Origin of the sequence: Formosa undariae (assembly GCF_042427615.1) — a bacterium.
Taxonomy (GTDB): Bacteria; Bacteroidota; Bacteroidia; order Flavobacteriales; family Flavobacteriaceae; genus Formosa; species Formosa undariae.
The window spans coordinates 173015-634387 of record NZ_JBHMEZ010000001.1 but is presented as its reverse complement, the minus strand read 5'-3'; the positions used below and the strand labels follow the sequence as shown (position 1 = coordinate 634387).

General features: G+C 33.7%; 417 protein-coding genes, 3 tRNA genes and 1 riboswitch (1 of these 421 running past the window's edge). Of the genes, 264 read left to right on the top strand and 156 right to left on the bottom strand.

The genetic code is table 11. From position 1 onward, the window contains the following. Positions 1–77: 77 nt before the first annotated feature. On the bottom strand, positions 78–476 hold the full coding sequence (locus ACFFVB_RS02825) for a DoxX family protein (protein ID WP_382380952.1): 399 nt from the start codon (positions 474–476) through the stop codon (positions 78–80). Between the two features lie 6 nt (positions 477–482). Beyond that, positions 483–1634, bottom strand: a complete 1152-nt coding sequence (locus ACFFVB_RS02820) for a DNA polymerase III subunit (protein ID WP_382380950.1) — start codon at positions 1632–1634, stop codon at positions 483–485. A gap of 207 nt (positions 1635–1841) precedes the next feature. Here ACFFVB_RS02820 and ACFFVB_RS02815 point away from each other — a divergent pair, with 207 nt between their 5' ends. The 3 genes from ACFFVB_RS02815 to ACFFVB_RS02805 all read left to right on the top strand — a co-directional run bounded on the left by ACFFVB_RS02815 (position 1842) and on the right by ACFFVB_RS02805 (position 5847). After that, complete coding sequence (locus tag ACFFVB_RS02815) at positions 1842–3029, top strand: phosphoglycerate kinase (RefSeq protein WP_382380948.1); 1188 nt, start codon at positions 1842–1844, stop codon at positions 3027–3029. Between the two features lie 113 nt (positions 3030–3142). After that, entirely contained in the window at positions 3143–4840 is a 1698-nt protein-coding gene (locus tag ACFFVB_RS02810; RefSeq protein ID WP_382380946.1) for a lytic transglycosylase domain-containing protein, read from the top strand. Between the two features lie 23 nt (positions 4841–4863). Further along, positions 4864–5847, top strand: coding sequence for a DUF4837 family protein (locus ACFFVB_RS02805; RefSeq protein WP_382380944.1), 984 nt, complete (start codon positions 4864–4866; stop codon positions 5845–5847). Between the two features lie 69 nt (positions 5848–5916). On the opposite strand, the gene tatA is transcribed toward ACFFVB_RS02805, so the two are convergent. Next, entirely contained in the window at positions 5917–6114 is a 198-nt protein-coding gene (gene tatA, locus ACFFVB_RS02800; RefSeq protein ID WP_382380942.1) for a twin-arginine translocase TatA/TatE family subunit, read from the bottom strand. A gap of 118 nt (positions 6115–6232) precedes the next feature. Here tatA and ACFFVB_RS02795 point away from each other — a divergent pair, with 118 nt between their 5' ends. The 25 genes from ACFFVB_RS02795 (at position 6233) to ACFFVB_RS02675 (ending at position 32679) form a co-directional block, all read left to right on the top strand. Then, entirely contained in the window at positions 6233–7105 is an 873-nt protein-coding gene (locus ACFFVB_RS02795) for a M23 family metallopeptidase (protein ID WP_382380940.1), read from the top strand. Further along, on the top strand, positions 7102–8604 hold the full coding sequence (locus tag ACFFVB_RS02790) for a GH3 auxin-responsive promoter family protein (RefSeq protein WP_382380938.1): 1503 nt from the start codon (positions 7102–7104) through the stop codon (positions 8602–8604). Before ACFFVB_RS02795 ends, ACFFVB_RS02790 begins: the two co-directional genes overlap by 4 nt. A gap of 27 nt (positions 8605–8631) precedes the next feature. Beyond that, entirely contained in the window at positions 8632–10320 is a 1689-nt protein-coding gene (locus ACFFVB_RS02785; protein ID WP_382380936.1) for a DUF6909 family protein, read from the top strand. Positions 10321–10325: 5 nt separating this feature from the next. After that, positions 10326–11408, top strand: coding sequence for a hypothetical protein (locus ACFFVB_RS02780; protein WP_382380934.1), 1083 nt, complete (start codon positions 10326–10328; stop codon positions 11406–11408). Continuing rightward, complete coding sequence (gene rfbB, locus ACFFVB_RS02775) at positions 11398–12417, top strand: dTDP-glucose 4,6-dehydratase (protein WP_382380932.1); 1020 nt, start codon at positions 11398–11400, stop codon at positions 12415–12417. Before ACFFVB_RS02780 ends, rfbB begins: the two co-directional genes overlap by 11 nt. Position 12418: 1 nt before the next feature. After that, positions 12419–13285 (top strand): glucose-1-phosphate thymidylyltransferase RfbA, encoded by an 867-nt coding sequence (gene rfbA / locus ACFFVB_RS02770; protein WP_382380930.1) that lies wholly within the window; start codon positions 12419–12421, stop codon positions 13283–13285. Continuing rightward, positions 13285–13830, top strand: a complete 546-nt coding sequence (rfbC, locus tag ACFFVB_RS02765; RefSeq protein ID WP_382380928.1) for a dTDP-4-dehydrorhamnose 3,5-epimerase — start codon at positions 13285–13287, stop codon at positions 13828–13830. Before rfbA ends, rfbC begins: the two co-directional genes overlap by 1 nt. After that, on the top strand, positions 13830–14678 hold the full coding sequence (gene rfbD / locus ACFFVB_RS02760) for a dTDP-4-dehydrorhamnose reductase (protein ID WP_382380926.1): 849 nt from the start codon (positions 13830–13832) through the stop codon (positions 14676–14678). Before rfbC ends, rfbD begins: the two co-directional genes overlap by 1 nt. After that, positions 14679–15473 carry a 3'(2'),5'-bisphosphate nucleotidase CysQ gene (gene cysQ / locus ACFFVB_RS02755; RefSeq protein WP_382380924.1) on the top strand — a complete coding sequence of 265 codons (795 nt, stop codon included), beginning with the start codon at positions 14679–14681 and terminating at the stop codon, positions 15471–15473. Between the two features lie 70 nt (positions 15474–15543). Continuing rightward, positions 15544–15957 (top strand): DUF2061 domain-containing protein, encoded by a 414-nt coding sequence (locus ACFFVB_RS02750; protein ID WP_382380922.1) that lies wholly within the window; start codon positions 15544–15546, stop codon positions 15955–15957. Between the two features lie 5 nt (positions 15958–15962). Next, positions 15963–16568: an adenylyl-sulfate kinase gene (cysC, locus tag ACFFVB_RS02745; protein ID WP_382380920.1), complete on the top strand. Its 606-nt coding sequence runs from the start codon at positions 15963–15965 to the stop codon at positions 16566–16568. After that, positions 16561–17472, top strand: coding sequence for a sulfate adenylyltransferase subunit CysD (gene cysD / locus ACFFVB_RS02740; RefSeq protein WP_382380918.1), 912 nt, complete (start codon positions 16561–16563; stop codon positions 17470–17472). The genes cysC and cysD overlap by 8 nt, the downstream gene beginning before the upstream one ends. 32 nt (positions 17473–17504) lie before the next feature. Beyond that, on the top strand, positions 17505–18758 hold the full coding sequence (locus tag ACFFVB_RS02735) for a sulfate adenylyltransferase subunit 1 (protein WP_382380916.1): 1254 nt from the start codon (positions 17505–17507) through the stop codon (positions 18756–18758). Positions 18759–18995: 237 nt separating this feature from the next. After that, positions 18996–20546 carry a hydroxymethylglutaryl-CoA lyase-like TIM-barrel protein gene (locus tag ACFFVB_RS02730; protein WP_382380914.1) on the top strand — a complete coding sequence of 517 codons (1551 nt, stop codon included), beginning with the start codon at positions 18996–18998 and terminating at the stop codon, positions 20544–20546. Beyond that, a complete protein-coding gene (locus tag ACFFVB_RS02725) occupies positions 20546–21226 on the top strand; it encodes an acylneuraminate cytidylyltransferase family protein (RefSeq protein WP_382380911.1) in 681 nt (226 codons plus the stop codon). The genes ACFFVB_RS02730 and ACFFVB_RS02725 overlap by 1 nt, the downstream gene beginning before the upstream one ends. Then, complete coding sequence (locus tag ACFFVB_RS02720) at positions 21223–21840, top strand: HAD family hydrolase (RefSeq protein WP_382380909.1); 618 nt, start codon at positions 21223–21225, stop codon at positions 21838–21840. The genes ACFFVB_RS02725 and ACFFVB_RS02720 overlap by 4 nt, the downstream gene beginning before the upstream one ends. Positions 21841–21847: 7 nt before the next feature. Continuing rightward, positions 21848–23260, top strand: a complete 1413-nt coding sequence (locus ACFFVB_RS02715; RefSeq protein WP_382380905.1) for an oligosaccharide flippase family protein — start codon at positions 21848–21850, stop codon at positions 23258–23260. After that, positions 23257–24240, top strand: a complete 984-nt coding sequence (locus ACFFVB_RS02710) for a hypothetical protein (protein WP_382380903.1) — start codon at positions 23257–23259, stop codon at positions 24238–24240. Before ACFFVB_RS02715 ends, ACFFVB_RS02710 begins: the two co-directional genes overlap by 4 nt. Before the next feature lie 11 nt (positions 24241–24251). After that, positions 24252–25538, top strand: a complete 1287-nt coding sequence (locus ACFFVB_RS02705; protein ID WP_382380901.1) for a hypothetical protein — start codon at positions 24252–24254, stop codon at positions 25536–25538. Between the two features lie 89 nt (positions 25539–25627). Further along, positions 25628–26797, top strand: a complete 1170-nt coding sequence (locus ACFFVB_RS02700) for an O-antigen ligase family protein (RefSeq protein ID WP_382380900.1) — start codon at positions 25628–25630, stop codon at positions 26795–26797. Between the two features lie 10 nt (positions 26798–26807). Further along, the gene (locus tag ACFFVB_RS02695) at positions 26808–28052 is read left to right on the top strand and encodes a hypothetical protein (RefSeq protein WP_382380898.1); all 1245 of its coding nucleotides are present in this window, start codon (positions 26808–26810) and stop codon (positions 28050–28052) included. 185 nt (positions 28053–28237) lie between these two features. Continuing rightward, positions 28238–29302: a glycosyltransferase gene (locus ACFFVB_RS02690; RefSeq protein ID WP_382380896.1), complete on the top strand. Its 1065-nt coding sequence runs from the start codon at positions 28238–28240 to the stop codon at positions 29300–29302. After that, positions 29280–30044: a glycosyltransferase gene (locus ACFFVB_RS02685; protein WP_382380894.1), complete on the top strand. Its 765-nt coding sequence runs from the start codon at positions 29280–29282 to the stop codon at positions 30042–30044. Before ACFFVB_RS02690 ends, ACFFVB_RS02685 begins: the two co-directional genes overlap by 23 nt. 485 nt (positions 30045–30529) lie before the next feature. Continuing rightward, on the top strand, positions 30530–31888 hold the full coding sequence (locus ACFFVB_RS02680) for an undecaprenyl-phosphate glucose phosphotransferase (RefSeq protein ID WP_382380892.1): 1359 nt from the start codon (positions 30530–30532) through the stop codon (positions 31886–31888). Between the two features lie 11 nt (positions 31889–31899). After that, positions 31900–32679 carry a glycosyltransferase family 2 protein gene (locus ACFFVB_RS02675; RefSeq protein ID WP_382380890.1) on the top strand — a complete coding sequence of 260 codons (780 nt, stop codon included), beginning with the start codon at positions 31900–31902 and terminating at the stop codon, positions 32677–32679. On the opposite strand, the gene ACFFVB_RS02670 is transcribed toward ACFFVB_RS02675, so the two are convergent. After that, on the bottom strand, positions 32657–33970 hold the full coding sequence (locus tag ACFFVB_RS02670) for a phenylacetate--CoA ligase family protein (RefSeq protein WP_382380889.1): 1314 nt from the start codon (positions 33968–33970) through the stop codon (positions 32657–32659). The two genes, ACFFVB_RS02675 and ACFFVB_RS02670, sit on opposite strands and share 23 nt — an antisense overlap. 82 nt (positions 33971–34052) lie before the next feature. On the opposite strand from ACFFVB_RS02670, the gene purD reads away from it, so the two are divergent. Continuing rightward, complete coding sequence (gene purD, locus ACFFVB_RS02665) at positions 34053–35324, top strand: phosphoribosylamine--glycine ligase (RefSeq protein ID WP_382380887.1); 1272 nt, start codon at positions 34053–34055, stop codon at positions 35322–35324. 9 nt (positions 35325–35333) lie between these two features. Here purD and ACFFVB_RS02660 read toward each other — a convergent pair whose 3' ends face one another. Next, positions 35334–35561: a DUF6341 family protein gene (locus ACFFVB_RS02660; RefSeq protein WP_382380885.1), complete on the bottom strand. Its 228-nt coding sequence runs from the start codon at positions 35559–35561 to the stop codon at positions 35334–35336. Between the two features lie 40 nt (positions 35562–35601). Between ACFFVB_RS02660 and ACFFVB_RS02655 the strand changes: the two genes are divergently transcribed. Further along, entirely contained in the window at positions 35602–36525 is a 924-nt protein-coding gene (locus tag ACFFVB_RS02655; RefSeq protein WP_382380883.1) for a DUF6427 family protein, read from the top strand. Here the strand turns inward: ACFFVB_RS02655 and upp are convergent. Beyond that, on the bottom strand, positions 36514–37173 hold the full coding sequence (upp, locus tag ACFFVB_RS02650) for a uracil phosphoribosyltransferase (protein WP_382380881.1): 660 nt from the start codon (positions 37171–37173) through the stop codon (positions 36514–36516). The two genes, ACFFVB_RS02655 and upp, sit on opposite strands and share 12 nt — an antisense overlap. A 157-nt stretch (positions 37174–37330) precedes the next feature. On the opposite strand from upp, the gene ACFFVB_RS02645 reads away from it, so the two are divergent. After that, on the top strand, positions 37331–37939 hold the full coding sequence (locus ACFFVB_RS02645) for a DUF4254 domain-containing protein (protein WP_382381172.1): 609 nt from the start codon (positions 37331–37333) through the stop codon (positions 37937–37939). Positions 37940–38005: 66 nt separating this feature from the next. Then, the gene (locus ACFFVB_RS02640) at positions 38006–38980 is read left to right on the top strand and encodes a glycosyltransferase family 9 protein (protein ID WP_382381170.1); all 975 of its coding nucleotides are present in this window, start codon (positions 38006–38008) and stop codon (positions 38978–38980) included. Positions 38981–39046: 66 nt separating this feature from the next. Here ACFFVB_RS02640 and ACFFVB_RS02635 read toward each other — a convergent pair whose 3' ends face one another. Continuing rightward, positions 39047–40105, bottom strand: coding sequence for a 2Fe-2S iron-sulfur cluster-binding protein (locus ACFFVB_RS02635; protein WP_382380879.1), 1059 nt, complete (start codon positions 40103–40105; stop codon positions 39047–39049). A gap of 117 nt (positions 40106–40222) precedes the next feature. On the opposite strand from ACFFVB_RS02635, the gene ACFFVB_RS02630 reads away from it, so the two are divergent. The 21 genes from ACFFVB_RS02630 to ACFFVB_RS02530 all read left to right on the top strand — a co-directional run bounded on the left by ACFFVB_RS02630 (position 40223) and on the right by ACFFVB_RS02530 (position 59497). Then, complete coding sequence (locus ACFFVB_RS02630; RefSeq protein ID WP_382380877.1) at positions 40223–40555, top strand: PadR family transcriptional regulator; 333 nt, start codon at positions 40223–40225, stop codon at positions 40553–40555. Between the two features lie 3 nt (positions 40556–40558). After that, positions 40559–41251 carry a hypothetical protein gene (locus tag ACFFVB_RS02625; RefSeq protein WP_382380875.1) on the top strand — a complete coding sequence of 231 codons (693 nt, stop codon included), beginning with the start codon at positions 40559–40561 and terminating at the stop codon, positions 41249–41251. A gap of 57 nt (positions 41252–41308) precedes the next feature. Further along, the gene (locus ACFFVB_RS02620; protein WP_382380873.1) at positions 41309–42787 is read left to right on the top strand and encodes a DUF5687 family protein; all 1479 of its coding nucleotides are present in this window, start codon (positions 41309–41311) and stop codon (positions 42785–42787) included. Positions 42788–42798: 11 nt separating this feature from the next. After that, complete coding sequence (locus ACFFVB_RS02615) at positions 42799–43506, top strand: ABC transporter ATP-binding protein (RefSeq protein ID WP_382380871.1); 708 nt, start codon at positions 42799–42801, stop codon at positions 43504–43506. A gap of 160 nt (positions 43507–43666) precedes the next feature. Next, positions 43667–46183: a type IX secretion system periplasmic lipoprotein PorW/SprE gene (gene porW, locus ACFFVB_RS02610; RefSeq protein WP_446685089.1), complete on the top strand. Its 2517-nt coding sequence runs from the start codon at positions 43667–43669 to the stop codon at positions 46181–46183. Between the two features lie 19 nt (positions 46184–46202). After that, positions 46203–46610, top strand: coding sequence for a bactofilin family protein (locus tag ACFFVB_RS02605; RefSeq protein ID WP_382380867.1), 408 nt, complete (start codon positions 46203–46205; stop codon positions 46608–46610). Further along, positions 46582–46815: an AtpZ/AtpI family protein gene (locus ACFFVB_RS02600; RefSeq protein ID WP_382380865.1), complete on the top strand. Its 234-nt coding sequence runs from the start codon at positions 46582–46584 to the stop codon at positions 46813–46815. The genes ACFFVB_RS02605 and ACFFVB_RS02600 overlap by 29 nt, the downstream gene beginning before the upstream one ends. Next, complete coding sequence (locus ACFFVB_RS02595) at positions 46808–47179, top strand: DUF6168 family protein (protein WP_382380863.1); 372 nt, start codon at positions 46808–46810, stop codon at positions 47177–47179. The genes ACFFVB_RS02600 and ACFFVB_RS02595 overlap by 8 nt, the downstream gene beginning before the upstream one ends. Positions 47180–47314: 135 nt before the next feature. Beyond that, entirely contained in the window at positions 47315–48439 is a 1125-nt protein-coding gene (gene atpB, locus ACFFVB_RS02590; protein WP_382380861.1) for a F0F1 ATP synthase subunit A, read from the top strand. A gap of 39 nt (positions 48440–48478) precedes the next feature. Further along, the gene (gene atpE, locus ACFFVB_RS02585; RefSeq protein ID WP_057782517.1) at positions 48479–48667 is read left to right on the top strand and encodes an ATP synthase F0 subunit C; all 189 of its coding nucleotides are present in this window, start codon (positions 48479–48481) and stop codon (positions 48665–48667) included. Positions 48668–48772: 105 nt separating this feature from the next. Then, positions 48773–49273, top strand: a complete 501-nt coding sequence (locus ACFFVB_RS02580; protein WP_382380859.1) for a F0F1 ATP synthase subunit B — start codon at positions 48773–48775, stop codon at positions 49271–49273. 6 nt (positions 49274–49279) lie between these two features. After that, positions 49280–49816 (top strand): ATP synthase F1 subunit delta, encoded by a 537-nt coding sequence (gene atpH, locus ACFFVB_RS02575; RefSeq protein ID WP_382380857.1) that lies wholly within the window; start codon positions 49280–49282, stop codon positions 49814–49816. 55 nt (positions 49817–49871) lie between these two features. Continuing rightward, positions 49872–51452, top strand: coding sequence for a F0F1 ATP synthase subunit alpha (gene atpA, locus ACFFVB_RS02570; protein ID WP_382380855.1), 1581 nt, complete (start codon positions 49872–49874; stop codon positions 51450–51452). A 77-nt stretch (positions 51453–51529) separates the two neighbouring features. After that, on the top strand, positions 51530–52390 hold the full coding sequence (gene atpG, locus ACFFVB_RS02565; protein WP_382380853.1) for an ATP synthase F1 subunit gamma: 861 nt from the start codon (positions 51530–51532) through the stop codon (positions 52388–52390). Between the two features lie 145 nt (positions 52391–52535). Beyond that, on the top strand, positions 52536–53033 hold the full coding sequence (locus ACFFVB_RS02560; protein ID WP_382380851.1) for a hypothetical protein: 498 nt from the start codon (positions 52536–52538) through the stop codon (positions 53031–53033). Between the two features lie 66 nt (positions 53034–53099). Continuing rightward, entirely contained in the window at positions 53100–54560 is a 1461-nt protein-coding gene (locus ACFFVB_RS02555) for a lipopolysaccharide biosynthesis protein (protein WP_382380849.1), read from the top strand. A gap of 1 nt (position 54561) precedes the next feature. Then, complete coding sequence (gene dut / locus ACFFVB_RS02550; protein ID WP_382380847.1) at positions 54562–54996, top strand: dUTP diphosphatase; 435 nt, start codon at positions 54562–54564, stop codon at positions 54994–54996. 103 nt (positions 54997–55099) lie between these two features. Continuing rightward, positions 55100–56119: a sugar phosphate nucleotidyltransferase gene (locus ACFFVB_RS02545; RefSeq protein ID WP_382380845.1), complete on the top strand. Its 1020-nt coding sequence runs from the start codon at positions 55100–55102 to the stop codon at positions 56117–56119. Between the two features lie 19 nt (positions 56120–56138). Next, positions 56139–57500 (top strand): tetratricopeptide repeat protein, encoded by a 1362-nt coding sequence (locus tag ACFFVB_RS02540; RefSeq protein ID WP_382380843.1) that lies wholly within the window; start codon positions 56139–56141, stop codon positions 57498–57500. Next, a complete protein-coding gene (gene lolB1 / locus ACFFVB_RS02535) occupies positions 57501–58271 on the top strand; it encodes a lipoprotein insertase outer membrane protein LolB1 (RefSeq protein ID WP_382380841.1) in 771 nt (256 codons plus the stop codon). It abuts the gene before it with no gap. Beyond that, on the top strand, positions 58268–59497 hold the full coding sequence (locus ACFFVB_RS02530) for a murein hydrolase activator EnvC family protein (RefSeq protein ID WP_382380839.1): 1230 nt from the start codon (positions 58268–58270) through the stop codon (positions 59495–59497). Before lolB1 ends, ACFFVB_RS02530 begins: the two co-directional genes overlap by 4 nt. Positions 59498–59510: 13 nt before the next feature. On the opposite strand, the gene ACFFVB_RS02525 is transcribed toward ACFFVB_RS02530, so the two are convergent. Together ACFFVB_RS02525 and ACFFVB_RS02520 are read right to left on the bottom strand one after the other, a co-directional pair. Continuing rightward, positions 59511–60029 (bottom strand): acyl-CoA thioesterase, encoded by a 519-nt coding sequence (locus ACFFVB_RS02525; RefSeq protein WP_382380837.1) that lies wholly within the window; start codon positions 60027–60029, stop codon positions 59511–59513. Between the two features lie 126 nt (positions 60030–60155). Next, the gene (locus ACFFVB_RS02520) at positions 60156–61094 is read right to left on the bottom strand and encodes an HU domain-containing protein (RefSeq protein WP_382380835.1); all 939 of its coding nucleotides are present in this window, start codon (positions 61092–61094) and stop codon (positions 60156–60158) included. A gap of 160 nt (positions 61095–61254) precedes the next feature. Between ACFFVB_RS02520 and dprA the strand changes: the two genes are divergently transcribed. Further along, positions 61255–62355, top strand: a complete 1101-nt coding sequence (gene dprA, locus ACFFVB_RS02515; RefSeq protein WP_382380833.1) for a DNA-processing protein DprA — start codon at positions 61255–61257, stop codon at positions 62353–62355. Between the two features lie 3 nt (positions 62356–62358). Here the strand turns inward: dprA and ACFFVB_RS02510 are convergent, their stop codons facing one another. Both ACFFVB_RS02510 and trpS read right to left on the bottom strand, forming a co-directional pair. Further along, positions 62359–63816 carry a hypothetical protein gene (locus tag ACFFVB_RS02510; RefSeq protein WP_382380831.1) on the bottom strand — a complete coding sequence of 486 codons (1458 nt, stop codon included), beginning with the start codon at positions 63814–63816 and terminating at the stop codon, positions 62359–62361. A 55-nt stretch (positions 63817–63871) separates the two neighbouring features. Beyond that, positions 63872–64840, bottom strand: a complete 969-nt coding sequence (trpS, locus tag ACFFVB_RS02505) for a tryptophan--tRNA ligase (RefSeq protein ID WP_382380829.1) — start codon at positions 64838–64840, stop codon at positions 63872–63874. 406 nt (positions 64841–65246) lie between these two features. Between trpS and ACFFVB_RS02500 the strand changes: the two genes are divergently transcribed. The 3 genes from ACFFVB_RS02500 to ACFFVB_RS02490 all read left to right on the top strand — a co-directional run bounded on the left by ACFFVB_RS02500 (position 65247) and on the right by ACFFVB_RS02490 (position 72708). Then, complete coding sequence (locus ACFFVB_RS02500) at positions 65247–68513, top strand: RemA C-terminal-like gliding motility protein (RefSeq protein ID WP_382380827.1); 3267 nt, start codon at positions 65247–65249, stop codon at positions 68511–68513. Between the two features lie 132 nt (positions 68514–68645). Further along, positions 68646–71822, top strand: a complete 3177-nt coding sequence (locus ACFFVB_RS02495) for a RemA C-terminal-like gliding motility protein (RefSeq protein ID WP_382380825.1) — start codon at positions 68646–68648, stop codon at positions 71820–71822. Between the two features lie 124 nt (positions 71823–71946). Next, positions 71947–72708, top strand: coding sequence for a lysophospholipid acyltransferase family protein (locus tag ACFFVB_RS02490; protein ID WP_382380823.1), 762 nt, complete (start codon positions 71947–71949; stop codon positions 72706–72708). A gap of 38 nt (positions 72709–72746) precedes the next feature. Here the strand turns inward: ACFFVB_RS02490 and ACFFVB_RS02485 are convergent, their stop codons facing one another. From ACFFVB_RS02485 to recA, 5 genes are all read right to left on the bottom strand, one after another. After that, on the bottom strand, positions 72747–74192 hold the full coding sequence (locus tag ACFFVB_RS02485) for a putative outer membrane beta-barrel protein (RefSeq protein WP_382380821.1): 1446 nt from the start codon (positions 74190–74192) through the stop codon (positions 72747–72749). Continuing rightward, positions 74193–74735 (bottom strand): RNA polymerase sigma factor, encoded by a 543-nt coding sequence (locus ACFFVB_RS02480; protein WP_382380819.1) that lies wholly within the window; start codon positions 74733–74735, stop codon positions 74193–74195. Positions 74736–74764: 29 nt separating this feature from the next. After that, positions 74765–75214: a hypothetical protein gene (locus tag ACFFVB_RS02475; RefSeq protein ID WP_382380817.1), complete on the bottom strand. Its 450-nt coding sequence runs from the start codon at positions 75212–75214 to the stop codon at positions 74765–74767. 22 nt (positions 75215–75236) lie between these two features. Then, complete coding sequence (locus ACFFVB_RS02470) at positions 75237–75698, bottom strand: hypothetical protein (protein WP_382380815.1); 462 nt, start codon at positions 75696–75698, stop codon at positions 75237–75239. 141 nt (positions 75699–75839) lie between these two features. Further along, entirely contained in the window at positions 75840–76850 is a 1011-nt protein-coding gene (gene recA / locus ACFFVB_RS02465; RefSeq protein ID WP_382380813.1) for a recombinase RecA, read from the bottom strand. 273 nt (positions 76851–77123) lie between these two features. Between recA and trhO the strand changes: the two genes are divergently transcribed. From trhO to ACFFVB_RS02420, 9 genes are all read left to right on the top strand, one after another. Continuing rightward, the gene (trhO, locus tag ACFFVB_RS02460; protein ID WP_382380811.1) at positions 77124–78203 is read left to right on the top strand and encodes an oxygen-dependent tRNA uridine(34) hydroxylase TrhO; all 1080 of its coding nucleotides are present in this window, start codon (positions 77124–77126) and stop codon (positions 78201–78203) included. A gap of 4 nt (positions 78204–78207) precedes the next feature. After that, positions 78208–79452, top strand: coding sequence for a peptidase U32 family protein (locus tag ACFFVB_RS02455; protein ID WP_382380809.1), 1245 nt, complete (start codon positions 78208–78210; stop codon positions 79450–79452). Continuing rightward, entirely contained in the window at positions 79452–79682 is a 231-nt protein-coding gene (locus ACFFVB_RS02450) for a ferredoxin (RefSeq protein WP_382380807.1), read from the top strand. Before ACFFVB_RS02455 ends, ACFFVB_RS02450 begins: the two co-directional genes overlap by 1 nt. Positions 79683–79882: 200 nt before the next feature. Beyond that, a complete protein-coding gene (locus ACFFVB_RS02445) occupies positions 79883–81400 on the top strand; it encodes a PSP1 domain-containing protein (protein WP_382380805.1) in 1518 nt (505 codons plus the stop codon). Then, complete coding sequence (locus ACFFVB_RS02440) at positions 81387–81881, top strand: gliding motility lipoprotein GldH (protein ID WP_512699227.1); 495 nt, start codon at positions 81387–81389, stop codon at positions 81879–81881. Before ACFFVB_RS02445 ends, ACFFVB_RS02440 begins: the two co-directional genes overlap by 14 nt. Positions 81882–81885: 4 nt before the next feature. Continuing rightward, complete coding sequence (locus tag ACFFVB_RS02435; protein ID WP_382380802.1) at positions 81886–84210, top strand: penicillin-binding protein 1A; 2325 nt, start codon at positions 81886–81888, stop codon at positions 84208–84210. 191 nt (positions 84211–84401) lie between these two features. After that, positions 84402–85100, top strand: coding sequence for a CoA transferase subunit A (locus tag ACFFVB_RS02430; RefSeq protein WP_382380800.1), 699 nt, complete (start codon positions 84402–84404; stop codon positions 85098–85100). 42 nt (positions 85101–85142) lie between these two features. Then, positions 85143–85502, top strand: a complete 360-nt coding sequence (locus ACFFVB_RS02425) for a four helix bundle protein (protein ID WP_382380798.1) — start codon at positions 85143–85145, stop codon at positions 85500–85502. A gap of 36 nt (positions 85503–85538) precedes the next feature. Beyond that, positions 85539–86192: a 3-oxoacid CoA-transferase subunit B gene (locus tag ACFFVB_RS02420; RefSeq protein ID WP_382380796.1), complete on the top strand. Its 654-nt coding sequence runs from the start codon at positions 85539–85541 to the stop codon at positions 86190–86192. A gap of 291 nt (positions 86193–86483) precedes the next feature. On the opposite strand, the gene ACFFVB_RS02415 is transcribed toward ACFFVB_RS02420, so the two are convergent. The 16 genes from ACFFVB_RS02415 to hemA are packed head-to-tail and all read right to left on the bottom strand — an operon-like array spanning position 86484 to position 102435. Further along, positions 86484–88160, bottom strand: coding sequence for an ABC transporter ATP-binding protein (locus tag ACFFVB_RS02415; RefSeq protein WP_382380794.1), 1677 nt, complete (start codon positions 88158–88160; stop codon positions 86484–86486). Further along, positions 88161–88871, bottom strand: coding sequence for a 3'-5' exonuclease (locus ACFFVB_RS02410; protein WP_382380792.1), 711 nt, complete (start codon positions 88869–88871; stop codon positions 88161–88163). Beyond that, on the bottom strand, positions 88868–90019 hold the full coding sequence (locus ACFFVB_RS02405) for a serine hydrolase domain-containing protein (RefSeq protein ID WP_382380790.1): 1152 nt from the start codon (positions 90017–90019) through the stop codon (positions 88868–88870). The genes ACFFVB_RS02410 and ACFFVB_RS02405 overlap by 4 nt, the downstream gene beginning before the upstream one ends. Before the next feature lie 33 nt (positions 90020–90052). After that, positions 90053–90526: a methylated-DNA--[protein]-cysteine S-methyltransferase gene (locus tag ACFFVB_RS02400; protein ID WP_382380788.1), complete on the bottom strand. Its 474-nt coding sequence runs from the start codon at positions 90524–90526 to the stop codon at positions 90053–90055. Continuing rightward, positions 90526–91611, bottom strand: a complete 1086-nt coding sequence (locus ACFFVB_RS02395; protein WP_382380786.1) for a CNNM domain-containing protein — start codon at positions 91609–91611, stop codon at positions 90526–90528. The genes ACFFVB_RS02400 and ACFFVB_RS02395 overlap by 1 nt, the downstream gene beginning before the upstream one ends. A 26-nt stretch (positions 91612–91637) precedes the next feature. Next, positions 91638–92627 (bottom strand): porphobilinogen synthase, encoded by a 990-nt coding sequence (gene hemB / locus ACFFVB_RS02390; protein ID WP_382380784.1) that lies wholly within the window; start codon positions 92625–92627, stop codon positions 91638–91640. A gap of 2 nt (positions 92628–92629) precedes the next feature. Beyond that, positions 92630–93640, bottom strand: coding sequence for a DUF4421 family protein (locus ACFFVB_RS02385; protein ID WP_382380782.1), 1011 nt, complete (start codon positions 93638–93640; stop codon positions 92630–92632). A gap of 33 nt (positions 93641–93673) precedes the next feature. After that, entirely contained in the window at positions 93674–94714 is a 1041-nt protein-coding gene (locus ACFFVB_RS02380) for a DUF4421 domain-containing protein (protein WP_382380781.1), read from the bottom strand. After that, positions 94705–95607 (bottom strand): oxygen-dependent coproporphyrinogen oxidase, encoded by a 903-nt coding sequence (gene hemF, locus ACFFVB_RS02375; RefSeq protein ID WP_382380779.1) that lies wholly within the window; start codon positions 95605–95607, stop codon positions 94705–94707. Before hemF ends, ACFFVB_RS02380 begins: the two co-directional genes overlap by 10 nt. Then, complete coding sequence (locus ACFFVB_RS02370) at positions 95597–96130, bottom strand: GNAT family N-acetyltransferase (protein ID WP_382380778.1); 534 nt, start codon at positions 96128–96130, stop codon at positions 95597–95599. Before ACFFVB_RS02370 ends, hemF begins: the two co-directional genes overlap by 11 nt. Then, a complete protein-coding gene (gene hemE / locus ACFFVB_RS02365; RefSeq protein ID WP_382380777.1) occupies positions 96131–97156 on the bottom strand; it encodes a uroporphyrinogen decarboxylase in 1026 nt (341 codons plus the stop codon). Beyond that, entirely contained in the window at positions 97153–97809 is a 657-nt protein-coding gene (locus ACFFVB_RS02360) for a uroporphyrinogen-III synthase (protein ID WP_382380775.1), read from the bottom strand. The genes hemE and ACFFVB_RS02360 overlap by 4 nt, the downstream gene beginning before the upstream one ends. 2 nt (positions 97810–97811) lie before the next feature. Beyond that, entirely contained in the window at positions 97812–98498 is a 687-nt protein-coding gene (locus ACFFVB_RS02355; RefSeq protein ID WP_382380773.1) for a potassium channel family protein, read from the bottom strand. An 11-nt stretch (positions 98499–98509) separates the two neighbouring features. Then, positions 98510–100252 carry a TrkH family potassium uptake protein gene (locus ACFFVB_RS02350; protein WP_382380771.1) on the bottom strand — a complete coding sequence of 581 codons (1743 nt, stop codon included), beginning with the start codon at positions 100250–100252 and terminating at the stop codon, positions 98510–98512. Positions 100253–100268: 16 nt separating this feature from the next. Next, complete coding sequence (hemC, locus tag ACFFVB_RS02345) at positions 100269–101183, bottom strand: hydroxymethylbilane synthase (RefSeq protein ID WP_382380769.1); 915 nt, start codon at positions 101181–101183, stop codon at positions 100269–100271. Continuing rightward, entirely contained in the window at positions 101176–102435 is a 1260-nt protein-coding gene (hemA, locus tag ACFFVB_RS02340; RefSeq protein WP_382380767.1) for a glutamyl-tRNA reductase, read from the bottom strand. Before hemA ends, hemC begins: the two co-directional genes overlap by 8 nt. 208 nt (positions 102436–102643) lie before the next feature. Here hemA and ACFFVB_RS02335 point away from each other — a divergent pair, with 208 nt between their 5' ends. From ACFFVB_RS02335 to ACFFVB_RS02305, 7 genes are all read left to right on the top strand, one after another. Then, entirely contained in the window at positions 102644–103525 is an 882-nt protein-coding gene (locus ACFFVB_RS02335) for a helix-turn-helix transcriptional regulator (RefSeq protein WP_382381168.1), read from the top strand. Positions 103526–103708: 183 nt separating this feature from the next. Then, positions 103709–103870, top strand: a complete 162-nt coding sequence (locus ACFFVB_RS02330) for a hypothetical protein (protein WP_382380765.1) — start codon at positions 103709–103711, stop codon at positions 103868–103870. Between the two features lie 110 nt (positions 103871–103980). Continuing rightward, a complete protein-coding gene (gene hemH / locus ACFFVB_RS02325; protein WP_382380763.1) occupies positions 103981–105012 on the top strand; it encodes a ferrochelatase in 1032 nt (343 codons plus the stop codon). Positions 105013–105014: 2 nt separating this feature from the next. Beyond that, the gene (locus ACFFVB_RS02320; RefSeq protein ID WP_382380761.1) at positions 105015–106373 is read left to right on the top strand and encodes an MATE family efflux transporter; all 1359 of its coding nucleotides are present in this window, start codon (positions 105015–105017) and stop codon (positions 106371–106373) included. 10 nt (positions 106374–106383) lie between these two features. After that, a complete protein-coding gene (locus ACFFVB_RS02315) occupies positions 106384–106932 on the top strand; it encodes a CopD family protein (RefSeq protein ID WP_382380759.1) in 549 nt (182 codons plus the stop codon). Positions 106933–106977: 45 nt separating this feature from the next. Next, positions 106978–108429: a sensor histidine kinase gene (locus ACFFVB_RS02310; protein WP_382380757.1), complete on the top strand. Its 1452-nt coding sequence runs from the start codon at positions 106978–106980 to the stop codon at positions 108427–108429. Between the two features lie 3 nt (positions 108430–108432). Further along, a complete protein-coding gene (locus ACFFVB_RS02305; protein ID WP_382380756.1) occupies positions 108433–109212 on the top strand; it encodes an enoyl-CoA hydratase/isomerase family protein in 780 nt (259 codons plus the stop codon). A 62-nt stretch (positions 109213–109274) separates the two neighbouring features. On the opposite strand, the gene ACFFVB_RS02300 is transcribed toward ACFFVB_RS02305, so the two are convergent. The 10 genes from ACFFVB_RS02300 to purN all read right to left on the bottom strand — a co-directional run bounded on the left by ACFFVB_RS02300 (position 109275) and on the right by purN (position 122327). Next, positions 109275–109880, bottom strand: coding sequence for a T9SS type A sorting domain-containing protein (locus ACFFVB_RS02300; RefSeq protein WP_382380754.1), 606 nt, complete (start codon positions 109878–109880; stop codon positions 109275–109277). Between the two features lie 287 nt (positions 109881–110167). Continuing rightward, entirely contained in the window at positions 110168–111454 is a 1287-nt protein-coding gene (locus tag ACFFVB_RS02295) for an amidohydrolase family protein (RefSeq protein ID WP_382380752.1), read from the bottom strand. Between the two features lie 13 nt (positions 111455–111467). Then, positions 111468–114416 carry an amidohydrolase family protein gene (locus tag ACFFVB_RS02290; protein ID WP_382380750.1) on the bottom strand — a complete coding sequence of 983 codons (2949 nt, stop codon included), beginning with the start codon at positions 114414–114416 and terminating at the stop codon, positions 111468–111470. Positions 114417–114860: 444 nt separating this feature from the next. Next, the gene (locus ACFFVB_RS02285; RefSeq protein WP_382380748.1) at positions 114861–115466 is read right to left on the bottom strand and encodes a hypothetical protein; all 606 of its coding nucleotides are present in this window, start codon (positions 115464–115466) and stop codon (positions 114861–114863) included. Between the two features lie 461 nt (positions 115467–115927). Further along, complete coding sequence (locus ACFFVB_RS02280) at positions 115928–116533, bottom strand: hypothetical protein (protein ID WP_382380746.1); 606 nt, start codon at positions 116531–116533, stop codon at positions 115928–115930. A gap of 409 nt (positions 116534–116942) precedes the next feature. Then, positions 116943–117548: a collagen binding domain-containing protein gene (locus ACFFVB_RS02275; RefSeq protein WP_382380744.1), complete on the bottom strand. Its 606-nt coding sequence runs from the start codon at positions 117546–117548 to the stop codon at positions 116943–116945. Positions 117549–118110: 562 nt separating this feature from the next. Continuing rightward, positions 118111–120006, bottom strand: coding sequence for an amidophosphoribosyltransferase (locus ACFFVB_RS02270; RefSeq protein WP_382380742.1), 1896 nt, complete (start codon positions 120004–120006; stop codon positions 118111–118113). A gap of 56 nt (positions 120007–120062) precedes the next feature. Beyond that, positions 120063–120989: a PfkB family carbohydrate kinase gene (locus tag ACFFVB_RS02265; protein WP_382380740.1), complete on the bottom strand. Its 927-nt coding sequence runs from the start codon at positions 120987–120989 to the stop codon at positions 120063–120065. A 108-nt stretch (positions 120990–121097) separates the two neighbouring features. Then, positions 121098–121733 carry a ribonuclease H1 domain-containing protein gene (locus ACFFVB_RS02260; protein WP_382380738.1) on the bottom strand — a complete coding sequence of 212 codons (636 nt, stop codon included), beginning with the start codon at positions 121731–121733 and terminating at the stop codon, positions 121098–121100. Between the two features lie 30 nt (positions 121734–121763). Next, the gene (purN, locus tag ACFFVB_RS02255; protein ID WP_382380736.1) at positions 121764–122327 is read right to left on the bottom strand and encodes a phosphoribosylglycinamide formyltransferase; all 564 of its coding nucleotides are present in this window, start codon (positions 122325–122327) and stop codon (positions 121764–121766) included. A 236-nt stretch (positions 122328–122563) separates the two neighbouring features. On the opposite strand from purN, the gene ACFFVB_RS02250 reads away from it, so the two are divergent. The 5 genes from ACFFVB_RS02250 to pyk all read left to right on the top strand — a co-directional run bounded on the left by ACFFVB_RS02250 (position 122564) and on the right by pyk (position 126868). After that, positions 122564–122797, top strand: coding sequence for an acyl carrier protein (locus tag ACFFVB_RS02250; RefSeq protein WP_054728206.1), 234 nt, complete (start codon positions 122564–122566; stop codon positions 122795–122797). Between the two features lie 12 nt (positions 122798–122809). Further along, complete coding sequence (fabF, locus tag ACFFVB_RS02245; RefSeq protein WP_382380733.1) at positions 122810–124063, top strand: beta-ketoacyl-ACP synthase II; 1254 nt, start codon at positions 122810–122812, stop codon at positions 124061–124063. A gap of 6 nt (positions 124064–124069) precedes the next feature. Continuing rightward, positions 124070–124810: a ribonuclease III gene (gene rnc / locus ACFFVB_RS02240; RefSeq protein WP_382380731.1), complete on the top strand. Its 741-nt coding sequence runs from the start codon at positions 124070–124072 to the stop codon at positions 124808–124810. A 139-nt stretch (positions 124811–124949) separates the two neighbouring features. Then, positions 124950–125435: an IPExxxVDY family protein gene (locus ACFFVB_RS02235; protein ID WP_382380729.1), complete on the top strand. Its 486-nt coding sequence runs from the start codon at positions 124950–124952 to the stop codon at positions 125433–125435. Continuing rightward, positions 125435–126868 (top strand): pyruvate kinase, encoded by a 1434-nt coding sequence (gene pyk / locus ACFFVB_RS02230; RefSeq protein WP_382380728.1) that lies wholly within the window; start codon positions 125435–125437, stop codon positions 126866–126868. Before ACFFVB_RS02235 ends, pyk begins: the two co-directional genes overlap by 1 nt. 165 nt (positions 126869–127033) lie before the next feature. Here the strand turns inward: pyk and ACFFVB_RS02225 are convergent, their stop codons facing one another. From ACFFVB_RS02225 to dinB, 3 genes are all read right to left on the bottom strand, one after another. After that, on the bottom strand, positions 127034–128407 hold the full coding sequence (locus ACFFVB_RS02225) for a hypothetical protein (RefSeq protein ID WP_382380726.1): 1374 nt from the start codon (positions 128405–128407) through the stop codon (positions 127034–127036). 24 nt (positions 128408–128431) lie between these two features. Further along, positions 128432–130855, bottom strand: a complete 2424-nt coding sequence (locus ACFFVB_RS02220; RefSeq protein ID WP_382380724.1) for a TonB-dependent receptor — start codon at positions 130853–130855, stop codon at positions 128432–128434. A 226-nt stretch (positions 130856–131081) separates the two neighbouring features. Next, positions 131082–132182: a DNA polymerase IV gene (dinB, locus tag ACFFVB_RS02215; RefSeq protein WP_382380721.1), complete on the bottom strand. Its 1101-nt coding sequence runs from the start codon at positions 132180–132182 to the stop codon at positions 131082–131084. A gap of 91 nt (positions 132183–132273) precedes the next feature. On the opposite strand from dinB, the gene ACFFVB_RS02210 reads away from it, so the two are divergent. The 4 genes from ACFFVB_RS02210 to amaB all read left to right on the top strand — a co-directional run bounded on the left by ACFFVB_RS02210 (position 132274) and on the right by amaB (position 135687). Next, positions 132274–132951: an NAD(P)H-binding protein gene (locus ACFFVB_RS02210; protein ID WP_382380719.1), complete on the top strand. Its 678-nt coding sequence runs from the start codon at positions 132274–132276 to the stop codon at positions 132949–132951. Next, positions 132932–133402 (top strand): CYTH domain-containing protein, encoded by a 471-nt coding sequence (locus ACFFVB_RS02205; protein ID WP_382380717.1) that lies wholly within the window; start codon positions 132932–132934, stop codon positions 133400–133402. The genes ACFFVB_RS02210 and ACFFVB_RS02205 overlap by 20 nt, the downstream gene beginning before the upstream one ends. Beyond that, entirely contained in the window at positions 133402–133953 is a 552-nt protein-coding gene (locus ACFFVB_RS02200) for a YciI family protein (protein WP_382380716.1), read from the top strand. Before ACFFVB_RS02205 ends, ACFFVB_RS02200 begins: the two co-directional genes overlap by 1 nt. Before the next feature lie 177 nt (positions 133954–134130). After that, positions 134131–135687, top strand: a complete 1557-nt coding sequence (gene amaB, locus ACFFVB_RS02195; protein ID WP_382380714.1) for an L-piperidine-6-carboxylate dehydrogenase — start codon at positions 134131–134133, stop codon at positions 135685–135687. Positions 135688–135793: 106 nt separating this feature from the next. Here the strand turns inward: amaB and ACFFVB_RS02190 are convergent, their stop codons facing one another. After that, a complete protein-coding gene (locus ACFFVB_RS02190) occupies positions 135794–136927 on the bottom strand; it encodes an ATP-binding protein (RefSeq protein ID WP_382380712.1) in 1134 nt (377 codons plus the stop codon). Position 136928: 1 nt separating this feature from the next. Continuing rightward, on the bottom strand, positions 136929–137681 hold the full coding sequence (locus ACFFVB_RS02185; protein WP_382380710.1) for an SDR family NAD(P)-dependent oxidoreductase: 753 nt from the start codon (positions 137679–137681) through the stop codon (positions 136929–136931). Between the two features lie 241 nt (positions 137682–137922). Between ACFFVB_RS02185 and ACFFVB_RS02180 the strand changes: the two genes are divergently transcribed. The 11 genes from ACFFVB_RS02180 to ACFFVB_RS02130 all read left to right on the top strand — a co-directional run bounded on the left by ACFFVB_RS02180 (position 137923) and on the right by ACFFVB_RS02130 (position 149944). After that, positions 137923–138924, top strand: a complete 1002-nt coding sequence (locus ACFFVB_RS02180; RefSeq protein WP_382380708.1) for an AAA family ATPase — start codon at positions 137923–137925, stop codon at positions 138922–138924. A 107-nt stretch (positions 138925–139031) separates the two neighbouring features. Further along, positions 139032–139895 carry a DUF58 domain-containing protein gene (locus ACFFVB_RS02175; protein WP_382380706.1) on the top strand — a complete coding sequence of 288 codons (864 nt, stop codon included), beginning with the start codon at positions 139032–139034 and terminating at the stop codon, positions 139893–139895. Between the two features lie 16 nt (positions 139896–139911). After that, entirely contained in the window at positions 139912–141597 is a 1686-nt protein-coding gene (locus ACFFVB_RS02170; RefSeq protein WP_382380704.1) for a hypothetical protein, read from the top strand. Then, on the top strand, positions 141597–142601 hold the full coding sequence (locus tag ACFFVB_RS02165) for a vWA domain-containing protein (RefSeq protein WP_382380702.1): 1005 nt from the start codon (positions 141597–141599) through the stop codon (positions 142599–142601). Before ACFFVB_RS02170 ends, ACFFVB_RS02165 begins: the two co-directional genes overlap by 1 nt. 3 nt (positions 142602–142604) lie before the next feature. Continuing rightward, positions 142605–143642: a vWA domain-containing protein gene (locus tag ACFFVB_RS02160; protein WP_382380700.1), complete on the top strand. Its 1038-nt coding sequence runs from the start codon at positions 142605–142607 to the stop codon at positions 143640–143642. After that, positions 143639–144571: a tetratricopeptide repeat protein gene (locus tag ACFFVB_RS02155; protein WP_382380698.1), complete on the top strand. Its 933-nt coding sequence runs from the start codon at positions 143639–143641 to the stop codon at positions 144569–144571. The genes ACFFVB_RS02160 and ACFFVB_RS02155 overlap by 4 nt, the downstream gene beginning before the upstream one ends. Positions 144572–144595: 24 nt before the next feature. Continuing rightward, entirely contained in the window at positions 144596–146368 is a 1773-nt protein-coding gene (locus ACFFVB_RS02150; protein WP_382380696.1) for a BatD family protein, read from the top strand. 1 nt (position 146369) lies between these two features. Beyond that, a complete protein-coding gene (locus tag ACFFVB_RS02145; RefSeq protein WP_382380694.1) occupies positions 146370–147119 on the top strand; it encodes a tetratricopeptide repeat protein in 750 nt (249 codons plus the stop codon). 46 nt (positions 147120–147165) lie between these two features. Next, a complete protein-coding gene (locus ACFFVB_RS02140; protein WP_382380692.1) occupies positions 147166–147465 on the top strand; it encodes a hypothetical protein in 300 nt (99 codons plus the stop codon). A 71-nt stretch (positions 147466–147536) separates the two neighbouring features. Next, positions 147537–149129 (top strand): SulP family inorganic anion transporter, encoded by a 1593-nt coding sequence (locus ACFFVB_RS02135; RefSeq protein ID WP_382380690.1) that lies wholly within the window; start codon positions 147537–147539, stop codon positions 149127–149129. Between the two features lie 188 nt (positions 149130–149317). Further along, positions 149318–149944 carry a carbonic anhydrase gene (locus ACFFVB_RS02130; protein ID WP_382380688.1) on the top strand — a complete coding sequence of 209 codons (627 nt, stop codon included), beginning with the start codon at positions 149318–149320 and terminating at the stop codon, positions 149942–149944. A gap of 84 nt (positions 149945–150028) precedes the next feature. Here the strand turns inward: ACFFVB_RS02130 and ACFFVB_RS02125 are convergent, their stop codons facing one another. The 3 genes from ACFFVB_RS02125 to ACFFVB_RS02115 are packed head-to-tail and all read right to left on the bottom strand — an operon-like array spanning position 150029 to position 154865. Continuing rightward, positions 150029–151279 carry an HmuY family protein gene (locus tag ACFFVB_RS02125; protein WP_382380686.1) on the bottom strand — a complete coding sequence of 417 codons (1251 nt, stop codon included), beginning with the start codon at positions 151277–151279 and terminating at the stop codon, positions 150029–150031. A 35-nt stretch (positions 151280–151314) separates the two neighbouring features. Continuing rightward, complete coding sequence (locus tag ACFFVB_RS02120) at positions 151315–152724, bottom strand: HmuY family protein (RefSeq protein WP_382380684.1); 1410 nt, start codon at positions 152722–152724, stop codon at positions 151315–151317. Between the two features lie 2 nt (positions 152725–152726). Further along, entirely contained in the window at positions 152727–154865 is a 2139-nt protein-coding gene (locus tag ACFFVB_RS02115; protein ID WP_382380682.1) for a TonB-dependent receptor plug domain-containing protein, read from the bottom strand. A 96-nt stretch (positions 154866–154961) separates the two neighbouring features. Between ACFFVB_RS02115 and ACFFVB_RS02110 the strand changes: the two genes are divergently transcribed. The 4 genes from ACFFVB_RS02110 to ACFFVB_RS02095 are packed head-to-tail and all read left to right on the top strand — an operon-like array spanning position 154962 to position 160100. Beyond that, a complete protein-coding gene (locus tag ACFFVB_RS02110) occupies positions 154962–155873 on the top strand; it encodes a DUF6607 family protein (protein WP_382380680.1) in 912 nt (303 codons plus the stop codon). 2 nt (positions 155874–155875) lie between these two features. Beyond that, a complete protein-coding gene (locus ACFFVB_RS02105) occupies positions 155876–157381 on the top strand; it encodes an ankyrin repeat domain-containing protein (RefSeq protein ID WP_382380678.1) in 1506 nt (501 codons plus the stop codon). 5 nt (positions 157382–157386) lie between these two features. Further along, positions 157387–157881, top strand: a complete 495-nt coding sequence (locus ACFFVB_RS02100; protein ID WP_382380676.1) for a DUF2271 domain-containing protein — start codon at positions 157387–157389, stop codon at positions 157879–157881. Positions 157882–157895: 14 nt separating this feature from the next. Next, positions 157896–160100, top strand: a complete 2205-nt coding sequence (locus tag ACFFVB_RS02095) for a PepSY domain-containing protein (RefSeq protein WP_382380674.1) — start codon at positions 157896–157898, stop codon at positions 160098–160100. On the opposite strand, the gene ACFFVB_RS02090 is transcribed toward ACFFVB_RS02095, so the two are convergent. Beyond that, positions 160097–160615, bottom strand: coding sequence for a CvpA family protein (locus tag ACFFVB_RS02090; protein WP_382380672.1), 519 nt, complete (start codon positions 160613–160615; stop codon positions 160097–160099). The two genes, ACFFVB_RS02095 and ACFFVB_RS02090, sit on opposite strands and share 4 nt — an antisense overlap. Before the next feature lie 127 nt (positions 160616–160742). Here ACFFVB_RS02090 and ACFFVB_RS02085 point away from each other — a divergent pair, with 127 nt between their 5' ends. Genes ACFFVB_RS02085 through ACFFVB_RS02075 form a run of 3 tightly spaced genes read left to right on the top strand, consistent with a single transcriptional unit; the run spans position 160743 to position 162556 of the window. Beyond that, entirely contained in the window at positions 160743–161099 is a 357-nt protein-coding gene (locus ACFFVB_RS02085) for a hypothetical protein (RefSeq protein ID WP_382380670.1), read from the top strand. A gap of 37 nt (positions 161100–161136) precedes the next feature. After that, complete coding sequence (locus ACFFVB_RS02080) at positions 161137–162156, top strand: phenylalanine--tRNA ligase subunit alpha (protein WP_382380668.1); 1020 nt, start codon at positions 161137–161139, stop codon at positions 162154–162156. A gap of 4 nt (positions 162157–162160) precedes the next feature. Continuing rightward, positions 162161–162556 (top strand): hypothetical protein, encoded by a 396-nt coding sequence (locus ACFFVB_RS02075; RefSeq protein ID WP_382380666.1) that lies wholly within the window; start codon positions 162161–162163, stop codon positions 162554–162556. A 10-nt stretch (positions 162557–162566) separates the two neighbouring features. Here the strand turns inward: ACFFVB_RS02075 and ACFFVB_RS02070 are convergent, their stop codons facing one another. The 7 genes from ACFFVB_RS02070 to ACFFVB_RS02040 all read right to left on the bottom strand — a co-directional run bounded on the left by ACFFVB_RS02070 (position 162567) and on the right by ACFFVB_RS02040 (position 169199). Further along, positions 162567–163568, bottom strand: coding sequence for an NAD(P)H-dependent glycerol-3-phosphate dehydrogenase (locus tag ACFFVB_RS02070; RefSeq protein WP_382380664.1), 1002 nt, complete (start codon positions 163566–163568; stop codon positions 162567–162569). A 104-nt stretch (positions 163569–163672) separates the two neighbouring features. Further along, a complete protein-coding gene (locus ACFFVB_RS02065; RefSeq protein ID WP_382380662.1) occupies positions 163673–164017 on the bottom strand; it encodes a hypothetical protein in 345 nt (114 codons plus the stop codon). Beyond that, a complete protein-coding gene (locus ACFFVB_RS02060; protein ID WP_382380660.1) occupies positions 164014–165318 on the bottom strand; it encodes a voltage-gated chloride channel family protein in 1305 nt (434 codons plus the stop codon). Before ACFFVB_RS02060 ends, ACFFVB_RS02065 begins: the two co-directional genes overlap by 4 nt. 383 nt (positions 165319–165701) lie before the next feature. Then, entirely contained in the window at positions 165702–166853 is a 1152-nt protein-coding gene (locus ACFFVB_RS02055) for an FAD synthase family protein (RefSeq protein ID WP_382380658.1), read from the bottom strand. Between the two features lie 326 nt (positions 166854–167179). After that, positions 167180–167758 (bottom strand): nicotinate (nicotinamide) nucleotide adenylyltransferase, encoded by a 579-nt coding sequence (nadD, locus tag ACFFVB_RS02050; protein WP_382380656.1) that lies wholly within the window; start codon positions 167756–167758, stop codon positions 167180–167182. Positions 167759–167764: 6 nt separating this feature from the next. Beyond that, entirely contained in the window at positions 167765–168340 is a 576-nt protein-coding gene (gmk, locus tag ACFFVB_RS02045; RefSeq protein WP_382380654.1) for a guanylate kinase, read from the bottom strand. 1 nt (position 168341) lies between these two features. After that, positions 168342–169199 carry a YicC/YloC family endoribonuclease gene (locus ACFFVB_RS02040; RefSeq protein WP_382380652.1) on the bottom strand — a complete coding sequence of 286 codons (858 nt, stop codon included), beginning with the start codon at positions 169197–169199 and terminating at the stop codon, positions 168342–168344. Positions 169200–169315: 116 nt separating this feature from the next. Between ACFFVB_RS02040 and ACFFVB_RS02035 the strand changes: the two genes are divergently transcribed. Beyond that, positions 169316–169795, top strand: a complete 480-nt coding sequence (locus ACFFVB_RS02035) for an acyl-CoA thioesterase (protein WP_382380650.1) — start codon at positions 169316–169318, stop codon at positions 169793–169795. 1 nt (position 169796) lies between these two features. Here the strand turns inward: ACFFVB_RS02035 and ACFFVB_RS02030 are convergent, their stop codons facing one another. Both ACFFVB_RS02030 and ACFFVB_RS02025 read right to left on the bottom strand, forming a co-directional pair. Further along, positions 169797–170681: a DMT family transporter gene (locus tag ACFFVB_RS02030; RefSeq protein WP_382380648.1), complete on the bottom strand. Its 885-nt coding sequence runs from the start codon at positions 170679–170681 to the stop codon at positions 169797–169799. Next, entirely contained in the window at positions 170674–171027 is a 354-nt protein-coding gene (locus ACFFVB_RS02025; protein ID WP_382380646.1) for an arsenate reductase family protein, read from the bottom strand. Before ACFFVB_RS02025 ends, ACFFVB_RS02030 begins: the two co-directional genes overlap by 8 nt. 72 nt (positions 171028–171099) lie before the next feature. Between ACFFVB_RS02025 and ACFFVB_RS02020 the strand changes: the two genes are divergently transcribed. Next, positions 171100–171564, top strand: a complete 465-nt coding sequence (locus tag ACFFVB_RS02020; protein ID WP_382380644.1) for a DinB family protein — start codon at positions 171100–171102, stop codon at positions 171562–171564. Here the strand turns inward: ACFFVB_RS02020 and ACFFVB_RS02015 are convergent. Further along, positions 171544–172266, bottom strand: a complete 723-nt coding sequence (locus ACFFVB_RS02015; protein ID WP_382380642.1) for a DUF3298 and DUF4163 domain-containing protein — start codon at positions 172264–172266, stop codon at positions 171544–171546. The two genes, ACFFVB_RS02020 and ACFFVB_RS02015, sit on opposite strands and share 21 nt — an antisense overlap. Before the next feature lie 118 nt (positions 172267–172384). Continuing rightward, entirely contained in the window at positions 172385–173140 is a 756-nt protein-coding gene (locus ACFFVB_RS02010; RefSeq protein WP_382380640.1) for a THC0290_0291 family protein, read from the bottom strand. Between the two features lie 219 nt (positions 173141–173359). Here ACFFVB_RS02010 and gdhA point away from each other — a divergent pair, with 219 nt between their 5' ends. Continuing rightward, positions 173360–174703, top strand: coding sequence for an NADP-specific glutamate dehydrogenase (gdhA, locus tag ACFFVB_RS02005; protein ID WP_382380638.1), 1344 nt, complete (start codon positions 173360–173362; stop codon positions 174701–174703). 70 nt (positions 174704–174773) lie between these two features. On the opposite strand, the gene ACFFVB_RS02000 is transcribed toward gdhA, so the two are convergent. Then, positions 174774–175799 (bottom strand): threonine aldolase family protein, encoded by a 1026-nt coding sequence (locus ACFFVB_RS02000; RefSeq protein ID WP_382380636.1) that lies wholly within the window; start codon positions 175797–175799, stop codon positions 174774–174776. Between the two features lie 217 nt (positions 175800–176016). Here ACFFVB_RS02000 and ACFFVB_RS01995 point away from each other — a divergent pair, with 217 nt between their 5' ends. The 9 genes from ACFFVB_RS01995 to ACFFVB_RS01955 all read left to right on the top strand — a co-directional run bounded on the left by ACFFVB_RS01995 (position 176017) and on the right by ACFFVB_RS01955 (position 189051). Beyond that, positions 176017–177483 (top strand): circularly permuted type 2 ATP-grasp protein, encoded by a 1467-nt coding sequence (locus ACFFVB_RS01995; protein ID WP_382380634.1) that lies wholly within the window; start codon positions 176017–176019, stop codon positions 177481–177483. A 7-nt stretch (positions 177484–177490) separates the two neighbouring features. After that, positions 177491–178444 (top strand): alpha-E domain-containing protein, encoded by a 954-nt coding sequence (locus ACFFVB_RS01990; RefSeq protein ID WP_382380632.1) that lies wholly within the window; start codon positions 177491–177493, stop codon positions 178442–178444. A 49-nt stretch (positions 178445–178493) separates the two neighbouring features. Further along, positions 178494–179342, top strand: coding sequence for a transglutaminase-like domain-containing protein (locus ACFFVB_RS01985; RefSeq protein WP_382380630.1), 849 nt, complete (start codon positions 178494–178496; stop codon positions 179340–179342). A gap of 61 nt (positions 179343–179403) precedes the next feature. Further along, positions 179404–180514 (top strand): peptide chain release factor 2 gene (prfB, locus tag ACFFVB_RS01980; RefSeq protein WP_382380628.1). Its coding sequence is split into 2 segments (ribosomal slippage): positions 179404–179466 and positions 179468–180514, totalling 1110 coding nucleotides; the frame shifts between segments, so codons are not numbered across the junction. A 12-nt stretch (positions 180515–180526) separates the two neighbouring features. After that, the gene (gene arsC, locus ACFFVB_RS01975; RefSeq protein WP_382380626.1) at positions 180527–180868 is read left to right on the top strand and encodes an arsenate reductase (glutaredoxin); all 342 of its coding nucleotides are present in this window, start codon (positions 180527–180529) and stop codon (positions 180866–180868) included. Positions 180869–180992: 124 nt separating this feature from the next. Further along, positions 180993–183455 carry a TonB-dependent receptor gene (locus tag ACFFVB_RS01970; RefSeq protein WP_382380624.1) on the top strand — a complete coding sequence of 821 codons (2463 nt, stop codon included), beginning with the start codon at positions 180993–180995 and terminating at the stop codon, positions 183453–183455. A gap of 105 nt (positions 183456–183560) precedes the next feature. Then, the gene (gene porZ, locus ACFFVB_RS01965) at positions 183561–185900 is read left to right on the top strand and encodes a type IX secretion system anionic LPS delivery protein PorZ (protein ID WP_382380622.1); all 2340 of its coding nucleotides are present in this window, start codon (positions 183561–183563) and stop codon (positions 185898–185900) included. Next, positions 185900–186619, top strand: a complete 720-nt coding sequence (gene recO, locus ACFFVB_RS01960; protein WP_382380620.1) for a DNA repair protein RecO — start codon at positions 185900–185902, stop codon at positions 186617–186619. The genes porZ and recO overlap by 1 nt, the downstream gene beginning before the upstream one ends. Positions 186620–186639: 20 nt before the next feature. After that, positions 186640–189051, top strand: a complete 2412-nt coding sequence (locus ACFFVB_RS01955; protein ID WP_382380618.1) for a TonB-dependent receptor plug domain-containing protein — start codon at positions 186640–186642, stop codon at positions 189049–189051. A 4-nt stretch (positions 189052–189055) separates the two neighbouring features. On the opposite strand, the gene ACFFVB_RS01950 is transcribed toward ACFFVB_RS01955, so the two are convergent. Then, positions 189056–193060 (bottom strand): RemA C-terminal-like gliding motility protein, encoded by a 4005-nt coding sequence (locus ACFFVB_RS01950; RefSeq protein WP_382380616.1) that lies wholly within the window; start codon positions 193058–193060, stop codon positions 189056–189058. Positions 193061–193159: 99 nt separating this feature from the next. On the opposite strand from ACFFVB_RS01950, the gene ACFFVB_RS01945 reads away from it, so the two are divergent. After that, on the top strand, positions 193160–193633 hold the full coding sequence (locus ACFFVB_RS01945; protein ID WP_382380614.1) for a regulatory protein RecX: 474 nt from the start codon (positions 193160–193162) through the stop codon (positions 193631–193633). 55 nt (positions 193634–193688) lie between these two features. Here ACFFVB_RS01945 and ACFFVB_RS01940 read toward each other — a convergent pair whose 3' ends face one another. The 4 genes from ACFFVB_RS01940 to ACFFVB_RS01925 all read right to left on the bottom strand — a co-directional run bounded on the left by ACFFVB_RS01940 (position 193689) and on the right by ACFFVB_RS01925 (position 198142). Continuing rightward, positions 193689–194177: a DUF6646 family protein gene (locus ACFFVB_RS01940; RefSeq protein WP_382380612.1), complete on the bottom strand. Its 489-nt coding sequence runs from the start codon at positions 194175–194177 to the stop codon at positions 193689–193691. A 42-nt stretch (positions 194178–194219) separates the two neighbouring features. Then, positions 194220–195083 carry a cupin-like domain-containing protein gene (locus tag ACFFVB_RS01935; RefSeq protein ID WP_382380610.1) on the bottom strand — a complete coding sequence of 288 codons (864 nt, stop codon included), beginning with the start codon at positions 195081–195083 and terminating at the stop codon, positions 194220–194222. A gap of 105 nt (positions 195084–195188) precedes the next feature. Next, positions 195189–196283, bottom strand: coding sequence for a biotin synthase BioB (gene bioB / locus ACFFVB_RS01930; protein WP_382380608.1), 1095 nt, complete (start codon positions 196281–196283; stop codon positions 195189–195191). 38 nt (positions 196284–196321) lie between these two features. After that, positions 196322–198142 (bottom strand): TonB-dependent receptor plug domain-containing protein, encoded by a 1821-nt coding sequence (locus tag ACFFVB_RS01925; RefSeq protein WP_382380606.1) that lies wholly within the window; start codon positions 198140–198142, stop codon positions 196322–196324. Positions 198143–198211: 69 nt separating this feature from the next. On the opposite strand from ACFFVB_RS01925, the gene ACFFVB_RS01920 reads away from it, so the two are divergent. Together ACFFVB_RS01920 and ACFFVB_RS01915 are read left to right on the top strand one after the other, a co-directional pair. Further along, positions 198212–199708 (top strand): aminotransferase-like domain-containing protein, encoded by a 1497-nt coding sequence (locus ACFFVB_RS01920; protein ID WP_382380604.1) that lies wholly within the window; start codon positions 198212–198214, stop codon positions 199706–199708. A gap of 279 nt (positions 199709–199987) precedes the next feature. Beyond that, on the top strand, positions 199988–200422 hold the full coding sequence (locus tag ACFFVB_RS01915) for a LexA family protein (RefSeq protein WP_382381166.1): 435 nt from the start codon (positions 199988–199990) through the stop codon (positions 200420–200422). A gap of 201 nt (positions 200423–200623) precedes the next feature. On the opposite strand, the gene ACFFVB_RS01910 is transcribed toward ACFFVB_RS01915, so the two are convergent. The 5 genes from ACFFVB_RS01910 to ACFFVB_RS01890 form a co-directional block, all read right to left on the bottom strand. Continuing rightward, positions 200624–200917: a FoF1 ATP synthase subunit delta/epsilon gene (locus ACFFVB_RS01910; protein ID WP_382380602.1), complete on the bottom strand. Its 294-nt coding sequence runs from the start codon at positions 200915–200917 to the stop codon at positions 200624–200626. A gap of 73 nt (positions 200918–200990) precedes the next feature. Beyond that, positions 200991–202499, bottom strand: coding sequence for a F0F1 ATP synthase subunit beta (gene atpD, locus ACFFVB_RS01905; protein WP_382380600.1), 1509 nt, complete (start codon positions 202497–202499; stop codon positions 200991–200993). Positions 202500–202960: 461 nt separating this feature from the next. Continuing rightward, on the bottom strand, positions 202961–204811 hold the full coding sequence (gene glmS / locus ACFFVB_RS01900) for a glutamine--fructose-6-phosphate transaminase (isomerizing) (protein WP_382380598.1): 1851 nt from the start codon (positions 204809–204811) through the stop codon (positions 202961–202963). 6 nt (positions 204812–204817) lie between these two features. Then, a complete protein-coding gene (gene bamH, locus ACFFVB_RS01895; RefSeq protein ID WP_382380596.1) occupies positions 204818–206446 on the bottom strand; it encodes a BamH family beta-barrel-assembly machinery protein in 1629 nt (542 codons plus the stop codon). A gap of 24 nt (positions 206447–206470) precedes the next feature. Further along, complete coding sequence (locus ACFFVB_RS01890) at positions 206471–207280, bottom strand: glycogen/starch synthase (protein WP_382380594.1); 810 nt, start codon at positions 207278–207280, stop codon at positions 206471–206473. Positions 207281–207389: 109 nt separating this feature from the next. Between ACFFVB_RS01890 and panC the strand changes: the two genes are divergently transcribed. The 11 genes from panC to ACFFVB_RS01835 all read left to right on the top strand — a co-directional run bounded on the left by panC (position 207390) and on the right by ACFFVB_RS01835 (position 220148). Continuing rightward, positions 207390–208238 carry a pantoate--beta-alanine ligase gene (panC, locus tag ACFFVB_RS01885; RefSeq protein WP_382380592.1) on the top strand — a complete coding sequence of 283 codons (849 nt, stop codon included), beginning with the start codon at positions 207390–207392 and terminating at the stop codon, positions 208236–208238. A 13-nt stretch (positions 208239–208251) separates the two neighbouring features. Further along, entirely contained in the window at positions 208252–208602 is a 351-nt protein-coding gene (panD, locus tag ACFFVB_RS01880) for an aspartate 1-decarboxylase (RefSeq protein WP_038532496.1), read from the top strand. A gap of 3 nt (positions 208603–208605) precedes the next feature. After that, entirely contained in the window at positions 208606–209568 is a 963-nt protein-coding gene (locus ACFFVB_RS01875) for a lysylphosphatidylglycerol synthase transmembrane domain-containing protein (RefSeq protein WP_382380590.1), read from the top strand. Positions 209569–209625: 57 nt separating this feature from the next. Continuing rightward, the gene (locus tag ACFFVB_RS01870) at positions 209626–210774 is read left to right on the top strand and encodes an alpha/beta hydrolase (RefSeq protein ID WP_382380588.1); all 1149 of its coding nucleotides are present in this window, start codon (positions 209626–209628) and stop codon (positions 210772–210774) included. After that, positions 210774–212138 carry a DNA repair protein RadA gene (gene radA / locus ACFFVB_RS01865; protein ID WP_382380586.1) on the top strand — a complete coding sequence of 455 codons (1365 nt, stop codon included), beginning with the start codon at positions 210774–210776 and terminating at the stop codon, positions 212136–212138. Before ACFFVB_RS01870 ends, radA begins: the two co-directional genes overlap by 1 nt. Before the next feature lie 109 nt (positions 212139–212247). Further along, on the top strand, positions 212248–214350 hold the full coding sequence (locus ACFFVB_RS01860) for a M13 family metallopeptidase (protein ID WP_382380584.1): 2103 nt from the start codon (positions 212248–212250) through the stop codon (positions 214348–214350). Between the two features lie 101 nt (positions 214351–214451). Then, on the top strand, positions 214452–214916 hold the full coding sequence (locus ACFFVB_RS01855; protein ID WP_382380582.1) for a hypothetical protein: 465 nt from the start codon (positions 214452–214454) through the stop codon (positions 214914–214916). Between the two features lie 107 nt (positions 214917–215023). Continuing rightward, on the top strand, positions 215024–218428 hold the full coding sequence (ileS, locus tag ACFFVB_RS01850; protein ID WP_382380580.1) for an isoleucine--tRNA ligase: 3405 nt from the start codon (positions 215024–215026) through the stop codon (positions 218426–218428). Between the two features lie 4 nt (positions 218429–218432). Then, positions 218433–218813, top strand: coding sequence for a TraR/DksA family transcriptional regulator (locus ACFFVB_RS01845; RefSeq protein ID WP_382380578.1), 381 nt, complete (start codon positions 218433–218435; stop codon positions 218811–218813). 64 nt (positions 218814–218877) lie between these two features. Next, the gene (locus tag ACFFVB_RS01840) at positions 218878–219498 is read left to right on the top strand and encodes a DUF4097 family beta strand repeat-containing protein (protein WP_382380576.1); all 621 of its coding nucleotides are present in this window, start codon (positions 218878–218880) and stop codon (positions 219496–219498) included. A 29-nt stretch (positions 219499–219527) separates the two neighbouring features. Beyond that, positions 219528–220148: a lipoprotein signal peptidase gene (locus ACFFVB_RS01835; RefSeq protein ID WP_382380574.1), complete on the top strand. Its 621-nt coding sequence runs from the start codon at positions 219528–219530 to the stop codon at positions 220146–220148. 51 nt (positions 220149–220199) lie between these two features. On the opposite strand, the gene ACFFVB_RS01830 is transcribed toward ACFFVB_RS01835, so the two are convergent. From ACFFVB_RS01830 to ACFFVB_RS01815, 4 genes are read right to left on the bottom strand one after another with little or no spacing between them, the layout of a single operon-like run. Continuing rightward, the gene (locus ACFFVB_RS01830; protein WP_382380572.1) at positions 220200–220763 is read right to left on the bottom strand and encodes a 5-formyltetrahydrofolate cyclo-ligase; all 564 of its coding nucleotides are present in this window, start codon (positions 220761–220763) and stop codon (positions 220200–220202) included. Then, positions 220760–221740, bottom strand: a complete 981-nt coding sequence (locus ACFFVB_RS01825; protein WP_382380570.1) for a succinylglutamate desuccinylase/aspartoacylase family protein — start codon at positions 221738–221740, stop codon at positions 220760–220762. Before ACFFVB_RS01825 ends, ACFFVB_RS01830 begins: the two co-directional genes overlap by 4 nt. Then, on the bottom strand, positions 221741–222619 hold the full coding sequence (gene rimK / locus ACFFVB_RS01820) for a 30S ribosomal protein S6--L-glutamate ligase (RefSeq protein ID WP_382380568.1): 879 nt from the start codon (positions 222617–222619) through the stop codon (positions 221741–221743). Beyond that, positions 222616–223041 carry an ATP-dependent zinc protease family protein gene (locus tag ACFFVB_RS01815; protein WP_382380567.1) on the bottom strand — a complete coding sequence of 142 codons (426 nt, stop codon included), beginning with the start codon at positions 223039–223041 and terminating at the stop codon, positions 222616–222618. The genes rimK and ACFFVB_RS01815 overlap by 4 nt, the downstream gene beginning before the upstream one ends. Positions 223042–223152: 111 nt before the next feature. Here ACFFVB_RS01815 and uvrC point away from each other — a divergent pair, with 111 nt between their 5' ends. The 8 genes from uvrC (at position 223153) to ACFFVB_RS01775 (ending at position 235956) form a co-directional block, all read left to right on the top strand. Then, the gene (gene uvrC / locus ACFFVB_RS01810) at positions 223153–224946 is read left to right on the top strand and encodes an excinuclease ABC subunit UvrC (protein ID WP_382380565.1); all 1794 of its coding nucleotides are present in this window, start codon (positions 223153–223155) and stop codon (positions 224944–224946) included. A 4-nt stretch (positions 224947–224950) separates the two neighbouring features. Continuing rightward, positions 224951–227185: a patatin-like phospholipase family protein gene (locus tag ACFFVB_RS01805; protein WP_382380563.1), complete on the top strand. Its 2235-nt coding sequence runs from the start codon at positions 224951–224953 to the stop codon at positions 227183–227185. Between the two features lie 271 nt (positions 227186–227456). Further along, positions 227457–228239 carry a DUF3108 domain-containing protein gene (locus tag ACFFVB_RS01800; protein ID WP_382380561.1) on the top strand — a complete coding sequence of 261 codons (783 nt, stop codon included), beginning with the start codon at positions 227457–227459 and terminating at the stop codon, positions 228237–228239. A 341-nt stretch (positions 228240–228580) separates the two neighbouring features. Continuing rightward, positions 228581–229894 carry a M23 family metallopeptidase gene (locus tag ACFFVB_RS01795; protein ID WP_382380559.1) on the top strand — a complete coding sequence of 438 codons (1314 nt, stop codon included), beginning with the start codon at positions 228581–228583 and terminating at the stop codon, positions 229892–229894. A 2-nt stretch (positions 229895–229896) separates the two neighbouring features. Beyond that, a complete protein-coding gene (gene pgi / locus ACFFVB_RS01790) occupies positions 229897–231543 on the top strand; it encodes a glucose-6-phosphate isomerase (RefSeq protein WP_382380557.1) in 1647 nt (548 codons plus the stop codon). Between the two features lie 159 nt (positions 231544–231702). Continuing rightward, a complete protein-coding gene (locus ACFFVB_RS01785) occupies positions 231703–234255 on the top strand; it encodes a TonB-dependent receptor (protein WP_382380555.1) in 2553 nt (850 codons plus the stop codon). Between the two features lie 12 nt (positions 234256–234267). Beyond that, positions 234268–235410 carry a hypothetical protein gene (locus ACFFVB_RS01780; protein WP_382380553.1) on the top strand — a complete coding sequence of 381 codons (1143 nt, stop codon included), beginning with the start codon at positions 234268–234270 and terminating at the stop codon, positions 235408–235410. 102 nt (positions 235411–235512) lie between these two features. After that, the gene (locus ACFFVB_RS01775) at positions 235513–235956 is read left to right on the top strand and encodes a hypothetical protein (protein WP_382380551.1); all 444 of its coding nucleotides are present in this window, start codon (positions 235513–235515) and stop codon (positions 235954–235956) included. Between the two features lie 15 nt (positions 235957–235971). Here the strand turns inward: ACFFVB_RS01775 and ACFFVB_RS01770 are convergent, their stop codons facing one another. Beyond that, a complete protein-coding gene (locus tag ACFFVB_RS01770) occupies positions 235972–237033 on the bottom strand; it encodes an endonuclease/exonuclease/phosphatase family protein (protein WP_382380550.1) in 1062 nt (353 codons plus the stop codon). A gap of 116 nt (positions 237034–237149) precedes the next feature. Here ACFFVB_RS01770 and ACFFVB_RS01765 point away from each other — a divergent pair, with 116 nt between their 5' ends. Further along, complete coding sequence (locus ACFFVB_RS01765; protein ID WP_382380548.1) at positions 237150–239909, top strand: carboxypeptidase-like regulatory domain-containing protein; 2760 nt, start codon at positions 237150–237152, stop codon at positions 239907–239909. A gap of 22 nt (positions 239910–239931) precedes the next feature. Then, positions 239932–241338 carry a DUF5689 domain-containing protein gene (locus ACFFVB_RS01760; RefSeq protein WP_382380546.1) on the top strand — a complete coding sequence of 469 codons (1407 nt, stop codon included), beginning with the start codon at positions 239932–239934 and terminating at the stop codon, positions 241336–241338. Position 241339: 1 nt separating this feature from the next. On the opposite strand, the gene ACFFVB_RS01755 is transcribed toward ACFFVB_RS01760, so the two are convergent. Next, a complete protein-coding gene (locus tag ACFFVB_RS01755; protein WP_382380544.1) occupies positions 241340–242278 on the bottom strand; it encodes an endonuclease/exonuclease/phosphatase family protein in 939 nt (312 codons plus the stop codon). 113 nt (positions 242279–242391) lie between these two features. Between ACFFVB_RS01755 and hflX the strand changes: the two genes are divergently transcribed. Continuing rightward, a complete protein-coding gene (gene hflX, locus ACFFVB_RS01750; RefSeq protein WP_382380542.1) occupies positions 242392–243618 on the top strand; it encodes a GTPase HflX in 1227 nt (408 codons plus the stop codon). 207 nt (positions 243619–243825) lie between these two features. Here the strand turns inward: hflX and ACFFVB_RS01745 are convergent, their stop codons facing one another. Further along, positions 243826–244419 (bottom strand): RNA polymerase sigma factor, encoded by a 594-nt coding sequence (locus ACFFVB_RS01745; protein WP_382380540.1) that lies wholly within the window; start codon positions 244417–244419, stop codon positions 243826–243828. Between the two features lie 157 nt (positions 244420–244576). Here ACFFVB_RS01745 and ACFFVB_RS01740 point away from each other — a divergent pair, with 157 nt between their 5' ends. The 3 genes from ACFFVB_RS01740 (at position 244577) to ACFFVB_RS01730 (ending at position 250644) form a co-directional block, all read left to right on the top strand. Beyond that, the gene (locus tag ACFFVB_RS01740; protein ID WP_382380538.1) at positions 244577–245734 is read left to right on the top strand and encodes a FecR family protein; all 1158 of its coding nucleotides are present in this window, start codon (positions 244577–244579) and stop codon (positions 245732–245734) included. 152 nt (positions 245735–245886) lie between these two features. After that, entirely contained in the window at positions 245887–249180 is a 3294-nt protein-coding gene (locus tag ACFFVB_RS01735) for a SusC/RagA family TonB-linked outer membrane protein (protein ID WP_382380536.1), read from the top strand. A 3-nt stretch (positions 249181–249183) separates the two neighbouring features. Then, entirely contained in the window at positions 249184–250644 is a 1461-nt protein-coding gene (locus ACFFVB_RS01730; protein WP_382380534.1) for a RagB/SusD family nutrient uptake outer membrane protein, read from the top strand. Between the two features lie 256 nt (positions 250645–250900). Here the strand turns inward: ACFFVB_RS01730 and ACFFVB_RS01725 are convergent, their stop codons facing one another. From ACFFVB_RS01725 to ACFFVB_RS01675, 11 genes are all read right to left on the bottom strand, one after another. Further along, complete coding sequence (locus ACFFVB_RS01725) at positions 250901–251818, bottom strand: DUF3078 domain-containing protein (protein ID WP_382380532.1); 918 nt, start codon at positions 251816–251818, stop codon at positions 250901–250903. Positions 251819–251886: 68 nt separating this feature from the next. Then, the gene (locus ACFFVB_RS01720) at positions 251887–252393 is read right to left on the bottom strand and encodes a DUF2480 family protein (RefSeq protein ID WP_382380530.1); all 507 of its coding nucleotides are present in this window, start codon (positions 252391–252393) and stop codon (positions 251887–251889) included. A 3-nt stretch (positions 252394–252396) separates the two neighbouring features. Continuing rightward, entirely contained in the window at positions 252397–252720 is a 324-nt protein-coding gene (locus ACFFVB_RS01715) for a DUF59 domain-containing protein (protein ID WP_382380528.1), read from the bottom strand. Between the two features lies 1 nt (position 252721). Further along, a complete protein-coding gene (locus tag ACFFVB_RS01710) occupies positions 252722–253144 on the bottom strand; it encodes a SufE family protein (RefSeq protein ID WP_382380526.1) in 423 nt (140 codons plus the stop codon). A gap of 38 nt (positions 253145–253182) precedes the next feature. Beyond that, positions 253183–253656 (bottom strand): hypothetical protein, encoded by a 474-nt coding sequence (locus ACFFVB_RS01705; RefSeq protein WP_382380524.1) that lies wholly within the window; start codon positions 253654–253656, stop codon positions 253183–253185. A 49-nt stretch (positions 253657–253705) separates the two neighbouring features. Then, complete coding sequence (locus ACFFVB_RS01700) at positions 253706–254920, bottom strand: aminotransferase class V-fold PLP-dependent enzyme (RefSeq protein WP_382380522.1); 1215 nt, start codon at positions 254918–254920, stop codon at positions 253706–253708. Between the two features lie 97 nt (positions 254921–255017). Continuing rightward, on the bottom strand, positions 255018–256331 hold the full coding sequence (sufD, locus tag ACFFVB_RS01695) for a Fe-S cluster assembly protein SufD (protein WP_382380521.1): 1314 nt from the start codon (positions 256329–256331) through the stop codon (positions 255018–255020). Between the two features lie 443 nt (positions 256332–256774). Further along, positions 256775–257527 (bottom strand): Fe-S cluster assembly ATPase SufC, encoded by a 753-nt coding sequence (gene sufC, locus ACFFVB_RS01690; RefSeq protein WP_382380519.1) that lies wholly within the window; start codon positions 257525–257527, stop codon positions 256775–256777. An 11-nt stretch (positions 257528–257538) separates the two neighbouring features. Next, positions 257539–257940, bottom strand: a complete 402-nt coding sequence (locus tag ACFFVB_RS01685) for a hypothetical protein (RefSeq protein ID WP_382380517.1) — start codon at positions 257938–257940, stop codon at positions 257539–257541. Positions 257941–257961: 21 nt separating this feature from the next. After that, positions 257962–259410 carry a Fe-S cluster assembly protein SufB gene (gene sufB / locus ACFFVB_RS01680; protein WP_382380515.1) on the bottom strand — a complete coding sequence of 483 codons (1449 nt, stop codon included), beginning with the start codon at positions 259408–259410 and terminating at the stop codon, positions 257962–257964. A gap of 113 nt (positions 259411–259523) precedes the next feature. Next, entirely contained in the window at positions 259524–259853 is a 330-nt protein-coding gene (locus tag ACFFVB_RS01675) for a HesB/IscA family protein (RefSeq protein ID WP_382380514.1), read from the bottom strand. Positions 259854–260448: 595 nt separating this feature from the next. Between ACFFVB_RS01675 and thiL the strand changes: the two genes are divergently transcribed. Next, entirely contained in the window at positions 260449–261498 is a 1050-nt protein-coding gene (gene thiL / locus ACFFVB_RS01670) for a thiamine-phosphate kinase (RefSeq protein ID WP_382380512.1), read from the top strand. 128 nt (positions 261499–261626) lie between these two features. Here the strand turns inward: thiL and ACFFVB_RS01665 are convergent, their stop codons facing one another. Further along, positions 261627–262400: an alpha/beta fold hydrolase gene (locus ACFFVB_RS01665; RefSeq protein WP_382380510.1), complete on the bottom strand. Its 774-nt coding sequence runs from the start codon at positions 262398–262400 to the stop codon at positions 261627–261629. 180 nt (positions 262401–262580) lie between these two features. On the opposite strand from ACFFVB_RS01665, the gene ACFFVB_RS01660 reads away from it, so the two are divergent. After that, entirely contained in the window at positions 262581–264257 is a 1677-nt protein-coding gene (locus ACFFVB_RS01660; RefSeq protein ID WP_382380508.1) for an FAD-dependent oxidoreductase, read from the top strand. A 314-nt stretch (positions 264258–264571) separates the two neighbouring features. Here ACFFVB_RS01660 and ACFFVB_RS01655 read toward each other — a convergent pair whose 3' ends face one another. After that, positions 264572–265228, bottom strand: coding sequence for a hypothetical protein (locus ACFFVB_RS01655; RefSeq protein WP_382380506.1), 657 nt, complete (start codon positions 265226–265228; stop codon positions 264572–264574). 102 nt (positions 265229–265330) lie between these two features. Here ACFFVB_RS01655 and ACFFVB_RS01650 point away from each other — a divergent pair, with 102 nt between their 5' ends. Together ACFFVB_RS01650 and ACFFVB_RS01645 are read left to right on the top strand one after the other, a co-directional pair. After that, on the top strand, positions 265331–266659 hold the full coding sequence (locus ACFFVB_RS01650; RefSeq protein WP_382380504.1) for an aspartate kinase: 1329 nt from the start codon (positions 265331–265333) through the stop codon (positions 266657–266659). Positions 266660–266674: 15 nt separating this feature from the next. Further along, complete coding sequence (locus ACFFVB_RS01645; RefSeq protein ID WP_382380502.1) at positions 266675–267121, top strand: GNAT family N-acetyltransferase; 447 nt, start codon at positions 266675–266677, stop codon at positions 267119–267121. A gap of 101 nt (positions 267122–267222) precedes the next feature. Here ACFFVB_RS01645 and ACFFVB_RS01640 read toward each other — a convergent pair whose 3' ends face one another. Beyond that, positions 267223–267789, bottom strand: coding sequence for a hypothetical protein (locus tag ACFFVB_RS01640; RefSeq protein WP_382380500.1), 567 nt, complete (start codon positions 267787–267789; stop codon positions 267223–267225). Between the two features lie 97 nt (positions 267790–267886). Continuing rightward, positions 267887–269179 carry an aminopeptidase P family protein gene (locus ACFFVB_RS01635; RefSeq protein ID WP_382380499.1) on the bottom strand — a complete coding sequence of 431 codons (1293 nt, stop codon included), beginning with the start codon at positions 269177–269179 and terminating at the stop codon, positions 267887–267889. 378 nt (positions 269180–269557) lie between these two features. Between ACFFVB_RS01635 and ACFFVB_RS01630 the strand changes: the two genes are divergently transcribed. The 4 genes from ACFFVB_RS01630 to ACFFVB_RS01615 all read left to right on the top strand — a co-directional run bounded on the left by ACFFVB_RS01630 (position 269558) and on the right by ACFFVB_RS01615 (position 274892). Further along, on the top strand, positions 269558–270229 hold the full coding sequence (locus ACFFVB_RS01630; RefSeq protein WP_382380496.1) for a succinate dehydrogenase cytochrome b subunit: 672 nt from the start codon (positions 269558–269560) through the stop codon (positions 270227–270229). A gap of 12 nt (positions 270230–270241) precedes the next feature. Then, positions 270242–272254, top strand: coding sequence for a fumarate reductase/succinate dehydrogenase flavoprotein subunit (locus tag ACFFVB_RS01625; RefSeq protein ID WP_382380494.1), 2013 nt, complete (start codon positions 270242–270244; stop codon positions 272252–272254). Between the two features lie 10 nt (positions 272255–272264). Further along, a complete protein-coding gene (locus ACFFVB_RS01620; RefSeq protein WP_382380492.1) occupies positions 272265–273020 on the top strand; it encodes a succinate dehydrogenase/fumarate reductase iron-sulfur subunit in 756 nt (251 codons plus the stop codon). A gap of 102 nt (positions 273021–273122) precedes the next feature. Then, positions 273123–274892 (top strand): MutS-related protein, encoded by a 1770-nt coding sequence (locus ACFFVB_RS01615; RefSeq protein ID WP_382380490.1) that lies wholly within the window; start codon positions 273123–273125, stop codon positions 274890–274892. Between the two features lie 513 nt (positions 274893–275405). On the opposite strand, the gene ACFFVB_RS01610 is transcribed toward ACFFVB_RS01615, so the two are convergent. From ACFFVB_RS01610 to ACFFVB_RS01595, 4 genes are all read right to left on the bottom strand, one after another. Continuing rightward, positions 275406–276428 carry a phytase gene (locus ACFFVB_RS01610; RefSeq protein ID WP_382380488.1) on the bottom strand — a complete coding sequence of 341 codons (1023 nt, stop codon included), beginning with the start codon at positions 276426–276428 and terminating at the stop codon, positions 275406–275408. Between the two features lie 63 nt (positions 276429–276491). Then, complete coding sequence (locus ACFFVB_RS01605; RefSeq protein ID WP_382380486.1) at positions 276492–279344, bottom strand: TonB-dependent receptor; 2853 nt, start codon at positions 279342–279344, stop codon at positions 276492–276494. A 161-nt stretch (positions 279345–279505) separates the two neighbouring features. Further along, positions 279506–281128, bottom strand: coding sequence for a tetratricopeptide repeat protein (locus ACFFVB_RS01600; RefSeq protein WP_382380484.1), 1623 nt, complete (start codon positions 281126–281128; stop codon positions 279506–279508). Between the two features lie 190 nt (positions 281129–281318). After that, entirely contained in the window at positions 281319–283406 is a 2088-nt protein-coding gene (locus tag ACFFVB_RS01595; protein ID WP_382380482.1) for a S46 family peptidase, read from the bottom strand. 182 nt (positions 283407–283588) lie between these two features. Between ACFFVB_RS01595 and ACFFVB_RS01590 the strand changes: the two genes are divergently transcribed. Together ACFFVB_RS01590 and ACFFVB_RS01585 are read left to right on the top strand one after the other, a co-directional pair. Next, complete coding sequence (locus ACFFVB_RS01590; protein ID WP_382380480.1) at positions 283589–283918, top strand: hypothetical protein; 330 nt, start codon at positions 283589–283591, stop codon at positions 283916–283918. Then, a complete protein-coding gene (locus ACFFVB_RS01585) occupies positions 283918–284697 on the top strand; it encodes an amidohydrolase (RefSeq protein WP_382380478.1) in 780 nt (259 codons plus the stop codon). Before ACFFVB_RS01590 ends, ACFFVB_RS01585 begins: the two co-directional genes overlap by 1 nt. On the opposite strand, the gene ACFFVB_RS01580 is transcribed toward ACFFVB_RS01585, so the two are convergent. Together ACFFVB_RS01580 and ACFFVB_RS01575 are read right to left on the bottom strand one after the other, a co-directional pair. Continuing rightward, complete coding sequence (locus ACFFVB_RS01580; protein WP_382380476.1) at positions 284684–286291, bottom strand: Ig-like domain-containing domain; 1608 nt, start codon at positions 286289–286291, stop codon at positions 284684–284686. The two genes, ACFFVB_RS01585 and ACFFVB_RS01580, sit on opposite strands and share 14 nt — an antisense overlap. 56 nt (positions 286292–286347) lie before the next feature. Continuing rightward, a complete protein-coding gene (locus ACFFVB_RS01575) occupies positions 286348–287025 on the bottom strand; it encodes a ComF family protein (RefSeq protein WP_382380474.1) in 678 nt (225 codons plus the stop codon). Between the two features lie 87 nt (positions 287026–287112). On the opposite strand from ACFFVB_RS01575, the gene ACFFVB_RS01570 reads away from it, so the two are divergent. Continuing rightward, positions 287113–288654, top strand: a complete 1542-nt coding sequence (locus ACFFVB_RS01570) for a glycine--tRNA ligase (protein WP_382380472.1) — start codon at positions 287113–287115, stop codon at positions 288652–288654. 194 nt (positions 288655–288848) lie between these two features. Here the strand turns inward: ACFFVB_RS01570 and ACFFVB_RS01565 are convergent, their stop codons facing one another. Beyond that, positions 288849–292253: a DUF8818 domain-containing protein gene (locus ACFFVB_RS01565; protein ID WP_382380470.1), complete on the bottom strand. Its 3405-nt coding sequence runs from the start codon at positions 292251–292253 to the stop codon at positions 288849–288851. A gap of 258 nt (positions 292254–292511) precedes the next feature. Here ACFFVB_RS01565 and ACFFVB_RS01560 point away from each other — a divergent pair, with 258 nt between their 5' ends. From ACFFVB_RS01560 to ACFFVB_RS01540, 5 genes are all read left to right on the top strand, one after another. Then, on the top strand, positions 292512–293273 hold the full coding sequence (locus ACFFVB_RS01560) for an exodeoxyribonuclease III (protein WP_382380469.1): 762 nt from the start codon (positions 292512–292514) through the stop codon (positions 293271–293273). A 26-nt stretch (positions 293274–293299) separates the two neighbouring features. Further along, positions 293300–294262 (top strand): OmpA/MotB family protein, encoded by a 963-nt coding sequence (locus ACFFVB_RS01555; protein ID WP_382380467.1) that lies wholly within the window; start codon positions 293300–293302, stop codon positions 294260–294262. A gap of 150 nt (positions 294263–294412) precedes the next feature. After that, on the top strand, positions 294413–296590 hold the full coding sequence (locus ACFFVB_RS01550; protein ID WP_382380465.1) for a tetratricopeptide repeat protein: 2178 nt from the start codon (positions 294413–294415) through the stop codon (positions 296588–296590). Positions 296591–296604: 14 nt separating this feature from the next. Continuing rightward, positions 296605–297642, top strand: coding sequence for an aldo/keto reductase (locus ACFFVB_RS01545; protein ID WP_382380463.1), 1038 nt, complete (start codon positions 296605–296607; stop codon positions 297640–297642). A gap of 36 nt (positions 297643–297678) precedes the next feature. Further along, the gene (locus ACFFVB_RS01540; protein WP_382380461.1) at positions 297679–298263 is read left to right on the top strand and encodes a hypothetical protein; all 585 of its coding nucleotides are present in this window, start codon (positions 297679–297681) and stop codon (positions 298261–298263) included. A 66-nt stretch (positions 298264–298329) separates the two neighbouring features. On the opposite strand, the gene ACFFVB_RS01535 is transcribed toward ACFFVB_RS01540, so the two are convergent. After that, positions 298330–299874: an Rne/Rng family ribonuclease gene (locus tag ACFFVB_RS01535; protein ID WP_382380459.1), complete on the bottom strand. Its 1545-nt coding sequence runs from the start codon at positions 299872–299874 to the stop codon at positions 298330–298332. 380 nt (positions 299875–300254) lie between these two features. Next, the gene (locus ACFFVB_RS01530) at positions 300255–300548 is read right to left on the bottom strand and encodes an HU family DNA-binding protein (RefSeq protein ID WP_038532346.1); all 294 of its coding nucleotides are present in this window, start codon (positions 300546–300548) and stop codon (positions 300255–300257) included. A 135-nt stretch (positions 300549–300683) separates the two neighbouring features. Between ACFFVB_RS01530 and mutY the strand changes: the two genes are divergently transcribed. The 8 genes from mutY to ACFFVB_RS01490 all read left to right on the top strand — a co-directional run bounded on the left by mutY (position 300684) and on the right by ACFFVB_RS01490 (position 307677). Continuing rightward, a complete protein-coding gene (gene mutY, locus ACFFVB_RS01525; RefSeq protein WP_382380456.1) occupies positions 300684–301724 on the top strand; it encodes an A/G-specific adenine glycosylase in 1041 nt (346 codons plus the stop codon). A gap of 90 nt (positions 301725–301814) precedes the next feature. Then, positions 301815–302264, top strand: a complete 450-nt coding sequence (locus ACFFVB_RS01520) for a single-stranded DNA-binding protein (protein ID WP_382380454.1) — start codon at positions 301815–301817, stop codon at positions 302262–302264. A gap of 24 nt (positions 302265–302288) precedes the next feature. Continuing rightward, positions 302289–303593, top strand: a complete 1305-nt coding sequence (locus tag ACFFVB_RS01515) for a gliding motility-associated protein GldE (protein WP_382380452.1) — start codon at positions 302289–302291, stop codon at positions 303591–303593. Position 303594: 1 nt separating this feature from the next. Further along, positions 303595–304182: a gliding motility lipoprotein GldD gene (gldD, locus tag ACFFVB_RS01510; protein ID WP_382380450.1), complete on the top strand. Its 588-nt coding sequence runs from the start codon at positions 303595–303597 to the stop codon at positions 304180–304182. Between the two features lie 358 nt (positions 304183–304540). After that, a complete protein-coding gene (locus ACFFVB_RS01505) occupies positions 304541–304969 on the top strand; it encodes a hypothetical protein (protein ID WP_382380448.1) in 429 nt (142 codons plus the stop codon). A gap of 189 nt (positions 304970–305158) precedes the next feature. Further along, a complete protein-coding gene (locus ACFFVB_RS01500) occupies positions 305159–305632 on the top strand; it encodes a hypothetical protein (protein WP_382380446.1) in 474 nt (157 codons plus the stop codon). 121 nt (positions 305633–305753) lie between these two features. Further along, the gene (locus ACFFVB_RS01495) at positions 305754–306641 is read left to right on the top strand and encodes a dienelactone hydrolase family protein (protein ID WP_382380444.1); all 888 of its coding nucleotides are present in this window, start codon (positions 305754–305756) and stop codon (positions 306639–306641) included. A gap of 247 nt (positions 306642–306888) precedes the next feature. Next, positions 306889–307677 carry a transglutaminase-like domain-containing protein gene (locus tag ACFFVB_RS01490; RefSeq protein ID WP_382380442.1) on the top strand — a complete coding sequence of 263 codons (789 nt, stop codon included), beginning with the start codon at positions 306889–306891 and terminating at the stop codon, positions 307675–307677. A gap of 103 nt (positions 307678–307780) precedes the next feature. Here the strand turns inward: ACFFVB_RS01490 and ACFFVB_RS01485 are convergent, their stop codons facing one another. Both ACFFVB_RS01485 and ACFFVB_RS01480 read right to left on the bottom strand, forming a co-directional pair. Further along, positions 307781–307903 carry a hypothetical protein gene (locus ACFFVB_RS01485; RefSeq protein WP_382380440.1) on the bottom strand — a complete coding sequence of 41 codons (123 nt, stop codon included), beginning with the start codon at positions 307901–307903 and terminating at the stop codon, positions 307781–307783. 47 nt (positions 307904–307950) lie between these two features. Then, entirely contained in the window at positions 307951–308403 is a 453-nt protein-coding gene (locus ACFFVB_RS01480) for a heavy-metal-associated domain-containing protein (RefSeq protein ID WP_382380438.1), read from the bottom strand. Between the two features lie 23 nt (positions 308404–308426). Here ACFFVB_RS01480 and ACFFVB_RS01475 point away from each other — a divergent pair, with 23 nt between their 5' ends. Next, positions 308427–309302, top strand: a complete 876-nt coding sequence (locus tag ACFFVB_RS01475; RefSeq protein WP_382380436.1) for a DMT family transporter — start codon at positions 308427–308429, stop codon at positions 309300–309302. A 48-nt stretch (positions 309303–309350) separates the two neighbouring features. On the opposite strand, the gene ACFFVB_RS01470 is transcribed toward ACFFVB_RS01475, so the two are convergent. After that, the gene (locus tag ACFFVB_RS01470) at positions 309351–311420 is read right to left on the bottom strand and encodes a M16 family metallopeptidase (RefSeq protein ID WP_382380434.1); all 2070 of its coding nucleotides are present in this window, start codon (positions 311418–311420) and stop codon (positions 309351–309353) included. 19 nt (positions 311421–311439) lie between these two features. Further along, positions 311440–312759 carry a M16 family metallopeptidase gene (locus ACFFVB_RS01465; protein ID WP_382380432.1) on the bottom strand — a complete coding sequence of 440 codons (1320 nt, stop codon included), beginning with the start codon at positions 312757–312759 and terminating at the stop codon, positions 311440–311442. A gap of 391 nt (positions 312760–313150) precedes the next feature. On the opposite strand from ACFFVB_RS01465, the gene rplU reads away from it, so the two are divergent. Both rplU and rpmA read left to right on the top strand, forming a co-directional pair. After that, a complete protein-coding gene (gene rplU, locus ACFFVB_RS01460) occupies positions 313151–313768 on the top strand; it encodes a 50S ribosomal protein L21 (RefSeq protein ID WP_382380430.1) in 618 nt (205 codons plus the stop codon). 42 nt (positions 313769–313810) lie between these two features. Further along, entirely contained in the window at positions 313811–314071 is a 261-nt protein-coding gene (rpmA, locus tag ACFFVB_RS01455; RefSeq protein WP_382380428.1) for a 50S ribosomal protein L27, read from the top strand. A gap of 187 nt (positions 314072–314258) precedes the next feature. Here rpmA and ahcY read toward each other — a convergent pair whose 3' ends face one another. Further along, a complete protein-coding gene (gene ahcY / locus ACFFVB_RS01450) occupies positions 314259–315575 on the bottom strand; it encodes an adenosylhomocysteinase (RefSeq protein WP_382380426.1) in 1317 nt (438 codons plus the stop codon). Between the two features lie 62 nt (positions 315576–315637). Between ahcY and ACFFVB_RS01445 the strand changes: the two genes are divergently transcribed. The 8 genes from ACFFVB_RS01445 to ACFFVB_RS01410 all read left to right on the top strand — a co-directional run bounded on the left by ACFFVB_RS01445 (position 315638) and on the right by ACFFVB_RS01410 (position 323011). After that, positions 315638–316264: a 4'-phosphopantetheinyl transferase family protein gene (locus tag ACFFVB_RS01445; RefSeq protein ID WP_382380424.1), complete on the top strand. Its 627-nt coding sequence runs from the start codon at positions 315638–315640 to the stop codon at positions 316262–316264. Further along, positions 316265–316996, top strand: a complete 732-nt coding sequence (locus ACFFVB_RS01440) for a phosphoglycerol geranylgeranyltransferase (RefSeq protein WP_382380422.1) — start codon at positions 316265–316267, stop codon at positions 316994–316996. Positions 316997–317109: 113 nt separating this feature from the next. Continuing rightward, positions 317110–317370, top strand: a complete 261-nt coding sequence (locus tag ACFFVB_RS01435; RefSeq protein ID WP_382380420.1) for a thiamine-binding protein — start codon at positions 317110–317112, stop codon at positions 317368–317370. After that, positions 317354–317986 (top strand): nicotinamide riboside transporter PnuC, encoded by a 633-nt coding sequence (gene pnuC / locus ACFFVB_RS01430; protein WP_382380418.1) that lies wholly within the window; start codon positions 317354–317356, stop codon positions 317984–317986. Before ACFFVB_RS01435 ends, pnuC begins: the two co-directional genes overlap by 17 nt. Further along, positions 317947–318513, top strand: a complete 567-nt coding sequence (locus ACFFVB_RS01425) for an AAA family ATPase (protein ID WP_382380416.1) — start codon at positions 317947–317949, stop codon at positions 318511–318513. The genes pnuC and ACFFVB_RS01425 overlap by 40 nt, the downstream gene beginning before the upstream one ends. Continuing rightward, positions 318510–320063: a DUF4301 family protein gene (locus ACFFVB_RS01420; RefSeq protein WP_382380414.1), complete on the top strand. Its 1554-nt coding sequence runs from the start codon at positions 318510–318512 to the stop codon at positions 320061–320063. Before ACFFVB_RS01425 ends, ACFFVB_RS01420 begins: the two co-directional genes overlap by 4 nt. A 2-nt stretch (positions 320064–320065) precedes the next feature. Next, positions 320066–320473: an alternative ribosome rescue aminoacyl-tRNA hydrolase ArfB gene (gene arfB / locus ACFFVB_RS01415; RefSeq protein ID WP_382380412.1), complete on the top strand. Its 408-nt coding sequence runs from the start codon at positions 320066–320068 to the stop codon at positions 320471–320473. Between the two features lie 345 nt (positions 320474–320818). Further along, the gene (locus tag ACFFVB_RS01410) at positions 320819–323011 is read left to right on the top strand and encodes a TonB-dependent receptor (RefSeq protein ID WP_382380410.1); all 2193 of its coding nucleotides are present in this window, start codon (positions 320819–320821) and stop codon (positions 323009–323011) included. Between the two features lie 40 nt (positions 323012–323051). Here ACFFVB_RS01410 and ACFFVB_RS01405 read toward each other — a convergent pair whose 3' ends face one another. Then, complete coding sequence (locus ACFFVB_RS01405; protein WP_382380408.1) at positions 323052–323495, bottom strand: hypothetical protein; 444 nt, start codon at positions 323493–323495, stop codon at positions 323052–323054. A 150-nt stretch (positions 323496–323645) separates the two neighbouring features. On the opposite strand from ACFFVB_RS01405, the gene greA reads away from it, so the two are divergent. Together greA and ACFFVB_RS01395 are read left to right on the top strand one after the other, a co-directional pair. Next, positions 323646–324119: a transcription elongation factor GreA gene (greA, locus tag ACFFVB_RS01400; protein ID WP_382380406.1), complete on the top strand. Its 474-nt coding sequence runs from the start codon at positions 323646–323648 to the stop codon at positions 324117–324119. 112 nt (positions 324120–324231) lie between these two features. After that, the gene (locus tag ACFFVB_RS01395) at positions 324232–324621 is read left to right on the top strand and encodes an HIT family protein (RefSeq protein WP_382380404.1); all 390 of its coding nucleotides are present in this window, start codon (positions 324232–324234) and stop codon (positions 324619–324621) included. Here ACFFVB_RS01395 and ACFFVB_RS01390 read toward each other — a convergent pair whose 3' ends face one another. Continuing rightward, a complete protein-coding gene (locus ACFFVB_RS01390) occupies positions 324622–325794 on the bottom strand; it encodes a sensor histidine kinase (protein ID WP_382380402.1) in 1173 nt (390 codons plus the stop codon). Positions 325795–326288: 494 nt separating this feature from the next. Between ACFFVB_RS01390 and ACFFVB_RS01385 the strand changes: the two genes are divergently transcribed. After that, positions 326289–326663, top strand: a complete 375-nt coding sequence (locus tag ACFFVB_RS01385) for a DUF3127 domain-containing protein (protein ID WP_382380400.1) — start codon at positions 326289–326291, stop codon at positions 326661–326663. 100 nt (positions 326664–326763) lie between these two features. Then, a complete protein-coding gene (aat, locus tag ACFFVB_RS01380) occupies positions 326764–327387 on the top strand; it encodes a leucyl/phenylalanyl-tRNA--protein transferase (RefSeq protein ID WP_382380398.1) in 624 nt (207 codons plus the stop codon). A 7-nt stretch (positions 327388–327394) separates the two neighbouring features. Here aat and ACFFVB_RS01375 read toward each other — a convergent pair whose 3' ends face one another. Then, positions 327395–327958, bottom strand: a complete 564-nt coding sequence (locus tag ACFFVB_RS01375; RefSeq protein WP_382380396.1) for a DNA-3-methyladenine glycosylase I — start codon at positions 327956–327958, stop codon at positions 327395–327397. 96 nt (positions 327959–328054) lie between these two features. Between ACFFVB_RS01375 and ACFFVB_RS01370 the strand changes: the two genes are divergently transcribed. Then, positions 328055–328675: a thioredoxin family protein gene (locus ACFFVB_RS01370; protein ID WP_382380394.1), complete on the top strand. Its 621-nt coding sequence runs from the start codon at positions 328055–328057 to the stop codon at positions 328673–328675. Here the strand turns inward: ACFFVB_RS01370 and ACFFVB_RS01365 are convergent. The 6 genes from ACFFVB_RS01365 to ACFFVB_RS01340 form a co-directional block, all read right to left on the bottom strand. Next, positions 328672–329457: an energy transducer TonB family protein gene (locus tag ACFFVB_RS01365; protein ID WP_382380392.1), complete on the bottom strand. Its 786-nt coding sequence runs from the start codon at positions 329455–329457 to the stop codon at positions 328672–328674. The two genes, ACFFVB_RS01370 and ACFFVB_RS01365, sit on opposite strands and share 4 nt — an antisense overlap. Before the next feature lie 54 nt (positions 329458–329511). Continuing rightward, entirely contained in the window at positions 329512–330204 is a 693-nt protein-coding gene (gene truB / locus ACFFVB_RS01360) for a tRNA pseudouridine(55) synthase TruB (RefSeq protein ID WP_382380390.1), read from the bottom strand. Between the two features lies 1 nt (position 330205). Beyond that, entirely contained in the window at positions 330206–331000 is a 795-nt protein-coding gene (locus ACFFVB_RS01355) for an undecaprenyl-diphosphate phosphatase (RefSeq protein ID WP_382380388.1), read from the bottom strand. Continuing rightward, the gene (locus ACFFVB_RS01350; protein ID WP_382380386.1) at positions 331000–331254 is read right to left on the bottom strand and encodes a DUF3098 domain-containing protein; all 255 of its coding nucleotides are present in this window, start codon (positions 331252–331254) and stop codon (positions 331000–331002) included. The genes ACFFVB_RS01355 and ACFFVB_RS01350 overlap by 1 nt, the downstream gene beginning before the upstream one ends. A gap of 84 nt (positions 331255–331338) precedes the next feature. After that, positions 331339–331983: a hypothetical protein gene (locus tag ACFFVB_RS01345; RefSeq protein ID WP_382380384.1), complete on the bottom strand. Its 645-nt coding sequence runs from the start codon at positions 331981–331983 to the stop codon at positions 331339–331341. 4 nt (positions 331984–331987) lie between these two features. Continuing rightward, positions 331988–332866, bottom strand: coding sequence for a cell division protein FtsX (locus tag ACFFVB_RS01340; RefSeq protein ID WP_382380382.1), 879 nt, complete (start codon positions 332864–332866; stop codon positions 331988–331990). 125 nt (positions 332867–332991) lie between these two features. Between ACFFVB_RS01340 and ACFFVB_RS01335 the strand changes: the two genes are divergently transcribed. After that, positions 332992–336363, top strand: coding sequence for a leucine--tRNA ligase (locus ACFFVB_RS01335; protein WP_382380380.1), 3372 nt, complete (start codon positions 332992–332994; stop codon positions 336361–336363). A 284-nt stretch (positions 336364–336647) separates the two neighbouring features. Then, on the top strand, positions 336648–337343 hold the full coding sequence (locus ACFFVB_RS01330; protein WP_382380378.1) for a zinc metallopeptidase: 696 nt from the start codon (positions 336648–336650) through the stop codon (positions 337341–337343). A 109-nt stretch (positions 337344–337452) separates the two neighbouring features. Here ACFFVB_RS01330 and ACFFVB_RS01325 read toward each other — a convergent pair whose 3' ends face one another. From ACFFVB_RS01325 to ACFFVB_RS01315, 3 genes are all read right to left on the bottom strand, one after another. Further along, positions 337453–338073, bottom strand: a complete 621-nt coding sequence (locus tag ACFFVB_RS01325; protein ID WP_382380376.1) for a superoxide dismutase family protein — start codon at positions 338071–338073, stop codon at positions 337453–337455. Between the two features lie 99 nt (positions 338074–338172). Next, positions 338173–338643: an Lrp/AsnC ligand binding domain-containing protein gene (locus ACFFVB_RS01320; RefSeq protein ID WP_382380374.1), complete on the bottom strand. Its 471-nt coding sequence runs from the start codon at positions 338641–338643 to the stop codon at positions 338173–338175. Positions 338644–338707: 64 nt separating this feature from the next. Continuing rightward, the gene (locus ACFFVB_RS01315) at positions 338708–340072 is read right to left on the bottom strand and encodes a saccharopine dehydrogenase family protein (RefSeq protein ID WP_382380372.1); all 1365 of its coding nucleotides are present in this window, start codon (positions 340070–340072) and stop codon (positions 338708–338710) included. Between the two features lie 97 nt (positions 340073–340169). Here ACFFVB_RS01315 and ACFFVB_RS01310 point away from each other — a divergent pair, with 97 nt between their 5' ends. Both ACFFVB_RS01310 and pckA read left to right on the top strand, forming a co-directional pair. Then, positions 340170–340565 carry a DUF423 domain-containing protein gene (locus ACFFVB_RS01310; RefSeq protein WP_382380370.1) on the top strand — a complete coding sequence of 132 codons (396 nt, stop codon included), beginning with the start codon at positions 340170–340172 and terminating at the stop codon, positions 340563–340565. A 102-nt stretch (positions 340566–340667) separates the two neighbouring features. Further along, positions 340668–342284 (top strand): phosphoenolpyruvate carboxykinase (ATP), encoded by a 1617-nt coding sequence (gene pckA / locus ACFFVB_RS01305; RefSeq protein ID WP_382380368.1) that lies wholly within the window; start codon positions 340668–340670, stop codon positions 342282–342284. Between the two features lie 86 nt (positions 342285–342370). On the opposite strand, the gene ACFFVB_RS01300 is transcribed toward pckA, so the two are convergent. Continuing rightward, complete coding sequence (locus tag ACFFVB_RS01300; protein ID WP_382380366.1) at positions 342371–343120, bottom strand: uroporphyrinogen-III synthase; 750 nt, start codon at positions 343118–343120, stop codon at positions 342371–342373. Between the two features lie 24 nt (positions 343121–343144). After that, entirely contained in the window at positions 343145–343792 is a 648-nt protein-coding gene (locus ACFFVB_RS01295; protein ID WP_382380364.1) for a DUF4271 domain-containing protein, read from the bottom strand. A gap of 108 nt (positions 343793–343900) precedes the next feature. Here ACFFVB_RS01295 and ACFFVB_RS01290 point away from each other — a divergent pair, with 108 nt between their 5' ends. From ACFFVB_RS01290 to ACFFVB_RS01280, 3 genes are read left to right on the top strand one after another with little or no spacing between them, the layout of a single operon-like run. Continuing rightward, the gene (locus tag ACFFVB_RS01290; RefSeq protein WP_382380362.1) at positions 343901–344617 is read left to right on the top strand and encodes a polyprenol monophosphomannose synthase; all 717 of its coding nucleotides are present in this window, start codon (positions 343901–343903) and stop codon (positions 344615–344617) included. A 13-nt stretch (positions 344618–344630) separates the two neighbouring features. Then, entirely contained in the window at positions 344631–345977 is a 1347-nt protein-coding gene (locus ACFFVB_RS01285; RefSeq protein ID WP_382380360.1) for a dihydroorotase, read from the top strand. Beyond that, positions 345974–346453: a DUF4296 domain-containing protein gene (locus tag ACFFVB_RS01280; protein WP_382380358.1), complete on the top strand. Its 480-nt coding sequence runs from the start codon at positions 345974–345976 to the stop codon at positions 346451–346453. Before ACFFVB_RS01285 ends, ACFFVB_RS01280 begins: the two co-directional genes overlap by 4 nt. On the opposite strand, the gene ACFFVB_RS01275 is transcribed toward ACFFVB_RS01280, so the two are convergent. Then, positions 346450–347457, bottom strand: a complete 1008-nt coding sequence (locus ACFFVB_RS01275) for an NAD-dependent epimerase/dehydratase family protein (RefSeq protein WP_382380356.1) — start codon at positions 347455–347457, stop codon at positions 346450–346452. The genes ACFFVB_RS01280 and ACFFVB_RS01275 overlap by 4 nt on opposite strands. 85 nt (positions 347458–347542) lie before the next feature. On the opposite strand from ACFFVB_RS01275, the gene tyrS reads away from it, so the two are divergent. Continuing rightward, positions 347543–348847, top strand: coding sequence for a tyrosine--tRNA ligase (gene tyrS, locus ACFFVB_RS01270; protein WP_382380354.1), 1305 nt, complete (start codon positions 347543–347545; stop codon positions 348845–348847). Between the two features lie 177 nt (positions 348848–349024). Here tyrS and ACFFVB_RS01265 read toward each other — a convergent pair whose 3' ends face one another. Beyond that, positions 349025–350005 carry a LuxE/PaaK family acyltransferase gene (locus ACFFVB_RS01265; protein ID WP_382380352.1) on the bottom strand — a complete coding sequence of 327 codons (981 nt, stop codon included), beginning with the start codon at positions 350003–350005 and terminating at the stop codon, positions 349025–349027. A gap of 106 nt (positions 350006–350111) precedes the next feature. Beyond that, positions 350112–350405 carry a T9SS type A sorting domain-containing protein gene (locus ACFFVB_RS01260; protein WP_382380351.1) on the bottom strand — a complete coding sequence of 98 codons (294 nt, stop codon included), beginning with the start codon at positions 350403–350405 and terminating at the stop codon, positions 350112–350114. A gap of 241 nt (positions 350406–350646) precedes the next feature. Between ACFFVB_RS01260 and ACFFVB_RS01255 the strand changes: the two genes are divergently transcribed. Together ACFFVB_RS01255 and ACFFVB_RS01250 are read left to right on the top strand one after the other, a co-directional pair. After that, entirely contained in the window at positions 350647–351321 is a 675-nt protein-coding gene (locus ACFFVB_RS01255; protein ID WP_382380349.1) for a response regulator transcription factor, read from the top strand. Beyond that, complete coding sequence (locus ACFFVB_RS01250) at positions 351321–352364, top strand: sensor histidine kinase (protein ID WP_382380347.1); 1044 nt, start codon at positions 351321–351323, stop codon at positions 352362–352364. The genes ACFFVB_RS01255 and ACFFVB_RS01250 overlap by 1 nt, the downstream gene beginning before the upstream one ends. Here ACFFVB_RS01250 and ACFFVB_RS01245 read toward each other — a convergent pair. Beyond that, the gene (locus ACFFVB_RS01245) at positions 352347–353393 is read right to left on the bottom strand and encodes a glycosyltransferase (RefSeq protein ID WP_382380345.1); all 1047 of its coding nucleotides are present in this window, start codon (positions 353391–353393) and stop codon (positions 352347–352349) included. The genes ACFFVB_RS01250 and ACFFVB_RS01245 overlap by 18 nt on opposite strands. 219 nt (positions 353394–353612) lie before the next feature. Here ACFFVB_RS01245 and trmB point away from each other — a divergent pair, with 219 nt between their 5' ends. From trmB to ACFFVB_RS01205, 8 genes are all read left to right on the top strand, one after another. Continuing rightward, positions 353613–354287, top strand: coding sequence for a tRNA (guanosine(46)-N7)-methyltransferase TrmB (gene trmB, locus ACFFVB_RS01240; RefSeq protein WP_382380343.1), 675 nt, complete (start codon positions 353613–353615; stop codon positions 354285–354287). Between the two features lie 3 nt (positions 354288–354290). Beyond that, positions 354291–354929: a LysE family translocator gene (locus ACFFVB_RS01235; protein WP_382380341.1), complete on the top strand. Its 639-nt coding sequence runs from the start codon at positions 354291–354293 to the stop codon at positions 354927–354929. Beyond that, complete coding sequence (locus tag ACFFVB_RS01230) at positions 354926–355276, top strand: MGMT family protein (RefSeq protein WP_382380339.1); 351 nt, start codon at positions 354926–354928, stop codon at positions 355274–355276. Before ACFFVB_RS01235 ends, ACFFVB_RS01230 begins: the two co-directional genes overlap by 4 nt. Positions 355277–355297: 21 nt before the next feature. Then, positions 355298–357847, top strand: a complete 2550-nt coding sequence (locus tag ACFFVB_RS01225; RefSeq protein ID WP_382380337.1) for a M1 family metallopeptidase — start codon at positions 355298–355300, stop codon at positions 357845–357847. Between the two features lie 265 nt (positions 357848–358112). Then, complete coding sequence (locus ACFFVB_RS01220) at positions 358113–359249, top strand: Mrp/NBP35 family ATP-binding protein (protein ID WP_382380335.1); 1137 nt, start codon at positions 358113–358115, stop codon at positions 359247–359249. A gap of 3 nt (positions 359250–359252) precedes the next feature. Continuing rightward, entirely contained in the window at positions 359253–359492 is a 240-nt protein-coding gene (locus ACFFVB_RS01215; RefSeq protein WP_299777821.1) for a NifU family protein, read from the top strand. 35 nt (positions 359493–359527) lie between these two features. Beyond that, entirely contained in the window at positions 359528–360589 is a 1062-nt protein-coding gene (locus ACFFVB_RS01210; RefSeq protein ID WP_382380332.1) for an NAD(P)/FAD-dependent oxidoreductase, read from the top strand. A 61-nt stretch (positions 360590–360650) separates the two neighbouring features. Beyond that, positions 360651–360986, top strand: a complete 336-nt coding sequence (locus ACFFVB_RS01205) for a 2Fe-2S iron-sulfur cluster-binding family protein (protein ID WP_382380330.1) — start codon at positions 360651–360653, stop codon at positions 360984–360986. Positions 360987–361190: 204 nt separating this feature from the next. On the opposite strand, the gene ACFFVB_RS01200 is transcribed toward ACFFVB_RS01205, so the two are convergent. From ACFFVB_RS01200 to ACFFVB_RS01185, 4 genes are all read right to left on the bottom strand, one after another. After that, a complete protein-coding gene (locus ACFFVB_RS01200; protein WP_382380328.1) occupies positions 361191–362369 on the bottom strand; it encodes an acyl-CoA dehydrogenase family protein in 1179 nt (392 codons plus the stop codon). 82 nt (positions 362370–362451) lie between these two features. Then, positions 362452–363165: a tRNA1(Val) (adenine(37)-N6)-methyltransferase gene (locus tag ACFFVB_RS01195; RefSeq protein ID WP_382380326.1), complete on the bottom strand. Its 714-nt coding sequence runs from the start codon at positions 363163–363165 to the stop codon at positions 362452–362454. 67 nt (positions 363166–363232) lie between these two features. After that, positions 363233–363763 (bottom strand): ribosome maturation factor RimM, encoded by a 531-nt coding sequence (gene rimM / locus ACFFVB_RS01190; protein WP_382380324.1) that lies wholly within the window; start codon positions 363761–363763, stop codon positions 363233–363235. 65 nt (positions 363764–363828) lie between these two features. After that, on the bottom strand, positions 363829–364353 hold the full coding sequence (locus ACFFVB_RS01185) for a 30S ribosomal protein S16 (RefSeq protein WP_382380322.1): 525 nt from the start codon (positions 364351–364353) through the stop codon (positions 363829–363831). Positions 364354–364503: 150 nt separating this feature from the next. Here ACFFVB_RS01185 and ACFFVB_RS01180 point away from each other — a divergent pair, with 150 nt between their 5' ends. From ACFFVB_RS01180 to ACFFVB_RS01155, 6 genes are all read left to right on the top strand, one after another. Then, positions 364504–364974, top strand: coding sequence for a DUF6252 domain-containing protein (locus ACFFVB_RS01180; protein WP_382380320.1), 471 nt, complete (start codon positions 364504–364506; stop codon positions 364972–364974). A 137-nt stretch (positions 364975–365111) separates the two neighbouring features. Beyond that, positions 365112–369500, top strand: coding sequence for a DNA polymerase III subunit alpha (gene dnaE, locus ACFFVB_RS01175; RefSeq protein ID WP_382380318.1), 4389 nt, complete (start codon positions 365112–365114; stop codon positions 369498–369500). 134 nt (positions 369501–369634) lie between these two features. Then, positions 369635–369952, top strand: a complete 318-nt coding sequence (gene trxA, locus ACFFVB_RS01170; RefSeq protein ID WP_382380316.1) for a thioredoxin — start codon at positions 369635–369637, stop codon at positions 369950–369952. Between the two features lie 84 nt (positions 369953–370036). Beyond that, a complete protein-coding gene (locus ACFFVB_RS01165; RefSeq protein ID WP_382380314.1) occupies positions 370037–370966 on the top strand; it encodes a DUF58 domain-containing protein in 930 nt (309 codons plus the stop codon). 81 nt (positions 370967–371047) lie between these two features. Continuing rightward, a tRNA-Asp gene (locus ACFFVB_RS01160) sits at positions 371048–371121 on the top strand. Between the two features lie 357 nt (positions 371122–371478). Further along, positions 371479–371552, top strand: a tRNA-Asp gene (locus tag ACFFVB_RS01155). 729 nt (positions 371553–372281) lie between these two features. Here the strand turns inward: ACFFVB_RS01155 and ACFFVB_RS01150 are convergent. The 5 genes from ACFFVB_RS01150 to ACFFVB_RS01130 form a co-directional block, all read right to left on the bottom strand. Continuing rightward, complete coding sequence (locus ACFFVB_RS01150; RefSeq protein WP_382380312.1) at positions 372282–372470, bottom strand: hypothetical protein; 189 nt, start codon at positions 372468–372470, stop codon at positions 372282–372284. A gap of 99 nt (positions 372471–372569) precedes the next feature. Continuing rightward, entirely contained in the window at positions 372570–372953 is a 384-nt protein-coding gene (locus ACFFVB_RS01145; protein ID WP_382380310.1) for a DUF3037 domain-containing protein, read from the bottom strand. Continuing rightward, complete coding sequence (locus ACFFVB_RS01140) at positions 372940–373725, bottom strand: HipA family kinase (RefSeq protein WP_382380308.1); 786 nt, start codon at positions 373723–373725, stop codon at positions 372940–372942. Before ACFFVB_RS01140 ends, ACFFVB_RS01145 begins: the two co-directional genes overlap by 14 nt. An 83-nt stretch (positions 373726–373808) precedes the next feature. Next, positions 373809–376088, bottom strand: coding sequence for a translocation and assembly module lipoprotein TamL (gene tamL / locus ACFFVB_RS01135; protein ID WP_382380306.1), 2280 nt, complete (start codon positions 376086–376088; stop codon positions 373809–373811). 40 nt (positions 376089–376128) lie between these two features. After that, a complete protein-coding gene (locus tag ACFFVB_RS01130) occupies positions 376129–381177 on the bottom strand; it encodes a translocation/assembly module TamB domain-containing protein (protein ID WP_382380304.1) in 5049 nt (1682 codons plus the stop codon). Between the two features lie 215 nt (positions 381178–381392). On the opposite strand from ACFFVB_RS01130, the gene ACFFVB_RS01125 reads away from it, so the two are divergent. Then, positions 381393–381731: a cupin domain-containing protein gene (locus tag ACFFVB_RS01125; RefSeq protein ID WP_382380302.1), complete on the top strand. Its 339-nt coding sequence runs from the start codon at positions 381393–381395 to the stop codon at positions 381729–381731. A gap of 37 nt (positions 381732–381768) precedes the next feature. On the opposite strand, the gene ACFFVB_RS01120 is transcribed toward ACFFVB_RS01125, so the two are convergent. Continuing rightward, a complete protein-coding gene (locus tag ACFFVB_RS01120; protein ID WP_382380300.1) occupies positions 381769–382383 on the bottom strand; it encodes a DUF2490 domain-containing protein in 615 nt (204 codons plus the stop codon). Positions 382384–382731: 348 nt separating this feature from the next. On the opposite strand from ACFFVB_RS01120, the gene ACFFVB_RS01115 reads away from it, so the two are divergent. Together ACFFVB_RS01115 and ACFFVB_RS01110 are read left to right on the top strand one after the other, a co-directional pair. Beyond that, positions 382732–385623 (top strand): PEP/pyruvate-binding domain-containing protein, encoded by a 2892-nt coding sequence (locus ACFFVB_RS01115; protein ID WP_382380298.1) that lies wholly within the window; start codon positions 382732–382734, stop codon positions 385621–385623. Between the two features lie 2 nt (positions 385624–385625). Then, entirely contained in the window at positions 385626–386888 is a 1263-nt protein-coding gene (locus ACFFVB_RS01110; protein ID WP_382380296.1) for a serine hydrolase, read from the top strand. Here the strand turns inward: ACFFVB_RS01110 and ACFFVB_RS01105 are convergent. Together ACFFVB_RS01105 and ACFFVB_RS01100 are read right to left on the bottom strand one after the other, a co-directional pair. Next, positions 386885–389734, bottom strand: a complete 2850-nt coding sequence (locus ACFFVB_RS01105) for an NTP/NDP exchange transporter (protein ID WP_382380294.1) — start codon at positions 389732–389734, stop codon at positions 386885–386887. The two genes, ACFFVB_RS01110 and ACFFVB_RS01105, sit on opposite strands and share 4 nt — an antisense overlap. Next, positions 389712–390749 (bottom strand): serine hydrolase, encoded by a 1038-nt coding sequence (locus ACFFVB_RS01100; RefSeq protein ID WP_382380292.1) that lies wholly within the window; start codon positions 390747–390749, stop codon positions 389712–389714. Before ACFFVB_RS01100 ends, ACFFVB_RS01105 begins: the two co-directional genes overlap by 23 nt. An 826-nt stretch (positions 390750–391575) precedes the next feature. Here ACFFVB_RS01100 and ACFFVB_RS01095 point away from each other — a divergent pair. From ACFFVB_RS01095 to ACFFVB_RS01010, 18 genes are all read left to right on the top strand, one after another. After that, positions 391576–391743 (top strand): hypothetical protein, encoded by a 168-nt coding sequence (locus tag ACFFVB_RS01095; RefSeq protein ID WP_382380280.1) that lies wholly within the window; start codon positions 391576–391578, stop codon positions 391741–391743. A gap of 48 nt (positions 391744–391791) precedes the next feature. Next, the gene (locus tag ACFFVB_RS01090) at positions 391792–391959 is read left to right on the top strand and encodes a hypothetical protein (protein ID WP_382380290.1); all 168 of its coding nucleotides are present in this window, start codon (positions 391792–391794) and stop codon (positions 391957–391959) included. A gap of 48 nt (positions 391960–392007) precedes the next feature. Beyond that, a complete protein-coding gene (locus tag ACFFVB_RS01085; RefSeq protein ID WP_382380270.1) occupies positions 392008–392160 on the top strand; it encodes a hypothetical protein in 153 nt (50 codons plus the stop codon). Between the two features lie 48 nt (positions 392161–392208). After that, the gene (locus tag ACFFVB_RS01080) at positions 392209–392361 is read left to right on the top strand and encodes a hypothetical protein (RefSeq protein WP_382380288.1); all 153 of its coding nucleotides are present in this window, start codon (positions 392209–392211) and stop codon (positions 392359–392361) included. Positions 392362–392409: 48 nt separating this feature from the next. Then, positions 392410–392577 carry a hypothetical protein gene (locus ACFFVB_RS01075; protein WP_382380286.1) on the top strand — a complete coding sequence of 56 codons (168 nt, stop codon included), beginning with the start codon at positions 392410–392412 and terminating at the stop codon, positions 392575–392577. 46 nt (positions 392578–392623) lie between these two features. Continuing rightward, entirely contained in the window at positions 392624–392791 is a 168-nt protein-coding gene (locus tag ACFFVB_RS01070; protein WP_382380284.1) for a hypothetical protein, read from the top strand. A gap of 46 nt (positions 392792–392837) precedes the next feature. After that, a complete protein-coding gene (locus tag ACFFVB_RS01065) occupies positions 392838–393005 on the top strand; it encodes a hypothetical protein (protein WP_382380282.1) in 168 nt (55 codons plus the stop codon). 46 nt (positions 393006–393051) lie between these two features. Continuing rightward, positions 393052–393219 (top strand): hypothetical protein, encoded by a 168-nt coding sequence (locus ACFFVB_RS01060; RefSeq protein ID WP_382380280.1) that lies wholly within the window; start codon positions 393052–393054, stop codon positions 393217–393219. Positions 393220–393265: 46 nt separating this feature from the next. Beyond that, on the top strand, positions 393266–393418 hold the full coding sequence (locus ACFFVB_RS01055) for a hypothetical protein (protein ID WP_382380270.1): 153 nt from the start codon (positions 393266–393268) through the stop codon (positions 393416–393418). Between the two features lie 46 nt (positions 393419–393464). Continuing rightward, the gene (locus tag ACFFVB_RS01050; protein ID WP_382380278.1) at positions 393465–393617 is read left to right on the top strand and encodes a hypothetical protein; all 153 of its coding nucleotides are present in this window, start codon (positions 393465–393467) and stop codon (positions 393615–393617) included. Positions 393618–393665: 48 nt separating this feature from the next. After that, on the top strand, positions 393666–393818 hold the full coding sequence (locus tag ACFFVB_RS01045) for a hypothetical protein (protein WP_382380276.1): 153 nt from the start codon (positions 393666–393668) through the stop codon (positions 393816–393818). A 47-nt stretch (positions 393819–393865) separates the two neighbouring features. Next, positions 393866–394018, top strand: coding sequence for a hypothetical protein (locus ACFFVB_RS01040; RefSeq protein ID WP_382380276.1), 153 nt, complete (start codon positions 393866–393868; stop codon positions 394016–394018). Between the two features lie 48 nt (positions 394019–394066). Continuing rightward, the gene (locus tag ACFFVB_RS01035) at positions 394067–394234 is read left to right on the top strand and encodes a hypothetical protein (RefSeq protein WP_382380274.1); all 168 of its coding nucleotides are present in this window, start codon (positions 394067–394069) and stop codon (positions 394232–394234) included. A gap of 47 nt (positions 394235–394281) precedes the next feature. Beyond that, positions 394282–394434 (top strand): hypothetical protein, encoded by a 153-nt coding sequence (locus ACFFVB_RS01030; RefSeq protein WP_382380272.1) that lies wholly within the window; start codon positions 394282–394284, stop codon positions 394432–394434. 48 nt (positions 394435–394482) lie between these two features. Further along, complete coding sequence (locus ACFFVB_RS01025; RefSeq protein ID WP_382380270.1) at positions 394483–394635, top strand: hypothetical protein; 153 nt, start codon at positions 394483–394485, stop codon at positions 394633–394635. A 41-nt stretch (positions 394636–394676) separates the two neighbouring features. Beyond that, positions 394677–394832: a hypothetical protein gene (locus tag ACFFVB_RS01020; RefSeq protein WP_382380268.1), complete on the top strand. Its 156-nt coding sequence runs from the start codon at positions 394677–394679 to the stop codon at positions 394830–394832. A gap of 127 nt (positions 394833–394959) precedes the next feature. Further along, on the top strand, positions 394960–396951 hold the full coding sequence (locus ACFFVB_RS01015; RefSeq protein ID WP_382380266.1) for a tetratricopeptide repeat protein: 1992 nt from the start codon (positions 394960–394962) through the stop codon (positions 396949–396951). Positions 396952–396969: 18 nt separating this feature from the next. Further along, complete coding sequence (locus ACFFVB_RS01010; protein WP_382380264.1) at positions 396970–397644, top strand: response regulator; 675 nt, start codon at positions 396970–396972, stop codon at positions 397642–397644. 195 nt (positions 397645–397839) lie between these two features. On the opposite strand, the gene ACFFVB_RS01005 is transcribed toward ACFFVB_RS01010, so the two are convergent. Further along, positions 397840–398349, bottom strand: coding sequence for a DUF456 domain-containing protein (locus ACFFVB_RS01005; protein ID WP_382380262.1), 510 nt, complete (start codon positions 398347–398349; stop codon positions 397840–397842). A gap of 121 nt (positions 398350–398470) precedes the next feature. Here ACFFVB_RS01005 and ACFFVB_RS01000 point away from each other — a divergent pair, with 121 nt between their 5' ends. From ACFFVB_RS01000 to ACFFVB_RS00990, 3 genes are all read left to right on the top strand, one after another. Next, positions 398471–398830, top strand: coding sequence for a BlaI/MecI/CopY family transcriptional regulator (locus ACFFVB_RS01000; protein WP_382380260.1), 360 nt, complete (start codon positions 398471–398473; stop codon positions 398828–398830). 2 nt (positions 398831–398832) lie between these two features. Continuing rightward, positions 398833–400098, top strand: coding sequence for a M56 family metallopeptidase (locus tag ACFFVB_RS00995; protein WP_382380258.1), 1266 nt, complete (start codon positions 398833–398835; stop codon positions 400096–400098). A gap of 166 nt (positions 400099–400264) precedes the next feature. Then, positions 400265–400741, top strand: a complete 477-nt coding sequence (locus ACFFVB_RS00990; RefSeq protein WP_382380256.1) for a hypothetical protein — start codon at positions 400265–400267, stop codon at positions 400739–400741. Positions 400742–400745: 4 nt separating this feature from the next. Here ACFFVB_RS00990 and ACFFVB_RS00985 read toward each other — a convergent pair whose 3' ends face one another. Together ACFFVB_RS00985 and ACFFVB_RS00980 are read right to left on the bottom strand one after the other, a co-directional pair. Further along, entirely contained in the window at positions 400746–401876 is a 1131-nt protein-coding gene (locus ACFFVB_RS00985) for a glycosyltransferase family 2 protein (RefSeq protein WP_382380254.1), read from the bottom strand. Between the two features lie 3 nt (positions 401877–401879). Continuing rightward, positions 401880–402842 (bottom strand): hypothetical protein, encoded by a 963-nt coding sequence (locus ACFFVB_RS00980; protein WP_382380252.1) that lies wholly within the window; start codon positions 402840–402842, stop codon positions 401880–401882. Positions 402843–402869: 27 nt separating this feature from the next. On the opposite strand from ACFFVB_RS00980, the gene ACFFVB_RS00975 reads away from it, so the two are divergent. From ACFFVB_RS00975 to ACFFVB_RS00930, 10 genes are all read left to right on the top strand, one after another. Next, the gene (locus tag ACFFVB_RS00975; protein WP_382380250.1) at positions 402870–403514 is read left to right on the top strand and encodes an outer membrane beta-barrel protein; all 645 of its coding nucleotides are present in this window, start codon (positions 402870–402872) and stop codon (positions 403512–403514) included. Then, entirely contained in the window at positions 403514–404107 is a 594-nt protein-coding gene (gene ruvC, locus ACFFVB_RS00970; protein ID WP_382380248.1) for a crossover junction endodeoxyribonuclease RuvC, read from the top strand. The genes ACFFVB_RS00975 and ruvC overlap by 1 nt, the downstream gene beginning before the upstream one ends. After that, entirely contained in the window at positions 404104–405270 is a 1167-nt protein-coding gene (gene hemW / locus ACFFVB_RS00965; protein WP_382380246.1) for a radical SAM family heme chaperone HemW, read from the top strand. Before ruvC ends, hemW begins: the two co-directional genes overlap by 4 nt. A gap of 14 nt (positions 405271–405284) precedes the next feature. Further along, entirely contained in the window at positions 405285–406040 is a 756-nt protein-coding gene (locus ACFFVB_RS00960; RefSeq protein ID WP_382380244.1) for a cyclase family protein, read from the top strand. A gap of 11 nt (positions 406041–406051) precedes the next feature. After that, complete coding sequence (locus tag ACFFVB_RS00955) at positions 406052–406663, top strand: DUF4230 domain-containing protein (protein WP_382380242.1); 612 nt, start codon at positions 406052–406054, stop codon at positions 406661–406663. A gap of 1 nt (position 406664) precedes the next feature. Continuing rightward, the gene (locus ACFFVB_RS00950; RefSeq protein ID WP_382380240.1) at positions 406665–407027 is read left to right on the top strand and encodes a DUF4260 domain-containing protein; all 363 of its coding nucleotides are present in this window, start codon (positions 406665–406667) and stop codon (positions 407025–407027) included. Next, positions 407027–407398 (top strand): MmcQ/YjbR family DNA-binding protein, encoded by a 372-nt coding sequence (locus ACFFVB_RS00945; RefSeq protein ID WP_382380238.1) that lies wholly within the window; start codon positions 407027–407029, stop codon positions 407396–407398. Before ACFFVB_RS00950 ends, ACFFVB_RS00945 begins: the two co-directional genes overlap by 1 nt. Before the next feature lie 317 nt (positions 407399–407715). Beyond that, positions 407716–409011, top strand: coding sequence for an aminopeptidase P N-terminal domain-containing protein (locus tag ACFFVB_RS00940; RefSeq protein WP_382380236.1), 1296 nt, complete (start codon positions 407716–407718; stop codon positions 409009–409011). A gap of 4 nt (positions 409012–409015) precedes the next feature. Further along, positions 409016–410236 carry a M24 family metallopeptidase gene (locus ACFFVB_RS00935; protein WP_382380234.1) on the top strand — a complete coding sequence of 407 codons (1221 nt, stop codon included), beginning with the start codon at positions 409016–409018 and terminating at the stop codon, positions 410234–410236. A 155-nt stretch (positions 410237–410391) separates the two neighbouring features. Then, positions 410392–410970: a PhnA domain-containing protein gene (locus ACFFVB_RS00930; RefSeq protein WP_382380233.1), complete on the top strand. Its 579-nt coding sequence runs from the start codon at positions 410392–410394 to the stop codon at positions 410968–410970. A 93-nt stretch (positions 410971–411063) separates the two neighbouring features. On the opposite strand, the gene lhpI is transcribed toward ACFFVB_RS00930, so the two are convergent. Next, positions 411064–412029, bottom strand: a complete 966-nt coding sequence (gene lhpI, locus ACFFVB_RS00925) for a bifunctional Delta(1)-pyrroline-2-carboxylate/Delta(1)-piperideine-2-carboxylate reductase (protein WP_382380232.1) — start codon at positions 412027–412029, stop codon at positions 411064–411066. Between the two features lie 224 nt (positions 412030–412253). Between lhpI and ACFFVB_RS00920 the strand changes: the two genes are divergently transcribed. Further along, positions 412254–413621, top strand: a complete 1368-nt coding sequence (locus ACFFVB_RS00920) for a M28 family peptidase (protein WP_382380230.1) — start codon at positions 412254–412256, stop codon at positions 413619–413621. 128 nt (positions 413622–413749) lie between these two features. Here ACFFVB_RS00920 and ACFFVB_RS00915 read toward each other — a convergent pair whose 3' ends face one another. From ACFFVB_RS00915 to ACFFVB_RS00905, 3 genes are all read right to left on the bottom strand, one after another. Then, positions 413750–415516, bottom strand: a complete 1767-nt coding sequence (locus ACFFVB_RS00915) for a hypothetical protein (RefSeq protein ID WP_382380228.1) — start codon at positions 415514–415516, stop codon at positions 413750–413752. Positions 415517–415527: 11 nt separating this feature from the next. Beyond that, the gene (locus ACFFVB_RS00910; RefSeq protein WP_382380226.1) at positions 415528–416067 is read right to left on the bottom strand and encodes an RNA polymerase sigma factor; all 540 of its coding nucleotides are present in this window, start codon (positions 416065–416067) and stop codon (positions 415528–415530) included. 328 nt (positions 416068–416395) lie between these two features. Further along, positions 416396–417787 (bottom strand): dipeptidase, encoded by a 1392-nt coding sequence (locus tag ACFFVB_RS00905; protein ID WP_382380224.1) that lies wholly within the window; start codon positions 417785–417787, stop codon positions 416396–416398. A 101-nt stretch (positions 417788–417888) separates the two neighbouring features. Between ACFFVB_RS00905 and ACFFVB_RS00900 the strand changes: the two genes are divergently transcribed. The 10 genes from ACFFVB_RS00900 to ACFFVB_RS00855 all read left to right on the top strand — a co-directional run bounded on the left by ACFFVB_RS00900 (position 417889) and on the right by ACFFVB_RS00855 (position 431088). Further along, positions 417889–417970, top strand: a tRNA-Leu gene (locus ACFFVB_RS00900). A gap of 292 nt (positions 417971–418262) precedes the next feature. Then, entirely contained in the window at positions 418263–418841 is a 579-nt protein-coding gene (locus ACFFVB_RS00895) for a DUF502 domain-containing protein (RefSeq protein WP_382380222.1), read from the top strand. 590 nt (positions 418842–419431) lie between these two features. Next, a riboswitch (cobalamin riboswitch) is annotated at positions 419432–419635 on the top strand. Positions 419636–419759: 124 nt separating this feature from the next. Beyond that, positions 419760–420224, top strand: a complete 465-nt coding sequence (gene nrdG, locus ACFFVB_RS00890) for an anaerobic ribonucleoside-triphosphate reductase activating protein (protein ID WP_382380220.1) — start codon at positions 419760–419762, stop codon at positions 420222–420224. Then, entirely contained in the window at positions 420217–421992 is a 1776-nt protein-coding gene (gene nrdD, locus ACFFVB_RS00885; protein ID WP_382380218.1) for an anaerobic ribonucleoside-triphosphate reductase, read from the top strand. The genes nrdG and nrdD overlap by 8 nt, the downstream gene beginning before the upstream one ends. Positions 421993–422167: 175 nt before the next feature. Beyond that, the gene (locus ACFFVB_RS00880; protein WP_382380217.1) at positions 422168–422719 is read left to right on the top strand and encodes an RNA polymerase sigma factor; all 552 of its coding nucleotides are present in this window, start codon (positions 422168–422170) and stop codon (positions 422717–422719) included. A 98-nt stretch (positions 422720–422817) separates the two neighbouring features. After that, entirely contained in the window at positions 422818–423753 is a 936-nt protein-coding gene (locus ACFFVB_RS00875) for a FecR family protein (RefSeq protein ID WP_382380215.1), read from the top strand. Positions 423754–423995: 242 nt separating this feature from the next. Further along, on the top strand, positions 423996–427133 hold the full coding sequence (locus tag ACFFVB_RS00870) for a SusC/RagA family TonB-linked outer membrane protein (protein WP_382380213.1): 3138 nt from the start codon (positions 423996–423998) through the stop codon (positions 427131–427133). Between the two features lie 10 nt (positions 427134–427143). After that, positions 427144–428688, top strand: a complete 1545-nt coding sequence (locus ACFFVB_RS00865) for a RagB/SusD family nutrient uptake outer membrane protein (RefSeq protein WP_382380211.1) — start codon at positions 427144–427146, stop codon at positions 428686–428688. 1 nt (position 428689) lies between these two features. Then, the gene (locus ACFFVB_RS00860) at positions 428690–429544 is read left to right on the top strand and encodes a glycerophosphodiester phosphodiesterase family protein (RefSeq protein WP_382380209.1); all 855 of its coding nucleotides are present in this window, start codon (positions 428690–428692) and stop codon (positions 429542–429544) included. 125 nt (positions 429545–429669) lie between these two features. Then, positions 429670–431088: a purple acid phosphatase family protein gene (locus ACFFVB_RS00855; protein WP_382380207.1), complete on the top strand. Its 1419-nt coding sequence runs from the start codon at positions 429670–429672 to the stop codon at positions 431086–431088. Between the two features lie 160 nt (positions 431089–431248). Here the strand turns inward: ACFFVB_RS00855 and ACFFVB_RS00850 are convergent, their stop codons facing one another. Continuing rightward, on the bottom strand, positions 431249–432235 hold the full coding sequence (locus ACFFVB_RS00850) for a helix-turn-helix transcriptional regulator (protein WP_382380205.1): 987 nt from the start codon (positions 432233–432235) through the stop codon (positions 431249–431251). Between the two features lie 237 nt (positions 432236–432472). On the opposite strand from ACFFVB_RS00850, the gene ACFFVB_RS00845 reads away from it, so the two are divergent. From ACFFVB_RS00845 to ACFFVB_RS00810, 8 genes are all read left to right on the top strand, one after another. Continuing rightward, the gene (locus tag ACFFVB_RS00845; RefSeq protein WP_382380203.1) at positions 432473–433177 is read left to right on the top strand and encodes a hypothetical protein; all 705 of its coding nucleotides are present in this window, start codon (positions 432473–432475) and stop codon (positions 433175–433177) included. Positions 433178–433251: 74 nt separating this feature from the next. Beyond that, positions 433252–433584 carry a hypothetical protein gene (locus tag ACFFVB_RS00840; protein WP_382380201.1) on the top strand — a complete coding sequence of 111 codons (333 nt, stop codon included), beginning with the start codon at positions 433252–433254 and terminating at the stop codon, positions 433582–433584. Positions 433585–433590: 6 nt separating this feature from the next. Then, complete coding sequence (locus tag ACFFVB_RS00835; protein WP_382380199.1) at positions 433591–433881, top strand: hypothetical protein; 291 nt, start codon at positions 433591–433593, stop codon at positions 433879–433881. A gap of 12 nt (positions 433882–433893) precedes the next feature. Beyond that, complete coding sequence (locus ACFFVB_RS00830; protein WP_382380197.1) at positions 433894–435510, top strand: PepSY-associated TM helix domain-containing protein; 1617 nt, start codon at positions 433894–433896, stop codon at positions 435508–435510. 229 nt (positions 435511–435739) lie between these two features. Then, positions 435740–438115 carry a TonB-dependent receptor gene (locus ACFFVB_RS00825; RefSeq protein ID WP_382380195.1) on the top strand — a complete coding sequence of 792 codons (2376 nt, stop codon included), beginning with the start codon at positions 435740–435742 and terminating at the stop codon, positions 438113–438115. 61 nt (positions 438116–438176) lie between these two features. Next, a complete protein-coding gene (locus ACFFVB_RS00820) occupies positions 438177–439403 on the top strand; it encodes a DUF4374 domain-containing protein (protein ID WP_382380193.1) in 1227 nt (408 codons plus the stop codon). Positions 439404–439630: 227 nt separating this feature from the next. Continuing rightward, a complete protein-coding gene (locus ACFFVB_RS00815) occupies positions 439631–442003 on the top strand; it encodes a TonB-dependent receptor (RefSeq protein WP_382380191.1) in 2373 nt (790 codons plus the stop codon). Positions 442004–442079: 76 nt separating this feature from the next. Then, positions 442080–443327, top strand: a complete 1248-nt coding sequence (locus tag ACFFVB_RS00810; protein ID WP_382380189.1) for a DUF4374 domain-containing protein — start codon at positions 442080–442082, stop codon at positions 443325–443327. Positions 443328–443554: 227 nt separating this feature from the next. Here ACFFVB_RS00810 and ACFFVB_RS00805 read toward each other — a convergent pair whose 3' ends face one another. From ACFFVB_RS00805 to ACFFVB_RS00795, 3 genes are read right to left on the bottom strand one after another with little or no spacing between them, the layout of a single operon-like run. Continuing rightward, a complete protein-coding gene (locus ACFFVB_RS00805) occupies positions 443555–444271 on the bottom strand; it encodes a hypothetical protein (protein WP_382380187.1) in 717 nt (238 codons plus the stop codon). A 42-nt stretch (positions 444272–444313) separates the two neighbouring features. Next, positions 444314–448285, bottom strand: coding sequence for a response regulator (locus tag ACFFVB_RS00800; protein WP_382380185.1), 3972 nt, complete (start codon positions 448283–448285; stop codon positions 444314–444316). A gap of 41 nt (positions 448286–448326) precedes the next feature. Next, positions 448327–448707: a LytR/AlgR family response regulator transcription factor gene (locus ACFFVB_RS00795; RefSeq protein ID WP_382380183.1), complete on the bottom strand. Its 381-nt coding sequence runs from the start codon at positions 448705–448707 to the stop codon at positions 448327–448329. Between the two features lie 836 nt (positions 448708–449543). Between ACFFVB_RS00795 and ACFFVB_RS00790 the strand changes: the two genes are divergently transcribed. The 6 genes from ACFFVB_RS00790 to ACFFVB_RS00765 all read left to right on the top strand — a co-directional run bounded on the left by ACFFVB_RS00790 (position 449544) and on the right by ACFFVB_RS00765 (position 452104). After that, entirely contained in the window at positions 449544–449708 is a 165-nt protein-coding gene (locus tag ACFFVB_RS00790) for a Lacal_2735 family protein (RefSeq protein WP_382380181.1), read from the top strand. A gap of 15 nt (positions 449709–449723) precedes the next feature. Then, on the top strand, positions 449724–450125 hold the full coding sequence (locus ACFFVB_RS00785) for a DUF2452 domain-containing protein (RefSeq protein ID WP_382380179.1): 402 nt from the start codon (positions 449724–449726) through the stop codon (positions 450123–450125). A gap of 7 nt (positions 450126–450132) precedes the next feature. Further along, positions 450133–450423 (top strand): TIGR03643 family protein, encoded by a 291-nt coding sequence (locus tag ACFFVB_RS00780; protein ID WP_382380177.1) that lies wholly within the window; start codon positions 450133–450135, stop codon positions 450421–450423. A 19-nt stretch (positions 450424–450442) separates the two neighbouring features. Beyond that, positions 450443–451066, top strand: a complete 624-nt coding sequence (locus ACFFVB_RS00775; protein ID WP_382380175.1) for a flavin reductase family protein — start codon at positions 450443–450445, stop codon at positions 451064–451066. 65 nt (positions 451067–451131) lie between these two features. After that, a complete protein-coding gene (locus ACFFVB_RS00770; protein WP_382380173.1) occupies positions 451132–451557 on the top strand; it encodes a hypothetical protein in 426 nt (141 codons plus the stop codon). A gap of 55 nt (positions 451558–451612) precedes the next feature. Continuing rightward, positions 451613–452104: a CIA30 family protein gene (locus tag ACFFVB_RS00765; RefSeq protein WP_382380171.1), complete on the top strand. Its 492-nt coding sequence runs from the start codon at positions 451613–451615 to the stop codon at positions 452102–452104. Positions 452105–452115: 11 nt separating this feature from the next. On the opposite strand, the gene ACFFVB_RS00760 is transcribed toward ACFFVB_RS00765, so the two are convergent. The 3 genes from ACFFVB_RS00760 to ACFFVB_RS00750 all read right to left on the bottom strand — a co-directional run bounded on the left by ACFFVB_RS00760 (position 452116) and on the right by ACFFVB_RS00750 (position 454363). Next, complete coding sequence (locus ACFFVB_RS00760; RefSeq protein ID WP_382380169.1) at positions 452116–452919, bottom strand: SH3 domain-containing protein; 804 nt, start codon at positions 452917–452919, stop codon at positions 452116–452118. Between the two features lie 227 nt (positions 452920–453146). Beyond that, complete coding sequence (locus ACFFVB_RS00755) at positions 453147–453677, bottom strand: glutathione peroxidase (protein ID WP_382380167.1); 531 nt, start codon at positions 453675–453677, stop codon at positions 453147–453149. A gap of 2 nt (positions 453678–453679) precedes the next feature. After that, entirely contained in the window at positions 453680–454363 is a 684-nt protein-coding gene (locus tag ACFFVB_RS00750; protein WP_382380164.1) for an SDR family NAD(P)-dependent oxidoreductase, read from the bottom strand. A gap of 613 nt (positions 454364–454976) precedes the next feature. Here ACFFVB_RS00750 and ACFFVB_RS00745 point away from each other — a divergent pair. Then, positions 454977–456008: a family 43 glycosylhydrolase gene (locus ACFFVB_RS00745; RefSeq protein WP_382380162.1), complete on the top strand. Its 1032-nt coding sequence runs from the start codon at positions 454977–454979 to the stop codon at positions 456006–456008. Between the two features lie 271 nt (positions 456009–456279). Here ACFFVB_RS00745 and ACFFVB_RS00740 read toward each other — a convergent pair whose 3' ends face one another. The 3 genes in view from ACFFVB_RS00740 to ACFFVB_RS00730 are tightly spaced (at most 54 nt apart) and all read right to left on the bottom strand, a layout consistent with a single transcriptional unit that may run on beyond the window. Next, positions 456280–457038, bottom strand: a complete 759-nt coding sequence (locus tag ACFFVB_RS00740) for a LytR/AlgR family response regulator transcription factor (protein ID WP_382380160.1) — start codon at positions 457036–457038, stop codon at positions 456280–456282. A 7-nt stretch (positions 457039–457045) separates the two neighbouring features. Continuing rightward, complete coding sequence (locus ACFFVB_RS00735; protein WP_382380158.1) at positions 457046–459607, bottom strand: TlpA family protein disulfide reductase; 2562 nt, start codon at positions 459605–459607, stop codon at positions 457046–457048. A gap of 54 nt (positions 459608–459661) precedes the next feature. Then, positions 459662–461373 carry the 3' portion of a sensor histidine kinase gene (locus ACFFVB_RS00730; protein ID WP_382380156.1) on the bottom strand. Its footprint extends 277 nt past the window's final position, so 1712 of the gene's 1989 nt are visible here — the last part of the coding sequence; its start codon lies beyond the right edge, outside the window — the gene reads right to left on this strand; its stop codon occupies positions 459662–459664.

Genomic DNA, 461373 nt, shown 5'->3' with positions numbered 1-461373 from the left:
AGATTTTAAACAAAAAATATAACTACTTAAACGGCGCTAGAAACGAATATTTTTATGGAAGATAAGAACTGGGTATTTTAGTTTTGGAATAGAAAAACAGCAAAAACAGAAACGATAAAATATATTGTAATATGTCTTGCACCATCAAAGTCTTTGGCGATGCGCTGTCCTAATAAAAATAGTAAAAGTATAACACATGAAATTATAGAACCAACAAGTGAATAACTTGTGTTTTTTTCTGCAATAATTTCAAAAATTCCTAGACTACAAAAGACAGTGGTTAGCACTTCTAAAATTAGAATAATTAATAATGTTATTGGTATTAATGGAGGTACAAAGGTGTTGGCAAAATGAGATTTTAAAAATGCAACGTTACCTTTCCAATCGGTTAATTTATCTATAACACTCATTAAAAACGTTATGATTAAAAAGATAAGAATAAGTAATTCTGCACTGTGATTTAAAATAATTTTCATAGCTGCTTATTCTTGTTTTGCATGTAGTAAACGCGTTAGCTTTATAGATAAATCTGTCAGTACTATTTTAGAATTTCCGTTACGTTCAATATGATAAATGGCATCCTGAAGCGCTTCATAAATATCCATAATATTTCCACTGTGAATAAATGGTGCAAACTTCTCTAATTTAAAGGCTGTTTTTGGTTCCAGATAAACAAGCGCGTTCGCTCCGTAATTTAGCAACATGGCTTGGCGAAAAAAGTCCATACAAAAATGTAAAAATTGTTTTTGTGTTTCTCTACCGGTTTTTGCAATGTTTTCACTCCAATTTATAAGATCGTGAATAGCGGCTTTATTACCTTTTGCTTTAAATGCACTTCTTACCCAAAGGACAAACCAGTCTTCAAATTGGGTATCTTCGGAATCATGATATACTAAATCGCAGGCTTTATTGTAATTTCCGTTAGACTGATTGGCAATTTTTGTTGCTTCAGATTCTTTTATATGATACGCGTCTACAAGTGCTTTTACAATAACGTCTTCCGAGAGCCTTGGAAAATGTAACACTTGACATCGTGACCGAATCGTATTTATAATATTCTGCTCTTCTTCAGAAATTAGAATGAATACCGTTTTTTCTGGAGGCTCTTCAATCAGTTTTAATAATTTGTTTGAAGCGGCAGGATTCATTTTCTCAGCCATCCAAATAATCATCACCTTATAACCACCTTCGTACGCTTTTAAAGACAATGATTTTACAATATCTTGAGCTTCATCTACACCAATTTGACCTTGTTTATTGTCTACACCTAACATTTTATACCAATCGAAAAGATTTCCGTAAGGTTGTTCTTTTAGTAATTGACGCCATTCGGTTAAAAAGTGAGAAGATACAGGGTGTGATTTTATACGATCTGTCGTTGTCACAGGAAATGCAAAATGCAAATCGGGATGGGAAATGTTATTAAATTTTAGATTGCAGCTTTCGTTTCCTGTATTGTTTTCGCCGTCGCTATTTTTACACAAAATATATTGAGCATACGCAATAGCAAGAGGCAGAGTACCGGAGCCTTCTGGACCAACAAATAATTGCGCATGCGGAATACGACCATTATCGACACTTTGTGTTAAATGGTTTTTAATATGATCTTGACCTAAAATATCTTTAAATAACATGACACAAAACTAAATATTTTTTAATTAAAGCTAAGATTTAAATCAGAGATACTTTTAAGTTAAAAATTAAGTTTTATCTGTATTTTAAGTATTGTAATCCTAATTTTTTAAAAATCTTTTAAAATAGAAAACGTTTTCGTAAAAAAACACGTTTTAAAGCTGTTTATTATTGTTTACATTTGTAGAATAACATCAAAAATTTCTAGGATGAAAACACTTAATGATTTCGATTTTAATAATAAAAAAGCATTAATTAGAGTAGATTTTAATGTCCCTTTAGACGAGGACTTTAAAGTAACAGATAATACAAGAATAGTATCTGCAAAACCTACAATTATTAAAATTTTAGAAGATGGTGGAAGCTGTGTTTTAATGTCTCACTTAGGAAGACCAAAAGGTGTTCAAGAACAATTTTCTTTAAAACATATTAGTGAAGAAGTTTCTAATGTTTTAGGAGTAGCAGTGAAAACTGTTTCTGATTGTGTTGGTAAAGAAGCTGAAGCTGCAGTTGCGGCTCTACAGCCTGGAGAAGTGTTATTATTAGAAAATTTACGTTTCTATTCTGAAGAAACTGCTGGAGACGAAAAGTTTGCAGAACAACTTTCTAAATTAGGTGATATTTATGTAAATGACGCGTTTGGAACAGCGCACAGAGCACATGCCTCTACAACTATAGTTGCTAAATTTTTCCCAGAAAATAAATGTTTCGGTTATTTATTAGCTCAAGAAATAGAGAGCATACAAAAAGTAATGGAAACTGGTGAAAAACCAATTTTAGCTGTTTTAGGAGGTGCTAAAGTATCTTCGAAAATTACAATTATCGAAAATATCTTAGATAAAGTAGATCACTTAATTATTGGTGGAGGTATGACATTTACCTTCATTAAAGCACAAGGAGGAAAAGTGGGTGATTCAATTTGTGAAGACGATAAAATGGAATTGGCTTTAGATATATTAAAGCAAGCCAAAGAGAAAAATGTACAAATACATCTTCCTGTAGATGTTCTTGCTGCTAATGCGTTTAGTAACGATGCAGAAACTAAAGTTGTCGATGTAACAGAAATTCCTGATGGATGGCAAGGTTTAGATGCTGGACCAAAATCTATTGAAAACTTTAATAAAGTAGTTTTAGAGAGTAAAACAATTTTATGGAATGGACCTTTAGGTGTTTTCGAATTACCAACTTTTGCAAATGGTACGATCGCTTTAGGAAATTCTATAGCCGAAGCAACTAAAAATGGAGCCTTTTCTTTAGTAGGTGGAGGTGATTCTGTTGCTGCTGTAAAACAATTCGGTTTCGAAAAGAAAGTGAGTTATGTAAGTACAGGTGGTGGTGCGATGTTAGAGAGTTTAGAAGGTAAAACGCTTCCTGGTATTGCAGCAATTTTAGACTAATTTCTAATTTAAATACTGAAAGCTTTACAGTTTTATAACTTATAGTTTCCTTTTTCAGTATAAAAATACGAATTTAGCCGGCTCGACGTTATATCCAACTAATGGTTTTATTGATGAAGCACCGACTAAATTCGTATTTATTTTTTATTGCATGTTTACATATTACTTGTTTTTATGCTCAAGATTCCCTGACATTAAAAGTAAGTCGGGGTTCCCAAACAACAACCACAATACAGCGAGATACGCTATCTCCTAAAGGGCAAATTACTTTAATTGTAAACGATCTAAAACAAGATACTTTAGTTGTTAAGGCTGTAACAGAGCTCGTGACCGAAGATAAGTTGCGATCTGGAGAAGACCATGTAGTCGATACGATTATAGATGGGCAAACCTACTACAAGCAAGCCATTAAGCCTGCTATAGATTCTTTAAGTCTTGAGAATCTTAGAGATCATAAATACTCTGCAAAAGTCGACCAATTATGGTTAGACGAATTATACAGTAATTCACTTTACGATTCTATTTACGAATCGGTTACAGAACTTACCTACGATGCTGTTGATTATCCAGAACTAAATACCGATACCCTTAAAAAAAGGTTATTAGAATTAGACGCAAAAACACCTTTCAATGTGGAGTACAATCCAGGTTTAGAAAGTGTAATTAAATCGTATTTAAAGCGTCGTAGAAATTCACTTCAAAAGCTAATGGCATTAAGTGAGTATTATTTCCCGATGTTCGAGAGAGAATTAGACAACTACGACTTGCCTTTAGAAATAAAGTATTTATCGATTGTAGAATCAGCTTTAAAACCCAGAGCTAAATCTAGAGTTGGTGCAACGGGTTTATGGCAATTTATGTACCCAACAGGAAAGTATTATGGGTTGGATGTTAGTAGTTATGTAGACGAACGTAGCGATCCTTTAAAATCTACCGAAGCAGCCGCTAAATACCTCTCTAAATTATATAGTGTTTTTGGCGATTGGGATTTGGCCTTAGCGGCATATAATTCTGGACCAGGAAACGTGACTAAAGCAATCAGACGTTCTGGTGGTTATGAAAATTACTGGAATATTAGAAACTACTTACCTCGTGAAACGGCTGGATATTTACCTGCTTTTTTAGCGACGATGTATATTTTTGAATATGCTGAAGAACTTGGATTTTCTAGGATAAGACCTGAATTTGCATATATTGAAACCGATACGCTTCACGTGAAACAAATGATAACTTTAGACCAGGTTTCAGAGCTTACAGGAGTTAAAATTGAAGAGCTTCAGTTTTTAAATCCGGCTTATAAATTGGATGTGATTCCGTTTATTAAAGATGAAACTTATACGTTACGTTTGCCAGTGCGAGCTATTGGACCTTTTGTGGCTAATGAAGAAGAGATTTATGCTTATGCTAAAGCAGAATTCGACAAGAGAGAAAAGCCCTTACCTCAGTTTGTCGATTCGGAAACGAAGACAAGATATACTGTACGCTCAGGAGATTATTTAGGTAAAATTGCTAGAAATTACAGTGTTCGTGTTAGTCAGATTAAACAATGGAACGGACTTAGAAGTAATAATTTAAGTATTGGTCAGCGGTTAACAATTTACCCAAGAAATTCAGGAGCAACGCCTAGTACGACATCTACAGCATCTGCAAATAAATCTGTCGAAAACACTTATATTGTTAAAAAAGGAGATTCATTGTGGAGCATAGCTCAAAAATATTCTGGAATTTCTGTAGAAAATATTAAAGAATGGAACGATATTAGCGGTAGTCGTTTAAAACCAGGAATGTCCTTAAAGATATCTAAGGGCTAATAATTCTTAAAAAACTAAACATTATGCGTAAAATTCTATTTTTTGTATCTGCACTTTTAGTTCTTAGTAGCTGTAAAGGAGATAAAAAAGGCAACCAAAAATTATTGTCAGAATCTTCTGGAAATTTGAATAATTTATCTGTTGTTGTCGATAACGATTTATGGCAAGGTAAGGTTGGTGAAGGTATTAGAGAGATTATGGCGGCTCCCGTAGATGGACTACCTCAAGACGAACCATTATTTTCTTTAAGTCAGATTCCTACTCAAGTGTTTAGTGGGTTTGTTACAAAAAACAGAACGGTATTAAGAGTTGAAGTTGGTCCAAATAAAGCATCTTCCGTAAAATTCGGTAAAAATATATATGCTATTCCTCAAAAAGTTGTGGTTGTTTCAGGTAAAACAGAAGAAGAGGTTATAGAGCAATTAAAATCTAATGCTCCTAAAATTATAGAAGCTTTTAAAAGTCAAGAAATAAAAGAAAAACAACGCAGAATTAAATTGTCTTTACTTAAAATCGATACTATTGAAAAGGCTTTAGGTGTTAAAATAGATCTTCCTACAGCATATAGAATTGCGAAAAAAGACAAGAATTTTTTCTGGTTAAGAAAAGATATAACGACAGGTACACAAAACATAATGTTATACGAATTACCATTAAATGCGGTAACTCAAAACGATAGTTTAGTGCAACAGGTTATAAAGATTAGAGATTCTATTGGGAAAGTTCATATCCCTGGTCCTACAGAGGGTACATTTATGATTACAGAAAAAGCATATGCTCCTTATTTATTTCATACAACTATAGACGATAAACCTGTTATTGAAACTAAAGGAATTTGGGATGTGAAAAATGCTTTTATGTCCGGGCCTTTTATAAACTATATTATTGAAGATAAGGCAAACAATAGATTACTTGTTATCGAAGGGTTTACGTTTGCACCTTCAGTAGAAAAACGTGATTATGTTTTCGAATTGGATGCGATTATGAAATCTATAAAATTCGATTAATTGCTTTAAAAAATAAGACACAAAAAAAGCCAACAAGTAATTGTTGGCTTTTTTTGTATACTGAATGTATTATTCTTTTTTACTTTTTTTAAAGCCTTCATCTTGGCTTTCTTCTTCTTTCGAGGCATCTTTAAATTCCTTAATACCGCTTCCTAAGCCGCGCATAAGTTCAGGTATTTTTTTACCTCCAAAAAGTAATAAAACAATTACTACAATTAAGATTATTTGAGGAGCTCCAATCATTAAAAATATTCCTTGAGAAATCATATTCTTTTATGTTTAAAAAACAAAGGTAATAATTATAGTTTAATATTAATGTTAATATAAGAATTTTAGGAAAACATAAAGGTTTCGTGCAATTAAATTCTTTAATTTTGTTTTTAAGATGAATCAAAAGAAAACTAAAAAGAAAAAAATAACACGTAAGTTACTGCATAAGTATCGCCTTGTTATTTTAAACGAAGACACTTTTGAAGAGCGTTTATCGTTTAAACTTAATCGATTAAATGTATTTGTTGTACTCTCGTTATTAACGATCTTTTTAATTACAGCAACAACGCTTTTAATAGCCTATACGCCGTTACGAGAATATATCCCAGGATATTCTTCTTCAGTATTAAAAAAGTCCGCCACCGAATTACATTTTAGAACAGATTCGATACAGCAAGTATTGCATGACAACGAACAATTTTATGCGTCTATTAAGAAAGTTTTAGAAGGCGATGTTTCGACTCCTAATATTAATAAAGATTCTATTATTGCGGCGACTAAATATGAAGCAAGCCAAGTGGATTTAAACCCGACAAGAGCCGATTCTTTATTAAGAGAAAAAGTAGATAAAGAAGATAAATACAATCTTTTCGATTCGGCAACTACGGCTGCAAATTTCGTTTTATTTCCACCCGTAAGCGGAGAAATAAGTGAGCCGTATAGTGTTAAAGATAAGCATTTCGCCGTAGATATTGTTGTGGCAAAAGACACACCTATAAAAGCCACTGCCGATGGTCGTGTTATTTTCGCAGAATGGACGTCGCAAACAGGCTTTGTTCTTATTTTAGAACATAGTTATGGGTTAATTTCAGTTTACAAACACAATGCGTCTTTAACTAAGGGTCAAGGCGATTTAGTTAAGGCGGGAGAAGTTATTGCAACAGCAGGTGATTCAGGTGAATTTACTACAGGTCCTCATTTACATTTTGAATTGTGGAGTGATGGATATCCTATTAATCCAATTAATTTTATCGATTTTAAACCATGATTTCTATAAAAGCATTATTAGCAAAACCATTTTCGAAGTATATCTATAATTCTGTTCAGAAATGGGCTAATAACCCTGTGGAGACTCAGGAAAATGTATTTCAAAATTTAATTTCAGAAGCTGCTTCTACTGAATTTGGAAAAGACCATAATTTTCAAAATATAAAAACTTTTGAAGATTTTGTGAAACACGTTCCTGTTCGTGATTACGAAGATTTAAAACCTTACGTTTTAAAAGTTGTCGCAGGAGAAGAGAATATACTTTGGAAAGGTAAGCCCTTGTATTTTGCTAAAACATCAGGGACCACTTCTGGAGCTAAATACATACCGATTACTAAGGAGAGCATGCCTACACATATCGAGGCTGCTAGAAATGCTATTTTATTGTATATAAACGAAACGGGTAACTCTAGTTTTGTTGATGGGAAAATGATATTTCTTCAAGGGAGTCCGATTTTAGAAAAGAAAAACGGTGTAAATCTTGGACGTTTATCAGGAATTGTTGCTCATTTTGTGCCTAAATATCTTCAGAAAAATAGGTTGCCAAGTTGGGAAACAAATTGTATTGAAGACTGGGAAACGAAAGTAGATGCTATTGTAGAGGAAACTCTTCCGGAGGATATGACTATAATTTCAGGAATTCCATCTTGGGTGCAAATGTATTTTGAGAAACTTCAAGAAAAAACAGGAAAACCCGTTGGCGATATATTTAAGAATTTCAATTTATTCATTTTTGGAGGCGTAAATTTCGAACCTTATCGTGCTAAATTTGAAAAATTAATCGGTCGAAAAGTAGATAGTATCGAATTGTACCCCGCGAGTGAAGGTTTCTTTGCTTATCAAGATAAGCAAGGTGAAAAGGGGATGTTGCTTCAATTAAATTCGGGGATTTTTTATGAGTTTATAAAAGCAGATACGTTTTTTGAAGAGAACCCAAAGCGACTCACAATTAAAGATGTTGAGTTGGATGTAAATTATGTTATGATAATTTCGACTACAGCAGGTTTGTGGGCCTATAATATAGGAGATACTGTAGCTTTTACGTCCTTAAAGCCGTATCGCGTTATAGTTACTGGGAGAATAAAACATTTTATTTCAGCCTTTGGAGAACATGTTATTGGTAAAGAAGTAGAGCATGCGATGAAAGAAGCTACCGAAGATACAGCTATTCGTATTTCTGAATTTACTGTTGCGCCACAAATTAGTCCGGAATCAGGTTTGCCATTCCATGAGTGGTTTGTAGAATTTGAAAACGAACCGGAAGATCTTGCCGAATTAATAAATCGTTTAGACCAATCGCTTCAAAACCAAAACAGTTATTATTACGATTTAATTATTGGAAAAGTGCTTCAGCCTTTAAAAATTACTTTGATTAAAAAAGATGGATTTCAGGATTATATGAAATCTATTGGGAAATTAGGAGGTCAAAATAAAATACCTAGATTATCTAACGACCGAAAAATTGCAGATACGCTATATGCTTTAAAAGTAACTAAATAGTAGTATATTTACATGCAAAATATTTGTATGAGTAATAAAAAACATCATGAAAGAACACGGGCTCAAGAGAGTTCAGGTGCGATAGAGCGCATGTATATTACGATGAGACATCTGTTTAATCGTGGATTTTACAAACCAATGGGCATTTCTGGTGAAACGTTAAGAGAGGCTTTATTGCTTTTAAGACCAGAAATTTATGGCTCTGTTGGCGACGAAAAGGCCGAATTAGATGGATTACTTTATATTATTGATAGACTACCTATAGGTATTGAAGAGTGTCGTTATATTAATCTAACAAGCGACGAAGGTTACGCTAATTCTCATTTTAAAGCGATAATTCCGCCTAAACGTCGTCGTAATTGTTACCGTATTGATGATGATCAGATGAATATTGAAATCACTCGCGGACGATCAGAAATTTACGATATCCTTACACACCTTACTTTTCTATTTATAGAGTCTCATAAAATTAGTAAACGCGTCATTATTGATGATGAGGGTACGACAACAAGAGACTGGATTAAATTAGAAAAAGTAGTTCTTGCAAACGAAGAATTATCTCAACAAGATCGAGAAATAGCAATAACGTATACCGCGAATATTTTAGGCAGAACTTTTAACGAAATCACTGATATTTATAGTCAGTTTTCCGCTCCAAACCGTCCTGAACGCCTGTTACATATTGTGTATTGGTTAGGGAAATTAGCTATAGAAGAGGTTATAAATAACGATAAACGAACCGTTAGTTTTAGTCCGATGTTACGAGAACGCTTAGGCCATCATATTCATGGTGAAATTTGGGCGAACAACATTAAACAGGTCCTTTATAAAAACAAGCTATTAAATCGTCCTATACATGTTATTAGTGCAAATATGCACAGTGTAATGAACACGCTTTTTGCTCCAAATGCTTTAAAAACCTTAGTTTCAAAAAAGGATGTTTTTGAAGTGTATGAGGCTATAAGTCATAAAGATAATAAGTCGCTTCGCAATAAAGTAAATAAAGAAGCGTTGCAACGAGGAATGATTTTTATTGAAGATAGCTCAGGAACAAATATTGATGTTCAGATTTTTGATACCTCTAAAATAGATTTTTCAAAAATTGATATCGATGCAAACCAAGCGAAATTACAAGAAGAAAAGCCAGTGCTTTTAGTTATGGATTACGCATTCGGAGAGCAAGCTTACGAAACTATAGACGAACTTTTAAAACCTTATAAAATAGAAGGTAAGAAAGTACACTTAAATGTGGAATCGCTTTCTATAATGGGAAAAGCTGGAATTTTAGAAGGCGGAAAAGGAGATATTATGATTCCTTCTGCTCATATTTTTGAAGGGACTGCAGATAATTATCCGCTTAATAACGAGTTAAGTAAATCGGATTTAGAAGGACATGGAATTGGAGTTTCGGAAGGCACAATGATTACTGTTTTAGGAACATCGCTTCAAAATAAAGACATTTTAAAATTCTTTTATAATTCGACATGGAATGTTATTGGATTAGAAATGGAAGGTGCGCATTACCAGAAAGCCATTCAATCTGCTTCTAAGGTTAGAGGTAATATTTCTCCAGATGTAAAAGTGAGATATGCATATTACGCAAGTGACAATCCGTTAGAAACAGGAGGTACTTTAGCTTCAGGAGGTTTAGGAACATCAGGAGTAAAACCAACCTATTTGATTACTAGAACCATATTAAAACAAATATTTAACTAATTTAAATGAACACAAACTTACCAGAGAATTCTAATCTGCCACGAAAACAACAAGCTTCAAACGATGAAGTCGATTTAATAGTCTTGTTTAACTATATAGGTAAAGGGTTTTCTAATTTCTTTAAATTTATTGGGTCAATCTTTAAGGCTATTTTTAAAGGGTTTATTTACCTTTTAAAGCCTGTTGTAAAATATGCAAAAATTATACTGATTGTAGTTGTTGTTTTTGCTGTTATTGGCTTTTATTTAGATAAAACCAAACCTATAGTTTATAGTTCTAGTATGTTGGTAAAACCATATTATGACTCTAAATTTCCACTAATAAATAATGTCAAGTATTTTAATACTTTATTAGATGATAGTAACTATAGTGATATTGCAAATATCTTTAAAATAGATGTAGAACAAGCTCAAAAGATTCAGTCAATACAAGTGGTTCAAGGGCCCGAAACTGAGACTGATTTAGTCTTGGAATATGAAGAGTTTTTACAATCTACGGATTCTGCTACGGCAAGTAATTATACTTACGAGAGGTACATAGGAGGTAGGGATATATATTCTTCCAAAATATTTGAAATCAAAGTAGAGGCGCTTCAAAATAATATTTTTAAAGCTTTGGAAAATGGTTTAAACACGTCAATTGAGAATAAATATTCTCAAACATTGATGGATAAACGGGATAAATTATATTTCATTGAAAAAACGAGTATAAATTCATCTTTAGATAAAATAGATTCATTACAAAAAGTTTATATTTCCGTTTTAGAAGCAGAATCAAAATCGCAATCGAGAAAAGGCATGACGATAGGAGATGGGTTGTCTTTCGAAAAAGATAAATCGGTAACCAAAGAATTTGAATTGTTTAATAAAGAAATAGAGTTAAGAAATCAGTTGGTTAGACTTGAAAGAGAACAGCTTGAAGAAGATGTTCTTTTCGATACTGTTTCTGGGTTTCAAACGGTAGGTAATAAAGTGTCGAAAATTCAAAAGAAATCTATGCTCATATTACCAATACTAGCTTTTATAGTTATGTATTTAGTTTTTGCATCATCAAAAATCATTAAATTTATAAAGAATTATGAAGGGTAAAACTTCAATTTTAGTAACCGGAGGAGCAGGGTTTATTGGCTCTAATTTTGTTCCTTATTTTTTGGAAGAGAACAAAGATATTCATCTTGTAAACTTAGATAAATTAACTTATGCTGGAGATTTAACGAACGTATCTGAAGTAGAAGGTAATTCAAATTATACTTTTGTTGAAGGCGATATTTGTGATCGTAATTTAATTGAAGAATTATTCGATAAATACAAATTTTCTGGAGTAATACATTTTGCTGCAGAATCGCATGTAGATAATTCTATTAAAAATCCTGATGCTTTTATGCAGACGAATATTTTTGGAACATTTAATTTAATCGATGTTGCTAAAAAACATTGGATGAATGGACCTTTCGAATTTAAAGAAGGATGTGAGAATAATAAATTCCACCATATTTCTACAGACGAGGTTTACGGTACTTTAGGAGAAACAGGTTTGTTTTTAGAATCTACACCTTATGCGCCTAACAGTCCATATAGTGCTTCTAAAGCTTCTTCTGACTTTGTGGTTAGAAGTTATTTCCATACCTACGGAATGAATGTTTTAACAACAAACTGTTCTAACAACTACGGACCTAAACAACACGACGAAAAGTTAATTCCAACTATTATAAGAAAAGCATTATCAGGAGAGGATATTCCAATTTATGGAGATGGTAAAAATATTCGTGACTGGTTGTATGTTTTAGATCACTGTAAGGGGATTGCTTTAGTTTACGCTGAAGGAAAGTTCGGTGAAACTTACAATATTGGAGGAAGAAACGAACGTGATAACATGTATATTGTAAATACTATTTGCGGTATTTTAGATGGAATATATCCAAAAGATAAGCCTTATGCCGATCAGATTACATTTGTAAAAGACCGTGCAGGACATGATTTCCGCTATGCAATTGATGCTACAAAATTAGAAAATGAATTAGGTTGGAAAGCCGATGAAAATTTTGAAACCGGTATTAAGAAAACAATAGAGTGGTATATCAATAAATACAAAAACTAAGATGAAAGGAATTATTCTAGCAGGAGGATCAGGAACACGATTACACCCTTTAACATTATCTGTAAGTAAGCAATTAATGCCAATTTACGATAAACCTATGATTTATTATCCGTTGTCAACATTAATGTATGCGGGTATTAATGAGGTATTAATCATTTCAACGCCCAAGGATTTACCATTGTTTAAAGATTTACTGGGTGATGGAAAAAAGTTCGGATGTAAATTCGAATATGCAGTACAAGAAGAACCTAATGGTTTAGCTGAAGCTTTTATTATTGGATCAGATTTTATTGGAGATGATAAAGTGGCCTTAATTTTAGGAGATAACATTTTTTATGGAACTGGTTTAGGGAAATTATTACAGGCGAATAACGATCCTGATGGCGGAATAATTTATGCCTACCGTGTGCATGATCCAGAACGTTATGGGGTAGTAGATTTTGATGAAAATGGACAAGCTATTTCTATTGAAGAAAAGCCTGAACATCCAAAATCGAATTATGCGGTTCCTGGTATTTATTTTTACGATAATTCAGTAGTAGAGATTGCTAAAAATATTGCACCAAGTCACAGAGGTGAATTAGAAATTACAGATGTTAACAAGGTGTACTTGGAACAAGGAAATCTTAAAGTGAGTATTCTTGATAGAGGAACAGCTTGGTTAGATACAGGTACGTTCCAATCACTTATGCAAGCGTCTCAATTTGTTGAGGTTTTAGAAGAGCGCCAAGGTTTAAAAATTGGTTCTATTGAAGCAGCAGCATATGAAATGGGTTATATTACTGCAGAACAATTTGAAGCCTTAGCACAACCTTTATTAAAGAGTGGTTATGGTAGGAATTTATTAGGATTACTAAATAAAAAATAATGACTGTTACAGAAACTAAATTAAAAGATTGTTTCATAATCGAACCTCAAGTTTTCGGAGATAAAAGAGGCTATTTTTTAGAGTCTTATAATGCTGAAACGTTTAAGAAATTAACAAATTTAGACGTAACGTTTGTTCAAGATAATGAATCGTTTTCGTCTCGTGGTGTTTTAAGAGGATTACATTATCAACTAGGGGAGCATGCGCAAGCGAAATTAGTACGCGTAGTTAAAGGTGAAGTTCTAGACGTTGCTGTAGATATAAGAAAAGATTCTCCAACATTCGGACAACATGTTGCAGTGAATTTATCCGAAGAGAATAAAAAACAATTATTTGTGCCGCGTGGTTTCGCTCATGGATTTGTTGTTTTAAGTGAAACAGCTATATTTTCTTATAAGTGTGATAATTTTTATAATAAAGCTTCAGAAGGGAGTATTATTTACAACGATAAGTCTTTAAATATTGACTGGCAAATTGACGAAAGTGAAATGTTAATTTCTGAAAAAGATACTATTTCTTCTTCATTTGAAAACGCAAAATTATAATGAAAGTTTTAGTTACCGGGGGAAACGGACAATTAGCAGCCTGTATTAAGGATGTTGCTAAAGACCAAAATAACCTACAGTTTATTTATACAGATTCAGAAGATTTAGATATTACAAATCAGCAACATGTTGCTGATTTTTTTCAAAATAACACTATCGATTGGTGTATTAATTGTGCAGCATATACGGCTGTAGATAAATCGGAATCGGATGTGGATTTAGCGCGAAAAGTCAATAAAGATGGCGCTAAACATTTAGCAATTGCTTGTAAGGATAATAATGTGAAACTAATTCATGTATCTACAGATTTTGTATTCGATGGAAAATCTTCTTCTTTATATTCTGAAACAGATATTGCAGAACCTTTAGGGATTTACGGATTAACAAAGTTGGAAGGAGAACAAGCTATTCAAGAAAACCTGGATGCTTATTTTATTTTACGAACATCTTGGTTATATTCAGAACATGCTAATAACTTCATGAAAACCATGTTGCGTTTGGCAGAAACAAGACCTGAATTAAGTGTGGTTGCAGACCAAATTGGAACGCCTACGTACGCTACTGATTTAGCCGCTGTAATGTTGAAGATTATAAATGATAATTCGACTAATTATGGTTTATATCATTACAGTAATGAAGGGGTAGCAAGTTGGTACGATTTTGCAGATGCTATTTTCGAAATTGCAGATACAAAAACAAAAGTATTCCCAATTAATACAGAAGCGTATCCAACACCTGCGGCACGTCCGCAATTTAGTGTTATGGATAAATCAAAGATAAAAGAAGCTTTGAATATTGAAATTCCGCATTGGAGAGTTAGTTTAAAACAAGCTATTAAAAATTTATAAATGAATGCAAATCTAAAAACTGCTATTCAGGCGTCCTTAAAAGCAGGAGATGTTATTATGCAAGTGTATGATACCGCTTTTAATGTGGAGTTAAAAGATGATAAGTCACCGCTAACAGAAGCTGATAAAAAGGCTAATGATGTTATCAATTCATTTTTAATTTCTACAGAAATTCCAATTATAAGTGAAGAGAATAAACAAACTGATTATGAAGTTCGAAAAACCTGGAATACATGTTGGATTGTGGATCCAGTAGATGGAACTAAAGAATTTATAAAACGCAACGGTGAGTTTACTGTTAATATAGCTCTTGTTACAGAAGGAAAACCTGTTTTAGGTGTTATTTATGTCCCTGCTGTTAAAACATTGTATTACGCCGATGTTGCTAATAAAGAAGGGTTTAAAGTAGTATTAGAAGACCATAACACATCTCTAGAATATATTCTAGAACATGCTAAAGCATTATACCCTAAAAATGCTAATTCTAATCCTGTACAAGTTGTGGGAAGTCGCTCTCACATGAGTCAAGATACCTTAGATTTTGTTGAAACTTTAAAGGGTAATGGCAGAGAGGTAGAAATTGTCTCGAAGGGAAGTTCATTAAAATTTTGTTTGGTAGCAGAAGGTAACGCCGATGTGTATCCAAGATTTGCTCCAACTATGGAGTGGGACACTGCTGCGGGTCAAGCAATTTGTAATGCTGTTGGGGTTGAAGTCATTTCCAAAGAAACTAATAGTTCGTTATTATACAATAAAGCGAACTTATTAAATCCTTATTTCCTAGTAAACCCATAGGATAATTGTTTTTCTTGAAAAAATGTTTACTTTTGTCTTTGTAAACGCATAGTGTTTACTTGTTAAGAAAATGAAAGACACTTCACATAAAAGACATATAGCAAAGGCTATTACTTGGAGATTAGTAGGTACTTTAGATACGATTTTGCTCTCTTGGTTAATATCTGGAGATCCGTTAACTGGATTAAAAATTGGAGTTGCAGAAATTACAACTAAAATGATTTTGTACTATTTACACGAGCGTGTATGGTTTAAAGTCGATATGGCGGAGAGTAATAAAAGGCATATTTTTAAAACCATTACTTGGCGTATAGTTGGAACAATGGATACAATGACTTTAGCTTGGTTAATTTCTGGAGACCCATTGATTGGATTAAAAGTTGGAGGTGCTGAAGTGCTTACAAAGATGATTTTATACTATTTGCATGAAAAAGCTTGGTATAAAATTAATTTTGGACTGGATAAAGATAAACGTCATAATTAAGAATAATGAAAGAGAATATTATAGCTCACGATTATCAGATCTCTCGAAAAGACAGACAAAAATATAATCAGCATAATTCATTTTTGATTTGGTTTACAGGACTTTCAGGTTCTGGAAAATCAACAATAGCAAATGTAGTTGAACAGAAATTATTTCAACAAGGAATTAAAACATATACGTTAGATGGTGATAATATCCGTAAAGGGATCAACAACGATCTAACATTTTCTCCTGAAGATCGTACAGAAAATATACGGCGTATTGCTGAGGTTTCAAATCTTATGATTGATGCTGGTGTTGTAACTTTAGCAGCTTTTGTGTCTCCCTATAAAAAAGATAGATTAAATATCAAGTCTATTGTTAAGGGGGATAATTTTATTGAAATTTACGTAAATACTAGTGTAGAAGAATGTGAGCGTCGAGACACAAAAGGACTTTACAAAAAAGCAAGAGCGGGAGAAATTAAAAACATGACAGGAATTTCGGCACCATACGAAGCTCCTGTAGCTCCAGATATTGAGATAAAAACAGAAAACATGTCTGTTGAAGACGCAGCTAACCAAGTAGTAGAATATATATTACCTAAATTAAAATTATTGAGTAATGAATAGCAAAAAGTATTATTTAAATTATTTAGATGAATTAGAGAGTGAAGCCATCTATATCTTAAGAGAAGTATGGGCTCAATTTGAAAATCCAGTAATTTTATTTTCTGGAGGTAAAGATTCTATTGTTTTAACACATTTAGCTAAAAAGGCCTTTTATCCTTCAAAAATTCCTTTCCCTTTAATGCACGTTGATACAGGGCACAATTTCCCTGAAACAATTCAGTTTAGAGATGATATTATTAAAGAATTAGGTGTGAACTTAATTGTAGGTTCTGTTCAGGAGTCTATTGATGACGGAAGAGTTGCTGAAGAAAAAGGTAAAAATGCAACACGTAATTCGCTTCAAATCACAACACTTTTAGATGCTATTGAATCTAATAAAGTCGATTGTGCAATTGGAGGTGGACGTCGTGACGAAGAAAAAGCGAGAGCTAAAGAACGTTTCTTTTCTCATAGAGATGATTTCGGACAATGGGATCCAAAAAACCAACGACCAGAATTATGGAACATTTTAAACGGTAAATATTTTGAAGGAGAACACTTTAGAGCGTTCCCGATAAGTAACTGGACAGAAATGGACGTTTGGAATTATATAAAACGTGAAAATATCGCTATTCCATCATTGTATTATGCACATGATCGTGAAGTAGTTTGGAGACAAGATACATGGATTCCTAATTCGGAGTTTTTAGTTTTAGAAGATCATGAAGAAGTCGTTACAAAGAAAATACGATTTAGAACATTAGGAGATATTACTATAACAGGTGGTATTGAATCTGATGCTGATACTTTAGCGAAAATCGCAGATGAAGTTGCCGGAATGCGTCAAACAGAGCGTGGTAACAGAAGTGACGATAAGCGTTCGGAATCTGCAATGGAAGACAGAAAACGTCAAGGATACTTTTAAATCAACAAATAATAATTTTAGAATACGTAGATATGTTAGATAATAACCAATTATTAAGATTTACAACAGCAGGGAGTGTAGATGACGGAAAAAGTACCTTAATTGGTCGCTTACTATACGATTCAAAATCTATTTTTGAGGATCAGTTACAAGCTATAGAAAATACAAGTAAGAAAAAAGGTCACGCAGGTGTCGATTTAGCGTTGTTTACAGACGGATTAAAAGACGAACGTGAGCAAGGAATAACAATAGACGTTGCATATAGATATTTTACAACACCAAAGCGTAAATTTATCATTGCGGATACTCCAGGACATATTCAATATACTAGAAATATGGTTACAGGAGCTTCAACAGCAAACGTAGCAACTATATTGATAGACGCCAGACACGGTGTTATTGAGCAAACGAAGCGTCACGCGTTCATTGCTTCTTTATTAAACATACCTCATGTTATTGTGTGTGTTAATAAAATGGATCTTGTAGATTATTCTGAAGAGGTATTCAATACTATTGTATCTCAATTTGAGCAGATTTCATCTAAAATGCTAATTAAGGATGTTCGATTTATCCCTATGAGTGCATTAGATGGAGATAATGTTGTAAACCGTTCAGAGAATATGCCTTGGTATCAAGGTTCTCCTATGTTATACATGTTAGAAACAATGCATATTAGTAGCGATGTTAATAAGGTTGATGCACGTTTTCCTGTACAAACGGTACTTAGACCACAAAGCGATTCGCACAGAGATTACCGTGGTTATGCAGGGCGTGTAGCTAGTGGTGTATTACGTGTTGGAGATGAGATTACGGTAATGCCTTCTGGATTTACTTCTAAAATAAAGGGAATAAATTTAAACGATCAGGAATTATCTGAAGCATTTGCGCCACAATCAGTATCTATTCAATTAGAAGATGATATTGATATTGGAAGAGGAGATATGATAGTGCGTTCTAATAACAAACCTGAGGCATCTCAAGACATCGAAGTGATGTTATGTTGGTTAAATAGTACAGGAGCAAAACCGCGTACAAAATATACTATTAAACATACGTCTAACGATCAGAAAGCAATGATTAAGGAAGTTGTTTATAAAATAGATATTGAATCGTTAAACCGTGTTGAAGGTGACGATGCACTCAATATGAATGACATTGCAAAAGTTAAGATTAGAACAACTAAGCCTTTAATGATAGATTCTTATAGAGAAAATAGAATGACAGGAAGTATTGTTTTAGTAGACGATTCTACAAATGAAACAGTTGCAGCAGGAATGATTGTATAGTATAATAAATATCAATTCTTACATAGAAAATTAACAAAGGATAAGCTATTTTTGCTTATCCTTTGTTTTTTTACAATAAAAGCTATTGTAAAAGGTTATTATAATGATTCAATGAATTTAATAACGCAAAGAATTAAATAATATTTAGGCTAGAATTTCTATTGATGGATCATAATAGTCTCCTATCGTTAGTTTTAAATATTAATAATATAATTTCTAATTTTTTTAAATAAGAAAATGTCAAGTAAATTCAGAATATTAGATTGTACTTTAAGAGATGGTGGATATTACACAAACTGGGATTTTAATAAGGATCTTGTTGAGGATTACTGTAAAGCCATGGAGGTCCTCCCAATTGAGTATGTCGAGATAGGGTATAGAAGTATATCTTTAGATGGTTATTTAGGGGAGTATTTTTACTGCCCGGAATACGTGATGAAACGTTTAAAGTCTTTTATGCCATCCAAAAAATTAGTTATAATTTTAGATGAAAAAAATATACGTCCTGAGCATTTAAATGATTTGTTAGAGCCATGTAAACCTTATATTTCTATGGTTAGAATGGCGATTGATCCTAAAAATTTTGAACGTGCAATTATTTTAGCAAAAGGAGTTAAAGCAATGGGGTTCGATGTTGCTTTTAACGTCATGTATATGTCTAATTGGAAAGAGAATTCTACTTTCTTAGATTTATTAGAAGGTTTAGAAGATACCATCGATTACTTTTATATGGTAGATTCTTTTGGAGGTGTTTTACCCGAGGATGTTAAAGAAATTATTGAATTAGTAAAATCTAAGACAAATGTACCATTAGGATTTCATGGGCATGATAATTTAGAGATGGCATTAATAAATACCTTAACCGCTGTAGAAAATGATTGTGTTTTGGTGGACGGTACCATTACGGGAATGGGAAGAGGAGCTGGTAATTTAAGAACAGAATTACTTTTAACTTATCTAAATTCTAAGAATATATTAAATTTTGATTTCACAAAGTTAAGTGCTGTTGTAAATGACTTCGAATTACTGAAGAATAAATATAAATGGGGCACCAATTTACCGTATATGTTTTCAGGTGCATTTTCATTACCACAAAAACAAGTTATGGAATGGGTAGGTATGAACAGATATCCTATTGGTAATATTGTAAATGCACTAAATAACCAGAAAGAGGCTATACAGGATAATATTAAGTTACCGCTCTTAGAGGGAAAAGAAGATTTTGATACAGCTATAATTTTAGGGGGTGGCCCATCTGCTAAATCACATAGTATTGCTATTCAAAAGCTAGCAGCGAATCATTCTAAGCTTTGTTTAATTCATGCAGGAGCACGTAATGCCTGTACGTATTTAGATGTCTCTAACAAGCAATATTTTGCTTTAGTCGGATTTGAAAGTGAAAAGTTGTTAAAAACTATAGGAGAAGATTTTTCTAAGCTCAAAGAGACTTGTGTTTATCCTCCTTTTCCTAGACACATGGGAACGATTATACCTGATAAAATAAAAACGCTTTCAGTAGAATTAGAAACTATCAATTTTACTAATGCATCATCCGATTCTCCCTTAGTAATCGGAATTCAAATAGCTTTAGATTTAGGCATTAAAAACATCTTTTTAGCAGGCTTCGATGGTTACGATACGGCTATAGATAATACACAATTTGTTTTAGCTCAAGAAAATCAGAATATTATTAATGATGCGCTAAAAATTAAAGACGTCAGTATCCTATCTATTACGCCAACTAAATATAAGAAACTAAAAGTAACATCAATTTATAGTATTATATAATGATTACAGCATTTTTACCATGTAGAGCAGGAAGCGAAAGGGTTCCGGGAAAAAACACAAAGATGTTTTCGGGAATTAAAGGCGGATTACTTGAAGTAAAACTAAACCAACTTTTACAAGCTAGATTAATCGATCGTATTGTTGTATCAACTAACGATCAAGAGGTTATTGATATAGCAAAAAGTATCGATAAAAATATTATTATTGATAGAAGACCAGAACACCTCGCTACATCAGCAACTAGTACAGACGAGCTTATTAACTATGTGCCGAGTATTATTAAAGAAGGTCATGTGTTATGGACGCATGTAACGTCTCCGTTCTTAACGAATAAAGTTTATGATCAAGCTATTTCTACATATCTAAAGGAAATTGAAACTTCCAAATACGATAGTCTAATGTCAGTTAATAAAATTCAGTCTTTTTTATGGAATAAAGAGGGGAGTATTAATTATGATAGAGAAGTTGAAAAATGGCCAAGAACACAAACCATATCAGAATTGTTTGAAATAAATAGTGGAATCTTCTTAAATGCTGTAGAAAACTATAATATCTATGGTGATAGAATAGGTAAGAAACCTTTTATGTTTGAAAGTGAAGGCTATGCTTCGTTCGATATTGACTGGCCACAAGATTTTAAATTAGGAGAAATGATTTATAAAACTTTAAATGAATTATGATTAAAAATATACTTTGGGATTTCGATGGAGTAATCTTAGACTCTATGGAGGTTCGTGATTTTGGATTTAAAGAAATTTTTAAATCGTTTAAAGAATCGGATGTAAAGAGTTTAATTACTTATCATAGACTAAATGGAGGACTATCTCGCTATGTGAAAATTCGATATTTTTATGAAGTGATTCTAAATAAATCAATATCAAATAATGAGGTTGAGGTTTATGCGAATAGTTTTTCAGAAATTATGCGCAAAGAATTAATCAATCCAAAAAATCTGATTTTAGATAGTTTAAATTTTATCAAAAGTCAGTATAAAAACTATAATTTTCATATCGTTTCTGGTTCGGACCAAAATGAGTTAATGTTTTTATGTGATGAATTAGGAATTTCAACTTATTTTCTAACTATTCATGGTTCTCCTACTCCAAAAAACACACTCGTTAAACGTTTATTAGCTGAATATAATTATTCTGAACAAGAGTCGTGTTTAATTGGGGATTCTATAAATGATTATGAGGCAGCAGATGCTAATAGTATTAAATTTTATGGCTATAATAATGACTTGCTAAAGGAAGATCATAATTATATAAATACATTTAAAGAATTTAATTTATAATTTAGGTTTGATAAAAAAAATAGTCAATCATTCTATCATTTATGCTGTATTACCAAAGCTGCCAATATTGATGGGGTTCTTTTTGTTGCCATTTATCACGCCGTATTTAACGAAAGTTGACTATGGAATATATGGAATTGTACTTTCATTAGTTACAGGTATTACGGTAATTAAAACATTGGGATTAGATGTTATTTTAATGAATATTTTTATACACCATTCACATGGTCGAGGTTATAAAGTCATTTGGAATGAAGTTCAGGGGTTTATCTTCTGTTGGTCTATTATATTAGGTGTAATTACCGTATTATTATTGCTTGCAATTCTACCCAATGAAGCCGATGATAACATTTGGACCATAATTTTATTAACCACAATCCCTATATTTTTCTATTCTTCACTTCAGATTATTTCACAAAAGTATTACCAATTGGCAGAGAAGCCTATTCAGATAGGCCTAAGAGCTCTGATCTCAGGTGTAATAAACTTAGGTATCAGTTATTACTTAATAGTTTTCTTAAGGCTTGGTTATTTAGGTTGGATTTGGAGTTTTTTTATTTCAGAAACATTAATGTTTCTTTCTTTTATTTATCCGATCTGGATAAAATTAAAATTAGTCCCAAATTTTCTATTTAGGAGGAAGGTAATGAAGAAATATTTAAAAATATCATTGCCATTAGTTCCGCATACAAGTGCTTTTTTTTTATTAGATTTTTCAGATAGATTAGTAATGTTAAATCTCGGGGTAAGCACATCTAATATAGGTCTATATGATTTTTCATATAAATTTGCGGGGTACGCGAGAGTGTTTTCTGAGAGTATTCATCAGGCTTCTACACCACTTTTAATAAAGGATTTTAAGAAAAATTCGAATACAGATTACCTCAGAAATATAATTTTTTTAGAAAGTTATGTCGTGATTTTTGTTTCTTTTGTACTCGCACTTTGGCTTAAAGAGATTTTTGAAATAATGGTAAAAAATGAGGATCTGAGAAGTTCTTATAAGATAGGTGTAATTCTAACAATGTCTTACGCGTACAAACCTATGTATACAGCTATGGCGACAGTTTTTTACTATTTTGAAAGAACTAAGGAGTTTTGGAAAATTTCTTTTATTGCGGGTTTATTAAATATTGTTTTAAATATTATCTTAATTCCGATTTATGGATTTGAAATAGCAGTAATTACTACCTTTTTTGCTTTTTTATTTATAGGATACTCGGGTTTTTATATCACTAAATTTAAGAAATTATATAACCATGAATTTTATCCTGAAAGATGGGTTTTGTACACTTGTTTTCTATTGTTTTTATGTTATTTTGCTAAAGATGCTCATTATCTAATAAAAATGTTATTAACGATTGTGTTTTTAGTGTTTACATTGAAACGAAGTATGGCATTAATAAAAAGAATGAAATGATAGAAACTATTTTTAAATATATAGGTCAGCTTTTCTCTAGTCGTTTTGAGAAGAAAAATCCTAAGATCTTTACAACTATTAAGAGTAAAGAATACTTGTCATTGTATGCTGAATCAGAAATAAAATCAAAATTTTTCCAGCTTCACTCTATGTTAAAAGGATTTAAAGATGTAAGCAGCTATGTCGATAAAAAGAAAAAATCTGATACTGTTTTTATTTTAGGAAGTGGAGAATCTATTAATGACTTGACAAATGAAGATTGGAAAGAAATAGAAGAGAATAATATTATTGGACTGAATTATTCATTTGTTCATCCCATAATTCCAGATTATCATTTAATGGAAATGATTCCTCTGACAGAGATGCAAGACTTTTTTTGTGAACAAACACAAAAAAGGTATAAAGATGTAGATATGTTTTTTCAATATAAACATGTAATTAAAAGTAAATTTAATTTAAAAAAATATAATCATAAAGAGAGGCTTTATGTACATACACCTCATTTACTTCCAACGATATATCCTGAAGTGTTAGAGGCTTATTTTGAACATTTATTCTCAAAAAATAATTTAAAATTGAATGATCTCGTACATCATAATAGCCATATAGGTTGTGCTGTAATGTTCGCTCAAGCGCTAGGGTATAAAAAAATTGTAATGTTGGGAATTGATTTAAATAATGGAGATTATTTTACAGATTCTAAAATTAAGACCAGTGTTTACGGACATACAGATAGCTATGATAAAATAAATAAATTACGAACATTACATTTTAATAATGTTAAGGAGTTTACTAATAAGGTGCATCCTACAGTTGATAAAGATTTAATGAATAGTAGGGGCGGCGTTACTATGCATGATTACTTTAAAGTTTATTCAAAAGTTTTTATAGATAATACAGACTATAAACTATTTATTGGTAGTAATAAATCAACTTTATCGAAAACTTTACCAGTCTATCCATTTGAGTGTAATCAATAAGAAGATTAATAATGATTGGAATAGCCATGAAAATCAATATAAAATCAATAGATTTTCCTTTTTTAATATTTTTAATTTTGATTGTTCAAGGTAATCTTCCATTAAAAATTATTGGATTAGTCTTCATCTTCATATTACGATTTAAATCAGTTTTAAGAATAAACTCCTTAAATTTATTTTATTTCTTTATCATATTATTCCATCTAGTTTATGGCTTTTTTTATTTAATATTTAATACTATTTCTTATTTACCAAGTTATATACTGGTTTTGTGTTTTTGGTTAATTAGTTTTCTTTGTTTATCCCAAATAGGTTTCTTTTTTAAGAGGAATGATGCTTTAAAGGTCGATAAAACAATAAGTGTTTTCTTTTACTTTAATATTATTGTTGTTATTATCCAATATTTTGAAATTGTTTTTCAGTTTCAAAATATAAACCCTTACGGAGTAACTAATTCTGCAGGAGATTTTATTAAATCTATTTATAGTAATTCTTCTGTAAATATGTTAATAATGTCTTTTTTTTCATTAATGTATTTTATGCGCAAGGAGTGGAAAAAAGCATTTATGGCAATCATTACTTTGTTAATGACAACCTATATGAGTGGTTTAGTTATTTTTTTGGGACTTCTTCTAGTTAGTGTTTATTTCTTTTCAAAAATTAAAATTAAATATAAAGTTCTACTGCTATTATTTGGATTTGGTTTCTTGTTTTTATTTAAACAGATTTCACCAACAAATGTTACGTATGCTTCAAGGTATATTAATAGAATTATTGAAAATGATGATAATACTCCCTATAAAATAAAATCTTTTTGGCAAACTGGAGACTATTGGAGTGGTTCTGTTAAATCTTTCATATTTGGATCAGGTGGTGGTAATTTTTCTTCAAGGGCAGCCTTTATAACTTCGGGAGATTATGTGAATTGGTATCCAGAAAAGTGGAGTTACGCCTCTCCAGAATTTGTGAAATATCATTTAGGGATATGGAATCATGATTTCGGAAACCCTTGGGATAATATTAATAATACAGCGAACCAACCCTTTTCTTTTTATAATAAAATTATAGGGGAATATGGTTTAATTGGTTTATGTCTTTATTTCTTTTTGTACATTAATTTTTTTATAAAAAATAGGAATAGTTTAACTTATTCAAAGTTTATGTTAGTAATACTTCTCGGTTATTTCATATTAGATTACTGGTATGAATATTTTTCAGTGATCATAATTTTTGAGTTACTAACCTTAAAGGATATTTTTGATAAAAAACAAGTTATTTCAGATACAACGATAAAATGAACACATTGATTTTAAAATATCTAAATAATAAGACCCTTTTAAGTGGGGTATATTTATTTTATCTATTTCCAATCGTAATTTATCTTCCAATGATATTTACAAATATTTTAACTATTTTAATGGTTTTATTTGTGGGTATTAATAGCAATAAAGCGAATTGGAAGAGAATTTTACAAGAAAGGAATGTGAGGTTATTCTTTGCTTTTTACCTAATGATTTTTATCGGTTTTTTATATGATATTCCTGTAAAAGGAGTTACTAATGATTTAGAAAAAAAATTATCTTTCCTAATAATTCCATGTGCGATATTTTTAATTAAGCAATATGGGATTTCTGTAAGGAAGATATTTAAAATTTTCTTTTATTTTGGTTTTATTATAGCTTCGTATTGCTTTTTATTAAGCCTTTACGAGTTTATTATTACAAACAATTTATCAGAGTTAATTAATCATAAATTTTCTATGCATGTGAACATGCACGCTACTTATTTAAGTATGTATTTGCTGTTTTCTATTGGTTATTCTATTTTCTATTTTAATTCAATTAAAGGGTATAAACGAAAGCTAATTACTGTAGTAACTACTGTGATTATTTTAGTTTATATTTTATTATTATCGGCTAGAATTGTTTGGATATTGGCTTTTTTAGCCATAATATTTTTATTTATATATTCTATTTATAATTATCCACATTTAAGACGAGTTGCTATATCTCTTTTTGGTGGTTTTATTTTGGTTACAATTATTATATTGCAAGCACCTCCTATTAAGAAAAGATTTTTAGAAACAATTAATTATAATAATAATTATAATATAGAAAAAGTATGGGGTGGTAGAGGTGTTAGAATTTTAATTTGGAATAGCTGTAAAGAGCTTATTATAGATAAACCATATATAGGGTACGGCTCTTCCAAAGAGGTTCAATTTAAGCTTAGTGAAGTTTATAGGAAAAAAGATTATGGACCATTATTATATATGATGGCTAATTATAATAAGGTTTTTAATCCACATAATCAATATTTAGAAGAGTTATTGAAATATGGAGTTCTCTTAGGACTTTACTATCCTTTTTTATTAATATTTTCTTTATTTACTTTTTTCGCTTCTAAGAATTTTTATGGGGTTTATTTAATTTTTATTTTATTGGGAGTTTCAGCAACAGAAACAATATTAGAACTTAATAAAGGGATAGTATTCTTTTCCTTTTTTTTACCTCTAATTTGGGATTTAAAAGTGAGACGAGGTTCACAGAAAAATTAAATTGGAATTTATGCAAGTTAAGTTAGAGAAGAGAAAATATACTCCATTAGAGTATAAGAATTACTATTTGTTTATTCTAACCATCGTATTGTTTTATATAGGAGATGCATTTAGAAAATTCGCTTTCTATTTTAATTGGGAATTCACAAAATATACAACACTTTCAAAAATTATATGTTTAGTTCTTTTTTGTCTCTTTTTTGCATTTAACATTAAAAGTTACTTGAACCAAGAGGAAGTGCGAAAATTATTAAATTATTTAGTGATACTAGTGATTTCATTTTTCTTTGGACAGTTTGCCTTACAAGGGATTGATATCGTAGACAATCTGATTTTGAATTTTGAATTTTTAATAAAATACTTATTCTTCCCAATCATCTTGATTGTTTTCAATCCATTATTGAAAAATATAGATTTAATTAAACACTTATTTAAACTATTTGAAATCATATTTTTATTCAATATTATTTTGATTTTTTATGGGTTTTTTACAAATTTTTCCTTGTTTAGGACTTATTATTATGGAGATAGAATGGGGTTTAATGGTTTATTTAGTAAAAGTGGACAGATTAGTTATTATTTTATAATTCTAATTTTATTCTATTATAGAAGTTTATTAATGAAGTTTGAATTACTTACTGCGTCAAAATTATTCGTAGTAATTATAGCATCTTTATTAGTTGGGACAAAAAAGATTTTTTTGTTTTTTCCAATTATTTTGATTTATCACTTGTTTTTTGAAAAGAAAAAATTAAAATATTTAGTATTAATCGGGAGTTTGTCTATGTTGATATTTATTTTGTTTTATCGGAAAATCGTTGGATATTTCGAGCAAACCATCAATGTTTTTTATTTTTACTACAAAAGAGATGGTTTTTTCTCGAGTTTAACGTCTTCTCGAACAGATAAGTTAATAGATACGGTTGAAAATTATATAAGACCACATTGGAGTTTTTTTAATTATATATGTGGTGGTGGTAATTTTCGGGACTATAGATTCCTTTCAGGAATGGATTTTATAGATTTATATTTTTTTCTAGGAATTGTTGGGATATTCGTTATTACAAAAATTTATTATAATTTTATAAATCTCAATTTTAAGGATTGTTTTAATATATTTTTCGTTTTTATTATCTTTTCCCTCTCCTTTTTTTCTAGTGCCTTACTTTATGAGCCTAGTGTTAATCTACTTTTCCTTTTAATAGTTCCAATTATAGATAGTTTTAATTCAAAAAAAGTAAATCTTAAAGTATAAGATTATTTATGTTAAAGTTTATGAATATGAAATGATGTTTCCTATGAATTTAATTATTCAAATTTATAGGTCCGTAAGATTTAATAGGTTTAAATTTGTTGATTGATTTTTAAACTGCAACACTACTTTGTCGCCGTTTAAATTATGATATAATAAAAGTTTGATTCGATAAATAATATATAAACATGAAGTTATTTTTTATATTTCCAATATCAGGACCAAACAATGGTGTTAAAGTACTATCAAATCATATCAAAAATTTATTATTCACAGATACTAAGATTTCTATTATTGAATTAAATACTGCCCAAGCTAAGGATTTTAACAATTTTGGGAAATTTAATTTTGATAAAATTTTAAGCTTTTTTTCGCTTTTTAAGACATTGTTTTTAATTAAAAAAGGAGATATAGTATATCTTAACTTTACACCTAAAGGTTTTGCTTTTTATAGAGATTTAATAATTTTACTTGTTTGCAGTTTAAGGACTAAAAACATAACAGCACATATTCATGCTAATGGTTTAGAGGATAATGTGAAGTTTTATAATAAATTCCTTTTCTCCAAAATTAAAATTATTGTAATTAATAAATTGCAATTCAAAAACATTAGCCCATTTTGTCCAAATACATTTCTGGTTCCAAATGCACTTCCTGATTATTTTCAGAATGATAATTTAAAAGTCGCTGTTAACAAAGAAATAAACTTCATATTTTTGTCTAATCTATCTAAGGAAAAGGGGATTCATCGTTTAGTTAAAATTGCCGAAATTTTAGATAACGAAAAAATAGATTGCAAACTTAATATTTTGGGAGGTGCTTTAAGTAATGAAGATGAAAGTATTATTCAAAATCTTAATTCCAGATATAAAATTATAAGTTATTTTGGACCAATTAAGGAAGATGTAACCAAATTTGCTAATTTATCTGCGAATGATGTTTTATTGTTTTTAAGTGATGAAGATTATGAAGTGTATCCACTAGTATACATTGAAGCATTAATGAGTGGATTACCCATAATTACAACCAACCAAATCGTGACAAGTAATTTGCATGAAATGGGTGTCGCTTTTATATTAAAAAAGGATGCTTCAAATTTAATAGAACTATTAAATATTAATTTTAATAGTTCAGATAATTTGAGAGATTTAAAAGAAAAAGCACGATTTACGTACTTGGATAATTATTCCTTTAAAAAATTTATTAAAAGTCTTGAAAAGATTTTATTATATGACACAAGAGAATCAAATTAGTATACTAGTAGTAACTCATAACCATGTAGAATATATTGGCCAATTATTAAAATCATTAATTGATTTTAATGTTCAGAATGTTTTTTTTTGTGATGCTAAGTCTACAGATGGAACTGTCGAAAAATTACTTAAAAGTCCCTATAAAGACAATATTTTACTAAAGGAAGTATTAGAAGGTTTTTCTAAAAATAATAATGATTTAATACGACATTTTAATTTAGAAACGAGGTATTACATGTTGTTAAACCCAGATACTTATTTTGATACAAATTTTATACAAGTATTATATAATTTCATCAAAAAGGATAATACTATTGGAATTGTTACCCCTGTATTGAAATATCCAAATGGAGATATTCAAAAAACATGGAAGGCGTTCCCTAATTTTATTAATGTAGTTAGAAAGAGATTAGGGTTATTGAAAGCTAATAACGAAATACAAATGGTCGGCCCGAATATAGATTGGTGTTTAGGTGCATGTATGCTTATTCATAACCAGTTTTTAAAACCAAATAAGACGTTGTTAGATGAAAGATACAGGTTGTATTGCGAAGATATAGATATTTGTTTTGAAGCTCATAGTAGGGGTTTAAAAGTAATTGGTATCAATCAAACTTATATTTATCATCACTTAAACGAGACTAGTGCAAAAAATATTTTTAGTAAATATAATGTTTGGAATGTAAGTAGTATTATAAAATTTATAATAAAATGGAATGTTCAATATTTTAAAAAATTATAATCAAAGTCAAAGGGTAAGTAATTTAGTATTTATACTTCCTTCAATTCTATTATTGCTTTTTTACTTTACAGAGTTTTTAAGTGAAATATTAAAATATAACTATTTTAGTTTTACTAGAATTTTTGATATTATAAAATAGATTGTTTTGGTTTTTTGAGGCATTTTGAAGTGTTCTATACTCAATTTTTATTAAGGACAATGATTTAAAAATTCCAACGTTATTTTTTCTAATCTGTGTTATTCTATCCGGAAGTTTCTTTACTAATTCACCTGTTATACCATACTTTATAGCCTTATATTTTATAGTTTATGTTACTAATTTAAATTTGAATTAAGTTTGTATATGAAGATGTTTCAGAAAACATTAAAAAAAGAATATTTAATATAATAGTAACTGCTATTTAACGAACTTACTTTCTTATTTTTGTGTTCCCTAAATTTATCAAGCATCAAAAAAGATGTTTTTTATATACCTATAAATTCAAGTGAAGACATACAGACAAGGTAGATATTCCAAGTACTTAAGGCCCATTTCCTATGCCATAGATTTGGGGATAATAAATGGATTAGCTTTGCTGCTTTTCTTCGAAAATGTGAACTCTTTTTTATTTGTTTCTTTAGTATCCCTCACATGGATTATCCTCTCATTATATTCTAAATTTTACGACGTTTATCGTTTTACTAGGGAAGTGACTATAATGGCCATGTTGTTTAAACAAACCTTATTATTTACATTAATCGTATTTGCTTATTTTGGGTTTAGACATAACTTAAATATAAATACAGATCTAATTTTAATGTATATTGGACTTGTATTTCTGCTTATAACCATTGCAAAATTTGCGATATACTATTTACTCCAAAAATATCGATCTTCATTCGGAGGTAACTTAAGAAAGACTGTCATTATTGGTAAAAACAGACAGACCAATGCCTTAGAAACTTTTTTTAAGCATAATCCAGAATACGGATATTCATTAAAGCGCATTTTTAATTTAAAGGATAAATCTCAAGGCTCTTTAGACGATTGTTTGCTTTATATAAAAGAGAATACAATCGACGAAATTTATTGTTCTATTACAGAGTTGTCTAATACCCAAATTCTACAAGTCGTTAATTTTGCAGATAATAACCTGAAAATTTTAAAATTTTTACCGGACAATAAAGAAATATATTCTAAAAAACTGAAATACGAATATTACGATTTTATCCCTATTCTATCCCTTCGTGACATTCCTCTAGAAGAAAGTGTTAATCAGTTCTTTAAAAGACTATTCGATATCGTGTTTTCCATATTTATAATCGTTTCTATACTCTCTTGGTTAACTCCCATTTTAGCAATTATTATTAAATTAGAATCTAAAGGCCCTGTGTTTTTTAAACAATCTAGAAACGGATTTAATTATAAGGAATTTCAATGTTTGAAATTCCGCTCCATGATGCCAAATACAGATGCAAATTTATATCAGGCAACAAAAGGAGACCAGCGTATAACCAAAGTTGGTAAGTTTATAAGAAAGACAAGTATCGACGAGTTACCTCAGTTTTATAATGTACTATTTGGAGATATGTCGGTGGTTGGACCAAGACCACATATGGTAAGCCATACGCATATGTATGCCAAGCGAATCGATAAGTTTATGGTGCGTCACTTCGTAAAACCAGGAATTACAGGTTTGGCACAAGTAAGCGGATTTAGAGGAGAGGTTGAAACAGATAAGGATATTATAAATCGCGTAAAATTCGATATTTTTTACATTGAAAACTGGTCTACACTTCTTGATCTTAAAATTGTTTTTCAGACCTTATTAAATGCCGTAAAAGGTGAAGATAAAGCGTATTAATTAGATTGTAAATGAAACCATTAGTGTCTATTATTACGCCTGTATATAATGCTGAAACATTTATTTCAGATACTATTCAAAGTGTATTACATCAAACGTATTCAAATTGGGAACTTATTCTTGTAGATGATGGTTCTACAGACCATTCGCTTGATATTATTGCCACCTTTACAAAAGTGCATAAAAATATTTTTCTTTTTCAAAATGCTCAAAATTCTGGAGCTGCGATAACTAGAAATAAAGGGACGGAAGAAGCCAAAGGGGATTATATTGCGTTTTTAGATGCAGATGATTTGTGGTTGCCGACAAAACTTGAAAATCAAGTTCAGTTTATGAAAGATCAACAACTAGATGTTTCGTTTTCAAGCTACAATTTAATCGATGAAAGCGGGAATTTACTAAACAAAAGAATTCAAGCTCTAGAAAAACTGTCCTATAAAAAACTTCTTAAATGTAATTATATTGGGAATCTAACAGGTATGTATCATGTGAGATCTCTGGGGAAAATTTACACTAAAAACCTTAGGAAACGACAGGATTGGTTATTATGGTTAGAGGCCATAAATAGGTCTGGAACTTCGGCTTTAGGTATACAAGAGCCTTTGGCTAATTATAGATTACAAGCAGATTCTATGTCGGCAAATAAATTCGGACTGATTAAATATAACTATGCCGTGTATAGAACAGGTCTTCAGTTTTCTATGGTAAAGTCCTTGTTTTACATGGTTCTTTTTCTTTACGAGTATGTTTTTGTAAAGTCTAAGAACACTATTGTTCTACCAAAGACTTAAATTGCTTCAGTTTGCCGCTTTTAGAGCGTTTTAAGGCCTCGTGCTTTTCAAAACGAATAGTTAGTCCGTCTTCAAGATAACGCTTCATTTCGGTAATTATATCGTGTTTTTTTGTTTCATGAATTTCTAATGCTCCTGTATAGTCTATTTTAAATGTAGATTTATCTTCTTGGGTAATAATAAATTCTTTTACGAGACCATCGTCTTCAATAATTGCTTTAGTTATATAGTAAAAGGTTAATCCTGCAGTTCGTTTTCCACTTGGCAAGATAGCCATGTCGCTTGTTCTTCCTATCAATTTTTCTAAAACAGGTTTTTGTAGTGTACCCGATTTAGAAAGTATACCTATATCTCCTAAATCGTAGCGAATAAAAGGGTGTGCCTTGTTATAAAGAGACGTAATCACAATTTTACCTTCTTCGCCATTTGGCACAACTTGATTTTTTTCATCTAAAACTTCAACGAAAAGAGTGTCACTATTTATTTGCCAAATGTTATTAGGGTTTTGAAATGCAATTAAATCTAGTTCAGAGGCACCATATTCGTTAATTACGGGGACTTCGAATTGGTGTTCTAAAAGTAATTTGTCATCGGGAAAAAGCATTTCCGAAGTCACCACACAACACTTTAGGGTCGGACAAATATGTTTTAACTTCAGGTTTTTACTATTTAAAAACTTGGCAAATTGTACAATAGCGCTTGTGTAGCCGTTTATATAATCGAAGGGTTTTGTTTTAAAAACGGTTAGATAGTTTTGAAACGCATCATCACTTAAATCAAAAATAGAAAAACGATAACGATTACTCAACTTGTCTTTAAAGCGCTCTTTGTAATATCCTATTTTATCTAACGGAATGCCATAAAAGCGTGCCTGTAGCGAACTATTAAAATCGATACCATACCATCCAAATCGGTTTTGTATCTCAGCCCAAGTTAAGGCATGACACATTTTATCTTTGGCAAAAATAAACGGATTCCCTGAAGATCCAGACGTTTTATTTATGTAAACATTTTTAGTGGTAAATCCTTCAGATAAACGATCCTGTAAAGGTTGCTGTAAATCGCTTTTCGTCATAACTGGAACCGAATTCCAGTCCGATGGATTAATGTTTGTTCCTAAATGTTTATAAAATGAGTTATACTTTAAGTGATATTCAAGAATATCTTGTTTTTTGGAATTTAAATAGTTTTCGTATTCAGTTTCATCTAATTTTTGAATATTAGAAAGTGTATTTTTTGCCTCCTTTAAAGGGAAACCATTTAATTGTAACGTAAGATCGAATAGCTTCAAAAGAGAATGAGGTATATGTTTTTGTAAAATAATTATTTTTTAAGCTTAAAAGCAATTATTTTTGCTTCAAACTATACTCAATATGACAATTTTAATTCTAGGTTCAGGCGGAAGAGAACATACTTTTGCTTGGAAAATTTCTCAAAGTCCATTATGTAATAAACTTTTTGTAGCACCAGGTAACTCCGGAACAGCTACTATAGCAGAGAATGTTGCAATTGGAGTAACCGATTTTGAGGCTATTAAAACGCTAGTTTTAGAAAACAACATCGATATGGTGGTTGTTGGTCCTGAAGATCCTTTAGTGCAAGGAGTGCATGATTTTTTCCTAAATGATGAAAAATTAAAACATGTAGCTGTTATCGGTCCAGAAAAAGCAGCAGCAGAATTAGAAGGTAGTAAAGAGTTTGCTAAAGAGTTTTTATTCAGACATAATATTCCAACAGCGGCATACCAAAGTTTTAATAAATCTAATGTTGAAGAGGGGTATGCCTTTCTTGAAACATTGACAGCTCCTTATGTTTTAAAAGCAGATGGTTTAGCAGCTGGAAAAGGTGTGTTAATTTTAAACGATTTAGACGAAGCGAAAGCAGAACTTAGAGCAATGTTAGTCGATGCTAAATTTGGTGCAGCAAGTACTAAAGTCGTGATTGAAGAATTTTTAGATGGCATTGAATTAAGCTGTTTCGTGTTAACCGACGGAAAGAATTATAAAGTGTTACCTACGGCGAAAGATTACAAACGTATTGGAGAAGGTGATACCGGATTAAATACAGGTGGAATGGGAGCTGTTTCTCCAGTGCCATTCGCTACCGATGAATTTTTAGAAAAAATAGAAACACGTATTGTAAAACCAACAATCGAAGGTTTAATAAAAGATAATCTACCTTACAAAGGTTTTGTGTTTATCGGATTAATAAAAGTAGGAGACGATCCTATGGTTATCGAATATAATGTACGAATGGGAGACCCTGAAACGGAAGTGGTGTTACCTAGACTTAAAAACGATTTTGTAGAGTTGCTACAGGCTGTTGCAAATGGGACCTTAAATGAAATTGATTTAGAAATAGACGAACGTGCAGCGACTACAGTAATGACTGTTTCTGGTGGCTATCCTGAAGCTTACGAAAAAGGTAAAGAGATTACGGGGTTAGACACTATTGAAGGTTCTATCGCGTTTCACGCAGGAGCAGATTTAAAAGATGGTAAAGTGTTAACTACAGGAGGACGCGTTTTAGCGATGACATCTTACGGGAATACGTACCAAGAAGCCATAAAAAAATCTTATCAAAACATAGAAAAACTACATTTCGATAAGATGTATTACCGTAAAGATATAGGGTTCGATTTATAAAAATCGAACTTATAGAAAAGAGTGCGAAGAAATACTTTTATCTTCTTCGTTATTGTCGTTAAAACTTTTTAATTGAAGCATCCAATACACAAAAAATCCCATACCGATTAATATAAAAATCCATGAGAATGCATTGGCTAAAAACCAATTTTCAAGCTCTAAATCCGCTAAAGCGTCTAGAGGTGCGAACAATACATTTACAAATAGGTCTTGTATTGCGTAAAAAAAATCTTTCATAGTGTAGTATATTTACCAAACAAAAATACAAAAAGAGTTAATGATTACAAGTATTTTTAGTAAATCTAAACCAATAAACTTTTTAGTCGTTTTCACAATGACTATAGTTACGTTTTTTATAGCTCATACCAAGTATGCTCTGTCGTCGAATTTATTGGATCATTATGCCGAGAATTTCTTCGTTTTTTGTGCCAGTTTCTCTTCTATTTTAGTACTCGATTTTTTGGTTAGTAAAAACAAATTGACACAGAAAAGTAGTTATGAGATTTTGCTATATGCTTTATTCTTAATGGCTTTGCCGCAAACTATGTTGAATAATAATATAGTGTTTGCAAACTTTTTTATACTGTTATCGCTCCGAAGAATTTTAAGTTTACGATCACAGCTTAATGTGAAAAAGAAATTGTTCGATGCTGCATTTTGGATTGCTATTGCAGCCTTGTTTTATTTTTGGTCAATTTTATTTATTCTACTTATTTATTTCGCATTATTTTTTCACTCAAATTCTAATTTAAAAGAATGGATGATTCCTATTGTTGGCGTTGTGGCCGTTTTCGTTTTAGGAATGTCTTATTCGATAATTGTGTACGACGACTTTTTTTCGGCCTTAAATATTTTACCAGAAGTAAGTTTTGAGTTTGAAACGTATAATACCCTGCAATATGTAATTGGGGTGACTTTGTTAATTTCTTTAGGGATTTGGTCTTCGGTTTTTTATATTAAAACGATAAAATCTAAACAGAAAAACTTTAAGTCAGCGTATAAGGTTGTACTAGTCGCGGCTTTAATTGCATTTGGAATCATGATTCTATCTCCTAAAAAGGAAGGTGGCGAGTTCTTATTTTTATTCGCACCTTTAGCGATAATAATTACCAATTATATAGAAACAATTCAAGACAAATGGTTTAAAGAGGTCTTTCTTGGGCTCTTAATTTTTGTGCCATTTGGCTTATTAATGTTGTAGTTTTTCTCCAAAACATAAATCGCCAGCATCTCCAAGTCCAGGAACAATATAACCTTTATCATTCAGGCTCTCGTCTATAGTGGCTATCCATAAATGTGCGTCTGTATTAAAATGATTTTCAATATAATCTACACCCTGTTGCGCTCCAATTACACTAACTAAATGAATTTCTTTTGGTGTTCCAAAAGGCTTTAAAGCTTCAAAAGTCGCAACCATAGATTGACCCGTGGCAAGCATAGGATCTGCAAGAATTAAGGTTTTGTTTTCTAACGATGGACAAGCTAAATATTCAACAACAATTTCAAAACTTTCGGGAGATGATTTATGTTGTCTGTAGGCTGAAATAAATGCGTTTTCAGCACTGTCAAAATAATTTAATAAGCCATTATGCAGTGGAATTCCTGCACGTAAAATAGAACAGATTACAATGTCATTTTCAGGCAAATCAACTTCAGCAGTATCTAACGGTGTCTCAACAGATTTAGAGTTATAATGAAGGGATTTACTTAATTCGTATGCTAGAATTTCACCAATACGTTCAATATTTCGTCTAAAACGCATATTGTCGGTTTGAATGGTTTTATCCCTTAATTCTGACATAAATACATTTAAAATTGTGTTTTCTGTAGATAAATTGTGAATTAGCATGCTTCTGTTTTATGGTGTCTGGTAAAGTTAATTAATTAGAGGTATATTTACGTTTGTAATGGCTATTTAAATTTTAGGGAAACGTGAACCTACATTGTATATGAAATCAATGTGTTTAACTAAAAAATATGTAGGTTTGTACTTTAAAATAAAAATGATGTTTACAACTAAGGCAAATACTATTTTTCAGGAGGTAATAAATACCTATCACGTTATAAATACAGTAGATCAGGATTTCTCAAATCCGTACAGTAAAGAAGACGATTTATTGGCGCATTTATTATATAGAAAATGTTGGATAGATACCGTGCAGTGGCATTACGAAGATATTATTCGTGACCCACAAATCGACCCGGTAGCCGCTCTAACTTTGAAACGTAAGATTGATGCTTCTAACCAAGATCGTACAGATATGGTGGAGTATATTGATAGCTATTTTTTAGAAGAAAACAAAGCTGTTACGCCAAAGAAAAATGCAACAATTAACACAGAAAGTCCTGCTTGGGGAGTAGATAGATTGTCTATCTTAGCTTTGAAAGTGTATCATATGAATGAAGAAGCTACGCGAGAAGATGCTTCCGATGCGCATAAAAAAGCATGTCAAACAAAATTAGATATTCTTTTAGAACAACGTGTAGATTTATCTACTGCTATAGATACGTTATTGAATGATATCGCCTCTGGTGATAAATACATGAAAGTGTATAAGCAAATGAAAATGTACAACGACGACGAACTTAACCCAGTGTTGCGTTCTCAAAAATAGGAATTCTTTTCCTTATAGATTGTGTCTAAACAAATACAACATATATTAGTTATACGTCTCTCTGCAATGGGAGACGTTGCTATGTCTGTACCCGTGTTACGGGCCTTAACAGCGCAATATCCAAACTTAAAAGTTACCGTTTTAACACGACCATTCTTCGAACCTTTTTTTAGAGATTTAGATGCTGTAAGTATTTTTGCTGCGGACTTAAAAAAGGATCATAAGGGTGTTTTTGGATTGTATACGCTTTCTAAGTCACTCAAGAAACTGAATATTGACGCGGTGGCAGATATTCATAATGTATTGCGTTCTAAGATTCTGAAAGCTTTTTTTATCGGTACACCTTTTGTTCAAATAGATAAAGGCAGAAGTGAAAAAAAGGCATTGATTGAAGGGAATGTTTTTAAACAACTCCCAACTACAATCGAGCGATATGCTGAGGTTTTTAGAGGTTTAGGCTTTCCTATAGACTTATCTAAACCAACGTTTCCAAAGCCATCGATTTTAACCGACAATTTACAAGTCATTCTGGGGGCTCATACCACAAAGTGGATTGGTATTGCTCCGTTTGCTGCACACGACAGTAAAATGTATCCGATCAATCAGATGGAAACTGTTATTGAAACGTTGTGTAAAGATTATAAGGTATTCTTGTTTGGAGGAGGGGCTAAAGAGGTCGACGTTTTAAACGGATTTCAATCCAAATACAATAATGTTATCAACCTTGCTGGGCAATTAAATTTGAATGAAGAATTAGATATTATTTCTAATTTAGATGTGATGTTGTCTATGGATTCTGGAAATGGACATTTGGCGGCCATGTTGGGTAAAAAGGTAATTACCATTTGGGGAGTAACTCATCCGTTTGCGGGGTTTGCACCTTTCAATCAGCCTGAAGATTATACATTAATTGCAGATAGAGCTAAATTCCCTTTAATTCCTACTTCAATTTATGGAAACAAATTTCCTGAAGGATATGAAAAAGCTTCCGGATCAATTGCTCCAGCAACCATTATAGAAAAAATAAAATCCGTTATTTAATTTTTTAAATAACGGATTTATTCTGTTTTATAGCAAAGCGGTCTAATATCTATACTCTAATCTATTTTAAACGTCGTCGTAGTCTACAACAATTGTTGGCGTTGTAGGGTGTGCTTGACACGTTAATATTAAGCCTTCGGCTAATTCGTTTTCAGTTAAAATATTGTTTTGTCTCATGGTTGCCGAACCTTCTGTAACTCGAGCAATACAACTACTGCAAATACCACCTTGACAAGAATATGGAGCATCGATTTCTTTAGCAATAGCAGCTTCAAGAATTGTTTGTTTTTGAGACATTACAAATTCAACCTCTTCATCGTCTACAATAATTTTAATAGCTGTAGATCCATCATTTATTACTTCAGGAATAACCTCTTCGTCCGTAGCAATTGGAGTCGTAAATAATTCGAAATGAATATTATCTGTAGCGACACCAAAATCTTTTAAAACATCTTTTGTCGTGGTAATCATGCCTTCAGGTCCACATAAATAAAAGGTGTCAATCTTTAAATGTTTGTAGGTGTTTTTCAATAAGAAATTCACCGTGCTTTTTTCAATACGTCCAAACATAGCATCTTCCTCTTGCGACTGACTAAATACCATTTGAATAGAAAAACGTTCGGTATATTTACCATGAAGCGCTAATAATTCTTCGAAAAAGATGGTGTCTTTAGGTGTTTTATTTCCGTAGATCAGGACAAAGTGACTGTTTGGTTCTTCTTCTAAAATGGTTTTCGCAATACTCATAATAGGAGTAATACCACTACCTGCAGCAAATGCCGCAACCGTTCTTGTTTTAGAAGCATCTGGCTCAAATATAAAGCGTCCGTTTGGTTCTGCCACTTCAATACTGTCTCCAACTTTTAAGGTTGTATTTGCGTATTTAGAGAATAATCCATCTTCTACTGCTTTAACAGCAACTTGTAATTCTCCGCTTTTAGGAGACGAACATAAAGAATAATCTCTGCGGACTTCATTACCATTAATTTCGGTTCTTAAGGTAATGTATTGTCCAGCTTTAAAACTGAACTTATCTTTTAGAAAAGAAGGAACTTCGAAGCTTATAGTGACTGCAGCTTCCGTCTCTTTATTTATATTTTGTATTGCAAGTTTATGAAATGCCATTGATGTAATTTTTTTACAAATTTAGTGAAGCTAAAAGGTTTATAAATATAATTAAGAAAAAAAATAATACATTGGAATCTTATGCATGTAGGAATTTTGCATATCTTTATGGGTATTATGGCAAATTCAAATTTATATAAAGGTAGTCTTAGTACTGTCATTTTAAAGCTTTTAAAGGAGACGGATAGAATGTATGGTTATGAAATTACTCAAAAAGTAAAGGCATTAACTAATGGAGAATTAAGCATTACTGAAGGTGCTTTGTATCCGGCTTTGCATAAATTAGAAGCCGAAGGTTTTTTGGAGGTAGAACTAGTAAAAGTAGATAATCGATTTCGGAAATATTATCGTTTAACAGAGTCGGGAAGTAAAGAAACAACTCTTAAGTTGTCTGAATTAGAGCGTTATATACAGACGATGCAACAATTAGTAAATCCGAAATTAATCTAATTTATGAAAATTTCAGAATCTCAAATAGAAGAATTATACACATTCACTCGAAAACATTTTGTAGAGCATTACGATGTACAAACGGAACTTGTAGACCATTTAGCGAACGATATAGAGTCTCAGTGGGAAGAAAGGCCAGAATTACCATTTAAAGAAGCTTTAAATATCGCCTTTAAAAAATTTGGAGTTTTTGGATTTCAAGATGTGGTAGAAACTCGTATTAAATCATTAAATACCCATTATTGGATAGCGGTTTGGACTATTTACAAGCAGTTTTTTACGCTTCCAAAAATAATTTCAACTGTAGCATTTTTTTGTGTAACCTATATAACTCTTAAATATACACCTTATTTTAATTATACATTGGCGGCTATTGTTGGTGCTTTTGTACTAGTGTATTTAGTTAAAGTAGTTCTGCTTAATAAAGCGATTAAAAGACAACAAAAAAAGTCCGGGCTAAAGTGGATGTACGAAGATGTTATTGGTCAATTGGGAGGTTTATTAGGTTTAGCAAGTTCTATCGACTTGTTTTTTAGTAGAATACTCGATTTTGAAAGCGGTTTTGGAGGCTATAAATTAATAGTATTAAGTGCTGTAATCGTTGCTGTTGGTATACTAACTTATGTAACCTTGTTTGTTGTGCCTAAAAATATTACACTCTATTTAAAAGAGCAATATAAAAGATATTACGTGTAACATTTATTACCTTGGACACACCAATATAGAAACCATTCCAAACTAACCATCTTACCTATGATTAAACACTTTTTAAACCTAGAATGGAAACAATTTACTAGATCGGCAAGCTTCGGGAAAACACTAGGTCTTAAATTAATAATGGTATTTTTTTCCTTGTATTTTATTGTTATGTTTTTGTTTCTGGGTGTTGCTATGTATCCTTTGCTTAAAAAAATGTTCCCAGAAAGCGATCCCTTTATTGTTTTTAATAACTTTATTTTTTATTGGATTTTAGGAGATTTGGTGATGCGTTTTTTCTTTCAAAAATTGCCAGTAATGAGTGTCAAGCCATTGCTAACCTTGCCTATTAAACGAAAAAAAATAGTAAATTTTGTATTGAGTAAATCGGCTTTATCTTTTTTTAATTTCTTGCCCTTATTTGCTATAATACCTTTTGGGGTAACCCTGATTACAAAAGGGTATGATATCTCTACAATTGTGGTTTGGGTATTAACAATAATACTAATTACATTAATTGATAATTTCCTGAATTTTATAATCGAAAGTCTGTCTTCTAAAACCGAATTATCCTTTCTGCCAATTATTCTTTTCTCGGGAGTACTTTATGCTTTAAATTATTTTGAGGTTTTAAATATTTCAGAACTATTAGCAAACGGTATAATTGCAACTACAAATAATCCGTTATTAATAATCATGCCTGTTTTAGTTTTGATCGGCCTGTATTTTTCCAATTTTAAAATCCTGCGAAATAAACTCTTTTTAGATAGTTCGTTAAAAACAAAAACACAGGAAGTTAATACCTCTAACCTAGAGTGGACAAAGAAGTTTGGAGATATTGCACCTTTTATGCGATTAGATTTAAAATTACTTTGGCGTAATAAGCGACCAAAATCATCAGTTTGGATGTTGGTATTTGGGTTGCTTTATGGTTTAATATTCTATCCTAATCCCGAGTATCAGGACAAACCTTATTTTTTTGCATTTATTGGCATATTTGTTACCGGTATTTTCCTTATAAATTTTGGACAATTTATACCCGCTTGGGATAGCGGCTATTATAAATTGTTAATGAGTCAGAATATTAAGTATAAACAATATCTGAAATCTAAATATACGTTAATGACGCTAAGTGTTATTATCCTATTTGTGTTGAGCATGCCTTATGCATATTTTGGATGGAAGGTTCTACTCGCTCATTTTGCGGCAGCCATCTACAATATAGGGGTCAATACTTATGTTATTTTGTTAGGAGGTTCTTTTAACCGAAAAAAAATAGACCTTAATCAAAGAGCAGCCTTTAATTTTCAAGGGGCTGGTGCTGTACAGTGGCTTATAGGATTGCCGTTAGTTGTTTTACCTATGATTATTTTTGCTGTTTTAAATTTTTTATTCAGCTTCGAAATAGGCATTTTAGCTTTGATTCTTTTAGGAGTAACTGGAATCATTTTTCATCAAAAACTAATGAAATTTATAACCGACAAGTATTTGGATTCAAAATATAAAATGATCGCTGCTTTCGATCAAGACAACTAAACTATTACAGTATGATAACGACAACAAATCTTTCAAAAAAATATAACGGGAATCAAGTTTTAAATATTCCGAATTTAGAAATTCCTAAAGGTCAGAGTTTTGGTTTAGTAGGTAATAATGGTGCTGGTAAAACAACGTATTTTAGTTTGCTGTTAGATTTAATTCAGCCAACAACAGGACATATTACAAGTCATGATATTCAGGTTGATTTAACCGAAGATTGGAAACCATTTACGTCCTCTTTTATAGATGAAAGCTTCTTAATTGGATACCTTACTGCAGAAGAATATTTTTATTTTATTGGTGAATTACGCGGTCAAAATAAAGCAGATGTGGATGCACTTGTCGGACAGTTTGAAGATTTTTTTCACGGCGAAATTCTTGGTCAGAAAAAATATTTAAGAGATTTAAGTAAAGGAAATCAGAAAAAAGCGGGAATTGTAGCAGCTTTAATTGGTGATCCTGAGGTAATTATTTTAGACGAACCTTTCGCTAATTTAGATCCAACCACACAAATTAGACTTAAAAAAATAATAAAAGATTTAGCCGAACAAAAAGGCGTTACTGTGCTTGTTTCTAGTCACGATTTAATGCACGTTACAGATGTTTGCGAGCGTATAGTGGTGTTAGAAAAAGGTGAGGTTATAAAAGATATCGTAACTAGTAGCGAAACCCTTAAGGAGTTAGAGGCTTATTTTGCAAGTGAGGTAGAGGCCTAAAAGTCATTCCAAATGTATAGGTTAATCCAAAAAGATGCTTATTTTTACCGCCTTGCATAATATAAGCGAGAGTTTAAAGTTATTTAGTTGATTAAATATTCCAACGTTGAAAACATCTTTTAAGGTTATTTTTATAGTATGTATTTCTACATTTCTATTAGTGAATTGTTCTCGCAAAAAGGACAAATTTATTAGTAGAAATTATCATGCAATGTCCACAGAATATAATACACTTTATAACGGTAATATCGCCTTAGAAGAAGGGCGAGCACGACTTAATGACGCATATCGAGACGATTATTGGAATATTCTTCCGGTAGAGCGTTTAGATTTTGATGAAGATATTTTACTTCCAGGACAATCTAAAGATGAAACCTTTTCTAGGGCAGAAGAAAAAGCTGTAAAAGCGATTCAGAAGCACTCTATGAATATAAAAGGGAAGGAGAAAAACCCTAAAATGGACGAAGCTTATTTGCTTTTGGGGAAATCTCGATACTTCGATCAGCGCTTTGTGCCTGCCTTAGAAGCTTTAAACTATATACTTTATAAATATCCGTTAAGCGATAAAATTAACGTGGCTCGTGTTTGGCGAGAAAAAACCAATTTACGTTTAGATAACGACGAATTGGCAATTAAAAATTTAAAACGTTTACTAAGATTAGAGCAATTAGACGATCAAGAATTAGCAGATGCAACGTCAACTTTGGCTCAGGCATATCTTAATATAAAAGTAATCGATACAGCCATTACGTATTTAGAAATCGCAGCAGAATCTACGCCAAAGCATGAAGAACGCGGCAGGTATTTGTTTATTAAAGGGCAGCTTTATAATTCCTTAGGCTACAAAGACAGTGCGAATGTTACTTTTGATCGGGTTATTGAAATGCATCGAAAAATCCCGAGAGCTTACTACATCGGTGCGTATGTTGAAAAGGCTAAAAATTTCGATTATGAGAACGGGGATAAATTGCTTTTCGCAGAGACCTTATCAATGTTAGAAGAGGATAGGGAAAACCGTCCGTATTTAGGTCGGATTTATCATCAAGTTGGCGCGTATTATTTAGCTACACATAATGATTCTTTAGGAGTCGCTTACTATAATAAATCTTTAAGAACACAGCGGGAGGATTATGAATTAAACGCTAGAAATTATAAAATACTTGGTGATTTAAACTTTGATAAAGCCGAGTATAAAATAGCTGGAGCTTATTTCGATAGTACACTTACAAACCTTAAAGTAGACTCCAAGCCATACCGAACCGTAAAGCGTGAACGCGATAATTTAGACGATGTTATTTATTACGAAGACATCGCTAAAGTAGACGATAGTATTATTCGTTTAGTAAATTTATCAGAGGCAGATCGTTTGGCTTATTTCGAAACACATACAGCATCTTTAAAAGCGCAAGCCGAATTAGAATTTGAACGACAAGAAGCCGAAGCAAGGGCACAGGAAATATTAAGTTCTAATAACGGATTTAATGTAGATACAAAAGCATCTGCATTTCAAAAGCGTGGTGATACAAGTAAAGAGGTGAGTACATTTTATTTTTACAATACCACTACAGCGGCTTATGGTAAGAATGAGTTTATGAAAATTTGGGGAAGCAGAAAAAATGAAGATAACTGGCGTTGGTCTAATACAAATTTTTCAGCTTCTACTGTTCCAATCGGAATCTCGGGATCAGAAGGATTGGATTTGACAGGCGAGATATATCAGCCACAATTTTACTTAGATCAAATTCCTTCAGATGAAAAAATAATAGACAGTATCGCTAAAGAACGAAACTATGCTTATTTTCAATTGGGCGTTATTTATAAAGAGAAATTTAGTGATTACGAATTGTCTAAAGGTAAATTGAAATCGCTTTTAGAGAGTAATCCAGAAGAACGTTTAATTGTTCCTGCAAAGTATAATTTATATAAAGATTACGTGTTATTAGGGCAAACCGGTGAAGCTAATATTCTTAAGCAAGATATTATTGCGAATTATCCAGACTCTCGTTATGCTGAAATTTTAAGTCATCCCAATCAAGCTTTAGCCGAAGATTTAAACAGTCCGGAGTCTATTTATAAATCTATATATAACAAATTTGAAGCGCAACATTTTGCCGAAGTTATTGCACTTTGTGATGAGAATATAAGACAGTTTGAAGGCGATAATATAGTCGCGAAATTCGATTTGTTAAAAGCCAATGCTATCGGACGATTATATGGTTTTGGTGCATACAGAAAAGCATTAAACGAAATTGCGACATCGTATTCCAATCTTCCTGAAGGGCAACGTGCCGAGGACTTAAGAAAAAATGTCTTGCCTAACATGGAAGACGATAATTTTAGAGATGCTGAAGACGGGAAGCGTTTTAATGTTATTTATCGTTTCGATAATGCATCAGAAGAAGAGATTAATGCTTTTGTCGAGCAATTAAATAAGCAACTTGAAGCGGTAAGATATTATCGTTTAACGTCCTCTACAGATGTGTATTCCCCAACAACAACATTTGTTCTTGTGCATGGAATAAGTAACTATGTGGTTGCCGACGATTTTAAAAGCTTATTTAACAAGAAAGATAAAAACCGAATTACGAGACCTTACTTTGTAATGTCTTCTGCTAATTATCAAACGGTTCAAATTCATAAAAATTTAGAGGCTTATTTAAGTCAAAATAAATCGTAACTCTCCCAAATTAAAGATTATGTTTAACGATAGTAAAAAAAGTAAACTACAAAATTCAGAAGCAAGCGCCAATCAAAACATCATTGCGCAGGGCACTAAAATTGTTGGTGATGTGACTAGTGATGGCGGGTTTAGAATAGATGGTAGTGTAGAAGGGAATTTAATGACCCAAGGAAAGGTGGTTGTCGGAAAAACAGGTAGTATAAAAGGATCCTTAGAGGGAACCGATGCTTATTTTGAAGGGCAATTTTTTGGCAAATTAAAATTGTCTGGAACTTTAACTTTAAAATCTACAGCAGAAATAGAAGGCGAGGTTATAGTTGGAAAACTAGCGATAGATCCAGGCGCTAGTTTCGATGGAACATGTGTTATGAAAAGTGCAGTAAAGACGATTAAGAATGAAAAAGTCAGAGAAAAAACAGCTTAACAAATATGTGCGATTTACAACAATGGCACTACAAATGGGTTTAACTATTTATTTAGGAAGCTTGTTAGGCGGATGGTTGGACGATAAGTTCGAATCGGATAACCAATTGTATTTTAAAATAGTAACATTACTAGCTGTCTTCATAGCTATGTTTACTGTGATTAGGCAGGTCCTAAATATTACCAATAAAGATAAAAATGATTAAAAGAATACTCGTTTTTGCATTATGTATAAGTTTACTTTTTGCAGTTTCATTTTCCGTTCATAACTATTTTATAACCGATAGTTTAAGTTTCGAGTTGTGGCAAGTGTATTTATATCATGCTGTGGCAACTGTTATAGTGTATGCTTCTATGGAAGGTGTTTCTTATGCGTTACCCAGTCAGGCGGGGTATTCTTATTTAGTACTTATGTTTGTTAAATTGGGAGTGTTTGTATTGATTTTTAACACGGCTATTTTTGAAAAGGAACAATTGTCCCAAGCAGATAAATTTGGTTTAGTTCTACCTTTGTTTTTGTTTTTAACTGCTGAAGCTGTAGCGGTAGCAAAACTGTTAAATAGTAAATAGTTAATTTTTTTTTATTAAAAAATATAAATTCAGTCCTTTTATTTAAATATATGTTAAAAAAGGGGTTTGGTTTTTTAAATTATTGTTTACATTTGCACAAAATTTTAGAGTGCGTAATTCATTAGTTAGAAAAATATGATGGTAGCAAAAATATCTATCAAGTTTATTGCAATTTTAGTTTTATTTATGACTTCTGTTTCGGCCTTCGCTCACGAAGGGGAACATGATGCTCAACATCATGAGGAGGGAAATAAGGTAGATACTCCTGAAGAAATTAAAGAATATATTGCGCATCACTTAAAAGATTCTCACGATTTTCATTTGTTCACCGACAATGGTACAGGAGTTAGTTATGGTTTTCCTTTACCTGTAATTGTTTGGTCTAGCGAAGGATTAAAAACGTTTATGTCTTCAGAATTTCATCATGATGATAACGGTCAAGTTATTGTTGAAAAAGATGGTGTTAAATTAACAAAAATTCATAGTAAAATATACGAGTTGGAATCAGGAGCAGATGCTGTTGCTTTCGACGATCATCACCATGCAGAAAATGCACACAAAGTATTAGATCTCTCTATAACTAAAAGTGTTTTTGGAATGCTAATCGCTGGTCTCTTAATGTTGTTAGGATTTGGTGCTTTAGCTAGAGGATATAAAAAAGGTCCTATTCCTACAGGTGTTGGAAGAATGTTAGAGCCGTTAGTGCTTTATGTACGTGATGAGATTGCACGTCCGAATATTGGAGATAAGAAATACATGAAATTCATGCCGTTCTTATTAACCGTATTTTTCTTTATCTGGATCTTAAACTTATTAGGGTTAACGCCACTTGGATTTAACGTTACTGGGCAGATCGCTGTAACAGCATGTTTAGCTATATTTACCATGGTTATTTACTTGACCAATGGAAGTAAAGATTTTTGGGCTCACACATTATGGATGCCAGGTGTACCATATATATTAAGACCTATTTTGGCGGTTATAGAATTAATTGGTTTTGTAATAATTAAACCATTCTCTCTTTTAGTACGTTTATTTGCGAACATGACAGCGGGTCACTTTGTGGTAATGAGCTTAATTGCTTTAGTTATTACCATGAAAGAAGCCTTTGGTCCAGTTGCTTCAACAGGGGTGTCATTATTGTTATCATTGTTTATTACGGTTATTGAAATTTTAGTAGCCTTTTTACAAGCGTTTATTTTCACGATGTTATCATCGTTATTTATAGGTATGGCAGTTGAAGAACATGACCATCATTAATAAGAATTTGTTTAATTAATATTTTAAAAATCAATTAGTATGTACAATTTAATTGGAGCAGGATTAATCGTAATCGGTGCTGGTTTAGGTCTTGGTAAAATTGGTGGTAGTGCAATGGAAGCTATTGCTCGTCAACCAGAAGCAGCTGGAAAAATCCAAACTGCGATGATCATTATTGGAGCATTATTAGAAGGTTTAGCATTCGGTGCTTTAATCTTAGGTAAATAATCCTGATAGTAAAAAAAGCTATAACAGCAATTCTGCAACGGTTGGTTGCAGAAGCTGTTATAAATTAAACAAAAACAGAAGTAAAACTTTTTATTTAGTTACACAATGGATCAAATATTAAACGATTTTTCACCTGGATTGTTCATCATGCAAGCCATTATCCTTTTAATCTTAATTGTATTATTAGGTAAATTCGCATGGAAGCCAATATTAGGGTCTTTACAGACTCGTGAAGATGATATTAGAAATGCAATAGAATCTGCTGAAAAAGCTAAACTTGAAATGCAAAATCTTCATGCAGATAATGAAAGATTATTAAATCAAGCTAGAGCAGAACGCGATACGATGCTTAAAGAAGCACGTGAGATGAAAGATAAATTGATTCTAGATGCTAAAGATGAAGCACAATCTCAAGCTAATACTATGATTGAGGCTGCAAAACATGCTATCGAAAGTGAAAAGAAATCCGCTATGGTTGAGATTAAAAATCACGTTGCAGAATTGTCTTTAGAAATTGCTGAAAAAGTAGTACGTGGTGAATTAGCTAATAGAGACAAGCAATTAGCTTTGGTTGATTCTTTACTAGGTAAATCAACTTTAAACTAAGGAATAATGGCAGGAGCAAGAGCATCAATACGTTACGCAAAAGCAGTTCTAGGAATAGCAAAAACGGATAATTCGGCTGAGGCTGTGAATTCGGATATGACTTTAATTGCTAAGACTATTGCAGATAGTAAAGACTTAAGCGATATGCTTGAAAGTCCTGTAATTAAATCGTCTGTTAAGAAGTCGGCGTTGTTAGAAATTTTTAAATCTACCACACCATTAACAGTTAAATTGTTCGACACTTTAATAGAGAACAGAAGATTACCACTTTTGGAAGAGGTTGCAACGAAGTATAAACAACTTTTCGAGCAATTATCTGGAACCGAAATAGCAATAGTAACTACAGCTGTACCGTTAACAAGTGATTTAGAAGTTAAAATTTTAGCTAAACTAAAGGAGTTAACAGGGAAAACAGTTGAGGTTAAAAATGTAATCGATGAAGACATTATTGGTGGTTTCATTTTACGTGTTGGAGATTTGCAATACGACGATAGCGTAGCAGACAAACTGAATAAAATAAAACAAGAATTTTCATTAAATTAATTTTATAAATTTTTTAATCGAAAATTATTTCGATTAGAGCTTATATCTAGATAAAATGGCAGAAGTAAAACCAGCTGAAGTAACAGCAATCCTAAAACAACAACTGCAAGGTTTTGAAGCAGGAGCAACCTTAAACGAAGTAGGTACAGTATTAACTGTAGGAGATGGTATTGCACGTGTTTACGGATTAGCTAATGCACAATATGGTGAATTAGTAGATTTCGGAGACGGTCTTGAAGGGATTGTATTAAACCTTGAAGAAGATAACGTAGGTGTAGTATTATTAGGACCTTCAAAATTTGTTAAAGAAGGAACAACAGTAAAACGTACAGAACGTATTGCATCTATTCAAGTAGGTGAAGGTATTGTTGGGCGTGTTGTAGATACTTTAGGAAATCCTATCGATGGTAAAGGACCAATCTCTGGTAAAACTTACGAAATGCCTTTAGAACGTAAAGCTCCAGGTGTTATCTTTAGAGAACCAGTAACTGAGCCATTACAAACAGGAATAAAAGCTATTGATGCTATGATTCCAGTGGGTAGAGGGCAACGTGAGTTGGTAATTGGTGACAGACAAACAGGTAAAACTGCTGTTTGTATTGATGCTATTTTAAATCAAAAAGAATTTTACGATGCAGGCGAGCCTGTATATTGTATATATGTTGCTGTTGGGCAAAAAGCTTCAACAGTAGCTTTAATTGCTAAAACTCTTGAAGAAAAAGGAGCTTTAGCTTACACAACAATAGTTGCTGCAAATGCATCAGATCCTGCTGCAATGCAAGTTTATGCGCCTTTTACAGGAGCATCTATTGGAGAGTATTTTAGAGATACTGGTAGACCAGCTTTAATCGTATTCGATGATTTATCGAAACAAGCCGTAGCTTACCGTGAGGTATCTTTATTATTACGTCGTCCACCGGGACGTGAGGCATATCCTGGAGATGTATTTTACTTACACTCTCGTTTATTAGAGCGTTCTGCAAAAGTTATCAATAACGATGCCATTGCTAGAGAAATGAATGACTTACCAGAGTCATTAAAGCCAATCGTAAAAGGTGGTGGTTCTTTAACAGCGTTACCAATTATTGAAACACAGGCGGGAGACGTTTCGGCATATATCCCAACAAATGTAATTTCGATTACAGATGGACAAATCTTCTTAGATGGAGATTTATTTAACTCTGGTGTACGTCCAGCAATTAACGTAGGTATTTCTGTATCTCGTGTTGGTGGTAATGCTCAGATTAAATCTATGAAAAAAGTATCTGGTACTTTAAAATTAGATCAAGCACAATACCGTGAGCTAGAAGCTTTCGCTAAGTTTGGTTCTGATTTAGATGCCGTAACTTTAAACGTAATTAACAAAGGTAAACGTAACGTTGAGATCTTAAAGCAAGCTCAAAACGATCCGTTTAAAGTAGAAGAGCAAGTTGCAATTATTTATGCAGGTTCTAAAAACTTACTGAAAGACGTCCCTGTTGATAAAGTAAAAGAATTTCAAAATGATTACCTAGAGTTTTTAAGAGCTAAGCATTCTGATGCTTTAAGTACTTTAAAAGCTGGTAAATTAACTGATGAAGTTACAGATATATTAGTAGCTGTAGCAAAAGAATTATCAGTTAAATATAAAGCATAATTAGATTTTAGTATTGAGTAGTGAGATTAATATCGATCTCACTACTGAATACTCAATACTTTATTCTAACAATAAACATGGCAAATTTAAAAGAAATACGTAACAGAATAGCTTCGGTATCTTCAACGATGCAGATTACAAGTGCCATGAAAATGGTGTCTGCTGCAAAGTTAAAGAAAGCGCAAGATGCTATTACTGCTATGCGTCCTTATTCAGACAAGCTTACAGAACTTTTACAAACTTTAAGTGCGACTATAGATTCTGAGATATCTAATAAATATTCAGAACAAAGAGAAGTAAATAAAGTACTTATTGTAGCGATAACTTCTAATAGAGGTTTATGTGGTGCGTTTAACTCTAATATTATTAAAGAGGTAAACAACTTAGCTAAAATAAAATATGCTGGTAAAGATGTATCTTATCTTGTAGTTGGAAAAAAAGCAAATGATGCTTTTAAGAAGACCAATAAAATTGTAGGTAATAAAAGTGAAATTTTCGATGATTTAACTTTCGAAAATGTATCTGTAATTGCCGAGTCTTTAATGCAACAGTTTGTTGCTGGTGAGTATGATAGAATTGATATTGTTTACAATCAGTTTAAAAATGCAGCCACTCAAATTGTAACAACAGAGCAATTTTTACCTATTTCTCCTATAGAAGTTGAAAAAGAAGTAAATACTGAATATATTTTCGAGCCATCAAAACTAGAAATTATAGATCAATTAATTCCTAAGTCATTAAAGAATCAATTATTTAAAGGACTTAGAGATTCGTTTGCAAGTGAGCACGGTGCACGTATGACAGCAATGCATAAAGCAACCGACAATGCAACAGAATTAAGAGATCAATTAAAATTAACATATAACAAGGCACGTCAAGCCTCAATTACTAACGAAATCTTAGAAATTGTTGGTGGTGCAGAAGCACTTAATGATTAGTAACCTAATTTAAGTTCTTAAAACACTTTTTAGATACTAGTCTAAAAATTAATGTCAAAATAGAATTAAAGCCTTGCAATTTGCGAGGCTTTTTTTATGTCACAAATTTGGATTTAGTATCTTTAATGAACGTAAAATTGCTAGCATGAAATCATTTAAATTATTTTTGCTTTATAGTGTATTGGTTTGCTCAATAACAAATTGCGCTTCTCAGAAATTTGAAAAGGAAGTTCCATTTAGTATAGATGAAGTTTATGTGCAACACTGGAACTCTGGAGTAAAAATGGGAGGGTCTGGTACTAATATATTCGTCTCATTAAAAGACAACCTTCCTAGCAGTATTAGTTTAGATAGTATCTATTTTGGAACTAACCAATTGAAACTAATTCAAGACTCCCATAATCCATTATTATTTATGGGAAGGCAAATAGATCGCTCTAAAAGAAATGATGCACCTATAAGTGCTGTTGTTATGCCAAAAAACGAGACTAAAGAAATCGTTGTACAACCTAAATTCCAATTGCTAAAAAACGAGTGTGTTATTGGATTTAAACAACTCGGAAAAGTCAATTATTTTAAATTGGAGACTTTATATACAAAACAGACGCCTTTCATTCCTCAAGCTAAGCCAAATCGGCAATAATTAGTTTGTTTCCTTTTTTAGTACTCCTTATTTCTATACTTTTAGCCTCCTAGAATTTAAAATATATTGAGCTCTTTACAACGCCTTTTTAAACAGACATTTATTTACGGTTTAGCTACGGTGCTTCCTCGTATGCTTAATTTCTTTTTGGTGCCGTTATACACCTCGCCAGGGGTGTTAAATTCGGTTGCCGAATACGGAACAGTCTCCATTATTTTCTCATGGTTTGTTATGTTCAATGTTATCCTGGCCTATGGTATGGAAACCGCTTTTTTTAGATTCTTTAATAATGAGAAAAATCAAGATGAAGTTGTCGGAACATCAACCATTTCTCTAGTCATTTCTTCCTTTGTGTTTTTTGGTTTGGCTTTAATTTTCCAAGATCAAATCGCTTACATCACTGATATTAAAGTAGAATACATAAAACTTGTTATTTGGATATTACTTCTAGATGCCCTTGTAATTATACCTTTTGCATGGTTACGTGCCAAAGAAAAATCGATGACATATGCCATTATCAAAATTGTAAATGTTGCTATTAATTTGGGATTAAATCTGTTCTTCCTTTTAGGTTTAAGAGATTGGTCTTACAGTATTGGTGTATTCGATAGTATATGTAAGGATAATTATCAAATCAATTATATTTTTATAGCCAATTTAATAGCTAGTGCAGTTACTTTATTATTATTGTTAGGCTTCTATTTGAAGGTTAAATATAATTTCAATACCGACTTATGGAAACGGATGATGCGTTATGCTTTTCCTGTCCTGATTGCTGGAATTGCCTTTTCAGTTAATGAAACCTTCGACCGTATTTTACTAAGTTATTTACTCCCAGAAAATATTGCAGACACCCAAATTGGGATGTATTCTGCGTGTTACAAACTTGCTTTATTCATGACGCTTTTTGCAACAGCATATCGTTTAGGTATCGAGCCGTTCTTTTTTAGTCATGCTAAAACTGCAAACCCTCAGAAAAACTATGCTAAAATTTTAGAGTTTTTCGTAACTATTGGATCTTTAATTCTATTAGGAGTTATTGTGTTTGCAGATCTTTTAAAAGTAATCGTTATTAGAAGTGAAGACTATTGGGAAGCCATGTCTGTAGTACCAATTATACTTTTGGCGTATTTGTTTTTAGGCATGTATCACAATTTATCGGTATGGTATAAAATTACAGATCGCACGAAATATGGCGCTTATATTTCTATATTTGGGGCATTAGTGACTTTAGTTTTAAACTTTTGGCTTATACCAATTATCAGTTATAGAGGTTCAGCAATCGCAACTTTAGCAGCATATGGAAGTATGGTTTTATTGTCGTATTACTTCGGAAGAAAATATTACCCAATCCCATATAACATCAAAAAAATTAGTGCTTATATAGTAATATCAGTAGCATTCTCAATCCTTTCATTCTATTTCTTTAGAGAAAATTATGTGGTTGGAATTGGGTTGCTTTCAATTTATATGCTGATTATATATAAGTTTGAAAAACAAGACATTCAAATGTTATTAAAAAAATAAGATGACAGTAAAAATTATAAACAAATCGGACAACGCTTTACCTCATTACGAAACTGAAGCCTCAGCAGGAATGGACTTGCGTGCAGTTACAGCTGAAGCAATTATATTAAAACCTTTAGAACGTACTATTGTAAAAACAGGATTATTTATAGAATTACCTATTGGCTTCGAAGCTCAAGTGCGTCCTCGTAGCGGCTTGGCAGCAAAACACGGGATTACTGTGTTGAATGCTCCTGGAACTATCGATGCGGATTATAGAGGAGAAATTGGTGTAATTTTGGTTAATTTGTCTAACGAAAATTTCACAATCGAAAATGGCGAACGTATTGCACAATTGGTGTTTGCAAGACATGAGCAAGCTCAATTTGTAGAAGTAGAAACACTTTCTGAAACTGTAAGAGGTGAAGGTGGATTTGGAAGTACGGGGAAGAAATAGTCCCACCTCAACCCTCCCAGAAGGAGGAAGTTAATATAGAAGTAAAAACATAATTTAACCATAATAAAAATTCCCTCTCCTTTGGAGAGGGTTAGGGAGAGGAATGAAAATTATTGTACCCATGGCAGGTCGCGGATCGCGATTACGCCCTCACACATTAACAGTGCCTAAACCATTAATTCCTGTTGCGGGACAGCCAATCGTTCATCGTTTGGTAAAAGATATCGCAAAAGTAATAGATCAACCAATCGAAGAAGTTGCATTTATTTTAGGAGATCCGGCATTCTTCGGAGACGATGTTGTAGAAAGTTTAACCAAACTTGCAAACGACCTTGGAGCAAAAGCATCTATATATAGACAAGACCAACCTTTAGGTACAGGTCATGCGATTATGAGTGCTAAGGATTCTTTATCTGGTCCTGCAGTTGTAGCATATGCAGACACTTTAATTCGTGCCGATTTTAATTTAGACGAAGATGCAGATGCTGTAATTTGGGTGAAGCAAGTCGATAAACCGGAAGCTTTTGGAGTTGTAAAATTAAACGAACGCCAAGAAATTGTTGAATTAGTCGAAAAACCTGAAAACTTTGTTAGTGATTTAGCAGTTATCGGGATATACTATTTTAAAGATATAGCCGTTCTTAAAGACGAACTTCAGCACGTATTAGATAATAACATTATTAATGGTGGTGAATACCAAATTAACGATGGTATTAAAGGGATGATGGCTAAAGGAAAAGTTTTTAAAACAGGTCAGGTCGATGAGTGGATGGATTGTGGAAACAAAGCAGTTACCGTAGAAACAAATGGTAAAATGTTAGGCTTCCTGCATGCCGATGGAGAAGAACAATTAGTAGATTCTTCTGTAGTTCTTAACAATTCAAAAATTATAGAGCCTTGTTATATCGGTCAAGATGTAGTGCTAACAGATACTACTGTTGGTCCAAATGTATCGATTGGTAAGGGATGTGTATTGATAAATACAACTGTTAAAAACACCATAATTAGTACGCATTCAACTATTAAAAATGCTAATTTAGATGAGGCTATGATTGGTAATTACGTAGAATTTAATGGCGAGTTTAAAACCGTAAGTATCGGAGATTATTCAGTTTTAAACTAATATAAAGTACAATAGGAGTATGAGATTTAAAACCATTATTATATTTGGTTTTTGGGGGCTTTTTTTAGTTTCCCTGGAATCTCATGCTCAAGTTGAAACAGTTTTAAATGCTACAGAGGATTTAGGAGAAGCAGACGATAAGTTTCAGGAGTTGTTCTTCGAGGCTCTTAAGCAAAAAGGAATTGAGAATTACAATAGGTCTGTTGAAGCGCTACAGAAATGTATTGAAATAGACGATTCACAATCTGTGCTTTATTTTGAAATGGGCAAGAACTATAATCAACTTAAAAACTTTGGTGCGGCAGAAGAGGCTTTAAAAAAAGCAGTGAAGCTAGAACCAGATAACGAGTGGTATTTAGACGAGCTTTACGATGTGTATGTGCATCAAAATGATTACGATAGGGCTATTAAAACACTTAAACAGTTAGTCAAGTATCATCCCGATTATAAGGAGGATTTAGCAACTTTATTTGTTAGAACTAAAGATTATAATGAGGCGATTAAGATTTTAGATGAATTGGATCAAGAATTCGGACTTTCGGCAAGTAGAGATTTTTTAAGAAATCAAGTTTATGATGCGACAGGGCAGAAGAAAGAACAAATAGAAAATCTTCAAGAGCGCGTTGAAAACGATCCGGATCAAGAATCGAATTATCTCGCTTTAATTTATCGTTATAGCGAAAGTGGAGATATTGAAAAAGCATTCGAAACCTCTAAAAAATTACTTGAAATTAATCCCGAATCTCAATTAGTACATTTGGCATTATATAAATTTTATTTAGACGATCAGGAACCTGAAAAGGCGATCGAATCTATGAAAATTGCTATGAAAAGCCCAGAAATTAAAGCAGAGGCAAAGGTTTTGGTCCTTTCAGACTTTGTGCGATTTGTTGGGGAAAACCCGCAATACGAGCAAGATTTGGTAGAAGTTTCTGCAATGGTTGGTGATTCTAACGATAGCAAAACACTAGTAGAGTTAGCGCAATACTACATCACAAAAGGAGAAAAGGAAAAAGCAATTACATATTATTCTGAAGCGCTACAGTTAGAAGGCGATAATTATGGGGTTTTAAGAAATATAATTGTGCTTCATATTGGTTTAGAACAGTTTGATTTGGCTTATAAAAAAACAGCAGAAGCTCTAGTTAAATATCCGTCTCAGCCTGAATTGTATCTAATGGCGGGTTTATCATTAAATAAAATAAATCGCTTTAAAGATGCTATTGATCAATTAAATATGGGATTGGATTATATTATTGACGATAATAAATTAGAAAGTGATTTTTACTATCAAATAGCTCAGTCTTATTTGGGTTTAGAGCAACCCAATGAAGCAAAGCATTTTACAGAAAAAGCAAATAAATTAGAAACTCCCAAATAAATGAAGCACCTACTTCGTATTGTAATTGTATTATTTTTAATGTTAACTGTTGGATGTAAATCGGCTAAAACATTAACAGCAACAGATGCTAATTTAAAATTGAATACTAAGCAATTATTAAAAGAAAATGCAAGGCAAGCTGCCAATTTTAAAACGCTTTCTGCTAAAGTAAAGACGGCATATTCTCAAGGCGATAATTCGAAATCTGTTGCTATAAATTTAAGAATGGAAAAGGATAAAACCATTTGGTTAAACGGTCCGTTTTCAGCAGCTAGATTATTAATTACTCCGGAGAAAGTGAGTTTTTACAATAAATTAGATAATACGTTTTTCGAAGGTGATTTTAAATTATTAAGCGACTTTTTAGGAACAGATTTAGATTTTGATAAAGTTCAGAATTTGCTTTTAGGAGAGGCTCTGTTTAATTTAAAGGAAGCGCACTATGTATCTTCTATTTACGACGATTCGTATTTGGTGCAACCAGAAGATCAAAATAAATTATTCGAACTGTTTTATATTATAAACCCGACATATTTTAAAATCATGTCGCAACAGTTGTCTCAACCAAAAGAGGAACGTCTTTTAGAAATCGACTATGTACAATATCAAGATGTTTCTGGACAAATTATTCCAGAATTTATAAAAATAAATGCTGTCGAAGCTAGTAGCGAAACTATTATAGAATTGGAGTTCAAATCTGTATCTTTGGACGAAAATATGAATTTTCCTTTTAAAATTCCATCAGGTTTTGAACCTATAAAATTTAAATGATTAAAACTCGAGCCTCATATAAATTAATTATCATTTTTATCTGCTTATTAAGCAGTATAACTGTGTTTTCTCAAAGTAAAAAGCAACAGGAGCTGGAAGACCGCCGACAAGAATTGCGTAAAGAAATTGAGCAAATAAACAGTATGTTGTTTAAAAACAAGTCGAAAGAGAAATCACAACTATCGGCTATCGAAGATTTAAATCATAAAATCAATGTCCGTAGTAATTTAATTAAAGTTACAAATCAGCAGGCTAATTTATTAACACGTGAAATTGGTGTAAATCAACGTGAAATCACACAACTTCGTGATGATTTAGAAACTCTAAAAGAAGACTATGCCGAGATGATTGTGCATTCCTATAAGAGTAGGAGTGAGCAAAGTCGTGTGATGTTTTTGTTATCGTCTAACAACTTTCAGCAAGCCTACAAACGTTTACAATACATAAAACAATACACCGATTACCAGAAAGAGCAGGGTGAAACTATTAAAATTAAAACCGAAGATTTAAAAGTAGCCAATACCAGGTTGTTAAAACAAAAAGCGGATAAGCAAAATCTGATTAAAGAGAATAGTATTGCTCAAGGACAGTTAGAAATTGAGCGTAGACAACAACGTGAATTGGTCGCTTCGATACAGAAAGATTTAAAAACATATTCTTCTCAAATTAAACAAAAACAACAAGAAGCAGATCGTATCGATCGTGAGATTGAAAATTTAATCCGTGAAGCTATTGCAAAATCAAATAAAAAAGCGGGTAAAAGTTCAACGTCTAAAAGCTTTACCTTAACGCCAGAAGCTAAGAATTTAGCGGCTAGTTTTGTTGCTAATAAGGGTAAATTACCTTGGCCGGTAGATAAAGGCGTGGTTAAATTACGTTATGGAAATCAGCCACACCCCATCGTAAAAACAGCGACGATACACAGTAATGGTGTCCGTATTGCTACAAGTCCAGGGACAGAAGTACGTTCTGTATTTAATGGTGAAGTGTATGCTATTATTGTACAGAAAAAAGGAAACCCTACCGTGTTAGTGCAACACGGTAATTATTTTACAGCCTATAAAAACTTGTCTAAAGTATACGTTAAGAAAGGAGATAAAGTAACAACTAGCCAAGCTATTGGGCAAGTGTTTACTAATAGTGCGACAGGCGACACCACCTTAAGTTTTAGTATATTTAAAGAAAGTACAACGCAAGACCCTTCGTTGTGGTTGTATAGAATGTAACCTTTAAAAGGGTTTATTTATCGTTTAAAAATAATGCTTTTAATTCGGTAGCTTCATTAGGTTTCATTTTACCAGCCAAAACTAAGCTTAGTTCTTTACGTCTTAATGCCCCTTCGTAACGTAACTTTTCAATTTTAGTTTCCGGAATAATTTCAGGAACAGGAATCGGACGCCCAGTTTCGTCTACAGCTACAAACGTGTAAATGGCTTCATTTGCTTTGGTTTTAAGTCCAGATTCGCGATCTTCTGTCCAGACATCTATATAAACCTCCATAGAACTCTTAAAGGCTCTAGAAACTTTAGCTTCAACAGTTACAACACTTCCTAGGGGAATAGCACGATTAAAGGCTACGTGATTCACAGACGCAGTAACTACGAATCGTCTAGAATGGCGACGTGCAGATATACTTGCAGCGCGATCCATACGGGCTAATAACTCTCCTCCAAATAAATTGTTTAAAGGATTGGTTTCGCTTGGTAATACAAGATCTGTTAATGTCGTTTTTGTAGCTCCCGCTGTATTTGGTGTCATAAAATTCTATTTAGGTCAAAGGTACAACGTAGGGGGTGACTTTCAAATTTTAATTCAATTTACCGCATAAAAAAAGCGTTAGAGGATGATTTCCAATAACGCTTAATAATTTATAAATATATAGTTTTATTCTAAGTCTTTTACAAGCATCCATGCATGTGGATTGTTGTTTTTACGAATATTTCGCAATGCATTTAGAGCGTCTTTTCTGTTTTCAAAACTGTTGTAAACGACCTGATGTAATCCGTATTTATTAACACCTATTTTTCTTGCATTAAAACCTTCTGCTTTTAAGTCGGAAATAATCTTATCGCAATTCTCTTCTACGCGAAAAGCACCTGCAATAATATGATAGCTTCCTAAGGGCTTTGTAACGGTTAAGCTAACTGCTGTTAATGGGTTTTCAATAACAAATGTAGCTTCTTGAATTTTGTGTTCTAATTGCGTATTAGCTGTTTCTTGTGCAATTTGATTATGATTTTCTACTTGATTCACATAATATTTGGAACCCATAAATCCGCTAATTCCTAAAGCTAATACAGCAATAGCAGCATAACGTAAATATGGTCTAGCTTTACGACTTTCCGGTGTAATGGTAAGTGGAATAACTTTTTCTAAAGATTCTACTTCACGCTTATATTCTTCTCTTGAAATAGCAGGAGAAACCATTTGGTTTAGCCCAAAAGCATCAGTTAAATAATTGAGATGATTAAAAGGTTCAAAAATGATTTTACCCTCTTCATTTAAAGCAATTTTACCAATGTTATTTAATGAAATGCTTTCTTTTTCAACCAATTGAGATTTAATAAAACCAATGCGGTTTTTAATTTTATCTAAGGCGATTTCAAAAGGGATTTTTTCTACATCTGCAATATAATGTGCTAAAAGACCATCATTTTTCTGAATTTGTTCATTAAATGAAATTACTTTTTTAGGTGGAAAAAACGTATTGGTGTCTGCGTTTATCTTTGCAGAAACGCGTTGCGTTAAAAATGCTCCAAATTCAGGAACGATAACACATTCGTAACGATATAATAAGTCGCTTATGTAGGTCTCTAATTGCATAATTACAAAGTTAATCAAATTTTATTGCGTTCAAAGATGGGATTTAACTTTTTTATTAACAGCAAAGTAAAAAGTTTCTTGTATGTTAAAAATCAATTGATTAATTTACGGTAATTGATTGAAAATATTGATATTAATGAGAATTTAGCTTGAAGTGATTATGACTGATGATGAACTTTTATATGTTTTGGCATTGCAACACGTCTCTAATATAGGAGATGTTGGTGCTAAAAAGTTAATTGCGCATTGTGGATCTGCACAAGCTGTGTTTAAAGAAAAAAAACATGTACTCGCTAAGATTGATGGTATAGGAGCCGTAAGGTTAAATGGGTTAAGTTTAGATACGCATTTAAAAGTCGCAGAAAAGGAATTAGAGTATATAAAGGAAAATAATATCTGTTGTTTGTATTTTGAAAGTAACGAATATCCTGAAAAATTGAAACATTGTATCGATGGTCCTATTTTGATGTTTCAATCGGGAGAGGTGAATTTACAGGCTCAACGGATTATTAGTATTGTAGGAACACGTAAAATTACTACTAGTGGTATTGCTTTTTGCGAGAAATTAATCGAAGAACTTACTCCTTTTAATCCGCTTATTGTTTCTGGATTTGCCTACGGTACGGATATAACCGCGCATAAGGCAGCCATGAAAAACGGATTACAAACAATAGGATGTCTGGCGCATGGTTTAAATCAAATATATCCTAAAGTGCATAAAAAATATGTCGCGGAAGTTGAAAAACATGGCGGATTCTTAACCGATTTTTGGAGCACTTCTGCTTTTGATAGGAATAATTTTTTAAAACGCAATCGAATTATTGCAGGATTAAGCAGTGCAACAATTGTAATTGAATCTGCAGAACGCGGCGGAAGTTTGGTTACGGCAGACATTGCTAATTCTTACAATCGCGATGTCTTTGCTGTGCCGGGACGAACTACAGATAGTTTAAGTAAAGGATGTAACGATTTAATTAAACAGCAAAAGGCACAACTGTTATCTACACCTTTAGATGTGGCTTATATGCTAAATTGGGATGTAGAACAGGAGCAAAAAGTCATTCAGAAACAGTTGTTCGTAGAGTTGGACGATCAAGAAACTTTAATATTTAATTTTTTAAAAACGTCTGATAAGCAATTGCTAGATACTATTGCTATCTCATGTGGATTACCCATTTTTAAAGTCGCTGGTGTGTTGTTAAATATGGAATTAAAGGGCGTTGTACGACCGCTACCAGGCAAACTTTTCGAATTAATTTAATACCTACATGTTTATTTTTAGAATCCAAAGATCTTCAAAATACTCTAATCGCGATAATTCACGTTGTTTTAAGTATACTACTTCTGGGTCTTCATTAGCTTCTAAGTAGATATAATCCCAATTGTTTATGGGGTTCTTGTAAGATTTAGGATTGTTGCCTTTCTCTCTTAAAAATTTTTTCCACTTTTCAGCATTGTCCTCTACCGAAAACACATTAGTGACTAAATAATACCCCGCTTCCAAATTGGGGATAGAAGTAGATTTTAAGTTTTTAATTCTTTCTAGATCGTCTTCTTGTGGCAGTGCATAAGTGTCAATATCCACCGTCATATAATAATCGGCATTTTTATTCTCTAAATAAATAGGACTAATTTCGGTTTCGAAAGCCACAAAAAACAAATAAAACCGATCGGCTTTCGTTTTAAATTCAATCGTTAATTCCGAGCTATTATTAGACAGGATATTATTGTCTTTGTTTGGAATTTCTATTTTTGCCAAATCAAAACCAAGAGTATTCGTGCTGCTGGGAGTACGATTTTTAAAGTATAAATCGTCTATAGTGATGGTGCTATTAAAAAAATTATCTTCAGCTCTTAAATTGTTTGAGAGCGGTATATATTCATCTCTAAGATTGTCGTAAACATTGCAAACATCTGTTTTAAATTTCTGATCGCCTTCCAATGCGCCTATGGACAAAGATGTTTTTATATCGCCTGCTTCATTTGTTTTAAAGTCCGAAAAATTAATGTGGACAGTCTCTTTATCGACCTCTAAAAAGCCGTTATAGGTGGTGAAATATTTAGGTTTATCATCTGGGTTTTCATAGACCACATAAAGTAGCCAACCTCCGGAGCAACCGCCGGAAACATAGCCTTCGGTAGCTTTAATGTTGGCCACGGTGTAATTTCCATTTACAGTTTGGGTCTCTTGTAGCAATTCTGTGACATCAGAATAACACACATAAGGTTTAGAATCGTTGAAAGACGAATTCATATAGCTATCGTAAACGGTTAACCCTTTAATTTCTGTATACTCACCTTGAGGTGTTTTAAATAGAATAGTATTCACATCTAACGAGCGTTTATCGTTCCCTTTGTAAACCATTTGGTTGTTAAAAGCGCGTTTGCTGCCTTTGTCGTATTTATATATGGCACTCCAATATAACGCCGCATAGGCTATTTTTTGAGAATTTTCGGGTAGTGTTAATACAGCTTGACTAGAACTAAATGTCTCCTTGTTGTCGTCGACATCGATATATTCCATTTTTATCTTATCGTTAAAAACGGCTCTATCGTTAAAAGGTTTGGAGGCATGTTCGCTAACGATATTGTTTCCTATTAATGCAGAGTTTCCTTTAAGATATAATTGATTATTAATTGAAAAATGTAAACCTTCTTGTGCGTATCCAAAATGAATACCCACAAAAAGGAATATGAATAGTGTAGGTTTTAATCGAAGCATATCTTATAATTTAGGGTAATTATATGCTTATAAAGGTACAAAAATGTGCGAGCTATTAATACCCTACTTTAGCACGTACGCGACTTAAAGTGTCTTGGGCTACTGATTTTGCTTTTGCAGCTCCAATGGCTAGGGCTTTATCAATTTCTTCAAGGTTATTTATGTAATAATCGAAACGTTCACGTTCGGTAGCGAAACGTTCTACTATTAATTCGAAAAGTGCTTGTTTCGCATGTCCGTAACCATAATTACCATTTTCGTAATTCGCTTTCATAGTTGCAATCTGTTCCTCCGATCCCAATAAATTATAAATAGCAAAACAGTTACATGTGCTCCAGTCTTTGGGATCTTCAAGAGGTGTGCTGTCTGTTTGAATGCTCATTACTTGCTTGCGTAATTTTTTATCTGTTTGAAAAATATTAATTAAGTTGTCCTTGCTCTTGCTCATTTTGGCACCGTCGGTACCAGGAATTAATACGCCATTTTCAAGAATTTTACCTGTTGGAAGTACAAATGTTTCCCCCATTTTAGCATGAAAACGCGATGCAACATCACGCGTCATTTCTATATGTTGTAATTGATCTTTCCCTACAGGAATAATTTCGGCATCATATAAAAGAATATCTGCCGCCATAAGCATAGGATAAGTAAATAAGCCTGCGTTTACATCTTCTAAGCGGTCGGCTTTATCCTTAAAACCATGTGCTAACGTTAAACGCTGATACGGAAAAAAGCAGCTTAAATACCAACTTAATTCTGTGGTTTCCGGGATATCACTTTGTCTGTAAAACACTACTTTTTCAATATCTAAACCAAAAGCAAGCCACGTTGCAGCAACACAATACGTGTTGTGTCTAAGGGTTTTTGCATCTTTAATTTGAGTTAATGAGTGCATGTCTGCAATAAATAAATACGATTCGTTTGTGTCTATTTCAGACATTTTTATTGCCGGAATAATTGCTCCTAATAAATTTCCTAAATGTGGTGTTCCGGTGCTTTGCACACCAGTTAAAATTCTTGCCATGATAATTATACAGATTGAATTACAAAGGTAATTTTTTTAAATAAAAAATCAATCTCGTATAAAACCTTTTACAGAGTTTAATTATAGCTTTAATTTATGGCGTTGGTTAAATAAAAGGTATCTTTATTAATAACGATACTTGTTTAAGTATTTTAAGATTTGTAAAAAATTAAGCATGTGGAGAGTGGCGTTATGTAGCTTGTTTTTTACTTGGTATAGTGGTTAATATCTTTAGCAACTGGGTTAAAATACAGTTATGTAGCCGTTCATAGGAATTAATTTGCAAATAGACTAAATTTTTTGCTTGAACTAATCTATTTGTTAATTTTGTCTTATAATTTACCAATATGCTTTAATTCCCCAAGAATGAACCGTGGTTTTATAGTTTTAATAAAAAATCCTGCTTATGAAAAAAATTACTTCTTTTTTACTTAATAATATAATCTCTAAGCAAATACTGGCCATTGTGCTGTTGTTTGCGGTGACTTCGGGGTTTGCGCAAACGGTTACGGATGTGTTTCCAACTCGAGTAACCTACCAAACTAAAGTTACAATAAAAGGGGCGGGGTTTACTAGTGGTATGGAGAATAATATATCTATAACAAACTCTGACATATCTGTAACGTCTAAAACTTGGGTGAGTGCAACAGAAATGACTTTTGTTATATCGAGAAGCGAACAGACAACAGGCCAAAGCACTTCTAAAGATATAACAGGTGATTTAAAATTGAACTCTACTGATACAGGTTTTAATATTAGTTATATCGCACCAAATTATAAAATATTGCGACATGAAAATATTGAAAACTCAGTCATAAAAATTACTGAAATATTTACGAATTGGGATTATAATGGAAATGGATATTGGAGATCAAGTTGGTATAATTCAAGTTCAAGTACATGGCCAAACAATCGTCATGAGCTTTTAGCATTTACTTTTGACGGAATAACCTATTCAACAGGAGTGGATGATGATTTGTTATCTACAATACCTGGGCTTACATTTACTCCTCAAAACTTTAAAGCCTATTCTACAAATGGAATTGATGGTAATAGCCATAGTGGTAACTTTATGGCTACGGGTGATTTGGTAGATGGCGAAGTAAGCGAAGGGACAACAATAACCTCTGATTTTATTAAAGGACTTACCGTTTACGATGTCATTACAGATGGTGAGAATGGTTTAGACTTAGGAACCGGAATAACAAATTTTAATCAAACTACTAGTGTTAAGTTTTTTAGCGGTAACGGCCAAGTAGGCGCAGTAGATGACAATGTACCTGATTTAATAATTTCGCAAATTGCCCAACCTGGAGGAGACAATTTTTATGATGTGTATTATTATGCAGATGAGGAAGGTAACGTTGTGGGAAGACCTGTTAAATTAGTAATGTTAGATCAAAAAACTAATGGGGCGGGCTTATTGGCGAAATGGAGATTAGATTTATATAGTATGACAGATGGATCTTACACTACCTCTTCTCCCTTAATAAATGCATTGGGTTCCGATGCCGATAGGCCTTTAAGAATGGTCGCATTTAAATTACAAGATTTTAGTATCTCTAGTGACTCTACAGATGTATATAATTATGTAAAGAATGTTAACAATATTAATTTGATGGCAGGAGGCTCGTGTGATATTGCATTTTTGGCTTATAATAAAAGCGCATTCGACATTAAAGCGCCTGTTGCAGATGCTTTATTACCGAGATACGTTTGTAGATTACCAAGCACTACAGATATTACGTTTTCAGTTTCTGCAGGTGTAGATGGTGGAGGGACCGGTAGTTCAAGCGAAACTTTAACTTATGAATGGTCAAAATATAATGAACTCCCGTCGGGTTCAGGACCATCTTTAACTATAGATAATGTTGAAGAAGATGATTTAGCGACGTATAATGTTAGGATATTTAATGATTTTGGATCTATAATTGTGCCGGTTACTTTGGAGCAAGGAGGAACGCCTACCGCTTGGGACGGTACATCATGGAGTGTCCCGTCGGCCTACAGTAATGCAGAAATAACAATAAGCCCTGAAGACAAAAGTTTAATTTTTTATGATGACTACAATAGCGATTCAAATCTTGAAGGTTGTGATTGTACAGTTAAGGCAGGTACAAATGTGGTTATTCCTTCTGGACAAACATTAAAATTATATAATAATTTGACTGTCGAGCCCACAGAAGATGTATATGATGATAGCGGTGATTTTGTAGAATCAGTTCCAGCAGGAACCTTCACTTTAGAAAATAACGCCAGTTTAATTCAAATAAACGATAACGTTAATTATGTTAATACAGGAGATATTAAAGTAGAGCGTTTGGCAGAAAACATAAAACATTACGATTACGTATATTGGTCTTCGCCTGTAGAGGGTTTTAATGTGTCTAATATCCCAACCTCTAGAACTTTTAAATGGGATCCTACTTCTGTTAATGCCAATGGAAGCACAGGAGATTGGATAAGTGTTAGTAGTGAAATCATGGTTCCAGGATCTGGGTATATCGCACGAGTACCTAATGCTACGTCTTTTACAAATACATTTACAGGAATACCTAACACGGGGGAAATAACTATTCCTGTAAAAAAATCTACAGGGACATTGCCTCCGGAAGGAGATGAAGATTTTAATCTAATTGGTAACCCCTATCCTTCTGCTATAAATATTAACAAATTCCTTGAAGAAAATAAAAATTTATTAGATGGTTTTGTGAAAATTTGGACACATAAGGAAGGAATATCAAATACTGCTGATAATAGTTTTTATGAAAATTTTGTATATAATTATGAAGATTCATATTTAACATATAACTCTACAGGATCAAATCCTGATCTAGATGGTTTTCAGGGGAATATTGCGTCGGGGCAATCCTTTTTTGTAAAATTAAAGGAAACAAGTGGAAATGGAGAGGTGAATTTTTTAAATAATATGCGTTATGATAATTCAGAAAACCAATATAATAATAATGAGTTTTTTAGAGGAACTGCTGTAAGTTCAGAAGAAAAACAGCTGTTGTGGTTAAATTTGGTGAATGAAAAAAAGTTATCACAGAGCACATTAGTAGGATATGTAGATGGAGCGACAACGGAAAGAGATAGACTGTATGATGCACAGGCTGATGGAGACGATTTTAAAATATATTCTTTAATTTCCGATGAAAAAATGGTTATTCAGGGACGTCCTTTACCCTTTTCGGACGCAGACGAAGTGCCATTAGGAATTCAGGTAGCGACAAACGGTTCTTATCAAATTGGGATTGATAATCTAAAAGGATCTTTGTTTGAAAATGAAGGTCAGGATATTTATTTGGAAGATACATATTTAAATATGGAACATGATTTGAGACAGTCTCCATATTCATTTACAGCGACTGCAGGTGCAATTAACGACCGTTTTGTTTTAAAATATCTTGCCTCTACCACATTGTCTGTAGGTGAAGAGGTTTCTAATAATACCTATGTCTATATAAATGATGCTACATTATATGTGAAAACAGCTAAAATTATAAAAGCCATTGAAATATATGATTTCAGTGGAAAGCGCATCGAGGCTTATAAGGGTTTAATAAATTCTAGTGAATTTAGTTCACCTTTCCCTTTTTCTAATGGGGGTTACATTGTAAGCATTACCATGGAAGATGGTAGGGTAGTCAATAAAAAATTAATTAACTAATTTGTCTATTAAGTACAGATTTTCATGTACTTATTTGATAATTCAATAATAACTATTTACTTGTTAATAAATCCATAACATTTAAAAGTTTAAAAAAAGAAGTTTTTAAATGTTAATCTTAAACTTAAACTTATGAAAATAAAAATTACACAATTTCAAATTATTAAATTATTTAAAAACATGCTTTTCGCATTGTTTTTTATGGCTTCAATACAAGGTGTTATTGGGCAAAATGTAACAGGTGTATTTCCTACCAGGATAACGACTAACTCTACTGTGACAATAATAGGATCTGGTTTTACATCAACAACAACGATTAGTATACCTGGAATATCAATTGTTAGTGGAAGTAAAATATTGGTAAGTGGAACAGAAATGACTTTCAGTATTTCAGCATCTGGTAATAATGATATTTCAGGAGTGTTACAAGTAGGTGGTTTAGCAACAGGATTTAGTCTAGATTATATTTCACCAATTCATAAAATTCTGGAAAATGGGGAGAGCAGTAATGTAAAGAAAGTAACAGAGATTTTTACTACTTACAATGGGTTTTGGAGATCATCACAATGGAAATCAGATCCTACAAATATAGAACAGATGCCAAACACAAGTCATGATTTATTGGCTTTTACTTACAATGGAGTTACGTATTCAACAGGTGTGGATGATGCTTTACTTTCTGCTAATGGAGTTGTCTTTAATTCACAATTATTTTATGCCTACAGTACAAATGGATTAGATGGCGTGACTTATAATAACAATTATTTAGCAATGGCTGATATGATTGATGGAGAACTTAATGAAGGAACAGAAATTACATCTCCTGAAATTTTGGATGCGAATATATATGAAGTGCTTATTGATGGTGTTAACGGATTAGATTTGGGAACGGGAGTTACTAATTTTAATCAGTTAGCCGATGTGGAATTCTATAGTAGTGGTGGGCAATTGGGAGCACTTGATGATAAAGCGCCTGACTTCTTAATAACCCAAATAGCGCAAGCGGGAAGTACGGATGTTTATTATTATACAGATAATTTTGGAAATGTAGTGGGGAGACCTATAAAATTGACTATAAGGGAAAATGACGACCCTGAAGGAGATGCCTTACTAGCATACTGGAGATTGGATTTATATACGTTCGTTCCTGGAATAAACTATGGTTTAGCAGTGCCTAAGGAAAGAGCTCTTACTTCTAATGAAGTGAGACCAATACGTATGGCGGCATTTACTTTTGAAGATTTCCAAATTAATGAAGCTAATGTGGCTGATATTAACAATATTAATATGGTAGCTGGTGGTACAGCAGACCTTGCTTTTTTAGCTTATAACCGCGGATCTTTTAACATTAAAACACCAGTGTTTAATACATATCCAGTGTCTAAATATGTGTGTGAGGTGCCTTCAACTGATGCGGTTACATTTACTGGTACGGCTGAAGTTTCTGGAGGAAACACAGGGACTCCTGAAGAAGCAATAACCTTTCAATGGTATAAATTTAATGAGATTATTCCAGGTGCAACCTCTAATTCTTACACCATTCCAGGGGATATTGGTATGAGTAGTTTTGGAACATATAAGTTGAAAGCTACAAACTCATTTGGTTCTGTTATTGTTCCAACTAAATTGATCCAAGGGGGAATTCCTGTTTATTGGGATGGAACTAAATGGTCATTTCCTCCGTCCTTTGCTAATACAGGAATTACTGTTAAACCAGAGGATAGAAGGTTTGTGTTTTCATCGGACTATAATGAGGTTGCCGATTTAGTAGGGTGTGATTGCTTGGTTCCTTTTGGTAGTGATGCTACAATTCCTTCAGGGTCGGTGCTAAAGTTAATAGGAAATGTAACGGTAGAAACAGGAGGTAGTTTAACGTTTGAAGATAGCTCTAGTTTAATTCAAATTAACGATGTCTCTAATGAAAATACAAATAGAGGTAATATAATAATGCAACGTAACGCAACTGGTACTAGTGATTTCATTATTTGGTCTACTCCAGTGAAAGATTATAATATCACAAATTTATCATCACCATATACAAGTAATGCTTATTCTTGGGATGTTAAAAAAGGAACATTAGGAGATTGGACTTTTACTAGCGGATTAATGTCTAATGCCGTGGGTTATGCTGTTCATGTTCCATCGAATTATCAAACTAGTGGGTTTACAGCTAATTTTGGAGGAACGCCACTTAACGGAACGATCTCTGTAGATGTTTTAAAAACTAGTGATGCTAGTGCTTTAGCGGAACTTAAAAACTGGAACATTTTAGGTAATCCATATCCATCAGCCATTAGTGCAGATGAATTTTTAGCTAAAAACACCTTATTAAATGGGAATATTCGTTTATATGCAAACAATTTAGAAATTTCAAATGTCGCTTCAGCGCTATCGGGAGCGCCGTATCAGAATTTGGTTTATGACTATAATGAGCAATACATTAGTTATAATGCAACAGGAGCTAACCCTCCACAAACTACAATTGGAAATATTTCTTCAGGACAAGGGTTTTACGTACAGTTAGCGGAAGGTGCTGCAGAAGGAAAGGCAGTGTTTACAAACGACATCAGATATGACGAAGATGGTATGGCTTATGATAACTCACATTTCTTTAAAACAAATGTGACAGCTACTGATAACGATGATAAGCAACTAATATGGTTAAGTTTAATAGATGATAGTAATGCTTCTGCAAGTGCTTTAATAGGTTATGTGCAAGGTGCAACTTTAGGAAAAGATAAAATGTATGATGCGTATTCTGATATGCAGAGTTTAGATCTTTATACTACTGTGGAAGATTCTAAAATGGTTATTCAAGGTCGTCCGTTACCTTTTTCGGATTCAGATTTTATTCCTTTAGGAGCTAATCTTCCTGCAGATGGAAGTTATAAAATTGCAATTGGTGATTTAAAAGGTTCTGAATTTATGGATAATGCACGTGGTATTTATCTTGAAGATACCTACCTTAATTTAGAACATGATTTAAGATCTTCTCCATATGAATTTTCTGGAGAACAAGGGGATATTAAAGATCGTTTTATCTTACGTTTCGAACAGACACTTTCTATAGATGATACGGTTGCATCGTCAACTTATGTTAATATTATTAATGATGTTTTAAATGTAAAATCATTAAAAAATATTAAAGCGGTTAATGTTTTCGATATAAGTGGTAAAAAGGTGATTTCATTTAAGCCTAATGGGCAAAGTAATCAACTTAGTGAATCCTTTAAGTTTTCTAAAGGAATCTATCTTACTTCTGTAGTATTAGAAGGTAATGTAGTCGTGACTAAGAAAGTTATCAACTAATAAAAATATTCACATAATTTTAAAAAGACCTCTGTATACAGAGGTCTTTTTTTATTTTAAGTGATGTTATATTACCTACAATGAGTACTTGTTCTTCACTACAAATGTGTATTTTTGACGAGGTATGACATTTTATAAATATATATTATGGATTTTGTATAGAGTGTGGTTCTACATTCTCGTAGCTATTCCTATACTTTTACTTTTTCCTTTTCTTTTAATTTCAATTTTAAAAGAGTCTTGGTATCCGTACTTTTTTAAGATGGCTAGACTGTGGTCTAAATTTATTTTAATAGGTATGGGCTTTCATTGGAAGATACAGCGAGAAGAAGTTCCGCAACGTGGCAAAAGCTATATGTTTATAGCTAATCACACTTCCATGACCGATATTATGTTAATGTTTGTAACGGTGAAAAATCCTTTTGTGTTTGTTGGTAAGAAGGAACTTGCAAAAATACCGTTATTTGGATTTTTCTATAAACGGACTTGCATATTAGTAGATCGTGATAGTTTAAGAAGCAGACATGGAGTGTTTAAACAAGCCGAGCATAGATTAAAACAAGGGTTAAGTATCTGTATATTTCCTGAAGGAGGTGTTTCCGATGAGGATATTCTTCTTGATGGCTTTAAAGACGGAGCATTTCGTTTAGCTATTAATCATAAAATTCCTGTTGTACCTATTACTTTTGCCGATAATAAAGCGCGTTTTTCATTCGATATTTTTAGCGGTAGTCCTGGTGAAATGCGAGTTTACGTTCACAAATTCTTAGACACGGAAGGTTTAACACTTAAAGACGTTAAAGTCTTAAAAGAGGAATCTCGGGATATTATTTTGAATCAGCTTTGTCAATTTCAAAAAAAGCAGAACTTAACTGTACTACGTTAATCCATATACTAGTCCAATAAATGCGGCTATAAATCAGCTTAAAATTTATAGCTAAAACCGGTGTAAACTCCAATAATATAAGGTTTGAAGTTCCCGGAGGTATTATTAAAAGCATTTAATTGATATTTAAATGTAGGTTCTAAATTAAAGTTGAATCGTTTTGAAAAATTATAATCAAAACCAATCCCAAAGTTCGTACTGAAGCTGATATCGTTAATATTTGTGGCTTCACCTATAAAGGTTTTAGTTGCGTTTATTTCAGAATAAATACTGTTATCGTCTAATATAAATGTACTAAACCCACCTATTATATTAATCCCAAAACGAGTGTCTAATATATTATATTCTATTTCTAAGGGTACTTCAAAATAATTTATATTCTGATTTATAGTACCATTTTGTTCTGAATTTACAAATGAGTTACTTGTAATACCGTCGACCTTATCTGTGCTAATAAAAGTTAGATTTTGTGCTTGGTTGTCTTTGGAAATATGTTCTAGGTTAGATACCTCTTTGCTGTTTACAAATCCTGGATTTTCAAACAAAAGCACGTCGTTGGTATTAAAACTTAATTGTAAATTATTAAGCCCCGATCTTATTTTTATGCGTTTGTTAATGGCGTATCCAATACCAATACCATAGCTTGTATTGACTTCTCCAGATTTACTGTTGTTAGCAAATTGATCATCTAAATGAGATCCCACTCCAGTGTTACCATAAAATACAGGGGCAAGATTTGAGTTAACATTCCATTTTTTAGTTTTCTCATCTGGTTTTGGTAGTGCCTTAGTGGCTGCTATAGCACCTTCGATGCGTAATGTGTCTAATACTGAGCTTTCTTCGGATAAGGATTCTGAAGATATTTCCTTTTCATTTAAAGCGATTTGTGAATCTTTCACGAAGTCTATGACTATATCACCTGTAACTGTATTAGAAGACGTACCTGTTGTTGGTTTTTCTTGAGTATTATCGCTTTGATTAAGGGGTAAATGCGAGATAGATGTTTTATCTTCTTTTGAAGGGTTGTGTGTTGCTAATGCATCTTTATTCCTGTCTAGTGCGGAATTATTTATCGTTTGGTTTCCTATAGAAGGAATATTTTCTTTCTTTTTTAAACGGGGTTGTGTTTCTATTGTTTCTTGTAGCTCTGAATTGGATTTATTTCCAGATTCATCCTTATTATTAGATACAACTGTAGTTTTATTTTCTGAATCTATATTTCTAGAAATAGGTGTGTCAACAATTATATTAAGTGATTTTGTTGTAGTGTGGTTTGCGTTATAAATGAAATTTCCAATAGCCAAAAACAATAATAAAAGTGCTGCAACACCAGAAGCATACCACCATATTGGGATAACGCGTTTCGGTTTGTTCTGTTCTTTTAACTTTGCTTCGATAGCATTCCAAACTTCTGGATTTGGAGTCGCATCAAGGTCTTTTAAACGTTCTTGAAATAAACGGTCTATGTTTTTCTTATCACTCATTTATATAGAATGTGATTCAAGATTTGAGTTGTCTTTTTCGATTTTTTCTTGTAAGATTTTCCGTGCTCTAGCTAGGTTGGATTTTGATGTTCCAATAGATATTTTAAGCATATCGGAAATATCTTTATGTGAAAAACCATCTAAGACATACAGGTTAAAGACCAATCGATACCTATTAGGTAATGTTTGAATGAGTTCTAAAAGATAATCTAACGAGATATCTTCATGGTCGTTAACTTCTGTGGTTTCATCAACAATGTCGTTATTAATAATGTCGAAAATCCCTTTTTCGCGATAGCGTTGTAAAGCTGTATTTATAGTAATACGCTTTAGCCAACCTTCAAAAGAACCTGTGTTGTTATATTGAGATATTTTACTGAATATAGTCAAAAAGGCATCTTGCAGATTGTCTTGAGCTTCTGCAGCGTTACGCGAATACTTTAAACAAACGGAATATAATTTGCTAGAAAAAAGCGTATATAGTTCACTTTGTGCTTTAAGATTATTCCGTTTACATTTATGTATGAGCTGGTCTAAACTCAAAGGTCGTTTTTAGTTCGTTAGTATTGATTTTATTCTAAAACTACGGTTTCGTATTCTAAAAAGATATCTTCACCATCTTCGTCTTCGCCAACCCAGAATCTAAAAACATACGGGCCTTCAGATATCGGTTCGAAATCAAAATAGACTTGAGTGGTTACATCTAATTCTTCACAGTCATCTTCAATAAAAATTCTGTTAATTACAGCTATTGTTCTTACTTGAGTATCTATTAGTTCGCCACTGGCATCCTCTATATCTTCAGTACTTCTTTTGTAATCTAGGGTGTAAAAGCTATAACAATCTGTTGGTCTAATATAGTCTACGGTAATTCTGTATATTTTCCCAACTTCCATGCCTTCCGGTATGTCTGCAACTTCTGTTGGTAATACTCCGTAAGTGAAGTTAGAAGAATAATCGTCGTCTGTATCACAGGATGCCAGCGTTAAAGCGGCAACAAATAATAATAGTAATTTTTTCATGAGTTTATTTTTTAGTATTGGTTTATTCTGAAATTTGAACAGGATATTCTAAGAATATACTTTCTCCATCTTCGTCTGTACCTGCCCAGAATCTAAAAATATACGATCCCGTTTCTAGTGTTTCAAAATTAACAGGAGTTTGAGCAATTTGGTCTAAATCTTCACATTCATTATCCGATTTAACTTCAATTTTATTAATTATAGCAAATGTTATAATTCTCGTTACAGTTGGTTCTTCATCTGGATTGTCTTCATCTATTGTTTCTTCAATACTGCTTTCGATGTTGGTAGTAGCATAAGAGTAACAGCTTGTTGGTTGACTATAGTCTATTGTAATATTATAGGTTTGGTCAATTTCCATGGTTGCAGGTACATCTGCAGAAACTGTTGGTACGGCATCATAATAGTAATCTGTGTTGTCGTCATTAGAATCACAAGATGCTAAAGTTAGTGTTGCTACAAATAGTAGAAGTAATTTTTTCATGAGTATAAATGTTTTAGTTTCTTATTAGATGCAGAAGTATTCAAAAGGTTGCGTATAAAAATGAAAAATCCCGAAAATAAATCGGGATTTAATGTTTTAGTACTATAAAAAGTATAACTAAGTATTGTTTTGAATAAGAATTTATTCTTCTTTCATAGCTTTAATAGCGTCCTTGATTTTAATTTCAAGTTCTTCAAACAATTCTGGATTATCTTTAATCATAACTTTTACAGCATCACGACCTTGTCCTAATTTGGTGTCTTGATAGCTAAACCAAGAACCACTCTTCTTAACAATTTCTAACTCTACTGCTAAATCCAAAATTTCTCCTACTTTAGAAATGCCTTGTCCGTACATAATGTCGAATTCTGCTATTTTAAATGGTGGAGCTACTTTATTTTTAACCACTTTTACTTTGGTTTTGTTACCCAATACATTTCCGTCTGAATCTTTAATCTGAGTAGATCTACGAATGTCTAAACGAACAGATGCATAGAATTTTAATGCATTACCACCTGTTGTTGTTTCAGGATTTCCAAACATAACACCAATCTTTTCACGTAATTGGTTAATGAAAAACATGGTACAATTCGTTTTACTAATAGAACCTGTAAGCTTACGAAGAGCCTGAGACATTAAACGAGCATGTAATCCCATTTTAGAATCTCCCATTTCACCTTCAATTTCACTTTTTGGTGTTAAAGCAGCTACAGAGTCAATAACTACAATATCTATCGCTCCAGAACGTACTAGGTTTTCAGCAATCTCTAATGCTTGCTCTCCATGATCTGGTTGAGAAATAATTAAGTTATCTATATCTACACCTAATTTAGCAGCGTAAAATCTATCGAAAGCATGCTCTGCATCAATAAATGCAGCAATACCTCCAGCTTTTTGTGCTTCGGCAATAGCATGTAATGTTAATGTTGTTTTACCAGAAGATTCTGGTCCGTATATTTCTATAACACGACCTCTTGGGTATCCGCCTACGCCTAAAGCTAAATCTAAACCTAATGATCCACTTGGTATCGCTTCAATGTCTACCACAGCTTTATCACTCATTCTCATTACAGTACCCTTACCGTAAGTCTTGTCTAATTTATCTAAAGTTAGTTGTAGTGCTTTTAATTTTGCTTCTTTTTCCTTGCTCATCTAATTGTGTTTTTTTACTGAAATAAGAGTTGCTAAAATACTATTTCTTTAGTCATCTAACAATTTTATAATGCAACCTTTTTCAGCCTTTAATAAAGTACGTAAAAATAGTGAGAACAAAAAATTTGAATCATGCTAAAAGACTAAAGTTGAGTGAACCATTTTAACTTGACTAAGAATAATAAAGTGCTTTTTAGAGGATAAAATTTAGTGTTTTATCTAAAAACAGTACATTTGCAAAAATATTTTTTAACCTTAAAACATTAGTATAGCATGCAACTGTACAATAAATTAAGCGCTAAAGAACGTGCAGAGTTAATCGAAAAAGCAGGAAAAGATCGATTAACACTCTCTTTCTATCAGTACGCCAAAATTGAAAATCCTCAAACATTTAGAGACCAGTTATTTATTGCTTGGAACGAATTAGACGTTCTAGGAAGAACTTACGTGGCTCACGAAGGTATAAACGGACAACTGTCCTTGCCAGCAGATCGCTTTAATGCGTTTAAAACACATTTAGATACCATTTCATTTTTAAAAGATATCCGATTAAACATTGCTGTAGAGCAAGATAATATGTCATTTTTAAAATTGAAAGTAAAAGTACGTGACAAAATTGTTGCCGATGGTTTAAACGACGAGACCTTCGATGTTACCAATAAAGGGATGCACGTCGATGCCTTACAATTTAATGAATTAATAGACGACGAAAATACCATTCTTGTAGATATGAGAAATCATTATGAGAGTGAAATTGGGCATTTTAAAAATGCGCGTCGTCCAGATGTCGATACCTTTAGAGAATCGTTACCAATTATTGAAAATGATTTAAAAGAATTTAAAGACGATAAAAAACTGGTAATGTATTGTACCGGAGGTATTCGTTGTGAAAAAGCGAGTGCTTATTTTAAGCATAAAGGCTTTAAAAACGTATTTCAGTTAGAGGGTGGTATTATTGAATACACCCGACAAGTAAACGATGGTGAACTTGAAAATAAATTTGTAGGTAAAAATTTCGTGTTCGACGAACGTCGTTCAGAACGTATTACAGACGATGTTATTGCATGTTGTCACCAATGTGGAGAACCTGCAGATACACACGAGAATTGTGCTAATGATGCGTGTCATTTACTATTTATTCAGTGTGAAAAATGTAAGATCGAAATGGATAATTGTTGTTCAACAACATGTAAAGAAATTCATAGTTTGCCTTTCGAAGAACAAAAAGCATTACGTAAAGGGCAAGGGAATAGCAACGATATCTTTAAAAAGGGACGTGCAGATCATTTGCCGTTTAAAAAGGATCTCAGAAATATTACCGAAAACTTCAATACAGATTCTTTAAAAGACTAACGTTATGCAACATATTGAATTAATGGCTCCGGCGGGAAATTTCGAATCTCTTCAGGCCGCGTTAGATAATGGCGCAAACTCAGTGTATTTTGGTGTAGAACAACTAAATATGAGAGCGCGTGCTACGGTGAATTTTACGCTAGACGATCTTCCTGAAATTGCAACACGTTGTGAAGCAAAAAATGTAAGAACGTATTTAACGTTAAATACTATTATTTACGATCATGATTTATCGATTGTAAAAACACTTTTAAAGCAAGCAAAGGCTGCGAATATTACAGCTGTTATTGCCATGGATCAAGCCGTTATTGCAATGGCTAGAGAAATGGGAATTGAAGTTCATATTTCTACTCAAATTAATGTAACTAATATAGAAACGGTTAAGTTTTACGCCTTGTTTGCAGATACTATGGTGCTAAGCCGTGAGTTGAGTTTACGTCAGGTTAAAATTATTACCGATGCTATTGAAAAAGATCAAATTAAAGGACCTTCTGGAAATTTAATAGAAATAGAAATTTTTGGTCACGGTGCACTTTGTATGGCAGTTTCTGGAAAATGTTATATGAGTTTACATTCGGCTAATTCGTCTGCAAATCGCGGCGCTTGTAAACAAAACTGCAGAAAAAAATATACGGTTATTGATCAAGAAACAGGTTTTGAAATGGAACTTGATAACGAATACATCATGTCGCCTAAAGATTTATGTACGATCGATTTCTTAGACGAAATTGTAGATGCAGGAATTAAAGTCTTAAAAATTGAAGGGCGTGGTAGAGCGCCGGAATACGTTGCGAAAGTGATTAAATGTTATCGTGATGCAATAGATAGTATTGAAGCAGGAACTTACGATAAGGAAAAAGTAATTGGTTGGATGCAAGAGCTTGAAAAAGTTTATAATCGCGGATTCTGGAGTGGTTATTATTTAGGTCAGAAGTTAGGCGAGTGGAGTAATGGTTCTGGATCTCATGCCACACAAAAGAAAGTGTATATTGGGAAAGGTACACATTTCTATCCTAAAGCAGAAATCGGAGAATTTAAAATTGAAGCCTTCGATGTTACTGTTGGAGATACCATTCTAGTTACGGGACCTACAACAGGAGCTAAAGAAATGCAAGTGGAAGAACTTATGGTTAACGATATTAAATCTGAAAAAGGAACTAAAGGCGATATGGTAACAATTCCGCTTAAATTTAGAATTCGCCCTTCAGATAAATTATATAAAATCGTTGAAAATAAAGTGGAAGCCTAATGGTTATAATCACACTACAACGTAATAAATGTATTGGCTGTAATTATTGTGTCGAAATGGCTCCGCAACAATTCCAAATGTCCAAGAAAGATGGGAAGACAGTATTGTTGCACGGTCAAGAAAAAAAAGGTTTTTTTACTTTAAAAAGCAACGATTATTCTATTTTAGACAACTGCGAAAATGCAGCGAAAGCATGTCCTGTTAATATTATTAGTGTTAAAAATAATTGATCAATTCGTTTAAATTATTCTATAGACTTGATTTATAATTTCTTTTTTTCAAGTCTTTAGAATAATCATATCTTTACAAATTAAAGTGAGCATCAGGATTACCTTTCTCACAATTGATTGAAGTTTTAAGAATTGAAACTTCATTTTGCTAATTCTCTTCTGTTAATCGCTGATTATCAGAATCTATATATACATAATTTATGGCTTGTGAAAGTTGTTCAACAGGAAAAGACGGCCAACCTAAAGGCTGCAAAAGTAATGGAACGTGCGGAACGGATAGTTGTAATAAACTAACGGTTTTTGATTGGTTAGCGAATATGTCGCTTCCCAATGGTGAAGCTCCTTTTAATTGGGTTGAAGTGCGTTTTAAAAACGGACGAAAAGAATACTACCTAAACTCAGAAAATTTAACTTTAGGTATTGGAGATGTTGTAGCGACTCAAGCTGCGACAGGTCACGATATAGGAATGGTAACGCTTACTGGAGAACTAGTAAGAGTACAAATGAAACGTAAAAAAATCTCTCAAGATGTAGAGGTTTTAAGAATATACAGAAAAGCATCGCAACGTGATATAGATATTTGGTCTGATGCTCGCGATAAGGAAGAACCGATGAAGGTTAAAGCGAGGCAATTTGCTATCGATTTAAAACTTCATATGAAGATTTCGGATATCGAATATCAAGGAGATGCAAGTAAAGCGACGTTCTATTATACTGCAGAAGAACGCGTAGATTTTAGAGAATTAATTAAAGTTTTTGCACGCGAATTTAGAACGCGTATCGAAATGAAACAAGTGGGATTCCGTCAGGAAGCTGCTCGTTTAGGAGGTATTGGATCTTGTGGTCGTGAATTATGTTGTTCGACCTGGTTAACCGATTTTAGATCGGTAAGCACGTCTGCAGCTAGATATCAGCAATTATCTTTAAATCCGCAAAAATTAGCAGGACAATGTGGGAAGTTAAAGTGTTGTTTAAATTACGAGCTAGACACATATTTAGATGCATTAAAAGCATTTCCTAAAACTGAAGTAAAGCTTAAGACTGAAAAAGGAACTGCAGTTTGTCAGAAAACAGACATTTTTAAAGGGCATATGTGGTATGCTTACGAAGGGGAATGGATGAATTGGCATAAGATTACTACAGAGCAAGCTCAGGAAATTATCGCTTTAAACAAGAAAAACGAACCTGTTGGGAGTTTAGAAGAATATGCAGTAGATTTATTAGAGGATACTAAAGTAGAGTTTGAGAACGTTGTAGGTCAAGATAGTTTAACACGTTTCGATCAGCCTAAAAAAGTTAAGCGACGTAGAACAACTAAAAACACAAATACGCCTAACGACGATGCTAAAGAAAGTGATGTGGCTGCAAAACCTGCTGTAAAAAGACCGGTTCGAAAAAAGAAACCTGCAAACCCAAATCAAAACCCTAACGCAAAGGTAAAGCAGAACCCAAATACGAATTCAAATCAAAATACAAAGCCTAATCCTAATGCACCTACTGCAGATGGAGAAGCTAAGCCAAAACCGAGTAGAAATAGTCGAAATAGAAATAAGAGAAAACCTCAAAATAAACAGAATCCGCAGAGCGCTAATCAAAATCCAAACGCGAAGCCGAAGCCGAATCCAAATGCAAGGGCTAAACCAAAGCCTAGACCAAACCCTAATGCTAAGCCTAACCCAAATCAGAAATCAAATCCGAATACCGATGCAGAAAAGTAGTGCGATTTTATTTTGTTTAGGCATATTTCTTGTGTTCACTTCGTGTGATTCGAGCCATATGTTCGATGCTTATAAATCGGTACCTGGAGCTTGGAATAAGGACGATGTGGTTCAGTTTAATTTTACACAGCCGGACACGACAAATGCGTATAATTTATTCGTAAATGTTAGAAATAATAATGATTATAAATACAGCAATTTGTTTTTGATAGTCGATTTAGAATTTCCACATGGCAAAAGTCTAACAGATACTTTAGAGTATAAAATGGCGAAACCCAATGGCGAATTTTTGGGAGAAGGCGCGAGTAGTATTAAGGAAAATAAATTGTGGTATAAAGACCATTTCATTTTTAATGAATCTGGAAATTATAAAGTGAAAATTCAACACGCCATGAGAGAAAGTGGCAAGGTAAATGGTGTAATAAACCTTGAAGGTATTACAGATGTAGGCTTCAGAATAGAAAAACCAACAACACATTAAATAAATGGCAAAAAAGAAACAACCTGAGAAAAGTCAAAGCTTTGGTAAATACATACGCTGGTTTTGGATTCTCTTCCTTACCGGCATTATCGCTGCTATATTACTATTTGTATCTGCTTCAGTATTAGGAGATTTACCAGATCACACTGTTTTAGAAAACCCTAAAACAAATCTTGCAACCGAAATTATTTCTTCAGATGGGAAGACATTAGGGAAATTTTATTTTAACGATAATAGAACGCCAGTCGATTATGAAGCTTTGCCTCAGCACTTGGTGGATGCTTTAATTGCTACTGAAGATGCACGTTTTCATCAGCATTCAGGTATTGATGGTCGCGGAACATTAAGAGCCATTGTAAAAATGGGTAAAGGTGGTGGTGCCAGTACCATTTCACAGCAATTGGCAAAACAATTGTTTCATGGTGAAGGTTCTAAAAACATAGTAGAACGTATTGGGCAAAAGATAAAAGAGTGGATTATTGCTATCCGTTTAGAACGTCAGTATACCAAGGAAGAAATTATAGCTCAGTATTTTAATATTTACGACTTTTTAAATAATGCCGATGGTATTAAAAGTGCGGCGAGTATTTATTTTAATAAACAACCTAACGAGTTAGATTTAAAAGAATCTGCTATGCTTGTTGGAATGTTTAAAAACTCTGCATTATATAATCCAAGAACGAATGTAGAAGGTGTTACAAATCGTAGAAATGTGGTGTTGGCACAAATGCAGAAGTATGGTTATATTACAGAACGTGTAAAAGACTCTTTACAGCAAACGGACTTAGGTTTAAACTATACACCAGAATCGCATCGTGAAGGTATTGCAACTTACTTTAGAGAGTATTTAAAGAAATTCATGAAAGATTGGATTAAAAATAATCCAAAAGCAGACGGTACAAACTATAACTTATATAGTGATGGACTAAAAGTGTATACTACTATCGATTCCCGCATGCAACAGTATGCTGAAGATGCCGTACATGATCACATGAAAAACTTGCAAAGAGAATTTGATCATCAAAATACTCCAGATAGAAATCCTACAGCTCCATTTTTAGGATTGGATAAAGAAGAAGTCGATGGTCTTTTGAAACGTTCTATGAGTCAGTCAGAACGTTGGAGAAAGATGAAATACGATCTTAAAAAAACGAACGAAGAAATTATTGCATCGTTCGATGTTGCTATACCTATGTCAGTATTTTCATGGGAAGGAGAGATAGATACGATTATGAAGCCTATAGATTCTATGCGTTATTATAAGAAATTTTTGCATCCTGGTATGATGTCTATGGATCCGGAAACAGGACATGTAAAAGCATGGGTTGGAGGTATGAATTATCGCCATTTCCAGTACGATCACGTCAAGCAAGGAAAGCGTCAAGTAGGATCTACATTCAAACCATTTGTGTATGCAACAGCGATAGACCAATTGCATTTATCGCCTTGCGACGAATTTCCAGATGTACCTTATTGTATAGAAGAAGGGCGTTGGGGAAATTTAAAAGATTGGTGTCCAGAAAACTCAGGTTTAACGTACGGAGGGACAAGAACACTTAAAGGTGCTTTGGCAAATTCTGTAAATACAATTACTGCACAATTAATGGATAAGGTGGGCCCTGCTCATGTTATCGATATGGCCCATAAGTTAGGGGTAACTACCGAAATCCCAGAGGTGCCTTCAATTGCGTTAGGAACAGTAGATTTAAGTGTGTTTGAAATGGTTGCGGCTTATGCCACCTTTGCTAATCAAGGGGTGTATACAGAACCTGTAATGGTTACGAGTATCGAAGATAAAAATAACACTATTTTGTACCAGTTTACCCCAAAAACTAAGGATGTTTTAAGTGAAGAGGTAGCCTATGTTACTGTAAAACTTTTAGAGGGAGTTACTCAAGGAGGTTCAGGTACGCGTTTAAGAACGCAGGGTGCCGAGAAATGGAATAAAATGTATCAAGAAATCATGACAGGATACCCTTACGAATTAAAAAATCCAATTGCGGGTAAAACAGGAACGACACAAAACCAAAGTGACGGTTGGTTTATGGGTATGGTTCCAAATTTAGTTACAGGTGTTTGGGTTGGAGCAGAAGACAGAGCCGTGCATTTTAAAAGTATTACGTATGGTCAAGGTGCTTCTATGGCATTACCAATTTGGGGGTCTTATATGAAAAGTTGTTATGGAGATGAAGATCTAGATATATCGACTGCAGAGTTCGAAGCTCCGGAAGAATTAACGATTAAGGTAGACTGTTATGATGACGCAAGTTCTTCAGAAAATGATGATAAAACACCTAATGTAGATGTGCCTTCCGATTTAGATTTCTAAATCTTAATAGTATAAATTTTAAAGCCCTTCTAAGTCAGTGTATACTGTTTTAGAAGGGCTTTTCTTGTTTAATACTCTCAATAACTTTATGTTTTTAATAGTTCGTTTAACGGTTGTTTTATTAATTTCGAAATTAATATGACTAAAAGCTTCTGATTTCGTATTTTTAAGTACAATAAAAGCAAATAAACATGATTACAAAAACAGTAGAATCTGTCGAAGATGCTTTAAAAGGTGTTTCCGATAATATGACGATGATGCTTGGGGGGTTCGGTTTATGTGGAATACCCGAAAATGCAATACGTGCGTTGGTTAAAAAGGAGGTTAAGGGATTGACATGTATTTCGAATAATGCAGGTGTGGACGATTTTGGTTTAGGGTTGTTACTTCATAAAAAACAAATCAAAAAAATGATTTCTTCCTATGTAGGTGAAAATGCTGAGTTTGAGCGACAAATGCTGAGTGGCGAATTGGATGTCGAGTTAATTCCGCAGGGTACTTTAGCCGAACGTTGTCGCGCTGCACAAGCAGGTTTTCCTGCTATTTATACACCTGCGGGCTACGGAACAGAAGTGGCCGAAGGTAAAGAAACGCGTGAGTTTGACGGAAAGATGTATGTTTTGGAATATGCGTTTAAAGCCGATTTTGCATTTGTAAAAGCATGGAAAGGTGATGCTGCAGGCAATCTAGTGTTTAAAGGTACTGCTCGGAATTTTAATCCCGTAATGTGTGGCGCAGCAAAAACAACAGTCGCTGAGGTTGAAGAATTGGTTCCGGTAGGCACCTTAGATCCTAATCAGATTCATGTACCAGGAATTTTTGTGCAGCGTATTTTTCAGGGTGAAAATTACGAAAAACGTATTGAACAGAGAACGGTGAGAACGAAATAATTTATTAATTTATTAATTTGAAGATTTGAAAATTAAAATACGATGAGAAATGATTCTGAAAATTTAATAGTGAGATTGTCCTTTGAATTGGCTTTGGATGTCGTTTCTTTTTCAGAACTAATTAGAGCAAATAACAGGTTTGAGATGGCTTCACAAATATTTAGGAGCGGTACTTCAATTGGTGCGAATATTAGGGAGGCCCAAAATGCTGAAAGTAAAAGAGATTTCATTCATAAATTTAAAATATCAGCAAAAGAGGCTGATGAGTTAGAATATTGGCTGAAGCTTTGTGAATCATCAGAATACTATCCAAATCCAGACGATAAATTATTAAAGAATCTAAAATCGGTCATATTAATAATATCAAAGATAATTTCTTCTAGTAAACGAAATACTAATTAGCTAATTTTCAAATTAACACATTAACAAATCAGAAACATGTTAGATAAAATAGGAATAGCAAAACGTATTGCAAAAGAGGTTAAAGATGGATATTACGTTAATTTAGGGATCGGGATTCCTACTTTGGTTGCTAATTATGTTAGCAACGATATACAAGTCGAATTTCAGAGTGAAAACGGCGTCTTAGGGATGGGCCCTTTTCCTTTTGAAGGCGATGAGGATGCCGATATTATTAATGCCGGAAAACAAACCATAACAACATTAGCAGGAGCTAGTTTTTTCGATTCTGCAACCAGTTTTGCAATGATTCGGGGAAAACATGTCGATTTAACTATTTTAGGAGCGATGGAAGTTGCCGAAAATGGGGATATCGCTAATTGGAAAATACCAGGAAAAATGGTAAAAGGTATGGGGGGCGCAATGGATTTAGTGGCTAGTGCCGAGAATATTATCGTGGCCATGATGCATACCAATAGAGCAGGGGAGTCGAAATTATTAAAACGATGCAGTTTGCCACTTACAGGTGTGGGTTGTGTCAAGAAAATTGTAACTAATATGGCTGTTTTAGAAGTTACTGAAAATGGCTTCAAATTATTAGAGCGGGCTCCGGGTATTTCTATAGATGCTATTAAAAAAGCTACTGAAGGCCGATTAGAGATTATAGGCGAAATTCCTGAAATGAGTGTGTGAATTCCTTTAAATAGTGGAAGAAGGATCGGTAAATGTTAAAGTTTTGTGCTTTTCATCGATAAATTTATGTATTTGGACGATATATGGGAAATATTTAACATCTTTGTAGTACCCCAAAAATACTAGAACTTATTAGACCCCAAATCTACCAAGAACTAACGATTATGAATGTAGTCCCCAAATCTACCAGATTAATCTAAATTATGCTAAGGGTAAATTATTCGAAGCGTAAGATAACATTAAGTTATTCGTTAGAAGTTTATGTATTTAGTTAAACGAAACTAATTCAAACTATAATCCTTTTGGAATAGCTTGAATTAGTTTTTTTGTATACGCTTGTTTCGGATTATTATATACCACATCAGCGTCATCTTTTTCTACAATCTTTCCTTTATTCATTACGATTAATTGATCCGACATGTATTTTACTACGGCTAAATCGTGAGATATAAATATATAAGTGAATCCGAATTTATCTTTCAATTCATTTAAAAGATTTAATACTTGAGCTTGTACAGAAATATCTAAAGCCGAAACAGACTCATCACACACAATCAGTTTAGGTTGTAATGCAATAGTTCTTGCTATTCCTATACGCTGACGTTGTCCGCCAGAAAACTCATGAGGATACCTATTAAAATAATCTTCAGAGAGTCCAACACGATTCAAAATATCTAAAACTTTTGCTTTACGTTCGGCTTTGTTTTTATACAATTTATGCACCGTCATCGGTTCTAAAATAGCTTGGCCAACAGTTAACCTCGGGTTTAAAGAGGCGTAAGGATCTTGAAAGATGATTTGAATATCCTTTCTAAGGACTCTCATGGCCTTTGTAGGTAGATTCGTAATATCTGTACCTTTATATAAAATAGTTCCTGCAGTCGCTTTATCTAGTTGTAGAATTGCATTTCCTAAAGTCGATTTTCCACAACCTGATTCGCCTACCAAGCCTAGAGTTTCGCCTTCGTAAATTTTAAAATTTACATTATCTACAGCCTTAAAAGTTTCCGTTTTTCCGAAAAATCCTGAGCTAGAAATATATTCTTTTTCAAGATTTATAACTTCTAATAAAGGAGGTGTGTTGTATAGTTTTTTATGAGCCTGTACTCTATCTTCAGCAGTAATTATCGTTTCAGAAATCGTGTGATCTAAATAATCTTGAATGGTTGGTAAAGTTTTTAATCGGACATCCAGAGATGGTCTAGAATTTATTAATGCTTTGGTATAAATATGTTGCGGAGTATTGAAAATTGTTTCAGAAGAACCTTGCTCTACAATATCCCCTTTATACATCACTAAAACGCGATGCGCAATTTCAGATATCAATGCCAAATCGTGAGTAATAAAAATTATACTCATTTGTGTTTTGGCCTGTAATTCCTTTAATAATACAATAATTTCTTTCTGAACCGTAACATCTAAAGCTGTTGTGGGCTCGTCGGCGATTAAAATATCGGGTTCGCAGGCAATAGCCATGGCGATCATAACCCGTTGTTTTTGTCCGCCAGAAATTTCATGCGGATACGATTTATAAACACGCTCTGGTTCGGGTAATTTTACCTGCTCGAATAAGTCTAAAACAGATTGTTTTACTTCCGATTGCGATAAATGGGTGTGTTGAATTAGTATTTCTTCGACTTGAGTCCCGCAACGCATCGACGGGTTTAAAGAACTCATAGGTTCTTGAAAAATCATCGCAATTTTTCGTCCCCGAATCTGTTGAAATGCTTTTTGATTAATTTGTGTTAAATCTTCATTTTTATAGTGAATGGAACCTGTAGTTTTTGAAATTTCTTTAGGTAGTAATCCTAGGATCGCTAAAGAAGATACCGATTTTCCAGATCCAGATTCTCCTACAATTCCTAATATTTCATTCTGATTTAAATGATAAGAAATAGAATGAATCACTTCGTTTCCGTTGAAGGAAATGGCAAGGTTTTCAATGTTTAATAAAGCGGTTTTAATCATTTAAATATGAGTAATTTCATCGTCGGTTAAAATGGATTCTCCTCGTAATCTGAGGAAAATTTGAGCAACAGCAATGGTGTCTTTTTCACAGTATGTGATTATGCGGTCTACCTCGTTTTCTTCGTAATATACACGATAAACCTCACTGCCGTCTATATCATCTTTAGGAGACGGAATACCTAAAACATTAGTCAGTAATTTTAAGGAGGTATAGCTTTTATAATCACCAAATTTCCATAATTCTAAAGTGTCTAGATGCGGCACTTCCCAAGGCTTTTTACCAAATAAATTTAATTTTTCCGGTAGCGAAATATTATGAATAATCATACGCCGAGCAATGTACGGAAAGTCGAATTCCTTACCATTATGAGCGCATAATAGTTTTTTAGGATGGTTATAATGGGTTTCTAAAAGGGTTTTAAAATCTTGCAAAATGGTGATTTCTTCACCGTAAAAGGATGTTGTTCTAAACTGCCGATTTTCATCGCTTGTTTTGAAATACCCAACAGAGATACAAACGATTAAACCAAACTCGGCCCAAATACCTGCACGATTGTAAAACTCTTCCGCCGAGAGTTCGTTTCTTTGATATTTAGATTTTAAACTCCACAGCTCTTTTTTAGCATCACTTAATTCTGATAAATGCTGCGTTTCTGGAACGGTTTCAATGTCCAGAAATAATATATCTTCAAGATTGAGCTTGTTTATCATTCATCTAGCATATTATATCCTTCCTCAATATACGCAAAAATGTCTTTAGAAAAGATTCCTCCGTCTCCTTTAGGTCCTTTAGTATGCCCTAGTCGTACTATTATAATATTATCTTCCGGCTCTACAATTACGTATTGACCTAAGTGACCACGCATCATAAAAAAGTGTTTATCTCCTATGGTTTTTAACCACCAACCGTAACCATACTCAGGACTTTCTGGAAAACGTGGTGTAATCGATTTTTGAATAAATGCAGAATCTAAAAGTTGTTCGCCGTTCCATTTTCCGTAGTCTTTGTACAGTTTTCCAAAACGTGCAAAATCACGTGCGTTACTGGCAATACAACAATATGCTTTTTCTAAACCATGTTGTTCGCTATCTATTTGCCAGAGAGCATCACTTTCGAATCCCATAGGCTTCCAAAATTCTTCACTTAAATATCCAGACATTTTTTGCCCCGTTGCTTTTTCAAGAATCATACCTAGCAACTGGGTGTTTCCACTTAGATATTTAAACGATTTCCCAGGCGATTCAATGCCTTCCATATCCAAAATAACAGGTGCTAAATTTTCGTCGAAATAGGCACGAGTAGTTACCGAAAAGGGGGAGTAATAAGACTCGTCCCAATCTAAACCAGAAGCCATAGACGACAAATCTCCAACCGTTAGATCTGTTGATATGCCTTTTTTGAATTGTGGATAAAAATCACTTACTTTTTGGTCTAAACTTCTAATTTTGCCTTCCATAACCGCTTTTCCAAGCATGGCAGAAATGATACTTTTAGACATCGAAAACGAATTGGTTTTGGATGATTGTCCGAAACCATCGTAATATTTTTCGAACCAAATACTATCGTTTTTAATAATCAAATAAGCGATGGTACCATTTGTGATATTAGTGCGCTCTAAACTGTCTGTAATATTCGCTTTATTAAAGTCTTTATGTATGTTCCAAGGTTGAGGTGTGCTGTTTTTTATAACACGATTATCTAATTCTTTATAATCTTCTAGAAATGCTGTTTTATGTCCGGTGCCGTATGTAACACGAACAGCCTTTAGGATGTAATCGTAATCGAATATGTATAAAAGAAGTATAAGTAAACCGCATAGAATAACGATAAACTTTAGAATTTTTGATAAGAATTTCATGACGAAAATTTAATTAGAATAAAGATACAGCATTTAAAATAAGGTGTGTTGCGTAACCGGACTTTCGTGATTTAAGAGCCATTGTTTGCGATGCAATCCTCCGGCATATCCTGTTAAGCTTCCGTCGGTGCCGATAACGCGGTGGCAAGGGACAACAATCCAAAGCGGATTTTTACCATTGGCATTGGCGACAGCGCGAATGGCTTTTGCATCGCCCAGTTGTTTAGAAAGCTCTAAATAGGACAGCGTTTTTCCATAAGGGATTTTAGTTAATGCTTGCCACACTTTTTTCTGAAAATCTGTGCCTTTTGGATTTTGTTTAAAGCTGAAGTCTGTGCGGTTACCTTCAAAATAGTCTTGTAGTTGATGTGCACAAGGTTCAAGGGATTCCGGAATGTGTTCTGAAGGTTTTTCTTCAGAATTTAAAACTTTTATAGAAACAATTCCGTCGGTATCTCCTTCAATGAGCGTGAAACCTAAAGGCGAGTTTACAATACAAGATTCCATTAGTTTTCTTCAGGAATATCATTAATAATCCCTAGACGTTTGGCGCGAACCTCCCAGCTTTTTCTAGCTAAGGCCTGTAGGTTTGCAACATGGTCACTTTCGTCCATAATTTCAAGACCTAAAAGGGTTTCAATAACATCTTCCATAGTAACAATTCCGCTTACAGAACCATATTCGTCGACTACTAAAGCCATATGATTTTTGCTTTCTACAAGTTGTTCGAAAAGCGTAGGAATGGCAATATTTCTTTCAATAATAATGATATTTCGTTTTAAATCTTTCAGCGTTTTAGTTCCATTTCCAAGCGCCATTTCTTTAAAAATTTCATCTTTTAAAACTAAGCCAGTAATGTTGTCTGGACTATCTGTGTAAACAGGAATCCTAGAGAAACGAACGTTAGAATTTACTTTAAAAAAGTCTTGAACCGTTGTCGTTTCATTTTCAGTTTTAATGACTGTTCTTGGTGTCATGATGTCTTTTGCAAGAATATCTTTAAATACGAGTAAGTTTTTAAGAATTTTACTTTCAGATTCTTGAAACACACCGTCTTCGGTCGCCATATCTGCCATAGCATGAAAGTCTTCACGGCTTAAAACACTACCGTGACCTTTACCGCCAATAAGTTTTGTTGTTAGTTGAAGCACCCATAGAATACCTGTCCATTTTAGTGGGAAGATTAAAACCATTAGTGCTTTAGATGTGAAATTTGCAAGTTCTTGCCAGTATTTTGCACCAATAGTTTTAGGAATAATTTCTGAAACCACTAAAATTAAAAAAGTCATGATTGCAGAAACTATTCCTACAGTATTGACACCGAAAAGTTCGAATTTGTAAGGTAAACTTTCAGCTTGAATACCAACCATCATCGCACCTAAAGTATGTGCGATGGTGTTTAGTGTTAAGATGGCAATTAAAGGTTTATCGACATCTTTTTTTAGATTTTCTAGAGTTGTGGCGTACTCTTTTCCTTCATTTTTTTTAACGTTTATAAACGTGGGAGTGACACTCAAAAACACAGCTTCGAGGATTGAACATAAAAATGAAAAAAATATTGAAACTGTTGCCCATAATAAAAGTGCGCCCATATAGATTTATTTGATTTTTAGCTAAGTTACGAAATCAATTTTACAACATCTTTAGCAAAATAACTAGCGATAATATCTGCACCAGCTCTTTTAATGGCTGTAACTTGTTCCATCATAACCGCATCATGGTCTAACCAACCACGTTCTGATGCTGCTTTTAACATGGCATATTCTCCAGAAACTTGGTATACAGCTACAGGAACATTCACTTCATTTTTAATTTCGCGTACAATATCTAGATAGCATAATCCTGGTTTAACCATGACGATATCTGCGCCTTCTTCAATATCTATTAAAGTTTCACGAAGGGCTTCTAATCTATTTCCGTAATCCATTTGGTACGTTTTTTTATCTTTTGGTACGTCTACTAAATCAACTGGAGCAGAATCGAGAGCATCGCGAAAAGGACCATAAAACGCCGAAGCATATTTTGCGGTATAAGCCATAATACCAGTGTTTTTAAAGCCTTCTTGCTCTAGTAACTGACGAATTTTTAAAGTTCTTCCGTCGTTCATATCGCTAGGTGCAATAAAATCTGAACCTGCTTTTGCATGACTTAACGCCATTTCTGCTAGAATGTCTGAAGATTCGTCGTTAAGTATAACACCATTTTCAACAATACCATCGTGACCATAAGACGAATACGGGTCTAAAGCCACATCGGTCATAATTAACATGTCGGGACATGCGTTTTTGATTGTTTTAATAGCGCGTTGCATTAATCCGTTTGGGTTTATAGCTTCCGTACCTTTGTTATCTTTTAATGCGTCTTCTACTTTAACAAAAAGTAAAACCGATTTTAAGCCTAAGGCCCATAATTCTTTAACTTCTTTTTCAAGTAAATCTAAGCTAAGCCTGAAATAATTTGGCATAGAAGGGATTTCGTCTTTAATACCTTTGCCTTCAACAACAAAAAGGGGGACTAAAAAATCGTTTGGAGAGATAATGGTTTCACGAACTAAAGAACGAATAGCTTCATTGGTTCTTAAACGTCTATTTCTTTTGATAGGGAACATGATTATATATTTGGAATTATTGGTATTATTTTTTCATTGAAATCTTCGGCCGTTTTTACAAGTTTTTTTGATGCTTTAAAGCGGTAACCTACAAAAAACTGAAAATAAGGAATATCGTCTTTAACATATAACGAACGATTTGTATTATGCTTTAAAATTAAGTAATTAAAATGGGAGCCAATATAAAGATTTGTTAAATCATATGTAACGGTTCCACTAAAGCCTAATTCGGTAATTAGAGTAGTGATATTGTTATTTTCGGATGTAGAATAATTCACACCTAAACCTAAGGTAGAACCTCCGGAAATTAATATGTTTTTATTCGGGACGTAATTGTAAAAGTAAGAAGGTGAAAGTAATAAATCGTAAGAATTATATTTACGTTTTAGATTATTTTCGTCTAGTTTGCCTTCGGTGTTTAAGTGGTAATTTGAATAGTAATAAGTTACCCCCGGAATAAAACTTCCGGCATTTTTAAGTTGTCTTTCATTTTGAGAAGCTAGCGCTCTGTAAGAGAAATTGTCATTAAAAATATAAGATGTTGAACCTCCAATCTTGAACGATTCTGTATTTGGAAGGTAGATGCTTTGGACTGTGTTTTTTGCATAAAAGCCTTTTTCGTTATATACTTTTATGGTTTGCATCCAGCGTCTTTTGTAAAACCCTCTTAAGTTTAAATTGAATAATTTCGAGCTTTCGTTGTTCTTATTGGTACTAATAAATTCTGGTGCATAAGAGTATGAAATAGCAAGTTTTCTAAAGGCTACACTTGCTCCAATTCGAGATTGTTTATTGGCATTGAAGTCTAAACTTTTACCCGAATTTTCATGGTTTACCGTTAGCGAGTTCGATGTGTTAACGTAGTAAATGCGTGTGATTAATCTGTTTTTGTAAAAGTGAACATATTCGTTTTGTGTACTGTTAACGGTGTCTTTAAACTCTTTGTTTTGCGATATACCCAAGTATGAAATTAGAAAAAATAAAAGAAGTATTTTAGAATTTTTTAATGGCATAACTAGTTTGTTAATAGTCCGCTTTACAGAAGATTATTCTTGTGTTTTAGGTGTGATTTTTTCATTAAAATGATTAGCAGTATTTACTACTTTCCTCGGTGCTTTAAAACGATAACCTATAAATGCTTGGAAAAAAGGGATGTTATCTTTAATATAAGATGAGCGGTCTGTATTGTGATTTAAAATAAGGTAATTATAATTGGCACCAAGGTATAAATTATCGATATCGTAAGTTATAGCGCCTCTAAAATCGATTTCGGTTAGTAAAGATGTTAAGCTTTCATTAGTTGTGGAATCTTTAGATTCTGAATAGTTTAAACCGAGTCCAGCTGAAATACCTAATGATAAAAATAAATTTTTTGTAGGTACAAAATTATAGTAATAGGCAGGAGCAAATGCAATATCAAAAGTGGTTAAGTCGCTTTCAAAATTATTAGCAGGATCAGTATCTTCTGCAATAAAATCCATTTTTGAATAATAATATACAATACCAGGAATAAAACTCCCAACACTTTTTAATTGTTTTTCATCTTGAGATGCAATAGCTCTAAACGAGAAATTTTCATTTAAAATAAAAGAGGTAGAACCACCTGCTTTAAACGATTTTGTTTTTGGCAGATAGATACTTGCGTCTTTGTTTTCTATATAGAATCCTTTTTGGTTATAGAAATCTAAGGTTTGCATCCAGCGTTTACCAAAGTACGTTCTTAAGTTTAAATTGAATAATTTAGAATCTTCGTTGTCTTTGTTTTTGGCAAGGAAATTGGGAGCAAAAGCATAAGATATAGCAATAGATCGAAAGGCTACCGATGCACCAATACGGTCTTGTTTGTTAGGAACTAAGTTGACATAAAAATTCGAATTTCGATCCTGAACCATTAACGAATTGGATGTGTTTACATAGTATAATTTAGCCGTAATTCTGTTTTTGTAAATTTGAATATAATCTGAAGTTTCTTCGTAAATAATGGCATGTAAAGAATCATTTTCTGTAGTAGGTATTCTGTCTTGTGACCAAACGGAAAAACAACACTTTAAAGTTATAATATAGAAAAGGACTTTTTTTAAAGCCATGCCTTCGGATGTTGTAAAACCTGTACAAGTTTCTCTTCTGGACTATTCGCTTCTATTTTATGATCGTAAACCCATTGTACATGAGGTGGTAAACTCATTAAAATACTTTCTATTCGGCCGTTTGTTTTAAGTCCGAATAAGGTGCCTTTATCGTGTACTAAATTAAATTCGACATAGCGACCACGACGGATTTCTTGCCAGTTTTTTTGTGCCTCGGTAAAGGCTAAGTTTTTACGTTTTTCAACTATAGGGACGTAACTTTCTAGAAAACTATTCCCAACCTCAGTAGTGAAGTTGTACCAATCTTCCATACTCATGGATTCATTAGCTTTACAATAATCGAAAAATAAACCACCTAATCCTCTAGCTTCATTTCTGTGTGCATTCCAGAAGTATTTATCACACTTTTCTTTGTAGGTTTTATAAAAGTCGGCATCATGTTTGTCGCAAGCCGATTTACAAACCGAATGAAAATGAATCGCATCGTCTTCGAATAAATAATAAGGCGTTAAATCTTGTCCGCCACCAAACCATTGGTCTACAATGTGTCCTTCTTTATCATACATCTCAAAATAACGCCAATTGGCATGTACAGTAGGCACCATTGGGTTTTTAGGATGTAATACAAGACTCAAACCACAGGCAAAGAAATTAGCATCTTTTACCCCAAAATAGTTTTGCATACTTTCAGGAAGTTCGCCATGAACTCCAGAAATATTCACACCACCTTTTTCGAAAACGGCGCCATTTTCGATAACACGTGTGCGACCGCCACCACCTTCTGGACGTACCCAAATATCTTCTTTAAATTTAACCGTTCCATCTACTGTTTCTAAAGCAGATGTAATGGTCTCTTGCAACTCTAAAATGTATGCGTAAAATTTATCTTTCATGTTGTAATTCATATAACTCCATGTCTTGGGTTGGTGCGTTTGGAGGCGCGTATTCGTTCTTCAATGTTTTAGTCCAAATAAAACCTGCATTTATAGCCACTTTTATGCTCGAAATGTTGGTTTTATGCGATATAATATGAAGTGTTTTTAATTGTAAAGTTTTAAAAGCATAATCAGAACACTGGGCAATAGCCGAAGACATAAAACCTTTGTTTTCTTTACTTCCATCGATACAGTAGGCGAATTCACCTGTGCTATTTTTCCAGTCTATATCTTTTAAAATAATAAGTCCGAAGATAATATTCGAGGACGAGTCTTTTAGGGTAAACGTATATTCGTGTTTATGTTCTCTTTTTTGCTCTTGCGCAATGATGTATGCTTTAGATGCTTCAACCTTTAAATTCTTCGCAAGAGTGTAGGGTAAATAAGTTACAAATCGTTTTACATTAGCCATCATAAACTTATGAAGCAGAGATGCATCAGTTTGCTCTATTTTGGAAATGTAAAACGAATTGTTAATCATTTATTGTTTGTATTCTTTAACCGCATCTATAAAGGCTTTGGCGTTATCTAACGGGATGTTAGGTAAGATACCGTGACCTAGGTTTACAATGTATTTGTCTTTACCAAATTCGTTAATCATTTGGTGTACCATTTTCTTAATTTCTGAAGGTGGAGAAAGTAATCTAGAAGGGTCAAAATTCCCCTGAAGCGTAATGTTTCCTCCAGATAAATAACGTGCATTCTGCGGAGAACATGTCCAGTCAATTCCTAATGCAGCTGCGTTACTTTTAGCCATATCACCAAGTGCGAACCAACATCCTTTTCCAAAAGCGATTACAGGAGCATCGTCTTTTAAAGCTTCGATAATTTGGTCGATATACTGCCAAGAGAATTCTTTATAATCGTTTGGAGCTAACATACCTCCCCAAGAATCGAAAATCTGAACAGCATCTACTCCAGCGATGACTTTGGCTTTTAAATAAGCAATAGTTGTATCTGTTATTTTCTGAAGTAATTGATGAGCAGCCATCGGATTTGTAAAACAAAATTCTTTCGCTTTATCGAAATTTTTACTGCCTTGCCCTTGCACAACGTAACATAAAATAGTCCACGGAGAACCTGCGAAACCAATTAATGGGATGTCGTTATTCAGTAATTCTTTTGTGGCTTTAATGGCTTGCATGACGTAATCTAACTCGATATTTACATCGGGAACAATCACGTTATCTACACCTCTTTGATCGCGAACTGGATTTGGTAGGTATGGTCCGAAATTAGGTTTCATTTCTACCTCAATATTCATGGCCTGCGGAATCACTAAAATGTCGCTAAATAAAATGGCTGCATCCATTCCGTATCGACGGATAGGTTGTACTGTGATTTCACTCGCTAATTCTGGTGTGCGACAACGGGTAAAGAAATCGTATTTTTCACGGATAGCAATAAATTCTGGAAGGTAACGTCCGGCTTGACGCATCATCCAAACTGGAGGACGTTCTACAGTTTCTCCTTTTAATGCTCTTAGGTATAAATCGTTTTTAATCATGATTTTTTTGAGTATTTAACTACGGCTTGTAGTAAGTTTTCTATAGTAGGACTCGAAGGTATTACTATGTTTTTAGTATGTTCTTGTATGGCTGAAGCGGTGGTAGTCCCGATGCAGAAAATAACTTGATTAGTAATGCTGTTTTCTGCTAGGTAACTCGAAACGCCACTCGGACTATAAAATAAAATGGCATCAAAGTCACCTTCAATTTTTTGAGGCGTGGGCGTTGTATTATAAACAATGATTTCTTTTAACCCGATATTACTTTTTAATAAAGCATCCGGAAGCGCGTCTTGTCTTAGATTTCCACAGAAAAAAGTAAACATATCGTTTTTATGATATTTTACAATATAATTGGCTAAATCTACGGCATATAACTTCATTTTAGACACATTTTGACCATGTTCTTCTAAAAACGCCATAGTTTTTTCGCCAACGCAAAAGCAGTTTCTTATAACTACTTTATTATCGATAACGGCTTTAGCCGCATTCTGACTTGTAATTATTGCATTTTCAACTATCATCTCAGAATCAAAATCAACGTAATCAATAGTAATCGCGTCATATTCTGTAACTGGAATGTTAGCCTTAGTAAGTATCGCTTTATAATCTTTATGAAGCGTTTTGGTTGATAAGATTGATTTAATTGGCATTGTTAATTTTTGTGGCAAATTTTAGAAATGTCGTCATCTGAACCAAATACAACCAAAATATCATTCTCTTGGATTATAGTGTCTGCACCAGGTATTCCGATAACTTCTTTAATTACAGTTTTATTTCCGATAACATTTACTTTTTCTTTTTTTCTAAGAATAGTTACAATGTTAAGTTTGTGTTTTGTTCTAATCGCTAAATCTGAAATAGATTTTCCGACAAATTCGGTAGGCGTTTTAATTTCTGAAATAGAATATTTTTCGTCAATTTTAAAACTATCAACTATGTTTTTAAGATTAATTTTATTGGTTAATTTAAGAGCGGCTTCTTGTTCCGGGTGCACTATAGAGGTAATACCCATGGCTTGTAACACGGTGTCGTGAATAGGTGACAACGAACGACTAATAACCTTGGCGGTTGTTATTTTTTTTAGAATTGCAGTGGTAATAATTGCGGCACCTTCGTTTTCTCCAATAGCAACAACGGCAATATCTGTTTGTTTTATAGGAAGCGCTTGATAGGCTAATTCGTTGGTAGAATCTAAACAAATACTGTGGGCAATTTTATCTTTTACAATATTTACTTTGTCCATGTTTTTGTCAATTCCAACAACCTCATTACCTGTTTCTGTAAGGCTAAGAGCTAGAGACATTCCGAAATTTCCGAGACCAAAAATGATGATTTTCATTTAATTATATCTTAGTTGATTAAAATATTTTCTTGTGGATATTGATAAAATTTTTGTTCTACTTGTCCTAACATTCCAAAGAGCAAGTTTAATAATCCTATTCGTCCAACAAACATAGTCGCAATAAGCACATATTTGCTAGGATCGCTTAAGGTAGGTGTGAGGTTTATACTTAATCCTGACGTACTATAGGCAGAAAAACACTCGAAAGCGATGGCTAATAAATCTTTTTCTGGTTCAAAAAACAAGAGTAATAGTATGGCTGTTCCTATGGTTATTAAAGAGATAGAAATAATAGAAAATGCACGGTTTACGGTATTACTAGAAATTTCTCTTGTGTTAATTTCTATACGTTTTTTACCTCTTGCTGTTGCAAATATATTTAGGGTTGCAATTGCAAACGTACTGGTTTTTATCCCACCACCAGTAGACCCAGGAGATGCTCCAATCCACATTAAGAATATTACGACTAATAAGGATGGTGTTGCAACATGAGCGTAATCTACAGTGTTAAAACCAGCGGTTCTAGGTGTTACCGAAGAGAACATTGCGGTTGTGATTTTTCCAAAAACAGAATCGTGATCTTGTAAACTATAATTCGCTTCAGCAAAATAGAAAAATATAAATCCAACGGCTAATAATATGCTGGTTGTTACAAGTGTTATTTTAGAGTTTAAAGTAATTACACGTACTGTTGTAGATACTTTATTTTTGGTTCTGAATAGATTTAAAAATCTTCGTTTTAAATACGAGAACGAATTAAATATGAAACTGTAACCTATACCGCCAATAATTATAAGTAGCATAAGTACCCATTGTAACGAATAATCGTAACGCAGTGTAGGCTCATAAAAACTTGCCGATGAGGTCGAGAATCCCGCATTACAAAAAGCAGAAATAGAATGAAAAATAGAGAAAAACACTTTATTATCAATCGTGCTTATAGTGTCAATAGACATATAAATAAATATGGCGCCTAGAAGTTCTATTCCTAAAGTGAATCCTACAATTTGCGCTCCAATTCTAAACACGTCCTGTAAATTTTCTGTAGATGTATAATCTTTCATATACATGCCTTCTCTAAAAGAAGAGTTCTCCTTGAAGAAATAAGCGAAAAACGAGGTGAACGTTAATATTCCTAATCCTCCAATTTGAATTAAAATAATGATTACTGTTTGTCCTAATTGAGTGAAATCTTTACCTGTATCTAGAACTGCCAGACCCGTAACACAAATTGCACTTGTAGAGGTGAATAAGGCGTCTATAAAGGATATTCCGTTAACGGTAACATTAGGAAGCATAAGTAGTAATGCACCGATAAGGACTAAAATAAAAAAACTCCCAACAAATAAAATTGCGGGGTTAAAATAGATTTTATAAATGTATTTTATAAAAAATGTTAAGCGCATTAAAAGATAAAAGAACAGGCCCAACTCAAAGATAATTTTGGGTCTCATAAGCTGCTCTACAGGTGGTAAATGACTGTTTAAGTAATATACTGTAAATGCAGCGACAAGTGTAGTCACTAATATGCCAATGTTAAATCTAACTGTTTTCCTAATGGGATCACTTTTAGAATAACGAAAAAGCTTAATAAAATTAAAGGTAATTATAAGTGATGTAATGGTAGCGTAAATAGGGATTCTAAATGGCTTGTATTCTTCGGTTACACTGAATCCAAAATCGAAAATTAAAAAAAATAAAATGAGAATATCTGTAAAACGATATAGATTTAGCAACGTTTTAATCTTCATTATTTTTTGAGTTTTTTTATGAATTCATTTCCTTTTTAATTGAATCCATCAATTCTTTTCCGCCATTTTCTATAATCTCTAAAGCGCAACGTTTTCCAAATCCTTTATAATTTGAAAGGGTGTCGGTTTTTGTTATGCTCAGTTTTTTACTTCCATCTAAAGCGAGTAAAATACCTGTAAAAGCAATAGTATCATCAGTAATAGTTGCAATGCCGCCAATTGGTGCTGTACAGCCAGCTTCTAATATACGTAAAAATTCACGTTCTACATGTGTGCAAATATCTGTGGGTGTGTCGTTTAATTTAGCAACAGCTTCTGTAATATCTTTATCCTTCTCTAAAGTTACAACAACCATAGCGCCTTGTGCCGGAGCAGGTATCATCCAATCGAGTTCGATATAGTGTTCTGGCAGTACATTTATACGCTCTAAACCTGCCTTAGCAAATACAGCGGCATTCCATGTATTGTCTACTAATTTTTGAAGTCGTGTAATTACATTTCCTCTTAAATCTACTACAGCATGCTTTGGATATTTATTAAGCCATTGTGCCTTTCTTCTTAAGCTTCCAGTGGCAATAGTTCCTTCACTGTTTAGAAAATCTAAACCTTTATGTACTAGAATATCGTTTACATTGGCGCGTTCTAAAACAGCCGTTTGTACAATGCCTTGTGGTAATAAGGTTGGCACGTCTTTCATGGAGTGTACTGCAATATCTACAGTTCCATTTAACATGGCAACATCTAAAGTTTTAGTAAAAATACCAGTTATTCCTAATTCGTATAACGGTTTGTCTAGAATAAGATCGCCCGTAGATTTTACAGCAACAATTTCTGTAGTATATCCTAAATCTTCAAGACGTTTTTGAACAGTGTGTGCTTGCCAAAGAGCCAGTTTACTGTCTCTTGTGCCAATGCGAATAGTTTTATGCATTTGTTGATGTTTCTAGCTGAAACACTTTTTTAATAAGTTCAAGACTTTCGTTAGTCGAAAAATCTTCATCTTTTAAGTGATGTGCAAAATGATTCGTTATTTTCTGAATAATATTATTGCTAATTAATTCGGCTTGTGCTTCGTTAAAATCTGATATTTTTTTACGTTGTACATCTAATTCCGCCAATTTAAAGTCTAATAATTTATTCTTTAAAGCTTTTATTGTAGGTGCAAATTTTCGTGTTTCTAACCAACTGTTAAATTCCTTTTTAACATCTTCAATTATGGTTTCGGCAACAGGAATATGTGTTTTTCTTTTTTCTAAAGTTTCGTCTGTAATCTGAGATAAATGATCTAAATGGATTAATGTAACACCTTCTAATTCTGTAACATTTTCATGAACATTTTTGGGTATCGATAAATCTAAAATTAATAACGGTTTTTTAGTTTGTATTAAGTGCTTGTCTACTGTAGGATTTTGTGCTCCCGTTGCAACGACCAATACATCAGAATTATTTATTTCTTCTTGTAAATTAGAATAATCTTTAACTAAAAGATTAAACTTTCCAGCAATACGTTCTGCTTTATCTTTCGTTCTGTTAATTAATGTGATTTGCTCATTTTTAGTATGCTTTACTAGATTTTCGCAAGTATTTCTACCTATTTTACCTGTTCCGAAAAGTAAAATATTTTTGTTAGAAACTTCGGTTACATTATTTAAAATATATTGAACAGAGGCAAAAGAAACAGATGTAGCTCCCGAAGAAATTTCGGTTTCGTTTTTTATACGCTTACTCGCTTGAGTAACCATAGTAATTAAACGCTCTAAGAACGTATTTAATAAGCCTAACTTTTTAGATAAGCTAGCACTTTTCTTTAACTGACTAATAATTTCGAAATCTCCAAGAATCTGACTGTCTAATCCAGAACCCACACGAAACATATGTGAAATGGCTTCGCTACTTTTATAAACGTATGCGACATCTTGAAACTCTTCTACAGTCCCTTTAGTATTATCGCATAATAATTTAATAAGTTGAAAAGGGTGTTCTGCAAAACCATAGATCTCGGTTCTGTTACAAGTAGAAGTCACAATTAAGCTCTCTATACCATTTGCCTGAGCTTGGTTTAGAAGATTTAATTTTGCTGCGTCATCAAGACTAAAATGTCCTCTAATCTCAGCGTCTGCTTTTTTGTAACTTAATCCAATGGCATAAAAGTAAGTGCCTCTAGATCCGTGATTTTGATTCATTTATTATAATGGTTGGAAATTCAGGACAAATGTATAGCGCGTAATTGTAAAAAAGTAACGCTGAAAGAACTTTTAGTGTCGTTTCGGGTTTTTTGATTCAAAATTAGATTCAAATGCATTAAATGTTATACTTTTGTAGGGGTTACAACGTTATTGTTGTGGTTAGTTTAGAGTGAATCTAAATAAAACAGAATAAATTTTGAAAGAAATGGAAGGAAAAAATATCGCTGTAGGAACTTTAAAAGAAACGGTTATTGACCACGGTTTTTCTGTGTTAACTTATCAGAATGAGGGGCTTGGAGTCGAAGTTATTGAGAAGGCTATCGACAGTAGTATCATTCAATTTCATTTTTGTCTTAAAGGTGCTTCTGCTTTTAAATTTAATAAAGGCAGCTATACACTAAATATAAGTGAAGAAAATTCATTGCTTCTGTATAACCCGCAACAAGATTTACCTATTCATTTAGAGGTGAATCCAAATTCTTGGTTGGTTACTATATTAATTTCTATCAAGGAATTTCATGGATTATTTTCTCAAGAAGCAGATTATATTACCTTTTTAAGTAGCGATAATAAGGATAAAAAATATTATAAAGATGGCAAAATATCGCCGTCTATGGCTATTGTACTCACGCAAATGATGCACTACAATCTAAACGAGTCTATTAAAAATCTATATTTTAAAGGAAAGGCTTACGAGTTATTAAGTTTATATTTTAATAGAAGTGAAGATACTAATTTAGAACAATGCCCGTTTTTGGTAGATGAAACGAATGTGATTAAAATTAGAAAGGCGAAAGATATTATTGTTGCAAGAATGGCAGAGCCGCCAAGTTTGCAAGAATTAGCAGATGAAATAGGTTTGACTCTGAAAAAACTGAAGGAAGGTTTTAAGCAAATTTATGGAGATTCGGTATTTAGCTTTTTATTCGACTATAAAATGGAGGAAGCAAGGAAGCTTCTAGAAACAGGTGGTTTAAACGTTAACGAAGTGGGGTTAAAAGTGGGCTATAGTACCTCAAGTCACTTTATAGCGGCCTTTAAAAAGAAGTACGGAACAACACCTAAAAAATATTTACAATCTATTTAATTTTTGAAAAAGGAATAATTTTCAATTTTACGTTAAGCATTCGTAAACGATTTAGATGAGTGATATTATCTTTTTTTCAATTTTAAACGTTTTCTAATGAGATCTTATTCAGATTATAACTTCGTCTTAATGCTTGCTTAAAATGATTTTTCTATATTTATAATATGTTTAAAATCAATTGTTATGAAATATCTATCTCCAGAAATAGAAGCGTGGTCTAAAGATTCTAATACTAAATCGCTAGTGAGGCCAGGGGTTTCCTGCGGCATTTTTCAAGATTGTAATGCTAATGAAGAGCGCCCTGTTCATAATCAACAACCTAAAACAAAGAATAAGAATAAGTAATATTTTTTTAATTTACTACAGAGGTTATAATCAATTTCATTGAATAGTAAATAAGATAATACTATGATTAGAATATAGTATGATCTTAATTTCTATTGTACTTTTGTATTATGAAGAAAGGAATTTTACTTGTCAATTTAGGGTCTCCCGATAGCCCTAGCCCACAGGACGTAAAAAAATATTTAGGAGAATTTCTCATGGACGAACGTGTCATAGATATTCCTAAACTAGCTAGATTAGCTCTTGTTAAAGGTATTATTTTAAAAACAAGACCTAAAGCATCGGCAGCTGCTTATAAAAAAATATGGTGGGACGAAGGTTCTCCGTTAATTGTCATTTCAGAACGATTACGAGCTAAAGTGCAAAAAGAAGTCACTTATCCCGTAGCCTTGGCGATGCGTTATGGATCGATGACTATTAAAAAGGGAATTCAAGAGTTGGTGGATCAAGGTGTGGATGAAGTTTTCTTAATTCCGTTGTATCCACAATTTGCAATGGCAACGACCGAAACAATTTTAGTCCTAGCCGAAGAATTACGTCAAAATCATTTTCCAAATATTAAAATAGATCATTTACCAGCATTTTATAATAAACCAGATTATATATCGGTGCTTAGTGAATCTGTAAAACGACACTTAAAAGAGAAAACATACGATCACGTATTATTTTCTTACCACGGTATTCCAGAACGTCACATTAAAAAAAGTGATGTAACAAAATCGCATTGTAAAATTGATGGTTCTTGTTGCGTTACACCTTCTAGAGCACACGAATTTTGCTATAAACATCAATGTTTAGAAGTGACGCGATTAGTTGCAGAACAACTCGGATTAAAAGAAGGCGCATTTTCAACCTCATTTCAGTCTAGATTGGGTTTCGATCCATGGTTGCAACCGTATACCGATAGAACAATTGAAAGATTAGGGCTAGAAGGGGTTAAAAACATGGCTATAATTACACCTGCTTTTGTGAGTGATTGTTTAGAAACCTTAGAAGAAATAGCTATGGAAGGTCAGGAGCTTTTTCATGAAGTTGGAGGTAAAGAGTTCACTACTGTGCCGTGTTTAAACGACGACAATGAATGGTCTGCCTTGCTAGGATCATGGATTAACAATTGGGCAGATAATTCAACCAAGGCGTAATAATGAAAGAAAAGGTATCTGTAGATTTAGGAACAAAACCCATTAGTCAGCTTTTAATTAAGCAGTCAGTGCCCGCATCTATAGGGATATTGGTGATGTCCTTAAATGTGCTTGTAGATACTATTTTTGTAGGGAATTGGATAGGATCTATAGCTATTGCAGCTATAAACATAGTGTTGCCTGTTTCCTTTTTTATCGCAGCCTTAGGAATGTCTATTGGTATTGGAGGGTCTTCTATTATTTCCCGTGCTTTAGGAGCCGGTAATACGGAAAAAGCTTTGGCTACATTTGGTAATCAAATTACATTAACATTCCTTTTAATTAGCTCTTTCGTTTTTTTAGGACTGGTTTTTAATGATGAAATTATTATAGCTTTTGGAGGGAAAGGCAATATTTTCGAGCCTGCAAAAACGTACTATAATATCGTAATGTATGGTGTGCCGTTTCTAGGATTCTCGATGATGGGTAACAATGTTATGCGATCAGAAGGGAATCCGAAATTTGCCATGTATTCTATGATGATTCCTTCGGTTGGGAATCTTGTTTTCGATTATGTTCTAATCCATACTTTTGATATGGGTATGGCTGGAGCTGCTTGGGCGACTACGGGTTCAAACTTTATTGGTTTTCTTTTTGTGCTATGGTATTTCTTTTCTGATAATTCTTCATTAAAAATAGATTGGTCTTATTTAATATTAAAATGGGAAACCATTAAAGAAATAGGTTCTCTTGGGTTTGTAACACTTGCACGTCAGGCCGTTGTTAGTGTTACTTATTTATTTATGAATAATATATTATTTCGTTTAGGGGGCGAAGTTTCGGTGACTTCTTATGCGATTGTAGGTCGGATGCTTATGTTTGCTTTATTTCCTGTATTTGGAGTAACGCAAGGATTTCTTCCAATTGCGGGCTATAATTACGGTGCAAAACAGTACGATAGGGTTCGGGAATCTATAAATATAGCCATTAAATATGCGGCGGTTTTAGCAACTGTAGTTTTTATTTTACTCATGGCTTTTCCCGTAACGATTACTAAAATGTTTACCCAAGATGCAGCTGTGTTAAAGGAAACTCCAGCAGCTATGCGTTGGGTGTTTGCTGCTACGCCTATTATTGCTTTGCAATTAATTGGAGCGGCTTATTTTCAGGCGATAGGGAAGGCGAGACCTGCATTACTATTAACACTTACGCGTCAGGGGTTTTTCTTTATACCTTTAATTTTAATTCTGCCGAATTTTTATGGTGAATTGGGCGTGTGGATGTCGTTTCCTATTTCAGATGTATTATCTACTATAGTAACCGGATATTTTTTAAACCGAGAAATAAAAACAGATTTAATTAAAAAGAGTGCAATCGCTTAACCCCATAATTATGGAATACTACAATTATATAAAATCGCTTCATCTTATTTTTGTTATCACCTGGTTTGCAGGGCTTTTTTATATTCCTAGATTATTCGTGTACCAAATAGAATCCTTTCATAAACCTTCTCCTGATAAAGAGATTTTAGGAGAACAATTAAAATTAATGACGAAGCGCTTGTGGTATATTATTACTTGGCCTTCTGCAATTTTAGCAACACTATTCGCTATTTGGTTACTAATTCTTATGCCTGCTTGGTTGGATGAATCTTGGATGCATGTAAAATTAGGATTTGTTGTTTTATTGATTATTTACCATTTAAAAACACATCAATATTTTAAACAATTACAAGTCGATGATGTCCGGAAAACCTCTAGTTATATGAGGCTTTGGAACGAAGGCGCAACTTTTATTCTTTTTGCTGTAGTGTTTTTGGTTATTCTAAAAAGTAGTTTCGATTGGATTTTTGGTATTGTTGGAATTTTTGCATTAGGCGTTCTTATTATGCTTGGATTTAAAGTCTATAAGCGCATACGAGCTAAAAACCCCAATGCTTAGAACAATGGCTTGATTATTGTTACCTTTAGGACACGGTAATAACTCATGAAATTAAAAAAAATATCCTTACGACTTCGTATTTTTATCGCTATGCTTTTTGTAGTGGTATTGGCTTCTGTTTTAATAGTAGGAGTAGCTATTCATCAATATGGAGAAGAGGCTATTGATTACCATCAGCAACGCTTAGAGCGCAAGCAGAAAAACATTAAATCTCACCTTAGTTTTGTAATTAAGCAAACGTCTTATGAAGTTAAAACGGAGAAAATCCCCTATATATTTAAGGAAAAAATTTACGAAATAGCTAATATTCATAATTTACAAATTAATTTATATGATTTAGACGGTTCTATTTTAACATCTTCTAGAGCTGGATTTTCACAAGATTCTTTACAGGAGTGTATTAGTGCAGATGTTCTTAATACATTGTCTAATACTGCAGAACATACTTTTGTAGAGACTAAAAGTGTTAATCATAAAGTCTTTCAGTCGTCGTATACCTATCTTACCGATCAGAAGTTTAAACCTTTAGCGATTATAAATTTACCGTATCTTGAAGATGACGATTTTTTAGCCAGAGAATTAGACGAGTTTTTAGAACGTATTAGCTATGCATATTTGTTTATGCTTGTTTTAGCATCGGCAATCGCATTCTTTTTAGCCAATTATATTACTAAATCTATTAAAACGATAAGTGATAAAATTAATACGACAACCTTAGAGAAGCGTAATGCCCGTATTGAAGTTGAAGATGCTAGTGAGGAAATTTCAACCCTAGTGCAATCGTATAATAGTATGATTGATCAGTTGGAAGAAAGTGCACGTCAGTTGGCGAAAAGTGAGCGGGAAGAAGCTTGGCGAGAAATGGCAAAGCAAGTGGCTCATGAAATTAAAAATCCGCTAACTCCTATGCGATTAACGGTTCAAAATTTTCAACGGAAATTTAGTCCAGACGATCCTAATATTCATCAAAAAGTAGAAGAGTATTCCGAAACTTTAATTCAGCAAATCGATACAATGAGTTCTATTGCTTCTGCCTTTTCGAACTTTGCAAATATGCCCGCACAGCAAAATGAGACACTTAATGTTGTAAATACAGTGCGTTTGTCTTTAGATATTTTTAATAAAGATTATATTGTTTTTCTATCTGAAAGGGAAGAAATTATTACCACTTTCGACAAAACCCAATTAATTAGAGTGGTAACGAATCTTGTTAAAAATGCGATTCAAGCTATTCCAGAAGGACGTGTTCCAAAAATTGTGGTTCATGTGTCTTTACATGAAGGAGACATTAAAATTACGGTTTCAGATAATGGAATCGGTATTGCAGAAGGTAATGAAACTAAAGTCTTCGAACCTAAGTTTACCACTAAATCTAGTGGTACAGGTCTAGGTTTGGCAATGGTTAAAAATATAGTTGAATCTTATAATGGTAACATTACTTTTATGACCCAGCTCAATAAAGGGACTACATTTATTGTTACCTTTCCTAAAACTTAAATTATGATTTTTAATATTTTATCAGAATTTCAGGATGGTATTACGACCATCACCATTAATAGGCCAACAAAACTTAATGCGTTAAATCGCGACACCATAAATGAATTGCATCGCGCTTTTAAGGCGGCCGATAAGGACAAAGATACACGCGTTATTATTGTTACGGGAAGCGGTGAAAAGGCATTCGTAGCAGGTGCAGATATTAGTGAGTTTTCTAATTTCGATGTTAGTAAAGGTGCTAAGCTAGCAGAGAAAGGACATGAATTGTTATTCGATTTTGTTCAGAATTTATCTACTCCAGTTATTGCTGCAGTAAATGGATTTGCATTAGGAGGAGGTTTAGAATTGGCTATGGCTTGTCATTTTAGAGTGGCTAGTGATAATGCTAAAATGGGATTACCAGAAGTCTCTTTAGGTGTTATTCCCGGTTATGGAGGTACCCAACGTTTGCCGCAACTTGTGGGTAAAGGACGGGCTATGGAAATGATTATGACCGCAGGGATGATTACAGCAGAACAAGCTTTAAATTATGGTTTGGTAAATCACGTTGTACCGCAAGACGAATTATTAGGATTCTGTGGTGGTATTGCAAATAGAATTAAGAAGAATTCACCGAAAGCTATTGGAGAAGCAATAAAATCTATAAACGCTGGCTTTAAATCTGGTGTAAACGGATATAAAAAAGAAATAAAAGGATTTGGTAAATGCTTCGGGACCGAAGATTTTACCGAAGGAACTACAGCTTTTTTAGAAAAACGAAAAGCAGAATTTACTGGCGATTAAGCATAAAAAAAGAGTGGACTAACTTAAGTCCACTCTAAAAATTATTTCAAATTTTAATGCTTTTAAAGACTAAAGTATTCGACGTACTCTCTTCCATTTGCTTTAATTACCATTCTGTAATTTCCTGATTCTTTTACAGAAAGTTTAAAGGCACATTGAATATTTGAGGTGTCTTTAATCGTTTGTTTATGAACGACATTATAGTTTTGATTACCGTCGATATCGTAATAAATAGCCACATCAACATCTTCTTTAGCCAGCTCTAGTTTAGATAAGTAAACGTAGTTGTTTACTAGACGTACTACAGGCTTATAGATAATTTTTTCTCTTGAAGCATCGAAAGTTACATTTCCAAATTTTACTTCAAATGGTATAACTTTAATTTGATTTGATTTGTCGTGTTCGAAAAAATACGTTCCATTTGGTAGGGTCGAAAAGTCGAACGTATGATTACTACTTCCGGATTTCTTTAAAGTCTTTGTGTAGAGCGTAAAACCATCGATATCTTTAATAGATAAATTCTGTCCTACTTTTACATCTTCTAATGTTAATGTAACCTCTTTGTTTTCTTTATCATCAAAATTAGATGACATATTGCTCGTAAAACTTGATGCTAAGCTAGTAATCGTTACTAGCAAGCAGATACTAAGTGTCATTGCTCTTTTCATAATTAAATTTTTTTATCGATTAACATATTCAAATGTAAAGAGTTATAGGCTGTCTAAAAACATCAAAATTGGCTGCTTTATGTGCTATTTTATCAACATGCTAGTTATTAAAAGCGTCAGCGGTTAATATAGTATATGTTTGAGGTAATTTTACGTAGATGAGGTGATTATGGATAAATTGGGTTTGCACTAAAATGAATTTAATTGCAGCTTTTTTAAGCATAAAAAAGGGCGGAATATAATTCCACCCTAATCATTAAGAATATTTATAAGTATGTTTCTGGCTTTTATTCAGATTCGTATTTTCCCATATATCTTTTCCATAATTCTGTTTGGTGCGATTCTAATGAAATATCACGACCATCGATAAATGCTTTTATAAGAACATTGGTTCTCATGTCTAAGGCATCACCTTCCGAAATAAATAATGTAGCACTTTTTCCTGTTTCTAAAGTTCCATAAGTATCAGCTATACCTAAAATTTTTGCAGTGTTTCCTGTAATTAAAGATAATGCAACTTCTTTGTCTAAACCTTGTCCTGCAACCTGACCGGCATAGAAAGGTAGATTTCTTGTTTGGAAGTTTTCTGAATCGGCATTTTGTATTCCGACTAATAACCCAGCGTCAGATAATAATTTAGGAAGTTTGTAAGGAAGATCGTAATCTTCATCTTCAGACTTTGGTCTGCTATGTGTGGCCTGAACAAGCACAGGAATCGAATTCTGTTTTAAGAAGTCGGTTATTTTATAAGCTTCATAACCGCCAACCAATACAATGTTCTTTATATTTTCATGCTTCGCTAAAGTAATGGCATCTATTATTTCTTTTTCACCATTAGCATATACGTAAAGGTTTTGAGAGCCATTAAAAAGTCCTTGCATCGCTTTAAAAGGTGCATTTTCTTCTTTAGAAACGGTTTCCCCATATGCTTTTGAGTTCTGTATAAAAGATCTAATTTTTGTTATCTCTTTTTGATAGTTTTCGTTGGGTTTATAAGCACTTGCTGCACGATTATATCTAAAACTATTTGGCCAATGTAAATGAATACCATCATCTACTTTTACTGCTGCGTCTTCCCAATTCCAAGCATCTAACTGAACAATGGATGAGGTTCCTGATATTTCACCACCTTGAGGTGTTATTTGAGCGATTAGCACACCATTTGGTCGCATACTCTCTACTACTTTAGATTCTGCATTATACGCGATTAAACTACGTACGTGTGGGATAAATTCTCCTATTTCATCTTCGTCTTTACTTGCTCTTACAGCGTTAATTTCTGTTAGTCCTAAAGCTTTTGTAGGCGCAATAAAACCTGGGTAGACATGTTTTCCTGTACCATCAATTTTTTTACCCTTTCTAGCGATTTTCATTTTAGCATCACCAACAAAAGTTAAAGTTCCGCCCTCGAACATGATTAGCGAATTTTCTATTATTTTTCCGTTACCTAAATGTGCCGTTGCACCTTCTATGACTATAGCCTCTTTTTGTGCAGGAGCTGGTGTTTGTTGTGCCCAAGAAAAGGATCCACAAAGTAAACCTACAAGCACTATTATCTTATTATATATTTTCATGATCGTTTTATTATTAAAGTGATTCGCAAGTCATTTCTTCTTTACTCTTTCCTAATGGTTTCTGAGTCTTTTTGCCTTTAGATTTATCCTGAAGCATCAAGTCAACTAACTTAGCACGTTCCTTTTTTATACTTTCACGTTGTTGTTTGTCTTTTTCGATATCAAAGTAAATAGCACCTTCTATCATCGTTTTTTCTGCTTTCGAATAAATAGACATAGGATGTTCATTCCAAAGTACAAGATCGGCGTCTTTTCCTATTTTAATACTACCAACTCTGTCGTCTAGATGTAGCAATTTTGCAGGGTTAATTGTAACCATTTTCCAAGCTTCTAGTTCAGACATACCTCCGTATTTTACAGTTTTTCCTGCTTCTTGATTTAATCGTCTAATCATTTCGGGATCATCACTATTAATTGCTACAGTTATACCTTGTTGTTGCATGATTGCTGCGTTATAAGGTATCGCGTCGTTAACTTCGAATTTATACGACCACCAATCGCTAAAAGTGGCTGCTCCAACACCATGTTCTGCCATTTTATCGGCTACTTTGTATCCTTCTAATATATGTGTGAATGTATTTATTTTAAAGTCGAAACTATCGGCAACCTTCATGAGCATATTAATTTCACTTTGCACATAAGAATGACAACTAATAAAACGTTCGCCGTTAAGAATCTCTAATAAGGTTTCCATTTCCTGATCGTAACGATAAGGCGCTCCGCTTTTTTTAATTTCGCCATATTCTTTCGCACGTTGAAAATAATTGATAAATACTTGTTCTACACCCATTCGTGTTTGCGGAAATCTACTCGTGCTGCCCCAGTTACTTTGCTTCACATTTTCACCTAGAGCAAATTTTATAAATTTTGGAGAATTGTCGTATATCATATTATCTGCAGTCTCTCCCCATTTTAATTTTAATATTGCCGAGCGACCTCCAATCGGATTTGCCGAACCATGCAGTAATTGTAAAGATGTAACGCCTCCTCCAAGTGCATAATAGATACTTATATCGTCAGGATCTACAACATCTTCCATAGTTACTTCTGCAGAAGAATTATGGCCAGATTCGTTTATAGATAATGCTGCAATATGACTGTGTTCGTCTATAATACCAGCCGTTAAGTGTTTGCCGGTAGCATCTATAACTTTTGCTTTTCCTGCAGAAAGATCTTTACCTATTTTCGAAATTTTACCATCCTTAATTAAAACATCTGTATGGGGTAAAATTCCCTGGTCCTCACTAGTCCAAACCGTCGCATTTTTAAATAATATAGTTTCTTGTTTTGGAAGTTCTTCATTTCCATATGCTAGATTAGGGTAGGTGATAGGAATAAACGCTGATTGTTCTTCGTTTTCATCTGTGTCTTCTTTGTCTGTAAACGGAGCTGTTTGTTTCGCATTAAAATTAGCTGTTCCATTTACTGTAACTACTTTTCCGTTAAATGATGCTGTATTAGATGAAATTAAACTAGAAAATCTATAGCTGTCCGAGGCCTCGTCTGTAAAAGACATTGTTAACCAGTTGTTTTCAAAATTAAATTTAGACTTCAAAGTTGTCGAGTCTTGTTTTATAGTTGCTTTCGGACTGTCGGCACTACCTTTAATCGATAATTGGAAGACTTTCGTATTAGCTGTAATGCTATAGTCTCCTCTAATATCGGTTGTGTTTGCTTGATTTATAAGGTTCTTTTTACCTTGAACCCAGTTTTCGTATAAAATGGTTTCCTTATCGAAATAATCTCCAGAGGTAATTATAAAATTAGCTTCCATGCCTTTTTGTAAGGCTCCAATTTTGTTAGTCTGACCTAATATTTGAGCAGGTATAGTTGTTAACGCTTCTAAAGCTTTAGTTTTAGAAAGTCCGCGATCTACGGCCTCTATAAGTTTTGCTTTAAATGTTTTTGTTTCTTTTAAATCGTTTAAAGTAAATGAGAATATTATACCATTTTCTTCTAATATTTTAGGGTTAGATGGTGCCTGATTCCAATAACGCATATCGGATAAAGACACTATTGATTCATTAAAAGGATCTGAAACGTCGTAGGCGTCAGGAAAATTTAGTGGCAAAATTAATTTAGCATTAGTCGCTTTTATTGCTGAAACCATTTCATATTCGTCTCCACCTCCAAGAATGGTATATTGAATGCCAAATGCATCTCCAATTTTATCGGCTCTTACAATATTGCTCTTATTACCACCTTCAAATATTTGAACAAGATTTTTGTTGTTGTTTAATGCTTCTAGCGATCGGTCTATGTTATCTATGTTTCCTTTAGCATACCAATTTGCATCTTGATAAAATTGGCGTAATAAAGCTGTTGCACCCATTAACGATGTCGGGTAAGATTGACTCTTTATACTGCTTTTTTTGAATGAAAAATACTGTGCAGAACGGTCGTTTAAAATACGATCTGCATTGGTGCCATTTTCATTAAGAGCAACTAAAACACCAGTTCCGCGTGCAATACCATCTTGCAAATGGGTATTTACAACTCCAAAACCAACGTTAAGCAATTCTGTTGCTTTTTTATTGTCAAATTTAAATGTTTCAACGGCATCTGTTTCTGGCATAATATGGTCATTCCAATAAAAACCATCTCTAGTGGCGTCATACTGTGCAGATCTACCATGGCCTCCTGTTCTGCTTGGGATTGAAACTCCAAAGTCTGAATAGACATCTATAAAGGAAGGATAAATGGTTTTATTTTTGGCATCGATAATAACGGTGTTTTTGGGAAGTGTTAATCCTGCTTTGGCAGACACAATTTTACCGTCTTTAATTAATAAAGTTCCAGATTCTATTACCGTGGTAGGCGTAACATAAATTTTAGCATTTATAAAAGCTGTGTAATTATGATTGTTGGATTTAACACCTTTACTTTCTGGAAAGTAATCTTGTGCATTTACAAGGTTACTAACAGTAATTAAAAGTAATGCAAATAGTAATTTTTGTCTCATTTAGAAATCATTTTAGTTTTTTGTAGTTAGGAGTTTTCGATAGTGTTAATACCGAAAGGGATTACGTAAATAGTAATGAGATTACTAGTAATAGTAACCTTTATACAGTGGCTTAAAGGTATAATTAATCTATTTTAGATGTATTTGATAATTAATTTTTTTTATTCATTTTTAAATGGATTCGGCATAAAAAAGCGCGTTTAAATTAAGATTTATTATTTGATGAATAAATTTCTAATTAAACTTGAAAAAGTATTGTCTACGAGCAGATCTATGATTGTTGTTTAGAATGAAGAAGTGCAGACCTAATTTATATGGAATTACTGTGTTTACTTAAGGTCTTTCCAAACTGAAAATTTTAAGACATAAAAAAGGGTGGAAATTTATTTCCACCCTAATCATTAAACTAAATTTAAATAGTTATTGCTACTAATCTATGAAAACTTAGATTTTAAAGTGCTCGACGTAGCTTTGTCCGTCGGCATTTACAACCATTTTGTAGTTGCCCTTATGCGCTTTAGATACACGATATATACGTTCGATTTTTACAGTGTCTTCAATATTTTCAGAATGTAATAATTGGTATTTGTTTTCAATGTTACTCGTATAATAAATGTCGATTACTACATTTTTTTTGTCTAAATCTAATTTAGATAAGTAAATAAGATTGTTCTTAATGCGCGTAATTGGCTTGAATACCGATTTTTCGTTTGCACGATCAAAATTTACTTGGCCCAGAGAAACCGTAAAAGGAATATGTTTTATGAAATTTTCATTTTCATGTTCGAAATGGTAAGTGCCATTTGGTAATTCAGTAATATCAAATAGGCCACTAAAAGATCCCGATTTTTTAATTATTGTATTGTAAAGTAAAATACCTTCTTTATCTTTTATATTTAGAACCTGACCCGGTTGTACGTCATTTAATGTTAATGTTATTTGCGTTTTTGTGTTGTCGTCTTTGTTGGAAACTGTGATGTTTCCATAAGTCGATGCGAAACTTGAAGTTGTTGATAATAAGCAGATTGCGAGTATGATTATATTTTTCATAATTCTTTTATTGGCGATTAACAAAACAAATATATAAGGATTGTAGGGTTTGGAGCACATCGATATTGGTAACTATATGTGCTATCTTAACTAGTTAGTGTTGATTCGTTTATTGAATGCTATTCTATATAAAAATTAACCTGAAACAATTACAGGTCTAATAACAGGGAAGTAGAAGGAGTAATGAATAAAAAACAGTTCGTAGAATACCAAAATAAGATATACGTTTTATTGAAACTATAATATTATTCGAAAAGTAAAAAACAGGATCTAGAAACGATGATGCTTTTGGGAATAGTGTTTATTGTAATTTTTATGAAGTGTCTAAAGAAAATATGGTTTTAAGAGGAGTCGTTTTTAGCAGACTTTAGGGCATAAAAAAAGAGTGGAATAACCAGTTCCACTCTTACAAACAAACTAACTAAATTTAATAGTATAATAAATTAACTATATATTAAAAACTAGATTTTAAAGTGCTCAACGTAGCTTTGTCCGTCGGCATTTATAATAACTTTATAACTTCCATCTTCCTTACCAGATAAACGGTATGCACGCTCTATTTTTATAGTGTCTGAAATATTTTCAGTATGTAATAAAGTGTATTCCTCTGTATTTGCTTTTGAGTAGTATATGTTAAACTCTACATTTTCCTTATTTAACTCTAATTTAGAGAAGTAAATGTGATTATTTCTTAGGCTTACGAAAGGCTTATAAACCTTTTTTTCGTTTTTCTTATCGAATGTAGCTTCACCAGAATGAACATTAAAAGGGATGTGCGTTGTATAAGTCTCTTTTTCATGTTCGAAATGGTAAGTTCCATTTGGTAATTCAGTAATATCAAATTTATTATTGAATGCTCCAGATTTTACTAAAACAGTATTGAAAAGTAAAACACCTGCTTGATCTTTAATCGATAATTTCTGACCAGCTTTTACATCGTTTAGTGTCAATATAATTTCTACTTTAACTTTGTCATCTTTTTCAGAAAAAGATATCGTATTATAAGTAGAAGCAAAACTTGAAGTAAGTGCTAAAAGGCAGATTGTAAGTGCTAATATATTTTTCATAATTGTTTTTCTTAACGATTAACACTGCAAAGATATGAGGGTTACAGCTTCTAGAAAACAACAATATTGGCAACTTTATATGCTATTTTAACTGTTAAATTAATGTAAAGAACCTCATGGGATAATTGAGTATATGTTTGGGTTAATCTTGTGTATGTTTTTGCTTTTCTGAAAAATAACATGCAAGCCGTTGGTTTAATCTATAACAGAGAATTTTATTAAGAGGATTCTTCTGGGTGTATTATTTACTGTAAACGGTTAAGGATATACTAAGGTAGAATAGAGTGATATAAGGTATTTGCTTTAGGAAACTTTAGGGCATAAAAAAAGAGTGGAATAACCAGTTCCACTCTTACAAACAAACTAACTAAATTTAAAATAGTATAATAAATTAACTATATATTAAAAACTAGATTTTGAAGTGCTCAACGTAGCTTTGTCCGTTGGCATTTATAATAATTTTATAATCTCCTTTTTTATTTTCAGATAAACGGTATGCACGTTCTATTTTCATAGTGTCTGAAATGTTTTCACTGTGTAGTAAAGCGTATTCATCTGTATTTGCGCCTAAATAATAGATGTTAAATTGTACATTCTCTTTATCTAATTCTAATTTAGAGAAATAAATGTGGTTGTCTTTTAAACTTACAAAAGGCTTGTACATTTTTATTTCGTTTTTTGTATCGAATGTCGCTTCACCAGATTTAACAGTAAAAGGAATATGTGTTGTGTAAATTTCTTTTTCGTGTTCGAAATGGTACGTTCCGTTTGGTAATTCAGTAATGTCAAATTTGTTATTGAAATCTCCTGATTTTACTAAAACCGTATTGAACAGTATAACGCCATCTTTATCTTTAATAGATAATTTCTGACCAGCTTTTACATTGTTTAATGATAATGTAATTTCTATTTTAGTTTTGTCGTCTTTTTTAGAAAAAGAGTTATCATTATAAGTAGATGCAAAACTTGAAGTAAGTGCTAAAAAGCAGATTGTAATTGTAAGTATATTTTTCATAATTGTTTTTCTTAATGTTGTACACTGCAAATATATGAGGGTTACAACTACTAGAAAACATCGATATTGGCACCTTTATGTGCTATATTAACTGTTAAATTAATGTAAACAAGGTCTTGGGGTAATTTTGCATATGTTTGGGTTAATCCGGTATATGTATTTATCTTTAGACTAAGAATCTTAAAAATATACGCTGTTAATTAAAGACCTTCCTTTTAGTATCTGCATTAAAAGAGTTCTAGATTAATTACGAGTCTGATTTTAAAAAAATAGTATACTTATTAATAGGAGTACTTATTTTATAAAGGTTCTATTTATAGAAAACAAATTCAGGTTAGGGTAGGTGTGAAGCGTGGATTAAGGTGAACTGAGATTTTAAAATACTGCAAAAAAAAAGGGAGAACGTTAGTTCTCCCTTTTTTGCCCCAAATCTACCATGAACTTAACCTACTTATGTTATGGTTCAGCCAAATTAGAGTATTTCTAAAGTATCAAATAATCTTTTAGATTAACTACTTTAAAATGAGATAAAACGCTTAATTATTAAGGTTTTATCCTGTTTTTAATATGCACGTTGGTTGTTACCTTCGAAAAAGTTAATGAAGGCTCTATTTACGACACGGTTACCACCAGGTGTTGGATAGTTTCCTGTAAAATACCAGTCACCTAAATTCTTAGGACATGCTTTATTTAAATTAGCTACACTTTGAAAAATAGTATGTACTTCAGCATTAATGGTGTCATCCGAAATTAGCACTGCTATTTTAGTCGAAATTTCATCATCTGTGAACTGATCGTATAAATCCTTAACAAAATTCTGAATTTTCGTATCTTTTAAATCGACTTGTGCTTTACATTTATTGTAAACCTCTTCAACTAAATGATATTTATTATTATCCTCAAGTAAGCTTAACATGGCTCTAAAGGCAACTAATCCTTCAAGTTTTGCCATATCAATACCATAACAATCTGGATAGCGAATTTGTGGGGCAGACGATACAACAACTATACGTTTAGGATGTAAACGATCTAGCATCCTGATTATACTTTTCTTTAATGTTGTTCCACGAACAATACTATCGTCTATAATAACAATGTTATCGGTATTTTTAATAACACCATAAGTTACATCGTAAACGTGTTCTACTAAATCGTCACGGCTACTATCTTCTGTAATAAATGTACGAAGTTTAGCATCTTTAATGGCGATTTTTTCAATTCTAGGACGTTCTTTTAAAATATCGGTAACTTGCTCTTCAGATAGATCTTTACCTTCAATTATAGCTTTGGTCTTTCTTTTATTTAAATAATCTTCTACCGATTCTATCATTCCGTAAAATGAAGATTCTGCAGTATTTGGAATATAAGAGAAAACTGAATTTTTAGTATCGTAATTAATCGTTTCAAGAACTTTAGGCATTAATAATTTACCTAATGTTTTACGCTCTTGATAGATTTCGGCATCGCTTCCTCTAGAGAAATAAATACGTTCGAAAGAACATGCTTTACGTTCTGTAGGTTCTAAAATCTTTTCAATTTTAACTTTTCCAGATTTTTTTGTAATGATAGCATGACCCGGATCTAATTCTTTAACTTGATCGAAATCAACATTAAAAACAGTTTGAATTACTGGACGTTCTGAAGCTACAACAACAACTTCGTCGTCTTGGTAATAATACGCTGGTCTAATTCCCGCAGGATCACGTAAAACAAAAGAATCTCCATGACCTAACATTCCGGCCATAGCATAACCTCCATCGAAATTCTTAGCTGCTCTTTTTAAAATTTTACCAACATTTAAGCGTTCCGCAATTATAGGAGAGCATTCCGTTTTAGATAAACCTTCCGCTTTTAATTGCTTGTATTTTTTAGCAACAGCATCGTCTAAGAAATGACCGATTTTCTCCATTATAGTAATGGTATCTGCTTTTTCTTTTGGATGTTGTCCAATACGAATTAAGTTATCGAATAACTCGGTAACATTGGTCATATTAAAGTTACCAGCAAGAATTAAATTCCTGTGCATCCAGTTGTTTTGTCTTAAAAACGGGTGTACACTTTCTACACTGTTTTTCCCAAAAGTTCCGTAACGTACATGTCCTAAAAGCACTTCGCCTATATACGGAATATGTCTTTTTTGAAGAGCCACATCGTCGTTATATTCTGGGTTATCTAGTAATTCTTGATTAATCCTTTCGTTAATTTGAGCGAATATATCTTGAATAGGTTGTTGAGCATTAGATCTTACTCTGCTTATGTAGCGTTCTCCGGGTTGAGTGTCTAATTTAATACTTGCAAAACCAGCACCATCTTGACCACGATTGTGTTGTTTTTCCATCATTAGATACATTTTATTTACGCCATAAAATGCAGTACCATATTTTTCTTTATAGTATTCTAATGGTTTTAAAAGTCTTATGAGTGCTATACCGCATTCATGTTTTAAAGCATCGCTCATTGGTATGTATTATAAAATTAATTAAAAAACGCGCTTTTTTACAAGCGCGCGTTTTTTTATGATAAATCTATATTAAATGTTGTTAACTCCTTAAACTGTTGCAGTCGGAGATTAAGTTCGTCGGTTTTGACTTTTTGTAAGCGTTCTGTTCCAAATTCTTCTACACAAAAAGAGGCTAATGCCGAACCATAAATAATGGCTGTTTTCATGTTTTCGAATGTGTAATCGCCTGAATTAGCTAAGAAACCTGCAAACCCTCCAGCAAAAGTATCTCCGGCTCCAGTTGGATCGAATACGCTTTTTAATGGTAAAGCTGGTGCAGAGAAAATTTCGTCTTTATGAAATAATAAAGCACCATGTTCTCCTTTTTTAATAACCACATATTGTGGTCCTAATTCAAAGATTTTTTGTGCCGCATTAACTAAAGAGTATTCTCCGGTTAATTGTCTTGCTTCTTCATCGTTAATAGTAAGTACGTCTATTCGAGCAATTACTTTATGTAAATCTTCAAGGGCATTGTCCATCCAAAAATCCATAGTATCTAGGATTGCTAATTTTGGCTTAGTCGTCATTTGGTCTAAAACACCAAGTTGTACTAAGGGATGTAAGTTTCCTAACATAACCACTTCTGCACTTTTATAGGCTTCAGGGACAATAGGATTAAAATCGGCTAATACATTTAGTTCTGTCACTAAAGTATCTCGAGTATTCATGTCGTAATGGTAACGGCCACTCCAGAAGAATGTTTTTCCGTCTTTTACGATTTCTAGACCTGAGATGTCGATGTTTCTGTTAGATAATAATTCGAGATAGTCTTGCGGGAAATCGTTTCCTACTACAGAAACGACAGCACTGTCTAAATTAAACTGCGAAGCAGATAACCCGATGTAAGTGGCAGCGCCACCAAGAATTTTGTCAGTTTTTCCGAATGGGGTTTCAATAGCATCAAAAGCTACGGTCCCAACGATTACTAATTGGCTCATAAGGAGGTGTCAAATTTTTTGGCAAATATAGCCTTTATGTATGAATAGCGGTAATATAATCTTCTTAAAATAAAACCAAATTATATTCTAGTAATGAGGTTGTTATAATTATTTTCTACCAAAATCTGCAGGAATTTCTCCCCAGGCTTTAGTTTCCCATTTTACTATTGTTGTTACGTAGTCGTTATTTTTAAGCCAACTTACAGCACGATCTATCAAATCGAACACATCTTTATTTTTGTCGGTACGCTCTAATTTGGTGTTACAATTTTTCTTTTTCACCCAACTCATAGCTGTCCTAGAATCGGTGTAAATTAAAAGATTACTATTATTTTTTTTAAGCAATGCCAAGCCGTGAACAATTGCCAGAAACTCACCGATGTTGTTAGTACCTTGTTTAAAAGGACCTTGTATAAAAAGTTGTCTTTTCGATTTTGTCTCTACGCCACGATATTCCATAATACCGGGATTACCACTAGAAGCTGCATCTACAGCAATGGAGTTGTAATTGGGCCGCCCTATTTTTTTTAGTGCTTCAGAAGTTAATCCACTTGTAAACGATTTATTGCCAATAAAATCTTTAGGACTGCTATTTAAAGCTTGTTTTGCGGCAGCTAAAGTTGGAAAAGATTTGTAAACAGCACTTGGATAATCTTTGGTTTGCGCCTTACAAGCATTCCAAGTTTCATAAACTCCTGGTTTATGGCCTTTCCAAACGGTATAATATTTCTTTTTTTTCGACATGTAATTACCTGAAAAACGAGTTTATGTGTTTTACTTTAAAAGTTGTTCGACAACTAGCGGAAAATGTTTCATTTCTAGCTCGTGAATTTTAGCAGCAACATCTTCGGCTGTATCTGTATTTAAAACAGGGCAAGTGGCTTGAAAAATGATGGCACCTTCATCGTAATTTTCATTTACATAGTGTATCGTAATACCAGTTTCTGTTTCTTTATTCGCGACTACAGCTTCATGAACATGCATCCCATACATGCCTTTTCCTCCAAATTTAGGTAGTAGTGCAGGATGGACGTTAATTACCTTATTCGGGTAGGTATTTAGGATGACTTCTGGGAATTTCCATAAAAAACCGGCCAAAACAATAAGATCTGGCTTTGCGCTTTCTAATAGGTTTAAAACGTCGTTAGTCTTAGTAAAGGCGACTCTGTTAAAGGATAATGCGCTTATGTCTAACTGCTTACATCTGTCTATCACTTTGGCATGGGGATTGTTGGTAAGAACAAGCATTACTGAAGCATCAGATTTTGTTTTAAAATATTTTATTAAGTTTTCAGCATTCGATCCCGATCCAGAAGCGAAAATTACAATACGTTTCATGTGTTATAGTTTTTGTTTTAAAAGTATTAAAATCGTTGTAAACACTGATGGTTAGTCCTTGTAAGGGCACACCTATTTATTTATAATATGAGGCGTAAATTAAAATACTTTTGTGCAAAATTAAATTACTTCAGTTTAAATTTGTTAATTTACATTCACTATTTTCAAACTAAAAGCGTGTTTTAAAATAAAGTTTTTTATTTTTGCACCTTATTTAAAACTTAAAATTAAAGATTATGTCAGACATTGCATCAAGAGTAAAAGCGATTATCGTAGACAAATTAGGTGTTGATGAAAACGAAGTTGTTACTGAAGCTAGCTTCACAAACGACCTAGGAGCAGATTCATTAGACACTGTAGAATTAATTATGGAATTCGAAAAAGAATTCGATATTCAAATTCCAGATGATCAAGCAGAAAACATTGCAACAGTTGGTCAAGCTATTACTTATATAGAAGCTGCAAAATAAGGAGAGATTTTTATGGAACTAAAGCGAGTAGTAGTTACAGGTTTAGGAGCGCTAACTCCGATTGGAAATACCAAGGATGAATATTGGGATGCTCTAATTAGCGGGAAAAGTGGGGCTGGGCCTATAACTTATTTTGATGCTGAAAAGTTCAAAACTAAATTCGCTTGCGAATTAAAAAACTTTAATCCTACCGATTTTCTTGACAGAAAAGAGGCTCGTAAGATGGATAGATTCACACAGTACGCTATGGTAGCTTCAGACGAAGCTATCTTAGATGCTAAGTTAGATCTAAACGTTGTTAACAAATTACGAGTAGGTGTAATTTGGGGCGCTGGAATTGGTGGTTTAGAAACATTTCAAAACGAAGTATTAAACTTTGCGGCAGGCGATGGTTCACCACGATTTAACCCATTTTTTATACCTAAAATGATTGCGGATATAGCACCAGGTAACATTTCCATTAAACATGGATTTATGGGACCTAACTATACAACAGTTTCGGCATGTGCTTCTTCTGCAAATGCAATGATAGACGCTCTAAACTATATACGTTTAGGACAGTGTGATGTTATTGTTACAGGAGGTAGTGAAGCCGCTGTTACTATTGCAGGAATGGGTGGTTTTAATGCGATGCATGCATTATCTACAAGAAACGAAAGTCCAGAAACAGCATCTAGACCTTTTGACGCAACCCGAGATGGTTTTGTATTAGGAGAAGGCGCAGGGGCAATTATTCTTGAAGAATATGAGCATGCAAAAGCAAGAGGCGCTAAAATTTATGCAGAAGTTATGGGTGGCGGAATGTCATCAGATGCATATCATATGACGGCACCACATCCGGAAGGTATAGGCGTTATAGCTGTAATGAGAAATTGTTTAGAAAATGCAGGTTTAAAACCAGAAGATGTAGACCATATTAATACACATGGAACTTCTACACCTCTTGGGGATGTGGCCGAACTAAAAGCAATTTCTGAAGTTTTTGGTAAACATGCTAAAAACATCAACATTAATTCAACAAAGTCAATGACTGGTCACTTGTTAGGTGCGGCTGGTGCTATAGAGTCTATTGCTGCTATTTTGGCAATGGAGCATGGTATCGTTCCTCCAACAATTAATCACGAAGTTGTAGACGAAAGAATTGATCCAGAATTAAACTTAACACTTAACAAAGCTCAAAAACGCGATGTTAAAGTTGTTATGAGTAATACTTTTGGATTTGGCGGTCACAACGCTTGTGTATTATTCAGAAAATTAGAAGACTAAAATCGAATGAAATACATTCGTAACATATTAAATTCCCGTTTTAAAAATAACGGGAATTTTTTTGTTTCTCTTACCAAAATTTTAGGTTTCAGACCTAAAAATGAAAGCTACTATCGGACGGCTTTTACCCATCGCTCTATGAATATTAGAGACAAAAAGGGTAATGCTATTAATTACGAACGATTAGAGTTTTTAGGAGACGCCATGTTGGGTTCTGTAATTGCTTCACATTTATATAAAGAAGCGCCTGCAGGAGACGAAGGGTATCTTACTAAAATGCGCTCTAAAATTGTTAGCCGAGAACATCTAAACGAACTTGGTCGTGATTTACATTTAATAGATTTAATCGAAAGTAAAATTCCGAAGGGTCAATTTGGCGACAATATTCACGGGAATTTATTCGAAGCTTTGGTTGGTGCAATTTATTTGGATGGAGGCTTTAAATACTGCGAGAAATTTATTTACAAACGGATAATTGATCCTTTTGTAGATATTGAAAAACTAGAAGGTAAAGTAATTAGTTATAAAAGCTTACTTATCGAATGGTGCCAGAAAGAAAAGAAAACATTCGAGTATAATGTGTACGACGATACAGGAATTGATCAAGTAAGACATTTTGCCGTAAAACTAGCTATCGATAAAAAAATTGTAGCTAAAGCACGCGCAACTTCCAAAAAGAAAGCCGAAGAAAAAGCTTCTAAGCGTGCATTTTTTGTGTTTCAAAACGAAATTTCTAAAGTTAACTAGCTACAAGACATTTAGCAGGATTTTTTATGAATTATATCGTAAACTAAAACGATTTCGTAAAAATATAACAATAAGTTAAGCCTAAAGTTAATTTATTAACGCTTATAAATGTTATCTTTACATAGATAACGTAACGATTATGGCCATTCATAAACTTAATCTTGAGGACTTTCTAGAAGACGTCGATTATATTTTAATTGCCATACATAGTAGATTAGAAGATTATAGATTAGCTTATTATATAAATAGTAAGTTAAAATTAAATCTAGTAAGAAGAGCTCAAGATATTGATTACAAATATTTTTCTGCTGCTTATCCCATTTTTGAATGGAAGGATGACTTAAATTTAATTACATATAATTTAGTGTCCAATATCTGTAAACGCGAAGAAGATAGCTTACATAGCTCAGGTTCTCTGTTTGCAAACGAAGAAAAAATTATAAAGTCTTATAACTTGGTTCCGGAGTTAAAAAATGTAGATTATTTAATGAAGATTACAAAGGAAGACTTACAAATAAGTGAACAATTAATAGTAAATAAAATCCAACAAATACCTGAAGTTATTACAACTTATATGGTAAATGTGGATCAGTTAAAATCGAAAGACAATTTAATTTTTAATTAATGTTGAAAAGAAAAAAGACCAAAATAGTGGCCACCCTAGGGCCAGCGACGAGTACGAAAGAAGTTTTAAAAGGGATGTTAGACGAAGGTGCTGACGTATTTAGAATTAATTTTTCTCATGCTGATTATGCAGATGTCGCAGAACGTGTTAAAATGATTCGTGAGTTAAATGATGAATTCGGTTACAATGCTGCGATCTTAGGTGATTTACAAGGTCCTAAGCTTCGTGTAGGTGTAATGAAAGGTGAGGTTTTTGTAAACCCTGGAGACGAGATTATCTTCGCTACTGGCGAAAGGTTTGAAGGAACTAAGGAACGTGTTTACATGACTTACAAACAATTCCCTCAAGATGCTAAAGCAGGTGAACGTATTCTTCTTGACGACGGAAAATTAATTTTTGAAGTTGTATCTACAAACGAGATAGACGAAGTTACAGCAAGAGTTATTCAAGGAGGTCCGTTAAAGTCTAAAAAAGGTGTTAACCTTCCTAATACAAATATCTCGCAGCCAGCACTTACCGAAAAAGATATAGAAGATGCTATTTTTGCATGTTCTTTAAAGGTAGATTGGATGGCATTATCTTTTGTGCGTCATGCCGAAGATTTAATGCAATTACAAGAACTTATTAAAGAACATAGTGAGGAAAAAATTCCTATAATTGCTAAAATCGAAAAACCAGAAGCGGTAGAAAATATCGATAAAATTGTTGCGTATTGCGATGGTTTAATGGTAGCTCGTGGTGATTTAGGAGTTGAAATTCCTGCAGAAGAAGTACCATTAATTCAGAAGCAATTAGTACTATGTGCTAAAAAAGCAAGAATACCTGTTATTATTGCAACGCAAATGATGGAGACTATGATTGATAGTTTAACTCCAACACGTGCAGAAGTAAACGATGTTGCCAACTCTGTTATGGATGGTGCAGATGCCGTAATGCTTTCAGGAGAAACTTCTGTTGGACAATATCCAATTCAGGTTATTACACAAATGTCGAATATTATTAAGAGTGTAGAAGATTCACCACTTATAAAGGTGCCACAATCTCCACCTCATATTCGTACCAAACGTTATATTACAAAATCTATTTGTTTCCATGCCGCAAATATGGCAAACGAAATTAACGCACAGGCAATATCTACTTTAACAAATAGTGGGTATACAGCGTTCCAAATTTCAGCTTGGAGACCTTCAGCTCATATTCTAGTATTTACTTCTAATAGACGTATCTTAACGCAACTTAACTTGTTATGGGGTGTGAAAGCATTTTACTATGATAGATTTGTTAGTACAGACGAAACTATTGAAGATGTAAACAGATTAGCTTGCGAAAAAGGTTATTTAGAAGAAGGTAACATGTTAATTAGTTTAGCAGCTATGCCTATTCAAGATAAAGGAATGGTGAATACATTACGTGTAACTGAAATTAAGTTATAATTCACTATAAAATATAGTATTAAAAAAGCCTCATTAACACTGTTAATGAGGCTTTACTTTTGACTAATTCCTAATAAATTATGTAGTGGGTTTATTAGATGTTTACCCATTAAAAGACTGCCTTTTCAGACAGTCTTTTCTATTTATAATAAAGATATATTCGGTTTAGAAAACTCCAATAAAGTGGCTTCCTTCTATGTTTACTAATTCAGCACCTTTAGTAACCTCTCCTGTTTCTGTTTCTACAATGTAAATGTTTCCATTTTCACCTACAGCACCTTGAGTTAAGTAAATTTCTGTTCCATCAACCACAAAACCTTGGTATTGGAATAAGTAAAAATCTGGATCGTAAGGGATCGCATCAATCTTTTGAGCCGTTTTAGCGTTTAAATCTACTAAAGCAAAAAAGCCTTGAGCACCTGCTACTCCTTCTACAGAGTCATCATGACGGTAAGCGACTACCGCTTTACCATTAGAAGCTGGTCTCCAAGCAAGAATATATGCACCGTTTACGTTTAAAGCGTCGTCTAAATTAAAGTCGTATGAATCGTCGTATTGGTTATTAGCATCAATTTTTAAGATGTGAGAACCTTCTGGATCACTTTGGTTTGCTTGGTACACACTTCCATTATATTCGAAAGCATTAATACTACGGTAACCATTAGTATTTCCATGTCCTACTGCAGATGTAATTACTGTTGGATTTAACAAAGAAGGGTAATCTAAGACAATAGTTTTAGAACCTAAAATTGTGTAATCGCTATCACTTTCTGTAGTAGTAGGGTCAACTTTACTTAAACGACCACCAATATATAATTTATCTCCAGCTGCATTTAAAGTAGGCATATCAATTCTAGAGAAATAATAACCGTTTGCTTCTTCTTCTGCACTTAAAGGCACACTATGCTCTTCAAAATTTTTAATTAAAGAGTTCTCTAAATCTAAAGTAACTACACCAATCGTAGCATCTGTACGTACATAAGTATCGTCAGATATATCGTCTGGCGTACCGTTATCATCAATTGTGGGCTCAGCTACGTTAACATATACAGCAGCTCCTGTTTGGTCTCCGTCAAATAATTTAACCCATCTAGGTGCTGTTCCAACATATTGTGAAATGTTTACGTCTGTACCTAATTGTTGGAATGTATTTCCTCCTTGCACGTCGTATTTAGTATAATTACCACCAGTGTCTCCTGCATAGCTTATATTAAATATTGTGCTACCATCTTCAGAAGATTGTAATCTGGCAGTTCTGTTAGAAGGTGCTATAAAACCGTTTTCAAAAGGGTCTATAGACACTGTAGGGTCTTTAGCGTCTTCGCTGTTAATTGAGTAAATGTATGTACCGCCATTACCATCTCCTGGGTTAGTTCCCATTTTGGCACCGGCTACTGTTATCCATCTAGAATCTACTGCTGGTACTTCAGGATCTGTTGGATCCTCGTTTGTTGAATCATCACTACTACAAGCAGTCATTAATCCCATAGATAAAGCTATTCCTGTTAGTAATTTGTAATTTAAAAAGTTACGTTTCATATTGTGAATATTTATAATTTATAATTAAAATTTATTTATTGAATAATTTAGTTTTAAGTAAAAGGCTCTACCTGGTTTTTGTACAGATAAATTATCGTAAACAGGTTTGTCGAATATATTTTTAATGTCGAAGCTCATCACAAATTTATTATTTGGAAATGCGTAGCTAAGTCCAAAATCTTGTGCTAATTGCTGTGGAACATCAAAAAAATCGGCTCCTGTATTATTTGATCCTTCAATGTTTAGGTATGAAAATGTATCTGTAAAGTAAATGTTGTAGAATATATTTAATTGTGATTTTTTCAGAATTAAATCTTTAAATGAGTAACGTAAGCCTCCATTCATAGTGAAGAACGGTGTGTTTGGAACGTCTATTTCTACACCATTATTTTCAACCTTTAATTCGAAACGCGAGACATTAAAGTTCAGTCCAAAATTATTATTGTAGGTGTAGTTCAATTGTGCTTCAATTCCTTTAGACGATCCGCTTCCTTGATTTTCATAAAGTATAGTTTCATCATCAATGTTTAATGACGAAACAATAGGTAAACCAATTCTATCTTTAATATCTCTCAGAAACACATTTGTTGAAATAGAAAAGTTGTGCTTTTCAATATTAAAATCTCCAAATCTAAATCCTAAATTAAAGTTGTTACTTCGTTCTGGTTTTATGCTAGGGTTTGCTATAACATTATCTCCATCGTTTCCAAATACTTCAGTTTCATCTGGTAAACGCACGGCTTTCTCTGCAGAAGTTATTAAGGTAATATTTGGAACAATCACATAAGAAAGTGCAAAACCATATCCCGTATCTGTATTATCACTTTCTGTAACTTCATCTACTAATTGTTGATTTCCATTCGCATCTGTTCCTATTGCAGGATCGATGTATGTTGTTTTTTGTTGATAGTATTTTCCAAATACATTTGCTTTTAATTTGTCGTCAAAAGCATTAAACTCATAGGTTAAAGAGAAAATGTTTTTATTTAAATCTCTAGTGCCTTTAAATGTGTTTTGCAACACAGATTGTAAAGCATCACTATCTTCTCTATCAATACCGCTGTAAAAATGATTTAATAATACTTTGTGATTATCATTAATTTCATACGAAATGCCTGCTCTCACAGAGGCTACGGTTCTGTTTATTTCGGCCAAAGTTGGTCCACCTTCTTGTTGCGATCTCCAAGTGTATTCGAATTCTTCACCTTCAAAGTTTATAGCTCTGTCTCCCGTCCAGCTATAAGCGGCAGCAAGCGTATCGTTTACAATACGGTTTCGTGTACCATACAGTCCGTGTACATTTACATCAAGTCCTTTTGTGAAAAGATCTTTCTTTTGGTACGTTAAATTACCTAACATGGCATCCGATTCCAGAAACCTGTCTTTATAAGGTGTGATCGTCATAAATGCACCATGTTGTACTTCTTTGTAGTCGTCGGAACCTGTTAATCCTACAAAAAATTGATCTGCCCACTTTACATCAGTAAAACCTACTTGAGCCATTCCGCCAATAGATTTATAAGCATCGTTAAATCGTCTCGCTGTAATTGGGGTTTGTGCGCCTCCTAATCCAGTTTCTACAATGCTTCTACCTGAAACTTTATAATCATTATCTGAATAATTATAAAATCCAGAGGCTTTTACTGTAAGACCAGATTCTTCAAAACGATATAGTCCATTTACGCTTGTTTGTAACGTATTGAATGAACCATAGGAAACAGAAGCATTAAAATTATTCTTTGCATTATTATGAAGAACGATATTTATAGCACCTCCTAAAGCATCATCTGCTAAATAACCAGGAACAACACCTTTGTAAACCTCGATACGTTTAATCATAGATGGAGGCAGGCTGTTTAAACTAAAAGAAGATCCGTATACAGAAATAGGAATACCATCGATAAAAATACGAACAGCACTTCCGGACAATCCATTTAAACTATACTGTACATCGGAACCCAAACCACCATTCTGACGAATGTTTACTCCAACACTAGTTTTTAATAATTCGTTTGTTTGTATGTTTCGAAGGCCAGCTTCTTTGGTTTCTATAACGTTAACCGAAAAACCTTGATCTTCAATTTTTTCCTTGGTTGTTTTAGATTTTACTAAGATTTCTGCTAAATCCTGGTATTCTGAAAATTGAATAACAGTATTGTGAATATCTTTAGACGAATTATGTACCACTTCTATAGTAAGTGAATTGGCATTTAAAGAATTCATTTGAATATTATAGGTGCCAAAAGGAACATTCTTAAAACTATAATCACCATCAATGCCTGTAGAGGTTTCTTTACTAAGATTGTTTCCTGTTAAAACAATATGTGCGCCAAGAACAGGTTCGTTAGTATCGAAAATAACATTTCCTTTTAATGTTCCTTGTTGTGCGAAGGCAAAACAACTTAATAATAAAAGTAAAAAAGTAAGGTGGCCCTTTTTTGAGGTCATTAGTCTAAAATTTAAGGCAAAATTAACTTTATTTAGACTTAGTACAAATAAAAATAACAGAATTGAGGATATTTTTAATTCTCTATGTATTTGATATATTTTTTTAAATTAAAATCATTCTAAATTGCTAAATATGTAATTTATAATGACAATGTTTGATAATAGCTAATTTGAAGATGTGGCTTTAACTCTAATTATATGAATTTGAAGATAAATTGTATGGTCACTAAAAGCGAAACTGTAATTGCATGCTTATGCTTTTATCTTCGGGTTTCTTACCTGTTTTGTCGGTGTTTAAATTAGAAATTGAGATACCTAATAAACGGACTGAATTGGTTAATTCTTCTTGAATAAGTAATGATTTTACAGTATCCATAATTAAGTCTGCATCACTAATAAAATAATGCAACGATTTACTTCGCGTTTGTAGCGTGAAATCGCTATACTTAATTTTTAGGGTTACAGTTTTTCCGGCGACTTTATTTGTTTTTAGGCGTTTAGAAACTTCCTCGGAGATGTGAACTAATTTTTCCAACATGAATATTTCGCTCGATAAATTTTCGCTAAACGTGCGTTCGGCGGCAAGCGATTTTCTAATGCGATTAGGTTTAACCTCGCTAGTATGAATTCCGCGTACCACATGATAATAATAGGCACCCGATTTTCCAAAATGTGATTCTAAATAGTCAATAGATTTTAATTTTAAATCTGTTCCTGTATAAATACCTAACTGATACATTTTTTCTGCAGTCACTTTTCCTACGCCATAAAATTTTCTAATATCTAAATCCTCTAGAAACGGTAAAACATCTTCTGGATTAACCGTTTTTTGTCCGTTGGGCTTGTTGTAATCGCTGGCAATTTTGGCAATAAATTTATTAATGGAGATTCCTGCAGAAGCCGTTAATCCCACTTCTTTTAAAATACGACCTCTAATTTCTTCAGCAATAAGGGAAGCGCTTGGATTTCCTTTTTTATTAATGGTAACATCTAGATACGCTTCATCTAGAGAAAGGGGTTCAACTAAATCGGTATAATCGAAAAATATCTTTCTAATTTGCTTAGAGATTTCTTTATAGCGATCAAATCTGGGATTTACAAAAATTAATTCCGGACAATTACGCTTAGCTTGTATACCACTCATGGCGCTTTTAACGCCAAAAGTTCGTGCTTCGTAACTTGCGGCACTCACAACGCCTCGTTTTTCGCTACCACCAACGGCAATTGGCTTTCCTTTAAGTTCAGGAAAATCCATTTGTTCTACAGACGCGTAAAACGCATCCATATCTACATGAATTATTTTTCTTATCGGAAAATTTGACTCCATTATTTAGTACAGTAATACTATTGTTTTTTGTGATGTGTTTTGTATACTATCACACAAATTTAAATAACTTTATAACAGTAAATTCAAACTTATGGGGAAAACAGCTATTGTATTAGGAGCAACGGGATTAACTGGTAGTCATTTAGTAAAATCGCTACTAACTAATAGTGACTATAGTCGTATTGTGCTTTTTAGTAGGTCGACTTGTGGCATTCAGCATGCTAAGATTACAGAATATCTTATCGATCTTTTCGATTTGGAGAGTTATAAAACATTATTTAAAGCAGATGTTGTGTTCTGTTGCATTGGAACTACAAAATCTAAAACCCCAGATAAAACAATATATCATAAGGTAGATTATGGGATTCCTGTGGCTGCAGCCAATTTATGTGTTCAAAATAGTATAAATCGTTTTATATGTATTTCAGCTTTAGGTGCAGATGCTAAAAGTAACGTTTTTTATAACCGAACTAAAGGGGAAATGGAAGCTGTTGTGTTATCTTTAAACATTGAAAACACGTATATGCTTCAGCCATCATTAATTACAGGTGGCAGAGAAGAGTTTAGATTGGGAGAGTATATCGGTAAAATAGTTATGAGAATAACCGCTCCATTTTTTATTGGTAAACTTAAGAATTATAAGCCAATAGAGTCTAAATCGATAGCGTTGGCGATGCTTTGGTTGGCGGAAAACACTTATAAATTACAGTGTATCCCTTCGAAAGAAATAAAAGAGATAGCAATTAAATATGATAGAAATAGAGCGTAAATTTTTAGTGGAGTCTGATGTTTTTAAATCCGAAGCCTTTAAGCAAACCAAGATAATCCAAGGATTTTTAAATACAGATAAAGCGCGTACTGTTCGTGTTCGTTTAAAAGGTGATGACGGATTTTTAACTGTAAAAGGACAGTCTACTGAAGATGGATTAGAACGTTTCGAATGGGAAAAATCTATTGATAAATCCGATGCAGAAGTGCTTTTAAAATTGTGTGAAGATGGTGTGATTGATAAAATTCGTTATGAAATCAGAATGAATCAACATATTTTTGAAGTCGATGAATTTTTTGGTGATAATGCGGGATTGGTAGTTGCCGAAGTCGAATTAAGCCATCCTACAGAAATTATCTCTAAACCACTTTGGCTAGGAAAAGAAGTCACCGGAGAGGTTAAATATTATAACTCACAACTCAGTAAACAACCTTATAAAACTTGGAAATAATGAAATATCTTATTGTAATATTTAGCGTTATCATAATGGTAAGCTGTAAAAATGAGGCAAAGCAAGAGCCTCTAGATACTACTGTTATTCCTGTTGATTCTTTAGATGTAGTTTCTAAATTAGATAGTTTAGATGTGTTAGATGAAGTCGATACTGCACCTAAAAGTTATGCAGAAATTAAAGCAGCGTTGGCAGCCAAAGGTTTCGAAACTTACGATTTTGTTGATGAAGAAACTAAAGACACGATTTTAATGCAACAATATTTTATGGCTTTCTTAAAATCTGGGGCTATAAGAATTCAAAACGAAGAAGAAGCTCAGGATTTGCAGCAAGCACATATGGAATATTTTAGTCGATTGTACAAGTTGGGATATACAGATATTTCTGGTCCGTTTGGAGATCAGGGCAATGTTAGAGGAGTTACAATTTATAATGTGCCAACACTTAAAATGGCAGATAGTTTAGCAAATGCAGATCCGATGGTGAAAGCAGGTCGATTAGAGATCGAAATTCGTCCGTGGTGGGCTGCAAAAGGCTTTATGTTACGATAAATTTTATTTCAATTTATCTCACGTCTTCAAAATGTTAATCTGTTAGCTTATCTGTTTCATAATGATTTAGATAAGGTGAATGTTCTAGGTTTTATTTATAATTATAAACTGAATTAAAGCAATTTAAAATTGGTATATTAGTGATAATAGGTCGGTTAAATTGTAAAATCAGGAAAAATGAAATCACTTTCAGATACATTCGGAATTAAAAAAGTTCTAGAAGAACTAGGAATAAAAGATATAAATGAAGGAACATCTACCGGTAAAAGTCAATTTTCTAGTAGTGCAGCCTTCATTAAAAGTTTTTCTCCCGTTGACGGCGAACTTATAGGTTCGGTAAAAATTTCTACACAAGAAGATTACGAAAAAGTAGTGGAATCTGCTCAGGTCGCATTTAAGACTTGGCGAAATACGCCTGCGCCATTACGTGGTGAAATTGTACGTCAGTTTGGTGATAAATTACGTCAGAAAAAGGAGGCTTTAGGTCTGCTTGTATCTTACGAAATGGGTAAAAGTTATCAGGAAGGTTTGGGTGAGGTTCAGGAAATGATTGATATTTGCGATTTTGCTGTTGGACTCTCAAGACAACTTTACGGTTTAACGATGCATTCTGAACGTCCAGGACACCGAATGTACGAGCAATATCATCCACTAGGCATCGTAGGAATTATTTCTGCATTCAACTTTCCAGTTGCAGTTTGGGCATGGAATGCAACTTTGGCTTGGGTTTGTGGAGATGTTTGTATCTGGAAACCTAGTGAGAAAACACCGTTAACAGGTATCGCTTGTCAGAATATTGCAGCAGAAGTTTTCGAGGCAAACAATCTTCCAGAAGGTATTTCTAATTTAATAAATGGTGATCAGCATGTTGGTAGCTTATTAACCAAAGACACGCGAGTGCCTTTAATTTCGGCAACCGGTTCTACACGAATGGGTAAAATCGTGGCTCAAGATGTGGCAGCACGTCTGGGGAAATCCCTTCTAGAATTAGGTGGAAATAATGCGATTATTGTGACGCCAGATGCGGATATAAAAATGACAATTATTGGAGCCGTTTTTGGAGCTGTCGGGACGTGCGGACAACGCTGTACTTCGACGCGACGATTAATTATTCATGATAGTATGTACGATAAAGTTAAAGATGCTTTGGTTAAAGCGTATAGTCAACTAAAGATCGGGAATCCTTTAGATGAAACGAATCATGTTGGACCACTTATCGATCAAGATGCAGTGAAGATGTATCAAAATGCTCTGGTCGAGGTCGAAAATCAAGGTGGTAAAATTCTTATTGAGGGCGGTGTATTAGTGGGTGAAAATTATAAAAGCGGCTGTTATGTAAAGCCAGCAATTGCAGAAGTGAAACCAGAATACAGTATCGTGCAACACGAAACCTTTGCGCCTATATTATATTTGTTGAAATACTCTGGCGATGTAGAAAATGCTTTACATATACAGAATAATGTCGCTCAAGGATTGTCTTCGGCTATTATGACAAATAATCTAAGAGAAGCAGAGCAATTCTTGTCTGTAAACGGATCGGATTGTGGGATTGCTAATGTAAATATAGGAACCTCGGGAGCAGAAATTGGAGGTGCTTTTGGAGGCGAAAAAGAAACAGGTGGCGGACGAGAATCAGGGTCTGATGCTTGGAAAGTGTATATGCGTAGACAAACAAATACTATAAATTACACAACAAATTTACCGTTAGCTCAGGGTATTAAGTTCGAATTATAGCATGCACTTTTATGATTGCTGATTAGTCAATTTAGTTTAAGCTATATTTTAAGGTTGAGTAAAGACTTTATTTTAATGTTGCTCGGTATTAGAATAAGCGATGTTATTAATTATATTTTACTTTTCTTAATATACGCATGGTTTCTTTATAAGAAAGATAGACTTCTAGATTATAAGATTTAAGATAAGGTTTGGCTTCCTCTAATTTAAGGAGCGCTTCTGGGAAATTATTTAGGTAACTTAATAAATACGTTGCAGGAAGGTTTTTAATATCTTGTTTTTCTGATGAATTAAGCACTAACCCTTTTTTTAATTTATTAAGAATGCTATTATTAGTGTTGTAAATATGATGCAACACTTTTTGGTTATATTGTGGTGGATCGAACAATAATTTTGTGTCTATATGGTAGCTCGCATTATCTTTAAAACGTATTACGGTTTCCTCTAGCGGATAGTAATTATAGGATTTTTGAAGTCCTAAATGAACATATTCAACAATGCTAAAAGAGTCTTCGGTTATAGTAATGGAAACTTCATCTAAAGTGGAAAAGAATAGTCTAACCTGTTCATTTATAAGCTCGATGTCTACTCTGGAGTAATACGTGTTATCTTTTACTGTTTTACGTTGTCCTGCCCAGCACACCACAAAATACTCTTTAAAGACAAGGTATTCTGGATGATAGTCTTTTCTAGAATTCATAAAGTCGAAAACCCCATTTAAGGTGTATTCTATATTGTTTTGAGCATGATTTTCTATGGCTTCAACAATTTTAGAATTCACATCTTTTAGTTCTATATCGAAAGCTTTCGGCATGCTTATACTACCATCTCTAAAAAAGACAGCGCCACCATAATATTTCCAAATATTCTTACGAAGGGAAGTGATTTTATTATTTGAGCGAATAGTTACTAATCCAACAACTTTATGGTTTGGCAAATGCGGAAATGGAATATTCTCGTATTGTACAATTGGAGGATTTGTTAGATAAGCATTTATTAAATTCTGAATTTTACTGTCGTCGAAAAAATCGACACCTATAATTTCGTTGTCATCATCTTCAACTCCAATTACGATAAAAGAGTTATTTTTAGGATTGCTGTTCGATAACGCGCAAACATGTTTTAAGAATTTTGCTTTACCTTCTTTTTCGCTAATATTAATCTTGCGCTTTTTATCGTAAAAACTATTTTCATCATTGTGTGCCAATAAGTTTTTAATAAGAAGTCGCTTATTAATCATATTAATCCTTTTTTACAATGGTTGAATTGGCCTGAGCTGTAGGGAAAACGAGTAAATCTGCGATATTAACGTGGTATGGTCTGCTAATTACAAAGTATATAATTTCTGCAATGTCTTGTGGTTGTAAAGCTTGAAAGCCCTTGTAAACAGAGTTGGCAATTGGGTCCCCTTTAAAGCGGACTTTAGAAAATTCGGTTTCAACTAAACCAGGGTTTACCGCACCTACTTTTATACCGTAAGGATTTAAGTCTATTCGCATACCTTCTGTAATGGCTAGAACAGCATGTTTGCTTGCACAGTACACATTTCCTTTAGGGTAAACTTCTTTCCCCGCAGACGAGCCTATGTTTATAATATGTCCTGATTTACGCGCCGTCATTTTAGGGATAATCATATTGCTTACATAGAGCAGGCCTTTTACGTTTATATCCATCATCGCGTCCCAATCTTCTGTGTCTCCAGTTTCGATAGGATCTAAACCATGAGCATTTCCTGCATTATTTATTAAGATGTCAATTTCAGAAAACTCTTCCGGTAGTGAATTAATGGCTTCGATGGTGGCTTTTTTATCTCTAACATCAAAATTTAAAGTATGGACATCGGTGTCTTTTTCGAGTGCTTTTTTTATAATGTCTAATCGGTCTTGTCTTCTGCCGCATAATACTAGTTTTATATTATGTTTGGCGAATTCATGGGCTGTAGATCGTCCGATACCGCTTGTAGCTCCAGTTATTAATGCTATTTTAGTCTTCATCTTAGGTGTAATAATTCAACTATAAAAATACTTAATAGACTTTAATAAAAAGAAGGATAAGATTATTATTTGTGTAAATAGCAATATTTTAAATCCAGAAGATTAGTTTTTGTCACCTAAAATCTTAATTATTGTATAATGTTTAATTTTTAACCAATTATTAACAGCGAAACACGGAAAATTTTAACAATTTGCGTGTCATTAAATTACTGACTAAAATTTAGTTTTTAAAACATAAAATATGGATAGTACCAGTACGGTTGATATTAAATCTATCAATGAAAAGATAGAGAGAGAAAGTGCTTTTGTAGATTTACTTACTTTAGAAATGAATAAAGTAATCGTTGGGCAAAAACACATGGTAGAGCGTTTGCTTATCGGGTTATTAGGTCAAGGACATATTCTTTTAGAAGGGGTTCCTGGATTAGCAAAAACACTTGCGATTAATACCTTGTCTAAGGCTATCGCTGGTAGTTTTAGTCGTATACAGTTTACTCCAGATTTATTACCTGCCGATGTTGTTGGTACTTTGATTTATAATATTAAAGAAAATGATTTTTCTATTAAGAAGGGGCCAATTTTCGCAAACTTCGTATTAGCAGATGAGATTAACAGAGCACCAGCGAAAGTACAATCTGCATTATTAGAAGCGATGCAAGAAAAGCAAGTGACTATTGGAGATACGACATTTGTCTTAGATAAGCCGTTTTTGGTAATGGCAACTCAAAACCCGGTAGAGCAAGAAGGAACATATCCGTTACCAGAAGCGCAAGTCGATCGTTTTATGTTGAAAACCGTTATCGATTATCCTAAATTAGACGAAGAACAACTTATTGTTCGTGCCAATCTTAGAGGTACTTACGAAAAAGTAAATCCTGTTGTTTCTGTAGAGCAGATTTTAAGAGCACAAGAAGCCGTTCGTGAAGTATATATGGATGAGAAAATCGAGAAATATATTCTTGATATTATTTTTGCAACACGTTACCCTGAAAAATACAGATTAGCAGATTTAAAACCCTTAATTTCTTTTGGAGCGTCACCTCGTGGAAGTATTAACTTAGCAACAGCTGCGAAATGTTATGCGTTTATTAAGCGTCGTGGTTATGTTATTCCCGAAGATGTACGTGCCGTTGTGTATGATGTATTACGTCATAGAATCGGAATCACTTACGAAGCAGAAGCAGAAGATGTTACTTCGGAAGATATTATTACTAAGATTGTAAACGAGATAGAAGTACCATAAACCCCATCCTAAATCCTTCCGCGAGAGAAGGATTTCAAAAGGGTGAATAAAATTAAAATTTTTAAAAGCTCTTTCTCCTATGGAGAGAGGGTTGGGAGAGAGGAAGAATGGATACTAAAGAATTACTTAAAAAAGTACGAAAAATTGAGATTAAGACACGTCGCTTGTCTAATCATATTTTTGGTGGGGAATATCATTCTACCTTCAAAGGTCGAGGTATGACTTTTAGTGAAGTGCGTCAATATCAAATTGGAGACGATGTTAGAAATATAGACTGGAACGTTACAGCACGTTACAACGAGCCTTATATAAAAGTGTTTGAAGAAGAGCGTGAATTAACAATGATGCTTATGGTAGACGTTTCTGGTTCTGAAATGTTTGGTACAGAGCAACTTTTTAAAAATGAAGTGGTTACCGAAATAGCTGCAACATTGGCTTTTTCTGCAACACAAAACAACGATAAAATTGGATTAGTCTTATTTTCCGACACTATCGAGCTTTATATTCCACCTAAGAAAAGTCGTTCTCATGTATTACGTATTATTCGTGAGCTTATCGAGTTTAAACCAAAAAGTAAACAAACAAACGTTGCCGAAGCCTTTAAGTTTTTGTCTAGTGTAACAAAAAAACGAGCTATTGTTTTTGTGCTGTCCGATTTTATTTCAGACGATTACAAGCATACCTTGAAAATTGCAGCTAAACGTCACGATGTTACTGGAATTCGAGTGTATGATAAAAGTGAAGAAAGTATCCCTAATCTAGGGATGGTACACATGCAAGACGAGGAAACAGGTGAGCTTATGTTGGTGAATACCTCGTCTAAATCAGTGCGAGAGAATTACAGTAAATATTATCAAGATAAAGTAAACTATTATAAAGACAGTTTCGCAAAATCTGGAGCTGGATCTATAGATTGTCGTGTAGACGAAAGTTACGTAAAAAAATTACTTGGCTATTTTAAACGCAGATGATAATCTTTAATAACTTATGAAAATTATTAAATTCCCAATATTAAATCATTTTAAGAATAGCCTTTGTTTACTACTCGTATTCAGTGTATTCTCGAGCTATTCTTATGCGCAAAATATAACTTCTGGCATAGATTCTACTTCTGTAAAAGTAGGTGCTCAAATAACGTATAAAATTGAAGTTGAAACCGATTCTACAGACTTAGTTTTGTTTATGGAAGGGCAATCATTTACACCTTTAGAAATGATTCATTCTTATCCAGTAGACACTATTAAAGTAGATAATAAGTTTAATCTTATTAAGAAATATGGTTTAACTCAATTCGATTCCGGACATTATACAATACCGCCTCAGAAGATTGTTGTAGGCGATAAAACATTTCAAACCGATTCTTTAAAAGTTGAAATTAGAGATATTGTTGTCGACTCGACAAAACAAGGTCTTTACGATATTAAGCCCTTTATAGAAGTTGAAAAAATAAATAATAACTGGTGGCGATTACCACTTTACATTTTAGTAGGCTTAATTATTTTGGGAGCGATCTTGTATTGGTTCTTATGGCGAAAAAAACCACTTACAGAAGAAGAGGAAATTGCACTTTTACCAGCTTACGAACGTGCAAAATTAGCACTTCAAAAATTAGACGATAGTCAGTTTTTAGAACAGTCTGAAATTAAAGAATATTATTCTGAGTTGACTTTAGTGCTTCGTAAATATTTAGATGAAAAAGTTTACGATAAAGCATTAGAAAGTACGACAGACCAGTTAATAAGCCGCTTACAATTACTAAAAGAAGGAAATCAAATCGATTTCAGTAAGGAGACTATTAAAAATATTGAAAGCATTTTAAAACGTGCCGATTTAGTGAAATTTGCGAAGTCTGCACCAGACATAGAATTGGCTGCATTTGATAAGCAAACTATTGCCGCAGAAATCGATCATGTAAAAGAAGTGCTTCCAGAACCGGATGAAGAAGAGAAGTTATTAAATCAACAGTATAAAGAAGATCAAGCACGTAAAAAGAAACGCAAGAAAATTATAATTTCTGTTGTCGCGGGAATTGGGTTAATTGCTTTAATTTTTGCTGGATTTGCTGTAAAATACGGTTTTAATTATACTAAAGATACTATTCTTCGTCACGATACTAAAGAGTTGCTAGAAGGACAGTGGGTAAGAAGTTCTTATGGAGTTCCTCCAGTCATTATTTCTACACCAGACGTATTAAAACGATTAGAAAGTCCTGTTCCAGATGAGTTGAAAGATAAACTTCAAGTTACAAAATTTGGTTTCGGAACGCTTTTAGATGTGTTTAGTGTAAACGTAACGACTCAAAAAACAGCACCTGAGAATCCAGCAGGCCAACAAGGTGGCCAACAACCACCACAAAAGCCAGAACCGCTAGATTTAAATGAAGCTTCGGAACGCGCTTTAAAGCAATTGGAGCTTAATAAGGTTACAGATATTACCGTAAAACAAGAAAAGTTTACAACACCAAACGGTGCCGAAGGTTTAAAAACTTTTGGAAACGGACATATACCTGTTGGGAATTCAGATAATTACGTGCCAGGTCACTATGTTATGCTTCATTTTGCATCGGAGAATGTGTTACAAGAAATTATAATTACATGGAAAAACGACGACGTATATGCTCAAGATATGGCAGATCGTATTGTGAATTCCGTAGAACTAAATAAAGCAGAATAATGTTTGAGGGTATAGAGTTTTTAAACAAAGAAGTATTCTGGTTGTTTTTATTACTACCACTAGCTATAGTGTGGTATATTTTTAAACAGAATAAACAAAATGCCGAACTAAAAATGTCGAGCATTAAAGGGTTTAAAGTAACTAATTCATGGTTGCCTAAACTAAGACACCTTCTTTTTGGACTGCGATTATTGGCCTTAGGGTTGTTAATTACAGCTTTGGCAAGACCAAGAACAGTAGATGTTTCGTCGCGCACAAAAACCACAAAAGGTATCGATATAGTTATGGCGATAGATGTTTCGGCGAGTATGTTAGCGAAAGATTTAAAACCAAACAGATTAGAGGCTTTAAAGGAAGTGGCGGCAGATTTTATTAAAGAACGTCCTAACGATAGGATAGGTTTGGTAGAGTATGCTGGGGAAAGTTTTACAAGAACACCAATTACCAGTGATAAAGGCATTGTTATTAGGTCTTTAAACGATATTAAATATAATAATATTATTGAAGGAGGGACCGCAATAGGAATGGGGTTAGCCACATCAGTAAACAGATTAAAGGACAGTAAAGCCAAAAGTAAAGTGATTATTTTACTTACCGATGGGGTTAATAATTCAGGATTTATAGATCCTAAGATTGCTAGTGAAATGGCTGTGGAGTTCGGTATTAAGACGTACACCATAGGATTGGGATCTAACGGGATGGCATTATCTCCAATTGGTATTTTGCCAAACGGAAGTTTTCAATATGGTCGTGTTCAAGTCGAAATAGACGAGGCGCTTTTAGAAGAAATTGCCACTGTTACTGGCGGTAAATATTTTAGAGCTACCGATAATCAGAAACTTGAAGAGATTTACAAAGAGATTAATAAATTAGAAAAAACAGATGTAGAAGAATTCAAGTTTTATAATTACGAAGAAAAATACCGTCCGCTATTGTTGCTGGCAGGTATGTTGTTATTGCTTGAAATTTTATTGCGATCTACCTTATTTAAAAGTTTTATATAATAGATGTTTCAATTAGAAGAAAAAATATGGTTTTGGGCATTGTGCGTCATTCCGGTGATTATTGTCATCTATTTGATGCTTCAATTATGGAAACGCCATACTCAAAAAAAGTTTGCAGATAAAGCGATGTTAAAGCGTTTAAGTCCGAATCGTTCGGTATTTAAATCGGTTTTAAAATTAGTAATAATATGTCTAGCTTTTGCATCTTTAGTAATTGCTCTGGTAAACCCTAAAGTTGGTACCAAGTTAGAAACGGTTAAACGAGAAGGTGTAGATATTGTTTTTGCTGTCGATGTATCTAAGAGTATGTTGGCTGAAGATATTGCGCCTAACAGAATAGAAAAAGCCAAGCAATTGGTAACTCAAATTATTAATAATTTAGCGAGCGACCGTGTAGGTATTATCGCTTACGCTGGAAAAGCATTTCCACAATTGCCTATTACAACAGACTACGCTTCTGCAAAAATGTTCCTTCAGAATATGAATACAGACATGATGTCTTCTCAAGGTACAGCGATTAACGAAGCTATAAATCTGGCTAAAACCTATTACGACGATGACGAGCAAACTAATCGTGTCCTTATTATTATTTCCGATGGTGAAGACCATAGTGAAGTTGCAGCCAAAGTAGCCGAAGAAGCTGCCGAGGAAGGGATTAGAATCTTTACTATTGGTGTTGGAGATGTAAAAGGTGGGCCAATTCCTATAAAGCGAAATGGCGTTGTTATGAACTATAAAAAGGACAGCAACGGCGAGACGGTAATTACGCGTTTAAATGAAGAAACACTTAAGAATATTGCAAGCGAAGCCAATGGGGTTTATATAAACGGAAGACAAACAAGTGTTGTTGTCGACGAGATTCGAGATATTTTAAACGGTATGGATAAAACCGAATTTGAAGCCAAACAAATTGCCGATTTTAAATCTCAATTTCAATGGTTTATTGCACTTGCAATTTTACTACTGTTCTTAGATGTTTTCTTATTAAACCGTAAGACGGGCTGGTTAAAGAAGTTGAACTTATTTAACGAAAACTTATGATAGAAAAAGTTGAAAAAGTGGTAATATTCGGTAATTCAGGAATAGTTGTTATGAAACCTATTGTATTACTTTTTATCGGATTATTTACATTGTCGTCTGTAGCACAAGATGATAATGAAGCCCTAGTTGAAGCGAAAAGATTAGCGAATAATTTTGTTTTCGAAGGGAATGAAAAGGTTCAAGAAGATGATTATATCTCGGCCGAAATGGAATATAGAAAAGCCATTTCTGAAGAAGAATCCAATGTTTCAGGAATATACAATTTAGGAACATCATATTTCAAAAAAGGAAATTTCGAAGAGTCTTTATTTCGTTTGCAAGAAGCTGCAAGTAAGGCCACCGATCGTAGCGAAAAGCATAAAGCATTTCATAATATCGGAAACATATTAATGCAGAATAAACAATGTAAAGAAGCTGTCGAGGCTTATAAAAATGCATTGAGAAACGATCCGTCGGACGAAGAAACACGATACAATTTTGGTTTAGCTAAAGAATGTGCAAAAGAACAGGAAGAGCAAAACGAAAATAACGAAGACGATCAGGAAGATAATAAAGATCAGAATCAGGATGATCAGGATCAGAACGAAGACCAAAATAAAGATCAGGAAGATCAAAAAGATCAAGATAAACAGGACGAGGGCGACGATAAAGATCAGGACAAAAAAGACGAAGGTGATCAAGATAAAGATGAAGGCGACCAAGAAGAAAATGAAGATGGAAAGCCTAAAGATGATAAGCAAGACGAAGGTCAAGGAGATCAGGAGAAAAAAGAGCAGCCTCAGCAGCCAAAGCCTCAGCAAGGGCAAATGTCGCCACAACAAATTAAAAACTTGTTAGAAGCGATGAACAATCAAGAGCAAAAAGTTCAGGAGAAGATGAATGCTGAAAAGCAAAAAGGAGAACGTATTCAAACCGATAAGGATTGGTAATTTGTTTTGAGAATATATTTAAAAATGAAAAGTATTAAACATATAGTAGCAGTTTTTGTTTTACTTGTTTCTAGCGTAACCTTTGCACAGGTTAAGTTTGAAGCTAAAGTAAGTAAAACGAAATTGGGTATAAATGAACGTTTAAGAGTCGATTTTGAAATGAATAAGGATGGCGATAATTTTAATCCGCCAAGCTTTTCAAATTTCAATGTTGTAGGTGGCCCAAATCAATCGGTTAGTAAGTCGTGGGTAAATGGAGTCTCTCAGTTTTCTAAAACGTATTCTTATTTTTTAGCACCTAAAAGTCAGGGAACATTTACATTAAGTCAAGCTACAATAGAAATTGGTGGAGAAGTCTATAAAACGACACCTACAAAAATTACGGTAACTTCTGCAGTTAGTAAACCGAGAGATGGCAATAATGCCGATTATGTGGCATCAGAAAATATTCATTTGGTTGCCGAGGTTTCAAAAGGAAGCCCTTATTTAAATGAAGCCATTACGGTTGTATACAAATTATATGTGTCTCCAAATACGGGTGTTAGTAATTGGCGAGAAATAGATAATCCGAAATACAGCGATTTCTGGAGTCAGAATATAGATATTAAAGGTTTACAAGTTAAGAACGGAACCTATAAGGGTGAAGATTACCGTTATGTCGAGTTACGTAAAACGGTATTGTATCCTCAAAAAACAGGGAAGCTTAAAATAGAACCTTTAAGTTTAGATATTACTGTAGATGTGCCAACGAATAGACGAGATATTTTTGGTGGCCGATTAATGACGCAAGTGCATAAAACAGTATCTGCCGGAGAACGCACAATTAACGTCAAACCACTTCCAGAAACAGGAAGGCCAGACGATTTTACTGGAGCAGTGGGGGAATACGACTTTAAGGTAACGACGTCTAAAACCGAATTAAAAGCATCGGAATCTTTAAATTTAAATGTTGAGGTTTCAGGAAACGGAAACTTGAAATTATTTGAATTACCAAAGGTTAATTTGCCAAGTTCTTTGGAGGTTTATGAGCCAGAACACAGCGAAAGTGTAAGAACAAATTTAAGCGGTATGCAAGGGCGTGTTTCCGATAGCTATACGGTAGTGCCTCAGTTTAAAGGAAAATATCCAATACCAAGTATTACATTTTCTTACTTCGATCTTAAAACAGAATCTTATAAGCGTATTTCATCAGACGAAATAGTGGTAGATGTTACTCAAGGACCAAATAATACGGTTGCCGAAACACATCCTTCAGCTACAAGTGATGGTAAACAACCTGTGGTTTTAAATAAAGATCATTTTGCGTTTATTAAAACAAAAACAGATTTAGAGCCTGCTAAAAAATCGTACTTCTTTAAATCCAAATTATTCTGGGCCTCATTATTAATTCCATTTTTAATGATACCATTAGCTCTGGTTTTTAGAAAACAAAAAGCAGTTAGAGATGCCGATGTTACAGGGAATAGAATTAGAAAAGCAGATAAGTTAGCGAAGAAATATTTAGGAGAAGCCAAAAAAGCATTAGGTCAAAAAGAAGCCTTTTATGTGGCTTTAGAAAAAGCACTTCATAATTATTTAAAAGCTAAACTTAATATTGAAACCGGGGATTTAAGTAAAGATAGAATACAGGCTTTATTAAACGATAAAGGTGTAGACTCTTCAGTTATTTCAGAGTTTACCTCTATCTTAGAAAGCTGTGAGTTGGCGCGTTATACGCCATCTACGAAAGTCACCATGCAACAGGATTATGATAAGGCAGCAAGTACCATTTCATTAATTGATAAACAAATACGTTAAGATGAAATCGATTTTATACCTAATAATGGTTTTGTTAAGCAGTTTAACCTTTGCTCAAGATAATGCACTCTTCGAGCAAGGAAATACGCTTTATAACGAAGGGAAATATGCAGAGGCGATAGATAAATATCAAGCTATTTTAGATAGCGGATTTCAATCTAGCGAATTGTTTTTTAATATAGGAAATGCACACTATAAATTAAATCATGTAGGGCCTAGTGTATTCTATTTTGAAAAAGCATTGCAATTAGCGCCAAACGATAAGGATATTAAGAACAACATTGCTTACGCTAGAAATATGACTATAGATGCCATAGATGTTGTTCCTGAAGTTGGTATTACAAAACTACTTAAAAAGGTTACAAATGTACTGAGTTTCGACGGTTGGGCGATTACGACTGTCGTGTTATTCATTCTTTTTGTAATCTTATTTATAAGTTATTATTTTTCGGAATTCACAAACAGTAAACGTGCTGCTTTTTCCAGTAGTATCGTTGTGTTATGCCTAGGTTTTATTACCTTATTTTTTGCATTTCATGAATTTAGTTTAATGAAAAAAGATAATCCTGCGATCATTTTTGTTCAGGAAAGTCAAGTGAATAATGAGCCTAACTTGAGCAGTCCAGAGGCTTTTAAGCTACATGAAGGCACAAAAGTACAAGTGCTAGATACTGTAAATAACTGGAAAAAAATAAAATTGTCCGACGGAAAAACTGGTTGGATTTCTAGTGCAGATATTAAAGTCTTATAACTATATTAGCCGATATTTAGAATTTTATATTCAAGGAGTACAACATATGCCTAAAACCTTTATCTCTATATTATTTACTATGATTTTTGCGATGCTAATTACGGCACCAACGGTCATATCTATATTGGATAAAGATGTAGACGTATCGATGTTTTATAACATAGCCGAAGAAGAGAATAGTAAGGAAACGGTAAAACTTTATGAATTAGAACTAAAATCGCACCCAGGTTTAAACGATTTAATTGGTTACTCAGACCATGATAATACATTCAGTTTTTACCTTAATATAAATTCGCAATTCGAATTAGATAATTTTTCTCCACCCCCAGAAGTAAACATAATATAATACGTTTTAATAGTCTGATTTTTAGTAGTCGGACTACATATTTATTTTAAATATTAAAGCAAATTTTTATTATGTTTAAAACATTAAAAAATGATTTTCCGGCAAGTATTGTCGTGTTTTTTGTGGCTTTACCTTTATGTTTAGGTATTGCTTTAGCTAGTGGGGCTCCTTTATTTTCGGGAGTAATCGCAGGAATTATTGGAGGAATAGTAGTAGGATCTTTAAGTGGGTCTAAGATTGGAGTAAGTGGACCAGCAGCAGGATTAGCTGCAATTGTTTTAACTGCAATCGGTACGCTAGGAGGTTATCAGAACTTCCTAGTAGCAGTAGTTTTAGCAGGGATTATTCAAATTATTTTTGGAATTCTAAAGGCTGGTGTCATTGCTTATTATTTCCCTTCGTCTGTTATTAAAGGGATGCTTACAGGTATCGGAATTATAATTATCTTAAAGCAAATTCCGAATTTTTTCGGTTATGACGAGCAATCGTCTTGGGATTTCGAATTCTTCGAGACCGATGGGGGAAACACCTTTTCAGAACTTTTTAATATTATTAATAACGTACATCCTGGAGCAGCTTTAATAGGTGCTATAAGTTTAGCAATTCTTTTGTTATGGGATAATGTGTTAGCTAAGAAAAGTAAAATTTTTACAGTTATTCAAGGGCCGTTCGTAGCCGTGGTTTTAGGAATTGTGTATTATAACCTAACCAAAGGGCATGACGTTTTATCGATTGGTGAAAGCCATATGGTAAATGTACCCGTACCAGAAGATGCAACTTCATTTTTCAATCAATTTAGTTTTCCGAATTTCAGTGCAATTACCGATCATGGCGTATGGATTGTGGCCTTTACAATAGCTTTAGTCGCTAGTTTAGAGACGCTGTTATGTGTAGAAGCATCCGACAAGATAGACCCGGATAAAAATGTTACGCCAACGAATCGTGAGTTGTTAGCACAAGGTGTTGGTAACATTGTTTCTGGTTTAATTGGAGGTTTGCCAATCACCCAAGTAATTGTTAGAAGTTCTGCAAATGTGCAGTCTGGTGGTAAAAGTAAACTTTCAGCTATTTTACATGGATTTTTATTACTGATTTCTGTGATACTAATCCCTACATTGTTAAATATGATTCCACTGGCTGTTCTGGCTTCAATACTTCTAATTGTAGGTTATAAATTAGCAAAACCAGCATTATTTAAGCAGATGTATGGCCTAGGATGGAAACAAGCTGTACCGTTTTTTGTGACTGTAATTGGTATTGTTTTTACCGATTTATTAGTAGGTATTGGTATGGGACTTGGTGTAGGAATTGTTGTTATTCTTTTAAAGAGCTATCAAAACTCACACTTCCTAAATATGGAAGATAAAAGTAACGGTAAACCTAAAGTAAAAATGACTTTAGCAGAAGAAGTAACCTTCTTTAATAAAGGTGCTATTTTAAAAGAATTAGATCGTTTACCAGATAATTCGAGTTTAGAATTGAACTTGCTAAAAACACGTTATTTGGATTATGACATTATTGAAATTCTTGAAGATTTTACACATAAAGCGAAAGAAAAAAATATTGACATTACATTAATATCTAAACGTGGCGTGGTAGAAAACCCAGAGAGTTATATCGCATTCTTTAAAGAACGTCCTAAATCTGATATAAGTTTAAGTTAAACAAAGGACAGAAAATAAGTCATAAACATCTGTAAATAATATACTTTTAGAAGTATTTGTAATTACAGTGTTCGTGAATTTAAAAAGTATTAAAACAAACAGTATTAAGGTTGTTAGGTCAGCCGTATAAGAAGGGAATTATTTAAAAATGTCCCTATTAAAATTAATAGAATTAAAAAACATAAGTTATGGTATTAAAAAATGTATTTAAGAATAACGAAAAGTGGATCAAAGATAAATTAGCGAATAACGCAAACTATTTCGAAGATTTACGTCATGGACAAACACCAGAGTTTTTATATATTGGATGTTCAGACAGTCGTGTAGATGCAGAAGGATTAATGGGATTAGAATTAGGACAAGTGTTTGTGCATAGAAATATTGCTAATATGGTACCTAATACCGACTTAAATGTAATGTCTGTTGTAGATTATGCAGTGGATCATTTAAAAGTAAACCATGTTGTGGTTTGTGGCCATTATGGTTGTGGAGGTGTAAAAGCCGCTATGCAATCGGCAGATTTAGGTTTGTTAAACCCATGGTTAAGAAATATTAGAGATGTGTATCGTATTCATGCAGATGAATTAAATGCTATTGAAGACGAAAATGAAAGATATAATAAGTTAATTGAGCTAAATGTTCAAGAACAATGTGTTAACCTTATTAAAACATCTGCTGTTCAGAAAGCAATACGTAATAGAGAAATGCAAGTTCATGGATGGGTATTCGATATTCACACTGGAAAATTAATTGACTTGAAAATTGATTTCGATGCGATCTTACAAAACATCAGACAGATTTATCATTTAGATTAATCCGTTTTTTTATTCAAAAATTAAAAAAGCCACTCATATATCGAGTGGCTTTTTCTGTCAAACAAAAATAAATAAAACAAATGACTAATTAAGAATTAGCTTTTTAGTAGTAGACGTATTCCCAGAAGTGAATTTTAAAATATAAATACCACTTTGTAAATTATCTAATTGTAATTCTTTATTGTAAAAACCGGAGTTGTTTTTTAAAGATGTGGCAAATACTTTAGCACCTGTTAAAGCATATATAGCAACTTCATTATTTGAAGATGTTAGAGCATTTACATCGTAAACTAAATTTATTTTTTTATCGGTTGTTGGATTCGGATATACACCAAAGCTTATAGATTCGTTTACATTATCAATACTTAAACGCTGTGTCACATCTTCATAAGTGAAAGATAAATTTCCTGTAGACATGCCTTCAAAACTTGTAAATACTAATCTGTAGATTGCCCCCGATTCTGTTTTTATATAATACGCTTTATTAGGGTTAACTTCGTAACTATACGTGTTCATACTAAATGTTTTCCAGTCCGATCCGATAGTATTAATATCTTCAGAATACGTTAAGTTAGAAAGATCTGTATTGTCATTTTCTTCATCATTTATAGCAACCGAAATACCAGAATTTGTTAAGATTCCTGTGACTAGATATTTAACCAGATTACCCTCGTTATCTTCTATGTCTGTATAATATCTGTTAAACACAAGATGCCATGCATCCATTGCAGGTTCAGCAATTACTTTGCTTCCGTTTTTCAAAGAAAAGTAGTTAAATCGGTTATTTTCGTTTTCACTATTGGCAATAGTTTCCGTTTTGTCGTCACTCCAAGTGGTGCCATCCCAAGTGGCATATTTAAACGTGTATCCGCCATAAAAATCTTCGTTAATAAATTTGGCATACGTACCATCTGCGTATTTTAATACAAAGATTACCGAACCCAAAACGTGATGGTTCGCCATATTGTAATTTCCCCAACCGTAAGAGGCAGAACCGCTATCTATCGAGCCAGAAGTCCAATCTGTATCTCCGTTATATAATTTTGTCCAATTCGCTTCATTCGCCACGTCTATAGCCGACCAATCGTTTGTGTTGTTTGAAGCTTCAAAAACATCGACTAATGCATTTGTTCGAATACTCATGCTCATCGAGCTCGTTCTTAAGAAGCCAATATCCCAGGCATCTGCTGTAAAACTTGTTTCTGCTTGAGTGTCTAAATTGTAGTAAACGGTACTTTCGTAATTCGGTTGCATAGATAGTGATACGTCGATTTCCTGTGCGAAAGCAGTCGTAAAACAGCATAAAAAGCATAATAATTGTAAAGTTGTTTTCATAATGATTAATTTGATAATGATTTAAAAATTCAGTTTTATTGTAATAATTCATAAGTGAATTCAGGGTAACCACGTTCACCTTCGTTGTTTGTGAACGCTAAAAATTGGAGCTTATACACATTCCCATTAGGATCTTTTATCACGTAAAAGCGATCGTTTAAAAGTTTATGCTCCGGTACAATTTCTCTCCAATTACTTCCAATTGTAATTTGGTTGCTTGAAAATTCTGAGGAATTTACTTGTGATAAGATGAAGTCTTCGTACGTAGATTCGTTATTGTTTATTTGATAACTTAAGACGTTTCCTTTTGTGTTTTGAGTAACAAAATCTGAATAACCATAACTTCCTGCGCCTTCAATAATATTTGAAAAAACAGTAAATGAAATGTCCCATTTATCTTTTTCTGGTTCTACAGAAACTATAGTATTAGTGTTGAAACTGAAGTGTGAAAAATTATAATTCGAGTCTTTAGAGATTTTAATTTCTTGATGAGAAGTATCGTTTAAATCTGCATACTGAAGTAAATACCCATTGTCACGTTTCAGTATTCTAACTTTCTTCCAGCCTCGAGCATCTCCTGCAATGGCAACGCTTCCGGTTATGGCGTCTGCGGAGCCAACGTCGTAGCCTAAGTTTATTAAATAGACATTGTTTTCGGAATCAATGTCCGATATTTCATCAATCGCAGTTTCCAAAATATTTCCGTTAGGTGCATCTATATATGCTTCGTTTGAAGGATCGAACGTACCGACTGCGATTTGTTTTTTCTCGTTAGCCACCGATTCTGAAGTTACTGCATCGATATTGGTTGAGTTTAAACTGCCAGCTGCCATGTAAATGGTTCCGTTAATTGCGACTCTAAAGACATCTCCGTTGTAAAACCCTAAATCCCAAGAATCGCGAATAACGTCTGTCGTTGCCTGGCTACTTAAATCGATAAATACCTGATTCGCTTCGTTAGGTCCGCCAATATTTGGGAAAATTCGTCCGCCTAAAGACGCTTGTGCACTTATTGTATAATTTGAATACCCTTGAATTTGTGCATTGCTATAATCTATAGAGGAAATTTTAAATTGAATCGATGTCGTTTCGTCTAAGAAGGGGTTTAATTTCTCGAATTGAATAACATCAGAAACAGCTCCCGATAGTATTTGTAGCGTAATGCTTTGGTTTGAAGCCTCTGGAATAGTCCTGTAATCGATACCATAAATTGCGTTTTCTGCCTCTATTTGAATCGTAATAGTTCCGGTTTCTTGAGATATTTCGGAATACACTAAAGAAATATCTTGAATCGTTTCAATCTCTTGAAAATTGGCCGATAGGTTTGAAAATGCCACCACAAAAGGATCTTCGCTAAATGTATTGTCTTCACTACAGGATTGTAGAAATCCTAATAAAATTATGGAACAATATATAGGTATATAATTAAGTTTATAATGAGTCATGGCTATATATTAAGGTTGTAAGCAAGTTTTATAAAGTAAGATCGTCCGTATCCTAAAAGAAGGCTAGATGGTGGTCCGTCGTGTGTACCTCCGGAAAAAGCGGTGGTATTCACACTGTTTACGTTTAGTAAATTCCGAACGCCAACTGTGACATCGAACGCATTATTAAAGCATTTTTTTCTAGCCGTTAAGTCTAACCAACTGTATGCGTCTGTAGTTCCTTTTACATATTCTGTATCTCCTGCATCGTTGGTTTTTTCGACAAATTGATCTTGTTTTCCTACATGTTTATAGTACAAAGCAAATGAAGAGTTCCATTCTGGGACATTGTAACTAAGTGTACTGTTTAATTGAAGATTATATAAAAAGTCGTTGTTATGGTCTGTACTTGTATCTAAGGTTTTAGAAATTCCTAATACCGAAAACCCGAGTTGGGCTTTAATTCTTTTGTATTGCAGACTGTTTTCTGAGAAAAACCCGAAAGATGTGTATGCATCTATATTATTGTATTGGTAGGATAAAGGATTTTGCTCTACAATTATTAATTCTATACGATCGGCGATATCTAAATAGGATGCGCTTATTTTATTTTTCATGATTAAGCCATCAGCATTCAATTTGAATTGCTTTTTTAAATGCAAGAATGCAGACACCCCTTTTTCTGGATTAAGTTCTGGGTTACCTTGTAAGTTATGATTAACATCGACAAAGTAGGTGAACAGCTCGTCGTAGTTTGGAGTTCTATTTGCCGAACCTATAATGGCTCTAAACTCATAATTGTTTTTAAATATGTATTTAGAACTTAGAGAGAATACATATTGATTGTCGAATAAATTTGAAAACGAAATTCGTGCTCCAGGTCGCAGTGAAAAGACTTCTGAGAGTTTAAATTCTGAAGATGCAAACAGGTCATAACTGTTTAATTTTTGTTCAACCTTATTATCTTCTGGATTTATGGTAATGGCTAAAGGCGATCCATATCCTTTTTCATTTGTAATTTCATATCCTAACTGAATACCTACTGTTTCACTGTCTAATAGATTACTAAATGTTCCGCGAGAAAAGAACGCCTTTCTTGATAGGTATTCACCCTCTTTATTATTTAATTCTTCATCTTCACGGATACGATACTGGTATTGTTCAATATCTTTAGTTTGCGATTGATAAGATACTGAAACATCGTAATTAACTTGATTAGAAATGAGTCCCGTACTATTTATATGGTGATAATATCGGTTATTGGTATACATTTCATCTAGAGCGACAGGGTCACTGGTTTCAGTAGCAGGGTTAGTGTTTAAATCTACAGAGGTATTGTACTTTTCAATATGTTCGTTGAAGTAATCGAACTTGTAAAAAATATTGAAATGTTCACCCTTATAGTTTAATAAAGCTTTTGCATTTTGTTGCAGTTTTGGTAACCATTCGTGACCGCGTAAACCATCATTATTATCATAGTGTTCTCCGTTTTTATCGCCCCAATACCCACCAAAATCATTTCTTGTATAGCCAATGGTTCCGTAGATTTTATCGGTAAAATTATGATTGATTTGTAGCGACTGAATGTGTCTTCCTTTCTCGAACCATTCATACTCATCTCCAACAGTTTCCTCTTGTAAGTAGGCTTTAACTTGAGTTTTATAAGCTGAGGACTTTTTAGTTATGATGTTAATAATCCCTGAAACGGCATTCGAGCCATACTGAACGCCCATAGAGCCTTCAATAATTTCAATTTGTTGAATATCGTCTAGATTAATGAGTGTCAAATCTGTGTTGTTACCCACACCTTCTTCATTAATAACAGGAACATTGTCTATTAAGACTTTAAAATATTGGGAATCCAATCCAAATAAACTAACACCAGACTTACCTGTAGATGCATTTGGTAGTATGTTAATATTAAGCGTCTGATTTAATAAATCTGCTAGGTTATTAGCTGCCTGTTGTTCGATAGTATTTCTGTTTATCACTTTAACTTCAAACACAGATTGTACGGCAGATTGAGCATTGTATTGCCCCGTAATTACAACTTCGTCTAATGCTTCTATAGAAAGTGAGTCTGCAGTTTGGTGTTGAGCACTTAATACCGTGCTAGATAGAAGGATTAAAAAAAGTAAAATATTATTTTTATTTAGACTCATTCTTTTTTAGATTTGTAGCAAATATATAATCTTATTTTAATTGAGTCTAAATAAGGTTAATTTTTTTAAATAAAAATTAAGACCCAACCAAAAACTATGAAAAAAACTATATTGCTAACATTATGTGTTACTATAAGTATTATGAATACTGTCGTTGCTCAGAAACAAAAAAAGGAAGATCAGAAAGCGATTAAGGATATGTGTGGCTGTTACGAAGTAAACTTTAATTTTACTGAGACCTTCAATTACGTAGACGACTCGACTTATGTCCCTTCGGAAGTAAAACACGATAAAGGTTTGGAATGGGTAGAATTGGTTGAAGATTCTAAAGATAAAATTGCATTACAGCATTTGTTAATTGTGGGTGACCCTGCACATCCGCATATTGTAAAACACTGGAGACAAGATTGGGAGTTCGAAAACACCGACTTATATATGTATAATGGAGATAACGAATGGACGTATGTAAGTTTGCCTAAGAATGAGGTAAAAGGACAATGGTCTCAGAAAGTATTTCAAGTAGATGATAGTCCGCGTTACGAAGGATCTTCATCTTGGGTACATGTCGATGGGAAAAGCTATTGGGAAAATACAACTACAGCGCCATTACCAAGAAGAGAGTATACAAAGCGTAGTGATTACAATATTACACTAAGACGAAATCGCCAAGAGATTACAGAAACAGGTTGGATTCACGATCAAGATAACGATAAAGTACTTCGCGAAGCCGGAAAAGAAGATGTTGTAATAGCTCAAGAAAAAGGATACAATACGTATACTAAAGTAGACGACAGTAAATGTGTGTCTGCACAAGATTATTGGAAAAAAACAAGTGCAAAATGGACCTTAGTTCGTTCGAAGTGGGATGCCGTTTTTGCAAGAGACAAGAATTTATCTTTAGAAGATAAAGTAGATAATAAACAATTATATAAGTATTTGTTTTCTGAGGAAGAGTATCAGAATGAAGCAGATATTAGTACAGTAATAGAATCTTTTGTAAAAAAATAAACATGAAAAAATCAATACTTAAAAATGGAATTTTAGGAGCGTTTTTAGCGCTAGGAACACTTGTTCAAGCACAACAACAATCTAATGTGTTTTTAGACCGTGACTTTTGGGGTGCTAATCCTTCTATTGAAACCATCGATTTAAAAATTAAAGAAGGAAATGATCCTGTTAAGCGTAACGAAAGAAGTTTTGATGCTGTTGCGACTGCCATTTTAGGAGATGCACCTTTGTTAACTATAGAGCATTTACTTTCCATAGAAGGTAATGATGTAAATAAGTTAACGCACGATGGTCGTACATATATCTTTTGGGCTGCTAGTAAAGGGAATGTAGAACTTATGGAATATCTTTTAAAGCAAGGTGCTAGAACAGATATATCTGATGATCACGGTTATAATTTACTTAATTTTGCAGCTACTGGTGGTCAAAAAAACACAAAGGTGTATGACCTTTGTTTAGAAAACGGTTTAAAATTAACAGATGTAAATCATAATGGTGCAAATGCATTATTATTAGTGTCACAAAGAGCTGAAGATTTTAGTACGATTAATTATTTTATTTCAAAAGGCTTAGATTTAAATAGTAAAGATGCTGACGGAAATGGCATCTTTAATTATGTGGCTAAATCTGGAAATACCGATATGTTAGATCAGTTAATTGCTAAAGGTGTAGATTATAAAAATCTAAATAAGGAAGGTGGAAATGCTATGATATTTGCAAGTGCAGGTGGTCGTGGAACATCTAACGACTTAGATGTTTTTAAATATTTAGAAGCGAAGGGCATTAAGGCAAATGTTACAACTAAAAACGGTTTAACACCATTACATGGTTTAGCAGGGAAAACTAAAGATGCAGCAGTTATTAATTACTTTTTAGCTAAAGGAGTGGATGCAAATCAAGCCGACCAAAATGGAAATACACCATTTTTAAATGCAGCAGGAAGAAACGATTTAGCGATTGTAACATTACTTCAAAAAGAAGTGAAAGATATTAATGCAACGAACAAAAAAGGAGAGTCTGCATTAACTTTAGCTGTCGAAAATAATTCAACAGAAGTTGTTTCTTATTTAATAGAAAAAGGTGCAGACCTTAATATTAAAGATGCAGAAGGAAATAACCTAACAGTGTATTTAATAAACTCTTTTTCTCCTAGAAACAAAGAAGATTTTAAATCGAAATTAGAATTATTAACATCAAAAGGCTTAGACGTGTCTAAAGTACAGGCAGATGGAAATACATTATATCACTTAGCTCTAGATCATAAAGGATTTGAATTACTTAAATTAGCAGATCAATATAAAGTTGATATCAATGCTAAAAATAAAGAAGGGATTACGCCTTTATTAAAATCGGCAATGTCATCTAAAGACGATAAAGTTTTAAAGTATTTATTAGAAAATGGAGCAGATAAAAGTATTACAACAGAATTCGAAGAATCTGCTTTCGATTTGGCTAGTGAGAATGAACTTTTAAAAGCAAACAACGTAAATATTAACTTTTTAAAATAATAAGCATGCATAAATTTTCGATATTAAAAACAGTTTTTGCCTTGGCATTTGTGGTGTTTAGTTTTTATTCTTTTAAACCTGTAGAAGCGTCAACCAAATACAAATGTATGTTGCAAATGACGAATTATACAGGAGAAGGTGCCTACGTAGCCATCTCTTTAATTAATCCGGAAGGCGATTACGAAAAGACCTTGTATATGCAGGGAGATGACGATGAATGGTACAACGATTTAACGTCTTGGTTTGATTTTCACGGAAAGAAACGTAATAATATAGATGCGATTACTGGAGCAACTGTTGCTGGCGGACAGCGTAGTATTAATGTTATTGAAATAGAAGATTCTAAAATCGATTCAGGATACAGTATCCGTTTTGAATCGGCAGTAGAAGATCAAGAGTATTATGAAAAAGATGTTGAATTTAAATTAACATCTGCTAGTGTAAAAAGTAAAGTTGAAGGTAAAGGGTTTATACGTTACATCCGTATGATTCCTAACTAAATAATAATTAAAGTATGACAATTTCAATATGGAGATATAGCCACCTTGCGCTGGCTGTATCTTCTTTTGTGTTTATAGTATTGGCTTCGGTAACGGGCATCATTTTAGCATTCGAACCTATTTCTAATCAAGTGCAACCGTATCGGGTTGACGATTTTAATAAGGTGTCCTTGGCTGAAACTGTACAGCATTTAAAAGACAACTATATTGAAATTTTAAACGTCGATGTCGATGTTAATGAATTCGTTTCTGCATCCGTAATCACTGAAGAAGGAGATGCCGAAACATTTTATATCGATCCTCGAACAGGTGATAAGATTGGAGATATTATCGAAAAATCTCCATTGTTTCAATGGACAACAAACTTCCATAGATCACTATTCTTAAAATCTACTGGACGTATTTTTATCGGAATTACGTCGTTTTTACTCTTCTTAATTGCTGTTTCTGGAACGGTTTTAATTGTAAAAAGACAGCGCAGTTTTAAGCGCTTTTTCAGCAAAATTGTAAACGAGAATTTTGCGCAATATTATCATGTTGTATTAGGGCGATTATCTTTAATTCCTATCATTATTCTTACACTTACCGGTGTCTATTTGTCTTTATATCGCTTCGATTTATTGCCGAAAGAAAATCTTACACACAACGTTAATTATGATGAGATTTCTGAAACTCCAAAACGTGATCTAAAATATCAATCTATTTTTAGTGATACCAAATTATCTGAAGTCAGAAGCATAGAATTTCCGTTCTCTGAAGATGTCGAAGATTATTACACGCTTCAATTACAAGATCGCGAAGTTCTAGTGAATCAATATACTGGCGATGTTTTAAGCGAATCTAAATATCCATTTATAGCCATTGCATCGCGATTAAGTATTAATTTACATACTGGTCAAGGCAGTATCTTATGGGCTTTAGTTTTAGCCATTGCTTGTCTTAATATTTTGTTTTTTGTGTACTCTGGTTTCGCTATGACGTTAAAACGTCGCAAGGCCAAGCTGAAGAATAAATTTAAAAAAGACGATGCCAAATTCATCATTTTAATTGGGTCGGAAAATGGAAGCACAGTGCAATACGCCAACATGTTGCATAAGCAATTATTAAAACTAGGGGAATCTAGTTTCATTGCTGAATTAAATGCGTTTTCAACATATAAAACCTGCGAACATTTAGTGGTAATGTCGGCTACTTATGGTCAAGGAGAGGCGCCTGAAAATGCAAATAAATTCCAAAGTATTTTTGAAACGATACAATCGGATCATGCGTATAGTTTTTCAGTCGTTGGGTTTGGTTCTTTAGCATATCCTGATTTCTGTAAATATGCTTTCGATGTCGATACTTTATTACAAACAGACCCTAATTCTGTTCAGCTTTTAAAACCATTTACAATCCATAATAAATCTTTCGAAGCCTACACACAATGGATTAATTTATGGTCTAAGAAAGTGGGGTTACAAATTCAGTTGGCAGGAGACGATCTTATAGAAAATAAGAAAAGAAAACGGACGTTTACGGTGGTCCATAGTACAAATGCAAGCGATAATCCAGAGGACACATTTACTATAGCTTTTAAACCAAAATTAGGATTAACACGTTTTAAGTCTGGAGACTTGCTAGCTGTGCAACCCGAAGAAAATAGTGTAGAGCGTTTATATTCTGTAGGAAAGGTGAATGATTCTATTTTTCTAAGTGTAAAACGTCAGGAATTGGGATTGTGTTCTAATTACTTAAATGAATTGCGTACCAACGATTCCATTAAAGCGCGATTAATAAGAAACAAAGAATTCCGATTGTCTAAACGTACGAAACAGGTGTTAATGATTGCAAACGGAACCGGTATTGCGCCGTTCTTAGGGATGATTAATCAGAATACTACTGGGCAAAATATGCAGTTGTATTGGGGAGGAAGACAAGAGTCGTCTTTCGAAATATACAAATCTATTATTGATGAAGGTTTAAAAACAAACCGACTTCAAAAACTAGAAATTGCGTATTCTAAACAAGATAATAATAAGGTTTATGTACAACACCTTCTAGAACGTGACGGCGAACATGTTGCTCACGTTTTAAAACAAAAAGGGGTGATTCTTATTTGCGGATCTATTGCCATGCAAAAAGATGTTCTAATTGTATTAGAAGCCATTTGCGAACGTTATCTAGAACAGCCGCTAAGCGTATATAAAAATAAGGGGCAGCTTAAATTAGATTGTTATTAATCGTTAGAAAAGATATCCTTCTTTTTCTCGTCAACTTTATCTTTAATTGCTGGATATAGTTTTGTTGAAATCGCCATTACGGGTTCGTAAAGTATAGATTCTTCAATATCTTTTTTATCCATAAATGGGATAGTATCGTTTAAATTTCCAAAGATGTTTAATAGTATACTTGCAATTAAACCAATTTTAAGCATGCCGAAAATGGCGCCTAAAATTTTATTCACAATACCTAGAAAAGCAAAGTCAGCAAGCTTTGTTAGTGCTTTTCCTGCCAAACCTATAGCTAACACAATAACAATAAATGTCACTGCAAATGCGGCAATAGTCACATAGTTTTCATCCCAATCTACTTTGTGTTCAAAAAGAGAAGCTGTATATGCACTAAAGTGAATGGCACCAAAAATTCCGATTATTAGGGCTAGTAAAGATGCTATTTCTACAAATAGGCCGTTCATGAATCCTTTTACCAGTCCAAAAAGGAGAATAACGGTAAGGATAATGTCTAATAAAGTCATAATGAATTGGTTGTTTTCTCAAATATAATATTTAAAATGAATTTGTCATATTTTATGCGATGTTTAGGATATTTGAGGTGCTATTTTTTAACTTTGCGCCACGCATTTTAAGCGTAATAAAAATTATATGTCTAGAGACGAAGAATTAAAAACACGATGGAAAGACGTCGTTACTAAATTATCTAATCAATTTGCAGATGGAGATACTTTAGATCTTGATGCAATTATTTACTTAATTGGCCTACAGGAATTAGGGCAGTTGGATCGTACTTTTAAGAAGGACCAGAAATTAGATTTAATGCACATTGCAATATGTAAATTGCTTATGCCTTATGGTTACTACGAATTTGATTTTGTAGATGAAGATGGTTGGCCGCATTATACCGTTAAAGAACAACTCCCTACATTAAAGGCTGGAGAACAAAGTATTTTAATGAAAGAGGCTATAGTAAACTATTTCGTTGAAACCGAATATATAAAGTAAGAATTATTAAATTTGCATTCATTTTTGAAGGAATATCATGATTGATAAAATAAAAGAACTTATTGCTGAAGCAGAAGCGTTTAAAGCACAGTCTAAAGACGAAGTTGAAGCATTCCGTATTAAATACTTAGGTAAAAAAGGATTGTTAAACGATTATTTTGCCGAATTTAAGAACGTCGCTAACGACCAAAAGAAAGAATTTGGTCAAGTTATTAATCAGCTTAAAAATACGGCTCAAGGGCGTGTAGATGCTTTAAAATCAGAGTTGGAAGGTAATGAGGAAGCTAAAGGTGTTTATGGCGATTTGTCTAGACCAGGTGAACCGATTTCTATTGGTGCGCGTCACCCGATTTCAATTGTAAAAAATCAAATAATTGATATTTTTTCAACCATAGGATTTAACGTTAGTGAAGGTCCAGAAATCGAAGACGATTGGCATAATTTTACAGCTTTAAACTTGCCGGAATATCACCCGGCGAGAGATATGCAGGATACGTTTTTTATTCAAACAGATCCAGATGTCTTGTTAAGAACACATACAAGTTCTGTACAAGTACGTTATATGGAAGATAATGCGCCTCCAATTCGTACAATTTCTCCGGGTCGTGTATATAGAAATGAAGCTATTTCGGCACGTTCTCACTGTTTCTTTCATCAAGTTGAAGGATTATATATAGATAAAGATGTAAGTTTTGCAGATTTAAAACAAACGCTTCAGTATTTCACAACAGAAATGTTCGGAAAATCTAAAATTCGTTTACGTCCGTCTTACTTTCCGTTTACAGAACCAAGCGCAGAAATTGATGTGTATTGGGGATTAGAAACAGAATCGGATTACAAAATTACTAAAGGAACTGGTTGGTTAGAAATTGGTGGTTGCGGTATGGTAGATCCTAATGTTTTAGAAAACTGTAAAATAGATTCTAAAGTGTATTCTGGTTTCGCATTTGGAGTAGGAATCGATAGAATTGCGATGTTATTACATCAAATAAATGATATTCGTTTACTAAGTGAAAACGATGTGCGTTTCTTAGAGCAGTTTAAGTCTACAATATAATTGTATGAAAAAAGATATTGAAATTCCAAAGGTCGAAGATGTTTATGTAGCCGCTGTAAAAGTGTTTAATAAAGACTTGAATTCGGACGAGTGGAATGCGTATATAGTAAATGATAAGGAAGTGGATTTAGAGATGGTTTTAATCGTCTCTAAAGGCCTTTCTAAGGATAAGAAAACAGCAGTAATGAGACATAAAGTCGACAAGCTTCCTGCTAAAAGTTATGCTAAAATCGAATATCTTCAAGATGATGTTTTGGCTTTAGTGAATACATTTGAAGTTTCCTTTTTTGAAGACAATAAAATGTTTGATAAATCATTTATCTTTAAAGAAAACACCATAAATGAAAACGCTTTGCAGCGTGTTCCCGTTATGGATGTTCAAGGTGTGTATGTGAAATAGGATTACAGATTTAATCTAATTTATCTGTAAGTTTTTCAAAGGTCTTTTTAGGATCTTTTCCTTCGTATAAAATTTCGTAAACGGCATTAATTATCGGAAGTTTGGTCTTGCGGTCGTTTTTGTCGTTAAGCAATTGTGCACTTTTAGTCGCATAATAACCTTCTGCAACCATACTCATTTCCATCTGCGCAGATTTTACAGTATAGCCTTTTCCAATCATATTTCCGAACATTCTATTTCTAGAAAACGTTGAATATCCCGTAACTAATAAATCGCCTAAATAAGCCGAATTATTTATGTTACGTTTCATCTTATGCATCTTCTTAATAAAGCGTTTCATTTCGCGAATCGCATTACTCATAAGTACACTTTGAAAGTTATCTCCGTATCCTAAACCATGCGCAATACCTGCAGCAATGGCATAAATGTTTTTAAGCATAACGGCGTATTCGGTTCCGATTACATCGTCGCTAATTTTGGTTTTTATATAATTACTTGAGAAGTTTTTAGCAATGGCTTTCGCCTTTTTCGAGTCGGCACAAGAAATAGTTAAGTACGATAAACGTTCTAGAGCAACCTCTTCTGCATGGCAAGGTCCAGCAATTACAGCAATGTTGTTGTAAGACACATTGTAGACATTATGAAAATGTTCGCCAACTAATAATCCTGATTCTGGAATAATACCTTTAACGGCAGAAACTACGGTTTTGTTAGAGATGTCTATGGTTATTTTTTCTAATTCACTTTGCATAAAAGCAGAAGGAATTGCAAAAATTAAAACGTCGGCATAATTCGCAATTTCATTTATATCGTTACTTAAAATAAGTTGTTCTGTTCTAAACTCTACAGAGCTTAGGTAATTAGGATTATGTTGCTCTTTTAATAAGTGTTCTTTAGTGGAAGCACTACGCATATACCAACCTACTTCATCAAGGTTTTCACATAGCATTTTTACAATTGCAGTAGCCCAACTACCAGCGCCAAAAACAGCATATTTTAATTCATTACTCATAAAGGCATTCTCTTTTGTCTATTCAAAAGTACACAAAAAACTAGATTTTGGTGGTTAATGAAATATTAATAAAGCAGATTTAAAGTTTAATAAGTTAGAATAGCTTAAGATTTTAGTAGCATTTCGTTCTGCACAATATAAATTGAAGTGCCTTCGAAAAACGCTTTCTCTAACTCTAAGAAGGTGTTAATGTTTTCAATCGAATCTGTAATTTCAATAATTTGCGGGTGATTAAAGTGTTGAATATCACTAAGTCCCCAGTTTATAGTTTTGCTATTAATATAGCCTTTCGAGACATTAAAATGTAATACTTGATTTAGGTCCGAGGCTTTTGCTTTTTTTAAAACGATGGTTGCAAAATCGGATTCGTGAAGGGTTTTCCAAAACGGAACATCTTTACGTTTTTTACCGTATTCAAAATAAATTCTTATGGTCGTTAGCGTTTTCATTTCTGATGTCTTTTGGCGTCTATTTCAGATAGCGTAAATCCTTTTTCCTGAAACGTACTATTATTTTTAGGACTTCCAATAATTTGAGAGGTATAAACTCCGGTGTGTCCAGAAAACAAATAAGACACACTGCAGGCAATAGCTATAAAAACACCGGCTTCAATGCCAAATAATTCAATGCCCATAACGGTACAAGCAATAGGTGTATTAGTCGCTCCGGCGAAAACAGCAACAAACCCCATACCGGCTAGTAAGCCCATTGGTAAAGGAATAAACCAAATTAATACATTTCCTAAAGTGGCTCCGATATAGAATAAAGGGGTGACCTCACCACCTTTAAATCCGGCGCCAAGGGTGAAAGATGTAAATAATAATTTTGCTAAAAAATCGTATGAATTCATATTAGAGCTAAACGAGTCTACAATGGTTGGGACGCCTAAACCAATGTATTTTGTTGTACCAATACCGTAAATAATTACAGCTAAAATAACACCTCCAATCGCAGGGCGTAAAGGTGGATATTTTATAAGTTTTTTAAATAAATTAGCCCAAAAGTGAGTCGATTTTGAAAACAGCATAGCGACTAATCCAAAGATAATTCCTGCCAACATGGCCCAAAGTAAGTTAATAGGATTCATCTCGGCAACCGCGTCTATATGATAGTGCGTATGTGCAACATTCCAAATCTCGCAAAAATAATTGGCCAACACCGCAGCTAAAAAACTTGGAACGATAGCGTCTAGACGAATACGTCCTAGGATGAGTACTTCTAAAGCGAAAATTCCACCAGCTAAAGGCGTACCAAATACCGATGCAAACCCAGCACTTATACCTGCAATAATTACAATTTTACGATCGCGATCTGATAGTTTGAATATTTTAGTGAATTGATCTGCTACCGCTCCTCCAATTTGTACAGCAGTACCTTCACGACCTGCAGAACCTCCAAATAAATGCGTAACTATGGTTCCGAATAGGACTAATGGAGCCATTTTAAACGGAATTATTTTTTTAGGCGAATGAAATTCTTCTAGGAGTAAGTTGTTTCCTTTTACAACACTATTTCCAAAAAGATGATAAGTTAATCCGATTATAAATCCGCCGATTGGTAATAAGGCAATAATCCATAAGTTGGATTCTCTGTAATTTGTGGCCCATTCCAAACTCTTCAAGAAAAATGCTGAAATAGATCCCGTAACAACTCCTATACAGGTGCATATAATTAACCATTTAAGTAAATAGTATAGGGAAGGAATTTGTTCGAAAGCGGTTAATTTTTTTTTAAGATGTTCAAATTTCATAAGTACCTAATATAAACGATTCTACTAAGTCAAAAACCTTTAATAGTAGAAGCATCAGTTCTGTGCGAACGGTTTAAGCAAGACCTCATTGCCGAACGTAACAAAATTAGAATAAATTAAATAAAATCGATCAGTTTTAGCGAGTCTTTATACAGCATCCTTACATTAAATCGTTTAAAAGATGTGTCATTAATTAGTCTATAGACTTTTGAAGTGTATTATGTGTTCTTAACATTAGATTGTGATTGCCAAAACAATTTTGGCATAATTATTAGAGGTATCTAATTGCTAAGATTAAAGTTAAGTGTCTCTATCAAGTATGGATTATTGTTATAAATTATACCTGATAGAGATTCTTAATGATTTTAAAGGCTAAATGTGCATTAAAGCACTTCCTTTCTTCTAATATTAATGCGCATAGCATCTTCAATAGGTTCTTTTGAAACTAAAATTAAATAGCCTCCTCCACCAGCGCCAGCGAGTTTCCATGCCATAGCATGATCTTTGTGTTTATCGATTTCTTTGTTAATTCTATCGTTAACCATTGCCGGAAACATTTTTACTTGTGCTTTAAATGAATTTAAAAATCCAGTAGCAAAGGTGTCTAAATCTTTAGCTTTAATAGCGTCCCATACCATTTCAGAAGCTTCAGATAAATCTTTTACATTGTCTTCATTGATATACGTTTCCCCTAAAAGATCTAAACCAGGCTCTCTTGGCCATAGCATAACCATGTATATATGTTCTTCTAGCCAGGCTAATGTAGATTCGTCGTCAATAGATTCGAATTTTGTAGGCCAATATGCTTTATCGTAATAGTGTCTTGTAAGACCCGGCATACAAATACCAATAGCATCTTGTGCGCCAGAAATTAAAGTTGATCCCGGTGTGTTTTCAAATTTAAAAAGTATTTCGGCTAATTTTTCTGGCTTTTCTAAAGGTAAATAATAAGGCCAAATTTGTTTTGCAGCATTTCTAGTAGAAGTTGACATACCGCAACGTTCGTTATATTCTATAATAGGCTCTATAGATAAGGTAATAGCCCATCCTGGATGAAATTTAGAGACGTAAGGTTGATCTACCCAAGTTCCTGCTAAATCTATACGATAAGGTAAAGAACAATTTCCTGCAGATCTTATCGCTGTTGTAGAGCGTTCAGGAAGACCTTCATCAGGAATACGTTTTAGATTTTTTAGTTCGATGTTAAGGGCGTTACATAATTCTTCTTTTTTAGGAGAAAAACCATCTTCATTGACTACAAAAAAATCAGGTTTTAATGTTTCCAAATCTTCTTTGAAATCTAAGATACCAGAACCCGTATTTACAAAAGCTTTTTTTACATACCTAATGGCATTTATCATGTAAAGTCTTTCTTGTTCCGAATTAATGGTTTGTCGCCCTTTCAATTCTGAAATAGTTGCGTCAGAACCTATTCCAACATATAAGTCACCGTACATAGAGGCTTCTTTAAAAAATGCAATATGGCCACTATGTAGCATGTCAAAACACCCAGAAACAAAAACTTTTTTATTCATCTTATATTTAATTTATATTCTAAAATTGGATTTACTTTCTAAACACAATTGTATGCAAGATATTTTATTTGCGGAAAACTAGCAACAACTTTGTTGTAAAAGCGCACTTATGACACTTATTATGACAGCTTTTCGTGTCGTTATTTAAAATATTACAGAAATTATTATGAATGGTCTTCCGATAAAGACCTTCTAATTGTTGTCGGAATTCAATTATTGGGAGTGAATGATATTCTCTAGGAAAAGTGTTACTTGGTTTTATTTTAGATTAGTGACTAAAATAGCGGATAAGAAAAAAGGCGATTCAAATTAGAATCACCCTTTTTTTATTTGTAAAAATTCATGTCGTCTATATACTTCCAAACATGTTCTGGGAGTAATGGTTTACAGCTTTTGCCATCGTGAATAGCTTGCCTTATAAAGGTTGAAGATATTTCCATAATGGGTGCGTCAATCTTGTGAATTTTAGGATGATTAATTAGTTGAGTCTCAGTCTTACCTTCAGAAATCCTTGGGTAGACATAAATGTCATGATTCTCTAAAATAACATCGTTATTTTTCCATTTATGAAATCCTTTTAAATTGTCTTCACCCATAATAAGTGAAAATTCATGATTAGGATGCTTTTCAAAAAGATGAGTTAGCGTGTTTATAGTATAACTAGGCTGAGGTAATTTAAATTCAATGTCACTCGCCTCTAACTTGTCATAATCTTTTGTTGCTTCATACACCATATCGAATCTGTGATGATTATCTAGTAGTGTGTTTTTCTTTTTAAACGGATTATGAGGCGTAACAACTAACCAAATTTGGTCCAAATCACTGTATTCTGCCATATGATTGGCAATGATTAAATGTCCAATGTGAATAGGGTTGAAGGTGCCGAAATACAGACCGATTTTCATAAATTTTTAATCTTTACTGATAAAATCTGAAACGATTTGCTCTGCTTCTGCAAGCGCATGTTCTAGAGTGTCGTTTTCAATAATAACATCGAAAAGTGGAGCTGTAGCTAATTCTGCCGAAGCTTTTGCTACTCGCATATTTATTTTATCTTCAGTTTCTGTTTTGCGCTTTTTTAAGCGGATTTTTAACTCGTCTATACTTGGTGGTTTTACAAAAATGGAGAGTGTTTCTTCTGGAAATTTACGTTTAATACGTAATCCTCCTGAAACATCGATATCAAAAATTACATGTTTACCTTGTGCCCAAATACGCTCTACCTCACTCTTTAAAGTGCCGTAAAAGTTGTCGCGATAGACTTCTTCCCATTCTAGAAAGGCATCGGTTTTAATGTTGTTTTTAAAATCTTCTAACGATAAGAAATAGTAATCTTTAGCGTGCTCTTCAGTACCACGTTTTTCGCGTGAAGTTGCCGAAATTGAAAATTCTAAATTTAATTCTTCAAGACCAAGTAGGTGTCTTACAATTGTTGTTTTTCCGGATCCTGAAGGGGCAGAAAAAACAATAAGTTTCCCTTTAGACATGTTATAATACGTTTAAAAGTTGTTCTTTAATTTTTTCTAATTCGTCTTTCATTTGCACTACTAATTTTTGCATAGGTGCATAATTACTTTTAGAACCAATGGTGTTAATTTCACGTCCAAGTTCCTGACCGATAAACCCTAATTTCTTTCCGTTTGAATCTTCAGAATTTAATGAAGACATAAAATATTCTAAATGATTTTTTAAACGTACTTTTTCTTCAGTGATATCATATTTCTCAATATAGTATACAAGTTCTTGCTCGAATCTGTTCTCGTCTACTTTCTCTTTTAAGTCCTCAATACCTTTGCGTAAACGCTCTTTTACAGCTTCAATACGTTCTGGATCTATAGCGATAACTTCTTCTAGTAATCTTTCAATTGTAGCGATTCTATTTATAAAATCGGCTTCTAGTACTTTACCTTCATCTAAACGATATTCGCTAATATGATTTAATGCCGTATGAATTTCATTTAAAATGATTTCCCATTCATTTTCATCTATATCTTCACGTTCTGTACTTAATGCATCAGGAAAACGGACTGCCATTTTAAGTAATTCGGTAGTGTCTCCATCAACAATTTCTTTTAATTGTTTAAGATATTCTTTAACAACAGGCTTGTTAATTTGTGTAGATGTTGCTTCACCTGTAACTTCAACAAAAATCGAGAAATCAATTTTTCCGCGTTCAAGTTTATCGGCAATAAGTTTACGTAAATTCAATTCCTTCTCTCTGTAAAAAGAAGGCATTCGCGTATTCAAATCTAGGTTTTTACTGTTCAGTGATTTTATTTCTATAGAAATTTTTTTGGTTGGTAATTGTAATACAGATTTACCGTAACCCGTCATTGAATATATCATAAACTATAATTAAAAGTTGTGCAAAGGTAATTAAACTTAAGCGTTTAGAAAATTCTAAAATTAGTATGTATGTGCAGTATTCTTTTTTATTTTTATTGCACTGAAAAATTAAAGAGATGTATACAAAACAATTTGAAATACGATGGAGTGATATTGATGCAAATCGTCATTTAGCCAATTCTGCTTACACCAATTTTATGAGTCATACGCGAATGGCTTTTTTACTAGAAAGCGGATTCTCTGCTAAGGATATGGCACAGCATAATATAGGTCCGGTAGTATTTTACGAACATATGTATTATTATAAAGAAGCGTTTTTAGGACAGCCAATAACTGTAGGTTTAGAGGTTTCAGGAATAAGTGAAGATGGGAAGTTTTTTAAATTCGAGCATAATTTCTATAATAAAAAAGGTGAGAACATCGCACACTGTGAAATGTTAGGTGGCTGGATAGATTTAAAACAACGCAAATTAACAGCGCTGCCAGAGCAATTAATGACGTTAGCCGATGCGTTCCCGAAAACAGAAGATTTTAAAGTGTTAACAAAAGCAGATACACGAGTACTTAATAAAGTCCCTAAAGATTTAAAAAACTAGTTTATTTAGAGGGTTTAGTCACTAAATACACGCCAACAAAAATTAAAATGGCAGCTATTATTTTGACACTATTTATAGTGTCGCTGCCAATAATTAAAGCAAAAATGGCTGCAACTATGGGTTGGAGGTAAACAAAGATGCTAGCTGTAGATGCTTTTACGTGTTTTAGCGCAATTACATTTAATAAGTAAGTTCCGAACGTTGCAAAAACAACTACAAAAACTGCTGAAAATATATTGTAAGGTGAAAACGTATGCCATTGTACGGCGCGAAATTCTTGAATACCAAAAGGTGTTGTCATTATTAAACCTAAAAGGAATAGCCATTTTATAATAGTTAGCGGATGATATTTAGCTGTTAGTTTTTTCGCTATTATTAGGTAGATACTAAAAGCGGTAGCATTAAGAATAATCAGAGAATTCCCTAGTAAGATGTTATCGCCGGAATGTATGGCTTTTCCATAAATACTCAGAATTATAGCTCCAGAAAATCCTAAAACGATTCCAATAATTTTTAAAGAGGTAATCTTTTCCTTTAAATAAATAGAGGAAAGTACAAGTACAACAATTGGTGTAATTGTAGATATTACAGAGGCATGGATAGGGGTGGTGTATTCTAAACCTTTAAAAAAAGAGAGCATGTTTAGGAACATCCCAAAAAATGCTGCGGCTATAAAGGTTAAGTAATCTTGCTTGTCAATTTTTTCCTTAGGAATAAATATTCCCAAAATCCAGAACAGAGTTGTGGCTCCTAACAAACGTAGTAAAATAAATCCAGCTGGCTTGATGAAACCACCGTCTATAACGTCGTTGGCAAAGCCGTAATTTAATCCATAAAATACTTGAACTAAGAAGAGTAAAACTAATGCTAATGTGCGTTTATTCATGTATAGCTTGTTTGGCAGCGGCTACCGATTTTTTACTATTTCCGATAAAAATTTCATTATTGTAAATTAAAACCGGGCGGCTTAAAAAGGTATAATGCTCTAAAATGTAATTTTTGTAATCAGCTTCTTCTAAGGTCTGATTTTTTAAATCCATTTCTTTGTATAGTTTGGCACGTTTACTAAAAAGAGCTTCATAACTACCTGATAATTTGTGCATGTCTTCAAGTTGAGCAACAGTTATTGGAGTTTCTTTTATGTCTTGAAAAACGACATCATTTGGAAGGTCTAATTCCTTAATAATACGCATGCAAGTATTGCACGTTTTTAAGTAGTATATCTTTTTCATGATTGTGTTATTTACTTGCAAAATAAAGGCATTTTAATGAGTTTCACTTATATTTAGTCAAAAATAGATATAATGAATTTTACTTTTGAAGTGTTTGAAAAAACGAGAGGATTTTTTAAATTATTTTTAGAACAACTAAGTCTAGAAGAATTAAATAAAATTCCGACGGGTTACAATAATAATATTATTTGGAATATCGCTCATGTTATTGCTACCGAGCAGGTTCTGATTTATAAATTATCTGGAGTGCCAATGTTAGTCTCCGACGATTTTGTGGATGCTTACAAAAAAGGGTCTAAACCAGAAGCCGATGTAACTCAGGCAGATGTTAATCTTATAAGTGAATTATTAACAGAAACGGCTAAGCAAACTCAGGTAAATTATAGTAATAATGCCTTTGTGAACTTTCCGGAATATACACCAGAAACGACAGGAACAACAATACACAATATAGATGAAGCCTTAACTTTTGTCTTGTTTCATGAAGGTCTTCATTTAGGTATAGTAAAGTCGTTATTAAAATCCGTCAAACTTTAAATAAGAATTTGCCTTGTCGAAAGGAATAACAAATTCCGTGATTCCGGCGGCGTATGGAGCTATTTCGTAGGTGTTATATAGTAAAATTAATCCATCCGCGCTGTATCCAATATTTTGAGGTAAAATGAATTTTTCAGTGTCTAAATACATGTCTTTTTTCTCTGAAATAGCCTCATCGAAATATGGATTTGCTAGTTGATTGAATTGTTCTGCGTTCTCGATGAGCTCATCGTTTTGAATAAGTTCGCCTGTCTGTCCATCAAAATTTAAGAAGCTAATTATTAAAATTCCATGAGCGCCTCCAGTATTTGTGTAAGATGTTAGTGAAATACTAATAATTTCTGGGGATTCAAACATAATCTCACCGTCAATTTGAGCTTCCCATTCTTGTGCGCTTTCTGGAAATTCATTTTTAAAACTGATGTATTCACTATTGAAGTTTTCTATGTTGGCTTCAATGGTATTGGTGGCTTGAATTTCTTGATTAAATTCAAGTTCCGAAGCAACGCGTTTTTTTAATGTTGTATTAATAAGCAACGCAGCTTTACTGTCTCCTACCGCCATTGGAATATTAATCTCAACAATTGTATTGTTGGGAGCCGTGATGGATTCTTCTGTAAAAATAATGGCTTGTTTTTCGGTACATGAAGCCAAAGTAAGAAGGCTAAAAATAATAAGAAAAGGGTGTAGTCTAAGTTGCATATAATAACTTTATAATTCTATAATAAAGGTACATATTGCAGTTAGATAACAGAAGTAAAAGTTAAGATTTATATATTAAAGGTGTGTTAATTAAATCTAGTACAGCTGAAGAGCGATATTAATTAATATAGTATACATAACCTATATTAATCCAGATTAACGAGTCGTTATTTTTGTTATAACTTAACTGATGGTTTAATCCGTCTACCCAGTCACTTGTGTAAAACTGAACTTTAGCTTCTATTAGGAAGTCGGAATAATCACTTACTTTATAACGTATTCCAACCCCAGTGTCAATAGATAGGGCATTGAAGGTACCTGTGTTTACAGAACCTGGTAGCCATTCACTATAAAGATCTCTTGAATTGGTGGTGTTTGCTCCCGGTTGTGCATATATATATTGAAATCCGAATATTGCATAAGGACTAAAATCCATTAGATGGTAATAAAACTTTCTGTTACTTAATGGATAATATTCTAGGAAAGCTCCTGTGTTAATATTCTTAGATTCCCCACGTTGATTTTTTAATTTAATAGTGTTCTCACTATTGCTATCAGAATCAACATATTGACCGTAATGTTTTAATTGTGTTTTGTTGTAAGAGACGTCGAAACGAAGTTTAAAGTGATCTACGATATAGTTTTCTATAAGTCGTTCTCCTCCTCCCCAGTCCATTGGATTTATGTCTAGCATAAGGCCTACGCCATATCCTATGTTTCCAGAGTTTGTAGTACCGTCTCCTCGTAGTCCAAAATCAGAACGTACTTGTACAGGGCCCGCAAGTATGCCTAACTCAAATCCTGTTTGTGAAAAAGCAGAATAGAAACAGCAAAAATATATTACGAATAATAAACGTTTTAGGTTTTTTAGCATTTTATTTAAAAATAGATGCTGTTATGTAGGTATTAATAGCAAAGCAAATATATAAAATGATTAGTATTAATCAAATAATTCTATGTATTTCGTTGTTTAGATTTATTTAACAACAAAATAATTGTGAAATATTAAAATAAGGAAAGTGTTTTTTGTAGATAATGTATATTTGTAGTTCAGAAACTAATGCTTATTTAATAGTATCGTAATTTTTATAAAATGAAAAATCAAATAAATGCTTTTTTAGAGTTCGTGGAACAAACTAATAGTCACGAACCTGAGTTTCTTCAAGCAGTGCACGAAGTTGCGGAGACTGTAATTCCGTTTATTGAGAATAACCCAAAATATAAAGGAAAAAAATTATTGGAACGTATCGTTGAACCAGAACGAACAATAATTTTTAGAGTAGCTTGGATTGATGATAAAGGAGAAATTCAAGTAAATAGAGGGTTTAGAGTAGAATTTAATTCTGCTATAGGTCCTTATAAAGGAGGATTGCGTTTTCATCCTTCAGTGAATTTAAGTATTTTAAAATTTTTAGGATTTGAACAAACCTTCAAAAATGCCTTAACAACTCTGCCTATGGGTGGAGGAAAAGGTGGAAGCGATTTTAATCCTAAGGGTAAAAGTGATAATGAAGTGATGGCTTTTTGTCAGTCTTTCATGTCCGAATTAAGTCGCCATATTGGTCCGAATACAGATATACCTGCCGGAGATATTGGTGTTGGCGGACGAGAAATTGGGTATTTATTTGGTCAGTATAAAAGATTACGTAACGAATTTACCGGAGTGTTAACTGGTAAAGGAATGGAATATGGTGGTTCATTAATACGTCCAGAAGCGACGGGTTATGGTGCTGTTTATTTTGCGAAAAATATGTTAGATACTCGTAACGAATCATTTGAAGGTAAAACTGTTGTTATTTCAGGTTCTGGAAATGTGGCTCAATATGCATGTGAAAAAGCTACAGAATTTGGAGCTAAAGTAGTTACGCTTTCAGATTCTTCAGGATATATTTATGATGCTGATGGGATAGATGCTGAAAAGTTGGCTTTTGTTATGGAGCTTAAGAATGTAAAACGCGGACGTATAAACGAATATGTAGATGCATATCCTAATGCGAAATTTATAGCAGGAGAACGACCTTGGTCTATAAAATGTGATTTAGCAATGCCGTGTGCAACGCAAAATGAATTAGATGCTAACGATGCGAAATTATTAATAGCAAATAATGTTATTGCTATCGCCGAAGGTGCTAATATGCCTACAACACCAGAAGCTATTGAAATTATTCAAGATGCTAAAGTATTGTTTTCTCCAGGGAAAGCATCTAATGCTGGAGGGGTTGCAACTTCAGGTTTAGAAATGAGTCAAAATTCACTGCGTTTAAATTGGCCGAGAGAAAAGGTTGATGAAAAATTACATCAGATTATGAATGATATTCATGCATCTTGTGTCGATTACGGAACTCAGGAAGACGGATATGTAGATTATGTAAAAGGTGCAAATATTGCAGGTTTTGTTAAAGTAGCAGATGCGATGTTGGCACAAGGAGTAGTTTAGGCTATTTCTGTCAATAATATTTAAGAGCCTTCAGATTTTATTTCTAAAGGCTCTTTTTTTTGGTTTTATTTTAAAATTTTAATGCTTTGAAAGTGTCCAAAACTTTAGAGTGCATATCATTAGTGTAATCTAAATGTGTAACCAGGCGTAGTTTACCCTGTCCCATATCGCTTATTAAAATGTTATAGTTCTTAAGTTTAGAGATGAAGGCATTACTGTTTTTAACTTCGTCTAATTCGAAAATCACAATATTGGTTTCCGATTGTTCAACGTGTTTTACAACGCTTAACATTTTTAAATGCTCCCCCAATTCCTTGGCTTTATTGTGGTCTTCAGATAAACGCGTAATATTATGGTCTAAAGCGTAAAGTCCTGCACCTGCTAAAAAACCACCTTGGCGCATACCACCACCTAGCATTTTTCTTATACGTAACGCATTTTTCATAAATTTCTCGTCTCCAGTTAAAACCGATCCTATAGGACATCCAAGCCCTTTGCTTAGGCAAACAGAAATAGTGTCGAATACATCACCGTATTGTTCTGTAGTTTCGTTCTTTGCTACTAAAGCATTCCATAGGCGAGCACCATCTAAATGATACCCTAAGTTATGTGCTGTGCATACCGATTTTATTCTCTCTAATTCCTTAAAATCCCAACATGCACCACCCCCTTTATTCGTCGTGTTTTCAACTTCTACTAATTTTGAAAGTGGGTTATGGTAAAATTCTGGAGGGTTAATAGCATCAATAACATCTTGAGCGTTAAACATGCCTCGATTTCCATCTATTAATTTACAAGAAACACCGCTGTTAAAAGATGCACCTCCGCCTTCGTAATTATATATATGTGCATATTTGTCGCAAATAACCTGGTCGCCGGGATTAGTGTGTAATTTAATGGCTGTTTGGTTTGCCATGGTGCCACTAGGAAAAAACATTGCATGAGGTTTCCCAAACATCTTTGCAATACGTTCTTCTAAAAGATTTATAGTTTCATCTTCTTTATAAACATCGTCTCCAACTTTAGCAGCCATCATAGCTTCTAGCATTTCGGGTGATGGTTTTGTAACGGTATCGCTTCTTAAATCAATAAGCATATGAATCTGTTTTTTATGAATTTTAGGGTAGAAAGTTAGTTGAATATATCTGAATAAATTCTCTAATTTTAGAATATATTTATATGTTAAGTAATTATGAATTTACTATTAACGCTGTGTTTTTAGTGTGAAATATAGATTAAAAATTAAAAATTAATATTTTTTTTATACCAAAAACACAAAAAATAATTGTTAATTTAGGAAAAACGTAAAATGCATGGAACCAACCAATTTAAAGCACCTTTTTTCTTCATACGATAGTAATGATAAATTGTTCGATGAGATTTTTGATAAGAAGCAAAATGTTAGAGAAGTTTATAAGAAATTATTCGATTTATATAATGGTTATCCTATTGAAGATTTTATCAATCTAAACAATAAATCAAAAGCCTCTTCTTTTAATCAGGGGATAACTTTTCAGGTCTATAATGATGCTAAACCTCAAGAAAAAATTTTCCCTTTCGACTTATTTCCAAGAATAATTGATGCTGGAGAGTGGGAAATTATAGAGCGCGGTGCTTTACAACGCTGCAAGGCGCTAAATGCTTTTATTTCTGATATTTATCATGATCAAAGAATAATAAAGGCAGGAATTGTTCCTATGGAGTTAATTAGCTCTTCTGCGAATTATTTAAGGCAAATGGGTGGTTTGGATCCAGCGGGAGGTATTTATAATCATATTTCAGGAACCGATCTTATTAAGCATTCCGATGGGAAATATTATGTTTTAGAAGATAATATTAGGTGTCCTTCTGGGGTGAGTTATGTAATGTATAATCGAAACGCTTTAAAGCGTTCTTTATTTGGTGCTTTTAATCATTACGAAATTCAGCCGGTTGCAGATTACTCAGAAAATTTATTAGAAATTATGGAGTCGGTTAAGCCTAAGGGTGTCGATGTTCCTACCTGCGTAATCTTAACACCAGGGGTTTATAATTCTGCATATTACGAGCATTCTTTTTTAGCAAAAACGATCGGAATAGAATTAGTAGAAGGTCGCGATCTAGTCGTGGAGAATGATTTTGTATATATGAAAACCATTTACGGACTTAAAAAAGTAGATGTTATCTATAGACGAATAGACGACACGTATTTAGATCCGTTAGCGTTTAAAAAAGATTCAGCGATTGGTGTTCCTGGATTATTTGCTGCTTATAAAAAAGGTAATGTTAGTTTGGTAAATGCTCCTGGAACCGGAGTTGCAGACGACAAGGCAATTTATACGTATATGCCTCAGATTATTAAGTTTTATCTCGGAGAAGAGCCTATTTTAAATAATGTTCATACCTACCATTGTAGTAGGCCAAAAGAGTTGAAATTTGTTTTAGAAAATATTCATAATTTGGTAATAAAACCTGTGGATGAAGCTGGAGGTTATGGTATCTCTATTGGGAATCGATTAACCAAACCAGAAATAGAAGCGGTTAAAAAGGTGATTCTTGAAAACCCAAGAAAATATATTGCACAGCCAATATTATCACTATCTGTGCATGCCACATACATAGACGATTGTCAGTCTTTCGAGCAACGACATGTAGATTTGCGTACGTTTACTTTGCTTGGTCAGGACAAAGAATTTGTTCTAAAAGGCGGATTAACACGTGTGGCGCTTAAAAAAGGAAATTTAATAGTGAACTCATCTCAAGGAGGAGGATCAAAAGATACTTGGGTTTTAAAAAAATAAATAATATATGTTAGCAAGAATAGCCAATAACTTATTTTGGATGGGGCGTTATATGGAGCGTGCAGAACACACAGCACGTTTTACAAATGTAAATTACTTTTCGTCTTTAGACGCGCCTAATAAATTATCTAGAGACCGTCAATTTGTGCTTCGATCCATGTATGAAATGGTTGGAGAAGAAGAATATGATGAAGAAACTCTAAAAGAAGAGGATGTGCTTTATAACACGGCCTTAAATCCCGAGAAACATTATTCTATATTACAATGTATAACCTATGCTAGAGAGAATGCAAGTAGCTCCAGAGATTTAATTTCTAGCGACTGTTATGAGGCTATGAATACCTATTATCATTCTGTTATAGCATATTCTAAAGAGCATTTTGTAACTCGAGGTTTGCACGATTTCACAAGTCATGTTATGGATCAATCTACCATCATGAAAGGGAAAATGCGTAGTACCATGTTACATGACGAGGTATATGCACTTATTAAATTAGGTATGAATATTGAAAGAGCGACACAAGTTTCTCGTATTTTACAAATAAAGTACGATGATGCGGTGGAGGCTACAATCAATAAACCTAAACTATTAAAAAAGAGTTTTGAGTGGACTACACTTTTAAAATGTCTTAACGTGTTAGACGTTAATCGTAGAGTGTATAAAAAAGCACCCACACAAAATTCTGCATTAGAATTTTTAATTCTAAATCCAAGATCTCCAAGAACGATATTAAGTTGTTTAGACGAGATACAAACATATATAACCATGCTCGATCCATTAAAAGCGCGTGAAAAAGACACCGCTACATTTTTAATAGGGAAAATGAGATGTGAGTATAAGTATAAAACAATAGAAGAAATACCAGAAGATGTAAAAGGTTTTCTAGCCGACACATTTGATAGCCTAATTCGAATAAGCGAAAAGATTGAAGAAGAGTATTTTTATCAAGAAAAAATATAATCGTATTTAGAAATAGTTTTAATTTGAACACTTCCTAATTATTAACAAGATGTTCAATTATACAATAAAATATACTGCCGAAAATATTTACGAAAACCCTGTTTTCGAAGCTTTTTGGCAGTTTTTAGTTATTCCTCAAAATAATGAAACTCAAGATTTGGTTTCTAGTAAATTTAGTACTTCGTTAGATTGTCCGATAGAAAAATCTATAAATGGATATGATTTCGATACCGTGAGAATTCATTATAAAAAACCTTTTGAAACCATGCGTTTTGAAGCTGTTTTTAAAATGAAAAAAACTGAAATTAAGTCGGTTAAAGTAGATGCGGCTTCTAAGGTCGAAGACGATTATATCGCAATAAGCACATTAGATTTTAAAGTAGATTTTGAGTCTTCGCTAAGTATTACAGCACTTACACGTTTACCAAAAGAACATTTACGCATTTTTAAATTCGATACGTCTAAGCATATTTTAGATAATATCATACAATTGAATAGCTGGGTTTATAACTATCTAAGCTTTAGAAAAGACGTCACAGATCAAGAGATGGCTTTAAAAGACGTTATCGAAAAGAAGGCAGCGGGCAGTCAGGGTTTTGTGCATTTGTTTTTAGCAATTATTAGACAGAACAATGTTCCTGCGCGTTATGTGTCAGGTTATTTGCACCAAGGGAACGATTTTTTCAATGATTCTCAAATCCATGCTTGGGCAGAAGTCTATATTCCAAAATTAGGTTGGATTGGTTTCGACCCAATAAATGATTTATTGGTAAGTCATAATCATGTGAAAATTTCACACGGACAAGATTATAATGATTGTGAGCCTTCAAAACAATTTTTGTTTTCGCTTGGAGATAAAAAAATTAAACATACCGTAGAAGTTACATATGAACAATAATCTACCGTTAGATTTATTTTTTGAAAAAAAGTGTAGTACTTTTGAGTAAAATAAAAAGAATATGATAACCTTAGATCAAATAAAAGATCTTTCACATCGCCTTACGTCGTTAAGGCAATATCTTTGACATAGATGTCAAACTCATAGAAATACAAAACGAAGAAGAGCAAACTTTCGACCCTAATTTTTGGAACGATTCTAAAGCAGCCGAAGTGATTATGAAATCGCTTCGTGTTAAAAAGAAATGGGTAGCAGATTTTAATACGGCAACTGCTTTAGTTGGCGATTTGGAAGTCATGTACGAATTCTACAAAGAAGGAGATACGACGCTAGAAGAGGTTACGACACATTACAACAAGGCGCAAACACTTTTAGAAGACATCGAATTTAAAAATATGTTGTCTGAAGAAGGCGATAGTTTAAGTGCGGTGCTACAGATAACTGCGGGAGCAGGAGGAACAGAGAGTTGCGATTGGGCGAATATGTTAATGCGTATGTACTTAATGTATGCCGAAAAAAGCGGATTTAAAGTTAAAGAGCTAAACTATCAGGCAGGTGATGTTGCTGGAATAAAAACGGTGACTTTAGAGCTTGAAGGCGATTTTGCTTTCGGTTGGTTAAAAGGTGAAAATGGCGTGCATCGTTTGGTGCGTATATCTCCATTCGATAGTAATGCCAAACGTCATACAAGTTTTGCTTCAGTATACGTATATCCGCTTGTAGATGATACGATCGAAATTGATATTAATCCAGCAGATATTGAAATAACAACAGCACGATCTAGTGGTGCCGGTGGACAAAATGTGAATAAAGTTGAAACTAAAGTGCAGCTTTTACACAAGCCCACAGGTATTCAAATACAATGTTCTGAAACACGTTCTCAACACGATAACCGATCTAGAGCCATGCAAATGTTGAAATCTCAATTGTACGAAATTGAATTACAAAAACAATTAGCGCAGCGAGAAGATATTGAAGCAGGAAAGATGAAGATAGAGTGGGGAAGTCAGATTCGTAATTACGTTATGCATCCGTATAAATTAGTTAAGGATGTTAGAACAGCCCACGAAACAGGGAATGTCGATGCTGTAATGGATGGAAATATCGATGCCTTTTTAAAAGCCTATTTAATGATGATGGGGCAAAAAACAGAAGATACTAATAACTTATAATCGCAATTAATTATGATTACAATTTATCACAATAACAGATGTAGTAAATCACGCGAGGCACTAGATATTCTTAACGCTTCAGGAAAACCTTTCACTATTATAAAGTATTTGGAAGATGTTCCTACTAAAGCCGAACTCACACGCATAATCGACTTATTGGATATTATGCCAATCGATTTGGTGCGTAAAAATGAAGCGATTTGGAAAGAGAATTTTAGAGATGAAAATCTTACAGATGAAGCTATTATTGAAGCCATGATTAAGCATCCAAAACTTATAGAGCGGCCGATAGTTTTAAATGGGGATCAAGCTGTAATTGGTAGACCTCCTCAAGACATTACGAAAATATTATAATCTTATGACGTCTATAGTTTAACATATAAAATATAGCCGTTTTTTTTGTTTTAACAACCTTTTAACTAAAGTTGACTAAACCAAATTCGTTCTTTGCGGTCTTATTTAATTAAAAGATACATTTATGAATTTGATAAAACGAGTGGTTTTTAGTCTGCTTTTTTTGGTTATTTGCTTTAATATTCAGGCACAATCAGGTAAAGACGTTAAAATAACAGGTGTTGTTATTGATCAGGAAACCAAACAACCCTTGGAATACGCTACAGTTGCCTTTAGAAACAGTAAAGATAATAGTGTAGTAACAGGCGGGATTACAGATATGGATGGGAAATTTAATATTCCTGTTCCTGTAGGCGTTTATAATGTGTCTTTCGAGTACATTTCATTCAAAAAGCAAACGATTCAAAATAAAAATTTATCAAAAAACACTAATCTGGGAACCGTTATTTTGGCTCTAGATACAGAGTCTTTGGCTGAGGTTGAAATTATTGCCGAAAAAACTACGGTAGATATCAGACTTGATAAAAAGATTTATAATGTTGGTCAGGATTTAACAGTAAGTGGTGGTACGGTAAGCGATGTTTTAGACAATGTACCGTCAGTTTCTGTCGATATAGAAGGGAACGTAGCATTAAGAGGAAACGATAATGTTACTATTCTTATTAATGGTAAACCTTCTGGTTTGGTAGGGCTTAATTCTACAGAAGCACTTAATCAATTACCTGCAGATGCTATCGAACGTGTTGAGGTTATTACGTCTCCATCTGCAAGATATGACGCAGAAGGAACGGGAGGAATCTTAAATATTATTTTAAGACGTAGTAAGTTGCAAGGATTTAATGGTTCTATTACTGCTAACGGTGGGTATCCAAATATGGCCGGAGTTTCAGGAAATATAAACTATAGAACAGGCGATTTTAATTTCTTTAATACTACGGGGTATTCTTATAGAGAATCACCAGGAAAATCGTCTACAGAAACAGATTATTTTAATTATGAGTTTGATGATGATGGCAACATTATAAACGATCTTCCAGACACGTATTTAAACGAGTACAGAGATTTTGATCGCATTAGTAAAGGAATCAATACCAACTTGGGTGTAGAATGGTATATTACAGATAATACGTCTGTAACGGGAGCTGTGTTTTATAAGAATAATGATAACAGTTCGAATACGACAAACAATATCTTTGAAGTCGATAATTTAGGAAATATACTTAATGAAACGTTGCGTTTCGATCCTGAAACCGAAGATGATAAAACGATGCAGTATTCTTTGAATTTCAATAAGCAATTCGATACTCCTGGTCATGTGTTAACATTCGATTTTCAATATGAAGATACCTCAGAAGATGAAAATTCTCTTATTACCGAGAATGGATTAGATACCGAGACTGTAAGAACTTTGGAAGGGCAAGAAGAATTATTGTTGCAAGCAGATTACGTATTACCGTTAGGAGAAGACAGTCAGTTTGAATTTGGTTACCGTGGTAATTTCAATACTTTAGATACAGATTATACTTTAGCTTTTAAAGAAAATAATGAGTTTGTAATAGATACGGACGTAAGTAATAATTTAATTTACAAAGAACATATTAATGCTGTTTACACACAATATGGTAGTAAAATAAAAGATAAGTTTTCGTATTTATTAGGGTTAAGAATGGAGTCTACAAGTGTCACTATAGATCAAGTAACCAGTAATGATTACGAGAAAAAAGATTATTTAGGTTTCTTTCCTACAGTGAATTTAGGGTATGAAATTAGCGAAGACCAAAGTGTTATGTTAGGTTTTAATAGAAGGATTCGAAGACCAAGATCACGTTATATAAACCCTTTCCCTTCTAGAAGTAGTTCTACAAACTTATTTCAAGGGAATCCAGATTTAGATCCTAGTTATTCTTCAGCTTTAGATTTAGGATACTTAAACGAATTAGGAAAAGTAACTTTAAACAGTTCTGTCTATTATCAGCACTCTACAGATGTATTCACATTTATAAGTGAAGCGACAGGAGAAACGGTTGTGATTGGAGGAACGGAAATTCCGGTTATTAAGCGTTCTCCAATTAATTTGGCGACAAACGATCGTTACGGTTTTGAATTTACAACAACCTATAAGCCGACTAAAAAATGGAGTATGAATGGGAACTTTAATTTCTATAACTCGATTACTCGCGGCGATTATAACGGAATTAATTTCGATGCAGATAATTTAAGTTGGTTTGTCAGATTTAACAATAAAGTGACTTTACCTGCAGAAGTAGAATGGCAAACACGTTTAATGTATCGCGGTCCTGAAGAAGATGCACAAAATAAAACCGATGGTATGTTTTACTGTAGTTTAGCATTTAGTAAGGAGATTTTTAATAAAAATGCATCCTTAACTTTAAATGTAAACGATGTATTCAATTCTATGAAAAGATCAACGCTTTCTACAACAGATACGTATATAAGCGATAGTGAATATCAACGCAGACAGCGTTCGTTTAACTTAGCGTTTACATACCGTTTCAATCAGCAAAAGAAACGTCAAGAACGCGGTGAAGGCGGCGGAGATGGCGATGATATGGATTTTGAAGGATAATATTTTTTAAAAGCTTCCCGATTTGGAAAGCTTTTTTTCTTTAGTGTATTATTTTACCATAAAACTCGTTACTTATAAATATATTTGAAATAATAAAAATCATCTATGTTTAAAAGAATTCTTTTCCTTTTCTTGGTGTTATGCCCTTTAATCTCAGTAGCACAAGATTTTTCCGATTCTTGGGAAGGACATTTTTCATACAATAATATTAAAGATGTAACTGCTAGCGAAAGTAAAATCTATGCGGCATCGGAAAATGCTGTGTTTACTTACAATATTTTAACGCAGGAGACAAGTACACTTTCCTCTATTCAAGGGCTTTCAGGAGAGCTTATTTCAACTATTCATTACAGCCTCGATTTCGAAGCATTGGTTATAGGTTACGAGAATGGTTTAATTGAAATTTTTTTAGAGGAGGATTCAAAGGTTTTAAGCGTGGTAGACATTGTCGATAAGCCAACAATTCCACCAACAAGCAAGAAGATTAATCATTTTAATGAAAATGAAGGTTTAATATATATATCTACAAATTATGGAATTTCGGTCTATAATTTAAATCGTTTAGAATTTGGAGATACCTATTTTATTGGCGATTCTGGAGTGCAAAGTGTAGTGACACAAACTACAGTTTCTGAAGGATATATTTTTGCGGCTGGACTTGACTTTATAGGATTAAAACGTGCCGAACTCAGTAATAGTAATTTAATAGATTACAAACAATGGACTAAAATTTCGAGTGGCCAATTTACAGCTGTAGAAGCTGTTTCAAATAATGTATATGCTGTAGATATTGGACGTTTTATTTATAAAGTAACGGGTACAAATATTAACGGTTCAATTCAATTTCCTACGGCTCCTTTAGATGTTAAATCTGCAAATAATGAACTTGTAATTACAACAATAAACCATGTGTATTTATACGATGCTGATTTGAGAATTATTGCAGAGGTTGGTCAAAATGATGCTTTTAGTACTAATTATACTTCCGCAATTACTACGATCGATAGTTTTTACATCGGCTCTAGTAGTTTAGGTGTTTTACAATCTCCAATAGATAATCCTTTTTCTTTTAAAGAAATTCGCCCAGATGGCCCATCAATGAATATTCCGTTTTCAGTTAAAGCAGGCTACAATAATGCTTGGGTAACCTATGGTGATTATACTTTAAGTTATAATCCATTTCCAATACAAACTCGAGGAGTTAGCCATTTAAAAAACGGAGCGTGGAAAAATATTCCTACCGATAGTATCTTAGGAACAACAAATTTGAATGCTATAAGTGTTAATCCTAATAAAATTAGTCAGGTATTTATAAGTTCTTTTCAAAAAGGTCTTTTAGAGGTAGATGCAGATCTTGCTACTAAGTTATTCAATGAGACGAACAGTACTTTAGATCCCATTGCATTACCTAATTCAACAGAGATTAGACTTAGTGCCTCAACATTCGATGGCGATGGCTTATTGTATACTTTAAGTGGTCGTGTACAAAGTCCGTTAAATTCGTATGATCCTAATTCGAACCAATGGAAATCTTATAGTTTTGAAGGTTTGTATACTGATGCTTTTGGTGGGGAATGGGGCTTTTCCGATATCGTGATAGATAACTCCGGGGTCGCTTGGGTGGGAAGTTTTAAAAACGGAATAATAGGTTATGATTTTAAATCAGGAACTTCTAAAATTAAGAGTCTGAATGAAGAAAGCCAAAATATGCCTACAGTGAGTGTTTCTGCCGTTGCTCTGGATAATAGTAACCAACTGTGGATTGGAACAGCTAGAGGGTTAAGGGTACTTTATAATACGTCGTCTTTCTTTACAGATTCTAATGTTCAAGTCAGTGAAATTATCATTCTAGACGACGGTATTGCGAAAGAGTTATTGGCGCAAGAGTACATCTCAAGTATAGAAGTCGACGGGTCTAATAATAAATGGATTGGAACCATTGGTTCTGGTGTTTATTATTTTTCTTCAGATGGACAAGAAGCCATTTATCATTTCACAAAAGACAATTCGCCTATTCCTTCAAATAATATATCCGATATTAGTATAGATAATTCAAACGGAAAAGTGTTTATAGCTACAGAAAGTGGTTTAGTTGCGTTCTATTCAGGAAGCTCAGAAACTAAGGACAATTATAACGATGCTTATGTGTATCCAAACCCGGTGCGTCCAACATTTAATATAGTAGACGAACTGGTTAAAATTAAAGGATTAACAGATCGTGTGAATATAAAAATCACAGATATTGAAGGGAATTTAGTTGCAGAAGCTCAAGCCAATGTGAATTCTAGATTTGGTGGTTCGAATCTGGAAATTGATGGGGGAACTGCTTTCTGGAATGGTAAAAACTTGGCCAATAATGTAGTGCGATCTGGAGTGTATTTAATTATGCTTTCGGACACCGAGACTTTCGAAACTAAAGTGCTTAAATTAATGGTAATTCGATAATGTTTTATTCTTCTCCTGCCATTGTTTTATCTAAACTAAAGTATCGTGAACATGATCTTATTGTACGTTGTTATGCTAAAGATTTTGGTGTCGTTAGTTTCTTATTGCGGGGTGTATTAAAAAGTAAAAAAGGAAATGCTAAAGTCGCTTATTTTCAATTGCTTTCTCAAATACAGATCGAAGCAGATATCAAACAAAATAGATCACTACAGACATTAAAAGATGTGAAAATTAATGTTCTGTATGGCACGCTTCATACACAGGTGGTTAAGAGTGCTATCGTTATGTTTATAGCCGATGTTTTGGCTATGGTTTTAAAAGAGGAAGAAGCAAACGAAGCGTTGTTTGAATATATAGAATCGGCTTTAAATACTTTAGATACTACGACCGAATCAGCGAATTTTCATTTGGTTTTTTTGGTGCATTTAACAACGTTTCTTGGTTGTTTCCCAGATACTACGAATATGCATTATAATTACTTCAATTTAAGTACTGGACAATTCGAAAAACATGCTACAAGTATCTATTCTGTAACAGGAGACGATTTAAAGATTTTTAAGCTCTTATTAGGCATGCTTTTTGATGACCTAAAAACAATTAAAATGGGCTCTAAGCAACGACAATCGGTTTTAGACCTATTGCTCCTATATTACGAGTTGCACCTTGGTCACTTTAAAAAACCAAAATCATTAGCCATTTTTAATCAAGTATTCAATTAATAACCGACCAAAGATTCTGTATGAATTTAAAATTACTTTTCGCATTTTTTTTCTTTATCTCCCTTTCAAGTATTTCCCAAAATATTACTGTTTTAAATAGTCAAAATAACGAATCTATTTCTGGTGTTGTCATTTATAATGCCGATAAATCACAAAGTGAAATATCAGATTTAAATGGTGTTGTATCACTTGATAAGTTTAAAGATAATGAAATACTATTTTTCAAACATTTATCATTTCAGTATTTTTCTATTGAAAAAATGAAATTAAAAACAGTGTTAAGTGTATCCCTAGAACCTTTAACAGAAGGACTTGATGAGGTTGTGATTTCAGCTTCCAAATTTGAGCAAGGTAAACGCGATATTCCTCAGAAAATAGCATCAATTTCGGCAGAATCAATTACGTTCGATAATCCGCAAACTAGCGCAGATTTACTTGAAAACACAGGAAATGTTTATATTCAGAAGAGTCAGTTGGGAGGAGGAAGCCCGATGATTCGTGGTTTATCTACTAATAGATTATTAATTACAGTGGATGGCGTTCGTATGAATAATGCCATTTTTAGAGCAGGAAATGTACAGAATGTAATTTCGATAGACCCCTTTGCTATCGAACATACCGAAGTAATTTTAGGTGCCGGTTCGGTAGTTTATGGTAGTGATGCCATTGGAGGTGTTATGAGTTTTTATACTAAAAAACCAAAACTGTCTTATACCGATAATATGGATTTCTCGGCAAATGCGGTTGCACGATATGCTACTGCTAATAATGAAAAAACGGGGCATTTAGATTTTAACATCGGATTAAAAAAGTGGGCATTTCTAAGTAGTGTGAGTTATACCGATTTCGACGATCTAAGAATGGGGAGTCATGGTCCAGACGATTATTTAAGACCAGAATATGTGGTTACAGAAAATGGGATAGATAATATTGTTGAGAATCCAAACCCTAAGGTTCAAGTCCCAACAGGATACGATCAAATTAACCTTATGCAAAAGGTTCGATTCGAGCCAGGAAACGATTTAAATTTCGATCTAGGATTGTATTACTCTACAACTTCAGATTATTCAAGATACGACAGGTTAATCCGATATAAAGGAGATGAATTGCGTTCGGCAGAATGGAATTATGGGCCACAACGTTGGTTTATGTCTAATTTACAAGTCACTAAATTAAGTAGTCATTCTGTGTTTTTTGATAAATTTCAAGCGAATGTAGCTTATCAGAATTTTCAAGAAAGTAGAATTGATAGAGATTACCAGTCGCCACTTCGAAATTCTACAAATGAAGACGTAGATGCTATTTCTGCAAATATAGATTTCGAGAAGCAACTTAGTTTAAAGACGCAATTGTTTTATGGTGTAGAGTATGTTTTTAATAAAGTTAACTCCTTTGGAGAGCAAGAGAATATAGACGACAATACTACTATAACAGCGCTATCTAGGTATCCAAATAATTCCGATTGGTCTTCGATGTCTGTGTATACAAATTTTAAATATAAACCTAGTTCTCAATTTGTTTTGCAAACGGGATTACGTTATAATCATGTTTTAGCTCATGCAGATTTTAAAGAAAATAATGTGTTTTTAAACTTACCATTTGAAACGTCAGATGTGAATACAGGTGCATTAACAGGGACGGCTGGGGTTAGTTGGATTCCTGCCGAAATAATTCAATGGAAATTAAATTTTTCGACAGCTTTTAGAGCGCCAAATATCGACGATGTTGGTAAAGTTTTCGATTCCGAGCCTGGAGCTGTAGTTGTTCCAAATAATGACATAAGCCCTGAGTACGCCTATACTGGGGATTTAGGAGTGCGTTTAAATTTTGAAGATAAGGTTATTATAGATGCTGCAACATATTATACGTTTTTAGACGATGCGTTGGTACGTAGAGATTCTGAGTTAGATGGCAATTCTTACATCGATTATAACGGAGAGTATAGTCGTGTGCAATCTATGCAGAATGCTGCAGAAGCTCGTATTTATGGTTTCGAAGTGGGAATTCAGATTCACTTTACTAAAGCTTTAAAATTAACATCTCAATATAATGTTATTGGTGGTTATGAATTGGAGGATGACGAGAAGTTACCTTTAAGACATGCGGCTCCAGATTTTGGAAATACACATCTTACATGGCAGAATAAAAAATTAACCATAGATGCATATGCGATGTATAATGATGAAATGTCTTATAACGATTTAGCACCTTCAGAACAGAGTAAAGATTATATGTATGCCGCCGATGAAGATGGAAATCCGTATACGCCGTCTTGGTACACTTTTAACTTACGTACACAATATAAATGCAATCCAGATCTTACCTTAATTGCGAGTTTAGAAAACCTCACAGATCAACGGTATCGACCTTATTCTTCAGGAATTTCTGGTGCAGGTAGAAACTTAATTTTGGCAGTGAAATATGCATTATAAAGGGTCAATATTTTTTAATGAATTTTCTTTTAAATTGAACTGAATTACTACAGCTTACAGAAGCGATATAGGTACCATGATGTAAGGAAATGGCGCTTAAAACATCACGATTTGTGTGAGGTTTTAAATGGTGAATTTTCTGACCTAGTATATTGTAGATTTCGATACTTTGCATTTGAATGTGTTCTGAATCTAAATTGAAAATAATATCATTGGTCGGCAATTGAATGATTTGAAATTGTGAAGCCTTATCAAATGTTTCAATGTTTAATGAATGTGATTTAAAAGTTAGATTAAACCGATTATTAAATGTTCCTGGTTCTGATGTAAACGTATAGGAAGATGTTTTTAAATCATGGTATGTATTTAAAAAAGTATCTTCTAAGAATAGTTCGTTTTGAGTTAAGAATTCACCTTCAAAATCATCCAAAGATATTTTGTAGATTGTCGGCACTTTAATAGATAGATGTAATCCTAAATTAATTTTTTCGTCGGCATTAATACTCTGTAGAGCTTTTCCTTGAATAATGAATTTTTTGTCCGAATTCGGCATTGTTGAATACAGTTTTGCAGGAACATCTTTAGCAATTTGCGTGTCTACATCATAAAAACTACCATCGTATTCATCTTTTGCTCCAGAAATATAACTAACTAAAGTCTGACTGAAAACACCGTTATCTGAAGTTAAATTAATCCATAATTTATTAGATTCTGAGGTTCTAAAAAACTGAGCGTTTTTATCTGTTACCCGCATGTCGTTATTAAAAATAACATGACCAGTAGGCGTTGGATAATTGTCTGAGAATTGAATAAAAAACCCTTGGCAAGACGGAATAAAATTATCTGGTTTTGTCCCCGTGCCTTCTTGAGCAGCAACCGATCCGGAACCATTAATTATAGCGTAATCCGAAGGGCTGAAATTATAGACATCATTACCATTAAATGTATCAGATGGCGGGGTGTCATGAGACCATAAATAAATGGCGCCTTCTAGAGTCCCGTTGGCATTAATGGAGTGTACATTGGCCTGGAAAAAAGCGGTAACATCTATAGCGGAAGGGTAGGGGTTTCCTATTAAATTAAAATTGGTATCTAAGTGTGATTCATCATTTCTTTCTACAGGAGTTAGTATCGTACCGTTGTTGAAATTTCCTGAAAAGGAATAGGTGTATTTTGCTCCAGGCGTAAAATTTAATTCAGAGTGTGTAGCCGCATAGGCAACTCCTGGAATTAAATTATCGGTCCTTTTTATTTCTGTATTGTCCCCAATCGCTTGCCAATCGTTTGCGTTGTCGTCTACATCATCTTGGCCAAGTGCTTGGGCATTATTGTTGTTTTCTTCTTTATAAATGTCGACAAAATTTAAAGAGTTATACCAGTATAACCGTTGTGAATTATTAAAAACGGGGTCGAATGTCTCATTGGAAACAGGAGAACTCCAGTATGTGTATTCGTACCAAGCGTTTAAAACTGCAGTTTCTTTTTCAACAGTAATTATACCAGAATTTATAATTTCGGAATCATTTTCCTGAACAAAAGAGCCTTTGTTTTTAACAATTAATTCTCCTTCAACATGTAATTTGTCAATCACCTTTGCATAAGATTCACTATCTATAATTAATGACTTTCCTAAAGGTATATACAAGCCACATGTGGTCATGTTTCCATGTGTTACCGTGTTATAATCATGATTTAGTACCGTGAAAGAATTTACGGAGGGTCCTATATTATCCTGCCAACCGGTATTTGTCCAAATACTTTCATTAATAGAAACTTTTACCGTAGCAGTCGCTGTATAGCATAAATTAGAATCTTCTAATATTCTGCAATAATATTGGTTGCCGTCGGTTTCAACTGTATTTAAGATTTTTAATGTTGCTGTTTGCGTGTCATCGTGATTAAGGTCGTCAATGACTTCCGTCCAAATATCGGTTTCGGGAGCATTAAAAAACCATTGATATTGTAATTGTTTTTGTCCAATAAAGCCTTCTTCCGCGACTGTCGAGAATTGAACATATAAACTACAACCCATACTATTATTTGTAGGTTGGGTTAGAATTTGTGGAGGAATTCCAGAGGAAAAATTATAAGTGCCTATATCTGTATAATCAACAGTTTGGAAAGCTTCCCAGTCGTCCTGATTCCATGTTGTGCTTGGAGTGTTTAAAATATTATTTTTTCGTCTATACGTATATCCTTTTTGAGAAATTGTAAAGGGTGATCCCGAAACATCACCCCATAAATCTATCCAATTTCCATTGTATAGTAAGCGAATGTTATCGTTGTAGTTAATTCCAACTAGCGTACTTACCTGATCGTAACCATGAGTAGCATTGGAATTTTCGGCATCTCCCGCACCAAAAGCAATTACAAAAACATCTTGGTTATTTAAAGTAGCTTCTTCAAACGGAATGGTACGAATGGTGGTTCCGTTATAATGTATTTCGATACTGTAATCTTCAATATTTACAGCGGTACCTGTACCATTATAAATTTCAATATAGGAATGAGATCCGCTAGGATGGTCGGTAATTTCACTAATAAAGAGATTGGTTGGAGTGTTGCTATTGTTCCCGTCGCAATCGATAGCCCTCATAGCAATAAGGTTGAAATTTGTTGCGTTACTGCATCCCAAATCGTTAGTTATATTAAGGGTTCCGGAAGTCGCGTTTTCTGGTATAGTAACTTCAATTTTAATGTCTGAAATAAGATTGATTTCTGCTAAAATGCCATTGAGGTTTGCCGTAGTTCCCGTTCCGAAATTAGAATCTGTAATGGTGACAATCGTTCCGGGTGGGCCACTGCTTGGTTGCGCTAAAAGTGGTGCAACAGAACATTTTCCTGTGCCTTGAACTTCAAAAGTATAAGGATTTTCGTCTGCATCATTATTTGCAATAGTAATAATAGAAGTGCGAATGCCAGATGTCAAAGGTGAAAATTGAATTTCGAATGGGATTTTAGTTTGATTTGGAATTGTAGAGTTACTTGGGTTTAATACAATTTGAAATTCTGTTGGATTGGAAGATGTGATGTCTGAAATAAGTAAATCTAACTGTCCCTCGTTATGAATATAATACAATTTAGAAACCGTTGTTGCTCCAACAATAGTGGAAGCAAAAACAGTATTGTATCCGGTACTGGATTCTGAACCATTCGGAATTGAGGCTTCGGTATTGCGCTCTACATCAATTTCTGGAGCGGGAGTAAAGGCTTGGCCAGTTAGTAAAATCGTACAGTCATTTTCATTTGAATCCGAATTTATAATGTGTAAAGTCCCATTGCTATTTCCGGAAGCGATAGGATTAAAAGCAATGGTTAGTAGGGTCTCTGCATTAGGTAAAATGGTAAGAGGAAATGTTGGTCCTGTTATAGAAAAATTAGAGGTTGTGGTTATATTAGAAATATTTAAATCGACATCTCCAGTGTTTTTTATGGTAACCGTTTTTTCTGTAGTTGCATTAATAGCAGTGCTTTCAAAATCTTGTGTAAATGCGCAATTTTGAAGGTTTCCAAATTCATCTAATAACTGTATTTCAGGGGCGTTTGCACCACCACAAAATATGGAAATATCGTCTAAATAGTAAGAGCCACCAGCTCTATAGGTCATAATAACTTGGATATAATAATCGCCGGTTAAATTTAAATTGATGGCGAATAATTGATGCGTTTCTGTGGTTTGTCCCACAGTTATGTTTTCTGCTTCTGTCCACGGTCCTGATGTCGCAGTGCTATATTGAATGCTTAGTGTTCTCTGGTCAGAAACAGAAGATCGTGCTAAACTAAATTGTATGCTTTCTGGATTTGTTATTGCTACCGTTGTAACGATAAAGTCGTTTACATCATTAAACCCAACACCATCTCCTTCATTTCCAGGAGTAGATGATAGGTAGGTGTCCGAAGCGGTCCAATTTCCATAGCTTGTATTAAAATTATCTGATAAACATTGGGAAAATCCTAAAGATATCACGGATAAAAATAATACTATTGTAGTAGTATATCTTTGTTTCATCGTGGTAACGTATATTTGAATCCTTAGGGATAGGAATCTAAATATAAAATAAAATACACTGAAAATCAAGTAATTACGTAATATTTTTAAAATTCAAGTATGGATACTCATAAAACGTATACAGTCGAAGAAGCCAAGCGAGCCTTGGAATATTATTGTGCTTACCAAGAGCGTTGCCATAAGGAAGTACAGGAAAAATTAAGAAGTATGCGTATGATACCTGATGCTATAGATGCTGTAATTGTGCATTTATTGACTCATAATTTTTTAAATGAAGAGCGTTTTGCGAAGGCTTATGTTCGCGGTAAGTTTAAGTTTAAAAATTGGGGTAGAAATCGTCTGACAATGGAATTAAAACGCAGGCAAATTAGTAAGTTTAATATACAATCAGGTCTTAAGGAATTAGATGCTTTAGATTATTATGGTGTGTTTGATGCTTTGGCAGAACATAAATGTGAAACGATTAAAGAATCAAATAAATATAAGAAGAAGAAAAAATTGGCAGATTATTTATTGTATCGCGGTTGGGAATCGCCAATGGTTTACGAAAAGGTTAATGCTTTAATTAAATAAAAAAAGGAGCTTCAAAATTTATTGAAACTCCTTAGGTATTTTAAAAATATACAACTTATATATTAAAAGAAGCTCCTATATTAAATACAAATTGATTGTTTAGTTTTTCCTCTAAAGTTAGATTACCAGTGTCATATTTAGCAATTGGGAAATTGATTTCAGAATATACTCCAAAACCTTCAGAAAAGAAATATCGTGCTCCAACATGCGCCCCAAAATTATTCATACTAAAATTTAATCCAGGATATAAGTCGAATTCATCTACTCCGATTACAGATGATAAATTAGCATTAAAACGTGCTTTAATATCGAAACGTTCACCAAAATCGGCATCCAAATCATTACTTACACCTAATAAGTATGTGGTTGCCACACCAAACGAAATATTTTCGCCCATACCTAAATCGTAAGTTCCAGTTATTCCAGTTCCATTGTCCTGAAAACTTGCTCCGATTTGAAACTTCTGATCACCTTTTCCTTTAAAAGCTTGTGCATTTGCAAATGAAACTACGCATAGACATGCGATAATAAGTAGATTTTTCATGAGTTTATTATTTTGAGGCAAATATAAGTTTTAAACGGAAACTTAAGAATTAAATTTTGAAGTTCTTAATATGGCTTGTTTGTTTTTCCAATCTATCCAGCCCTGCCCTTTAATTCTTCGCATTAAATTATCGAAGTTTCTCATAATAAATACGTTGTAAATGGCTTTGCCTAAGTTTTTAGGTTGTCTAGCAACGGCACGAAGACTCATGGAAAATCCGGGAGTAAGGTATCGCATATAATGCCAATAGCCTTCGGGCATATATAATACTTCTCCGTGGTTTAATTCGGTTTTATATCCTTTAGCTTTTTTTAAAGCCGGCCATTTATCTAAATCAGGATTATTAAAATCGATATCTTCCTGCGTAATTAAGGCATATGGAACTTTGTACAAATATTTATTCTGGTCTTGATCGAACAAAATAACTTTCTTTTTTCCTTCAAAATGAAAATGAAAAATATTAGCCAAATCGATGTCATAATGCATAAATGTAAATGAATCTGTCCCGCCAAAGAAAAGCATTGGAAAGCCTTTCATTAAGCGTAATCCAAAATCTGGAAATGTAAAATCCTTTTGAAGTATCGGGACTTCTTTTAAAATATTCCAAAGAAAAATTCTGAATTTAGTTGGTTCTCGCTTTAGCAGGTCGATATATTCACTCATTTTCATTTTAGAATGAGCTTGGTTAAATCCATCTTTAAAATTTACAGGTCTGTCGTCGTAAAGAGGTACCGTTTTATCTCCCGCAACAGATTTTATATAGTCTAAACTCCATTTAGAATATGCAGGCCAATCGTCTATAAAATGCTCAATAACTACAGGTTTCTGTGGTTTAAAAAACTGCGTTATAAAATCCTCTTTTGTAATGGTTTTAACGCGTGGTATGTCTTGAAGATTTAATTTCAATAGGATAAAAGCTTAAAGCTGCAAGTTAATAAAAACGTTAATATATATTTGTTGATTATGTGTAAATCGGCAGTGATTTATATTGATTTTATTGTTGTAAAGTGATTATTTAGAGGCTTTAGAATTTAATTTAGTCTCCTTGTTACCTTTAATTTTATGCTCCGGTCTAGACCATTTTGGTTTTTCGTTTAAGCTTTTTATTTTAGATTCTTTTGCTTCAACTGTGTTGGGTTGCGATTTCTTAGTAAAAGGTTTCTGGGGATTTAATCCGAGTAATTCAAACATTTTTAAGTCTTCGTTTACATCTGGATTTGGTGTCGTTAACAATTTATCTCCAGCAAAAATAGAATTCGCTCCAGCAAAGAAACACATTGCCTGGCCTTCGCGAGACATCTGAGTTCTTCCTGCACTTAATCGAACCTGTGTCTCTGGCATTACTATGCGTGTAGTGGCAACCATCCTAATCATATCCCAGATTTCTACTGGTTTTTCATTTTCTAAAGGTGTTCCTTCCACAGCAACTAAGGCATTTATTGGTGTAGATTCTGGTTGTGGATTTAAAGTAGATAACGCGACTAACATACCTGCTCTGTCTTCAATAGTTTCACCCATTCCTATAATACCGCCAGAACAAACAGTTACATTGGTTTTCCGAACATTGCTTATCGTGTCTAAGCGGTCTTGATACCCACGTGTGGAAATCACTTCTTTGTAATACTCTTCAGACGAATCCAAATTATGGTTGTAAGCATACAAACCGGCTTCGGCAAGACGTTTGGCTTGGTTTTCTGTCACCATTCCCAACGTACAACACACCTCCATGTCGAGTTTATTTATGGTTCTAACCATTTCTAAAACCTGATCGAATTCTTTGCCATCTTTTACATTTCGCCAAGCAGCACCCATACAAACACGGGAACTTCCGGTAGATTTTGCGCGTAAAGCTTGTGCTTTTACCTGTTGCACGGTCATTAAATCGTTACCTTTAATATCGGTGTGATACCGTGCAGCTTGAGGACAATAACCACAATCTTCTGGGCAACCTCCGGTTTTTATAGATAATAGCGTTGATACCTGAACTGTATTTGGATCGTGATACTTTCGGTGAATCGTAGCCGCTCGATACAGAAGTTCCATAAGCGGAGTATTGTAAATTTCTAGTATCTCTGCTTTGGTCCAATTATGTTTTATGGTACTCATAATATCTATTTTAGTATCAGGTTTATTCCAAAAAAGTCCTATTTAAATGTATACTTTAATCCAAACAGTATGTTTCCCTTAGGCATTGGCACTAAGTTCGTTTCTGTATATTCAGTATTAAAAATATTGCTTGCAATAACAGAAAAGTCAAAAGCACTGAAGGTATAGTTTATGCTTGCATCTACCACAGAATAACTTTCTCCAGAAGTTCTTTCAGCATATTTATAAATAACAGATTGTGACAGGTTATTTATAAATTGAGATGTAAAACGTGTAATGAAATGATGATTTAAAGAGTTGATGGAATATTTTGAAAAGTTGGTATTTGTTTGTTGAATTTCATCATCGATATAAGTATAGGACGCATTTAAACCTTGGGTATATTCTCCGATTTCAAAGTTGTAATTCGCATATACGTCAATTCCTTTGGTATTCACTTCTGCTATGTTTGTAGCTTCCCAAAGATCTTCTTCATTATCTTTTACATAATCGATTAAATCTCTAGAATCTCTATTAAAAAAGGCGATAGAAGCACTGAAATTATTTTTATTGAATTTTATTCCTAGTTCCTCTGCAATGGCTTCCTCTGGATTTAAGTTGGTATTTCCAAGCGTGGTGGGATCGCTATAATATAGATCGGTATAAGTAGGGATTCGATAAGTGTAACCAACATTTCCGTATAGTTTAAAATGGTTGCTTAATTCGTAACCGACGTCCATCCCTGGAAATGCATGCCATTTAAAGTCGGAGTAATAGGTAACTGCAACACCAGGAGTAACATCTAATCGTTCGTTCAAAAACTTAAATCTATGTTCCAAAAATAAAGTGGTCATTAAACGATCTCTATCCCCTAAATTATTACTCGCTAAATATACTTGTGCAGCATCTACTCCAAAACCAGTAATTCCTAGGTTAGACGTGTAAGATGCGTTCACTTGTGCGCCAACTTTATTCGTTATATGCAGATTTCTATAGCCCGTTGGATTGTTGCGGTCGTACAAATACATATCCTGATTTCGTCTCCAGTATAATTGAGGCTTTATTATCCAATCGTTACTTTTTATTTTAGTGGAAACACCTACTAAACTCGTTTGCGTTTCCTCGTATTGTTCAGTAGCCGATGGCGTAGAGTAGAAACCGTTTGCTCCATAATTGCGCTCAGAAAAAGCGGTCAATAATGTAATTGGTAACTTGTTTTTATTAAAGGTGCTCTTTACAAAGTAATTCTGATTATCGTAATCTGTATTATGTCTATAACCTTCAGAGGTATTTCTCGACACATGCACAATATGATTAGAGTCTTCTAAATTAACTCCGGCGGTAACAGCCGCGTTTAGTGTGTGAAATGAACCTGCAGAAGTATCTAAAGTTACGATGTCTTCGGTATGTTTTTTAGTAACAATATTTACTGCACCCGTAAAGGCGTTTTGTCCAAAAACTCGGGCTGCTGGACCCGAAATAATTTCTATGCGCTCAATAACTTCTATTGGCAAAGCCATATTCATGGTATGGTGACCTGTCTGTGCATCGTCTACTTTTATACCATCAATAAGTAATAATGTTTGGTCAAAACTTCCTCCGCGAATATATAAGTCGGCTTGCATTCCTGCGCTTCCGCGACGTCTGATATCTACACCAGCTACTTGCTGTAATAAATCGGCAACATTAGTGGCTGCTGAAGCTTTAATCACTTCAGACGTTATAATGTTTATAGATCTGGAATTCTTAGAAAATGGAAGTTCAATTCTGCTAGAAGTGACTATCACCTCTTCTAGTTGTTCCTCTGTTACAGGTTCTTGTGCAAATGCTAAAGCTGAAGTTAAAATGCTTAGCACTGTAATTACTTTGGTTGGTGTCATGTTAAAAATTTAAATACGATACAAAAGTCGTAACTTTACGGACTATTAAAATAGTCCAGTTATAAAACAATGAATAGTCCGGTTGATGCCCTTCTTAAAAAGTTAATTGATTTCGATAAAACGAAGTCAAAATCTATCTATATTCAGGTTTCAGAACAGATCGCAAACTTAATCCAACGGGGTTATTTATTAAGAGGAACTGTATTGCCGGGAACTCGGGTATTAAGCAATTTGTTGGACATTCATAGAAATACTGCTGTTGCTATTTACGATGAGTTGGCTTCTCAGGGTTGGGTAGAAATTATTCCCAATAAAGGAACGTTTGTTTTGGTTCCGGAGCAAAAAACGGCTACAATTAAAGCGTCGGCTTATCCGTATAATCAGGCCTATTCCTATTCGGAAACTACAGGTTTTCCTTTTCAGAACTCTATGCATTTAGCATCTACAACTCAGGCAACGAAAGCAGAATATGTTATTAACGACGGAAAACCGGATTTACGATTGCATCCTACACATCAGTTCTCGAGGTGGTATAGTGCTGCGATGAAGCGCAAACCGTTAATAAAAAAATGGAATCGTACCGGAGATGGTTCGTATTCTGTATTCGAAAATCAGCTGTGTAATTATTTAAATGCGACTCGGGGTTTTCATATAAAGCCAAATAACTTAATAAGTACGCGTAGCACAGAAATGAGTCTGTATATAGTTTCTCAATTATTGATTAAACAAAATGACGTCGTTTTGGTTGGTAATTTAAGTAATTATTCAGCAAATATGATTTTTCAACAAGCCGGAGCATCCATAAGAACGGTGCCTGTTGACGAAGATGGGTTAGATGTGAATTATATTAAAAATCATTTTGTAAAGGGACGAATTAGGTGCGTTTATATATGTGCGCATCGCGATTATCCTACTACAATAACCTTAAGTGCACAGCGACGATTAGAATTAATGAAATTGGCTAAATTATATAAGTTCGCCATTATTGAAGACGACTTTGATTACGATTTTCAGTTCGAAGGTTCGGCTATGTTGCCTTTAGCAAGTTCAGATGCTAACGGACTAGTAATTTATTTAGGTAAGTTGGGACAATCTTTGTTTCCTAGTTTTCAGACTGGTTTTGTTGTTGCTCCTGAGAATTTAATTTCTGAAGCAAAAAATTATCTGCAATTGTTGGACCAACAAGGGGATTTAATTCAGGAACAGATGCTATCCGAATTGATTTCTGAAGGCGAGATTAATCGGCTTGTTAAAAAGAACATTTTAATTTATAAACAGAGACGGGATTGTTTAATACATCATTTATCTATTGCATTTAAAGATGCAATTCATTGGGAAATACCTTCTGGTGGATTAGCGATTTGGTTACAGTTTAAACCTGAAATTTCGTTAGCCAAATTTGCTGAAGTCGCAGAATTGAACAATGTATTTATTCCGAAAACTATTCTATATCAGGATAAATATACCTGCGCTATTCGTTTTGGATTTGGTCACTTAAACGAAGATGAAATAGCAGATGTTGTTCGCGCTTTAAAACTAAGTTATGATACGGTGTTGTTCTTATAGATATATCGTAACATTTTTTAGTCTATAGGTTTTATATAAGTCGTTGATATTAAGTAAAATATTGGAATTGCAAACACTAACTCAAATGAACCATTAAAGGTGTTTAGACAGTGGTTCTAAATCATTTAAAAGTGACGTCTTCTCTAATTCGCAATAGGTCTCATGATTTTTATTTTGGATTAAAGTTTTATTTTAAAAATTAATTGAAACAACTAAATTTTTGCGGAGGTATTAAAAAAGATTTAGTACTTTGTATAAAATAAAATATTTAAGACCATGATGCAAGCTAGACCCTCACTCTCTTTTTTTACACCTGAATTTATTCCTAATGCAGGTGCCGTATTTGTGGATGCAGGGATTTCGGCAGGAATACCTGTTGCTGTAGGAGATATCAATGAAGAATGCTTGTCTTTAGATGTTGAATTAGTGCGTAATAAAGAAACTACATTTTACGCTCGTGTTAGTGGTCAGTCTATGATTGGTGCAGGGCTAGACGATAACGATTTATTGGTGATTGATAGAAGTATTTCCGCAACACATAATAAAATAGCGGTCTGTTTTTTAGATGGAGAGTTTACTGTAAAACGTTTAAAGGTTGAAAATGGTGAAGTGTGGTTGCAACCAGAAAATCCGAATTATAGCTCTATTCAAGTCACCGAAGCTAATGATTTTGTGATTTGGGGTATCGTAACTAATGTGATTAAACGCGTATGATTTTATATGAAAGATTATTTTCCCATATTAGTTACAATCTGTGTTATGGGAGTTTTAGTATATAAAAACCGGAACAATAATGATTCTGATTTTGATGATTACGATTTTGACTGAGGACTAAACAAGTTCCTAGTTTGATATAACTAAAAACGCCTCAAAAATTAAATTTTTGAGGCGTTTTTTATATGAGTGATAAAATTTTTAATCCGCTAAGATTATAATTTTATTGTCTTTAGATTCTAAAGTTCCAGATTTAATAGCCACAGTCAACATTTTAGTGTCTGACATATGAGGAATAACTTCAGGATGCAATTCATCGTAATCTAAATGTGCTTGAGAGTGTACTTTTATTTTTACAATTCCAGCTGTTAGAAGCGATACTATAGCCGCGTGATGATTAAGCATTTCAAACTCTCCATCGGCACCAGGTACAGTAACGGCATCTATTTCCGAACTAAATAAAGTAGCTTCTGGCGATACAATTTCTAAATACATATTATATAGTTGTTTGTTATTTGTTTATGGCTGATCGTTTAATTAACGACCAACAATTTAAACAATTAACTAATTATGCTTCTGCTAACATTTTATCTCCAGTTTCGATAGCTTCTTCAATAGAACCTTTAAGGTTAAATGCTGCTTCTGGTAAGTGATCTAATTCACCAGCCATAATCATATTAAATCCTTTAATTGTTTCTTTGATATCTACTAACACACCTTTAAGACCTGTAAATTGTTCTGCAACGTGGAATGGTTGAGATAAGAAACGTTGTACACGTCTTGCTCTACCTACGGCTAATTTATCTTCTTCAGATAATTCTTCCATACCAAGAATAGCAATAATATCTTGTAATTCTTTATAGCGTTGTAATAACTCTTTTACGTTTTGAGCACATTCGTAATGATCTTTTCCTAAGATATCTGCAGTTAAAATTCTTGATGTAGAATCTAACGGATCTACCGCTGGATAAATACCAAGTTCTGCAATCTTACGAGATAATACGGTTGTAGCATCTAAGTGAGCAAAGGTTGTAGCAGGAGCAGGGTCAGTTAAATCATCTGCAGGTACGTAAACCGCTTGTACAGATGTAATAGATCCTGTTTTAGTTGATGTAATACGTTCTTGCATTGCACCCATTTCTGTTGCTAATGTTGGTTGGTAACCTACAGCAGAAGGCATACGACCTAATAATGCAGATACTTCTGAACCAGCTTGTGTAAAACGGAAAATGTTATCTACGAAGAAAAGAACGTCTTTTCCTTGACCATCTCCAGCACCATCACGGAAATATTCTGCGATAGATAAACCAGATAATGCAACACGAGCACGTGCTCCAGGTGGTTCGTTCATTTGTCCGAATACGAAAGTTGCTTTAGATTCTTTCATCAGGTTTTTATCTACTTTAGATAAATCCCATCCTCCATTTTCCATAGAGTGCATAAAGTCGTCTCCGTATTTAATAATACCTGACTCTAACATCTCTCTTAAAAGGTCATTTCCTTCACGAGTTCTTTCTCCAACTCCAGCAAAAACTGAAAGTCCACCGTGACCCTTTGCAATATTGTTAATCAATTCCTGAATTAATACTGTTTTACCAACACCAGCACCACCGAATAAACCAATTTTACCCCCTTTTGCGTAAGGCTCAATTAAGTCGATTACTTTAATCCCTGTGAATAAAACTTCAGTAGACGTTGATAAATCTTCGAATCTAGGTGCTTGTCTGTGGATTGGTAATCCAGACTTACCTGTTTTTGGCAAGTTTCCTAAACCATCAATAGCATCTCCAATTACATTGAAAAGTCTACCATATACGTCATCTCCAATTGGCATTTGTATTGGTGAACCTGTAGCCACAACTTCTGTCCCTCTACTTAATCCATCTGAAGAGTCCATCGCGATAGTACGAACCATATCTTCACCAATGTGAGATTGTACTTCTAATATAAGAAGTGTACCATCTGCTTTTGTAATTTCTAATGAATCGTAAATTTTTGGAAGAGCTCCTTCAGAGTCGAATACAACATCGATAACTGGACCAACGATTTGTGCAACTTTACCTGTAACTTTTGACATTACTTAATTATTTATAGATTTTTGCTTGATTTTTTTGAGAAAAAACTAGTTTTTCGCGGAGCAAATATAATAGTTTAAATTTAAAAAAAATATGTTTTTTGGTTTTTTATGGTACTAAAAACGCCTTCAGATTGAAGACGTTATATTTTGATGTGTTTAATTAATTTATTGAAGCAAAGCTAGGTAGTTTCTTGTGTAATCTGGCTTCAATTATAATAATTCGGGATTCTTCAATGTTCGGATAGTATTTCATTACCATTAACAACATGTCTCTTTATAGTTTGCTTGTTTTTAGTACTAAAATTAGCCGTTGCAAAGGCTTGCAGGTTAGGATTTACATTAAACTATTATGCTTGTTTTTTTTAATCCGCAAAAATTTAAACCACATATTGGGAAATAGAAAAAGGCATTTAAAACTAATGTTTAAATGCCTTTTTTATATAAATTTAAGAAAATGTATATTATTCTACAGTAACCGATTTTGCTAAGTTACGAGGTTGATCTACGTTTCTTCCTAATTTAACCGCGATATGGTACGATAATAATTGAAGCGGAATCGTAGTTAATAACGGTGATAAAGATTCTGAACAGTCAGGAACCTCAATCACGTGATCTGCAAGGTTTCTTACACTTTCGTCTCCCTCGGTAACAATACCTATAATTTTACCACTTCTAGATTTAATTTCTTGAATGTTACTCACGACCTTTTCGTAATGTCCTTTTTTAGTTGCAATAACAATAACTGGCATTTGCTCGTCTATTAAAGCAATAGGGCCATGTTTCATTTCTGCAGCAGGATAACCTTCGGCGTGAATATAAGAGATCTCTTTTAATTTTAATGCACCTTCTAAAGCTACAGGGAAGTTGTAACCTCTTCCTAAATATAAACAGTTTTTAGCGTCTTTATAAATGTCTGCTACAGTTTTAACGTAAGCATCCGATTCTAAAGCTTTTCTTACTTTATCTGGTATAAGTTCTAACTCGATTAAATGACGACGGAAATCAGAACTAGACATTGTGCCTTTTGCTCTTGCTAATCGTAATGCCATTAAAGTTAATACTGTAATTTGAGTAGTGAATGCTTTTGTAGAGGCGACACCTATTTCTGGTCCGGCATGGGTATAAGCTCCAGCATCACTTTCTCTAGCGATAGATGATCCTACAACATTACAAACTCCAAATACAAATGCACCTTTAGATTTTGCCAATTTAATAGCGGCTAAAGTGTCTGCTGTTTCTCCAGATTGTGAGATCGCAATCACGATATCTTTTTCTGTGATTACAGGATTTCTATATCTAAATTCTGACGCGTATTCTACTTCTACAGGAATACGTGCTAAATCTTCAAAAATATATTCTGCAACTAATCCAGCATGCCATGATGTTCCACACGCGACAATAATAATACGGTCAGCGTTTAGGAATTTTTTCATGTTATCTTCAATTCCAGACATTTTTATAATGCCTTCATTAGCCAATAATCGTCCTCTAAAAGTATCTAGAATTGCACTAGGTTGCTCGTAAATTTCTTTCAACATGAAATGCTCGTATCCTCCTTTTTCAATTTGCTCCAGGTTTAATTGAAGTTCTTGAATGTAAGGATCGACCATAGTGTCGTCTTTTATTTTTCTAATTTTAATCTCTTTTCCTAAGCGAATAATTGCCATCTCTTCATCTTCAAGATAAATCGCATTTTTAGTAAACTCTAAAAATGGAGAGGCATCACTAGCTATAAAAAATTCGTTTTCCCCAACACCTATTGCCAACGGACTTCCCAGTCTAGCAGCAATAATTTCGTTAGGTTTATTTTTATCGAAAACAGCAATGGCGTAAGCACCTACAACTTGGTTTAAAGCAATCTGAACTGCTTTTCCTAGTTTTATGCCTTTTTCTTGTTTTTTTACTTCTTCAATCAGGTTTATTAAGACTTCAGTATCTGTGTCCGATTTAAAAGTGTATCCTCTAGTAATTAATTCTTTTTTAAGAGACTCGTAGTTTTCAATAATTCCGTTATGGATAATTACTAAATCTCCTGAATTTGAATAATGAGGATGAGAGTTTACATCGTTGGGAATACCATGAGTTGCCCATCTTGTATGTCCAATAGCAACGGTACCTTTAGTAAAAATTTCTTTCTCGACACGTGCTTCCAGATCCGAAACTTTACCTTTCGTTTTGCAAACTTTTAAAGTTTCTCCATCGTAAATTGCAATACCGGCACTATCGTAACCACGGTATTCTAAACGTTTAAGTCCGTTGATTACTATTGGGTAAGCTTGTCTATGACCAATATATCCTACAATACCACACATATAATTTTAGTTTTCAGGTTCGGTATAATAAATTTCTAGTTTTGCACGTAAATTATTTGGAACACTAGAGTGACTTCCGTGTAAAATAGTTCCTTTTGGAGTTAAAATAGCTCCTTCTGGAATTGTAGTTACTACGTCTCCTTCACTGTTCAAAATGCGTGCATTTAAAGTATTATTAACATTCGTTGATAAAACTAACCCAATTTTTGTGTTTGTTGAATCTTTCTCTAAAATATTTTTAAGATGCTCTGTTAATCTTATTTTGTATTTATAAGTGCTTCCACTTTCAAGACGTTGTCCTAAATGTATGATTTTAGAATTTAATGGGGACGTAGTATTAGATGTAGGATCGAATGCGTAGTCTATTAAAGTCGTGTTATTAGTTGCATCGTAGGCAAATATTCTGTCGTACGTATGGTAGAGATGTTCGTCTTTTTCTTTATCTTTTCCTGGGTGTATCTTACTAGCGTCTTCATACAGGATTAATTGTGCTTCGTTAATAAGCCATTCGTCTTTATGAGATAAGAAATCCTCCAAATAACTATCTGGTTCACCATCTCCATCTTCGTCAGGACCTTCAAATAAGCTGATAATTGCCATAGATCCTTCACCTCCTTTAATGTATAAATTAGAATCTCCAGTAAGGGCATTACCGTCTGTAAATTCGATATCGCTATCGTAAGTGTTAATTCTATTTGTATTAAAGTTTAGCGTATAAGTTCCTTCTAAGACTTCGTCCTCGGTATCATCGTCAGTATCTGTATCAGTAGGCGAGCTATAGGTATAGTTTATTACGATGTTAGCACTAGACGAATTAAAGTTTATCAGAATTTGATTCCCTTTATCGTCTATAGCTTCAGCTTTTATATAAATACCTCTAAAATAATCAACGAAATTATTTTGATTACTTAATTCTGGGCTATCTTCTTTGTCAAAGATTAATTTTTCCCAATACTCATTAGTGTTTAATAGGTCGACTTGTAATCTTGGAGATAATCGTTCTGAAACTACATCTTCTTCGGTTTCTTCATCGTACTCTTTAATTACGATTTCATCCTTACTTGGATAAAAATTATCGTTATAGTATAACAACTCACCTTTAAAATTATCGAAATTTATGGTTTCGTTTGAGTTCGAATAATAAAGTTGTCCTTCTTCAAAATTAGAACTTGGATCGGTATCTCTTAAATAATATTTGTTTTCGTAAATAGATAACTTTATTGGAGAATCTCCAAATACAGAATCTAATTTATACGTTGTTGCACCCTCTTCGTCAATTTCTGTTGCTGTAGAAAAATAGGGTAACGTTAATGTAACAGATGTTATTTCAGGATTTTCTCCGAAATAAGGAAGGTAATTAAGTGGTACCATTTGCGAAACTACACTTGCTGTGGTTAATCCGTATTCTGGATTATTATAAGCACCAATTAAGTTCGAAGACAAACCATTAGTTTGTACAGGCTTAATTTTTTTTGTGTAAGCAATTATAGGGTATTCGATGCTATCTGTTATAAAATCTTTCCCTCCAATTATATTTGTTCCAAGGGAATTATAATCTTTATCGCATGCTATTAAAACTGTTAGCAATACTAGGAAAATGCTAGGTAGTTTAATGACTTGTAAAATCTTTTTCATATATTTTTTATGAAGTAAAACGGATTATTTTAAAACTTCATTCATGTAGAAGTTAGAATACGCTTCGCCAAATTCTTCTTTGTTTTTGTATCCTAAAACAGGCTTTTTAGAATCTTCTAAATGTGCAGATATTTCTGGAGTAATGTCTTCAGAACCAATTATAATAGCATCGGAATAATCGATGGCTACTTTCATTAAATTATTATACGTAGGGTCACTTAACGTTTTTACAACATCGTCGTTAATGTTATCAAACTTCACTTTTTCAGACATGGTTTTATTTAACGTACCATCGTATCCTTGGTTGTAGATTGAAGTCACAACTTTACTGTCGTTAAATAAAGGTTCGCCTGCAAAATATTCTTTTAAATACAACGGAAGTAAAGACGCAAGCCATCCATGAACATGTATAATGTCTGGAGACCAGTTTAATTTTTTTACTGTTTCTATTACACCTTTTGCAAAGAAAATAGCACGTTCGTCGTTGTCCGAGAACAAGTCACCATTCTCGTCTGTTAAGGTTGCTTTACGTTTAAAATATTCGTCGTTGTCAATAAAATATACTTGAATACGCTCTTTTGGAATCGATGCTACTTTTATAATAAGTGGCATATCTAAGTCGTTAATTACTAGGTTTATACCAGATAATCTTATAACTTCGTGTAGTTGATGTCTCCTTTCGTTAATGTTTCCATATCTAGGCATAAATATCCTGATTTGTCCACCCTGTTGGTTTACCATTCTAGGCGTTTCAAACGACATAGAAGAGATTTCTGTTTCAGGTAAATAAGGAACTACTTCAGATGATACATATAATATCCTCTTATCTTTCATAAATTACTGGGCTTTTGAGAATTCAAAATAAAAAACAAGCAAAATTACAAAATTTTATGCAGATTGCTAGTAAAATAATAACTTTGCCACCGTTAATTTTTTATTAAAGGTGAAGGTAATAACAGAACAATCGGAATTAAAAAAGGAAATAGAACTACTAAGATCTCAGGGTAAGACTTTGGGATTCGTTCCAACAATGGGTGCTTTACACAAAGGGCATTTGTCTTTAGTGCAGCGTGCTTTAAAGGAAAATGATGCTTTAGTAGTGAGTATTTTTGTAAACCCAACTCAGTTTAATAATCCAAACGATTTGGTTACTTATCCAAGGACATTGGAAAACGATGTTGCTCTTTTGGGAACTGCATCCGAAGATATTTTAGTGTATGCGCCTACTGTCGACGATGTTTATGGAGATAATGTAGTATCTGTAAACTATGATTTTGATGGTTTAGAGTTTAAAATGGAAGGTGAATTTAGGCCAGGACATTTTGATGGTGTTGGGACTATTGTAAAGCGTTTGTTCGAAATTGTAACTCCAGATCATGCGTATTTTGGAGAAAAGGATTTCCAGCAATTGGCGATTATTAAAAAAATGGTCAAAAAAAACAAACTGCCTGTAGGTATTGTGCCTTGTGAGATCTTACGAGAGACTAGCGGATTAGCTATGAGTTCTCGAAATGTGAGATTAAAACCGGAATATGCAGAAGCAGCCCCGTTTATTTATAAAACATTAAAATCTGCCAATATTAAGTTTGGCACAGAACGTGCTAAAGAGGTGACAGACTGGGTTAAAAGTCAGTTTGAGAACCATCCGTTACTAGAATTAGAATATTTTGTAATTGCAGATATTGATACTCTAGAAACCATAGAAAATAAAAAAGAAAATATCTTATATCGTGCGTTTATTGCAGTTTATGCCGGCGATATAAGATTAATAGACAATTTAGCACTAAATTAATTAACTTTGCCTCATGCAAATTCACGTAGTAAAATCGAAAATTCACAGAGTTAAGTGTACAGGAGCAGATTTAAATTATATTGGTAGTATAACTATCGATGAAGATTTAATGGATGCTGCCAACATTATTCAAGGTGAAAAAGTTCAGATTGTAAATAATAACAATGGTGAGCGATTAGAAACTTATGCTATTCCTGGGCCACGTAATAGTGGAGAGATTACGTTAAACGGTGCTGCTGCTAGACGTGTAGCTCCGGGAGATGTGTTGATCTTAATTACATATGGTATTATGGATTTGGAAGACGCTAAGACATTTAAACCTGCTTTAGTCTTTCCTGACGAAGCAACTAATAAGTTAATTTAATTATTGAATTTTAAAATATCTAAAATACTGAAAATCACACTCCCAATTTTATTGGGAGTTTTTTTAATAGCCTATTCTTTGTCTAAAGTTTCTATAGACGAGCTTATCGTGTATTTTAAAAACGCTAATTATTGGTGGATTTTACTGGGTGCCATTTTAGGGTTGTTAAGTCATTTATCACGTTCCTACCGTTGGTTATTTATGTTAGAACCTATGGGGTATAAGGTAAAGTTATCCAATAGTGTCATGGCTGTTTTTGCGGCTTATCTCATTAATTATACAATTCCAAGAGCAGGTGAAGTTGCTCGAGTTTCTATACTCACAACCTACGAAGGCGTGCCTTTCGAAAAAGGTTTTGGCTCAGTAGTCGCAGAGCGTATAGCCGATTTAATCGTGATGATGTTTATTATCTTAGTGACGCTTTTTCTACAATTCGATTTTATTTTCAACTTTTTTCTCTCAAAATTTAATCTACCTAAAATTATCATGGCCTTGTTAGGACTAGCTGTTTTAGGCTTAGCTTTTTTATATTACATTAGAAAAAGCCGTTCGGTATTGGCTGTGAAAATCAGAACATTTGTAGCTGGTCTTTTAGAAGGCGTTACAAGTATTTTTAAGATGAAGAAAAAGTGGTTATTTATTACACATACCCTTTTTATTTGGGCCATGTATGTGTTAATGTTTTATGTAACTACGTTTGCTTTAGACGATTTGCAACCAATATCCATGGGCGCTATTCTTATCGGATTTATTTCTGCTAGTTTCAGTATTGCCGCGACAAATGGAGGTATTGGCTCGTATCCAGTAGCTGTTTATGCAGCGTTTTCATTGTTCGGAATTGCTGAAGGACCAAGTGTTGCTTTTGGATGGATCATGTGGTCGTCTCAAACCATATTAATTATAATTTGTGGCGGACTTTCTTTACTGTTACTTCCCGTTTTTAATAGAAAAATCAAACTAAAATAGAATTTTATAAACAAAAAGTATTTTTCTTACCTTGCGTTATACTAATTACGCTTTTAAATGAAAAGAATTCTTTACTTATTTGTCTTCATAATGTCTTGTCAATTTGTTTATTCTCAAGCAATTTACGAAACGATAGAGTCTGAAAAACTAGGTGGTTCAAGGCAAATAAAAATTCAATTACCTAGAAATTACAGTGAGAATGTCGATAAAAAATACCCTCTTGTAGTTGTTTTAGATGGTGATTATCTGTTTGAAATTGTTGCGGGAAATATAGATTACTACTCATATTGGGAAGATGTTCCTGAAGTTATTGTTGTTGGAATTAAACAAAGTGAAACGCGGTACATGGACACTATGTTTTCAGAACAAAACTCATTACCTATAGATTCCGGGGCAAAGTTTTTCGAATTTATCGGGATGGAACTAATTCCATACATCGAAGATACCTATAGAACTGAAGATTTTAAATTGGCTATCGGACATGGAGAAACGGCAAATTTTATAAATTATTATTTATTGAAGGATAAGCCCTTGTTTCAGTCTTATATAGTAATAAGTCCTCAATTGGCCTCTAACATGACCCGTTACATTCCAGATCGTTTAGGTAAAATAGATAGAAAAACATTTTATTATTTAGCGACAACTACAGACGATCTTAAATCGGTATTAGAAGGAACTGAGTTATTAGATAATAGTTTAAAAAATGTCGACAATGCATTTTTGCAATATGATTTCGATAAGTTCGAAGGCTTAACACATTACTCCGTTGTTGCGCAAGCAATTCCTAAAGCTTTGGAACGTATTTTTTATACCTATCAGCCCATTACTGCAAATGAATTTGAAAAAGATATCATGGCTTCAAACGAACCATCGATAGAGTATTTAAAAGAAAAATACAAGGCGATAAAAGAATTGTATGGTGTAGATAAAACCATTTTGGTAAACGATTTTAAAGCCATTGCAACTGCTATAGAAAAGAAATCGGAGTTTAAAGATCTTCATGAGTTGGGGAAAATGGCTCGCGATTCTTACCCAGAAACCATGTTAGGTCAATTTTATTTAGCGCGTTATTACGAAGAAACTAATCAGCCTAAAAAAGCAATGAAAATGTATCAGTCGTCTTATATTTTTGATGAAATTGGAGGACTAACAAAGGATGACATGATAGAACGTGCAAATCAACTTAAAGCAGATTTCGGATATTAATGGCTAAAGTTAAGACCACTTTTTTTTGTCAGAGTTGCGGGGCTCAATATGCAAAATGGCAAGGACAATGTAATTCATGTAAAGCATGGAATACAATAGTCGAAGAAGTTATTCAAGCTCCCGAGAAGAGTGACTGGAAAACACCAACAACTGGCGGTGCTAAAAAACGGACTTCAAAACCCCTTTTAATTAATGAAATCGATGCTTCTCAAGAAGCGCGACTAGATACATTCGATCAGGAATTTAATCGTGTTTTGGGTGGCGGTATTGTACCGGGGTCTTTAACGCTTTTAGGAGGAGAGCCTGGAATTGGTAAAAGTACATTGTTGCTTCAGGTTGCTCTTAAATTACCTTATAAAACACTTTATGTTTCTGGAGAAGAAAGTCAGAAACAAATAAAAATGCGTGCCGAGCGTATTAATCCGAATAATAGCAATTGCTATATTTTAACGGAAACGAAAACGCAAAACATCTTCAAGCAAATTGAAGATCTGCAACCCGATATTGTTATTGTAGATTCTATTCAGACGTTACATAGCGATTATATCGAGTCGTCTCCAGGTAGTATTTCTCAAATAAAAGAATGTACAACAGAACTTATAAAGTACGCTAAGGAATCTTCGACGCCTGTTGTTTTAATTGGACATATTACAAAAGACGGTCATATCGCAGGGCCAAAAATTTTAGAGCATATGGTCGATACGGTACTTCAGTTTGAAGGCGATCGTAATCATGTGTTTAGAATTTTAAGAGCCAATAAAAACAGATTTGGATCGACCAACGAGCTGGGAATCTACGAAATGCAAGGTTCGGGTTTAAGAGAAGTTTCTAATCCGTCAGAAATTCTGATTTCTAAAAAAGATGAAGAGTTAAGTGGGAATGCAGTCGCTGCTACCTTAGAAGGCATGCGACCGTTAATGATCGAAGTTCAGGCTTTGGTAAGTACAGCTGTTTATGGTACGCCACAACGATCTGCAACGGGTTTTAATGCAAAACGCTTAAATATGTTGCTGGCTGTTTTAGAAAAACGTGCCGGTTTTAGGCTGGGAGCAAAAGATGTCTTTCTAAATATCACAGGAGGAATAACAGTAGACGACCCTGCCATTGATTTAGCAGTTGTGGCAGCTATTTTATCTTCAAACGAAGACGAAGCTCTAGCAAAAGATTATTGCTTTGCTGCCGAAGTAGGTTTGTCGGGGGAAATCCGTCCAGTTCAACGTGTGGAACAACGCATATTAGAAGCTGAAAAATTGGGGTTTTCAACAATATTTGTATCCAAGTATAATAAAATCTCATTAAAGCCAAAAGCGATTAAAATTCAATTAATTTCTAAGATTGAAGATTTAGTAGATTTAATTGTGTGATTTCAACAGTTTTTTCAATTTTAGAGTAACATTTTAAAGTGAATTTCGACTTAGAGTTTAGAAGTTCGCTTTATTTTTAATTCAAAAAAATCAATTCAAATTCAAATATATGAAAATCAATATTTTAAAGCTATCTGTGCTTAGTGTTGTTGCTTTTGGAAGTTTAACAGCTTGTAAAGATGATAGTAAAAAAGAAACAGCAGCGGTGGTTGAAGTAGAAGTTGTGCCAGGAATCAATTTAGATTACATGGACAAATCGGTTAAGCCAAACGACGATTTCTTTATGTACGTAAACGGAAACTGGGTTAAAAACAATACCATTCCAGACGATAGAACACGATGGGGTAGTTTCGATGAGTTAAGACAGAAAACAGACGAGGATGTTTTAGGGATTCTAAGATCTGCAATGTCAGAAGATAAAGATCTTGGTAAAATTGAAGTGCTTCCAGGTTCAGATCAAGAAAAGGCAGTTTTTCTATATGAAACAATTATGGATACCGTATCTAGAAATAAAGAAGGTATTTTGCCTTTAAAATCTACTTTAGCTAAAATTGATGAAATTGCTACAATTAAAGATTTAGAAGCATATTTAATAGACATGGAGCCTAAAGGTGGCGGTGGCTTCTTCGGATTTTGGGTTGGTGCAGATGCAAAAGATAGTAATAAAAATGTAGCGAGTTTAGGAACAGGTCGTTTAGGTCTTCCAGATCGTGATTATTATGTAAAGGACGATGCCGATTCTAAAGATAAAAGAGAGAAGTATGTGGCACACATTACAAAAATGCTTCAATTTTTAGGAGATACCGAAGCCGTTGCGAATACACAAGCAAAACAAGTTTTAGCTTTCGAAACAAGTTTAGCAGCACCTAAATTGGATAAAGTAGAATTAAGAGATAGAAGAAAAACATACAATCCTACAGCAGTTTCAGATTTGCAAAAAATGGCGCCTTCTATAGATTGGACTGCATATTTTGATGGTATTGGAGCTAAAGATTTAGACACTATTATTGTGAGAGAACCACAATATGTAAAAGCGTTAAATTCTATTTTACAGAAGAATAATGTTAGCGATTGGAAAGCATATTTACGTTGGTCTGCACTTAATAGATCTGCAAGTTTACTGAGTACCGAATTAGAATATGCCGATTGGGAGTTTTATAGTAAAACTTTAGGTGGAGCGAAAAAACAACGCCCAAGTGAAGAAAGAGCTTTACAGACAATTAACAGAACTGTAGGAGAGGCTTTAGGTAAGTTATATGTAGACAAAAAATTCCCGCCAGAAGCTAAAGCTAAAGCGGAAGAAATGATTAAAAATGTGATCAAAGCATTTGAAAATAGGATTTCTGCATTGCCTTGGATGAGTGAAGATACTAAACTAAAGGCTATAGAAAAACTTCAGGCTACTACAGTTAAGATTGCGTATCCAGACAAATGGAAAGATTATTCTGCTTTAGAGATTACTGGTCCAGAAGCAGGAGGTTCATACCTTCAAAACATGCAAAATGCTAGAGCTTGGAGTTTTCAAGAGAATATTGATGAATTAGGAAAGCCTGTAGATAAAAGTAAATGGGGGATGTCTCCACAAACGGTTAATGCATATTTCAATCCGTCTTTTAACGAGATTGTTTTTCCTGCAGCAATTTTACAGCCTCCATTTTATAATTACCAAGCAGACGATGCTGTAAATTATGGTGGAATTGGAGCTGTAATTGGTCACGAGATTTCTCATAGTTTCGACGATTCAGGATCGCGTTACGATAAAAATGGAAACTTAAATAACTGGTGGACAGATAAAGATTTAGAAGAGTTTACTAAGTTAGGTAAAGCATTAGCAGACCAATATAGTGGTTTAGAAGTGTTGCCAGAAACATTTATTAACGGTGAATTTACTTTAGGTGAAAACATTGGAGATTTAGGAGGTGTAAATGCTGCTTACGATGCATTACAAATGAGTTTTAAAGAAAACGGTAAACCGGAACCAATTGATGGATTTACTGCCGAACAACGTTTCTTTATGTCATGGGCTACTGTTTGGAGAAGTTTATACAGAGATGATGCTTTAAAAAATCAGATTAAAACAGATCCGCATTCTCCAGGAATGAATCGTGCTGTTCAACCCCTTTTAAATGTCGATTCGTTTTATGAAGCATTCAATATTAAAGAAGGAGATAGCATGTTCGTTGAACCAGAAAACAGAGTGAAAATTTGGTAAACGCTTTCGTTTGAGTTAAAAATTTTAAAACCCCCGACATTTTGTTCGGGGGTTTTCTTTTACCTTTCATTTTAATTATAGAATGATTAGAATTAACGATTATGAAAACAAAAGGAATTTTATTAGTGATATTAAGTGTAACGATATTGTCTTGTGGTACCAGTAAAAGTATTAATGAAGATGAACTCGTAAGAACCGTAAATGATTACACTGTAAAAGTTGATGGGAATAAATCCTTAAAACAAACGGCTTCGGATGGTGTGTTAACAGATCTTCAAGGTGCCGAAGATATTGGAACCTATAAGTTTTATACAGATTTCGATGCAGAGACTAAAGATTTAGTACATGTTAGGAATGTAGAAAAAACAGGAAATACTAGAGACGAAAACTATTATTTTAAAGATAATAAGTTGGTAGCTGTAACTGTAAAATCGTCTGTGGCTAAAGAAAAAAGAATCTATCTTCATAAGGGTAAAATAATCTCATCTTCAAATATAGATTCTAAAGAAGAAGATTTGCTTTTAACCAAGGCGATACGCTTTCAAAATGAATATAAAAGCGAGTAAAAACCTAAATTTTAAAACCGATTATTTTCAATTGGTTTTTTTGAGTATTAACACCGCTGTTTTCTTAAAATTCATTAATTTCGCGTTCTTATAAGAAAATAGAACGAATGAGCATGAGATTTCCTGAGTATAAAGGTCTTAACTTACCAAATGTCGCAGAAGAAATTCTTGATTTTTGGGAGTCAAAAAATATATTTGAAAAGAGTATCACAACTAGAGAAGGAAAGGAACCTTATGTTTTTTTCGAAGGTCCTCCATCTGCAAATGGCTTACCTGGTGTTCACCATGTTTTAGCACGTTCTATTAAAGATATTTTTCCACGTTATAAAACCATGAAAGGGTTTCAAGTAAAGCGTAAAGCGGGTTGGGATACACACGGTTTACCCATTGAGCTTGGTGTAGAAAAAGAATTAGGTATTACCAAAGAAGATATTGGTAAAACCATTTCTGTAGAAGATTATAACGCTGCTTGCCGTACTGCTGTAATGCGTTACACAGGTATTTGGAACGACTTAACTCGTAAAATGGGATATTGGGTAAATATGGACGATCCATATATTACTTACGAACCAAAATACATGGAAAGCGTATGGTGGTTGTTAAAGCAGATTTACGATAAAAAGTTAATTTACAAAGGATACACCATTCAGCCGTATTCTCCTAAAGCAGGAACAGGTTTAAGTTCTCACGAATTAAATCAGCCAGGAACCTATCAAGATGTTACCGACACCACGATTGTGGCGCAGTTTAAAGCGAATGCAGATTCATTACCAGACTTTTTACAAGACGAAGGTGATATCTTTTTCTTAGCTTGGACAACTACACCTTGGACATTACCAAGTAACACAGCCTTGACTGTTGGAAATAAAATTGACTACGTTTTAGTAGAAACCTATAACCAATACACATTCGAACCGATGAATGTGGTGCTGGCAAAACCATTATTAGCAAAACAATTTGCTGGGAAGTGTTTTCAAGTCGATGCTAAACCTGCATTGTTAGATTATAAGCATGGTGATAAGAAAATTCCGTTTTACGTTGTAAAAGAATTCAAAGGAAAAGATTTAGTTGGGATAACGTATGAGCAATTAATGCCTTACGCACTGCCTAACGATAATCCTGAAAATGCCTTTAGAATTATTGCAGGTGATTTCGTAACGACAGAAGATGGAACAGGAATTGTACATACTGCACCTACTTTTGGGGCAGACGATGCTTTGGTTGCGAAACAAGCTGTGCCAGAAATTCCACCACTATTGGTAAAAGACGAAAATGGAAATCTAGTACCGTTAGTAAACTTACAAGGTAAATTCAGACCAGAAATGGGCGAATATGCTGGTAAGTACGTGAAGAACGAATATTATAACGATGGTGAAGCTCCAGAACGCTCTGTAGATGTCGAAATCGCTATTCGTTTAAAAGAAGAAAATAAAGCCTTTAAGGTTGAAAAATATAAGCACAGTTATCCAAATTGTTGGAGAACAGACAAGCCTATTTTATATTACCCATTAGATTCTTGGTTTATTAAAGTAACCGACGTTAAAGGACGTATGGTAGAACTTAATGATACCATAAACTGGAAACCAAAATCTACAGGAACAGGTCGTTTCGGAAACTGGTTAGCAAACGCTAACGACTGGAATTTATCGCGTTCACGTTACTGGGGAATTCCATTACCAATTTGGAGAACCGAAGATGGTACAGAAGAGATATGTTTAGGATCTGTTGCTGAATTAAAAGCTGAAATGGCTAAGGCTGTTGAAGCTGGGGTTTTAGAAAAAGATATTTTTGAGACTTTTGAAATCGGAAATAATTCTGAAGAAAACTATGCACAAATCGATTTACATAAAAACATTGTAGATCAAATTACTTTAGTTTCTACATCAGGGCAACCTATGAAACGCGAAAGTGACTTGATAGATGTGTGGTTCGATTCTGGTTCTATGCCTTACGCACAATGGCATTACCCGTTTGAAAATAAAGAAAAAATTGATGGAAACGAATCGTATCCAGCCGATTTTATCGCAGAAGGCGTAGACCAAACTCGTGGATGGTTTTATACCCTTCATGCGATTGCGACTATGGTATTCGATTCTGTAGCCTATAAAAACGTTGTGTCTAATGGATTAGTGTTAGATAAAAACGGACAAAAAATGTCGAAGCGTTTAGGAAATGCTGTCGATCCTTTTGATACACTTGCAGCTTACGGTCCAGATGCCACACGTTGGTATATGATTGCAAATGCAAATCCGTGGGACAATTTAAAATTTGATAGTGAAGGTATAGAAGAGGTAAAACGTAAATTCTTTGGAACACTTTATAATACATATTCATTCTTCAGCTTATATACTAATTTAGATAAATTCAGCTATAGCGAAGCAGATATTCCATTAGCCGAACGTCCAGAATTAGACCGTTGGATTTTATCAGAATTACATTCACTTATTCAACGTGTAGACGAATATTACGCAGAATACGAGCCAACAAAAGCGGCACGTGCTATTTCTGAGTTTACACAAGATTATTTAAGTAACTGGTATGTGCGTTTAAGTCGAAGACGTTTCTGGAAAGGGGACTACGAACAAGATAAGATTTCGGCGTACCAAACGTTGTATACATGTTTGTTAACCATAGCGAAATTAGGAGCTCCGATTGCACCATTTTTCATGGATAAACTTTACCGAGACTTAACACAAGTGACTCAAAAGGAAACATTTGAAAGTGTACATTTGGCTGAGTTTCCTGTATTTGATGAAGCGATTATAGACAAATCGTTAGAACGTAAAATGGGACGCGCACAAGTTATTTCTTCATTAGTATTATCGTTACGTGCTAAAGAAAAAATAAAAGTACGTCAGCCATTACAGAAAATCATGATTCCTGTAGATACTAAGGAGCAGAAAGAAGAGATACTGGCGGTTGCAGATTTAATCAAGCATGAAGTTAATATTAAAGAGATTGAGCTTCTTGAGGATGCATCAGACATATTAGTGAAACAAATTAAACCGGATTTTAAAGTTTTAGGACCGCGATTTGGTAAAGATATGAAGTTGATAGCTAGTGAGATAGCTAAGTTGACTTCGGAAGACATTAAAGAAATAGAACAAAGCGGTACTTTAAGCATTGAAATTAATGGAAAAAGTATTACTTTAGGTCGTGAAGATGTCGAAATTATATCGCAAGATATTGAAGGATGGTTAGTTGCTAACGAAGGAAATTTAACAGTAGCTCTTGATATCACAATTTCTAAAGAATTAAGGAAAGAAGGAATTGCGAGAGAATTAATAAATAGAATACAAAATTTACGTAAAGATTCAGGTTTTGAAGTAACCGACCGAATTCGAGTTAAACTTCAAAAACATGATGATATTGTAGATGCTGTAGAGACGAATTTAGAATATATTAAGGCGGAAACCTTAACAGCCGAACTAGAAATTATAGACCTAGTAAACAATGGGATTGATATTGAGTTTGATGACATCGAAACCAAGTTGTTTATAGAAAAACACTAATACTATGAACGTAGATTTAAACGTAAGACATACCGATAAGGATTTGGCTGAATTTAAAGGAATAATTCAAGACAAAATTATAAAAGCTAAACGTGATTTAGATTTAATTAAAAGTGCATACCAAAACGATTTAAATAATGGAACAGACGATACGTCTCCTACATTTAAAGCGTTTGAAGAAGGTAGCGAAACGATGAGCAAAGAAGCGAATTCGCAATTAGCTATCCGTCAGGAAAAATTTATCCGTGACCTTAAAAATGCACTTATTAGAATTGAAAATAAAACGTACGGAGTTTGCCGTGTTACTGGTAAATTAATTAATAAAGAACGTTTAAAATTAGTTCCACATGCAACGCTTAGTATCGAAGCTAAGAACATGCAATAGGAGTACTTTAAAATTATAAAATTAAACGCCTTGCAATTTTGCAAAGGCGTTTTTTTGCTTTTATATGAAATTTATTACTACATTATTAGTTACATTATTTTGTGTCACACTGCACGCTCAAAAACGTATTGATAAAATTATTGATGCGCAAGATATTACTACACTTCAAATTAATGGAGACAATTGCTTTAAAATACATGTGACTGCATCCAATACAAGTCGCATTACAATCCAGACAAACATTGCCGGAGAACATAACGAAGAGATGTTAGTAATAGCTAAAACGAGTAACGATTCATTGTACGTGTCAACCGGATTTCATCCACTATTTCAAGCAGATAATGATAAATTAAGTGCTCATAAAGTCATGTCTATTGAGTTAGAGATCCAAGTGCCAAAGCATATAAAACTTAATATTAAAAGTAATATAGGAAGTGTGAAAATAAAAGGCGATTTTAATACCGCTTTTATCGAGTTAAACCAGGGGCAATGTGTGTTGAATTCGTTTATCGGGTCGGCTAAAATTAACACCATTCAAGGGGGTATCTCTGTGGAAACCAATTTTGCAAAAGTCAATGCAGCTTCTAAACATGGTGTTGTAAAACTTGAACCATTAATTTTTGGAGAAAACCAATTAGATTTAAAGTCTATTCGGGGAGATATAAGTGTATTTAAAACAGAATAATATTCTTATTTTTGTTGAAAATTGAAAGCATGTCCCTAAAAAAAGCCAGTCTACTTATTTTTATCGTCCTACTTATCGATCAAGTAAGTAAAATTTATATTAAAACACATTTTGTTTTAGGGGAAGATGTTACCATTTTTAATTGGTTTAGAATTTATTTTATAGAAAACGAAGGCATGGCTTGGGGAACTAAAATCAGTGATTTTAGTGCTTCAATTTCAGATAGAACGGCTAAAACGTCACTTACCGTTTTTAGAATTTTTGCCATTCTAGGAATAGGATATTGGTTGTATTCATCAGTGAAAACTAAAGGGCATTATTTACTTACGCTAGCTATTGCTTTAATCTTCGCAGGGGCCTTAGGAAATATTATCGATTCTGTTTTTTATGGTGTTTTATTTAACGACAGTCATGGTCAAGTGGCTGCGTTCCTACCTGTATCAGGAGGATACGATACTTTGCTTCATGGTAAGGTTGTCGATATGTTGTATTTCCCTATTTGGAAGGGTTATCTGCCGGAATGGTTGCCGTTCTGGGGTGGTAATTTCTTTACGTTCTTCGAGCCTGTTTTTAATGTTGCAGATGTCGCTATAAGTACAGGATTCGTTATGTTACTTGTATTCAATAAAAAGGTGTTTCCGAAAGATTAATTCTAGGATTTTAATTGAATTGTCTTAGGCGAGGACTTCTAGGTGAAATAACTAAAATGTATAAACTTGCTTTGGAGTGACGCAATAATCTAACGGAATATCGCTGTCGTAAATATCAGAGATCTCATCTTCAGCTTCAAAAAAAGAGAGTCCGATTTTTATGGTTTTAGGATTACAATCATTTAAAAAGCGATCATAAAACCCTTTTCCATATCCAATTCTATTCCCTTTTTTGTCGAATGCTAAAAGTGGAATAAATACAACTTCAATAGACGTGTTTGGAATCGGAATACCGTCAACAGGTTCCGGAATATTATAACTATTTTTCCTTATAGTTGTAGCATCAGTAAGTAAGACATGATGCATAAGTCCGGTACTAAAATCACTTCTAGAAATTATAATATTTTTATCTTTCCCAGAGAGAATATTCAGAATAAATTCGGTATTAATCTCTTTCTGTTCTTCAATAGTTAAAAAAATATGGTAGAACGATTTATCCCAAATCGGAAGTTTTAAAAGCTGATTAGAAATATCTAGACTTAAGTCGTCACAAGCTTCAGCGGTTAAGGTTTTTCGCTTTGTTTTATATAATTTTCTTAACTCTGATTTTGTCATAAATCGCGTTTCAGTTTTCTTGTAATATGAAATAAAGCATCCCCTTGATATACAATTGGAGATTCGTTTACATTTATAATGTAACCACTCGTTTCTGCCTTTACATAATCGTTAAACTTTCCGTAGGGATCTGTAATGTTTCCTAAGATATCTCCACGTTTTACTTTGGTAGACATTAAATCTAACGCGGGTCTAAACATACCTGAATATTCGGCACGTTGCCATCTGCTCTCTAAAATAAATACACATGGTTTTTTTGGTGCTGTAGCTTTAAATCTAGCGTTCAGCATATTTAAATAATACAAAACACGTTTGGCTCCGTTAACACCAGTAGCCGTGACATTCGCATCTAAATGGATAGATTTTCCGCCTTCAAAAAGCAACATGGGAATTCCTAATTTGGAGCAGGTATAACGAAACGATTTACCTAAGTTTTTAGAGTACATTACAAATGGTGCTCCAAAAGCTAAGGCTAATTCGTCTAATTCGAAATTCGATTTTTCAATTCTAATTTGTGGGGCATTAAATCTGCCTGCGCCGCCGGTATGAAAATCGACTACATAGTCCACAGAAGGTATAACTTCGTGGATAAGTTTATAAGCCACCTGACTTGCAAGTGATCCGTTTTCGTTTCCTGGGAATACACGGTTTAAATCGCGTCCGTCGGGAAACTCTCTTTTTAAGTTTATAAATCCAAAAATATTAATGACAGGAATGCAAATAATGCTACCGCGTTTAGGTTTGTTTAAGCCTTTTGCTATAATTTGTCGTACTATTTCTACACCGTTAACTTCGTCTCCATGAATTCCTGCAGTAAATAAAACTGTAGGGCCAGGACGTTTAGAACGTTCAATAAAAATAGGGACATCGACACTGGAAGAAGTGTGTAAATTAGCTACATCGAAACTAATTTCTGCACTTTCTCCTGGAAGAATCTTTTGTCCTAAAACATGTAAAACATCTTTTTGAAATATCATCTATCGTTTTGCATTTCGTTCAATAAAGGAGATAATATTTTTAGCAATATTTTTCCCTGTAGCACCTTCAATACCTTCCAATCCTGGGGTAGAGTTGACTTCCAAAAGTAATGGTCCACGAGCAGATTGTAACATATCTACACCACAAACTGGTAATTTTAAAGCTTTTGCAGCATTGATGGCTAATTCTAATTCGGCAGCATCTAATTTAATAATATTTGCCGATCCACCACGGTGTAAATTAGAACGGAATTCACCTTCTTTACCCTGACGTTTCATTGCACCTACCACTTGTCCGTCTACAATTAAAGCTCTTAAGTCGGCACCATTAGCTTCCTTTATAAATTCTTGAACTATAACTCTTGCTTGTAAACCATTAAAGGCTTCAAGAACAGATTCTGCTGCGTTTTTAGTTTCTGCTAAAACGACTCCTAAGCCTTGAGTTCCTTCTAGTAATTTAATAATTACAGGAGTACCGCCAACATGAGCAATTACTTCTTCTACATCTCTCGAGTAATTTGTAAATACAGTTTTAGGCATACCAATTCCAGCCTTACTTAGACGTTGTAAAGATCTTAATTTGTCTCTAGAACGTTGTATTGCGTCTGAAGTTACGATGGTAAATACATTCATCATTTCAAACTGACGAACTACAGCGCAACCATAAAAAGTAACCGAAGCTCCAATTCTTGGGATTATGGCATCTACATAATCTAAATATCGATTTTTATAGTAAATAGTAGGTTTCTCTTTTTCTATAATAATGTCGCATTTAAGCGGGTCGATAACTTCAATTTTGTGACCACGCTTTTCACCTTCAGTAACTAAACGTTCTGTCGAGTAAAGTTCTGCGTTTCTTGATAAAATTACAATATTCATTGGGCTTTTAAATTATGAGATAAGTTTTGAAGATCGACATCAACTAAAAATTTTCCTTTTAAGAATTGTCTTCCAATAAGGACCGGAAAGCGCATATCGTCTCGCGTGCTTAAAGTTAAGTTGATTTTGTACGTTTTACCAAAGATTATCACTTCGGATTTTATTTTATATCTATTTTCTTTTATACCGTTACTACTTTTTACGTTGGTAAAGGTGTATTCGGTAAAGATTACTTCTTCACTGCTAAAGTTAGGATGACCTTTACTATAAAAAGTGCAATGCAGGGTATGGTCTACTTCTTTAATTTCTGAACAATGAATGGCAGAAGTATAAGCACCAGTATCTATTTTTACATCAATATTAAAGAGATCCAATTTAGGGAAGTCGAATTTATCTACGCGACCAATTGTTCGTTTATCCATGTTAGTATTAAAAAGGCGAAAGATATTTAAAGTTGAATGAAATGAGTAATAATCTTTGCTAAAATTTATACAATGAAATTGGTTTTAATATTGTTGTAGTATCTTTGTTTTATGGATGAAACCGCGTTACAATTACAGTTAAAAACTTTGCCTTCTTCACCAGGTATATATCAATATTATGATGCCAATGGTACGATTATTTATGTTGGAAAAGCTAAGAATTTAAAGAAACGTGTGTCGTCTTATTTTACAAAAACGCATGATAACGGGAAGACGCGAGTACTTGTAAGAAAGATAGCAGACATCAAGCATATTGTGGTCGAAACAGAAACAGATGCTTTACTTCTAGAGAATAATTTAATAAAAAAGTATCAGCCAAGATATAATGTCTTGTTGAAGGATGATAAAACCTATCCCTGGATTTGTATTAAAAAGGAACGATTTCCGCGCGTGTTTTCTACGCGACGAGTAATTAAAGATGGGTCTGAATATTTTGGCCCGTATACAAACTTTAAAACCATACACACACTTTTAGATTTAATAAAAGGGGTGTATCCCTTAAGAACGTGTAATTACGATTTGTCTGAATCTAAAATTGAAGCCGGTAAATATAAGGTCTGTTTGGAATATCATTTAGGGAATTGCAAAGGCCCTTGTGAAGATTATGAATCTGTCGAAGAATACGATAGAAATATTATTGCGATCCGTGAGATTTTAAAAGGAAATTTTAAGGATTCTTTAATTCAGTTTAAAGATCAGATGAAACAGTTTGCTGCGAACTTACAATTTGAAGAAGCTCAAAAAGTTAAAGAAAAAATTGATGTTTTAGAAAATTATCAAGCTAAATCCACCATAATAAATCCGAAAATAAGCAATGTAGATGTGTTTTCTATTATGAGCGACGAAGGTTTTGGATATGTAAATTTTCTTCAAATTTCTTATGGTTCAATAATTCGAGCGCATACCTTAGAAATCAAGAAAAAACTAGACGAAACAGATAAACAATTATTGGAATTGGCAATAACTGAAATTCGTCAGCGTTTTCATTCTAACTCAAAAGAAATATATGTACCTTTTAAAGTGAATTTGGGTAAAGATTTACGGATTACAATTCCGCAATTAGGAGATAAAAAACGGATTTTAGATTTGTCTCTCCGCAATGCGAAATATTACCGAATGGAACGGTTTAAGCAAATTAAAATTACCGATCCAGACCGACATGTAAATCGTATTATGGCACAAATGAAAACCGATTTACGTTTACATGAAGAGCCAAGGCATATTGAATGTTTCGATAACTCGAATATTCAGGGGACACACCCGGTAGCTGCTTGTGTGGTGTTTAAAGATGGAAAGCCGAGTAAGAAAGATTATAGACATTTTAATATAAAAACGGTAGTTGGGCCTGACGATTTTGCTTCTATGGAGGAAGTTGTTTTTAGACGTTATAAACGTTTAGTTGAGGAAGCGCAACCTTTGCCACAACTTATTATTATTGATGGAGGTAAAGGGCAATTATCTTCGGCATTAAATGCTTTAGACGATTTAGGATTACGAGGAAAAATTGCAATAATCGGAATTGCGAAACGTTTGGAAGAACTGTTTTATCCAGACGATCCCATTCCGCTATATTTAGATAAGAAAAGCGAAACCCTTAAAATTATACAACAGTTGCGTAACGAAGCGCATAGATTCGGTATCGAGCACCATAGAAACAGACGAAGTAAAACGGCTTTAAATACCGACTTAGAAACGATTCCCGGAATTGGAGAAAAAACCATAGTCGAGTTGTTAAGTCATTTTAAATCTGTTAAACGCATATCTAATGCGTCGTTAAAAGATCTAGAAGCGGTTGTTGGTTTTTCTAGAGCAAACAAAATATTTAATCACTATCATACCCCATAATTATATGCGTGTAATTCTACTTTTTAGTATTTTTTTTATTGGGATTTTTGTTCAAGCTCAAGAACAGAATTTCAAAGGGGCTAACGATTTAAAAGTAGGAGTTGTATTAAGTGGTGGTGGTGCCAAAGGTTTGGCGCATATTGGCGTGCTTAAAGTTATCGATAGTTTAGGCATTCGTGTAGATTATGTTGCCGGTACGAGTATGGGAGCTATTGTTGGTTCTTTATATGCTTCTGGATATACTGGGAAAGAAATCGATTCTATCTTTAAAACCATAAACTTCGATAATATTATTATTGATAATGTGCCACGTGAAGCCAAAACGTTTTACGAGCGCGAAAATACCGAACGGTACGCCGTGACCTTGCCTTTCGATAATTTTAAGGTGCGGTTACCAACAGCATTATCACGCGGACAAAACACCTTTAATTTATTGTCTGAACTAACGTTACGCGTTAATAACATAACAGATTTTAGCAAGTTGCCTATTCCGTTTTTTTGTATGGCAACAAATATAGAAACGGGAGAAGCTGTACAGTTAAATAAAGGAAATTTGGCACAATCTGTAATGGCAAGTGGTGCGTTACCAACCTTGTTTCAGCCGGTTATTATAGACGGGAATTCGTATATAGATGGCGGTGTGGTAAATAATTATCCTTTAGACGAAATGCGGGCTAAGGGTGTCGATATTATTATAGGTGTCGATGTGCAAGATGGCTTGTCGAAAAGCACAGATTTACAGTCGGCTACCGAAATATTATATCAGATTCAGAATTATAAAACGCTGAGTGATATGGCTAAAAAAATTGAAGACACCGATATTTACATCACCCCGAATATTGAAAATTTTAATGTTATTTCATTCGACGAAGGTGCTACCATAATTAAAAATGGTGAATTGGCGGCTGTTAGAGAAATAGAACAATTAGAAGACGTTGCCAGTAAGCAATATGTGAAACGTAAGGAACAGCATTATGCCAAGCAATTAGATTCTATTTCTATTAATGATATTGAAATTATAGGAAACGATAGATATACCCGATCTTATATTCAAGGAAAATTAAAATTAAAAAATGATACCCGTGTGAGTTATATCGATTTTTCTAGAGGTGTAAATAACCTTATTGCAACCGATAACTTCGAGAGTTTTACCTACGATTTAATCCCTTCTAAGAATAAAACCGGATACGATTTAATGGCATATGTAAAGGAAAATCCTCGAAAAACGGCACTTAAATTGGCGATACATTACGACGACTTATATAAAAGTGCGGCTTTGGTAAATGTTACAAGAAAGCGGCTTTTTACTAAGAATGATGTCGCTTCTCTAGATTTGATTTTAGGAGATAATTTGCGATATAATTTCGAGTATTATATAGATAAAGGGTTTTACTGGAGTATAGGTGTAAAATCGAGATACAATCAATTTAATAAAAATGTAAGTTCTGTACTGTATTTAGAAAATGCCAGGGATTTAGGACTTAATAAGATCGATGTGGAATTGCAAGATTTTACAAATCAATTTTATGTGCAAACTCAGTTTTTTAATGATATGACCTTGAGTTTAGGGGCGGAACTTAAGGATTTAAAAATTGAATCGGAAACGATTTCAAACAGTCCCGACAACTCTAATCAAGTTTTTGAGGATTCTAATTATTTTAGTTTTTATGGTAAATTAAATTATGATTCTTACGATAATAAATACTTCCCTACAGAGGGTTTCTACTTTAATGGTGATTTTCACTTGTATCTCTATTCTTCTGCATATAACGATAATTTTACCGAATTTTCTATCGCAAAAGCAGATTTAGGCTATGCTTTCAAAATATCTAATAAGCTATCTGCACGCATTACAAATGAGGGTGGATTTAGAATTGGAGAAAACGAGAGTCCATTTCTCGATTTTGCTTTGGGTGGCTATGGAGAGAATTTTATTAATAATATAAAATCGTTTTATGGTTACGATTTGTTGTCCATTTCTGGAGATAGTTTTGTGAAATGTATGTTTAAGGTGGATTACGAATTTGCAAGAAAGCACCATGTTTTTGGTGCTGCTAATTATGCAAATATTGGAGATGGTATTTTTGAATCGATTGATTGGTTGGCTTTACCTGATTATTCCGGATATGCGTTGGGCTATGGTTGGGACACATTTATGGGGCCTATAGAACTTACGTATTCTTATTCTCCAGAAATTAAGACTAGTAATTGGTATTTTAATGTCGGATTTTGGTTTTAACCATTTTTATTCGTCGCAGTGACTAAATAAATATTTTTGAAAAACTCTATTTTTAAAGCTGGTGATTTATGAAGTCGATTTAGAATTTAATGTATGTGAGCAAGTAAAAAGTACAATGTTTTAGCTTAAATTTAAAAACTAATTTCAATTAGAGTTATTTTTAACTTTGATTGAGTTTTATTCTTTTAATACATTTGGAATAGATATTGTTATGTCATGTAAATAATATCTATTAGGGTTAAAGGATTATTGTCACAATTCAAATTAAAGTATGAAATATTCAATTGTTATTTTCTTGTTTGCTATCACTTTGGGAGTAAAAGTATCTGCTCAAAAAGAGAGTGCTTTTCAGGAAGGAGAGTGGTTTAAATTTGACATGAATTATAGCGGATTTCTAAAAGCGGGCGAAGCGACTTTAGAAGTTAAAAGCAAGGTTTATGAAGGGAAACCTGTATTTCATGTTGTAGGAAAAGGATGGACTACTGGAGCTATAAAGTGGTTTTTTAAGGTTGACGATCGCTATGAGACGTACATAGATAAATCGACTTATGCGCCATATAAATTTGTTAGAAAAATTGATGAAGGCGGACATACCAAAAACATTGAAATAGAATTTGATCACGATAATAACAAAGCGTTAGTTCATAATAAAAAGAATAAGACTAAAAAAGAAATGGATATCACTGCAGATGTTCAGGATATGGTCTCGACGTATTATTATTTTAGAAACGAAATTGACGTAGATAATCTGAAAGCCGGAGATGAATTAAAAGTAAATATGTTTTTTGATGAAGAAAACTATGTCTTTAAATTGAAATACTTAGGAGTAGAAAATATAGATACCGATTTTGGTAAAATGGCAGCTTTAAAATTTAGACCATATGTAATGGCTGGTCGTGTCTTTAAAGAAGAAGAAAGTTTAACCCTTTGGGTGTCTAACGATAAAAATAGAATGCCATTAAAGATTCAGGCCGATCTAGCTGTAGGTTCCTTAAGAGCTGATTTGTCTGCGTTTAAAGGCTTAAAATATCCGCTTAAAATAATCGTAAAATAGTTAAAGGGGCTTAATAGAACGGAAATTTAATTTTTTTGATGAGACCTCAAGAGATGGTAATTCGGTGTTTATATCGAAAATCGATTTGGAAAATTTATAAAAAGGTTATAATTAAGATATTTATTAACAGTTTTAGGACGGTCTAAGTACAGTGAATTTATTAAATTAGCGGCATTCTAAAATTAGCTTAATCTTTACACAATATTTAACAGTTGTCTACGCTAGTAAAAGAATATCACATGTAAATAGGTTTTGTGTCAAGCTGTTAAACTTGATTTTTTTTTTTTGATGCACGCCAATACAAATCATAATAGCAAAAAAGCAAATATTTTTCCGGATTTATGGATCAAACAAGAATGAGCAGATTGGGTCAAAGGTGTATATTCCTTTTGGTTGTCACACTAGGTTTAGTAAGTTGTAAGAATGAACCCCAAAAACAAATTAATGACGATTTAGCAGTAGTAGAAAAAGCACCTCTTGTTTCTGATATTTACGAATTTGGATTTAATTTAAACGAGTATATTGTAAAAAGAGATACGGTTAAAGCTGGAGATAGTTTTGGTAAAATTTTAGAGAGTAATAATGTTGGCTTTTCTAAAATTTACGAGATTGCAGAAACAGCAAGAGATAGTTTCGATATTAGAAAAATTCAGATCGGAAAACCATATACACTGCTTTGCTCTAAAGATTCCTTAGAAACACCTAGAAGTTTTATTTATCAGCCTAATAAGGAAGAATATGTTGTGGTTAATTTTCATGATAGTATTCATGCTTTTACAAGTAGGAAACCTATAAAGTATGTTGAAAAAGAGTATTCAGGTGTTATAAATAGTAATATTTCGCAAACACTAGCCGACGATGGTTTAAGTCTTATCTTGGCCTATAAAATGTCCGATATTTATGCTTGGACAATCGATTTTACAAGACTTCAAAAAGGAGATCGTTTTAAAGTGATTTATACCGATAAGTATATAGACGACACTATTTATGCTGGAATAGATAAAATAAAAGCGGCATATTTTCAGCACAATACAGAGCCATTTTATGCTTTCGAATTTGAAACAGATCCTGTAAATGGGATCACAGATTTCTATAATGAGCAAGCGAAAACATTACGCCGTGCATTCTTAAAAGCACCGGTAGAATATAAGCGTATTTCATCGCGGTTTAACTTAAATAGACGAATTGCTTTATACGGTAACAGAGTGCGCCCGCATAAAGGAACCGATTTTGCAGCTAATATCGGTACGCCTATTGTTGCAACAGCAAGCGGACGTGTTTCAAAATCTAGTTATACTGGTGGAAATGGGAATTATGTAAAAATTCGTCACAATAAGGTTTACGAAACGCAATATCTTCATATGCAAAAGCGTAAAGTTAAAGAAGGCGACTACGTAAAACAAGGCGATGTAATTGGTTGGGTTGGAATGACAGGAAATACGTCTGGACCACATGTGTGTTACCGTTTTTGGAAAAATGGAGTTCAAGTCGATCCATTTAAACAAAAATTACCCGCTGCAGAACCGATCTCAGAGAACCTAAAAGTTAAATATTTGGAGTATATTAAACCAATAAAAGTACAAATAGATGCTGTGCCTTTTAAAGGCGCCCCAGAGCATAAACCAGAACAAAATTTAATAACACAAGGATATTAATCATGGCATTACCAACTATCAACCCAACAACCACGGAAGCATGGAAAAATCTTCAAAACCATTTTGAAGATATTAAAAACACCCATATGAAAGATTTATTTGCAAACGATCCTAATCGTGCAGATAAAAACACCATAATTTGGGAAGATTTTTATGTGGATTTTTCAAAAAACAGAATTACTGAAGACACAATGAAGTATTTACTTCAGTTGGCAGATGAGGTGAAGTTGAAGGATGCAATGCAAAGCTATTTCTCTGGAGATGTTATTAATGAAACTGAAGGACGAGAAGTTTTACACACGGCTTTAAGAGCTCCGAAATCGGCTAAAGTTTTAGTTGATGGCGAAGATGTAATGCCAGAAATATATAAAGTAAAGGCAGAAATAGAAGCGTTTACTAATAAAGTGGTTAATGGTGAACTAAAAGGATTTACAGGTAAAGCCTTTACCGATATTGTAAATATTGGAATTGGAGGTTCGGATCTTGGTCCTGCAATGGTTGTAGAGTCTCTACAGTATTATAAAAATCACTTAACTACACATTTTGTTAGTAATGTAGATGGCGATCATGTAAACGAAGTGATTAAAGTTTTAGACCCTGAAACAACCTTGTTTGTCGTGGTATCTAAAACATTTACAACGCAAGAAACATTGTCTAATGCAAATACCTTACGTACTTGGTTTTTAGAACACGCTAATCAGGAGGCTGTTGCTAGTCATTTTGTGGCTGTATCTACAAATATTGAAAAAGTAAAAGAATTTGGAATCGATGAAGCTAATATTTTTCCGATGTGGAATTGGGTTGGTGGTCGTTTTTCGCTTTGGAGTGCAGTAGGCTTAACTGTTAGCTTAGCGGTTGGTTATAAAAACTTTGAAAGTTTATTAGAAGGTGCTCACGATATGGACGAGCATTTTAGAACAACAGATTTCGATAAAAATATTCCTGTGGTACTTGCGCTATTAAGTGTATGGTATAATAATTTCTTTGGGGCAGAAAGTGAAGCTGTAATTGGTTATAGCCAATATTTAACACAGTTTGCTACTTATCTTCAGCAGGGAATTATGGAAAGTAATGGTAAAAGTATAGATCGAAATGGCGATCGTGTAAATTACCAAACAGGAACTATAATTTGGGGAGAACCAGGAACAAATTCTCAACATGCCTTTTTTCAATTAATCCACCAAGGAACAAAATTGATACCTGCCGATTTTATTGGCTATGTAGAATCGTTACATGGGAATGCAGATCATCAAGATAAATTAATGTCTAATTTCTTAGCCCAAACAGAAGCTCTTCTTAATGGGAAGACAAAGGAAACCGTTTTATCAGAAATGGCGACTCAAAACTTATCTGAAGCCGAAAAATCAAAATTACTCCCTTTTAAGGTTTTTGAAGGTAATAAACCAACAAATACCCTTTTCATAAAGAAACTTACACCTGCTAGTTTAGGTAAATTAATCGCTATGTACGAGCATAAAATTTTCGTTCAAGGGGTAATATGGAACATTTTTAGCTACGATCAGTGGGGTGTAGAGCTAGGAAAACAACTTGCAAGTAAAATTTTAAAAGAATTTGACGGTACCGAAAATTACGAACATGACAATTCCACTCTTAATCTTTTAAACTTTTATAAAAAAGGACGTCAATAACCTATAAAGACGTAAAAAATACTCTAAAAGTTCTTCTTTTTTGTTATTAGGTGCATTATCAGTATATTGCCGAATGTTAAAAATCTTAACATTTACGTAATAGTAGAATAATAATTAGCACTACTTTTGCAATCGTAAAATTAATTTCAAATAACAAAAATGAAGAACATTACAAAAAACTTATTTTTTGCAATAATCATGGTGTGTAGCACTGTGTCTTTTGCGCAAAGTATTGTTACAGGAACTACTGTAGATCCTGAATCCAACATGCCTTTACCGGGAGTAAACGTTGTGGAGAAAGGAACAACTAATGGTGTTTCTAGTGATTTTGACGGAAATTTTTCAATTAAGACTAAAGCTACAAATGCTGTAATTGTTGTGTCTTACATTGGATATTTATCTAAAGAAATTCCTGTAAAAGGAAACGTAGATTTAGGTAAAATTGTTTTAGAGTCTAGCGAATTTGGTTTAGATGAGGTTCAAATTATTGCATCAGTTGCGGTAGACAGAAAAACGCCCGTTGCTGTTTCTACTATTAGAGCTGAAGAAATTGAATTAAAATTAGGAACTCAGGAATTTCCTGAAATCTTAAAATCAACTCCAGGTGTTTACGCAACTAAAGCCGGTGGTGGTTTTGGTGATGGTAAAATTAACTTAAGAGGTTTTGAAGATGACAACGTTGCTGTTTTAATTAACGGTGTCCCTGTAAACGACATGGAAAATGGTAATGTTTACTGGAGTAACTGGGCTGGACTTGGAGATGTTACTAGCTCTATGCAAGTACAACGTGGTTTAGGTGCTTCTAAGGTGGCTGTACCTTCTATTGGAGGAACAATCAACATTATTACAAAAACTACAGATGTTGAAACAGGAGGTTCTATTGGAACTTCTATCGCTAATGATGGTTACTTAAAGTACGGTGCTTCATACTCTACAGGATTAATGGATAACGGATTTGCCGCTACTGTTTCTGCTTACAAAATAGATGGTGATGGTTACGTAGATGGTACAGAATTTAGTGCTTTATCTTACTTTGTAAATGTATCAAAGAAATTAGGTGAAGATCATAAATTATCTTTTAGTGCTTTTGGAGCAACGCAACGTCACGGTCAGAGACAAAACAGTCAGACTATCGAGACTTACAGAGCAACAAACGAAGGTGGAAAACGCTTTAATGCTGACTGGGGTTACAAAAATGGTCAAATAACTCACCAAGAAGATAACTTCTATAACAAACCACAAATTTCTTTAAACTGGTATTGGAATATCTCTGATCAGTCAACTTTATCTACAGCAGTATACGCATCTATCGGATCTGGTGGTGGAGGTGGTTACGCCGGAGTTAACAAATTTAGTTTAGGAGAAAATGGTATTTCTGATTACAGAATTGGAGCTTATGGTCCAACAGATTTCGATAAAATTGTAGACGAAAACCAAGCTTTAGGAGCTTACGGTTCTGAAACTGTTTTAAGAGCTTCCCGTAACGACCACGAATGGTATGGCGTATTATCTACTTTAGATCATAAAATTGGAGATAATTTAGTGTTAACTGGTGGTTTAGACTTAAGAACATACAAAGGTATTCACTATACCGAATTAACAGATTTATTAGGAGGTCGCTATTTCGCAGATGATTCAAACGCAAACGATCCTAATGCAACCTACCAAGTCGGAGATACATATTCTTACCATAATGAAGGGTTAGTTAACTGGGTTGGTCTTTTCGGTCAGTTAGAGTACTCTAAAGATGATCTTTCTGCATTTGTTGCAGTAGCAGGATCTAACACAGGTTATAAGCGTATAGATTATTTTAACTATTTAGATAGTGATCCTAATCAATCAACAGATTGGTATAACTTTTTAGGATATAGTGCTAAAGGGGGGGCAAACTACAACTTAACAGGAAACCATAACGTATTTGCTAATATTGGTTACTTTGAAAAAGCTGGAGGTTTCGATGCTACTTTCATAGGATTTGATAACGAAAACATAAACGCTGATGCCGAAAACCAAAAGATTTTCAGTATGGAATTAGGTTACGGTTTCAGATCTCAAAAGTTTTCTGCTAACGTAAACTTATACAGAACAACTTGGAACGATAGAACAGAAACTTATGGTTACCAACAACCAGATGAAACATACGCTACTGCAAACATCTTAGGCGTAAATGCAATCCACCAAGGTTTAGAATTCGATTTCGTATACCGTGCAACAGACAAGTTAAAACTTACAGGTATGGCATCTTTCGGAGATTGGAAATGGGATAATAACGTAGAAGGTGTAGAAATTTATGATGAAGATCAAGAACTTATTACAACTGTAGATTTATTTATCGAAGGTTTACATGTAGGAGGTTCTGCTCAAACTACTATGGCACTTGGTTTAGACTATGAGTTTATGGCAAAAACTAGAGTAATGATAGATTATAATTATTTCGATAATTTATATTCAGAATACGATCCAAGTTCTAGAGGTGTCGATGGAACTCCTGAAGCATGGGAAGTACCAGCTTACGGATTATTCGATGTAGGTTTAGTTCATAATTTAGATTTCGGACCATTTGATGTACGTTTAGTAGGTAGAATGAATAATGTGTTCAATACAGAGTATGTAGCTAACGCGTTTGATGGAACAGGTTCTGTTGCAAATACAGCTCGTGTATTTTACGGATTTGGTAGAACGTTTAGTGTTGGAGCCCAATTTAACTTTTAAAGAAAAATTAAAATGAAAAAATTATTATATTTATTAGTAGTTGTAGGGGCAATCTTCACGAGTTGCAACCCTTTGGAAGATATTAATGATAACATAGATAGTGTTGATAAACCAATTGTTGGGGTTGATGACTATACACTAACAGACGATGATTACGAAGACCTAGAGTTAGGATTTGGTAGCTTCGACTCTGAAGACCAAGCAAAAGAATTAATTCCTGGATTTTTATCAGATGCGTTTCCTTACTGGGGAAATGGATCAGCTGTATTCGTAACATACAACCTGTATAAATCAAACAGTATCAAGTCTGAGACAGCCTACACTGTAACAGATGAAGATTATGCTACTTTAGGATTTAGTTTCGGAAACTTTGATAGCCCTGGAGATATGACAGAATTACTTATGTATATGTATCCAGATGCAACACGAGGTGCTATGGTAGACTTAACATACAAGTATTATTCAGGAGGTTCAACTTCAGAAGTAACAAACAATTTTATTCTTTTAGATTCATGGGAATTTGTTCGTGAATTTACTACTGAAGAATATAATGCTATGGAACAATCTTATCCTAACTTCTCAAGTGAGGATGTAGCAGAATTTAATATCTCTGTTTACTTAAAAACATTATATCCATATGCTAAGGCAGACGATCGTTTAGTAACAATATATGAACTATACGTGAGTGGTGCAGATAATGAAATGAATATTGTTCCTTTCGTATTTGACGGTACAGATTGGAATGCTATACCATCTGTTATCGAAAGTTCGTTACAATTCGGAAACGATAATGGAACATGGGTACCAGATAATACAATTAGATATACTTTAGCTGCTGCAGATTACGAGTATATTTCTGAACAATTAATAAACGAGCCTGGATTTGAAGGTCCTGCAGATAGTATGGGGTATTTCAAGAACTTAGATAGAAGAGAGGGTAATGCTAACTTCTGGAGTGACAATACTTTTGATGCTACTGGTACTAATATTCCAGAAGACATGATTGGAAGAGGTATGGCTATCTTATTAGAAAATATTGCTCCATCTGCAGAAGAAGGTCAAAAATATATTTTAACATACGACATATACAATGGTACAAATACCACTGAAAATGCGGCTATGATTAAAACAGACGGTGCTTGGGTTAGACAATAATTTTTAGCATTAAATTAAATATAAAACCATGTAGAAATACATGGTTTTTTTATGCCGTTAAATTGCTTACATTTGCCTTTAATAAAATAAAAAATCATCATCATGTATAATGTAATTAGAGATTTACATTCCTATTGGGCCTTTTTAGTACTTGCTGTATTAATTATGGCAACAGTAAATAGTATTATTAAGTTCGTTGGTAAAAAAGAATATGGGCCTAAAGATTTTAGACTGGCTTTATTTACTATAATAGTCTCTCACATTCAATTATTAGTAGGAATTATACTATACGTGGTTTCCCCAAGAATGGCTTTGTTTAGCGAACTGGGAATGGGAGGAATTATGAAAGATTCTATAAGCAGATTGTATTTAATAGAACACCCAATAATTAATATTATAGCACTTGTATTTATTACAATGGGGTATTCTAAACATAAAGCGAAATTATCGTCTAATGCAAAATTTAAAACCATTTCAATATTTTATTCTATCGGTTTAGTCCTTTTACTATCCAGAATACCATGGAGTATGTGGTTAGGATTATAAATTATAAAGCGACTTTTAGTCGCTTTTTTTATGCCTAGAATTTTCTCTAATCACATAAATATATACAGGGAAATGATCGCTATAGCCATTAGTGAAACCTTCGTAACCAAAACTTCTATACGGATAGCCTTTATAAGTACCTGTTTTAGTAATTAAATATTGCGCGTTAAATATGCCTGCCTTGTAATAGCGATACGAACTAAAGTCTGTTTCTAAAAGGGGCTTGGTTATTAAAATCTGATCGAAGAGACTCCATTTGTCACGATAAGCAGTTGTGCCAAATCCATCGCTATACAGTTGCTCCATGGGGTTGTAAATGCTTTTTAATCCTACTTTATTTCTCTTTTTTTGAGTCTTTAGTACTTTTTTAAAACTTGAATTGGTTGGGTCGTCATTAAAATCGCCCATACTAATTATTTTAGCGTATGGATCTAAGCTTTGTAAAGAGTCTATGATGTGTTTATTTAAGGTGGCCGCAGCCATACGTTTTGGGTTGCTTTTAGTTTCGCCACCGCGTCTAGAAGGCCAATGATTCACAATAATATGAATTAAATCACCTTCCAAAATACCACTTACCACCAATTGATCTCGGGTATAAATTGGCGTGCCTTTAACTTCGTCTTTTAAGTGAAGCGCATAATTTGAAGTTGCCGTTGGTGTAAATAATTTTTTCCGATAGATTAACCCGACATCAATGCCTCTGCGATCTGGAGAGTCGAAATGCACAATGCCATAGTCGTACTTTAAAAGTAGCCTATCGTTAATAATATCTTCTAGAACAGAGCGGTTTTCAATTTCCGAAACTCCTAAAATAACGGGAGCATTTCCCGTCACTTCAAGTCCAATTTCCGAGATCACGCGAGACATGTTTTTAATCTTCATAGCGTACACATCAGAACGGTTTTCTGCCAACTCCATAATCGGACTACTTTCATCAAAAATAGTAGGATCGTCTTCAATATCGAATAGGTTTTCAAGGTTATAAAACCCAATGGTATGAATTGAAAACTCTCTGTCTTGGCACCAAATTATTGGAGTGTTAATTAGGCATATTATCCATAAAATATACTTTAACATGTTCATTTTGAATTAAATATATAATCTAAATATAGTATTTTTTAAATAAAAATTATTAATTTAAGGATCCCTAAGTGTTTGATAGTTAGAAAGTAATGTGTTTAAATTTTATTTCAATGAAGAAAACTATTCTAGCCCTCTTTAGTCTCTTTGCCATATTTCAATCCGTTTTATCACAAAATCAAGACGTTTCTGGGAGTGTAAAAGACGTGGCGTCTTTTCAGCCATTGCAAGAAGTTATTATTCAAATTGAAAGCACAAATCTGAGTACAGAAACGAATGCTTCTGGACTATTTAAATTAAAAAATAATACTGTTTTTGGGGAGTATATATTGCATGTTTCTAAACCTGGTTACGTTAGTAAACGTTATCCTATAATTATATACGAGGGTGTTCCATTACATATAGACGATTTGTTTTTACAGATCGATGTTACTTCCAATCAAGAGGTATATACCATTCTGTTAACCGATGATGAATTAAATGAGGATAGTAGTGCTGCCGATAATATTTCTGGATTATTACAAGCCTCTCAAGATGTGTTTCAGCGTACTGCAGCATTCGAATTTAGTGGTTCCTTCTTTAAAATTCGAGGATTAGATTCAAGCGAGGGTAAACTTTTAATTAACGGAGTAGAAATGAATTCTATGTTTAATGGTAGAATGCAATGGAGCAATTGGGGTGGGATAAATGATGTGCTTCGTAATCAGGAATTCGGATTTGGATTAGCACCTTCTACCTTAAATTTTGGTGGTGTATTAGGGACTACAAATATTAGTACGCGCGCTTCTAAATATAGAGAAGGTGGCCGATTAACGTATACGTCTTCAAATCGGAGTTATGCGAATCGTTTAATGGCAAGTTATGCTTCTGGCTTAGTTAAGAATGGGTGGGCGTATGCGCTCTCTATTGGTAGACGTTGGGGGAATGAAGGTTTTCAAGATGCTACCTTTTACGATGCAAATTCTTTCTTTATATCGGTAGAAAAGAAATTAAATAACAAGCATGCTCTGAATTTTACAGGAATTTATACGCCAAACAAACGTGGGAAATCATCGCCAAATACCCAAGAGGTTTTCGATTTACGGGATACTAAATACAATGAGTATTGGGGATTTCAAGACGGAGAGAAACGAAATTCGAGGGTTAAAGATGTCGCACAACCCATTTTTATGTTAAGTCATTATTGGGATGTAAATACGGAGACCGAGCTTCAAACACACTTGAGTTATACATTCGGGAAGCAAGGACATAGCCGATTAGATTATCCCGGTGGCGGAAACCCGAGTCCTGCATATTATCAGAAATTACCGAGTTATTATTTAGCAAAATCTGAACCCGATTATACAAATGCCTATCTCACCGAACGCGAATTTATAAGTAATGGACAAATAGATTGGAATGCCATGTACGATGCTAATATAACCAATGCAAATCAGGGATTAGAGGCTGCCTTTGTGCAATACGAAGATCGTACAGATGATAATCAGTTCACTTTAAATTCTATTATAAATTCAGAATTGAACGATCATGTTTTATTGAGTGGGGCGCTTAATTATTCGCAATTAACTTCTAATAATTTTGCCGAAATTAATGATTTACTCGGTGCTTCAGGCTACTTGAATGTTGATACTTTTGATGGTTGGCAATACGATTTCCAAAACCCTAATGCAATAGTGGGTGAAGACGGGAAAATAAAATATAATTACAAAATGCATGCGAATGTGATCTCTGCGTTTGCGCAAGCTCAATTTAAATATAAGACCATCGATTATTTTGTAGCACTTAATGTAAATCATACCAATTATCAGCGTGAGGGTTTATTTCAGAATGAGGCTTTTAAGGATAATTCATTAGGGAAAAGTGAAGCGCTTAACTTTCTTGGTTTCGGAGTTAAAGGTGGATTGACTTATAAATTTACCGCCAAACATGTAATAGATTTTCATGGCGCATATTTAACAAAAGCACCAAATATTCAAAGTTCGTTTTCAAATCCTCGGGAAAATAATAATGTAGTTAAGGATATTTCTGAAGAACACGTTCTTGCTTTCGATGCGAGCTATATTTACAGGTCTCGAATTATTACGTCTAAGTTAACTGGGTTTTATATTGATAAAAGCGGAAGTAACGAAATTGGATTTTATTATGCCGACGGATTAACATCTGCAGGAATCGAGTTTAATGAAACGTCTGCCTTCGTACAAGAAGTGCTTTACGATGTAAATACACTCCATTTTGGATTAGAATTAGGAATTGAAGCCAAGCTAACATCCTCTTTTAAATTAAAAGCAGTGGCGTCAACCGGTCAATATACTTATAATAATAACCCTAACTTATATTTAACATCTGCCAGTTTTGTGACCCAAGATGGCTCCATCGATTTTGGAGAATCTAATCTTAAAAATTATAAAGTAGCAGGAGGACCGCAATCTGCTTTTTCATTCGGGTTTGAATATAGCGATCCGGAATATTGGTGGTTCGGGGCTACAGCAAATTATTTAATGAATACGTATGTAGATGTTAGTCCGCTTACAAGAACATCAAATTTTTATTTAGACGACGATGGTTTACCGTTTAATGATTACGATGAAAACGTGGCTAAACAGCTTCTAAAACAAGAACGATTTAACGATTACTTGGTTGTAAACTTAATAGGAGGAAAGTCATGGAAACTTGGTCAGTATTACCTTGGCTTATTTGTAAGCATTAATAATGTATTAGATAATCTCTATAAAACAGGAGGGTTCGAACAAGGACGTAATGCGAATTATAGAGAGTTGAAAGAAGATAACGAAAACCCTATTCGTGTGTTTGGTCCAAAATATTGGTACGGACGTGGAGCAACGTATTTCGCGAATGTGAATATAAGATTTTAGACGAATTTTAAATTTTTGAAAGATGAAAAGGATAATAAATGTAAATCGGATTTTAAATGTGCTGTTTTTAATGCTGCTGCTGTCTTGCGTTCAAGATGATGATTTTTCGGTACCCTCAGATTTAAATGAAGATGAAAATAAAAGCTTGAATCAAATTCTTGAAGGTTTAAAAGATGGCGCGCTTAACGAAATATCAATAGCATCTCTAAATCAGCAGTTTGTTGCAGGCGAAGTTGTTCAATTTGCGTCGCATAGTGTGGTAAAGGGTTATGTAACATCGTCAGATAAAACAGGGAATTTCTATAAAGAAATCTATATTCAAGATAGTCCTAGTAACCCAACGATGGCGATAAGCATTGTTTTAAATCAGGTAGATTCTTATAATCAATTCAACCTCGGACGAGAAGTGTATATTTTATTACAGGATTTATATTTAGGAGAAACGGCTTCAGAAGTCTTCGCTATTGGAGGTGAAGAAGATGGAAGTCGCGTGGGGCTACTCACGGAAAATCAAATTAAAACACATCTGTTTCGTTCTACAGAAACGGTCGAAATTATTCCTCTAGAATTGAATTTTTCAGATATAAACGAAAACTACGTCGGCATGTTTGTCGCTATTAATAATGTAGAATTCCCTGAGAGTCTAGAAGGACAGTCGTATTTTAATGCTGTAGATGATTTTGATACACAAAGAAAAATGCAACGTTGTGAAGGTTTTAGTTACGAGGAGTTTAGTCTAGAAACAAGTTCTTTTTCAACATTTAAAAATGAAATACTCCCCACCCAAAATGGTACTATAAAGGGTGTGATTTCTAAAAGTTATGGAGGCGACGATTTTGTGCTGGTTTTAAACGATACTAAAGATGTTGTTTTTAATAATCCACGTTGTATACCTTTAAATGCAGACGATTTTACTATAATCTTCGAAGAGACTTTTAATGATGCCATAGATGAAGACATATTAGATACCGAAGGTTGGATTAATTTTGCCGAACGTGGTCAGGTCTTATGGACCGAACAAATTTACAGTAAAAATGGTTATGCAGAATTCGGGACTTTTGGAGCAACAGATACTCAGAATGTGGCTTGGTTAGTATCTCCGGCTATAAATATGGATGCGTATGATAATGAATTTCTAAACTTCAAAATGGGACAGCATCATATAACATCGGTACGGAATACCATTGAAGTTTTAGCTTCTACAGATTTTAATGGATCGGATGTGCTTAATGCTACTTGGACCGAAATAGACGCAAAAGTGCCCACTAAATATGACGAATGGTATGCCTTTAAAGATTCTGGTCTTATTGATATATCTCAATTTTCAGGGATATTATATTTTGCATTTAAAGTCACCGGTTCTGGAACCAATGAAGCTTTAGATGGCTCATATCAATTAGACGATTTTAGAGTGTTAACGGAGAAATAATTTAGATACTTTCTGGAACAGTGCGTAATAATAAATACACCGGAAAATGGTCGCTATAACCTCCTTTGTATGTTTTTCCAGCATAGGTTCTAAACGGTTGCCCTTTAAAGCGTCCTTTATATTGTTTCATGAAATCGGGGTCAAAAATATTTGCACTTTTAAAATTATGTGTTCCTGATCTGTGGTCTAGAAAATTATGAGTTAACATAAACTGATCGAATACGTCCCATTTAAATCTGTAATTTACAGTGCCTCTATCGAAAGATTTAAGCTGTTCCATTGGGTTAAAAAGTGAATTATTGTTCACTAAAGCTTGAACACTTTCACTTGCTGAATTATCGTTAAAATCGCCCATAACAATAATCTTTGCTTCTGGATTGTCTATTTTCAGACTTTCAATAATTTCAGTGGCTTTATTAGACACTTCCATACGTTTTGGCTCATTCGATTCTTCATGTTTAGACGGCCAATGATTTACTAAAAAATGTATCTGTTCGCCATCAAATATTCCGGACACGCGTAAAATATCTCGCGTATAATCTACTTGTCCATTTTCTTCGATTAAAACTATAGAATAGGGAGCAGAATCAGTTACAGTAAAGCGTGTTTTGTCGTATAATAAAGCAACGTCAATACCGCGTTCGTCAGGAGAATCGTAATGTACAAAAGCATAAGGAATATCTTTTAAATGCTCAGAATCTAAAAGATCCTGAATCACTTTTGCATTTTCAACTTCAGCAACGCCTACAATGGCAGGGTGTGTTCCTGTTTCTGTTTTTCCAATACTAGAAATTGCTAATCCTAATTTAAATAATTTGTTTTCGTATCTTTTTAAGGTCCAACGTTTTTCAGAAGTCGATAAAAAATCAGTATCGAATGTGTTCGGATCGTTGGTGATGTCGAATAAATTTTCTAAATTAAAAAAGGCAATGGTTTTCATGTAATCAAGTTAATTTCTATCGCAAGGTAAGACTTCAAAAGGTAAATAGGAATCTTAAAAATATAAAAATTATTCAGCCTACAATTATGTAACTTTGTGCTTTAAATCAATTTATGCTAGAAAAAAAGGATATAAACTTAGAACGTGCGGTTTTAATAGGTGTTGTCACTAAAGAGCAAGACGAAGAAAAATCTAAAGAGTATTTAGACGAATTGGAGTTTTTAACTTTTACCGCTGGAGGTGAGGTGATAAAACGATTCACTCAGAAAATGGAAAGGCCAAATCCTAAGACCTTTATAGGGACAGGAAAAATGGCCGATGTACAACAGTTTATTGAGGATAATGATATCGGTACTGCTATTTTTGATGATGAATTGTCGTCTGCTCAAGAACGAAATATAAGTAAAATTTTAAATTGTAAAGTCTTAGACCGGACCAATTTAATCTTAGATATTTTTGCGCAACGTGCACAAACCAGTTATGCGAGAACGCAAGTGGAATTGGCACAATGCGAATATTTATTACCACGATTAAGAGGAATGTGGACACACCTTGAACGCCAAAAAGGGGGGATTGGAATGCGTGGACCTGGGGAAACCGAAATTGAAACAGATAGACGTATTGTTCGAGAGCGTATTGCATTATTAAAGGAAAAAATAAAAACGATAGACAAGCAGATGTCTGTGCAACGCGGTAATCGTGGTGCTATGGTTCGTGTGGCTTTGGTAGGGTATACCAATGTTGGGAAATCGACTTTAATGAATGTAATAAGTAAAAGTGAAGTGTTTGCCGAAAACAAATTATTCGCAACTCTAGACACAACGGTTAGAAAAGTAGTTGTTCATAATTTACCATTTTTATTAAGTGATACGGTTGGGTTTATTAGAAAGTTACCGACTCAATTGGTGGATTCTTTTAAGAGTACTTTAGATGAGGTTCGTGAAGCTGATTTATTGTTACATATTGTAGATATTTCTCATCCTAATTTTGAAGATCATATCGCTTCAGTAGAAAAAATATTGGGAGAAATTGAAGGAGGAGATAAACCTGTTATTATGGTGTTCAATAAAATTGATGCATACGAGGCAGAGCCCTTTGATGAAACCGATTTGCAAGAAGTGCGCACAACATCCAATTATTCATTAGAGGAATGGAAACGCACTTGGATGAATAAATTAGGTGATAATGCCTTATTTATTTCAGCATTGAACAAAGAAAATTTAGAAGATTTTAAAAAACGGGTATATGATGAAGTTCGAGAGATTCATATCACGCGTTTCCCTTACAATCACTTTTTATATCCTGATTATGATGATCTCGATTTAAGTGAAGAAGAATAAATAAAAATGCGCTACTAGCGCATTTTTTTATGCCAATTTTTAACCTCATTTATATATCTAAAATATAAAGTTTTAAACCCACGAAAGAAAGTGGCCAAATTTATTTCTAGAAAGAAAATGGTAATAGTTTCAAGTTAAGCTGGTTTTATATTAATATTGGTAAAAGCTAAATTTCTGAATACAGTTTGTGTATTATTTACATGTTTTTTAAACAAAATTCTCACTATGCTTTTTAATATTATATGTGAAAAAAAGTAATACTTTCATTTTTATATTTAATTTTTCAGCTAATATTTTAAAGGCACGTGTCATGTGTCCTTCTATTGTTTTTGTGGAGATATTAAGATATTCAGCGATTTCAGTATGAGTAAGCCCTTCTTTTTTATTCATCAAAAAAATTTCTTTACATTTTGAAGGCAAATTTTCAATTTCTACATTCATTAATTTAATTAAATCATCCATCTCTTTGTCTTCTATTTTTGAGACTAAATCTACAGCTTCAAAATATTTTTCATCTAAATATCTAAGAGACTTATTTTTTCGACATTGATCAATAAATTCATTATATGCAGACTTATATAAGTAGCTTTTTATTGATAATTCCGGATTAATTTTCTTCCTGTTAGTCCAAATTTTTACGAATACGTTTTGAATAATATCTTCAGCTTTATAATGGTCGTGGCATAAAGACTGGGCATAGTTACATAAACTCTGATAATATAAATCCATAAGTAAATCATGAGCTTTTGAATCTCCTGAAATTAATCTTTGGGCTAATACAGAGTCTCTTTGGCTGTCCATAAATTACAAATAAAAGGTTTTTAGTAAATATCTAAAAATAACCTTAAGAAACAGGATGTAATATTTGTTTTTTGGCAAATAATATAAAATATATATAAAAAAATAGAGGGGTGTTTGTGTTTTGAACGTATTGGGAGTATAAGTGCAAGAAAATCTAATGAACGATATAGAAAAAATAATTGTAAAGTATATAAATCAAGAGGCAAATTATTCGGAGTTACAAATACTAGAAAAATTTCTTAGGAATAAGAATGGCATACGGATTTTTAATCAGTTTGTTAAAACACAATATATAAGTACCCTATTCATGGTAGAATATGATATTAATAAAGCTAAGACATCTATTAAGTCTAAGTTAAAGAAAGGAGAGCGGCTAAAGAGGTTAAGGTTATATAGAGGAATGGCTATTGCAGCTTCTGTGATACTTATGTTTGGTACAGCATTTTATTTTGTGTCTTCCGGATACCAAGATAATATTAACAAAGTTGGAAAAGAGAATCATTTAATTATAAGTGGAACCGATAAAGCTATTCTTACTCTTGAAAATGGAGACGAAGTAGTTCTTGAAAAAGGGGAGCAGTTTCAAAAAGATAAGGTTCGCAGTAATGGGGAAGCGTTAGTTTATGATAAAAAGCAGAATGAAGTTGTAAGTCAACAACAGTATAATTATTTAACCATTCCCAGAGGTGGTCAGTTTTTTGTTAAACTATCAGATGGTACAGAAATTTGGTTGAATTCAGAAACTAAATTGAAATATCCAACAGCGTTTATGGAAGGTATTTCTCGGGAAGTAGAACTGATATATGGTGAAGCATACTTTAAAGTTTTACCGAGTACAGAACACAAAGGATCTGGTTTTCATGTGATTTCTAAGTATCAAGAAATTAATGTATTAGGTACTGAATTTAATGTTAGAGCCTATAATAATGACGATGTCATAGCTACAACTTTGGTAGAAGGAGCTATCAAAATTCAAAAGGAAAATATTACTGAAACACTAAAGCCAAATCAACAAGCAATAATTAGCTCTAAAAGTGAAAAAATATTGGTCAACGAAATTGATGTGTCACAAGAAATATCATGGGTAAATGGTTTGTTTTCTTTTAATGAAAAGCCATTGGAAGAAATAATGGAGGTTTTATCAAGATGGTATAATACTGAGGTTGTTTTTGAAAACTCTAAACAAAAGAAATTTGTGTTTACAGGAATATTAGAAAAAACGGAATCAGTAGATGGAATTCTTAGGCTTATTGAAGCTACTAGTGAGAACCAGTTGGAATTTGAAATTAATGGGAATATAATTATTATTAAATAAAAAAGGAAAAGGCTAGGACCTTCCACAGCAATAGCCTTTTTCCAAGTAGATTAATTAAAACAATGTTTAACTAAAATCAGTACAAATTTATGAAAATTAAATTACTCAATCGAGCACCTTGTCAATTTGGCAAAAGGCTATTACACAATCTTATGAAATCTATTATTTTTCTTTTTTGTTCTATATCATTTGCGATTAATCCTATAAATGGTGATGCTCAAAATGCAAAAATCATAATTGATACAGATATGACCTTGACAGTAAGACAAACGTTTCGGTTAATCAATAAACAAACCGATTATAAATTTATATATCGGCATGATCTTATAAAAATGGCACCAGCTATTGACCTTAAGAAAGGAACTATTAAGGCTGGAGATTTATTGAATAAATGTCTGTCTCCAATTAGTTTTACTTATAACTTCACAGATAAGGGAACTATTGTAGTAAAGAAAAAAGCAACAGACCCTTTGGTAATTAGTCCAATTAAGGTGTTAGATAAGAAGGTGCAATTCCAGGTAAACGGTTCTGTAAAAGATAAACTAGGTATTCCTTTGCTAGGAGCTAACATTCTAGAAAAGGGCACAACCAATGGAGTAACTGCAGATTTTGATGGTAATTTTTCCATTTCAGTTAAAGATGAAAATGCAGTTTTACTCTTTACCTTTGTTGGTTTTGCAAATAAAGAGGTGCCTGTTAATGGACAGAATAACCTGGAGGTTATACTAGAAGAATCAGCAGATGAATTAGATGAAGTTGTTGTAATAGGTTATGGTACAGTAAAAAAGAGTGATTTAACTGGAGCCGTTAGTTCTATAAAGGGGGAAGATTTAGCAACAGATTCGCAAGCATCTATCGACGAAATTATTCAAGGAAGAATTGCAGGTGTTCAAGTTACTCAAACTAGTGCAGAGCCAGGTGGAGCTTTTTCAATTAGAATAAGAGGAACTAATTCAATTACTGCAGGTAATGAACCTTTATATGTAATTGATGGACTACCAGGAGCAAACCCAGGAAATTCTTTAAATCCTGCAGATGTAAAATCAATCGAAGTTTTAAAAGATGCTTCTGCAACGGCAATATATGGTGCTAGAGGGTCAAATGGAGTAGTCCTTATTACTACTAAGCAAGGGCAAAAAGATTCGGATTTAGAAATAAATTATAATTTGACAACTGGAATTCAGACTGCAGCTAAAACTCTTGATTTAATGAACACGCAGGAATATATGTCTTTTTACAATGATCTTAGTCTAGATCGTGGGGATGTTGCTCCATTTAGTCAAGCAGATATGGATGCTATAGGCTCTGGTACGGATTGGCAAGATGAAATTTTACGTAATGCTCTTATGCAGGAGCATCGTCTTTCTTTTTCAGGAGGATCAAAGGACACACAATATTATTTATCGCTTAATTATTTCGATCAAGATGGTATTGTGATAGATTCTGGTTTTGAAAGATTTACTGGAAGAGTAAATTTAACTCATTCTATAGGAGAAAAATTAACCGTAGGTATCAACTTTAGTAATAGTTTATTAAAAGAAGACCAAATACCTTCTGGTACAGGTACAAGTAGGGATGCTGGCGTAATTGCGTCTGCACTTCAATTGCCTCCAACTATGCCTGTACGTGATGATAATGGTAATTATGCTTTTAGTCTACAGGATTTAAGTAATTCGGTTGCCCAGGCTAAAACTATCGATCAGTCAACAAAAAGCACTCGCTTGTACGGTAATACGTTTATTAATTATCAAATAACCAAAGATTTCAAATCAAGAATTAATTTAGGTTATGATCATATGATTTCTGAAGGGAATGAGGTTCTTAATTTAGAAACACAACGTGGACTTTTGTTTGAAGGAAGAGCAACTAGAAATTTTATTGAAAATAATAGTTATCTCTTTGAATTTATTAATGAGTATAGTAAAAGCTTTAGCGATAAACATAAAATTAATGCTCTTATAGGTTACTCGTATCAACAATTTCAAAACTCAGGTTTTAGTGCGGCAGCTCAAGATTTCCCAAGCTCTTCTTTTGGCTCTAATAATCTTGGTGCTGGAGATACTAGTCAGTATAATGTTTCATCGTATAGAAATGAGAATACGATAATATCTGGATTTGGAAGGGTAAATTATAATTTTGATGATAGATACTTACTTACTGGATCATTTAGGGCAGATGGTTCCTCTAGATTTGGGGATAATAACAAAGTTGCTTATTTCCCTTCTGCCGCTGTTGGTTGGAATATTTCAAATGAATCATTTTATTCAGAGGAGAGCGCTGTTTCAAATTTGAAACTAAGAGCTAGTTATGGACTAAGTGGAAATCAGGAAATTAGTAACGCTAGGTCTTTAGTTCTATTGGGGAGTGGACCAATTGCCGTTTTGAATGGTAATGAGGTCCAATCTATCGCTCCTATTCAATTGGCAAATCCAAACCTTAAATGGGAAACAACCGAATCTGTTAATTTTGGATTAGATTTTGGAGTGCTAAAAGGACGCATAACAGGTTCAATGGAATACTTTCAAAATAAAACAAGAGATTTATTGCTTGAATTACCAGTGCCTACTACAACAGGTTTTTCTAGTTCTCTTCAAAATGTTGGAGACACTAAAAATAGTGGTTTTGAGTTCAATATTTCCTCTAATAATTTTATAGGAGAGTTTTCATGGAAAACAGATTTTAATTTTGCTACATTAAAAAATGAGGTTTTGAACTTAGGAGAATTACCTAGAATCTTACAAGGAGGAACAAGGTTTATGCAGGAGTTCACTTTATTAGAGGTGGGGAAGCCTATCAATACTTATTATGGATATGTCTTTGAAGGGGTGTTTCAATCAGAAGAAGAGGTTAACACTAGCGCTAGTCAAGCGAATGCGGCTCCAGGTAGTCGAAAATTTAAGGATGTAAATGGTGATGGAAAAATTGACGAGGAGGACAGAACCGTTTTAGGAGATCCATTTCCTGATTTCACCTTTGGACTTAACAATAGCGTTAGTTACAAAGGATTTGCTTTAGATATTTTTGTAGAAGGAAAATTAGGGTTAGAATTGGCAAACTTTACAAATATTGATTCGGAAAACCCGATAGATAATCTACGAAACAGACAGCGTTATGTTTTGGATAGGTGGACGCCAGAAAATCCCTCTAATAATACACCTTCTTTTGTTAATCCATCTCCAACATTCGATTTTAATAGTAGGATAGTAGAGGATGCATCATTTGTGCAAATCAAGAATATTAAATTAGGGTATTCATTCCCGAATTTAAAAAAGAAGAATATCTCTTCATTGCTTGTTTATGTGTCAGGTCAAAATGTAGCAATGTTTACAGACTACAAGGGGTATAATCCAAATGTAAGTGCATTAGGAGCTTCCAATATTAGAATAGATTATAACGCATACCCACTTGCAAGTATATATTCATTAGGAATTAATATAAAATTTTAAAACATGAGAAAAGTAAATATATATATTACCCTTTTCGTAATTGCCTTTTTATTACTTCCTTTTACAGGATGTGAAAATGCATTAGAGGAAAAAACCTTTACAACGTTAAGTCCTAACGATTTTTTGACGAATGAAGAAGATGTTGAAGTTCTTTTAAATTCTGTTTATGGCGTATTGAGATATAGTGATATAACTCGGGATGCTATTACTCTTAATGAGGTAAATACCGATATTCATATCGAGCGTAATGGTGGTATCTTTGCTGCCAACGAGCTTATGGAAGAGTTTATTTGGACTTCATCCCATAGCTATTTACAAGCATGGTGGGAACTTCGTTATAAAACTATATATAATGCGAATGTCGTGTTAGATAATGTTCCTGATGTTGATATGGATGAAGATAGAAAAGAAGAAGTTTTGGCAGAAGCCAGATTTTTGAGAGCCTTTTCTTATTACTTATTGTACGATCTTTTTGGGCCAGTGCCTCTTATTGTTTCTAGTGAAACAGCTGTTACTGATCGTCCTGCACGTGCTTCGAAAGAGGAAATGATTTCATTTATAGAAAATGAGTTAATATTTGCAAGCGAAATTCTTCCAGTTGAACCTCCTAGAAATGAGTATGGAAGACCTACAAAAGGAGCGGCTCTTGGAATTTTGGCTAAATTTTATATGATGACCAAAAAATGGAATAATGCTGCAGATACATCTTTAGAGGTTATGGGACTTGGTAAATATGACCTATTTACAAGTGGAAATAGAACAGCATTATTTAGTCCTGAAAATCAGAGAGATAATGAATTTATTTTTGTGGCTAACATGTCTGACACTCCAAACGATAATACAGGTAGCGGTTGGTTAAGTCATGTTGTTCCTTCCGGTTATCAATGGCAATATCCACCAAGAGCGATTTTTGCAGCTGAATTTAAGTTGAGAACCGAGTTTCTTAATCTTTTTGAAGCTGATGACGAACGCTTGGATGCAATTCTATTTGAATATGTCAATGCTAATGGAGATACTATTGAATTAGGTGAAGATGATGCGCGTAGTTTAAAATTTCCGGAATATCCTAATCAAGATATTAGTAGAGATTCTGGTGATTTTCCATTTTTAAGATATGCTGATATTCTATTATCAAGATCTGAGGCGCTAAATGAGCTTAACGGATTAAACCAAGAGTCTGTAGATTTATTAAATATGATAAGAGATGCAGCCGGAGTTAGTATATTTAATGTTGCTGATTTTTCAGGAAAGGATGCTTTTAGAGATTTTATTTTAGATGAAAGAGGGAGAGAATTTCATACTGAAGCCTTAAGAAGACAAGATCTGATTAGACATGGTAAATTTATAGAAACAGCAATAGGAAGAGGGAAGTCTGCCGAAGATTTTCGTGTTCTATTTCCTATTCCACAAACAGAAATTGAGCGTAATACAAGTCTAATTCAAAATGAAGGGTATTCTCAATAATAAATTAAAATTTCACTATTTATGAGATTAATCTAAATCTTATCTTAGATAATTAATTCTTAAAAAAAAGTCCCAATCATTGTTTTGATTGGGGCTTTTTTAGATTTACTTTTAGGTCTCCTAAGAATGTTTCTTGTTAGTAGGAGGCTTAATGCGACAGATAGTCTTAGAGTGTTTAAATTCAAACCAAAAAAAACCAACTAGCTTTTAAAACTAGTCGGTTTTTTATATTAAAATATGTTTTGTTTGCTTTCGCTTAGAACGCGTAGCTTAAACCAAATGTCCAATATGTTTGTAAGTCGTTATCTACATTATCTAATGTAGTTGTATCGTCAGAAATAATAGCATAATTATATGCTTCTTGTCTGTTGTCTCTTAATCCAAATTCGAAACCAAGACCTATACCTTTCCAAACTTCGTAACCTAATGCGTTAGTCCAAGTCCAGTTAGAATAGTCTGTATCTTTGTAAGATTGGAACATAGATAAGTTAGACTTCACTTTTAATTTACCAAAAGATTTAGAATAATCTGCAACAATTTTTGCCCCTAAAGAAGATTCGTAGTCTGAACTACCATCACTAAATACAAAGTTGTAGTTTAAAGGATGGATAACAACTACTAATTCTGAAATTGGTGTCCATGTAACCCCAACCCCTAGGTCTAGGTATCCAGGATCGTTAAAGTTGTTTAATAACGTTGTTCTATATTCAACTAAAGCAGAACCAGCTAATTTTTCATTAAACTTATAACCATAAAGAGAGGTTAAAGTAAAGATATCTGTCGCTTGTCTGTAATCACTTTCATCCGTGTCATCATCTTTGTCGTCAAACTTCACCCAGCTTAAATTGATGTTTGCATTACTATACCAGAAAAAAGTTTCTTGGTTTAATTTTGCATAAGGGTTTATGGTAATAGTAACATTACCTGCAGAGTTGTTAGGAGATCCTTGTGCGTACCAATTGCTAAACTCCGATAAGTTAGCACCAATAGTACCAAAAGCACCATAATGCCATCCTGGGAATTTATCAATTTGTGATTGTAATGCATTTACTTTACCCTGAAGTGCTTTTATAGAATCTTGTTTCTCACTTTTTAAATCTTTTAATTCTTCTTTAGTTTGAGAAAAAGATACTGTTGCAACCAATAGGATGCAGATCGTTAAAATTCTTTTCATAATAGTTTTAATGTAATAAAGTTTATAGTGCAAAAATAAAATATGTGATTTAATAAAGAAGTTAAATTTTACTTTCTTTTATAAAGTGGAACACTTGAGCATGCTTCTCCAAACATTATAGATCGTGCAATAGGTCTGATTTTATTACTAATCATAACATATGCACTTTCTGGTACAGGTTTTTTAGAACACCCTTTTATAATTACTGGGGCATCTTTATATTCTGAAACATCTAAATCGTTAATAATATCTTGATATATTGATGTTTCTAGATCTTTTAAGCTTCCTAAATTTACTTTTTCTACGTAGGGTTCCAGCTCTAATGTAATTAGCATATAAGCCCATGCAGGTACGATAGCATCTGTGCTACACGTTAAAGCAACATAAGTGTTTTGGTATTGTTCCCAATCGTGAGACGCAACTTGTGCTCTAAAATCTAATTCGCGAAGCACTAAACCTTCAGTAAGCCAATCTTTAATGTCAAATAAAATTCTAGATCCAGATGGATAATAATCTTCAAGGTCTAAAACCTTAAGCTTACTATTCGCTACTCTATTTAAAATATCTTCTGCCATATATTAAAGCATTCCTAATTCTAGTTTCGCTTCCTCGCTCATTAATTCTTGACTCCATGGTGGATCGAAAGTAATTTCAACTTCAGCATCTTTTACCATATCGATAGATTTTACTTTTTCTTCTACTTCTAAAGGTAATGTTTCGGCAACAGGACAGTTAGGAGTAGTTAAGGTCATTAGAATTTTTACTTCGGCATCTTCATTTACAAATACGTCGTAAATTAATCCCAATTCATAAATATCTACAGGTATTTCTGGATCGAAAATCGATTTTAAAACCTTTACTATTTTTTCGCCTAATTCGGCTGTATCTATTTCTTTACTCATTTTAATTTAGTTGTGTTTGGTATGCAATAGCATACATTTTTAATTGTTTTACCATACTCACCAAACCATTTGCACGTGTTGGCGATAAATGTTCTTTTAAACCAATTTCATCTATAAAATCGGTGTTTGCATCTAAAATGTCTTTAGGATGCTGATTTGAAAATGCACGGATTAAAATAGCAACAATACCTTTTGTGATAATGGCATCACTATCGGCAGTAAACTCTATTTTATTGTCTTTCATTTCGGCATGAACCCAAACCTTACTTTGACATCCTCTAATTAGGTTGTCGTCGTTTTTAAATTGGTCTTCGATAATAGGTAAAGATTTTCCTAAATCGATCATATATTGGTAACGTTCTTCCCAATCTTCAAACATTGAGAATTCGTCTATTATTTCGTTTTGTATGTCTTGTATCGTCACGTGTTCTATTTTTATCAAAATTACAAATTGTAAATTTGTTATTCAACGGTTTTGGCTAGAGATAAAATGAATTCTACCAAAGGTTTAATTTTAGTATTCGGATTATTATGGTCAAATTCGGATGTACTATATTTTAAATCGGCTTCGGTGATTTCTAATCTTGCTGCAGCTGCTCCGTCGTAAGTGCGTTTCATGGAAGGTGCTTCTAAACTAGATAACGTATTTAAATCTACACCGTCTAATTGATCCATTAGAATATCCCATTCGCTATCAGACATAGTTCTACTCTTGTCAGGACTATATTGTTCTTTTTGAACACGAATTTCTTGATTTTCTATCGTGATTTTTAGAAACATACCTCTAGTAATCGCGGTATATTCTACGAGTACATCGTTTTGGGTAATAGCACTTTCGGAAGGGGTAACAGAATTTTGAGTCTTTTCCGAATTCTTTTTAGTTAATCCGCATGCACTAAATAATATAAGACTTACTAAAAGTGTGAGGTGTTTCATAACTAGAAATTTATACTAGAAAATTACAAAAAAAGAATGCAATGTCAATTTAAGATAACATCATTTTAGCTTTTTTAACACCTGCAACTAAGGTATCTACTTCTTCTTTGGTATTATAAAATGCAAATGAAGCTCTTACTGTTCCCGGAATTTTATAGAAATCCATTATGGGTTGTGCACAGTGATGCCCAGTTCTTACAGCTATACCTAATTTATCTAAAATGGTACCCACATCGTAAGGATGAATACCTTCTAAATTAAATGAAATTACAGATGTTTTTTGTTTAGATGTCCCGTAAATTTTTAAGCCTTCAATTTCCGAAAGCTTAGCAGTTGCATACTCTAAAAGTTCGTGTTCGTAGTTTGCAATGGCATCGAAACCAATACCATTCATATAATCTATAGCTGCGCCAAAAGCAATTCCACCGCAAATATTTGGTGTTCCAGCTTCAAATTTATGAGGTAAACCTGCATAGGTTGTCTTTTCGAAAGTAACTTGATCTATCATCTCACCACCACCTTGATAAGGCGGTAATTTATTTAACCATTCTTCTTTTCCGTAAAGCATACCTTCTCCAGTTGGTCCGCACATTTTATGAGCAGAAGTAACATAGAAGTCTACGTCTAAAGCTTGAACATCTGGTTTAATATGTGGACACGATTGTGCACCATCTATTAAAACGGCTGCTCCAACTTTGTGTGCTTCATCAATTATATACTTAATAGGATTTATAGTTCCTAAAGCATTCGAAATATGATTTACAAAAACTAATTTAGTATTCGCAGAAAGCAGTTTGTCGTATTCGGACATAATTAACTCGCCTTCCAAATTCATAGGAATAACTTTAAGCGTTGCTCCAGAACGTTCGCATAACATTTGCCAAGGCACAATATTACTGTGGTGTTCTAAGGCTGAAACTATAATCTCGTCTCCTTTTTTTAAGAACGACGAAAACCCGTTAGCAACTAAATTAATACCATGTGTTGTTCCTGACGTAAATATAATTTCGTGAGAAAACTTAGCATTAAAGTGCTTTTGAATTTTTAGTCGTGCTTGCTCGTAAGCATCTGTTGCTTCCTGACTTAAAGAGTGTACACCACGATGTATGTTTGCGTTGTAGTTACTATAATAATCTACTATAGCATCGATAACATGTTGAGGTGTTTGCGACGTTGCAGCATTATCTAAATACACTAAAGGTTTACCGTTTACTTGTCTGTGAAGTATCGGAAAGTCTTGTCTTATGTGTTCTACGTTAAACATAATCGATGGTTTAGCCCAGATAGAGGCAGTTTGTTGGAGCTCTTTTTCGAGGAACGAGAAAAAAGCGACTGCCGAAAGCTGGAATTAGCTTCTAATTTTAAAGATCGAATCCTAGATTTACACCTAGTTTTTCTGCTATAATTTTAGTAATACGCGTTTTAACTTCTGGTATTTTAACAGAATCTAAGACGTTATTACTAAAGGCATACATAAGTAAAGCTTTAGCTTCTTTTGCAGGTATACCACGAGAGCGTAAGTAAAACATAGCACTTTCGTCTAGCTGTCCGATAGTACAACCGTGAGAGCATTTTACATCGTCTGCAAAAATTTCTAACTGAGGTTTACTGTTAATTGTTGCTTTATCGCTTAATAGAATATTATTGTTTGATTGGAATGCATTTGTTTTCTGCGCTTCTTTATTTACAACCACTTTTCCATTAAATACTCCAGTACTATTATCGTTAAAAATACCTTTGTAATCTTGGTGACTTTCGCAATTTGGTTCGATATGATGAACTAAAGTGTTATGGTCTACATGTTGTTTTTTACCAATAATAGTAATCCCGTTTAGAGTAGAGTCTATACGTTCTCCATTTTGATAGAAGTGCAAGTTATTTCTGGTTAATTTCCCTCCAAAAGAGAACGTGTGAACAGAAACATGACTTTCCTGTTTTTGGTTCACATACGTGCTATCTATTAACGACGCGTTTTCGTTGTCGTTTTGTAGTTTATAGTAATCTACAATAGCGCGTTTGTTAGCAAAAATTTCGGTTACCGAGTTTGTTAATACAGGATTGTCTGTTAAACTTTGGTGACGCTCTATAATTTGCACATGACTATTCTCGTCTACAACAATTAAATTTCTTGGTTGAAGCATCACGGCTTCTTCCGAACCTGTAGAAAAGTGTATAATCTGAATGGGTTTATTAACCAATTTGTTTTTTGGAATATGAATGTAAGCACCTTCGCTAGAGAACGCAGTATTTAAAGAGGTTAATCCATCTTTTTCTGCTACTTTATTAAAGTAATTCTCTATAACTAAACGGTACTTTGGTTTATTTAAAGCCGAAGACATTAAACAAACATCAATACCATCGTGAGTGGTTTGCGACAAATGTGACGAATATTTTCCGTCGATAAAAATGATTTTATACGCATCTATCTCGTGAATTAAATATGATTTAACATCCCCAAATTCTATAGCATTTTCTTGCTTAGGGAATACGCTATAATCTTGTTTTAAAACACTATTTAAAGACGTGTATTTCCAGTTTTCATCCCTTTTTGAAGGAAATCCGGTTGTTTCAAATATTTTGAAGGCGTCGCTGCGTATGGCATGTACAGGTGTATCGACATCGACTTTATTTTCGAATGCCATAAACGAAGACACTAATTTTTCTTTTAAATCCATTTTCTTAATAGTTTCAAGTTTAAGGTTTCAAGTTATTCGCTTGTAGCCTTATTCAAACTTGCTTCCTTTAAAATCTTTTTTGTTCAAATATGAAACGAAAGCAGGTTGTTGTATGCTTAAGTTTTCATATTCTGAAACTCATATTTTGAATTTTTCTTCTGAAATATATTCTGAATCAAAATTCTATATAATTGAGACCTCATTTCTTCTGTTGAGCCTTTTGGTATAGAAAGTAATTCTCATCGCTTTAAAAACCTTTGGCTATATTACCCCGTTCAGGATTTCTGAAGATATTTTTATTTGGTCTTTTAATTCGTAATAATATTAGATCTGTTTTTGTTCGCACTATATTGTATCTGATTGAATAATTTTCTTGTATATAACCAAGTTTCTAAACCCTCAAATTCTGTTATAGTTGCAATACCTTAAAACAGTTAAATAAATTACGCTTTTACTTCTTCTTTAATCCAATCGTAACCTTTTTCTTCTAATTCGTGTGCTAATTCTTTACCACCAGATTTTACAATTTTTCCATCAAGTAAAACATGTACAAAATCAGGAATGATATAGTCTAATAAACGTTGGTAATGCGTAATAACTACAACTGCATTATCCTTATTTTTTAATTTGTTCACACCATTAGAAACAATACGTAGTGCATCGATATCTAAACCAGAATCCGTTTCGTCAAGAATCGCTAATTTAGGCTCTAACATGGCCATTTGGAAAATCTCATTACGTTTCTTTTCCCCACCAGAAAATCCTTGGTTAAGTGAACGGGATAAAAATTTTCTGTCGATTTCTAATAATTCTGATTTTTCACGAATTAACTTCAACATATCTTTCGCAGGCATATCGTCTAAACCTTTTGATTTGCGCGTTTCGTTGATTGCAGTTTTTATGAAATTTGTAACCGAAACACCAGGGATTTCAATAGGATATTGAAATGATAAAAAGATGCCTTTATGTGCACGTTCTTCAGCCGATAATTCTTCAATATTTTCGTCGTCAAAGAAAATCTCACCATCGGTTACTTCATATTCTTCTTTTCCTGCGATAACTGAAGATAATGTACTTTTACCAGAACCGTTTGGTCCCATAATAGCATGAACTTCTCCAGGTTTAACTTCTAAGTTAATTCCTTTTAAAATAGCTTTACCTTCTACGCTTGCGTGTAAATTATTAATCTTTAACATTACTCTGTATCTTAGTTATTCGTGTTCTTAATTTTTATTGTAGTTGCGTCTTGCGCTAGAGGAGGACTAACTTTTACTATTTCTGTTATTTCAATTTGAAATGGCCAGCCTTCTTCTCCTTCTGATTTTGGTTTTATGATACCCTTAATTTCTACAGGGACCATATCTGTACTTTCTTTTTTGTACGCTTTAGCTTGATTTTCTAATTCGTGCATTTTTTCATTTAAAATAACCCCGTAAACCTCTTCTTTGGTTTGTAAAACGGCAGCATCTGCAAAATACACAAATTCTCCTTTTAGTACTTTAACATCATTGTTTTCTGATTGAGAAATTGTTTCTGTAGCCGTTTTAGATTCATTCTTACAACTTACAAAAACCGAAAGACAAAGTATTAATACGAGTGCTTTTTTCATTTTAAAGGCTATTATAAATGTTTATCCTACAGATCCTTCTAAACTAATTTCCAATAATTTTTGAGCCTCAACGGCAAATTCCATTGGTAATTGCTTTAATACATCTTTACTAAATCCGTTTACAATTAAAGCAATTGCTTTTTCTGTATCGATACCACGTTGGTTACAATAGAAAATCTGGTCTTCACCAATTTTACTTGTAGTTGCTTCGTGTTCGATTTGTGCGGTTTTATTTTTAGCTTCGATATATGGGAAGGTATGTGCACCACATTCATTACCCATTAATAAACTGTCGCATTGCGAGAAGTTACGAGCGTTATCTGCTCTTGGGCTTATTTGAACCAATCCTCTGTATGAATTCTGAGATTTACCTGCAGAAATACCTTTACTAATAATGGTCGATTTAGTGTTTTTTCCTAAATGAATCATTTTAGTACCTGTATCTGCTTGCTGGTAGTTATTCGTTACTGCTATCGAGTAAAATTCCCCAACAGAGTTATCTCCTTTTAAAATACAACTTGGATATTTCCATGTTACTGCACTACCTGTTTCTACTTGTGTCCAAGAGATTTTAGCATTTTTCTCGCATAAACCACGTTTGGTTACAAAGTTGTAAACACCACCTTTTCCTTCAGCATTTCCTGGGTACCAGTTTTGTACTGTAGAATATTTAATTTCTGCATCGTCCATAGCAATAAGCTCTACAACGGCAGCGTGTAATTGATTTTCATCACGACTTGGCGCAGTACAACCTTCTAGGTAACTTACATAACTTCCTTCGTCTGCAACTAGAAGCGTACGTTCAAATTGTCCTGTTCCACCTTGATTGATTCTGAAATATGTAGACAATTCCATCGGACAACGAACGCCTTTAGGAATGTAACAGAAAGACCCATCACTAAATACAGCCGAATTTAAAGCCGCGTAATAGTTGTCTTTTTGAGGTACAATGGTTCCTAAATACTTTCTAACTAACTCTGGATGTTCCTTGATAGCTTCTGAAATAGACATAAAAATAATCCCTTTTTCAGATAATGTTTTTTTGAATGTAGTGGCGACAGAAACAGAATCTACAACAATATCCATAGCGACATTATTCATCTTTTTCTGTTCGTCTACAGAAATTCCTAGCTTTTTATACATAGCTAGTAAATCTGGATCTACATCGTCTAATGTTTTATTTGGGTCTACCGATTTTGGAGCGGAGTAATATGCAATAGATTGAAAGTCTGGTTTTTTGTAATTTACATTAGCCCAATCCGGTTCTTCCATGTCTAGCCAAGCACGATAAGATTCAATTCTCCAATCTGTCATCCATTCTGGCTCTCCTTTTTTAAGGGAAATAGCTCTCACAATATCTTCATTTAGACCTATAGGGAAAGTGTCTGATTCCATATCAGTATAAAAACCATATTCGTATTCCTTGGTTTTTAATTCTTCCCTTAAGTCATCCTCTGTATACTTACTCATATTTAGTATAATGTTTTAAAGTGTAAAGTTATAAAGTTGAATTTGGGATTTTGTAAAAGCCGTGATTTAACTTTATAACTTCGATTACTTTCAACTTTAATTTTTAAAAAATTTTAAAGTGAAAAACTTTCCCCGCATCCACAAGTTCTATTTGCGTTAGGGTTGTTAAACACGAAGCCTGCACCGTTTAAACCTCCTGAATATTCCAGAGTGGTTCCAATTAAGTACAAAAAGCTTTTTTTGTCGACAATAATTTTTACGCCATTGTCTTCGAAGACCTTGTCGTCTTCTTGTTGTTCCTTGTCAAATTTCAAATCATATGACAGACCAGAACAACCACCACTTTTTACCCCTACACGAACGTAGTCGGTTATGGCGTTATACCCATCGTCGGTCATTAGTTCAATGACTTTCTTTTTGGCTGTTTCAGATACTTTTATCATAAATTAAATTAGATTAATTCTAAAGAGGTTGCGAATATACAATTTAAGTAGGTTATTTCCATGGAACCTTACATTATATTAACTAATAGTTGGATTGATTTTGACTATTGTTTTTGAAAACTAGAATTGTTTACGAAAAGTTTATTTTAGAGCACTAAATTGAAATTTTTTGAGTCTTTTTTATTGTTTCTAATGCGATTTGTGTTTTTCTCTTAAATCTGTTTTGTAAATATCTTATTTATAGTATTATAGTGTTATTGTATTTGTTTTTTATTTTTAAATATGAATGATTTTCAATCTCTTTTTATGCTTTAAAGTCTCGTAATAATGAGCTGAAATTTCTTTAGTACATTTTCAATTTAAACATGTTTTTTCGGTTTAAATTCAATTAAAAAAGACTCTTTTTTGAGGCGCTGTATGGTGAATGTTGATTACGTTTTTTAAAAACATGATTATTGTCATAGTTTGTTTACTGGAAGTTTTTATGTGTTCTGAATATTTTAGCTTTTTCAGTTGTATACTATTTGATAATGCTAATTGCAAAATCAGTGCTTGCTTTAGGTGTAATTTGAAATAAGCTTCTTATTTTTGCAGCATGATAGAAGATAAAAATCAACAACGTACAGAATTAAGTCAGTTAGGTGAATTCGGACTTATCGATCATCTGACTAAACATTTCGAAATAAAACAAGAAACGACTATAAAGGGTATTGGAGACGATGCTGCTGTTTTAGATTTTAAAGATCAACAAGTTGTAATTACAACAGATTTGCTAGTTGAAGGGGTGCATTTTGATTTGAGCTATATGCCCTTAAAACATTTAGGTTATAAAGCTGTAGTTGTTAATTTATCTGATGTGTTTGCTATGAATGCAAATGCAACTCAAATTACCGTATCTATTGCGATGTCTAATCGTTTTCCGTTAGAGGCTATTGAAGAATTATATGCTGGAATTGAAACTGCAGCCAAGACTTATGGTGTAGATGTTATAGGTGGAGATACAACCTCGTCTACAACAGGATTGCTAATTTCTGTGACTGCTTTAGGGACAGTGGCTAAAGGTGATGTGGTGTATAGAAACGGTGCGAAGCCTAACGATTTATTAGTCGTTACAGGTGATATTGGAAGTGCATATATGGGGCTTCAGGTTCTTGAAAGGGAGAAGGAAGTCTTTAAAGTAAATCCAAACAGTCAACCAGATTTAGAGCCTTATACCTATATTATCGAGCGACAATTAAAGCCTGAAGCAAGACAAGATATTATAAAGCTATTAAAAGATTTGGAGGTTAAGCCAACTTCTATGATAGATATTAGTGATGGTTTGTCTTCAGAGATTATTCATTTATGTAAGCAAAGTAAAGTGGGATGCGATTTATACGAAAACAAAATTCCTTTAGATCCGCAATTTATTAGCACTTGTGAAGAATTTGATATCGATGGAACTACAATCGCGTTAAGTGGAGGTGAGGACTACGAATTGTTGTTTACTGTATCTCAGGAAGATTTTCCTAAAATTAAAGCCAATCCAAATTTAACTGTAATCGGTTTTATGACTGAAGAAAATGCAGGAATGCACTTGGTAACACGAGCAGAAACTAAAATACCTCTAGTCGCGCAAGGTTGGAATGCCTTAGACGGGAAATAATTATATTAAGTAGTAAACAGCTCAGGAAATATGCGTCTATAAGATGTGATTTTCTGAGCTGTTTTTTTAACCTGTGTTTTTTGTGTCCGTGGTCTAGTTATTAAAGAAGAGTAAGTACTGCGACTTGCTTATTCGATAAAGCTTACGAGTTCGTCTAACATTTCGTTTTCATTTTCAATATGACTCATATGGCCGCCAGTTAATTCTACTAATTTAACCTCTGTGTTTACGGTTTGTTGAAAGATGATGTTAGGATCCATTACCGGGTCGTTTTTGCCGTAGATAATCATCTTTTTGTAAGGAGAAAAGTGTAATAAAATTTCTAAATCATTTCTCACTTTCATGCCTTCTTGAGCAGCGATATAACCTTGTATAGGTGTTTTTAGTGCCTCTTCTTTTATCCACTTTATGTCTTCAGCGAATTTTTTAGTATTTTCTGGTCTAAACAAATTCGAGACAGACATACTAACAACCGTTTTGTAGTTAGCCTTTGCAGCCTGAACGGCTCTGTTTCTTAAACTAACACGATCTGGTTTGTCTGGTTTAGCGTGCGAATTCAATAAAACCAAACCTTTTATATTATCAGGTAAGCGTTCTGCTAAAACCAAAGCGACATACCCACCCATAGAATGTCCTACAATATGGTAACGTCTAATTTTTAAATGATTTAAAACAGTCTGTACGGCATCGGCCATCATATCCATAGTGTGAATATAACCTATACAGGCAGTATCTCCATGACCTAGTAAGTCAATACAAATCACACGATTTTTCTTAGCTAAAACAGGAGCTGTACGTTTCCACATACTACTGTTTTCTAAAAAGCCGTGAAGTAGAATAATTGCTGTTCCCTTACCTTGGTCACTAAAATATATAGGAGAACCTTTATGTTGTAAAATCATATTTAATAAATGTTAAAACAAAGATAATAATCGTAGGCTAATTTTCATCTAATAATCCAAAGTAGGTCGTTATTTTACATGTAATTTAGATTTTAATACATTACGAAATCGCTTGTGTGACAAACGTTACACTTTATTAAAAGAGTTTGGTCCAATTTTGTATTGAAACTAAGAGGTACAATGAAAAGAATTATAGTAATTGGAGGGTTATCTGCAGGACCATCTGCAGCAGCTAAAGCGAGAAGAGAAAATGAACAAGCAGAAATTATTTTGTTCGAAAAAGGAGCTAATATAAGTTACGCGACTTGCGGAATGCCGTATGCTTTTTCTGGAGTAATAGAAAGCAGGGAGAACTTACTGGTTGTAAAACCAGCCTTACTTAAAACGCGATTTAATATTGATGTGCGTTTAAATGAAGAAATTATAAGAATTAATACTAAAGAGAAAATCGTTTATACTAAAACCGATGGTTATAGGTATGATACTTTAGTTTTTGCTACAGGCGCAAGTTCTGTCGTGCCGCCAATCGATAATATAAAATTAGCACATAGCTGGTCTACGTGTCGTTCTATGGTCGATTTTGATAAGATTACAAATGAAGGACTTACTAGTACATCAAAACATATTACGGTAGTTGGTGGTGGATTAATAGGTGTTGAAGTTGCAGAAAATTTAAAAGAGGCAGGAAAAAATGTGACTTTAATTGAAGGCTCTCCTTTTGTTTTAAATATGTGGGAGAAAAAATTTGCAAAATTTGGAGAGGCGGTTCTTATTTCGAAAGGCATAGAAGTGTTATCAGGAACTTTTGTGTCTAAATTCGATATCGATGAGAATGGAAAGATTTTAGCAGTTATTACAAGCGATGGTAAGCGTATCCCAACAGATTTCGTAATTCTTAGTGCAGGAATTAAACCAAACACACAATTACTTTTGGATGAAGGTGCAGAAGCCATTGGTAATGGTGCATTAAAAGTAAATGCGTTTATGGAAACTTCTATTAAAGATGTATTTGCTGCGGGAGATAATATTTCAATTAGAAACTTGCAGACTAACGAAGACGATTATTTCCCTTTAGGAACGCATTCTAATAAAGCCGGTCGTGCGGCAGGATCTAATGCCACAGACGGGAATATAACTTTTAAAGGGGCTTATAAAACGGCTATTGTTAAGGTGTTCGATTATACATTGGCAAGAACAGGTATGAATGCTACGGCTCTAAATAAAAACGGAATCGATTTTAAATCTGTTTTAGTGGTTGCAGGATCTACACCTAGTTATTATCCGAATCCTAAAGATTTAATTATAGAATTGTATTACGACCCTAAAAGCGATGAGATTCTAGGAGCAGAGCTTTTTGGGGAATATGGTGTAGATAAACGTGTCGATGTTTTAAGTACTGCGATTTATGCTAAATTAAAAGTAACCGATTTACCTAGATTAGATTTGGCATATGCGCCGCCTTTTTCACCTGCGAAAGATCCTGTGGTTGTTGCCGGTTTTGTAGTCGAAAATATTCTGAATAATAAAAGCACACAAATTTCGGTTGAAGCTTTAGAACAATTTATGGACAACACGCCTAAAGAGGATTATATGCTATTGGATGTTAGAAACGAGAATGAATATGAAAAAGGAACCATTCCTGGCGCTGTTAATTTTCCGCTAGACGCGTTAAGACAAAATATTGATAGCGTGCTTGCTCAAGAGAAAAAAGTGATAGTGTTTTGTCAGAAAGGATTACGTGGTTATTTAGCAGAATCCATTCTAAGACATAATGGCGTCACAGATATTTTTAATATTGGCGGCGGTTTTAAAATCTGGGAGATGTATAGCGATAAAATTGAATATCCAAACTTATAATACTTTGGTTATTGATTAGTCTAAATAAATACGTCATGCAGAATTTATTTTAGCATCATATAAAACAATGTGAAAGAGTTAATTATGAGACTCTTAAATAAGTTTAGGTTGACGTTTAGCAATGTATCGTAGTTAAAAAAGTTATTGATAATCGTCAGCTAAATTCCTTTTTATAGAATAAAAAAACGTTGCTTTTAAATAGTTTAGAAGCAACGTTTTTTGTAAATATTATTGGTTTGTCCACTAAAGTGTCTCAACTTAACTACTAACTACTAACTACTAACTACTAACTACTAACTACTAACTACTAACCATTAACTATGTAGGCGTTTAATTGCTGAAAAGGCCTTGTTTACATAAAGCTCTTCAACCAAAACAGTGAATTCATTTGTTGTAGAAACCACTTCGTAAAGCGTAATGCCTTCCCAAGCCAAACGTTTAAAAATCTGATAGTATAAACCCGCAATTTTAGTATTATCGGCAGGGAGATTTATGCTAATGGCCGAAAGATTATTTTGAAGTCCTATTTGCTGTTCATTAGAAAATAAGGTATCAATATGATTTTGTTCGGAGCTAGAAATCACAATATTACTTTCGTGAATTCCGCGAGTAAATGCATAAAAGATATTCGATTTATCACCGATTTTATGAATTACTTTGGCGTGACTTTCAAATAAAGTAGTGGAGTTTTTAAACGTGTAATTCGATAAATTAGAACGCACGGTTATATCTCCTAAATTATTTAGGACACGTTTTAATCGTACCGAATTTCCTAAATCTTTAGGTGGCGAATAGCGACGTAAAGCCATCATTATGGCGCCAGATTTTACGGGTTTTCTAAGCATTTCTGTTATCGGTTCTACCAGCTCGTTTGCTAAGGCAGAGTAATTCACAATGTTTCTAGAAATGGCTTCCTCTAAAAAAGGTTGCGCTAATAATATTTCTTCTACACAAGAGGCTATAGTTCTCATTTGTTAACTATTTAACAATTTGTACAAATTTAGAACAAATTTTTCATTTTTATTTTAAATCGTCCAACTCTAATTACATTTGAACCTTTAAAACTAAAAAATATGCTTGTATTAAAATTTGGAGGAACTTCTGTTGGATCAGTTAAAAACATGACTAACGTTAAAAGTATCGTGTCAGAAGGTGGTAGAAAAGTTGTGGTGTTATCGGCGATGTCTGGAACTACAAATGCTTTAGTTGAAATATCGAAAACAATTATTGAAGGAGAATCTCAAGATGCTTTAAATCGTATTGAGGCCTTGTATCAGAATTATGTGGTTGTTGTGAACGATTTGTTTTCGAAACAAGAATTTATCGATGAATCGCTGCAATATATAGACTCTGTTTTTGCAGAATTAAGAGCATTAACAAGTCAGCCTTCAAACAAGTTACTTTATAAGATAATTGTATCTAAAGGGGAATTGTTATCTACGTTTATGTTTAGTCGTTTTTTACAACAAGATGGTATAAAAGCAACATTAATTTCGGCCTTCGATTTTATGCGTACCGACAGATTGCAAGAGCCAGATTCGTTTTACATAAAACAAAATTTAGGGCGTATTTTAAATGATAATTTAGAGACTGAAGTTTTTATTACACAAGGCTTTATCTGTTTAGATGCGGATGGTGATATTTCTAACTTAGAGCGTGGTGGAAGCGATTTTACAGCAAGTATTATTGGGGCAGCTGTCGATGCTGAAGAAGTGCAAATTTGGACCGATATTGATGGGTTCCATAATAACGATCCTAGATTTGTACATGATACAGATGCTATTTCTCATTTATCTTTCGATGAGGCAGCTGAATTGGCGTATTTCGGAGCGAAAATTTTACATCCGCAAACGGTTATGCCTGTACGTGATTTGAAAATTCCAGTCCGTATTAAAAACACAATGGAGCCTGCTGCTCACGGAACATTGATTGATGATTCTGCAGAAGGTGAAGGTATAAAAGCTATTGCAGCTATTGATGGCATTACGGCGATTAAAATTAAATCGGCTCGAATGCTTCAAGCATCTGGTTTCTTGAAGAAAGTATTCGAGATTTTTGAGAAATATCATACGTCAATTGATATGATTACGACTTCCGAAATAGCAGTGTCTTTAACGATAGACGATGCGACGTTTTTACGTGATATTGTAGCTGAATTAGAAGAGTTTTCTAAAGTAGAAGTAGATACGCATAGAACGATTGTTTGTGTGGTAGGAAACAATATTGTGCATCACCCAGATACGCATAAATTGTTTCAAATCTTACAGGATATAAATATTAGGATGATCTCTTACGGAGGAAGTAATAATAACATTTCGCTTTTAATAAATACTAGCGATAAAACAGAAACACTTCAGAAATTACATCGTTATGTATTTGAAACGGTGTTAGCTAAAGTGTAGATTGAAAATAAGAAAATGACGTATAGAAAAGCTATCGAAAAAGATTTGAAATCTGTCGCCGAATTATTTGATTCTTATCGCGTTTTTTATGAAAAAGAATCAGATTTGGAGAGTGCTGAAAAATTCATTTTTGAAAGATTAAAAAACAATGATTCTGAAATTTTTATTGCTGAAAATGAAAGTCTTGAATTAGTTGGTTTTGTTCAGCTGTATCCTTTGTTTTCTTCAACGAGAATGGAGAAATTATGGCTGTTAAATGATTTGTTCGTAAATGCTGATTTTAGAGGCAAGGGCGTGTCTGTAAATTTAATTGATACTGCTAAAAATTTAGTTAGAGAAACTCATGCTTGCGGTCTGTTTTTAGAGACTTCAAAAACGAATATAATTGGAAATAATTTATATCCAAAAACGGGCTTTAAATTAAATAATGATTCTAATTATTATGAGTGGAATAATAGCTAAAAACCTATTATGACAATTTAATAACTGTTCAGATTAATTATAATTAGGTAAAAACGGAACCTTTAGTGAGGTTCCGTTTTTTTTTTATGAATTTATATTATTTAAAAGGAGTAACCAATACGTAAATGAAGGTTGGCGGCAACTACATTTTTATCGCCGTAATAATAGTCGTCTTTATTAACTAAGTAACGACCGTAGCCTAGGCCAAAACCTGCTTCGTAATTAAAATGATTCCCAATATGTCTGCGGATTCCCCAAGTCGGAATAATTAATACGTCTCCAATAAAATTTATATGGTCTGCGTCCGAAATCGTGAACCAATCCGGGTGATAACTCGTTTTAATGGATACAAAATTTCCTGTATTATTTGCAGTGCGTCTTCCTTTTTTTGTGCGTTTCTTTAAATTGTAATACCAGCGAGGTTCTATGGTAAATCCAGGTGTAAGTAAAAAACCGTTTATATCGTTAATGTCATTACCCCAAACTCCAGCGTCAAGACCAATTTCACTGTGTAAAGCAATGCTGTTTGTTAGTCGGGTTTCATTATAGCCATAAAGTCCCAGAAACCCTGTTTGTATGCCGTAAATAGATTTTTCGACACTTGTGGTTTGGGCGTTTGCAATTATTGAAATGATTAAAAAAGAGAATGTAAATAGATGGTTTTTCATAATAGTTGGTTGCGAATAAACAAATCAAATATCATAAAAAAAAGCAGAACTCAATGCGAAGTTCTGCTTTTTAAAAATATATAAGGACAATTAAATGTTACTTATTCATCAAGTCCTCAATTTCGTCTGCTTCAATTGGAATGTTACGCATTAAATTAAATGGTTCTCCGTTTTCTTGAATTACGACATCATCTTCAATTCTAATCCCGAAACCTTCTTCGGGGATGTAAAGTCCGGGTTCTACCGTGAATACCATATTAGCTTGCATTGGCTCTGTTAAAATCCCGTAATCGTGAGTATCTAATCCCATATTATGAGACGTTCCGTGCATAAAGTATTTTTTATAGGCTGGCCAATCTGGGTTTTCGTTTTGCACATCGGCTTTGTCTAGTAAACCAAGTCCTAATAATTCAGAGGTCATAAGTTTTCCTACTTCAAAATGATAATCTGCCCAAATAGTTCCTGGAACAAGCATTTTTGTGGCTTCGTTTTTAACGCGGTTTATCGCATTGTAAACTTGTTTTTGTCGGTCTGTAAATTTTCCTGAAACAGGAATAGTTCTAGACATATCGGACGAGTAATTTGCGTATTCTGCACCTACATCAAGCAATATTAAATCGCCTGCTTTACATTCTTGATTGTTTTCAATATAATGTAATACGTTGGCATTATTTCCTGAAGCGACAATTGGTGTGTATGCAAATCCTTTAGAACGGTTATTTAAAAATTCATGCATAAATTCCGCTTCAATATTGTATTCCATGATGCCTGGTTTGACAAAATTTAAAATACGACGGAATCCTTTTTCTGTAATATCACAAGCATCTTGGATTAAATCTAATTCGATCTTATTTTTTACAGAACGTAAGCGCTGTAAAATAGAGTTGCTTTTGGCAACACTATGCGCTGGATATTTCTCTCTTAACCATTTGTTGAATCTGTCTTCTCGAGTTTCAGTTTCTACATTGGCTCTATAATGTTCGTTAGTGTTTATGTAAACCGTATCACATTGTGTCATGATTTCTTTAAAAACACGCTCGAAATCTTGCAACCAATACACGGTTTTTACTCCTGATGTTTTAAAGGCTGCTTCTTTATCTAATTTAGCACCTTCCCAAACAGCGATATGTTCGTTGGTTTCTGTTAAAAAAAGGATTTCACGATGTTTCGGATTTGGACAATCTGGAAATAAAACTAAAATACTGCGCTCTTGGTCTACGCCACTTAAATAGAAAATATTGCGATCTTGTTGGAAGGGTAATGCGCTATCTGCCCCAATTGGGTACACGTCGTTTGAGTTGAAAACAGCCAAACTTTTCGGTTTCATTTGAGCTTTAAAATTTGCTCTATTTTGGATGAATAAATCTGAATTTATGTGATGATATTTCATGTGAAATAAGTTTAAATATGATGTTTTTTCAAAATTACATATATAATAGGTTTTGGTGTAAATTGAACACTTAAAAAGATGTTAAAGATTTTTATTAACGGTTGCTTTTAATATTTTTTAGCAGTTGTGCTCGTGTGGTCACCGAGTATTTAATGACACAGTCGTTTTAAGTGAAAAATTGACTAACTTTAAAAGAAGAAGCCTTAAAGATTTTGCTTCAACGTTTGACTAAAAAGTGAATTTGTTTTAATAGACTGTAATACAGTTGTTTGTTGGGTTCTTTAAAATCGTTCTAAATATAAATTAAAAGGTCTGAGTTTTTGCCTATAAAACTATTCTAGTTTAAATTTGTTGGGAATAAAACTAACATTAAAAATAATGAGCGGATTTCTTAAATCTTCGATAGGAAGAAAAATTGCAATGGCACTTTCGGCATTCTTCCTTATGTTTTTCTTAATAATGCATTTAGCGGTAAACATCATGTCTATTTTTAGTCCTGATTTGTTTAACGAGATGTCTCATTTTATGGGAACAAATCCATTAGTTCAATTTGCTTTACAACCGGTATTAATATTTGGGGTTGTATTTCACTTTGTTATGGGGTTTGTATTAGAGATTAGGAACAGAAAGGCAATTGGAGTGAAGTATGTACAAAACAACGGTGCAGCTAACTCAACATGGATGAGTAGAAATATGATTCTTAGCGGAATTGTAATTCTAGCATTCCTTGTTCTTCACTTTATCGATTTCTGGTTTCCAGAGATTAATACTAAATATATTTTAGGCGATATGTCTGGACTACATGATGGTGAATATAGATATTACCACGAATTGGTACAGAAATTCCAAAACCCACTTAGAGTTGTTGCTTATGTTGTAGCATTTATCCTTTTAGGATTGCACTTAGCACACGGGTTTACATCTGCTTTCCAATCTATGGGATCTACAGCAGGTCGTAAAGCATCATTAGAAAAATTCGGTAAAGCATATTCAGTTATTATTCCATTAGGGTTTATAACAGTAGCTGTTTTTCATTATTTTAACCATTAATCTTAAATACAAATGGCTTTAGATTCAAAAGTACCAGAAGGTCCAATTAAAGATAAATGGACAGATTATAAAAATCATATAGATCTTGTAAACCCTGCAAACAAACGTAATATAGATATTATTGTTGTTGGTACAGGTTTAGCAGGAGGTTCGGCAGCAGCAACGTTAGCCGAATTAGGATATAACGTAAAAGCATTTGCTTATCAAGATTCTCCTAGACGTGCACACTCTATTGCGGCACAAGGAGGAATAAATGCAGCGAAGAACTATCAAGGTGATGGGGATTCAAACTACAGATTATTTTACGATACTGTAAAAGGTGGAGATTACCGTTCTCGTGAGGCAAACGTTCACCGTTTGGCTGAGGTGTCAGGTAATATTATCGACCAATGTGTGGCTCAAGGGGTTCCTTTTGCACGTGATTACGGTGGACTATTAGATAACCGTTCGTTTGGTGGTGTATTAGTGTCAAGAACATTTTACGCTAAAGGACAAACAGGACAACAATTACTATTAGGCGCATATTCAGCAATGAACCGTCAGATTGCTCGTGGAAAGATTGAAATGTTCAATCGTCACGAAATGTTAGACGTTGTTAAAGTTGGTGGAAAAGCGAGAGGTATTATTGCTCGTAATTTAATTACAGGTGAGATAGAACGTCATTCAGCACATGCTGTTGTCATTGCAACAGGTGGTTACGGAAATGTATATTTCTTATCTACTAACGCGATGGGTTCTAATGCTACTGCAGCTTGGAAAATTCATAAAAAAGGAGCGTATTTCGCAAATCCGTGTTATACACAAATTCACCCAACATGTATTCCACGTTCGGGAGATTATCAGTCTAAATTAACGTTGATGTCTGAGTCTTTACGTAACGATGGTCGTATTTGGGTTCCTGCTAAATTAGAAGATGCTAAAGCGATTCAACAAGGGAAATTAAAACCTACAGACATTGCTGAAGCAGATAGAGATTATTACTTAGAAAGACGTTACCCTGCGTTTGGTAACTTAGTACCACGTGATGTTGCATCTAGAGCAGCTAAAGAACGTTGTGATGCGGGTTACGGTGTTAACGCAACTGGTGAAGCTGTATATTTAGATTTTGCTTTTGCAATTAATCGTTATGGAATAGAGCAAGCAAAAATTCATAATATTGCTAATGCATCTCCAGAAAAAATATACGAATTAGGACAAGCAATTGTTGAAGAGAAATACGGAAACTTATTTCAAATGTATGAGAAAATCGTTGACGAGAATCCATACAAAACACCTATGATGATTTATCCTGCAACACACTATACAATGGGTGGTGTTTGGGTTGATTATAACTTAATGACTACTGTAGAAGGTCTTTACTGTATTGGTGAAGCAAACTTCTCAGATCACGGTGCAAACAGACTTGGAGCTTCTGCTTTAATGCAAGGTTTAGCCGATGGTTATTTTGTATTACCTTATACTATTGGACATTATTTGTCTCATGATATTAGAACTGGAAAAATTCCAACAAATACTCCAGAATTTGACGCTGTTGAAAAAGAAGTTAAAGATCGTATCGATTTCTTCGTTAACAACAACGGAACAAAATCTGTAGATTATTTCCACAAACGTCTTGGAAAAGTGATGTGGGATAAAGTAGGAATGTCTAGAAACGAAAAAGGTTTAACTGAAGCTATGGCCGAAATTAAAGCGATTCGTGAAGAATTCTGGAAAGAAGTTAAGGTTCCTGGTTCTGCAAACGAAATGAATGTAGAATTAGAAAAAGCTGGACGTGTAGCAGATTTCTTAGAATTAGGAGAATTGTTCGCTAAAGATGCTTTAGTAAGAAGAGAATCTTGTGGAGGTCACTTTAGAGAAGAGTCTGTAGAATTAGACGGAGAGCAACAAGGTGAAGCAAAACGTGACGATGTTAACTTTGCGTTTGTATCAGCTTGGGAATACAAAGGAGAACCTGCAGATGCGGTTTTACATAAAGAGGAATTAGAATTTAAAGATATTGAACTGAAACAGCGTTCATACAAATAAGATTGACATTATGGATAATATGAATCTAACGCTTAAAATTTGGAGACAAAAAGACTCAAGTACAAAGGGTCAAATGGTCGATTATAAAGTAACTGATATCTCAGAACATATGTCTTTCCTTGAAATGATGGATGTTCTAAACGAACAATTAGTAAACTCTGGTGAAGAGCCAGTAGCTTTCGATCATGATTGTCGTGAAGGAATTTGTGGTATGTGTTCTTTATATATTAACGGTGAAGCTCACGGTCCAGATCGTGGAATCACAACCTGCCAATTACACATGAGAATGTTTAATGATGGCGATACTATTACTATCGAACCATGGAGAGCAGCAGCTTTCCCTGTAATAAAGGATTTAATTGTAGATAGAATGGCTTTCGAGCGTATTCAGCAAGCAGGAGGTTACATTTCTGTAAATACGTCTGGAAACACGCAAGATGCGAACTCGTTACCTATTTCTAAGCATGCTGCCGATGAAGCTATGGATGCTGCAGCTTGTATTGGTTGTGGAGCTTGTGTTGCAAGTTGTAAAAACTCTTCTGCAATGTTATTCGTTGGGGCTAAAGTATCTCAATACGCTTTATTACCACAAGGTCAAATTGAAGCTGCAGACCGTGTTAAAAACATGGTTGCACAAATGGATCTTGAAGGTTTTGGTAACTGTACAAACACAGGAGCATGCGAGGTAGAATGTCCTAAAGGAATTTCTTTAGATAACATTGCTCGTATGAACAGAGAATTCGTAAAAGCAAACATAAAAGGATAATCAAAACCTTTTAATTGTTATAATATTAAGAATCCCAAGCACACAGCTTGGGATTTTTTGTTTAGTTTTATCCGTGTTATTTAATTCCTTATAAATTCCTAAATGAAATCTCCAATCACTTTCTATACAGAACAATCTCGAATTCATCACCTCAAAGCGACCGCTCTTAATAAGCAAATGCGCATGCTAAGTGTCTTGCGATTATTAGTGTTTATAGTGGCTGCTTATGCAGTGTATGTAACTTTCTCGAACTGGCAGGTTGCAGTGGCTATTGCCGTTGTTGGGATCAGCTTGTTTTTATTTTTATTGCTGAAGTATACAAATATTAAGCAGAAACGTAATTTAGAAAAAGCCATTGTAGCTTTAAATGAAGATGAAATAAAAATTAAAACTGAAGGTTTTTTCGATCGTTTAGACGGTTTAGAATTTCAAGACCCGTTGCATGAATATTGTCTAGATATCGATTTATTTGGTCGAGGTTCTTTCTTTCAGAACATTAATCGCACGTATATAAAAGAAGGAACGGAGAAGCTTTCTGAAGCGCTTAAGGCAAATGATATCGATAACATTACTACGCGTCAAGATGCTATTAAAGAATTGTGTGGTAAAGCGATTTGGAGACAAAATTATAGCGCGATCGCTAGTTTGATTAAAGTTGAAACTTCTGCAAAAAGTATTAATGAATGGTTGTCTAATTATAAACCTAAATTCAAACCTTTTCTAAAAGTATTACCTTGGATATTTACACTAGTAACCCTTGTTGTTTTTGCCTTTGTATATGTAAACATGGTGTCTGCAAATTTGCTAGGAATCTGGTTGTTACTCGGATTAGTAACTACCGGAATCTATTTAAAAGCGATAAATATTATTGCGTCTAAAACAGATAAACTAAAGGAGACCTTTAAGCAATATGCTGGTTTATTAGATAACATTGAACAAGAAATATTTCAGTCGGAATTATTGATTGAAATGCAAAATAAGATTACCCAAGACCGGGAGAAGGCATCAGAAATTTTTTCTGAGTTATCACGTTTATTAGATCGCTTGGATAATAGAAATAATTTAATATCTGCCATTTTTGGAAACGGCTTTTTTCTATTAGATATTAAAAACGCTTATGCTATCGAACAGTGGATTAAAAAATATTCGCACAAAACAACAGATTGGTTCGATGTCATTTCGTTTTTCGATGCGTATAATTCTTTAGGAAATTATACCTTTAATAATCCCGAATTTATCTTCCCTGAAATTAATAAAAATCAAGATGTAATTCTGGCTAAAAATTTAGGGCATCCGTTATTGAAATCAGATAAACGTGTCGATAACGACTTAAACATTAAAAACGAAGAGTTCTTTATTATCACTGGAGCAAATATGGCCGGAAAAAGTACATTCCTTAGAACGGTTTCTTTACATATTGTTATGGCTAATGTGGGTTTACCTGTTTGTGCAGAAAGCAGTGCCTATAATCCGATAAAGTTAATTACAAGTATGCGTACAAGCGATTCGTTAACCGACGATAGTTCGTACTTCTTTTCAGAGTTAACGCGTTTAAAATATATTGTAGATGCGATTCAAACGGACCGTTACTTTATTGTTTTAGATGAGATTCTAAAAGGAACAAATAGTACAGATAAAGCGATTGGTTCGCGCAAGTTTGTCGAGAAATTAGTGGGGTCTAATGCAACCGGAATTATTGCGACTCACGACTTGAGTTTGTGTGAAATTTCAGAGGAATTATCCGAGGTGAAAAATCATTATTTTGATGCCGAAATTATTAATGACGAGTTGCACTTTGATTATACATTTAAAGATGGAATTTGCCAGAATATGAATGCAAGTTTTTTACTTAAAAAAATGGAAATAATATAAGGTTTAAAAGTATTTAATATCTTTAAAAGAGTATTGTTTTTAGAATTGTTGTTTTTTGAATTTTGTGTTAATTTTATCACATTATTTTTATTCCTAAAAGCCGATTGTTTTTTAATAAAAACTTAAGGATTTCAATATTGTTTATAGGTTTAAATAGTTGTAATTTAATTGGTTACTTGTGTTTTTTGTTTCTGTTTTTATCTTGTTAATTGTCTTACAAATTCTTCGAAAAATAAGCAACTTTCATTTTGAACTACTCACCGGTTTTTTGCGTGTATTATTTTTAGATAGATCCAAAAATAATGCAGCTATTTTATATCGTATTCTTAATTGCTTTTTTTATGTGAAATACGTGCTTAATTGAACAAGAAAGAAGTGTGTGTTTTTCAGTTCTCGACTCCGCTCGAACACCCTAAAAGGACATGGTTTTTATTTAATCGGCAGTGTAAAAAAAAAACGCCACTTTCAATTCTGAAAGTGGCGTTTCTAATATCGTGGTATTTTATTATTAAATTATCTCAGTTTTAAAGAGTCTAAGCTGTGAAAGAAGAAATCTTTTTCATCGTTCATAGATACAAATAATCCGTTTGGATATTTACTACCTAAAGGCTGTGTTGTTACATCGCAACCATCAGTTTCAATAGTGCCTAAATTTAATGTTTTTACATAGCTATTATCGCCACGGTTAAAAATATTAAAACTGTGATCTTGTTGGTTAGAAACAATTAAAAAACCTTCATTATTTGTATAAGTGGCTAAGGCGATTCCTTCAATATCATCTGTAAAATATTCAGATCCAAACATTGAAATTTGAGCATCTCCTTTTTCTGGGTCTGCATAGAATTTACGTATACCAACACCTTCGTCAGAAAAATATACATGCCCTAAAGCGTCGTCTACAACTAATGCTTCAATTTCTTTATTACCACTAAATGTCCCGAATTTTCTAACCAATTTAGCTGAAATCTTACCCGTATTTGTCGTTAACTCGTATTGGTATAAATACCCTGCTGTTGGTCCTTTTTTACGGCTAACAATAGCATAGGTTTTATGTGTCTCAGGGTTTTGATATATACTAATTCCCATAGGACGTCTTAATTCTAAATCTGTTTCGTCTTCAAAAACAGGGAATCCGCCATTATCTAAAGGCGTCATGTCGGGAACGGAGTATAATCGCATTTGATGTTTTTCACGTTCGGTAAACATCATAATATCTATTTGAGTAGAATCGTTTAAAGCGAAACTGTATTCAATATCTACATTATTTGGGTAGCTTACACCTGTAAGACTTTTGTCTTTAATTATTTTTCCATCCAAATCGAAGGCATAGACACCACCATTAATCTCATCTTTATCTGTTCCGAACACAATACTTTGCGCTGGATTATTTTTGTTTACCCAAATGGCCGGATCGTCTGTGTCGTGAGGTGTTTTTTGAGAGACTAAAGTGGGCTTGATTTCTGGTAAAGAAGTCGTGTTTTTACAAGCTGTAAAACAAACTGAGGCTACAGCAATACTAAATAAATATTTTTTCATGTTTTGAGTTTTTAAATGGAGATGTTATGTTTTGTAATTCTCTAGACTTAACCGAGTATTAAATTATTTTTTAAATAAGTCGTATTTTAATCCAAATGTAACGCGTGCTTGGTAATATTCCATTTGCATCGTTCTTTCGCTACTACCTTGATAATAACGTAAAGGTTGGTTGGTGATGTTGTTTACATCGACGTAAAAACTTAATTGCTTGGTGATGTTTGCGCGAGCATTAAAATCTAAAAAGAACTGCTCGTCGTAATAACGATCTTCGAAAGCACGTCCGCCAATTTCATCGATATAGGCATCAGAATAATTTCCGGATATACGTAGACTAAAATATTTACTGCTATAACCTAAAGAGGCGTTAAACATGTTTGGTGCTGTTTGGGGAAGATCTAAATCGTCTCGTTCTTCTCCGTCTTCATTTCTAATTCCAGAAGCATCAGATTTAAGGTACGTATAGTTTAAATAAATATTTAAATTCTGAAGGAAACCAGGTAGGAAATCTAACTTTCGTTGGTAAGCTGCTTCAAATCCGAAAAGGTTAGACTCATCACCGTTAAAGGGTTGATATACTTCAAAACCATTTTCATCTTCGTATTGGAACGTGTAAATAAAATCGTGTATGTTTTTATAAAACACGCCTCCAGAAACTAAACCAACATTAGTAAAATAATGTTCTGCCATAAGGTCGAAGTTCATAGATGTTGTAGGTCCTAAATCTGGGTTTCCTAAACTAATTTCGTCGTCCTCGTTGTTAATTTCTCTAGAAGGCACGATATCTTCATAGTTAGGTCTAGCAAGTGTGTTAGTCCAAGCAAAACGTAATACGGTATGATCTGTTACATCGTATTTTAAATGTAAACTTGGTAAAATATTTGTGTAGTCGTTTTTACTAGTCACCGGCGAGAGTCCTAGATAATCGCCTTCTTCATCAAAACTAATTTCATTACCGAGCGCATCTGCCATAGTGTGTTCTAAACGTATACCAAAAAGGAAACTAAAATTATCTGTAATGTTTTGATCGGTCATGACATAAGCTGCATAAACATTTTCTTTAACCTTGAAGTTTCCTGTAGCATATTCTTCAGGTTTGTCTTCTGCTTCGAAAAGCGCACTGTTATAAAGGTCTAAATTTCCTAAAAATTCTGGCGTTGCAAAATATCCGATTTGGTATTGACTTCCTGGATTAAAGCCGCCCTCAGAATAATCTCTAGTTGGAATGTCTCCAAGATACTCTAGATCATTATTTTCTGGAGAATATTCCATATAGTCGTTGTCTTGTTGCTTTTCTTTAATTCTTGTTTTTGCTCCAAATTTTAATGTTCCATTCTCTTTATCGAAAAGATGAAGAGGAACTTCAAAATTCACTAAAACATTAAAGTCTGTTTCGTCTGTATATTGATTTTCTTCATATAACTCATCGAATTCGAAAAGCTTAAAATTGGCATCGGCAGTACTCTGTGGTGCGTAATACGGACTGTTGGTGTTGTTATTAAAATTAATACCGTATTCACTCTCGTGAACTAAATAACGCTCGTTTAAGCGCTCTTCAGAAGCTTTAGAGTAAGATGCCATCCAATCGACTTGTAAGTTGTTTATTAAGTGATCTCCGCTTAAACTATAATTTTGCATGCGCTGGTCTTCTAAACGTGTGTTTTTAGAACGGTTATTATCGATTCCTCCTTTAACTTCTCGTTTAGCAGATACCGGAAATGCCGTTAAATTGTTGTTAGAATCTATACTAAAATCGCCAATTCCGATGTCTTCACCATCTAAAATTTCTTGTTCTAAGACATATCTGTTTTCGCGATCATCTCTCCAGTTGTAAATAGATTTAAAGTAAAGTGTGTTGTTGTCGTTTAATTTATAATCGAAGTTGGCTGAGAAACTACGACGAATACGCTGAATTTGGTATTCTCTAATCTCGGATACATTAGCATACGGATTTACGTCTACTTCTTGCATAATAGGATCTCCTTCGCTGTCTTCTACGCCTGTATTATATTCGAACTCATCATCCCATTCGGCTTCAACATTATCAGAACCAAACTCCGAATCGTTATAAGAGGCGGCAACAACCCATCCAAATTTGTTGTTGTTGCTACGGTCGCCCACTAAAAACGATCCGTTTAAAATACGTTTATCATTTATTAAGTTAATACCAGAACCACCTGTCGCCGATAAACGAAAGCCTTGAGGCGATGTTCTAGTAATTAAATTTACAGAACCACCAATAGCATCTGCATCCATATCTGGGGTAACTGCCTTATTAACCTCGACCGTTTGAATCATGTCTGACGGAATAAGATCCATTTGCACATTTCTGTTATCGGCTTCGGCAGAAGGTATACGGCTTCCGTTTAGGGTTACAGAGTTTAACTGAGGCGATAAACCACGAACAATTATATCTCTCGCTTCACCTTGATCCATTTGCATGGTTATACCAGGAATACGCTTTATGGCATCACCAATATTTGCATCTGGAAATTTACCGATTTGGTCTGTAGATACAATGTTGGTAATGTTTTTCTTGTTTTTCTGAGTATTAAGCGCTCGTGCCTGAGATCCGAAACCAAAAGAAACCACTTTAACTTCATCTAACTCTGTCGTTTGTTCCTCTAGAGTTGCTTCTAAATTTGTAGTTTGTGTAGGGGTTACAGTAATTTGCTGTTGGTACTCGGAATACCCTAAATATTTAATGATTAATGTATACGTTCCGGCTTCAACATTTACTAATGTAAATTTACCGTTGAAGTCTGATATAGCTCCTTTATTAAGTTCTTCAAGTAATACGGAAGCACCAGGAACGGTAATATTATTCTCATCCAGAATGAGTCCTTGTACTTGTCCGGTTTGTGCTAATGTGCTAAAAGTTGTTACTATAAGCAGCATTAAGGTAATCCAGTTTTTCATAATTATTTGTTAAGTTAATTTTTTAGCAAAGTTAGATTGAGAGCTTGGTTTTTATCTAAAGTAACCGTTAACAAAACATGATAAACACTGCATACTGGCTTATATTCTAAGGCAACATTAACACTGTAATTACAAGTTGATAATATTTTAGAAACATTAAATTATAGATCTAAGAGAAAGGTTTGAAGATCTTCTTTAGAGTCTATTCGAAGTTTTTTTCGGACTCTGTAGCGTGCAATGCGTACGCTATCAGGCGTAATACGAAGGATTGATGCAATGTCTTTCGAAGAGAGATTAAGTTTAAGAAGCATACATAATCGTAATTCGGAAGGGGTTAATTCCTTTGTTACTTCATTTTTTAGACTTTGAAAGAAATGTGGATTAATTTGTTCGAAATAACTAATGAATTCTGTCCACTCCTGTTCTTGAGACAGATCTAAATTTATCTCTTTTATTAGGGCTTCGAGCTTAGATTTAATTAAAACCGTGTTTCTGTCTTTTATATTTATCAAGGTTCGAGATATATCCGAGATCATTTTATTTTTGTGAGACAAATGCAAACTATAATTTGTGAGTGCCGAAATTTTAATATCTATCTCTCTTTGCAAATTAGCTTCTTCTTGTATCTTTTTTTCGAGATTAGCTTGTAATAATTCATTCTTGTAATGCTGAATTTTGGATTGCTGTTTTTTCCGTTTTCTGAAATATAGAAACCATCCTAATAAAAGTAGTATAAGAAAAGCGCAAGACAGTAAAATAATATTTTGCCTAATGGTATCGACCTCATGTTGTGTATTCAATAGTTTAACTTGAGCCTCGCGTTCTTCAACTTCATAAAGGATTTGTAAAGAGCTTACTAATTCTGCGTTCTGGCTTTCAATCTGCTTTTCATTTAGATCTTTATACTTGAGCATATAATCGAAAGCTATTTTGTAATCACCTAAATCGGCATAGTTTAAAGCCAGATCTTTAAGCGCAGACTCTTCCTGATGCGTGTTTTTAGATGTCTTTGACTTTTCAAGTGCTAGTAATGAGTACGGAAGAGCTTCATTAGGTTTCATCATTTTTCTATGGGCATCTCCAATATTATTTAGAATATTTATCTTAATATAAGACGGAATGCTTTTAGAGTAAGTTTTCGCTTTTAGAAAATAGTTTAGTGCATTTTCAAACTGTCCAAGGTCTTCATAAATACTCCCTATGTTTTCGTATGTAATAGCTAAACCTGTACTGTCGGTAAGTGTTTTAAAAATGGATAAACTTTCTTCCTGATTTTTTAGAGCTAAATTGTAATTGGATTCTTTTTCGGCTACACTACCTAATAGCCCGTAACATATTGCTTTTCCTTTTTTAAAATCAATTTGTTCTGCAATAGCTAAGCTTTTAGTTAGATAGGAAGTTGCATTTTTATATTGCTTTAATGACAGGTATATGCTGCTCATTTTATTTCCAATATAAATAGCAGTTGTATCTGCTTGGTTATGTTTTTCTAAAGCATCATGATAATGTTTTATAGCTTCGTTTTCAATCCCTAAATGCTCATAGAAATTAGCCAATTGAATATGTGAAGAAATTAGCGCTTCACGATTCTCATCATACTCCGCTTTATCCAATAGTTCGTTTAATTCAGTAAAAACGGAATCGATGTTGCGACGAGAATTATTCGGGGATTCTTGTGCGCTTATTTCTGTGTTGAAGAAAACAAAGGCAAAAACGTATAAAAAATGAATCGGGTTACAGAAGGTAATCCTAATAAATTTAGGGCTGGTCTTAAATGAAATCATGACCAAAATTAAAAAATGTAATGTTACTTGAATATTACGTTATCCTTATGTTTTCTTGAAAAGGTGGAGTATAGTTTCGTTTTTCTAGATGCTTTTAATCTCTGTTAGCCTTCTCATGTATAATAAAAAAAAAGCGAGGATTATACCTCGCTTTTTTACTGTAAATTATATGCTGTTAAAAGAAGAACTCTTACTTTTTAGGATGAACTAATTTCATTTCCTTAATTAAGCGTTCTGCTCCAGCGTATTTGTCGATTATAAATAATACGTAACGTACATCGACCATGATGTTTCTACAAATTTCAGGATCGTAATTCATATCACTCATAGTTCCTTCCCAAACGCGGTCAAAATTTAATCCGACTAAGTTGCCTTCGGCATCAATGGCAGGGCTTCCAGAGTTTCCACCTGTAGTATGGTTTGTTCCTAAGAAACACACAGGAAGTTTTCCGTTCGCATCTGCGTAGCGTCCGTAGTCTTTAGAAGTATATAAATCTTGAAGTTTTTGTGGCACATCAAACTCATAATCCCCTGGAATATATTTCTCCATAACACCATCTAAATAAGATACTGGGTTGTAATATACCGCATCTCTAGGGGTGTAACCGCGTACTTGACCGTAAGTAACACGAAGTGTACTATTTGCATCTGGGTAATAACGCTCGTTAGGAACAACTTGCATAAGCGCCTTCATATATTGCGTTTCTAAAGCATTGATCGCTGTGTTTTTTTCTTGAAAATCAGGCTCAATAGTTGTGTAGAAATCGATTATAAATGGTTTGGCATAAGCATAAGCTGCATCATTGTTTAGTTTTTCAAGGACTTCTGTGCTCGAACCTTCAAGTAAAGACATGGCACTGTCAAGATTTGTAAATGCTGTTTTTTGGTAAATAGAGGCATCTACATTTTGTGTGTAAAAAGGCAGTATAGCTTCAAAAACACCTTGGTCTACTTCTGCATTGAAATTTTTAAGTGTGCTTTTAATTTTACTTTGCATAGATTCTCTGGCCGCGTTAAAAGCGTCGTCTCCTTTAAATGAAGCATTTTCCATTTGGGTTAGTCCAAACATCATAGACATAAGCTCGTTTGTTCTAACAAATATTTCAACAAAATTGCTTCGTTTTATATCTACAGGAGCAAACGCTTTATATTGTGTTTCCAGTTCGGGAAGTATATTTCCAAACTCGTTTTCTAATTTTTGTTTTTTCAAGGCTTCGGTAAAGACCGCTTCTTCAGCTTTCTTTTTTGCAATGGCATTACTCTTTTTAATACCTGTATTTTCACCAATCCATTTTTTCCAATAATTTGCAATTCGGGCTTGTTTAGAAGCGTATTGAATACGAATTTCATCGCTTTCTTGCATTTTTTTATCAATCACTTTTAATGCAGCTTCACGAATAGCAATGTTACTCGGGTTTAATTGCTCTGTGATTTCTTTAATAGCAACGGCAGGTAAATATTCCTCGGTAGTTCCAGGGAAACCAAAAACTAGAGTGAAATCACCTTCACTAATTCCGTCTAAAGATACTGGTAAAAAGTGTTTTGGCTTATAAGGTTTATTGTCTTTAGAATATGCGGCTGGACGATTGTTTTTATCGGCGTAAATTCTGAAAAGTGAAAAATCTCCGGTGTGTCTTGGCCAAACCCAGTTGTCTGTATCCGAACCAAATTTACCAATACTTGTTGGAGGTGCACCAACTAAACGAATATCATCAAAACGTTCTGTTACAAATAGGAAGTATTGATTTCCTTTATAAAATGATTTTATTTTCGTGTTTTGCCAATCTTCTTTTTTTGTAGCCGATTGAATTCTGTTACTATTTCCATCGGTTTTAGATTGTTTTTCTCTTTCGGTCATACCTTCTGTAACACCTTCTAAAACTTGAGCAGTAACATCTTCAATACGTACAATAAATTCTACATAAAGACCATTATTAGGTAATTCGTCTTCAAAATCTTTTGCCCAAAATCCATCTTTCAAATAGTCGTTGTCTAGCGAAGAATGCGACTGAATTTGGCTATAACCACAATGGTGATTCGTTAAAAGTAAACCGCGTTTAGAGATGACTTCACTGGTACAGCCACCGTTAAAATGACCGATGGCATCTTTTAAGCTAGATTGGTTAACATCGTAAATATCTTTGGCAGAAAGTTTGCTTCCCAAAGATTCCATGTCGTCTTCATTCATGCCTTGAAGGAGTGAAGGAATCCACATGCCACCTTGCTGTGCACTGACCTGAATGGTAATAAAAAGAACTAAAATCTTTATTAATTTCATGAGTTTGTTTTTAATTCCTGCAAAGATAAAAAAGGCTTGAATAAATCGGAGTTTTTATAAAAGTAAATAGAGCTTAGGAAATTCTTTTTTATGGGCTATAATTTGTTTAATATGCAGTTCATCGGGTATTTTATGTAATTCCACTGATTTTTAGTACTTTTGTTATCCCAAATTGATTTATTATGGTAAAACAACTACTATTAACCTTTGCGTTTTCTCTGTTTTTAATTTCTGCTTTAAATGCGCAAGAAATTGAATACAAAAACAACGCTTACGAAGTAAAAGGGTCGTCTATACTATTAAATGGTTATGATGTAACCGAAAGTATAACCTTAGACGATCAGCGTGCAATTTTCGAAGCATATGCTGTTAAAGCAGAAGAGTTTAGAATAGAAAAAAGAAGAATAAGAATTCAAAATAAAGCAATAGCTAAAGCCTACCGCAAAGAATTAAGGGCCGAAGAAAAAGCAGAACGTACGTCTAACAATCAAAAGAGATTTGTGATTTTTTAATGCAAGAACAATTACATATAGCGCTTATTCAAACCGATTTGATTTGGGAGGAACCTAAGGCAAATCGTGAAAATATACAGGCTCGTATAGATTCTATTTCTGATACTGTTGATGTTATCGTACTTCCAGAAATGTTTACTACAGGCTTTACTATGAATGCCACAAAACATGCAGAAACGCTTTCAGGTGCATCTGTAACTTGGATGTCTCAACTCGCAGCCGCAAAGCAAGCAGCGATTATGGGAAGTCTTATTATTTCTGAAGGTGGCAAGTATTACAATCAATTAGTTTTTGCTTATCCTAATGGCGATTTAAAAACGTACAAAAAACGACATACTTTTACTTTAGCCGGAGAAGATAAGATATATACTGCCGGTACAGAACGCTCAATTATAGACTACAAAGGCTGGTCGCTTTGTCCGTTAGTTTGTTACGATTTACGTTTTCCAGTTTGGGCACGTTATAATAATGATTACGATGTGTTGTTCTATGTCGCCAATTGGCCAAAACCACGTATAAATGCTTGGGATGCATTATTGCAGGCGAGAGCTATTGAAAACATGTGTTATTGCGTAGGTGTAAACCGTGTGGGGACAGACGCAAAAGGGCATGAATATTCAGGACATTCAGCGGTTTATAATACACTGGGAGAAACGGTTTCTGAGTTTGTAGAAAACGAAGTTGGGTTCCGTATCGTTGTTTTAACAAAAGAACATATTATAAATACCAGACAAAAATTCAAATTTTTAAATGATAGGGATGCTTTTAGTTTAGAATAAATTCGTATTCCGAATCAAAACCTGAACGCACTTCAATCTCATCCGGATAATAACTTACACGTTCGGGTTGTATCTTCTTAAGATAGCTACCTGTATCGTATTTTTTATTCTCATTTGCATCGAAAATTACTCTTATAAAATACTTCCCGCTAGTTAAGTACTTAAAATCTATAGGCTTGGCTTCTGTGCTATATTCCTCGTATTTTACTTCACCTTTCGCAGTTGTTAATTGCACTATTATAGGATATACCGCATTTCTAGGAAGTACTCTTACATTAGGATAATCGTCGTAACCCTTCGTTTGAAATATAAATTGTAAGGTATCGTTTTTATTGTTGTAGAAGTCTGTTATCGCTTCAGGTAAAAATTGTAAACGGTATTTTGAGTTTTCTTTCTTGTCGAACACAAAACTAATGTTATTATTAAGTGTGTCCATTTTAGTCGTGTAAGGCACGACTACAGAATCTTTATCTATAAATGAAATGAAAGATTTGTTTAAAGATTTAAATGGTGTTGAGGCTGTTAAAATAAAATCCTGGTTAAAATTAATAGGCCCATTTGGAGCTCCTGAAACTGTTAATGAATCTTGATATTTATCTGTTATCTTAACATTAAATGTATCGATCACCGTATTTTTATAAGCGACTTTAAAAAGTAAAGAATCGGTTTCAAGTTTCGGACGATACCAATACATTAAGGAGTCCGATTTTTTATCCTTTGTTATGGCTTGCTCAAAATCTGTAGGCGTTTCAGTTAAGATATCAATAGACATGTTTTCATAATCACCTTCATATCCAAATGCCACCTTTCCTTTCGAAACTAATCGGGGCTTGAATGATTTAAAATCTAATTCTTCATTAAATAATTTTAAAACGTAAGTCGTGTCTTTAGGTACGGTAATAAACTCTTTTAAAAATGCAATTTTATCTGATTTCTGCTGAAATTTAAAATCTTGATTTTCATCCTTCATCGCAGTTAAAAGATAGGTCCCTGCTTTAATATTCTCCAATACAAACGATGTTATACTGTCTAAGGTATTCGTGATATATTTAGGTTTCTTTTTATAAATAATCGAGTCGGTATATGTCGAGTCTACCTCATATAAAGCTACCGTAACAAAATTATCTGGATCTTTTAAAGTGGCGTCCAATATTACTCCAGGAACGGTTAAAGAATCGATATAACTACCTGTGGAGAATACATATTTATAATATGGAAAAGGATTGCCTTCGTTATTATCTACAATACTGCTACCGAAATTTATGGCATAGGTTGTATTAGGTGCAAGGGTATCGTGAATTACAATGGTTAAGTATTTACTTGCAGTTCCTAAAGGTGTAATTTCAGGTTGCGTGTCCATTGGAGGCGAAATAATAAGCTGTTTACTTAAATCCTTGGTTTTAATGTATTCATTAAAATAGATTCTAATTTCCTTAGCGCTAAAATTCGTTGTGTAATTTTCCGGTACCGATTTTGTAATAATAGGTGCCGTTTCATCCTTAGGTCCTCCAGAAGGGGTTCCTCTATTGGCGCAATTTGCGATACATAGACATAGGACACTTATGAACAAGAAATTTGAAAGCGTTTTACTCATTATTCAATTGGAATTTACGCAAAGAAACAATTTATTTAGCAGTAACCGAAAACAGTTTAGGCAATTGCCATAACCGCAATGGATATTTTAACATTTTTGGCAGAAAGCAGTAAGTTTACACAAGCTTCCATAGTCGATCCGGTGGTAATTATATCGTCTACAATTAAAATATGCTTACCGTTTATTTTTTCCAAATTCTGAATACTAAATATTGTGTTCGAATCGTTCCATCGGCTTAATCGGTTTTTTGACACTTGGGAGTTTGTTTTCGTAATTTTTATTAGAACATCGTCGATATAACTGGCCTGTAAAGCTTCTGCCAGTTGTATTCCGAATTTAGACACCTGATTATAGCCTCGTTTTTTAAGTTTTGCTTTATGTAGCGGTACAGGAATAACGACATCTACAGTTTTATAAGCATCTAAGGCCTGTAAGTCGCCACCCAACCAATCTCCAAGAAAGATGCCAATAGGTTCCTGACCTTTATATTTTAACTGATGAATAAGTTTTTGGGTAATGCCTTTCTTTTCGAATCGCAATAGCGCTGTAGCATTTTCAATTTTAACTCTTCCGTAAAATATTTTTTCTACACTGTTGTCATTATTAAAATGAAACTGGGTAATAGGTAAGTTATGTCTGCAATCTGTACATAGCGTTTCCTCACCATCAGCTAAAACATTCATACAACTGTAGCACACTTTTGGAAAGAAAATATTGAATATTGCTCCAAACATAAGACCCAAAAGCATTAAATTACAAAATTTTACAATACTTTAAATAAAAGTTACGTTTAGTTTTCCCGCGTTTTATATTTTTGTAGCATGGCAAATCAAGATGATCAATTTAAGAAGGTAATTTCTCATGCTAAGGAATACGGTTATGTGTTTCAGAGTAGTGAAATTTACGACGGTTTAAGTGCAGTATATGATTACGCACAAAACGGTGTGGAGTTAAAGAAAAATATACGCGACTATTGGTGGAAAGCTATGGTGCAAATGCATGAAAATATTGTAGGCCTAGATGCTGCAATTTTTATGCATCCAACCACATGGAAAGCTTCAGGCCATGTCGATGCCTTTAACGATCCATTAATAGATAATAAAGACTCTAAAAAGCGTTATAGAGCAGATGTTTTAATCGAAGACTACTGCGCGAAAATAGAAGCGAAAATAGATAAAGAAGTTGCTAAAGCGGCAAAGCGTTTTGGTGAAAGTTTTGATAAAGCAGAATTTGTTAGCACTAACGCACGTGTTGTTGGATACCAAGAGAAAATCGACAGTATTTTGGCACGAATGGGTAAATCTTTAGAGAATGAAGATTTAGTAGACGTTAAAGCGCTTATCGAAGAATTAGAAATTGCAGATCCTTTAACAGGGTCTAGAAACTGGACAGAAGTAAAGCAATTTAATTTAATGTTCGGAACAAAAATAGGAGCGTCTGCAGACACGGCGATGGATCTTTATTTACGTCCAGAAACAGCGCAAGGTATTTTTGTAAATTTCTTAAACGTTCAGAAAAGTGGACGAATGAAGATTCCTTTCGGAATTGCTCAAACAGGAAAAGCATTTAGAAATGAAATCGTTGCAAGACAGTTTATTTTCCGTATGCGTGAATTTGAACAAATGGAATTACAATTTTTTGTAAAGCCAGGAACTCAAAAAGAATGGTATGAGCAGTGGAAACAAACACGTTTAAAATGGCATTTATCTCTAGGAATGGGTGAAGAAAATTACCGTTTCCACGATCACGATAAATTAGCACATTATGCAGATGCTGCGGCAGATATCGAGTTTAAATTCCCATTCGGATTCAAAGAATTAGAAGGAATTCATTCACGTACAGATTTCGATTTAAGTCAGCACGAAAAGCATTCAGGTAAGAAATTACAATATTTCGATCATGAAGAAAATAAGAGCTATGTGCCTTACGTTGTAGAGACTTCAATCGGGTTAGACCGTATGTTCTTAGCTGTATTCTCAAACTCGTTAGTAGAGGAGGAGCTAGAAAATAATACAACTAGAACCGTCTTAAAATTACCAGCAGTTTTAGCTCCGGTAAAAGCAGCAGTTTTACCCTTAGTTAAAAAAGATGGCTTACCAGAAGTTGCTAGAAAAATTGTTGAAGAGTTAAAATGGGATTTCAACGTTGCATACGACGAGAAAGATGCTGTTGGAAGACGTTACCGTAGACAAGATGCAAACGGAACACCATTCTGTATTACTGTAGATCACGATACGTTAGAAGATAACATGGTAACCATTCGTCACAGAGATACTATGGAGCAAACTCGTGTTAAGATTGAAGATCTTCGTGATATTATAAAGAAAGCAGTAGATGTTAGATCTTGGTTAATGAAGATGTAAGATTACAATACATTGAACTCTTTTCAAGATTATAGTTTTTAAAATTTAAAATAAGGTTTTCTGATACTGAAACATCCTTATTAAGATAGCTGTAAGATTTTAAAGACACCGATTTATAAAACCAAATCCTCAAGTATATCTTGGGGATTTTTTTTAGCACTTAAATCTAACGGAGAAGTGGTCTTACGTCTAGTTTAGAAATATGCTTTTAATTGTACACTCCCCGTGTGAATGCTATTACTAGTTTCTGTTTTTCTTCCAAAATAAGATAAATTTAAATCTAAGAATTTGGTAATTTTTTTCTGAACTAAAACGGTCCAAGTAAAGTTTTTTCCAGGCTGTAAACCTTCTAGCATTTGGTAAGCTACAGGTGTATTTGCATTCCCTGCATAGCTATTCGAAAAGTAATTAATTTCGGCACTAATAGCCGATTTCTGAACATTAGAAACAGAAAGTGAAGTCCCATACTTTTGTTGTTCCAATGTTTCAAAACTACCAATTGTATTTTCTTTATTTGTGAATTGATAGAAGACATCAAACCGTGTATTTTCATTCAATAAATAGGTCAGTTTTGGATTAAACTGAGTTTCATCAATATTGTAATTTTTACTCACATAGTTTTCGCTAATACTTTCGGTATTACTAGAGCTACTTAAAAGGGTAACCAACCAGCTTTCTGCAAATTTATGATTGAAATTTAACTGATGACTTTCTACATTATTTTCAATAAACCCAATGGTTAAAATATTTCTCGCCTTATTTCTTAGAAACGTATAAGAGGTGGTGTACAGTTGCTTACCGCGATTAAAAAACAATACATTTCTAATATTTAACTGTAAACCGAGTTGGTTGTCTTCCTCTTCTTTAAAGGGATTAATTTGAAAAGTATTACCGTCCCGTTTCGATTTTCTATCGATTAAATAAGCGGTCTGATTATAAAAATGAGATAAGAACGACCTAGAACTAGACTCTGAATTTACCCACTGTTGCGGGTTTAAAGTCAGCGTTTGGCTTAATCTATTTTGATGTGTTTTTATGTATACCTGATTTGGTAATAATACACGAATATATTTTCCTTCATCCTGAAATTGTGCAATTTCAAATTCCTCTAATTCCTGAATCCCATTGCCATTGTAATCTATCCAAGTGTAGCCTCCTTGTCCAGGTTCAACTTCTACATACGTGAATTCTTGCTGAGGTAGTGTTCCAGAATTGGTTTCAAAAATAGTATTCCATTGTACCATTTGTTTAAAGAAACTCTGGTTATAAATGAGTCGCGAATTTAACGATCTTTCAACATCCTCAAATACATTCTCTAACGTTCTGTAGTTCACATAAAGCGATAAATTGGTGTTTGTGTTTTGTATAAGTCTAGAGTCTAAATAATAGGTTTTAGACGTGTTAACGTGTTGTAATTCGTTGTTTTTAATGCTGTCGTTTACACGATATTTAAAACCTACTTCGGCAAAAATATTAGTACTATCTCCAATTCCAGTAAAGACTTCGTAGCTCTTAAATTTCTGACTTAGCGGAAGGTAACTTTCTGTGATTTTTTCTTTTTGCTGATTGTTTTCAATGGCGAATTTTGCGCCAACCCAAGGTTTTCCAAAACTATAAGTAGCTGTGTTCGACGAGCGTAAAAATGTTGAGGTATTGCTGTCCGATTTTGAATCTAAATAACTAGAATTTGTGAAAAATTGAAACTTATCTAACTGAAGAAATCCACTAGCAACATGCCGGTTTCCATTAAAATTATTGCGATAACTTAAATGCTCGAATTGATAGTTTAAAAACACCATTTCGGGTAATTGAAGTTGCAAACCACTAACCAATAATTTCTGATTTCCAAACGTGTTTTCAATGTTCCAATCACGATTAAATTCGGTATTATAAAGCACTTCAATAGTTCTGAAATTCTCTTCGATATAATCGAAATCTGCAAATGCATCAAGTTTCCAAAGTTTATCTTGGTCGATTATGTTTTGATTGATTTTTAACTTTCCTGCAAATCCATCATTATTAGCATCATCTAAATCGGAGAACAGGTTTAAATCGTTTTTACTTCCTGCACCTTCAAAATAAATATCCGTTTTTTTAGAAGGTTTATAGGTCCCATTAACTACCGCAATTTGTAATTTTGTTGGTGCCACAAGTCGAGTAACAGGAGCATAATTTCCTTGAGGGACACCATTTTGGGGCGCAATATATTCGTAAATATTATTAATAGCATTAATATCGCTTAAAATATAATGGCCTTGATTATCGCCAACTAAACTGAATTTCACACTAAAAAGCTCGTCCTCCGCATTATTAGAAAACACAAAGATTTCTTGAGAATTAAATATGTCCTTTTTATATAAAATACGATTTTCGTTATAGGTTTCCGGCGTTGCAGAAGGGGAAATCATTTTAGAAGCATCGTCTCCTGCATTAGCCAAAATTTCTACTTGATCGGTCGATAAATTTTGCTGAATAGGGCTGTTTTTTGAATCGTTTTCAGAATATACAGAAGCTCCAATGCTAAATTTTTCGCTTTTATGCCGACCACCACCGTAACCGATTATTCTAGAGTAATTACGTTCGCTATATTGAAAATCGATTGTAATTCGCATTTCGGAAGTTACCGGAAACGTCGCGTTAAAAATAAGCTCCCCAGCGTTATAGTCGATAATGTAATCGTTGGTTTCACCGCGCTCTAAAGTTATTCCGTTTACATAAACGGTCTCGCTGCCAGAAACAATTAATACAAAGAGTTCGTTGTTGGGGCCTTTTAGTTTATAGGGGCCCTGATTTCCCTCTTGAGCAGTAAACTGACTCCGGGTAAATTGGCCACGTACAACAGCTCCTGCAGCAAATACATCAGTTCTAGAATGTTCATGATCGAAGGTTGCATTTAAAGAAAGCCCTTGCACGCGCTTACTAAAATTCGCAAAAAACGTTTTTGTATTTTGTAAATCAACATCTCCAGCGCGGATATTCCAAGTATCGCTAAAAATTTCGATAAAAACTTGGTCAAATTCATCTAAACGTTGCGAGTATCCGCTTTCTTGTAATGGAATATTAGCATCTTGAATCGAAGCTCTCAACGAAATTTTATCATTCAGTTTACCTGTAATTTGTAAGTCAAGTTCACTATTTAAAACCGAATTTTGATTGTTACCAACGGTGACGCCCCGAGAAATACTTCCAGAGGTAGATAAGCCATCGAAAGGAATATATTTTTTTGTATTGGTAGATTGTGAGAGTTTATATAATTTCTGCTGATTGTTAATATCGGAAAGAATAATACTTTCGTCTAGTTGTTTGTATGTTCTCGTTAAAAAATCAGGAAATTTTAAATAAGATATTCGAATGGAATCCGCCTCAATAGGTTTTTTAAAAATCAATAGTGCTTTTGGGAAGTCTATAGTGTAAAAACTGCTGTCTATATCTTTACCTGCCAATGTTTTTAACGTAAACCAACTGGGATTAATACTTACACTATCTATAACAATACTGTCTGTTACAGCAACCTTTTTTGTTTTATAATTCGTGTTTAGCTCTTGCGAATACGTGCAAAGGCTAAAACAAAAACAGATTAAGGCGATTATAAATTTCATGCAGTGTTTAAACAGGGTAACGTTTAAAGTATTTCACTCACTAAGAGAGAATTAATGGTTTAGGCATTGGATTAAAAGATCTCAGAAATTAGCTTAGAAATCTATTAAATATTAATGTGTTAAAAGGTCACTAAATTAATAGTGTAAAAGTAACGTATTATTTAATTTAGCTGAAATTCTATAAAAAATAAGCGTAACGAATTTAATAAACGCAAAAAGCGTCTAATTATTGATACAAACGCGTAATAAAACAGTAAAATGAAGATAATTTCTTACAATGTAAATGGTATTCGTGCCGCCTTAAAAAAAGGATTTATAGATTGGTTAAAAAGTGCAGATCCAGATGTTATTTGTTTGCAGGAAATTAAAGCCAATGAAGACCAATTAGATTTAGATGTTTTTACAGAAGCTGGTTATCTATATAATTACTGGTTTAGCGCACAAAAGAAAGGATATAGCGGTGTTGCCGTTTTATGTAAAATAAAACCTAACCATGTAGAATTTGGCACAGGAATTGAGTCTATGGATTTCGAAGGACGAAATATTCGTGCCGATTTCGACGATGTTTCTGTAATGAGTTTATACTTGCCCTCTGGAACAAACATGGCGCGTTTAGAGCATAAATTTGAATATATGGCCATGTTTCAGGACTATATCACCAAATTAAAGCAGGAAATCCCAAATTTAATTATTTGTGGCGATTATAATATTTGTCACGAAGCCATAGATATTCACGATCCGGTAAGAAATAAAAAAGTATCTGGATTTTTACCTGTAGAGCGTGAGTGGATTGGAACGTTTATGGATAGCGGGTTTATAGATTCGTTTAGACATTTTAATAAAGAGCCAGATCATTACAGTTGGTGGAGTTACCGTGCGAATGCGAGAAATAATAACAAAGGTTGGCGTATCGATTATTGTTTGGTAGCAAATCCTTTGGAGGACAGATTGAAACGTGCCGTTATTTTACCAGAAGCGAAGCACAGCGATCACTGTCCAATTTTAGTAGAAATAGAATAATTAATTTAACCTTGAATCGATATCTTATGAATTTTAAATTGTTTTTATCAGCATTATCAATAGTTGTTGTGACATCATCTTGTGTGGCACCCAAAGTTTATAAAGATTTAGAAACGAGGCATGAAGCTTTAAAGAACGAAAATCAATCCTTGATGGATGAAAATTCGGAATTATCTGCGGCTAAAACGCAATTAGAAAATGATTTGAGTGCGTTGCAAAAGAATTATGACGATACTGTTGTTAGACGGGACCGTATTCAAAGTGAATATGATGCTTTAAAAGCAAATAATGATCATTTGCAAAATTCTTACGATGCTTTAGAAAAAAATAGTTCTGCTGCGATTGCTAAAAATGTGCAACAAAATAGAGAATTATTGGCTCAATTAGAAGCAAAAGAACAAGCCTTAGCGGCAGAGAATACACGATTAGAAGAATTAAAATCGGAGTTACAATCTCGATCTGCGCGTGTAGCAGAATTAGAACGTGTTATTACGCAGAAAGATGCCAGTATGAGAGCCTTAAAAGATGCTATTTCTAGAGCCTTAACAGATTTTGAAGGAAAAGGATTAACGGTAGAGCAGCGTGATGGAAAAGTTTATATTTCTATGGAGAATAAACTGTTGTTTAATTCTGGAAGTTGGGCTGTAGGTACAGAAGGTAGAAGAGCTGTAAATCAGTTAGGAAATGTCTTATCTTTAAACCCGGATATTGCCGTGCTTATTGAAGGACATACAGATGATGTGCCTTATAAAGGAAGTGGTCAATTATCTGGAAATTGGGACCTGTCTACAAAACGAGCTACTGCAATCGTAAATATTTTGAGAGAAAATAATGAGATAAATCCAGAAAGCTTAACTGCAGCTGGTCGTGGAGAGTTTGCTCCAATAGCCTCAAATTCAACTCCAGAAGGACGTGCGAAAAATAGAAGAATTGAAGTTATCTTAACACCTAAGTTAGATGAGATATCTAAACTTTTAAACGATATTTAAGATCGTTTAAAGTCCGTTTTTTTAAAAGTAAACGCTAAATGCACCACGTAATTTATATTAATTATAAGGACATTTAGCGTTTATTTTTTTCTTCTTGGTTGAAATTAATTTTAACTTAGTAGCTTAAGTTAATTTCACATTTTAGAGAGTATGAAGCATGTTTTTTGGGTTTTCTGTTTGGTCATTCTTTCGGCCTGTAATTCTAAAACCAAACAATCAGATTATGTTGCGGTAGAAGATTTTAAATTACAACATAGAGATGGTTTTGTTGGAGATTCCCAATGTATGGAATGTCATAAAGGGGTGTATGAAGATTGGACAGGATCTGACCATGATTTAGCCATGCAAATTGCGAATGATTCTACTATTCTAGGTGATTTTAACGATTTAAAAACCATTATCGATGGCGTGTCTTATCATTTTACAAAAGCAGATGATAAGTTTATGGTTCACATTAAAGAAATTGATGGGAGTGAAGTGGACTATGAAATTGGGTATGCGTTTGGGGTAAAACCACTTCAACAATATTTAATTGATTTTGATCGCGGAAGAAAGCAAGTACTTCGTGTCACTTGGGATACCGAGAAAAAGGTGTGGTTTCACCAATATGGTGGCGATGAAATTGATCCGCATGACTGGTTGCACTGGACCGAAACAGCTCAGAACTGGAATACCATGTGTGCCGAATGTCACTCCACTAACTTAGAAAAAGATTACGATGTAGAGACCGATACGTATAATACCACATATTCTATAATTAATGTGAGTTGCGAAAGTTGTCATGGACCTGCCGAACGCCATGTGTATTGGGCAGAGAATGTTCAGGATAGCACGCATACAGAAAACACATATATTATACCTGGTAATTCTCAGTTTAGTCAGATGAATATGTGTGCGCCTTGTCATGCCAGACGTTCGCGATTAACCGAAAAAATGATTCCTGGTACTCACTTTGAAGATCAATATTTACTTTCAAATATATCTAACGATTTGTATCATGGTGATGGACAAATTGAAGATGAAGATTATGTGTATGGTTCATTTCTTCAAAGTAAAATGTATCACGAAGGTGTAAAGTGTTCAGATTGTCACGATCCACATACTTTAAAAATTAAATTTCCTGGGAATGCAGCTTGTATTCAATGTCATGGTACAGAATACGATCAACCGAGTCATCACTTTCACGAGAGAGAAACAGATGGTTCGCAGTGTGTAAATTGTCACATGACTGGTGCTGTTTATATGGGGAACGATTTTAGACGAGATCATAGTTTTAGAGTGCCAAGACCAGACCAAAGCGTCGAGTATGGTACTCCAAATGCATGTACGCAATGTCATCAAGATAAATCAGATGAATGGGCTGCAGATCAAGTAGTCGATTGGTATGGCCCTGATCGTCCAGATCATTATTCAGATCAATTATTAATCAGTAATAAATCGACTATAAGTGTTCAAGAACGTAAAGGTTTAGATGCGTTTATTAATAATTTAGATTACCCTGCGATTGCAAGGTCTACAGTAATTGCCGGTTTAGAAATAAGTAGCCAAGAACATGTAGAAGCATTAATTAAAAGTTTAGACGATCCGTCTCCTATGGTTCGATTTAACGCGCTTCAGAAATTCAGAAATATGAATCCTCAAGATCGTATTGCTATTGCTCAAAAACACTTGAACGATACAACACGATTAGTTAGAATTGGAGCTGTGCAATTATTAACAGGAGTGGATGCACAAGCATTAGCTACTATAAATCAATCCGAATTTAGTAAAGCTAGACATGAGTTGGAAACGATGATGTTTACCAATGCGGATTTTGCTTCAGGAAGACTTCAGTTAGGAGATTATTATCTTCAGAATAACGATATAGATAATGCTATAACAAACTACAGATTAGCTTTAAAGAAGGATAGTTTGTTAATACCTGTATATTCTAATTTAGCGACGTCTTACAGTTTAAAAGGGAATGCTGCTTCAGCATTAAACACCTTAAATATTTGGCTGAGAAAAGAACCTACTGCCGGACGTGCCTATTATTTACGAGCACTTTTAAATTTCGAATTAAAAGAAAATGACTTAGCTGTTTCCGATTTAAAACAAGCTATAAAATTAGATCCACAGGATACACGCTCTATGTATAATTTAGCGACTTTCTATTTTCAAAATAAGAAGTTTTCTGATGCTGAGCAGTATATTTTAAGAGCATTAAAAATATACCCAAGTGATCAGGATTATCAATATTTACTGGCTTTAGTTTATCAAGGTCAGGGTAAAATGGAGGACAGTAATCGTATAATGCAATCTATACAGGCTAGTCAAAACAACATATAACGCGAAGATTCAAAATGAAATATACAACATTACCACATTCAGATATTAAAGTGAGTAAACTCTGTTTGGGAACTATGACTTGGGGAAATCAGAATACTCAAGAAGAAGGATTTCAGCAAATGAATTTTGCTGTAGAACAAGGCATAAATTTCTTTGATACTGCCGAATTGTATCCTGTTCCTGCACAAGAAGCTACATATGCCGAAACCGAACGTATTATCGGGAAATGGTTAAAGCAAACAGGAAAGCGAGAAGATATTATTTTAGGGTCTAAAATCGCTGGAACAGGTGATTATACTGCACATATAAGAACAAATGGGTTTGCGCCAGAAGCGATCGAAAGTGCTATCGATAATAGTTTAAAACGCTTGCAAACAGATTATATAGATTTATTTCAATTGCATTGGCCAGAACGTGAATCTAATTTTTTTGGAACACGTGATTATAAGCACAATCCTGACGATGCTTGGGAAGATAATTTTAATGAAGTTTTAAGTAGTTTAGATAAAGCGATTCAGGCTGGTAAAATTCGTAACATAGGTATATCTAATGAAAAGGCATGGGGAGCTATGCGCTTTTTGGAAGAAGCTAAATATAACGACAAGCCTAGAATGAGAACCATTCAGAATTCGTATTCGCTAATTAATAGAGGGTTTGAAAATGATTTAGCAGAAATAGCTATGCGCGAAGGGTTAGGGCTTTTAGCGTATTCGCCAATGGCATTTGGAGTGTTGTCTGGGAAGTATGTTGAAGGTCTTGCTGACGAAAGTTCTAGACTAAATTTATTTCCACGATTTTCACGTTATAGTAGTGTAAACTGCACTAAAGCAGTAACGCAATACTTGCAAATCGCAAAAGACCATGGATTAAGCTTAGCACAAATGTCTTTAGCGTTTGTCACGCAACAGCCATTTGTAACGAGTAATATAATTGGTGCATCGAAAATGGAGCAATTAAAAGAAAATATAGGTAGTATTCATGTGGATTTAAGTGAGGAAATTATAACTGAAATTAATAAAGTGCATGAAGATATTCCTAATCCAGCAACATAATTCTTAAGTTTAAATATGTTTAAAATTTAGAAAGGGTTGAAAATCACACAAAAAAGAGGCTCTAAAACACAGGAATTTGAATTGATTAATGATACTGAATTATTAATTAAGGAAAAAAGTTTTTTAAACTCGAAAGAGTGGACGGTGGATATAGAATCTATTGGCCATCATAAAGTTATAGAAACCCATTCTAGAAATGGTCTACGAATTGTTGGTAGTGTTTTTATGTTAATTGCAATAATAAGTTGGGTTGCTTTTTTTGTTGAAGAGAATCTAAATGGAGAAGTTGACATGTTAATTTGGAGTGGTTTATTTTTTATAGCATTAGGAATAACGTGTTTTAAGGCACCACTTAATAATTTGCTAATTTTAAATGGAGGCTATTCTAATTTAAAGTTTTTTTTGGATTCGCCTTCTAGAGAAGAGGTCGAGGCTTTTGTAAATAAATTAATAGCAGTATCTAAAGATAAGTTGCGAGAAAAATATTCAAGAATTGATTCGGATCTTCCTGAAGATACGTTTATGAATCAGTTAAATTGGTTGCTTAATGCTAAATTAATCAATGAAATGGAATACGACGAGAAGAAAAGAGAATACAAGATTTCTAAATTAATGAAATAAGTTTTTAGTTTAGTTCTTATATTACTGCATAAAAAAAGCCTTACTTGAAAAAGTAAGGCTTTTCTATTAGTTGATTTGATTACCATCTTTATCAAAAAAGTGGTATTCTAGATATGTGTAAGCATCTCTGGGCATAATTTTCACCCATGTTTTGTGTTCAATAAACCATTTTGAACGTACTGATGGGAAGCCTGTTTTTAAGAAGGCTGCTATAAAAGGATGTGTGTTTAAAACGATCTTTTTATAGTCTTTTTTTAATAGTCGCTCAAGTTCTTGCGTTATTTTTTGTACCAATATTATTGGTGCTTCAACTTCTTCGCCTTGTACACCGTTCGGGTTATCTTCACGGGTTTTTATGTTCATTTCTGGGCGAACACGCTGTCTTGTAATTTGTATCAATCCAAATTTACTTGGAGGTAATATTTTGTGTTTCGCTCTATCATCCTTCATTTCATCACGAAGGTAATTGTAGAGTGTCTTTCTGTTTTCAGCATTGGTCATGTCAATAAAGTCGACAACTATAATACCTCCCATGTCGCGTAGACGAAGCTGCCTCGCTATCTCTTGGGCGGCTATCATATTAACCTCTAATGCTGTGTCTTCTTGAGAATTGGCTTTGTTAGAGCGGTTACCGCTGTTAACATCTACAACATGAAGGGCTTCGGTATGTTCTACTACCAAATAGGCACCTTTTGCCATAGAAACCGTTTTTCCAAACGACGTTTTAATTTGTCTTTCTACTCCAAATTTTTCAAAAATAGGAACATTAGACTGATACAATTTGACTATTGATTCTTTGTTAGGTGCAATGAGTTGCACATAGTCTTTAATTTGGTGATAAAGTTCTTCATCATCAACCTGTATGCTTGTAAAAGTATCATTAAAAATATCTCGTAAAATAGACGAGGCCTTGTTTAATTCTCCTAAAACTTTACTAGGATGATGTGCTTTGTTAAGTTTCTTACACATTGCAGTCCAACGACCAAGCAAATTTTGTAAGTCTTTATCCAATTCGGCAACTTTTTTGCCTTCTGCTACTGTACGAACAATAATCCCAAAACCTGGAGGCGTAATGCTTTTAACCAGACGTTTTAGGCGGTCCTTTTCTGCTTTGTCTTCAATTTTTTGAGAAATTGAAATACGATCGGAAAAAGGAACAAGAACAATATATCTACCTGCAATAGAAAGCTCTGAGCTTATTCTAGGGCCTTTAGTAGAAATAGGTTCTTTTACAATTTGTACGAGTAGGGATTGATTCGATTTTAAAGCGTCGATAACGCTTCCATTCTTATCAATCTCTTTTTCAAATGGGAAATCTTTTAAAAAGAAATCCTTTAGTTTACCTGTGCTTACACTCTTTGTGAATTTTAAAAGGGAAGGTAGTTTAGGACCTAAATCATGATAATGTAAAAAGGCATCTTTTTCGTAGCCTACATTTACAAAAGCAGCATTTAGCCCAGGAACAGTTTTTCTGATTTTGGCGATAAACACGTCGCCAACAGAGAAGTTGTTACCCCCTTCGTCTTTATGTAATTCAATAAGTTTTCCATCTTTTAATAAGGCAAAATCAACATGTTGGGGACTAGATCTTACGATCAATTCTTTATCCATTTCGTTAATTTTTATCCATACTATTAAGCTAAAATTTAAAAGCTAAAAGTAGTTAAGTTTTAAAATAAAACTTAACTACTTAAAACCTATAAGTAATAACCAAACTGTACAGATGGATTATACATTATTTTTTCACAGGATTTAATCTGTGGAGTTTTCTTTTTTTGCGAAAGGTATATCGCCAGAAAACTCATGTCAAAGAACAATTTGATAAAAACCAAAAAAGTAGTTATAAAACTACTTTTTGGGATTATTTTTTCTTTTTGTGACGATTAGCACGAGCACGTTTCTTACGCTTATGCGTCGCTACCTTATGTCTTTTACGTTTCTTACCACTTGGCATAGATCTGTCTTTTTTTAGGTTAATATTTAGTTTTTTGTTATTCTTTAACGTCTACATTGGTTTTTACACCTTCTACAAATACTTTTGCAGGTTTAAATGCAGGAATGTTGTGTGCAGGAATTTTAATAGTAGTATTCTTAGAGATATTTCTACCAGTTTTTTCAGCCCTAGTTTTGATTATAAAACTACCAAAACCTCTTAAATATACGTTATCACCAGCTTCTAAAGATGTTTTCACTTCTTCCATGAATGTTTCCACAGTTGCCTGAACGTCACCTTTCTCGATTCCTAATTTCTCAGAAATTTTCGCTACTAAATCAGCCTTAGTCATTATTTATTATGTTTAAAGTTATCAATTAATTATAAAGGGATGCAAATATAGTCATTTAATATTCAATATTTCAAACCTAATTCATTAAAATTTAAGATTATAAACGATTATTTTTGTCACGCCTAATTTTAATATATGACTTTTAGTAAAATCTTAACAGATTGGTATTCAGTAAATAAGCGTCAACTTCCTTGGAGACAGACAACTAATCCGTATTATATATGGCTGTCAGAAATAATTTTACAGCAAACGCAAATTAAGCAAGGGTTACCATATTATGAAGATTTTGTGTCTGTATTTCCTACTGTTTTTGATTTAGCTCATGCAAATGAAGCCGAAATTTTGAAACTTTGGCAAGGTTTAGGGTATTATTCTAGAGCTAGAAACTTACATTTTGCCGCAAAATATGTTGTGGAGGACTTAAATGGTGTGTTCCCAACTAACTATAAAGATCTATTAAAATTAAAAGGAGTAGGTGATTATACAGCAAGTGCCATCGCTTCTATTTGTTATAATGAGGTGTCTGCTGTTGTAGATGGAAATGTGTACAGAGTGTTGTCCCGTTATTTTGGGATATATACTCCTATTAATTCATCTAAAGGCGCAAAAGAATTTAAAGCTTTGGCTCAGGAATTAATCGATAAAAAGGATCCAGCTACGTTTAACCAAGCAGTAATGGAGTTTGGTGCTATACAATGTAAGCCCAAAAGCCCTGATTGTACTGTGTGTCCGTTTAATTCTAGTTGTTTTGCCTATGGTAAAGATGAAATTACCGAATTACCAGTGAAAATTAAAGCAGCTAAAGTGTCTAAAAAGTATTTTAATTTTTTAGTGTTTCTTACTCCAGATCATACCACGATACTAGAGCAACGTCAAGGCAAAGGGATCTGGCAAAATTTGTATCAGTTTCCATTAATAGAGTCTAAAAAGGCATTGACATCTAAAGAACTTGAGCAAGAATTAGAGAATTTAGAGGTTTTAAAAGGAAAAACTTTTGATGTGTCATTATATAATAAAAACGAGATTGTACACAAATTATCACATCAGCATTTATATACCCAATTTTGGATTGTAGAAGTCGATACTAATTTAAAAGGTGAGATACCAGTGTCTAAAGTTGAAGATTTTCCGGTCCCTATTTTAATTGGAAATTTTATCGAGGACTTCAATTTTTAGCCATATAAATTTATATCTCATAATTTTTTTACTAAATTTAAAAAAGTTGAACTACAAAGTGTAATTTTGCAGTTCGTAATACAATAATTTATGGCTGGTACGTTAAATAAAGTAATGCTTATAGGGCATTTAGGAGATGATGTTAAAATGCACTACTTCGAAGGAGGTGGTTGTGTAGGACGTTTTCCTTTAGCGACTAACGAAACCTATGTTAGTAAGCAAACTAACGAGCGTGTTACCAATACAGAGTGGCATAATATTGTTGTTCGCAATAAAGGAGCAGAAATTTGCGAAAAGTACTTAAGTAAAGGAGATAAAATCTATGCTGAAGGTCGTCTTAAAACCAGAAAATGGACTGACGAAGCTGGACTAGAAAGATATTCTACCGAAATACAGTGTACAGAATTCACCTTTTTATCAACAAAAAAAGAAAGTGGAGCGAATGCGGAGCAATCTTCGCAAACAGCAAAACCCACAGAAAATAAACCAACAACAAGTCAACCTGCCACTAAAGAAGCAGAAGACGACTTGCCGTTTTAATTGTTTAACTAATTTTAATTTCCATTGGACCCCGACCCCTCGAGTATTTTAGCCCTGATTTCCACGATTAATGTTTCATTAATTTTTGGAATAGTGCTTTTATGTGTTTTACTTATTTGTTCTGCACTAATTTCTGGAGCAGAAGTAGCTCTGTTTTCTTTAACGGTAACCGATATTGACGAAGGCATACAAAACGATTCTAAAGCCATACAGCTTATTGCTAAGTTATTAGAACGGCCTAAGAAATTGCTTGCAACCATACTTGTTGCAAATAACTTTATAAACATAGGTATCGTTATTCTCTTTGCTTATTTAAGTGATATTATGTTTAGTGGAGTCACATCCGAAGTGGTTCGCTTTATAATTGAAGTCGTTCTCGTAACCTTCTTAATTTTATTATTTGGTGAAATTTTACCAAAAATTTATGCCAGTAGAAATAAAATGAAATTTGCTACGTTTATGGCTGTTCCTCTTCAGGTTATGGACTTTTTGTTCGCTCCTTTAAGTTTGCCTATGCGTAGTATTACATTAGCAATTCATGATAAATTGGGAAAGCAAAAATCTAATTTAAGTGTCGATCAGTTGTCGCAAGCATTAGAGTTAACGAGCGAAGAAGATACTTCTATGGAAGAGCATAAAATTCTAAAAGGAATTGTCTCTTTTGGAAATACCGATACCAAGCAGGTTATGCGACCACGGATTGATATTTTTGCTTTGAACGAAAATTTAAAATATCCTGAAATTATTCCTGAGATTGTAGCAAATGGCTATTCTCGAATTCCAGTTTACCAAGATAATATAGATAATATAAAAGGTATTCTTTACGTTAAAGATTTACTGCCTTATGTAGATAGAAAACAGTTCGATTGGAATGCCTTAATACGTGAACCGTTTTTTGTTCCTGAGAATAAGAAACTTGACGATTTAATGTCGGAATTTCAAGAGAAAAAGGTCCATTTAGCAGTCGTTGTAGATGAATATGGCGGAACTTCAGGCTTAATCTCTTTGGAAGATATTATCGAAGAAATTGTTGGCGAAATTAGCGATGAATATGATGATGAGGATTTAATTTATTCGAAATTAGACGACCATAATTTTGTGTTTGAAGGGAAAACACCGCTGAAGGATTTTTATAAAATTGTTAAAGTTGAAGACGATACTGTCTTTGAACAAAAAAAAGGTGAAGCTGAAACCATAGCGGGATTTGTGTTAGAGCATTCAGGTGTTTTCCCAAAATTAAATGCTAAAATAAATTTTGAAAATTATTTATTTACAGTAGAAGCTTTAGATAACAAACGCATAAAACGCATAAAAGTTACCGTATCCTAATATGTTAAAATACATTCAAAATAGTTTTTTATTTTTAGTACTTATTTTAGTGGTGTCTTGTGCGGAAGATCCGACTCCAAAACCTAATGCCTATTTAAGATTAAGTTATCCAGAAGCAAACTATAATGAAGTTAATTTGGATGTGCCATTCACATTTCAGAAGAATGAGTTTGCGACTCAGGTTGGCGTAAAAAAAATGGGAGGCCTAGATAATTATGGTGTAAATATTGAATACTCTAATTTAAAAGGGACTATATTTTTAACGTATAAAAGTATACATAAAGACTCAACAAGTTTAGTTGAATTTATGCGTGATGCACAAAATTTTACTCAGAAACACACCATTATAGCTGATGAAATTGTAGAGCAAGTATACTTAAACGACGAGAGAAAAGTGTACGGAATGTTCTATGAAATAGGAGGTAATGCCGCATCTCAATCTCAGTTTTATGTAACCGATAGTGTCAATCACTTCTTAACGGGTTCGTTGTATTTCTATGCAAAACCAAACTACGATTCTATTTTACCGGCAGCTAAATATCTTGAAAAGGATATAAAGCAGATTATGGAATCGGTGACTTGGAAATAAATCAGTTTTTAGATTATTATAAAATTAAAAGCATCTCGGTTGAGGTGCTTTTTTTATATTGATTTAGTCTCGAACTATGGTTTTCCCGTAATGTCTTGGGTATATTTCGTCGAAAAGTTCTTATAATTAGTGCTTTAGGTGTTGTTAGTTATGTGGTTTGCTTTTATTTTTAATCAAAATTAATCAACAACATTTATATGATGAAATATTATTTTAAACAGCCAAACAGCCAAACAGCCAAAGTATAATTACGTTCTAATCTTGGCGATTTAGATGATTCACAAAATTATAATAATTTTAATTCAAGTTATTATGATGTTAAAAATAACTCTACCAAGACATCAAACTGTAATTAATTATGAAAGCAATATTAATAGTATTAGTTCTTTTTTTAGTAGGATGCTCAGCAGTCAAAAGTCAGACACAGAATGATAATTCTATGTACTTCTTTTTTGATTCAAGTAAAAAAGAAGAGATGGTTAAATACCATAGTTATCCAGACGGTCCTATTAGGTATTTATATAAAATAGAAAATGTAAACAATATTATTTTTACAACTAAAAATGATATAACAGTTAAAAATTATCCTGAACGTGTAAAATTAACTTTAAAAGATACTTCAAATCTTAAAATGAAAGATTATAAATGGTTGAAAGCATATATGAGTAATTGGAGAAATAAAGCTAAACTAAGACATTCAGGAGATGATATGTTTATTATTGAAAAAGATACTATAGATAGTAACCTGTATCTAATAAACGTGATTTATATTGAAGAAACTCCGTAATATTTGCTAGCGCAATATTGAGCTAAGAACAACACAAACAAATTTAAATATAGAAGTATGCAATTAATTAAATATATTGTTTTTCTGATGTTAATATGTTTTTGTTCCAAATCGTATGCGCAGGAGAATAATTGTAACCTATGTGTTGTACCGGTATTAACTGCAATAATTGACTCTAAAAGTTTGCCTTTGCCACCACCTCCAGTTTTTAAGGGTGACAGTATAGTAAATACGCCAATAAGTGAGCATATTATAGATTCTTTATTGGGTATTTCTCTTAATATAGGGGTGTTTCCAAAAATGGAATCGCATAAGCTGAATACGGAACACTTAAAAATAAGTGAGGATTTTGCTGAGATTTTAGATGCACTTTGGAAGGTAGAGCAGCAAAGTATGGCTTTTACTACAGAGATAGACACAAGAAGCAAACATCAAGTAGTTTTGGCAGATTCACTAATTTTAAAGGCTAGTGCAGATTGGGCTGAATACGATTTAGTTTATAATTTTTCGCCTTTGTTTTTCAATGCTAACTGTACAGAAGCTGTTGTTTCTATAGGTTTAAGTAGGAGTAAATTATGGGGTTATGGAGGTTATTATTGGTATAAAAAGGATAAAAAAGGTAATTGGTATTGTCAAGAATTTATTGTTACTGAAAAATGGTAATTAGTCAATAAGTTAGCGATAGAACTTAATGCTAAATAATTTTTGATTTTGGAAACCTATAAACTTCATGAAGTTTTCAAAAGATTAAAATGGATTTCAAAAAAATCATTAATTTAAGGGGATGAAAAAACTAAATAAAGAAGATATAAATCAGGAGGTTTTTGATTTATATGACGATTATGCCCATAATAAAATTGAAAGGCGTCAATTCTTAAAGAAGCTATCACTTTATGCTGTAGGAGGCATTACCATGTCCTCCCTGCTTAGTTTTATTTCTCCGAATTATATAGATTCCGTTTTAGTTAATAAAGACGATGCACGCCTAGATTCTAAATATATTACCTATAATTCGCCTAGAGGTGGTGGAGGTATAAAGGCCTTGCTCTCGACTCCAGAAACGGTTACAGAGAAATTGCCGGGGATTATTGTGGTTCATGAAAACAGAGGCTTAAATCCGTATATAGAAGATGTTGGCAGGCGTGCAGCTCTTGAAGGTTTTATATCTATTGCTCCAGATGCATTAACACCACTTGGTGGTTATCCTGGTAATGATGATGAAGGTAGAGAAATGCAGAAGAAAAGAGATAAGAATGACATGTTAGAAGATTTTATAGCCGCTTTTAATTATCTTAAGAATCATGAACAATGTTCTGGTAAAATTGGAGTTGTAGGCTTTTGTTTTGGTGGATGGATTTCGAATATGATGGCTGTTCGTGTTCCTGATTTAGGTGCCGCAGTGCCGTATTATGGAAGTCAGCCAGATGTAGAAGACGCAGCTGATGTGAATGCGCCTTTAATGTTTCATTTCGCTGAGTTAGACAAGCGTGTTAATGCAGGTTGGCCTGCATATGAAGACGCGCTTAATGCGAATAATAAATTCTACGAAGCTTTTATTTATCCTGAGGTAAATCACGGATTTCATAATAATACAACACCACGCTACGATGAAGCTGCAGCAAGTTTGTCTTGGAATAGAACAATTGCATTTTTCAAGGATAACTTGACATAGAACTATTGGAGTATATAAACAAAAAGCACCATCTAGAAGGTGCTTTTATTGTTTGTAGAATTGATTTAATTCGCTTTTGAAAGCCAATATCACATTTATGAAAAATGGATAAAAGGCTGAGTTTATTATATTTTAATCAGATTTATAGTGCAATTAAAACATATAACTAACCGTATTTCTGTTGTAATTGCTTTAAATTTAATGGATTCCGATTTTGGTGATAAAATAAATGTAATAAGATTCGCGTATGTGGTTACGGATTAGTTGTGATTTAGCTTTTACTATAGAAACGGCGACACCTTTTATCTTAATGTTGCGCCCTCGTAGTGGGGAGGAGCAGTGGATTGAGCACGATGAATTTAAAATATTTCCCAACGTACCTATAATCGAATTTACAGATGGTTACGGTAATCTTTGTCAGCGCCTGGTTGCTCCATTAGGTGATTTTAGTATTCAGACGACTTCGGATGTGCAAACTTCAGAGTTTGTTGATGTAGATCTTTATGCGCCTTTTGTAGAAATACAGAATTTACCAAATAATGTGCTTTGCTATTTATCGCCTAGCCGGTATTGTGAGTCCGATCGTTTTAATGATATGGCGAACACGATAACTAGTGGTAAACTTCCGGGGTATCAGCAAGTATTTGCTATAGAAGACTGGCTGCGTAACACAATTAGTTATATTCCTGGGAGTAGTGCTTACCCGATGTCGGCCATAGAAGTGAATAAGAAAGGCTCTGGTGTTTGTCGTGATTTGGCACATTTAGGAATCGCACTGTGTAGAAGTTTAAGCATTCCTGCGCGCATGGTGGTTGGATATTTGCATAATTTAAAACCAATGGATATGCATGCTTGGTTTGAAGCTTATGTTGGTGGACGTTGGTACGTTTTTGATGCGACCCAAACGGGATCAAAAGGCGGATATGTGTCTGTGGGTTATGGGCTAGACGCTTCAGATGTCGCTATTTTTACTCAATTTGGACCTGAGATTGAGATTCTACAACAACACATTACAGTGGAGCAAATTAAAAACTAGTAGAACAATCGTTACGATTTTTTACTTGCGTATTTTCCTATATTATATAAAATAAAAAAGCATCTCGATCGAGATGCTTTCTTGTTTTATATAAATGAAATGTTTATGCTTTTTTTGTAGCAGAACATCCTTCTTTTTGGCCTGCAGAACAAGCTATCGCAACACCTTCAGATGTGCTTTCACAGTCACCGTTACATGCGCTTCCGCAGTCACCTTTACTAGTCATTTTTTTAGAAGTTCTGTTTTTGCTTCATCTGTACTAGTTGTGTCAAATTATTCAACAGTTTTCATGTCTTTAACGCTATACATGTCTCCTGTTTTAACTACAGTTTCTTCAAGAGTTGTAGCATTCACTTTTGCAACATCGTACTCTACCATTGCTAATTTTTTTTCGAAATCTACCGTTGCAGATTTAATACCATCAAGTTTAGAAAGTTTTTTCTGTATGGTATTAGCGCAACCAATTTGGCAAGTCATTCCTTCGATAGTGAATTCTGCTTTTGCATAGGTTGCATTAGGATCTAAAGTTTTAGTAGCAACTTCTACGGGAGCAGCTGTTTCTACTGTTTTTATTTCTGGCTCCGCTGTTTTGTCTTTACATGAAAATGCTAAAACAGAAATGAATACTAGAGCGAAAAGTGTGTTGAAAAATTTCATAAAAATAATAGAGTTTGTAGTGTCGACAAATTTAATAATTAATGTGATTTTCTGTGTTAAAAGTTTCATTTTTGTGGACTTAGAAAAAGCTTATGAGTGAAAATACTTTAAAATGGAGTTACCTGTTTACGTTGTCTTTAATTTGGGGAAGTTCCTTTATCTTAATGAAAAAAGCATTAATTGGTGTAACGCCTTTTCAGCTAGGTGCTTTACGGACAATTTTTACAGCCTTAATTCTTTTTACAGTAGGTTTTAAATATGTAAAAACTATAGACAAAACCGCTTGGAAATGGGTGGCGTTATCGGGAGTTTTTGGTTCGTTAATTCCTGCATTTTTATTTGCGATCGCAGAAACAGAAATAGATAGTGCGATTGCTTCTATTTTAAATTCTTTAGTACCACTTCAAACAATTTTAGTAGGATTTGCAGTCTTTCAGATTTCTTCTACAAAACGGCAAGTACTAGGTGTGGCCTTAGGTTTTATAGGGACTGCTTTGTTGGTTATGGAGGGTGCCGATTTAAATCCGCATCAGAATTATTTATACGCCGGTTATATTGTTTTGGCAACGGTAATGTATGCTTTTAATGTGAATATTATTAAGAGTCATTTACAGCATTTAAAGCCACTAACTATTGCTACAGGTAATTATGTGGTTATTATAATTCCCGCACTTATTGTATTATTACTTTCAGGTTTTTTTGAATCTTCTAGGTTGCAAAATCCAGAATTAAAAATGGCTTTGGTTTATGTGTTTATTTTATCCTTTTTCGGAACCGCTTTAGCTAAAGTTCTATTCAATAAATTAATTAAAATTTCAACACCAGTTTTTGCGTCGTCTGTAACTTATGTTATGCCAATTGTAGCATTAACTTGGGGCTTTTTAGATGGAGAAGGGTTTAGTGTATTGCAAGGTCTTGCTTCTTTAGTAATTTTGTTAGGGGTGTATTTGGCTAATAAGAAGGCATAAAAAAACCGAAGCGTGAACTTCGGTTTTAAAATTTTAAAAATGATTTGTCTATTGAAAATCTGCTTCAGTTACTCCGGAGTTTATAATAACTTCTTTTAATTTTGCGTTTATTGGTTGTCCCATTTGTGTGCTTTCTTTTGTAGAAGGAAATAAAATGCCTTCGAAAGCTTTATAATCTTTTAGAAATGAATCTTGAATTTGAGATTTTCCACCCATATTGATTACCTGAGATTCTTTAACTTTTAATCCCGTTTCTAAATCGTAAAATAAGCTATAAGATACGGTTGTTCCAGCAACTTCAATTTTGTATGCTTTACGGCCTTCAACCTCTTCAATACCGGCTAATTTAGCAGTACCTAAAGCTAAAATATTTTGTTCCATAAACAAACCTGAAGATATTCTCATATCTGCAGCCATTTCAGCAGGGATTGGGTTTTTAGCACTTCCTTGTTTTACAAATACTTCGTCCGGAGTTACAATCATCGCCATCATTAAATTTTCATTCATAAAAACATTCTGAGCTAATTTTCCAGCGGTACGTTTTTCTTCAGAAATTATTTTAGATCCCATTGCTTCTGCTTCATATTTAATAATAAGAGAGCTTACTTTATCTATTTTTTCTTTACCACCAATAGCGGTTAAATAGTTCTGTAATACTTGCTCTGCCGTGATGTTTGCAAGAACAGGATTATCGTAATTTGGCTTGTCTATAGGTGTCGCGTAAGCATCGTAATACTTAACAGGGATTCCTGTTTTTTCAAGGTTAGTTAAAACATCACTTCCTTTACCTACAATTATAATGCGCGAATTTTTAGATTGAAAATATTTATTTGCTGCTTTTTGAATATCTGCAGAAGTTAAGGCATTAATTTTCTCTAAATAGGTTTCGTAAAAGTCACTAGGTAAATCGTTTAATTTAATATTTAGAGCATATTGTGCAACGGTTTCAGGTTTCTCTAAAGCCATTACAAAACTACCTATATATTTAGCTTTAGCACTTTCTAAATCTTTGGGATCTACAGGCTCTGTTTTAATTCTGTTGATTTCATTTATAATCTGCACTGCAGCACTATCTGTAACTGCATTTCTAACTTGAGAACTCGCAGTAAAACGACCACCGTTGTATCTGCTATCTCTAAGAGAAGAGTAAGCACCATAGGTGTAGGCGTGTTCTTCTCGAAGGTTTTTAAATAAATAACCTTCACCGCCACCACCTAAAATGTAGTTTGCAATTTGTGCCGCAAAATAATCAGGATCATTCATTTTTAAATCAACATTGTTAGTTACAACTATGTTGGATTGTACAGCGTTAGGCATATCTACAAAGTCTATTTGAGTAGTTGTTACGTTTGGAGTAACTGCAGGAAGTGTGGTTTTAATTTCAGTACCTTTTTTCCATTTCCCAAAATCTTTTGTGATTGCTTTTTTAGCTGTTTTAAAATCTATATCACCAACAACAATTATGTAGGCATTGTTAGGAATAAAGTACGTGTTGTAGAAATCTTTGACGTCTTGAAGTGTGATGTTGTTAACCGTTTCTTTAGTAATAAATTCTCCATAGGCATTGTGTTTTCCATAAGATAATGCGGACCCTACTCTAGACGCAATGGCATCAACACTTTTTTCTTCAGATTTTAAACCTTCAATAAGTTGGTCTTTACTTTTTTGAAATTCTTCCTCGGTAAATAATGGGTTTATAGCGGCATCGGCCATTAATTGTAAAATACGATCGGTGTATTTTGTTAAAGAAGACGCATAACCACTTTGAGAGCCAAACCCTAATCCTGCACCTAAAAAGTCGATTTCATCATTAAATTTGTCTTTAGGTATAGACGTGGTTCCGTTACCTAACAGGTCTGAAAGTAAACTTGAAACCCCTGCCTTGTCGCCTTCGGTAACGGGTTTATTGTCTAATCTTAATGAGTAGGTTACTTTGGGTAATTTATGATTTTCTACGACAAGTACTTTTATTCCGTTTTTTAATTGGAATTCTTGAGGTGTTTCTAATGAGATTTTTGGAGCTGGTCCAGGTTCAGGTTGTTTAGATCTGTCTATTTGTGCGTGAACGCCAACAGACATTAAAAACAATACTAATACTACTGATATTTTTGTTTTCATTTTTGTGTACGTCTTTTTGTTATTGCTTTTTGTCTTCCGGTAAGTATTCTAATAATAACCTTTGGTTAGGGTTTAGATACTTTTTCGCAACGGCTTGAATGTCTTCTCTTGTAATAGATCTGTAAATGTTAATCTCGTCATTAATTAAATTAACATCATCGTGAAGTAAATAGTAAGTCGCTAAAGAATTAGCAATACCTTCGATACTTGAATTTGAATTCACAAAATTATTTTCGAACTGATTGAGTAACTTTTGATGATCTCTTTCAGAAATTAAGTTGGTCTGAATTTTTACAATCTCTTCGTCAATTTCTTTAGTTAAAGTTTCTAGAGGGATATCTCCTAAAGGAAGTCCGAAAATAATGTACTCGCTGTAATCTTCTTGGCTAATATTCATCGCTCCAACTTGCATCGCCATCTTCTTATCGTCTACAAGTTTTTTGTATAATTTAGAAGATTTCCCGCTACTTAAGTATTCTGAAATCATATTTAAGACATAAGAATCTTTGTCTTTGTAAGACGGTGTTCTGTAGGCTTGAATAATGGCTGGGATTTGGATATTACTATCGTATGCCTTAGCATTAATTTCTGTGGTAATCGGTGCTTCTTTAGGTAGGTTTCTAGTTACTGGCGTTCCTTTAGGAATAGGACCAAAATAATCTTGAATCATTTTTTTTACCTCAGTCTTGTTTATGTCTCCAGCGACAACTAAAACGGCGTTGTTTGGAATATAAAACTTTTTGTTGAAGTCTTGAAACTCTTCTAAAGTGGCAGCATCTAAATGTTCCATTTTACCAATAGTAGTCCATCGGTACGGATGTTCTTTAAACAAGTTAACTTTTACTTCTTCTAAGAATTTTCCGTAGGGTTGGTTGTCTACACGCATACGTTTTTCTTCTTTTACAACCTCATTTTGTGTATCTACACCAATTTGGTTAATAATAGGATGCATTAAACGTTCAGATTCTAACCATAATCCAAGCTCTACTTTGTTAGAAGGGAAGACTTCGTAATAATAGGTTCTGTCGTCTGTAGTGTTGGCATTGAACTTTCCACCGTTTGCAGGGATAATTTTCATGAATTCTCCGCGTTCGATGTTTTCTGTACCTTCAAATAAAAGGTGTTCAAAAAAGTGAGCAAATCCTGTGCGTTCAGGATCTTCGTCTTTTGCTCCTACATGATACATTACTGATGTTGTGACAACCGGAGCTGTATTGTCTTGATGCAATATAACGTGCATGCCATTGGCTAAATCGTACTCTTCAAATTCAACTTTTTGAGCGGTAGCGACATGGCCAATAAGCAACAAAGAAGCCAAAGTAAATAAGCGTTTTTTCATTGTGCGTTTGTGTTTTGAGTGATTCGTTTTAATGTGAGTTTTTTTTAGTTGTAATAAGTATACAATATAATAAAATTGGGTTTTACTGAGAGGTTTTTAGTTTGTAATATTAATATTATAAGATGTAGATATTTATGACTGGGAAATATTGTGAAATTCTGAAAATATTATTTAAAAATGATACGATTACGAATGGCCCTCGATCGCTTTTTATATAATGTATGTTTGAAATTGAAAGACTTGAGCTGTTAATTGCTTTAATCTTACAACATAAAAATATTTCAAATGGCACAAAACGTTTGTAGATTAATTAATTAGGTGTATATTTGCACCCGCCTATCGAGAGATTGGCTTATTTTTGAATTAAATTAATTAATAAAAACGTTACGCTATGTACGCAATTGTAGAGATAGCAGGGCAACAATTTAAAGTTGTAAAAGACCAAAAAGTGTTTGTTCACCGTTTAGCTTCTGAAGAAGGAGATGCAGTATCATTTGATAATGTACTTCTTATAGGAGATGGTGACAATATTACTTTAGGCGCCCCGGCTATAGATGGAGCACAAGTAAGTGCAAAAATCTTAAAACACCTTCAAGGTGATAAAGTTATTGTTTTCAAGAAAAAGAGACGTAAAGGATACCGTGTTAAAAACGGTCACCGTCAAGCTCTTACTGAAATCGTAATTGAAAGCATCGATGCTTCTGGAGCTAAAAAAGCTGCGCCAGCAAAGACTGCTAAAAAGGCAACTGCTAAAGCAGATGACTTGAAAAAAATCGAAGGTGCTGGACCAAAAGCTGCTGAAGCTTTAGTTGCTGCAGGAATCGATACTTTTGCTAAAGTTGCTAATACTCCTGCTGAGAAATTAAGCGAAGTATTAACTGCTGCAAGCTCAAGATTATCTCACATCGTTACAGAAACTTGGCCACAACAAGCTCAGTTAGCTGCAGACGGTAAATGGGATGAGTTAAAAGTATTACAAGACAAATTAGACGGTGGAATTGAAAAGTAATTTTCAAATTCATTATTATTAACAATATAAAACCTTAAGACAATGGCTCACAAAAAAGGGGTAGGTAGTTCTAAAAACGGTAGAGAATCAGAATCAAAACGCTTAGGTGTTAAGATTTTTGGTGGTCAAGCTGCAATTGCTGGAAATATCATCATAAGACAAAGAGGAAATACACATCACCCAGGTGAAAATGTGTATGGAGGTAAAGATCATACATTACACGCAAAAGTGGATGGTGTTGTGAAATTTACAAAGAAAAAAGACAACAAGTCTTACGTTTCTATAGTTCCTTTCGAGGCTTAAGAAATAATTTTCTTTACAATATAAAAGTCCTTGTACATCTGTACAAGGACTTTTCTTGTTTTAGTTAATTGAGATAGCGTATTCCGTAATCTATTTCAGTGTTACGCATAAAAAATCCCGAACACATAATGCTCGGGATTTTTTTATATCTATAAAATAGCTGTTAATCTAACAACAATTTTTATATCTAGTATCTGTAGTATTCAGGTTTGTAAGGACCTTCGATTGTTACACCAATGTATTCCGCTTGATCTTTACGTAATTCTGTAAGTTCAACGCCAATTTTAGCTAAGTGTAATTGTGCTACTTTTTCATCTAAATGCTTAGGTAACATATATACTTCATTTTCGTAAGCATCTCTGTTAGTCCACAATTCGATTTGTGCTAAAGTTTGGTTTGTAAATGAGTTACTCATTACAAAACTAGGGTGTCCAGTTGCACAACCTAAGTTTACTAAACGACCTTCAGCTAATAAAATAATATCCTTTCCGTCTATTGTATATTTATCTACTTGAGGCTTAATCGTGTTTTTAGTATCTCCATAGTTATCGTTTAACCAACCCACTTGGATTTCGTTATCGAAGTGACCAATGTTACAAACGATAGTTTTATCTTTCATTGCTTTAAAATGCTCGGCACGAACGATATCTTTGTTTCCTGTAGTCGTAATAACGATATCTGCAGTTGTAACAACAGATTCTAATTTCTTAACTTCAAAACCATCCATTGCAGCTTGTAGCGCACAAATAGGGTCGATTTCTGTAACTGTAACAATACTACCTGCACCTTTAAAAGAAGCCGCTGTACCTTTACCAACATCACCATAACCACATACGATTACTCGTTTTCCAGCTAACATAACATCTGTTGCACGACGAATAGCATCTACAGCACTTTCTCTACAACCGTATTTGTTATCGAATTTAGATTTTGTAACCGAGTCATTAATGTTAATCGCAGGCATTGGTAACGTTCCGTTTTTCATACGCTCGTATAAACGGTGAACTCCAGTTGTAGTTTCTTCAGATAAACCATTAATACCATCAACTAGTGCTGGATATTTATCTAAAACCATATTTGTTAGATCTCCACCATCATCTAAAATCATGTTTAGTGGTTTTCTGTCTTCACCAAAGAATAAGGTTTGTTCGATACACCATTCAAATTCTTCTTCAGTTAAGCCTTTCCAAGCGTAAACAGAAGTACCACCTTCCGCAATTGCAGCAGCAGCTTGATCTTGAGTAGAGAAAATATTACAAGAACTCCAAGTTACTTCAGCTCCTAAAGCTTTTAAAGTTTCAATTAAAACAGCAGTCTGAATCGTCATATGTAAACATCCTGCAATTCTAGCTCCTTTTAAAGGCTGGCTGTCTTTGTATTCTTCACGAAGACTCATTAAACCTGGCATCTCTGCTTCTGCTAATTCAATTTCTTTTCTTCCCCAAGCCGCAAGCGACATGTCTTTTACTTTATAAGGTACGTATGGAATCGTTTTTGTATTCATAATTGTATATTTGTCTCTTAATTTAAGAGCGCAAAGTTACATAATAAGTACGAGAAATATAAATGCCAGTATATAAAACCCTACATCCAAATTCACAAACTACTGTTAAGATTTGGAAGATTACAGAATCTTATGATGAATTGTTTCAGGGAGTTAAGCTGAAACCGGAAAGTTTAGCACGTGTTTTAAGTATGAAAAGTGAACTTCATCAACGCGGATTTTTAAGTGTTCGACATCTTTTGTTAGCATTGGGTTATACCGATTTCGATTTATTTTACGATGAAAATGGTAAACCTCATTTAAAGGATGGCCGACAAATTTCTATAACGCATTCATTTACATTCTCTGGTGTCGTGATTAGTGATAACAGAACAGGCATTGATATTGAGAAAAATCGAGAAAAAGTTAAATTAATCGCCCATAAATTTTCAAATTATGAATTCTGCTATTTAAATAAAGATGAAATTGATTATGTAAAAAAACTTACCGTAATTTGGGGAACAAAGGAAGCATTGTATAAACTGTATGCAACGCCAGGGTTGAGTTTTTACAATCATATTTTGGTGATCCCTTTCGATTTAAAAGCGGGCAAAACAGTAGCTTGGATTGATTATAAAGATCGCAAGAGTCGATTCGATATCTATTTTTGGGAATTGGAAGATTTTACTTGTGTATATACTATTACATAAATGAAAAACGTATTAAATAACATTCAACATAATATTTTCGCTAATAATAAGCAGTTAGCGGTATTAATCGATCCAGAAAAAATAAGATTGAGTGATGTTGAAGCATTCGTTAAGAAAATAAATAAATCTGTAGCGAATTATATTTTTGTAGGTGGTAGTACTGTGCCTGTAGACCTTACCGAACCTTTAGTAGTAGAGATAAATAAACATACAAATCTTCCTGTAATCTTATTTCCAGGAGATGTTGCACAAATAACAAATAAAGCTAATGCTTTGTTATTTATATCGCTGTTATCTGGAAGAAATCCGGCCTACTTAATCGGTAAACATGTAGAGGCAATTCCGAGACTTAAAGAAACCACTTTAGAAATTATTCCAACAGGATACCTGTTAATTGAAAATGAGGGTGTGCAAACTATGGTTCAGAAAGTAACAGAAACCGAACCTATGCCATCAAAACAAGTGGAGAACATAGTGAATACAGCTTTGGCCGGGGAATTACTTGGTATGCGCTTAATTTATTTAGAAGCAGGAAGTGGAGCTAAAAACCCTGTGTCTCCAGAAATTATTAAAGCGGTAAGAGACGATTTAAGTATTCCGTTAATTGTTGGTGGCGGTATAAAATCTAAAGCACAAATGAATGCAGCTTTTGAAGCAGGAGCAAATATTGTAGTTATTGGTACAGCTTTAGAAAAAAACGAAGACTTCTTTCGAGAGCTAAAACGTTGGTAAATATCTAATTTAGTTCTGAATTAATTCATATAAACTAAAATCCTTAGTATTTTTGAGTATTCTTAAAATGGTGTTTTAAAACGTTTTTTGGATTAATCAATATTATAACTATTATGAAAATATCAGTCGAGTTAACGTTAATGCCTCTTAAGGAGGATTACGAACCACCAATCCAAGAGTTTATAAAAGATTTAAGAGCTTCAGAGTTTACTGTTTTAGAGAACCCGTTAAGTACGCAAGTCTACGGAGATTTCGATAAATTGATGCCCTTTCTTACAGAAGCATTAAAAACATCCTTCCAAAATCAAAATGGTGTTATAGCAAACATGAAAATTGTGAAGAGCGATAGAAGTGACTATGTCCCAAATTTTTAATTTTTTATTTGGACAATACGAGGGATATCAGACTATAAATATCGTACTAGAAATAGTGGCTGTTATTTTTGGGTTTTTATCCGTTTGGTATTCAAAACAGAACAATATTTTGGTGTTTCCTACCGGAATGATCAGTACCCTTATTTTTGTGTACCTCCTGCTTCATTGGGGGTTATTGGGCGATATGATGATTAACGCTTATTATTTTATTATGAGTGTTTACGGTTGGTATTTTTGGACGCGTAAATCGGATAGTGAAGCTATTACACCCATTACTAAAACCACTAAGAAAGAACAGAAAATTGGAGTTGCTATATTTATCGCAACCATGATTTTTGTTTATATAGTCTATACCATTTTCGATAAATTAACAAGTTGGGTCGCTTGGATAGATATACTTACTACGGGACTGTTTTTTGTTGGTATGTGGCTTATGGCCAAACGAAAAGTAGAAAATTGGATTCTATGGATTATTGCCGATATTATCTCTATTCCACTTTATTTTTATAAAGGATTTACATTTACAAGTTTACAGTATTTAGGATTTACATTTATAGCAATTTCAGGATATTACGCATGGAAAAAGACCTTAGACAACAAGATTCAGACCTCTTAAAAATCGTGTTGTTTGGACCAGAGTCGACAGGGAAAACGGTGTTGGCAAAGCAATTGGCAGAACACTATAAAACCGTTTTTGTACCCGAATTTTCCAGAACATATGCCTTGGAAAAAAATAAAACTAATGAAGTCTTAACCGAAGACGATGTCTTGCCGATAGCAAAAGGGCAAATGTTTTTAGAGAATGAGTTAACCAAAGGCGCTAAAAATTTATTAATTTGTGATACGAATTTGTTAGAGACGAAAGTCTATGCAGAAGTCTATTATAAAGGATTTTATAATGAAAATTTAACAGCTTCAGCACTTCATAATTATTATAATTTGTACTTTTTAACGTATATTGACATCCCTTGGGAAGCAGACGAAGTTAGAGACAAACCCAACGAAAGAGAAACTATGTTTAATGCTTTTAAAGCGGCGTTAGACAATAACCAGAAACCTTATGTTTTACTAAAAGGAAGCTTTAAAGAACGTTTCGATTTAGCAGTAAAACATATAGATAAATTAATATTAGAACACGCATGAATTTTTCAGAACAAGATTTAAAACAAATAGAAGTTAAAGGGCTTACGCTACAAAAAATAGATTCACAAGTAAAACAATTTATAGATGGAATTCCTTTTATAGATTTAGAATCGCCAGCAGTATTAAACCACGGACTACTAAAATTTGATGATGCCGAACGTAAATCTTATGTAGATGCTTATGATGATAAACGTAAAAATTTATCTGTTTTAAAGTTTGTACCTGCTTCTGGAGCAGCAACAAGAATGTTTAAAAACTTGTTCAATTTTGTTTCTAAATATAATCCGGAAGGCGAGGAGACATTTAAGGCGTATATAGAAAAAACAAATGATATAAATCTGGCTTCATTTTTTGAAGGTTTAGAAGATTTGCCTTTTTATAAATTAGTAATCGACGTCATTAATAGTAACTATCCAGAGTATTCATCTTTCTCAGCAGATAAGCAAAAATGGATTTTTGTAAATGTTATGTTAGATGAAAAATATTTAGATTATGGTTCGTTTCCAAAAGGATTATTGCCTTTTCATAAATACGACGATCACATTTCTACAGCATTCGAAGAGCATTTATTCGAAGCGGCTTCTTATGCTTCAGCAAATGGTAAAGCGAATTTACATTTCACAATTTCAGAAACACATAACGATAAATTTGAAGCTGAATTTAGCAAGATAAAGCCACTTGTAGAGCAGCAGACTGAATTAGAATATAATATTTCATTTTCATTCCAAAAACAATCTACAGATACGATTGCATTAACGCCAGAAAAAGAACCGTTTCGTGAAGACTACGGAAGCTTATTATTTAGACCTTCTGGACATGGTGCTTTAATCGAAAATTTAAACGACTTAGATGCCGATGTCATCTTTATTAAGAATATTGATAATGTAGTGGTTTCTAAATTTAAAGATAATATTGTAGAGTATAAAAAAGTACTTGCAGGTGTGTTAATAGAATTGCAAGAACAGGCATTTACATATTTAAATGATTTAGATAAAGGGGAAGCAGATGAAGCTGAACTAATTGAAATTGCTGAGTTTGTAACACGAAAACTGAACGTTGATATTGCAATTGATTTTGAGCGATTTGCAAACACGTACAAAATAGAATATTTGAAAGAAAAACTAAACCGCCCAATCCGAATTTGTGGGATGGTTAAAAATGAAGGAGAACCAGGTGGAGGACCGTTTTGGGTAGAAGACCATAATGGTAACTTATCGCTTCAAATTGTCGAATCGGCACAAATCGATCTTGAGAATAAAATTCAGAAAGATATATTAAGCGGATCGACACATTTTAATCCGGTAGATTTAGTTTGCGGAACAAAAGATTACGAAGGTAATGCGTTCGACTTATCAAAATTTGTAGATCCTACTACTGGATTTATTACTCAGAAAACAAAAGAAGGAAAAGAATTATTAGCACTAGAATTACCAGGATTATGGAATGGCGCTATGGCGAATTGGAATACTGTTTTCGTAGAAGTGCCCTTAAATACATTTAATCCTGTAAAAACGGTTGCCGATTTATTGAAACCGGCGCATCAGATGTAAATATGATTGATGAAGCGCTACTTATAACCGAATTATCTTTTAAAGCCGTACGCAGTTCCGGAGCAGGAGGTCAGCATGTAAATAAAGTGTCTTCAAAAGTAGAATTAAGTTTTAGCATTTTAGAATCTTCAGCATTAAATGAAGTGCAAAAAGAACGACTCATAACCAAACTTCAGCCGCGATTAACAAAAAATCAGGTGTTATTATTGCAATGCGACGAAAGCCGTAGTCAGCATAAAAACAAGGAATTGGTTATCAGTCGTTTTTTACAAACTATCCACCAAGGGCTAAAAGTCGCAAAAAAGAGACGGCCAACACGCGTCCCGAAATCTGCAATAAAAAAACGTCTTAAAGGTAAAAAAGTAACATCGGAAAGAAAGGCAACAAGACGCAAGCCAAACTTAGATTAGAATTCTAAAGAAATAATTAGAAGTATTCAAAATAGTTTCTACCTTTGTGCCGTTCTCAAATAAAGGGGTGCCTAATATCGGCTGAGATCATACCCATTGAACCTAGAACAGGTAATGCTGTTTAGGAATCGAGCGTTAAAAAAATGTCTATTAGATATTTTAACGAAAACGATAAAATTCGATGCTATTTTCACTTCTAAATTTTATCATGTTCAAGGAAACATGCCAGGATTTAAATAAGAAAAATAACATTTTATAGTATTGTAATCATTTAAGCGCTCAAAAATAAAATCAATCTAAAATACAGAATAAGGGCCTCTTTTTATTCGGTTAACATACTATCGAATGAAACATATAATTGTTTTTATATGCTGTGTAATTATAAATATTACGGCATATGCTCAAGAGCAAAAACCAAAAGATTCTACGGCTACAAAGACCGAAACTTTAGACGAAATTCTAGTTACAGCAGTACGCGTAAATGCGACTTCGCCAATTACACACTCTAATGTAGATAAAGAAACATTAGCCAAACGAAATCTTGGACAAGACATTCCTGTTTTGTTAAATTACTTACCTTCTGTGGTCACAACTAGTGATGCGGGTGCAGGAGTTGGATATACCGGAATTCGTGTTCGCGGTGTAAGTGCACAGTCTACAAATGTTACCATTAACGGAATCCCTTATAACGATGCAGAATCTTTAGGTACCTTCTGGGTGAACCTTGGAGATATTGCTTCGTCTGTAGAGAGTCTGCAACTGCAACGTGGTGTTGGGACATCTACAAATGGTTCTGGTGCCTTTGGTGCAAGTATTAACGTGCTAACAGATGCTGTTTCTAATGAGGCAAGCGCAGAAATTTCTAATAGCTTTGGTAGTTTTAATACAAGAAAACACACGGCTAAATTCAGTACTGGTTTATTAAATGATCATATTGAAATTGCAGGTCGTTTATCTGTAATTAATTCTGATGGATACATAGATCGTGCGTCTACCGAATTAAAATCTTATTTCTTACAAGCCTCTTATGTCGATGATAATACTTTAATAAAAGCCATCACGTTTGGAGGTCATGAAAACACCTATCAATCTTGGAATGGAATAGAAGATTTAGATAAATTAAGAAATGACAGAACCTATAATTCTGCAGGTCTGTATACCGATGAAGATGGTAATGATCAATTCTATGATGATGAGGTAGATAACTATCAGCAAGATCACTATCAATTACACTGGAACGAGCGTTTCGATAATAATTGGTCTACAAACTTAGGATTAAACTATACTAAAGGGAGTGGGTATTTCGAACAATATAAAGAAGATGAATCTTTTGATGATTATGGATTGGATAATGTAACTATTGGAGGAGAAACTATCGAAACCACAGACATTATTCGTCGTCGTTGGTTAGATAACGATTTCTATGTAGTGAATGCTAACGTAAATTTTAAAAATGATTTTGTAGATGCATTTTTCGGAGGATCTTTTAGTACGTATGATGGTGATCATTTTGGAGAAATAATTTGGTCTAAATATGCTAGTAATAGTGAAAAAGGCGATCATTATTACGATGGAAACGGGAAGAAACAAGATGTAAGTGTGTTTACTAAAGCAACGTATAGATTGAATTCTCAGTGGAGTTTGTATGGCGATTTACAACTGCGTTTTGTAGATTATAAAACAACAGGTATAGATTCCGATCGTTTGCCACTTAATATCGACGAGCAATACAGTTTCTTTAATCCGAAAGCAGGTGTAACGTACGAGCTAAATAATAACAATAATATGTACTTCTCTTACGCAAGAGCAAACAGAGAACCAAACCGCGACGATTTTCAGAATAATCCAGATGTGAAACCTGAGCAATTAAACGATTTCGAATTAGGTTGGAGACACGAAAAGCAGCGTTTTAAATTCAATGCGAATGTGTATTATATGCAATATAACGAACAACTAATTCTTACCGGAGGTATTGATGGTGTGGGGAATCCTATCCGAACAAATAGTGGAGAAAGTTACCGTCTAGGTTTGGAAATTGAATCGGCGATTGGTATATCTAAATCATTTTCAATTCAGCCAAATGTGACGTTTAGTACGAATAAAAATAAATCAATCTATCAGTCTTTCGATGGTGAATTAAAAGATTTCGGATCTACAAATATTTCATTCTCACCAGATATTGTTTTGGGGAATGCTATCGTGTTTCAGCCAAACGACCTTTTTCAAGTGTCGCTATTGAGTAAATTTGTAGGCGAGCAGTATATGGGAAATACAGATGCTGAACGCTCTAAATTAGATAGTTATTTTGTGAATGATTTAAATATCACTTACGAGTTTAAAATGAAATCTATTTTTAAATCGATTATTCTTAGTGGTATCGTAAACAATATCTTTAATGAGAAATATGTCTCTAATGGATACTATTATACTTACGATGACGATTGGAGTGATGCAAATGCAGTAACAACTATAGAAGGTTCGGGGTATTATCCTCAAGCCACGACTAACTTTTTAGTAGGAGCGACTTTAAAGTTTTAAAGAAAGTAAAAGGCGATTCTTTTAACAGAATCGCCTTTTTTTAATTGTATACACGTATAATGTTTCCGCTAACTTCTACGCGATAAGGTTGCAATGTATAACCTCCGGTAGTTCCTGTTTCGGGAAGACCATTAATAATATTGTACGAATTACCATCGTCGCAACTACAGGTTGCAATAATACCATTCAATTCTAAAGCAGAACATGAAGTAATAGGGTGATTTGGATCACTTAATTCGAATGCGGCATATTGATTACTTCCAAAATAGTAGAGAACGACACCGTTTATACCATCATTGTCTTGTCTAAGTGTAATGTAGTTTCCTGGGAAATTCAGACTGTTATATTGTGGTAAAGATGTATTGATGCGGTTTCCTGTATCAAAAGAGTAATCTGGTAAATTAGGATTATTTAATATACTATCGTCAGAACTGCAATTCACCATCACTAAGACAGTTATTACAATAAAAAAAAGTTTTTTCATAGGTGAAATTTCGGTCTGCAATTTACAACAAAAAGTAGTTTGAGATAAATATTTTGTATATTTGTAACACAATCTCGTACTGCGAGATTTTTTATGTTTTATAAACTGCGGTTTGTGAAACATATTTTTTTGAATTAAAACGATGAAGTTATGAGTAAAAAATCTTATTACACTGCAGGAGGACTAAAGAAGCTAAGAGACGAACTAAGACAATTAAAAGATATAGAGCGGCCACGTGCCTCTCAAGCCATAGGTGAAGCAAGAGACAAAGGGGATTTAAGTGAAAATGCCGAGTATGATGCTGCCAAAGAAGCGCAAGGCATGTTAGAGATGAAAATTGCTAAATTGGAAGACGTTTTAGCTGGAGCTCGCGTAATTGACGAGTCGCAATTAGATGCTTCTAAAATATTAGTATTATCTAAGGTTAAAATTAAAAATCAAACCAACGGTATGGAAATGAATTACATCTTAGTTGCAGATGGTGAAGCCGATTTAAAATCAGGAAGAATATCTGTAAACTCTCCAATTGGTAAAGGTTTATTAGGTAAATCTGTTGGCGATGTTGCCGAAATTCAAGTGCCTAGTGGGATAATGAAATTCGATATTATAGAAATTTCTAGATAATAATCTGAAATAATTTATTGACTGGATTCCTAAAGTTTTAAACTGAAATTACGCTCGGTTTGATATAAAACTCTAGGAATCTTTTTATATTTACCTAACTAAATTCAATATTATGGCTTCTATTTTTAGTAAAATCATTTCAGGAGAAATTCCATGTTATAAAGTTGCAGAAACAGACGATTTCTTAGCATTTTTAGATATTAATCCCAATGCGAAAGGACATACGCTTTGTATTCCTAAGCAAGAAGTAGATAAGATTTTCGATATGGACGATGCGCTATATATAGGATTAATGAAGTTTTCTAAGGAAGTGGCTACTGCATTGAAAAAAGCAGTGCCTTGTAAACGTGTTGGAATGACTGTAATTGGACTAGAAGTACCCCATGCTCATGTACATTTAATTCCTTTAAATACGATGGAAGACGCACGTTTCTTGCAAAAAACTAACGTGTCTAAAGAAGAGTTTCAAGAGATTGCCTCTGCAATTAGTCAGGCGATGTAATTAGGAAATCGCAGGTGTTTCCTTGTCGATCTTTAAAGTGATTTGCATGGTTGTGCCTTTGCCGACCTCCGAATGTGATACTCTTATTTTTCCGTCATGGAAATCTTCAATAATACGACGTGCGAGCGATAATCCTAATCCCCAGCCACGTTTTTTAGTTGTAAAACCAGGTTCGAAAACACGGTTAAATTTAGCTTTAGATAAGCCTTTTCCAGTGTCTATTACATTTATTTTTACGTCTTGCCCAGAAGCTATGATCTGAACCGCTAACTTGCCTTTGCCTTTCATGGCATCAATGGCATTTTTAACCAAATTTTCAATAGTCCAACTATATAGTTGTGCATTTAATTGTACTGGAATTTCATGTTGCGGAACGTCGATACTAAATGCGACTAATTTTGAAGATCGTGTTTTTAAATAATCAAAAGACTCTAGTGTTTCCCTTACAATATCTGTTTTAGTTAATGTAGGTACAGATCCTATTTTACTAAAACGTTCGGTAATGGTTTCTAGACGGCTAATATCTTTCTCAATCTCGGCTATATATTCAGGATTCACTTCCTCCATCTTTAATATTTCGGTCCAACCAATTAAAGACGATAGAGGCGTACCTATTTGATGAGCCGTTTCTTTGGCCATTCCGGACCACAATTTATTCTGCGTTGCAATTTTAGTACTGCGGTAAAAGTTATAGACTAGTCCTGCAAAAAGCACTAGGATAAGTACAAAAGCAATCGGATAATATTTTAGTTTGTTTAAAAGCGGCGAATTTCCATAGTATAAAGTGTTTAAAACTTTACCGTCGTAAATAATTTCTATCGGATGGTTTTCTTGTTCAAATTCTAAAATAAGGTCTTTAACTATGGCTGTATCTTTAGCGTCTTTTTCATGCAAATTATTGTGTTCCACATTACCATTTAGATCTACCATGATCATAGGAGTCGTGGTGTTACTTTGCAAAATCTGAAGAGGTAATTCACCGATGTCACCATCTAGGTTGGTGCTTTTTATTAAATCGCGTTGTGCCGCCGACCAATTTTCCATTTTTATACGTTCTTCAGCTTTAAAACTCTGAAAAAACATATACGTATTCCATAAAATAAGCGCAATAATTACAAACGAGAATCCGATAAATATCCAACGGATGAGGTTTTTATGTTTGGTAAAAAGCATGAAAACTAGTTTTAGTGGTAATATAATGCAAATCTGTTAATAATATTGTGCTATCAAGTGTTCAAATCATTTTTTGTTAATTGATAGAATAGTTACCTTTGTGTCGTAATATAGAATTAAACAGACGTGGTTTAATGATAACTAATTACTAGTGCAAGGGTTAGCTTGTTTTAACGGCTAATTAGAACTAAGCGTAATTAGTAGGTCTCACTAATTTAGTTTTTTTACAAATCTGGTAAAATCTTCTGTTTTGAAGGTTTACTAGAGTGTCAGATTCAAATTAATTCAGTAAAACATACGTCGTTAAAAGAAAATTTTAATGTGGTTGTAATAATTAGTGTAAATTACGACTTAGTATATTATGTACTGAATATGAAAATGGCGTTGATAAATTGAAGCATGGATTTACCTTATAATTAAAGGTGTGAAATTAAATGTGTATTTATCTTAATGCATGAATATAAAGAGAGTTTTTTTAATAGAAATTTAATGTAATGGAAGTACAAGGAAAAGTAAAAATGGTAGGAGAAACCCAAACCTTCGGGAGTAATGGGTTCAGAAAAAGAGAGTTGGTAGTTACAACAGAAGAACAATATCCTCAACATATATTAGTAGAATTTGTTCAGGACAAAACAGATTTACTAAACAGTTACAAAGTAGGACAAAACGTAAAAGTGAGTATTAACTTAAGAGGTAGAGATTGGGTGAATCCACAAGGAGAAACCAAATATTTTAACTCAATCCAAGGTTGGAGAATTGAAGCTGTACAAGATGACGCTTCAGGTGCAGTTCCTCAAGGACCTCCAGCAGATGCTTTTGAGCCAGCTTCTAGTTTAAAAGAAGATGACCACGACGATTTACCTTTCTAGTGAAGGTATACTATGACTAATTCAAAGTGTGATTAACCTCAATATCTAATGATATTGGGGTTTTTTAATTTTATGTCAATACTTTTTTTAAATTAGGAGAATGAAATTTTTAAAATCTAAAATAGAATTTCCGGATATTAAAGACGCTACTAGCGAAGGACTTCTTGCTGTTGGTGGTGATTTGTCTTCAGATCGTTTACTACTGGCCTACAAGCGTGGTATTTTTCCGTGGTTCGAAGATGATAATGCTATTCTTTGGTGGTCTCCAGATCCTCGTTTTGTATTATATCCAGAAGAATTAAGAGTTTCCAAAAGTATGAAACAAGTGCTTCGGAATTGTAATTTTACAGTAACGGTAAATCAAGCATTTCCTAGAGTAATTGAAGCATGTGCCGAAATTAAACGCAACGGGCAAACAGGGACATGGATTACCAAAAACATGACAGATGCCTATATAGAATTACATGAAATGGGGTTTGCAAAGTCCATTGAAGTGTGGGAAAACGACGAGCTAGTTGGAGGTTTCTATGGTTTGGATTTAGGTAACGATGTGTTTTGTGGCGAAAGTATGTTTTCTAAAGTGAGTAATGCTAGTAAAGCGGCATTTATCACTTTTGTACAAAACACCGATTACAAAATTATAGATTGCCAAATACATACCCATCACTTAGAAAGTCTTGGAGGTCGTTCGATTCCTAGAGCTGAATATTTAAAATATCTGTAACCCGAAGTTAAACTTCATTATAACGGAAACAATTTACTTCGTGATCGTTAACCATTCCTGTAGCTTGCATATGCGCATAAATAACAGTTGAGCCTACAAATTTAAATCCGCGTTTTTTTAAATCTTTACTTAATGCATCGCTTAACGGTGTGTTTGCTGGCGCTTCTTTATAATGTTGAACCTTATTTTTTATCGGAGCTCCATCTACAAAATTCCAGATGTAAGTACTAAAGCTTCCAAACTCTTCTTGAATTTTAATAAAAGCTTGTGCATTACTAATCGTTGCTTTTATTTTAAGTTTATTTCTTACAATTCCAGCATCTTCGGCTAAAGCATCTTGTTTGGTTTGTGTGTAATTTGCTATTTTTTTATAATCGAAATTATCGAATGCTTTTCTAAAATGCTCTCGTTTTCTAAGAATCGTTATCCAACTTAACCCCGCTTGAAAGGTTTCAAGAATTAGAAATTCAAAGAGTGTAGCGTCGTCTTTTACAGGAACTCCCCATTCCAAATCGTGGTAAGATTCGTATAAATCATCATTTTTACACCAACCACATCTGTGCTTTTCCATCTTGTAAGGTTTTAAATTAATAGCTACTAATGTAACAACAGTTACCTTAAAAAAAATATTTATAAAGTAAATTTGTAGGGTAAAACAAAGAATTTTATGGAAGCAGTACGTAGTATAGTTAAAAATGAAGTAGTTAAAGCAGGTTTAGATAATGCCATGTCTTATCAGGATTTTAGAGATTTAGTTAAAGATTTATCTAAAACAGGAGGAACTACAGGTGTCGAACAAACCGCAGCTTTAGTAGGATATACAAAAGTGAACGAAAGCCGTATGAAACGATGGGATAAAACACTTAAAGTGTCTGAGCTAGCTACAGAAGCGATCCAAAACTTTAAAGGTGATATTACTTGGTTGGTTATAGCCGAAAGCTGGTGTGGAGATGCTGCACACGTTTTACCTATTATGAATAAGGTGGCAGAATTAAACGAAAATATCGACTTAAAAGTGGTGCTTCGTGATACTAACGACGATTTAATGACTATGTTTTTAACTAACGGAGGGAAATCTATTCCGAAGTTAATTATGATAGATAATACAACTGGTGAAGTGGTTAATACGTTTGGACCAAGACCAACAGTAGCGACAAAATTTGTAGCAGACTATAAAGCAGAGCATGGTGTATTAACTCCAGAATTTAAGGAATCTCTACAAACATGGTATAACTTAGATAAAGGACAAAGTACCATAACAGATTTACTAGAATTGTTAGGGGCTTAATTTTTGCCTTCAAAATAAAATGTAATCGAACCAATCTGAGACGGTTTCGATGCATCAGAGCTAAAACGTGCTTTTTTGGCGTACTCAAGTGCACTGTCAATTAAGCACTCATTTTTAGAATTAGATGCAGTATTTACATAAGTATCTACAACCTTTCCTGCTGGATTAACAGTAATATTTATAACGATTTTTCCGCTAGCTTCGCATAGATAAATAGGTGTTGGTAAATACACATGCGTTCTGTTTACAAGAGAATAATGCATGCTACTGTTTTTATTTACCGAGGTATTCATAGCTATCTTATTACTAGAATTATTCCCGTTAGAGGCGTTTGATTTACTCTTTTTTCGAGATGTGGCTTTTAAAATACTATTCACACTATTGAAAGACGATATCTCGTCTGCATCTAAATTATTGTCTTCGGAAGTTGTGTTGGTATCTTCAAGCAGATCTTGAGATTTTGTAATGTCTTCTGTTTGTGTAAATCTGGACTTATCGTATGCTTTTGGAGGAGCTATAGGCGTGTAGGCCTTTGCAAAATGTTTGTTGGTTTTCGTGTCGTTAAACGCCTTGTTGGTTTCTGTTTTCGATTGTTGGGATTGCTCTTCAAGCCTTTTTTGTTCTAATGCCTTTGCCGTTTCTTCTTCAGATGGCATAGTGTAATAGGTTTCAGAAATTAATGTATCGTGTTGCGTTAAATGCGCATTAAACATAGTAAGCAATACAATTCCTGCAATAAGAGCTGTAATTAATGCGGCTTTATGTGTATCGATTAATTTCAAAAAAGTGCAGTTTTTGGGGTGAAATCAAAACTAATATACGAGTTTCCCGAAGGTTTAGCCTTTTAACTCTTCTATAAACTGTTCAGGACTTAAAGCATCATCAACGCTGAAGTCTCCGATTTTTGTACGGCGCAAAACAGATAAATGTCCTCCTGATTTTAAGGCTTTTCCAAAATCGTTTGCTAAAGAACGAATGTAAGTTCCTTTGCTACAAACGACTCTAAACTCGACATTGTTATCACAGATATTCGTAATTTCGAATTCAGCGATATGAATGGTTCTTGGCTTAATTTCAACCGTTTCACCAGCGCGAGCAAATTCATATAAACGTTTTCCATCTTTTTTTATTGCTGAAAAAATAGGTGGATACTGTTCGATATCTCCAATAAATTGCTTGGTCGTTTCGTGGATTATTTCAGTAGTAATATGTTCTGTAGGGAAGGTTTCGTCAATCTCTGTTTCTAAGTCAAATGAAGGTGTCGTGCCTCCTAAAACAATAGTTCCAGTATATTCTTTTATCTGACCTTGAAAGGTGTCTATTTGCTTAGTCATTTTACCTGTGCAAATCACCAAAAGTCCTGTTGCTAAAGGATCAAGGGTTCCGGCGTGACCCACTTTTATTTTTTTAATATTGAACGCTTGACGGATTTCCCAGCGCAGTTTATTAACCGCTTGAAAGGAGGTCCAATGTAAAGGTTTATCTATCAGTAAAACTTGTCCGGCTTGGTAATCGTCTAATGTTTTCATATTAATTTAAAACGGTATAACCAATGGCTATGCAACCAACAATGGCGCAATAAATAGCGAAATAAGACAGTTTACTTTTTTTAACCAAAGAAATCATCCAAGTACAAGCGAAAAGACCGCAAATAAAAGCGGTAATAAATCCAGCAGAAAGCGCTGTAATGTTTGTGCTCTCAAAATTTAATTCACCTCCTAAGATATCCTTAGCTATTTTTCCGAAGATTAACGGTACAACCATTAAAAACGAAAAACGAGCGGCTTTGGTTTTGTCGTTTCCTAAAAGGACTGAAGTCGAAATTGTAGCTCCAGATCTTGAAATTCCAGGTAACATAGCAATAGCTTGAGAAATACCTATAATAAATGCATTTTTAAAGGTTACTGGTTTTTCTGTGTCTTTAGCTTTATCGGCAAGAAAAAGCAACACGGCGGTTACAATTAGCATAGAACCTACCAAAAGTAAGTTACCCCCAAAAAGCGCTTCTAATTGGTCTTCGAAAAATAAACCAACAAAAACGGCAGGAATCATGGATAACACAATTTTAGAAACAAATTGTAAATCTTCATTCCATTCGAATTTCAACGCCCCTTTTATAAGGTCTAAAATATCTTTTCTAAAAATAACGATAGTGCTTAATGCTGTTGCAAAGTGAAGCACTACTGTAAATAATAAACTTTCTTCGGGTACAGAATGGTCGCCTAAAATAGCTTTCCCTATTTCTAAATGTCCGCTAGACGATACAGGTAAAAATTCTGTAAGTCCTTGGATTGCTCCGAGGATAATAGCATCAATAGTTTCCATTATTTCTTATTCGGATTTAAAAGTATAGCATAAATCTGAATTACAAATCCTATTAAAACTAAGGTAGGAGCCAGTCGAATTCTTCTGAAACTAAAAATATCTGGACTATATACATTCGGGTCGTCACTACCACCGCCAGACATTAGTATAAAACCTAGTGCAATAACGCCAAGTCCGATAAGCATAAACTTATAATTTTTTTTCCCGAAGATAAACTCTCCTTTATTCAGGTCTTTATTTTTTTGATCTGCCATGTTTATTTTTAATAAGGTATTCGCGTTGAAAGATTTGCAAATTAACGGTTTTATTTAAAAAGAAATCCTAAAGCTTACTTAAAATTACTCTAACTCTATTGAGTCTATGATCTCGTATAATACTGCTTTTTCTTCTTCATTTGTATACGATAATATAAATGATAAGCTGAAGCCATAGCGCACTATACAAAAGAATTCTTGTTCTACTGGATAACCACCAAACGTTGCTTTGGCGCGCATAACATCGAATGTTTCTCCACCTAATATTTTGGTATCAAAGTCTTCTTCGAATTTAAACCCCGCAGGCGTTTCTTTAAGTAATTCTCTAGAATTAAATAAATAATCGCGACCACGAGTAATGGCTGGGTTTCCTCCAACATTTTCTGCAATCACACTTAACGAGGGATTGTAACCTTTAGGTTCTTTTATGGGGTATTTAAAAATAGAAAATAAATACGCCGTATTTATTTGCGAAGCTTTTAAAATAGCTCCCATTTTAGTGTTTTCTCGTGCTAAATATTTTTCACCTTTATCGGTTATCGCTTTAATATTGTGCTTAGATTGTGCAGACCATGCTTCAGGGTAGTCAAAAGTTAATCCAAAATAAGCATTGGTATAGGTATTGTCTTTTGTGTCTCCAAAATCGAAATCTTCAGGTAAGTTTTTAACCTCTTTTTTACAGCTAATTACGCATAAAAAAAGAAGAGATAAGCAAATGGATTTCATCATAATATTAATAATATAATTGGTCGGTTTTTAGATTTAGGAAGCGTTGTGTCGCTATAAATGTACTAATCCAAGTGATTACAATTCCTAAAATAAAAATGGTTACAAATAAGCCTCCCACTAGAATTGGGTTGTTTAATAATTGTAAATCTGGGAATGTTTCATTTAAATAATAGAATACAACAGCCATTCCGATTAAAGCTATAATAGCACCAATAATACCCAATTTTACACTTTTCCAAACAAATGGTCTTCTAATAAAATGTTTGGTTGCGCCTACCATTTGCATGGTTTTTATAGTGAATCGCTTAGAGTACACCGAAAGTCGTATCGAACTATTTATAAGTAATACGGCTATTAATGTAAAAATACCACTGATTACCAAAATCCAGAAGCTAATACGTTTTACGTTTTCATTCATTAGGTTCACCAAGTCGTTATCGTAACGCACTTCTTCAACAAAGGTTTTTGCTAAAGCTTCATCAGAAATTATTTTCAAATGCTCAGACGTCACGAAGTCGGCTTTTAAATGGACATCGATAGAATTTTGCAGCGGATTAAAGCCTAAGAAATTCATAAAATCCTCGCCGTTTTCAGCCTTCATAAATTCAGCCGCTTGTTCTTTAGAAACATACTCGGTTGTTTTTACATACTCGGCCATCGATAAACTTTTCTCAAGCTGTTTCGTTTCAACCTCTTTAGCAGAATCTTTCAAATAGATGGTGACAACAACTTGCTCCTTGAAATGATCGGCAACTTTCTTGGTGTTAAGGACTAGCATACCTAGTAAACCAAGTAAAAATAAGACTAAAGCAATACTCAAGACCACAGAAAAATAAGACGATATTAATCGGCGTTTTTGATAACTTTCAAAAGATGAGCTCATATAAGGATGAATTTGTCTGTAAAAATATAAAAGAAATCTATTTCCTTTAGGATAACAACGTTTAAACTTTCAACATTGTTATAATAACCTTAAATTTGTGTCTTTATTAAGCGGAATACGACAACATGCAATACCATTTTAACGACATAGAAGCCAAGTGGCAAAAATATTGGGCAGAACACAAAACGTTTCAAGCCAAAAATCAATCTGAAAAACCTAAATATTACATACTCGATATGTTTCCTTATCCTTCTGGAGCAGGATTACACGTTGGGCACCCGTTAGGATATATAGCTTCAGATATTTATGCGCGTTACAAACGCCATAAAGGATTTAATGTATTGCATCCACAAGGTTACGATAGTTTTGGTTTACCGGCAGAGCAATATGCGATTCAAACGGGTCAGCATCCTGCAATTACTACAGAAACTAATATCGCTACTTATCGTCGTCAATTAGATCAAATCGGATTTTCTTTCGACTGGTCTCGTGAAGTGCGTACATCGAATCCAGAATATTACAAATGGACACAATGGATTTTTGTGCAATTGTTCAATTCTTGGTTTAATAACGATTCAGCAAAAGCTGAAGATATTTCAACTTTAGAAGCTCTTTTTTCTGCTGAAGGAAATGCCACTGTAAATGCCGTGTGCGACGATAATATCGAACCATTTACTGCTGAAGCTTGGAACGGATTCTCGTCAGAACAAAAACAAGCTGTTTTATTACAATATAGATTAACGTATTTAGCTGAAACCGAAGTCAACTGGTGTCCTGCATTAGGAACGGTTTTAGCAAACGATGAGATTGTAAACGGCGTTTCAGAACGTGGTGGACATACCGTTGTACGTAAAAAAATGACACAATGGAGTATGCGAATTTCTGCCTATGCAGAACGTTTACTTCAAGGTTTAAATACTATTGATTGGACAGATTCTTTAAAGGAGAGTCAGCGTAACTGGATTGGAAAATCTGTAGGTGCTAGTGTAACGTTCCCCATCCTATCCTTCCCCAAAGGGGAAGAGAGAGCAGGTTCTGATAAGCGTGCTGGTTATATGACTGGTGGTGATAATTCGCATTTACTTCTTGAACGTGCAAAAGAGATGCGAGCAAATCCAACACAAGCGGAGGCTGCTTTATGGGAGAGTTTGAGAGGGAAAAAAATTGAGCATAAATTCAGACAACAGCATTTGATAGAAGATTTTATTGTTGATTTTGTTTGTCTTGATAAAAGATTAGTTGTTGAGGTTGATGGAGGGATTCATGAATCACAAGTAGAAGCAGATGCTGCACGAACTTTAGTTTTAGAAGAAAAAGGATTTAAAGTTATTCGTTTTCTAAATGAGAAAGTTTTAGGTGATATTGATGGTGTTTTAAATATTATAAAACAGGAGCTTTCTCAACGAGAATCTTATAAGAGTGAGCAAGCTACCCCTTCGGGGGCTGGGGGGATTTCTGTATTCACCACCCGTCCCGACACTATTTTTGGAGTGAGTTTCATGACGTTAGCACCAGAACACGAATTGGTGTCTAAAATTGTAACTGAAGCACAAAAAGAAGCTGTAGACGCGTATATCGAAAAAACGGCAAAACGTAGTGAACGCGAACGTATGGCCGATGTAAAAACCATTTCTGGTGTCTTTACAGGCGCGTATGCCGAACACCCATTCACTAAAGAGCCTATTGCGATTTGGATTGGGGATTACGTTTTGGCAAGCTACGGAACAGGAGCTGTTATGGCGGTGCCTTGTGGTGACCAACGTGATTACGATTTTGCAAAACACTTTGATATTGCTATCCCAAATATTTTTGAAGGAGTAGATATTTCTGAAGCAGCATTCGCTGAAAAAGGGAATACTAAACTTACAAATAGCGATTTCTTAAACGGTTTGTCTTATAAAGAAGCGAGTCCAAAAGCTATTGAAGCCTTGGAAGCTCTTGGGCAAGGTGAAGGAAAAACAAATTACCGTTTACGCGATGCTGTATTTAGCCGTCAGCGGTATTGGGGAGAACCATTTCCGGTGTATTATGTAAATGGAAAACCACAAATGATTGCAACCGAACATTTACCAATTCGTTTGCCAGAAGTAGAAAAATATTTACCAACCGAAACCGGAGAGCCACCTTTAGGTCGCGCCGATGTTTGGGCTTGGGATACCGAAACACATACCGTTGTTAGCAACGATAACATAAATAACACCACTGTATTTCCATTAGAATTAAACACCATGCCAGGTTGGGCGGGAAGCTCTTGGTATTTCTTCCGTTATATGGAAGAAACGGCTAAACGTGGCGATGCGTTTGCAAGTGAAGACGCCCTTAACTATTGGGAAAGTGTCGATTTATATATTGGTGGAAGCGAACATGCCACTGGACATTTATTATATTCTCGTTTCTGGGTGAAATTCCTAAAAGACCGCGGATTTGTAGGCATAGAAGAACCTTTTAAAAAGCTGATTAACCAAGGGATGATATTGGGTGAGTCATTATTCATTACTAAATATAGTTTATGTGAAAAACCAAATGAAGTTCTTTTAGAAAGTAATGGAGAAATTGTTTTAGCAAATTCAAACCATGATCATAATGATTCAGGTGCCCCCTCAGTATTAAATATAAAAGGTAAGGATTTTGGTTTAATTTGTGAATATGTATATCATGTACCTGTCCATCTTGCAATGGGAAAAAGGATTTATGAAAAGAATTTAGGTTTTTTGTTAGAAACAGATAGACGATTTGAAGGGATAATTATTGATCAGGTCATTTGGGATGGTGAAGACAAGAATGGTAGATTTGTTACTCTGAGAAGTGAAGTCGAAAAAATGTCGAAATCGAAGTACAACGTCGTAAATCCAGACCAAATCTGTGCAGAATATGGTGCAGACAGTTTGCGTTTGTACGAGATGTTCTTAGGACCATTAGAGCAGGCGAAACCTTGGAATACTGCAGGAATTACAGGAGTACACGGTTTCTTGAAAAAATTATGGAAATTATATATTGGTGAAGACGCTGTAAATGTTACTGATGCAGAACCAACGAAAGACAATTTAAAAACGCTTCATAAAACCATTAAAAAGGTACAAGAAGACATCGAGAATTTCTCTTTCAATACATCGGTATCCACGTTTATGATTGCTGTAAACGAATTCAACGCACAAAAATGTGTGAGTAAATCGGTGTTAGAACCGTTCTTAGTTTTGTTATCGCCTTATGCACCACATATTGCTGAAGAATTATGGAGCCAGTTAGGGAATTCGGAATCTATTTCTGAAGCACCTTTCCCAGAATTTGACGGGAGTCATTTAGTAGAAAGCAGTAAAGTGTATCCCATTTCTTTCAACGGAAAAACACGTTTTACTTTAGAGTTGTCTCTAGACTTAAAAAAGGATGAAATTGAGGAGATTGTAATGGCTCACGAAAAAACGCAAGAGCAATTACAAGGACGTACCCCTAAAAAGGTGATTGTTGTGCCAGGGAAGATTATCAACATCGTGGGATAGTCTAAATTCGAATTTAGAAATTTTCAATACATTTTTTTAGAAATATATTTAATCACCTCTATGTCAATAGAGGTGATTTTGATTTGTATAGCACCGTTTACACTATTGTAAAATGCATGCAACCCCATGATTTAAGTGTTGCTAGCATAGTTTTGTATGTTAAAATTAATGAAGCTCGCCATTCGGGAAGAAAATGGGCTTAGATACTGACAAAATTTCTTCATCTCAATTTGGCGCATTATTTGATATAAAATACTAAATTTAACTTTTTAAAAATAAGAAGGATGTTTAATTATTATATACTTATTGGTGCAATTGCTTTAGTGAGCTGGTTGGTTAGCAACAAGCTTAAATCTAAATTTAAAACCTATTCTAAAGTTCATTTACGTAATGGAATGACGGGGAAGGAGATTGCAGAAAAAATGTTGGCAGATAACGGTATTCGCGATGTAAAAGTGTTGTCTACTCCTGGTAAATTAACAGATCACTACGATCCGAGAAATAAAACGGTAAACTTAAGTGAATCTGTATATATGGAAGCAAACGCAGCAGCCGCAGCAGTGGCAGCTCACGAATGTGGACACGCAGTGCAACATGCTCAAGCCTATAGCTGGTTAACATTACGTTCGCAATTAGTACCTGTGGTTAGTGTGTCTTCTAAAATGTCGCAATGGTTAGTTATTGGAGGATTAATGTTGGGTGCTGCAGCTGGAGCCGGACTAGGATTCTGGGTTTCTGTTTTAGGATTAGTCATGATGGGAATGGCAACTATTTTTAGCTTTATAACATTACCTGTAGAATACGATGCAAGTAACCGTGCTTTAGCTTGGTTAAAAAATAAGAACATGTTAGCGCCTAACGAATACGATGGCGCAGAGGATGCGTTAAAATGGGCGGCAAGAACATATCTAGTTGCTGCGATTGGTGCTTTGGCCTCTTTATTATATTGGGCTTTACAAATCTTAGGAAATAGAAATTAAATTAAAATATTAGAATAAACAAAGGGGTCAGATTTTTTTAAAAATCTGACCCCTTTGTTATGTTTAAGATTACACGTATTGCTGCTAATCTTATTGTATTGTAAGCTGACTATTTGTTAATGGCACCACAAGCGATACGTTTTCCTGCGTCTCCTGTAGGTTGTGTTGTAAAGTCGTCTGTACCTTCATGGATAATAATTCCACGACCTACAATAGTCATTGTTTCATCTTCACAGTCTAAACACCATTGGTCCGTTTCAAAAGTAACAGTTGCATTTCCATTTTCATCGGCTGTGAAATTACCTATGTCTCCACGGTGATATCCTTCTGAATCTCCCCATTCTCCGTGTTTAGCATCGGTTGGGTTCCAATGTCCTCCAGAAGATTTAGCATCATGAGACGAACAATCTGCTGTTTCGTGTAAATGTATAGCGTGTACAGTGTTTGGTTTTAAACCTTCTAATTCACCTAGCATTTTTACAGAGTCATCTACTTGTGTAAATACGATAGTTCCCGATACCTTACTGTCGCTTTTGGCTTCCATAACCACCTTAACCTGAATGGCATTGTCTGTAGACATGTCTTTCGCGTTTTCAGCATTTTCTATAACGCTTTCTTTATCGGGAGTGTGCGTTGGGTTATCCATGGAATTGGTTTCCTTCTTTTTATTCTCGCATGAAGCAAGACCTATAACGCATATGGCAAGTAATAGTGTTTTGTGAAATTTCATAATGTTGATTTTTAATTGTTTACGACGAAATTATAACATCAACATCAAAGGGATTAATGGCATTACATATAAAATTAACTCAAATCAAAGCGGGTTGCGTTATATCGGAATTTGGCGATCTATTTGTTGTTGAAGTGAAATAAAGGTTTCTGTTCTGGAAACGCCTGAAATGGATTGAATGTCCTTATTTAAAAGTTGCATTAAATGTTCGTTATCACGACATAAAATCTTTATAAAAATACTCCAGTTTCCAGTTGTATAATGACACTCGATAACTTCTGGGATTTTTCGAAGCTGTTTTACCGCTTCAGGATTACTCATGGCTTTATCTAGATAAATACCTATGAAAGCCATTGTGGTGTATCCTAAAATCTTCGGATTTATGGTGAATTTAGACCCTGATATAAGTCCGCTTTTTTCTAGTTTACGTAAACGCTGATGGATGGCAGCACCAGAAATACCTACACCTCTAGCGATCTCTAAAATGGGCGTTCTTGCGTCTTGCATTAATGCACGAAGAATTTCCTTGTCTATTCCGTCAATTTCAATATTCTGATTACTAACTTTCATAAGTATTAACTTCTATAATTGAATATAAAAGTAATGAAAGGCTTTTAATATGAAAGCTTATTGTTTATAAAATTAAAGGATTGTAACCTAGATAAGGCACTTCCTTTTCGGTGAATTTAATATCGAAGTTCTCAAGTTCTTTTAAAATAGGGGAGTAGACCTCTTTAGTGATTGGGCGTTGCACGCCTGGAGTTGTAATGTGTTTATTTAATATGGCTAAGGTAGCAATGGCTACTGGAAGCCCTACTGTTTTTGCCATAGCAGTGTAGATCTGATCTTCTCCTTTTGTGACCATAGTAGCGTCGATTTGATGTGTTTTACCATCTAATTCATATCCGAATTTATGATACATAACAATCATGTCTTTGTCTTTTTCTGCGAGCGTCCAATTGGCCATTAGAATATGTTGTAAAATCTGAGCAGGAGTAGCTTTTTTAAGGTTGGCTTTCTTATTCGGATTAAAAAGATCTAATTCTAAAAATTTATTCCAAACCACATCATCTTGGTCAATTTTTAATTGGTGACGAAATTTAATTTCAACGGAATCTGATGGACTATACGGTAAAAATGCGTTTACAAAGTCACGATAGCTTAGATGTTCACTGTCTTCCATGATATAGCTATCGTCAGTCATGCCTAATTGCACAAACATATTCCATGCACGACTGAAGCCAACGCGTCGCATGGTGCCGCGATATAGCGTTTTAATACTGTCTAATCCATAAACACTCTGGTATTTTAAAGAATCGCGATTCGCATAGGCTTCAAACTGCCCGTAACCCTCTATTTCTAGAAACTCTGTGCGTCTAAATAGGCGATGATAGGGAATGTATTTAAAAGTGTTTTCTTGAAGAAATTTAGCGGTTCCGCCTTGGCCAGAAACGACAACATTTCTAGGGTTCCATGTAAATTTATAATTCCACAAATTCGTATCGTTCTCTGGAGCTACTAAACCGCCTGTAAACGATTCAAAAAGTATCATTTTACCACCTTTAGAGCGAATTCGATTTATAACCTGCATGGCGCTCATGTGGTCAATACCAGGATCCACCCCGATTTCGTTCATAAAGACTAATCCTTTTTCTGTAACAGCCTCATTTAGAGCTTGAAGTTCTTCACTAATGTAGGACGCCGTAATTAAATTTTTACCAAATTTCAGACAATCTTTAGCGACTTTAATATGGAATCTTGCCGGAAGCATAGAGATAATAATATCTGCATTTTTTATCAATTTTTTACGGGAAATGTCGTCAAAAATGTCGAACTTTATAGTAGAAACATTAGCATGGTTTTTAGTTCGTTTTTTAACATAATCTAGAGTAATGTCAGCAATTGTTAAATGGATGTTTTCGGCTTCAGATTTGTCTAATAAATACCAGATTAAATAAGATGTCGATTTTCCTGAACCAATAATTAGAATATGTCGCATAACGGTTTGAGTTTACTAGTTTAATAATAAGCTAAAAGTGATATGATGTATAAATGTACTAAATAGTAAGTGCGAAATCTTCTGAAATTGGATTTATATGGATAAAAAAATTGTGATTACTGGCGGAATATTGGGGCTTTTAAGTGTTGCTATTGGTGCTTTTGCAGCACATGGATTGAAGCCTTTAATTTCGGTAGAATCGATTCAAACCTTCGAAACAGGAGTGCGTTACCAAATGTATCACGCTTTATTATTGTTGTTCGTAGGTAGTACAACTTTAATCCCGAACGCAAAAAAGGCGGTGATTTTTTATCTTGTATTGGCAGGTGTTATTTTGTTTTCTGGATCAATTTATGGTTTAGCAACAAACGCACTTACACGTTTCGATTTTAAAAGCATTGGATTGGTAACTCCAATAGGTGGAATGTTACTAATTGTAGGTTGGGTAATTATGATATTGTCATTTTTAAAATTGAAAAGTGGTGATAATTAAGAATATAATATATAACTCAAGTAAATATGTGTAAATATGTAAGTTTTGTGATAGGGTTCTAAAATTAAATTTACATATTTGTACAGCAAAATTAGTATTATTATGGCAAATAACATTCAAGTTACGAAATCGATTTCGTTAGAATCTTACGGAATCAAAAATGCTGAAGTACAGTATCAATTATCCTCGGATGAATTACAGGATTTAACCATTGAAAGAGGACTGGGAGTAGAGTCTTCTTCTGGAGCTTTAGCTGTTAATACAGGCGAATTTACTGGACGATCTCCAAAAGATCGATTTATAGTAAAAGACGATGTCACTAAAGATTTGGTGTGGTGGGGAGATGTGAACATTCCTTTTAAACCTGAAGATTTTAATGCGTTGTATGATAAGGTTGTAGATTACTTATCGGACAAAGAGGTGTTTGTTAGAGATAGCTACGCTTGTGCCGATCCGAATTACAAATTAAATATCCGTGTAATTACAGAATTGCCTTGGAGTAATATGTTTGCGCATAATATGTTTTTAAGACCAACTGAATTGGAATTAGAAAATTTTGAACCAGAATGGACTATCGTATGTGCTCCAAAATTTATGGCTGTTCCAGAAGTAGATGGTACACGTCAGCATAACTTTGCCATATTAGATTTTACTAGAAAAATAGCATTAATTGGTGGAACAGGATATACAGGAGAGATTAAGAAAGGAATTTTTTCAGCATTAAACTTTATTCTTCCAGTATTTAAAAAAACGTTGCCTATGCACTGTAGTGCAAATGTTGGAGAGAAAGGAGATACAGCTATTTTCTTCGGACTTTCAGGAACAGGTAAAACAACACTTTCTGCAGATCCTAATCGTAAATTAATAGGAGATGATGAGCACGGTTGGACCAACGAGAATACAGTATTTAATTTTGAGGGTGGTTGTTATGCAAAAGTGATCAATCTATGTAAAGAAAATGAGCCTGATATTTTTAATGCTATTAAAAGAGGAGCTATTCTTGAAAACGTCATTTTAGATAAAGAGGGGCATGTCGATTTTGAGGATACTTCTATTACTCAAAATACCCGTGTTAGTTATCCTATAAATTTTATCGAAAACATACAAGTTCCTTCTATTGGTAAAAACCCGAAAAATATATTTTTTTTAACGGCAGATGCTTTTGGAGTTATTCCTCCAATATCTAAATTAACACCTGCGCAAGCTGCTTACCATTTTATATCAGGTTATACCGCAAAGGTAGCTGGTACAGAAGCTGGAGTTAAAGAGCCTGTTCCGTCATTCTCCGCTTGTTTTGGAGCGCCATTCATGCCATTGCACCCTGCGAAATATGCAGAAATGTTGAGTAAGAAAATGAAAGATGCTGGTGTAAATGTTTGGCTTATAAATACTGGTTGGACTGGTGGAGTATATGGTGTTGGGACACGAATGAAATTAAAATATACGCGTGCTATGATTAATGCGGTGTTAAATGGAGATTTGGGGTTATATAACCACCATGATTATCACATACACTCTGTGTTTGGTGTTGCACAACCAAGAACGTGTCCAGGAGTGCCTACATCTGTTTTAAGTCCGAGAGCAACTTGGAATGATGACGAAGCATATTATACAACAGCATTTAAGTTATCGAATGCATTTAGAAAAAACTTCAAACAGTTTGAGAGCATTGCAAGTGAAGAAATAAGACGTGGAGGCCCACAACGCTACAATCCATAATAAATAACAAACCAATTTATTTTTAAACCAAAAAAAGGCGATTCAATTTTTTGAATCGCCTTTTTGTATGTGTAATAAACAGTTGTTTATTTTCCTTTGTTTACCTTTTCTATATACTTGTCTAAAGCCATAGTCATTGAAGGCGTTTGAGGTGTTGGTGCAGATATATCTACACGTAATCCTTTTTCTTCAACAGCTTTAACTGTAGTGTTTCCAAATACAGCAATTCGTGTTTCGTTTTGCTTAAATTCTGGAAAATTATGAAATAAAGATTCGATACCCGATGGGCTAAAGAAAACTAAAACGTCATAAGAAACATCGGCTAAATCCGATAAATCACTAATTACAGTTTTATAAAATACAGCTTCTTTCCAGTTAATACCTAATCCGTTTAAAATTTCTGGAATTTCATCTTTCAATTTATCCGAGGCTGGAAGTAAGAACTTTTCGTCTTTATATTTTTTAATTAAAGGCGTTAGTTCTGAAAATGTACGTTTACCAACGTAAATTTTTCGTTTTCTGTAAACCACGTATTTTTGAAGATAATATGCTACAGCTTCAGATTGGCAGAAATATTTCAAAGAATCTGGAACTTTAAAACGCATTTCTTCAGCAACTCTAAAAAAGTGATCTACTGCATTACGGCTAGTTAAAATAATGGCAGTGTAGTTATTTAGGTCTACTTTTTGCTGTCTAATTTCTTTTGCTGGTAACCCTTCTACATGAATAAAAGGACGGAAATCAATTTTTACTTTTTGCTTTTCTTGAAGATCAAAATATGGGGAATTTTCTATTTTAGGTTCTGGTTGAGAGACTAAAATTGTTTTCACTTTCATATGCACTTTTAATTAAGGTGACCTCTAGTAAAGTGTAACAAATTTGTACAAAAATACATAGGGGGCGATTTCGAGAGTGCAAAGATACAAAATAAAATAAAAAAGGTTCGGTTTTATTAATTTTTGATAACGTTTTAATGATGTTCCTAAACTTATTATTAAAACGGTGAATAAAAGCGGTAGAATAATATATAAAATTGTTTTTGAAGGCGTTAAACCGTAAATCAAAAATGCATTTACCGGTATAAGTAAGATCCCATAGAAGTTTTTATAACTCGTTTTCTGAAAGATGTAATTATCTATCACATCATCTATATTAAAAAGATTTGCTACCAAGCGTTCGAAAAGTGCTTTTATAATTAAAAACACACCAATACCTAAAATAAATCTAGGCATAATATCAGGACCTATTTTAATATCGTCGACTAATGACTTGTAGCAAATGAAAATGAAAATTGCTGTAGAAATAATAAAATTTAAAAAGAGTAAGGAATCAAACCAGTCGAGTGTTTTTTGATCTCGAGAATAAATATTTAAATATTTCGAATGCGTTAAAATACCAGCAAAATCGTTGAATCTGTTTGTAAATGCAACTTTAGCTATGGTTATAGATATTAGTCCAACCATAATTAAGATGGTAAACATTTCGTTGTATGTAACTTCTCGAAGCATCTGCCAAAATTATTTAAAATAATTGTAGCCACATTCAATTATTAAGGAATATTTAAAAAAAAGAAATTGTGAAATAATGTACATTTGTAAACTTAATAGCAATTTTAAGTGAGAGACTCTATAGTCATTATCCCTACGTATAACGAGATTGAAAATATCGAAGCCATAATCAGAGCTGTGTTTTCACAAGAAAAGGAATTTGATGTTCTGGTTGTCGATGATAATTCGCCAGATTTAACAGCTTTAAAAGTAAAAGAATTACAGAAAGAGTTTCCTGGACGTTTATTTTTAGAAATTAGGCAAGGCAAATCTGGTTTAGGAACTGCTTATATTCATGGATTTAAATGGTGCTTAAAACAGCATTATCTATTTATCTTTGAAATGGATGCAGATTTTTCTCATAATCCTATAGATTTAGTGCGCTTGTATAATGCATGTGCTAAAGAAGGTGCAGATTTATCTATCGGATCACGCTATGTAAAAGGCGTAAATGTAGTAAATTGGCCCATGAATCGTGTATTGATGTCTTATATGGCATCTAAATACGTACAGGTTATTACGGGAATGAATATTCACGATACCACAGCAGGCTTTGTATGTTATAAACGTGAGGTTCTAGAAACTATAGATCTAGATAAAATTAAGTTTGTGGGGTATGCCTTTCAGATTGAAATGAAATTTAAGGCGTACATTAAAAAGTTTAAAATTGAAGAAGTTCCTGTCATTTTTACCGACAGAACAAAAGGAGAATCTAAATTAAGTTCAGGCATTATTTCGGAAGCCATTTTCGGAGTAATAACGATGAAGTTGAAAAGTATATTTTAAAGACAGTAACATTATGCAACCAAAACAAGTACTAATTAAGAATGCCAAGATTGTAAATGAAGGCAGTATTTTTGAAGGTGATATTTTAATTGAAGGCGATTTTATTAAAGAAGTTGGCGAGTCAATAAGTGCAAAATCTTCAAATGTACAAGTTTTTGATGCAGAAGGGAAATATGTGTTACCTGGCGTAATAGACGATCAAGTGCATTTTAGAGAACCTGGATTAACCGATAAAGCTAATATCGAAACAGAATCTAGAGCCGCAATTGCTGGTGGTATTACGTCGTTTATAGAAATGCCTAATACAATACCGCAAACAACGACTATAGAAAAACTAGAAGAGAAATTCGCTATTGCTGCCGAAACATCTTATGCAAATTATTCGTTTATGTTTGGAGGAACAAACGATAATTTAGAGGAGATTTTAAAAGTTGATACTAAAACTGTAGCGGCATTAAAATTATTCTTAGGCTCGTCTACAGGAAATATGTTGGTGGATAACCCTAAAGTTTTAGAAGAGATATTTTCTAAAGTGAAAATGTTAATAGCTGTTCATTGTGAGGATGAAGGAACTATTAGCGCTAATTTAGAGACTTTTAAAGAGAAATATGGTGACGATATTCCTATTAAATATCACCCAGAAATTAGAAGTGAAGAAGCCTGCTATTTGTCATCGTCTAAAGCGATCGAATTAGCAAAGAAAACAGGAGCGCGTTTACACGTGTTTCATTTATCTACAGGAAAAGAAACAAATCTGTTTTCTAACAAAATACCATTAAAGGATAAGAAAATTACGGCAGAAGTTTGTATTCATCATTTATGGTTTACCGATGCCGATTACGAGAAAAAGGGAACATTTATAAAATGGAATCCAGCTGTGAAAACAGAAAAAGATCAAGATCAGCTTTGGAAAGCGCTTTTAGATGGACGTATAGATGTTGTGGCAACAGACCACGCACCACATACGTTAGAGGAAAAGCAAAATATTTACACGCAAGCACCTTCTGGAGGGCCTTTAGTGCAACATGCGTTGCCTGCCATGTTAGAAATGCATCACCGTGGTAAAATATCAATAGAAAAGGTTGTGGAGAAAATGTGTCACAATCCGGCTATTTTATTCCAGGTTGAAAAACGTGGATTTATAAAAGTAGGGTATTACGCCGATTTAGTTTTAGTCGATTTAAATAATCCTTGGACTGTTACTAAAGAAAATATTTTATACAAATGTCAGTGGTCACCGTTCGAAGGGACAACTTTTAAATCACGGATTACACACACCTTTTTAAATGGTGAATTAGTATATCAGAATTTTAAATTTAATGATGTTAAAGCTGCAAAACGTCTAACTTTTAACAGATGAACCGTTTAATTTTAGCACTTTTAGTAATACTTCTTAGTATAACGTCTTGTCATCAAGTTAAGAAACCAGATCAGCCAAAAGATCTGATTCCGAAAGACAAGATGGTTAATGTTATTCTAGACATGAGTCTGTTAACTTCGAGTAGAGGTGTGGATAAGAATGTGTTAGATAAAAATGATGTCTCATTGCAAACCTTAATCTACGATAAATACAATATAGATAGTCTTCAGCTTGTACAAAGTAGTGCGTATTATTCATATCATATTAAAGAATATGAAGGTATTTATCAGATTGTGAATGATAGCCTAACAAAGCTTAAAGACTTTTATACCAAAGAGAAAGAATTGATAGACGAAAATAAGCGAATTAAAGATTCTCTAGCAAAACAACCATTGGATTCACTTAAACTGCATAAAACGAAAGCAGATACAATCGCCGTATTAGATAGTTTGAGTTCTTCAAGAAAAAAGAATTAATTATCGGTTTTAAATTGTTTTGAGACGGTTTGGATACTCGCTTCTATAGGTGTCCAATTGTACTGTAATAGCGATGTGATTTTGCTATTGCTATACACGGACTTAGAATTTATAGTTTGCGCCATTTGCTTGCTTAAAAAACGATTTTTTCCTGTGATTTTGTTGCGTAACCAATCTAATCTCCAACCCAATTCTGCTTGCCAAGGTTGTATTTCTTTTTTAGGTAAAGCCACGCTTAAATGTGTTGCAATACGTTGTAGAAACTGTTTGAAACTCCAATGCTCTGAAACTAAAATATAACTTTCGTTTTTAATTTCAGAATCCATTAATAGTATCATGATATTCACAACATCTTGAACAGCAACAAAACCAGTAACTCCGTTTGTATAATATTTAGAGCCTTTAGCTACGCGTTTAAATAAATTTCCTGTGCCATGGTTCCAAATACCACCGCCTAAAATAACACCAGGATTTACAATAACAGCATCCAATCCTTCCTGAGTACCTCGCCAGACTTCCATTTCTGCGCCATATTTAGTAATCGCATACACGTTGTTGTCCTCTTCAGGGTTCCAAAAGGTGTCTTCAGCAATCGGGGCATTAGTTAACGATTTTCCTAAAGTAGCAACAGAACTTACATAGCATAACTTCTCGATGTTATTTGATAAACATAAATTTACAATATTGGCTGTGCCTAACGTGTTAGTCTGCTTTAAAAGATAGTATTTATCTGGTTCGAAAGATACCAAAGCAGCACTGTGATACACATGGGTAATCTTCTTAAAAGCTTCCGTTAAATCAGGAATGTTTAGTAGGTCGGCCTTAATCCATTCAATACGATTAAAAAGGGCGTCTACTTCATCTGTATAATAAGAAAAGACTTTTTTTACGATATCAAGTTTTTCCTCCGATCTGTAAATTGCTCTTATTTTATCGTTGTTGCTTGCTAATCTGTAAAGTAGATGCGAACCAACAAGTCCTGTGCCTCCTGTAACTAAAATCATAAAACTAAGGTAAAGAATTATTTAATATAGGGGTAATTATACTACGATTTTTATCTTTGCAGGAGATTATTAAAATTTAGAACTAATGACTGGAAATTTTGTTGAAGAATTAACATGGAGAGGTCTAGTGCATGATATCATGCCTGGAACCGAAGATCAATTAAAGAAAGAAATGACAACAGCCTATATTGGCTTCGATCCTACTTCAGATTCTTTACATATTGGAAGCTTAGTGCCAATTATTATTTTAGTTCATTTAGAAAAAGCGGGTCACAAACCTATGGCTTTAGTTGGTGGAGCAACAGGAATGATTGGAGATCCTTCAGGGAAAAGTGACGAGCGTAATTTATTGGACGAAGTAGCTTTAGCCAAGAATGTTGATGGAATTAAAAGTGTGTTGTCTCGTTTCTTAAACTTCGATTCGACTGCTAAAAATGCGCCAGTTCTTGTAAATAATTACGATTGGATGAAAGATTTCTCTTTTATCGATTTCGCTCGTGATGTTGGTAAACGTATTACCGTAAACTACATGATGGCTAAAGACTCGGTTAAAAAACGTTTTTCTGGAGAAGAAGGAAGTATCGGGATGTCGTTTACAGAGTTTACTTACCAATTAATTCAAGGGTACGATTTTTACCACTTACATAAACACTACAACTGTGTGTTGCAAATGGGAGGTAGCGACCAATGGGGAAATATTACTACCGGAACCGAGTTAGTAAGACGTATGAATCCTGGTGTAGAAGCGAAAGCTTATGCGATGACTTGTCCGTTAATTACAAAAGCCGATGGGACTAAGTTTGGTAAGACTGAAGGTGGAAACGTGTGGTTAGATGCCGATAAAACTTCTGTATACAAATTCTACCAGTTTTGGTTAAATACGACAGATGAAGATGCTGAAAAATATATTAAGATCTTTACGTTTTTAGACAAAGCGACTATTGAGGCTTTAATTGCTGAGCATAAAGAAACGCCACATTTAAGATTATTACAAAAGAAATTAGCTGAAGAGTTAACCACATTTGTACATTCTAAAGAGGAATTTGAAAATGCTGAAAAAGCATCGAATATCTTGTTTTCAAAATCGTTTAAAGCAGATATTAAAACTTTAGATGAAAAGACATTTTTAGATGTATTTGAAGGTGTGCCAATGGCAGAAATCACAAAAGCCGATCTTGAAGACATCGATATGATTGCTGTACTTGCTGCAAAAACAAATTTCTTAGCATCTAATAGTGAAGCTAGACGTGCGTTAAAAGAAAATGCAGTTTCTGTAAATAAAGAAAAAGTAAAAGAAGATTATAAAATTAGCGCAGACGATTTAATTAACGATAGCTATATCATTATTAATAAAGGAAAGCGTAATACCTATATAGTAAAGGTGGTTTAAAAATAATGAAGCCGGATTATATAATAATCCGGCTTCAAAAAAACCAACTAACCATTAAAAACTATCCTCGCTTTACTCCTAAAGCTCGGAAGCTCTTTTATAGTCGTTATTTAATCTATATACTTTCAGCGTGTTTTGTGAAAAATGTGTTAAAGTCTTAAGTGCGAAAATAATACCTTAAAGTGCCATTAAGTTACATCCTCGAATATCAGAATTGTCGAAACGGCCAATCACTTCAAATTCATTATCTCCTGTAATTTTTCCTAAATCTTGAGTGGCTATAAAAGCACAAGAATTTATGTTTGCCAAATCGATAACATTAATTCCTCCAGTTTTTCCTTCTGTTTGAATTGTTAATGCATCTTCTGGATCACGGGTTAAAATTTTCATCCATGGCGGACAATTAAAAACACCATGTCCTTTAGAATAGCCTTGACTTAAAAGTTCTGTCATCCCGTATTCACTATGGATTTCATTTACACCAAAACCTGCTTTTAGAATATCGTGGAGCTCTGTTCTTATAAGTTCCTTTCTTCTCCCTTTCATACCTCCAGTTTCCATGATAATTGTGTGTTTTAATTGAAACTGATGCGCTTCAACCAAATCTAACAACGCAAAAGAAACACCAATTAAAAGTACTTTTTGTCCGCTAGAATCCAATTCAATTAACTTAGATTCTAATTCCGATAAATTATTTAAATAAAAGCCACTTTCTGGATGCCCAGATTGGTTAATCATATCGTTAACCATATAAATTAAAGAGGAGCCGTTGCGCTCTAAGTAAGATGGCAACAAGGCTAAAACCACATAATCTTCAATGTCACCATAAGCTTCTGTAAAGCCTTTTCTAAAACTATCTTCGTAAACAGAAACATCGGTAACTAAATGTTTACTGGTTACGCTTCCAGTGGTGCCGCTACTAGAAAAGGTACATTGTACCGCTTCTGTAGAACTTAAAATCTCTCTAGTTTTAAAAAATTCGATTGGTAAAAACGGAATCTCTTTGTAGTGTTTTATATCGCTAGGATGAATGTAAAGTAAGTCGCAAAACGACCTGTAGGTTCTGTTATTTTTAAACTGAAAGTTAAACACATTTAATGCGTGTTCATTAAACTGTGCTTCTGTTTTAATATTAAAAATAGCCTGGGTATCCATCATAGTTATGTAGTGAAAACAAGAGCAAAAATAGTTAAAATAAAAAAGCATTGCCAATAGCAATGCTTTTAATATAGGTTTCAATACGTTTTTTACGCAAACCGTAATTTTATCTCACTACAAGTTTTCGAGTTGTAGAAATGTTGTTTTCCTTAATTTTTATAATGTAAATCCCTGCATTTAATTTAGAGATGTTCATTTCTTTGCCAAAGAGCGTCGTTTGTAAAATAGATTTTCCGAGCACGTTAAAAATCTCAATGTCTTTGGTCAGGTTGTTTTTAGTGACAATATACAACTTACCATTACTTACCGGATTAGGGTAAATAGAAAGTTCTTCTATGTTTTGAGTCGTATCTGCATTTACAGCTTGTGCCTGTGTATTATGCGATATTATAAAAAACACGGAAAAAAATAAAAAAGTAAGTAAGTAGTTTTTTACCATAAAATTCTAAATAGTATGTAAATATACAAAAAATGGGAATCAAAATCTATGCCTAAAAATGTTAATCCAAGGTTTTATGTACTTGAGATTATTACAGTGTAAGATTCAGGTTACGTTATTGTTATTAAAAGAATTGTTTCCTATAAATGAATGTTATATATTTTACCTTTGAAGATTGTAATAACATTTTAATAAAGTAAAAATGAATATAAAAATTTTGTTGGTTGATGATGAGCCGGATATTTTAGAAATTGTAGGTTATAATTTGTCTTCTGAAGGTTACGAAGTCATTACAGCAGAAAACGGAATGGAAGCCGTGAAAAAAGCTAAAAAAGAAAAGCCACAACTTATCATTATGGATGTCATGATGCCGGAAATGGATGGTATTGAAGCTTGCGAACAAATTAGAAATATTCCTGAATTAAAAGATACTATCATCACGTTTTTAACCGCTAGAGGAGAAGATTACTCTCAAGTTGCTGGATTCGATGCTGGTGCCGACGATTATATTACAAAACCAGTAAAACCAAAAGTTTTGGTAAGCAAGGTTAAAGCTTTATTAAGACGTTTAAAAGAAGAAGCTGTCAATGAGTCTATTGTTAAAATAGGAGACTTAATTATTAATAGAGACGAATATAAAATCGTTTTAAAAGGCGAAGAAATTGTATTGCCAAGAAAAGAATTCGAACTCCTATCTTTATTAGCTTCTAAGCCTGGAAAAGTGTTTAAACGTGAAGAAATTTTAGACAAAGTTTGGGGTAACGAAGTTGTTGTGGGCGGACGTACTATAGATGTGCATATTCGTAAACTTCGTGAAAAAATTGGAGACGACTGCTTTAAAACTGTAAAAGGTGTTGGGTATAAGTTTGTAGATTAATGGCTAAAACAATTAAGAAAACATACAAGTTTGCATTTAAAACGGCATTCTTTTCTGCAGTGCTAGTCGCTATATTACTATGTGTTTATTTATATGTATTTTTTACTGTAAACATACTACACGTATTAGGTTTTAGTCTGTTATTTTATATTATCGCTTTTATAATTATACAATATCGCGTAGAGCGTTTTATTTACAGGCGTGTAAAAAAAATATACGACGATTTAACACTCTTAGAATCTACAAGTCTTCGCAAAAAGCCAATTACTACAGATATGGTTACACTTACGCAAGAAATTGATAAGTATGCCCGTGATAAAAAGTACGAAATTGAAAGTCTACAAGTCCGAGAAGAGTATAGAAAGGAGTTTTTAGGAAATATTTCTCACGAATTAAAAACACCTCTTTTCACGGTTCAAAGCTATATCTTAACGCTAATAGATGGTGCTGCAGATGACAAGAATATAAGAGAAAAGTATTTAGATCGTGCGAGTAAAGGTGTGGAGCGCCTTATTTTTATAGTGAACGATTTAGACATGATTACCAAATTAGAAGTCGGTGATTTAAGTCTGAAAATAGAAGAATTCGATATCGTCGAGTTGGTCTCGAATGTGTTCGAAATGTTTGAAATGAAAGCGTCTAAAAAACGAATTACTTTAACTTTCGATAGGTTGTATACAGAACCTATTTATGTGAATGCAGATAAAGAGCGTATCCAGCAAGTATTAACTAACCTGATTGTGAATTCTATTAAATATGGTCACGATAAAGGAACTACCGAAGTTAGTATCGAGAATCTAATTAAAAACAAAGTCATTGTTCGTGTTACGGATAATGGCGAAGGAATTACACAAAATAATATTCCGCGTTTGTTCGAACGTTTTTATCGTGTCGATAGAAGCGGATCTAGGAAAGAAGGTGGTTCTGGTTTAGGTTTGGCTATTGTAAAGCATATTATCGAAGCTCACGACGAAAAAATATATGTGGAGAGTGATCTTGGTGTGGGTAGTGAGTTTTCATTCACTTTAGAAAAGACTAAATAAGGTTTTAAAATCTACATCCGTATTTTGTCCGTTTAATCCTTGGTAGTGTTGAATGGTTTCTAATTTGTCGATTGTAAAATCATTTTGTTTACAATACGGCACAAGGTTTAATTCCTCTAAGCGTTTCGCTAAATATTCTTGCTCAAACTGACCAGGAGTAGGGATGAAAAATGCTTTTTTTCCAAGAACAGAAAGATCCATAACCGTAGTATAACCCGAACGGCAAAGTACTGTTTTACTCGAGTTTATTACATTCGCGAGTTGCTCGCCCGCCATAAAATTATAAATTGTTATATTTCCTTTAGTAGTAACTGTTTGTTCTTTTTCTATCACACCGCGAACACATAAAATACGCCGCGGATCATCTTTAAAAGCATTCAATAGTTGAACTTCTAAAAGTGTTCGTTGCGGTTCTGGTCCAGAAAGTAAAATTAAAATATGGTAGATCTTTTCAAGAGGTTTTCTTTCAAACCGACTTAAAGGCCCTAAATATATTAAAGGAATTTCAATCCCTTTCATATGTCCTAGTTTCCCACTTAAACTAGGTTCTTTTTCATGATCCGGTATCCAACATTCATTAAACTTTTCAATCACACGCTGATGCATTTTTGTACTCAACCAAGTAGTACTTCCGCTTAAAACTTGCAATTGATGCGTTATAAAAACCGATGGGATTTTTTTACTGTGAACGCCAAGACGATTATCGGAAATTATGCCATCTATATTATGAGTTTCTACAAGTTCTTTAGTTGCTTTTTTTTCAGCTTTTATAGCTTTAAGGAGTTTTGGAGAATCCTTTAGGAGTTTCAATTTAAAAAAATGTCCTTTTTTCGCGTAGGTTATGTCGTAAGCAGGAAGTTCAATAGTTTCAACATTAGGGAATTCCTTTTTTAAAAGTGCTAAAGCAATACCATCGCTAGCAATTACGGGTGTATAATTGTGTGTAATTAATTGGTTAATAATCGGAATGCATCGTGTAGCATGCCCTAATCCCCAATTTAGCGGTGCGATAAGTATTCGTTTCTTCATAAATATAGCAAAGTAAACACGTGCTGTGTGTTCTTATATTGTATCCAATCTATTGATAAGGATGTTTAAATATCTAAAAAATGTTTCATTTTAATATGTCTAAATGCTTATAAAACGGTTTACAAATCATTAAATTTTAAAACTAAAGGAGAAAAAATTGTAAAGTAGAAACAGTCTGACGTATTTTTGTCCCTGATTTTACAAGAAAAATTTTTAAAAGTGGGGAGCAAAAACAAACTTAAGCGATTTAGAGAAAATGAAACCTTTGATAATGTGTTTCAACCAAGTCGCGAAGAATTAGTCGAAGGAAATTTTGAATTAAAGGGACATTGGAACGAGAAAGTATTTAAAAATAACAATCCTTTAGTTTTAGAATTAGGATGTGGTAAAGGTGAATATTCGGTTGGGTTAGCTCAGAAATTCCCAGATAAGAATTTTGTAGGTATCGACATTAAAGGCGCTCGTTTTTGGAGAGGTGCTAAAACTGCGGTTGAAGATGGAATCCCTAATGTTGGATTTTTAAGAACGCAAATAGAATTAATTCAACATGCCTTTGCAGAAGGAGAAGTTGACGAAATTTGGATTACGTTTCCAGATCCGCAAATAAAATATAAGCGTACTAAACATAGAATGACCAATACCGATTTTCTTCAGAAATACAAAAGTATTTTAAAATCCGATGGTGTTGTGAATTTAAAAACCGATAGCGAATTTATGCACGGTTATACTTTAGGTTTGTTACATGGTGAAGGGCATGAGGTTTTATATGCAAATCACGATGTGTATAAACAAGAAGGAAGTCCAGAAGAGGTGACCGAAATACAAACATTTTACGAATCTCAGTATTTGTTAAAAGGTAAAGCGATAACATACATTAGATTTAAAATTAAATAAGGTTTGAATATTACGCTAATCTTCTTTTTAGGATTTATAGTGTCCCTTGTGGGCGTTATTCCACCTGGTCTGTTAAATATGACAGCGGCCAAAATTAGTTTAAAAGAAGGGGCTAATCGCGGAATGGTTTTTTCGATAGGTGCTTGCGTAATCGTACTTGTTCAAACATTTATTGCCGTTATTTTTGCAAGATTTCTTACTCAGCGCCCTGATGTTATAGATGTTTTGCAACGCGTTGCTTTGGTACTTTTTATTTTATTATCGGTGTATTTCTTTTTTATTGCTAAAGGCGATGGTGATGTAGAAAATAAAGATGCTCCCGATATTCGTAGTAAAAAAAGTAGGTTCTTTCAGGGCATGCTAATGTCTGCATTAAATATATTTCCCATTCCTTTTCAGGCTTATATGAGTGTAACACTCGCTTCCTTTGGATGGTTAACGTTCGAACAGTCGGATATTTTATCTTATGTTTTTGGCGCGGCTACAGGATCTTTTGTTATGCTTTACATTTACATGTTCTTTTTTGATAGAATTCAAAGTCAGCGCTTCAAGTCGCAAAAAAACATGAATAGGTTAATAGGACTTATTACTGCTATTGTTGCTTTAGCAACCTTAATACAAGTTGTAAAAGATTCCTTATGAAACCAGAAACACTTCATTTTTTCGACAGAGTTTATGAAGTCGTTAAACAAATCCCCTCTGGTAAAGTCACTAATTATGGTGCTATTGCTCGGTATTTAGGCGCTGCCAAAAGTGCTAGAATTGTGGGCTATGCTATGAATGCTTCTCATAATATGGACGATGTTCCTGCACATCGCGTAGTTAATAGAAATGGTTTACTTACGGGTAAGTTTCATTTCGACGGTACAAATCTCATGCAGCAATTGTTAGAAAATGAAGGTGTTGAGGTAAAGAACAATCAAGTTGAAAACTTAAAAGATTACTATTGGGATCCCAACGAAGAACTTAATCTTCACGATACTATTTAAATAAAAAACACACAAACGTCTATGAAAAAATATCTCATAATTTTTTTAATATTTATAAGTTTTGTGTCCTGCCAGAAAAAGAAAGAAGCAGATTCTCCTATTGAAGTTGGAGTGTCTTGGGAATTAGCTCAAGCTAGAAAAGCGAGACTGTCCGATATTAATTATCATTTAAATTTCAATTTACCAAAAGATAAATCTGAACCTATTTTTGCTAGTTTAGAATTGTATGTTTCACTAAATGATATTTCGAGTCCGTTAGTTTTGGACTTCAACCCTAATAATACCAAAGCGCCTAGAGTGCTTATAGATTCGGATACTATTGAAAGTATTCAGAAAAATGAACATCTTATTATACCTGCGAAATATCTAAAAATAGGAGAAAATAAATTTCTAATAGAATTTCAAGCGGGCGATCAATATTTGTATCGCAACGACGATTATTTGTACTCGTTATTGGTGCCAGATCATGCAAGAGGTTTGTTCCCGTGTTTCGATCAGCCTAACTTAAAAGCAATATTTAATTTAGAACTCACAGCGCCTAAAGATTGGACAGTTTTAAGTTCGACTTTTCCTGAAATTGTATCAGAAACAGAGATTAGTTCTACTTATACTTTTGAGACCTCTAATCTTATGAGTACCTATTTGTTTTCGTTTGTTGCCGGCGAATTTGATGCCGTTATCCGAGATAATCATCGGTTTTTGTATCGGGAGCATGACTCACTTAAAATTAAAGAAAGTTTAGATCCTATTTTCGAATTACACGAAAAGTCTTTAAATTTTTTAGAAGGGTATACAAATTATGATTTTCCGTTTAAGAAATTAGACTTTGTAGCGATACCATTTTTTCAATTCGGAGGTATGGAACATGTTGGTGCTATTCAGTATAAAGCATCATCGCTATTTTTTGAGAATTATATGCCTAAATTAAAGCATTGGGGTAGAGCAAAATTAATTGCTCACGAATCTGCGCATATGTGGTTTGGAAATTTAGTTACTATGGATTGGTTTAACGATGTGTGGTTAAAGGAAGTGTTTGCAAATTTTATGGCTGCGAAAATTGTGAATCCGAATTTTTCAGAATTGAATTTCGACCTTTTAAATTTGGTTACCACGGCACCAAGTGCGTATAATGTAGATCGGACAAAAGGCACAAATGCGATTCGACAGAATTTAGATAATTTAAATGATGCCGGGAGCATGTACGGCGATATAATTTACAAGAAAGCTCCAATAATGATGAATCAATTAGAGATGTTATTGGGCGAAAAACAGTTTAAATTAGGCGTTCAGGAATACATTAAAACATATGCCAATTCTAATGCAACTTGGGATGATTTAATAGCCATTTTTGATGCGAAAACAGATACAGATTTAAATGCATGGAGCGATGTATGGGTAAATCAAACCGGGAGACCTGTGTTTACAGACCATATTCTCTACGAGAATAATAGTATTAAATCTTTAATCTTGGAGCAAACTGCAGAAGATGGGAGCGATAAATTATGGCCACAAAAATTGGAAGTGGCCTTGGTGTATTCAGATTCTATTGCGAAAAGAACAATTTTAATAGACGGGAAATCTTTAGACATAAATGCGGTTGCTGGCATGCCAAAACCAAAATCGATTGTGTATAATAGTAATGGTTATGGTTACGGCGTTTTTCCTATAGATTCTACTTCTGTATTGGATAATTACAAAATACAGGATGACGTTTTGAGAGCTTCAAATTATATAAACACATACGAAAACGCGCTGTCTGGGAGTACCTCTGTTAAAACAGCTTTATATGGGTTTCTGTATGGTTTAGAACATGAAACAAACGAATTAATTATGGGTACCTTGTCCTCAAATTTCACAAGTTTATATTGGAGCTTTTTAAGTGAAGACGAGCGTTTAAAACTTCAGCCTGAATTGACAACTGTTTTATGGAGGCGATTAAATATGGATGTAACGACATCGGTTAAGAAAAGCATATTCGGAGCCTTCTCTAGCTTGGCGTATCAAGGTGAAAGCTTGGATCAGCTTTATCGTATTTGGAATAAAGATATCACTATTGCGAATTTAAAACATAACGAAAAGGATTATACCAATCTAGCTATGAAATTGGCTCTGTATAATCATCCAAAAAGCGGAGATATTTTAAAAGAAGCAGAGGCACAAATATCTAGTCAAGACGATATAGATCGATTCGTGTTTTTATTACCCGCTTTATCATCAAAAGATGAAGAAAGAAAAGCCATGTTCTTATCGTTTCAAGATGTCGAAAATAGAAAACACTCCGATTGGGTAGGAACGGCGAGTCATTTTATTCACCATCCATTACATCAAAAGGAAGCTATTAATTACGTAGCAGTTAGTTTGGAAGCTTTAGAAGATATTAAAAACACTAGCGATTTATTTTTTCCAAAGAAGTGGTTGGGTGCCACTATAGGAAAATATCAAACTAAAGAGGCTCAAGTTATTTTGGAAACTTATTTAAAGGAAAACCCTAATTTAAATCCGCAGTTATTAGCGAAAATTTTACAGGCAACAGATAATTTAAGTCGTTACCAGGATATGATTTCGGACTAAAAAAGGTGGTACGTAATTCGAAAAACATCTGAGATTATACGGTTTTTTATTAATGCAGATTTTTAAGTCGTTATTACGCGAGAAATGGGGAGATGTAATTAACAAATTTTTGCTAATTAAGTCCTTCAGTTTCTAAACAATTCACAGTATATTTGTGACTTAGAATTAATCTAAATAAATAATTTCTGAAAATAATGTAAGGGTTTCAGTAATAGCTCTTCTAAAAGCTTCTCTAGCTTTATAATTTCACAAATAATATATTAAAATGAAGATACAAAAAGAAGATGTTTTCAAAGCATTACAAACTATAACAGTACCTGGTGAAGGACAAAATATGGTTGATAGTGGGGCTGTAAAAAATGTAATAGTTTTTGGTGATGAAGTTGTTGTAGATATTATCATTGCAAACCCGAGTTTACAAGCAAAAAAAAGAACTGAAGTAGATATTTTAAAAACGATTCACGAATTAGTTTACGAGAAAGCTAAAATTACAGTGAATTTAAAAGTTGAAGCTCCAGCTGCGAAACCTAAAAATGAAATTAAAGGGAAGCAAATTCCTGGGATTCAAAATATAGTTGCAGTAGCGTCAGGTAAAGGTGGTGTAGGGAAATCTACAGTAACAGCAAACCTAGCGGTAACTTTGGCTAAAATGGGCTTTAAAGTGGGGATTTTAGATGCGGATATTTACGGGCCTTCTATGCCAATAATGTTCGATGTTGAAGCCGAACGTCCGTTGTCGGTTACGATAGATGGAAAACCTAAAATGAAACCTGTCGAAAACTACGGCGTAAAAATATTGTCTATCGGATTCTTTACCAAACCAGATCAAGCAGTTGTTTGGAGAGGACCTATGGCAGCAAAAGCTTTAAATCAGATGATTTTCGATGCACATTGGGGAGAACTTGATTTTCTATTATTAGATTTACCTCCAGGAACAGGAGATATTCATTTAAGTATCATGCAGGCGTTACCAATTACTGGTGCGGTTGTCGTGAGTACGCCGCAAAATGTAGCTTTAGCCGATGCTAAAAAAGGAGTTGCGATGTTTCAGCAAGAAAGCATCAATGTACCTGTATTAGGAATAATTGAAAACATGGCGTATTTTACACCTGAAGAATTGCCGGAAAATAAATATTATATTTTTGGTAAGGAAGGTGCTAAACACTTAGCCGAAGATTTACAAGTTCCATTTTTAGGAGAATTACCATTGGTACAAAGTATACGTGAGGCAGGAGATGTTGGTCGTCCAGCAGCGCTACAAACAGCTACTATTTTAGAGAAATCTTTCGAGAAAATTACACAAAATGTAGTAGAAGAAGTAGTGAAAAGAAATGTTGATTTACCTCCAACAGAAGCAATTAAAATTACGACGATGGCTGGTTGCTCATCAGTTAAAAAATAAGTTATGACTTCAGAAGAAATAAGATTAAATGTAGAGAAAGCGTTAGATGAAATCCGTCCGTTTTTAGAAAGTGATGGAGGAAATATTTCTCTAATTTCTATAGAAGATGATAAATTAGTTCGCGTGCAACTTCAAGGAGCATGTGTCGGTTGTAGCGTAAATCAAATGACGTTAAAATCGGGGGTAGAAATGACTATTAAAAAGTATGTACCTCAAATAGAGCAAGTGATAAATGTAGAATAAAAAAAGTAGCGATACTTTTTAGAAGAGACTAATACATGATTAAGACAGACATTCTAATTATTGGCGCAGGCCCAACTGGATTATTTACCGTTTTCGAAGCTGGATTATTAAAATTAAAGTGTCATTTAATTGATGCTTTACCACAAGCAGGTGGACAATGTTCAGAATTATATCCTAAAAAACCAATTTACGATATTCCTGGTTTTCCAGAAATATTGGCTGGAGATTTAACCAAAAATCTTTTGGAACAATCTAAGCAATTCGAACCTGGTTTTACCTTAGGAGAACGTGCAGAAACAGTTGAAAAACAAGAAGATGGTTCGTTTATCGTGACAACAAATAAAGGCACTAAACATCAAGCCCCAATTGTTGCAATTGCTGGTGGTTTAGGGAGTTTTGAGCCAAGAAAACCACTTATTCCTAACATTGCTTCATTTGAGGATAAGGGTGTTGAATATTTCATTAAAGATCCAGAAGTATATCGCGACAAACGTGTTGTGATTTCTGGTGGAGGAGATTCTGCACTAGATTGGAGTATCTTCTTGGCAGATATCGCTTCAGAAGTGACTTTAATTCACCGAAGAAATGAGTTCCGAGGCGCTTTAGATTCTGTTGAAAAAGTTCAGGAATTAACGTCGAAAGGAAAAATAAAATTAGTAACTCCTGCCGAAGTCATTAATGTTATTGGTCATAATAAAGTTGAAGGTGTCGTTGTTGCGCAATCTCAGCACATCGATAAAGAATTTATCATAGAAACAGATCATTTTATTCCGCTTTTCGGATTGTCTCCAAAATTAGGTCCTATAGGAAACTGGGGACTTGAAATTGAAAAGAATGCGATAAAAGTGGATAACGCTTTGGATTACCAAACGAACATTCCAGGGATTTATGCTATTGGAGATGTAAATACCTATCCAGGAAAATTAAAATTGATTTTATGCGGATTTCATGAGGCAACGTTAATGTGTCAATCGGCGTATAAAATTATTAATCCAGGGAAGAAATACGTGCTTAAGTATACAACGGTAAGCGGTATTGATGGATTTGACGGGTCTAGAAAAGAATCTCCAAAAGCTGTAGTTAAGGCTATTAAATAAAAAAATAAAAGTGTAGTTTTGGTCGATGTTTTATTAATCAACCAACCGAGTAGTACAAACTATGGAAGAGCAAGATATAAATATTAAGATTACAGATAGAGATGGGGTAATGCACGATGTTGTAGCACCTACAGATATGGCCATGAATTTAATGGAAGTCGTTCGTTCTTACGAGCTGGCTCCAGAAGGTACAATTGGTGTTTGTGGTGGAATGGCAATGTGTGCTTCTTGTCAGTGTTATGTGGAATCTGATACTGAATTACCAGAGATGCAAGACGACGAAGAAGCAATGCTTTCTGAAGCGTTTAATGTTAAAGACAATAGCCGCTTAGGTTGTCAGATTCAAATGACACCAGCTATGGAAGGTTTAAAAGTTACACTTGCTCCAGAGAGTTAGATAATTTTTATTGCTTAAATTAAAAATAGAATACCCAAAACAGCTTACTTAAAAAGTTGTTTTGGGTATTGTTGTATATTGTAAATATGTAAAAAATGAATCTCTATGCCGTCTGATATTTACTCAATTTCAAGACTTGTAATGCGCGGAATCTAATCTTACCTGAAATTAATTGATAAACGAATTTAGATCATAATTATGTTATTACTTAAAAGCATTTAATCCCGTAATATCTAATCCCGTTATTAAGAGATGAATATCGTGTGTCCCTTCATAAGTAATCACACTCTCAAGGTTCATTGAATGACGCATAATACTGTATTCTCCCGTAATACCCATACCTCCCAACATTTGCCTTGCATTTCTAGCAATCGTTATAGCCATGTCTACATTGTTGCGTTTTGCCATAGAAATTTGAGCAGAAGTTGCTTTGTTTTCATTTTTTAATACACCAAGACGCCAGGTTAATAATTGTGCTTTGGTGATTTCGGTAATCATTTCGGCTAACTTTTTTTGTTGCAGTTGAAACTGTCCAATAGGTTTGCCAAACTGCATACGTTCCTTACTATAGCGTAAAGCGGTGTCGTAACAATCCATAGCAGCACCAATGGCACCCCAAGCAATTCCATATCTAGCAGAATCTAAACAACCAAGTGGTGCACCTAATCCAGATTTATTGGGTAGTAGATTTTCTTTTGGAATTATAACATTATCAAAAATTAATTCGCCTGTAGCCGAAGCACGAAGCGACCATTTGTTGTGAGTTTCTGGAGTTGTAAAACCTTCCATACCACGCTCTACAAGTAAACCGTGAATACGTCCAGTTTCATCTTTTGCCCAAACCACAGCAACTTGTGCAAACGGTGCGTTTGAAATCCACATTTTTGCACCATTTAGAAGATAGTGGTCTCCCATATCTTTAAAGTTGGTGGTCATTCCCGACGGATTAGAGCCATGGTCCGGTTCGGTTAGCCCAAAACACCCTATCCATTCGCCACTAGCCAATTTAGGTAAGTATCTTTTACGCTGTGTTTCGTTTCCATATTTCCAAATGGGATACATAACTAAGGACGATTGCACAGAAGCTGTACTTCGAATCCCGGAATCACCCCGTTCAATTTCTTGCATAATTAGTCCGTACGAAATCTGATCTAATCCAGCACCGCCATATTCTTCTGGAATATAAGGACCGAAAGCTCCAATTTCTGCAAGGCCACTAATAATTTGTTTCGGAAATTCTGCTTTTTGGGCGTAGTCCTCAATAATCGGAGAGACATCCCGTTTTACCCATGCTCTAGCGGCATCGCGAACTAATTTGTGCTCATCGGATAATAAATCGTCTAGATTGTAATAATCGGGTGCTTCAAATAGATCTGGTTTCATACCGCTAATGTTTTTTAGATAAGAAATTGGTGCGCTTATCTATAGTGAGTAATCTCAAATTTAACGATTACTCAGCAAAACATTACATCTTTAAATAGAAATCTTTTGTAAGCTTAATGTAGTCTTCGGTGTATTTATGGCGTTCAGTTTCAATAATAAGTGCGTTTATTTCAAGATCAGTTTTTTCGAATGATAACTGTATTAAACTGCGTTTTATTTCTGAATCAGGATTACCCTTTACGTGTAGAATTTTATTAGGAAACAAGTCTACCTTAGATGCTAAATCAATAATAGTCGCTTCTTCTTTAAAAGGAACAATCAAACAAAATGTACCATGTTCCGATAATAATTTTGAAGCACTATCTATTAAATGGTCAAAAGGAAGCGCTTCTGCAAAACGTGCCAAATCACGTTGTTCATTATTCGTTTTATAATCTTCCGAATAGAAGGGCGGATTTGAAATAATAAGATCGTATTCGTCTTCAATTTCGTCCACAAATTCTTCTAGAGCGGCGTGATAACAAAATAAGCGATCTGCCCAAGGTGCATTTTCAAAATTTTCTACACATTGTTCGTAAGCCGCGTCGTCAATTTCCATGGCGTCAATAACCTCTATACCACTACGCTGCGCTAGCATTAAAGAAATAACTCCGGTTCCTGCACCAATATCAAGTGCCGAAAATGGACGATGGGCCAAGCTTGCCCAAGCACCAAGTAATACGCCATCTGTACCAATTTTCATAGCACAACGATCTTGATTAATAGTGAATTCCTTGAATTTAAACGGTTTACTCATAATAAGGCTGTAATATATACTTCGGAAAGGGGGGCTTTCCGAAGTATTGTTTTATTAAAAATGAGATTTACTCTTCCAAATACAAATCAATTAAACCTTCAGGAGTTTCTACAAAAATGGTTTTGTTAGGTTTGTCTACTTTTGATATAAATTCGTCGTTCATCGGAATTAAAATTTCAATACCATCACGATCTATTTCGAAAAGCGCTTGTGCTGTAGAATCGTTAATAGATTGTACAATACCTACTTTTCCGAAGTTAATATCTTCGACGGTAAACCCTATAATTTCATGAAAATAGAATTTGTTACCTTCTAATTCCGGTAAAAAACTAAGGGGTAAGTATAAATCCGATTTCATTAAAGCATCAGCATCGGCTTCAGAATCTACATCTTCAAACTTAATACGTAATAATTCTGATTTGTGAAGTTGAGATGATTCAATAAAAAAGGGTACTAAATTATTCCGTAAATCGATAAAGACAGAATCCATGTCTTCGAATAATTCAGGTTCGTCGGTGTCTAGTTTTATTAGCAATTCACCTTTAAAACTATATTTTTTTACAATCTTTCCAAGAAAGAAACAGTCTTCTTTTTTCATAATATTTTAAATAAAAAAACCTGACAAAGAATTGTCAGGTTTTAAAAGTATAAAAAATTAATTTTTTATTCCTCTTCGTTTGAAGTTTCTTCTGCAGGAGTAGCATTAGCAGCTTCTTCAGCAGCCTTAGCTTCTGCTTCAGCCTCAGCGGCAGCAGCAGTTCTTGCATCGTTAACAGCTTTTTCAGCATCTAAAGCTTTTGCTTTAGCATCAGCGTCAGCTTTTGCTAAACCATCTTTTTTAGAGTCTACTTTACCAGTTTTTTCTTCTAACCAAGCAGTAAATTTAGCTTCTGCTTGCTCTTCAGTTAAAGCACCTTTTCTAACACCACCAGCAAGGTGATTTTTAAGCATTGCACCTTTGTAAGATAAAATAGCTTTTGCAGTATCTGTAGGTTGTGCACCGTTTTGTAACCATGTTACAGCACCGTTTACATCTAATTCGATAGTTGCAGGGTTTGTGTTTGGATTGTAGATACCTAATTTTTCTAAGTATTTACCATCTCTTTTTGATCTTGCATCAGCTGCTACGATCCAGTAAAAAGGTTTCCCTTTTTTACCATGTCTTTGTAATCTAATTTTTACAGGCATAATAATTAATTATTTGAGGTTCTCGACCTCGGTTATTAATAAGCCTGCAAAGATAATATAATTTTTTAATCTTCAGTAACTTAATTTAAATGAAATGATAAACTTAATTTACCTTATTTTTGAATTCTTAATTAAAAAGATGCTCAAAAGATGAAAACTTGGTCTACCATATTTATAATTTGTTTAATGTTTATTTCCTGTGATGATAATGTAGAATTTAACGATCCTGCATTTCAAGCTAATAAAGGAGATGAGGTTTGGAAATCGACTTCTGAAGAAGCTTCTAGAGTGTCGGATGTTTTAACGGTGTCTGCTGTGTTTAATGGCGAAGTCATCGCGCTAGAAGCTCCTTATGAAATTGGAGTAGATACATTAGGGGCTGGTAGAACATCAAAAGCAACATTTACAGATGTAAATGGTATTGAATATTCTACATTATTTAGTGCGGTTAATGATCCTACTGTATTTTATTCTGAAGGCATTATAAGTATTACAGAACTTAATGGTGTAGAAGGGTATGTTAGCGGTGAGTTTTGGTTTACAGCTTATGATAATGACGGATTAGAAAAGATTAATATTAATCAAGGCGTGTTTTTTAGAGTGCCATTTAAAACGGAATAGTTTTAAATAAATATAGGATAATACAAAGCAACACAAAGTGTTGCTTTTTTTTGTTTATAAAAGGTTGTTAAGAGCAGTCGAAAACCCCTTAATAATTCTTACTTTTAACCTCCTCATTTTTTAGCACAACAGATTTTATGTACTTAATATTCGATACCGAAACAACAGGTTTGCCAAAGCGCTGGGACGCACCCTTTAGCGATACAGATAACTGGCCAAGATGTATACAAATTGCATGGCAATTGCATGACGAACTTGGGAATTGTATCGAACATCAAGATTATTTGGTAAAACCAGAAGGCTTTAATATTCCTTATGATGCCGAAAAAATTCACGGGATCTCTACAGAATTAGCCGAAGAACAGGGAATTCCATTAGCAGAGGTTTTAGAGAAATTTAATATTGCACTTAGTAAAACGAAGTTTGTTGTTGGGCAAAACGTAGGATTCGACCTTAATATTATGGGGGCAGAATTTTTTAGAGAGGATGTTGCCAATCAATTGCAAGAACTTCCGGTTCTAGATACCTGTACAGAGTTAACAGCAAAGTTATGTGAGATTCCTGGTGGACGAGGAGGACGATTTAAATTGCCAACCTTAACCGAACTGCATCAGTTTTTATTTAATAAACCTTTTGGTGAAGCGCATAATGCGACTGCCGATGTGGAGGCAACCACACGTTGTTTCTTCGAATTGATAAGACGAAAAGAATTTACGGTTGAAGCTTTAGATGTTCAGCCAGATTATTTCGAGAATTTCAATAAAGCAAATCCGCAAGAGATTCAGTTGATTGGTTTAAAACACATCAACTTAAAAAAGGCGAGTGCAAAGATTAATGAGCGTTTACAAAAAGCGCAAGCAACAGATCTTTCAGCAGCCGAAATCAAACAAAATATATCACAGTTATCAGATGCTAATTTTGCGCATTTGCATAATCATACCCAATTATCAATATTACAATCTACCATAAGTATTCCGAATTTGGTAGCCGCTGCAGCCAAGCAAAATATGATTGGTGTAGCACTTACCGATCATGCGAATATGATGGGGGCTTTTCACTTTGTAAGAGCAGTTATTAATCATAACAAAGGTGTAAAGGAAAAAAATGAAGAGTCTATTGCGGCAGGGCGGACACCTGATTTAAATGAAATGAAACCTCTTTTAGGGTGTGAGTTTTTTGTTTGTGAGAACCATTTAGATAAGACTAGAAAAGATAATGGTTACCAGATCGTCATTATCGCGAAGAATAAAAATGGGTATCATAATTTAGCAAAATTATCGTCTGCAGCATTTACAGAAGGTTTTTATTATGTACCAAGAATCGATAAAAAACTGATAGAACAGTATAAGGAAGACCTTATTGTTTTAACCGGAAACCTTTACGGAGAAGTGCCAAGTAAAGTTCTAAATGTCGGAGAAAATCAGGCTGAGGAAGCCTTGATCTGGTGGAAAGAACAATTTGGCGATGATTTATATATCGAATTAATGCGTCATAATCAGGAGGACGAAAATCGTGTTAATCCTGTCTTGATTGCATTTGCTAAGAAGCATGATGTTAAATTAATAGCTACAAATAATACCTATTATGTAGATAAACAGGATGCGAATGCACACGATGTATTGTTGTGTGTACGTGATGGGGAAAAACAGGCGACACCAATAGGTCGAGGTCGTGGTTACCGTTATGGTATGCCTAATCAGGAATATTATTTTAAGTCTTCAGATGAAATGAAGACTCTTTTTAAAGACATTCCTGAAGCCATTACTAATATACAAGGACTAGTCGATAAAATTGAAATTTACGAATTAGCACGAAATGTACTGTTGCCTAAGTTCGATATTCCAGAAAAATTTCAACATGCCGAAGATGATGTCGATGGAGGAAAACGTGGGGAAAATGCTTTCTTAAGAGACATTACATATAAAGGAGCGAAAATTCGTTATGGCGAAGAACTTTCAGCAGAAGTTATCGAACGTCTAGATTTTGAACTTTCAGTTATCGAGAAAACGGGATATCCGGGATACTTCTTAATTGTAGAAGATTTTATCCGTGAAGCGAGAAAGATGGATGTTTCTGTAGGTCCTGGTCGTGGATCTGCAGCGGGATCTGTGGTTGCGTATTGTCTTTGGATTACAAATATCGACCCGATGCTGTACAATCTGCTTTTCGAGCGTTTCTTAAATCCAGATCGTGTAAGTATGCCCGATATTGATATTGATTTTGACGATGAAGGTCGAAGTCGTGTTATGGATTATGTAATCGCCAAATATGGAAGTAATCAGGTGGCGCAAATTATTACGTATGGAACGATGGCTGCAAAGTCTTCTATTCGTGATACCGCTCGTGTACTAGATCTACCACTTTTTGAAGCCGATAGAATTGCGAAGTTAATTCCGAATATGTCTAAGCTGAATAAAATATTTGGCCTGGATGAAAAGGGATTAAAAGAGAAGTTTAGAGCGGAAGATTTAGAAAAAGTTAACGAACTGATAGGGCTTGCAGATGGTAATAATCTTGAGGCCGAAACATTAAACTTAGCACGTCGTTTAGAAGGTTCTGTAAGGAATACAGGAATTCATGCCTGTGGTGTAATTATTACGCCAGACGATATTACCAAGTTCGTTCCAGTGTCCTTGGCTAAAGATTCCAATTTGTATGTCACCCAGTTCGATAACTCGGTTGTGGAAGATGCGGGACTACTAAAAATGGACTTCTTGGGGTTAAAAACATTAACCTTAATTAAAGACACGGTAAAAATTGTAAAGGCTAAACATGATATTCTTTTAGATCCAGAGAATTTTCCTTTGGATGATGTTAAAACATATGAGTTATTCCAGCGAGGAGAAACGGTAGGTGTATTCCAATATGAATCTCCTGGAATGCAGAAACACATGCAGTCGTTAAAGCCAACGGTTTTCGATGACCTTATTGCCATGAACGCCTTGTATAGACCAGGGCCAATGGAATATATTCCGAGTTTTATTAGTAGAAAACACGGTGATGAAGAAATTGAGTACGATTTACCAGCGATGGAAGAGTACTTAAAAGAAACCTACGGAATTACGGTGTACCAAGAGCAAGTAATGCTTTTGTCGCAAAAGTTAGCAGATTTCACGAAAGGTGAAGCCGATGTTTTGCGTAAGGCCATGGGTAAAAAGCAAATTGCGGTACTGGATAAAATGAAGCCTAAATTCATTGACCAAGCGAGTGCAAAAGGACATGATGCTACGAAATTAGAGAAGATTTGGAAAGACTGGGAAGCCTTTGCCAGTTATGCCTTTAACAAATCCCACTCAACCTGTTATGCCTGGATTGCTTATCAAACAGCATATTTAAAAGCGCATTACCCTGCCGAATACATGGCTGCTGTGTTATCGAATAATATGAACGATATCAAGCAAGTCACTTTCTTTATGGAAGAATGCAAGCGTATGAAGTTGGATGTACTTGGACCCGATGTAAACGAATCGTTTTATAAGTTTTCTGTAAACGACGATTATGCGGTGCGTTTCGGTATGGGAGCGGTGAAAGGTGTGGGGCATGGTGCGGTTATGACTATTGTAAATAATAGAGAAAAAAATGGCCATTATAAATCTATTTTCGATTTAGCAAAACGAATCGATTTACGAGCAGCGAATAAAAAGGCCTTCGAAAATTTAGCTTTAGCAGGAGGTTTCGATTGTTTTACAGATACACATCGTGCGCAATATTTTTATGATGACGGTGATGGTATTACATTTTTAGAAAAAGCAGTAAAATACGGGAATAAGCATCAGGAAAATGAAAACTCCGCTCAGGTAAGTTTGTTCGGAGAAGCGAGTGATGTGCAAATAGAAGAGCCTTTAGTGCCACCTGCAGATGAGTGGGGAAATATGGAGAAGCTTGCCAGAGAGAAGGAGGTTGTTGGGATTTATATTTCGGGACATCCTTTAGATGATTTTAAAATCGAAATGAAGAGTTTCTGTAATGCGAATTTAAGTATGCTTAGAAATCTAGAAGCGTGTTTAAATGCCGAACTTACTTTTGGAGGAGTTATTACAGATGTACAACACCGTGTTAGTAAGATGGGGAAAGGATGGGCGTTGTTTACTATAGATGACTATAACGATAGTTTTGAGTTTAGGATCTTTGGAGAAGATTATTTAAAATTCAGACATTTTTTTGTTGTAAATAGCTTCGTGCATGTGAAGACATTTGTGCGAGAAGGTTGGGTAAATAAAGATACAGGAAAGAAAAGTGAACCGAGAATTCAGTTTAATAGCTTTCAGTTGTTACATGATGTTATGGATCAATATGCTAAGAAATTATCCATTCAGCTTAATATCGCTAACTTAACAGAAAATAAGGTAAGTGATTTAAAACATTTGTTCGATACGCATGTTGGAACTAAATTATTAAATTTCCTTGTTTACGATCAAGAAGATAAAGTCAAGCTTCCTATGGTAAGTAGGACTCAGAAAATTACGATCTCGCAAGAATTGTTACATGCTTTAGAAGAACAAGAGGTGTTTTATAAATTGAATTAATTCAGCAGAATTAAAAATTATCAATTATGCTAATTTGCCAATAAAGAAAACAAATAGGTGGCATGTAAGGTTTAGCAAAATTTTTGACTAATTTTGTATAATAACAAGAAGTAAAACTTTTAAAATATAAAATAATGGCATTAGAAATAACAGACGCGAATTTTGAAGAAACTGTTTTAAAAAGTGATAAACCTGTAGTGGTAGATTTTTGGGCAGCTTGGTGTGGACCTTGCCGTATGGTAGGACCAATTATTGATGAAATTAGTACAGAATACGAAGGTAAAGCTGTAGTAGGTAAAGTAGATGTTGATGCAAATCAAGACTTTGCTTCTAAATATGGTGTACGTAACATTCCAACTGTTTTAGTTTTTCAAAACGGAGAAGTGGTAGAGCGCCAAGTAGGTGTAGCGCCTAAAAAATCGTATACAGATGCTATCGATAAGCTTTTGTAATCGTATTCAAAACACATAATATATTAAAAAGGTTTGGCGTGATGCTAAACCTTTTTTATTTTTAGAAGGTATTAAAAGCAGTTCATGGATTTAAAAGAAGAGTTACAACATGTTGGTGGATTTGTTAATCTAGAATTGTTGGCTAAACAAGTTGTCGAAGGCTTTATTGCAGGAATGCATAAAAGTCCGTTTCATGGATTTTCGGCTGAGTTTGCCGAACATAAAATTTACAATCAAGGAGAAAGTACAAAGCACATCGATTGGAAGTTGTTTGCTAAAACCGATAAACTATACACCAAGCGTTACGACGAAGAAACCAATTTACGTTGTCATCTTATAATAGACAATAGTAGTTCTATGCATTATCCAGATTTGCAGAAATACTCACTGCAGCATCTTAATAAAATAGCGTTTTCGGCCTTGGCATCAGCATCGATTATGCATATGCTTAAACGACAACGCGATGCAGTAGGTTTAAGTGTATATAGTGATACTTACGAGTATTATGCACCAGAAAAGGGGAGTGATAGGCATCGCCATATGTTGATAAATGAATTGGAACGTGTGCTATTGTCGAAGCCTAAGGAGAAAACAACAGATACCTATACCTATTTACATCATATCGCCGAGAATTTACATAAGCGGTCTTTGGTTGTTTTATTTACAGACATGTTTCAAGAGTCTGCAAAACAAGACGAGTTGTTTGAAGCCCTTCGTCATTTAAAATATAATAAACATGAAGTGGTGCTGTTTCATGTATTCGATAAGGAAAAAGAATTGCATTTTAATTTCGATAATACGCCTAAGCGTTTCTTAGATGTTGAAACAGGAGCTTATTTAAATGTATATGCAGACACGATTAAAGCGAACTATGAAACCGAAATTTTAAAATATTTTGAAGCTTTAAAATTAAAATGTGCCCAATATAAGATTAAATATGTCGAAGCCGATATAAATAATAATTTCGATAATATACTGACTACCTTTATGGTAGAGCGTTCTAAGTTTTTATGACTCCAAAGAGAGTGAAAAAAAATTAATTTTTGTTTGTGTATTTCAAAAAGGAGTGTATATTTGCACTCGCAATAACGCAACGGTCTGGTAGTTCAGCTGGTTAGAATACCTGCCTGTCACGCAGGGGGTCGCGGGTTCGAATCCCGTCCAGACCGCAATATTGCTAAAAGCCTCAAGCAATTGAGGTTTTTTTTTGCAGTAAATAGTAGTTGTGTTGTTAGATAAATGTAGTGTTTATCTAGGTTTAAGTTGTTAAACCAATGAAAGGCTTTCCTTTTTTCAAACTTGAAAATAGGGATGCTTTTTTATTTTAAAGGCATTTTATACTTTAAATAAGTGACTCCGCTGTAATATGTATGGGATTTGTAACATGGATTTTGTCTCTTAATAGTTTGTTTTATAGCGTGTTACAGGTCTTGGTTTTTGCTTATTTAATTAATTTATAAAATTTTTTATAAATTATAGTTGTAATATAAAAAAGGGGTGTATATTTGCACTCGCAATAACGCAACGGTCTGGTAGTTCAGCTGGTTAGAATACCTGCCTGTCACGCAGGGGGTCGCGGGTTCGAATCCCGTCCAGACCGCAATATTGCTAAAAGCCTCAAGTAATTGAGGCTTTTTTTTTGCAATAAAAAGTAGTTGTGTTGTTGGATAAATGTAGTGTTTATCTAGGTTTAAGTTGTTAAACCAATGGAAGGCTTTCCTTTTTTCAAACTTGAAAATCGGGATGCTTTTTTATTTTAAGATCATTTTAAAATATTAATTTCTCGTATAAGTGTCTTACTTAGGTCTTGTTTTTAATAAATAAGGACTACTAACAGTTGTTAATTTTGTAACGAAATACCACATTAAAATTGATTGTTTGAGAAGTATTAGAATATAATAGAGGAGATACTTTCGACGTTATTAATAACGATGTGTTAAAACGTAATTATGCCTTAAGTTCTAAGGATTGAATACGAAAGATTTTGAAAATTTAGCACTTAATAAGGTATGGATCTTTAAAATAGCTTTTGATAACAGTCGTTTAAAAATCCTGATTTCCTAAAAAAGAACTGTTAATTAAAGAGTAGCATGACATATCTAAATATTCATGATTATTTAAGTTGATAACTATAAATTATTCTAATAGATTCTTAACCAGATATAAAACAAGAAGATTGTACCGTATTCGTTTTAATAAAATGAAAGGATACATACAAAGAAAGTTTCTGTATAAAACTCCTTTTCTAACCCTTGTAATTGGGATTTACTTTAGGGCGTCCCTATTCTATTCTTTTTAAACCTTATAATTTAAATTTATATAGTCTAAATTATTCTAAGAAAATAGAAGTCATAGCAACCGCGGCAACTAAAATTAATAAGAGTATTAATACAAAAAGAGAAGTTCGTTTTGTGATTTTGTCTTTTTGAAAAATATAATTCCGAGTCGGATTTTCTTTGTCTTTTACAAACTCTGTATCCTTATCGTGACCGATGTCTTTTTTTGTGTTTGGTTTCATTTTGTTCAGTTTTAAATACGTTTAAAATTACAAAGAACAAAAGATGCGCTTTAGCTTAAACGAATTAAATAGTAATGCAATAGATTACTAAGGTAAAACTCATAAAACCAACTCTTCAAACAAGCGCTGTGCTGTTTTTTCTAAATTAGCGCACATACCAGGATGTGGTCTGGAGGTTTGTATCGCCGAACTTCTAATAGCTGTGAGCCATCTAAAACGCGACGGAATATCCATTAATGCAATGGGACCGCCAGCTTTAGTTCCGTTGGCAGTACATTCAAAAGCAATCATGTTTTTTTGAAGTTGATCGATATCAAAATCATCTGAGAAATGTTTTATTTTTTCAGTTGGAATGTGATGTAAAACCGTAATAAATTTGGCTTGTTTACTGAATAAAATGATACCGATATTTATAAATTCTTCGCGTTCTAATTTAGGAACCACGCGAATTATAGCATATTCGTATAGTTTAAGATCTTGCATGTTCAATTTCATTTACAAAGAGTTCAGAATGGGCGAGGCGCGTGTTTAAAAAATTAAAATAGACGTCACGAATGTCGTTTGGAGAAGCGTTTACGTCTTCCCATTGTAACCATTCATCAGGTATGGTATCGACAATGTTTTTTAAAATTTCTGGGGTTAAAATCGCTTTAAATTCGGCATCAACTGCTTTTATTTGTGAAGCTTGTGGTAAGAGTACATGATCTTTAATAAGTTTAAACGGACTCTTAGCCGATTGTTCCCAATTACTCCAAGAATGATGAAAATATAAACATGCTCCGTGATCTATTAACCACAATTCTTTATGCCACATTAGCATATTTGTATTTTTAAATGTACGATCTACATTTGTTATAAATGCATCTAACCACACAATTTTAGACGCTAAGGTTTCGTCTACAGTGGTGACCGCAGGATCGAAAGTTATGGCTCCAGATAAAAAATGTAATGCCAGGTTTAAACCCTGACTGCCTTGAAGTAAATCCTGAATTTCTTCATCGGCTTCAGTGCGTCCGAAAGCTTCGTCTAAATGAGCGAAAACCAATTCGGGTAACTGTAAGTGTAATGCCTTTGCAACTTGTCCACCTATAAGTTCGGCTATTAATGCCTTGGTGCCATGTCCTGCTCCTTTAAACTTTAAAACATATTTAAAATCGTCGTCAGCTTCGGCTAAAGCAGGTAATGATCCGCCTTCTCGTAATGGCATCATGTACCGCGTTACGTTTACGTGTCTTAATTCAAAATTGTGTGTCATACTTAAAAACTAGATGACAAATTTAGTAATAAGTTACACGCTTTGGTTTATAAGTTTAGGTAAAATATGGTGTGCCTAACAATCTAAAACGGATATCCGATACCGAAATTAAAAGTCGTTTCGTTGTATTGAAAGTCGTAACGTTCTCCTTCTTCTAATGTCGGATCGTGAATTGGTGCTGCAAAATCGAAACGGATTACAAACCCTTGAACATCTACACGCAATCCAACGCCAACACCAATCCCTAATTGTGACATAAAATCTGAGCTGAACTTTCCGCCTGGTAAGGCTTCATTTTCTTTTGAATTCCAAACGTTTCCGGCATCTGCAAATAATGCACCTTTAAAGAATGAAAAGAGCGGAAAACGATATTCTATATTTGCTTCTAATCTAATATTCCCCGTCTGATCTACAAAATTGTTATAAGAACCATCTTCTGTACCGGCATAGGTTCCTGGTCCTAAAGAACGAATACTAAATGCTCTAACACTATTTGGTCCTCCTGAATAATACTGTTTAATATAGGGCATCAAATCAGAGTTTCCATATGGCATTCCGTATCCTGCAAAGAGGCGCGTGGCAATTTTTTGATTACTATTAATATTAAAATGATATCTAAAATCAATATCAACTTTGGCATATTGTGCGTATTCCAAGCCTAAGAATGTTCTGGTTCTAGTGTCTGCATCGTCCTTACCAAATAAACTAACCACATTACCCGCAATATCTACGGTTGTATTGGCGTAAATTTGATGTTTTTTATTTACATCTACCATTTCATTATAGGTGAAGGAATAATTTAAACCTGCTATAAATTCTTGATCGAAACTTTGTTGTAAGAACGGATTATCCTCTAGTATTTCATCAAACTCTGGAGTGGTTTTAATCAAGTTATTATAATTGATAGAAATCGGATTAAACTCGTGGGTAGTATATTTGTTCTCATTCCATAAATATCCAAATTCTACTGTACCCGAGAGTAATCTATATAAATCTGATCGGTTTAAATAATCGATCCCTAAGCTGGTCTTTGTTTTTGGAATAGAGTAATCGAAAAAACTGTCGCTAATTTTAAAAGGGAATAGTACTTTAGGAAAGAGTACTTCTCCTTTTATACCTAAGGATGTACTACTTGCGCTTGGATCGTTTTTATTACCTCCCATTTGAAATTCGTAACCTAAATTCGTGCTTAAATTGAAAATTTCTCCACCCTTAAATAAATTTCTATTACTGTACGAAAATTCTAATGCAGGTCCGGCAAAACTGTTAGATTTTGTCACGGCTTGCAATTCTGCTTTTAAAGCGCGCTTGTTTAAAGGAGATAGGTAAATGTTGGCATGCAAAACCGCTGTGGAGTCTGTTAATAAAGAATCCATTTCTTCGTACTGAATGTTTACATATTTATAAGTTCCTATGGTTGAAAGGCGTCTTGCTGTATTTCTAGATTGTCGCGGACTATAATAATCGCCTTCTTTAAGTGTAATAAAAGGATCTAAGTTTTTAGGATTAAAATACGATTCCGTTTCTATAAAGTTTTTATTATTAAACCGAATCGTATCGTTGGTAGCGGCACTGTTTTCAATATCGTAATTAGAATAGATATTAATTTTTTCTACTCGATATGGTACTAATGATTTTTGTGGAACTGCATTTTTTAGTCTTAAATATAAATCGAATTGCCTCGAGCTATATCTCGTGGTGTCGGCTTCGAATATTAAAAAATCTGGGTTAAAATTGTAATACCCTTTTCTTTTTAATTCGTTATCTATACGCTGGCGTTCGGTTTTTAAAAAGGCTAAATCAAACCGTAGACCTTCTTTAAATTCCGTAGTGCTTATACTGCTTTTAATATCTGTATAAATAGGTTCTTGTATAGAATCTAATTGATAAGACGCTAAAGTATAAGGTTGTTTTATCGATACGTTATAAAGTGCTTCAGCTGTTTTTTCTTCTTCATTTTTATCTAGAGTTGAAGACGAGTTACTGTAAAAGAAGCCGTGATTTTCTAGTCGATTGATTATAATATCGTCGACTTCGTAGGTTTTAACATCTGAGACATACACAGGTTCTTCCCCGACCTTTTTATAAAGCCAATTATTTATAAAACCGGGTTTCTCTCGCTGTGTTTTGTAATAAAAATATAAGCCAGGATAGACTCCTAAAAATTTAGAGTTCGGGGCTGGTCTTAATATGTTTTCTAATTCACTTTTAAGTTGTTCTTCTTGCTCTAATATAGAATCTGTTTCTATAACGACTTTACCACCGGTGTACAGTAATTCGTCTTCAGGAATGTGCTTCTGGATACTACAAGATTGAATCACTAAAAGCAACAAGAGCAGAGCAACGTATAGCCGTTTATTCAATTTAAATAAACGGTTAGTACTTTTATAAAAGGTTGTTTGTTTAATCACTGTTCTTCACTTTAAGTTCTTTTTTATTCCTTTTTTTAGCAAGTGCTTTTTCTTTTCGAAACAAGGCATCCCATAATTCCTGAAATTCATTAAATTCTTGTGTGAAAATTAACGCTAATCCACTCACAATAGTTTGACCATCTATTACAGATTCATATTCATTTTTCTGAAAAGCTTTAAGACGGTATTTTCCAGACGGTGTAATTAAATATTCTAAACTGACATCTCCTATTAAAGGCGATTCTTCTCCGGTAGGATCACTACCTTCTATGTCTACAGCACTACCCACACGAACGATTACACGGTCGTTAAATAATTTCTTTTGAGCAGCAATATCCAGTTGTGTACGCTGTTCCGAGGAGTCGCCTTGGTAATCTGTAAAACTATTTAGTCCGAAATCTAATTCTAAGCCCGAATTCCCCATAAGTTTGTCTGAAAACATATTTAACTGGTCGGATAAGGCATCGTTAAGGTTGTCTCTCGCTATAGAAGCAAAACCACCACTACTACCATCGCTTCCTGATTCGGGATAAAAACGATTCATTACTAATAGTGAAAATACCTGTCTGTTTAATTCGCCTTCTTGTTGATTAACCTGCTGAATGGTTCCGTAAACTTGTCCGCTAATGGCGCCACGTTCACTTTCCGGCATATCTAAACTGAATGAAATTTTAGGACGTAAAAGTTCTTCTTTTATGTTTAAATACACTTCAAAAGGGAGTACTTGTTTGTATTTGTTTTGAGTAGTTGGGTCCGATCCTGATACTTGAGAAGCCATTAACGAAGAAGCCGATGTTTCTATATTGTATAGTGCTTTAACATCTAAGGTGGCATCTAGCGGATTTCCCGACCATGAAATTCTACTACCAGAGACTAACTCGAATTTACGATTTACAACCTCGTATAAACTCATCTCATAATGTCCGCCAGAAACGGTATATACTCCAGATAAATTCATGCGCCCGTTGGTGTCCATGGTAAATATAAAGTCACCATTTCCGGAGGTCTGAAAATTATCTCCGGTAGATTCGTCTAAAACCAGAGTAATAACGGCTTCCTTTCTAATAGACAGATTGGTTTGCAGATCTATTCCCGTAACTGTGGCTTGTTTTTCTTGCGTTCTGCTTAAAATGGCATCCGGATTATCTCGGTTTACAAAAAGTACAACACCGTCACGTTCTTCAATATTTACTGCCGATGATGGTAATACATAGGTGACATTTGTTCGAGGTGAAACACCTACATCCATTTTAATTATAGGCACATTTAAATCGCCTTGAATGGTTCCATTGGCATTAAAAGAAAGGAAACCATAATACATATCGTTTTCCTCTTTTGTAGCATTAAGAACTTGAAAATCGTTTGCATTAATTTTTAAATCGAATGTTGGATTTATTAAAGAAGCGGTACCTACTTTTCCATCCAAAACAAAAGCACTGTCGTTCTCGTCTTTTATGGTGAAATTAGACATGCTAATACCACTGTTATCTATATTTAATGTTTCGTTAGCCAAAACGAAAAAACTATTCAGTTTTGTAATTTTAAATTTTGAGTCTTTAAAGACTAAATCGCCAGCGTATTGCAAATCGTCTAATGAACCATCAATCTTGAATTTACCGCTAAAAGCACCTGAAGATTCTGCAAGTTCGCCAAGAGAAAGCCCTTCTATCGCTTTCATTTTAAATTCATTTATCGCAAAATCGACATCTAAATTTGTGTTGGTATCTAAAGCGGTGTACTCGCCAACAACATCTATATCGGCATCGCCATCTTTTGTTGATAAATTAAAGGTGTAATCATTTTTAGTTTTAGAATCGCCTTTTAAAGTTAAGGTCCCCAAATCTGTGTCAATAACATTGAAATTATTAATGGAAATATCGGCTATATATCCCCGGTTCTCAAATGGACTTTGAACTGTAATAGCCCCGTTTAATTCCCCTTGCGCTAATTCTTTATCCGGATTTAAATACGCGAGAAAGTCTTCGATTTTAAAATTTTCGATATCTACAGTAATCTGATCTTTTCCATCACTTTCAGAGCTTGAGTTTACAATGGATACTGATTTAGTAGTATTACTAAATTTGAAGTTTTTAAAATCTAAACGGCCAGGACTGTAAGTTAACGCATTGTCGCTCGGAATTTGCCAAGGTTCTTTATTTAAAATTAAGCTATCTGGTAAGACGTTAATTATTATTTGATCCTCTTCTTTTTTAATTTTAGAATTTAATTGCATTAAAACGTCTTCCTGATCGTAAGAAATCATGGTGAAATCCATTTCTTTATTGACTTGATTTCCGCTAAATTTTGTTCGTTTTATATGTATAGGTCCAGCTAAAATATTATTAAAACCAAGGTCGAAAATAAACTTTTCTTTATCCGTATTTAATGTAAATGCCAAGCTGTCAATTTCGTTCCCCGCATAATTAATATGAGGTGCTAATACTTTGGCGTTTAAAAGTTTTTCTGCCTGATTAAAATCTAAAGCGATATTTACAGTATCTATATTCGTTAAACTTGAAACAAAGACATCACTAACTATAGGAGAATCATTTAGTGTGCCTCTTAGTTTTAATTGCACGGGTTTGTTCGTTAGTGTTTTGGAAGTGTCTGCAGTTGTATTTAATGTATCTAAACTAAAGTAGCTAGAAATATGCTCGTTTAAAGCTTTACTAAACGTTGCTGGATTGGCATTAGAAGCTAACTCCAAACTCAATAGTTTATTGGTTACACTCACAAAGGTGGTGTCGCTTTTTACATGAGCTTCAGCATTAATATCTCCAAGTAAATAGGTGCTGTTATCGAAAACAATTGTTCCATTATTTATGTTACTTTTTAAATCGAAAACATCTGCATTTCCTTTAAATTCTGCATGTAATTTAAGTCCAGCTCGAATGTCTTTTTGCATCAATCCAAGCGCTTGTAAGTCTATTCCAATAAGGTTTAAGTCGGCAATAATTTCTGGAGATACGCTATCTAAAACGACTTCTGTTTTTAAATCTAAGTTTATGTTTTTGTCCTTGTAGGCCGATTCGATATATCCTTTTCCATTTTCAATATTACCTGTTATAGGCAAGTTTATAATGTCGTAATTTTTTAATCTAAAACTTGAAATCATGGCATCCAAATTCGCGTCTAAATCGTTTATGGTTTTACCACTTCCGCTCGCTTTAAGAGTGACACTTAATGGACCTAAATTTTCGTTTTGTAAAAGTTCCTGAAGTTTAAATTCTTTAATCTCTAGGTCAGATGTAAAAGCTAATCCGCTGCTGTCTTTATAAGAGGCAGTTAACTTAGCGAGACCTTGAGATGAGGTTAATTGTGCCTCGGTTTTTATATTGTTTAAACGTCCATTTATAGTTGCAGTAAGCACAATGCTATCTGGTAAATTTAAACCCAATTCTTTTTCGTCTACCAATTGGAGTAAATCAGATTTTCTAGTTTGGGCTTTTAATGGGGATATGTTTAATATTAGATTATCTGGATTGGTCACATTTTTAATTAATCCTGTAGCAGAGATACGTGTGGTTTTGCCCCAATTTATGGACGTATTATTTAAATTGATCGCCGATAAATAGCCCTTCGCATGTAATTGCCCGGTGATTAATTTCTGACTTAAATTAGCAACATAGGTGTTGTTTTTTAATTCGGGTTGAAATCGGTAAGCATCAGTAATGTCTAGTTGAATAACCGGTATTTGTAAGTCTAATTTTGAAGCTTCGGGTGCCTTGGTTAAGGCCGAAATATTTGGATATTCTAAACGCGATTCTCCAGCGATTTTATTGTTATTAAGTGCGATATCTAATCCTGTTAGCTTTAAAAACTGATCTGTAATTTCAATCTGTAATTCCCCTTTTTTAAGATTTAGGCCAGAACCTTCAATAAAAGAAAAGGTTTCTAAATGTAAACCTGCAGTTTTATCTTTTAGATATATGTTTTCTGCATTTAAAATAAGATTGTCCAAATAAATGGCATTGGCATTAAATATGTTTTTAATTGGTTTTGCATTATCGACGGCATATTTAACTTTATTATTTTCTATATCGATATTATCCACTTTTAGCACTAATGCTGGCCACTCAATTGCAGAGGATGAATTTTGTGGACTTTCAGTTTTAGTTTCTGATGTGTTACTCGTGGTTAGAAAAACAATTTCAGAATCTTTTAAGCCCAAATTTTCAATGGAATAACTAGTATTGGCTAAGTCGATCGTTGTGTTTTCGGCATAAAATGTAGAAATATTGGTGTTTAAATCCATGCCATCTTCAGCTGAAACGTAGTGCGCTTTTGTGTTTTCAATTTTAAAATCTTCAAAAAGCAAATAAGGCAAAGTTGTAGCTGTTGTATCTACAGAAGGCGGAACAGGACTTTGAATGTAGTTAATTTCAGAATTAGAGATTAAAATATCAGATGTTCTAAAATCCATAGCATCTAAATCGAAAGTGTCAAAATCTAATTCAACCTGACCGATTTTAAATTTGCTATCAATACCCAGAACAGCATCGTTAAAAACAATATTAAAATCTTTTAGATGGATGTCGCCAATAATAAGGTTTAGTGGTTCGCTTGAAACTTCTGGTTGCGGTTCGGGTGCTGGCGTTTTCGAGGCGAAAGCATCAATTAAAAACTGAAAATTATAACCAGAAATGGAATCTTTTCTAATAACATTGGCACGTAAACCTTCCCAATTTAAATCTTCAATACCTATGCCTTTTCCTGTAATGGCTGGCCATAGTGGTAAATCGGCTTCAAGCGATCTAGAGTAAACTAGGGTATCTCCTTTAGTGTCTTCTAAATACAGTCCTTTTAATTTTATGTCCCCATCTAAAGTGATGAAAAGATTGTCTATTTCGACTTTGGTTTTAGTTTTATCCGAAACGAAAGACGTGGCATAATCTACAATAATATTTTGTCCCCATGGACTTCTTATAAAGAGTATGATAGCAAGAAAGAGGAGAAAAAAGACGATGAAAATAGTTCTTAAGATTTTAAAAATCTTAAGCTTTGTAGATGGTTTTGTTTTGATTTGTTGTTTTTCTTCCAAAGTAAAAGTTGAATTGGCGCAAACATATTATAATTATTCCACTAAAATTAACTCAATCTCAATCAATATTGAACCAATATTGAATCAAATGTAATCATTCTGTAAAGCTAATTTGGTTCCTTATTAAAGATTTAAGATAATAAGTTTCTGACTAATTTTTAATATCTTCGGTAAAATGGAACATTCTACAAACAAACCTTTTTAATACATTCATTATGATTACAAATAATTTATACGATAATTTAGAATATAACGCCGATAAGCCTGCAATTAGTGTGCTTCTGCAAACGGCATTTAGTAAAGAAATTCGCATTTTATTAAAGAAAGGTCAGTTAATGAAAGAGCACAAAGCACCAAAACCTATAGTTGTTGAATTGTTTGAAGGTGAAATTGATTTTGGGGTAGAAGGACAAACGCATGCATTAAAAAAAGGTGATATATTAACACTAGATTCTAATGTGCCTCACGATTTATTCGCTAAGGAAGACAGTATTGTGCGTCTAACACTTTCTATTCAAGATACAGTAGACCGTGTGGAAAAGGTGGTTGAATAGGTTAGCCGATCATCTGCTGTTTTGAAATCTAAAACAATTAAATATTGTGAAATAGACTCAATACAAATTGATTTTTACTCCAGGTGGAGGTGCTTTGTCTAAGGAATCCAAATGTGCTTTTTAAATGTGGCGATATAATATAACCTATTCCAAAATACGCACGATTTCTATCGAAAAGATCTACTTGTATATCGTTACCAATATCTTTCTGTCCGTTAATAAATATTTCATCGTATACCGTAACATACCATGTTTTAGGAATTAATAATCTATTGTTTATAGGTACATCTATACTTAAAGCATATCTAAATCGGGTTCTAAAATCTTGGTTTTGGACTATACGTTGCTCAAATCTAAAACGATGCGCTAGGTAAAAACGGCTACCAATCTTTTGCGGGATTCTAGCTTCTTGGTAAATTCTGTTCTCATGGTTTTGAATTTCGCTCGAGTCGTAATAACCAGATTGGATATAGGCATATCCAGCTGTAAGTTTAAGTCTGCTGTTTTTGGGTGTGTAATGCACACCTCCTCTTAAAAGCAACTGTTCTAAATCGCCCGAAACATTCCAATTTCTATGTTGTATATCTCCTTGAAACCCCCATTGGCTTTCGTTTATTTCGGTATTAAAGGCATACATAAACCAACTACCCATCTTCTTATCGTTAAGTTGAGAGTAGATATTATTAGAAAAAAATATTAGAAAAGCAATTAAAGAAAGTTTAGAAATACTAGGCATTTTAGAATGTCTTTTAGAGTAGTTTTCAAAAATATAAAAAAATATAGAAAGCGTAAAACCTAGACGCATATCGGTTCATAAACTTTCAATTCTAATATTATATAATTAAAGTGTACGCTTTGGTTAATTGTGCTAATTTTTAATGTATTAAAGCCTGTTATATTGGAAAATATGTCGGTTTTTGTACCCTAAAGTTTTTATTCATTATTCTAACGTTATTAGTATAGATTTATATATTTTCGTTAAGAACCATTTCCATGTGCTATGAACAAATTAGTTGTCTCATTTATTTGTTTTTTAATGACTTGTGCTGTTTTTGCACAAGATAAATCGGCTGTAGATAATTCTAAAATCAAGGAGTCTATTTCTAATTATAAAAAAGATATTCGAGGTCCTTACCGAGACATTCGTTGGTTTTGTGACGATGGTACTTTAAACATGCCAAAAGAACCTTGCGAAGATGGAGGTGTGCAACATGCGAGGTACAAAGAGGAGGTTATTACTTTAGGAGAAAAGTCTCACATTTATTTGGGTCAGATTTTAGCATCTACCAATAAGGATGATTTTTGGGATCAAGATCATAATCATTCGCGTTTAAAGCAATATATGGTGGAAAACTATTTAAAATCTGTAGATAATGGTTGGATACATAGACGTGCTCAGTTTTATCGTGGTGCGATTCAAGTCGAGGACGAACAAGCTTGGGGAAAAGCATTTTTTATAGGGTTACTTAAAAATGATGAAGTCATTACTAAAGACTTTTATTTAATTAGACAAGCGGTAAAAGATATTCCGCATTCTGAAGATGACAATGTCGCTCAGCTTATGCGCAGTCAGTCTAAAGTTTTAGCCGAAGAATATGAGCCTTTTATGAATCTTAGAATCAAAATTCATGGACAACCAGAACCTTCGGACATAGAACGTGTAAAACAATTTAAAAGTGACCAGGGCGGTAAATTAACGCCAAAACTTAATACACAATTGGATGATTTGGTACAAACCATGAACGACTATTTTAAACCCGTTCAAATCGAAAGTTTGTCTATGTATTTAAAGGATATTTCCAATGGAGATTTAAAAAATAAATTAACTGATTTTATTGCAGATTATAAAAGTGCAACCATAGCATCAAAGATAGAAAGCACTGCGGAAACCATGTGGATTATTCGGGAACATCTTTTGGAAGAACAAACGGCTGAAGGGCGATTGGCTTTATTTGATTTGTCTCTTCAATTAGAGTTGTTAATCACAACACAGATTGGGGGATTTCCAGAAACAAATTTACAAGATTTAATTCGTAAAATAGGTTATTTAAGTACTGCTTCAGCAGCTTCGGGCTACACAGAAATATGGGAGTGGAAAGAAATTAAAACGCAGTTTTCAGACATAAAAGATTCTAGCTTATCTATAGAAAGATTGAATTTAATTTTAGAAGCAGCACGTAAACAATTGGAGTGGGGGACAGGAAAAAATAGTGCAATTTTTGGAGATGTCGTTTTACTTTATGAAGGTTTCGAGCCGTTGGTTCATGGTTTTATGGATGATAGAATTCGTGGTTCTGTCGCCTTACCGTTAGGAAATAGTATAGGGAAGTTAGGGACGTTTATTTCGTCGGAATCTTCATTAAGTAATCGTGTTTTAAACTTAGAGAATCAAAGTCATATTCATGGTCTAAATCCAGGTTATGCTAAAGGGAAATTAATAGTTGTTGATGGTTCTGGAGAAGGCATGGAGGTCGACCCAAATAATATTTATGTTTTCGAAAGACCACCATCGGATTTAAAACCTATAGCCGGAATTTTAACCGTTTCCGAAGGGAATTTAGTATCCCATGTGCAGTTGCTGGCTCGTAATTTAGGGATTCCAAATGCAGCGATTTCATCGGATAATATTAGAGAGTTTAAAACATATTCTGGCGAAGTTGTTTTCTATGCGGTTTCTAATAAAGGTACCGTAATTATGAAACGCGAAACTGAAATGACTTCTGAAGAAAAGCAGTTGTTTTCTAAAGCAGAACAGTCGCACGATATGATTACTGTTCCTGTGGAAAAAATTAAACTAGATCGAACTACCATTTTAACTTTAAATGAAGTCAATGCAGAGTCTTCAGGTATTTATTGTGGTCCGAAAGCCGCTAATTTAGGCGAACTCAAAGAAAATTTCCCAGATCATGTGGTGGATGGTTTTGTAATTCCTTTCGGCATATTTTTAAATCATATGAAACAAAATATTCCCAATCAAGATACAACGTATTGGGATTATCTAAATAGTATTTTTAAAGATGCGCGCCAGATGACAGCAGATGGGAAACCAGATAAAGACGTTGAGCAGTTTCAATTAACAGCATTAAATAAACTCCGAAATTTAATTATTGAAATGCCTCTCTTAGATGATTTTGTTACAGATTTGGAAAATTGTTTTCAAACTGTTTTAGGTACCGATTTAGGAGAAACTCCAGTCTTTTTAAGAAGTGATACCAATATGGAAGATTTAAAGAGTTTTACAGGTGCTGGTTTAAATTTAACCTTATTTAATGTATTAGAGCGTAACAAAATTATTGAAGGTATAAAAACCGTTTGGGCATCGCCTTATACAGAGCGTAGTTTTAAATGGCGCCAAAAATATTTAACAAATCCTGAAAATGTATATCCTTCAATATTAGTCATTCCAGGAGTGAATAATGATTTTTCTGGTGTTATGATTACAAAAGGTGTGTCTACAGGGAAAACAGATGAAATTACTGTCGCTTTTAGTCGTGGTGTGGGCGGCGCTGTAGACGGACAAGCGGCAGAAACATGGACGATTAAAAATAATGGAGATCATCGTTTAATTTCACCATCGCGAGAACCTTCATATTTATCGTTGCCAAGTACAGGAGGAACGGAACGCCATATTACTACTTTCGAAAAACAAATTGTGAGTACAGCACATTTAAAAGCGGTAAATAATTTTAGTAAAGAATTAATTAATAAAATGTCTAAAAAAGATATTCAAGGGCCCTACGATGTCGAACTTGGATTTAAAGATGATAAACTCTGGCTGTTTCAAGTCCGTCCGTTTGTCGAAAATAAAAAAGCTAAAAGCTCCACTTATTTAGAGTCGATTACACCTAAAGTGGACTTAAATAAAAAAATATCCATTAACGCTCCTTTATAATTATGAAAAAACTACTTCTACTTATTGTTATTTTAGGATGTTTTGGTTTTACGGCCAATCATTTCTACCCGATCGATGGTTATACCTTAACAGGGATTAAACGTTTGGCCTACTTAGAGCGTGTAAAAAATGGAGAAATTAAAAGCGATCGGATTCCGCCAGGAGCATTTAAAGATATAAATTCAATAGAATTAAATTTAGTCGATAGAAAGTCTGAATTAGTTAATCTTCCTGAAGAAGATAAAGAACTGCAAGACCGTGTAGAAAAACTGTTTAGAGGATTAGATAAAAACTATTCTATGACGGTTTTAGATATGACGAAAGGTCAACCTTTACGATACGCACAACATCGCGAATCTGTAGGATATCAGCCAGGAAGTGTGGGGAAGCTAGTCGTATTAGCAGCATTTTTTAAACAACTGTGTGAAATTTTACCAGGAAGTAGTTTTGAGGAGCGCCAACAGTTACTGAAAAATAAAATTATTACTGCAGGAAAATGGGCGTTATACGATCATCATACGGTGCCTATTTACAATTTAGAAACTCAGAAATTGGTAAAACGTACAGTGCTTGCTACAGATACATTTAGTCTTTACGAGTGGTTGGACCATATGGTTTCTGTTAGTAATAATGGTGCTGCCAGTGTAGTTTGGAGAGAAGCAGTATTAATGCATGTGTTTCAAGATAAGTATCCGAAATTAACTTTCGAAGAAAGTGAAGCCTACTTTAAAAATACACCGAAAAATGAATTATCTCAATTGGCTGTAGATTTAGTAAATGCGCCTTTAAGAGAACTTGGAATTACCGAAGACGAATGGCGTTTAGGTAAGTTTTTTACAAATGGAGCAGGAGATTATATACCAGGAAGTGGTGGAAGTATTGGTACGCCTATCGGACTTATAAAATTTGTAATGGCACTCGAAAAAGGAGAGATTGTAGATGAAAAATCGAGTTTAGAGATGAAACGTCTGTTGTACATGACAGATAGACGAATCCGTTATGCGGGCTCCAAATCGTTAGATAGTTCTGCAGTTTATTTTAAATCTGGTAGTTTTTATAAATGTGACAAAGACAAAGGCAAATGTGGCAATTATATGGGTAATGTTTATAACTATATGAATTCTGTGGCTATAGTCGAAAAACCAAATGGTAAGCGCTACGCCGTGTGTTTAATGAGTAATGTTTTGCAGAAAAATTCAGCTTACGATCATTTAATATTGGCTTCTAAAATTGATGCCATAATGGAAAGTGAAGACGAATATTAAGGCAACTGTTTTAACACATCTAGAGTTTGCTGTGCTTGATTTCTAATACTTTTACTCGTGTCGTTTAATACCATTTGTACTAGCGGAATAAATGTTTTTTTGTTTGTTTTTTCTATTAAATACAGGACTGCATGTTTAATTTTTATGTCGTGGCGTTGTAATAAGATCTTGTAGCATTCCGATTCAGAATACACCTTTAGGTTTAGTTTTTTAATAATATCATAAGAGATGTCATTGTTAATAAAAGCAGATTCGGCTATAGGAATCAATTCGCGTTTTAGATGGTAATCCAGAATATTATCTAAAAATTCTATGGCATTGATACGTTGTTCTTCTTCACCATTAATAATAATATCTAGGATGGGATCGATTTCATTCGGTGGATATTTAATGCCTAAAAATTTAAATATACGGCGCAATTGGCGGTCCAATCGCTGTTCTAAAATATGCATCAAGCCATTTCTAGCTTCATCTTCAGCCTGCGTGTTTACGTGATTAATACGCTCTTTAAAATTAATTATGATTTGCGAATGAATAGACGATAAGGTGGTTTGATAAACTTGACATTCGTCTAAAATTTTATCGACTATAAAAGCATCCTTAACTTTTAAGGTTGGATAATTCCATTTTAAACGTTTTAAACTATCTATAGCTTCTATAGTTACAGAATGTTCTGTGGTGTCAATTAATTTTAGCAGGGCATTAATTGCTTTTTGAGATGCAAACGATTCAATAACTGTAGGGATCACAAACATGTCATCTAAATCGTAATATTCTTTCAGCGTTTTATCTATCAATTCATCAATTATATGTTCGTCGTAACTATGAAGCGCTTTAATCGCCTGTGTTCTTGTTTCTTTTTTAGAAAGCCAGGAAACGATAGCATCTAAAAAGAGATTAGACTTTGTTTTAGCTGCATTTTTAATGGCAACGTTTACAATACTCAGATTGGTGTTTTGAAGTTGATTTCCAATCATATAATAAAAAGCCTTTGCATGAATATTCCCAATAGCATCAAGAATTATTTTAATTTTTACGGTCTTATATTCCGTGTCCGATGATATACTCCATTCGTCAATAGCGATTTGTAACCATCTATTAAAGTTGAAGCGTTCTTGTAAAATCGGGTTGTTATTCAATTCTAAAGATAAACCGATTAATGTTGCATTCTTTATGGATTCATCTGTACTATTTAGGTAGGATTCGAAGAGATTTAGGGTGTCTTTTTTACGTTTATGAATTAAATATTGAAATGCATTTGTGGTTAATTCCTGATCTGGATTGTAAATAAAAGGTTCAATTTGATCGGAAAGATCTTCAGTTTTTAAGTAGTATAAGTTTTCAATAGCTAACGATTTAACTTTTACAGACTCGTGTTTTAATAATGCTTTTGTTGCCAAAAATAAGCGTTCGTCCGGCGATTCTAAAGTCCTTTGAAGCATATGTAAAATCTGATTTTCAGAACCATGTTCAAACACATCTTTTATACTACTTATAATAGACGTTACAGGAAGTACTATTTTTTTAGGCTTAGACTTATCAATATCTTTACTGCCAGAGGTGTCCAATAAATTTTTAAAAGCATTTATGTAAGACAAGCGTAACTTAAAGATTAAAAAGATCCATACTATAATGAGTAAGATGGTGATTATACTTACATAAATCGAATGAATATTAAGTCCGTTTATAAAAAAGATAAGAATAATTCCAGCTAATCCGGTAGCTATACTATCTACTACAACATCGATAAATGTTTTAGTTTTCTTTTTTAAATCGATAGGAATGGGAATAGATAATAATTCTGTAGCCGATTTATTTACTGATTGTTTTAAACTACCATCAATAATTTTTATGAATACAATGACACCTAATTCTGGGACAAATAATAATAGCATAGAACCCAATAAAATTCCAGTAGGGAGCCATAATAAGGATTTGCCGACTCCAAAAGTGCCAACAATACGCTTGGTTAAAAACAATTGAATAAGAAGGGAAACGACACTTAATGTTGAAAACCAAAATCCAAAGAACGATGTTAAATCTTCGGGGTTTACAATTAATTCTGAAGCAAAATGACTGTATTGATAATCTACTAATTTTGCAACCATTACACTAACCCCAATAACAAGCGCCATTAAACTTAATAATTTAGATTGTCTAATAAGTTTTAGGGGTGATTCGCCTTTATAAACAGGTTTCTGTTTTAGAGGAACAAATTCGGGTTTGCTCACATTTTTTTTCCAGATATACCGTGTTATCGGTAAGCAGAAAAACAGTAAAAAAGCGGCGACAAATAGTAGGTTTTCCGAATCTATAAATCGCGTTAGCAGAGAGGTTAAATAACCTCCAAAAATACCACCGGCTATTGCTCCTGCACCAATAAACCCAAAGACCCGCTTAGCTTCACGAATGTTATAGACGAGGTTGGCTAGAATCCAAAACTGAGATGTTGTTAGTAGTCCGTATATGGCAACCCAGATATAAGGGATGTATAATAAATAACCCAGATCTACATTTATATTTAAGGTTATTCCGAAGATTATAAGTGACGCTAAACATCCTAAAATAGTCAGCTCTATAACCTTGTTTAGAGGGAAACGCTCCAAAAATCTATCGTAAAAATATGAGCCAATTACAGCAGAAATGGCCGTTAGTATATAAGCTAACGGTAGAGCGTTGGCTGTAAGAGTTGAAAGGAAGAGTGAATTTATTGTGGGTTTAACTACTAAAAGAGTAGTTATTAGCAAAAATATATTGAGTTGCAGAAGTAAGGTTTTCTGTAACTCATCTTCATTTAAGTCGAATACTTTAAGAAGATAGGTTTTAACTCGTTTTAATAACCGCATTAGGTTTTATATTTATAGCTTTTTCAATTGGGGTTATCAAATTACGAATAATTTGCTCTCCATTCTGATTTTCTATTAGAGCTACTAATATATATTTTCTTTCTGCATCCCATACTAATATAGAGTCGGCATGCCAATTTTTCCATGATCCAGATTTTCTAAATAACCGCGCATCAGGAGCTATTTTTTCCAATGTATTTACAAATTTATGATGTAGTTCAGGGTGCTCCATCATATCTAACATATGCTTAGAACGTTTTGGATTTACAAGTTTTCCATGTAGCATTAAGTAGTAAAAGCGACAAACTTGTTCTGCTGTTGCAGCATGACTTAAATTCTTTAAAGGCTCTCTATTAGTAGCTCCAGAAGCTGCATAACGCTTGCCAACCCATAATCCGCCACCGTTATCTTTATCGTATAAATGGTATCTTTCTGAAGTTAAAACGTCTTCAATTTTTTGAAACCCAACACGATCAATCATTCTTGTGGTTGCTTGATTGTTCGATTTGCTAATCATTAATCGCATATCGCTTTTAACCTCGGGAGTATCTTTTAATTCGCCTTGCTCAATCGCATCTTCAGCGGCTAGTAATACGGCAATTTTAGGTAAACTCGCTGCGTACATCATTTCATTCCCGTTGAGGTTTGCAAACCTTGGGAATTCAGGATTACTTAAGTCGATAACCCCAATAGCCATCTTTTTATCTTTAATAAGTTGTTTCCAGCTCGTGTTTTTATAAATCTCTTTTTGTAATACAGAAGTAAATTCGTTATCGTTATATAGATCTAAAGGTCTAAAATCTTCTGCAGGAGCAGTAAATGGCAAGTGTGCATAATTATCGTCTGCGTTGATATTTATAGCTGTATTGAATTCTAATTTTGAAGCTAAATGATTCGGGTTTGTTTTATACTTTGCTAAAGTTTTAGTGCCTAAAACGGAAGATGTAATAATTATTAAACCTACAAGAATATATTTATATTTCAGCAGTGACTGTTTTGCGTTTTCTTTTTTCATAAATGTTCTAACTCATTAAACACGAGTGCAATATTAATTTAAAATCAGTTAATAAAAAACAACTTTAACTTAAAGTTATTTTTAGAGTTTATGAAGTTGGCTTCACAAAAATAAGTAATGTCATAGGTAATTAATGTATGAAACGTAGATACTTTTTTTTTGGTATTCAATATTGATATTTTAATAATAATTTTTAAAAGTTTACTAAAGAGTTACCTCCGACGTCGTTTTTTTATTGAATTTATAAATAGAGTAAGCTTGGTTTTCGGAGTGGTAACTCTTCTTAAAAAAGCCATCTAGAGTTATGTTTAAATAGGCTTATATTACTTTAATTCGAGTGTCATGCTTTTAATAGGTGCGAAAGGTCGAATAATCTTCATTTAGTGCTAAATTTAGCGATACATCAACCAAAATAATTCCCTATGGCTTTTTTACTATCTGCATTTAGAACTAATAATATACTATTCCCAATTATTGTTTTTAGCATCGATCTTCCAATCGTACTACGCTCTACTTAACGTATGAACCTCTGTATTCGGATACTAGGTCTCCGATTATGTTTTTTTCGCAATAAATCGTTTCATTTACTCTGAAAATAATAAATATGGGTGATTCATCGAATAGGTTGCTTTTAGTAATCTAGGTGTGTGGTATTTATGTTAAATTTGTTATAAATTTGCTGTGTAACTAATTCATATCGTTATGATTAGTGCAGGATTTTTATTGCCTTTATGAAAAACATTTTCCTTCCTCCGCTTAAAAGCATTTACATTGAATAATTACACCTTTATATAACTTAAATAATAAACCCTAAAAACATTTACTTATGAAAACTCTAAAATATACAGTATTAGCACTTTTATTATTCGGATCGTTAACTGCATGTGTTAATGAAGAAATGGACGACGATATGTTACTTTCTCCAGATCACGTAGAAGCAAAAATGAAAGCACCAGCACCATTACCAACCGGAGGCGCGATAGACGAACTATAATCACCTAAAATAAATTTAAAATAATAGCAACCCCAAAAATATATACTTATGAAAACCTTAAAAATTACAGTATTAGCACTTTTATTATTCGGATCGTTAACTGCATGTGTAAACGAAGAAATGGACGACGATATGCTACTTTCTCCAGATCACGTCGAAGCAAAAATGAAAGCACCAGCACCATTACCAACCGGAGGCGCAATCGACGAACTATAATCACCTAAAATAAATTTAAAATAATAGCAACCCCAAAAACATTTACTTATGAAAACTCTAAAATATACAGTATTAGCTCTTTTATTATTCGGATCACTAACCGCATGTGTCAATGAAGAAATGGACGACGATATGCTAGTTGCACCAGACACTATCGAAGCAAGCACATCTGATACCGGAGGCGCAATCGACGAACTATAATCACCTAAAATAAATTTAAAATAATAACAACCCTAAAAACATCACCTTATGAAAACTCTAAAATATACAGTATTAGCACTTTTATTATTCGGATCGTTAACTGCATGTGTTAATGAAGAAATGGACGACGATATGTTACTTTCTCCAGACACTATTGAAGCAAGTACATCTGATACCGGAGGTGCAATCGACGAACTATAATCACTTGAAATAAATTTAAAATAATAACAACCCTAAAAACATCACCTTATGAAAACTCTAAAAATTACAGTATTAGCTCTTTTATTATTCGGATCGTTAACTGCATGTGTAAACGAAGAACTAGACGACGATATGTTACTTTCTCCAGATCACGTCGAAGCAAAAATGAAAGCACCAGCACCATTACCAACCGGAGGCGCAATCGACGAACTATAATAGATTAATAGAATTAAAATAATAACAACCCTAAAAACATCACCTTATGAAAATCTTAAAAATTACAGTATTAGCACTTTTATTATTCGGATCGTTAACCGCATGTGTAAACGAAGAAATGGACGACGATATGCTACTTTCTCCAGATCACGTAGAAGCAAAAATGAAAGCACCAGCACCATTACCAACTGGAGGCGCAATCGACGAATTATAATAGATTAATAGAATTAAAATAATAACAACCCTAAAAACATCACCTTATGAAAATCTTAAAAATTACAGTATTAGCCCTTTTATTATTCGGATCGTTAACTGCATGTGTTAATGAAGAACTAGACGACGATATGCTACTTTCTCCAGATCACGTAGAAGCAAAAATGAAAGCACCAGCACCATTACCAACTGGAGGCGCAATCGACGAATTATAATAGATTAATAGAATTAAAATAATAACAACCCTAAAAACATCACCTTATGAAAACTCTAAAATATACAGTATTAGCACTTTTATTATTCGGATCACTAACTGCATGTGTAAACGAAGAAATGGACGACGATATGCTACTTTCTCCAGATCACGTAGAAGCAAAAATGAAAGCACCAGCACCATTACCAACCGGAGGCGCAATCGACGAATTATAATAGATTAATAGAATTAAAATAATAACAACCCTAAAAACATCACCTTATGAAAACTCTAAAATATACAGTATTAGCACTTTTATTATTCGGATCACTAACCGCATGTGTCAATGAAGAAATGGACGATGATATGCTAGTTGCACCAGACACTATTGAAGCAAGTACATCTGATACTGGAGGCGCAATCGACGAACTATAATAGATTAATAGAATTAAAATAATAACAACCCTAAAAACATCACCTTATGAAAATCTTAAAAATTACAGTATTAGCACTTTTATTATTCGGATCGTTAACTGCATGTGTCAATGAAGAACTAGACGACGATATGTTAGTTGCACCAGACACTATTGAAGCAAGCACATCTGATACCGGAGGCGCGATAGACGAACTATAATCACCTAAAATAAATTTAAAATAATAACAACCCTAAAAACATCACCTTATGAAAACTCTAAAATATACAGTATTAGCACTTTTATTATTCGGATCGTTAACCGCATGTGTTAATGAAGAACTAGACGATGATATGTTAGTTGCACCAGATACTATCGAAGCAAGCACATCTGATACCGGAGGCGCAATCGACGAATTATAATAGATTAAACAGAATTAAAATAATAACAACCCTAAAAACATCACCTTATGAAAACTCTAAAATATACAGTATTAGCCCTTTTATTATTCGGATCGTTAACCGCATGTGTTAATGAAGAACTAGACGATGATATGTTAGTTGCACCAGATACTATCGAAGCAAGCACATCTGATACTGGAGGCGCAATCGACGAACTATAATCACCTAAAATAAATTTAAAATAATAGCAACCCCAAAAATATATACTTATGAAAACCTTAAAAATTACAGTATTAGCACTTTTATTATTCGGATCGTTAACTGCATGTGTAAACGAAGAAATGGACGACGATATGTTACTTTCTCCAGATCACGTAGAAGCAAAAATGAAAGCACCAGCACCAGTACCAACCGGAGGCGCGATAGACGAACTATAACAGATTAAACAGAATTAAAATAATAACAACCCTAAAAACATCACCTTATGAAGACTTTAAAATATACAGCCATTGCTCTTTTGTTATTCGGATCGTTAACCGCATGTGTAAACGAAGAACTAGACGACGATATGCTAGTTGCACCAGACACTATAGAAGCAAGCACATCTGATACTGGAGGCGCAATCGACGAACTATAATCACCTAAAATAAATTTAAAATAATAACAACCCTAAAAACATTTACTTATGAAAACTCTAAAATATACAGTATTAGCCCTTTTATTATTCGGATCGTTAACCGCATGTGTTAATGAAGAAATGGACGACGATATGCTAGTTGCACCAGATACTATCGAAGCAAGCACATCTGATACCGGAGGCGCAATCGACGAATTATAATAGATTTTAAAAAAAACACACAATCCTAACACTATATACTTATGAAAAATTTAAAAATTAGAGTGATAGTCTTTTTGTTATTCGGATCGTTAACTGCTTTTGTCAATGAAGAAATGGACGACGATATGCTTGTGGCTCCAGATAACGTAGAATCCAGAATTCCAATTCTAGTGGGAGGCGCGATCGACGAATTATAACAGACCCTGAAATAGATACCTTATTGAACGTTTTAATTACATGTTATATTCAAAAAATATAAATATATTTGGTGAAATGATATCCTAAATCTTGACTACCTTTTATAAAATTTTAATGTGTCTTGTGATGTGTTTTAACGTTTTCAATGTTAAGACTTTCGCACAAACTAAAGATATTGATAGTATCGAACGTCTACTTGAGAAATCTTCTAATTTCAAAGAGTACGATTATAATAGTCGATTTTTGTTTGCGAAACAGGCAGAACAACTTTCTACTAAATTAAAAATAGACTCCTTAAAATTAAAAAGCACCATTGAAATAGCGAACTTGTATAAAGAAAAAGGCGCTGATCAATTATTTTTAAGTACGAATAATGAAAATTTAAAACATGCTGAACAAGCAGGGGATTCTGTGTCCTTAGCCTTATTGTATCACAATACCGCCAATTACTATTTTAGACGGTCAGCAGACAGTGCTTATAATTATTTTTATAAAGCAGAAAAAATTTATAGGGCATTAAAAGACAATTATAATACGGCTTCTACCTTATTAGGAATTGCAATTATTCAAAAAAATGAAAAAGATTTTATTGGTAGTGAAGTCACTTCTGTCGAAGGGATTACGCTTTTAGATTCTTTGCCCGACACCCAAAATAATATTCGTAAGAAAGCCTTTTTATTTAATAATTTGGGAATAGTTTTCGATGAACTCGAGCAGTATGAAGATGCATTAGATTATCATAATAAATCATTAGAATTAAAACGCCGTTTAAACGGGGATAATAGTCAGACGATTAGTAATTCCATGAATAACCTAGCGTTAACCTATAAAAATTCAGGGGCTTACGATGTTGCTTTAAGGTATTATGAAGACATTTTAAGCGACACTTCTTTAAAAACACAACGTCCTCAAATTTATGCTCTTGTTTTAGACAATTATGCACATACGCTATATTTAAACAAAAATGAAGACCAGCTTCCGGAACTCTATTTAGAAGCGCTAAAGGTTAGTAATAGTTTAAATGACTCTTCCTATAATTCTATTATTATAAATCAACATTTAGCAGAATTTTATAATGATAAGAATCAGAAGGATTCAGCTAAATTTTATGCACATAAAGCAAAAGACATATCGGAGAACTATCATAACGACGATTTGTTAAAATCCTTATTGCTTTTGTCTGAAATAGAGGTAGATAGTGTGGCGGTAGACTACTACAAAGATTACATTCGTTTAAGCGATAGTCTTCATAAAAGTGAACGTTCTGTGCGTAATAAATTTGCCAGAATAAGATATGAAACAAAAGAAATACAGCTTAAAAATGAAAAAATAACCAAAGAACGACTTTTGTTTATGTTGATTTCTGTGGTCTTATTAATAACGTCATTTTTAATAATTGTAATCGTATTTCAGCGCAATAAAAACAAAGCATTAGAATTTAAACAAGTACAACAGAAAGCTAACGAAGAGATTTATAACCTTATGCTTTCTCAACAAGATAAAATAGAGGAGGCGAGAACCTTAGAAAAACGTAGAATATCTGAAGAATTGCACGATGGTGTTTTGGGACGTCTTTTTGGAACTCGTTTAAGTTTAGATAGTTTAAATGCGAGCAAGACAGACGAAGCCATAGAAACGCGGAGCAATTATATAGACGAATTAAAAACGATTGAATTAGAAATTCGAAAAGTTTCGCACGATTTAAATATGGATTTCGTGTCTCATTCTGGGTATATCGATATTGTTAAGGAACTATTAGAGAAGCAATCTTTAGCATATAATTTAGAGTGTGCATTAAAATATGAAGACAATATAAATTGGGATGGAATTTCTAACAGAATTAAAATTCATTTTTATAGAATTATTCAAGAAGCACTTCAAAATTCTTATAAACACGCAAAAGCAGACCATTTTAATATCAATTTTTACAGAAAAGAAAGTGATATTTGTTTAGACATCACAGACAATGGAGTCGGATTTGAGTTGTCAAAATCCAGAAAAGGAATCGGTTTAAAAAATATGTCGTCACGTGTAAACGAAATCAATGGTTCCTTAGTGATCAAATCAGAGAAAAATGAAGGCACAAAAATTTCAATTAGAACCCCGATTTTTAATTAAAAAAATAGTAATCAAGAAATGAGCGAACTTATTAGAATTTTAATGACAGACGATCATCCTATGATTCTCGAAGGGTATCAAAACACATTATTGTCTACCAAGAAACCGGAACAAGAGTTATTAATAGATGTGGCTAATAATTGCGATCAATCTATAGAAGCTATGCATCGTAGTATTCGAAAAGAACAACATTACGATATACTATTTATAGATATAAAAATCCCACCTTCTTCAGATGGTCAGTTTACAAGTGGTGAAGATTTAGCAAGATATGCCCGTAAAATTTTGCCTGATGCCAAGATTGTAATTTTAACCATGTTTAACGAGGCTTACCGAATTCATAATATAATTGAGGAATTTAATCCAGAAGGGTTTTTAATAAAAAGTGATTTAACATCTAGGGAATTAGCAAGTGCTTTCCAAGCTATAATAAATTTTCCTCCATTTTATAGTGGTACTGTAAATAAATACTTAAAACAAACCGTAACCAGTGATATTTATTTAGACGATAAAAACCGACGTATTTTATATTTGTTATCGCAGGGTGTAAAAACTAAAAACCTGGCCGAGCATGTTAATTTATCTTTAAGCGGTGTCGAAAAACGAAAAAAACAACTAAAAATGCTGTTTAGTATAGAAGATGGGCAAGACGAATCTTTAATTAGTGAAGCTAAGAAATTGGGATTTATTTAAAATAATATTTATAAAAAGAACAGAAATTTTAAATAAAATGTAAAAAGTACGGTTTTACCGCAACAAAATATCAATCGGACTACTTATATTTGGAATAGTATCAACTATAAAACAAAGTTAATCCTTCAATTCTGAAATAGTTCGATAGTATAAAAATTATATAAGTCTTATAACCCTCATTATAAGACTTTTTTTTTAGAACAAACTAAACCCTTCTTTGTGTTTCCAAAACACACTTATAAATAATCCGAAATACACAATTCCGACAATAAACTTTAAAAGTGTTCCCGTTAAAAATCCTAAAAACGAGCCAAAAGCAGCTTTAGTAGCCGTTTTGTGATTGGCTTTAAAAAACATTTCTCCAACAAAAGCTCCAATAAAAGGCCATATAATTATACCTAGAAATCCGAATACTGGGAAAATAATGGAAACTACCAAACCAACAGTAGTCCCAATAACACCATATTTACTACCTCCAAATTTTTTGGTTCCCATAGCAGGAATCGCATAATCTATAATCACAATAGCGATAGCTATTACAAAAGTAATTGTAATAAAAGTCCAATCATTGGGGATCACTTTGGTTAAGTACAAAAGCAAAAGGCCTAACCAACTTACTGGAGGTCCTGGAAGTATAGGTAGAAAACTACCCAGCAAGCCTATAATCATACATATTAAACCGAGAAAAACTAAAACGAAATCCATAATCTAAATTTAGCGTATGGCAAGTTACATATATTATCAATTACTTTTTTAGACTAAGAAATTAGTTTAAACTAAATATTTAGTTATATTTGTTTCAATGTTAAACTAAAAACTTAGTTAGATGAAGTCGTTAACAAAAGCAGAAGAAGAAATAATGCAAGTGCTTTGGCAATTAGAACATGCCAATGTAAAAGCTTTAATAGAGGAATTACCAGAACCAAAACCGGCTTACAATACAGTATCTACCATTGTGCGTATTTTAGAAAGTAAAGGTTTTGTAGATTATGAAAAGCAGGGGAAAGGTCATATTTATTTTCCGTTAGTCTCTAAACAAGATTATAGCAACCAGTCGTTACACACGTTGGTCGATAATTATTTTCAAGGATCGTTTAAAAGTTTAGTGTCATTTTTCGTAAAGAAGAACGATGTGAGTTTAAATGATTTAGAAGCCATGATGAAGGAAATCGAAAAAAACAAATAATTATGCTGCACTACATCCTACAAACCATAGCGTTCCAATTGTTCTTTTTAGTGGTGTACGATTTGTTTTTAAGACGTGAGACTTTTTTTAATTGGAATCGATTTTACATATTATGTACACCAATAGCCTCATTTGTATTGCCTTTAATTAAAATTGAAGCTTTTAAAAATGTTTTGGCTCAAAACTATATCGTGCAATTGCCAGCCGTGATCTTAAATCCAGATGCATCGACTGTAGAGACTCAAATATTACCAACGGTTTACCTTAAAAATAGCAGTTCGTTTTGGTCCTTGGAATTCATATTATATGTCGGTATTAGTGTGTCCGCATTTATATTTATTTTCAAAATGTTTAAGCTCTTTAAAACAATCAATATAAGTGAAAAGAATACGATTAACGGACTTACTATTATCACTTTAAAAAACAGTTCGGCAGCCTTTTCATTTTTTAATTATGTCTTTTTAGGCGATGCCATAAGTCCTGAAAATTATAAACCCATTTTGGCTCACGAATGTGTTCATAAAAGTCAGAAGCACAGTGCCGATTTATTGTTTTTCGAACTGCTTCGTATTGTGTTTTGGTTTAATCCGTTAGTGTATATGTACCAAAATAGAATGGTTACACTTCACGAATATATAGCGGATGCTTTAGTGGTACAACAACAAGATAAAGTGACCTACTATCAGAACTTGTTGAGTCAAGTTTTCGATGTCAATCATATTTCATTCATCAATCCATTTTTTAAACAATCATTAATCAAAAAACGAATCATTATGTTAACAAAAACGAAATCAAAACAAATCCATTTAATTAAGTATGCCTTGCTTGTACCCATGATTTTTGCAATGCTGTTGTATACCTCTTGTGATAAAGAGGCGGAAAATTCTGAATCTACAATTTTAGAAGACGTAGAAGTGCCTTTTACTGTTGTAGAGCAACCACCCATATTCCCTGGTTGTGAAGATCTATCTGTAGAAGAACGAAAGAAATGTATGTCTAACAAAATTTCTCAATTTGTAGGAAAGAATTATAATACGGATTTAGCAGGAGAATTAGATCTTTCAGGAAGGCAACGTATTAGTGTCATTTTTAAAATTGACAAACAAGGGAATATTGTTGATGCGAGAGCCCGAGCTTCAGAAGATGCTTTGGCCGAAGAAGCAGTACGTGTTGTGAATTTATTACCAAAAATGCAACCAGGTAAACAAAAAGGAAAAGAAGTTACTGTGCCATATTCTTTACCTATTGTGTTTCAAGTACAAGACTAAGACATTAATATATATATGTTAAAAACCGAAGCTAATCACTTCGGTTTTTTTATTTTGAAGCATTTTAAACTGAATTGGATCCACTCTAATCAATTTCAGTCAAGAATTGCATTCGAAAAAGTGTTAAATACTAAAATTATTGTATTTTCGATTTTCATCTTAAACTATGAAGCATTTCGTATTTATACTTGCATTACTATCAATCTGCGCTTGCGACGATTTAAAGGTGAAAAAAACATCTACCGAAGCCATTTTAAATGAAGAATTACAATCGTTTACATGGAATGAAGTCGATGAATATCCTACCTTTTCATCTTGCGAAACATCGGCCACACAACAGTATCGAAAACAATGTTTCGAGCAAACGTTAGCAGCCACGATTTTAAAACGTTTGGAAGCAGAGCGTATTATTGTAAACCGCGATGTATTGGATACGTTACTCATTCAATTTAAAATTTCAGATACGGGCGATTTAAGTCTGCTAAACTTTAAAGTCGATTCCCTGACTCAGGCCGAAATTCCGAATATTAAATTCTTAGTCACCTCTAGTTTAGATAGTCTGCCAACTATTGAACCGGCCATAAAACGCGGACAAAAAGTGAATTCATTATTTACTCTTCCTATTATTATAAAAGTAAATTAGATTTCTATTTCGTAAACTTGCGATCTTTCCAAGAGTACGATGTAAACAATGACGCTACTGCAACATGTGTACAAAATAAAGGATATAACATAGCGACAATTACATACCATTTTAATCCTTTTTTCTGATTAAAAAACAGAGCGCTTTTATAAATAAGCATAAAGTCTACAACAAATTTAACGACACACAAGCCTGTGAAATAAGTCGGTGAAAAATCTCCAAAACTCATAAATATAAATAAACAGATTAGTAACGCATTCGTACTTAAAACCAAGAGTCCGGTAATTTTACTAAAGCTGTTTGTATAGGCTTTTGTTTTTGAAGCCCAACGCTTACGCTGACTAATTAAATCTTTTAAAGTAGGTTGGGCATGTGTGTAAATTACAGCATCGGTAGATTTTAAATACTGAATACTTTCAGGGTATTTATTGCTTATTTTTTCAAGTAAAAAAATATCATCACCACTGGCAATAACATCATTTTCTGCAAACCCATTTACATCGTAAAAGGCTTGTTTTTTATATCCTAAATTGGCGCCATTACATAAAAAGGGTTGGTGTATTCCAAATCCGCCAACAGTGGCACCTTGTAAACTCATCACATCAAACCACTGAAACATATTTAGAAATTTAGAGGTTGTGAAATAGGTGATGGGCGCTACAATAAACTGACAAGATGTATGCTGTTCAATAAAACTATTAAAAGCATCTAACCATGTTTTCGGAAGCACACAATCGGCATCGGTAGTTAAAATCCAATCGCATTTAGATTTAGAAATGGCTAAGCTAATCGCATCTTTTTTTGGAGAATTTGATAGGCGTTTGTTTTGAAGTAATGAGATTTGAAAGTCTGCGTGAGTATTTATAAAATCGGAAACTAATGCTTCAGAAGTATCTGTAGAGCCATCATTTATAAGTAGAATTTCAAATTGGTTTTTATCATAATCTAATTCTGAAATAGAGCGCAATAGTTCTGGTAAATAGTCGGCTTCATTCCGAAAGGGAATAACAATAGAAAAACAGTTTTTTTTAGAATGTGTTTTTGCTTTAAATGGAGGCACTTTGTTAAATCCATAATTTAAACTTCCGATGAGAACGGTGTAAAATGCCAAAATTAGTATGCTAAGAATAATCATAATTTACAATTTTGGACCTTTAAAACTCATAACATAATAACTACCAAGTACACTCGGTAATACGGTATTGAACAGCCACATAAGTGTAATGCAACTTAATACAATGGTTTCGTTAATATTAAAAAACGAGAATAAATACACAGCAATACTTCCTTTTAATACGACATCGAAAATAAATATACTCGGTAAAATAGATGCTAATAGGTATAGACTAGAAATAATCATCATAGTATTTAAATAACCTAAATCGATATTAAATAGTTGAAGCAGAAAGTAAAATTGAAATGAAAACACCAGATACCTAAGCGTAGAAAATAAGAGTGTTTTTCCTAACAAACTAAGAGAAATAGACGATAGAAAACGTTTGGTTTTTAAAATCCATGTTTCAGGTTTTAGATATGTTTTTACCACTAATATTAAACCCATACATAGTAGTCCGAAAATTAAATACCGTGACCAATGTAAGGTTTTAAAATCGAAATTTATTGGGAATGCTTTGGTGAAAAAAATTAAACCGATACTTCCGAAAAAAGTGGTAACACACATTTGAGCTAAATTTCCTAGCCCATTTAAACCCATTATTTTCGCTCTTAGATTGGAAGGGAAATACAATGCTTTTGCGCCATAATCTCCAATACGATTGGGCGTAAAAAGAGAAGCTGTATGGGAGCCTAAAGTTTGTGCAATAGCAGATTTTAAAGTAATAGATTTAACAGCGTTTACTAAATTTTGCCATTTTAATATTTCGAGAAACCAATTTACAACCGATAACAACCCAACAAAAAGCACGGAATTTAATGATATAATCGCGCTAGACTTTAGAACACTCCAAAATTCAGGAAGAGATAAGCTGTCGTTAAGTGCTAGTTTTGAGTAGATAAAGTAAAAACTAATGGCAATTATACTTATCTTAACAATATATATTAAGAATGTGTGAGATTTATAAATAAGTGCCTTAGCGTACATAATGCAAATTAAACCTTTTATTGTAAGATGTCTTCTATATTAAAAAAACAAAAATACATTTCTGCTGTAGTTATTTTATTATTCTTTGGCTCTTTCGACGGAATTTCTCAAATCGATGAAGATGTTTTAAGACTTGAATTTGGTGTTGGGGGGAACCATGTTTTAGACAACGGATTTGCCGAAACTTATACTGCAAACGAATTTAATTTGCCTAGTATAACTTTAGGAGCACAATACATGTTTACAGATAAATTAGGAGTTAAATTAGATTTAGGCTTTAGTCGTTTTAAAGGTGTAAACGATGAATTTAAAATTAATTATACCCGAATAAATGGACAAGGAATTTACGATTATACGCACATTTTAAATTTTGATGATCGCTCGGATTTCAAATTTCAGGTTCATGCTGGTCCAGGTTTTACGTTTGTTAGACCTTTGGAAGGAATTAAGGACGTCGATCAGAGTTATTTTAATTTTATGTTGGGAACAGAAATACATTATGCTTTAAGTAGTGCCACCAGTATCTTTTTCGATGCCTCTTATATTCACGGATTTACAAAACCAGATACCTATACTCCTGCAATTAATGGTTTGGGAGCTTTTAATGGCAGTATGTTTACATTTACCATTGGTGTTTCCTTATCTTTGAGCGGATGTTATTTTTGTAATTAATGAGTAAAGAACGTATTATTTTAGGGATTGACCCAGGAACCACTATTATGGGGTTTGGACTGATTAAAGTCGTGGGGAAAACCATGTCTTTTTTACAGATGAATGAATTGGATTTGAAAAAATACGACGACCATTATCTTAAATTGAAACTTATTTTTGAGCGTACCATCGAGCTTATCGAAACACATCATCCAGACGAAATTGCTATTGAAGCACCTTTCTTCGGAAAGAACGTACAGAGTATGCTGAAGCTTGGTCGCGCACAAGGTGTTGCGATGGCAGCAGGTTTGTCTCGCGAAATTCCTATAACAGAGTATGCGCCTAAAAAAATAAAAATGGCCATTACAGGAAATGGTAATGCCAGTAAAGAGCAGGTTGCTAGAATGCTTCAAAGTGTTTTAAAATTAAAAACACTTCCGAAAAATTTAGATGCTACCGATGGACTTGCCGCGGCGGTGTGTCACTTCTATAATGAAGGTCGTGTAGAAGTTGGTAAGAATTATACCGGTTGGGATGCTTTTGTTAAGCAAAATGAAAAACGCGTTACCGCTCCTAAAGTTTCAAAAACAGGAATAAATAGTATAAAGAAATGATTTTAAATACCGATCCTAATCACAAAGAAATTGTTGATGGTGTTGGCATTTATATCCACATTCCATTTTGCAAACAAGCATGTTTTTATTGCGATTTTCATTTTTCAACCTCTTTAAAAAAGAAGGACGAATTAATAGATGCTTTAATTGAGGAGTTAGAATTAAGGAAATCTGAATTTGAAAACGATACGGTTGCAACCATTTATTTTGGGGGAGGAACGCCTAGTTTACTGTCTCTAGAAGAAATTGAAACCATTTTAAAAGCCGTTTACGATAATTATTCAGTGATTGAAAATCCTGAAATTACTCTAGAAGCTAACCCTGACGATTTATCTGAATCTAAGATTTTAGAGTTGTCAGAAAGCAAAATAAACCGCTTAAGCATAGGCGTACAATCGTTTTTTGAAGCCGATTTAAAACTCATGAATCGCGCACATAACACCTTAGAAGCAAAGCAGTGTTTAGAGTTAGCAACACAGTATTTCGATAATATTTCGGTCGATTTAATCTACGGAATTCCGGGAGCAACGCATGAGCAATGGCAGGAAAATATTCAAACCGTTTTAGATTTTAATATTCCGCATATTTCAAGTTACGCCTTAACAGTCGAACCCAAAACAGCGTTAGATGCTCTAATAAAAAAGGGAAAGATTGAGGATGTAGATGAAGTTCATGCCGAAGCTCAATTTCATATACTAATCAATCAATTAAAAGAATCTGGTTTTATACATTACGAATTGTCTAATTTTAGTAAACCAGGATATTTTAGTATTAATAATTCCGCCTATTGGAAAGGCAAAAAATATATAGGTATTGGTCCGTCGGCGCACTCCTTTTCTGGAGAATCTCGCAGTTGGAATATCTCTAATAACTCAAAATATATACAAGCAATTCAGTCAAAAAGCTTACCAAGTGAAATAGAAATATTATCTATTAACGATAAATATAACGAATATGTAATGACAGGTTTACGCACCATTTGGGGAGTCTCTTTGCAGACTATCGCGACTGTTTTTGGTTCCAATTTTAAAACATATATTTTAGTCCAAGCGGATAAATATTTAAATGAAGAATTGTTGTATATTGAAGATAATAATCTTAAAGTAACCACTAAAGGTAAGTTTTTAAGCGACGGTATTGCGTCTCAACTTTTTAAGATTTAAACCTAGTATTTATTATGATTGCAAGCATACAAGCTAATTCTAGAAAATATAAAATAGATTTTACAAAACCCATCGATATCTCTATCCCGTTGCGTGCTGCGAGTACCAATGTTTCGGCTTATTATTTAGAGCCTCCAAAGATAGATCCAGCAATAGACAATCAAGGGTATTCGGCACAAGTTTCAGAAGGTGCTTCTGTTAATTTTAATAATATTTCTTTTAATCCGCATGCGCACGGTACACATACCGAATGTGTTGGGCATATTACGGAGGCGTTTTATTCAGTAAATCAGAATTTAAAACAGTTTTTCTTTTTGGCAGAAGTGATTACTGTGGTTGTTGAGAAATTGGGAGACGATTTAGTAATTTCTAAAAAACAACTTCAGTTTGCTTTAGGAAACAAAAAACGTAAAGCAGTAATTATAAGAACAATCCCGAACACTTTAGAGAAATTAAATAAGCAGTATTCTCATACTAATCCGCCATATCTTTTAGAAGATGCCGCCACATATCTACGAGAAAAAGGGGTGGAGCATTTGTTAGTAGATTTGCCAAGTATTGATAAAGAAAAGGACGAGGGCGAGTGGTTAGCTCACAATGCGTTTTGGGACACAAAAGGAAAGATTAGAACACAGGCTACGATTACCGAATTTATCTACGTTCAAAACTTCGTAAAAGACGGAACCTATTTTTTAAACCTACAAATTGCACCTTTCGAAAACGATGCAACGCCTAGTAAGCCAGTATTATATCAAGTAATTACTGATTAAATTTCATAGTTATGTTCGAAAATATATTAATGGTTCTTTTGGGAGTTATAACTACATATTGGGTGGTTACCTTATTTAAAAAGAAGGAAAAAAAAGAACTTACTGAAAAGCAATCTGCCGTACTTTTAGAAAAGATAAAAAGTGTCTGTAAATTAATAACTGTAGAAGGCGAATTTGCCGAAATCTATCATCACGAAAATATTAAAGATCATTTTTTAGGTTTATTATCTAGTAAGCGAAAAGCCTTAATTGTGATTAACGCAAAAGTGCATATTGGTTATGATTTGGCGAAACTAAAAATGTATGCCAATACGGTCGATAAGAAAATTGTGATCGAACATATGCCTCAACCTGAAGTGTTAGCCATAGAGCCCGATATGAAATATTACGATATTAAAAATGGGCTGTTTAATCGGTTTGCTTCAGAAGATTTAACCGTATTAAATAAAGAAGCGAAACAGCATATTTTAGATAAAATTCCTGAAAGTGGCCTGATGATTACAGCTCGAAAAGAAGCGCTTCAAGCGATTTTAATGATTGAAAAAATTGTTGAAACCATAGATTGGGAATTGGATTATTCTGCATTAAAAATTGAAGACAAAACAATCGAAAAACTAAAATAAAGTGAAAACGATATTAAAATTAGAAGAAGTGGCTATGCTTGCTTTATCCATCTGGATTTTTAGTGAGCTGTCTTTTGCTTGGTGGTTGTATTTAGTATTGTTTTTTCTTCCGGATGCCGGTTTTGTTGGCTACGTATTTAGTAATAAAATGGGTGCATTCTTTTACAATATATTACATCATAAAGGCATCGCTATTATCTTATATATTATAGGTGATTTTTATGCTGTTGAAAGCTTAGAATTAGCAGGTGTAATTATGTTTGGACACGCCTCCTTCGATCGTATATTAGACTATGGTTTAAAATATAATGATAGTTTTCATAATACACATTTAGGAATTATTGGTAAATCTCAAGATGCCTAATGAATATAAAGGAACTTCACGACTATTGTTTAAAAAAGGAAGGTGTCACCGAGTCGTTTCCATTCGATAATAATACCTTGGTCTTAAAAGTTTTAGGGAAAATGTTTCTGCTCACATCTTTAAAAGGATGGGAAGAAGGTGAGCCATCAGTCAATTTAAAATGCGATCCCGAACGGGCAGAACACCTGCGTGCAAATTACGATAGTATAATTCCGGGATTTCATATGAATAAAAAACATTGGAATACCTTAAAATTAAATCAAGGGGAATTACCTTTTCCGTTGGTTTTAGAACTTATCGATCATTCTTACGATTTGGTAGTAAAAGGCTTGTCTAAAAAGCTGAGAGATAGCTTGACAGATTCGCTATAGAATTCATCTGTAATACTAATTATTTGTCGTTGCGTAGATCTGGAAAAGACTTAAAAGCATCTAGATAATAAAGCTCTAGAACTATCGCTATTAGTACGGTCTAAAACACAGGAATTTATAATCTCTGTTTTAATCTTTTCCAAAGAGGACGGCTTCTCCCAACGGATTATCTTATCTTTGAATTTGTAATGATATACTCAGTATCTACCTCAATATATCGCGATATATTTAAGATTAGGACGGCTGAATTTAGTATGTATTACATTCAAAAAACATCTTTAATTTAGATAACTTTCATCTAAACAGAATACTATAATATGAGATATAAGCAGATTTCAAACACACTTTTTTTAGAGAATAGAGAACGTTTTATAGCGCAAATGGAACCAAATACCATTGCTGTTTTAACGTCTAACGATGTTAACCATAATAATGCAGACGATGTTATGGGATTTACCCAAAACAACGATCTGTTTTATCTTTCAGGAATCGATCAGGAAGAGAGTATTTTAGTCTTGTATCCAGATGCCGCTAAACCAGAAAATAGAGCGATCCTTTTTGTAATCGAAACGTCCGAACAAATCAAAATTTGGGACGGCGAAAAGCTAACCAAAGCACAAGCAACAGCGATTTCGGGAGTAGAACGCGTAGAGTGGGTTGAAGGTTTCGAGAAAATATTACAACTTATGGGGTTTGAAGCCGATGGCTTTTACTTGGGACATAACGAACATGTAAAACGCGTAACTTTTAATCAACAAACGCAACAAGATCGTATGATTCTATGGGTAAAAGAAAAATACCCATTGCATAATTTACATCGTGTATCTAAAATCACTCGAGATTTACGTCCGGTAAAGTCTAAAGTAGAAATAGACTTAATGCAACATGCTGCAAATATTAGTATGGCAAGTTTTGAACGCGCTTTAAAAGCAACAAAACCTGGGATGAAAGAATATGAAATTGAAGCCGAACTGAGCTATAATTTAATAAAATCTGGAGCCACACGTCATGCGTTTAATGCCATTATTGCTTCAGGAAAAAATGCGTGCTCTTTACATTATAATACGAATGATGACGTCTGTAAAGATGGCGACATGATTTTAATGGATTTTGGAGTGTGTTATGCGAATTATAATAGTGATACAACACGTTGTTTTCCTGTAAATGGTAAATTTTCGGCCCGCCAGAAAGCAGTGTATTCTGCTGTTCTACATTGTTTAAAGGAAGGAAGTAAGTTGTTTAAACCGGGAGTATTATCTGCCGAATACGAACAACAAATGGGGAAGTTGGTCGAAGCAGAACTTATAAAATTAGGTCTGTTAAATGCTGAAGACGTTGCAAAACAAGATCCTAAAAAACCATTATATAAAAAGTATTATATGCATAATTCGGCACACCATATCGGACTAGATGTTCACGATGTTGGGTTGTATTCTTGTCCGTTTGAAGTGGGGATGGTTCTTACTTGCGAGCCCGGAATTTATATTCCTGAAGAAGGTATTGGCTGTCGTTTAGAAAACGATTATGTAATTACAGAAGATGGTTGTTACAACCTTACTGAAGCGATGCCTATTGAAATTGAAGAGATTGAAGCAATAATGAAAAATAACTAATAAGATGACAACATTAGGAGTAGGAGGCTCGACAATTGAAGCCGAATTAGAAGCGATACAGCCCAAAGCACATTTGGTAAAGCCCATACAAAAAGATGCTTTTCCAGAGCGTATTAATCGTGCTTTAAAAATTATGGCTACCGAAAATGTTTCGGCAGTTTATTTACATGCTGGGACCAATCTCTATTATTTTACAGGAACAAAATGGAATTCTAGCGAGCGTATGGTTGGAGCTTTATTGCTGCCAGACGGAAGTATTCATTATATCGCACCGCATTTTGAAGAAGGTACGATTTTAGATTTCATGGAATTCGAAGGTCCAGTTCACGGCTGGGAAGAACATGAAAGTCCGTTTGAATTATTTGTCTCTATTTTAAAAGAAAACGGGATTTCAGGTGGTAATATTGCAATGGATGAGGTGACGCCTTTCTTTATTGTAGATGGTATTTTAAATTGCCAATCCGATTATAAATTGGTTAATGCAAAACCGATTACAGCGGGTTGTCGCATGATAAAGTCTAAAGAAGAAATAGCCATAATGCAGACTGCGATGGATATTACAATGGACATTCATAAGGCTGTAGCACGTATTTTAAAACCAGGAATTGCAGCGCAAACGGTTGTCGATTTTATTCATGAAGCACATAAACGTTATGGCGCTCCTGCTGGATCGTACTTTTGCATCGTATTGTTTGGAGTCGATACCTCTTTTCCGCATGGTGTTAAAAATCCGAAGGATTTAGAAGAAAATGATGTGGTGCTTATAGATACAGGTTGTAAACTACACGATTATATTTCAGATATTACCAGAACCTATATTTTTGGGGATATTACGGACGAACAACGTCGCATATGGAACTTGGAACGCGAGGCACAATTTTCTGCTTTTAGTGCCTCTCAGTTAGGAAATACCTGTGGTTCTATAGATGTTGCAGTTAGAAAAACATTAGAGAAAAACGGATTAGGTCCAGATTATAAATTACCAGGTTTGCCACATAGAACGGGACATGGTATTGGTTTAGATATTCACGAATGGCCATACTTGGTAAAAACAGATCAAACCGTTTTAGAAGACGGCATGTGTTTTAGTAATGAGCCTATGTTGGTTGTTCCTGATGCATTTGGGATACGTTTAGAAGATCATATTTATATGACAGAAAACGGACCAAAATGGTTTACAGAACCAGCGCATAGTATTGAAGATCCGTTTGGACTTTCAAAATAAAATTGTTACAAAATTGATATTAAAAATGGTATTGTAGGTAAAACTATAATACCATTTTTTTTGAAAAAAAGTAAGGGATTGTTTTAAACAAGGACATTCGTTTGTCGTAATTCGTTTTAAAACGTATTTTTGCAATTCTAAAAATAAATAAAATCATGAGTGTATTACAGACTTTGGAAGATCGTAGTAATAAAAGTTGCGAGCTTTGTACTTCAAAAGAACAATTAAAACAATATACTATACCGCCATCATTAAACGAAAATGTCGATAACAGTGTGTTGGTTTGTAATACGTGTCTTGAGCAAATAGAAGGCAATGTAGATATGGATGCTAACCATTGGCGTTGTTTAAATGATAGCATGTGGAACGAGCATGTTGCTGTGCAAATTATGTCTTGGAGAATGTTGCAACGTCTACGTGGAGAAGGTTGGCCAAAAGATTTAATAGATATGATGTATCTAGACGACGAGGCTATGGCTTTAGCGCGTGCAACCGGAGAACATGAAGACGAAAGTGCTAAAATAATTCATCGCGATGTTAATGGTGTTATTTTAGAAACAGGAGATGCTGTGGTTTTAGTGAAAGACCTAAAAGTAAAAGGATCTAGTATGGTTGCTAAGCAAGGAACTGCTGTGAGAAACATTCGTTTAGATCATGAAAATGCAGAATATATTGAAGGTAAAGTTGGGAGTCAGCAAATTGTGATTATTACAAAATACGTGAAGAAACTATAAGTTTTATTTCACTTTATTATATTTAAAAAACGGGCTGTAAATTAATTTTACAGCCCGTTTTTATTTTTGATTACACTCTAGTGTTTATATAAATTAAGATTTTGATTCCGTATATTTATTTACATAATAGGTGGCTGCCAATAAATCTTCAAGCGCATGACCTACAGATTTAAACAGTGTGATTTCAGTGTCGTTTTTACGTCCTGTTTTTAGATTCCCGCACAACTCGAATAAATCGGCTTGAATCTGTTCCTTTTTAAGAATTCCAGTAGTAAGCGGTATAAGAATATCTCCACTTTCTTTTAATCCGCCTTGGTAGGTGTCTATATACACAGACGATTTTAAAATAGCTTCGTCATCTGCTTCTCGGGTATCTTTTTTATAAGCGCCAACCAAATCAACATGCTGACCCGGTTTTAAATATTTTCCAAAAACAAGAGGCGTAGGCGATAGGGTTGCTGAAGAAATAATGTCGACTTCACTTATTTTTTCTTCAATAGTTTTAACAGGCTCTACAGTGAATGTTGCCGTGGTAAACTGTTCGCAAATGGCTTTTGCTTTATTAAAATCACGTCCGTAAACATAAACTCTTTTAATTGGACGGACACTGGCGTGCGCTTCAATTAAGTTTGTAGATAACGCTCCAGTTCCAATCATTAATAAAGATTCTGAATTTTCTCTAGATAAAAATGAAGATGCCAAAGCCGAAGCTGCTGCAGTTCGTTTTACCGTTAAGCTCTTTGCTTCTAAAATGGCTTTTAGTTTCCCTGTAACCGCATCTAGATAAAGATACGTTCCATGAATAGCAGGTAAATTATACTTTCCATTTTCAGGACTAACTGTCGCTATTTTTACACCCGCATGTTGTCCGGGATTCCAAGCTGGCATTAAAAGCAACGTAGAATCTAATTCTGATTCCGGATTAGGGAAATCATGATGATGGCGCATAGGTACTAAATAGTCGTTTGAGGAAAATCCTGTTTTTAAAGCAGAAACAAGTGTTTTAAAATGAGTTGAATCTTCAATAAAATCGGAATCGATTAAAGCTGTGTTTTTCATAACCCTAAAATTAAGAAATATCTTCTGAAATAGATAACTTTATTCTGCAGATATCATGAGATCTAAATTTAGTTTTCTCGGTTTTTATAAGCTTATATTCAGAATATCGCTTCAATTTCATGATTTTATGACGTATCGTTAATATGGTTTCTGAAATTTTAAAAAGCGTTTATAAAAATATTTAAAAGATTATATTTGAATCTAATCAGTTAATTTTTATTGAAATGAATAAATCATGGTTCATACTACTTGGTTGCATGCTAAGTTTTTCGGTTTCTTACTGTCAATCGGTTACAGATATTATTAATGCGGTGCATTTAGATTCCTTATCGCTTACAGTAAACGAATTTTCAGGAGAAGTACCTACTGTAGTTAACGGAAACACGGTTACAATTTTAAATAGAAGGCTTAATAATAACAATTTAGCTGCTGAATATCTGTTTGAAAAACTAGATAAATTAGGGGGTTTAACAGTAGGAAATCAGTTTGTCGATAATGATGAAAACAGACGTAATGTTATCGCGACCCAATTGGGAACAACACATCCTGATAAAATATATATGATTTCTGCACATTATGATGCTGTAGCCAATTATTGCGCCGATGATAATGCCAGTGGAGTCGCAGCGCTTTTAGAAGTGGCAAGAGTATTATCTGGGGAATGTCTTGAAAACACTATTGTTTATGCGCTTTGGGATGAAGAGGAAGTTGGGCTAATTGGTTCTAGTTATTATGCTGAACAAGCTAAAACAAATGGAGATGACATTTTAGGTGTTTATAATCTAGATATGATTGGTTATGATGGAGATAATGACCAGAGTTTTGATATTGATGTAAAACGAAATAATGAAGGATCGCAAGGTATGAGCGACGATATTGTTGCGATTTTAGGAGCTTATCCGTTTAAATTGAATGCTAATATTGTAATTCCGGGAACAGAATATAGTGATCATTCTAGTTTTTGGAACCGTGGTTATCCGGCTGTGTTAATAGGTGAAGCGTGGTCTGAAAACGATCAGAATCCAGAATATCATTCTAGCGATGATAGATTTGAACTATTTAATTTACAGTATTTTCATGAGCTTACCAAGTTATCGGCGGGGTATATGGCGACTAAAGGTGTGTTAACGGGAGTTGATAATACAGTGACACAAACGAACAATAGTTTAAAAGCAATTCAGGAATCGGCAACTTACCAATGGTATAATTGTACAACCGGTACAGCAATTGCAGAGGCAACATTTCAGACGTATATGCCTACTGAAAATGGGACTTATAATGTTGAAATTACCTCAGGTTCATGTACTGAATTTAGTGATTGCTACTCGTTTGGTACTTTAGGTTTGCCAACATTTTTACAATCGGAACTTAAGTTATATCCCATTCCAGTACAGTCTAATTTAACAGTAGAAAGAAGCGTTGGTGAAAGTGCAGATTTTACAATTTATGATGTATCTGGGAAACGCGTGTTTAAAATAAGTTCTGAAAAAGAAAACACCGAATTACAGTTGAATGATTTGGCCAAAGGGGTTTACTTTTTAAGTGTAGAAAGTTCTGAAAAACGTGGCGTTTATAAATTTATTAAGGAGTAATGTTCTCTTTCTTTATGCTCATGACTTTAAATGCCCAAATGGGTTTAAAGAAAAAATCCGTCCAAAATGCTATTGAACGGATTTTTTTATAGAATGCCGTTTCTATTATTTGTGATAAAAAAAAGTACTTAAAAATCACTATTCAGTTGTTCTATTTCTTTGTGTAAGTTTTCCAAGGTTATTTCTTTAAAATCGAATTCTATTTCAGGGTTTTCGGCTGTTTTAGTTTCTACACTTCCTAGATACAACTTCCCTAAATCTTTTTTAATAGCTATAAGCACTACATTTTCACCTTTAGGAACCATTTTAAAATCGAATGTATCACCAATTTTGTGGCTTGGTATAATGGACTGAATAGATCTGAAAATCATACTAATTCTGGCGTCACCAGCATTTTTAATTTTAAGTTTAAATGGTATGTTGGTTCTTCTAATAAACCGATCGCAATTAATCCAGCCTAATTTGGAAGTTCTTAAAATATAACCATTTAGTTCGTAGACCTTAACGCTTGCGGAGTTCTCGATTAATTTGTCTTCAAATCTTTTATTTACAATTGAATCTCGTCTTAGAGTTTCTTTTCGAGGCGTGCTTCCTGTAAGAGCAGATCGTTGATTGCTTTCGGCCTGAAAAACTAAGGGCAAAGAGTAGGGGACGATTACTGTTTTTCCTCTTTGTTTCCCGGGTGTCATTTTAGGCAATAAGGAGATAACTCTATTTGCTTCAATTTCTAATTCTGGATCAGCTGCTCTGGAGGTGATAGAAACGGGTCTGCCTTCTTGATTAATCCTAAAAATTGTATTAATTCTTTGTCTTCCTGTTAATCCCAAATTCATGGCGATTTCAGTGTTAAAGTTGGCCATAAAAAATTTACTAATGGCGACACTAGTGCATTTTTTGCTCGCCGAAGGTTCAAGATGTTCGCAACCAGGATATGCTGGAGGAATTTCAACAATCGAAAAGGGAACTTCTACCTGCTCTTCTTGCAAAATAACCTCAACGTTCACTGCGACTTCAGTGTTACTGTTATTTTGAACCGTCCAATTTATGTTCTCATTGTCCCATGCGCCAGAAAAAAGTTGCATTCCGTTCTTCTTGCTTGTAGTAGGAAATAAAATTTCAATAGTTGTATTTGGCGCCAAGTGTACAGGTGCGTTGTTCTGGTAGGCTTTTACGTTTAGCATGCCTCCGGTTTCTAAAAGTTTCCCATCAGACTGCGTAGATAAATGAGCTAATACCATATCTGAAAGCTTGTAATATTCTGTGACTTCTAAATCTATATTGCCTGTAACTATAGTGTTGTTTTTATCTAGAAAAGACCCTTTTTTTATTGTTAGTTTAGTGCCTTCTACACAAATTAGAGTCGTGTCTTTGTCTGCATTAAAAGTAATGGTTTGAAAAGGTTTCTCTGGTATTTTAACTTCAGCTATTTTAGTTTTTGCCGTCGGTTTTGCAACAGTTGTATTTGTTTGTTCTTGGGGTTCTGTGGTGATCTCTTCTTCCACAATTTTATGAGTGGTGGTTTTTAAAGGTGTGATCGGGTCTATTGAAGGTGTTGGTGTAACGACTTCTATAGTGCTGTTGTTCTTTTTTATAATCTCTGAATTATTGGCAGTAGTAATAAAAACATATACAGATGCAATAATTACCAATACTAGAGTCGTAAAACCAAAATATTTAAACCATTTGCGTCTCGTGTATGTTTTTTTGCCTGAAATAATTTCACCTTTTAGTTGTTGCCGTTTTATACCTTCTAAAATGGTTGTGTGTTCTTCAAACAAGCTTCTGAAATGCAAATCTGTTTTTAACCGCTCTTCAAAATCAAGTGTATCTTTTTTAGATAATGTTTTATTTAAATAACTATTGATGAACGCGATGTCTTTTATATGATTTTCCATGATGTCTCGAATTAAGATTGAAGGGATTGATTTGTTTTGTAGATGTCTTTAGCTTTGGTTAAGCATTTATACTTCTGGTTTTTTGCAATTTTTTCGGATTTAAATTGCATAACATGCGCGATGTCTTTAAAAGACATGGCTTTGTTATAAAACAGTTGTAACAGTTGCTGACATCGTTCTCCTAATTCGAGGAATGCACGCTCGGCACGTTGGTATTTTTGTTCTTCTAAAACACTATGAGCTTGTTCCTGTTCTAGTGTGTTTAAATTTTGTAGGGCTCCTTTGGTTATTTTTTTCTGAGCGTCTTTCCAAATAAATCGTGAGACCGAATATAAATAGGTATAAAAGGAAGACGTGAGTTTAAAATCTGACTTTTCGAGATTTCTATTTAAGATAATGAGCGCTTCTTGAAACACATCTAAAGCGTCTTGTTTCTGACCACCTTTAGATAGAATTAAAGCTTCTATTTTTGGATATAAGCCGTATAATTTGCTAAACGCTTTTTCGCGTTGACCTTTTTTAAAAAGTTCTAAAATATTTTTATCGTTCATAAAACGTATTTATTACTTAATGGTCAATTTGCTAAAAGGTCTCCTAGAAAATTTCAAGTAATTTACAAAAACAAACATGATTCTTATGCTTGCCATATATTTTAAAGTTATGATGTTCTGCGTTAGTGATTGCAGTGGCATCCTTTTTATGAGATGATAAGAATGCATTTTAATTGAAGCTTAAAGGTGCTTGGCATAAAAATGCTGAGGAAGGTTAATATTGAATAAAAAGATATAACGGAAAGCACGACCTTTAGGGAACGCCCGAAATAGTATAAATAAAAAATCCGTCCAAAAATTGAACGGATGTTTTTATAATATGAAGTGTCTATTTTTTAAACAACGCAGTAAAGTGTTTGTAGAACATTGGGATGGTTTCGATACCTTTTAGGTAGTTCCAAATTCCGAAATGTTCGTTTGGCGAGTGAATCGCGTCGCTGTCTAATCCGAAGCCCATTAAAATGGTTTTGCTTTGTAATTCGTCTTCGAAAAGCGATACAATAGGAATACTTCCTCCGCTACGTTGTGGGATTGGCGTTTGTCCAAACGTATCGGTATATGCTTTCGATGCCGCTTGGTAACCAATGCTGTCTATAGGCGTTACGTACCCTTGTCCGCCATGATGAGGTTTTACTTTTACGGTTACCGCTTCTGGAGCAATATTTTCAAAATGCTTTTGAAACAATTCTGTGATCTCTTTCCAATCTTGATTAGGTACTAAACGCATAGAGATTTTTGCAAATGCTTTACTTGCGATAACGGTTTTTGCACCTTCGCCGGTATAACCTCCCCAAATTCCGTTAACGTCTAACGTAGGACGAATAGAATTGCGTTCGTTGGTTGTGTAACCAGCTTCGCCGTAAACAGCGTCGATATCTAAAGCTTTCTTATAGTTGTCTAAATTAAAAGGCGCCTTAGCCATTTGTGCACGTTCTTCTGTCGATAATTCTTCAACTCTGTCGTAGAAACCAGGAATGGTAATGTGATTGTTTTCGTCGTGAAGAGACGCAATCATTTTGGTTAATATATTGATTGGGTTTGCAACAGCACCACCGTAAAGGCCAGAGTGTAAATCGCGATTTGGTCCGGTAACCTCAACTTCTACATAGCTCAATCCGCGTAATCCTGTCGTGATAGAAGGCACATCCTTCGCAATCATTCCCGTATCTGAAATTAGGATAACGTCGTTTTTAAGTTTCTCGTGATTGTTTTTTACAAAGGTTGCTAGGTTTACACTACCAACTTCTTCTTCACCTTCAATCATGAATTTTACGTTACATGGTAACTCATTGTTTTTGGTCATGAATTCCATTGCCTTTACATGCATATACATCTGACCTTTATCGTCGCAAGCACCACGCGCAAAAATAGCGCCTTCGGGATGTGTTTCGGTAGTTTTTATTACAGGTTCGAATGGTGGAGACGTCCAAAGTTCGATGGGATCTGCCGGTTGTACGTCGTAATGACCGTAAACAAGTACGGTTGGAAGCGATTTGTCGATAATTTTTTCACCATAAACAATTGGGTGTCCATCGGTTTTACAAATTTCTACGTGATCGCATCCTGCTTCTTCAAGACGTGTTTTAACGATCTCTGAAGTCTTTAATACGTCGTCTTTGTATGCTGAGTCAGCACTAACAGACGGTACTTTAAGTAGTTCGATAAGTTCGTTTATAAATCTATCCTTGTTGTTTTCGATGTAAGTCGAGATATTTTTCATGTGGAAATATTCTGTTTGATACAAAAATACAAAATTGTTGAATTTTTTTTCAAAAGTTGAATTGTTTATTGAAACTAATTTTTATATTTGCACACCTTATTGCGGGCGTGGTGGAATTGGTAGACACGCTAGACTTAGGATCTAGTGCAGCAATGTGTGGGAGTTCGAGTCTCCCCGCCCGCACAATAAGAGAAAGCCGACTATTTATAGTCGGCTTTTTTTTGTTTTATAATTTAGGGTTAATGGCCATATTTTACATCTTTGTGTGCCAATATTATCATTTGTATAGTTTTGGCTTCTTGCATAAAACGAATAAAATAAACTGAAGCTAAACAGTGTATAAAAACATTTTTCAAATCTGATTATTAATTTTTTATTTACTTTTAACATACACTAGCTTATGATTCTATCTTATTTTTATGAAGTGATATAATTTGAGCTCATAACTTTATACCCAATAACCAACCTAAAACCAATGAAGGATTACAAAAAACGTCTAGTAAGACCGAAAAATAAAATTGTAAGTGGTATGATGTATTTGTTACCCATATTTATTCTTTTTATTGTAATTGAAAAACTATGGTACAAAGTCAGTCATCTCGGAAAAATTGTTGTTCATAACCTGCACTTAGACGATTTTTTCGGAAAGTATTCCTTAACCATTACAACAGGTTTACTAATACTAATTATTTTCTATGTTTTTGGATATCTGGCAACCTTACCACGTTTTATGAAATTTTACGATTGGTTTGAAGGTATGTTGCTTGATGTTATTCCGGGATATAGTAAATATAAAACCGAGCTTGAGAATAAAATAAGTCCGAAACCAGATAATAGAACATCTGTGTTAATTAGTACACCAATGGGTGATAAACCAGGTCTTTTAATAGATGAAAAAACGAGCAATTCTGTGGTGTTTTTTCCGAGTACAACAAACGCTTTAGAAGGTGAAGTTTTGATCGTCGATAATAAAATGGTTAAGAAAATTGATATTGATGCAAAATCTCTACTTAGCATCATGAAAAAGCAAGGAAAAGGCTTGCCTATCGCTTAAAGTGGGTATGGCTATAGAAAATTTAGGTATTAAAAATGCAAAATAAAATAAAGAAGACGGTTTGTTGAGTTGTAGATAATCATGAAGAGATTCTCGACTCGGATCGAATACCATTTAAATTCTTAATCTTTTAATCTCTGTTCTAGATTGCCTGTAAAACAATAAAAAACGCCATGTTTTTTGAGGGCGTTCGAGCGGAGTCGAGAACATACAATGTTTTTTATTAATCAAATATAGATTCTGTCCTATAGACTATGTGTAGGCATAAAAACCAGGTTGTAGATTATTATGAAGAGGTTCTCTGGGCGACTCAAATACCGTTTAAATTCTCAAACTTTTAAGTTCTCGTCTAGATTGCATGTATAACAGTAAAAAACGCATGTTTTTTTAGGGTGTTCGAGCGGAGTCGAGAACATAAAGCTGTAGAATTATTTCTTTATTTCTCGATTAACCACATAATTTTAAAAACGCAACAATTAGGAATGATCCGTTTTTATAACGGATTAAAAACGACGCTCCGATTTAAGAAGTGTTAACAACTCTATTGATAAAATATCTGCACATATAATTTACATCTTGATTTCTTATTTATCTTTAACTTAGAAATTGGTTCTTAGTATACATCGCTAGTATACAGGGATTAAAAGGGAATTGGGTGGAAAACCTAAACTGTTCCCGCAGCTGTAAGCTCTCTAAAATGTTTTACATTCTTTTAGCCACTGTTTCAATATATTGAAATGGGAAGGCGTAAAACAGGAGCGAGTCAGAAGACCTGCCAAATTCAAAATCATGTCGAGCTTTCGGGAAAAAGGTGTATGGCATAGAATATTCTTATTAGAAATACTCTTAGCTTTTTGACGATTAACCTATCGATAGAACGGTCTGTTTATACCTGTTTGTCGACTAATTTAAAGAAGGATGTATTATTCAAACATTCAGATAGCACTTCAGGAAGTTCCTGGAGAAATTAGCATTTGTTTTAGCATTTGTGGTTGTAAACTACATTGTAAAGGCTGTCATTCTCCTATGCTATGGAAAGAGAAAAATGGCACGGAACTCACCTTAGAAACGTTTAAAAACACTCTAAAAAAGTATAAAGGGCTTGCAAGTTGTGTTTTGTTTATGGGCGGGGAATGGCACGAGGCAGAGCTTGTTAACTGTCTTCATTACGCTCGAAAACTAGACTATAAAACCTGTTTATATACAGGGGAAGATAATATTAGCGCAAATATATTACGAGAGCTTACTTGGATTAAAACAGGTAAGTGGATTTCGGAATTAGGAGGATTAGACGCTTTATCTACCAATCAGAAATTTACACACGTACAATCAAATTCGTTATTAAATCACTTATTTATTAAAAAACCATTAAGCCATGATTAGATTAACCCAAGAACAAGTCAATAAAAAAATCAATTTCATTAGTAATTATATCAACGCGTCTAATGCCGCCGATGGCTCTAAAATGGATGCCAATGCTAATGTGTCTTCTAAAAATATAGCCACTATGGAAGCCGAATTGAATAAAGACATAAATATTCAGGTAAACAGGCAATTGGTGAAAAATAAAATAGCAGACTTATTTGGAGACGATTTAGCGAACGAATATGTTAGACAAATAGAATCTCATGAAATATATGTGCATGACGAAACCTCTTTAAAACCGTACTGTGCTTCTATAAGTATGTATCCGTTTTTGTTTGATGGATTAACAAAATTAGGAGGGGAAAGTAAAGCTCCACAACATTTAGAAAGTTTTTGTGGCGAGTTTGTAAATCTTGTTTTTGCAGTGAGCTCTCAATTTGCAGGTGCTTTGGCAACGGTAGAGTTTTTGTTGTATTTCGATTATTTTGCACGTAAAGATTTTGGTGCAGATTATGTAAATACAAATACTAAAACCATCGAAAATCATTTACAACATGTTGTATATGCTATAAATCAGCCTGCTGCCGCTAGAGGGTATCAGTCAGTATTCTGGAATATTTCTTTATACGACGAAAAATATTTTGAAAGCTTATTCGGTGAATTTGTATTTCCAGATATGAGCAAACCAGAACTTGAAAGCTTAAATAAATTACAACAATTTTTTATGACGTGGTTTAATGCCGAACGCGAAAAAGCAGTATTGACTTTTCCTGTGGTTACCGCGGCCATGTTGGTAAAGGATGGAAAACCTGTAGATCATGATTTTGCAGACATGTGTGCTTCAGAATTAAGTGAGGGAAACTCGTTTTTTATCTATCAGTCTGAAAGTGCCGATAGTTTAGCGTCTTGTTGCCGGTTAAGAAATGAAATTAGTGATAACACCTTTAGTTATTCGCTTGGGGCAGGCGGAGTATCTACCGGATCTATAAATGTGATTACGTTAAACATGAATCGCTTGGTGCAAAAGGGAGATGATTTAAAAATTGTAATTCAGAAAATTCAGAAATATCAGGTGGCTTATAGAAGCTTGATCGAAGAATATAAAAATGCAGGCATGCTACCTGTTTATAATTCAGGTTTTATCGCTTTGGAAAAACAGTTTTTAACCATTGGAATTAATGGTATGGTGGAAGCTGCAGAAAGTTTAGGTATAAACGCAGAGAATAACGAGACCTATAAATCGTTTGTGTCTACAAATCTTAAAATTATTTATGATGCGAATAAAGAAGCCAAAAAAGAATTCGGATATATGTTTAATACCGAATTTGTCCCTGCTGAAAATTTAGGTGTTAAAAACGCAAAATGGGATAAGGAAGATGGTTTGTTTTCTCCTCGCGAGTGTTATAATTCCTATTTCTATGCTGTTGAAGATACTTCTGTAAATACTTTAGATAAAATCATGTTGCACGGCGACGATATTATTAAGTATTTAGATGGTGGTTCTGCGTTGCATTTAAATTTAGAAGAAGCTCCGAATAAAGATGGATTCTTAAAACTGATTCATGCGACAGCTATGGCTGGGTGTAATTATTTTTGTTTTAATGTGAAAATTACAATCTGTAATACGTGTAATAATATTGATAAGAAAACACTTCAGAAATGCAGTTCATGTGGCTCTAAGGATGTCGATTATGGGACGCGAGTTATTGGGTATTTAAAGCGTGTTTCAAACTTTAGTTCTGCAAGACAACAAGAAGCAGACTTAAGATTTTACCATTTAAATTAATAAAGCGCATGATCACATAAATCATATTTTGATTTATAAAAAGGGTTTATGTGATCATGTTTTATTATTTGCTTTTAATGAGTTCTAGGCGTCGTACATATCAGATAAATAGTTTACATAAGCTTAATATAGATGATGCTTGATAACTTGTTAACTTTGAAAAAAGTTAATATGTATGAGTCAACAAGCTGAGCTTGATTTCGATATTGTTTTTAACACCTATTGGAGTGGGCTGTATATTTATGCATTTAATATTTTAAAAAATAGTTCAACTTCCGAAGATATTGTTCAAGATGTCTTTCTTGATTACTGGAAAAGATCGTATTCCACCGATATTTCTCATGTAAAAGCATACTTATACCAGGCGGTAAAATATCAATGTGCTAATGAATTAAAAAAGCGAAAAATTACATCTGTAGATTTAGAGCACATTGAATCTTTATTTTTGCACGACGATCTTCCCGCAGATTTTAATTATGATGAAAAAACGCTAAGCCTCATTACTACAATTATTGATCAAAAATTACCTTTAAAATGTAAGGAGATTTTTAAACTTCGATATTATGAAGATATTGGTCCAAAAGAAATTGCAAGTCGTTTAAATATATCGGTAAGTACAGTGGAAAATCAAATCTACAAAGCACTAAGAATATTAAGATCAAACTCCGATCTTAATTTAAAAATTTCGATGCTAATCTTAATTCATCATTACTCAATACTACATTAAAGTTAATTCAGAGTTAAAGACTTTAAGCAATCGTTAAGCATTAAAAATAGCGTAGGTGTAATTCTAAAAATAGGTACTTAGTAATAAACCGAGTACTTATGACCGAATACGAATTTAATGATTTACTTAATCGTTACACTAAAAATAAAACTACCGAGAGAGAATCTTTTGTCGTAGAAAGCTACCTAGATAGTTTTCAAAAAGAAGGCCTAAGTCAGGACAATATTAAGTTTAATTTAGAGGTAAAGAATAGAATCTATTCAGCTATTTTAAAAGATAAGAAAAAAGTAAACTTTTTTAATTTTAGAAATATAGCCGCTGCTGTTTTATTATGTATTGCTACTTCTGTCCTTTTTTATAATATTCAGGCTGAACCCGAACTTATACAAGTCATTGCCGAGAGAGGCGAGCAAACAAAAGTGCTTTTAACAGATTCTTCTGTGGTGTACTTAAATTCCGGAAGTACGTTAAAGTACCCGAAAGCTTTTGCCAAAAATGCTAGAGAAGTTATTCTAGAAGGAGAAGCCTTTTTTAAAGTAAAATCCAATCCCGAAAAACCATTTATAGTCACATCTCATGCATTTGAAACAAAGGTTCTAGGAACTGAATTTGTCGTGTCCAATTACAAAAATGTTACACCTTCTGTTACCGTTAGTTCTGGTAAAGTAAAAGTGACCAATAACAGCAATCCTAAAAATATGCTGACTCTAATTAAAAATGAAAGAGTAAAACTTTCAAAACACACGAACGGTTTAATTAAAGAATCTGTTCAGGCCAGAGATTACACTACTTGGATAGAGGGCGCCTTAGTTTTTAATCAGGCGAATTTGGCAGAAGTGGTTAATATGCTAAATCAGAAATACGATAAGAGCATAAAAATCACATCCAAAACGTACTCCGAATGTACCATTAGTGGGACTTATAAGAATAAATCTCTAGAAGATATTCTGGAGAGTTTACATTTTATTTATGATATAGAATTTAAGTATCTAGATAATCAGCATATAGAAGCTATAGCTAAACCTTGTAAATAATAAAGCCTATGTAAAAATAAGACCTAAAAAAAGCCCGATAAGGAGTGCAATCCGTATCGAGCAGTAGTAAAAAACTAATCTGTAAAAATTAATTTAATATCAAATATATTCAAAATATGTATTTTGTTTCAAAAAAAAGTATAAAACGATCGCAATTCGGAATTGTTCTGTTATTGTTTTGTTGTTTTCAAATGTCAAATGCAATACCATTATTCCCCAATTATTTAAACCAAACAAAGGTTGTGTTAAATATACAAGACGCAACGATTATTGAAGTTTTCGAGTCTATAGAAAGCCAAACGTCTTTAAATTTTATATTTCCTGATGAGGTAAGAGACATTAAAAAAACCGTTTCGTATACTAATAGAATCACCAATGTTTCTGATGTTTTAGAACAACTAGTAGTTCAGATGAATATAGGCTATAGTATTTCTAATAATACCGTTTCTGTTAGAATTAAAAAACAAAATGAATTAGAAACACCTTTTTTGAGTAGAGGTTTAGTTACCGACGAAAACAATCTGCCTATTCCGGGAGTCGATGTATTATTAAAAGGAACGGAAACGGGGACTATATCAGATTTCGATGGAAAATTTGAACTGGAAATAAATTCAGTTAACGATATACTGGTTTTTACTCATATCGGTTACAATAAAAAAGAACTTAAAGCATCATCGTATATTCAGGTTCAAATGGTCGAGAATATCACTGGTCTAGATGAGATTCTTGTTATTGGTTATGGTGAGCAGAAAAAAAGAGATGTTACTGGAGCTGTCGCTTCGGTTAACGAAAAAGATTTTTCAGAAATTCCGGTATCAAACCCCTTAAGTGCAATTAAAGGAAAAGTTGCAGGAGTCGATGTTTTTAACTCTAGTAACGAACCTGGTAGTTCTGTTAGTATTAGTATCCGTGGGGACAACTCAATAGGGGCGAATAATAATCCGTTAATTGTGTTAGATGGTATTCCTTTAAATACAGGGTTCGACGATATTAACCCGAATGATATTGCTTCAATGGAAGTTCTTAAAGATGCTTCTGCAACTGCTATTTATGGCTCTAGAGCATCTAATGGTGTTATTTTAATTACAACCAAACGTGGTAAGTCAGGGGAAACCAGCACAACGTTTAGTACGTATTATGGGATTACAACGCCTATAAATAGTTTGGATTTAATGAATGGAGAAGAGTTTGCACAGTTAAGAAGAGAAGCAAACCGAACTGTAACCGCAAATGGTAGTTATCCTGACGATGAAGACATTTTTGATAATATCGCATTAGCATCGATAGAGAAAGGTACAGATACAGATTGGCAAGATTTTATTTACCATCCGGGGAATAAAGAAAATTATCAGTTATCGATAACTGGAGGAAAAGAAAATACGCAATTCGCTACATCTTTAAACTTTTATCAAGAAAGCGGAGTTGTGGATAATGCCGATTATCAAAGAGGTTCAATCAGAATTAATTTAGATCATAAAGTAAATGCATTCAAAGTCGGCGTATCGTCTTTCTTAAGTCGTTCTAAACAAAATGTGGTTCAGAACGATTTGTATGATAACGTTTTAAGATTAAGTCCGCTTGGGATTGCTTATAACGACGATGGTTCTATACGTTACAGGCCTACAAATGATGAAAGCCAAAGAGTAAATCCATTATCGGATTTAGCGAATTCTTTAGATGAAAGATATGTCACTCATGTTTTTGCAAGTATTTATGGAGAATATAAATTTGATGATCATTTAAGTTATAGGTTAAATATAGGTCCAGATTTAGAAATTGGAAACCGGGGATATTTTTATGGCAGTGAGACCACAAATAATCAGGGCGGTTTATCTTCTGCGGGAATAAGCGATTCTGATACCTTTTCGTTTACTATTGAAAATATTTTGAACTACTCGAATACGTTTGGTGAGAAACATCAGTTTAGTGCTACTGCAGTTCAAAGTTTTCAAACACAAACTTCCAAAACAAATTACAGCAATGTTAAAAATTTACCTTACGATTCTCAAGGCTATCACAATTTAGCCACTGCAGGAGAAGTATCTAGTGTAGGTAGTAATTATAAAGATTGGGATTTAGTGTCTTTTACGGGTAGAATTAACTATCAATACGACGATAGATATCTTTTTACTGCTACAGCAAGAGCCGATGGATCTTCAAGATTTTCCGAGGGTAATAAATGGGGCTTTTTCCCATCTGCGGCATTAGCTTGGAGAGTATCGGAAGAAGCGTTTTTTGATAATGTTTCAAAGAATGTGATTTCCGATTTAAAATTTAGAGTAAGTTATGGTGAAACAGGTAATACAGGTATCGATCCGTATCAAACCTTTAGTGTTTTAGAAAAAAAGCAATACATGTTTGGCGATAATGGCGTGATTGGTTTTATTCCTAATTCTGTGTCTAATCCTAATTTAACCTGGGAAACAACTAAACAGTTTAATGTTGGTTTAGATTTTCAGTTTTGGAAACAGAGATTAAGTGGTTCTGTAAATTATTATATAGCAAATACAGACGACCTTTTATTACCGCGTAGTTTACCTTCTAGTTCAGGATTCTCTACCATACTTGAAAACATTGGTTCTACTCAAAATAAAGGAATTGAAGCAAGCCTATCTATAAATAATATAATAAGTACTGCAAACTTTAATTGGAATATAGATTTAAACGTTTCTAAAAACACCAATAAAATTACCGAGTTATATGGCGATGGTACAGACGATGTAGGAAATGAATGGTTTTTAGGTAATCCTATTAATGTGTTCTACGATTATAATAAGTTAGGTATTTGGCAATTAGATGAAGCTGAACTTGCAGTAAGTTATGGTTTCGAACCTGGGCAAATTAAAGTGCAAGATGTAAATGAGGATGGTGTTATTAACGCCGATGATCGTATGGTTTTGGGATCGTCTACTCCAGATTGGATCGGAGGTTTAACCAATAGATTATACTACAAAGGATTTGGGTTTTCATTTGTTTTATATACGAGACAGAATGTTAAAACCTATTCGGAATGGTATGGTAATAATAACAGGTTAGCAGGACGGTATAATAATTTAGATGTGGATTATTGGACGCCAGAAAACCCGACAAACGAAAACCCTAGACCTAATGTGAGTCAAGAAAGTGTTTATCTAGGCTCTACTTTAGCTTATAAAGACGTGAGTTTTGTACGTGTACGTAACATTGTATTGAGCTACGCTTTACCAAGTCCTGTATTAGAAAAATTAAAAATTAAAGAATTAACCTTTAATGTTACTGCCGATAATCCTTTCACTTTTACATCTTATAATGGTTTAGATCCAGAGTTTGAATCTAATGGTGAAAGAGCCTTATACCCTTCTGTTAAAACCCTTTCAATGGGATTAAATTTAACCTTTTAACTTACTTAAAATGAAAAAAGAATATAAAAACCTCGTGTTACTAACTTTCGGTTTGTTATTATTTACAACCTCTTGTAGCTTAGAAGAAGAGCCTGTTTCTGAAGCAACTCCCGATGTTATCTATAAATCGGTAACAGGGATAGAAAATGGAGTTAATGGGACTTACTCTCTTTTAAGAGATATCTATGGATCTCAAACAGGATTTACGCTTACCACGTTTGGTACAGATCTTTTTAGACATGGAAAAGATGGTAGCTATAAAGCCATGGATATGTATACTTCAGAACTTAATTCATCCATGAGTTATATAAATAATCTTTGGACAGATTGTTATTTAGGAATTAATGCTGCCAATACCGTTTTAGAACGCATAGATGCCGTTGCAGGTTTATCTGAAGCTAAAAAAACCACTTTTAAAGCGGAAGTTCGATTTTTAAGAGCACATTACTACTATTGGTTAACGCTTCAATTTGGAGATGTTGTTTTAAAGCAAACAGAAACGAAAGGTGTAGAAACTGATGGTGTTAGAACGTCTAAAGAAATTATTTGGGAATTTATGAAGGCAGATACCGAATTTGCAATTAACAATTTGGATTGGACATCTTCAGAACTAGGTCGGGTGACTAAAGGTGCAGCGCTTCATCAATTAGTGAAAATTAATTTATTAATGAAAGATTATGCCGCTGCCAAAAACAACGGAATTGAACTTATAGAACAAGGACCTTACCAATTATTAAATACCTATTCAGATGTATTTGAATATACTAATCAAGTCAATAGCGAGATTATCTTTTCTGTCCAATACGGTACAGATCCATTAAGCAACGGAAGTGGTAATCAAGGGCATTTGTTTTTTACTCCCGCCTACGATCAATTCCCCGGTTTAAGCCGAGATGTTACTCAGGGAGGGAGACCATATACAAGATTTAGACCAACAGATTTTTTTAGAAATTTATTTGAAGAGAATGACACTCGTTTCGATGAAACCTTTAGATATACTTGGACCTATAACAATGCAGAATCAATACCCGATGGTATGGCAATAGGAGATACTGTAATATGGGAAGCAGAAGACGGGACGTACTCTAAAATAGCACCAAATATAGATAAAATGCACTGGGGTATGAAAAAACATGATGATCCCACACGAGCGAGTTTTCAGGATCAAGCTGGATTTCGAGACTTTTTTGTGAGTCGTTTATCGGATACCTATTTGTTGGTTTCTGAAGCTTTATTTTACCAAGGCAAACAAGCCGAAGCCGCGACATATATTAATAAGGTTAGACAACGTGCAGCGAAACCAGATACCCAATTAATTTCTATAACCGCAAGTGATGTAACACTTGATTTTATTTTAGACGAAAGAGCTAGAGAATTAGGTGGAGAAGCCATGCGTTGGATGGATTTAGTTAGAACAGGTAAACTAGAAGAACGTGTAAAAAATTATAACCCAAATGGATCTAAAAACATTAAAAATTATCATGTTTTAAGACCGATACCTCAAGCCCAAATAGATTTAAGTGACGTCGAATTTCCACAAAATACAGGATACTAAAATGAAAAAAAATATATTTTTATTGTTAGCTATAACAGTTATAAGCTTAACAAGTTATGCGCAAAGTACAAAGTTAGATCGTTTAATTGCAAACTACGAAAATCAAGATTATGTTATGGCCGTTGCTCATAGAGCAGTTCATGATAAATATCCAGAAAATTCTGTTGAAGCTATAAATGAAGCGATCAGGATAGGCGTCGACATTGTCGAAATAGATGTTAGAGAAACTAAAGATGGGAAATTAATTATTATGCACGATAGTAGTATCGATCGATCTACTAATGGTACCGGTCTTGTTAAAGATTTAGAATGGAAAGATTTAAAGAACTTAAGACTAAAAATAGATGATAGTATTACAGATCAAAAAATTCTGACTTTAGCAGAAGTGTTTCAGTTTACCAAAGGGAAAATATTCTTAGATCTAGATTTTAAATCTTTGTCAGAACGTGGTGCTAAGACTGCTTTCAAACTCATTGAAAAGTATCAAGTAGAAAAAGAGGTTATTTTTTATTTGTATGACTACACAAAAGCCCCAAAAATTCACGCTATAAATCCTAATGTCAAAATTATGCCAAGAGCGTATTCTGCCGAAGATGTAGAAAATATCTTGAAATACGATTACATCACAGTCATCCAAGTAGACGATAGATTCTATAAAGATAGCTTGTTAAAAAAGGCATTCGATAAAGGTATGCGCGTTTGGGTAAATGCCTTAGGAGATTATGACGATATGGAAACCATTGAAAAATACTCTGGCTTTGAAAAGTGCTTTGATAAGAAATATATTAATGTAATTCAAACAGATCATCCTCAGCAACTTTTAGATTATTTGAATATGAAAGGTTATAGAAATTAATTTTTTTGTTTTGTTATTTGATTAGGACTCTATGGGCACTTAATTGTTTGTAGAGTTCTTTTAATCAAATTGTTTCAGTGAAATTCTTTTTATAAAATATTGATTTTTAAGTAATAATAAATAATATGAAAACAATTGGATTACTTTTTATAGTCGTGTTGGTTTTTACGTCGTGTAAAGTAAAGTCTAAAACAAATACTTTTGACCACACAGAAGGGCATGGACATTCTCATTATTCATCGTTGTCTCATGTGCCGGCTCATAAATTAATTTTTCCGTCTAAAGCACCAGACCGAATTATCCTTAATTTAACTGAAGATCCGCATCATAGTGTGGCAATAAATTGGCGAACAGATCAAGACATAGACACGGCCTATGTGGAAATCGCAGAAGAAACGCATGGACCAGATTTTTTGCTAAATAATAATGTCACCCGAGTTTCTGCAAAGACAGAATTTTTGGATTTAGAAAATGTTCGAGATAAAGAGCCTGTAGTTAAGGCGGCGTTTCATTCAGCTATACTTAAAGACTTAAAACCGGGAACTACTTATGTATATCGCGTGGGCGATGGCCAAGCAAACAATGATACTTGGAGTGAATGGTTTCAAATTAAAATGCCTTCTAAAAATAAAGAGGATGCCTTCAGTTTTATTTATTTTGGAGATGCACAAAACGATGTGAAATCTATGTGGTCTAGAGTGATTCGTAAGTCTTATAAAATGTTGCCAGACGTAGACTTTATGTTACATGCAGGAGATCTAATTAATCATAGCGAATCCGATCGTGAGTGGGGAGAATGGTTCTATGCCGGAAGTTTTATTCATGCGACTGTGCCAAGTATTATGACTCCGGGAAATCATGAATATGATAAAATGAAGGATAGATCTAAATTATCTAGCCTATGGCGACCTCAATTTAATTTACCGCAAAACGGACCTTTAGAGGCACTAAATGAAACCTGTTATACACTCGATTATCAGAATCTAAAACTCATATCTTTAGACTCTCAAAGTTTTAATAATGATGAGACGTCTAGAAATGCGCAAGTAAAATGGTTAGACTCGGTTTTACAATCTAATACTAAAAAATGGGTCGCCATTACAATGCATCATCCTATTTTTTCTACGGCTAAAGGGCTAGACAATATCGCTTTAAGAGAAGCTATAAAACCTTTAATAGATAAGTATAAAGTGGATTTGGTGCTTCAAGGACATGATCATACCTATGCAAGAGGATACGATTCAAACGAAACATCTGGAAAAACAATTGTAGAAGATGCAGGAGCAATTTATGCGGTTTCTGTAAGTGGACCAAAAATGTATGAATCTCAGGATCAAAGTTGGATGGTTAAACGTGGGGAGTTTACTCAGCTATTTCAAATTATTACAATAGATAATGATACTTTAAAATACAACTCATATACCACGATGGGAAGCTTGTATGATAGTTTTCGTTTAATTAAAGAAAACGGGAGTAATACTTTAATTAATAATTCAGAATTAAATGAATTTACACGTTTTAAAAAGGATTTTATAAAGGAATAGACGTGGTGAAATTAAGGGTATGCTTATTAAGATCTAAGAGAATTGTGTTGTATTAAATAGAACGGTTAACAACTTAAAATTATTACAGATTCGCATTTAATGTCTTATTTGTGCCTGCTGAAAATTTAAACGTTAAAAATAAAATTTATAGAAAGGCTAGTTATATATCTTTCTGATTACAGCTAATAAATTTGCTAGGTGTAAGACCAAATTTCTTTTTGAAAGCGGTTGAAAAATGCTGCGCATTTTTATAGCCAATTATTTCAGATACATCCCCAATCGATATGTTGTTTTCTATTAATAAGTTTCGAGCTTTGTGCATTTTTAAATCTGATATATAGCCAAAAACGGTGTTTCCAAAAGTAGCTTTAAATCCTTTTTTTAATGCAAATTCGTTAGTTCCGAATTTCTTACATAAGAATTCTAAGGTCATGGGTTGTGTAAAACTATGGTCTAAAAATTCTTTAATTTTAATAATTTTTTTGGTATCGCAGATGTGTGCCTCTTTTTGAGTGCCTTGATTAAACGTATCTAGTTGTAGTAGTAGCAATTCAAAGACTAGCGCATTCATATTAATTTTTCTATAAAACCCCTTACGTTTGGAGTTCAATATATTATCAATAATTAAATGCATTTTCGGACTTATTTGAGCATTTTGTTTTTCAAGTGTTCTGGTTTTGTGAAGTTTGATCTGCTTTCTGAAATTTTCGAACTTATGATCTTCAGGTAAAAATTGATTGAAAAAGTTTACTGTAAAATTAATACGAACAATTGAAACGGTATTATCTGTGATCTCTATAGCATCTTTTGCACTTGTATAATGAAATATATTATGCTCGTTGGTTTCGAAATGATTGGTGTATAATGGGGTATTAATATTCATGCTTAAAGACCCTTCTAGAATAAAAATCATTCCAATCGTTTCTTGATTAGAATTGAATCTTATTCTTCTTTTATCGGCACCATTTAAAACGCCATATCCAATTTTAAAGTTATCAAAAATTTGCTCTTTATACCATCCGTTAAAGGATCTATGTATAAATGATGTATAAAAATCTTGGGTGCCACATTCATCTATCTCAGCTATATCAGGATCTTTATCGAAAATGGTTTCATTATTATTTTCAATTATTATACTATCTATCATTACGCCGGTTTACACATTTTTCAATTCAGCTTTCAGTCAATTTTTTCCAAAAGTATATTATTTAAATTTAATCTAAATAAAAACAGAGCATTTTTTTACATGAATTGCAAAGCTCCGTTTCGCGTATATATTATTCCGTTTCGCGTAAATTATATGGACTTAAAAAGAAATAGTTTTGAATTTATATTTATTTAGACTTAATACAATTAATCTCTGGGGTATATAATTCGATATAAAATGAAATTAATAAAATCACTGTTTATTCTCTTACTGTTTTGTGCTTGTACGACTAATACGTTTGCACATGCGTTATTTATAAACGCCAATACCGATGGGAAAATAAGGGATACGCAGAACATAATAATTTTTTACGCAGAGGCGAAAGATGCTAAAAAAGAACGTATTGAGGATTGGTGGTCGGATACAAAAGATTTTACACTGTGGTTAACGTTTCCTAATGGCACGCAAGAAAAGCTTAATGTAAGTCAGCATAATGATCATTTTACATCATCGTTTACGCCGTTAACACAAGGGGACTATTATGTATCTATTCATCATACAGTTTCAGCTATAGTTAGTAATACGCAATACCAATTTAATGCCTCATCTAAGGTTAAGATAGGTAAACAAAAAGAGGCGGTTAACTCTAAAGAAATGTCTCTAGAAAACGGGTTGTTTATGTATAAAATTGATACAGATAACAAAAAAGAAATTTCAATAGTGTTACTGTCTAATGGAGACGTATTATCGGATACAGCTGTAACAATTTTCACGCCTAATGGTAGTCAACAAACAATAAAAACCAATGACAAAGGCATCGTTTCTCTTCAGCCAGAATCGCAAGGGACATATCTGTTCGAAGCCTTTAAAAAGGAAGATGTTTCAGGAGAAGCCTATTCAGAAAAGTTCCGAATTATTACATCTGTTGTAAACTTCAAATAATTCTGAAAACCAAGTCATTTCGAAATTAAGAACTGACTTGAAAAAAATACCTACCCTAAATTTTTAAATATTCCATGATCACTTTAGCTTCAAGTTTTGCTTTACTAGGTTTTTATATGTTGTATAGCACGAGTAAACGTGCACCATTAACTCTTGAACTTGGGTTTCAAAAAAAGATAAATGAAAATATTAAAATCAGTAAATACAGTGCTGGATTTTTACTGCTACTTAGCTTAATACTCTGCGTAATTGATTTAGGTACTGGAGCAGGTGTTTTCTCTTTTTTAGTTGTTTTAATGACTGTTGGTAGTTTAATCGTACTCGTCGCTCCACTTCGGTTTATTAAACTGTCCACTTTAATAATAATCACAATTCTTTCTTTCGGAATTGAAATATACCTTAGCTAATTAAGTATGCCAGCAAATAAAAAACATTTATCCTCTCCAATCCAGCGTATACTTAAAATATCGGCAGGTTTTATAGGTGGTTACTTGGTAACAGAAGTATTTCACATGTTTTTAGTCGTATGGTGGGACGCTCCCAATGCGTTAATGACAATTCGTTTTGCAGGTTTTATCCTTTGGACTACACTTTTTATTATTTCATTTTTAGCAAAAAACGGATTGAAAATATGGGGTATTTACTTGCTTATAAGCCTTGTGTTTTTTGCACTTATCTATTACAAACAACCATTCATTATTTAACGAATAGTCTTTATGTCTAAAAGAGTATATAATATTATGTTTCATACACATACTATTAGTGGTATTATTATTAGTGCCGCTTTGTATGTTATTTTTTTTACGGGATCTATCTCTTTTTTAAGAGATGAAATTATTGCTTGGGAACGAAACGAACCCGTTACAGATAATTATTTTAGTGAAGTTGATTTTGATAGTTTATTAAAATCTCTAGAAGAAAATCACGAGTTACGTAATAGAGATGTGTCGTTCAATCAGCGTATTGAAGGTCAGATGGCATCGACATTAATATCACCTGCTAAAACTAAAACTAAAACTAAAACTAAAAATAAAACTAAAGCTGAAGATAAAGGTAAAGAGGTTCGTAAAAGAAGAGGCAAAAGAAACTTCTTTGTCACAAATTTATCTACCTACAAAACGGAACAGTATGCGGACTCCTATACGTTAGGCGAGTTCTTCTACAGACTACATTTTTTTGCACAACTAAACCTAATCGGTCAATCGGGATATGTATTGGCTGGTCTTGTTGCCTTTTTCTTTCTTTTTGCGATACTTACTGGTGTTATAGTCCATTGGAAAAAAATAATTTCTAGTTTCTATGTGTTTAGGCCCAATACCAAATGGAAAACAATTTGGACAGACGCACACGTTTCTTTAGGGATTATAGGTCTTCCTTTTCAGTTTATGTTTGCGGTTACTGGAGTATATTTAATTATTGGCTCTAGTATTATGCTTCCTCCAATAGAATCTATTTTGTTTAAAAACGATTCTAAAGACTTTAAAGAGGCTGCAAGTGCAACGAAAAATATAGAATACAAGTTAAAGGGGGAAACCATGGAAGGTGTTGTGTCTTTCAACGATTTAGTTGCAAAAACAAAACAGAAATGGCCAAATATTAAAATTAATGGTCTTCAGATTTTTAATTATGGAGATAAAAATATGCATGTAAAAGTAGAAGGGTCGCCGTATTTTAAGGATAAATTTTTAAGTACAGGGTATGTTACTTTTAAGGCTATTGATAGTAGTATAGTAGACGAGAAAGATCCATATGCAAAAACATCTTATGTAGAAGGTTCTACAAATATTTTGAAACGGTTGCATTTTGGTGATTATGGAGGCTACGGTATGAAGCTAATTAACTTTGTACTTGGTCTTATTACGTGCTTTGTTATTATCTCTGGGGTTTTAATTTGGTTAGTCGCTCGCGATAAGAGTAATGTGCCGGTGTATAAGCAAAAGTTCAACAGTTGGTTAGTCCATATTTATATGGCAATTTGTTTAAGTATATATCCAATGACAGCTTTAATATTTATAGTTGTGAAATGTTTTAGCAATGATTATGAAGGCGGAAAAAAAGCCTTAATTTATAATGTATTCTTCTATGGATGGCTTGCTTTAAGCACGGTTTTTATAATTAAAAAAGACAATTATTTCACCAATAAAACATCCCTTATTCTAGGTAGTATTTTAGGGCTTTTGGTTCCTGTTTCTAACGGATTTGTTTCTGGAAACTGGTTATGGGTCACTTGGCAAAAAGGGTATACACAAATTTTTGTAATGGATGTTTTTTGGATATTACTTTCATTAACAGCGCTTGCAGTTGTGTTTAAATTAAAAAAGAAAGCCGTATAAGGACTTATTTATTTGCGCTAACATTATGTGAGTTCATATAAGAATATTTGAAGGTTAAGCTTTTTATTAACTATTTGGGAAGGTGTTTTGTTATTCATTTCTTGCTTTTCTAATCTGCAATGTCGCCTTCAATTTATTCCGTTTGGCGTAGGTTATACTCCGTTTCGCGTATATTTTAATATATCTAATAGACATACATTCGCGCTTTATTTATATTTAATCTAAATAAATGTTGAGATATTTAATTCCAATATTAGTAATAGTACTACACTTTTCCTCACCCGCTCTACGTGCACAAAATAACACAGGTACAATTGAAGGAAAAATCACAAATGTAAATGGTGAACCGCTTATGGGCATTAACATTCTTGTTGAAGGAAACCATAAAGGAACGACTACAAATTTTGATGGAATCTTCACTCTTAATTTGTCGCATCTTGGAGAAATTAAACTTGCTGTTTCAGGAATTGGTTTTATCACGCAACGTGTAAAAGTAGATTTAAAACAGGGAGATCGGATTGTTATTAATATTCTAATGCAAGACGATGTTCAAGGTTTAGAGGAAATAGTTTTGGTGTCCAAAAACGAATCGACCAAGTTGCGAGAATCTGCAAAAGCGGTATCTGTTTTAGAAACTAAAGAACTAAAACTGCAGACCTCGAATTTAGGAGAAGTCCTTACAACAATAGCTGGAGTTAATGTTAGAACTGGTGGCGGATTGGGATCTGAAAGTAGATTTTCGCTAAACGGACTTACAGACGATCAAATACGATTTATGATGGATGGAATTCCTTTAGATTTAATGGGATATTCTGCCGGTATTGCTAATGTTCCGATAAATCTTATTGAGCGAATCGAAATTTATAAAGGTGTAGTCCCAGTGGCATTTGGTGCCGATGCTTTGGGGGGCGCTGTAAATTTAGTAACGCCTAAAGGGTCATTAAATAATAGAGGTTCATTTTCTTATCAAACAGGTTCTTTCGGCACACATCGTTTAGCTTTAAACGGAGCTACAGCCTTAAATAATTCTGGATTATTTCTTAGAGGAAGTGCTTATTATGATGCTGCGAAAAATAATTATAAAGTAGATGTCGAGGTTCCTGATGAACAAGGAAGGCTTAACGAAGTCACAGTTCCAAGATTTCACGATGCATACAATGCAAGAGGTGCAAGGGCTACTTTAGGAATCAAAGATAAAGATTGGGCAGACGAAGTGTCTTTAGAAGTATTCGGAAATCAATACGAAAAAGAAATTCAGAATAACAATGTCATGTCTATCGTGTATGGCGAAATCAAGAGTGAAGAAGATAATTATGGGGTATTGGGGCGTTATAAAAATAAAATGAATACCAAACTAAGCCTTGATGCATCCGTCGGATACACGCATAGAGAAATTCAATTTACAGATATTAGTAGCTATATTTATACTTGGTATGGAGATCGTGTAAGAGACAATAACGGAGATATTCGAGAAAGTACTCCTGGAGAATTAGGCAGTGCTACCGATTTACTTACTGCCGATCAAAACATCTACGGAAGGTTTATTTTAAAGTATAAACTCGACGATCAGCAAAATTTTAGTTTTTCATCTTCTCCAACATATACAGATCGTGACGTCGATCAGAGATATATTCCTGAAGGGCAACCCGAGGCTCCAGCAACCATAAACCGAACAGTTTTTACTTGGGTAAACGGTTTAGAGTATAATTGGAAATCTGCAAATAATAAAATAGAAAACAGTCTTTTTGTTAAAGATTATATCCAAAATGTTCAAGCTATAAAAGAAACGAGTGCGTTACCGATTAATCGCGATCGAGAGTCACATAATCTAGGTTTTGGAAATGCTTTAAGATATAAACTGAATGAACAATGGTTATTTAAAACGTCTTATGAATGGGCGGCGCGATTACCAACAGCAGATGAAATTTTTGGTAATGGAAGATTAATTGTACCTAACCTAGATTTAAAACCAGAACGGAGTCACAATGTTAATCTAGAAGTTAATTACAACAATAAGCTTAGCAGTGCTACAGATTGGGGAATTGGGATGACTGGTTTTTTAAGACGTACAGAGCAGTTAATTCTTTTGCTTGGAAATGACGAAGCCTTTAGTTATCAAAATGTTTTTTCGGCGGTTTCTCAAGGAATCGAAGCTACAGGTTTTTGGAAATCTGAAAATAAAAGATTGGGAGTCGAGGCTAATGTGACGTGGCAAGATTTTAGAAATCAATCTAAAGAAGGAGAATTTAAAAACTACAAAGGCGATCGTATTTCTAACAGACCTTATTTGTTCGCTAATGCTACGATAAATTATCGCTTTCCAAAATTATTTAAGTCAGCAGACGATTTCAATATTTTTCTAGGAAACCGCTACGTACACGAATTTTATCGCGGTTGGGAAAGTGTAGGTTTAAAAGAATTTAAAGATAAAATTCCCTCTCAGTTCGTGCAGAATTTAGGATTCACTTACAAACTACCTATAAAAAATAGTAACACAGCGCTTACTAGCGAAATTCAGAATATTACGAACGAAAAAGTATATGATTTTTTTGGAGTTCAAAAACCAGGGAGAGCATTTTATATCAAATTAACGACTCAATTTTAAAACAAACATAAATTTAAACATGATGAGAATTCAAAACACAACAAAAAACAAATTTGCTAAAATGAAGCATATAAGCCTAATTGCACTTACTATTTTTGCTTTAGCTTTTACGTCTTGCGAAAGTGATGATGATAATAACGAGCCTACCGAAGAAACCGATATAGAAAATCTGTATGCTGTTTTTTGGAGAGTAAATACTGCAGACGGACGTGTTAATTATGTGTCTTTAGTTGAAGATATTATGGACGGAGAAATAGATCCAGCCAATGCTATTGAAGTTTCAGGATATTCTCGATTTTTTGCTCAGCAAGATGCAGGTTATTTTATTATTGGAGATGGGGAAGACCTTAGTTTTACAAGGTATAATGTTAGTGAAGATGGAAAAACTATTGAAAAAGGAGACAAATTTTCTTTTATTAATAAAGGGGTAACATCTTTACAAAAAAGAAACGTATTTCTTAGCGACACTAAAGCCTATTACATAGACAATACGCAAGGACAGATTATTATATGGAATCCTGAAGAGATGATTATTACGGGGTCTTTTGATCTTCCAACCGAATTTGCTAACGGCTACCAAGGATTTACAACAGAATTGGGATACGGAAATTACTTATTAAATGGAAATAAATTAAATATTCCAGTGGGTTGGATAAACTTTGATAATAATACACATTTAGACAAAACAGGTTTGGCTGTTATAGATGTTGAAAACGATGTGGTACTTTCTTATTCTGAAGATACGCGTTGTGCGCTTGCTGTAGAACCTGCATTTACTCCTAATGGTGATGCTTATTATGGTGTAAGTGAACGTTATCATTTTAGTACAGCAGCTAGAACTAAAGAAGATTGCGGATGTATTTTAAAAGTTGCTTCTGGAGCTACTACTTTCGATCAGGATTACGATCCTTACTTTATGAATCAAATTGAAGGAGAACAAGTAGGTATTGGTCTTACAAATTCTTTTCAATTAGACCACGGTTATGTTAAAGTATTAGATACCGATGTTTTACCATGGTCTCCAGATGTAGAGGGTATTAATTACTATGGTTTAGTTTGGGAAACTTACGAAATTAATCTTGCCGAAAATACCATCTTAGGAAAGGTAGATAGACCATTAGTTCCTTCTTATTCAGAGAATATTTTTAAATTTGATGAAGATAGTTACGGTACGATAAAAACTATTAATAACGAAGACTATAAAGTCGTTAAATATGCTATCGACGGTTCATATATTGAAGGTATTCAGGTTCCTGGATATATTTCTAATATGCAACGTATTCGTTAATTAGCATTTTTAGTATTAGTTTCTGAAACTATAAATTTTAAGATTTTAACCCTTGTTTAATTAACTAAACAAGGGTTTTTTGTGATTTAAAGAAACTTGGTTTATGCGACTTATTATCCGTATCGCGTATGTTTTTATCCGTTTCGCGTATGCTTAAAGCAGTGGGTAAAACATAAGTTTGCATTTTTATTGGTATTTAGACTCAATAAAAATAACAAACATTTAAAATGCGTATACAAAACATATTTCTAACATTATATTTCTGTTTATTTTCACTTCTTAGCATTGCACAAACTAAAAGTAGTAGGGTTAGTGGTACCGTATTAGATGAAACGAATAAGGCTATTTTAGGAGCAACAGTCGTTATTAAAGAAGCTAATCACGGGGTGGTTACGGATCAAAATGGAACATTTACGTTTTCAGGAGATTATAACGGATCGTATACTATTCTAATATCATACTTAGGTTACCAAACGAAACAAGCCTCTTTTAGCATAAAACATGGAGAAACTAAAACGGTTTCATATGTATTAGCCGCTTCAAACACAGAATTAGATGAAGTACTCGTAACCGGAAAGAGCCAAATACAAAAAGTAAAAGAAAAAGCATTTAATGTAAGTGTTGTAGATGCCGAAAAACTGCATAATACATCTTTAGACTTAGGGCACGCCTTAGATCGTGTTTCAGGAGTTCGGGTTCGTGAAAGTGGAGGTGTAGGGTCGCAAATGAGTTTCTCTCTTAATGGTTTTAAAGGTAATCAAGTGCGTTTCTTTATAGATGGTGTGCCTATGGACAACTTCGGGTCATCGTTTCAAATTAATAATATTCCGATTAATATGGCAGAACGTATAGAGGTCTATAAAGGCGTTGTGCCTGTAGGTCTTGGTGCAGATGCTTTAGGTGGTGCCGTAAATATTATAACCAATACCTACAAGGAAAATCATCTAGAGGCGTCGTATTCTTATGGTTCTTTTAATACACACCGCTCTACTGTAAATGCGATTTATGTCGCTAAATCTGGTTTTGTAGCTCAAGTAAATGCATTTCAGAATTATTCCGACAATAATTATAAAGTCAATGCAGATGTTGCAGATTTAAATACAGGAGAATATTTTCCAGACCAAACGGTCGAACGTTTTCATGACACCTACCATAACGAAACCGTTATTTTTAATACGGGAGTGGTGCATAAAAAGTTTGCAGACGAGCTGTTGTTTGGAATCACATTAGGACAAAATTATAAAGAAATACAAACAGGTGCCAGAATTGTTAGTGTCTTTGGAAAATGGCATACCGAAGGTAATATTATTATGCCGAGTGTAAAGTATAAAAAAGACGACTTCATTATTAAAGATTTAAGTCTGGAATTTAGTGCGAACATTAATTTAGGACAAGAAAAAAATATAGATACCGTTAACCGTCGTTATAACTGGTTCGGGGATTACAAGCAATATGAAGATGCAGGAGGAGAACGTTCGTATTCCTTGTATAAATACAAAAATAACGCAGGGATTTCTACAGCTAATTTAAGCTATAAAATTAACGACCATAGTAGCGTTGTGGTAAGTAATACCTTTAATACGTTTAATAGAGTTGGGCATAATGAACTAAATCCGGATAGTGAAATTTATGAACAACCTAAAAAGAATAAAAAAAACATAACCGGTTTAGGATTCGATTATAAGAAAAATAACTGGAATGCTTCTGTGTTTTTAAAGCAATACTTTCAGCAAAATACATTTGCCGAATCTTATAATCCAACGGGAAACTATGGTGATATTGCTTACAATAATCATACAGACAAGTTTAATGCTACAGGATACGGAATGGCTTTAACTCATTTTATTAATGAAAATCTTCAAGTTAAAGCCTCATTCGAAGAAAGTTATCGCTTACCAGAAGCTAATGAGATTTTTGGTGACGAAATAAATCTACAAGGGAATAAAAATTTAAAACCTGAAAATAGTAGTAATTACAATTTAGGTCTTAGCTATTGGTTTTACGTTAACAAGAAACATCAGTTTACTATAAATACAAGTGGTTTTTACCGCGATGCAGATGACTTTATTCGCGAAAAATTCAGCCCAAATCAGGCCACAACCACTATGGATAATCTAGGTGGTGTAACTAGTGCAGGAATAGAAGCAGAAGTCAGGTATCAACTGGATAATCGTTTAACGATTGGTACAAACGTAACCTATCAGAATTTACGAAATAACACAAAATATGAAGAGGGACAAACGGTTGTTAGCATAGTATATAAAGATAGAATTCCAAATATGCCTTACCTATATGGTAACGCAGATGTCAGTTATAATTTCACAAACATTGGTAAGAATAACGGACAAATCAGTCTAGGTTATAATGCCTTATATGTACATTCTTTTTATTTGTATTGGCCAAGTTTAGGTAGTAGTAGCAGTAAGTTAGATATTCCAGATCAAATTTCACACGATTTAACAGCGACGTATACTTATAACCAAAAACTTCAATTTACGCTAGAGTGCAGAAACTTACTTGACGAAACGCTATATGATAATTTTAGTCTGCAAAAGCCAGGACGGAGTTTCACTGGGAAAATAAAATATACATTTCTTTAGTACACAATTATCAGTTTGGCTAATCTAATAGAAAACGAGATTCTAAAATTAAAATCAAATTAATAAATTATTTACAATGAAAAACAAACACATTCTTTTAAGTGTATTTGCCGGAATCGCATTATTTACATCATGTAGTAGTGATGACAATTCAAGTCCTGAAGAAGGGTCTGAAAGCGGAGAGGCGAAATACATAATTACGGCTACACCAACTGCATCGGAAGGCGTCGCAGATTATATTCTTACAGCAGACGACCTAACCCAAGGTTCTATTTCTACCGTTGGAAATGGTCTAGAGCAAGACGGAACATACAGGTATTATGTAACCAGTAACAATAAGTTTTTTAGTATGCTTTACGGGCAAGGTAATCCTGGAGCTGTAACAACATATCAATTAAACGATACAGGGGCTTTGGATAAATTGTCAGATTTTCAATCGGAAACTGTTCAAGCTTTCGCACCTGTAAACGACGATATTCTATTAATGAAAATTTCTAGAAGCTCTGATGATCCAACTGCGTACTGGTATAGTTTAGATACTAATATATCTCAATTTGTAGCTGAAGGACAGATCAATACTCAAGAATTAGCCGATAAAGAAAACGGAGAGATTGCTTTCTTTACCTGGATTACTCAAGTGGGCAACAAAGTATATTTACCATATTATACTATAAAAGGCACAGGAGATGATAGAAATGGTACGCTATATCCAGACGAATCTAATATTGCTGTATTCTCTTACCCTGCAATGGAATATGAAAAAACAATTCACGATGATCGTACAAGTTTTATTGGGCGTTACTTCACTAGTGGTTTAGCTGTAGATGAGTTAGGAGATACGTATGCGGTTTCTTCATCTATCGCAACATTTAATGGAGAATTTGTATCAACAAAGCCTTCTGCTATAACACGAGTAAAAAGTGGAACGACAGCTTTCGATTCTTACTATTTTAATATTGAAGACGCTACTAATGGTAAGTATGCAACCACACAAATGTATTTAGGTAATGGAAAGTTATTGCTTAACCTTCACGAAGTAGCTGATAGAGGCGCTTATTCAACAGGAAAAGAGTACGCCATTGTCGATCTTTATAGCGAAACCTTAACGATGGTTACAGGAATTCCTAATCCAGAAGATATTGTAGTTGTAACGTCTAGAAGTACTTATGTTTCTGAAGATAAAACGACTGCTTACGTAGGTATTACAACAAACACAGGAAGTTTTGTTTATAATATTGATGTCGCTACTGCTTCAGCTACACAAGGTCTAGAGGTAGAAGGTGGCGTTATAACAGCAATAAACAGATTAAATCCTGCAAATTAATTAAAATTTAAAAGCCACTAACAAGATATAAAATTAGTGGCTTTTAAATTTTAATGTAGTCTTTGACGTTATCAAAATATTTCTGGGTTGGTATACAGAATTTTAATTGTTGGTTTTTTTAAGCTCTATGATTATATATTCATAGAGCTTTTAAAGATGTCTTATTCGCTTTAAATAAAATTAATGCAAAATATAGAGGGACTTATAATAATAGATACAATCTCTTTTTATGCTTCAATAAGATTAGGGTAATCTTTAGAAATAGAGCCTGCTATTTTGTTGAATTCATCTTTTAATGCCAAAACATCTGAGGAAATCTTATCATCGGGAGCATCATAAAGTAAGGCTTGACATAAGTCTTTACCCTTATGATTAACTAACATTTCGAAAGAAGGTTTTACTGTGTGCGAAATTTCCTGAATAGCTTTTAGGTCTTTTTTCTCAGTATTGATTAACGCTTCCATTTCGTTCATTTTTTTTCCTACAGAAAGAATAAAAGTTTTTAATATTTTTTTTACAAACTCTTCATCGTTATTAGATAGTTCATTTAAATACGCTAGTGAATAGTGTTGAGGTTTTAATGAATTTATAGATTCCTTTAGGTAGTAATTTATAGCATCGACGGTTTCTACAGTATAGGGTTTTGAAAGCTGTACTATATTAGAATTGAGTTCTTCGTTATTAGCCGTTTTAATTTCAATGACTAGTGTTTGGCTGGTTTTTATATCATTTAAATAACTTTTAAGTTGGGCTGGTTTTAATGGCTCTGATAAATCAGAAGCCAGAATTAACCAATTAGAATCTACTTCAGTTTTTACAATTTGAAGTGCTTTAAAGCTATTCGTTAAATGGGTTACTTTCCAATTATTTTCTTGTCCAATATTTAAAAAGTCTTCTGCATCTTTTAAATTTGGTTCTATAAGAATAATTTTTGTCTCGGGCATGTATTAATTTTTTAAAAAAATATGTAAAGCTTATTGTAAAACTTAGATAGTATAGCTTTTTATTAAACTCTGAAGCGTTTTAAAGCGTATAGGTTTTGTAAGATAATCGTCCATTCCTGCTTCTAAACAAACGTCCCTTTCTTCTTTAAATACTCTAGCCGTTAGTGCTATAATTAGAATGTGCTCGTCTTCCTTTTCTAATTTTCTAATAATTTGTGTTGCTTCAATTCCACTAATTTCAGGCATTTGAATATCCATAAAAATTAAATCAAAGGTGTGTTTTTTGAATAATTCTACGGCTTCTTTTCCATTATTAGCTATTATTATATTAGCCTCTGGTACTATTTGCTTTATTAATTCCTTTGCTAATAATTGATTAACTGGATTGTCTTCTGCTACAAGTATATTATTTAGTGTCTTTTTAGTGCTAGAAATAATTTCAGGGAGTTCTATTTCAGGATTTATATTAATTTCATTCGTATTCTTTTGGTGCGGATTTATAATTCTTAATAATTGCACTAAAGTGATTGGTTTAGTATGGGTGTATTTTATATTAAATTCATTAGAAGCTTCAAGTATAAGTTTATCGTCTGCAGTACTGTGTAACAGCATAATTGGCAGTTTTTCTTGATCGAATTTCAGGGTGTTTCTTACATATTTAATAAAATCTATTCCATTCATGTAAGGCATATGATAATCTACAATAAGCAAATCAAATGTTCCTGGTTGCTCTAACTTTTCTATGGCTTCAATGGCATTAGAAACGATCTCACTGGTGCAATTTGCTACGGATAGCATGTCTTTTAAGATTTTTCTATTGTTCTTATTATCATCTACAACAAGAATGTTATTATATTTCTTTACTAAGTCGAAAGAAAGTTTAGAGTTACTATGGCATTTAAAATCTACTTTAAAAGAAAATGTACTTCCTATATTTAATTCACTTTCAACGTCAAGTTTACTATCCATTAAAGCCAATAATTTGTTACTTATGGTTAGGCCTAGTCCTGTTCCTCCATATTTTCTTGTGGTAGAACTATCTTCTTGATCGAAAGCTCCAAAGATTTTATCTAATTTTTCTGGAGTTATTCCAACACCAGTATCTCTAACTTGAAAAGTAAAGGTACCTTTATTAGTATCTGTAGAGTAATTGGTTCGCGATATTTTTAATTCAATTTCACCATTCTCTGTAAATTTAACAGCATTACTTAATAAATTGGTTAAAATTTGCCTTAGTCGAATAGGATCTACATCTATATAACGACTTATGGTAGGTTCGATATCTAATAAGATTTCTAAGTTTTTTTCTTCAGCTTGATATTTTATAATATCGACAGTCTGATGACATAATTCAAATATGTCGGTTTTCTCTTCGTGAAGTTCTAGTTTACCTGCTTCTATCTTAGAAAAATCAAGAATATCGTTAATCACATCAAGTAATAAGTTTGCAGAGCTATACACGGTTTTAACGTATTCTGCCTGACTTTTAGAAAGCGGTGTTTTTATTAATAAGTCGGTAAATCCAATAACTCCGTTTAACGGCGTTCTAATTTCATGACTCATATTTGCTAAAAATTCTGATTTTGATTTATTAGCAACTTCAGCTTGTTTTTTCGCTAGAATTAGAGACGTCTCGTTATTTTTAAGTTTGGTAATGTCTTGAAAGATACCGTACAATCTTCTGTTTTTGTTGTTAACTTGTTCGGCTCTCCCAATACTTCTAACCCATTTTTTAGTGTTTTGGGCTGTAATAATTTGACATTCTAAATCAAAAGATTCTCCTTTTTCTAAAGCGTCCTTAATTTTGTCTAATATCACTGGTCTATCGCCTTCTAAATAGAAGTTAATAGCTTCGTTCATATTTGGTTCATAATCTTCGGAAACCTCGTGAATTTTTCTAGTTACAGGACTCCAATAAATTTTTTCCTTAATTAAGTCTATTTCCCAACTACCTATTAATGCAATTTCATTAGACTGTTCGAGCATATTCTGTAACCTTAACCGCTCCATTATACTTTCTTTAAATTGTGTAATGTTTGCTGTATATATTAATAGACCACCAATTTTATTTTCACTTTCATACCATGGTTTTATTTGCCAAGTAATCCATTGTACAGATCCGTCTGCGCGTTCAATCATAGCTTCGTCGGCAGAATTTTCTGCACCATTAAGGCATTCATCGTGTATCTTTTTCCAATTCTCTTTAAGTTCAGGAAAGATGTCGTAATGCGATTTACCTATTATATTTCCTTCTAAATTGTAATCTTCTAGCCACTTGTTTGAAGCTGCTAAATACACCATATTTGTATCTAACATGGCGATAGCAGAAGGAGCTTCATCTATAAATAACTTGTTTTTATTTGTACTATTCTGTAAAGCTTCTTGATATTCCTTTTGCTTTGTTATATCCCAGTTGGTTCCCAATATTCTAACGGGAGTGCCTTGCGAGTCTTTAAATACAATCCCTTTGGCGCGAATATGATGAATAGAATTGTCCGGCCAAATAACTCTATAATTGGTATCGTATTCTTCTTGACCTTCAATGGTTTTTGTCAATTGTGATTCTATGCGGTTAATATCTTCAGGGTGGATTCTATCTTTCCAAAAGTTATAAGTATCATCTCCATCATAACCATCTGTAATACCATATAATTGAAACATGGTATTATCCCAATCTAATGAGTTATCCGTTAAATTTAAATCCCAAATCCCAATAATTGAAGCATCTAGTGCGGCTTGTAATTTGTGATTTGCTACTTCAAGTTTTGTTTCTGCTTTAACGCGTCTAGATATATCTCGTAATGCAACTAAAGTCACAAAGCCGTTTTTAGTGGCAATGGAATTTAATCTCATTTCTACAGGGAATTCATTGCCTTCTTTTTTGAGACATTGAACTTCAATCATTAATGAATTTAAGTTCTCTTGAAAATCAGAGTCGTTGTTTGAACAATCCTCTAAATATTGCATTAATTGTGCATTATGCTTTTCTCGTAACTTTTCAGGGATAAGACAGCTCATTTGCTTGCCTTTTAGCTCTTCCAAAGTATATCCAAAGACGTCTTCCATTAAACAATTAATGACTTCTATTTGGCCCAGCTTGTTTAATACAATCATGGGGTCTGGGGTCGCATTAAGATATGTATTGGTTACAGATAATTCCTCTTGAATAGAATATCGTTCGCGTTCTAAATTATTAATAAATTTCACGGTAAAGGTGAGTGCTATAATAATAATCGCGACAAAACTAACGCCTAAAATTGCTATAGAAAAATCTGCAGCCATGACGTCTTGACGATAGAGATAAATAATAATAAATGAAAAAACAATAGTAGAAATTAGTAGTTGAAAAAAAAGTCTTCTCATCATGAAATTTCCTAGTTCACTACCTTTAAATAAGCGAGTAAACCCTAAATAAGGTATCGTGAGCGAAACAGCAATACTTGCCATTAAAAAAGCAAGTGATGTATGAATGGCCATAGAAGAGATAAAGCTTAGTTTATCGAGAGTAGAAATTTTAAAGAAAAAAGCGATTATGGCTAGGAAGGATATAATAGATATAAAATGAGAAAGGTAAGCCGAAATGATTTTTAAGTTTCTATGTGTTGAATTTAAAAAAGCAAGCGTTAAACTCATTAATAGAAAGCATATGGATGTGGCCATAGACATTCTTCCAGGATGTAGATTTCCTAAAGATTCACTTTTTAAATCATTAATAAATAGCTGGTCGATCCCTAAATTAGAGTTGAAAACATCCTGAAATAGTGTAAGAAAAGCGATTAAAAAGAGACATGCGTTTAGTGTTAACGCTACATATTTGTATTTGATATTTCCATAAAATAAAATAATAGTAGCTAATAATAAAAAGCTAAAAGCGGTATTAAATTTCATGGTAGGTAATCCCGGAATAATCTGTGTAAAGAGGTCTAGGTTCATAAACCATCCTAGCATTACAGTGATCGCTATTAAAATTAAGGCTAAAGAAACATTCTTAGAAACTTTATTAAGTAGGGGCATAATTATTTTTTTCTATAAAGCAGTAGGTTGCTTTTTTTTGTTTATTCTGATTCCCTCCTAATACAGAATTTTATGTTATTAATTGCTTTTTGCACGGCTGTATTGAAACGTTCTTGAGTAATAGGTTTTACAAGAAAATCTACAACACAATTAAATTTGGATGCGTCAATAGCAAAGCTTTTGTCTGAACTCGTTAAAATAATTTTAGGAGGGTTTTTTAACGTTCGGATAAAATCAAGTCCCGATATTTCAGGCATTTTAATGTCTGAAAAAACAAGGCTTACCGTATTTTTATTTAAGTATTGAATAGCTTGGGTGGCACTTGGAAAACTGTTTTCAAGTGTCAGGTTTGGATTGTTTTTAATTAATTGTTCTAAAATAGCATGAGCTAATTCATCATCGTCTATAATGATACAATTCATATTATTTTTAATTAAGTTTACCTGTAATAATTAGTTATGGTATTCATGATTTCCTCAAAATTTAACTAATATTTTGAGTCGTAGTTTCTATAACGTATACAATGGGCAACTTTTTGCTACTAAAATACTTGTTTTATGTGTAAAACACTTCGTTGTTTGCGTGTTTTTTTATAATTGATATTCAATGCTTTACTAAATTTTTAATTCATTTACAAAAAAATCATGTTTTTTTAACACTTTATTGGCTCGAATACGGGGTGTAATATGCGAAACGTTTTATTGATTATTCGGTGCTTGTCGAGACCATGTTTAAGTGGCTAATCTTTAGGGCTTTTCTTACTTTTTTATGAAATTATAAGCCATCATCTTATGCGATGGTATTTTTGTGATCGAAGTGTTGAAGTTGTATGTGTCTGATTAATAGACGTGTATTTATGTTTTTTGAAAACAAATAAAATAACTACAATTAAAAACTGGAAAAATAAACCCATGTAATGAAGTGGGAAATAGATTTTTTGATACGCTTCTAAGTCATAATTTTTTTAAATTATTAGATGGTAATAGTCTTAAAATAAGGCGTTTTTAAAGGTAAAATTTAATCTTATTTCATGTTTATAATTTTATAAAATCTATTAGTTCTAAAAGAAATATATTTTTATTTTTTTTGTTAAAAAGGAAGTGTTAGTTCTAAAAATTAGAAACTTGATTTTTAAACTAATCAATATTTTCTTATCGCACATAAGTTCTTTCTATTGGGAATTCTATATTAAAGTCAGACATTATGTATCTTTATGTCAATTACAAATCATGTTTTTTACACATTAAATAAAAAAAAGATGTTCGGATTATTCAAAAAGAAATCAGAAAAGGAAAAGTTACAGGCGCAGTATGAAAGTCTATTAAAAGAGGCGCATACGTTATCGACGACAAATAGAAAAATGAGTGATCAGAAAGCTTTTGAAGCTGATGAAATCATGAAAAAACTTGAAAAACTAGCGTAACCTGTTTTGTAAAATATGGGGAAAGATAAAAAACCAGATAATGTTGTTTTCAATCCTGAAACACAAAAATACGATGCTTCATTAAAGAGGTATGCAACTAATGTTGGCGCGCCTGTAATTACAGCTGTAGATAATATTCCTTGGAAAAACAGAAGTATTAATAAGGTGAACCACAAAGTAAATGCCAAATATTTAGAACTAAAAGCTGAATATGAAGCGATGATGCAACAGTTTGAGTACAACAAACTTATTTTTGAAGCTAAATTCAATTTCGAGCCTATTCTTGGTGAAACATATCATCTCTATAAGCGAGACAATGGCGAGACGTTTCTTTCAATTATAGCTCCCGATCAATGCCGTTTTAATGGGTTAGGAAGTTTTTACTTAAACGCAGATCAAATCTGGGAAAAAATTTAATTTTAATATGACTACAGAAATAAAAGAATTCACAGAGAGACAATTAGATCGTATTATAGAAATGGCATGGGAAGACCGTACACCTTTTGAAGCGATTCTATTTCAGTTTGGTTTAGCAGAAAAGGACGTAATAAAAGTTATGCGTGGTAATTTAAAAGAATCAAGTTTTAAACGCTGGAGAAAACGTGTAAATAGTGGGGTGAGTCAGAAACACCTAAAAAAGCGCGATCCAGATATTACGCGATTTAAATGTTCAAGACAGAAAGCCATTTCGGGAAATAAAATCAGCAAACGATAGATCTATTAGTTTAAAAAGCATGAATTACAGCAAAAAGGATATCAGCGAACTTGACCGCGTTACGAGATTAAAAATTATAAATTCGGTTACAGGAATAAAACCTGCTAATCTTATTGGAACGATACATAATAATGGACAAACTAATTTAGCGATTTTTAGTTCTGTAGTCCATTTAGGAAGCGACCCTGCGCTACTAGGTTTTATAACGAGACCACAAACTGAAGATGTTGGGCATACCATTCGAAATATCCAAGAAAACGAGGTCTATACTATTAATCATATTCATCCTGAATTTATAAAAAACGCACATTATACATCCGGAAAATTTAAATCAGAAATTTCTGAGTTCGACAGATGTAATCTCACCGAAGACTATATCGACAATTTTAAAGCGCCATTTGTAAAAGAAAGTAATTTTAAGATGGGACTTCGTTTTAAAGAGGCTCTAAATATAAGTAACGGCACTACATTAGTTATTGGAGAAATAGAACATCTTATACTTCCTGACGATGCCCTTTTACATGGAGATATTGATTTAGAGACTACAAATAGCGTTGGGATTTCAGGATTGAACACTTACTATTCATTAAAGAAAATAGATAGTTATCCTTATGTAAGACTGAATAAAGTGCCAGAGTTTTAATGATTAACTCGTAACTTATTAAGTCTTTTCCATCACTTAAATCATGGCAAACTAAAACCTCAACTATGTTATTTAATACGAGTCATACAAATAAAGAATATACAAAAACGAGTGCAGAAATATTAGGTGATACGTTTTCATTGCTTGAAAAAATCAAGCTTGGAGGTGTAGGTTCTAGTCGGTTCGTTATCTCCCAGTTGAGTGCTAAACTACAGCCTAAAAATATGGAGTCTGTAGCGATAAATTATGCTAATATTGAATTAAGACCTAAAGGCATAATCGTACATTTTACCAATAAACTTGATCGATATTCGTGGATCATTCCGTATTACCGTTTAGTTGTCTATAATGCTCAAACATTTAGTATTCATGCAAATGGACATTTTATAAAGTTTAGTAAAAACAAGAATTATCTAGATAATAAAACATTTGTTGATAAGATGATTGACTCAAAAAACGAATTTTTGAATTTAGGATATTACGACGGTTAAGCCAATTTGTAACGCACACTATTCATCTATTTAATTCACCACAAAACTAAAGATTATGCTATCGGACACTATTTTTGATTTTAATAAAACAAGCAATACAGATCATTGGAACGTTGTAGACGATGCTGTAATGGGCGGGAAGTCTTCAGGTTTATTTTATCTAGATACCGCCGGGAAAGGTGTTTTTGAAGGGCATGTGTCTTTAGAAAATAATGGTGGATTTTCTACTGTGAAATACAGTTTCGATGCGATAAGCACAAAAGGGTTTTCAAAAATCAGTTTTAAAGTTAAGGGCGATGGTAAAGCTTATCAGTTCAGAATAAAAAGAAAGTCGACCGATAAATACGCGTATATTAATTACTTTAATAGCACGAAAGATTGGGAAACTTTCGAGCTGACTTTATCTGAAATGTATCCAACATTTAAAGGCCGAAAACTGGATATGCCGAATTATGATCAAGACAGTATTGAGGAAGTCGCCTTTTTAATAGCAAACAAAAAAGCGGAAGATTTTAAACTAGAAATTGATTCTATAGTTTTAAGCTAGAAACTAAACTTTTATTCTGTTTTTTCAGGTTCTATTTTTGGAAACAGTTCTTTTCCATTCCATTCTAAAACCCGTCTGATTACTTTGCTTTCAGTCCATTCTGTCTCATATTCTTTGGTTACCCCAGAATCGCTTTCGTATACTATTTTTCCTTCAACACCATCTTCGTCGGTCGGAAAAGTATATTCCTCCATAAACCAATATAAACCGGCGTCAGAAACTTGAGTATAATTCATAGCTTTTATTAGATCATTTCCATCATAGAATAAATAAATTCCGCCACTATCTACTCCGCAAGCTTCTGCTAAGTAGTTAATTTCGAATATACTTTTTATGTTTTCAAGTCCTTTGTTTCCGGATGCTTTTATTGAAAATGACCAAGTAGAAAGTTCTGAAATATTTTCTTTAAACTCTAGATTAGACTCCAAAACTCTTGTTTTTAGGAATAGTTTTGAGTCTTCCTTTTTTAAAGAAATAAAATAGGCTAAGTTTTTGTCAAAAACTCTGTCTAGTGAAATTAAGCTTCCAAGAACAAACCCTTCTTTATCTTTAGTCTTCACTTTATACCAAGGAGACTCAATGCCGTCGAACATCATTGTTAAGTCAGATTTTTCTAAAATTTCAATTTGCTCACCAATTTTTAAAAGCGTTAAAACATCAGATTCCGTATTTGGCTGGTCACGAAGTTTAACATCGTCCCCAAACATAAAGGCTATTTCACCGTTTTCGAATTCATAGTTATCAGAAAAGTATTTGGTATCTTGACTATAGCCAGTTTGGAAAATAAATAGAAATATTAAAAGTATTTTGTTCATGTTGTAATGTTGATATACAAATGTGATATTTTGTATTACGGCGTGTGAAAAATGAATGTAACTCACATTAAATCATTAAAAAGATTAGTGTTCAATGATAAACCAAATTAGAAAAATTAATCGGTAAAAATAAACTTAAAAAACGTCTTGAATAACAAAAAAAACAATAGATTATTTAGCAGATTGAACGCTATAAAGAACCATAAGTTTAAATAGATTGCCGATTGTTATTTTAAATGTTTCGTGATTTTAGAGCTCATGGGCTTTGTAATGGAATAGTAGTAATCTATTAGATTGCCGGTCTCATCGACTAGATATTTCTGAAAATTCCATTTTACACTAGAACTCTTTTTGCCGTTTAACGCTTTAGATGTTAACCAGGTGTATAACGGATGCTGCTTACTTCCTTTGACGTCTATCTTTTCGGTTAACAAAAAAGTAATACCAAAGTTAAGTTCGCAAAATTCCTGAATTTTCGAACCTTCACCAGGCTCTTGGTTTCCAAACTGATTGCAAGGCGAACCAATTACGACTAGGTTTTGTTTATAAGTATCGCTCAGCGTTTGTAATTCTTTGTATTGCTTTGTAAAACCACATTCTGAGGCGACATTCACAAAAAGTAATGTCTTTCCTTTAAATTCTGAAAGGGAAATCGGTTTATTAGTTATGCTGTTAATTTCTATAGCGTAAATCGATTGTGTCTTGGGTTCAGACGTCTTCTTGGTTGGCGCTAGTTTTGCTTTGTCTATTATTTTCATAACTATATTTTAAAAGATACAATACCACAATCCATTTCGAATATTTGCCCAGAAAATGAAGCGGCTTTATCCGATAATAAAAATTCTGCTGTTGCAGCGACTTCGTCAGGATTTAAGAACTTTTTTAAGGGGTGACGTTCGGTAATGCTTTGAATCATTTTTTCGTTACGCAATAATTTAGATGCAAGATCGGTATCTGTTACTGTAGGGGCAATAGCATTAACCCTTATGGTTGGTGCTAATTCTGCGCCTAAAGATTTTACTAAGCCTTCTACACCAGATTTTGAGGTCGCAACACTCGCATGAAATGGCATACCTAATTTAGAAGCAACAGTACTAAACAATAATATAGCCGGATGTGTACCTTTTTTTAGTTGAGGTAAATACTTCTGAACCGCTTTAACAGCCCCTAAGACATTAACTTCGAAATCGGCTCTAAAATCGTCTAAACTTAATCGAGAAATGGGTTTAAGATTTATACTTCCTGGACAGTATACAAGCTTATCTACATGTTCTAAATCCGGCAATTCATCAGTCAAGATATCACAGGTGTAATGTGTTAAATTAGGATGCTCCGTCTCGGGAGGTGTTCTGCTAATGTTAATCACCTTGTGGTTTTCTAGCATAACATTTATTATGCTTTTGCCAATGCCTTTACTACCACCAATTATTGCTATAGTTTTCATGTAATAAATTTAAGTTGTTATGAGAAAATGATCTTATACAATAATACCCATTTTGTTTTTTTATTAGTATTAAAATAAAGCTAAAACTGTACACGTAAGTGTTTCGTGTTTTAACCTCTAAAGAGAATCTATGAATTTATGTAATCATTTTATATTCAATGGATATAGTATGTTAATCGCTGTTGTTTTTAATAACGTTATCAACTTTAAAAGAAAAGAGTTTATTTTCTAATTCATTTTATAGGCTTTAGGTGTTTATAATGATAATAGAGTGGTTTTTTGTTGTTTTAATATCATAATCAGCAATAAAATGAACAAACGTGTATAAAATTATGAATAAATTTGATTAGAATCTCAATAAGATTAAATTGATTTGAAAACTTTGGAATAATATTCTGTTGAATTTTAATCATACCGTAATATGGCATGAAATCTAGTCTCTTGCGTTACTTCTTAAAGTCCGCAGAAATAAAGGTACCTAAACACTTATGGTATACTTTTAAGGTAATGTTCAGGCTTTAATCCGATTATAAAACAGGTGTTTGGAAAGTTTGTTGAAGACTTGAAAATGCATCTCATTAAAAATTAAAATAGAAAATCTAAAATAGTAACAATGAAAAAGAACCTCAACCTCTTACTTGTTTTTACAGCGATAACACTATGTATTGTAGGCTGTAAATCTAAAACCGAAAAGAAACCAACCGAAACCGTTGCTAAAATAACCGAAGCTGTAGCGTTCACTACTAGTTTTACTTACGAGGATATTACAGGTATTGGAGAAGACAGTGTGTATAACCGTCGTGATAATAGTGATATTATAAAAGTGGGAGATACATATTATATTTGGTATTCTAAAATGGATCATCCTGAAACTGCAGGATATTGGGCAACCATTTGGTATGCGACATCTAAAGACGAAGGATATACATGGCAGGAGAAAGGTATGGCTTTAGGTTTGGGAACAGAAGGCGCATTTGATAGTCATTCGGTATTTACTCCTAATATTCTAGCTTTTAAAGGAAAATATTACCTGTATTATACAGCCGTAAAGCCGACACCGGGAAATCCTGATAATAAGTTTGAAAATAATAGTACTACAGATGTTACGGCTATAGGTGTAGCGGTTTCAGATAGTCCAGATGGTCCTTTTACACGCATTGAGAATAATCCGCTTATAGAAGTTAGTAGCACACCGGAAGACTTTGATAGTTTTAGAGTCGACGATGCAAGTTTGTTGGTTAAGGATAATAAAATCTGGTTATACTACAAAGGACGTTCTATAGCCCATGGAGCAAAAGGACCGGGTTTAACAGAAATGGGCGTTGCGATGGCCGACAATCCCGAGGGGCCATTTGTAAAACATAAAGGATCGCTTTTAGATAAGAGTCATGAAGTGTTAATCTGGAAACAGGACAATGGTATCGCATCTTTAGCGTCTATTAGCAAAACCATTAATTATGCCGAAGATGGGATTAATTTCACGCCTTTGTACGACGGTTTGGTTAAAATTCCTGTAGCTCCAGGTTTGTATAGGCCCGATTTAGAAGATGGAAGTCAAGCCACAGAAACACCGGGATGGGGCATTTCTTTAAAAGGTAAAAAAGGGTATGCATATTTTGCGCGCTTCGAAATGAAACAGGAATAAGTACACTGCAATCTAAGTTTAAAAGCCTCATTATTTTATGAAATAATGAGGCTTTTAAATGTTGTAGTATGACGTTTTTGGTGAGTTATAAATGATAACAAATGGCCTGCTAGATATTTAAAGTATCATACTCTTTGTGACAGAGCGAGGAACAACTGCAAAGAAATCTTATCCTAAAAACTTACCACTTTCTGCTTCATATATAATGAGAAACTAGGCTAAGAAAAGCACGTCACTCAAATTTATGAATCAAAGTAAGGTGTCTTGTTGTTTAAGCTTCTATCCAATTTTTAATAGCCGTATTATAACTTCTGCCAGATGTAATATTTGTTTTTATTTTATTATTCAGTGTAATGATAAACCGGCTATTAAAATACTTCTGAATATCGTGTACATACTCCTTGTTGATAATTGTACTTCTATGAATTCTTATAAATTGATTGGGTAATTTAGACGCTAATGTTAAGAGCGACTCTTCGGTTAAATAGGTTTCGTTTATGGCGTGTACTTTTACATAGCGTTCTTCAGCCTGAAAATGACTAATGTCTTCCAACTTTACAAAAAATAGTTTCTCCCCTTTTTTAACCGTAATGGATGTCATTTTCTTTTCTTCTTTTTGAGCAGAAAGTTCTTTTATTAATTCCAAAACATTTTGAGATATTGGATTTTTGCTAAACAGTTTTAATTTATTAACGGACTGCTGTAAACGTTCAAGTTTTACAGGTTTTAGTAAATAATCGACACTATTGGTTTCAAAAGCTTTTAAAGAATATTGATCGTAAGCGGTGCAAAATATCACGATTGGAATAACATCGAGTTGTTCTAATAATTCAAAACCTGTTAACTCTGGCATTTCAATATCTAAAAAGATAAGATCGGGTTTTAAGGCTTCTATTTTTTCTTTGGCATCGGTACCGTCTTCAGCTTCGTCAATCACGTTAAAGGTGCTTGGGAAATTTCCGAGTAACTTCAATAAACGCATTCTAGCCGGTGGTTCATCGTCTATAATAATAGTGGTGTAAGGCCTCATTCTTTGCTTATAAATAGTCTGTAATGAGTTTTTTAAAGCTATTTGTAGATGAGGAAAACTTTATGGTTTCCTTTACCACTGTTCCTTCTTTATCTACTAAAGTATAATGCGGAATACCAGTTATATTAAACTTGATTTTTAAATAGTTCCATTCATCATTGGACACTCTGTAATGTTCGCCTTTAATTTGAGGAATCATGTTGTTATAAGTCTTTTCTGGAGAAGATTGATCCGTGATATATACAAAAACAACATCTTTATCTTTCAATTCTTCTTTCATAGGTTTCATTTTTTCCATTCCTGAACGACAAGGTCCACACCAAGTTGCCCAAAAATCTACAAATATGACTTTACCCTTGTATTTCTCTGTGATGGCATTAAAAACCTGATCGGCTTCTGTATTTGATGTTTCGTTTACCACATAGCCCGTTGCATTTTTATTATGTTCTATTTTCGCTAATCCTCTTTCGTTTTCATAAACCAAAAATTCTTGTGCAAACGGGGTTTCAATATTCTTTGATACATATTTTAATTCAGGGGTCGATAATGGTGATAATTGCTCGACAATGGGAGCAGAGATAAACTGTGTAATAAATATATCGGACATCCAAGATTCCTCTTCATCAAATAAAGCTATTGTGTTTTCAATGTATTGTCTTTGAAATTCCTTTTTAGTGTATTCTTGTATTTCGTTACTATACTTTTTAGAAACGGCTTGATTTCTATTATTCCGCTCGGTAGTATAAAACGCTTTAAACTTTTCTTTTTCTTTTTCAGTTAGTATATTATTTTGTGCTTTTTGTTTAGCAATTTCATCCTCCGAAAATGTAATATCTAAGGGTTTTGCGTAATTAATAATAGCATCAATATTAGAACCCTCTGTATTTAGGATCTCTTTTCGTTCTTCTTCTGATAATTTCTGATAGAGTACACCAAACTTCCTATTAAAACGACTTAAAACCGTTTTGTTATTAGTATTAAAATCGGCCCGTCTTTTTAAAGCAATCGCATTTTCTTTATTAAATTTTATTTGCTCATTTATCAATTCTTGCTCTTCTTGTGTGATAGTTATGCCTTTAGATTGAAGCATTTCAGCCAATGCTATGCCTTCTGGAGGTGTTACTCCTAAATTTTTAAAGGCATTGAAAGGTTCGCTAAAACGTAAACGATTTATAAAACTTGAATATTCTGAAGTAAGTACAGCTGTTTTATTTTTGAGTATTTCAGGGGTTAAAAAACTAACATAAGCACTATCTATTTTAGGTTCTTTCCCGTTTTTGCTATATATATCATAACTTAAAACCGCTCCGTAAAAGTTATAATCTAACTCTAAACGCATCACTTGGGTTATTTTTTTACTTAAAAATCGTGTTTTAATCGCTTCATCTAATTTGGCTATTTCACTGTTGTAAACCTTTATACAGGCATCTTTATATTCCTGAAGCGCTATTTTTTCTATATTTCTATGAAGTTTATTATAGCCGTTATAATTACGTATGTCCTTTAAGCTCGCTAAGCCTGAATTTATTTCTGCAAGATCACCCGCAAAAAATACATCATTTGGACTTCCAGAATTTATTAATTCCCAGGTTTCCTTCCCAGGCTCGAAAAATACAGATGCATTATAACCCGGAAATCTTACAAAAGCTTCTTGCGGATAATACATCGGGAACTTTACCGAAAAGCGACCATCGTCTTTAATTTTAACCAAATGCGACTCTTGATTTCCTGTAAAAATATTGTTTACATGAATCATTCCTGTTTTTTCTTTACTCAGTTCACTGCTATAATTTCTAATAACCCCAGAATACGTGGTAGAGTCTATTTTAAAAATATCGGACTCTAAATAGGGTACGTCATTTTCTAGTTTAAAATCTTTATTTTCAGTTCGGTTTAAACTATAGGTAGTAAGTTGCTTTTTGTTTTCTCCAAAAGCTACTGTTTTATCTGTATTTAATTTCGCGTAAATAATTTTAGTTTCATTCCCCTTTTCTAAGGTGATTTCGGATTTTGTTTTTTTGTGTTTAACGGATTTATAAGTCCATATGTCTTTGTTTATGATAGCGCGATCATAATAAAAACCATAGCCCCATTCATTACTTCCATCGGTTTTTAACCAATTTCCTATTAAGTGCTTTGGTAATACAGAACCGTATTTGTCTTCGTCAATAACAAGATCATGAACGTACCAGCTTCCTTTTTCATGTCCACCAAAAAAATCGATTTTGCCTATTTCTGTTTTTGCATTAGGAAAATACAATTTGTAATTTACCTCTCCTGATTTTGGCATATTATAATGCTCATCTATAGGAATACCATCTGCTTTCGTTAAAAATAATTTTTCGTCGCTATTCATGCCTTTTATATAAGTTGCTGATGGAATGTTAATCCAATATTTAGGCTTATATTCAATATGAAAATGAAGTACGGTGGCATCCTCTAAGACTTCTATTTTGGTTATTTTCCCAGGTAAAGAATTAAATCCGTATTGTGGGTTCTCAATTATTTTTTGGGAAAATCCAAATTGAATTGCTACTAGTAGCAGTAGTACTGTAATTTTGGTGGTCATAATGTGGTAGGTTTTAGTGAAAGTAAATTATATTTTAAGTTTATATGGTGATTTTCAATGGTTTAACGGTAAATTAACAGTTATTGTCTTTTTAGTTGTGTTTTCCCATGTTAAAGACGCGTTATCACCATAACTTAAGCGCAGTAAATCGTTAACTGTTTGCAGTCCGTGGCCACTTATTAGACTTTTTGGAAAATCGGGTCCGTTATCGCTCACACGAATAAAGAGGTTGTTTTCTTCTTTAATTATTTGCAACGCTATTTTTGCCTCGCCTCTAATTTTAGAAATGCCGTGTTTAATAGCATTTTCTACCAAAGGTTGTAATATGTACATGGGGATTTTTTTATCTAAAATGCTTTTGTCAATATCTAACTGAAAGGTTAAGCGGTCTCCAAAACGGATTTTTTCGATGTCTAAATAGTTTTCAACCATTTGGACTTCTTCTTCAATAGTGCTCATTTTTTCGCCCTTTTTATTAATGGAATAGCGAAATAAATCAGATAACGACAGTGCCATTTTTTCTGTTTTATCGGCATTGGTATGTGCTAAACCTGCAATAGAGTTTAAGGCATTATATAAAAAATGCGGATTGATGTGCGATTGTAATAATTTAAGTTCTGACTGTGCATTAACTTCTTTTAATCTGCTTAACTCGACGTCTTTTTCTTTTACTAAGGATTCTGAAAAATGGTTTAGGTAGATTAGGATGCCTCTGCCCAGCGCCAATAGTAATGCTACATTTGTAACTATTGTGTAATCGAAATCAGCTTCAAAAAATTTATTTGTTATAAAATTAGAAATCATCATTGGTAATTGAATTGCTAAAAAAACAAAACTCGATTTTAAAACAAGTTTTACACTAAAATCAAACCAATCCTTAAGTAAATATTTTTCCAAAACCCATGTAAAAAACGAGCTAATTACTGCCAATAATATTCCGGAAATAATAAAAACGATTATAGCACCTACTTGAAATTGATTTTTAAATTCATATTTCATGTTTGAATTAAAGAAATATAAATTGACTATTACAATGGAAGCAATTAAAAAAGGCGTTAAAAAGTTTAAATATGAATATTTAAACTTTTTAGTTGAAAAAATACTGAACGATAACACAAAAACAATAAGACTTAATAGGACTATAATACTAATAACAACAGAGCGCATCAATCCATAATTAATAAAATTAAAGGCGTATCCGAATTGATAATTGCTATATAAAAAGTCTTTAAATTGACTCAGAAAATCATCCGAATATAACTTTTTTAATAAAAACTTATCATCTTCTGTAAATGAGTAATTAATAGGATTTAACTCTACTGTATTAAATACTGAATTAATCATTAGTTCTGAAACAGAAGAAACATCTACTAAATCACTTGCTTCTAAATGTATTTTACATAAACTTCTCCAAAAGAAATAAGAAATATTTTGTTCTCTTTTTTCAAAAGAAATGTCTTTTGGAAAATTAAAATAGATAGAGGAATAGATTTTGTTTTTTCCAGGGTGTGTATACTGTTCTAAATAAACAGCTCCTCCATCTTCTAATTTAATAAAGCCAGGACTGTAAAGGTCTCTTAACAAAACTTCCTTATCTCCAAATGACAATGTTATGACCTTTGCGTCTTTAGAATCATGAAGACTTATTTTATCATTGTTTTTGTTGGTAACAAATGTTCGGTCTTCAGATAGAATTCCATGTGTATTATGAAAATACTCAATAGTTTTGTTTGGAGCTAAAACTCTTAACTGACTCATTAAATTTT

Bases quoted from the DNA above. Each gene is read 5' to 3' on its own strand.
- ACFFVB_RS02825 (WP_382380952.1), bottom strand. From the start codon at position 476: ATGAAAATTATTTTAAATCACAGTGCAGAATTACTTATTCTTATCTTT.
- ACFFVB_RS02820 (WP_382380950.1), bottom strand. From the start codon at position 1,634: ATGTTATTTAAAGATATTTTAGGTCAAGATCATATTAAAAACCATTTA.
- ACFFVB_RS02815 (WP_382380948.1), top strand. From the start codon at position 1,842: ATGAAAACACTTAATGATTTCGATTTTAATAATAAAAAAGCATTAATT.
- ACFFVB_RS02810 (WP_382380946.1), top strand. From the start codon at position 3,143: ATGAAGCACCGACTAAATTCGTATTTATTTTTTATTGCATGTTTACAT.
- ACFFVB_RS02805 (WP_382380944.1), top strand. From the start codon at position 4,864: ATGCGTAAAATTCTATTTTTTGTATCTGCACTTTTAGTTCTTAGTAGC.
- tatA (WP_382380942.1), bottom strand. From the start codon at position 6,114: ATGATTTCTCAAGGAATATTTTTAATGATTGGAGCTCCTCAAATAATC.
- ACFFVB_RS02795 (WP_382380940.1), top strand. From the start codon at position 6,233: ATGAATCAAAAGAAAACTAAAAAGAAAAAAATAACACGTAAGTTACTG.
- ACFFVB_RS02790 (WP_382380938.1), top strand. From the start codon at position 7,102: ATGATTTCTATAAAAGCATTATTAGCAAAACCATTTTCGAAGTATATC.
- ACFFVB_RS02785 (WP_382380936.1), top strand. From the start codon at position 8,632: ATGAGTAATAAAAAACATCATGAAAGAACACGGGCTCAAGAGAGTTCA.
- ACFFVB_RS02780 (WP_382380934.1), top strand. From the start codon at position 10,326: ATGAACACAAACTTACCAGAGAATTCTAATCTGCCACGAAAACAACAA.
- rfbB (WP_382380932.1), top strand. From the start codon at position 11,398: ATGAAGGGTAAAACTTCAATTTTAGTAACCGGAGGAGCAGGGTTTATT.
- rfbA (WP_382380930.1), top strand. From the start codon at position 12,419: ATGAAAGGAATTATTCTAGCAGGAGGATCAGGAACACGATTACACCCT.
- rfbC (WP_382380928.1), top strand. From the start codon at position 13,285: ATGACTGTTACAGAAACTAAATTAAAAGATTGTTTCATAATCGAACCT.
- rfbD (WP_382380926.1), top strand. From the start codon at position 13,830: ATGAAAGTTTTAGTTACCGGGGGAAACGGACAATTAGCAGCCTGTATT.
- cysQ (WP_382380924.1), top strand. From the start codon at position 14,679: ATGAATGCAAATCTAAAAACTGCTATTCAGGCGTCCTTAAAAGCAGGA.
- ACFFVB_RS02750 (WP_382380922.1), top strand. From the start codon at position 15,544: ATGAAAGACACTTCACATAAAAGACATATAGCAAAGGCTATTACTTGG.
- cysC (WP_382380920.1), top strand. From the start codon at position 15,963: ATGAAAGAGAATATTATAGCTCACGATTATCAGATCTCTCGAAAAGAC.
- cysD (WP_382380918.1), top strand. From the start codon at position 16,561: ATGAATAGCAAAAAGTATTATTTAAATTATTTAGATGAATTAGAGAGT.
- ACFFVB_RS02735 (WP_382380916.1), top strand. From the start codon at position 17,505: ATGTTAGATAATAACCAATTATTAAGATTTACAACAGCAGGGAGTGTA.
- ACFFVB_RS02730 (WP_382380914.1), top strand. From the start codon at position 18,996: ATGTCAAGTAAATTCAGAATATTAGATTGTACTTTAAGAGATGGTGGA.
- ACFFVB_RS02725 (WP_382380911.1), top strand. From the start codon at position 20,546: ATGATTACAGCATTTTTACCATGTAGAGCAGGAAGCGAAAGGGTTCCG.
- ACFFVB_RS02720 (WP_382380909.1), top strand. From the start codon at position 21,223: ATGATTAAAAATATACTTTGGGATTTCGATGGAGTAATCTTAGACTCT.
- ACFFVB_RS02710 (WP_382380903.1), top strand. From the start codon at position 23,257: ATGATAGAAACTATTTTTAAATATATAGGTCAGCTTTTCTCTAGTCGT.
- ACFFVB_RS02705 (WP_382380901.1), top strand. From the start codon at position 24,252: ATGATTGGAATAGCCATGAAAATCAATATAAAATCAATAGATTTTCCT.
- ACFFVB_RS02700 (WP_382380900.1), top strand. From the start codon at position 25,628: ATGATATTTACAAATATTTTAACTATTTTAATGGTTTTATTTGTGGGT.
- ACFFVB_RS02695 (WP_382380898.1), top strand. From the start codon at position 26,808: ATGCAAGTTAAGTTAGAGAAGAGAAAATATACTCCATTAGAGTATAAG.
- ACFFVB_RS02690 (WP_382380896.1), top strand. From the start codon at position 28,238: ATGAAGTTATTTTTTATATTTCCAATATCAGGACCAAACAATGGTGTT.
- ACFFVB_RS02685 (WP_382380894.1), top strand. From the start codon at position 29,280: ATGACACAAGAGAATCAAATTAGTATACTAGTAGTAACTCATAACCAT.
- ACFFVB_RS02675 (WP_382380890.1), top strand. From the start codon at position 31,900: ATGAAACCATTAGTGTCTATTATTACGCCTGTATATAATGCTGAAACA.
- purD (WP_382380887.1), top strand. From the start codon at position 34,053: ATGACAATTTTAATTCTAGGTTCAGGCGGAAGAGAACATACTTTTGCT.
- ACFFVB_RS02660 (WP_382380885.1), bottom strand. From the start codon at position 35,561: ATGAAAGATTTTTTTTACGCAATACAAGACCTATTTGTAAATGTATTG.
- ACFFVB_RS02655 (WP_382380883.1), top strand. From the start codon at position 35,602: ATGATTACAAGTATTTTTAGTAAATCTAAACCAATAAACTTTTTAGTC.
- upp (WP_382380881.1), bottom strand. From the start codon at position 37,173: ATGCTAATTCACAATTTATCTACAGAAAACACAATTTTAAATGTATTT.
- ACFFVB_RS02645 (WP_382381172.1), top strand. From the start codon at position 37,331: ATGTTTACAACTAAGGCAAATACTATTTTTCAGGAGGTAATAAATACC.
- ACFFVB_RS02640 (WP_382381170.1), top strand. From the start codon at position 38,006: ATGGGAGACGTTGCTATGTCTGTACCCGTGTTACGGGCCTTAACAGCG.
- ACFFVB_RS02635 (WP_382380879.1), bottom strand. From the start codon at position 40,105: ATGGCATTTCATAAACTTGCAATACAAAATATAAATAAAGAGACGGAA.
- ACFFVB_RS02630 (WP_382380877.1), top strand. From the start codon at position 40,223: ATGGCAAATTCAAATTTATATAAAGGTAGTCTTAGTACTGTCATTTTA.
- ACFFVB_RS02625 (WP_382380875.1), top strand. From the start codon at position 40,559: ATGAAAATTTCAGAATCTCAAATAGAAGAATTATACACATTCACTCGA.
- ACFFVB_RS02620 (WP_382380873.1), top strand. From the start codon at position 41,309: ATGATTAAACACTTTTTAAACCTAGAATGGAAACAATTTACTAGATCG.
- ACFFVB_RS02615 (WP_382380871.1), top strand. From the start codon at position 42,799: ATGATAACGACAACAAATCTTTCAAAAAAATATAACGGGAATCAAGTT.
- ACFFVB_RS02605 (WP_382380867.1), top strand. From the start codon at position 46,203: ATGTTTAACGATAGTAAAAAAAGTAAACTACAAAATTCAGAAGCAAGC.
- ACFFVB_RS02600 (WP_382380865.1), top strand. From the start codon at position 46,582: ATGAAAAAGTCAGAGAAAAAACAGCTTAACAAATATGTGCGATTTACA.
- ACFFVB_RS02595 (WP_382380863.1), top strand. From the start codon at position 46,808: ATGATTAAAAGAATACTCGTTTTTGCATTATGTATAAGTTTACTTTTT.
- atpB (WP_382380861.1), top strand. From the start codon at position 47,315: ATGATGGTAGCAAAAATATCTATCAAGTTTATTGCAATTTTAGTTTTA.
- atpE (WP_057782517.1), top strand. From the start codon at position 48,479: ATGTACAATTTAATTGGAGCAGGATTAATCGTAATCGGTGCTGGTTTA.
- ACFFVB_RS02580 (WP_382380859.1), top strand. From the start codon at position 48,773: ATGGATCAAATATTAAACGATTTTTCACCTGGATTGTTCATCATGCAA.
- atpH (WP_382380857.1), top strand. From the start codon at position 49,280: ATGGCAGGAGCAAGAGCATCAATACGTTACGCAAAAGCAGTTCTAGGA.
- atpA (WP_382380855.1), top strand. From the start codon at position 49,872: ATGGCAGAAGTAAAACCAGCTGAAGTAACAGCAATCCTAAAACAACAA.
- atpG (WP_382380853.1), top strand. From the start codon at position 51,530: ATGGCAAATTTAAAAGAAATACGTAACAGAATAGCTTCGGTATCTTCA.
- ACFFVB_RS02560 (WP_382380851.1), top strand. From the start codon at position 52,536: ATGAAATCATTTAAATTATTTTTGCTTTATAGTGTATTGGTTTGCTCA.
- dut (WP_382380847.1), top strand. From the start codon at position 54,562: ATGACAGTAAAAATTATAAACAAATCGGACAACGCTTTACCTCATTAC.
- ACFFVB_RS02545 (WP_382380845.1), top strand. From the start codon at position 55,100: ATGAAAATTATTGTACCCATGGCAGGTCGCGGATCGCGATTACGCCCT.
- ACFFVB_RS02540 (WP_382380843.1), top strand. From the start codon at position 56,139: ATGAGATTTAAAACCATTATTATATTTGGTTTTTGGGGGCTTTTTTTA.
- lolB1 (WP_382380841.1), top strand. From the start codon at position 57,501: ATGAAGCACCTACTTCGTATTGTAATTGTATTATTTTTAATGTTAACT.
- ACFFVB_RS02530 (WP_382380839.1), top strand. From the start codon at position 58,268: ATGATTAAAACTCGAGCCTCATATAAATTAATTATCATTTTTATCTGC.
- ACFFVB_RS02525 (WP_382380837.1), bottom strand. From the start codon at position 60,029: ATGACACCAAATACAGCGGGAGCTACAAAAACGACATTAACAGATCTT.
- ACFFVB_RS02520 (WP_382380835.1), bottom strand. From the start codon at position 61,094: ATGCAATTAGAGACCTACATAAGCGACTTATTATATCGTTACGAATGT.
- dprA (WP_382380833.1), top strand. From the start codon at position 61,255: ATGACTGATGATGAACTTTTATATGTTTTGGCATTGCAACACGTCTCT.
- ACFFVB_RS02510 (WP_382380831.1), bottom strand. From the start codon at position 63,816: ATGCTTCGATTAAAACCTACACTATTCATATTCCTTTTTGTGGGTATT.
- trpS (WP_382380829.1), bottom strand. From the start codon at position 64,840: ATGGCAAGAATTTTAACTGGTGTGCAAAGCACCGGAACACCACATTTA.
- ACFFVB_RS02500 (WP_382380827.1), top strand. From the start codon at position 65,247: ATGAAAAAAATTACTTCTTTTTTACTTAATAATATAATCTCTAAGCAA.
- ACFFVB_RS02495 (WP_382380825.1), top strand. From the start codon at position 68,646: ATGAAAATAAAAATTACACAATTTCAAATTATTAAATTATTTAAAAAC.
- ACFFVB_RS02490 (WP_382380823.1), top strand. From the start codon at position 71,947: ATGACATTTTATAAATATATATTATGGATTTTGTATAGAGTGTGGTTC.
- ACFFVB_RS02485 (WP_382380821.1), bottom strand. From the start codon at position 74,192: ATGAGTGATAAGAAAAACATAGACCGTTTATTTCAAGAACGTTTAAAA.
- ACFFVB_RS02475 (WP_382380817.1), bottom strand. From the start codon at position 75,214: ATGAAAAAATTACTATTATTATTTGTTGCCGCTTTAACGCTGGCATCC.
- ACFFVB_RS02470 (WP_382380815.1), bottom strand. From the start codon at position 75,698: ATGAAAAAATTACTTCTACTATTTGTAGCAACACTAACTTTAGCATCT.
- recA (WP_382380813.1), bottom strand. From the start codon at position 76,850: ATGAGCAAGGAAAAAGAAGCAAAATTAAAAGCACTACAACTAACTTTA.
- trhO (WP_382380811.1), top strand. From the start codon at position 77,124: ATGCAACTGTACAATAAATTAAGCGCTAAAGAACGTGCAGAGTTAATC.
- ACFFVB_RS02455 (WP_382380809.1), top strand. From the start codon at position 78,208: ATGCAACATATTGAATTAATGGCTCCGGCGGGAAATTTCGAATCTCTT.
- ACFFVB_RS02450 (WP_382380807.1), top strand. From the start codon at position 79,452: ATGGTTATAATCACACTACAACGTAATAAATGTATTGGCTGTAATTAT.
- ACFFVB_RS02445 (WP_382380805.1), top strand. From the start codon at position 79,883: ATGGCTTGTGAAAGTTGTTCAACAGGAAAAGACGGCCAACCTAAAGGC.
- ACFFVB_RS02440 (WP_512699227.1), top strand. From the start codon at position 81,387: ATGCAGAAAAGTAGTGCGATTTTATTTTGTTTAGGCATATTTCTTGTG.
- ACFFVB_RS02435 (WP_382380802.1), top strand. From the start codon at position 81,886: ATGGCAAAAAAGAAACAACCTGAGAAAAGTCAAAGCTTTGGTAAATAC.
- ACFFVB_RS02430 (WP_382380800.1), top strand. From the start codon at position 84,402: ATGATTACAAAAACAGTAGAATCTGTCGAAGATGCTTTAAAAGGTGTT.
- ACFFVB_RS02425 (WP_382380798.1), top strand. From the start codon at position 85,143: ATGAGAAATGATTCTGAAAATTTAATAGTGAGATTGTCCTTTGAATTG.
- ACFFVB_RS02420 (WP_382380796.1), top strand. From the start codon at position 85,539: ATGTTAGATAAAATAGGAATAGCAAAACGTATTGCAAAAGAGGTTAAA.
- ACFFVB_RS02415 (WP_382380794.1), bottom strand. From the start codon at position 88,160: ATGATTAAAACCGCTTTATTAAACATTGAAAACCTTGCCATTTCCTTC.
- ACFFVB_RS02410 (WP_382380792.1), bottom strand. From the start codon at position 88,871: ATGATAAACAAGCTCAATCTTGAAGATATATTATTTCTGGACATTGAA.
- ACFFVB_RS02405 (WP_382380790.1), bottom strand. From the start codon at position 90,019: ATGAAATTCTTATCAAAAATTCTAAAGTTTATCGTTATTCTATGCGGT.
- ACFFVB_RS02400 (WP_382380788.1), bottom strand. From the start codon at position 90,526: ATGGAATCTTGTATTGTAAACTCGCCTTTAGGTTTCACGCTCATTGAA.
- ACFFVB_RS02395 (WP_382380786.1), bottom strand. From the start codon at position 91,611: ATGGGCGCACTTTTATTATGGGCAACAGTTTCAATATTTTTTTCATTT.
- hemB (WP_382380784.1), bottom strand. From the start codon at position 92,627: ATGTTCCCTATCAAAAGAAATAGACGTTTAAGAACCAATGAAGCTATT.
- ACFFVB_RS02385 (WP_382380782.1), bottom strand. From the start codon at position 93,640: ATGCCATTAAAAAATTCTAAAATACTTCTTTTATTTTTTCTAATTTCA.
- ACFFVB_RS02380 (WP_382380781.1), bottom strand. From the start codon at position 94,714: ATGGCTTTAAAAAAAGTCCTTTTCTATATTATAACTTTAAAGTGTTGT.
- hemF (WP_382380779.1), bottom strand. From the start codon at position 95,607: ATGAAAGATAAATTTTACGCATACATTTTAGAGTTGCAAGAGACCATT.
- ACFFVB_RS02370 (WP_382380778.1), bottom strand. From the start codon at position 96,130: ATGATTAACAATTCGTTTTACATTTCCAAAATAGAGCAAACTGATGCA.
- hemE (WP_382380777.1), bottom strand. From the start codon at position 97,156: ATGATTAAAAACGATTTATACCTAAGAGCATTAAAAGGAGAAACTGTA.
- ACFFVB_RS02360 (WP_382380775.1), bottom strand. From the start codon at position 97,809: ATGCCAATTAAATCAATCTTATCAACCAAAACGCTTCATAAAGATTAT.
- ACFFVB_RS02355 (WP_382380773.1), bottom strand. From the start codon at position 98,498: ATGAAAATCATCATTTTTGGTCTCGGAAATTTCGGAATGTCTCTAGCT.
- ACFFVB_RS02350 (WP_382380771.1), bottom strand. From the start codon at position 100,252: ATGAAGATTAAAACGTTGCTAAATCTATATCGTTTTACAGATATTCTC.
- hemC (WP_382380769.1), bottom strand. From the start codon at position 101,183: ATGCATAAAACTATTCGCATTGGCACAAGAGACAGTAAACTGGCTCTT.
- hemA (WP_382380767.1), bottom strand. From the start codon at position 102,435: ATGAATCAAAATCACGGATCTAGAGGCACTTACTTTTATGCCATTGGA.
- ACFFVB_RS02335 (WP_382381168.1), top strand. From the start codon at position 102,644: ATGGAAGGAAAAAATATCGCTGTAGGAACTTTAAAAGAAACGGTTATT.
- ACFFVB_RS02330 (WP_382380765.1), top strand. From the start codon at position 103,709: ATGAAATATCTATCTCCAGAAATAGAAGCGTGGTCTAAAGATTCTAAT.
- hemH (WP_382380763.1), top strand. From the start codon at position 103,981: ATGAAGAAAGGAATTTTACTTGTCAATTTAGGGTCTCCCGATAGCCCT.
- ACFFVB_RS02320 (WP_382380761.1), top strand. From the start codon at position 105,015: ATGAAAGAAAAGGTATCTGTAGATTTAGGAACAAAACCCATTAGTCAG.
- ACFFVB_RS02315 (WP_382380759.1), top strand. From the start codon at position 106,384: ATGGAATACTACAATTATATAAAATCGCTTCATCTTATTTTTGTTATC.
- ACFFVB_RS02310 (WP_382380757.1), top strand. From the start codon at position 106,978: ATGAAATTAAAAAAAATATCCTTACGACTTCGTATTTTTATCGCTATG.
- ACFFVB_RS02305 (WP_382380756.1), top strand. From the start codon at position 108,433: ATGATTTTTAATATTTTATCAGAATTTCAGGATGGTATTACGACCATC.
- ACFFVB_RS02300 (WP_382380754.1), bottom strand. From the start codon at position 109,880: ATGAAAAGAGCAATGACACTTAGTATCTGCTTGCTAGTAACGATTACT.
- ACFFVB_RS02295 (WP_382380752.1), bottom strand. From the start codon at position 111,454: ATGAAAATATATAATAAGATAATAGTGCTTGTAGGTTTACTTTGTGGA.
- ACFFVB_RS02290 (WP_382380750.1), bottom strand. From the start codon at position 114,416: ATGAGACAAAAATTACTATTTGCATTACTTTTAATTACTGTTAGTAAC.
- ACFFVB_RS02285 (WP_382380748.1), bottom strand. From the start codon at position 115,466: ATGAAAAATATAATCATACTCGCAATCTGCTTATTATCAACAACTTCA.
- ACFFVB_RS02280 (WP_382380746.1), bottom strand. From the start codon at position 116,533: ATGAAAAATATATTAGCACTTACAATCTGCCTTTTAGCACTTACTTCA.
- ACFFVB_RS02275 (WP_382380744.1), bottom strand. From the start codon at position 117,548: ATGAAAAATATACTTACAATTACAATCTGCTTTTTAGCACTTACTTCA.
- ACFFVB_RS02270 (WP_382380742.1), bottom strand. From the start codon at position 120,006: ATGAGCGATGCTTTAAAACATGAATGCGGTATAGCACTCATAAGACTT.
- ACFFVB_RS02265 (WP_382380740.1), bottom strand. From the start codon at position 120,989: ATGAGCCAATTAGTAATCGTTGGGACCGTAGCTTTTGATGCTATTGAA.
- ACFFVB_RS02260 (WP_382380738.1), bottom strand. From the start codon at position 121,733: ATGTCGAAAAAAAAGAAATATTATACCGTTTGGAAAGGCCATAAACCA.
- purN (WP_382380736.1), bottom strand. From the start codon at position 122,327: ATGAAACGTATTGTAATTTTCGCTTCTGGATCGGGATCGAATGCTGAA.
- ACFFVB_RS02250 (WP_054728206.1), top strand. From the start codon at position 122,564: ATGTCAGACATTGCATCAAGAGTAAAAGCGATTATCGTAGACAAATTA.
- fabF (WP_382380733.1), top strand. From the start codon at position 122,810: ATGGAACTAAAGCGAGTAGTAGTTACAGGTTTAGGAGCGCTAACTCCG.
- rnc (WP_382380731.1), top strand. From the start codon at position 124,070: ATGAAATACATTCGTAACATATTAAATTCCCGTTTTAAAAATAACGGG.
- ACFFVB_RS02235 (WP_382380729.1), top strand. From the start codon at position 124,950: ATGGCCATTCATAAACTTAATCTTGAGGACTTTCTAGAAGACGTCGAT.
- pyk (WP_382380728.1), top strand. From the start codon at position 125,435: ATGTTGAAAAGAAAAAAGACCAAAATAGTGGCCACCCTAGGGCCAGCG.
- ACFFVB_RS02225 (WP_382380726.1), bottom strand. From the start codon at position 128,407: ATGAAACGTAACTTTTTAAATTACAAATTACTAACAGGAATAGCTTTA.
- ACFFVB_RS02220 (WP_382380724.1), bottom strand. From the start codon at position 130,855: ATGACCTCAAAAAAGGGCCACCTTACTTTTTTACTTTTATTATTAAGT.
- dinB (WP_382380721.1), bottom strand. From the start codon at position 132,182: ATGGAGTCAAATTTTCCGATAAGAAAAATAATTCATGTAGATATGGAT.
- ACFFVB_RS02210 (WP_382380719.1), top strand. From the start codon at position 132,274: ATGGGGAAAACAGCTATTGTATTAGGAGCAACGGGATTAACTGGTAGT.
- ACFFVB_RS02205 (WP_382380717.1), top strand. From the start codon at position 132,932: ATGATAGAAATAGAGCGTAAATTTTTAGTGGAGTCTGATGTTTTTAAA.
- ACFFVB_RS02200 (WP_382380716.1), top strand. From the start codon at position 133,402: ATGAAATATCTTATTGTAATATTTAGCGTTATCATAATGGTAAGCTGT.
- amaB (WP_382380714.1), top strand. From the start codon at position 134,131: ATGAAATCACTTTCAGATACATTCGGAATTAAAAAAGTTCTAGAAGAA.
- ACFFVB_RS02190 (WP_382380712.1), bottom strand. From the start codon at position 136,927: ATGATTAATAAGCGACTTCTTATTAAAAACTTATTGGCACACAATGAT.
- ACFFVB_RS02185 (WP_382380710.1), bottom strand. From the start codon at position 137,681: ATGAAGACTAAAATAGCATTAATAACTGGAGCTACAAGCGGTATCGGA.
- ACFFVB_RS02180 (WP_382380708.1), top strand. From the start codon at position 137,923: ATGGATAGTACCAGTACGGTTGATATTAAATCTATCAATGAAAAGATA.
- ACFFVB_RS02175 (WP_382380706.1), top strand. From the start codon at position 139,032: ATGGATACTAAAGAATTACTTAAAAAAGTACGAAAAATTGAGATTAAG.
- ACFFVB_RS02170 (WP_382380704.1), top strand. From the start codon at position 139,912: ATGAAAATTATTAAATTCCCAATATTAAATCATTTTAAGAATAGCCTT.
- ACFFVB_RS02165 (WP_382380702.1), top strand. From the start codon at position 141,597: ATGTTTGAGGGTATAGAGTTTTTAAACAAAGAAGTATTCTGGTTGTTT.
- ACFFVB_RS02160 (WP_382380700.1), top strand. From the start codon at position 142,605: ATGTTTCAATTAGAAGAAAAAATATGGTTTTGGGCATTGTGCGTCATT.
- ACFFVB_RS02155 (WP_382380698.1), top strand. From the start codon at position 143,639: ATGATAGAAAAAGTTGAAAAAGTGGTAATATTCGGTAATTCAGGAATA.
- ACFFVB_RS02150 (WP_382380696.1), top strand. From the start codon at position 144,596: ATGAAAAGTATTAAACATATAGTAGCAGTTTTTGTTTTACTTGTTTCT.
- ACFFVB_RS02145 (WP_382380694.1), top strand. From the start codon at position 146,370: ATGAAATCGATTTTATACCTAATAATGGTTTTGTTAAGCAGTTTAACC.
- ACFFVB_RS02140 (WP_382380692.1), top strand. From the start codon at position 147,166: ATGCCTAAAACCTTTATCTCTATATTATTTACTATGATTTTTGCGATG.
- ACFFVB_RS02135 (WP_382380690.1), top strand. From the start codon at position 147,537: ATGTTTAAAACATTAAAAAATGATTTTCCGGCAAGTATTGTCGTGTTT.
- ACFFVB_RS02130 (WP_382380688.1), top strand. From the start codon at position 149,318: ATGGTATTAAAAAATGTATTTAAGAATAACGAAAAGTGGATCAAAGAT.
- ACFFVB_RS02125 (WP_382380686.1), bottom strand. From the start codon at position 151,279: ATGAAAACAACTTTACAATTATTATGCTTTTTATGCTGTTTTACGACT.
- ACFFVB_RS02120 (WP_382380684.1), bottom strand. From the start codon at position 152,724: ATGACTCATTATAAACTTAATTATATACCTATATATTGTTCCATAATT.
- ACFFVB_RS02115 (WP_382380682.1), bottom strand. From the start codon at position 154,865: ATGAGTCTAAATAAAAATAATATTTTACTTTTTTTAATCCTTCTATCT.
- ACFFVB_RS02110 (WP_382380680.1), top strand. From the start codon at position 154,962: ATGAAAAAAACTATATTGCTAACATTATGTGTTACTATAAGTATTATG.
- ACFFVB_RS02105 (WP_382380678.1), top strand. From the start codon at position 155,876: ATGAAAAAATCAATACTTAAAAATGGAATTTTAGGAGCGTTTTTAGCG.
- ACFFVB_RS02100 (WP_382380676.1), top strand. From the start codon at position 157,387: ATGCATAAATTTTCGATATTAAAAACAGTTTTTGCCTTGGCATTTGTG.
- ACFFVB_RS02095 (WP_382380674.1), top strand. From the start codon at position 157,896: ATGACAATTTCAATATGGAGATATAGCCACCTTGCGCTGGCTGTATCT.
- ACFFVB_RS02090 (WP_382380672.1), bottom strand. From the start codon at position 160,615: ATGACTTTATTAGACATTATCCTTACCGTTATTCTCCTTTTTGGACTG.
- ACFFVB_RS02085 (WP_382380670.1), top strand. From the start codon at position 160,743: ATGTCTAGAGACGAAGAATTAAAAACACGATGGAAAGACGTCGTTACT.
- ACFFVB_RS02080 (WP_382380668.1), top strand. From the start codon at position 161,137: ATGATTGATAAAATAAAAGAACTTATTGCTGAAGCAGAAGCGTTTAAA.
- ACFFVB_RS02075 (WP_382380666.1), top strand. From the start codon at position 162,161: ATGAAAAAAGATATTGAAATTCCAAAGGTCGAAGATGTTTATGTAGCC.
- ACFFVB_RS02070 (WP_382380664.1), bottom strand. From the start codon at position 163,568: ATGAGTAATGAATTAAAATATGCTGTTTTTGGCGCTGGTAGTTGGGCT.
- ACFFVB_RS02065 (WP_382380662.1), bottom strand. From the start codon at position 164,017: ATGAAAACGCTAACGACCATAAGAATTTATTTTGAATACGGTAAAAAA.
- ACFFVB_RS02060 (WP_382380660.1), bottom strand. From the start codon at position 165,318: ATGAAATTTGAACATCTTAAAAAAAAATTAACCGCTTTCGAACAAATT.
- ACFFVB_RS02055 (WP_382380658.1), bottom strand. From the start codon at position 166,853: ATGAATAAAAAAGTTTTTGTTTCTGGGTGTTTTGACATGCTACATAGT.
- nadD (WP_382380656.1), bottom strand. From the start codon at position 167,758: ATGAAAATCGGTCTGTATTTCGGCACCTTCAACCCTATTCACATTGGA.
- gmk (WP_382380654.1), bottom strand. From the start codon at position 168,340: ATGTCTAAAGGGAAACTTATTGTTTTTTCTGCCCCTTCAGGATCCGGA.
- ACFFVB_RS02040 (WP_382380652.1), bottom strand. From the start codon at position 169,199: ATGATATATTCAATGACGGGTTACGGTAAATCTGTATTACAATTACCA.
- ACFFVB_RS02035 (WP_382380650.1), top strand. From the start codon at position 169,316: ATGTATACAAAACAATTTGAAATACGATGGAGTGATATTGATGCAAAT.
- ACFFVB_RS02030 (WP_382380648.1), bottom strand. From the start codon at position 170,681: ATGAATAAACGCACATTAGCATTAGTTTTACTCTTCTTAGTTCAAGTA.
- ACFFVB_RS02025 (WP_382380646.1), bottom strand. From the start codon at position 171,027: ATGAAAAAGATATACTACTTAAAAACGTGCAATACTTGCATGCGTATT.
- ACFFVB_RS02020 (WP_382380644.1), top strand. From the start codon at position 171,100: ATGAATTTTACTTTTGAAGTGTTTGAAAAAACGAGAGGATTTTTTAAA.
- ACFFVB_RS02015 (WP_382380642.1), bottom strand. From the start codon at position 172,266: ATGCAACTTAGACTACACCCTTTTCTTATTATTTTTAGCCTTCTTACT.
- ACFFVB_RS02010 (WP_382380640.1), bottom strand. From the start codon at position 173,140: ATGCTAAAAAACCTAAAACGTTTATTATTCGTAATATATTTTTGCTGT.
- gdhA (WP_382380638.1), top strand. From the start codon at position 173,360: ATGAAAAATCAAATAAATGCTTTTTTAGAGTTCGTGGAACAAACTAAT.
- ACFFVB_RS02000 (WP_382380636.1), bottom strand. From the start codon at position 175,799: ATGCTTATTGATTTAAGAAGCGATACCGTTACAAAACCATCACCCGAA.
- ACFFVB_RS01995 (WP_382380634.1), top strand. From the start codon at position 176,017: ATGGAACCAACCAATTTAAAGCACCTTTTTTCTTCATACGATAGTAAT.
- ACFFVB_RS01990 (WP_382380632.1), top strand. From the start codon at position 177,491: ATGTTAGCAAGAATAGCCAATAACTTATTTTGGATGGGGCGTTATATG.
- ACFFVB_RS01985 (WP_382380630.1), top strand. From the start codon at position 178,494: ATGTTCAATTATACAATAAAATATACTGCCGAAAATATTTACGAAAAC.
- arsC (WP_382380626.1), top strand. From the start codon at position 180,527: ATGATTACAATTTATCACAATAACAGATGTAGTAAATCACGCGAGGCA.
- ACFFVB_RS01970 (WP_382380624.1), top strand. From the start codon at position 180,993: ATGAATTTGATAAAACGAGTGGTTTTTAGTCTGCTTTTTTTGGTTATT.
- porZ (WP_382380622.1), top strand. From the start codon at position 183,561: ATGTTTAAAAGAATTCTTTTCCTTTTCTTGGTGTTATGCCCTTTAATC.
- recO (WP_382380620.1), top strand. From the start codon at position 185,900: ATGTTTTATTCTTCTCCTGCCATTGTTTTATCTAAACTAAAGTATCGT.
- ACFFVB_RS01955 (WP_382380618.1), top strand. From the start codon at position 186,640: ATGAATTTAAAATTACTTTTCGCATTTTTTTTCTTTATCTCCCTTTCA.
- ACFFVB_RS01950 (WP_382380616.1), bottom strand. From the start codon at position 193,060: ATGAAACAAAGATATACTACTACAATAGTATTATTTTTATCCGTGATA.
- ACFFVB_RS01945 (WP_382380614.1), top strand. From the start codon at position 193,160: ATGGATACTCATAAAACGTATACAGTCGAAGAAGCCAAGCGAGCCTTG.
- ACFFVB_RS01940 (WP_382380612.1), bottom strand. From the start codon at position 194,177: ATGAAAAATCTACTTATTATCGCATGTCTATGCGTAGTTTCATTTGCA.
- bioB (WP_382380608.1), bottom strand. From the start codon at position 196,283: ATGAGTACCATAAAACATAATTGGACCAAAGCAGAGATACTAGAAATT.
- ACFFVB_RS01925 (WP_382380606.1), bottom strand. From the start codon at position 198,142: ATGACACCAACCAAAGTAATTACAGTGCTAAGCATTTTAACTTCAGCT.
- ACFFVB_RS01920 (WP_382380604.1), top strand. From the start codon at position 198,212: ATGAATAGTCCGGTTGATGCCCTTCTTAAAAAGTTAATTGATTTCGAT.
- ACFFVB_RS01915 (WP_382381166.1), top strand. From the start codon at position 199,988: ATGCAAGCTAGACCCTCACTCTCTTTTTTTACACCTGAATTTATTCCT.
- ACFFVB_RS01910 (WP_382380602.1), bottom strand. From the start codon at position 200,917: ATGTATTTAGAAATTGTATCGCCAGAAGCTACTTTATTTAGTTCGGAA.
- atpD (WP_382380600.1), bottom strand. From the start codon at position 202,499: ATGTCAAAAGTTACAGGTAAAGTTGCACAAATCGTTGGTCCAGTTATC.
- glmS (WP_382380598.1), bottom strand. From the start codon at position 204,811: ATGTGTGGTATTGTAGGATATATTGGTCATAGACAAGCTTACCCAATA.
- bamH (WP_382380596.1), bottom strand. From the start codon at position 206,446: ATGAAAAAGATTTTACAAGTCATTAAACTACCTAGCATTTTCCTAGTA.
- ACFFVB_RS01890 (WP_382380594.1), bottom strand. From the start codon at position 207,280: ATGAAAGATAAGAGGATATTATATGTATCATCTGAAGTAGTTCCTTAT.
- panD (WP_038532496.1), top strand. From the start codon at position 208,252: ATGCAAATTCACGTAGTAAAATCGAAAATTCACAGAGTTAAGTGTACA.
- ACFFVB_RS01870 (WP_382380588.1), top strand. From the start codon at position 209,626: ATGAAAAGAATTCTTTACTTATTTGTCTTCATAATGTCTTGTCAATTT.
- radA (WP_382380586.1), top strand. From the start codon at position 210,774: ATGGCTAAAGTTAAGACCACTTTTTTTTGTCAGAGTTGCGGGGCTCAA.
- ACFFVB_RS01860 (WP_382380584.1), top strand. From the start codon at position 212,248: ATGAAAATCAATATTTTAAAGCTATCTGTGCTTAGTGTTGTTGCTTTT.
- ACFFVB_RS01855 (WP_382380582.1), top strand. From the start codon at position 214,452: ATGAAAACAAAAGGAATTTTATTAGTGATATTAAGTGTAACGATATTG.
- ileS (WP_382380580.1), top strand. From the start codon at position 215,024: ATGAGCATGAGATTTCCTGAGTATAAAGGTCTTAACTTACCAAATGTC.
- ACFFVB_RS01845 (WP_382380578.1), top strand. From the start codon at position 218,433: ATGAACGTAGATTTAAACGTAAGACATACCGATAAGGATTTGGCTGAA.
- ACFFVB_RS01840 (WP_382380576.1), top strand. From the start codon at position 218,878: ATGAAATTTATTACTACATTATTAGTTACATTATTTTGTGTCACACTG.
- ACFFVB_RS01835 (WP_382380574.1), top strand. From the start codon at position 219,528: ATGTCCCTAAAAAAAGCCAGTCTACTTATTTTTATCGTCCTACTTATC.
- ACFFVB_RS01830 (WP_382380572.1), bottom strand. From the start codon at position 220,763: ATGACAAAATCAGAGTTAAGAAAATTATATAAAACAAAGCGAAAAACC.
- ACFFVB_RS01825 (WP_382380570.1), bottom strand. From the start codon at position 221,740: ATGATATTTCAAAAAGATGTTTTACATGTTTTAGGACAAAAGATTCTT.
- rimK (WP_382380568.1), bottom strand. From the start codon at position 222,619: ATGAATATTGTAATTTTATCAAGAAACGCAGAACTTTACTCGACAGAA.
- ACFFVB_RS01815 (WP_382380567.1), bottom strand. From the start codon at position 223,041: ATGGATAAACGAACAATTGGTCGCGTAGATAAATTCGACTTCCCTAAA.
- uvrC (WP_382380565.1), top strand. From the start codon at position 223,153: ATGGATGAAACCGCGTTACAATTACAGTTAAAAACTTTGCCTTCTTCA.
- ACFFVB_RS01805 (WP_382380563.1), top strand. From the start codon at position 224,951: ATGCGTGTAATTCTACTTTTTAGTATTTTTTTTATTGGGATTTTTGTT.
- ACFFVB_RS01800 (WP_382380561.1), top strand. From the start codon at position 227,457: ATGAAATATTCAATTGTTATTTTCTTGTTTGCTATCACTTTGGGAGTA.
- ACFFVB_RS01795 (WP_382380559.1), top strand. From the start codon at position 228,581: ATGGATCAAACAAGAATGAGCAGATTGGGTCAAAGGTGTATATTCCTT.
- pgi (WP_382380557.1), top strand. From the start codon at position 229,897: ATGGCATTACCAACTATCAACCCAACAACCACGGAAGCATGGAAAAAT.
- ACFFVB_RS01785 (WP_382380555.1), top strand. From the start codon at position 231,703: ATGAAGAACATTACAAAAAACTTATTTTTTGCAATAATCATGGTGTGT.
- ACFFVB_RS01780 (WP_382380553.1), top strand. From the start codon at position 234,268: ATGAAAAAATTATTATATTTATTAGTAGTTGTAGGGGCAATCTTCACG.
- ACFFVB_RS01775 (WP_382380551.1), top strand. From the start codon at position 235,513: ATGTATAATGTAATTAGAGATTTACATTCCTATTGGGCCTTTTTAGTA.
- ACFFVB_RS01770 (WP_382380550.1), bottom strand. From the start codon at position 237,033: ATGTTAAAGTATATTTTATGGATAATATGCCTAATTAACACTCCAATA.
- ACFFVB_RS01765 (WP_382380548.1), top strand. From the start codon at position 237,150: ATGAAGAAAACTATTCTAGCCCTCTTTAGTCTCTTTGCCATATTTCAA.
- ACFFVB_RS01760 (WP_382380546.1), top strand. From the start codon at position 239,932: ATGAAAAGGATAATAAATGTAAATCGGATTTTAAATGTGCTGTTTTTA.
- ACFFVB_RS01755 (WP_382380544.1), bottom strand. From the start codon at position 242,278: ATGAAAACCATTGCCTTTTTTAATTTAGAAAATTTATTCGACATCACC.
- hflX (WP_382380542.1), top strand. From the start codon at position 242,392: ATGCTAGAAAAAAAGGATATAAACTTAGAACGTGCGGTTTTAATAGGT.
- ACFFVB_RS01745 (WP_382380540.1), bottom strand. From the start codon at position 244,419: ATGGACAGCCAAAGAGACTCTGTATTAGCCCAAAGATTAATTTCAGGA.
- ACFFVB_RS01740 (WP_382380538.1), top strand. From the start codon at position 244,577: ATGAACGATATAGAAAAAATAATTGTAAAGTATATAAATCAAGAGGCA.
- ACFFVB_RS01735 (WP_382380536.1), top strand. From the start codon at position 245,887: ATGAAATCTATTATTTTTCTTTTTTGTTCTATATCATTTGCGATTAAT.
- ACFFVB_RS01730 (WP_382380534.1), top strand. From the start codon at position 249,184: ATGAGAAAAGTAAATATATATATTACCCTTTTCGTAATTGCCTTTTTA.
- ACFFVB_RS01725 (WP_382380532.1), bottom strand. From the start codon at position 251,818: ATGAAAAGAATTTTAACGATCTGCATCCTATTGGTTGCAACAGTATCT.
- ACFFVB_RS01720 (WP_382380530.1), bottom strand. From the start codon at position 252,393: ATGGCAGAAGATATTTTAAATAGAGTAGCGAATAGTAAGCTTAAGGTT.
- ACFFVB_RS01715 (WP_382380528.1), bottom strand. From the start codon at position 252,720: ATGAGTAAAGAAATAGATACAGCCGAATTAGGCGAAAAAATAGTAAAG.
- ACFFVB_RS01705 (WP_382380524.1), bottom strand. From the start codon at position 253,656: ATGAAACACCTCACACTTTTAGTAAGTCTTATATTATTTAGTGCATGC.
- ACFFVB_RS01700 (WP_382380522.1), bottom strand. From the start codon at position 254,920: ATGTTTAACGTAGAACACATAAGACAAGACTTTCCGATACTTCACAGA.
- sufD (WP_382380521.1), bottom strand. From the start codon at position 256,331: ATGGATTTAAAAGAAAAATTAGTGTCTTCGTTTATGGCATTCGAAAAT.
- sufC (WP_382380519.1), bottom strand. From the start codon at position 257,527: ATGTTAAAGATTAATAATTTACACGCAAGCGTAGAAGGTAAAGCTATT.
- ACFFVB_RS01685 (WP_382380517.1), bottom strand. From the start codon at position 257,940: ATGAAAAAAGCACTCGTATTAATACTTTGTCTTTCGGTTTTTGTAAGT.
- sufB (WP_382380515.1), bottom strand. From the start codon at position 259,410: ATGAGTAAGTATACAGAGGATGACTTAAGGGAAGAATTAAAAACCAAG.
- ACFFVB_RS01675 (WP_382380514.1), bottom strand. From the start codon at position 259,853: ATGATAAAAGTATCTGAAACAGCCAAAAAGAAAGTCATTGAACTAATG.
- thiL (WP_382380512.1), top strand. From the start codon at position 260,449: ATGATAGAAGATAAAAATCAACAACGTACAGAATTAAGTCAGTTAGGT.
- ACFFVB_RS01665 (WP_382380510.1), bottom strand. From the start codon at position 262,400: ATGATTTTACAACATAAAGGTTCTCCTATATATTTTAGTGACCAAGGT.
- ACFFVB_RS01660 (WP_382380508.1), top strand. From the start codon at position 262,581: ATGAAAAGAATTATAGTAATTGGAGGGTTATCTGCAGGACCATCTGCA.
- ACFFVB_RS01655 (WP_382380506.1), bottom strand. From the start codon at position 265,228: ATGAGAACTATAGCCTCTTGTGTAGAAGAAATATTATTAGCGCAACCT.
- ACFFVB_RS01650 (WP_382380504.1), top strand. From the start codon at position 265,331: ATGCTTGTATTAAAATTTGGAGGAACTTCTGTTGGATCAGTTAAAAAC.
- ACFFVB_RS01645 (WP_382380502.1), top strand. From the start codon at position 266,675: ATGACGTATAGAAAAGCTATCGAAAAAGATTTGAAATCTGTCGCCGAA.
- ACFFVB_RS01640 (WP_382380500.1), bottom strand. From the start codon at position 267,789: ATGAAAAACCATCTATTTACATTCTCTTTTTTAATCATTTCAATAATT.
- ACFFVB_RS01635 (WP_382380499.1), bottom strand. From the start codon at position 269,179: ATGAAATATCATCACATAAATTCAGATTTATTCATCCAAAATAGAGCA.
- ACFFVB_RS01630 (WP_382380496.1), top strand. From the start codon at position 269,558: ATGAGCGGATTTCTTAAATCTTCGATAGGAAGAAAAATTGCAATGGCA.
- ACFFVB_RS01625 (WP_382380494.1), top strand. From the start codon at position 270,242: ATGGCTTTAGATTCAAAAGTACCAGAAGGTCCAATTAAAGATAAATGG.
- ACFFVB_RS01620 (WP_382380492.1), top strand. From the start codon at position 272,265: ATGGATAATATGAATCTAACGCTTAAAATTTGGAGACAAAAAGACTCA.
- ACFFVB_RS01615 (WP_382380490.1), top strand. From the start codon at position 273,123: ATGAAATCTCCAATCACTTTCTATACAGAACAATCTCGAATTCATCAC.
- ACFFVB_RS01610 (WP_382380488.1), bottom strand. From the start codon at position 276,428: ATGAAAAAATATTTATTTAGTATTGCTGTAGCCTCAGTTTGTTTTACA.
- ACFFVB_RS01605 (WP_382380486.1), bottom strand. From the start codon at position 279,344: ATGAAAAACTGGATTACCTTAATGCTGCTTATAGTAACAACTTTTAGC.
- ACFFVB_RS01600 (WP_382380484.1), bottom strand. From the start codon at position 281,128: ATGATTTCATTTAAGACCAGCCCTAAATTTATTAGGATTACCTTCTGT.
- ACFFVB_RS01595 (WP_382380482.1), bottom strand. From the start codon at position 283,406: ATGAAATTAATAAAGATTTTAGTTCTTTTTATTACCATTCAGGTCAGT.
- ACFFVB_RS01590 (WP_382380480.1), top strand. From the start codon at position 283,589: ATGGTAAAACAACTACTATTAACCTTTGCGTTTTCTCTGTTTTTAATT.
- ACFFVB_RS01585 (WP_382380478.1), top strand. From the start codon at position 283,918: ATGCAAGAACAATTACATATAGCGCTTATTCAAACCGATTTGATTTGG.
- ACFFVB_RS01580 (WP_382380476.1), bottom strand. From the start codon at position 286,291: ATGAGTAAAACGCTTTCAAATTTCTTGTTCATAAGTGTCCTATGTCTA.
- ACFFVB_RS01575 (WP_382380474.1), bottom strand. From the start codon at position 287,025: ATGTTTGGAGCAATATTCAATATTTTCTTTCCAAAAGTGTGCTACAGT.
- ACFFVB_RS01570 (WP_382380472.1), top strand. From the start codon at position 287,113: ATGGCAAATCAAGATGATCAATTTAAGAAGGTAATTTCTCATGCTAAG.
- ACFFVB_RS01565 (WP_382380470.1), bottom strand. From the start codon at position 292,253: ATGAAATTTATAATCGCCTTAATCTGTTTTTGTTTTAGCCTTTGCACG.
- ACFFVB_RS01560 (WP_382380469.1), top strand. From the start codon at position 292,512: ATGAAGATAATTTCTTACAATGTAAATGGTATTCGTGCCGCCTTAAAA.
- ACFFVB_RS01555 (WP_382380467.1), top strand. From the start codon at position 293,300: ATGAATTTTAAATTGTTTTTATCAGCATTATCAATAGTTGTTGTGACA.
- ACFFVB_RS01550 (WP_382380465.1), top strand. From the start codon at position 294,413: ATGAAGCATGTTTTTTGGGTTTTCTGTTTGGTCATTCTTTCGGCCTGT.
- ACFFVB_RS01545 (WP_382380463.1), top strand. From the start codon at position 296,605: ATGAAATATACAACATTACCACATTCAGATATTAAAGTGAGTAAACTC.
- ACFFVB_RS01535 (WP_382380459.1), bottom strand. From the start codon at position 299,874: ATGGATAAAGAATTGATCGTAAGATCTAGTCCCCAACATGTTGATTTT.
- ACFFVB_RS01530 (WP_038532346.1), bottom strand. From the start codon at position 300,548: ATGACTAAGGCTGATTTAGTAGCGAAAATTTCTGAGAAATTAGGAATC.
- mutY (WP_382380456.1), top strand. From the start codon at position 300,684: ATGACTTTTAGTAAAATCTTAACAGATTGGTATTCAGTAAATAAGCGT.
- ACFFVB_RS01520 (WP_382380454.1), top strand. From the start codon at position 301,815: ATGGCTGGTACGTTAAATAAAGTAATGCTTATAGGGCATTTAGGAGAT.
- gldD (WP_382380450.1), top strand. From the start codon at position 303,595: ATGTTAAAATACATTCAAAATAGTTTTTTATTTTTAGTACTTATTTTA.
- ACFFVB_RS01505 (WP_382380448.1), top strand. From the start codon at position 304,541: ATGAAAGCAATATTAATAGTATTAGTTCTTTTTTTAGTAGGATGCTCA.
- ACFFVB_RS01495 (WP_382380444.1), top strand. From the start codon at position 305,754: ATGAAAAAACTAAATAAAGAAGATATAAATCAGGAGGTTTTTGATTTA.
- ACFFVB_RS01490 (WP_382380442.1), top strand. From the start codon at position 306,889: ATGTGGTTACGGATTAGTTGTGATTTAGCTTTTACTATAGAAACGGCG.
- ACFFVB_RS01485 (WP_382380440.1), bottom strand. From the start codon at position 307,903: ATGACTAGTAAAGGTGACTGCGGAAGCGCATGTAACGGTGACTGTGAA.
- ACFFVB_RS01480 (WP_382380438.1), bottom strand. From the start codon at position 308,403: ATGAAACTTTTAACACAGAAAATCACATTAATTATTAAATTTGTCGAC.
- ACFFVB_RS01475 (WP_382380436.1), top strand. From the start codon at position 308,427: ATGAGTGAAAATACTTTAAAATGGAGTTACCTGTTTACGTTGTCTTTA.
- ACFFVB_RS01470 (WP_382380434.1), bottom strand. From the start codon at position 311,420: ATGAAAACAAAAATATCAGTAGTATTAGTATTGTTTTTAATGTCTGTT.
- ACFFVB_RS01465 (WP_382380432.1), bottom strand. From the start codon at position 312,759: ATGAAAAAACGCTTATTTACTTTGGCTTCTTTGTTGCTTATTGGCCAT.
- rplU (WP_382380430.1), top strand. From the start codon at position 313,151: ATGTACGCAATTGTAGAGATAGCAGGGCAACAATTTAAAGTTGTAAAA.
- rpmA (WP_382380428.1), top strand. From the start codon at position 313,811: ATGGCTCACAAAAAAGGGGTAGGTAGTTCTAAAAACGGTAGAGAATCA.
- ahcY (WP_382380426.1), bottom strand. From the start codon at position 315,575: ATGAATACAAAAACGATTCCATACGTACCTTATAAAGTAAAAGACATG.
- ACFFVB_RS01445 (WP_382380424.1), top strand. From the start codon at position 315,638: ATGCCAGTATATAAAACCCTACATCCAAATTCACAAACTACTGTTAAG.
- ACFFVB_RS01440 (WP_382380422.1), top strand. From the start codon at position 316,265: ATGAAAAACGTATTAAATAACATTCAACATAATATTTTCGCTAATAAT.
- ACFFVB_RS01435 (WP_382380420.1), top strand. From the start codon at position 317,110: ATGAAAATATCAGTCGAGTTAACGTTAATGCCTCTTAAGGAGGATTAC.
- pnuC (WP_382380418.1), top strand. From the start codon at position 317,354: ATGTCCCAAATTTTTAATTTTTTATTTGGACAATACGAGGGATATCAG.
- ACFFVB_RS01425 (WP_382380416.1), top strand. From the start codon at position 317,947: ATGGAAAAAGACCTTAGACAACAAGATTCAGACCTCTTAAAAATCGTG.
- ACFFVB_RS01420 (WP_382380414.1), top strand. From the start codon at position 318,510: ATGAATTTTTCAGAACAAGATTTAAAACAAATAGAAGTTAAAGGGCTT.
- arfB (WP_382380412.1), top strand. From the start codon at position 320,066: ATGATTGATGAAGCGCTACTTATAACCGAATTATCTTTTAAAGCCGTA.
- ACFFVB_RS01410 (WP_382380410.1), top strand. From the start codon at position 320,819: ATGAAACATATAATTGTTTTTATATGCTGTGTAATTATAAATATTACG.
- ACFFVB_RS01405 (WP_382380408.1), bottom strand. From the start codon at position 323,495: ATGAAAAAACTTTTTTTTATTGTAATAACTGTCTTAGTGATGGTGAAT.
- greA (WP_382380406.1), top strand. From the start codon at position 323,646: ATGAGTAAAAAATCTTATTACACTGCAGGAGGACTAAAGAAGCTAAGA.
- ACFFVB_RS01395 (WP_382380404.1), top strand. From the start codon at position 324,232: ATGGCTTCTATTTTTAGTAAAATCATTTCAGGAGAAATTCCATGTTAT.
- ACFFVB_RS01390 (WP_382380402.1), bottom strand. From the start codon at position 325,794: ATGCTTTTTACCAAACATAAAAACCTCATCCGTTGGATATTTATCGGA.
- ACFFVB_RS01385 (WP_382380400.1), top strand. From the start codon at position 326,289: ATGGAAGTACAAGGAAAAGTAAAAATGGTAGGAGAAACCCAAACCTTC.
- aat (WP_382380398.1), top strand. From the start codon at position 326,764: ATGAAATTTTTAAAATCTAAAATAGAATTTCCGGATATTAAAGACGCT.
- ACFFVB_RS01375 (WP_382380396.1), bottom strand. From the start codon at position 327,958: ATGGAAAAGCACAGATGTGGTTGGTGTAAAAATGATGATTTATACGAA.
- ACFFVB_RS01370 (WP_382380394.1), top strand. From the start codon at position 328,055: ATGGAAGCAGTACGTAGTATAGTTAAAAATGAAGTAGTTAAAGCAGGT.
- truB (WP_382380390.1), bottom strand. From the start codon at position 330,204: ATGAAAACATTAGACGATTACCAAGCCGGACAAGTTTTACTGATAGAT.
- ACFFVB_RS01355 (WP_382380388.1), bottom strand. From the start codon at position 331,000: ATGGAAACTATTGATGCTATTATCCTCGGAGCAATCCAAGGACTTACA.
- ACFFVB_RS01350 (WP_382380386.1), bottom strand. From the start codon at position 331,254: ATGGCAGATCAAAAAAATAAAGACCTGAATAAAGGAGAGTTTATCTTC.
- ACFFVB_RS01345 (WP_382380384.1), bottom strand. From the start codon at position 331,983: ATGATGAAATCCATTTGCTTATCTCTTCTTTTTTTATGCGTAATTAGC.
- ACFFVB_RS01340 (WP_382380382.1), bottom strand. From the start codon at position 332,866: ATGAGCTCATCTTTTGAAAGTTATCAAAAACGCCGATTAATATCGTCT.
- ACFFVB_RS01335 (WP_382380380.1), top strand. From the start codon at position 332,992: ATGCAATACCATTTTAACGACATAGAAGCCAAGTGGCAAAAATATTGG.
- ACFFVB_RS01330 (WP_382380378.1), top strand. From the start codon at position 336,648: ATGTTTAATTATTATATACTTATTGGTGCAATTGCTTTAGTGAGCTGG.
- ACFFVB_RS01325 (WP_382380376.1), bottom strand. From the start codon at position 338,073: ATGAAATTTCACAAAACACTATTACTTGCCATATGCGTTATAGGTCTT.
- ACFFVB_RS01320 (WP_382380374.1), bottom strand. From the start codon at position 338,643: ATGAAAGTTAGTAATCAGAATATTGAAATTGACGGAATAGACAAGGAA.
- ACFFVB_RS01315 (WP_382380372.1), bottom strand. From the start codon at position 340,072: ATGCGACATATTCTAATTATTGGTTCAGGAAAATCGACATCTTATTTA.
- ACFFVB_RS01310 (WP_382380370.1), top strand. From the start codon at position 340,170: ATGGATAAAAAAATTGTGATTACTGGCGGAATATTGGGGCTTTTAAGT.
- pckA (WP_382380368.1), top strand. From the start codon at position 340,668: ATGGCAAATAACATTCAAGTTACGAAATCGATTTCGTTAGAATCTTAC.
- ACFFVB_RS01300 (WP_382380366.1), bottom strand. From the start codon at position 343,120: ATGAAAGTGAAAACAATTTTAGTCTCTCAACCAGAACCTAAAATAGAA.
- ACFFVB_RS01295 (WP_382380364.1), bottom strand. From the start codon at position 343,792: ATGCTTCGAGAAGTTACATACAACGAAATGTTTACCATCTTAATTATG.
- ACFFVB_RS01285 (WP_382380360.1), top strand. From the start codon at position 344,631: ATGCAACCAAAACAAGTACTAATTAAGAATGCCAAGATTGTAAATGAA.
- ACFFVB_RS01280 (WP_382380358.1), top strand. From the start codon at position 345,974: ATGAACCGTTTAATTTTAGCACTTTTAGTAATACTTCTTAGTATAACG.
- ACFFVB_RS01275 (WP_382380356.1), bottom strand. From the start codon at position 347,457: ATGATTTTAGTTACAGGAGGCACAGGACTTGTTGGTTCGCATCTACTT.
- tyrS (WP_382380354.1), top strand. From the start codon at position 347,543: ATGACTGGAAATTTTGTTGAAGAATTAACATGGAGAGGTCTAGTGCAT.
- ACFFVB_RS01265 (WP_382380352.1), bottom strand. From the start codon at position 350,005: ATGATGGATACCCAGGCTATTTTTAATATTAAAACAGAAGCACAGTTT.
- ACFFVB_RS01255 (WP_382380349.1), top strand. From the start codon at position 350,647: ATGAATATAAAAATTTTGTTGGTTGATGATGAGCCGGATATTTTAGAA.
- ACFFVB_RS01250 (WP_382380347.1), top strand. From the start codon at position 351,321: ATGGCTAAAACAATTAAGAAAACATACAAGTTTGCATTTAAAACGGCA.
- ACFFVB_RS01245 (WP_382380345.1), bottom strand. From the start codon at position 353,393: ATGAAGAAACGAATACTTATCGCACCGCTAAATTGGGGATTAGGGCAT.
- ACFFVB_RS01230 (WP_382380339.1), top strand. From the start codon at position 354,926: ATGAAACCAGAAACACTTCATTTTTTCGACAGAGTTTATGAAGTCGTT.
- ACFFVB_RS01225 (WP_382380337.1), top strand. From the start codon at position 355,298: ATGAAAAAATATCTCATAATTTTTTTAATATTTATAAGTTTTGTGTCC.
- ACFFVB_RS01220 (WP_382380335.1), top strand. From the start codon at position 358,113: ATGAAGATACAAAAAGAAGATGTTTTCAAAGCATTACAAACTATAACA.
- ACFFVB_RS01215 (WP_299777821.1), top strand. From the start codon at position 359,253: ATGACTTCAGAAGAAATAAGATTAAATGTAGAGAAAGCGTTAGATGAA.
- ACFFVB_RS01210 (WP_382380332.1), top strand. From the start codon at position 359,528: ATGATTAAGACAGACATTCTAATTATTGGCGCAGGCCCAACTGGATTA.
- ACFFVB_RS01205 (WP_382380330.1), top strand. From the start codon at position 360,651: ATGGAAGAGCAAGATATAAATATTAAGATTACAGATAGAGATGGGGTA.
- ACFFVB_RS01200 (WP_382380328.1), bottom strand. From the start codon at position 362,369: ATGAAACCAGATCTATTTGAAGCACCCGATTATTACAATCTAGACGAT.
- ACFFVB_RS01195 (WP_382380326.1), bottom strand. From the start codon at position 363,165: ATGAGTAAACCGTTTAAATTCAAGGAATTCACTATTAATCAAGATCGT.
- rimM (WP_382380324.1), bottom strand. From the start codon at position 363,763: ATGAAAAAAGAAGACTGTTTCTTTCTTGGAAAGATTGTAAAAAAATAT.
- ACFFVB_RS01185 (WP_382380322.1), bottom strand. From the start codon at position 364,353: ATGCCTGTAAAAATTAGATTACAAAGACATGGTAAAAAAGGGAAACCT.
- ACFFVB_RS01180 (WP_382380320.1), top strand. From the start codon at position 364,504: ATGAAAACTTGGTCTACCATATTTATAATTTGTTTAATGTTTATTTCC.
- dnaE (WP_382380318.1), top strand. From the start codon at position 365,112: ATGTACTTAATATTCGATACCGAAACAACAGGTTTGCCAAAGCGCTGG.
- trxA (WP_382380316.1), top strand. From the start codon at position 369,635: ATGGCATTAGAAATAACAGACGCGAATTTTGAAGAAACTGTTTTAAAA.
- ACFFVB_RS01165 (WP_382380314.1), top strand. From the start codon at position 370,037: ATGGATTTAAAAGAAGAGTTACAACATGTTGGTGGATTTGTTAATCTA.
- ACFFVB_RS01150 (WP_382380312.1), bottom strand. From the start codon at position 372,470: ATGAAACCAAACACAAAAAAAGACATCGGTCACGATAAGGATACAGAG.
- ACFFVB_RS01145 (WP_382380310.1), bottom strand. From the start codon at position 372,953: ATGCAAGATCTTAAACTATACGAATATGCTATAATTCGCGTGGTTCCT.
- ACFFVB_RS01140 (WP_382380308.1), bottom strand. From the start codon at position 373,725: ATGACACACAATTTTGAATTAAGACACGTAAACGTAACGCGGTACATG.
- ACFFVB_RS01125 (WP_382380302.1), top strand. From the start codon at position 381,393: ATGATTACAAATAATTTATACGATAATTTAGAATATAACGCCGATAAG.
- ACFFVB_RS01120 (WP_382380300.1), bottom strand. From the start codon at position 382,383: ATGGGTAGTTGGTTTATGTATGCCTTTAATACCGAAATAAACGAAAGC.
- ACFFVB_RS01115 (WP_382380298.1), top strand. From the start codon at position 382,732: ATGAACAAATTAGTTGTCTCATTTATTTGTTTTTTAATGACTTGTGCT.
- ACFFVB_RS01110 (WP_382380296.1), top strand. From the start codon at position 385,626: ATGAAAAAACTACTTCTACTTATTGTTATTTTAGGATGTTTTGGTTTT.
- ACFFVB_RS01105 (WP_382380294.1), bottom strand. From the start codon at position 389,734: ATGCGGTTATTAAAACGAGTTAAAACCTATCTTCTTAAAGTATTCGAC.
- ACFFVB_RS01100 (WP_382380292.1), bottom strand. From the start codon at position 390,749: ATGAAAAAAGAAAACGCAAAACAGTCACTGCTGAAATATAAATATATT.
- ACFFVB_RS01095 (WP_382380280.1), top strand. From the start codon at position 391,576: ATGAAAACTCTAAAATATACAGTATTAGCACTTTTATTATTCGGATCG.
- ACFFVB_RS01090 (WP_382380290.1), top strand. From the start codon at position 391,792: ATGAAAACCTTAAAAATTACAGTATTAGCACTTTTATTATTCGGATCG.
- ACFFVB_RS01085 (WP_382380270.1), top strand. From the start codon at position 392,008: ATGAAAACTCTAAAATATACAGTATTAGCTCTTTTATTATTCGGATCA.
- ACFFVB_RS01080 (WP_382380288.1), top strand. From the start codon at position 392,209: ATGAAAACTCTAAAATATACAGTATTAGCACTTTTATTATTCGGATCG.
- ACFFVB_RS01075 (WP_382380286.1), top strand. From the start codon at position 392,410: ATGAAAACTCTAAAAATTACAGTATTAGCTCTTTTATTATTCGGATCG.
- ACFFVB_RS01070 (WP_382380284.1), top strand. From the start codon at position 392,624: ATGAAAATCTTAAAAATTACAGTATTAGCACTTTTATTATTCGGATCG.
- ACFFVB_RS01065 (WP_382380282.1), top strand. From the start codon at position 392,838: ATGAAAATCTTAAAAATTACAGTATTAGCCCTTTTATTATTCGGATCG.
- ACFFVB_RS01060 (WP_382380280.1), top strand. From the start codon at position 393,052: ATGAAAACTCTAAAATATACAGTATTAGCACTTTTATTATTCGGATCA.
- ACFFVB_RS01055 (WP_382380270.1), top strand. From the start codon at position 393,266: ATGAAAACTCTAAAATATACAGTATTAGCACTTTTATTATTCGGATCA.
- ACFFVB_RS01050 (WP_382380278.1), top strand. From the start codon at position 393,465: ATGAAAATCTTAAAAATTACAGTATTAGCACTTTTATTATTCGGATCG.
- ACFFVB_RS01045 (WP_382380276.1), top strand. From the start codon at position 393,666: ATGAAAACTCTAAAATATACAGTATTAGCACTTTTATTATTCGGATCG.
- ACFFVB_RS01040 (WP_382380276.1), top strand. From the start codon at position 393,866: ATGAAAACTCTAAAATATACAGTATTAGCCCTTTTATTATTCGGATCG.
- ACFFVB_RS01035 (WP_382380274.1), top strand. From the start codon at position 394,067: ATGAAAACCTTAAAAATTACAGTATTAGCACTTTTATTATTCGGATCG.
- ACFFVB_RS01030 (WP_382380272.1), top strand. From the start codon at position 394,282: ATGAAGACTTTAAAATATACAGCCATTGCTCTTTTGTTATTCGGATCG.
- ACFFVB_RS01025 (WP_382380270.1), top strand. From the start codon at position 394,483: ATGAAAACTCTAAAATATACAGTATTAGCCCTTTTATTATTCGGATCG.
- ACFFVB_RS01020 (WP_382380268.1), top strand. From the start codon at position 394,677: ATGAAAAATTTAAAAATTAGAGTGATAGTCTTTTTGTTATTCGGATCG.
- ACFFVB_RS01015 (WP_382380266.1), top strand. From the start codon at position 394,960: ATGTGTTTTAACGTTTTCAATGTTAAGACTTTCGCACAAACTAAAGAT.
- ACFFVB_RS01010 (WP_382380264.1), top strand. From the start codon at position 396,970: ATGAGCGAACTTATTAGAATTTTAATGACAGACGATCATCCTATGATT.
- ACFFVB_RS01005 (WP_382380262.1), bottom strand. From the start codon at position 398,349: ATGGATTTCGTTTTAGTTTTTCTCGGTTTAATATGTATGATTATAGGC.
- ACFFVB_RS01000 (WP_382380260.1), top strand. From the start codon at position 398,471: ATGAAGTCGTTAACAAAAGCAGAAGAAGAAATAATGCAAGTGCTTTGG.
- ACFFVB_RS00995 (WP_382380258.1), top strand. From the start codon at position 398,833: ATGCTGCACTACATCCTACAAACCATAGCGTTCCAATTGTTCTTTTTA.
- ACFFVB_RS00990 (WP_382380256.1), top strand. From the start codon at position 400,265: ATGAAGCATTTCGTATTTATACTTGCATTACTATCAATCTGCGCTTGC.
- ACFFVB_RS00985 (WP_382380254.1), bottom strand. From the start codon at position 401,876: ATGATTATTCTTAGCATACTAATTTTGGCATTTTACACCGTTCTCATC.
- ACFFVB_RS00980 (WP_382380252.1), bottom strand. From the start codon at position 402,842: ATGTACGCTAAGGCACTTATTTATAAATCTCACACATTCTTAATATAT.
- ACFFVB_RS00975 (WP_382380250.1), top strand. From the start codon at position 402,870: ATGTCTTCTATATTAAAAAAACAAAAATACATTTCTGCTGTAGTTATT.
- ruvC (WP_382380248.1), top strand. From the start codon at position 403,514: ATGAGTAAAGAACGTATTATTTTAGGGATTGACCCAGGAACCACTATT.
- hemW (WP_382380246.1), top strand. From the start codon at position 404,104: ATGATTTTAAATACCGATCCTAATCACAAAGAAATTGTTGATGGTGTT.
- ACFFVB_RS00960 (WP_382380244.1), top strand. From the start codon at position 405,285: ATGATTGCAAGCATACAAGCTAATTCTAGAAAATATAAAATAGATTTT.
- ACFFVB_RS00955 (WP_382380242.1), top strand. From the start codon at position 406,052: ATGTTCGAAAATATATTAATGGTTCTTTTGGGAGTTATAACTACATAT.
- ACFFVB_RS00945 (WP_382380238.1), top strand. From the start codon at position 407,027: ATGAATATAAAGGAACTTCACGACTATTGTTTAAAAAAGGAAGGTGTC.
- ACFFVB_RS00940 (WP_382380236.1), top strand. From the start codon at position 407,716: ATGAGATATAAGCAGATTTCAAACACACTTTTTTTAGAGAATAGAGAA.
- ACFFVB_RS00935 (WP_382380234.1), top strand. From the start codon at position 409,016: ATGACAACATTAGGAGTAGGAGGCTCGACAATTGAAGCCGAATTAGAA.
- ACFFVB_RS00930 (WP_382380233.1), top strand. From the start codon at position 410,392: ATGAGTGTATTACAGACTTTGGAAGATCGTAGTAATAAAAGTTGCGAG.
- lhpI (WP_382380232.1), bottom strand. From the start codon at position 412,029: ATGAAAAACACAGCTTTAATCGATTCCGATTTTATTGAAGATTCAACT.
- ACFFVB_RS00920 (WP_382380230.1), top strand. From the start codon at position 412,254: ATGAATAAATCATGGTTCATACTACTTGGTTGCATGCTAAGTTTTTCG.
- ACFFVB_RS00915 (WP_382380228.1), bottom strand. From the start codon at position 415,516: ATGGAAAATCATATAAAAGACATCGCGTTCATCAATAGTTATTTAAAT.
- ACFFVB_RS00910 (WP_382380226.1), bottom strand. From the start codon at position 416,067: ATGAACGATAAAAATATTTTAGAACTTTTTAAAAAAGGTCAACGCGAA.
- ACFFVB_RS00905 (WP_382380224.1), bottom strand. From the start codon at position 417,787: ATGAAAAATATCTCGACTTACATCGAAAACAACAAGGATAGATTTATA.
- ACFFVB_RS00895 (WP_382380222.1), top strand. From the start codon at position 418,263: ATGAAGGATTACAAAAAACGTCTAGTAAGACCGAAAAATAAAATTGTA.
- nrdG (WP_382380220.1), top strand. From the start codon at position 419,760: ATGTATTATTCAAACATTCAGATAGCACTTCAGGAAGTTCCTGGAGAA.
- nrdD (WP_382380218.1), top strand. From the start codon at position 420,217: ATGATTAGATTAACCCAAGAACAAGTCAATAAAAAAATCAATTTCATT.
- ACFFVB_RS00880 (WP_382380217.1), top strand. From the start codon at position 422,168: ATGAGTCAACAAGCTGAGCTTGATTTCGATATTGTTTTTAACACCTAT.
- ACFFVB_RS00875 (WP_382380215.1), top strand. From the start codon at position 422,818: ATGACCGAATACGAATTTAATGATTTACTTAATCGTTACACTAAAAAT.
- ACFFVB_RS00865 (WP_382380211.1), top strand. From the start codon at position 427,144: ATGAAAAAAGAATATAAAAACCTCGTGTTACTAACTTTCGGTTTGTTA.
- ACFFVB_RS00860 (WP_382380209.1), top strand. From the start codon at position 428,690: ATGAAAAAAAATATATTTTTATTGTTAGCTATAACAGTTATAAGCTTA.
- ACFFVB_RS00855 (WP_382380207.1), top strand. From the start codon at position 429,670: ATGAAAACAATTGGATTACTTTTTATAGTCGTGTTGGTTTTTACGTCG.
- ACFFVB_RS00850 (WP_382380205.1), bottom strand. From the start codon at position 432,235: ATGATAGATAGTATAATAATTGAAAATAATAATGAAACCATTTTCGAT.
- ACFFVB_RS00845 (WP_382380203.1), top strand. From the start codon at position 432,473: ATGAAATTAATAAAATCACTGTTTATTCTCTTACTGTTTTGTGCTTGT.
- ACFFVB_RS00840 (WP_382380201.1), top strand. From the start codon at position 433,252: ATGATCACTTTAGCTTCAAGTTTTGCTTTACTAGGTTTTTATATGTTG.
- ACFFVB_RS00835 (WP_382380199.1), top strand. From the start codon at position 433,591: ATGCCAGCAAATAAAAAACATTTATCCTCTCCAATCCAGCGTATACTT.
- ACFFVB_RS00830 (WP_382380197.1), top strand. From the start codon at position 433,894: ATGTCTAAAAGAGTATATAATATTATGTTTCATACACATACTATTAGT.
- ACFFVB_RS00825 (WP_382380195.1), top strand. From the start codon at position 435,740: ATGTTGAGATATTTAATTCCAATATTAGTAATAGTACTACACTTTTCC.
- ACFFVB_RS00820 (WP_382380193.1), top strand. From the start codon at position 438,177: ATGAAGCATATAAGCCTAATTGCACTTACTATTTTTGCTTTAGCTTTT.
- ACFFVB_RS00815 (WP_382380191.1), top strand. From the start codon at position 439,631: ATGCGTATACAAAACATATTTCTAACATTATATTTCTGTTTATTTTCA.
- ACFFVB_RS00810 (WP_382380189.1), top strand. From the start codon at position 442,080: ATGAAAAACAAACACATTCTTTTAAGTGTATTTGCCGGAATCGCATTA.
- ACFFVB_RS00805 (WP_382380187.1), bottom strand. From the start codon at position 444,271: ATGCCCGAGACAAAAATTATTCTTATAGAACCAAATTTAAAAGATGCA.
- ACFFVB_RS00800 (WP_382380185.1), bottom strand. From the start codon at position 448,285: ATGCCCCTACTTAATAAAGTTTCTAAGAATGTTTCTTTAGCCTTAATT.
- ACFFVB_RS00795 (WP_382380183.1), bottom strand. From the start codon at position 448,707: ATGAATTGTATCATTATAGACGATGATGAATTAGCTCATGCTATTTTA.
- ACFFVB_RS00790 (WP_382380181.1), top strand. From the start codon at position 449,544: ATGTTCGGATTATTCAAAAAGAAATCAGAAAAGGAAAAGTTACAGGCG.
- ACFFVB_RS00785 (WP_382380179.1), top strand. From the start codon at position 449,724: ATGGGGAAAGATAAAAAACCAGATAATGTTGTTTTCAATCCTGAAACA.
- ACFFVB_RS00780 (WP_382380177.1), top strand. From the start codon at position 450,133: ATGACTACAGAAATAAAAGAATTCACAGAGAGACAATTAGATCGTATT.
- ACFFVB_RS00775 (WP_382380175.1), top strand. From the start codon at position 450,443: ATGAATTACAGCAAAAAGGATATCAGCGAACTTGACCGCGTTACGAGA.
- ACFFVB_RS00770 (WP_382380173.1), top strand. From the start codon at position 451,132: ATGTTATTTAATACGAGTCATACAAATAAAGAATATACAAAAACGAGT.
- ACFFVB_RS00765 (WP_382380171.1), top strand. From the start codon at position 451,613: ATGCTATCGGACACTATTTTTGATTTTAATAAAACAAGCAATACAGAT.
- ACFFVB_RS00760 (WP_382380169.1), bottom strand. From the start codon at position 452,919: ATGAACAAAATACTTTTAATATTTCTATTTATTTTCCAAACTGGCTAT.
- ACFFVB_RS00755 (WP_382380167.1), bottom strand. From the start codon at position 453,677: ATGAAAATAATAGACAAAGCAAAACTAGCGCCAACCAAGAAGACGTCT.
- ACFFVB_RS00750 (WP_382380164.1), bottom strand. From the start codon at position 454,363: ATGAAAACTATAGCAATAATTGGTGGTAGTAAAGGCATTGGCAAAAGC.
- ACFFVB_RS00745 (WP_382380162.1), top strand. From the start codon at position 454,977: ATGAAAAAGAACCTCAACCTCTTACTTGTTTTTACAGCGATAACACTA.
- ACFFVB_RS00740 (WP_382380160.1), bottom strand. From the start codon at position 457,038: ATGAGGCCTTACACCACTATTATTATAGACGATGAACCACCGGCTAGA.
- ACFFVB_RS00735 (WP_382380158.1), bottom strand. From the start codon at position 459,607: ATGACCACCAAAATTACAGTACTACTGCTACTAGTAGCAATTCAATTT.